This is a genomic window from Ralstonia mannitolilytica (genome assembly GCF_000954135.1).
In the GTDB taxonomy this organism is placed as follows: domain Bacteria; phylum Pseudomonadota; class Gammaproteobacteria; order Burkholderiales; family Burkholderiaceae; genus Ralstonia; species Ralstonia mannitolilytica.
In genome coordinates this window covers 732813-1188582 of record NZ_CP010799.1, presented here as the reverse complement: position 1 = coordinate 1188582, position 455770 = coordinate 732813, and the positions used below count along the sequence as shown (strand labels likewise).

437 protein-coding genes, 1 tRNA gene, 1 other RNA gene and 8 pseudogenes (2 of these 447 only partly in view) are annotated in these 455770 nt (G+C 65.6%); 231 read left to right on the top strand and 216 right to left on the bottom strand.

The features are described from left to right. The 11 genes from TK49_RS24020 to TK49_RS05670 form a co-directional block, all read left to right on the top strand. Window positions 1–1005: the 3' portion of a hypothetical protein gene (locus TK49_RS24020; RefSeq protein WP_240479942.1), read on the top strand. 135 nt of this gene lie to the left of the window's left edge; only the last 1005 of its 1140 coding nucleotides appear in the window; the start codon falls outside the window, past its left edge; it ends in the stop codon at window positions 1003–1005. A gap of 132 nt (window positions 1006–1137) precedes the next feature. Further along, window positions 1138–2031 (top strand): HlyC/CorC family transporter, encoded by an 894-nt coding sequence (locus tag TK49_RS05715; protein ID WP_045785845.1) that lies wholly within the window; start codon window positions 1138–1140, stop codon window positions 2029–2031. A gap of 68 nt (window positions 2032–2099) precedes the next feature. After that, window positions 2100–3620, top strand: coding sequence for an apolipoprotein N-acyltransferase (gene lnt, locus TK49_RS05710; RefSeq protein ID WP_045785844.1), 1521 nt, complete (start codon window positions 2100–2102; stop codon window positions 3618–3620). A 165-nt stretch (window positions 3621–3785) separates the two neighbouring features. Then, window positions 3786–4766: a glycine--tRNA ligase subunit alpha gene (glyQ, locus tag TK49_RS05705; protein WP_045785843.1), complete on the top strand. Its 981-nt coding sequence runs from the start codon at window positions 3786–3788 to the stop codon at window positions 4764–4766. After that, complete coding sequence (locus TK49_RS05700) at window positions 4763–5422, top strand: hypothetical protein (RefSeq protein WP_045785842.1); 660 nt, start codon at window positions 4763–4765, stop codon at window positions 5420–5422. The genes glyQ and TK49_RS05700 overlap by 4 nt, the downstream gene beginning before the upstream one ends. A gap of 72 nt (window positions 5423–5494) precedes the next feature. Beyond that, window positions 5495–7588 (top strand): glycine--tRNA ligase subunit beta, encoded by a 2094-nt coding sequence (glyS, locus tag TK49_RS05695; protein WP_045785841.1) that lies wholly within the window; start codon window positions 5495–5497, stop codon window positions 7586–7588. A 19-nt stretch (window positions 7589–7607) separates the two neighbouring features. Continuing rightward, window positions 7608–8186, top strand: a complete 579-nt coding sequence (gene gmhB / locus TK49_RS05690; RefSeq protein WP_045785840.1) for a D-glycero-beta-D-manno-heptose 1,7-bisphosphate 7-phosphatase — start codon at window positions 7608–7610, stop codon at window positions 8184–8186. Between the two features lie 9 nt (window positions 8187–8195). After that, window positions 8196–8948, top strand: coding sequence for a lysophospholipid acyltransferase family protein (locus TK49_RS05685; protein WP_045785839.1), 753 nt, complete (start codon window positions 8196–8198; stop codon window positions 8946–8948). Continuing rightward, window positions 8945–9826 carry a M48 family metallopeptidase gene (locus tag TK49_RS05680; RefSeq protein WP_045785838.1) on the top strand — a complete coding sequence of 294 codons (882 nt, stop codon included), beginning with the start codon at window positions 8945–8947 and terminating at the stop codon, window positions 9824–9826. The genes TK49_RS05685 and TK49_RS05680 overlap by 4 nt, the downstream gene beginning before the upstream one ends. A gap of 100 nt (window positions 9827–9926) precedes the next feature. Continuing rightward, window positions 9927–10334, top strand: coding sequence for a lactoylglutathione lyase (gene gloA / locus TK49_RS05675; protein ID WP_045785837.1), 408 nt, complete (start codon window positions 9927–9929; stop codon window positions 10332–10334). Next, complete coding sequence (locus TK49_RS05670; RefSeq protein ID WP_045785836.1) at window positions 10318–11223, top strand: DMT family transporter; 906 nt, start codon at window positions 10318–10320, stop codon at window positions 11221–11223. Before gloA ends, TK49_RS05670 begins: the two co-directional genes overlap by 17 nt. Here the strand turns inward: TK49_RS05670 and rsmA are convergent. The 4 genes from rsmA to TK49_RS05650 form a co-directional block, all read right to left on the bottom strand. Further along, a complete protein-coding gene (gene rsmA, locus TK49_RS05665) occupies window positions 11210–12055 on the bottom strand; it encodes a 16S rRNA (adenine(1518)-N(6)/adenine(1519)-N(6))-dimethyltransferase RsmA (RefSeq protein ID WP_045785835.1) in 846 nt (281 codons plus the stop codon). The genes TK49_RS05670 and rsmA overlap by 14 nt on opposite strands. A 28-nt stretch (window positions 12056–12083) precedes the next feature. Beyond that, window positions 12084–13100 carry a 4-hydroxythreonine-4-phosphate dehydrogenase PdxA gene (gene pdxA / locus TK49_RS05660; protein WP_045785834.1) on the bottom strand — a complete coding sequence of 339 codons (1017 nt, stop codon included), beginning with the start codon at window positions 13098–13100 and terminating at the stop codon, window positions 12084–12086. An 84-nt stretch (window positions 13101–13184) separates the two neighbouring features. Continuing rightward, on the bottom strand, window positions 13185–14675 hold the full coding sequence (locus TK49_RS05655; protein ID WP_180964282.1) for a peptidylprolyl isomerase: 1491 nt from the start codon (window positions 14673–14675) through the stop codon (window positions 13185–13187). Window positions 14676–14682: 7 nt separating this feature from the next. After that, window positions 14683–17112 carry an LPS-assembly protein LptD gene (locus TK49_RS05650; protein ID WP_045785832.1) on the bottom strand — a complete coding sequence of 810 codons (2430 nt, stop codon included), beginning with the start codon at window positions 17110–17112 and terminating at the stop codon, window positions 14683–14685. Window positions 17113–17277: 165 nt separating this feature from the next. On the opposite strand from TK49_RS05650, the gene TK49_RS05645 reads away from it, so the two are divergent. The 4 genes from TK49_RS05645 to murU are packed head-to-tail and all read left to right on the top strand — an operon-like array spanning window position 17278 to window position 20109. Then, on the top strand, window positions 17278–18339 hold the full coding sequence (locus TK49_RS05645) for an aminoglycoside phosphotransferase family protein (protein WP_045785831.1): 1062 nt from the start codon (window positions 17278–17280) through the stop codon (window positions 18337–18339). Window positions 18340–18344: 5 nt separating this feature from the next. Next, complete coding sequence (locus TK49_RS05640) at window positions 18345–19070, top strand: AzlC family ABC transporter permease (RefSeq protein WP_045785830.1); 726 nt, start codon at window positions 18345–18347, stop codon at window positions 19068–19070. Then, a complete protein-coding gene (locus tag TK49_RS05635) occupies window positions 19067–19393 on the top strand; it encodes an AzlD domain-containing protein (RefSeq protein ID WP_045785829.1) in 327 nt (108 codons plus the stop codon). The genes TK49_RS05640 and TK49_RS05635 overlap by 4 nt, the downstream gene beginning before the upstream one ends. Before the next feature lie 8 nt (window positions 19394–19401). Then, complete coding sequence (murU, locus tag TK49_RS05630) at window positions 19402–20109, top strand: N-acetylmuramate alpha-1-phosphate uridylyltransferase MurU (protein WP_045787764.1); 708 nt, start codon at window positions 19402–19404, stop codon at window positions 20107–20109. Here the strand turns inward: murU and TK49_RS05625 are convergent. Continuing rightward, window positions 20106–22172: a putative bifunctional diguanylate cyclase/phosphodiesterase gene (locus tag TK49_RS05625; protein WP_045785828.1), complete on the bottom strand. Its 2067-nt coding sequence runs from the start codon at window positions 22170–22172 to the stop codon at window positions 20106–20108. The two genes, murU and TK49_RS05625, sit on opposite strands and share 4 nt — an antisense overlap. Before the next feature lie 182 nt (window positions 22173–22354). Between TK49_RS05625 and TK49_RS05620 the strand changes: the two genes are divergently transcribed. From TK49_RS05620 to TK49_RS05570, 11 genes are all read left to right on the top strand, one after another. Continuing rightward, window positions 22355–23743, top strand: a complete 1389-nt coding sequence (locus tag TK49_RS05620; RefSeq protein WP_045785827.1) for an aminopeptidase P N-terminal domain-containing protein — start codon at window positions 22355–22357, stop codon at window positions 23741–23743. Continuing rightward, entirely contained in the window at window positions 23740–24966 is a 1227-nt protein-coding gene (locus TK49_RS05615; protein WP_045785826.1) for a UbiH/UbiF/VisC/COQ6 family ubiquinone biosynthesis hydroxylase, read from the top strand. Before TK49_RS05620 ends, TK49_RS05615 begins: the two co-directional genes overlap by 4 nt. A gap of 3 nt (window positions 24967–24969) precedes the next feature. Beyond that, a complete protein-coding gene (locus TK49_RS05610; protein ID WP_045785825.1) occupies window positions 24970–26208 on the top strand; it encodes an NAD(P)/FAD-dependent oxidoreductase in 1239 nt (412 codons plus the stop codon). Between the two features lie 193 nt (window positions 26209–26401). Then, window positions 26402–27472 (top strand): tRNA dihydrouridine synthase DusB, encoded by a 1071-nt coding sequence (dusB, locus tag TK49_RS05605; RefSeq protein ID WP_045785824.1) that lies wholly within the window; start codon window positions 26402–26404, stop codon window positions 27470–27472. Further along, window positions 27469–27702, top strand: coding sequence for a Fis family transcriptional regulator (locus tag TK49_RS05600; RefSeq protein ID WP_045785823.1), 234 nt, complete (start codon window positions 27469–27471; stop codon window positions 27700–27702). The genes dusB and TK49_RS05600 overlap by 4 nt, the downstream gene beginning before the upstream one ends. A gap of 78 nt (window positions 27703–27780) precedes the next feature. Continuing rightward, entirely contained in the window at window positions 27781–29355 is a 1575-nt protein-coding gene (gene purH / locus TK49_RS05595) for a bifunctional phosphoribosylaminoimidazolecarboxamide formyltransferase/IMP cyclohydrolase (protein ID WP_045785822.1), read from the top strand. Window positions 29356–29438: 83 nt separating this feature from the next. Continuing rightward, a complete protein-coding gene (ruvC, locus tag TK49_RS05590; RefSeq protein ID WP_045785821.1) occupies window positions 29439–29984 on the top strand; it encodes a crossover junction endodeoxyribonuclease RuvC in 546 nt (181 codons plus the stop codon). Between the two features lie 79 nt (window positions 29985–30063). Further along, on the top strand, window positions 30064–31206 hold the full coding sequence (locus TK49_RS05585; protein WP_045785820.1) for a glycerophosphodiester phosphodiesterase: 1143 nt from the start codon (window positions 30064–30066) through the stop codon (window positions 31204–31206). 146 nt (window positions 31207–31352) lie between these two features. Beyond that, a complete protein-coding gene (ruvA, locus tag TK49_RS05580; RefSeq protein WP_012761185.1) occupies window positions 31353–31934 on the top strand; it encodes a Holliday junction branch migration protein RuvA in 582 nt (193 codons plus the stop codon). Between the two features lie 63 nt (window positions 31935–31997). Beyond that, window positions 31998–33071, top strand: coding sequence for a Holliday junction branch migration DNA helicase RuvB (gene ruvB / locus TK49_RS05575; protein ID WP_045785819.1), 1074 nt, complete (start codon window positions 31998–32000; stop codon window positions 33069–33071). 19 nt (window positions 33072–33090) lie between these two features. After that, entirely contained in the window at window positions 33091–33801 is a 711-nt protein-coding gene (locus tag TK49_RS05570) for a queuosine precursor transporter (protein ID WP_045785818.1), read from the top strand. A 3-nt stretch (window positions 33802–33804) separates the two neighbouring features. Here the strand turns inward: TK49_RS05570 and TK49_RS05565 are convergent, their stop codons facing one another. The 3 genes from TK49_RS05565 to tyrS are packed head-to-tail and all read right to left on the bottom strand — an operon-like array spanning window position 33805 to window position 36281. Next, window positions 33805–34485 (bottom strand): histidine phosphatase family protein, encoded by a 681-nt coding sequence (locus TK49_RS05565; RefSeq protein ID WP_045785817.1) that lies wholly within the window; start codon window positions 34483–34485, stop codon window positions 33805–33807. Window positions 34486–34503: 18 nt separating this feature from the next. Then, window positions 34504–35016, bottom strand: coding sequence for a D-aminoacyl-tRNA deacylase (gene dtd / locus TK49_RS05560; RefSeq protein ID WP_045785816.1), 513 nt, complete (start codon window positions 35014–35016; stop codon window positions 34504–34506). After that, window positions 35013–36281 carry a tyrosine--tRNA ligase gene (tyrS, locus tag TK49_RS05555; RefSeq protein ID WP_045785815.1) on the bottom strand — a complete coding sequence of 423 codons (1269 nt, stop codon included), beginning with the start codon at window positions 36279–36281 and terminating at the stop codon, window positions 35013–35015. Before tyrS ends, dtd begins: the two co-directional genes overlap by 4 nt. Before the next feature lie 175 nt (window positions 36282–36456). Between tyrS and TK49_RS05550 the strand changes: the two genes are divergently transcribed. Then, window positions 36457–37611: an anhydro-N-acetylmuramic acid kinase gene (locus tag TK49_RS05550; protein WP_045785814.1), complete on the top strand. Its 1155-nt coding sequence runs from the start codon at window positions 36457–36459 to the stop codon at window positions 37609–37611. A gap of 66 nt (window positions 37612–37677) precedes the next feature. Here the strand turns inward: TK49_RS05550 and erpA are convergent, their stop codons facing one another. From erpA to rplM, 5 genes are all read right to left on the bottom strand, one after another. Next, window positions 37678–38052 (bottom strand): iron-sulfur cluster insertion protein ErpA, encoded by a 375-nt coding sequence (gene erpA, locus TK49_RS05545; RefSeq protein ID WP_045785813.1) that lies wholly within the window; start codon window positions 38050–38052, stop codon window positions 37678–37680. A gap of 127 nt (window positions 38053–38179) precedes the next feature. Next, on the bottom strand, window positions 38180–38584 hold the full coding sequence (locus TK49_RS05540; protein ID WP_045785812.1) for a bactofilin family protein: 405 nt from the start codon (window positions 38582–38584) through the stop codon (window positions 38180–38182). A 42-nt stretch (window positions 38585–38626) separates the two neighbouring features. Beyond that, a complete protein-coding gene (locus tag TK49_RS05535) occupies window positions 38627–39382 on the bottom strand; it encodes a DUF6776 family protein (protein WP_045785811.1) in 756 nt (251 codons plus the stop codon). 228 nt (window positions 39383–39610) lie between these two features. Beyond that, the gene (rpsI, locus tag TK49_RS05530; RefSeq protein WP_004633190.1) at window positions 39611–40003 is read right to left on the bottom strand and encodes a 30S ribosomal protein S9; all 393 of its coding nucleotides are present in this window, start codon (window positions 40001–40003) and stop codon (window positions 39611–39613) included. Window positions 40004–40015: 12 nt separating this feature from the next. After that, a complete protein-coding gene (gene rplM, locus TK49_RS05525; protein ID WP_009239122.1) occupies window positions 40016–40444 on the bottom strand; it encodes a 50S ribosomal protein L13 in 429 nt (142 codons plus the stop codon). A gap of 699 nt (window positions 40445–41143) precedes the next feature. Here rplM and TK49_RS05520 point away from each other — a divergent pair. Then, window positions 41144–41590 (top strand): OsmC family protein, encoded by a 447-nt coding sequence (locus TK49_RS05520; protein WP_045785810.1) that lies wholly within the window; start codon window positions 41144–41146, stop codon window positions 41588–41590. Window position 41591: 1 nt separating this feature from the next. Here TK49_RS05520 and rnpB read toward each other — a convergent pair. The 5 genes from rnpB to TK49_RS05500 form a co-directional block, all read right to left on the bottom strand. Further along, window positions 41592–41933, bottom strand: an RNA gene (gene rnpB, locus TK49_RS23765) — RNase P RNA component class A. A 13-nt stretch (window positions 41934–41946) separates the two neighbouring features. Further along, complete coding sequence (locus TK49_RS05515; protein ID WP_045787763.1) at window positions 41947–42747, bottom strand: DUF3025 domain-containing protein; 801 nt, start codon at window positions 42745–42747, stop codon at window positions 41947–41949. A 4-nt stretch (window positions 42748–42751) separates the two neighbouring features. Further along, on the bottom strand, window positions 42752–43786 hold the full coding sequence (gene pyrC / locus TK49_RS05510) for a dihydroorotase (protein WP_045785809.1): 1035 nt from the start codon (window positions 43784–43786) through the stop codon (window positions 42752–42754). Between the two features lie 32 nt (window positions 43787–43818). Further along, on the bottom strand, window positions 43819–45117 hold the full coding sequence (locus TK49_RS05505) for a glycerate kinase type-2 family protein (RefSeq protein WP_045785808.1): 1299 nt from the start codon (window positions 45115–45117) through the stop codon (window positions 43819–43821). Beyond that, window positions 45114–46205, bottom strand: coding sequence for a tartrate dehydrogenase (locus tag TK49_RS05500; RefSeq protein WP_045785807.1), 1092 nt, complete (start codon window positions 46203–46205; stop codon window positions 45114–45116). Before TK49_RS05500 ends, TK49_RS05505 begins: the two co-directional genes overlap by 4 nt. Before the next feature lie 172 nt (window positions 46206–46377). Between TK49_RS05500 and TK49_RS05495 the strand changes: the two genes are divergently transcribed. After that, window positions 46378–47208: a class II glutamine amidotransferase gene (locus TK49_RS05495; protein ID WP_045785806.1), complete on the top strand. Its 831-nt coding sequence runs from the start codon at window positions 46378–46380 to the stop codon at window positions 47206–47208. A 77-nt stretch (window positions 47209–47285) separates the two neighbouring features. Here the strand turns inward: TK49_RS05495 and TK49_RS05490 are convergent, their stop codons facing one another. The 7 genes from TK49_RS05490 to TK49_RS05460 all read right to left on the bottom strand — a co-directional run bounded on the left by TK49_RS05490 (window position 47286) and on the right by TK49_RS05460 (window position 55353). Then, window positions 47286–48020 carry an amino acid ABC transporter ATP-binding protein gene (locus TK49_RS05490; RefSeq protein ID WP_045785805.1) on the bottom strand — a complete coding sequence of 245 codons (735 nt, stop codon included), beginning with the start codon at window positions 48018–48020 and terminating at the stop codon, window positions 47286–47288. Then, complete coding sequence (gene gltK, locus TK49_RS05485; RefSeq protein ID WP_045785804.1) at window positions 48017–48700, bottom strand: glutamate/aspartate ABC transporter permease GltK; 684 nt, start codon at window positions 48698–48700, stop codon at window positions 48017–48019. The genes TK49_RS05490 and gltK overlap by 4 nt, the downstream gene beginning before the upstream one ends. Before the next feature lie 17 nt (window positions 48701–48717). After that, window positions 48718–49446, bottom strand: coding sequence for an amino acid ABC transporter permease (locus TK49_RS05480; RefSeq protein WP_045787762.1), 729 nt, complete (start codon window positions 49444–49446; stop codon window positions 48718–48720). Between the two features lie 218 nt (window positions 49447–49664). Beyond that, the gene (locus TK49_RS05475) at window positions 49665–50561 is read right to left on the bottom strand and encodes a glutamate/aspartate ABC transporter substrate-binding protein (RefSeq protein ID WP_045785803.1); all 897 of its coding nucleotides are present in this window, start codon (window positions 50559–50561) and stop codon (window positions 49665–49667) included. A gap of 521 nt (window positions 50562–51082) precedes the next feature. After that, window positions 51083–52384, bottom strand: coding sequence for a Glu/Leu/Phe/Val family dehydrogenase (locus TK49_RS05470; protein ID WP_045785802.1), 1302 nt, complete (start codon window positions 52382–52384; stop codon window positions 51083–51085). A gap of 164 nt (window positions 52385–52548) precedes the next feature. After that, window positions 52549–53493: a LysR substrate-binding domain-containing protein gene (locus tag TK49_RS05465; protein ID WP_045785801.1), complete on the bottom strand. Its 945-nt coding sequence runs from the start codon at window positions 53491–53493 to the stop codon at window positions 52549–52551. Window positions 53494–53514: 21 nt separating this feature from the next. Beyond that, window positions 53515–55353, bottom strand: coding sequence for an ABCB family ABC transporter ATP-binding protein/permease (locus TK49_RS05460; protein WP_045785800.1), 1839 nt, complete (start codon window positions 55351–55353; stop codon window positions 53515–53517). A gap of 84 nt (window positions 55354–55437) precedes the next feature. On the opposite strand from TK49_RS05460, the gene TK49_RS05455 reads away from it, so the two are divergent. Then, on the top strand, window positions 55438–55872 hold the full coding sequence (locus tag TK49_RS05455; protein WP_045785799.1) for an acyl-CoA thioesterase: 435 nt from the start codon (window positions 55438–55440) through the stop codon (window positions 55870–55872). 66 nt (window positions 55873–55938) lie between these two features. Here TK49_RS05455 and TK49_RS05450 read toward each other — a convergent pair whose 3' ends face one another. The 27 genes from TK49_RS05450 to TK49_RS05320 all read right to left on the bottom strand — a co-directional run bounded on the left by TK49_RS05450 (window position 55939) and on the right by TK49_RS05320 (window position 89674). After that, the gene (locus TK49_RS05450; protein ID WP_045785798.1) at window positions 55939–56703 is read right to left on the bottom strand and encodes an enoyl-CoA hydratase; all 765 of its coding nucleotides are present in this window, start codon (window positions 56701–56703) and stop codon (window positions 55939–55941) included. Between the two features lie 26 nt (window positions 56704–56729). After that, window positions 56730–57683, bottom strand: a complete 954-nt coding sequence (locus TK49_RS05445; RefSeq protein ID WP_045785797.1) for a DegV family protein — start codon at window positions 57681–57683, stop codon at window positions 56730–56732. Window positions 57684–57895: 212 nt separating this feature from the next. After that, a complete protein-coding gene (locus tag TK49_RS05440) occupies window positions 57896–59095 on the bottom strand; it encodes an acetyl-CoA C-acyltransferase (protein ID WP_045785796.1) in 1200 nt (399 codons plus the stop codon). A gap of 33 nt (window positions 59096–59128) precedes the next feature. Then, complete coding sequence (locus TK49_RS05435; RefSeq protein ID WP_045785795.1) at window positions 59129–61609, bottom strand: 3-hydroxyacyl-CoA dehydrogenase/enoyl-CoA hydratase family protein; 2481 nt, start codon at window positions 61607–61609, stop codon at window positions 59129–59131. A 75-nt stretch (window positions 61610–61684) separates the two neighbouring features. After that, the gene (locus tag TK49_RS05430; protein WP_045785794.1) at window positions 61685–63472 is read right to left on the bottom strand and encodes an acyl-CoA dehydrogenase C-terminal domain-containing protein; all 1788 of its coding nucleotides are present in this window, start codon (window positions 63470–63472) and stop codon (window positions 61685–61687) included. Window positions 63473–63525: 53 nt separating this feature from the next. After that, complete coding sequence (locus tag TK49_RS05425; protein ID WP_045787761.1) at window positions 63526–64116, bottom strand: TetR/AcrR family transcriptional regulator; 591 nt, start codon at window positions 64114–64116, stop codon at window positions 63526–63528. A 413-nt stretch (window positions 64117–64529) separates the two neighbouring features. Next, on the bottom strand, window positions 64530–66194 hold the full coding sequence (locus TK49_RS05420) for an acyl CoA:acetate/3-ketoacid CoA transferase (RefSeq protein ID WP_045785793.1): 1665 nt from the start codon (window positions 66192–66194) through the stop codon (window positions 64530–64532). A gap of 40 nt (window positions 66195–66234) precedes the next feature. Next, entirely contained in the window at window positions 66235–67503 is a 1269-nt protein-coding gene (clsB, locus tag TK49_RS05415; protein WP_045785792.1) for a cardiolipin synthase ClsB, read from the bottom strand. After that, window positions 67500–68246: an endonuclease/exonuclease/phosphatase family protein gene (locus TK49_RS05410; protein WP_045785791.1), complete on the bottom strand. Its 747-nt coding sequence runs from the start codon at window positions 68244–68246 to the stop codon at window positions 67500–67502. The genes clsB and TK49_RS05410 overlap by 4 nt, the downstream gene beginning before the upstream one ends. 1 nt (window position 68247) lies before the next feature. Then, a complete protein-coding gene (nudB, locus tag TK49_RS05405) occupies window positions 68248–68733 on the bottom strand; it encodes a dihydroneopterin triphosphate diphosphatase (protein ID WP_045787760.1) in 486 nt (161 codons plus the stop codon). A gap of 97 nt (window positions 68734–68830) precedes the next feature. Continuing rightward, a complete protein-coding gene (locus tag TK49_RS05400; protein WP_205624849.1) occupies window positions 68831–69697 on the bottom strand; it encodes a hypothetical protein in 867 nt (288 codons plus the stop codon). 149 nt (window positions 69698–69846) lie between these two features. Then, window positions 69847–71673, bottom strand: coding sequence for an aspartate--tRNA ligase (aspS, locus tag TK49_RS05395; protein WP_045787759.1), 1827 nt, complete (start codon window positions 71671–71673; stop codon window positions 69847–69849). A gap of 98 nt (window positions 71674–71771) precedes the next feature. After that, on the bottom strand, window positions 71772–72509 hold the full coding sequence (locus tag TK49_RS05390) for a DUF502 domain-containing protein (RefSeq protein ID WP_045785789.1): 738 nt from the start codon (window positions 72507–72509) through the stop codon (window positions 71772–71774). Window positions 72510–72540: 31 nt separating this feature from the next. Then, the gene (locus TK49_RS05385; protein ID WP_045787758.1) at window positions 72541–72876 is read right to left on the bottom strand and encodes an FmdB family zinc ribbon protein; all 336 of its coding nucleotides are present in this window, start codon (window positions 72874–72876) and stop codon (window positions 72541–72543) included. Window positions 72877–73122: 246 nt separating this feature from the next. Beyond that, on the bottom strand, window positions 73123–74562 hold the full coding sequence (locus tag TK49_RS05380) for a high affinity choline transporter 1 (RefSeq protein WP_045785788.1): 1440 nt from the start codon (window positions 74560–74562) through the stop codon (window positions 73123–73125). A gap of 222 nt (window positions 74563–74784) precedes the next feature. Next, window positions 74785–75414: a class I SAM-dependent methyltransferase gene (locus tag TK49_RS05375; RefSeq protein WP_045785787.1), complete on the bottom strand. Its 630-nt coding sequence runs from the start codon at window positions 75412–75414 to the stop codon at window positions 74785–74787. Between the two features lie 20 nt (window positions 75415–75434). Beyond that, window positions 75435–77012 (bottom strand): ubiquinone biosynthesis regulatory protein kinase UbiB, encoded by a 1578-nt coding sequence (gene ubiB / locus TK49_RS05370; RefSeq protein WP_045785786.1) that lies wholly within the window; start codon window positions 77010–77012, stop codon window positions 75435–75437. Then, the gene (locus TK49_RS05365; protein ID WP_045785785.1) at window positions 77009–77665 is read right to left on the bottom strand and encodes a ubiquinone biosynthesis accessory factor UbiJ; all 657 of its coding nucleotides are present in this window, start codon (window positions 77663–77665) and stop codon (window positions 77009–77011) included. The genes ubiB and TK49_RS05365 overlap by 4 nt, the downstream gene beginning before the upstream one ends. A 126-nt stretch (window positions 77666–77791) precedes the next feature. Further along, the gene (locus TK49_RS05360; protein ID WP_181817389.1) at window positions 77792–78838 is read right to left on the bottom strand and encodes a TIM44-like domain-containing protein; all 1047 of its coding nucleotides are present in this window, start codon (window positions 78836–78838) and stop codon (window positions 77792–77794) included. Between the two features lie 127 nt (window positions 78839–78965). Further along, window positions 78966–79697: a bifunctional demethylmenaquinone methyltransferase/2-methoxy-6-polyprenyl-1,4-benzoquinol methylase UbiE gene (gene ubiE, locus TK49_RS05355; protein ID WP_045785783.1), complete on the bottom strand. Its 732-nt coding sequence runs from the start codon at window positions 79695–79697 to the stop codon at window positions 78966–78968. A 54-nt stretch (window positions 79698–79751) separates the two neighbouring features. Beyond that, on the bottom strand, window positions 79752–80168 hold the full coding sequence (locus TK49_RS05350) for a gamma-butyrobetaine hydroxylase family protein (RefSeq protein WP_045785782.1): 417 nt from the start codon (window positions 80166–80168) through the stop codon (window positions 79752–79754). Between the two features lie 34 nt (window positions 80169–80202). After that, on the bottom strand, window positions 80203–82047 hold the full coding sequence (locus TK49_RS05345; protein WP_045785781.1) for an ABC transporter ATP-binding protein/permease: 1845 nt from the start codon (window positions 82045–82047) through the stop codon (window positions 80203–80205). 97 nt (window positions 82048–82144) lie between these two features. After that, entirely contained in the window at window positions 82145–82597 is a 453-nt protein-coding gene (locus TK49_RS05340) for an HIT family protein (protein WP_045785780.1), read from the bottom strand. Further along, window positions 82594–86631 carry a DUF3683 domain-containing protein gene (locus TK49_RS05335; protein ID WP_045785779.1) on the bottom strand — a complete coding sequence of 1346 codons (4038 nt, stop codon included), beginning with the start codon at window positions 86629–86631 and terminating at the stop codon, window positions 82594–82596. Before TK49_RS05335 ends, TK49_RS05340 begins: the two co-directional genes overlap by 4 nt. 198 nt (window positions 86632–86829) lie before the next feature. Continuing rightward, window positions 86830–87411: a YqaA family protein gene (locus TK49_RS05330; protein ID WP_045785778.1), complete on the bottom strand. Its 582-nt coding sequence runs from the start codon at window positions 87409–87411 to the stop codon at window positions 86830–86832. 57 nt (window positions 87412–87468) lie between these two features. After that, a complete protein-coding gene (locus TK49_RS05325) occupies window positions 87469–88716 on the bottom strand; it encodes a nucleoside recognition domain-containing protein (RefSeq protein ID WP_045785777.1) in 1248 nt (415 codons plus the stop codon). A gap of 31 nt (window positions 88717–88747) precedes the next feature. After that, complete coding sequence (locus TK49_RS05320) at window positions 88748–89674, bottom strand: ion channel (protein ID WP_045785776.1); 927 nt, start codon at window positions 89672–89674, stop codon at window positions 88748–88750. 133 nt (window positions 89675–89807) lie between these two features. Between TK49_RS05320 and ilvA the strand changes: the two genes are divergently transcribed. The 3 genes from ilvA (at window position 89808) to TK49_RS05305 (ending at window position 93698) form a co-directional block, all read left to right on the top strand. Beyond that, window positions 89808–91328, top strand: coding sequence for a threonine ammonia-lyase, biosynthetic (gene ilvA / locus TK49_RS05315; RefSeq protein WP_045785775.1), 1521 nt, complete (start codon window positions 89808–89810; stop codon window positions 91326–91328). Beyond that, window positions 91328–92164 carry an NADPH-dependent 7-cyano-7-deazaguanine reductase QueF gene (queF, locus tag TK49_RS05310; protein ID WP_045785774.1) on the top strand — a complete coding sequence of 279 codons (837 nt, stop codon included), beginning with the start codon at window positions 91328–91330 and terminating at the stop codon, window positions 92162–92164. Before ilvA ends, queF begins: the two co-directional genes overlap by 1 nt. A gap of 223 nt (window positions 92165–92387) precedes the next feature. After that, window positions 92388–93698 carry an acetate kinase gene (locus TK49_RS05305; protein ID WP_045785773.1) on the top strand — a complete coding sequence of 437 codons (1311 nt, stop codon included), beginning with the start codon at window positions 92388–92390 and terminating at the stop codon, window positions 93696–93698. Between the two features lies 1 nt (window position 93699). On the opposite strand, the gene TK49_RS05300 is transcribed toward TK49_RS05305, so the two are convergent. The 5 genes from TK49_RS05300 to TK49_RS05280 all read right to left on the bottom strand — a co-directional run bounded on the left by TK49_RS05300 (window position 93700) and on the right by TK49_RS05280 (window position 99253). Further along, window positions 93700–94245, bottom strand: coding sequence for a hypothetical protein (locus TK49_RS05300; RefSeq protein WP_045785772.1), 546 nt, complete (start codon window positions 94243–94245; stop codon window positions 93700–93702). A gap of 45 nt (window positions 94246–94290) precedes the next feature. Next, entirely contained in the window at window positions 94291–94974 is a 684-nt protein-coding gene (locus tag TK49_RS05295; protein WP_045785771.1) for a C39 family peptidase, read from the bottom strand. 16 nt (window positions 94975–94990) lie between these two features. After that, the gene (locus tag TK49_RS05290; RefSeq protein ID WP_045785770.1) at window positions 94991–95425 is read right to left on the bottom strand and encodes a hypothetical protein; all 435 of its coding nucleotides are present in this window, start codon (window positions 95423–95425) and stop codon (window positions 94991–94993) included. Between the two features lie 123 nt (window positions 95426–95548). Next, window positions 95549–96838, bottom strand: coding sequence for a hypothetical protein (locus TK49_RS05285; protein WP_045785769.1), 1290 nt, complete (start codon window positions 96836–96838; stop codon window positions 95549–95551). Window positions 96839–97537: 699 nt separating this feature from the next. After that, window positions 97538–99253 carry an AMP-binding protein gene (locus TK49_RS05280; RefSeq protein WP_045785768.1) on the bottom strand — a complete coding sequence of 572 codons (1716 nt, stop codon included), beginning with the start codon at window positions 99251–99253 and terminating at the stop codon, window positions 97538–97540. 235 nt (window positions 99254–99488) lie between these two features. Between TK49_RS05280 and TK49_RS05275 the strand changes: the two genes are divergently transcribed. After that, the gene (locus tag TK49_RS05275) at window positions 99489–99998 is read left to right on the top strand and encodes a gluconokinase (RefSeq protein WP_045787757.1); all 510 of its coding nucleotides are present in this window, start codon (window positions 99489–99491) and stop codon (window positions 99996–99998) included. Between the two features lie 3 nt (window positions 99999–100001). On the opposite strand, the gene TK49_RS05270 is transcribed toward TK49_RS05275, so the two are convergent. Both TK49_RS05270 and TK49_RS05265 read right to left on the bottom strand, forming a co-directional pair. Continuing rightward, window positions 100002–100796, bottom strand: a complete 795-nt coding sequence (locus tag TK49_RS05270; protein ID WP_045785767.1) for a hypothetical protein — start codon at window positions 100794–100796, stop codon at window positions 100002–100004. A 51-nt stretch (window positions 100797–100847) separates the two neighbouring features. Further along, complete coding sequence (locus TK49_RS05265) at window positions 100848–101798, bottom strand: alpha/beta hydrolase (RefSeq protein WP_045785766.1); 951 nt, start codon at window positions 101796–101798, stop codon at window positions 100848–100850. Between the two features lie 147 nt (window positions 101799–101945). On the opposite strand from TK49_RS05265, the gene TK49_RS05260 reads away from it, so the two are divergent. From TK49_RS05260 to TK49_RS05250, 3 genes are read left to right on the top strand one after another with little or no spacing between them, the layout of a single operon-like run. Further along, window positions 101946–102380 (top strand): YeeE/YedE family protein, encoded by a 435-nt coding sequence (locus TK49_RS05260; RefSeq protein WP_045785765.1) that lies wholly within the window; start codon window positions 101946–101948, stop codon window positions 102378–102380. A gap of 1 nt (window position 102381) precedes the next feature. After that, window positions 102382–102795, top strand: a complete 414-nt coding sequence (locus tag TK49_RS05255; RefSeq protein WP_045785764.1) for a DUF6691 family protein — start codon at window positions 102382–102384, stop codon at window positions 102793–102795. A 47-nt stretch (window positions 102796–102842) separates the two neighbouring features. Beyond that, window positions 102843–103649: a c-type cytochrome gene (locus tag TK49_RS05250; protein ID WP_099050654.1), complete on the top strand. Its 807-nt coding sequence runs from the start codon at window positions 102843–102845 to the stop codon at window positions 103647–103649. Between the two features lie 105 nt (window positions 103650–103754). Here TK49_RS05250 and TK49_RS05245 read toward each other — a convergent pair whose 3' ends face one another. Further along, a complete protein-coding gene (locus TK49_RS05245) occupies window positions 103755–104588 on the bottom strand; it encodes a hypothetical protein (protein ID WP_045785763.1) in 834 nt (277 codons plus the stop codon). A 151-nt stretch (window positions 104589–104739) separates the two neighbouring features. Then, on the bottom strand, window positions 104740–105321 hold the full coding sequence (locus TK49_RS05240; RefSeq protein WP_045785762.1) for a tetratricopeptide repeat protein: 582 nt from the start codon (window positions 105319–105321) through the stop codon (window positions 104740–104742). Window positions 105322–105611: 290 nt separating this feature from the next. Between TK49_RS05240 and TK49_RS05235 the strand changes: the two genes are divergently transcribed. Further along, window positions 105612–106187 carry a TetR/AcrR family transcriptional regulator gene (locus TK49_RS05235; RefSeq protein WP_045785761.1) on the top strand — a complete coding sequence of 192 codons (576 nt, stop codon included), beginning with the start codon at window positions 105612–105614 and terminating at the stop codon, window positions 106185–106187. An 11-nt stretch (window positions 106188–106198) separates the two neighbouring features. On the opposite strand, the gene TK49_RS05230 is transcribed toward TK49_RS05235, so the two are convergent. Together TK49_RS05230 and TK49_RS05225 are read right to left on the bottom strand one after the other, a co-directional pair. Next, complete coding sequence (locus tag TK49_RS05230; protein ID WP_045785760.1) at window positions 106199–106969, bottom strand: glycosyltransferase family 2 protein; 771 nt, start codon at window positions 106967–106969, stop codon at window positions 106199–106201. Between the two features lie 33 nt (window positions 106970–107002). Continuing rightward, a complete protein-coding gene (locus TK49_RS05225; RefSeq protein WP_045785759.1) occupies window positions 107003–107263 on the bottom strand; it encodes a phosphopantetheine-binding protein in 261 nt (86 codons plus the stop codon). A 404-nt stretch (window positions 107264–107667) separates the two neighbouring features. Here TK49_RS05225 and TK49_RS05220 point away from each other — a divergent pair, with 404 nt between their 5' ends. The 10 genes from TK49_RS05220 to TK49_RS05175 all read left to right on the top strand — a co-directional run bounded on the left by TK49_RS05220 (window position 107668) and on the right by TK49_RS05175 (window position 117741). Beyond that, window positions 107668–108324 (top strand): COG4648 family protein, encoded by a 657-nt coding sequence (locus tag TK49_RS05220; RefSeq protein ID WP_045785758.1) that lies wholly within the window; start codon window positions 107668–107670, stop codon window positions 108322–108324. Between the two features lie 27 nt (window positions 108325–108351). After that, window positions 108352–110043 carry an AMP-binding protein gene (locus tag TK49_RS05215; RefSeq protein ID WP_045785757.1) on the top strand — a complete coding sequence of 564 codons (1692 nt, stop codon included), beginning with the start codon at window positions 108352–108354 and terminating at the stop codon, window positions 110041–110043. Beyond that, window positions 110040–111002: an LpxL/LpxP family acyltransferase gene (locus TK49_RS05210; protein ID WP_045785756.1), complete on the top strand. Its 963-nt coding sequence runs from the start codon at window positions 110040–110042 to the stop codon at window positions 111000–111002. The genes TK49_RS05215 and TK49_RS05210 overlap by 4 nt, the downstream gene beginning before the upstream one ends. Then, entirely contained in the window at window positions 110999–111610 is a 612-nt protein-coding gene (locus tag TK49_RS05205; RefSeq protein ID WP_045785755.1) for a LolA-related protein, read from the top strand. The genes TK49_RS05210 and TK49_RS05205 overlap by 4 nt, the downstream gene beginning before the upstream one ends. A 10-nt stretch (window positions 111611–111620) precedes the next feature. Then, window positions 111621–114038 (top strand): MMPL family transporter, encoded by a 2418-nt coding sequence (locus TK49_RS05200; RefSeq protein WP_045785754.1) that lies wholly within the window; start codon window positions 111621–111623, stop codon window positions 114036–114038. Next, window positions 114035–114898 (top strand): polysaccharide deacetylase family protein, encoded by an 864-nt coding sequence (locus TK49_RS05195; RefSeq protein WP_045785753.1) that lies wholly within the window; start codon window positions 114035–114037, stop codon window positions 114896–114898. Before TK49_RS05200 ends, TK49_RS05195 begins: the two co-directional genes overlap by 4 nt. A 76-nt stretch (window positions 114899–114974) precedes the next feature. Continuing rightward, a complete protein-coding gene (locus TK49_RS05190) occupies window positions 114975–116177 on the top strand; it encodes a beta-ketoacyl-[acyl-carrier-protein] synthase family protein (RefSeq protein WP_045785752.1) in 1203 nt (400 codons plus the stop codon). Beyond that, on the top strand, window positions 116174–117001 hold the full coding sequence (locus tag TK49_RS05185; RefSeq protein ID WP_045785751.1) for a beta-ketoacyl synthase chain length factor: 828 nt from the start codon (window positions 116174–116176) through the stop codon (window positions 116999–117001). Before TK49_RS05190 ends, TK49_RS05185 begins: the two co-directional genes overlap by 4 nt. Next, window positions 116998–117459: a hotdog family protein gene (locus TK49_RS05180; protein WP_045785750.1), complete on the top strand. Its 462-nt coding sequence runs from the start codon at window positions 116998–117000 to the stop codon at window positions 117457–117459. Before TK49_RS05185 ends, TK49_RS05180 begins: the two co-directional genes overlap by 4 nt. Before the next feature lie 21 nt (window positions 117460–117480). Continuing rightward, window positions 117481–117741: a hypothetical protein gene (locus TK49_RS05175; protein WP_045785749.1), complete on the top strand. Its 261-nt coding sequence runs from the start codon at window positions 117481–117483 to the stop codon at window positions 117739–117741. A 72-nt stretch (window positions 117742–117813) separates the two neighbouring features. On the opposite strand, the gene TK49_RS05170 is transcribed toward TK49_RS05175, so the two are convergent. The 3 genes from TK49_RS05170 to TK49_RS05160 form a co-directional block, all read right to left on the bottom strand. Then, a complete protein-coding gene (locus TK49_RS05170; RefSeq protein ID WP_045785748.1) occupies window positions 117814–118596 on the bottom strand; it encodes a bestrophin-like domain in 783 nt (260 codons plus the stop codon). Between the two features lie 466 nt (window positions 118597–119062). Next, window positions 119063–119602, bottom strand: a complete 540-nt coding sequence (locus TK49_RS05165; RefSeq protein ID WP_045785747.1) for a single-stranded DNA-binding protein — start codon at window positions 119600–119602, stop codon at window positions 119063–119065. A gap of 89 nt (window positions 119603–119691) precedes the next feature. After that, window positions 119692–120855, bottom strand: a complete 1164-nt coding sequence (locus tag TK49_RS05160) for an MFS transporter (protein ID WP_045785746.1) — start codon at window positions 120853–120855, stop codon at window positions 119692–119694. Window positions 120856–121099: 244 nt separating this feature from the next. Between TK49_RS05160 and uvrA the strand changes: the two genes are divergently transcribed. Next, entirely contained in the window at window positions 121100–123964 is a 2865-nt protein-coding gene (uvrA, locus tag TK49_RS05155) for an excinuclease ABC subunit UvrA (protein WP_045785745.1), read from the top strand. Window positions 123965–124013: 49 nt separating this feature from the next. Here uvrA and TK49_RS05150 read toward each other — a convergent pair whose 3' ends face one another. From TK49_RS05150 to TK49_RS05140, 3 genes are all read right to left on the bottom strand, one after another. Beyond that, window positions 124014–125690, bottom strand: coding sequence for a Na/Pi cotransporter family protein (locus TK49_RS05150; RefSeq protein ID WP_045785744.1), 1677 nt, complete (start codon window positions 125688–125690; stop codon window positions 124014–124016). 14 nt (window positions 125691–125704) lie between these two features. Further along, window positions 125705–126325, bottom strand: a complete 621-nt coding sequence (locus TK49_RS05145; RefSeq protein ID WP_045785743.1) for a LysE family translocator — start codon at window positions 126323–126325, stop codon at window positions 125705–125707. 121 nt (window positions 126326–126446) lie between these two features. Continuing rightward, a complete protein-coding gene (locus TK49_RS05140) occupies window positions 126447–127055 on the bottom strand; it encodes an adenine phosphoribosyltransferase (RefSeq protein WP_045785742.1) in 609 nt (202 codons plus the stop codon). Between the two features lie 109 nt (window positions 127056–127164). Between TK49_RS05140 and TK49_RS05135 the strand changes: the two genes are divergently transcribed. After that, window positions 127165–127743 (top strand): DJ-1/PfpI family protein, encoded by a 579-nt coding sequence (locus TK49_RS05135; RefSeq protein WP_045785741.1) that lies wholly within the window; start codon window positions 127165–127167, stop codon window positions 127741–127743. A 51-nt stretch (window positions 127744–127794) separates the two neighbouring features. Further along, complete coding sequence (locus TK49_RS05130; protein ID WP_045785740.1) at window positions 127795–128199, top strand: ribbon-helix-helix domain-containing protein; 405 nt, start codon at window positions 127795–127797, stop codon at window positions 128197–128199. Window positions 128200–128211: 12 nt separating this feature from the next. Here TK49_RS05130 and TK49_RS05125 read toward each other — a convergent pair whose 3' ends face one another. Further along, window positions 128212–130191: a monovalent cation:proton antiporter family protein gene (locus TK49_RS05125; protein ID WP_045787755.1), complete on the bottom strand. Its 1980-nt coding sequence runs from the start codon at window positions 130189–130191 to the stop codon at window positions 128212–128214. 313 nt (window positions 130192–130504) lie between these two features. On the opposite strand from TK49_RS05125, the gene TK49_RS05120 reads away from it, so the two are divergent. The 12 genes from TK49_RS05120 (at window position 130505) to TK49_RS05065 (ending at window position 140264) form a co-directional block, all read left to right on the top strand. Continuing rightward, window positions 130505–131488, top strand: a complete 984-nt coding sequence (locus tag TK49_RS05120; protein ID WP_045785739.1) for a KpsF/GutQ family sugar-phosphate isomerase — start codon at window positions 130505–130507, stop codon at window positions 131486–131488. Window positions 131489–131504: 16 nt separating this feature from the next. Then, window positions 131505–132089 (top strand): KdsC family phosphatase, encoded by a 585-nt coding sequence (locus TK49_RS05115; RefSeq protein WP_045785738.1) that lies wholly within the window; start codon window positions 131505–131507, stop codon window positions 132087–132089. A 4-nt stretch (window positions 132090–132093) separates the two neighbouring features. Beyond that, the gene (gene lptC / locus TK49_RS05110; protein WP_045785737.1) at window positions 132094–132726 is read left to right on the top strand and encodes an LPS export ABC transporter periplasmic protein LptC; all 633 of its coding nucleotides are present in this window, start codon (window positions 132094–132096) and stop codon (window positions 132724–132726) included. A 58-nt stretch (window positions 132727–132784) separates the two neighbouring features. Then, complete coding sequence (gene lptA, locus TK49_RS05105) at window positions 132785–133351, top strand: lipopolysaccharide transport periplasmic protein LptA (protein ID WP_045785736.1); 567 nt, start codon at window positions 132785–132787, stop codon at window positions 133349–133351. 28 nt (window positions 133352–133379) lie between these two features. Next, complete coding sequence (lptB, locus tag TK49_RS05100; RefSeq protein WP_045785735.1) at window positions 133380–134168, top strand: LPS export ABC transporter ATP-binding protein; 789 nt, start codon at window positions 133380–133382, stop codon at window positions 134166–134168. Window positions 134169–134275: 107 nt separating this feature from the next. Next, the gene (locus TK49_RS05095; RefSeq protein WP_045785734.1) at window positions 134276–135775 is read left to right on the top strand and encodes an RNA polymerase factor sigma-54; all 1500 of its coding nucleotides are present in this window, start codon (window positions 134276–134278) and stop codon (window positions 135773–135775) included. 51 nt (window positions 135776–135826) lie between these two features. After that, the gene (gene hpf / locus TK49_RS05090) at window positions 135827–136180 is read left to right on the top strand and encodes a ribosome hibernation-promoting factor, HPF/YfiA family (protein ID WP_045785733.1); all 354 of its coding nucleotides are present in this window, start codon (window positions 135827–135829) and stop codon (window positions 136178–136180) included. 342 nt (window positions 136181–136522) lie between these two features. After that, the gene (gene ptsN / locus TK49_RS05085; RefSeq protein ID WP_004633390.1) at window positions 136523–136978 is read left to right on the top strand and encodes a PTS IIA-like nitrogen regulatory protein PtsN; all 456 of its coding nucleotides are present in this window, start codon (window positions 136523–136525) and stop codon (window positions 136976–136978) included. A gap of 70 nt (window positions 136979–137048) precedes the next feature. Further along, complete coding sequence (gene hprK, locus TK49_RS05080) at window positions 137049–138023, top strand: HPr(Ser) kinase/phosphatase (RefSeq protein ID WP_045785732.1); 975 nt, start codon at window positions 137049–137051, stop codon at window positions 138021–138023. A gap of 186 nt (window positions 138024–138209) precedes the next feature. Then, the gene (locus TK49_RS05075; RefSeq protein WP_045785731.1) at window positions 138210–138533 is read left to right on the top strand and encodes a PsiF family protein; all 324 of its coding nucleotides are present in this window, start codon (window positions 138210–138212) and stop codon (window positions 138531–138533) included. A gap of 94 nt (window positions 138534–138627) precedes the next feature. After that, window positions 138628–139518: an RNase adapter RapZ gene (gene rapZ / locus TK49_RS05070; RefSeq protein ID WP_045785730.1), complete on the top strand. Its 891-nt coding sequence runs from the start codon at window positions 138628–138630 to the stop codon at window positions 139516–139518. A 92-nt stretch (window positions 139519–139610) separates the two neighbouring features. After that, complete coding sequence (locus TK49_RS05065) at window positions 139611–140264, top strand: LON peptidase substrate-binding domain-containing protein (RefSeq protein WP_045785729.1); 654 nt, start codon at window positions 139611–139613, stop codon at window positions 140262–140264. Window positions 140265–140280: 16 nt separating this feature from the next. On the opposite strand, the gene mutY is transcribed toward TK49_RS05065, so the two are convergent. The 3 genes from mutY to mutM form a co-directional block, all read right to left on the bottom strand. After that, entirely contained in the window at window positions 140281–141429 is a 1149-nt protein-coding gene (mutY, locus tag TK49_RS05060) for an A/G-specific adenine glycosylase (protein WP_045785728.1), read from the bottom strand. Window positions 141430–141532: 103 nt separating this feature from the next. Next, complete coding sequence (locus tag TK49_RS05055) at window positions 141533–143476, bottom strand: dynamin-like GTPase family protein (protein WP_045787754.1); 1944 nt, start codon at window positions 143474–143476, stop codon at window positions 141533–141535. Window positions 143477–143764: 288 nt separating this feature from the next. Further along, window positions 143765–144628, bottom strand: coding sequence for a bifunctional DNA-formamidopyrimidine glycosylase/DNA-(apurinic or apyrimidinic site) lyase (mutM, locus tag TK49_RS05050; protein ID WP_045785727.1), 864 nt, complete (start codon window positions 144626–144628; stop codon window positions 143765–143767). Window positions 144629–144729: 101 nt separating this feature from the next. Here mutM and TK49_RS05045 point away from each other — a divergent pair, with 101 nt between their 5' ends. From TK49_RS05045 to TK49_RS05010, 8 genes are all read left to right on the top strand, one after another. Beyond that, window positions 144730–146661, top strand: coding sequence for a tetratricopeptide repeat protein (locus TK49_RS05045; RefSeq protein ID WP_045785726.1), 1932 nt, complete (start codon window positions 144730–144732; stop codon window positions 146659–146661). Then, window positions 146661–147272 (top strand): lipoprotein insertase outer membrane protein LolB, encoded by a 612-nt coding sequence (gene lolB / locus TK49_RS05040; RefSeq protein ID WP_045785725.1) that lies wholly within the window; start codon window positions 146661–146663, stop codon window positions 147270–147272. The genes TK49_RS05045 and lolB overlap by 1 nt, the downstream gene beginning before the upstream one ends. Window positions 147273–147288: 16 nt before the next feature. After that, window positions 147289–148158, top strand: a complete 870-nt coding sequence (gene ispE / locus TK49_RS05035; protein ID WP_045785724.1) for a 4-(cytidine 5'-diphospho)-2-C-methyl-D-erythritol kinase — start codon at window positions 147289–147291, stop codon at window positions 148156–148158. A gap of 50 nt (window positions 148159–148208) precedes the next feature. Then, window positions 148209–148285 (top strand) — tRNA-Gln (locus tag TK49_RS05030). Between the two features lie 80 nt (window positions 148286–148365). Beyond that, a complete protein-coding gene (locus tag TK49_RS05025) occupies window positions 148366–149316 on the top strand; it encodes a ribose-phosphate pyrophosphokinase (RefSeq protein WP_045787753.1) in 951 nt (316 codons plus the stop codon). A gap of 152 nt (window positions 149317–149468) precedes the next feature. Continuing rightward, entirely contained in the window at window positions 149469–150098 is a 630-nt protein-coding gene (locus TK49_RS05020; protein WP_045785723.1) for a 50S ribosomal protein L25/general stress protein Ctc, read from the top strand. Window positions 150099–150272: 174 nt separating this feature from the next. Then, complete coding sequence (gene pth / locus TK49_RS05015) at window positions 150273–150875, top strand: aminoacyl-tRNA hydrolase (RefSeq protein ID WP_045785722.1); 603 nt, start codon at window positions 150273–150275, stop codon at window positions 150873–150875. 23 nt (window positions 150876–150898) lie between these two features. Then, window positions 150899–151546 carry a DUF4124 domain-containing protein gene (locus TK49_RS05010; RefSeq protein ID WP_045785721.1) on the top strand — a complete coding sequence of 216 codons (648 nt, stop codon included), beginning with the start codon at window positions 150899–150901 and terminating at the stop codon, window positions 151544–151546. A 60-nt stretch (window positions 151547–151606) separates the two neighbouring features. On the opposite strand, the gene TK49_RS05005 is transcribed toward TK49_RS05010, so the two are convergent. From TK49_RS05005 to TK49_RS04985, 5 genes are all read right to left on the bottom strand, one after another. Next, window positions 151607–151867, bottom strand: a complete 261-nt coding sequence (locus TK49_RS05005; protein ID WP_045785720.1) for a YfhL family 4Fe-4S dicluster ferredoxin — start codon at window positions 151865–151867, stop codon at window positions 151607–151609. A 50-nt stretch (window positions 151868–151917) separates the two neighbouring features. Beyond that, window positions 151918–152421 carry a pantetheine-phosphate adenylyltransferase gene (gene coaD / locus TK49_RS05000; RefSeq protein WP_045785719.1) on the bottom strand — a complete coding sequence of 168 codons (504 nt, stop codon included), beginning with the start codon at window positions 152419–152421 and terminating at the stop codon, window positions 151918–151920. 194 nt (window positions 152422–152615) lie between these two features. Then, a complete protein-coding gene (gene rsmD / locus TK49_RS04995) occupies window positions 152616–153272 on the bottom strand; it encodes a 16S rRNA (guanine(966)-N(2))-methyltransferase RsmD (RefSeq protein WP_045785718.1) in 657 nt (218 codons plus the stop codon). An 81-nt stretch (window positions 153273–153353) separates the two neighbouring features. Next, entirely contained in the window at window positions 153354–154706 is a 1353-nt protein-coding gene (locus tag TK49_RS04990; protein ID WP_045785717.1) for a M16 family metallopeptidase, read from the bottom strand. Then, the gene (locus tag TK49_RS04985; protein WP_045785716.1) at window positions 154706–156202 is read right to left on the bottom strand and encodes a M16 family metallopeptidase; all 1497 of its coding nucleotides are present in this window, start codon (window positions 156200–156202) and stop codon (window positions 154706–154708) included. The genes TK49_RS04990 and TK49_RS04985 overlap by 1 nt, the downstream gene beginning before the upstream one ends. Window positions 156203–156262: 60 nt before the next feature. Here TK49_RS04985 and ftsY point away from each other — a divergent pair, with 60 nt between their 5' ends. From ftsY to TK49_RS04970, 4 genes are all read left to right on the top strand, one after another. After that, complete coding sequence (ftsY, locus tag TK49_RS04980) at window positions 156263–157594, top strand: signal recognition particle-docking protein FtsY (RefSeq protein WP_082076287.1); 1332 nt, start codon at window positions 156263–156265, stop codon at window positions 157592–157594. A gap of 252 nt (window positions 157595–157846) precedes the next feature. Continuing rightward, window positions 157847–158206: a PAAR domain-containing protein gene (locus tag TK49_RS04975; RefSeq protein ID WP_045785715.1), complete on the top strand. Its 360-nt coding sequence runs from the start codon at window positions 157847–157849 to the stop codon at window positions 158204–158206. A gap of 152 nt (window positions 158207–158358) precedes the next feature. Beyond that, a complete protein-coding gene (locus TK49_RS24925) occupies window positions 158359–158808 on the top strand; it encodes a M35 family metalloendopeptidase (RefSeq protein WP_240479939.1) in 450 nt (149 codons plus the stop codon). Beyond that, a complete protein-coding gene (locus TK49_RS04970) occupies window positions 158751–159209 on the top strand; it encodes a M35 family metalloendopeptidase (RefSeq protein ID WP_240479937.1) in 459 nt (152 codons plus the stop codon). Before TK49_RS24925 ends, TK49_RS04970 begins: the two co-directional genes overlap by 58 nt. Before the next feature lie 424 nt (window positions 159210–159633). Here the strand turns inward: TK49_RS04970 and TK49_RS04965 are convergent, their stop codons facing one another. Further along, entirely contained in the window at window positions 159634–160899 is a 1266-nt protein-coding gene (locus TK49_RS04965) for an IS256 family transposase (RefSeq protein ID WP_045220114.1), read from the bottom strand. A 169-nt stretch (window positions 160900–161068) separates the two neighbouring features. On the opposite strand from TK49_RS04965, the gene TK49_RS04960 reads away from it, so the two are divergent. Both TK49_RS04960 and TK49_RS04955 read left to right on the top strand, forming a co-directional pair. Continuing rightward, window positions 161069–161221: a hypothetical protein gene (locus TK49_RS04960; protein WP_157773986.1), complete on the top strand. Its 153-nt coding sequence runs from the start codon at window positions 161069–161071 to the stop codon at window positions 161219–161221. A gap of 62 nt (window positions 161222–161283) precedes the next feature. After that, window positions 161284–161982 carry a hypothetical protein gene (locus TK49_RS04955; protein WP_045785713.1) on the top strand — a complete coding sequence of 233 codons (699 nt, stop codon included), beginning with the start codon at window positions 161284–161286 and terminating at the stop codon, window positions 161980–161982. Between the two features lie 141 nt (window positions 161983–162123). Here the strand turns inward: TK49_RS04955 and maiA are convergent, their stop codons facing one another. Then, window positions 162124–162768 carry a maleylacetoacetate isomerase gene (gene maiA / locus TK49_RS04950; protein ID WP_045785712.1) on the bottom strand — a complete coding sequence of 215 codons (645 nt, stop codon included), beginning with the start codon at window positions 162766–162768 and terminating at the stop codon, window positions 162124–162126. Window positions 162769–162794: 26 nt separating this feature from the next. Then, window positions 162795–163496: a fumarylacetoacetate hydrolase family protein gene (locus tag TK49_RS04945; protein WP_045785711.1), complete on the bottom strand. Its 702-nt coding sequence runs from the start codon at window positions 163494–163496 to the stop codon at window positions 162795–162797. A gap of 152 nt (window positions 163497–163648) precedes the next feature. Here TK49_RS04945 and TK49_RS04940 point away from each other — a divergent pair, with 152 nt between their 5' ends. From TK49_RS04940 to TK49_RS04925, 4 genes and pseudogenes are all read left to right on the top strand, one after another. Beyond that, window positions 163649–164287: an ANTAR domain-containing response regulator gene (locus tag TK49_RS04940; RefSeq protein WP_045785710.1), complete on the top strand. Its 639-nt coding sequence runs from the start codon at window positions 163649–163651 to the stop codon at window positions 164285–164287. 402 nt (window positions 164288–164689) lie between these two features. Further along, window positions 164690–165970, top strand: coding sequence for a CmpA/NrtA family ABC transporter substrate-binding protein (locus TK49_RS04935; RefSeq protein WP_045785709.1), 1281 nt, complete (start codon window positions 164690–164692; stop codon window positions 165968–165970). A 55-nt stretch (window positions 165971–166025) separates the two neighbouring features. Next, window positions 166026–166877, top strand: a complete 852-nt coding sequence (ntrB, locus tag TK49_RS04930) for a nitrate ABC transporter permease (RefSeq protein WP_045785708.1) — start codon at window positions 166026–166028, stop codon at window positions 166875–166877. A gap of 19 nt (window positions 166878–166896) precedes the next feature. Then, window positions 166897–167691 (top strand): annotated as a pseudogene (locus TK49_RS04925) (ABC transporter ATP-binding protein); the annotation flags it as partial. A 73-nt stretch (window positions 167692–167764) separates the two neighbouring features. Here TK49_RS04925 and TK49_RS04920 read toward each other — a convergent pair. Further along, window positions 167765–169030: an IS256 family transposase gene (locus TK49_RS04920; protein WP_045220114.1), complete on the bottom strand. Its 1266-nt coding sequence runs from the start codon at window positions 169028–169030 to the stop codon at window positions 167765–167767. Window positions 169031–169769: 739 nt separating this feature from the next. On the opposite strand from TK49_RS04920, the gene ybiB reads away from it, so the two are divergent. Beyond that, entirely contained in the window at window positions 169770–170780 is a 1011-nt protein-coding gene (ybiB, locus tag TK49_RS04915; RefSeq protein WP_045785707.1) for a DNA-binding protein YbiB, read from the top strand. Window positions 170781–170801: 21 nt separating this feature from the next. On the opposite strand, the gene TK49_RS04910 is transcribed toward ybiB, so the two are convergent. Continuing rightward, a complete protein-coding gene (locus tag TK49_RS04910) occupies window positions 170802–171671 on the bottom strand; it encodes a pirin family protein (RefSeq protein ID WP_045785706.1) in 870 nt (289 codons plus the stop codon). Between the two features lie 13 nt (window positions 171672–171684). Continuing rightward, window positions 171685–172089: an OsmC family protein gene (locus TK49_RS04905; RefSeq protein ID WP_045785705.1), complete on the bottom strand. Its 405-nt coding sequence runs from the start codon at window positions 172087–172089 to the stop codon at window positions 171685–171687. 231 nt (window positions 172090–172320) lie between these two features. On the opposite strand from TK49_RS04905, the gene TK49_RS04900 reads away from it, so the two are divergent. Together TK49_RS04900 and rpoH are read left to right on the top strand one after the other, a co-directional pair. After that, window positions 172321–175239 (top strand): sensor domain-containing diguanylate cyclase, encoded by a 2919-nt coding sequence (locus TK49_RS04900; protein WP_045785704.1) that lies wholly within the window; start codon window positions 172321–172323, stop codon window positions 175237–175239. Between the two features lie 199 nt (window positions 175240–175438). After that, on the top strand, window positions 175439–176359 hold the full coding sequence (gene rpoH / locus TK49_RS04895; protein WP_045785703.1) for an RNA polymerase sigma factor RpoH: 921 nt from the start codon (window positions 175439–175441) through the stop codon (window positions 176357–176359). 76 nt (window positions 176360–176435) lie between these two features. Here rpoH and TK49_RS04890 read toward each other — a convergent pair whose 3' ends face one another. From TK49_RS04890 to TK49_RS04870, 5 genes are all read right to left on the bottom strand, one after another. Next, on the bottom strand, window positions 176436–177038 hold the full coding sequence (locus TK49_RS04890) for an SCO family protein (RefSeq protein ID WP_045785702.1): 603 nt from the start codon (window positions 177036–177038) through the stop codon (window positions 176436–176438). Window positions 177039–177107: 69 nt separating this feature from the next. Next, window positions 177108–178049 (bottom strand): heme o synthase, encoded by a 942-nt coding sequence (cyoE, locus tag TK49_RS04885; protein WP_045785701.1) that lies wholly within the window; start codon window positions 178047–178049, stop codon window positions 177108–177110. A 9-nt stretch (window positions 178050–178058) separates the two neighbouring features. Beyond that, entirely contained in the window at window positions 178059–179150 is a 1092-nt protein-coding gene (locus TK49_RS04880; protein WP_045785700.1) for a COX15/CtaA family protein, read from the bottom strand. 3 nt (window positions 179151–179153) lie between these two features. Continuing rightward, window positions 179154–179801 carry an SCO family protein gene (locus TK49_RS04875; protein WP_045785699.1) on the bottom strand — a complete coding sequence of 216 codons (648 nt, stop codon included), beginning with the start codon at window positions 179799–179801 and terminating at the stop codon, window positions 179154–179156. A 52-nt stretch (window positions 179802–179853) separates the two neighbouring features. Next, window positions 179854–180624: an SURF1 family protein gene (locus tag TK49_RS04870; protein WP_045785698.1), complete on the bottom strand. Its 771-nt coding sequence runs from the start codon at window positions 180622–180624 to the stop codon at window positions 179854–179856. Between the two features lie 54 nt (window positions 180625–180678). Here TK49_RS04870 and TK49_RS04865 point away from each other — a divergent pair, with 54 nt between their 5' ends. After that, entirely contained in the window at window positions 180679–180888 is a 210-nt protein-coding gene (locus tag TK49_RS04865; protein WP_045785697.1) for a twin transmembrane helix small protein, read from the top strand. A 111-nt stretch (window positions 180889–180999) separates the two neighbouring features. On the opposite strand, the gene TK49_RS04860 is transcribed toward TK49_RS04865, so the two are convergent. The 8 genes from TK49_RS04860 to TK49_RS04830 all read right to left on the bottom strand — a co-directional run bounded on the left by TK49_RS04860 (window position 181000) and on the right by TK49_RS04830 (window position 187610). Then, entirely contained in the window at window positions 181000–181860 is an 861-nt protein-coding gene (locus TK49_RS04860) for a cytochrome c oxidase subunit 3 (RefSeq protein WP_045785696.1), read from the bottom strand. Between the two features lie 99 nt (window positions 181861–181959). After that, complete coding sequence (locus tag TK49_RS04855; RefSeq protein ID WP_045785695.1) at window positions 181960–182172, bottom strand: DUF2970 domain-containing protein; 213 nt, start codon at window positions 182170–182172, stop codon at window positions 181960–181962. Window positions 182173–182176: 4 nt separating this feature from the next. Beyond that, on the bottom strand, window positions 182177–182785 hold the full coding sequence (locus tag TK49_RS04850) for a cytochrome c oxidase assembly protein (RefSeq protein WP_045785694.1): 609 nt from the start codon (window positions 182783–182785) through the stop codon (window positions 182177–182179). A gap of 38 nt (window positions 182786–182823) precedes the next feature. Beyond that, entirely contained in the window at window positions 182824–182955 is a 132-nt protein-coding gene (locus tag TK49_RS24920) for a cytochrome oxidase small assembly protein (protein WP_211888735.1), read from the bottom strand. 52 nt (window positions 182956–183007) lie between these two features. Then, window positions 183008–184612 carry a cytochrome c oxidase subunit I gene (gene ctaD, locus TK49_RS04845; RefSeq protein ID WP_045785693.1) on the bottom strand — a complete coding sequence of 535 codons (1605 nt, stop codon included), beginning with the start codon at window positions 184610–184612 and terminating at the stop codon, window positions 183008–183010. Between the two features lie 41 nt (window positions 184613–184653). Beyond that, a complete protein-coding gene (gene coxB / locus TK49_RS04840) occupies window positions 184654–185910 on the bottom strand; it encodes a cytochrome c oxidase subunit II (protein WP_045785692.1) in 1257 nt (418 codons plus the stop codon). Window positions 185911–185959: 49 nt separating this feature from the next. Continuing rightward, the gene (locus tag TK49_RS04835; protein ID WP_045785691.1) at window positions 185960–186475 is read right to left on the bottom strand and encodes a DUF2244 domain-containing protein; all 516 of its coding nucleotides are present in this window, start codon (window positions 186473–186475) and stop codon (window positions 185960–185962) included. Window positions 186476–186668: 193 nt separating this feature from the next. Further along, entirely contained in the window at window positions 186669–187610 is a 942-nt protein-coding gene (locus TK49_RS04830; RefSeq protein ID WP_045785690.1) for a methyltransferase domain-containing protein, read from the bottom strand. A gap of 105 nt (window positions 187611–187715) precedes the next feature. Here TK49_RS04830 and TK49_RS04825 point away from each other — a divergent pair, with 105 nt between their 5' ends. Both TK49_RS04825 and trmL read left to right on the top strand, forming a co-directional pair. After that, complete coding sequence (locus TK49_RS04825; RefSeq protein WP_045787750.1) at window positions 187716–188438, top strand: ComF family protein; 723 nt, start codon at window positions 187716–187718, stop codon at window positions 188436–188438. 111 nt (window positions 188439–188549) lie between these two features. Beyond that, complete coding sequence (gene trmL, locus TK49_RS04820; RefSeq protein ID WP_045785689.1) at window positions 188550–189020, top strand: tRNA (uridine(34)/cytosine(34)/5-carboxymethylaminomethyluridine(34)-2'-O)-methyltransferase TrmL; 471 nt, start codon at window positions 188550–188552, stop codon at window positions 189018–189020. A 22-nt stretch (window positions 189021–189042) separates the two neighbouring features. Here the strand turns inward: trmL and TK49_RS04815 are convergent, their stop codons facing one another. From TK49_RS04815 to TK49_RS04800, 4 genes are all read right to left on the bottom strand, one after another. Beyond that, complete coding sequence (locus TK49_RS04815; protein ID WP_045785688.1) at window positions 189043–190059, bottom strand: NAD(P)H-dependent glycerol-3-phosphate dehydrogenase; 1017 nt, start codon at window positions 190057–190059, stop codon at window positions 189043–189045. 85 nt (window positions 190060–190144) lie between these two features. Next, window positions 190145–190666, bottom strand: coding sequence for a protein-export chaperone SecB (gene secB / locus TK49_RS04810; protein WP_045785687.1), 522 nt, complete (start codon window positions 190664–190666; stop codon window positions 190145–190147). Window positions 190667–190827: 161 nt separating this feature from the next. Then, window positions 190828–191085, bottom strand: a complete 258-nt coding sequence (grxC, locus tag TK49_RS04805; protein WP_045785686.1) for a glutaredoxin 3 — start codon at window positions 191083–191085, stop codon at window positions 190828–190830. Window positions 191086–191110: 25 nt separating this feature from the next. Continuing rightward, a complete protein-coding gene (locus TK49_RS04800; RefSeq protein ID WP_045785685.1) occupies window positions 191111–191533 on the bottom strand; it encodes a rhodanese-like domain-containing protein in 423 nt (140 codons plus the stop codon). 165 nt (window positions 191534–191698) lie between these two features. Between TK49_RS04800 and gpmA the strand changes: the two genes are divergently transcribed. The 3 genes from gpmA (at window position 191699) to TK49_RS04785 (ending at window position 194999) form a co-directional block, all read left to right on the top strand. After that, window positions 191699–192445: a 2,3-diphosphoglycerate-dependent phosphoglycerate mutase gene (gene gpmA, locus TK49_RS04795; protein ID WP_045787749.1), complete on the top strand. Its 747-nt coding sequence runs from the start codon at window positions 191699–191701 to the stop codon at window positions 192443–192445. 118 nt (window positions 192446–192563) lie between these two features. After that, window positions 192564–194180, top strand: a complete 1617-nt coding sequence (locus TK49_RS04790; RefSeq protein WP_045785684.1) for a S41 family peptidase — start codon at window positions 192564–192566, stop codon at window positions 194178–194180. A gap of 69 nt (window positions 194181–194249) precedes the next feature. Then, on the top strand, window positions 194250–194999 hold the full coding sequence (locus tag TK49_RS04785) for a HesA/MoeB/ThiF family protein (RefSeq protein WP_045785683.1): 750 nt from the start codon (window positions 194250–194252) through the stop codon (window positions 194997–194999). 65 nt (window positions 195000–195064) lie between these two features. Here the strand turns inward: TK49_RS04785 and bfr are convergent, their stop codons facing one another. The 10 genes from bfr to TK49_RS04735 form a co-directional block, all read right to left on the bottom strand. Next, the gene (bfr, locus tag TK49_RS04780) at window positions 195065–195544 is read right to left on the bottom strand and encodes a bacterioferritin (RefSeq protein WP_004637092.1); all 480 of its coding nucleotides are present in this window, start codon (window positions 195542–195544) and stop codon (window positions 195065–195067) included. Between the two features lie 133 nt (window positions 195545–195677). Further along, window positions 195678–195953 (bottom strand): (2Fe-2S)-binding protein, encoded by a 276-nt coding sequence (locus tag TK49_RS04775; protein WP_045785682.1) that lies wholly within the window; start codon window positions 195951–195953, stop codon window positions 195678–195680. Window positions 195954–196173: 220 nt separating this feature from the next. Further along, the gene (gene ptsP / locus TK49_RS04770; protein WP_045785681.1) at window positions 196174–197925 is read right to left on the bottom strand and encodes a phosphoenolpyruvate--protein phosphotransferase; all 1752 of its coding nucleotides are present in this window, start codon (window positions 197923–197925) and stop codon (window positions 196174–196176) included. 41 nt (window positions 197926–197966) lie between these two features. Then, window positions 197967–198236: an HPr family phosphocarrier protein gene (locus tag TK49_RS04765; RefSeq protein WP_045785680.1), complete on the bottom strand. Its 270-nt coding sequence runs from the start codon at window positions 198234–198236 to the stop codon at window positions 197967–197969. Continuing rightward, window positions 198205–198660: a PTS sugar transporter subunit IIA gene (locus TK49_RS04760; RefSeq protein ID WP_045785679.1), complete on the bottom strand. Its 456-nt coding sequence runs from the start codon at window positions 198658–198660 to the stop codon at window positions 198205–198207. The genes TK49_RS04765 and TK49_RS04760 overlap by 32 nt, the downstream gene beginning before the upstream one ends. Before the next feature lie 74 nt (window positions 198661–198734). Next, entirely contained in the window at window positions 198735–199715 is a 981-nt protein-coding gene (gene gshB, locus TK49_RS04755) for a glutathione synthase (protein ID WP_045785678.1), read from the bottom strand. Window positions 199716–199744: 29 nt separating this feature from the next. Next, window positions 199745–201040 (bottom strand): glutamate--cysteine ligase, encoded by a 1296-nt coding sequence (gene gshA / locus TK49_RS04750; protein WP_045785677.1) that lies wholly within the window; start codon window positions 201038–201040, stop codon window positions 199745–199747. Window positions 201041–201440: 400 nt separating this feature from the next. After that, window positions 201441–202982: an ammonium transporter gene (locus tag TK49_RS04745; protein WP_045785676.1), complete on the bottom strand. Its 1542-nt coding sequence runs from the start codon at window positions 202980–202982 to the stop codon at window positions 201441–201443. 30 nt (window positions 202983–203012) lie between these two features. Next, on the bottom strand, window positions 203013–203351 hold the full coding sequence (locus tag TK49_RS04740; RefSeq protein ID WP_045785675.1) for a P-II family nitrogen regulator: 339 nt from the start codon (window positions 203349–203351) through the stop codon (window positions 203013–203015). A gap of 49 nt (window positions 203352–203400) precedes the next feature. After that, window positions 203401–204210: a TorF family putative porin gene (locus TK49_RS04735; protein WP_045785674.1), complete on the bottom strand. Its 810-nt coding sequence runs from the start codon at window positions 204208–204210 to the stop codon at window positions 203401–203403. A gap of 533 nt (window positions 204211–204743) precedes the next feature. Here TK49_RS04735 and TK49_RS04730 point away from each other — a divergent pair. From TK49_RS04730 to TK49_RS04720, 3 genes are all read left to right on the top strand, one after another. Beyond that, window positions 204744–205001, top strand: a complete 258-nt coding sequence (locus TK49_RS04730) for an accessory factor UbiK family protein (RefSeq protein WP_045785673.1) — start codon at window positions 204744–204746, stop codon at window positions 204999–205001. Window positions 205002–205157: 156 nt separating this feature from the next. After that, complete coding sequence (locus TK49_RS04725) at window positions 205158–205670, top strand: hypothetical protein (RefSeq protein WP_045785672.1); 513 nt, start codon at window positions 205158–205160, stop codon at window positions 205668–205670. 201 nt (window positions 205671–205871) lie between these two features. Further along, window positions 205872–207404, top strand: a complete 1533-nt coding sequence (locus TK49_RS04720) for a YifB family Mg chelatase-like AAA ATPase (protein ID WP_045785671.1) — start codon at window positions 205872–205874, stop codon at window positions 207402–207404. Window positions 207405–207429: 25 nt separating this feature from the next. On the opposite strand, the gene TK49_RS04715 is transcribed toward TK49_RS04720, so the two are convergent. Together TK49_RS04715 and TK49_RS04710 are read right to left on the bottom strand one after the other, a co-directional pair. Further along, window positions 207430–208068 (bottom strand): LysE family transporter, encoded by a 639-nt coding sequence (locus TK49_RS04715; RefSeq protein ID WP_045785670.1) that lies wholly within the window; start codon window positions 208066–208068, stop codon window positions 207430–207432. A 74-nt stretch (window positions 208069–208142) separates the two neighbouring features. Beyond that, a complete protein-coding gene (locus tag TK49_RS04710; RefSeq protein ID WP_045785669.1) occupies window positions 208143–208682 on the bottom strand; it encodes a hypothetical protein in 540 nt (179 codons plus the stop codon). A 107-nt stretch (window positions 208683–208789) separates the two neighbouring features. Between TK49_RS04710 and TK49_RS04705 the strand changes: the two genes are divergently transcribed. Beyond that, a complete protein-coding gene (locus TK49_RS04705) occupies window positions 208790–209299 on the top strand; it encodes an O-acetyl-ADP-ribose deacetylase (RefSeq protein WP_394372265.1) in 510 nt (169 codons plus the stop codon). Window positions 209300–209399: 100 nt separating this feature from the next. Continuing rightward, window positions 209400–209954, top strand: coding sequence for a TlpA disulfide reductase family protein (locus TK49_RS04700; protein ID WP_045785667.1), 555 nt, complete (start codon window positions 209400–209402; stop codon window positions 209952–209954). Window positions 209955–210016: 62 nt separating this feature from the next. Here TK49_RS04700 and TK49_RS04695 read toward each other — a convergent pair whose 3' ends face one another. The 3 genes from TK49_RS04695 to TK49_RS04685 all read right to left on the bottom strand — a co-directional run bounded on the left by TK49_RS04695 (window position 210017) and on the right by TK49_RS04685 (window position 214730). After that, window positions 210017–211333, bottom strand: coding sequence for a sigma-54-dependent transcriptional regulator (locus tag TK49_RS04695; RefSeq protein ID WP_045785666.1), 1317 nt, complete (start codon window positions 211331–211333; stop codon window positions 210017–210019). 22 nt (window positions 211334–211355) lie between these two features. Then, on the bottom strand, window positions 211356–213305 hold the full coding sequence (locus tag TK49_RS04690) for a sensor histidine kinase (protein ID WP_045787748.1): 1950 nt from the start codon (window positions 213303–213305) through the stop codon (window positions 211356–211358). A gap of 135 nt (window positions 213306–213440) precedes the next feature. After that, window positions 213441–214730 carry a dicarboxylate/amino acid:cation symporter gene (locus tag TK49_RS04685; RefSeq protein ID WP_045785665.1) on the bottom strand — a complete coding sequence of 430 codons (1290 nt, stop codon included), beginning with the start codon at window positions 214728–214730 and terminating at the stop codon, window positions 213441–213443. A 428-nt stretch (window positions 214731–215158) separates the two neighbouring features. On the opposite strand from TK49_RS04685, the gene TK49_RS04680 reads away from it, so the two are divergent. From TK49_RS04680 to TK49_RS04665, 4 genes are all read left to right on the top strand, one after another. Then, a complete protein-coding gene (locus TK49_RS04680) occupies window positions 215159–215482 on the top strand; it encodes a (2Fe-2S) ferredoxin domain-containing protein (protein WP_045785664.1) in 324 nt (107 codons plus the stop codon). Between the two features lie 22 nt (window positions 215483–215504). Continuing rightward, entirely contained in the window at window positions 215505–216152 is a 648-nt protein-coding gene (locus tag TK49_RS04675; protein ID WP_045785663.1) for an alpha/beta hydrolase, read from the top strand. An 81-nt stretch (window positions 216153–216233) separates the two neighbouring features. After that, the gene (locus TK49_RS04670) at window positions 216234–217427 is read left to right on the top strand and encodes a D-alanyl-D-alanine carboxypeptidase family protein (protein ID WP_045785662.1); all 1194 of its coding nucleotides are present in this window, start codon (window positions 216234–216236) and stop codon (window positions 217425–217427) included. A 20-nt stretch (window positions 217428–217447) separates the two neighbouring features. Further along, window positions 217448–217747, top strand: coding sequence for a YbeD family protein (locus TK49_RS04665; protein ID WP_045785661.1), 300 nt, complete (start codon window positions 217448–217450; stop codon window positions 217745–217747). Between the two features lie 73 nt (window positions 217748–217820). Here the strand turns inward: TK49_RS04665 and TK49_RS04660 are convergent, their stop codons facing one another. After that, on the bottom strand, window positions 217821–218783 hold the full coding sequence (locus TK49_RS04660) for a transcriptional regulator GcvA (RefSeq protein WP_045787747.1): 963 nt from the start codon (window positions 218781–218783) through the stop codon (window positions 217821–217823). Window positions 218784–218924: 141 nt separating this feature from the next. Here TK49_RS04660 and TK49_RS04655 point away from each other — a divergent pair, with 141 nt between their 5' ends. The 3 genes from TK49_RS04655 (at window position 218925) to lipA (ending at window position 221216) form a co-directional block, all read left to right on the top strand. Beyond that, window positions 218925–219284: a DUF2917 domain-containing protein gene (locus TK49_RS04655; RefSeq protein WP_045785660.1), complete on the top strand. Its 360-nt coding sequence runs from the start codon at window positions 218925–218927 to the stop codon at window positions 219282–219284. A gap of 174 nt (window positions 219285–219458) precedes the next feature. Continuing rightward, a complete protein-coding gene (gene lipB / locus TK49_RS04650; RefSeq protein ID WP_045785659.1) occupies window positions 219459–220148 on the top strand; it encodes a lipoyl(octanoyl) transferase LipB in 690 nt (229 codons plus the stop codon). A 54-nt stretch (window positions 220149–220202) separates the two neighbouring features. Next, entirely contained in the window at window positions 220203–221216 is a 1014-nt protein-coding gene (gene lipA, locus TK49_RS04645; protein WP_045785658.1) for a lipoyl synthase, read from the top strand. A 76-nt stretch (window positions 221217–221292) separates the two neighbouring features. Here the strand turns inward: lipA and TK49_RS25265 are convergent, their stop codons facing one another. The 8 genes from TK49_RS25265 to TK49_RS04605 all read right to left on the bottom strand — a co-directional run bounded on the left by TK49_RS25265 (window position 221293) and on the right by TK49_RS04605 (window position 229626). Then, window positions 221293–221577 carry a hypothetical protein gene (locus TK49_RS25265; protein WP_373995177.1) on the bottom strand — a complete coding sequence of 95 codons (285 nt, stop codon included), beginning with the start codon at window positions 221575–221577 and terminating at the stop codon, window positions 221293–221295. 597 nt (window positions 221578–222174) lie between these two features. After that, window positions 222175–224277 (bottom strand): phosphocholine-specific phospholipase C, encoded by a 2103-nt coding sequence (locus tag TK49_RS04635; protein ID WP_045785656.1) that lies wholly within the window; start codon window positions 224275–224277, stop codon window positions 222175–222177. A gap of 76 nt (window positions 224278–224353) precedes the next feature. Next, window positions 224354–224563 carry a hypothetical protein gene (locus TK49_RS04630; RefSeq protein WP_045785655.1) on the bottom strand — a complete coding sequence of 70 codons (210 nt, stop codon included), beginning with the start codon at window positions 224561–224563 and terminating at the stop codon, window positions 224354–224356. Between the two features lie 131 nt (window positions 224564–224694). Further along, window positions 224695–225942, bottom strand: a complete 1248-nt coding sequence (locus TK49_RS04625; protein WP_045785654.1) for a VanZ family protein — start codon at window positions 225940–225942, stop codon at window positions 224695–224697. Window positions 225943–225992: 50 nt separating this feature from the next. Continuing rightward, a complete protein-coding gene (locus TK49_RS04620) occupies window positions 225993–226646 on the bottom strand; it encodes an ABC-type transport auxiliary lipoprotein family protein (RefSeq protein WP_045785653.1) in 654 nt (217 codons plus the stop codon). Between the two features lie 9 nt (window positions 226647–226655). Further along, window positions 226656–227624: an MlaD family protein gene (locus TK49_RS04615; RefSeq protein ID WP_045785652.1), complete on the bottom strand. Its 969-nt coding sequence runs from the start codon at window positions 227622–227624 to the stop codon at window positions 226656–226658. Further along, a complete protein-coding gene (locus TK49_RS04610) occupies window positions 227624–228505 on the bottom strand; it encodes an ABC transporter ATP-binding protein (RefSeq protein ID WP_045785651.1) in 882 nt (293 codons plus the stop codon). Before TK49_RS04610 ends, TK49_RS04615 begins: the two co-directional genes overlap by 1 nt. Further along, window positions 228502–229626 carry an MlaE family ABC transporter permease gene (locus TK49_RS04605; protein WP_045785650.1) on the bottom strand — a complete coding sequence of 375 codons (1125 nt, stop codon included), beginning with the start codon at window positions 229624–229626 and terminating at the stop codon, window positions 228502–228504. The genes TK49_RS04610 and TK49_RS04605 overlap by 4 nt, the downstream gene beginning before the upstream one ends. Before the next feature lie 188 nt (window positions 229627–229814). On the opposite strand from TK49_RS04605, the gene TK49_RS04600 reads away from it, so the two are divergent. From TK49_RS04600 to TK49_RS04590, 3 genes are all read left to right on the top strand, one after another. Then, entirely contained in the window at window positions 229815–230687 is an 873-nt protein-coding gene (locus tag TK49_RS04600; protein ID WP_045785649.1) for a biotin--[acetyl-CoA-carboxylase] ligase, read from the top strand. Then, window positions 230684–231547: a type III pantothenate kinase gene (locus TK49_RS04595; RefSeq protein WP_045785648.1), complete on the top strand. Its 864-nt coding sequence runs from the start codon at window positions 230684–230686 to the stop codon at window positions 231545–231547. Before TK49_RS04600 ends, TK49_RS04595 begins: the two co-directional genes overlap by 4 nt. A 91-nt stretch (window positions 231548–231638) precedes the next feature. Next, complete coding sequence (locus TK49_RS04590) at window positions 231639–232397, top strand: SPOR domain-containing protein (protein WP_045785647.1); 759 nt, start codon at window positions 231639–231641, stop codon at window positions 232395–232397. A 4-nt stretch (window positions 232398–232401) separates the two neighbouring features. Here the strand turns inward: TK49_RS04590 and rfaE2 are convergent, their stop codons facing one another. Together rfaE2 and TK49_RS04580 are read right to left on the bottom strand one after the other, a co-directional pair. After that, window positions 232402–232899, bottom strand: a complete 498-nt coding sequence (gene rfaE2, locus TK49_RS04585; RefSeq protein ID WP_045787746.1) for a D-glycero-beta-D-manno-heptose 1-phosphate adenylyltransferase — start codon at window positions 232897–232899, stop codon at window positions 232402–232404. Window positions 232900–232973: 74 nt separating this feature from the next. Continuing rightward, entirely contained in the window at window positions 232974–233828 is an 855-nt protein-coding gene (locus TK49_RS04580; protein WP_045785646.1) for a ferritin family protein, read from the bottom strand. A gap of 352 nt (window positions 233829–234180) precedes the next feature. Between TK49_RS04580 and TK49_RS04575 the strand changes: the two genes are divergently transcribed. Next, complete coding sequence (locus TK49_RS04575) at window positions 234181–234861, top strand: glutathione peroxidase (protein WP_045785645.1); 681 nt, start codon at window positions 234181–234183, stop codon at window positions 234859–234861. On the opposite strand, the gene TK49_RS04570 is transcribed toward TK49_RS04575, so the two are convergent. The 5 genes from TK49_RS04570 to TK49_RS04550 form a co-directional block, all read right to left on the bottom strand. Beyond that, on the bottom strand, window positions 234862–236046 hold the full coding sequence (locus tag TK49_RS04570) for a patatin-like phospholipase family protein (protein ID WP_045787745.1): 1185 nt from the start codon (window positions 236044–236046) through the stop codon (window positions 234862–234864). A 9-nt stretch (window positions 236047–236055) separates the two neighbouring features. Further along, complete coding sequence (locus TK49_RS04565) at window positions 236056–236937, bottom strand: PhaM family polyhydroxyalkanoate granule multifunctional regulatory protein (RefSeq protein WP_045785644.1); 882 nt, start codon at window positions 236935–236937, stop codon at window positions 236056–236058. Between the two features lie 22 nt (window positions 236938–236959). Beyond that, window positions 236960–237778: an enoyl-CoA hydratase/isomerase family protein gene (locus TK49_RS04560; RefSeq protein WP_045785643.1), complete on the bottom strand. Its 819-nt coding sequence runs from the start codon at window positions 237776–237778 to the stop codon at window positions 236960–236962. A 68-nt stretch (window positions 237779–237846) separates the two neighbouring features. Continuing rightward, window positions 237847–238998, bottom strand: coding sequence for an ABC transporter substrate-binding protein (locus TK49_RS04555; RefSeq protein WP_045785642.1), 1152 nt, complete (start codon window positions 238996–238998; stop codon window positions 237847–237849). Window positions 238999–239078: 80 nt separating this feature from the next. Next, window positions 239079–240083: an LLM class flavin-dependent oxidoreductase gene (locus TK49_RS04550; protein ID WP_045785641.1), complete on the bottom strand. Its 1005-nt coding sequence runs from the start codon at window positions 240081–240083 to the stop codon at window positions 239079–239081. Window positions 240084–240178: 95 nt separating this feature from the next. Here TK49_RS04550 and TK49_RS04545 point away from each other — a divergent pair, with 95 nt between their 5' ends. Then, entirely contained in the window at window positions 240179–241075 is an 897-nt protein-coding gene (locus TK49_RS04545; RefSeq protein ID WP_045785640.1) for an IclR family transcriptional regulator, read from the top strand. Between the two features lie 3 nt (window positions 241076–241078). On the opposite strand, the gene TK49_RS04540 is transcribed toward TK49_RS04545, so the two are convergent. Next, the gene (locus TK49_RS04540; protein WP_045785639.1) at window positions 241079–242071 is read right to left on the bottom strand and encodes a fumarylacetoacetate hydrolase family protein; all 993 of its coding nucleotides are present in this window, start codon (window positions 242069–242071) and stop codon (window positions 241079–241081) included. An 82-nt stretch (window positions 242072–242153) separates the two neighbouring features. On the opposite strand from TK49_RS04540, the gene TK49_RS04535 reads away from it, so the two are divergent. From TK49_RS04535 to TK49_RS04520, 4 genes are all read left to right on the top strand, one after another. Then, window positions 242154–243002, top strand: coding sequence for an IclR family transcriptional regulator (locus TK49_RS04535; protein WP_045785638.1), 849 nt, complete (start codon window positions 242154–242156; stop codon window positions 243000–243002). After that, entirely contained in the window at window positions 242977–244110 is a 1134-nt protein-coding gene (locus tag TK49_RS04530; RefSeq protein WP_045785637.1) for a DUF3108 domain-containing protein, read from the top strand. The genes TK49_RS04535 and TK49_RS04530 overlap by 26 nt, the downstream gene beginning before the upstream one ends. Beyond that, window positions 244107–244952, top strand: coding sequence for a 3-oxoadipate enol-lactonase (gene pcaD / locus TK49_RS04525; protein ID WP_045785636.1), 846 nt, complete (start codon window positions 244107–244109; stop codon window positions 244950–244952). Before TK49_RS04530 ends, pcaD begins: the two co-directional genes overlap by 4 nt. A 317-nt stretch (window positions 244953–245269) precedes the next feature. Further along, window positions 245270–245527 carry a BTH_I0359 family protein gene (locus tag TK49_RS04520; RefSeq protein ID WP_045785635.1) on the top strand — a complete coding sequence of 86 codons (258 nt, stop codon included), beginning with the start codon at window positions 245270–245272 and terminating at the stop codon, window positions 245525–245527. A 113-nt stretch (window positions 245528–245640) separates the two neighbouring features. On the opposite strand, the gene TK49_RS04515 is transcribed toward TK49_RS04520, so the two are convergent. After that, entirely contained in the window at window positions 245641–246033 is a 393-nt protein-coding gene (locus tag TK49_RS04515; protein WP_045785634.1) for a rhodanese-like domain-containing protein, read from the bottom strand. 149 nt (window positions 246034–246182) lie between these two features. Here TK49_RS04515 and TK49_RS04510 point away from each other — a divergent pair, with 149 nt between their 5' ends. The 7 genes from TK49_RS04510 to TK49_RS04480 all read left to right on the top strand — a co-directional run bounded on the left by TK49_RS04510 (window position 246183) and on the right by TK49_RS04480 (window position 252703). After that, on the top strand, window positions 246183–247235 hold the full coding sequence (locus TK49_RS04510; protein WP_045785633.1) for a homocysteine S-methyltransferase family protein: 1053 nt from the start codon (window positions 246183–246185) through the stop codon (window positions 247233–247235). A 7-nt stretch (window positions 247236–247242) separates the two neighbouring features. Next, on the top strand, window positions 247243–247596 hold the full coding sequence (locus tag TK49_RS04505) for a bleomycin resistance protein (RefSeq protein ID WP_045785632.1): 354 nt from the start codon (window positions 247243–247245) through the stop codon (window positions 247594–247596). Then, entirely contained in the window at window positions 247593–250331 is a 2739-nt protein-coding gene (gene metH / locus TK49_RS04500) for a methionine synthase (protein WP_276203704.1), read from the top strand. Before TK49_RS04505 ends, metH begins: the two co-directional genes overlap by 4 nt. A gap of 238 nt (window positions 250332–250569) precedes the next feature. Beyond that, window positions 250570–250983 carry a hypothetical protein gene (locus TK49_RS04495; protein ID WP_045785631.1) on the top strand — a complete coding sequence of 138 codons (414 nt, stop codon included), beginning with the start codon at window positions 250570–250572 and terminating at the stop codon, window positions 250981–250983. Between the two features lie 311 nt (window positions 250984–251294). Continuing rightward, window positions 251295–251927, top strand: coding sequence for a response regulator (locus TK49_RS04490; RefSeq protein ID WP_045785630.1), 633 nt, complete (start codon window positions 251295–251297; stop codon window positions 251925–251927). Between the two features lie 102 nt (window positions 251928–252029). Beyond that, window positions 252030–252473 (top strand): response regulator, encoded by a 444-nt coding sequence (locus TK49_RS04485; protein ID WP_045785629.1) that lies wholly within the window; start codon window positions 252030–252032, stop codon window positions 252471–252473. Between the two features lie 89 nt (window positions 252474–252562). After that, window positions 252563–252703 carry an entericidin A/B family lipoprotein gene (locus tag TK49_RS04480; RefSeq protein WP_045785628.1) on the top strand — a complete coding sequence of 47 codons (141 nt, stop codon included), beginning with the start codon at window positions 252563–252565 and terminating at the stop codon, window positions 252701–252703. A gap of 67 nt (window positions 252704–252770) precedes the next feature. Here the strand turns inward: TK49_RS04480 and TK49_RS04475 are convergent, their stop codons facing one another. Next, window positions 252771–254180, bottom strand: a complete 1410-nt coding sequence (locus TK49_RS04475; RefSeq protein WP_045785627.1) for a sensor histidine kinase — start codon at window positions 254178–254180, stop codon at window positions 252771–252773. A gap of 217 nt (window positions 254181–254397) precedes the next feature. Here TK49_RS04475 and TK49_RS24005 point away from each other — a divergent pair, with 217 nt between their 5' ends. The 3 genes from TK49_RS24005 to TK49_RS04460 all read left to right on the top strand — a co-directional run bounded on the left by TK49_RS24005 (window position 254398) and on the right by TK49_RS04460 (window position 255744). Then, on the top strand, window positions 254398–254571 hold the full coding sequence (locus TK49_RS24005; RefSeq protein WP_045785626.1) for a DUF1328 domain-containing protein: 174 nt from the start codon (window positions 254398–254400) through the stop codon (window positions 254569–254571). A gap of 129 nt (window positions 254572–254700) precedes the next feature. Next, window positions 254701–255126: a DUF883 family protein gene (locus TK49_RS04465; protein WP_045785625.1), complete on the top strand. Its 426-nt coding sequence runs from the start codon at window positions 254701–254703 to the stop codon at window positions 255124–255126. 54 nt (window positions 255127–255180) lie between these two features. After that, complete coding sequence (locus TK49_RS04460; RefSeq protein ID WP_045785624.1) at window positions 255181–255744, top strand: ferritin-like domain-containing protein; 564 nt, start codon at window positions 255181–255183, stop codon at window positions 255742–255744. A gap of 145 nt (window positions 255745–255889) precedes the next feature. Here TK49_RS04460 and TK49_RS04455 read toward each other — a convergent pair whose 3' ends face one another. Then, the gene (locus TK49_RS04455) at window positions 255890–256210 is read right to left on the bottom strand and encodes a DUF1840 domain-containing protein (RefSeq protein WP_045785623.1); all 321 of its coding nucleotides are present in this window, start codon (window positions 256208–256210) and stop codon (window positions 255890–255892) included. Window positions 256211–256399: 189 nt separating this feature from the next. On the opposite strand from TK49_RS04455, the gene argS reads away from it, so the two are divergent. The 5 genes from argS (at window position 256400) to TK49_RS04430 (ending at window position 261513) form a co-directional block, all read left to right on the top strand. Next, entirely contained in the window at window positions 256400–258190 is a 1791-nt protein-coding gene (gene argS / locus TK49_RS04450; protein WP_045785622.1) for an arginine--tRNA ligase, read from the top strand. A gap of 88 nt (window positions 258191–258278) precedes the next feature. Beyond that, on the top strand, window positions 258279–258989 hold the full coding sequence (locus tag TK49_RS04445) for an SPOR domain-containing protein (protein ID WP_045785621.1): 711 nt from the start codon (window positions 258279–258281) through the stop codon (window positions 258987–258989). Between the two features lie 97 nt (window positions 258990–259086). Next, complete coding sequence (locus TK49_RS04440) at window positions 259087–259767, top strand: thiol:disulfide interchange protein DsbA/DsbL (protein WP_045785620.1); 681 nt, start codon at window positions 259087–259089, stop codon at window positions 259765–259767. A gap of 103 nt (window positions 259768–259870) precedes the next feature. After that, window positions 259871–260668, top strand: coding sequence for an SDR family oxidoreductase (locus TK49_RS04435; RefSeq protein WP_045785619.1), 798 nt, complete (start codon window positions 259871–259873; stop codon window positions 260666–260668). Beyond that, window positions 260668–261513 carry a helical backbone metal receptor gene (locus TK49_RS04430; RefSeq protein WP_045785618.1) on the top strand — a complete coding sequence of 282 codons (846 nt, stop codon included), beginning with the start codon at window positions 260668–260670 and terminating at the stop codon, window positions 261511–261513. Before TK49_RS04435 ends, TK49_RS04430 begins: the two co-directional genes overlap by 1 nt. A gap of 46 nt (window positions 261514–261559) precedes the next feature. Here TK49_RS04430 and TK49_RS04425 read toward each other — a convergent pair whose 3' ends face one another. Together TK49_RS04425 and TK49_RS04420 are read right to left on the bottom strand one after the other, a co-directional pair. Next, window positions 261560–261946 (bottom strand): antibiotic biosynthesis monooxygenase family protein, encoded by a 387-nt coding sequence (locus TK49_RS04425; protein ID WP_045785617.1) that lies wholly within the window; start codon window positions 261944–261946, stop codon window positions 261560–261562. A 19-nt stretch (window positions 261947–261965) separates the two neighbouring features. Further along, on the bottom strand, window positions 261966–263045 hold the full coding sequence (locus tag TK49_RS04420; protein ID WP_045785616.1) for an MBL fold metallo-hydrolase: 1080 nt from the start codon (window positions 263043–263045) through the stop codon (window positions 261966–261968). A 164-nt stretch (window positions 263046–263209) separates the two neighbouring features. Here TK49_RS04420 and TK49_RS04415 point away from each other — a divergent pair, with 164 nt between their 5' ends. From TK49_RS04415 to TK49_RS04310, 22 genes are all read left to right on the top strand, one after another. Further along, the gene (locus TK49_RS04415) at window positions 263210–263707 is read left to right on the top strand and encodes a MerR family transcriptional regulator (RefSeq protein WP_045785615.1); all 498 of its coding nucleotides are present in this window, start codon (window positions 263210–263212) and stop codon (window positions 263705–263707) included. A gap of 173 nt (window positions 263708–263880) precedes the next feature. Next, the gene (locus tag TK49_RS04410) at window positions 263881–265062 is read left to right on the top strand and encodes an isovaleryl-CoA dehydrogenase (RefSeq protein WP_045785614.1); all 1182 of its coding nucleotides are present in this window, start codon (window positions 263881–263883) and stop codon (window positions 265060–265062) included. Between the two features lie 151 nt (window positions 265063–265213). Then, entirely contained in the window at window positions 265214–267046 is a 1833-nt protein-coding gene (gene aceK / locus TK49_RS04405; RefSeq protein ID WP_045785613.1) for a bifunctional isocitrate dehydrogenase kinase/phosphatase, read from the top strand. Between the two features lie 23 nt (window positions 267047–267069). Then, window positions 267070–267750 carry a carbonate dehydratase gene (can, locus tag TK49_RS04400; protein ID WP_045785612.1) on the top strand — a complete coding sequence of 227 codons (681 nt, stop codon included), beginning with the start codon at window positions 267070–267072 and terminating at the stop codon, window positions 267748–267750. A gap of 666 nt (window positions 267751–268416) precedes the next feature. After that, complete coding sequence (locus tag TK49_RS04395; RefSeq protein WP_045785611.1) at window positions 268417–269598, top strand: acetyl-CoA C-acetyltransferase; 1182 nt, start codon at window positions 268417–268419, stop codon at window positions 269596–269598. A gap of 9 nt (window positions 269599–269607) precedes the next feature. Then, complete coding sequence (locus tag TK49_RS04390; protein ID WP_045785610.1) at window positions 269608–270321, top strand: SDR family oxidoreductase; 714 nt, start codon at window positions 269608–269610, stop codon at window positions 270319–270321. A 10-nt stretch (window positions 270322–270331) separates the two neighbouring features. Continuing rightward, on the top strand, window positions 270332–271462 hold the full coding sequence (locus tag TK49_RS04385) for an acyl-CoA dehydrogenase family protein (protein ID WP_045785609.1): 1131 nt from the start codon (window positions 270332–270334) through the stop codon (window positions 271460–271462). A gap of 28 nt (window positions 271463–271490) precedes the next feature. After that, window positions 271491–272180: an HAD family hydrolase gene (locus tag TK49_RS04380; RefSeq protein WP_045785608.1), complete on the top strand. Its 690-nt coding sequence runs from the start codon at window positions 271491–271493 to the stop codon at window positions 272178–272180. A 14-nt stretch (window positions 272181–272194) separates the two neighbouring features. After that, complete coding sequence (locus TK49_RS04375) at window positions 272195–272620, top strand: YchJ family protein (protein WP_045787743.1); 426 nt, start codon at window positions 272195–272197, stop codon at window positions 272618–272620. 16 nt (window positions 272621–272636) lie between these two features. Next, on the top strand, window positions 272637–274244 hold the full coding sequence (locus tag TK49_RS04370) for a carboxyl transferase domain-containing protein (protein WP_045785607.1): 1608 nt from the start codon (window positions 272637–272639) through the stop codon (window positions 274242–274244). 29 nt (window positions 274245–274273) lie between these two features. Continuing rightward, complete coding sequence (locus TK49_RS04365) at window positions 274274–275218, top strand: dienelactone hydrolase family protein (RefSeq protein WP_045785606.1); 945 nt, start codon at window positions 274274–274276, stop codon at window positions 275216–275218. Continuing rightward, entirely contained in the window at window positions 275215–276009 is a 795-nt protein-coding gene (locus tag TK49_RS04360; protein ID WP_045785605.1) for an enoyl-CoA hydratase/isomerase family protein, read from the top strand. The genes TK49_RS04365 and TK49_RS04360 overlap by 4 nt, the downstream gene beginning before the upstream one ends. A 43-nt stretch (window positions 276010–276052) precedes the next feature. Beyond that, window positions 276053–277135 carry a biotin synthase BioB gene (gene bioB, locus TK49_RS04355; RefSeq protein ID WP_045785604.1) on the top strand — a complete coding sequence of 361 codons (1083 nt, stop codon included), beginning with the start codon at window positions 276053–276055 and terminating at the stop codon, window positions 277133–277135. A gap of 126 nt (window positions 277136–277261) precedes the next feature. Further along, window positions 277262–279286, top strand: coding sequence for an acetyl/propionyl/methylcrotonyl-CoA carboxylase subunit alpha (locus tag TK49_RS04350; protein ID WP_045785603.1), 2025 nt, complete (start codon window positions 277262–277264; stop codon window positions 279284–279286). A gap of 84 nt (window positions 279287–279370) precedes the next feature. Then, window positions 279371–280312 (top strand): 2-hydroxyacid dehydrogenase, encoded by a 942-nt coding sequence (locus TK49_RS04345; RefSeq protein WP_045785602.1) that lies wholly within the window; start codon window positions 279371–279373, stop codon window positions 280310–280312. Window position 280313: 1 nt separating this feature from the next. Further along, window positions 280314–281243, top strand: a complete 930-nt coding sequence (locus TK49_RS04340) for a hydroxymethylglutaryl-CoA lyase (protein WP_045785601.1) — start codon at window positions 280314–280316, stop codon at window positions 281241–281243. A gap of 22 nt (window positions 281244–281265) precedes the next feature. Then, window positions 281266–281766 (top strand): YbaK/EbsC family protein, encoded by a 501-nt coding sequence (locus tag TK49_RS04335; RefSeq protein WP_045785600.1) that lies wholly within the window; start codon window positions 281266–281268, stop codon window positions 281764–281766. A gap of 8 nt (window positions 281767–281774) precedes the next feature. Continuing rightward, window positions 281775–282041, top strand: coding sequence for a DUF1289 domain-containing protein (locus TK49_RS04330; RefSeq protein ID WP_045785599.1), 267 nt, complete (start codon window positions 281775–281777; stop codon window positions 282039–282041). A 1-nt stretch (window position 282042) separates the two neighbouring features. After that, the gene (locus TK49_RS04325) at window positions 282043–282990 is read left to right on the top strand and encodes an MBL fold metallo-hydrolase (RefSeq protein ID WP_045785598.1); all 948 of its coding nucleotides are present in this window, start codon (window positions 282043–282045) and stop codon (window positions 282988–282990) included. 179 nt (window positions 282991–283169) lie between these two features. Continuing rightward, a complete protein-coding gene (locus TK49_RS04320) occupies window positions 283170–285449 on the top strand; it encodes a TonB-dependent receptor (protein ID WP_045785597.1) in 2280 nt (759 codons plus the stop codon). Next, window positions 285449–286198: a tetratricopeptide repeat protein gene (locus tag TK49_RS04315; protein WP_045785596.1), complete on the top strand. Its 750-nt coding sequence runs from the start codon at window positions 285449–285451 to the stop codon at window positions 286196–286198. Before TK49_RS04320 ends, TK49_RS04315 begins: the two co-directional genes overlap by 1 nt. After that, window positions 286189–286872 (top strand): Fe2+-dependent dioxygenase, encoded by a 684-nt coding sequence (locus tag TK49_RS04310; protein ID WP_045785595.1) that lies wholly within the window; start codon window positions 286189–286191, stop codon window positions 286870–286872. The genes TK49_RS04315 and TK49_RS04310 overlap by 10 nt, the downstream gene beginning before the upstream one ends. Before the next feature lie 15 nt (window positions 286873–286887). Here the strand turns inward: TK49_RS04310 and TK49_RS04305 are convergent, their stop codons facing one another. Next, entirely contained in the window at window positions 286888–287793 is a 906-nt protein-coding gene (locus tag TK49_RS04305) for an alpha/beta fold hydrolase (RefSeq protein ID WP_045785594.1), read from the bottom strand. 127 nt (window positions 287794–287920) lie between these two features. Here TK49_RS04305 and TK49_RS04300 point away from each other — a divergent pair, with 127 nt between their 5' ends. From TK49_RS04300 to TK49_RS04290, 3 genes are all read left to right on the top strand, one after another. Further along, complete coding sequence (locus tag TK49_RS04300; protein ID WP_045785593.1) at window positions 287921–288469, top strand: type 1 glutamine amidotransferase domain-containing protein; 549 nt, start codon at window positions 287921–287923, stop codon at window positions 288467–288469. Window positions 288470–288545: 76 nt separating this feature from the next. Further along, entirely contained in the window at window positions 288546–289529 is a 984-nt protein-coding gene (locus tag TK49_RS04295) for an NAD(P)H-dependent flavin oxidoreductase (protein WP_045785592.1), read from the top strand. A gap of 197 nt (window positions 289530–289726) precedes the next feature. Continuing rightward, a complete protein-coding gene (locus tag TK49_RS04290; protein WP_045785591.1) occupies window positions 289727–291175 on the top strand; it encodes a DUF1254 domain-containing protein in 1449 nt (482 codons plus the stop codon). Between the two features lie 21 nt (window positions 291176–291196). Here the strand turns inward: TK49_RS04290 and TK49_RS04285 are convergent, their stop codons facing one another. Continuing rightward, entirely contained in the window at window positions 291197–292228 is a 1032-nt protein-coding gene (locus tag TK49_RS04285) for an NADP-dependent oxidoreductase (protein WP_045785590.1), read from the bottom strand. Window positions 292229–292408: 180 nt separating this feature from the next. Between TK49_RS04285 and TK49_RS04280 the strand changes: the two genes are divergently transcribed. Both TK49_RS04280 and TK49_RS04275 read left to right on the top strand, forming a co-directional pair. Beyond that, window positions 292409–292993 (top strand): helix-turn-helix domain-containing protein, encoded by a 585-nt coding sequence (locus tag TK49_RS04280; protein ID WP_045785589.1) that lies wholly within the window; start codon window positions 292409–292411, stop codon window positions 292991–292993. Then, entirely contained in the window at window positions 292993–293532 is a 540-nt protein-coding gene (locus tag TK49_RS04275; protein ID WP_045785588.1) for a GNAT family N-acetyltransferase, read from the top strand. The genes TK49_RS04280 and TK49_RS04275 overlap by 1 nt, the downstream gene beginning before the upstream one ends. Here TK49_RS04275 and TK49_RS04270 read toward each other — a convergent pair. The 3 genes from TK49_RS04270 to TK49_RS04260 all read right to left on the bottom strand — a co-directional run bounded on the left by TK49_RS04270 (window position 293529) and on the right by TK49_RS04260 (window position 295833). Further along, on the bottom strand, window positions 293529–294386 hold the full coding sequence (locus tag TK49_RS04270; protein WP_045787742.1) for a PhzF family phenazine biosynthesis protein: 858 nt from the start codon (window positions 294384–294386) through the stop codon (window positions 293529–293531). The genes TK49_RS04275 and TK49_RS04270 overlap by 4 nt on opposite strands. Before the next feature lie 134 nt (window positions 294387–294520). Beyond that, complete coding sequence (locus TK49_RS04265) at window positions 294521–294949, bottom strand: acyl-CoA thioesterase (protein WP_027678466.1); 429 nt, start codon at window positions 294947–294949, stop codon at window positions 294521–294523. A 29-nt stretch (window positions 294950–294978) separates the two neighbouring features. Further along, window positions 294979–295833 carry a 3-hydroxybutyryl-CoA dehydrogenase gene (locus TK49_RS04260; protein ID WP_045785587.1) on the bottom strand — a complete coding sequence of 285 codons (855 nt, stop codon included), beginning with the start codon at window positions 295831–295833 and terminating at the stop codon, window positions 294979–294981. 185 nt (window positions 295834–296018) lie between these two features. On the opposite strand from TK49_RS04260, the gene TK49_RS04255 reads away from it, so the two are divergent. From TK49_RS04255 to TK49_RS04230, 7 genes and pseudogenes are all read left to right on the top strand, one after another. Then, complete coding sequence (locus TK49_RS04255) at window positions 296019–296951, top strand: LysR family transcriptional regulator (RefSeq protein WP_045785586.1); 933 nt, start codon at window positions 296019–296021, stop codon at window positions 296949–296951. A gap of 255 nt (window positions 296952–297206) precedes the next feature. Beyond that, on the top strand, window positions 297207–297890 hold the full coding sequence (locus TK49_RS04250) for a hydrolase (protein WP_027678469.1): 684 nt from the start codon (window positions 297207–297209) through the stop codon (window positions 297888–297890). Between the two features lie 104 nt (window positions 297891–297994). After that, window positions 297995–298135: pseudogene (locus TK49_RS24400) on the top strand (alpha/beta fold hydrolase); the annotation flags it as partial. Window positions 298136–298152: 17 nt separating this feature from the next. Continuing rightward, window positions 298153–298473 carry a XapX domain-containing protein gene (locus tag TK49_RS04245; RefSeq protein WP_045785585.1) on the top strand — a complete coding sequence of 107 codons (321 nt, stop codon included), beginning with the start codon at window positions 298153–298155 and terminating at the stop codon, window positions 298471–298473. Window positions 298474–298477: 4 nt separating this feature from the next. Then, window positions 298478–298909 carry a DoxX family protein gene (locus TK49_RS04240; RefSeq protein ID WP_045785584.1) on the top strand — a complete coding sequence of 144 codons (432 nt, stop codon included), beginning with the start codon at window positions 298478–298480 and terminating at the stop codon, window positions 298907–298909. A 4-nt stretch (window positions 298910–298913) separates the two neighbouring features. Continuing rightward, window positions 298914–300752, top strand: coding sequence for an amidohydrolase (locus tag TK49_RS04235; RefSeq protein ID WP_045785583.1), 1839 nt, complete (start codon window positions 298914–298916; stop codon window positions 300750–300752). Beyond that, window positions 300742–301449, top strand: a complete 708-nt coding sequence (locus TK49_RS04230; RefSeq protein ID WP_045785582.1) for a YoaK family protein — start codon at window positions 300742–300744, stop codon at window positions 301447–301449. Before TK49_RS04235 ends, TK49_RS04230 begins: the two co-directional genes overlap by 11 nt. Window positions 301450–301461: 12 nt before the next feature. Here the strand turns inward: TK49_RS04230 and TK49_RS04225 are convergent, their stop codons facing one another. After that, complete coding sequence (locus TK49_RS04225) at window positions 301462–302184, bottom strand: GntR family transcriptional regulator (RefSeq protein ID WP_045785581.1); 723 nt, start codon at window positions 302182–302184, stop codon at window positions 301462–301464. A gap of 274 nt (window positions 302185–302458) precedes the next feature. On the opposite strand from TK49_RS04225, the gene TK49_RS04220 reads away from it, so the two are divergent. The 6 genes and pseudogenes from TK49_RS04220 to TK49_RS04195 all read left to right on the top strand — a co-directional run bounded on the left by TK49_RS04220 (window position 302459) and on the right by TK49_RS04195 (window position 308662). Then, entirely contained in the window at window positions 302459–303526 is a 1068-nt protein-coding gene (locus tag TK49_RS04220; RefSeq protein WP_045785580.1) for a porin, read from the top strand. Window positions 303527–303673: 147 nt separating this feature from the next. Next, window positions 303674–304732, top strand: a complete 1059-nt coding sequence (locus tag TK49_RS04215; protein ID WP_045785579.1) for an ABC transporter ATP-binding protein — start codon at window positions 303674–303676, stop codon at window positions 304730–304732. A 77-nt stretch (window positions 304733–304809) separates the two neighbouring features. Next, window positions 304810–306075, top strand: a complete 1266-nt coding sequence (locus TK49_RS04210) for an ABC transporter substrate-binding protein (RefSeq protein WP_045785578.1) — start codon at window positions 304810–304812, stop codon at window positions 306073–306075. Window positions 306076–306077: 2 nt separating this feature from the next. Further along, a pseudogene (locus TK49_RS04205) lies at window positions 306078–307031 on the top strand (ABC transporter permease). 1 nt (window position 307032) lies between these two features. After that, complete coding sequence (locus TK49_RS04200) at window positions 307033–307929, top strand: ABC transporter permease (RefSeq protein WP_045785577.1); 897 nt, start codon at window positions 307033–307035, stop codon at window positions 307927–307929. Between the two features lie 10 nt (window positions 307930–307939). After that, on the top strand, window positions 307940–308662 hold the full coding sequence (locus tag TK49_RS04195; RefSeq protein ID WP_045785576.1) for an aspartate/glutamate racemase family protein: 723 nt from the start codon (window positions 307940–307942) through the stop codon (window positions 308660–308662). Between the two features lie 12 nt (window positions 308663–308674). Here TK49_RS04195 and icmF read toward each other — a convergent pair whose 3' ends face one another. After that, window positions 308675–311962 (bottom strand): fused isobutyryl-CoA mutase/GTPase IcmF, encoded by a 3288-nt coding sequence (icmF, locus tag TK49_RS04190; RefSeq protein WP_045785575.1) that lies wholly within the window; start codon window positions 311960–311962, stop codon window positions 308675–308677. A gap of 309 nt (window positions 311963–312271) precedes the next feature. On the opposite strand from icmF, the gene TK49_RS04185 reads away from it, so the two are divergent. The 10 genes from TK49_RS04185 (at window position 312272) to TK49_RS04140 (ending at window position 323232) form a co-directional block, all read left to right on the top strand. Beyond that, a complete protein-coding gene (locus tag TK49_RS04185) occupies window positions 312272–313300 on the top strand; it encodes a hypothetical protein (RefSeq protein ID WP_045785574.1) in 1029 nt (342 codons plus the stop codon). Window positions 313301–313554: 254 nt separating this feature from the next. Continuing rightward, the gene (locus TK49_RS04180; protein ID WP_027678482.1) at window positions 313555–314757 is read left to right on the top strand and encodes an ammonium transporter; all 1203 of its coding nucleotides are present in this window, start codon (window positions 313555–313557) and stop codon (window positions 314755–314757) included. Window positions 314758–314841: 84 nt separating this feature from the next. Beyond that, entirely contained in the window at window positions 314842–315198 is a 357-nt protein-coding gene (locus TK49_RS04175) for a DUF427 domain-containing protein (RefSeq protein ID WP_012760922.1), read from the top strand. A 174-nt stretch (window positions 315199–315372) separates the two neighbouring features. Next, a complete protein-coding gene (locus TK49_RS04170; RefSeq protein ID WP_045785573.1) occupies window positions 315373–316095 on the top strand; it encodes an AraC family transcriptional regulator in 723 nt (240 codons plus the stop codon). Window positions 316096–316201: 106 nt separating this feature from the next. Then, window positions 316202–317182, top strand: coding sequence for a DMT family transporter (locus TK49_RS04165; RefSeq protein ID WP_045785572.1), 981 nt, complete (start codon window positions 316202–316204; stop codon window positions 317180–317182). Between the two features lie 141 nt (window positions 317183–317323). Then, on the top strand, window positions 317324–318619 hold the full coding sequence (locus TK49_RS04160; RefSeq protein WP_045785571.1) for an ISL3 family transposase: 1296 nt from the start codon (window positions 317324–317326) through the stop codon (window positions 318617–318619). Between the two features lie 678 nt (window positions 318620–319297). Then, the gene (locus tag TK49_RS04155) at window positions 319298–319933 is read left to right on the top strand and encodes a LysE family translocator (RefSeq protein WP_027678504.1); all 636 of its coding nucleotides are present in this window, start codon (window positions 319298–319300) and stop codon (window positions 319931–319933) included. 33 nt (window positions 319934–319966) lie between these two features. Next, entirely contained in the window at window positions 319967–321160 is a 1194-nt protein-coding gene (locus TK49_RS04150; protein ID WP_045785570.1) for a low temperature requirement protein A, read from the top strand. 94 nt (window positions 321161–321254) lie between these two features. Then, on the top strand, window positions 321255–321962 hold the full coding sequence (locus TK49_RS04145; protein WP_045787741.1) for a glutathione binding-like protein: 708 nt from the start codon (window positions 321255–321257) through the stop codon (window positions 321960–321962). Window positions 321963–322035: 73 nt separating this feature from the next. Continuing rightward, entirely contained in the window at window positions 322036–323232 is a 1197-nt protein-coding gene (locus TK49_RS04140) for an MFS transporter (RefSeq protein WP_045785569.1), read from the top strand. 348 nt (window positions 323233–323580) lie between these two features. Here the strand turns inward: TK49_RS04140 and TK49_RS04135 are convergent, their stop codons facing one another. The 4 genes from TK49_RS04135 to TK49_RS04120 are packed head-to-tail and all read right to left on the bottom strand — an operon-like array spanning window position 323581 to window position 325983. Further along, window positions 323581–323835: a hypothetical protein gene (locus TK49_RS04135; protein WP_045785568.1), complete on the bottom strand. Its 255-nt coding sequence runs from the start codon at window positions 323833–323835 to the stop codon at window positions 323581–323583. Continuing rightward, on the bottom strand, window positions 323832–324248 hold the full coding sequence (locus TK49_RS04130; protein WP_004633594.1) for a VOC family protein: 417 nt from the start codon (window positions 324246–324248) through the stop codon (window positions 323832–323834). Before TK49_RS04130 ends, TK49_RS04135 begins: the two co-directional genes overlap by 4 nt. Beyond that, complete coding sequence (locus tag TK49_RS04125) at window positions 324248–324754, bottom strand: helix-turn-helix domain-containing protein (protein WP_045785567.1); 507 nt, start codon at window positions 324752–324754, stop codon at window positions 324248–324250. Before TK49_RS04125 ends, TK49_RS04130 begins: the two co-directional genes overlap by 1 nt. A gap of 20 nt (window positions 324755–324774) precedes the next feature. Beyond that, window positions 324775–325983, bottom strand: coding sequence for an aminotransferase-like domain-containing protein (locus TK49_RS04120; RefSeq protein ID WP_045785566.1), 1209 nt, complete (start codon window positions 325981–325983; stop codon window positions 324775–324777). 134 nt (window positions 325984–326117) lie between these two features. Here TK49_RS04120 and TK49_RS04115 point away from each other — a divergent pair, with 134 nt between their 5' ends. Beyond that, window positions 326118–326471: a glyoxalase superfamily protein gene (locus TK49_RS04115; protein ID WP_045785565.1), complete on the top strand. Its 354-nt coding sequence runs from the start codon at window positions 326118–326120 to the stop codon at window positions 326469–326471. A 64-nt stretch (window positions 326472–326535) separates the two neighbouring features. Here TK49_RS04115 and TK49_RS04110 read toward each other — a convergent pair whose 3' ends face one another. Next, complete coding sequence (locus tag TK49_RS04110) at window positions 326536–326736, bottom strand: hypothetical protein (protein WP_045785564.1); 201 nt, start codon at window positions 326734–326736, stop codon at window positions 326536–326538. A 58-nt stretch (window positions 326737–326794) separates the two neighbouring features. Next, window positions 326795–327190, bottom strand: coding sequence for a PRC-barrel domain-containing protein (locus TK49_RS04105; RefSeq protein ID WP_233902665.1), 396 nt, complete (start codon window positions 327188–327190; stop codon window positions 326795–326797). Window positions 327191–327455: 265 nt separating this feature from the next. On the opposite strand from TK49_RS04105, the gene TK49_RS04100 reads away from it, so the two are divergent. Continuing rightward, on the top strand, window positions 327456–327935 hold the full coding sequence (locus TK49_RS04100) for a hemerythrin domain-containing protein (RefSeq protein ID WP_045785562.1): 480 nt from the start codon (window positions 327456–327458) through the stop codon (window positions 327933–327935). Window positions 327936–327947: 12 nt separating this feature from the next. Beyond that, a complete protein-coding gene (locus tag TK49_RS04095; protein WP_045785561.1) occupies window positions 327948–329744 on the top strand; it encodes a thiamine pyrophosphate-requiring protein in 1797 nt (598 codons plus the stop codon). Between the two features lie 6 nt (window positions 329745–329750). Here the strand turns inward: TK49_RS04095 and TK49_RS04090 are convergent, their stop codons facing one another. Then, on the bottom strand, window positions 329751–330023 hold the full coding sequence (locus tag TK49_RS04090; RefSeq protein ID WP_045785560.1) for a hypothetical protein: 273 nt from the start codon (window positions 330021–330023) through the stop codon (window positions 329751–329753). Window positions 330024–330249: 226 nt separating this feature from the next. On the opposite strand from TK49_RS04090, the gene TK49_RS04085 reads away from it, so the two are divergent. From TK49_RS04085 to istB (TK49_RS04065), 5 genes are all read left to right on the top strand, one after another. Next, window positions 330250–330519: a MoaD/ThiS family protein gene (locus TK49_RS04085; protein WP_045785559.1), complete on the top strand. Its 270-nt coding sequence runs from the start codon at window positions 330250–330252 to the stop codon at window positions 330517–330519. Window positions 330520–330567: 48 nt separating this feature from the next. Further along, entirely contained in the window at window positions 330568–331701 is a 1134-nt protein-coding gene (locus TK49_RS04080; RefSeq protein ID WP_045785558.1) for a WD40/YVTN/BNR-like repeat-containing protein, read from the top strand. Window positions 331702–332105: 404 nt separating this feature from the next. Further along, the gene (locus tag TK49_RS25260) at window positions 332106–332423 is read left to right on the top strand and encodes a four-helix bundle copper-binding protein (protein WP_476727114.1); all 318 of its coding nucleotides are present in this window, start codon (window positions 332106–332108) and stop codon (window positions 332421–332423) included. A gap of 177 nt (window positions 332424–332600) precedes the next feature. After that, the gene (istA, locus tag TK49_RS04070; protein ID WP_024542408.1) at window positions 332601–334103 is read left to right on the top strand and encodes an IS21 family transposase; all 1503 of its coding nucleotides are present in this window, start codon (window positions 332601–332603) and stop codon (window positions 334101–334103) included. After that, the gene (istB, locus tag TK49_RS04065; protein ID WP_024542409.1) at window positions 334093–334890 is read left to right on the top strand and encodes an IS21-like element helper ATPase IstB; all 798 of its coding nucleotides are present in this window, start codon (window positions 334093–334095) and stop codon (window positions 334888–334890) included. The genes istA (TK49_RS04070) and istB (TK49_RS04065) overlap by 11 nt, the downstream gene beginning before the upstream one ends. Window positions 334891–335330: 440 nt before the next feature. Here the strand turns inward: istB (TK49_RS04065) and TK49_RS24915 are convergent. The 5 genes and pseudogenes from TK49_RS24915 to TK49_RS04050 all read right to left on the bottom strand — a co-directional run. Beyond that, window positions 335331–335594, bottom strand: a pseudogene (locus TK49_RS24915) (hypothetical protein); the annotation flags it as partial. A 219-nt stretch (window positions 335595–335813) separates the two neighbouring features. Continuing rightward, window positions 335814–336698 (bottom strand): hypothetical protein, encoded by an 885-nt coding sequence (locus TK49_RS04060; protein ID WP_157773985.1) that lies wholly within the window; start codon window positions 336696–336698, stop codon window positions 335814–335816. A gap of 123 nt (window positions 336699–336821) precedes the next feature. Then, window positions 336822–337232, bottom strand: a pseudogene (locus TK49_RS25220) (TniQ family protein); the annotation flags it as partial. 20 nt (window positions 337233–337252) lie between these two features. Continuing rightward, window positions 337253–337909 carry a TnsD family Tn7-like transposition protein gene (locus TK49_RS25215; protein WP_167669779.1) on the bottom strand — a complete coding sequence of 219 codons (657 nt, stop codon included), beginning with the start codon at window positions 337907–337909 and terminating at the stop codon, window positions 337253–337255. 794 nt (window positions 337910–338703) lie between these two features. Then, window positions 338704–339609, bottom strand: a complete 906-nt coding sequence (locus tag TK49_RS04050) for a hypothetical protein (protein WP_045785554.1) — start codon at window positions 339607–339609, stop codon at window positions 338704–338706. A gap of 1502 nt (window positions 339610–341111) precedes the next feature. Between TK49_RS04050 and TK49_RS04045 the strand changes: the two genes are divergently transcribed. The 5 genes and pseudogenes from TK49_RS04045 to TK49_RS04030 all read left to right on the top strand — a co-directional run bounded on the left by TK49_RS04045 (window position 341112) and on the right by TK49_RS04030 (window position 344761). Further along, a complete protein-coding gene (locus TK49_RS04045) occupies window positions 341112–342407 on the top strand; it encodes an ISL3 family transposase (RefSeq protein ID WP_045218767.1) in 1296 nt (431 codons plus the stop codon). 186 nt (window positions 342408–342593) lie between these two features. Beyond that, window positions 342594–342794 (top strand): annotated as a pseudogene (locus TK49_RS25210) (DUF6471 domain-containing protein); the annotation flags it as partial. Window positions 342795–342947: 153 nt separating this feature from the next. After that, window positions 342948–343109: a hypothetical protein gene (locus TK49_RS25155; RefSeq protein WP_157773983.1), complete on the top strand. Its 162-nt coding sequence runs from the start codon at window positions 342948–342950 to the stop codon at window positions 343107–343109. A gap of 537 nt (window positions 343110–343646) precedes the next feature. Further along, window positions 343647–344249, top strand: coding sequence for a Fic family protein (locus tag TK49_RS04035; protein WP_157773982.1), 603 nt, complete (start codon window positions 343647–343649; stop codon window positions 344247–344249). Window positions 344250–344257: 8 nt separating this feature from the next. Further along, the gene (locus tag TK49_RS04030; RefSeq protein ID WP_045785553.1) at window positions 344258–344761 is read left to right on the top strand and encodes a protein-tyrosine phosphatase family protein; all 504 of its coding nucleotides are present in this window, start codon (window positions 344258–344260) and stop codon (window positions 344759–344761) included. A 209-nt stretch (window positions 344762–344970) separates the two neighbouring features. Here TK49_RS04030 and TK49_RS24505 read toward each other — a convergent pair whose 3' ends face one another. From TK49_RS24505 to TK49_RS04010, 3 genes are all read right to left on the bottom strand, one after another. Further along, window positions 344971–345219 carry a hypothetical protein gene (locus TK49_RS24505; protein ID WP_157773981.1) on the bottom strand — a complete coding sequence of 83 codons (249 nt, stop codon included), beginning with the start codon at window positions 345217–345219 and terminating at the stop codon, window positions 344971–344973. A gap of 157 nt (window positions 345220–345376) precedes the next feature. Beyond that, window positions 345377–346303 (bottom strand): hypothetical protein, encoded by a 927-nt coding sequence (locus TK49_RS23720; protein WP_157773980.1) that lies wholly within the window; start codon window positions 346301–346303, stop codon window positions 345377–345379. Window positions 346304–346616: 313 nt separating this feature from the next. Next, complete coding sequence (locus TK49_RS04010) at window positions 346617–348092, bottom strand: DUF6035 family protein (protein WP_045785549.1); 1476 nt, start codon at window positions 348090–348092, stop codon at window positions 346617–346619. Between the two features lie 177 nt (window positions 348093–348269). On the opposite strand from TK49_RS04010, the gene TK49_RS23985 reads away from it, so the two are divergent. The 5 genes from TK49_RS23985 (at window position 348270) to trfA (ending at window position 352522) form a co-directional block, all read left to right on the top strand. Beyond that, entirely contained in the window at window positions 348270–348818 is a 549-nt protein-coding gene (locus TK49_RS23985; RefSeq protein ID WP_276203703.1) for a PAAR domain-containing protein, read from the top strand. Window position 348819: 1 nt separating this feature from the next. Then, window positions 348820–349509, top strand: coding sequence for a thioesterase domain-containing protein (locus TK49_RS04000; protein ID WP_045785547.1), 690 nt, complete (start codon window positions 348820–348822; stop codon window positions 349507–349509). A gap of 53 nt (window positions 349510–349562) precedes the next feature. Beyond that, the gene (locus TK49_RS03995) at window positions 349563–349856 is read left to right on the top strand and encodes a hypothetical protein (protein ID WP_240479930.1); all 294 of its coding nucleotides are present in this window, start codon (window positions 349563–349565) and stop codon (window positions 349854–349856) included. A gap of 126 nt (window positions 349857–349982) precedes the next feature. Next, window positions 349983–350279, top strand: coding sequence for a hypothetical protein (locus tag TK49_RS03990; protein WP_045785545.1), 297 nt, complete (start codon window positions 349983–349985; stop codon window positions 350277–350279). A gap of 1328 nt (window positions 350280–351607) precedes the next feature. Further along, the gene (gene trfA, locus TK49_RS03985) at window positions 351608–352522 is read left to right on the top strand and encodes a plasmid replication initiator TrfA (protein ID WP_052698588.1); all 915 of its coding nucleotides are present in this window, start codon (window positions 351608–351610) and stop codon (window positions 352520–352522) included. A gap of 48 nt (window positions 352523–352570) precedes the next feature. Here trfA and TK49_RS25205 read toward each other — a convergent pair whose 3' ends face one another. The 9 genes and pseudogenes from TK49_RS25205 to TK49_RS03945 form a co-directional block, all read right to left on the bottom strand. Then, window positions 352571–353005 (bottom strand): energy transducer TonB family protein, encoded by a 435-nt coding sequence (locus TK49_RS25205; protein ID WP_082076281.1) that lies wholly within the window; start codon window positions 353003–353005, stop codon window positions 352571–352573. Window positions 353006–353146: 141 nt separating this feature from the next. Beyond that, on the bottom strand, window positions 353147–353947 hold the full coding sequence (locus TK49_RS03980) for a Kelch repeat-containing protein (protein ID WP_045785544.1): 801 nt from the start codon (window positions 353945–353947) through the stop codon (window positions 353147–353149). A gap of 212 nt (window positions 353948–354159) precedes the next feature. Continuing rightward, complete coding sequence (gene istB / locus TK49_RS03975; RefSeq protein ID WP_024542409.1) at window positions 354160–354957, bottom strand: IS21-like element helper ATPase IstB; 798 nt, start codon at window positions 354955–354957, stop codon at window positions 354160–354162. Further along, entirely contained in the window at window positions 354947–356449 is a 1503-nt protein-coding gene (gene istA, locus TK49_RS03970; RefSeq protein WP_024542408.1) for an IS21 family transposase, read from the bottom strand. The genes istB (TK49_RS03975) and istA (TK49_RS03970) overlap by 11 nt, the downstream gene beginning before the upstream one ends. 108 nt (window positions 356450–356557) lie before the next feature. Beyond that, a complete protein-coding gene (locus TK49_RS03965; protein ID WP_082076280.1) occupies window positions 356558–357832 on the bottom strand; it encodes a GGDEF domain-containing protein in 1275 nt (424 codons plus the stop codon). Between the two features lie 100 nt (window positions 357833–357932). Then, on the bottom strand, window positions 357933–358367 hold the full coding sequence (locus tag TK49_RS03960; protein WP_045785543.1) for a VOC family protein: 435 nt from the start codon (window positions 358365–358367) through the stop codon (window positions 357933–357935). 1210 nt (window positions 358368–359577) lie between these two features. Further along, window positions 359578–359700 (bottom strand): annotated as a pseudogene (locus TK49_RS25200) (plasmid fertility inhibition factor family protein); the annotation flags it as partial. 10 nt (window positions 359701–359710) lie between these two features. Next, window positions 359711–360844 (bottom strand): nucleotidyltransferase-like protein, encoded by a 1134-nt coding sequence (locus TK49_RS03950; protein WP_045785541.1) that lies wholly within the window; start codon window positions 360842–360844, stop codon window positions 359711–359713. 2 nt (window positions 360845–360846) lie between these two features. Beyond that, complete coding sequence (locus tag TK49_RS03945; RefSeq protein WP_052698587.1) at window positions 360847–361263, bottom strand: Cap15 family cyclic dinucleotide receptor domain-containing protein; 417 nt, start codon at window positions 361261–361263, stop codon at window positions 360847–360849. 156 nt (window positions 361264–361419) lie between these two features. On the opposite strand from TK49_RS03945, the gene TK49_RS03940 reads away from it, so the two are divergent. Next, window positions 361420–362715 (top strand): ISL3 family transposase, encoded by a 1296-nt coding sequence (locus TK49_RS03940; protein ID WP_045218767.1) that lies wholly within the window; start codon window positions 361420–361422, stop codon window positions 362713–362715. 731 nt (window positions 362716–363446) lie between these two features. Here TK49_RS03940 and TK49_RS03930 read toward each other — a convergent pair. The 4 genes from TK49_RS03930 to ttcA form a co-directional block, all read right to left on the bottom strand. Continuing rightward, window positions 363447–363710 (bottom strand): hypothetical protein, encoded by a 264-nt coding sequence (locus TK49_RS03930; protein WP_045785539.1) that lies wholly within the window; start codon window positions 363708–363710, stop codon window positions 363447–363449. A 1318-nt stretch (window positions 363711–365028) separates the two neighbouring features. Further along, a complete protein-coding gene (gene glmS, locus TK49_RS03920; protein WP_045785537.1) occupies window positions 365029–366867 on the bottom strand; it encodes a glutamine--fructose-6-phosphate transaminase (isomerizing) in 1839 nt (612 codons plus the stop codon). Between the two features lie 131 nt (window positions 366868–366998). After that, window positions 366999–368366 carry a bifunctional UDP-N-acetylglucosamine diphosphorylase/glucosamine-1-phosphate N-acetyltransferase GlmU gene (glmU, locus tag TK49_RS03915; protein WP_045785536.1) on the bottom strand — a complete coding sequence of 456 codons (1368 nt, stop codon included), beginning with the start codon at window positions 368364–368366 and terminating at the stop codon, window positions 366999–367001. A 306-nt stretch (window positions 368367–368672) separates the two neighbouring features. Beyond that, window positions 368673–369608, bottom strand: a complete 936-nt coding sequence (ttcA, locus tag TK49_RS03910; RefSeq protein WP_045785535.1) for a tRNA 2-thiocytidine(32) synthetase TtcA — start codon at window positions 369606–369608, stop codon at window positions 368673–368675. 151 nt (window positions 369609–369759) lie between these two features. Between ttcA and panE the strand changes: the two genes are divergently transcribed. Further along, window positions 369760–370713 carry a 2-dehydropantoate 2-reductase gene (panE, locus tag TK49_RS03905; RefSeq protein WP_045785534.1) on the top strand — a complete coding sequence of 318 codons (954 nt, stop codon included), beginning with the start codon at window positions 369760–369762 and terminating at the stop codon, window positions 370711–370713. Between the two features lie 281 nt (window positions 370714–370994). On the opposite strand, the gene TK49_RS03900 is transcribed toward panE, so the two are convergent. From TK49_RS03900 to TK49_RS03880, 5 genes are read right to left on the bottom strand one after another with little or no spacing between them, the layout of a single operon-like run. Further along, the gene (locus tag TK49_RS03900; protein WP_045785533.1) at window positions 370995–372578 is read right to left on the bottom strand and encodes an efflux transporter outer membrane subunit; all 1584 of its coding nucleotides are present in this window, start codon (window positions 372576–372578) and stop codon (window positions 370995–370997) included. 7 nt (window positions 372579–372585) lie between these two features. Next, a complete protein-coding gene (locus TK49_RS03895) occupies window positions 372586–373761 on the bottom strand; it encodes an ABC transporter permease (protein WP_045785532.1) in 1176 nt (391 codons plus the stop codon). Next, window positions 373758–374720, bottom strand: a complete 963-nt coding sequence (locus TK49_RS03890; protein WP_045785531.1) for an ABC transporter ATP-binding protein — start codon at window positions 374718–374720, stop codon at window positions 373758–373760. Before TK49_RS03890 ends, TK49_RS03895 begins: the two co-directional genes overlap by 4 nt. Continuing rightward, entirely contained in the window at window positions 374717–375682 is a 966-nt protein-coding gene (locus TK49_RS03885; RefSeq protein ID WP_045785530.1) for an HlyD family secretion protein, read from the bottom strand. The genes TK49_RS03890 and TK49_RS03885 overlap by 4 nt, the downstream gene beginning before the upstream one ends. 56 nt (window positions 375683–375738) lie before the next feature. Beyond that, window positions 375739–376464, bottom strand: a complete 726-nt coding sequence (locus tag TK49_RS03880) for a TetR/AcrR family transcriptional regulator (RefSeq protein WP_045785529.1) — start codon at window positions 376462–376464, stop codon at window positions 375739–375741. A gap of 87 nt (window positions 376465–376551) precedes the next feature. On the opposite strand from TK49_RS03880, the gene amaB reads away from it, so the two are divergent. Beyond that, the gene (gene amaB, locus TK49_RS03875; protein ID WP_373994660.1) at window positions 376552–378093 is read left to right on the top strand and encodes an L-piperidine-6-carboxylate dehydrogenase; all 1542 of its coding nucleotides are present in this window, start codon (window positions 376552–376554) and stop codon (window positions 378091–378093) included. Between the two features lie 23 nt (window positions 378094–378116). On the opposite strand, the gene TK49_RS03870 is transcribed toward amaB, so the two are convergent. Further along, on the bottom strand, window positions 378117–379043 hold the full coding sequence (locus TK49_RS03870; protein WP_045785527.1) for a LysR family transcriptional regulator: 927 nt from the start codon (window positions 379041–379043) through the stop codon (window positions 378117–378119). Window positions 379044–379161: 118 nt separating this feature from the next. Here TK49_RS03870 and rocD point away from each other — a divergent pair, with 118 nt between their 5' ends. Together rocD and TK49_RS03860 are read left to right on the top strand one after the other, a co-directional pair. Next, window positions 379162–380388, top strand: coding sequence for an ornithine--oxo-acid transaminase (gene rocD / locus TK49_RS03865; RefSeq protein ID WP_045787735.1), 1227 nt, complete (start codon window positions 379162–379164; stop codon window positions 380386–380388). Window positions 380389–380412: 24 nt separating this feature from the next. Beyond that, the gene (locus tag TK49_RS03860; protein WP_045785526.1) at window positions 380413–381342 is read left to right on the top strand and encodes an arginase; all 930 of its coding nucleotides are present in this window, start codon (window positions 380413–380415) and stop codon (window positions 381340–381342) included. 285 nt (window positions 381343–381627) lie between these two features. Here the strand turns inward: TK49_RS03860 and TK49_RS03855 are convergent, their stop codons facing one another. Further along, window positions 381628–382026, bottom strand: coding sequence for a dihydroneopterin aldolase (locus TK49_RS03855; protein WP_045787734.1), 399 nt, complete (start codon window positions 382024–382026; stop codon window positions 381628–381630). 20 nt (window positions 382027–382046) lie between these two features. Further along, window positions 382047–382862, bottom strand: coding sequence for an SDR family oxidoreductase (locus TK49_RS03850; protein ID WP_045785525.1), 816 nt, complete (start codon window positions 382860–382862; stop codon window positions 382047–382049). A 16-nt stretch (window positions 382863–382878) separates the two neighbouring features. Here TK49_RS03850 and TK49_RS03845 point away from each other — a divergent pair, with 16 nt between their 5' ends. Continuing rightward, a complete protein-coding gene (locus TK49_RS03845; RefSeq protein WP_045785524.1) occupies window positions 382879–384072 on the top strand; it encodes a class I SAM-dependent methyltransferase in 1194 nt (397 codons plus the stop codon). On the opposite strand, the gene TK49_RS03840 is transcribed toward TK49_RS03845, so the two are convergent. Further along, complete coding sequence (locus tag TK49_RS03840) at window positions 384064–385362, bottom strand: muropeptide transporter (RefSeq protein WP_045785523.1); 1299 nt, start codon at window positions 385360–385362, stop codon at window positions 384064–384066. The genes TK49_RS03845 and TK49_RS03840 overlap by 9 nt on opposite strands. 118 nt (window positions 385363–385480) lie before the next feature. Here TK49_RS03840 and TK49_RS03835 point away from each other — a divergent pair, with 118 nt between their 5' ends. Next, entirely contained in the window at window positions 385481–386425 is a 945-nt protein-coding gene (locus tag TK49_RS03835; protein ID WP_045785522.1) for a M48 family metallopeptidase, read from the top strand. Window positions 386426–386675: 250 nt separating this feature from the next. Next, window positions 386676–387659: a hypothetical protein gene (locus TK49_RS03830; protein ID WP_157773977.1), complete on the top strand. Its 984-nt coding sequence runs from the start codon at window positions 386676–386678 to the stop codon at window positions 387657–387659. Between the two features lie 12 nt (window positions 387660–387671). Here TK49_RS03830 and TK49_RS03825 read toward each other — a convergent pair whose 3' ends face one another. Together TK49_RS03825 and TK49_RS03820 are read right to left on the bottom strand one after the other, a co-directional pair. Then, window positions 387672–388565, bottom strand: a complete 894-nt coding sequence (locus tag TK49_RS03825) for an EamA family transporter (RefSeq protein WP_045785521.1) — start codon at window positions 388563–388565, stop codon at window positions 387672–387674. Between the two features lie 77 nt (window positions 388566–388642). Next, window positions 388643–389230 carry a nitroreductase family protein gene (locus tag TK49_RS03820; RefSeq protein ID WP_045785520.1) on the bottom strand — a complete coding sequence of 196 codons (588 nt, stop codon included), beginning with the start codon at window positions 389228–389230 and terminating at the stop codon, window positions 388643–388645. A gap of 117 nt (window positions 389231–389347) precedes the next feature. Here TK49_RS03820 and TK49_RS03815 point away from each other — a divergent pair, with 117 nt between their 5' ends. From TK49_RS03815 to TK49_RS03805, 3 genes are all read left to right on the top strand, one after another. Further along, a complete protein-coding gene (locus TK49_RS03815) occupies window positions 389348–389860 on the top strand; it encodes a MarR family winged helix-turn-helix transcriptional regulator (RefSeq protein ID WP_045785519.1) in 513 nt (170 codons plus the stop codon). Between the two features lie 112 nt (window positions 389861–389972). Next, the gene (locus tag TK49_RS03810; protein ID WP_045787732.1) at window positions 389973–390728 is read left to right on the top strand and encodes a YdcF family protein; all 756 of its coding nucleotides are present in this window, start codon (window positions 389973–389975) and stop codon (window positions 390726–390728) included. Window positions 390729–390804: 76 nt separating this feature from the next. Further along, window positions 390805–391752, top strand: coding sequence for a LysR family transcriptional regulator (locus TK49_RS03805; RefSeq protein ID WP_045785518.1), 948 nt, complete (start codon window positions 390805–390807; stop codon window positions 391750–391752). Window positions 391753–391771: 19 nt separating this feature from the next. Here TK49_RS03805 and TK49_RS03800 read toward each other — a convergent pair whose 3' ends face one another. The 3 genes from TK49_RS03800 to TK49_RS03790 all read right to left on the bottom strand — a co-directional run bounded on the left by TK49_RS03800 (window position 391772) and on the right by TK49_RS03790 (window position 394758). Further along, complete coding sequence (locus TK49_RS03800) at window positions 391772–392635, bottom strand: NAD(P)-dependent oxidoreductase (RefSeq protein WP_045785517.1); 864 nt, start codon at window positions 392633–392635, stop codon at window positions 391772–391774. A 196-nt stretch (window positions 392636–392831) separates the two neighbouring features. Then, entirely contained in the window at window positions 392832–393845 is a 1014-nt protein-coding gene (gene argC / locus TK49_RS03795; RefSeq protein ID WP_045785516.1) for an N-acetyl-gamma-glutamyl-phosphate reductase, read from the bottom strand. Between the two features lie 127 nt (window positions 393846–393972). Then, window positions 393973–394758, bottom strand: a complete 786-nt coding sequence (locus TK49_RS03790) for an exodeoxyribonuclease III (protein ID WP_045785515.1) — start codon at window positions 394756–394758, stop codon at window positions 393973–393975. Window positions 394759–394790: 32 nt separating this feature from the next. Here TK49_RS03790 and pyrE point away from each other — a divergent pair, with 32 nt between their 5' ends. After that, window positions 394791–395468, top strand: a complete 678-nt coding sequence (gene pyrE, locus TK49_RS03785; RefSeq protein ID WP_045785514.1) for an orotate phosphoribosyltransferase — start codon at window positions 394791–394793, stop codon at window positions 395466–395468. Window positions 395469–396115: 647 nt separating this feature from the next. Here pyrE and TK49_RS03780 read toward each other — a convergent pair. The 4 genes from TK49_RS03780 to TK49_RS03765 form a co-directional block, all read right to left on the bottom strand. Next, the gene (locus tag TK49_RS03780; protein WP_045785513.1) at window positions 396116–396943 is read right to left on the bottom strand and encodes a polyphosphate kinase 2 family protein; all 828 of its coding nucleotides are present in this window, start codon (window positions 396941–396943) and stop codon (window positions 396116–396118) included. 49 nt (window positions 396944–396992) lie between these two features. Further along, on the bottom strand, window positions 396993–397877 hold the full coding sequence (dapF, locus tag TK49_RS03775; RefSeq protein WP_045785512.1) for a diaminopimelate epimerase: 885 nt from the start codon (window positions 397875–397877) through the stop codon (window positions 396993–396995). A 90-nt stretch (window positions 397878–397967) separates the two neighbouring features. Further along, on the bottom strand, window positions 397968–398861 hold the full coding sequence (locus TK49_RS03770) for a lipid A biosynthesis lauroyl acyltransferase (RefSeq protein ID WP_045787731.1): 894 nt from the start codon (window positions 398859–398861) through the stop codon (window positions 397968–397970). A 13-nt stretch (window positions 398862–398874) separates the two neighbouring features. Then, on the bottom strand, window positions 398875–399723 hold the full coding sequence (locus TK49_RS03765) for a lysophospholipid acyltransferase family protein (RefSeq protein WP_045785511.1): 849 nt from the start codon (window positions 399721–399723) through the stop codon (window positions 398875–398877). 243 nt (window positions 399724–399966) lie between these two features. Between TK49_RS03765 and metK the strand changes: the two genes are divergently transcribed. Next, window positions 399967–401157, top strand: coding sequence for a methionine adenosyltransferase (gene metK / locus TK49_RS03760; protein ID WP_045785510.1), 1191 nt, complete (start codon window positions 399967–399969; stop codon window positions 401155–401157). Between the two features lie 114 nt (window positions 401158–401271). Here metK and TK49_RS03755 read toward each other — a convergent pair whose 3' ends face one another. Together TK49_RS03755 and TK49_RS03750 are read right to left on the bottom strand one after the other, a co-directional pair. Continuing rightward, a complete protein-coding gene (locus tag TK49_RS03755; RefSeq protein ID WP_045785509.1) occupies window positions 401272–401874 on the bottom strand; it encodes a hypothetical protein in 603 nt (200 codons plus the stop codon). Further along, window positions 401855–402484 (bottom strand): hypothetical protein, encoded by a 630-nt coding sequence (locus tag TK49_RS03750; protein ID WP_045785508.1) that lies wholly within the window; start codon window positions 402482–402484, stop codon window positions 401855–401857. Before TK49_RS03750 ends, TK49_RS03755 begins: the two co-directional genes overlap by 20 nt. 219 nt (window positions 402485–402703) lie before the next feature. Between TK49_RS03750 and TK49_RS03745 the strand changes: the two genes are divergently transcribed. After that, on the top strand, window positions 402704–403588 hold the full coding sequence (locus tag TK49_RS03745) for an AraC family transcriptional regulator (RefSeq protein WP_240479928.1): 885 nt from the start codon (window positions 402704–402706) through the stop codon (window positions 403586–403588). Between the two features lie 4 nt (window positions 403589–403592). Here the strand turns inward: TK49_RS03745 and TK49_RS03740 are convergent, their stop codons facing one another. Then, window positions 403593–405578 (bottom strand): acid phosphatase, encoded by a 1986-nt coding sequence (locus tag TK49_RS03740; RefSeq protein WP_045785507.1) that lies wholly within the window; start codon window positions 405576–405578, stop codon window positions 403593–403595. A 240-nt stretch (window positions 405579–405818) separates the two neighbouring features. On the opposite strand from TK49_RS03740, the gene TK49_RS03735 reads away from it, so the two are divergent. Beyond that, window positions 405819–406985, top strand: coding sequence for an HPP family protein (locus TK49_RS03735; protein WP_045785506.1), 1167 nt, complete (start codon window positions 405819–405821; stop codon window positions 406983–406985). 27 nt (window positions 406986–407012) lie between these two features. On the opposite strand, the gene TK49_RS03730 is transcribed toward TK49_RS03735, so the two are convergent. Continuing rightward, window positions 407013–407627: a glutathione S-transferase gene (locus TK49_RS03730; RefSeq protein ID WP_045785505.1), complete on the bottom strand. Its 615-nt coding sequence runs from the start codon at window positions 407625–407627 to the stop codon at window positions 407013–407015. Between the two features lie 201 nt (window positions 407628–407828). On the opposite strand from TK49_RS03730, the gene TK49_RS03725 reads away from it, so the two are divergent. Further along, entirely contained in the window at window positions 407829–410054 is a 2226-nt protein-coding gene (locus TK49_RS03725; RefSeq protein ID WP_045785504.1) for a response regulator, read from the top strand. A 65-nt stretch (window positions 410055–410119) separates the two neighbouring features. Here TK49_RS03725 and TK49_RS24905 read toward each other — a convergent pair whose 3' ends face one another. Next, entirely contained in the window at window positions 410120–410440 is a 321-nt protein-coding gene (locus tag TK49_RS24905) for a GNAT family N-acetyltransferase (protein ID WP_394372252.1), read from the bottom strand. A gap of 408 nt (window positions 410441–410848) precedes the next feature. Between TK49_RS24905 and TK49_RS03715 the strand changes: the two genes are divergently transcribed. Beyond that, window positions 410849–412417, top strand: a complete 1569-nt coding sequence (locus TK49_RS03715; RefSeq protein ID WP_045785503.1) for a lactonase family protein — start codon at window positions 410849–410851, stop codon at window positions 412415–412417. Between the two features lie 118 nt (window positions 412418–412535). On the opposite strand, the gene TK49_RS03710 is transcribed toward TK49_RS03715, so the two are convergent. The 7 genes from TK49_RS03710 to TK49_RS03680 all read right to left on the bottom strand — a co-directional run bounded on the left by TK49_RS03710 (window position 412536) and on the right by TK49_RS03680 (window position 418515). Then, a complete protein-coding gene (locus TK49_RS03710) occupies window positions 412536–413273 on the bottom strand; it encodes an amino acid ABC transporter ATP-binding protein (protein WP_045785502.1) in 738 nt (245 codons plus the stop codon). Continuing rightward, window positions 413260–413913: an amino acid ABC transporter permease gene (locus TK49_RS03705; RefSeq protein ID WP_045785501.1), complete on the bottom strand. Its 654-nt coding sequence runs from the start codon at window positions 413911–413913 to the stop codon at window positions 413260–413262. Before TK49_RS03705 ends, TK49_RS03710 begins: the two co-directional genes overlap by 14 nt. Continuing rightward, window positions 413910–414635 carry an amino acid ABC transporter permease gene (locus tag TK49_RS03700; protein WP_045785500.1) on the bottom strand — a complete coding sequence of 242 codons (726 nt, stop codon included), beginning with the start codon at window positions 414633–414635 and terminating at the stop codon, window positions 413910–413912. Before TK49_RS03700 ends, TK49_RS03705 begins: the two co-directional genes overlap by 4 nt. 68 nt (window positions 414636–414703) lie before the next feature. Further along, entirely contained in the window at window positions 414704–415531 is an 828-nt protein-coding gene (locus tag TK49_RS03695) for a transporter substrate-binding domain-containing protein (protein WP_045785499.1), read from the bottom strand. Continuing rightward, window positions 415528–416337, bottom strand: coding sequence for a FadR/GntR family transcriptional regulator (locus tag TK49_RS03690; RefSeq protein WP_045785498.1), 810 nt, complete (start codon window positions 416335–416337; stop codon window positions 415528–415530). The genes TK49_RS03695 and TK49_RS03690 overlap by 4 nt, the downstream gene beginning before the upstream one ends. 327 nt (window positions 416338–416664) lie before the next feature. Continuing rightward, entirely contained in the window at window positions 416665–417864 is a 1200-nt protein-coding gene (locus tag TK49_RS03685; protein WP_045785497.1) for a DUF2252 family protein, read from the bottom strand. Window positions 417865–418146: 282 nt separating this feature from the next. After that, window positions 418147–418515, bottom strand: coding sequence for a hypothetical protein (locus TK49_RS03680; protein ID WP_045787729.1), 369 nt, complete (start codon window positions 418513–418515; stop codon window positions 418147–418149). A 406-nt stretch (window positions 418516–418921) separates the two neighbouring features. Here TK49_RS03680 and TK49_RS03675 point away from each other — a divergent pair, with 406 nt between their 5' ends. The 11 genes and pseudogenes from TK49_RS03675 to TK49_RS25195 all read left to right on the top strand — a co-directional run. After that, window positions 418922–419848, top strand: coding sequence for an HNH endonuclease (locus tag TK49_RS03675; RefSeq protein WP_240479914.1), 927 nt, complete (start codon window positions 418922–418924; stop codon window positions 419846–419848). 464 nt (window positions 419849–420312) lie between these two features. Beyond that, window positions 420313–420627: a hypothetical protein gene (locus TK49_RS03670; protein WP_240479912.1), complete on the top strand. Its 315-nt coding sequence runs from the start codon at window positions 420313–420315 to the stop codon at window positions 420625–420627. Window positions 420628–420922: 295 nt separating this feature from the next. Further along, window positions 420923–421735, top strand: coding sequence for a DUF6216 family protein (locus TK49_RS03665; protein ID WP_045785496.1), 813 nt, complete (start codon window positions 420923–420925; stop codon window positions 421733–421735). A gap of 56 nt (window positions 421736–421791) precedes the next feature. Then, entirely contained in the window at window positions 421792–423633 is a 1842-nt protein-coding gene (locus TK49_RS03660; RefSeq protein ID WP_045785495.1) for a type I restriction-modification system subunit M, read from the top strand. Beyond that, on the top strand, window positions 423630–424967 hold the full coding sequence (locus TK49_RS03655; RefSeq protein ID WP_045785494.1) for a restriction endonuclease subunit S: 1338 nt from the start codon (window positions 423630–423632) through the stop codon (window positions 424965–424967). Before TK49_RS03660 ends, TK49_RS03655 begins: the two co-directional genes overlap by 4 nt. After that, a complete protein-coding gene (locus TK49_RS03650) occupies window positions 424964–425899 on the top strand; it encodes a DUF5655 domain-containing protein (RefSeq protein ID WP_045785493.1) in 936 nt (311 codons plus the stop codon). Before TK49_RS03655 ends, TK49_RS03650 begins: the two co-directional genes overlap by 4 nt. Window positions 425900–425949: 50 nt before the next feature. Next, window positions 425950–428871 (top strand): type I restriction endonuclease subunit R, encoded by a 2922-nt coding sequence (locus TK49_RS03645; protein WP_240479910.1) that lies wholly within the window; start codon window positions 425950–425952, stop codon window positions 428869–428871. A gap of 52 nt (window positions 428872–428923) precedes the next feature. Beyond that, entirely contained in the window at window positions 428924–429295 is a 372-nt protein-coding gene (gene tnpA / locus TK49_RS03640) for an IS66-like element accessory protein TnpA (RefSeq protein WP_004633552.1), read from the top strand. Continuing rightward, entirely contained in the window at window positions 429283–429627 is a 345-nt protein-coding gene (gene tnpB, locus TK49_RS03635; protein ID WP_146049720.1) for an IS66 family insertion sequence element accessory protein TnpB, read from the top strand. The genes tnpA and tnpB overlap by 13 nt, the downstream gene beginning before the upstream one ends. Before the next feature lie 62 nt (window positions 429628–429689). Further along, a complete protein-coding gene (gene tnpC, locus TK49_RS03630) occupies window positions 429690–431219 on the top strand; it encodes an IS66 family transposase (protein WP_009238807.1) in 1530 nt (509 codons plus the stop codon). A gap of 30 nt (window positions 431220–431249) precedes the next feature. Then, window positions 431250–431483, top strand: a pseudogene (locus TK49_RS25195) (hypothetical protein); the annotation flags it as partial. A 90-nt stretch (window positions 431484–431573) separates the two neighbouring features. On the opposite strand, the gene hxsC reads toward TK49_RS25195, so the two are convergent. From hxsC to dnaA, 7 genes are all read right to left on the bottom strand, one after another. Continuing rightward, on the bottom strand, window positions 431574–432728 hold the full coding sequence (gene hxsC, locus TK49_RS03620) for a His-Xaa-Ser system radical SAM maturase HxsC (RefSeq protein ID WP_045785491.1): 1155 nt from the start codon (window positions 432726–432728) through the stop codon (window positions 431574–431576). Next, complete coding sequence (hxsB, locus tag TK49_RS03615) at window positions 432722–434182, bottom strand: His-Xaa-Ser system radical SAM maturase HxsB (RefSeq protein WP_045785490.1); 1461 nt, start codon at window positions 434180–434182, stop codon at window positions 432722–432724. The genes hxsC and hxsB overlap by 7 nt, the downstream gene beginning before the upstream one ends. Next, window positions 434179–434469, bottom strand: a complete 291-nt coding sequence (hxsD, locus tag TK49_RS03610) for a His-Xaa-Ser system protein HxsD (protein WP_045785489.1) — start codon at window positions 434467–434469, stop codon at window positions 434179–434181. The genes hxsB and hxsD overlap by 4 nt, the downstream gene beginning before the upstream one ends. A gap of 58 nt (window positions 434470–434527) precedes the next feature. Then, complete coding sequence (gene hxsA2, locus TK49_RS03605; protein ID WP_115077066.1) at window positions 434528–434800, bottom strand: His-Xaa-Ser repeat protein HxsA2; 273 nt, start codon at window positions 434798–434800, stop codon at window positions 434528–434530. A gap of 308 nt (window positions 434801–435108) precedes the next feature. After that, window positions 435109–437637 (bottom strand): DNA topoisomerase (ATP-hydrolyzing) subunit B, encoded by a 2529-nt coding sequence (gyrB, locus tag TK49_RS03600; RefSeq protein ID WP_045785487.1) that lies wholly within the window; start codon window positions 437635–437637, stop codon window positions 435109–435111. Between the two features lie 129 nt (window positions 437638–437766). Beyond that, window positions 437767–438882: a DNA polymerase III subunit beta gene (dnaN, locus tag TK49_RS03595; RefSeq protein ID WP_045785486.1), complete on the bottom strand. Its 1116-nt coding sequence runs from the start codon at window positions 438880–438882 to the stop codon at window positions 437767–437769. Between the two features lie 278 nt (window positions 438883–439160). Beyond that, window positions 439161–440753 (bottom strand): chromosomal replication initiator protein DnaA, encoded by a 1593-nt coding sequence (gene dnaA / locus TK49_RS03590; RefSeq protein WP_045785485.1) that lies wholly within the window; start codon window positions 440751–440753, stop codon window positions 439161–439163. 630 nt (window positions 440754–441383) lie between these two features. Between dnaA and rpmH the strand changes: the two genes are divergently transcribed. From rpmH to yidC, 4 genes are all read left to right on the top strand, one after another. Continuing rightward, complete coding sequence (gene rpmH, locus TK49_RS03585; RefSeq protein WP_003262958.1) at window positions 441384–441518, top strand: 50S ribosomal protein L34; 135 nt, start codon at window positions 441384–441386, stop codon at window positions 441516–441518. A 62-nt stretch (window positions 441519–441580) separates the two neighbouring features. Beyond that, window positions 441581–441988 (top strand): ribonuclease P protein component, encoded by a 408-nt coding sequence (rnpA, locus tag TK49_RS03580; protein WP_045787726.1) that lies wholly within the window; start codon window positions 441581–441583, stop codon window positions 441986–441988. Further along, complete coding sequence (gene yidD / locus TK49_RS23965; RefSeq protein WP_082076276.1) at window positions 441985–442296, top strand: membrane protein insertion efficiency factor YidD; 312 nt, start codon at window positions 441985–441987, stop codon at window positions 442294–442296. The genes rnpA and yidD overlap by 4 nt, the downstream gene beginning before the upstream one ends. 6 nt (window positions 442297–442302) lie before the next feature. Next, complete coding sequence (gene yidC / locus TK49_RS03575) at window positions 442303–443964, top strand: membrane protein insertase YidC (RefSeq protein ID WP_045785484.1); 1662 nt, start codon at window positions 442303–442305, stop codon at window positions 443962–443964. A gap of 63 nt (window positions 443965–444027) precedes the next feature. On the opposite strand, the gene TK49_RS03570 is transcribed toward yidC, so the two are convergent. Next, a complete protein-coding gene (locus TK49_RS03570) occupies window positions 444028–444426 on the bottom strand; it encodes a VOC family protein (RefSeq protein ID WP_045785483.1) in 399 nt (132 codons plus the stop codon). A gap of 59 nt (window positions 444427–444485) precedes the next feature. On the opposite strand from TK49_RS03570, the gene mnmE reads away from it, so the two are divergent. Then, window positions 444486–445931, top strand: coding sequence for a tRNA uridine-5-carboxymethylaminomethyl(34) synthesis GTPase MnmE (mnmE, locus tag TK49_RS03565; protein ID WP_045785482.1), 1446 nt, complete (start codon window positions 444486–444488; stop codon window positions 445929–445931). A 5-nt stretch (window positions 445932–445936) separates the two neighbouring features. Next, window positions 445937–446326, top strand: coding sequence for an NUDIX hydrolase (locus tag TK49_RS03560; RefSeq protein ID WP_045785481.1), 390 nt, complete (start codon window positions 445937–445939; stop codon window positions 446324–446326). 34 nt (window positions 446327–446360) lie between these two features. On the opposite strand, the gene TK49_RS03555 is transcribed toward TK49_RS03560, so the two are convergent. Next, window positions 446361–446612 (bottom strand): hypothetical protein, encoded by a 252-nt coding sequence (locus TK49_RS03555; protein WP_045785480.1) that lies wholly within the window; start codon window positions 446610–446612, stop codon window positions 446361–446363. A 340-nt stretch (window positions 446613–446952) separates the two neighbouring features. Further along, entirely contained in the window at window positions 446953–447165 is a 213-nt protein-coding gene (gene rpsU, locus TK49_RS03550; protein ID WP_003262970.1) for a 30S ribosomal protein S21, read from the bottom strand. A gap of 236 nt (window positions 447166–447401) precedes the next feature. Between rpsU and TK49_RS03545 the strand changes: the two genes are divergently transcribed. Continuing rightward, entirely contained in the window at window positions 447402–448490 is a 1089-nt protein-coding gene (locus TK49_RS03545; RefSeq protein WP_045785479.1) for a DNA topoisomerase IB, read from the top strand. 34 nt (window positions 448491–448524) lie between these two features. Here the strand turns inward: TK49_RS03545 and TK49_RS03540 are convergent, their stop codons facing one another. From TK49_RS03540 to TK49_RS03530, 3 genes are read right to left on the bottom strand one after another with little or no spacing between them, the layout of a single operon-like run. Further along, entirely contained in the window at window positions 448525–450066 is a 1542-nt protein-coding gene (locus tag TK49_RS03540; protein WP_045785478.1) for an efflux transporter outer membrane subunit, read from the bottom strand. A 2-nt stretch (window positions 450067–450068) separates the two neighbouring features. Next, window positions 450069–453221, bottom strand: a complete 3153-nt coding sequence (locus tag TK49_RS03535; RefSeq protein ID WP_045785477.1) for an efflux RND transporter permease subunit — start codon at window positions 453219–453221, stop codon at window positions 450069–450071. 15 nt (window positions 453222–453236) lie between these two features. Further along, on the bottom strand, window positions 453237–454502 hold the full coding sequence (locus tag TK49_RS03530) for an efflux RND transporter periplasmic adaptor subunit (protein ID WP_045785476.1): 1266 nt from the start codon (window positions 454500–454502) through the stop codon (window positions 453237–453239). Window positions 454503–455072: 570 nt separating this feature from the next. On the opposite strand from TK49_RS03530, the gene TK49_RS03525 reads away from it, so the two are divergent. Further along, window positions 455073–455738: a TetR family transcriptional regulator gene (locus TK49_RS03525; protein WP_045785475.1), complete on the top strand. Its 666-nt coding sequence runs from the start codon at window positions 455073–455075 to the stop codon at window positions 455736–455738. Beyond that, a protein-coding gene (locus tag TK49_RS03520) for a patatin-like phospholipase family protein (protein ID WP_045785474.1) crosses the window boundary here: on the top strand, window positions 455735–455770 show its 5' end (the start). 858 nt of this gene lie beyond the right edge of the window; 36 of the gene's 894 nt are visible here — the first part of the coding sequence; it begins with the start codon at window positions 455735–455737; its stop codon lies off the right edge, out of view. Before TK49_RS03525 ends, TK49_RS03520 begins: the two co-directional genes overlap by 4 nt.

Genomic DNA, 455770 nt, shown 5'->3' with positions numbered 1-455770 from the left:
GTATTCGACGGTGCGTGGCATCCGGGCGCCGTGGTGGGCTGCCGCACGGTGAACGTATCGGACAGCAACAATGTGGTCGGTGCGGAAATCAACCTGATGGTTGCGCAAGGGACGATCCGGCCGCGCGTGCAGGCCGTCGTCGGCAGCACGAGCGTGCAGGCACTCATCGGCGGCGGCTATGACTTTGCGAGCAGCAAGGCGCTGATGGGGGTGGGCGTCACGGGCGACCACTGGCTGGCGGGCCTCGACAAGGAGCTCGCCGGACGCTGGACAGCCTACGGCGGCGCGAGCACGCTCGGCCGGTATCACGGCAACTCGCACCCGGTGGCCGCCGCACCGGCTACCGCACCGACAAGCAACAGCACCAGCCCGCCGCCCAACGACAACAACGCACCAGGCAAGCCCAGCCCGACGCCCGCTCCCGCACCCGGCACATCGCCGAGCCCTGGCCCGACGCCAGCACCCGGCCCCGGTGCGACGCCGACGCCGACGCCGACGCCGACGCCGACGCCGACGCCGACGCCGACGCCGACTCCGACTCCGACTCCGACACCAACACCAACACCAACACCGACACCAACACCAACACCAACACCAACACCAACACCGACACCGACACCAACACCAACACCAACACCAACACCGACGCCGACCCCGGCACCGGTTCCATCCCCGTGCGGAAGCTGCCACGGCGGGCATCATCATGGCGGCCATCACCATGGCCACGATCACGATCATGGCCACGACGGCGAGCACGGTGACCATGGCGGCAGCGGCGGCCCACACGGAGGAGACCACGGTGGGGACGGTGACCATGGCCGCCACAGTGGCGACCACGACCATGGCGGCGACGGCGACCACGACGGCCAAGGCCACGACCATGGCGGTCATCATGACCGGGCTGGCGATGGCGACCATGACCGCAGCCGCCATAGTGACGACACCGGACAAGGCGGTCGCAAAGGCGGCGACCACGACGGCGGCCATCATCGGGGCGACGATTAGCACCGCACTCGGGCCGGCCTCCGGAAGTGAAAATCCACGCACTTCCATAGAGCCGGCTGCCACCGGCTGTCATCTGGGCGCGAGGTCTTTTGGTGTATGCTGGCCCGATGTTTAACGACGCGCGACCGCGCCATGAATGATCCGTATCCCAGTCCGAAGCCAGCCGACAAACCTCGCTCGCTGCTGGAACGCCTGACCGACCTCATCTCGCCCGAGCCCGAATCGCGGGCCGAGCTTCTCGAAATCCTCCAAGACGCCCACGCGCGCAATCTCATCGACGCCGACTCCCTGTCGATGATCGAAGGCGTGTTTCAGGTCTCCGACCTGTGTGCGCGAGACATCATGATCCCGCGCGCCCAGATGGACGCGATCAACATCGCCGACGCGCCGTCCGAGTTCATTCCCTTCGTGCAGGAAGCCGCGCATTCGCGCTTTCCGGTGTACGAGGGCAGCCGGGACAACATCATCGGCATCCTGCTGGCCAAGGATCTGCTGCGCTTCTATACGGACGAAGGCTTCGACGTGCGCGACATGCTGCGCCCGGCCGTGTTCATCCCGGAGTCCAAGCGGCTGAACGTCCTGCTGCGTGACTTCCGCGTCAACCGCAACCACATTGCCATCGTCGTCGATGAATACGGCGGCGTGGCCGGCCTCATCACCATCGAAGACGTGCTCGAGCAGATCGTCGGCGATATCGAAGACGAGTACGACTTCGACCAGGAAGAAGACAACATCCTGCCCACCGCCGACGGCCACATGCGCGTGCGCGGCCTGACCGAGATCAGCCAGTTCAACGAGGCGTTCGGCACGCAGTTCTCCGACGAGGACGTCGATACGATCGGCGGGCTGCTGTCCAATCACCTGGGCCGCGTGCCGCACCGCGGCGAGAAGATCGTCATGGGCTCGCTGCAGTTCGACGTGCTGCGCGCCGATGCGCGCCAGGTGCAGGTCCTGCTCGTGCGCCGCGTCGCCTCGCCGGCCGGCGGCAGCGCTGCGGCCGCGTCTTCCGGTTCCAACCCCGCCTGATCCTTTCCGTGCCCGCTCTGTTCTCTTCGCCTGCCGCCGATTCGTCCCGCCGGCAGGACACCCCGGTCGTGCCGCTTGCACGCTTGCGTCTGGCCATGCCGCTGGCGGCGCTGCTCGGCGTCATGCACACGCTGTCGTTCGCGCCGAACCATTGGTGGTGGCTGCAGATCCTGTCGCTCGCGGGGCTGGCGGCGCTGGCCGAGCGCGCACCGCGTCTGCGTGATACCGCGTGGGTCGGCTATGCCTTCGGGCTGGGCTGGTTCCTGTCTGGCATCTGGTGGCTCTACATCAGCATGCACGTCTACGGCGACATGCCGGCGTGGATGGCCGCGCTGGCGGTGCTGCTGTTCTCCGGGTACCTGGCGCTGCATCCCGCCCTGGCGGCGTGGGCCTGGCAATGGCTCACCCGAGGTCGACGCGGCGGCCAGTGGGCGGGTGCCGCATCGGCGCTCACGTTCGGGGCGGCGTGGGCGGTGACGGAATGGCTGCGCGGCACCGTGTGGACGGGCTTTCCGTGGATCAACGGCGGCTACGCGCATACCGATGGCCCGCTGGCCGGCTACGCACCGCTGGTGGGCGTGTACGGCATCGTGCTCATCGCCGCGGCGCTGGCGGGCCTGCTGTGCGTGGCCGCCGAGCGCCGCCTGCCCTGGGTGGCCGGCATCGCGGCCGCGATCGTGCTGGTCGCCGGCTGGCCGCTGCACGGCATTGCGTGGACGCAACCGGTGGGCAGGCCGATCTCCGTGCGCCTCCTGCAGGGCAACGTGCCGCAGGACGTGAAGTTCCAGCAGACCGGCATCGAGCGCTCGCTGGCGCTGTACACCAAGCTCGTCACCGAAAAGCCCGCGCAACTGGTGGTCACGCCCGAGACGGCGTTCCCGATCATGATCCAGGAGATGCCGCAGGAGATTGCGCTGGCCCTGCGCACGTATGCGGACACGACCGGCTCCAGCATCCTGTTCGGGGCCGCCAGCGAGGATTCGCGCGTCGATTACACCAACAGCGTGTTCGGCATCGGCCCCGACTTCCATGGCGTGTACCGCTACAACAAGCACCACCTCGTGCCGTTCGGCGAGTTCATCCCCTTCGGCTTCCACTGGTTCGTCAACATGATGAACATGCCGCTGGGCGACTTCCGCCGCGGCCAGCGCGTGCAGCCGCCCATGACGGTCGCGAGCCAGCGCGTCGCGCCCAACATCTGCTACGAGGATCTGTTTGGCGAAGAGATCGCTGCGTCGCTGCGGCACGCGGACCACCCCGCCACGATGCTCGCCAATGTGACGAACCTGGCATGGTTTGGCGACACGATCGCGCTGGACCAGCACCTGCAGATCTCCCGCATGCGAGCCCTGGAAACCGGCCGCCCGATGCTGCGCGCGACCAACACCGGCGCCACCGCCGTGATCCGTCCGGACGGCACCGTGCAGGCGCGCCTGCCCGCCTTCACGCTCGGTACGCTGCAGGCCGATGTGCAGGGCATGCAAGGCCTGACGCCGTTTGTACGCGCCGGCAACACGCCTGCGCTGGGCGTGAGCCTGCTGGTGCTGCTGGTTGTGCTGGCGCGCCGTCGGCGGGCGGCAGCGCACTGATCGACGACGGCCCGGAGGGCTTTGCAGCCACTTTCCGGGACAGCCGACAAAAAACGCTAAAATTCAACGTTTTACGGCGGGCACCGCAGCAAAACGCGCGGTGCCCGCCGCTGCATTCCACCGCCGCGCAGCACTGTGCTGCCTCGACGGACCTTCGGGACCACCATGCTTACTTTCCAGCAACTCATTCTCAAGCTGCAGTCGTACTGGGACGCCCAGGGCTGCGCCCTGCTGCAACCGATTGACCTCGAAGTCGGCGCCGGCACCTCGCACGTCCACACCTTCCTGCGCGCCATCGGCCCGGAACCCTGGCGTGCGGCCTACGTGCAACCGTCGCGCCGCCCCAAGGACGGTCGCTACGGCGAGAACCCGAACCGCCTGCAGCACTACTACCAGTACCAGGTGGTGCTCAAGCCGGCACCCGAGAACATCCTCGACCTGTACCTGGGCTCGCTGGAAGCGCTGGGCCTGGACCTGAAGCAGAACGACGTCCGCTTCGTCGAAGACGACTGGGAGAACCCGACGCTCGGCGCGTGGGGTCTGGGCTGGGAAGTCTGGCTCAACGGCATGGAGGTCACGCAGTTCACGTACTTCCAGCAGGTGGGCGGCCTCGACTGCAAGCCCGTCACGGGCGAAATCACGTACGGCATCGAGCGCCTGGCGATGTACATCCAGCAGGTCGAGAACGTCTACGACCTTGTCTGGACGGAATGGGAAGAGCCGGGCCCCAACGGCCCCGTCAAGCGCCGCCTGACCTACGGCGACGTCTACCACCAGAACGAAGTCGAGCAATCGACCTACAACTTCGAGCAGGCCGACACCGCCGTGCTGTTCCGCCGCTTTGCCGAGCATGAAGCCGAGGCCAAGCGCCTGATGGGCGTGCGCGAGGAAGGTGCGGCGGACGACGGCGCACCGGTCGTGCAGCTCGCCCTGCCCGCCTACGAGCAGGTGCTCAAGGCCGGCCACACGTTCAACCTGCTGGATGCACGGGGCGCCATCTCGGTGACGGAGCGCGCGGCTTACATCGGCCGCATCCGCAACCTGTCGCGTCTGGTCGCGCAGGCCTATTACGACTCGCGCGAGCGCCTGGGCTTTCCGATGTGCGGCACGGCCGCTGCCGGTGCCAAGACCGCGGAGGCCGCATGACCGCCGTCCGTGCACGGCGTGGATTGGCGCTGCTGACGGCCGCGGCCGTTGCTGCGCTGGCGCTGCCGACAGGCGTGGCACAGGCCGCGCGGCACCGCACTTCCAAGCCAACATCGGCCGAGAAGATCTTTGTCGTGCCCAGCAGCCTCACGCAGCTGTGCGTGGCCGATTCCAAACCGCTGCAACAGGCGCTGAGCACGGCATGGACGCCGCCGCCGCCCTCGCTCGACCAATGGACGAGCCTCGCGCGCACCATGGCGTGCGACCTGTCCGGCGCGCGCGATCTGGGCTGGCACCGCGTGCCGCTGCGCACGTATGCGACGGCCCTGCGCTTCCCGTTCACCTGGGTGGAATGGCAAGGCTCCGGTGCAAAGGCACAGCGCCGCGCGCGCGTCTTCCGCTCGTTGGGACAACTGCCGAGCCGGCTGGAGTTCAACGTATCGGGCACGCTGCAGGAAGTGCGCTACGACGCCCGCCGCGGCACGCTTTCCGCCCGCTTCCTGCGCCGCGACGCCGCCACGCCCGGGACCAACCCCGCGCCGATCGCGCCGCCGCCCCCGCCGGGCCAGTGCGCGGGCACGCAGTTGCAGTTCCAGCAGCAGAACGGCGTGTGGCTGCTTTCCGCCGTGGAACCCGTGCCCGGATCGCCTTGCTGAGCCCCCATTACGTAATTGCCGCCCATGGAACGTGAGCGGCGCAGAACAACGACGTCACCGATTTTCAACGCTATGTCCACCCTCCTGATCGAACTGCTGACCGAAGAACTGCCGCCCAAGGCGCTGGCCCGTCTGGGCGACGCGTTTGCGCGCGGCCTGTTTGATGGTCTGTCGGCGCAAGGCCTGCTTGAAGAAGGCGCTGCCGTGGAAGGCTTTGCCACGCCGCGCCGCCTGGCGGCATCGATCACCGGTGTGCGCCGTGCCGCGCCCGATCGCGAACTGCGCGAGAAGGTGCTGCCCGTGACGATCGCCTTCGACGCCGAGGGCAAACCCGCCGCGCCGCTCATCAAGAAGCTGGCTGCACTGGCCAAGACGGTCGGTGTGGAGACGATCGCTCCCGAGTCGCTCGAGCGCGCGCCGGACGGCAAGGCGGAGTCGCTGTTCTACCGCTACACCGCGCGCGGCGCCGTGCTGGCCGATGGGCTGCAGACCGCGCTGTCTCAGACCATCGCCAGTCTGCCGATCCCGAAGGTGATGACGTACCAGCGCCCGAACGGCGAGAGCGTCCAGTTCGTGCGTCCGGCACACAAGCTCGTCGCCCTGCTTGATAGCGAGATCATTCCCGCGAGCGTGCTCGGCCTGCAATCGGGCAACGTGACGCTGGGCCACCGCTTCCTGTCGGCCGGTGAAATCGTCATCGAGGACGCTGCGTCCTACGCGAGCACGCTCGAAGCACAGGGCAAGGTCATCGCGAGCTACGCCAAGCGCCGCGAAGCCATTCGCGCCGAGCTGCTCAGGACGGCCGGCAACGATACGGTGGTGATGCCCGAAGCGCTGCTGGATGAAGTCAACGCGCTGGTCGAATGGCCCGTGGTCTACCCGTGCCACTTCGAGGAAGCGTTCCTCGCCGTGCCGCAGGAATGCCTGATCCTGACCATGCAGACGAACCAGAAGTACTTCGCGCTGACGGACGCCCAAGGCCACCTGCGCAACCGCTTCCTGATCGTCTCGAACCTGGCCACGAGCACGCCAGAAGCCATCATCGAAGGCAACGAGCGCGTGGTGCGCCCGCGCCTGGCCGACGCCCGCTTCTTCTTCGAGCAGGACAAGAAGAAGCCGCTGGCCGACCGCGTGCCGCTGCTCTCGCGCGTGGTCTATCACAACAAGATCGGCACGCAGCTGGAGCGTGTCTCGCGCCTGCAGGCGATCGCCGGTCAACTCGCAGAAAAGCTGGGCGCCGATGTCGCGCACGCCTCGCGAGCTGCGCTGCTGGCCAAGGCCGACCTGCTGACCGACATGGTCGGCGAGTTCCCCGAGCTGCAGGGCACGATGGGCACCTACTACGCCCGCCACGACGGCGAACCCGACGACGTGGCGCTGGCCTGCTCGGAGCACTACCAGCCGCGCTTTGCTGGCGACGCGCTGCCCAGCTCCGCCACCGGCACCGTGGTCGCGCTGGCCGACAAGCTCGAAACGCTGGTCGGCATCTGGGGCATCGGCCTGCAACCGACGGGCGAGAAAGACCCGTTCGCGCTGCGCCGCCACGCGCTCGGCATCCTGCGCATGCTGATCGAGAAGCCGCTGACGCTGACCATCGACGACGCGTTGCAGACGGCTGCCGCGAGCTTCGACGGCATCGCGGCCGTCAAGCCGGACCTGGCCGCCATCACGGACTTCCTGTACGACCGCCTGCGCGGCTATCTGAAGGACAAGGGGTACAGCACCAACGAGGTGGAAGCCGTGGTCAGCCAGCGCCCGCAACGCCTCGATGACATCGTCGCGCGCCTCGAAGCCGTGCGTGCGTTTGCCGCCCTGCCGCAGGCCGAATCGCTGGCTGCCGCCAACAAGCGGATCACGAACATCCTGAAGAAGACCGACGCGGCCATCGGGGCGGTGCAGCCGCAGCTGCTCAAGGAAGACGCCGAGCGCGCCCTGCACGATGCAGTCGCCTCGTCCGAGCCGCAAGTGGACAATGCCTTTGCGCGCGGCGATTTCACCACCGCCCTGAAGACGTTGGCCGGCCTGCGCGAAGCGGTCGACACCTTCTTCGACGGTGTGATGGTGATGGCCGACGACACCGCGCTGCGCAACAACCGTCTCGCGCTGCTGGGCCAGCTGCACGGCCTGATGAACCGCGTGGCGGACATCTCCAAGCTGGCCGCCTGAGCCTCGTCCGGAGCCTGCCATGCCGCATGTCCCCAAGCTGGTGATCCTCGACCGCGACGGCGTCATCAACCTCGACAGCGATCAGTTCATCAAGTCGCCCGACGAGTGGATCGCCATCGACGGCAGCCTGGAAGCCATTGCCGAACTGAACCAGGCCGGCTACCAGGTCGTGGTGGCGACCAACCAGTCAGGCATCGGGCGCGGGCTGTTCGAGGCCGCCGCACTCAACGCGATGCACGAGAAGATGTACAAGGCGCTCGCCACGTTCGGCGGGCGCGTCGATGCGGTCTTCTTCTGCCCGCACACCGCCGCGGACGCGTGCGAATGCCGCAAGCCCAAGGCCGGCATGCTCCGCGAGATTGCCCGGCGCTTCGACGTGGACCTGTCGGGCGTGCCCGTGGTCGGCGATTCGCTGCGCGACCTGCAGGCCGGCGTGGAGGTTGGCGCCGTGCCGCATCTCGTGCTGACCGGCAAGGGCGCCAAGACGCGCGATGCCGGCAACCTGCCGCCCGGCACCCAGATTCACCAGGACCTGCGCGCGTTCGCGCGCGCGCTGCTTTCGCCCGCACCGCACGGCACGCCGTCACGGGCACCCTGAATCCGCACCATGACCTTCATCCGCTCGCTGCTGTTCCTGGTCTACCTGATCGTCTATACGCCGCTGCATGCGGTGTTCTGCTTCATCACGTTTCCGTTTCTGAATCCGCATCGGCGTTTCTGGGTCGCGGCCGCGTGGACCAAGATCACGCTGTGGGTGGCAAGCTGGCTCGTCGGCATCCGCTGGAAGTACGAAGGCTGGGAACACGTTGAGGCGGCCGTCGCCAGCAACAAGCCCATTGTGCTGCTCTCCAAGCACCAGTCTGCGTGGGAAACGCTGGCGTTTCCGGCCACCATGCCCCGGCCGCTGTGCTATGTCTTCAAGCGCGAACTGCTGTACGTGCCGTTCTTCGGGTGGGCGCTTGGCATGCTGAAGATGGTGCACATCAACCGCAAGGACGGCGCCAACGCGTTCGCCTCGGTGGCGCGCCAGGGCAAGGCGCGCATGGCCGACGGCGCGTGGATGATCATGTTCCCTGAAGGCACGCGTACGCCGGTTGGCGCACCCAATCCGCGCTACAAGAGCGGCGGCGCGCGCTTTGCCGTCGACACCGGCGCATGGGTGCTGCCCATCGCGCTCAATTCCGGGCGGCTGTGGCCGCGCAACGCGTTCCTCAAGCATCCCGGCCTGATCACGGTGTCTGTCGGCCCCGCCATTTCGAGCGCCGGCAAGACAAGCGATGAGCTCAACCGCGAAGTCCAGACATGGATCGAAACCGAAATGCGTAGAATCGACGCCGACAGCTACCGCGAGCCCGCATGAAACTGCTGCGCCCACCGACTTCGCCCACCGCCGCCGACAGCGCTCAGCTCGAGCTGCCGTTGCTCGCGCCCGAGGCGCCGTCGGAGCCTGGTGCGCCGTCGGACGCCAGCCTGCTCGCGCCGCCGGCATTCGACCCTTCCACCGTGCCGTTGGGCCCCAACCAGCGCCGGCTGGCGCTGGGCGAACGCGCGCTCGTCTACAACCTGAAGCGTTCTTCGCGGCGCACCATCGGCTTTGTCATCGATGACCGCGGCTTGTCGATCACGGCGCCGCGCTGGGTCACGCTTGCCGAGATCGAGCACGCCATCGCCGAAAAGCAGAAGTGGATCTTCGCCAAGCTGGCCGAATGGCGCAGCAGTGCCGCACGCCGCGTGCTGCCGCCCATGGCATGGGAAGACGGCGCAACGCTGCCCTTCCTCGGCAAGACGATCACGCTCAAGCTGGAATCGCCCATCGGCGCGCTGATGTTCGATGCCGACACGTGCATGCTGCACCTTGGCCTGCCGCCCTCCGCGACCGAGCAGCAGATCAAGGACCGCGTGCAGGGCTGGCTGCAGACGCAGGCGCGGCGCCTCTTCGGCGAGCGCCTCGACGTGTATGCCGAGCGCCTGGGCGTGCGGCACAGTGCGTATGCGCTGTCTTCGGCTGCCACGCGCTGGGGAAGCTGCACGGCCGACGGCAAGATCCGCCTGAACTGGCGGCTCGTGCACTTTCCGCTGAGCCTGATCGACTACGTAGTCGCGCACGAACTCGCGCATCTGAAGGAGATGAACCACAGCCCGCGCTTCTGGGACACGGTCGAGTCGATCTTCCCCGAGTTCCGCGAAGCGCGCGAGCAGCTGCGCTCGCATCCGCCGGAATACCTGCCAGCGTTTTGATTCGCTGGCGCAGGGGCGGTCGGACCGGGGGGGCTCTGCACGTTGGGCAACACCCTCCTACAATATCGCCTTCCCCCGCAGTCCCCAGGAAGGAAATCCCATGCGAATGCTTCACACCATGCTGCGCGTCGGCGACATGCAGCGCTCGATCGACTTCTACACCAAGGTGCTCGGCATGCAACTGCTGCGCACCAGCGACAACCCCGAATACAAGTACTCGCTCGCCTTCGTCGGCTACGGCCCGGAAGCCAGCAACACCGTCATCGAACTGACCTACAACTACGGTGTGAGCGAGTACGAGCTCGGCACCGCGTTCGGCCATCTCGCCATCGAGGTGGAGAACGCCGCGGAGGCCTGCGAGCAGATCCGCAAGGCCGGCGGCAAGGTCACGCGCGAAGCCGGCCCCGTCAAGGGCGGCAGCACCATCATCGCCTTCGTGGAAGATCCGGACGGCTACAAGATCGAACTGATCCAGGCCCGCTCGATGCCCGATGGCAACCGCCACTAACCTCACGCGCCGGCCCCTGGACGCCACCGCCATCAGCCTGATGGTGGTGCTGTGCATGTGCTGGGGCTTTCAACAGGTTGCCATCAAGGTGGCGGCGCACGACGTCGGGCCCGTCATGCAGGCCGGCGTGCGCTCGGCGATTGCGTCGGTGCTGGTGCTCGCCTTTGCAATGTGGCGCGGCACGGCCCTCTCGGTGCGCGACGGCACGTTGCCCGGCGGGCTCGTGGCGGGCCTGCTGTTCGGCGTCGAGTTCCTGTGCATCTTCATCGGCCTGAGCTACACCACGGCCTCGCGCATGGCGGTGTTTCTCTACACCGCCCCGATCTTCACCGCGCTCGGCCTGCACTTCTTCGTGCCCGGCGAGCACCTGCGCCCGCGTCAGTGGACCGGCATCGGCATCGCCTTTGCAGGGATCGTGCTGGCCTTTGCCGACGGCATCCTGCACCCTGCCGCCGGTCCGTCCACGTCGTTGGGCGATGCGCTCGGCGTGGCGGCAGGCGCGCTGTGGGGCGCGACGACCATCGTCGTGCGGGCGAGCAAGCTCTCGGAAGCGCCGGCCGCCAAGACACTGCTGTACCAACTCGCGGTGTCCGCCGTGATGCTGATGGTGATGGCCGCCGGCACGGGGCAGATCGCCACGGCCAACCTCACGCCGACCGCGCTGGCGAGCCTGGCCTACCAGGCCGTGCTGATTGCGTTCGCGAGCTACCTGACGTGGTTCTGGCTGCTGCGCCGCTACCTGGCGTCGCGCCTGTCGGTGTTCTCGTTCCTGACGCCGCTGTTTGGCGTGGCCTTCGGCGTCTTGCTGCTGCACGAGCCGGTGGGCCTGCGCTTTGCGCTGGCCGCGGTACTGGTGCTCTCCGGCATCCTGCTCGTCAACCTTCGGTGATATCCGGGAAGCTGCCGGCGATGCGCTCGGCCGGCAGCGCGTTGGCCACCGCCACGAAGTCCTCCACCGGCACCTCTTCGGCGCGCCGTCCCAGATCGAAGCCGAGCGCATCGAAATCGACCACGTCGCGCAACGCGCCCAGCGTGTTGCGCAGCACCTTGCGCCGCTGCGAGAACCCCATCGTCACCACCGTGCCGAGGGCGCGCATGTCGACCGGCGCATACGGCGATTTGCCGGCCGGCCACGGGATCATCCGCACCACGGCCGAATCGACCTTCGGTGGCGGATTGAACGAGCCCGGCGGCACATCGAGCACCGGCTCCATGTAGTACCGCACCTGCAGCATCACCGACAGCCGGCTGAACGCCTTGCTGCCCGGCGCGGCCACCATGCGGTCGACCACTTCCTTCTGCAGCATGAAGTGCTGGTCGCGCACGCGGTCGGCAAACGCCGCGAGGTGGAACAGCAGCGGGCTCGAGATGTTGTACGGCAGGTTGCCGACGATGCGCAGCGGCCGCCCCGCCTCATGCAGCGCGCCAAAATCGAACGCCAGCGCATCGCCGGCATGCACGATCAGCCGATCGCCGAAACGCTTCTGCAGGCGCGCGACGAGGTCGCGGTCCAGCTCGACCACCTGCAGCGTGCGCACGCGGTCCATCAACGGTATGGTCAGCGCGCCGAGGCCGGGGCCGATTTCAACGAGCACGTCGTCGGGCTGCGGATCAATGGCGGCAACGATGGCGTGGATCACGCCGTCGTCGACCAGGAAGTTCTGGCCGAAGCGCTTGCGGGCCTGGTGCCCCTGGTGTACGCCGGTCGTGGATCGTGCCATCGCGAAACTCGTGTCGGGAAAGGTGAAATCAGGAACGTAGATCGTGCCGGGCCATGGCAATGGCAGTGTCGATCGCCTCGATCATGCTGCCGAAGTCGGCGCGGCCGGTGCCCGCGAGGTTCAGCGCCGTGCCGTGGTCGACCGACGTGCGCACGAACGGCAGCCCCAGCGTGATGTTCACGCCATGGCCGAACGTGCCGTACTTGAGCGGCGCCAGGCCTTGGTCGTGATACATCGCCAGCACGCAGTCGGCATCGGCCAGCAGGCGCGGCTGGAACAGCGTATCGGCCGGATACGGGCCCCGCGCGTTGATGCCGCGTGCCAGCGCCCGCGCAATGGCCGGCTCGATCACCTCGATCTCTTCGCGGCCCAGATGCCCCGATTCGCCGGCGTGGGGGTTCAGCCCGGTCACGAGGATGCGCGGGGCGTTCAGCCCGAAGCGCGCACGCAAATCACGCGCGACGATATCGAGCGTCTCGTCGAGCACGGCCGGCGTGATCGCGTCCGGCACCTCGCGCAAGGGCAGATGCGTCGTCGCCAGGGCCACGCGCAGCATGGCGTTGCCGTGCGCCGGCTGCGGGCCGGCCAGCATCATCACCACACGCGGCGTGCGGCTGCGCTCGGCGAGATATTCGGTGTGGCCCGTGAAGGGCACCCCGGCATCATTGATCGTGCTCTTCTGCACCGGTGCCGTGACCATTGCGTCATAGCGCACGCCGTCGGGCGCGGCGGCCAGGCAGCCGTCAATGGCGGCATCGAGCAGCTCCAGCACGTAATGCCCGTTGGCGGCATCGAGCACGCCCGCTCGCGCCGGCGCGCCGAGAGGACGTTCCACGATCGTCAACGCCGTCGACGCCACGCGCCAGAAATCGCCCTGCCCGAGCGCGTCTGCACGCGCCTGCAGCAAGGCCGCATCGCCGATCACGTGCCAATGCACGTCGGCATAGCGCGCCGGGCCCTGCCGCGCGATGTGCAGCAAAGCCGCCACGGTGATGTCGGGACCGATGCCGGCGGGCTCTCCGGTGGTGATGGCGATGTTCAGCATGGAACGTTCATTGCAACGTGTTCGGTCGGTAAAAACGCCACGGCCGCCCGCAGGCGGCCGTGAGCGATGCGGACATCCGCCAGCTTACTGCTGACGGTTCACGCGATACTCCACGTGCGCCGTATCGCGCAGCTCGCGGAGCCAGTCTTCGTACGCAGCCTGGATCTTCTGCTCGCGGATCACCGAGCGCGCATAGTCGCGCTGGCGGTCCACCGGCACTTCAGCCTCGCGGCGGCCCTCCACCTGGATCAGGTGCACGCCGAACTGGCTCTGCACCGGCTGCGAGATATCGCCCGGCTTCAGTTCGTTCATCGCGTGTTCGAACTCCGGCACGAGCTGGCCCGGCGACACCCAACCCAGCTCACCGCCCGCGCTGGCCGAGCCATCCTGCGAGTAACGGCGCGCCGCATCGCCAAAGTCGTAGCCGTGGACGATGCGATCACGCAATCCCGCCAGCTGGCGGCGTGCATCGTCTGCCGACATGGTCGGCCCGGTCTTGATCAGGATGTGGCGCACCTGCGTCTGCTGGACCTTGGCGGCGATGGCCGTGCTCGGGGCGCGCTTCTCCAGCAGCTTCAGCACGTGGAAGCCGGCGGGGCTCTCGACGACCTGGCTCGCCACCTGGCCGGCCTTCATGTCGACGACCGCGTTGGCGAACACCGCCGGCAGGCGACCGATCGGGCGCAGCCCCAGCTCACCACCTTGCGCGGCATCCTGGGCCGCGGAATTGTCACGCGCCAGTCTGGCGAAATCTGCGCCGCCCTGGGCTTGCCTGAGCAGGCCTTCTGCCTTGCTGCGAGCCGCCGCCTTCTGCGCATCCGTGGCGTCTTCGGGCACCGGTACGAGAATCTGCGCGACGTTGTATTGCTCTTCGCCGGCGGGTGCCGCGCCACCGCCCTGCTGCGCGAGGTAGTTGTCGATCTCGCCGTCGTAGACCTGCACCTTGGAGTCGACCTCGCGCTCGCGCAGGCGCGCCAGCAGAATCTCCTGGCGCAGGTCGGCGCGGTATTTGTCGTACGGCATGCCTGCCTCCGCCAGCTTGCCCTTGAGCTGCGCCACCGACAGGTTGTTGCGCTGGGCCACGCTTTCCACGGCGCGGTCCACGTCGGCGTCGGACACGCGGATGCCGCTCTCCTTGGCTGTCTGTGCCTGGACGCGCTCCAGGATCAGCTGCTCGAGCACCTCGCCGAGCAGGTCGGCGCGCGGGGGCAGCGGACGGTTCTGCGCGCGGAAGGTCCGCTCGACGAGGTCGGCGCGGTTCAGCAGTTCGCGGCGGGTGATGACGTCGGTATTGACCACGGCCGCCACCTCGTCGACAAGCTGGCTGCGCTGCGTGCCCGCGGCGGTCGGGCCCGGCAGCGTGCCCTGCAGCAGCGGCTGCGTCGGCGACGAGCCCGGGTTCGCAAAGATGCCGCGCACCGCGGGCGCACCCTTCTTTGTCGATTGCGCCTGCTGGGCATGAGCCGCGGGCGACAGCATGGTCCCGGCCATGAGCGCGACCAGCACGCCAGTCGCCACACGCAGGCGGCCCAGTGGTGCCACGCGCGTGGCAAAAGCGGTCGATTGGAAAGCCATGATGTCGTTATTCATATTGATCCAGCACGGACGGCGTAATCGGCTGCGCGGACACCGGCTGGTAGCCGGGCACGTTCAAACGGATCACATCGATCGGATTGTTCCCCACCTTCGACAGGCCCTTGAATTCGATCTGGGCGAAGATGTGTGTCGTGTAGCCCGATACGGCATTGCTGTAGCGCTGCACGGCGAGCCGGCCCACCCAGCAGTCGGCCACGTATTCGAAGCCAAGGAGCATATCCGACGGCTTCTTCGCATCCATGTCGTAGCCGATGCGGCCCAGGCCGTACAGGCGCCGCGTGATCGGCCACTGCGCAGAGATATCGGCCTGCTCCAGCGGCAACTGACCGGTGTTGGCGTCCTGCCGGTAATAGCGGTAGCCGAGGTTGATGACCTTGTTGGCCTCGGGTTTCCAGCTGAACGCCACGGTCGAACGCATGATGCGGTCGATGTCCTGATTGTACTGAAGGTTCGTATCGAAAAAGATGCCGCGGAACATCTGGATCGTGGTCGCGCCCAGAAGGTCCGAGTAGCGGCGCACCGACGTCGGCGCCGCGCCTGCCAGCGTGACGCGCTGCCCCTCGAAGTCGATCCGCTGCGCAATGGTGGCGCGCAGGCGCTCGATGCCGGATTCGGCCTCGATGAAGCGCGTGGTCACACCCGCGGTCAGCTTGTTGTTGTCGGCAATGCGGTCGTAACCGGTGTACGGGTTCTCGGTGAAGATCTGGCCGAGGTTGTAGTCGGACTGGCCGGTATCGAACAGCGGAATCTGCGACTGGTCACGGTACGGCGTGTACACGTAGAACAGGCGCGGCTCCAGCGTCTGGATGTAGCTCACGCCGAAGAGCTTGGACACCATCGGCGCATCGCGCTCGAACGTCATGCCCGAATCGAGCGAGAACGTGGGCAGCGTGCGGTTGATCTGCGTGTCCTGCGTGTCGCCGGCGGGGCGATCGAGGCGGTACGCCGTGGTGTTGAGGATGAACTTCGGCGTGACGTACCAACCGGGGCGGACGATCGGGTAGCTGATCGTCGGCTGCATGAAGAGGCGCTCGCCCTGCACGGTGTTGGCCGTGGGGATCGAGAACCGCGTGTAGTCGGTCTGGAAGTTGATGTCGAACCCGCCGATGTCGTACCGGTTGTACATCAGGTTCAACTGCGGCAGGCGCTCGTACGGCGGGGACAGCGGCGTGGTCTCGGTCGACAGCGTCTGGAACTTCTGCACGCGCGCCGTCGCGAGCCAATCACCGATGGAATACGTGACGCCGCCTTCCTGCGTGTACTGGCGCTGCGTCGCCGTGACGATGCTGCGCCCGAGGTCATCCGGATACGTGTTGTCGGAGACCTTGTTGTAGTTCACGTAGGCGTTCAGTCCCGGCGCCAGGCGCTGCGTGTGCTGCAACGCGATCGACCAGCGGTCGCGGTCGGCCTCGCGATCGTTAGGCAGGAATTCGCCGCGCAGGACGCCGCCGTAGCTCGAGCCGAGATAACGGTATTCCGCGCCGAGCTGCAGGCCGCGCTGCGTGAGCAGGCGCGGATACAGCGTCAGGTCACGGTTCGGCGCGATGTTGAAGTAATACGGCAGCGTGACGTCTGCGCCGCTGCGGCTGTTGTAGCCGAACACCGGCGGCAGGAAGCCGCTGCGCCGGTCGTCGTTGAGCGGAAAGTCCATCACCGGCGCGGCGAACACGGGCACCCCAAAGAAGTGCAGCACGCCGTTGCGGCCTGTGCCGACCTGGCGGTCGCTGTCGATGTCGATGCGGCTTGCGCTGAAGTACCAGTCGACGTTGTCCGGCGAGCACGTCGTGTACGTGCCGCGCGTGATGCGGCTGTTGTCCTTGTCCAGGAAGTCGATGCGCTCGGCCGTGCCGTGGCCGCCCGTGGTGTGAAACTCGTAGGCCGGCGTGCTGATGGTGCCTTCGTTGGCCGTGACCTTCAGCTTGGCATCCGGCCCGGTGACGAGCGTGCCGTCGCGGAAGATGCGCACGTTGCCGGTGGCGGTGGCGACGTCGGTGTCCTGGTTGTAATCGAGGGTGTCACCCTTGATGACGGCACCGTTGCGGCGCAGCTCGCCGTGGCCGCGCAGGTGGATGTCCTCGTTCGTGCGGCCGTCCATCGTGTCGGCCGCCGTGAAGGTGGGGACCGTGTTGTCCGGACGCTTGATGGGCTCGGCCATCTTGGGCACCAGCGGGCTGCCGCCCGGGGTGGTGGGCCCGGACGTGGCCAAGGCCGTGACGGATGAAGCCGGTGTCGCCGCAGACGCGGTCGATTGCGTCGGGTCCGCACTCTGCGCCGCGGACGTCGCCGTCCAGACACCGGCCACGGCGAACACCAGCGGGCGCAATGCCAGCGTGTTGCGCCGGTGGGCGGTTCGCTGGTCGGGCGCGGCAACAGCAGGGCGCTGCCGGTTTTTCCTGGCTCGGTTCGGTTCGGTCATGCAGATCGGGAACAGGGCTGCGCGCGCAGGCGCGCACGGGGGCACATCATCGTCGGTGTCCCGCCGCTGCGCGCGGCCCCGACAGGGCTGGCGCTCGCTCGCGGCGAAACTCGGTCGGGTATTATACGGGGCTTCCTTCCAGCCCCATTCCAGCGTTCTCTCAGCATGGTTTCGACCCCTGGCGCCACCACCGGCGCGACCGACGCACGCCTGACCCAACTTCGCGACTGGCTCGGCACATTGCCCGCTGCGCACGGCCTGCGCATCGACACGCTGCAACCCGCTTCGGCCGATGCCAGTTTCCGCCGCTATTTCCGCCTGGAAGGCGCCGGCGGCACCTTGATCGTCATGGACGCCCCGCCGCCGCAGGAAGACTGCCGACCGTTCGTCCACGTGGCCGGCCTGCTCAACGGGGCAGGCGTGCGCGCGCCGCAGGTGCTAGAACAGGATCTCGCGCAGGGGTTCCTGCTGCTGACCGACCTCGGCCCGCAGACGTATCTGCAATCGCTGCGCGAGCACGATTTCGACCTGGCCTACGCCAACACGCTGTTCCGCCCCGCCATCCACACGCTCGTGCGCTGGCAGCTCGCCTCGCGCGAAGGCGAGCTGCCGCCGTACGACGAGGCCCTGCTGCGCCGCGAGCTGTCGCTGTTTCCCGACTGGTATGTCGAGCGGCACCTGCAGCGCCCGCTGGATGCCGCGCAGCGCGAATCGCTCGACAAGATCTTCAAGCTGCTGGTCGACAGCGCGCTCGCCCAGCCGCGCGTGTACGTGCACCGCGATTACATGCCGCGCAACCTGATGATCAACGCGGCCGACCCGTCGCAGCCGGGCGTGCTGGACTTCCAGGACGCGGTCTACGGCCCGATCACGTACGACGCCGCCTCGCTGCTGCGCGACGCCTTCCTGTCGTGGGATGAAGAACACGAGCTGGACTGGGCGGTGCGCTACTGGGAAGCCGCCCGCGCCGCCAAGCTGCCCGTGGACGCCGATTTCGGCGAGTTCTACCGCGCCCTCGAATGGATGGGCGCGCAGCGTCACCTGAAGGTGGCGGGCATCTTCGCGCGCCTGTGCTACCGCGACGGCAAGGCCGGCTACGTGGAAGACACCCCGCGCTTCATCGCCTACCTGCGCCGCGTATGCAGCCGCTACAACGCGCTGGCGCCACTGGCTCGCCTGCTCGATCAGCTGGAAGATCGCGCCCAGCAGGTCGGCTACACCTTCTGACTCCCATGGCCTCCGCACGGGCTGTCGAGTTCCGCGCCGGCATGCTGGCGCTCGCACCGATGCTGCTCGGTGTGGTGCCGTTCGGCCTCATCTATGGCGTGCTGGCCACGTCGGCCGGCATGCCCGCGTGGCTGGCCGTGGCGATGAGCGCAATCGTTTTTGGCGGCGCGTCGCAGATGATCCTCGTGCAGTTGTGGGCCGGGGGCGCGCCCGCGCTTGTGATTGCGGCGACGGTCTCGATGGTGAACCTGCGGCACGCGCTGTATTCGGCCAGCATCGCGCCGACCCTGGCGCACCTGCCGCGCCGCTGGAAATGGCTGATCGCCTACCTGTTGACCGACGAGGCGTTTGCGGCCATGAACCGGCGCGTCGTCAACTCGCGCCCCGGCACGGAAGAAGCCACGTATCGCCACTGGTACTTCCTGGGCGCCGGTGTGGCGCTGTGGACGAGTTGGCAGGCGTCGACCATCGTCGGCGTGGTGCTCGGAGCACAGGTGCCGAACACGTGGCCGCTCGATTTCTTCCTGCCGCTCACCTTCATCGCGATCGTGGTGCCGGCGCTGCGCACACGCGCGCAACTGACCGCCGCGCTGACCGGCGCCGCGCTGGCCGTCGCATGGACGGGCTGGCCGCACAAGCTGGGGCTGATGAGTGCTGCGTGTGTCGGCATCGCCATCGGCGCGCTGGTCGAGCGGCTGGTGGACCGGCGCAACAAGGAGGCGGCCGCATGAAGGCCCTGATCCTTCTTGGCGTGCTGCTGATCTCGGGCGCAGCCACCTACCTGATCCGCCTGTCGTTCATCGCGCTTGAAGGGCGCATGAACCTGCCGCTGTGGTTTCGCAGCGCCCTGCCCTACGTGCCGGCCGCCATGCTGACCGCGCTGATTGCACCGGACCTGCTGATGCGCGACGGTGCGCTGGCGGTATCGGCAGACAACCCGCGCCTGGTCGCGGGCATCGTCGCCATCGCCATTGCGCGCGTCACCAACAGTGCGATGTGGACCATCGTGGGCGGCATGGCCGTGCTGCTGATTCTCATGAAGGTGATGGCTTGAATTCGACGATCAAGGCGATGATCTTCGCCGCCGGACGCGGCGACCGCATGCGTCCGCTGACCGACCACACGCCCAAACCACTGCTGCCGGTGGGTGGAAAACCGCTGATCGTCTGGCAGATCGAGCGCCTGGCCGCAGCGGGCGTGCGCCACATCGTCATCAACCACGCGTGGCTCGGTGCGCAGATTGAAGCGGCGCTCGGTGACGGCGGTGCCTGGGGCGTGCGGATCGCGTATTCGCCCGAAGGCGAGGCGCTGGAGACGGCCGGCGGCGTGGCCCAGGCCATGCCGCTGCTGCAGGCCGGCGAAGGCAACGGCGTGTTCATCGCCGTCAGCGGCGATGTGTTCTGCGATTACGACTACGCCGCCTTGCGCGACCGCGCCGCCGCGCTCGAAGCGCAGGCGCAACCGGGCATGCATCTGGTGATGGTGCCCAACCCGCCCTATCACCCGAACGGCGATTTCGCCCTCGACGACGCAGGCACGCTGCACGCCGAGGGCACAGGCCGCCTCACGTTCGGCAACATCGGCCTGTACGACACGCGCCTGTTTGCCGGCATCACGCCGGGCACGCGCATGGCCATGACGCCGCTCTTCCACGCGGCCATCGCCGAGGGCCGCGCCACGGGCGAGCGCTTCGACGGCCGCTGGGAAAACGTCGGCACGCCCGCGCAACTTGCGGCGCTGGACGCCGAACTGGCGGCACGACGGGCTTAAAGCCCGGCAGGGGCTTCCGCACTGAGCGATTCGGCGCTCATCGGGCGCCCCAGCAGATAGCCCTGCAGCGAGTCGCAGCCAAGCTGCGTGAGAAACGCCTGCTGCTCGGCCGTCTCGACGCCTTCGGCGACGATGCGCAGGTTCAGCGTCTGCCCAAGCGCCACGATAGCCGAGACGATGGCGGCGTCTTCCGTGTCGCGCTCCAGGTCGCGCACGAAGCCGCGGTCGATCTTCAACTCGCTGGCGGGCAGCCGCTTGAGGTAGAGCAGGCTTGAATAGCCGGTGCCGAAATCGTCAATGGAGATGCGCACGCCCATGGCGTCGAGCTGCTGCAGGATGTGCAGGCTGGCATCGGCGTCGCGCATGGCGGTCGATTCCGTGATCTCCAGCGTCAGGCAATGCGGGTCGAGCGCGTGGCGGGCCAGCGTGTCGCGCACCGTGTCGATCAGCGCGGCATGGCCGAACTGCAGCGCGGACAGGTTCACGGCGACACTCCACCCGGCATGCCCCTCGCGGCGCCACTGCGCCATCTGGCGGCACGCCTCGTCGAGCACCCACGTGCCCAGCGGCACGATGAGCCCGGTGCGCTCTGCCAGCGGAATGAACTCGTTGGCCGACAGCAGCCCGCGCACCGGATGCTGCCAGCGCACGAGCGCCTCCACTCCGGCGATCGGGCCATGCGGCGCATGGAACTTCGGCTGGTAGTACAGCACGAGTTCGTTGCGCTCGATGGCCAGCCGCAAGTCCTGGACGAGCTGCAACTGCTGGTGCACGTTGGCGTTCATCGACGGCTCGAAGAAGCTGTAGGCGTTCCGGCCCAGCCCCTTGGCGTGGTACATCGCCGCGTCTGCATTGGTCAGCAGATCGTGCTGGTTGGCGCCATCGCCGGGGTACATCGCAATGCCGATGCTGGTGGACACGCGCAGCTCATGCCCGCCGGCCAGGAAGGGCTCGCGCACGGCCTCGAGCAACGTGTCGGCCAGCGTGCCGGCGTCTTCAGGGTCGTCCACGTGGGTCAGCACGACGAACTCGTCGCCGCCGACGCGCGCGACGGTGTCCTGCTGGCGCACACGGCCGACGATGCGCTGCGCCACGTCGATCAGCAGCAGATCGCCCACGTGGTGCCCGTAGACGTCGTTGACCGCCTTGAAGCCGTCCAGATCCATGAACATGAGCGCAAAGCGGCGCTTCTCGCGTTCGGCCGTGCGGATCGCCTGGTTCAGGCGGTCTTCCAGCAGCAGGCGGTTGGAGAGCTTGGTCAGGTTGTCGTGCAGGGCGAGGTACGCCAGCTCCTGGTTGGCCTGCGCCAGCGAATGGGCCAGCACCGCCGTGCGCGCCTCCATGCGCAGATCGAGCACCGAGATGATGAGCGCAATGGCAAGCACCGCCAGCGTGATGAGGATGATGACCAACGCCAGCCACGCGGTGCTGGCGCCGGCATGTGCAGCCCCGCACACGCTGCCCAGCGGAAACGCCGCGGCCGCCATGCCCGTGTAGTGCATGCCCACGATGGCCACGCCCATCACCACCGCCGCGCCGGCGCGTAACGCCCGCACGCGCTGCGAGTGGCCCCGCAGGCGGAAGGCGATCCACAGCGCCGCGCCCGAGGCAAACACTGCGATCACCACCGAGAGTCCAAAGATCGCCGGGTCGTAGTCGATGCCCGGCTTCATGCGCAGCGCGGCCATGCCCGTGTAGTGCATGCCGGCCACGCCCACGCCCATCAGCAGTGCGCCGCCCACCAGGCGCCGCCACGGCAGCTCACGCCGGCTCACCAGCCACAACGCGAACGCAGAGGCCGCGATGGCAATGGCCAGCGAGGCGAGCGTGATGGATACGTCATAACCGAGCGGAATCGGCAGGCTGAAGGCCAGCATGCCGACAAAGTGCATCGACCAGATGCCCACGCCCATGGCCGATGCCCCGCCGGTCAGCCACCAGAACGCAGCCCGCCCCTGTGCGGTGACCACCCGCCCCGCCATGTCCAGCGCCGTATACGACGCGAGCACGGCCACAAGAAGGGAAAGCAGGACGAGAAGAGGGTTGTAACTGCCGACAAGCATGGGTTCTCCAGGCAGGCCGATCCTGGACGGCCACGCTCCATCACGGTTCATCGACCGCATCCGCCCCAGACTTTAGAGGAGGGGACTGTACGCCACAATTTTCTTTGCAATTGAGCCCGCCGCGATGCGGCGCGGGGCCGGCGTTACAATTCATTGATCCCTCTGACGTCAGAAATCACGCCATGTCCGCCTCTGAACTCGCCTTTCTCCAGACCTATCGCCAGCGCCGCGAACGTGTTGCGCAATGGCTGCGCGAACAGGGCGGCGGCGTGGCCATCGTGCCGACCGCCCCCGAAGCGATGCGCAACCGCGACAGCGACTACCCCTACCGGCACGACAGCTACTTCTATTACTTGACCGGCTTCACCGAGCCGGAAGCCGTACTCGCCATCGTGGTCCCCGGCGGCCGCGCGGCTGAATCGCAGACGCGCAGCGTCCTGTTCTGCCGCCCCAAGCACGAAGAACGCGAAATCTGGGACGGCTTCCGCTTCGGCCCGGAGGCCGCCAGGGAGGCCTTCGGCCTGGACGAAGCGCATTCGGTGGAAGAGATCGACGCGGCGCTGCCGAGGCTGCTCGCCAACACGGCCGCCGTGGCGTATCCGCTGGCCGAGAGCGGCACGTTCGACCGCCGCATGCGCCGCTGGCTCGATGCCGTGCGCACGCAGGGGCGGGCGGGCGTGTCCTCGCCGCACCGGGCGCTGGACGTGCGCGCCATCCTCGACGAGATGCGCCTGTTCAAGGACCCCGGCGAGCTCGACATCATGCGCCGCGCCGCGCGCATTTCCGCCGGGGCGCACGTGCGCGCCATGCAGGCCTCGCGCGCCGGGCTGCGCGAATACCACCTCGAAGCCGAACTGCTGTACGAATTCCGCCGTCACGGCGCGCAGAGCGTCGCCTACAACTCCATCGTCGCAACAGGCCCGAACGCGTGCGTGCTGCACTACCGCGCGGGCAACGCTGAACTGCGCGACGGCGATCTCTGCCTGATCGACGCCGGCTGCGAACTCGACGGCTACGCCTCGGACATCACGCGCACGTTCCCCGTCAATGGACGCTTCACCGGCCCGCAGCGCGAGCTGTATGAACTCGTGGTCGCCGCGCAGGAAGCCGCCATTGCACAGACGCGCCCCGGTGTGCCGTACAACGTGCCGCACGACGCGGCCACGCGCGTGCTGGCGCAAGGCATGCTCGACACAGGACTGCTCGATGCCAACAAGGTCGGCACGCTCGACGACGTGATCGCCGGCGGCCAGTACCGCCAGTTCTACATGCACCGCACCGGCCACTGGCTCGGCATGGACGTGCACGACGTGGGGGAATACCGCACGCCGGGCACCACCGCCCCGGCTGAAGGCGAACGCCCGTGGCGCCCGCTCGAGGCCGGCATGGTGCTGACCGTCGAGCCCGGCATCTACGTGCGCCCTGCACCCGGCGTGCCCGAGCAGTACTGGCACATCGGCATCCGCATCGAAGACGACGCCATCGTCACGCCCGAGGGCTGCGAGCTGATCACGCGCGACGTGCCTGTCGCCGTGGCCGACATCGAAGCGATCATGCGAGGCGGCCAATGACGGATTCCACCGCCGCGGCACCCGACTTCGACGTCGCCATCGTCGGTGCGGGGCCGGTGGGGCTGGCGCTGGCCAACTGGCTGCTGCGGGACACCGACTGGCGCATTGCCCTGTTCGATGCACGCGACCCTGAGGCCGCGGCGCGCGACCCGCGCGCGCTGGCGCTCTCGCACGGCTCGCGCGTGCTGCTGCAGGAGATTGGCGGTTGGCCCGCGCGCGCCACGCCGATCACGCACATCCATGTCTCGCAGCGCGGCCACTTCGGGCAGGCGCATATCCGCCGCGAAGATTACGACGTGCCGGCGCTCGGCCATGTCGTGCAGTACGGCGACCTGAGCGCCGCGCTCAACGCCGCACTCGCCGCGCAGATGCGGCAACGCCCGGACCGCCTCACGCGCTATGACCACACGCCGGTCGAGCGCGTCGAGCAACTGCCACGCGCGGATGGCACCGTCGCGCCGGCCCGCCTGCGCGCGCTTCGCGAGGGACGGCATCCGCTGGCCATCGAAACCGAGGTCGTCATCCAGGCAGAAGGCGGCCTGTTCGACGACGCGCGCAGGCAGGCCGGCAGCCTCGCCCACGCACGCCGCCGCGACTACGGCCAGACCGCCATCGTCGCGCACGTGCGCTGCAGCGCGCCGCTGGAAGGCTGGGCCTGGGAGCGCTTCACGCCCGAGGGCCCGCTCGCGCTGCTGCCGCAGGACGATGCGCAGGGACCCGGGTATGCGCTGGTCTGGTGCTGCTCGCCCGGAGAGGCACGCCGCCGCGCGGGGTTGCCCGACGACGCCTTCCTCGCCGAACTCGGTACGGCTTTCGGCGACCGCATGGGCCGCTTTACACACGCCAGCGCGCGCCACACCTTTGCGCTCGGGCTGCACGCGCAACGCGTTCCGGTCGATCGGCGCGTGGCGGCCATCGGGAATGCGGCGCAGACGATCCACCCCGTGGCGGGCCAGGGCTTCAACCTGGGCCTGCGCGATGCGTTCGAGATGGCGCGTGCGCTGCGAGACGGCGCAACGCCCGCCGCGCTCGCCCGCTTTGCCCGTGAACGCACGTTCGACCGCGCCGTCACCATCGGCCTGACCGACTTGCTGCCGCGCGCGTTTGCCGTACCGGGCCGCACGTTCGGCCATCTGCGCGGCGCGGCGCTCACGCTGCTCGAATGCCTGCCGCCGCTCAAACACGGGCTTGCGCGCCAGATGATGTTTGGCCAGCGACGCTAGGGCATGCAGATCACCGTCGTGGGTGCCGGCATTGTGGGCACCGCATGTGCACTGCAATTGCAGCGCGAAGGCCACCAGGTCACGCTGCTCGATCAGGCCGGCATCGGCGAAGGCTGCTCGTTCGGCAACGCCGGCTGCCTGAGCGTGGCGTCCGTCGTGCCGATGGCGCTGCCCGGCATGCTCAGGCAGGTGCCGAAATGGCTGGCCGACCCCATGGGTCCGCTCACGGTGCGCTGGTCCTACCTGCCGCGCGCCCTGCCCTGGCTCCTGCAATGGGTGCGCGCCGGCAATGAAGCCCAGGCGCGTGCGACGGCGCCGCCGCTGGCACATCTGTTCAGCGCGACCTTTCCCGGCTATCGCAGCCTGCTCGACCCCGCGCAATACGACAGCCTGATCCGCCAGACCGGGCACCTGTATGTCTGGCGCACGCTGACGCGCTCCTCGGGCGACGCGCTGGCGCAATCGATCCGCGATGCAACCGGCGTGCGCTCCCAAGCCCTGAGCGCCAACGAAGCCCGCGAACTGGAGCCCGCGCTGGCCCCCGATATCCAGTCGGCCCTGCTGCTGCCCGACAACGGCTTCACGGTCAACCCGGAGCGGCTGGTCAAAACGCTGGCGGCCAATTTTGCTGCAGCGGGCGGCACGTTCCTGCGCCGCAAGGTGGTGGATGTCGAATCGGACGACCACGGCCCGACGCGGCTGCAGACCGATTGCGGCACGCTGCCCGTGTCGAAGCTCGTCGTCACGGCCGGCGCGTGGTCGATGCGGCTCGGCGCAAAGCTCAGCGGCACGCGCATCCCGCTCGATACCGAACGCGGCTATCACGCAATGCTGAGCGCCCCGACCGTGCAGCCCTCGCGGCCGATCATGGACTGCGAACGCAAGTTCATCGCCACGCCCATGGAAGGCGGCCTGCGCATTGCCGGCACAGTCGAGATCGGCGGGCTGGATGCCCCGCCCGATTACCGCCGTGCCCGCATCCTGGCGCGACAGGGTCAGCAACTCTTCCCCGGCCTCGCCTTTGCGGACGACAGCCAGTGGATGGGCTTTCGGCCGTCGATTCCGGACAGCCTGCCCGTCATCGACCGCTCCGAGCGCTACCGCAACGTCTTCTTTGCGTTCGGGCACGGCCACCTGGGCATGACGGGCGCGCCCGGCACGGCCAGGCTCATCGCCGATCTGGTCAGCGAACGCGCGCCCTTCATCGACGCCCGCCCGTACGGCCTGCAACGGTTCCGCTGATGCCGCCGCGGCAAGCACGCCTTGCCGCAACCGCACCGCCGCATAGTTTGTGCACAACATTTAGGCAATCGGCCGGTTTGGCGGTAAAATCCCGTCCTCGCATTTTTCACCCCCGTCGTTCCGCCAATGCTGGCGGAAGGGGCTGTTTTTTCGTTTCTTCGTCGCTCAACGCCTCACCAACGCGCCGCGTACCGTGCAGATCGGACCGCATACCCTTCGCAACAACCTGTTCGTCGCCCCGATGGCGGGTGTGACGGACCGCCCGTTCCGCCAGCTTTGCAAGCGGCTGGGCGCGGGCTATGCGGTGTCCGAGATGGTCGCGTCCAACGCGCAGCTCTGGAAGAGCGAGAAGACCATGCGGCGCGCCAATCACGAAGGCGAGGTCGAGCCGATTGCCGTGCAGATCGCCGGCGCCGAACCGATGATGATGGCCGAGGCCGCACGCTACAACGTCGACCGGGGCGCGCAGATCATCGACATCAACATGGGCTGCCCGGCCAAGAAGGTGTGCAACGTGGCCGCCGGTTCGGCGCTGCTGCAGAACGAGCCGCTGGTGGCGCGCATCGTCGAGGCGGTGGTCGGGGCCGTGGGCGACCGGGTGCCTGTCACGCTCAAGATCCGCACCGGCTGGGACCGCGAGCATCGCAACGCGCTCACCGTGGCCCGCATCGCGCAGGACGCGGGCATCAGCATGCTGACCGTGCACGGTCGCACGCGTGCCGACCTGTACCACGGTGAAGCCGAATACGACACCATCGCCGCGGTCAAGGCGTCGGTGCGCATTCCGGTGGTCGCCAACGGCGACATCACCACGCCGGCCAAGGCCAAGCACGTGCTGGCCGTAACGGGCGCCGACGCCATCATGATCGGCCGCGCGGCGCAGGGCCGGCCGTGGCTGTTCCGCGAGATCGAACACTTCCTGCAGACCGGCACGCTGCTGCCGGCGCCCGAGGTGGAAGAGATCCGCGGCATCATGAACACGCACCTCGAAGAGCACTACGCGTTCTACGGCGAATACACCGGCGTGCGCACCGCGCGCAAGCACATCGCCTGGTACACGCGCGGGTTGGCGGGGGCCAACCTGTTCCGCCACCGCATGAACACCATCGAAGACACCGCGGCGCAACTGGCTGCCGTCAACGCGTTCTTCGACGAACAGCGCGCGCTGTCCGATCGCCTCGTCTACGAAGACCAGGCCACCGCCGACAGCGAGCGCCCCACGACGGGCAACAACGACAACAACAAGGAACTGCTTGCCGCATGAGCCGCAACCCGATCGAACGTTGCATCCGCGACAGCCTGGATGCCTACTACCGCGACCTGGATGGCGAAAACCCGTCCAACGTCTACGACATGGTGCTGCAGGCCATCGAACGGCCGCTGCTGGAGACCGTGATGGAATGGGCCTCCAACAACCAGTCGCAGGCGGCCGACTACCTGGGCATCAACCGCAACACGCTGCGCAAGAAGCTGCAGCAGCACGGGTTGCTCTGAGCCCGCCGACCGATTTCCCTTTCTGACGGCGCCAGGGCCACCACCCCAGCGCCACACCTGCCCACCGGCGTTTCCATCATGATCCAGCAAGCCCTGCTTTCCGTTTCCGACAAGACCGGCATCGTCGACTTTGCCCGTGCCCTGCACGAGCGCGGCGTCAAGCTCCTCTCCACCGGCGGCACCGCCAAGCTGCTCGCCGAATCCGGCCTGCCCGTGACGGAAGTGGCGGACTACACCGGCTTTCCGGAAATGCTCGACGGCCGCGTCAAGACGCTGCACCCGAAGGTGCACGGCGGCATCCTGGCCCGCCGCGACCTGCCTGAGCACATGGCGGCGCTCGCTGAGCACAGCATCCCGACCATCGACCTGCTGGTGGTGAACCTGTACCCGTTCCAGCAGACGGTGGCCAAGGACGAATGCACGCTGGCCGACGCCATCGAGAACATCGACATCGGCGGCCCGACCATGCTGCGCTCGGCGGCCAAGAACCATCGCGACGTGACGGTCATCGTCGACCCGGCCGACTACGCCACCGTGCTGGCCGAAATGCAGGCCAACAACAACACGGTCGGCTACGAAACCAACTTCATGCTGGCCAAGAAGGTGTTCGCGCACACCGCGCAGTACGACGGCGCCATCACGAATTACCTGACGAGCCTCGGCGCCGACAAGTCGCACAGCACGCGCAGCGCCTATCCGCAAACGCTGAACCTGGCCTTCGACAAGGTGCAGGAGATGCGTTACGGCGAGAATCCGCACCAATCCGCCGCGTTCTACCGTGACCTGAAAGCCGTCGACGGCGCGCTCGCCAACTACACGCAACTGCAGGGCAAGGAGTTGTCGTACAACAACATCGCCGACGCCGACGCCGCGTGGGAATGCGTGAAGTCGTTCGACCCGGCCAAGGGCGCCGCGTGCGTCATCATCAAGCACGCCAACCCGTGCGGCGTGGCCATTGGCGGCACCGCGCAGGAAGCGTATGAGAAGGCCTTCAAGACCGACTCGACTTCGGCCTTCGGCGGCATCATCGCCTTCAACGTGCCGCTGGATGAAGCAGCCGCACAGGTCGTCGCCAAGCAGTTCGTGGAAGTGCTGATCGCCCCGGGGTTCTCGGAAGGGGCGCGTGCCGTGTTCGCCGGCAAGCAGAACGTGCGTGTGCTCGAAATTCCGCTCGGCAACGGCATCAATGCGTACGACTTCAAGCGCGTGGGCGGCGGCCTGCTGGTGCAGAGCCCGGACGCCAAGAACGTGCAGCCGAGCGAGCTGCGCGTGGTCACCAAGCGCCACCCGACCCCGAAGGAAATGGACGACCTGATGTTCGCCTGGCGCGTCGCCAAGTTCGTCAAGTCGAACGCCATCGTGTTCTGCGGCGGCGGCATGACGCTGGGCGTGGGCGCCGGCCAGATGAGCCGTGTGGACTCGGCCCGCATCGCCAGCATCAAGGCGCAGAACGCCGGTCTGACGCTGGCCGGTTCGGCTGTGGCGTCGGATGCGTTCTTCCCGTTCCGCGATGGCCTGGACGTGGTGGTCGACGCTGGCGCCTCGTGCGTGATCCAGCCAGGCGGCTCGGTGCGCGACGATGAAGTCATCGCCGCCGCCGACGAGCGCAACGTGGCGATGATCTTCACGGGCACCCGCCACTTCCGCCACTGAACGGCACGGTGGTTCGACCGATCAGCGGGGCAAGGCGTAGACTGGCGCCTGCCCCGTTTTTCTTTTCTGCTCCGCTCCATTTCATGCGCATCCTCGGCATCGATCCCGGCCTTCGCACCACGGGTTTCGGCGTGCTCGAACGGCACGGCCACAAGCTCGTGTACGTGGCCTCGGGCACGATCAAGAGCAACGGCAATGCCGACCTGCCCAGCCGCCTGAAGACGCTGTATGACGGCGTCTCCGAACTGGTGAGCACCTACCGGCCGGACTGCGCTTCCATCGAAAAGGTGTTCGTCAACGTCAACCCGCAGTCGACGCTGCTGCTCGGCCAGGCCCGCGGCGCGGTGATCTGCGGCCTGATGAGCGGCAACCTGCCCGTGTTCGAATACACCGCGCTGCAACTGAAGCAGGCCGTCGTCGGCTACGGCCGCGCCAACAAGGATCAGGTGCAGGAAATGGTCGTGCGCCTGCTCAACCTCGAAGGCAGGCCGGGCGCCGATGCGTCCGACGCGCTGGGCGTGGCGATCTGCCATGCGCACGGCGGCGAAACGCTGGCCGCCATGGCCGGGCTGGCGCCGCAGCTTGCGCAAAAGGGGCTGCGCGTGCGGCGCGGGCGCCTCGTCGGTTGACAGGATCTTCAAAGTCGGCGGGTAGCTGCTTCATCGCGCGGCGACTACCATGCGGGGTGTCCGTCTTCAGGAGATCCCGATGCTGCGCCGCCTCATCCTGCTGAGCCCGTTGATCTTGAGTACCTCGATGGCCCTGTCCGCCTGCCGGCTGGAATACAACCATGGCGGCGACAACGGCGGCGGCAACACCACGCCCATCACCACCGTCCAGGTGATCGGACACCGCGGTGCATCGGCGTTGCGGCCCGAGCACACGCTCGCCTCGTACCAGAAGGCCATCGACGACGGCGCCGACATCATCGAGCCCGATCTCGTCTCCACCAAAGATGGCGTGCTCGTTGCGCGCCACGAGAACGAAATCTCCGGCACGACGAACGTGGCCGACGTGGCAGCATTTGCTGGCCGCAAGACCACCAAGACGATCGACGGCCAGAGCGTCACCGGCTGGTTCACCGAAGACTTCACGCTCGGTGAATTGAAAACGCTGCGCGCACGCGAGCGCATCCCCAGCATCCGCCCCGACAACGTCGCCTACAACGACCAGTTCGACATCCCGACGCTCGACGAGATCATCGCGCTCGCGCGGGACCAATCCGCCAGGCTTGGCCGCAACATCGGCATCTATCCCGAGACGAAACATCCGACGTACTTCCAGTCGATCGGTCTGCCGCTCGAAGACAGGCTGATCGATGCGCTGCGCCGTGATGCCTTCACGGCGAGCCGCACCACGGTCTACATCCAGTCGTTCGAAGTGGCCAACCTCAAGGCCATCCGCGACAAGATCGGCAGCAGCCAGCCGAACTGGAAGCTCGTGCAACTGATGGGCAGCGCGGGCCGGCAACCGTACGACTTCTTCGTCGCTCGCGACACCCGCACCTACGGCGACATGATGACCGACCGCGGCATGCGCGACATCGCGAGCTATGCCAACGGCGTCGGCCCCGACAAGAACAGCATCATGAGCCTGGATGCCGACGGCCGGCTCACCGACCCGACCGACCTCATCCGCAACGCGCACAACGCTGGGCTCGTCGTCCACCCGTACACGTTCCGGCCCGAGAACACCTTCCTGCCGCCGTCGCTGCGCAGCGGTGCCGACAGCACGCGGAACGTGAGCGGCTCCATCGAAGAGATCCAGGCCTTCCTGCGCGCAGGCGTCGACGGCTTCTTCACAGACGACCCGGCGGTCGGGCGGCAGGCCGTCTCGACCTTCAAGCGCTAGCGTTCGTGCATCAAACCGGAGTGGGCGGCCCGAGGCGGCCCCGGCAAGCGCAGGCGTACAAGGGGCCGCTGAGCCTCGCAGAGGGGTCGGGCCGGGCGGCAGGTTTGGGCTACACTGCGTCCCGTTTTGGAGGAGGAACCCCACCCATGATCGGACGCATCGCCGGGACGCTGATCGAAAAGAACCCGCCGCACCTGCTGGTCGATTGCCACGGCGTCGGCTACGAGATCGACGTGCCGATGAGCACGTTCTACAACCTGCCCGCCACCGGCGAAAAGGTCGTGCTGCTGACCCAGCAGATCGTGCGTGAGGACGCCCATCTGCTCTACGGTTTCGGCACCGCCGCCGAGCGTGAAACCTTCCGCCAGCTCATCAAGATTTCCGGCATCGGCGCGCGCATTGCGCTGGCGGTGCTGTCGGGTATGTCGGTAGCCGAACTCGCGCAGGCCGTCACGCTGCAGGAAGCCGGGCGGCTGACGCGCATCCCGGGGATCGGCAAGAAGACGGCCGAGCGCCTGCTGCTCGAACTCAAGGGCAAGCTGGGCGCCGACCTCGGCGCCGTGCCCGGCGGCCCGGCCGTCTCGGACGACGCGGTCGACGTGCTCAACGCCTTGCTGGCGCTGGGGTATTCCGACAAGGAAGCAGCGCTCGCCATCAAGCAGGTGCCGGCCGGCACGGGCGTGTCCGAGGGGATCAAGCTGGCGCTCAAGGCGCTGTCCAAGGGCTGACGCCCCGGCGCGGCAAGACGGTAGAATGGCCTGCTCGCGCCTTCCCGGCGCCGTCTGCCCGTCATGATCGAAACCGACAAGCTCGCCGCCAAGGCTGTCTCTGCTGAGCGCATCATCTCAGCCTCCCCCGCCTCCCCCAACGAGGAGGCGTTCGAGCGCGCGCTGCGCCCCAAGCTGCTCGACGAATATGTCGGCCAGGAAAAGGTGCGCGGCCAGCTCGACATCTTCATGACGGCGGCCAAGCAGCGCAGCGAAGCGCTGGACCACGTGCTGCTGTTCGGCCCCCCCGGTCTGGGCAAGACGACGCTGGCGCACATCATCGCGCGCGAGATGGGCGTCAACCTGCGCCAGACTTCGGGCCCCGTGCTGGAGCGGCCCGGCGATCTGGCCGCGCTGCTCACCAACCTCGAAGCCAACGACGTCCTCTTCATCGACGAGATTCATCGGCTCTCGCCCGTGGTGGAGGAAATCCTGTACCCGGCGCTGGAGGACTACCAGATCGACATCATGATTGGCGAGGGCCCGGCGGCGCGCTCGGTCAAGCTCGATCTGCAGCCGTTCACGCTGGTGGGGGCCACCACGCGGGCCGGCATGCTGACCAACCCGCTGCGCGACCGCTTCGGCATCGTCGCGCGGCTGGAGTTCTACACGCCTGCCGAGCTGACGAAGATCGTCACGCGCTCGGCGGGCCTGCTCAACGCCAGGATCGCCGAAGACGGCGCGCTGGAAATCGCCAAGCGCTCGCGCGGCACGCCGCGTATCGCCAACCGTCTGCTGCGCCGCGTACGTGACTACGCCGAGGTCAAGGCCGACGGCGTCATCACGCGCGAAGTCGCCGATGCCGCACTGGCGATGCTCGATGTGGATGCCGTCGGCTTCGACCTGATGGACCGCAAGCTGCTCGAAGCGATCCTGCACAAGTTCAACGGCGGGCCGGTCGGCATCGACAACCTGGCGGCAGCCATCGGCGAAGAGCGCGACACGATCGAAGACGTGCTCGAGCCGTACCTGATCCAGCAGGGCTACCTGCAGCGCACGCCGCGCGGCCGCGTGGCTACGGCATCGGCGTACCAGCACTTCGGGCTGGGCGCGCCAAAGAGCGGCCCGGTGCGCGATCTCTGGGACGACAACAACTAGCCATCAGCGCCGCGATGCCATGACCGCTCCAAGTCCTCAGCGCAACTTCCGCTACTACGACTTCGTCATGGCCGCCTTCGTCACAGTGCTGCTGTGCTCGAACCTGATCGGTGCGGCCAAGGCGGCGCAGGTCACGTTGCCGATCCTTGGGCCGGTCACATTTGGCGCGGGCGTGCTGTTCTTCCCGATCTCGTACATCTTCGGCGACATCCTCACCGAGGTGTACGGCTACGGGCGCGACCGCCGCGTGGTGTGGGCGGGTTTTGCCGCGCTCGTCTTCGCGTCGTTCATGTCGCTGGTGGTGCTGGCGCTGCCCGTGGCGCCGTTCATGGCCGGCTATCAGAAGAGCCTGAACGACGTGTTCGGCAACACGCCGCGCATCGTGGCGGGGTCGCTCATCGCATTCTGGTGCGGCAGCTTTGCCAACAGCTACACGCTGGCGAAGATGAAGATCGCAACGGAAGGGAAATGGCTGTGGACGCGCATCGTCGGGTCCACGGTGGTGGGCGAGGCGGTCGATTCGTCGCTGTTCTACGTGATCGCCTTCTACGGCATCTGGCCGCACGAACAGGTGCTGCGCGTGGCCATCGCGCAATACATCCTCAAGACCGGCTGGGAAATCGTCGCAACCCCACTCACCTACCGCGTCGTCGCCTTCCTCAAGCGCGCCGAGAACGAGGACTACTACGACCGCGATACCGACTTCACGCCGTTCCGGCTGAAGGTGTAGCGTTCAGGGAACGCGGCGGTCCACCTCGTCGAGCACCAGCAAATCGAGGTGCGCGACATCGCCCCACTGCAGCACGGTCAACTGATGACCGTCGGATGAAAGCCGGTTGATGCTCGCGTTGCGCAGCTCATGCCGGCGTGGCTCGGTGAGCGTCATGGCGTTGGCGTGGCGATACAGGCAATCCAGCACGCCGCCGTGGCTGACCAGCGCGATGCGTTCGCCGGGGTGGCGGCGGACGAGGCGCAGGGCTGTCTGCACCGCGCGCTCGTGGAATTCGGTGAGCGTTTCGCCGCCGGGCGGCGCGAACGCCGGCACGCGGTTCTGCCAGGCGTCGAATTCAGCCGGATGCCGCTCGGCGACTTCGGCGTAGGTCAGGCCTTCGAACTCGCCGTAGCAGCGTTCGCGAAGGCCGGCGTCGTCGCGCACCGCTACGCCGAGCTCATCGGCCAGCGCTTGCGCGGTCTGCCGGGCGCGCGACAGGTCGCTTGCGTAGACCGCATCGAAGCGCTCACCCGCGAGCGCCCTGCCGAGCTGCGCGGCTTGCTCAAGCCCCTGCGTGTTCAGCGGCACGTCGAGCTGGCCTTGCAGGCGGCGCTCACGGTTCCAGTCGGTCTCGCCGTGGCGGATGAGCACGATGTGGGTAATTTGCGGCATCGGCATGGGCATGGCAGCGGCGCGTGGCATCACGGGGTCCTGGGCAGGTCAGACGGATTTGACGGCGGATTTGGCCACCTCGGGCGCTGCCGCCCGCACCGCTGGCGGCGCGACCTGCAGCCAGAACGTGACCGGCCCATCGTTGACGAGCGACACCTTCATGTCGGCACCGAACTCCCCGGTGGCGACGATGGGGTGCTGCGCCTGCGCCCGCGTCACGAAATGCTCGTACAGGCGGCGGCCGTCTTGCGGCGCAGCCGCCGGCGTAAAGCTCGGACGCGTACCGGACTTGGTATCGGCCGCCAGCGTGAACTGCGAGACGATCAGCAAGCCGCCTGCCTGCCCGTTGCCGTCGATGTTGCGCACCGGCAGGTTCATCCTGCCCTGCGCATCCGAGAACACGCGGTAGTTCAGCAACTTTTCCAGCAAGCGGTCGGCCTCGGCGGCGGTGTCGCCGCGTTCGGCGCACACGAGGGCGAGCAGGCCCGGTCCGATCTCGCCGACGACGCGGCCATCGACGCGCACGGCCGCTTCCGACACGCGCTGGATCAGGCCGATCACTTCAGCACCACGCGCGCAAATCGGCGCTTGCCGACCTGCATGACGAACGTGCCTGCCTCCACCTTCAGGCCCTTGTCGCTGATGACGGTACCGTCGATCTTTACGCCACCCTGCTCGATGTTGCGGTTGGCTTCCGACGTCGACGGGCAGAGGCCGGCCTGCTTGAGCAGCTGCGCGATGCCCAGCGGCGCGCCCGACAGCTCGATCTGCGGGATGTCGTCCGGCACGCCGCCGCGGGCGCGGTGGTTGAAGTCATCCAGTGCGCGCTCGGCATCGGCCTGGCTGTGGAAGCGCGCAACGATTTCCTGCGCCAGCAGCACCTTGCAATCGCGCGGGTTGCGGCCCAGCGCGACCTCTTCCTTCATCATGTCGATCTCGGCCTGCGGGCGGAAGGACAGCAGCGTGTAGTACGTCCACATCAGGTCGTCGGAGATGCTCATCAGCTTGCCGAACATCTCATTCGGCGCCTCGCTGATGCCGACGTAGTTGCCCTTGGACTTGGACATCTTCTCCACGCCGTCCAGCCCCACCAGCAGCGGCATCGTCAGGATGCACTGCGGCTCCTGGCCGTATTCCTTCTGCAGCTCGCGCCCGACCAGCAGGTTGAATTTCTGGTCGGTGCCACCCAGCTCCAGGTCGGATTTCAGCGCAACGGAGTCGTACCCCTGCATCAGCGGGTAGAGGAATTCGTGCACCGAGATCGGCACGCCGGCCTTGAAGCGCTTGGTGAAGTCATCGCGCTCCATCATGCGGGCGACGGTGTAGCGCGACGCCAGCTGGATCATGCCGCGCGCACCCAGCGGGTCGCACCATTCGCTGTTGTAGCGGATCTCGGTCTTGCTCGGGTCAAGGACCATGCTGGCCTGGCGGTAGTAGGTCTGTGCGTTGGCCTCGATCTGCTCGCGCGTGAGCGGCGGGCGCGTCGAGTTGCGGCCCGACGGATCGCCGATGGTCGAGGTGAAATCGCCGATCAGGAAGATCACCTGATGCCCCAGGTCCTGCAGCTGGCGCATCTTGTTGAGCACCACCGTGTGGCCGATGTGGATGTCGGGCGCAGTCGGGTCCAGGCCCAGCTTGATGCGCAACGGCACGCCGGTCGCGGCGCTGCGCGCGAGCTTCTGTTCCCACTCTGCCGCCACCAGCAATTCGTCGCAGCCGCGCAGCGACACCTCCATCGCGTGCAGCACCTCGGGCGTGACCGGATATTTCGGTTTGCCCGGCGTAGCGTTGTCGGAAGCGGGTACGGAAGCGTCAGGTGCGGTCATGGCAAAAAGAAAGGTCACCGCGCCGCTGAAGCAACGGCGCGAACGGAAACAAGAAACAGGGAGATCGTGCGTGCGCGATGGCCGACATGCGTCCAAGACGTTCCGGCCGCGCAATCCCGGGATTTTACCGTGATGTGCCCAGCCGGCCCGCCATCGCGCTGGTAAGCTGTCGCGCATGAGCCATCCCGACAACATTTCCACCCGCAGCGACCGCTACATCGGCCTGATGTCCGGCACCAGCCTGGACGGCGTCGACGGCGTACTCGCGGATTTCTCCGGCGACCACCCGGCCGTCCTGGCCGACGCCTACGTGCCCTTCCCTGCCGAGCTGCGGCAGCGCTTTCTGGACCTGCAGCACGCCGGTCACGATGAAATCCACCGCGAGGCCTTGGCCGCCAATGCGCTCGCCATCGTCTACGCCGAATGCGTCGGCAGGCTGCTCAATGCCACGGGACTGACCGCACACGACGTGCAGGCCATCGGCGCGCACGGGCAGACGATCCGTCATCAGCCCGGGGCGCACGACGGCATCGGATACACGCGCCAGACACAGCATGCTGCCGTGCTGGCCGAGCGTGTCGGCATCGACGTCATCGCCGACTTTCGCAGCCGCGACATCGCCGCGGGCGGCCAGGGCGCGCCGCTTGTGCCGGCCCTGCATCGCGCGCTGTTTGGCCTGCCGGATGCGTGGCGCGTGGTGTGCAACATCGGCGGCATCGCCAACCTGACCGTGCTGCCCCCGCAGGCGTCCGATGCGCGCGACGCCGTGCTGGGCTTCGACTGCGGCCCCGGCAACGCCCTCATGGACTATTGGGTCTACAGCCACCAAGGCACCCGCTACGACGCCGACGGCGCCTGGGCGCGCACCGGCCGCATCGACGAAGCCCTGCTCGCACAGCTCAAGGCGGCCCCGTTCTTTGCCGCGCCTCCGCCCAAGAGTACCGGTCGCGACCTGTTCAACCCGGCGTGGCTGCAGCAGACGCTCGGCGATGCACTTGCCGCCGCACGCCCCGCAGACGTGCAAGCCACGCTGCTCGCCCTCACCGCCGACACCATCGCCGATGCCGTACGGGCGCATGCGCCGCAAGCGACATCGCTGCTCGTCTGCGGCGGCGGTGCACGCAACGGCGCGCTGATGGCGCGCATCGCGCGGCAGCTGCCGGGCGTGCAAGTCGCCCCGACAGACGACTTTGGCGTGCCAGCGCATCAGGTGGAAGCGCTCGCCTTTGCGTGGCTCGCGCGCCAGTGCGTACACCGCGTACCGGGCAATCTGCACACCGCGACCGGCGCCTCGGGCGGTCGCATTCTGGGCGCGATCTATCCGGCCTGAGCACCCAAACTCAAGGCAACAAAAAAGCGCACCCAGGTGCGCTTTTTCCTTTGGAGCGAGGCCCCGTCAGACCGAGAACGACGAGCCGCAACCGCAGGTGGTCGAGGCATTCGGATTCTTGATGACGAATTGCGCGCCGTTGATGTCTTCCTTGTAGTCGATCTCGGCGCCCACCAGGTACTGGTAGCTCATCGAGTCGATCAGCAGCGTCACGCCATTCTTGGTCATGGTCGTGTCGTCTTCGTTGGTTTCTTCGTCAAAGGTGAAGCCGTACTGGAAGCCCGAGCAACCGCCGCCCTGCACGAACACGCGCAGCTTGAGCTCCGGGTTGCCTTCTTCTTCAATCAGTTGCTTGACCTTGTCCGCAGCGCTGTCGGTAAAGACCAGCGGAGCCGGAACCTCGTTCACATCGGGCGTGGCTGCCTGCGCGACTGCGTTCATGAAAATCTCCTGTGGGATACGTCTCAAACTTGCCTGTATTTTAAGCGCAAGCTTGAAATCGTGCCGAAGCCCCGGGTTTCAAGGGGGCATTGTGCGGTGCCCCAGCAACGGCTGGCACCGCGTGTGATCAGTCCTGGTTCGAAGCCAGCTTGAGATTGGGCAGCAGCTTCACATCGCCAGGCGCCGCGTGCGTCAGCGTGCCCATGACGACCGCGCCCTGGTGCATCTCCAGCGCCGCGTATTGCACGTTGCCCTCGATGCGGGCCTTGGGCTGCAACTCGAGCAGTTCAGCCACATGCACCGGTCCCACCACCGTGCCGTTGAGGATCAGGTGCCCGACGTGCACCTCGCCTTCCACGCGTGCGCTGTCGGTAATGACGAGCATGCTCGGTTTGTCAGGGTCGCCGTAGACGTTGCCCTTGATCTCGCCGTCGATCCGCAGACCGCCCGAGAAGCGAAGGTCGCCTTCCAGCCTGGTGCGGGCGCCGAGCAATGTTTCAATCGCCAAGCCCTTCTTCTTGCCAAACAGCATCGTCGACTCCTCTTTTTGTACTGTTCCGACAGGACGTGCCCGTCAGATGGAAAAACTCTGGCTCGCCTTGATCTTGCCGTTCTGCAGCACCTTCACCATCACCGACTGCACCGTGGTGCCGGGTGGCACATCCACCCAACCTTCCAGGCGCTGATAGTGCGTGAGCTTGACGCGGGTAGTGGCTGCAGCCGACCCGCTCGCCGCCCCACCCGGGAAATCGATCGTAGCAGGTTTGCCCGCCTGTACCACGTTCAACGTCAGCGCCAATTGCCCCTGGAATTCGGAGACCGGGGCAAAGGCCTTGCCGCCGCCCTGCATCAGCAACACGCGAAAGCGCAGGCGCGTAGGCTGGGCTTCATCCGGTGCAATGCGGAAGCTGCGCACGTAGATGCCGGCGGAGTTGGTCGGCGCGGGCAGCAGGCTGTCGAAGAACGCCAGATCTTCTTTCAGTTGCGCGTTCTCGGTCTCGAGCGCCTTGAGTTGCTCGGCCATCTGCGCCTGCGCCCCTTCGGCAATACCCAGACGGGCATCCACGGTGCCCGCCGACGCGGCCAGCTTGTCGCGCTCGGCCTGCACCGCAGCCAACTTCGCGGTCAGTTCGCGGTTCATCGCGCGCAGGTCGCTGTCGTGCGGCCCCGTCAGACGGCGGCCCTCCTCGAACGCCCACAGCGCTGCTGCCGCCGCCAAGCCAAGCACCACCGCAATCAGCAGAACCGTCACCGGCCATGGCAGGCGTGAACGTACGGTCACGTTCGGAGCGAGCACGGAAGCGCGGCGCAACAGGCGGCGCGCCTTCATGCGGCCACTCCCAGGCTCGCACTGCGGATCGAAACCGGCTTAGGCGAAACAGCGGATTGCATCATACGAACCAAACGCTGGCAAAGTGTGAATTGTAGTCCTGCGTGCATGTCGGAGCTGTTGCAAAGCGTAAGTGAGGGGCAGGACGCATCACATCACTTGAGTGAAGCCCACAAAACAAAAAACCACACCCGAGGGTGTGGTTCTTTGCTGAAGCAGGAGCAGCGATTAACGCTTCGAGAACTGCTTGGCGCGGCGGGCCTTGCGCAGACCGACCTTCTTACGCTCGACTTCACGTGCATCACGCGTCACCAGACCGGCCTTCGACAGGGCGGGCTTCAGCGTGGCATCGTAATCGATCAGGGCGCGGGTGATGCCGTGACGCACGGCCCCGGCCTGGCCGGTTTCACCGCCGCCAACCACGTTGACCTTGATGTCAAACGTAGCTGCGTGGTTGGTCAGTTCCAGCGGCTGACGCACGATCATCAGCGAGGTTTCACGAGCGAAGTACTCGTTGATAGCCTTGCCGTTGACGATGATGTCGCCCTTGCCGGACTTGATGAAGACACGTGCCACAGCGCTCTTGCGGCGGCCGGTGCCATAGTTCCAGTTTCCGATCATGGATTAGGCCCCTTAGATTTCCAGCGCTTTCGGCTGCTGAGCTTCGTGCGGATGCGAGCCTTCGGCGTAAACCTTCAGCTTCTTGATCATCGCGTAGCCCAGCGGACCCTTCGGCAGCATGCCCTTCACAGCCTTTTCCAGGGCACGGCCCGGGAAACGCTGCTGCATCTTGCCAAACGTCGTTTCGTAGATACCGCCCGGGTAACCCGAGTGGCGATAGTACTTCTTGTCGGTCGTCTTGGCGCCCGTCACGCGCAGCTTGGCCGCGTTGATGACGATGATGAAATCGCCGGTATCGACGTGCGGAGTGAATTCGGGCTTGTGCTTGCCGCGCAGTCGGTGTGCCACTTCGCTGGCGACACGCCCGAGGACCTTGTCCGTCGCGTCAATCACGTACCAATCGCGCTTCACCTCATGCGGCTTTGCGGAAAAGGTCTTCATGATTTTTCCAAAATAGAGTCAGTGCCCGAGTGGACCCGTATCGCGCCCAGAGCTTGCGCTCAAACTGCTCACGAACGGATCGTCTTGCGGACGCCTGCGCAACCTCATGCAAGGTCGTCGCCGGCCCGCCTTCCCGCTTGTTGGTGCGGGCTCTCTGGATGTCTTCTCCGCGGGCAATCCGGAAAAGATTTCGATTGTACCTCGCGACGAGCCCTTGACACAAGGAAAAGGGCGCGTTCCCCGCACAACGGACAAAAAAAAACCCAAGCTATCGAGCTTGGGTTTGAATCCACCAAAGGAGGAGGGTGGAGGAGACACCTGCTGATCGGTTGACTTGGCGGGTTGCACCGCATCAACTGATCCAATGGTGCAAATTATACCCATTTCTGGGGCACGCGCAAGGAAATTTGCACTACGAAATCGCATCCCGTAATGCGGAAAGCAGATAGGAGCACTCGCTAGCGATAAAACTCCATATATATCAATTACTTACATGTAACGTCGAGCGTCGCGTCCGCGAAACGCTAGAGCGACCCCTCGAAATTCGGGTCGTTTTTGGTGCGGCAGCCGCGGGTTGCACCTTTTCTTGAAGGTGCCACTGTCAAGCCGGCCCGACCCTAATCGGACAGCGCGGGCGTGGGCCGCTGGCTACAATGTGGCACTTCGTCGGCGCAGGCCGACTCCGCACAAGGATTGGACATGGATTGCACAGTGAGCTGGGCCGGCCCGGATGGCATGGCCTTTTTGGCGGAAACCGGCAGCGGCCACCTCGTCACCATGGACGGCGCACCGGACGGCGGTGGCCGCAACCTGGCACCGCGCCCGATGGAAATGGTGCTGCTGGGCACCGGCGGCTGCACGGCCTATGACGTGGTGCTGATCCTCAAGCGCGGCCGGCAAGACGTGCAGGGCTGCAGCGTCAAGCTGCATGCCGATCGCGCCGAAACCGACCCGAAGGTCTTCACGCGGATTCACTTCACCTTTACGGTGACGGGGCGCAATCTCAAGCGGGAAGCCGTTGAACGTGCGATCCAGTTGTCGCACGAGAAGTACTGCTCGGCGTCGATCATGCTGGCCAAGACAGCCGAGATCACGCACTCGCTGGAGCTGGTGGACCTCGCCACGCAGCCGGGCGCATCGGAATAAGAAGCGAAGCGGACCGATAAGCCGGATTCTGTGCGCCGCGTGGCCGAAACCAGCGGCGTGACAACCATTCCTCTAGACCGGCTGTTGCCAGCCGGCTCAAGCTCCCTACCCGCAGACTCGGCGAGCCGCTTCATCGCCTGCTTACTTGGGATTGCTCCGGGTGGAGGTTACCGCGTTTCACCCTTCGCCCTGACCGAAGCCCGGGCGAAGACTCGTCTCTGTGGCCCTATTCCGCACGTCACCGTGGATGGTCGTTAGCCATCACCCTGCTCTATGGAGTCCGGACTTTCCTCCCCTTCCGCTCGCACGAGGCGGCGCAAGCAGCGGTTGTCTGGTCCGCTTCGCGAGGCGCGAGTCTAGCACTGTTCAGGTAAGAATCGCCGCCGGCCCGGGCGAAAGACTGTCGTGTCCAGATAGAAGCCGGCGTCTTCGTTGGCATCGCACCAACCCGGGATCCCCATGACGGGCAACGGGCGGAAATGGCGGGGCGCGAGATCGGCGTGCAGCAGTGTCTCGGCCAGCGCAGCGTCGAGCGAGGGGCGGTCCGCCGGCAACGCGGCCACCTGCACCGGCCACGCGTGGGCCGTGATCGACTTGTAAGGCGCGACCAGCTTTTCCAAGACTGCATGGCCGAACGGCAGAACCGCGCACGTGGCGCCCCACGCTGCCCTGCCCTCGACGAACAAGCCGCGCCAGTCGAACCCGGTCAGACACCGCTCAGGCGCGTCTTCGGCGTGCAGAAAGATCAGGGCATTTTCGTCGAACAGCGTGGCGGCATCGCGAACGGTGCCGCGTGCCGCGCCAATCCCGTCCTGCGTGATCACCCGCGCCTGGCGCGCGTTGAGCGCTGCCTTCGCACGCGGCCAATGCAACCAGATCAGGGCGTTGAAAAAGTCGTGGAGATTGTCCCGGGTCGGCACCTCGCCCGTGGCGGCGATGTGTGCTTCGTAAGCGGTGCCGGCCGGCAGTGCATCTTGCCGGACGAAGCGCAGGGCATGACCGCTGCACGTGCCGATTGCATGTGCCGCCGGCTGCGCGTTCAGTGCGTCTCGAAGATCGGCGCCCCGCGTGATTGCGTCTGCAAGCGGCGCGCCCACTGCAGCGAGCGGTGCGAACGCCGGATGGCCCCAGTCGATCGCACCGAGATCAGCGGCCAGCAACTCAGACAGACTTCCAGCGCAGCATCTCGCCGCCGCGCAACGGCACCAGCGTCTGCTCGCCGAACGGGACTTCGGCGGGAAGCTGCCATTGCGAGCGCGTGAGCGTCAGCGTGCCGGCGTTGCGCGGCAGGCCGTAGAAGTCCGGCCCGTGGAGGCTCGCAAAACCTTCGAGCTTGTCGAGTGCGTTGGCGTCTTCAAAGGCCTCGGCGTACAGCTCCATGGCGTGCAGCGCAGTGTAGCAGCCGGCGCAACCGCAGGCGTGTTCCTTGACGCCCTTGGCGTGCGGCGCGCTGTCGGTACCGAGGAAGAAGCGCGGGTGGCCCGAGGTGGCCGCGGCCACCAGCGCCAGGCGGTGCGTTTCGCGCTTGAGCACCGGCAAGCAGTAGTAATGCGGGCGGATGCCGCCGACAAACAGGGCGTTGCGGTTGTACAGCAGATGATGCGCGGTGATGGTTGCGCCGACCGGGCCTTCCGCATCGCGCACGTATTCGGCTGCGTGCTTGGTGGTGATGTGCTCGAACACGACCTTCAGCGCCGGGAAGTCGCGGCGCAGCGGCAGCATCACCGTGTCGATGAAGACGGCCTCGCGATCGAAGATGTCGACGGTCGGGTCGGTCACCTCGCCGTGCACGAGCAGTGGCATGCTGACTTCCTGCATGGCTTCGAGCGTCTTGGCGCAGCGGCGCAGGTCCGTCACGCCGGCATCGCTGTTGGTGGTGGCACCCGCGGGATACAGCTTCACGCCATGGACAATGCCGCTGGCCTTGGCCTCGCGGATGACCTCGGGGGACGTGTTGTCGGTCAGATACAGCGTCATCAGCGGCTCGAACTGCGTACCGGCGGGCAGCGCCGCGAGGATGCGCTCGCGGTAGGCGCGCGCCTGGGCGGTGGTCGTCACCGGGGGCTTGAGGTTCGGCATGATGATCGCCCGGCCGAACTGGCGCGCGGTGTCGCCCACCACATCGGCGAGCGCGTCGCCGTCGCGCAGGTGCAGGTGCCAGTCATCGGGGCGGACGATTGTGAGGGTGTCGGTCATGGTGATGCAGCCTTCGGATGCGGAATGCAGATTCAGAGAATGAGGATGGCGCGGTAGTCGTTGACGTTGGTACGCGTCGGCCCGGTAACGATGAGGTCATCGGCGGCCGCGAAGAAACCATAGGCGTCGTGTACGTCCAACGCGGCGCGAGCGGCAATGCCCCTGGCGGCAGCACGGGCGATGGATTCGGGATCGAGCAGCGCGCCCGCATTGTCCTCCGATCCGTCGATGCCGTCTGTATCGGCGGCGAGGGCGTAGACGTTGTCCATGCCGTCCAGCGTGACGCCGAGCGAGAGCAGGAACTCCGCGCAGCGCCCACCCCTGCCGCCGGTCAGGCCGGGCGGAATCGTCACCGTGCATTCGCCGCCGGAGATGAGCGCGACCGGCGCGGCGAACGGCGTGCCGTGCTGGCGGATCTGCCGGGCCAGGGCGCCATACACCTGGGCGACCTCGCGCGCCTCGCCGGTTACGGTATCGCCGAGGACGGCCGTGCGGATGCCGCGCGCCGCAAAAACCTGAGCGGCGGCCTGCAGGCTCTGCTGCGCGGTCGCGATGATGTGATTGCTGACGCGACCGAAGCAGGGATCACCGGGCTTGGGCGTTTCCGCGATCTCGCCGCGGGCGCCGCGTTCGAGGTGGGTGCGCACGGTGTCGGGCATCTGCGCGCCCCAGCGCCTGAGGATGGCAAGCGCATCGGCATAGGTGCTCGGGTCGGGCACCGTGGGCCCGCTGGCGATGGCGCTCGGATCATCGCCGGCCACGTCGGAGACGATGAGCGTGGTCACAGGCGCGCGCGACGCGGCCGCCAGCCGCCCGCCCTGGATGCGCGAGACGTGCTTGCGCACGATGTTCATGTCGGTGATGGGTGCGCCGCAGCGCAGCAACTCACGCGTGACGGCCTTCAGATCGGCCATCGGGATGCCGTCGGCCGGCAGCGACAGCAGGCTCGAGCCGCCGCCCGAGACCAGCACGATCAGCCGGTCGTTCCCGGTGAGGGCCGATACGCGCTCGAGAATCTCGAGCGCGGCTTGCTCGCCGGCCTCGTCGGGCACAGGGTGACCGGCTTCGATCACGCGGATGCGCTCGGTCGGCAGGCCGTGGGCGTAGCGCGTGACGACCAGCCCTTCGAGTTGCGCGCGGCCTGCGTAGGCCTGCTCGACAGCCAGCGCCATCGATGCGGCAGCCTTGCCGGCGCCGACCACCAGCGTCTTGCCGGCGGCGTGCGGCGGCGGCAGGAAGCCGGCGACGATCTTCAGCGGATCGGCGGCCCCCACGGCGGCTGCGTAGCTCTCCAGCAAGAGGGCGCGGGCGCCGGGGCGGTCGAGCTTCATGCCAGGGCCTCTGCGATCGCGCGGCCCAGGTCGACCGTGCCAGCCGTGCCGCCAATGTCGCGCGTGAGCGGCGCATGGCCGGGGCCGGCCGCCAGCACCTCCTCAATGGCCGCCAGCACGGCGGCCCCCGCCTCGAGTTCGCCAAGATGCTCCAGCAGCATCGCCGCACACCAGATCTGCCCGATCGGGTTGGCAATGCCTTGGCCCGCGATGTCGGGCGCCGAGCCGTGCACCGGCTCGAACAGGCTCGGATACGTGCGATCCGGGTTGATGTTGCCCGACGGTGCGATGGCAATCGTGCCCGTGCAGGCCGGCCCGAGGTCGGAAAGGATGTCGCCGAACAGATTGCTGGCGACCACCACGTCGAACATCTCGGGCTTCTGCACGAAGTGCGCGGTCAGGATGTCGATGTGGAACTTGTCGACGTTGACGTCCGGGTAGTGCCTGGCCATCGCTTCCACGCGCTCGTCCCAGTACGGCATGGTGATCGAGATGCCGTTCGATTTGGTCGCCGACGTCAGGTGCCTGGCGGGGCGGCGCTGAGCCAGATCGAAGGCGAACTTGAGGATGCGGTCGACGCCGGTGCGGCTCATGACCGTTTCCTGGATCACGATCTCGCGCTCCGTGCCGCCGTACATGCGTCCGCCCACGCTGGAGTATTCACCCTCGGTGTTCTCGCGCACGACGTAGAAATCGATCGCGCCGGGTGCGCGCGGCTGGCCGTTGCGGTCGACAAGCGGGCTGCGGATGCCAGGCATCAGGCGCACCGGGCGCAGGTTCACGTATTGGTCGAAACCGCGCCGGAACTGCAGCAGCGAGCCCCACAGCGAAATGTGATCGGGCACCGTATCGGGCCAGCCCACCGCACCGAAGAAGATGGCGTCGTAGCCGCGCAGCGTCTCGAACCAGTCGTCGGGCAGCATCTTGCCGTGGCGGGCGTAGTAGTCGCAGCTCGCAAAATCGAAATGATCGGTCTGCAGCGCAAAGCCGAACCTGCGCGACGCCGCATCCAGCACGCGCAGACCTTCAGGGACGACTTCCTTGCCGATCCCGTCTCCGGGGATCACGGCAATGCGGTAGGACTTCATGGGGTGTTCCGGTTGAAGGTGGTGAGATGCTGCGTTGGGTGGGGATTCCGACGGCGTGCGGCGTGGGCGCAACGGCCGCCCCCCGGGGCGGGGCCGCGGACGCCAAGCCGCTTGGCACCCCCGTCGGCCGGCAGGATAATGGCTATTTTATTGCATCGACTTTTTCCCCACCATGTGCCAGCTGCTGGGCATGAACTGCGCCGAACCGACCGATGTGACGTTCTCGTTCACCGGGTTCGCCGCGCGCGGTGGCGTGACCGATCACCACGCCGATGGCTTCGGGGTCGCGTTCTTCGAAGACAAGGCGTGCCGCCTGTTCATCGACAATCAGTCGGCCGGCACCTCGCCGGTGGCGGAGCTGGTCAAGCGGTATCCGATCAAGTCGAAGAACGTCATCTCGCACATCCGCAAGGCCACGCAAGGGACGGTGCGGCTGGAAAACTGCCACCCGTTCATGCGCGAGCTCTGGGGCCGGCACTGGATCTTTGCGCATAACGGCGACTTGAAGAACTTCTCGCCGTTTCTGTCGGGCGTCTACCAGCCCGTGGGCGACACCGACAGCGAGCTCGCCTTCTGCTTTATCATGCAGGCGCTGCGCAAACGGTTTCCGGGTTCGCAGCCGCCGCTGAACGAGCTGTTCTACGCGCTGTCCGACGTCACCAAGGAAATCACCCGCTACGGCGTGTTCAACTTCCTGCTGTGCAATGGCCAGGCGCTGTTCGCGCATTGCTCGACGCGGCTGTACTACATCGTGCGGCAATGGCCGTTTTCGACGGCACACCTGATCGACGCCGACATGACGATCGATTTCGCCAAGTACACGACACCAGCCGATCGCGTGGCTGTGATCGCCACCGCGCCGCTCACCGACAACGAAGTCTGGACGCCGTTCGTGCCGGGCGAACTGCTGATGTTCGAATCGGGCCAGGCGACCATGGCGACCAAGGTGCCGATTCCGGAGGCAGTGCAGATCGCCAATGCCGCCAACACGGCCTGCACCTGACGCTGCATCGCCCATCAAAAAAGCCGCTCCGAGGTGGGATACACCCGGAGCGGCATTTTGTTGCCTCGCGCCTGTGCTTAGTGCGAGAGGATTTTCGACAGGAACTGCTTGGCGCGGTCCGAACGGTTCTCGATGTTGCCGAAAAACTCTTCCTTCTCGCAGTCTTCAACGATGCGGCCCTGATCCATGAAGATCACGCGGTTGGCGACCTTGCGGGCGAAACCCATTTCGTGGGTCACGCACATCATGGTCATGCCTTCCTTGGCGAGCTCCACCATCACGTCGAGCACTTCGTTGACCATTTCCGGGTCCAGCGCGGAGGTCGGTTCGTCGAACAGCATGCAGATCGGGTCCATCGAGAGCGCACGGGCAATCGCCACGCGCTGCTGCTGGCCACCCGAGAGCTGACCCGGGTACTTGGCGGCATGCGCCTTCAGGCCCACGCGGTCCAGGTACTTCAGGCCCTTGGCCATCGCTTCTTCCTTCGAGCGGCCCAGCACCTTCTGCTGCGCGATCGTGAGGTTCTCGGTGATCGACAGATGCGGGAACAGCTCGAAGTTCTGAAACACCATGCCCACGCGCGAACGCAGTTTCGGCAGGTTCGTGCCCTTGGCGCCCACGGATGTGCCATCGACGAGGATCTCGCCCTTCTGGAACGGCTCCAGCGCGTTGACGGTCTTGATGAGCGTGGACTTGCCCGAACCCGACGGGCCGCACACCACCACCACCTCGCTCTTCTTCACGCTGGTGGTGCAGTCGGTCAGCACCTGGAAGCTGCCGTACCACTTGGAAACGTTCTTGATCTCGATCATTGGGTCACCTTCTTCTGAAGCCGCTTCACCAGCACGGAGGCGCCGAAGCAGATCATGAAATAGACAAAGCCGGCAAACAGCAGCAGCTCGACGATACGGCCGTCGCGCTCGCCGATGTTGTATGCCTGCGTAAAGAAGTCCGACAGCGCGCTCACATACACCAGCGACGTATCCTGGAACAGGATGATGGCCTGCGTGAGCAGCAGCGGGATCATGTTGCGGAAGGCCTGCGGCAGGATCACCAGGCGCATGGCCTGGCCGTACGTCATGCCCATCGCATAGGCCGCGAACATCTGCCCGCGCGACACGCTCTGGATACCGGCGCGGATGATCTCGGAGTAGTACGCCGCCTCGAACAGCGCGAAGGCAACCAGCGCGGAGGTCATCCGCATGTCGGTGGCCGGCGACAGGTCGAAGATCTTCTGCAGGACCTGCGGCACGATCAGGAAGAACCACAGCAGCACCATCACCAGCGGGATGGAGCGGAAGAGGTTCACGTACGCCTGCCCGAACCACTGCAGCGGCTTGATGCCCGAGAGTCGCATCATGGCGAGCAGCGTGCCCCAGACGATGCCGACCAGGATGGCCGTGCCCGTGATCTCGAGCGAGAGGATCATCCCCTCGCCGAGCACACGCATGTTGTCGGCATTGATGGACGAGAAATCGAATTGATAAGCCATGGAAAGTCCTCGCCCTGTTACTTGCCGCCGATGAAGCCAGGCAGGCGGGTACGTGCTTCCACCCAGCGCATCAGGCCCATCACGGTCAGGTTGATCAGCATGTACATCAGCGTCACGGCGATGAACGATTCATACGGCTGCGCGGTGTAGTCGACCAGCTGGCGACCTTGCGCGGCCAGTTCGAGCAGGCCGATCGTCGATGCCACGGCCGAGTTCTTGAAGATGTTCAGGAACTCCGACGTGAGCGGCGGCACGATGATGCGGAACGACATCGGCAGCAGCACGAAGCGGTACGTCTGCGCCAGCGTGAACCCCATCGCCAGACCGGCGTTGCGCTGACCGCGCGGCAGCGAATTGATACCCGAGCGCACCTGCTCGCACACCCGCGCCGCGGTAAAGGTACCAAGGCACAGCATCGCGCACAGGAACATCGCGGTGGCGGGGTTCATCTGCTTGATGTAGTCGCCGCCCGGCACCAGTTCCGGCACGACGAAGTACCAGATGAACAGCTGCACGATCAGCGGGATGTTGCGGAACAGTTCGACGTAGGCCGTGGCGAAGCCCGACAGCCACTTGTTCGGCACGGTGCGCAGCACGCCCAGCACGGAGCCGAGCACGAGCGCGATGATCCAGGAAGAAAGACCGAGCAGCAGCGTGGTCTTCAACCCCGCGAGCAGCCAGTCGAGATAGGTCTGATTCTGGGCGGCTTCGGTAAAGAAGACGCCCCAGTTCCAGTGGTAATTCATGGTGGTTCCCTCTGCGCCTGCCCCCTCCTGCTGCGCGTCCTGATCTTGGCTCGCGATGCTGCCGTGCGCGTTGCACGGCTGCGCTTCCCAGGCCAACTCCGGGCCAATCGCTGCGGACGGGAACAGACTCCTAAAAAGAAACGGAAGGGAGAAGACCTGTTAACCGGCCTTTGCCTTCCGTTTCGATGACGCTGATTCAGGCCCGTTGAGGGAGCCGATCAGTCAAGAGCCTTGTCGTTCGGGTTCTTGATGAGCGCCTTCATGTCGTCGGACAGCGGGAAGTCCAGGTTCAGGCCCTTGGGCGGAACCGGCTGCTCGAACCACTTCTTGTACAGCGCTGCGATCTCGCCGTCCTTCATCATGCCGGCGATGGTCTTGTCGGCCAGAGTCTTGAACGGCTTGTCGTCCTTGCGGACCATGCAGCCGTAGGCCTCACGCGATTGCGGCTTGCCGACCACCACCCAATCAGACGGGTTCTTGGCCTTGGCGCGCTCGCCGTACAGCAGCGCATCGTCCATCATGAACGCGACGGCGCGGCCCGATTCCAGCGTCAGGAACGACTGGCCGTGGTCCTTCGTGCTGATGATGTTCATGCCCAGCTTCTGGTCATCGTTCATCTTGCGCAGCAGGCGCTCGGACGTCGTGCCGGCGGTCGTCACCACGTTCTTGCCCTTCAGGTCGGCCCAGTCCTTGATGCCCGAATCCTTCTTCACCATGATGCGGGTGCCGATGACGAAGATGGAGTTCGTGAACGAAGCCTGCTTCTGGCGCTCGAGGTTGTTCGTGGTCGAACCGCACTCGATGTCGATCGTGCCGTTCTGCAGCAGCGTGATGCGGTTCTGCGAGGTGATCGGGATTTCCTTGACCTCAAGCTTGGGCAGCTTGAGCTGTTCTTTCACGGCCTCGACGATCTTCTGGTTGATGTCGTACGAATAACCGATCGTGCGAACACCGCCCACGTTGTAGCTGAACGGGATCGACGAATCGCGCACGCCCAGCGTGATGGTGCCGGTGTCTTTGATCTTCTTCAGCGTACCAGTCAGCTCTTCTGCGTGAGCTGCGCTGCTCAACACACCAACGGCTGCAAGCACGGTTGCCAGCTTGGCGAGGTTCATGAAAGTCTCCTTTTGACCATGAAAGAGAAAGACGGGACTGTACCAAAAAACGTTTGGCGACAGTATTGGTGTTGCCACTAAATCGTTGAATCGAACGGATTTTTTCCTCTGATGCAGCGTCTGCCGCAAGCCGCCATTCTGGACAACCGCACACCTTACGTTGTGCTTTTCCAGAAAACCGGAAAACGCGCACGTCGCGATTGACGCCAACCCGCTTTCACCATCGGCGCGCCGGCGCGATAGCTTGAGCGAGATGCTGCGACGAAAAAAACAGGGGAAATAACGCCTGCCCGATGTGCGCTCTCTGTCGCTTACACGAACCCGACTTGAGAATGGAGGGACGACGGTACCGTGGATATGGCCGCCCCTCTCATGGTGCGGTGCCCTGGAACGTTATGGTTCGCTCATGAACACCGGCTTTCTTCAACCGTCGCGCATGGCCGCCTGATCGGCGGCGACGCGAGAGACCGGAGCAGCGCCCTGTTGGAGCACCGCGCCGGAATTGACCGACGCGTCGCCGATCAGGGGTACAGACCGCGCTCTTGGCGGGCCTGCAGAATCCGCGTACAGGCGATGATGAACGCCGCCGTACGCAGGGTTACCTTGTTGTCCTGGGCCACCTGCCAGATGGCGCGGAACGCGTCTTGCATGATCCGTACCAGGCGCTGGTTGATCTCATCTTCGGTCCAGAAGAAGCTCGAGAAATCCTGCACCCACTCGAAATAGCTGACCGTCACGCCGCCCGCGTTGGCAATCACGTCGGGGCAGACCAGGATGTTGCGCTCGCGCAGGATGTCGTCGGCCTCGGGCGTCGTCGGGCCGTTTGCACCTTCAACGACAATCTTTGCCTTGATATGGGGCGCGTTCTTCGCCGTGATCTGGCCTTCCAGCGCTGCCGGGATCAGGAACTCGCAGTCCAGCGCCCAGAAGTCGTCGGCGGAGACCGTCTCTGCGGCAAAGCCGGCAACGCTGCCGTTGTGGTCGACGTGCTTGATCAGCGCGTCGACATCCAGGCCGCTGCCGTTGAACACGATGCCCTTGTGGTCCTGCACGGCGATGACCTTCGCGCCGGCGTCATGGAACAGCTTGGCGGCCACGCTGCCCACGTTGCCGAAGCCCTGCACCACCACGCGCGCACCCTTGACGTCGATGCCCAGGTTACGTGCGGCTTCGCTGCCGACCACGAACACGCCGCGGCCGGTGGCCTCGCGGCGACCGAGGCTGCCGCCCAGTGCGATCGGCTTGCCGGTCACCACGCCCGTGGCGGTCGCGCCTTCGTTCATCGAATACGTGTCCATCATCCACGCCATGATCTGCGCGTTGGTGTTCACGTCCGGAGCCGGAATGTCCTTGTTCGGGCCGATGATGATGCCGATCTCGCTCGTGTAGCGGCGGGTCAGGCGTTCGAGTTCACCGGAAGACAGCTTGCGCGGATCGACACGGATGCCGCCCTTCGCACCGCCATACGGCACGTTCACGGCCGCGTTCTTCACCGACATCCAGGCCGACAGCGCCATCACTTCCGACAGCGTCACGTCCTGGTGGAAACGCACGCCGCCCTTGCCCGGGCCGCGCGACGTGTTGTGCTGCACACGATAGCCCTCGAAGTGGGCGATGCGGCCGTCGTCCATCTGGATGGGCACGTCGACGATCAGCGCGCGCTTGGGGCGCTTGAGCGTTTCAACCCAGCGTGCGAGCGAGCCGAGATAGGGGGTGACCCGATCGACCTGCTGCAGGTAGATGCCCCACGGGCCGAGGTTGTCGGCCGGCAGATAGGACGGAATGGCGTGTTGGAGTGTCGACGGAGATGCGACATTGGACATGGTTGTCTTCCTCTTTTGAACCTCGGTAAGGCCCCTGGTTTGGGAACATGCTGTCCCAGAAAATGCTCGCCAGCTTAGGGATGCCCCACATCGAAATCCAATGCCGTTTTTACATCGGGTTATGCATTTGGCGCATAACCTGCGCTTGTGTTCGATGACCCCGTTCAACCCGCCAGCGCGCCCCACAGCGTGTCGATCAGCTCGCGCTTGCGCTTGGATTGCGGATGCCGGCGGTCGTGCGCACCGTTCTGCGGATGCTCGCGATAGAGCCGGATTTCCATTTCGATCGACAACGTGCCGCCGCCCTTGCCTTCTGCCCGCACCAGGCGGCCCGCAGCCACTTCGTCGCGCACCGCGCTCTCGGGCAGAAAGGCCACACCGTGGCCCGCCAGCGCCATCACCTTCAACGCTTCGGCCATGTCGGTTTCGTAGCACTTGTCGAGCAGCGGCGCGACTGGCGAGTTTTCCAGCAGCACATCGACCATGCGGCCCAGGAAGGCATTGGGCGTATAGCTAAGATAGGCGATCGGCTTGCGCGCGGCGGGCGCCAGTCGATAAATCGGACGACCGTTCGCATCGGGCTTGGAGAACGGCGACAGCCGCTCCGTGCCGAGCACCAGCATGTCATAGCGCGTCGGATCGAGCTGGATCATCTGCCGGGCGTGGTGATAGACCATGACGAGATCGCAGCCGCCTTCCACCAGCGTCATCACCGCATCATGCACGTTCAGCGCGCGCAGCCGGCATTGCAGCTTGCCGACCTTCTCCTCCACCTGCGCGAGCCAGCCCGGAAAGAACGTGAGCGACAGCGTATGCGGCACCGCAAAATCGATCGTCGAGGCGCTGGCCGGACGCTGTCCGCGCATCAGCGCACGCGTTTCGCTGACCTGCGCCAGCATCGCCAGGGCCTGTTCATAGAAGACCTCGCCGGCGGTGGTCAGGCGCGTGGGATAGCTCGACCGGTCGATCAGTTCGTTGCCCAGCCACGCTTCGAGCGATTGAATGCGCCGCGAAAACGCTGGCTGCGTCACGTGCCGCAATTCGGCCGAGCGCGAAAAGCTGCGTGTCTCGGCCAGGCTGACGAAGTCTTCCAGCCATTTGAGTTCCATTGCGTTGCCTCCCCAACCTGCTCAGGCGTTCTCTGCGTCTTCGGTTTCTGCGGCCACGCGCTCGGGCTCGCGTGCCTGCATGCGCCACATCTGCGCATAGCGGCCCTCCGCACGCAGCAACTGCTCGTGCGTGCCGCGCTCGATGATGCGGCCGTGCTCCATCACCAGGATCTGGTGCGCGCTCACGATGGTCGAGAGCCGATGCGCGATCACCAGCGTGGTGTGGTTCTGCGCCAGGCGCATCAACTCATCCTGGATGGCGTGCTCCGTGCGCGAGTCCAGCGCCGAAGTGGCCTCATCAAAGACGAGGATCGGTGGGCGCTTGAGCAGCGTGCGGGCGATGGCCACCCGCTGCTTTTCTCCGCCGGAGAGCTTCAGGCCACGCTCCCCGACCTGCGTGTCATAGCCGTCGGGCAGCGATTCGACGAAGTGGTGGATCTGCGCCGCGCGGGCGGCCTCGATGACCTCTTCGCGCGTGGCGTCGGGCCGGCCATAGGCGATGTTGTAGTAGATGCTGTCATTGAAGAGCACCGTGTCCTGCGGAACGATGCCGATGGCCGCACGCACGCTGGCCTGCGTGACGTCGCGCACGTCCTGCCCGTCGATTTCGATGGCACCGGACTTGACGTCGTAGAAGCGGAACAGCAGGCGCGCGAGCGTCGATTTGCCCGAGCCGCTCTGGCCGACCACCGCAGTGGTCGTGCCGGCAGGGATGGTGAAATCGACGTCGAACAGGATCTGCCGGTTGGCCTCGTAGCCGAAATCGACATGCGCGAACCGCACCTGGCCGGCATGCACGGCCAGCGGCGGCGCATCGGGTTTGTCGGCCACTTCGCGGTTGGTATGCAGCAGGTGGAACATGCGGTCCATGTCGGCCACGGCCTGCTTGAGCTCGCGGTAGATCACGCCCAGGAAGTTGAGCGGAATGTAGATCTGCAGCATCAGCGTGTTGACCAGCACGAGGTCACCCAGCGTCATGTGCCCCGCCGCCACCCCTTGCGTGGCGCGATACAGGATCAGGATGAGCGCCACCGCCACGATGAACTGCTGGCCGAAATTCAGGATCGACAGCGAGTTCTGCGAACGGATGGCCGCGGCGCGGTACTTGAGCAGGTTCTCGTCGTAGCGGCGCGCTTCGTACTCTTCGTTGCCGAAGTACTTGACGGTCTCGAAGTTCAGCAGCGAATCGATCGCCTTCTGGTTGGCGCGCGAATCCAGCTCGTTCATCTTGCGACGGAAGTTCGTACGCCAGTTCGTCACGGTCACGGTAAAGGCGATGTACGCCACCAGCGCACAGAACGTGATGAACGCAAACCACGCGTCGTACTTCACGAAGAAGTACGTGATGACGAGCCCGACCTCCACCAGCGTCGGCAGGATGCTGTACAGCGAATACGAGATGAGCGACTGGATGCCCCGCGTACCGCGTTCGATGTCGCGGCTCATGCCGCCGGTCTGGCGCTCGAGGTGAAAGCGCAGTGACAGCGCATGCAGATGGCGGAACACCTGCAGTGCGAGCGTGCGCACCGAACTCTCCGTCACCTTGGAGAAGAGGATTTCGCGCAGCTCCGAAAACAGCGATGTCGACAGCCGCAGCAGCCCATACGCGACGATGGTGCCCACCGGCACGACCAGCAGCGCGCGCGGGTCCGATGGTGACACGTTCATCGAATCGATCAGCCGCTTCATGACCATCGGCACGCCCAGGTTGGCCACCTTGGCGGCAATCAGGAACGACAGCGCCAGCGCCACGCGCCATTTGTAGGCCCACAGATAGGGCAGGAGGCTCTTGATGGTACGCCAGTCGCCGCGTTGAGCCCCCGGCGGAGGCGGTTCGGAAGAGGCGGGAAAGCGACGCATGTGCGGTGCAATAAAATAGCGGATTGTGTATTCTCCCACCGATCACCCAGGCGTGCCCCGCGCCACCGGTGCCCGCCCGCCTCAATGCTGCCCTGCCTCATCATGTCCGATACCGCCGCCTCCGCTGAAGTCAAATTGCCCGCCGACAAGCAGCCTGCCGTGCGCGTGATGCCGATGCCCTCCGACGCCAACGTCCACGGCGACGTGTTCGGCGGCTGGATCATGTCGCAGGTCGACATTGCCGGGTCGATCCCGGCGGTGGTGCGCGCCAACGGCCGCGTCGCGACGGTGGCGGTCAATTCGTTCGTCTTCAAGCAGCCGGTCTACGTGGGCGACCTGGTGAGCTTCTACGCCAGTGTGGTCAAGACCGGCCGCACGTCGATCACCGTGGACGTGGAGGTCTATGCGCAGCGCATGGGCGCCAACGGCCGCCACGCCACCGTCAAGGTCACCGAAGCCACGCTGACCTACGTCGCCACCGACGAAAGCCGCAAGCCGCGACTGCTGCCGGAGCTTTGAGCCGGCTGCCCGCGGTCAGAAAAAAACCCGGCCTAGGCCGGGTTTTCTCTTGCGCGGGATCACCGCTCAGTTGAACTGTGAGAAGTCGGGCCGGCGCTTCTCGAAGAACGCCGTGAACGCCTCGCGCGCTTCGGGCGCACGCAGCATCTCGCCAAACTGCTTGCCTTCCAGCGACATCCGGGCCGCGATCTGTGGCATCGCGCCATCCTTCATCAGCCGCTTGGTGGCGCGCAGCGAGGCCGGCGGCAGCAGCGTCAGCTTGCGCGCCTGGGCGCGCACGAAGGCATCGAGTTCACCGACCGGCAGCACGCGGTTGACCAGCCCCAGCTCACGCGCCTCGTTTGCGTCGAACGGCTCGCCGAAGAGCAGCTTGTCCGCCGCACGGTGGTAACCGGCCAATTGCGGCAGCAGCAGGCTCGACGCGGCTTCCGGACACAGCCCGAGCTGCGCGAACGGCATCGACAGCTTGGCCGTCTCCGACGCATACACCAGGTCACAATGCAGCAGCATCGTCGTGCCTACACCCACCGCCGCGCCGCTCACCGAAGCGATCAGCGGCTTGGTCGCCGTGCTGATCGCCTTCAGGAACTGGTGCACGGGGGCGCTTTCGTCCTTGGGCGGATTCTTCATGAAGTCTTCGAGATCGTTGCCCGCCGTGAATACGCTCTCGTGGCCGGCCAGCACAATCACGCGGATGGCGGGATCGGTCTCGGCGGCCACCAGGGCATCGGCCAACGTTTGATACATCGCGGCCGTGATGGCGTTCTTGCGGTCCAGGCGGTCAAACGTAAGCGTCAGGACGCCGTCTGCGGTCTCGGTACGAATCGACATGAAAACTCCAGGTGAAGCCTGCGCGGCTAAACCGGCACAGGCGAATCAGATAGATAACCGACGGAGAACGCGTTGGCCCCCACGTTCAACGCCACGGTCAGGCTCATCGGCGCGAGCAGCACTTCCACGCCGTGGTCCTGTGCGGTTCGCATCAACGCCTGCACGGGCTCCATGCGGCGCACGGTGTCGAGCGAACCGGAATACGTGATCGCCACCACGGGCGTGGCCAGACGCTCCTCGGCGATCATGGTTTCGGTATGCGCAAGCAGGCGGCGAATGCCTTCCTCGGAGCCCCGCACCTTGGCGATGGCTTCCGTCTCGCCACGATGCATATGGATGAGCGGACGCACGTTGAACGCCGTGCCCATCATGTAGCGGCTCCAGGTGATGCTCTTCTCGCCCTTCTGCTTGGCGCGCGTGTACATGTACAGCAACTCGTCGGGGACGAGGTAGACGTGCGAGGCATCGCGCAGGCGGTTTTCGATCACGTGCACCACGTCGCGCACCTCCGCGCCTTCGCGCAGCATGCGGGCGGCCTCGTGCACCATCAGCGCCTGGCCGGGGCCAATGGCGCCGGTGTCCACCACCGTCAGCTCGAACAGGCCTGAGCGGCCGGCATCCTTGCGTGGCTTGAAGCTCTTGGCCGTGGTGCCCACCACCGCGCCGGTGGCGTGGCTGTAGAAATGGCTGCGCGAGCTGGCGATCGTCAGCAGCAACGCACGGTCGTGCTGCGTGACCACGTGCTTGAGCAGAAAGTCTTCGATCTCGCGTTCGAGCAGCGGAATCGATTCGGCGTAGTGGTCCTGCTTGTCGACAAGGTATTTGCGATAGAGCTGCGGCAGCGCGGCTTCATCGCGACGGTCTTCCACGAACAGCTCGCCCGCACGAATGCGGAACGGCACCACGCCCAACCCCAGTTGATCGATCATCGAGCGCGGCATGTCGCACGCCGCGTCCGTCAACACGATTGTGTTGCCCATCGCGCCCTCCTCTTGGTGCGCCGCCGCTGACGCGGCAGCGTGTCTCCTCTGTTGCGGAATCGTGGTTCCGCTTCTGTGGCGTGCCCTTGGCCGGGCCGCTCGCTTTGGCTCGCTGTGTGGTGTATTGCTGCGCGAGCCTGCGCAATCATGCGTTGTGAGACGGGCGATTTACAAGCAGGGGGAAGAACTTAATCCTTCCCCCTGACGTGGGGTCACATGCGTTCAAAAATACCGGCAGCGCCCATGCCGGTGCCGACACACATCGTCACCATGCCGTACTTCTGGTTGCGACGGCGCAGGCCGTGCACCACCGTGGCCGCACGAATGGCACCCGTGGCGCCCAGCGGGTGGCCCAGCGCGATCGCGCCGCCCAGCGGGTTGATCTTGCTGGTGTCCAGGCCCAGGTCCTGGATCACGGCCAGGGATTGCGCGGCAAACGCCTCGTTCAGTTCGATCCAGTCGATCTGATCCTGCGTCAGGCCACCGGCCTTCAGCGCGGCAGGAATCGCTTCCTTCGGACCAATCCCCATGATTTCCGGCGGCACACCGCGCACGGCAAACGACACAAAGCGCGCCAGCGGCACCAGGTTGAACTGCTTGAGGATCTTTTCCGACACCAGGATCAACGCGCCCGAACCGTCCGACGTCTGCGAGCTGTTGCCGGCGGTCACGCTACCCTTGTTGGCAAACACGGCGCGCAGCTTGGCCAGCCCTTCAATCGACGTATCGGCACGCGGGCCTTCATCCAGCGACAGCGTGCGCGTCTTGATGTCGACAGCGCCCGTGCCGAGGTCCGGGAACTTCTCAATGATCTCGATCGGGGTGATCTCGTCCTTGAATTCGCCGGCTTGCTGCGCAGCGAGCGCCTTCTGATGCGACGCCAGCGAGAAAGCATCCTGCGCCTCGCGCGAAATCTTCCACTGCTGGGCGACCTTCTCGGCGGTCAGGCCCATGCCGTAGGCGATGCCGACATTCTCGTCGCGCGTGAAGATGTCCGGCGACATCGACGGCGAGTTGCCCATCATCGGCACCATGCTCATCGATTCGACACCGGCGGCGATCATCACATCGGATTCGCCCACGCGGATGCGGTCGGCAGCCATTGCCACGGCGGTCAGGCCCGAGGCGCAGAAGCGGTTGACGGTGACGCCGCCCACGGTGTTGGGCAGGCCGGCCAGCAGCGCACCGATACGCGCCACGTTCAGGCCCTGCTGCGCTTCGGGAATCGCGCAGCCGACGATGGCGTCTTCGATCAGCGCCGGATCCAGGTTCGGCACCTGGGCGACAGCGCTCTTGAGGATGGTCGCCAGCAGGTCGTCCGGACGCAGGTTCTTGAGCGTGCCCTTCGGTGCCTTGCCGATCGGGGAACGCGTCGCGGCGACGATGTAGGCGTCTTGCAGTTGCTTGGTCATGATGAAACTCCTGTCTCTCTGTCGTCGCGGCAATCAGTTGCGCACCGGCTTGCCGGTCTGCAGCATGCCCATGATGCGTTCCTGGGTCTTGGAGCTGCCGAGCAGATCCACGAAGGCCTTGCGCTCCAGCGCCAGCAGCCATTCTTCGTCCACCAGCGCACCGGCTTCGACATCGCCGCCGCACACGGCTTCAGCAATGCGCGAGGCAATCGTGAAGTCGTGCTGCGAGATGAAACCGCCGTCACGCATGTTCACCAGCGACGCCTTGATCGTGGCGATGCCCGAACGGCCCGCCACCGGAATGCCCACCGGGCGCAGCGGTGCGCGGTAGCCCGAATCGGACAGCGCACGCACTTCGTTGCGTGCAACGTGCAGCAGCTCATGCACGTTGAAGACGATGGTGTCGGTGGGTTGCAGGTAGCCGATCTTCTGGGCGTCCAGCGCCGAAGACGACACCTTGGCCATGGCCGCCGCCTGGAAGCGGTTGGTCAGGAACTGCAGGATGTTCGTGCTGCCGGCTGCCTGCGCAGCCTTGGCTGCCGCCAGAGCCGCCTCCTTCAGGCCACCACCTGCCGGCACGAGGCCCACGCCCACCTCCACCAGGCCGATGTACGTTTCCAGCGCAGCCACACGCTTGGCCGAGTGCAGCAGCAGCTCGCATCCGCCGCCGAGCGCAATGCCCGACGCAGCCGAGACAACCGGCACGTTGGCGTACTTCACGCGCATCATGCCGTCCTGGAACTTCTTGACGAAGGGCTCGATGCCCTTGGCGCCGCCCATCATGAAGGCCGGCATGGCTTCTTCCAGGTTTGCACCGGCCGAGAACGGACCACCCGGTGCGCCCAGCTTGAGCGACGTCGGCTGCCACACCACCAGACCCTTGTAGCCAGCTTCCGCCAGATCAACCGCGCGCGTCAGACCGTCGATGACGCTCGGTCCGATCGTGTTCATCTTGCTCTTGAACGAGATGATCAGCACGTCGTCCTGACCGGCCGCGTCGTCCACCCAGATACGCACGGCGTCGTTCTCTTCGATCGTCTTGCCATACGTGAGCGGGTTCACCGCGGTCGCACCCTTGATCGGTGCACGGAACACCTGGCGGCCGTACACCGGCAGCGTGCTGCGTTGCAGGAACGTGCCCTGCTTGGCCGACCACGAACCCTGTGCCGAATGCACACCGCCGTTGTCTGCGACCGGACCGGAGAACACCCATTGCGGCAGCGGCGCATTCGAGAGCGCCTTGCCGGCTTCGATGTCTTCCTTCACCCACTCGGCCACCTGCTTCCAGCCGGCTTCTTGCCAGTCTTCGAACGGGCCGCTGTTCCAGCCGAAGCCCCAGCGGATCGCCAGATCGACTTCCGCTGCGGAATCCGCAATCTGCTCCAGGTACACGGCGATGTAATGGAACACGTCACGGAACACAGCCCACAGGAATTGCGCCTGCGGGTTGGTGGATTCGCGCAGCAGCTTCAGACGCTCGGCCGGCTCCTTCTTCAGGATGCGCACAACGATGTCGTCGGCCTTCTTGCCGCTCGGGCCGTACTGGCCGCTTTGCGGATCCAGCACCTTGATTTCCTTGCCTTCCTTCTTGTAGAAACCGGCGCCGGTCTTCTGGCCCAGGGCGCCCGCCTCCACCAGCTTGGCCAGCACGGGCGGCGTGGCGTAGACCGGTGCGAACGGATCGTCCTTCAGGTTGTCCTGCATCGTCTTGATGACGTGCGCCATCGTGTCGAGGCCCACCACGTCCGCCGTGCGGAACGTCGCCGACTTGGCGCGGCCCAGCTTCGAGCCCGTCAGGTCATCGACCACGTCAAACGGAATACCGTACTTGTCCGACTCGGCAAACACCGCCAGGATCGAGAAGATGCCGACGCGGTTGGCGATGAAGTTGGGGGTGTCCTTCGCGCGCACCACGCCCTTGCCGAGCGCGGAGGTGAGGAACGTTTCCAGCTTGTCGAGAATGTCGCCACGCGTGTGGGCAGTCGGGATCAGCTCGACCAGGTGCATGTAGCGCGGCGGGTTGAAGAAGTGCACGCCGCAGAAGCGCGACTTCAGCTCGGCGTCAAAACCCTCCGACAGTTCGGTGATCGACAGACCCGACGTGTTCGACGCGAAGATTGCGTGCGCAGCAATGTGCGGCGCGACCTTCTTGTACAGGTCGTGCTTCCAGTCCATGCGCTCGGCAATCGCTTCGATGACGAGGTCGCAGTCGCGCAGCTTCTCGATGTCGTCTTCGTAGTTCGCAGCCTGGATGAGGTTCGCGTCATCCTTGATGCCGAGCGGCGCCGGAGACAGCTTCTTCAGGTTTTCGATGGCCTTGAGCGCGATGCCGCTCTTCGGGCCTTCTTTGGCCGGAAGATCGAACAGCGTGACAGGGACCTTGGCATTGACCAGGTGCGCGGCAATCTGCGCACCCATCACGCCGGCGCCCAGCACGGCAACGCGCCGGACGAGGAAGTTGGAACGCTGGCCGGCCTGCGGCTGCGCGCTGGTGGGGAGTTCAGTGCGGGTCATGGTGTCCTCGCGGGAGGTGAGGAAGAGACGAGCGGGGCGACGGTCTTTGTGCGTCGCCCCGGGTGAGTGCGCCTGTTAGAACAGGTCGGCTTCGAGCGCCATCAGCGTCGCGCCGCCGGCGCGCGCCATGCGGATCTGCGAAGCCGTCTCGGGCAGCAGCTTGGCAAAGTAGAAGCGCGCCGTCGCGAGCTTGGCCTTGTAGAACGTGTCGCCGGTGCCTTGCTTCTCCAGCGCGATTTTCGCCATGCGGGCCCAGAAGTACGCAAACACGAGATGGCCAACGACACGCAGGTACGGCACAGCAGCAGCGCCGACTTCGTCCGGGTTCGCCATGGCCTTCATGCCGATTTCCATGGTCAGCTTCTGGACCTTGTCGCCGATGTCGGCCAGCGGGTTGATGAATTCCTGCATGGCTTCGTTGGTGCCTTCGGCTTCGACGAAGTCCTGCACCATCTTGCCGAACTTCTTCATCTTGGCGCCCATGTCGCCGAGGATCTTGCGACCGAGCAGGTCCAGCGACTGCACGGTGTTCGTGCCTTCGTAGATCATGTTGATGCGGGCGTCGCGCACGTACTGCTCCATGCCCCACTCGGAGATGTAGCCGTGTCCACCAAAGACCTGCATGCCTTCGTTGGTGGAGATGAACGCGTTGTCGCTCAGAAACGCCTTGGCGATCGGGGTCAGCAGCGCGACGAGGTCGGCCGCGTCCTTGCGCACGGCTTCGTCCGGATGCGACAGCTCACGGTCGATCTGCAGCGCGATCCAGTAGCTGAACGCACGGCCGCCCTCGGCATAGGCGCGCTGGGTCAGCAGCATGCGGCGCACATCCGGGTGCACGATGATGGGGTCGGCCGGCTTGTCCGGTGCCTTCGGACCCGACAGGCTGCGCATCTGCAGGCGCTCCTTGGCGTACGCCACGGAGTTCTGGTAGGCCACTTCGGTCAGGCCCAGGCTCTGCATGCCGACCCCCAGGCGTGCGGCGTTCATCATCACGAACATGGCGTTCAGGCCCTTGTTCGGCTCGCCGACCATCCAGCCCTTGGCGCCATCGAGGTTGATGACACACGTGGCGTTGCCGTGGATGCCCATCTTGTGTTCGATGGAGCCGCACTTCACGGTGTTGCGCTCGCCCGGGTTGCCGTCGGCATCGGGAATGAACTTCGGCACCACGAACAGCGAGATGCCCTTGGTGCCGCCCGGCGCGTCCGGCAGGCGGGCCAGCACCAGATGGATGATGTTTTCCGACAGGTCATGCTCGCCTGCCGAGATGAAGATCTTCGTGCCGGTGATCGCGTACGAGCCATCGGCCAGCGGTTCGGCCTTGGTGCGCAGGATGCCGAGGTCGGTGCCGCAATGCGGCTCGGTCAGGCACATCGTGCCGGTCCACACACCCGACACCAGCTTGGGCAGGTAACGCTGCTTGAGCTCGTCGGTGCCGTGCGCATGCAGGGCTTCGTACGCGCCGTGCGACAGGCCCGGATACATCGTCCAGGCCTGGTTGGCCGAGTTCAGCATCTCGTACAGCGCATTGTTGATCAGGATCGGCAGGCCCTGGCCACCGTATTCCGGATCGCAGCCCAGCGCGGCCCAGCCGGCCTCCACGTACTGCTGATAGGCCTCCTTGAAGCCCTTTGGTGCGGTCACCACGCCGTCGCCGTGGTACGTGCAGCCTTCGCGGTCGCCGCTCTGGTTGAGCGGGAAGATGACTTCGGAGCAGAACTTGCCGGCTTCTTCGATCACCTGGTTGATGGTGTCGGCATCGATCTCCGCGTGCTGCGGCATCTCCTTCAGGTGGCCCTCGACGTCGAGAAGCTCGTGGAGGACAAACTGCATGTCGCGCAACGGTGCGGTGTATTGACCCATCTCTGGTGCTCCTTGGTGTGTGCCGCGCGACCCGCTAGGTGTGCGATGCCGCGTCAGGTTCGGTAAGACTGAATCAGTTTGTTGAGAGCCACCATGGCCAGTTCGGCGCTGTTGGGCAACCGCAGGAAACGCGCGTCGTGATGCAGGCCCAGTTCCAGGCCGTACATCTCGAAGAGCATCAGCTGCGGGTCCACTTCCGCACGCAGGTGGCCTTCTTCCTTTGCCTGCTCGATCGCGCGGGTCAGTGCCGCCCGCCAGATCGTCACGCTCTTGACGAGTTCGTCGCGTACCGGACTTTCGGCACGATCGTCGTACTCCACCGCGCCGCTGATGTAGATGCAGCCCGTGGTGACTTCCTGAATGCGGCGCTCCATCCAGCGTCGCACCATGCTCCACAGGCGCGGCAGACCGCGCGGTTCTTTCAAGCTGGGGTAGAAGACTTCCTGCTCGAACCGTTTGTGATACTCGCGAACCACTTCCACCTGCAGATCCTCGCGCGAGCCGAAGTGCGCGAACACCCCGCTCTTGCTCATCTGCATGCGCTCCGCGAGCACACCGATCGTCAATCCTTCCAGCCCGTCGCGCGAGGCCAATTCCAGCGCGGCATCGAGAATCGCCGCACGTGTCAGCTCGCCTTTACGCATCGGCGTGGTGACTGCGTGATTGGATTCGAGACGAGCGGTCGGGTGACGCATGATGATTTCTCTCCGTTCTTTTCTGGGGCCTGACACGCCGGAATACGCTGGCAGAGCCAGCGCCCTGCAGGGCGCCCTTCGCGTGCCGGGCAGGACTGTAAACCAGCCTGCGCAAACACTCTAGCCCAAAATCGAACGGTCGTTCAATTATTTACAGGGCCCTGTTGACCGGCAAGTGTTTTATTAGAAAGCGACATCTAAATGAAGATGCCGGCTGCGCGTCTTTCGCAGCGCAGCGTGGAGCTCGTAGACCCTTTGTCTGCAACGCTTTGCAGGATGTGCACCGCACCTGGAATAAACGTGCGGCGCAGCCTCTCCGAGTGATTTTCTAGTGCTACCCGTCAGTACATAAACGGCAGAAATCACGCCGATGCGGAGTTCGCGCACATCGGACCGCGGCGGAAAATACGGGCATCCATTTCACGCAGATCGGCCGCCACGGCAACGTCGGCCGCACATTGAGCAAGCACGTCCCGCTGCAGGTCGATGCCGGGGGCGATCTCGGTGAGGGTCAGCCGCCGGCCGCCGCGGCCGTCGTCGCGCATCTCGAACACCGCCCGCTCGGTGACGTAGCGTACCGGGATGCCCGAGCTGGCCGCGTACTCGCCGTTGAAGGTGAGGTGCGAGACGGCCGGCACAATCTTCTTGAGCCGTCCTTCGCGCACGATGCGCAGCTTGCCGTCTTCCGCCTCGACCTGCAGGCCGCCGGCGGTGAGCGTGCCCATGAATACCACCGAACGTGCGCTCTGCGTGATATTGATGAAGCCGCCGACGCCAGCAACGACGGTATCGCCGCCTTCGCCGAACAGGCTCACGTTGACGTTGCCGGCGCCATCGAGTTCGGCCAATCCGAGGATGGCGAGGTCGATGCCGCCGCCCTCATAGAAATCGAACTGCGCGGGCTGGTCGACCACCGCCTCGGGATACGCGGAGGCGCCGAAGCTCAGGCCATCCGCAGGCGTGCCGCCAATGGGGCCGGCTTCCACGGTGAGCGTGAAACCCCGCGCCCCTTCCTGCTCGGCCAGCGCACTGACGGCTGCCGGCATGCCCACACCCAGGTTCACCACACGCGGCTGCTGCGCCATGAGCTCCAGCACCGCGCGTCGCTGCACCAGCGTGCGGGCGTCGAGCGCGCCGTGCAGATTGGCCTGCAGCGCTTCGCTGGCTTCGAGGGCGTCTTCCTTGAGCTGGAGGGCCTCGCCTTGCCAGGGGCGGATGTACGTTGGGTTGAAGACCTCGCCGAAGGTCATCTGGTGCTCGGCTTCGTCTTCGGCAACCACCACGTAGTCTACGAGGATGCCGGGCACGTGGATCGCTTGCAGGTTGTCATGCCGATCCACCAGCCGGCGCACCTGCGCGATGACCATGCCGCCGGAGTTACGCGCCGCCTGCGCCATCGCCAGCAGCTCGTGGTGGAAGGCTTCTTCATGCGTGCTGATGTTGCCGCGCGGGTCGGCCGAGGTTCCGCGCAGGAAGACGCAGTCCAGGGGGAAGCTGGGGTAGAACAGGTAGTCTTCACCGCGAAAGCGCTCGTACTCGACCCACGAAGCGGTGCCCGCTGCCCGGGCCGCCTTCGCACGTGCATTGATGGCTGCGCCGTGATAGCGCGCGTCGAGCTCCGTGCGTGGGTCCACGAACGTGTGCAGTCCGATCTTGGTGAGGACGCCCGGCTTGCCGCCGGCGATGGCGCGGTACAGATGCGTGAGCACCCCCTGCGGCAGGTTGAACGCATCGCACTGCTCGGCGAGTGCCATGTCGGCCAGCCGCGTGGCGGAGCGCCAATGGCCGCCCACCACGCATCGCGTCATGCCCGGATTGCCGAAGTGGTTGACGCCGCGCGTGGCGCGATCGCCCTGCCCGGCGGAGTAAACCAACGTCAGATCGCGCGGCTCGCCGGTTGCCAGGAAACGACGTTCCAGCGCATGCGTGACGGCCTCGGCGTGGCCGGCGCCGACAAACCCCGCGCACGCGACCGTCCACCCAGGCTGCACCAGCCGGGCGGCTTCGTCGGCTGTGATGACTTGCATGTCTCCTCCGTCCTTGTTTGTTGTGTTGATGTCGGCGGCGCTAATACTGCGCCGCGCGCCCGCTGATGATGACGCCCAGCCGTACCACCTGGTAGGCGAACCAGTCGGCCAGGCGCCACCACCAGCGCCGCGCTGCGTGCGCGTCGGCCAGCACGCAGCGCCCGTGCTGCGCGATGGCCGCTTCGAGCGCGGCGCGCAACTCGTTGGCCACGGCGGCATCCCAGACCACCACGTTGGCCTCGCGCGCGAGCAGCAGGCTGAACGGGTCGATGTTGCTTGAGCCGACGGTCGCCCAGCGCTCGTCCACCACCGCCACCTTGGCGTGCAGGAAGCTGGCGGTGTATTCGTGGATCTCCACGCCGTCACGCAGCAGCATGTGATACAGCGAGCGCGTCGCGTAATGCTGCAGCCGGTATTCGACCTGGCCCTGCAGCAGCAGGCGCACGCGCACGCCCCTGTGCCGGCAGGCAGCCAGCGCGCGCATGAACCGCACGCCCGGCAGGAAATACGCGTTGGCGATGATCACCTCGTGCCGCGCCGTGCCCAGCGCGCGCAGGTATTCGCGCTCGATCGCGCGCCGGTTGCGCACGTTGTCGCGCAGGACCAGCGACGCCAGCACGCTGCCTGGCGCAGGTTCGCTCTCGCGACCGGATGCGCCACGATGACGGGGCCGCGGCGTATCGGTGATCAGCGGAAAATCGGCTGCCACGCCGGTCACGCCCACCTGCCGCATACCGGCGCGCACGCCCATCTGCCACCACAACCGGTCGGCCGTCAGCGCAATCTGCGCCACCAGCGGCCCGCGCACACGGACCGCAAAGTCATACCGCGGCCCCAGCGATGCATCGTCGAACGGCGCATGGTTGAGATCATCGATGATGTTGATCCCGCCGACGAACGCCACGTCGTCATCCACGACGGCGAGCTTGCGATGCAGGCGCCGCAGGTAGCGACGCTGCAGGCGAAAGCCGCGCACCGGCCGATAAACGCGCCACGTCACGCCCGCTGCGTCGAGCATCGCTGCGAGGTCGGGCGGCAGCGTTCCGGTTCCGAACCCGTCGATGGTCAAATGGACTTCGACGCCCCGCCGTGCAGCCCGCGCGAGCGCTTCTGTCACGCTGCGCCCGGCCGCATCGTCGGCGTAGATATACGTTTCGATCGCGACGCGGCGCGTGGCGCGATCGATCGCTTCGATCAGCGCGGGGAAGAATTCGCCGCCGCCGCACAGGAGGTCGACGTTGTTGCCCGGCAGGGGCTTACCCCGCCGCCATTCCGAACGCAGCGGCCCGGCATCATGCTGGCCCTTCATGGACGCGCCAGTTCTGCCAGCAGCGGCACGTGGTCGGAGCGCTGCGCCCATTCACGGCCGGTCAGCGCATGCGCGCGTTCGACCTCGAAGCCGCGCACGTAGATGCGGTCGAGCCGCAGCCAGGGCAGATGGCTGGGAAAGGTGCGCACGGGCCGCGCATCGGCGGCCTTGTCGGCCACTTCAACGGCGCCCAGGGCCTGGCAGATGACACGGTCGAGACGGTTGTTCCAGTCGTTGAAATCGCCTGCCACCACGAGCGGCGCTTCTTTCGGCACCACGGCGCGCACGCGTTCGATCAGCGCCTCGGCCTGGCGCTGGCGGCTGCGTGCAAACAGGCCGAAGTGCGCGCACAGCAGATGCACGTCACCGAAGCCGAGATCGGTGACGGCGTGCAGCAGCCCGCGCTGCTCGAAGCGGTGGTCCGAGATGTCGAGGTTCTCCGACAGCAGGATCGGAAAGCGCGACAGGATGGCATTGCCGTGGTGCCCATACTCATACACGGCATTGCGGCCGTAGACCGTGTGCGGATACACATCGGTCGCGAGGTAGCGCAGCTGCGTGTAATTCGGGTCGAACAGTTCGGCGGCGACGAGGCGGTCGTTGCGGTCCTGCACTTCCTGCAGGAAGACGATGTCGGCGTCCATGGTGTGCAGGCCCTGCCGCACGTCATGCACGCGCACGCGGCGCGCGATGCCTGTCACGCCTTTGTGGATGTTGTAGGTGGCGACGCGCAGACGCAGCATGTCACACCTGATCTTTGACGAGCGCGGCCCGCCGCGCGGTGTAGGCAGCCAGCCGTTCCGGAAGCTGAAGGATGGCCTCGGCGTTGCTGCGCGAGAAGCAGCGCGCGGCGGCGTCTTCGTAGGGCAGCCATTCGGCCTGCAGGTGCTCACGCGGCGAGAGCCGGACCGGCACCTTCCCGCTCACCAGCAGCCCGAACCAATGCTCGGTATTGCGCGTGACGCCCGGCGCGTAGCGGTGCCGCCAGTGCGGGTAGATCTCGTATTCGATGTGGTGGCCCCAGTCGATCAGATGGTGCCCGGCCGCATCGATGCCGGTTTCCTCCAGCACCTCGCGGCGGGCGGTCTCGGCCAGGGGCTCGTCCAGCGCGTCGCAGCTGCCGGTGACCGACTGCCAGAAGCCCGGGTGGTCCGCCCGCTCCATCACCAACACATGCAGGTCGGGCGTGTGGATGACGACGAGGACGGAAACGGGAATCTTGTGCGGCATGTCAGGGGCGTTGCGGTGCACGGCGCGAACGCGCCGCAGGGCCATAGCTTACCGCAGCCAGAAGCGTGCCACCCTGACGGTCAGCGCGCCGTGGCAATCAGGCGGCTGACGAAGGGCCTTGGCCGGCACGTGCCCTGGCCAGCCACAATGCCGTGTCGTCCGCCGCGGTTTCGTGGCCAAGCTCGCGGCGTGCCGCGGCCAGCAGCGGATCGAGGGCCGCCGCGTAGTCTTCCGCGGCCCGCTGCGACTGGGCCCACAGCGCCTGGGCGCGGTCGGCAAGCTGTTGCCGCAGCGCGGCAAGCTGCGCGGTGAGCTCACGCTCGCGATTGCCCAGCACGTTGAACTTCTGGATAAGGAAACGCTGCACGTCGGTCTGTTCCGATTGCGCATTGGCCTGCTCGAAGCGCTCCACGATCACGGATGTTTCACGTTCGATACGATGCAGCTCGCCGGTGCCGTTGCGCTCGGCGGTTTCCAGCGCCTGGACGGCACGGCGCTCGGCGAGCAGGGCGCGCGCATGGTCGGCAAACCGCCGTTCGACGGCGAGGTAGGCCTCGGCCAGCGGCCGCGGCGTGTCGTACACCATCGGATGCACAGGCGAATCGGGTGCGACGGCGGGCAGCGCCGTATCGGGCAGGCGAAGATTGGCGACGGCATGCAGCCACTGCATGCGCTCGGCGGATTGAAGGCTCAAGGCCCGCATCGCCTGTGCCAGCGCCGTGGAAGGGCCGGAGGGCATCGTGCTGGCCGGATGTGCGCCCTGCGCCGCTGCAGCAATGTCGGGGACACATGCGGCGACGGTCGTGGCGACAGCCTCGGTCATCGCCATGGCAGCGCGACGTGTGGCGCGGCGCAGTTCGACCCAGGCCAGCGTCATCATCACGAGTGCGGCTACCAGCCAGGTGAGCAGAAGTTCAGCATGCGCGGCCGCCCATACGCGCACAAAATCGACGAATTCCATCAGAACGGTCTCCTTTCGTTGTCACCCCGCGTGACTGCAACAAAAAGAGTGCGTTCAGCATGCAATGTTCCCGCGTCGGCACCGCACAAAGAACGAACCGCGCCGCCCTTGCGGGCTGGCGCGGTTGCCTTGAGGTGAAAGCCCGCGGGCAGTCAGGCGGTCGTTGCGGCCGTCGGCGCAGCCACCTTGCCCTCGGCGGCACGCAGGCGGATGTGCAGTTCGCGCAGTTGCTTCTCGTCGACCGGGCTCGGGGCCTGCGTGAGCAGATCCTGCGCACGCTGCGTCTTCGGGAAGGCAATGACATCGCGGATCGAATCGGCGCCGGCCATCATCGTGACGATGCGGTCCAGGCCGAACGCGATGCCACCATGCGGAGGCGCGCCATATTGCAGCGCATCCAGCAGGAAGCCAAACTTGGCACGCGCCTCTTCCTCGCCGATCTTCAGGGCACGGAAGACCTTGCTCTGGACTTCCTCCTGGAAGATCCGCACCGAGCCGCCACCGATTTCCCAGCCGTTGAGGACCATGTCGTAGGCCTTGGCCAGGCACTTGCCCGGATCGGTCTCGAGGTATTCGAGATGCTCGTCCTTCGGGCTCGTGAACGGATGGTGCATCGCCACCCAGCGCGCGTCCTCCTCGTCGTACTCGAACATCGGGAAGTCCACCACCCACAGCGGCTTCCAGGCGTCTTCGAACAGGCCGTTGCTCTTGCCGAACTCCGAGTGGCCGATCTTCAGGCGCAGCGCGCCCATGGCGTCGTTGACGACCTTGGCACGATCGGCACCGAAGAACAGGATGTCGCCATCCTGTGCGCCGCTGCGCTTCACGATCTCGGCGATGGCGGCGTCGTGCAGGTTCTTCACGATCGGCGATTGCAGGCCGTCGCGGCCCTTAGCCACTTCGTTGACCTTGATCCAGGCCAAGCCCTTGGCACCGTAGATTTCGACGAACTTGGTGTACGCGTCGATATCGCCGCGCGACAGCGAAGCACCGCCCGGCACGCGCAGTGCGACCACGCGGCCGCCTTCAGCGTTGGCCGGGCCGGAGAACACCTTGAAGTCGACGTCCTTCATGGCGTCGGTCAGCTCGGTGAATTCCAGCTTGACGCGCAGGTCCGGCTTGTCCGAGCCGAAACGGGCCATCGCCTCGCGGAACTCCATCACCGGGAACTTGGCGTCCAGCTCGACCGACATGGTGTTCTTGAACACCGTGCGGATCATCTCCTCGAACAGGTCGCGGATTTCCTGCTCGCCCAGGAACGAGGTCTCGCAGTCGATCTGGGTGAACTCGGGCTGGCGGTCGGCACGCAGGTCTTCGTCGCGGAAGCACTTGGTGATCTGGTAGTAGCGGTCGAAGCCCGACACCATCAGCATCTGCTTGAACAGCTGCGGTGACTGCGGCAGCGCAAAGAACTGACCGGCGTTCACACGCGAGGGCACGAGGTAATCGCGCGCGCCTTCGGGCGTGCTCTTGGTGAGCATCGGCGTTTCGATGTCGATGAAACCCTGCGCATCGAGGTACTTGCGCACTTCCATCGCGACCTTGTAGCGCAGGCGCAGGTTGTACTGCATCTGCGGGCGGCGCAGATCCAGGACGCGGTGCGTCAGGCGCGTGGTTTCCGACAGGTTGTCGTCGTCGAGCTGGAACGGCGGCGTGACGGAGGCATTCAGCACCGTCAGTTCATGGCACAGCACCTCCACCTTGCCGCTGGCCAGGTTGGCGTTCGTGGTGCCTTCCGGGCGGGCGCGCACGACCCCCTTCACCTGCAGGCAGAACTCGTTGCGCACGCCTTCGGCCACCTTGAACATCTCGGGGCGGTCCGGGTCGCAGACGATCTGGACCAGGCCTTCACGGTCGCGCAGGTCGATGAAGATCACCCCGCCGTGGTCGCGGCGGCGGTGCGCCCAGCCCGAGAGCGTGACGCTCTGGCCGAGCAGTTGTTCGGTGACCTGACCGCAGTATTGAGTACGCATTTGCATGTTGTGGTTTTCCGCGAAGCGCGCCGCCAACAGAGCGTCGCGCGTGAAAAGTTGAGGAAGGCTGGCAGGGTGATGCGCGCTGCCGGCCGAATACGTGATCAAGGGGCTGAGACGGCGCCGCCGGCATCGGGCAGCGCGGTCGGATTCGAGGGGTCGCGCGGCGATGCTGCCGGCGACCGGTCCTCCGTCTGTTGAGAGGCATCGGGCGGGTCCATGCGGCGCGGCAACGCTTCAGGCGCCACCACACCCATCGACACGATGTACTTGAGCGCCGCATCCACCGTCATGTCCAGCTCGATGGTATCGGCCTTGGGCATCATCAGGAAGAAGCCCGACGTCGGGTTCGGCGTGGTCGGCACATACACGCTGACGTACTCGCCTTGCAGGTGGTTTTCAACATCCCCGCCAGGGCGGCCGGTCAGAAAGGCGATCGTCCAAGACCCTTCGCGCGGGTACTGCACCAGCAGCGCCTTGCGGAACGCATTGCCGTTGGACGACAGCAGCGTGTCGGACACCTGCTTCACGCTCGAATAGATCGGGCCGACCACCGGAATGCGGCCCACCAGCGCTTCCCACCACGTCACCAGCTTCTGGCCGATGAAATTGTGCGCTGCCACACCGACGATCAGGATGAACGCCAGGGTGAGGATCGCGCCCACACCGGGGATACGCCGGCCGAACAGCTGATCGGGCTGCCAGGCCGACGGCAGCAGCGCCAGGCTCTGGTCCATCGTGCCGATGATGAGTGACAACACCCACAGCGTGATCGCAAGCGGGACGAGCACCAGAAGACCGGTCAGGAACCACGTCTTGAGTGCGCTGGTTTTTTGTTTCATGGAGTGGCGGGCCGAGAGATGAGCGACGCGTTCAGTGGCACGCGCACGACGTGCCGCAACCGCCGGAGGCCGCCGGGGCGGCGCTGGCAGCCGACGACGCACTCTCCGACGAAGCCGCCGGCGCGGCGGCAGACGCTGCGGCGTCCGTCTTGGCGCCCGTGCCGGCGGCCGACGTGCCGCCCGAACCGCCGCGGAAATCAGTTACATACCAGCCCGAACCCTTGAGCTGGAAGCCCGCGGCAGTCAGCTGCTTCTTGAATGCCGGCGCACCGCAGGCGGGGCAATCGGTGAGCGGCGCGTCGCTCATCTTCTGCAGCACATCCTTGGCGTGGCCGCAGGCGTCGCATCGATAAGCATAGATCGGCATGGTGTCCTCACCCTGAAACAAACGAAGTCGAGAAAGCGATTGGAGAATATGCCTGCGCAACGCACGAACACGGCGCGGAACGCGCACAGGCTCGCGGAAGATCAGGGCAGACGCGCCGATTGCAAGTACCGGCGCGCAAAGCCTTGAATTATAAACCCTTTCGAGGAAATTCCCGACCGCCCATGCAGAACCGGCGATGGCCACGCGCCATAAAGTGGCACACCGTACACGCCGCGTGCAACCGCCTCAGCTTTGCGTGGCCGCGTTGGTGGTCGGAGCGCGATTCTCGATCCACTGCGGGCCCAGCGAGCCGAGGATCATGGCGCTCAGGCTGGCCAGCAAGCCGACCAACTGTGGCGGAAGCGCCGCATCCGGATGGAACACCTCGCATCCGATCCAGACCGCCAGACCGACGACGATGGCTAGCAGGCCGCCCTGCTTCGTCGCGCGCTTCCAGAACAGGCCGAAGGCCAGTGGCACGAACGCCGCCACCAGTGTGACCTTGTAGGCGCTCTCGACCATATGGAAGATCGACAGGTGCGAATTCAGCGCAAAGAGCGTCACCAGGACGGTGAACGTGAGGACCACGGCCTGCATCACGCGCAGGAAGCGCTTGTCCTCCATGTTCGGGAGCAGCGGGCGCAGCACGTTTTCGGCGAATGTGACCGACGGTGCAAGCAGCGTCGCGCTCGCGCAGCTCTTGATGGCCGAGAGCAGCGCACCGAAGAACATCACCTGCGCAAATACAGGCGCATGCTGCAGCACCAGGTTGGGCAGGATCAGCTGCGAGTCCTTTTCGATGTACTGCTTGACCATCTCGGGGTCGATCAGCGTGGCCGAGTACGCCAGGAACATCGGCACGAACGCGAACATGAAATACAGCACGCCGCCCAGCACCGAAGCGGCTCCGGCAATGCGCTCCGTGCGCGAGGACGTGACGCGCTGGAACACGTCCTGCTGCGGGATCGAGCCGAGCATCATGGTGATCCACGCCGTTGCAAACCCGATGATCTCGATGGGATTGAGCGATGGCCAGAAGGAGAACTTGCCCGAAGCCGCCGCGTGCGCCACCACGGTGCCGACGCCGCCGGCCTGGCCCGACACTTCCCAGCCGATGTACAGCATGCCGATCACGATGATGATCATCTGGATGAAGTCAGTCACCGCCACCGACCACATGCCGCCGAACAACGTGTACACCAGCACGCTGCCCGCGCCGATCATCATGCCCAGCTCCTGCGAGACCGCGCCGTCCGACACCGTATAGAACACCAGGCCGAGCGCCTTGATCTGCGCCGCCACCCAGCCCAGGTACGACACGACAATGCACAGGGTGGTGAGCGTCTCTGCCAGGCGCCCAAAGCGGTTGCGGTAGAAGTCGCCAATGGTGAGCAGGTTCATCCGGTACAGCGGCTTGGCAAAGAACAAGCCCACCAGCACCAGGCACAGCGATGAACCGAACGGGTCCGCCACCACGCCATGGAGGCCGTCCTTGAGGAACTCTGCGGGGATGCCCAGCACGGCTTCGGAACCGAACCAGGTAGCGAACACCGTGGCGGTCACGACATAGAACGGCAGACTGCGTCCGGCCACGGCAAAGTCGGCGGTATTGCGCACGCGCAGCGCGGCCCATAGGCCGATCCCGACCGAAATCACCCAGTAAATAATGACAAACCAGATCAGCATGGCACGCGCGAAAGAGGCTGGAAATCCCATCGGCGGCCAGGGGCGCCGGGCGAAATGGCGGGATTATAGCGATGGGACTGTGCGCCGGGGCATTGGTGCGACCACGAATGCCGGCGTTTTGCTGTTTTTTTACGCAGGGCCCCGCGACGGGCGGCGGCAGGCTTTTTTCGGACCGGCGCCTATGTTGCTTTGCACCAACAGCCAGGCCCGCCGCGTTGCCGTTCAGTCGGCGCGGCGCCGCCAGACCTGCCAGCGCTCACGGCCCGCAAAGACCGGAATCGACTCGGTTTCGGCGATCGGCGTGTCGCTGATGCGTTCGAAGCTCGGCGAGAGCAGCGCGTCCAGTTCGGGCTGCGTGGTCTCGAACGGCGGCCCCTTGGGCACGGCCTCCCTGCCCTCGACCACGGCAAAAAACCCGGCCAGCAAGCCGCCTGGCGGCAGAAGCGCTGCGACCTGCGCGGCGTAGCCGGGCCAGAGCCGGCGCGGCATGGCGCACAGAAACGCGCGTTCGTAAATCCACTGCACCGGACGGCGCGGCGCAAAGCGGAAGAAATCGCCCAGCTCCACCACATCGGCGTGCGGGCCGAGGATGGCCTGGGCGGACGCCACGGCACTCGGTGCAAAATCAATCGCGGTGACCGGCCAGCCGCGCTCGGCGAGCCACCCGGCCTCGTAGGCATTGCCGCAACCGGGAATCAGCGTAGAAAGCGGCGTGGGCTGCGCCTCGCAAAATTGCCGAAACGCGTTTGGCACGCCGCGGGCGTCCCAGGGCGTGTGCTCGCGGCTGAAGCGCTCGTCCCAGAAGGCCGGGTCGGCGGCGTCGCGGGTTTGGAAGACGGGCGGTTCAGCCATGGCAGCGCGAGGATCAGGGATCAATGCCGGGCCAGCCACGCCAACACGTGCGTGGCGATGATGCCGACGGCAAAACCGCCGACGAACAGCAGCGCCGCCGACAGCAAGCGATTGGTGCGCCGCTGTTCGGCCAGCAGCGCAGTCAGCGCCGCCGTCTGCGCATGGCCGTCGTCGCGCGCGTGGCGATCCAGGATCTGGTGCATCAGGCGCGGGAAGTCGGGCAGCTTGTTGGCCCACTGTGGTGCTTCCACCTTCAGGCGGTCGACAAAGCCGCGCCAGCCGACCTGCTCGTGCATCCAGCGTTCGAGGAAGGGCTTGGCGGTCTTCCACAGGTCGAGATCCGGATCGAGCTGGCGGCCGAGGCCTTCCACGTTGAGCAGCGTCTTCTGCAGCAGGACGAGCTGCGGCTGCACCTCCACGTTGAAGCGGCGCGAGGTCTGGAACAAACGCATCAGCACGAGGCCCAGCGAGATCTCGCCGAGCGGCCGGTCGAAATACGGCTCGCAGCACGCGCGGATGGCGCCTTCCAGTTCCTCGACGCGGGTCTCTTCCGGCGCCCAGCCTGACTCGATGTGCAGCACCGCGACGCGATGGTAGTCGCGCTGGAAGAACGCCAGGAAGTTCTGGGCGAGGTAGTTCTTGTCGAACTCCGACAACGCGCCGACGATGCCGAAATCCAGCGCGATATAGCGACCCAGCGTCTCGGGCGCCACACTCACGAGGATGTTGCCGGGGTGCATGTCGGCGTGGAAGAAACCGTCGCGGAAGACCTGCGTGAAGAAGATCTCCACGCCGTCGCGCGCGAGCTTGTGCATGTCCACGCCGGCCGCGCGCAGCTCTTCGGTGTGCGAAATGCGCACGCCGTGCATGCGCTCCATCACAAAGACTTCCGACGTGCACCAGTCCCAGAACACCTCGGGCACCAGCAGCAGATCCGACTTGGCGAAGTTGCGGCGCAGCTGGCTGGCGTTGGCCGCCTCGCGCATCAGGTCCAGCTCGTCGTGCAGGTACTTGTCGAACTCGGCGACGACCTCGCGTGGCTTGAGGCGCTTGGCGTCGGCCCACAGTTTTTCCATCCACGTGGCCAGGTCCCGCATGAGGGCGAGATCGCTGTCGATGACCGGCAACATGCCCGGGCGCAACACCTTGACGGCGACCTCCCGGCCATCGCACGGGCCACCGCGCAACGTCGCGAAATGCACCTGCGCAATCGATGCGCTTGCCACCGGATGATGGTCAAAGCGATGGAACAGCGCCGACAGCGGTTTGCCCAGCGACTTCTCGACGATGGCCGCCGCCACCTTGGGGTCGAACGGCGGCACGCGGTCCTGCAGCTTGGCCAGTTCGTCGGCCACATCGGGCGGCAGCAAGTCACGCCGCGTCGACAGCACCTGCCCGAACTTCACGAAGATCGGACCGAGCTGCTCGAGCGCCAGCCGCAGACGCTCGCCACGCGGGCGCTTCGGCTTGCGGCCGAGCGTCAGCAGCCAGACCAGCGCGCGGATGCGACGGCTCTTGAAACCCGACAGTGCGAGCTGATCCAGCCCGTAGTACAGGATGACGAAGACGATCTTGCCCAGCCGAAGGAGACGCGTCATGCCAATTCACCCCGACGTCGCATCTCGGCTGCGGGGCGCGAACGTGCCTCGAGCCGTTCCAGGCGCTTGGCGAGCCGCGCCTCGGCATCGCGCAGCGCGGCCACGTCGGCGGCAAACTGCGCCAGGCGCGCGTGTCGGACGAGCGTGGGTCGCTCATCGGTCAGGTACGACGCAACCGATTCCGCCAACGAACGGCCGACGCGGGCGGCCTCGATGCGCGCAGCCTGGGCACCGCTCACCATGCGCTGCGCGATCACGTCGCCGAAGACGCGCGACAGATCTTCCGCCGCATCCCAGCGCAGGTTTCGCAGCAGCGTCGAGAGCGCGTTGGCGAACTCCGCTTCACCGTCGATGCGCACATGCTTGAGCACAGCTGCCTGGCCGCCGGTGGCGTAATCGCTGGCCGCGGCTGCAAGCGGCACCACCACCGTCACGGCGGGTTCGACATCGGCCGCCGGCGCGATCACCAGGCCGGCCGCGTCCACCTGCAGCGTGATCGACAGGGGCGCCAGATCAAACTGGGCCGCGCGGCCCGCAAACGGCCGTAGCATCTCCTGGGCCCAAGGCTCCTGACGCAGCAGGTGATTGAGCGCAAGCAGCAACGGCTGCATCAGCACGGACGGAAACGGAGACGAGGAGGCTGTCGATGACATGCAGTGGTGAAACGCAGGAAGCGGGCTAGCCGACGGGCAGCAAAAAGGGCCCGAACCGGTCGGTCGGGCCCTATTTTACGGGCAATGGTGAAACGGCCGTTCGCGCCGCTTCAAGTCGTCACCGCATCACTGCAACTGCTGGATGCCAGCCAGCACCCAGCCGCCGGCACCTTGCGTGGGCTTGGACAGGTTCCACACCTCGGCGAACGGCTGCGCCGGCGCGTTGGCTTCTTCGCGGATCATGCCCGAGAACCGCACGCTGGCCAGGTACTCGCTCGCCTGCGTCTCGATGCCAAGCAACTCCGCCTCGACCGAAATCACGTCGGTCTTGTTCGGCGCGGCACCACGATCGGCCAGATCCATCTTGATCTCGGCAAACATCTCCGGCGTCGTGAACTCGCGGATGTCGTTCAGGTTGCCGGCATCCCATGCGGCCTGCAGGCGGATGAAGTAGACCTTGGCGTTGCGCAGGAACGCCTGCGTGTCGAAATCAGCGGGCACGCCCCACGGCTGCTGCGGTGCGGCAGCGGCAGCGGCAGGCTGCGCGTTGAGCGCCGGCTCGGCGGGGCCGCCCAGGTTCCAGGATTGGGCAGCCGTCGGTGCGCCTGCACCCAGGCCCGACGTGTTGCCGGTGTTCAGCGACGAAGCCACCGGCGTGGAAGCCTGCGGGGCCGGAGCGGAAGATTGCGGCACGTACGGCTCGCGGTCGCCGCCCAGCGACGGGCCACCCGTGGCGTAGGCCGGACCTTGCGGACGGCTGCCGCGCACCTTGCGGATGATCCACATCACCACGAAGGCGATCAGGGCAATCAGGATCAGGTTCGACAGGAATGAGGCGAGGCCAGCGCCCAGACCGAACTTCGACAGCAGATAACCGAGGCCCAGGCCGGCAGCGAGGCCGCCCAGCATACCGCCCCAGTTACGCCCCGGCTTGGCCGCAGGCGCTGCCGGAGCCGGTGCCGCCGGCGACGGCTGCGCCGCCGGTGCCGCCTGCTGCGTGGGCGACGGCGTGGTAGCCGGCGGTGTCTGCTGGCGCTGTGTCACGGTGGACGACTGCTTGCCGACGCTGCGGCTGCCGCCCATGCGCTTGGCGTTGGCGTCCAGCGCCGTGCCAAATGCGAGCGTCGCAACCAGCGCGCCCGCCATCAATTTTCCACCCCAGTGCAAACTCATCGCTGTCTTCTCTCCAATAGGCAGTGACGCCATTAGATGAAGACGTCCATGCCGAATTCAATGTGAAGGATCGTGGCATATCGCCGCAGCGCGCTGCATCGCCCGTCCGGTGGACAACGAAAGCGGCTTAGAGCCGACGGCCAACGTGCAGTGCCACGACCCCCGCCGTCAGATTGAAGTATTCGACCGAGTCCAATCCGGCCTGTTCCATCATCTGCTTGAGCGTTTCCTGGTCCGGGTGCATGCGGATGGACTCCGCCAGATACCGATAGCTCTCGGCGTCGCCCGCCACCTTGCTGCCCAGCCACGGCAGGACCTTGAACGAATACACGTCGTAGGCCTTTTCCAGCGGCTGCCACACCTTCGAGAACTCGAGCACCATGACCTTGCCACCGGGCTTGACCACGCGGCGCATCTCTGCGAGCGCCCGATCCTTATGCGTCATGTTGCGCAAGCCGAATGCCACTGTCACTACGTCGAAGTAAGCATCTGGAAAGGGAATGTGCTCCGCGTCGCACAGCGCGGTCGGAGTCAGGACGCCGGCATCGAGCAGGCGGTCGCGGCCGACGCGCAGCATGGACTCGTTGATGTCGGTCAGCCACACCTCACCGGTGGGGCCTGCCTGGCGCGCGAACGCCTTGGCCAGGTCGCCCGTGCCGCCGGCGATGTCCAGCACCTTGTAGCCGGGGCGTACCGCTGCCTGGGCGATGGTGAACATCTTCCACACGCGGTGCAGGCCGCCGGACATCAGGTCGTTCATCACGTCGTACTTGCTCGCGACGGAATGGAACACGCCGGCGACCTTGCCGGCCTTCTCGCGCTCGTCGACCTGCTGAAATCCGAAGTGGGTTTGGCTCATGACGGAAAAAGAGATGCAGATGCAGCGCGCAGGCGCTGCGAAGTGAATCGGAAATCAGTGGCTGTGCCCGCAGGCGTGCCCGGCGTTCGGTGCCATCGGCGCGTCACGGTCCAGGCCCGCTGCAGCGAGGCGATCGAGATACGCCTGCCACAGCGCGTCTTGCTCTACGCCCAGGCGATACAGGTACGCCCAGTCGTAGATGCCGGAATCGTGGCCGTCGGAGAACAGCGGCCGTATCGCATAGTTGCCGACCGGCTCCACCCCCACGATGCCGACATCGCGCTTGCCGGTCTGCAGCACTTCCTGGCCGGGCCCGTGCCCCTGCACTTCGGCAGACGGCGACAGCACGCGCAGATACTCGAAGGGCAGCCTGAAGTGCTTGCCGTCGGCAAAGGCGATCTCGAGCACGCGCGATTGCGTATGCACCGTGATGCCGGTCGGGTGCGGGGTGTCGGCGGACAGTCCGGCCATGAAAACGTCTCGTTGATTGCGTAAGAACGATGTACTAGGAAGCCGCGAGCGCCACGTGCGCAGGCTCCTCCACGACCCGATAGCTTACCGCAGTCAACAGGTCGCCCTCGGGGATGTAGCGCAGACGGCGATGGTGGAACCGAGCCACGGTGCTGCGGTGCGCCACGCTGACGATCGTCACATCGGGCATCGATTCGAGGAGGAGGCTGTACATGAACGCCTCGGTGTCTTCGTCGAGTGCGCTGGTGGCCTCGTCCAGGAACAGGTAGTCGGGACGCTGCAGCAGCGCGCGCGCAAAGGCCAGGCGCTGCTGTTCGCCCGGCGACAGGCGCAGGCTCCAGTTGCTGACCTCGTCTAGCAGGCCGACCAGCCCTGGCAGACGGCACGCGGTGAGCACCTGCTCCAGGCGCTCGGCGGTGTACTGCGTGGCGAGATCGGGATACGACAGCGCATCGGCCAGCGTGCCCGAGGGCAGGTAGCTGCGCTGCGGCAAGAACAGCACGCGCGCGCCCTCGGGAACCTCGATGCGACCGGTGCCGTACGGCCAGATGCCGGCCACGGCGCGCACGAGCGTGCTTTTGCCGCAGCCGGAAGGGCCGTTGACGAGCACGCGTTCGCTGCGCCCGATCGTCATGTCAAACGGCTCGACGAGCAGGTCTTCGGGTGCGCGGTTCGGCAGGTTCAGCGCGAGGCCGTGGGCCTCGATGGCGGGCACGGCAGCGGTTTCGACCTCGACATCGCGCACCCCGGCTCGGCGTTCCTCTTCCCGCTCGGCGGCGCGGATGGCGCGCTGGAATTCGATCAGACGGTTCGTGGAGGCTTTCCATGTCACCAGCGTGCGGTAGTTGGTGACGAACCACGACATCGCATCCTGCACCTGCCCGAACGCGGTGGCGACCTGCATCATGCCGCCCAGCGTGAGCGTGCCGCCAAAGTAGCGCGGCGCCGAAACCAGAAACGGAAAGATGATGGCGAACTGCGCATAGCCGGAGCTCGCAAACGTGAGACGCCGCGTGTAGTCCATCAACTGGTTCCAGTTGGTGCGGATGCGCTCGAAGCGGCCGCGCAGGATGGCTTTCTCGGTCGGCTCGCCGCGGTAGAGCGCGATGCTCTCGCTGTTCTCGCGCACGCGCACGAGCAGGAAGCGGAAGTACGCCTCGTAACGCTCCTGCTGGAACGACAGCCCGATCAGTGGCCGCCCCACGAAGTGGATGATGACCGAGCCCACGATCGAGTACAGCAGCGCAAACCAGACCATGTAGCCCGGAATCACGAAATCGTGCCCCCCCAGACTGAACGCCAGCGGCCCCGACACCGCCCACAGGATGCCGAAGAACGACACCAGCGTGACGGCGGAATTCAGGAAGCCGAGCGCCAGCGTGAGCGTCGCATCGGTGAAGGTGCGCAGGTCATCGGCGATCCGCTGGTCGGGGTTGTCCGCGCTGTGCGTTTGCTCCAGGCGGTAGAACGCCTGCTTGCCGAGCCAGTCGTCGAGGAAGCTGCCGGTGATCCACGTCCGCCAGCGCATCTGCAGCATCATCGAGTAGTACAGCCGCATGATGGAGCCGATGATCAGCAACGCGGCGATCCACGAAAAACGCCCCAGCTGTATCCAGAACTCGCCGTAGTTCTTCTGCTCCAGGGCGTTGTAGAAGAGCCGGTTCCAGTCCGTGAACAGGACGTTCATGTAGACGAGGAACAGGTTCAGGCCGATCACCAGCGCAAGCAGCCCCCAGGCCTTGTGGCGGTCTTCCGAAAACCAGTACGGGCGGATGAGCTTCCACGTCTCGGACAGGTTCAGCCGGCCGTGGTGGACATTCAGCTCGGCGATGGAATCCTTGCGGGAATCGGCGGTGGCGGCGGTGCGCGGTGTCGTCATGGCGAGGGCTGTGACACGACAGAAAAGGAATCTGACGATCTGCGCGGCCGGCGGGTTCCGCGCAGGACGATGGCGACGCGTAGCCGACGGCGGACGCTCAAACGTCGGCGAGCGCCGATTGCAGGGCGTACGACAGCGCTGGCAGCCTGGCGGTGATGTCTGCCAGGCGCGCGGCATCCGGCTCGCGCTGCGCCGGCCCCCACACGGCTTCTGGAAAGTGCGTGTCCCACCGGTAGCGTGGGATGACGTGCCAGTGGAGGTGCGGCACGAAGTTGCCGAAGCTGGCAAGGTTGATCTTGTCCGGCACCAGCTCGGCGCGCAGCACGCGCTCCACGCGCGCCACGACTTCCATCAGCCAGTGGCGATCGGCGTCGGGCAGGTCGGTCTGCTCGGCGACGTGGTCGTTCCAGATGACGCGGCAAAAGCCCGGAAAGCGCGCATGCTCGACCAGCACCACGCGCGCCCGGGCATTGCGCCAGACGGGCTCGCCGCCATCGGTCTCGCACAATGCGCAGCCGGGCGCCCGTTCGCCGGTCGTCGCAGCCGTCACACCAGAACCCGCTCGATGCCGCCGGCGTTGGCCTGCGCGACGTAGTCCTGCAGCCAGGTTTCACCGAGCACGTGACGCGCCATCTCGACCACGATGTAGTCGGCCTGCACCGAAACATCTTCGGTGTAGCGCGACAGGCCCTGCAGACATGCCGGGCAGCTCGTGAGGATCTTCACGTCGCCGTTGAACGCCTCGCCGCCCTGGCCTGCGGTCTGGCCGAGACTGCGAAGCTTGTCGGCGCCCTTCTGCATCTCTTCTTCCTTGCGGAAGCGGACCTGCGTGGAAATGTCGGGGCGCGAGATCGCCAGCGTGCCCGACTCGCCGCAGCAGCGGTCGTTCTTCTCGATCGCCCGGGTCTGGCCATCGGCGCCGATGTTGCCGCCCATCAGCTGGTTGACCAGCTTGGTGGGGTCCATCGTCTTGATCGGGGTGTGGCAGGGGTCGTGGTACATGTACCGCGTGCCTTGCACACCGTCGATCTTCACGCCCTTCTCCAGCAGGTATTCGTGAATGTCGATGATCCGGCAGCCCGGGAAGATCTTGTCGAATTCATACCCCGCGAGCTGGTCGTAGCAGGTGCCGCAGCTCACCACCACCGTCTTGATGTCGAGGTAGTTGAGCGTGTTGGCCACGCGGTGGAACAGCACGCGGTTGTCGGTGACGATCTTCTCGGCCTTGTCGAACTGGCCAGTGCCGCGCTGCGGATAACCGCAGCACAGGTAGCCCGGCGGCAGCACGGTCTGCACGCCGGCATGCCACAGCATCGCCTGCGTGGCCAGGCCCACCTGCGAGAACAGGCGCTCCGAGCCGCAACCCGGGAAGTAGAAGACCGCCTCGCTATCCGGCGTGGTGACCTTGGGGTTGCGGATGATCGGGACGATCTCGTTGTCCTCGATGTCCAGCAACGCGCGCGCCGTCTTCTTGGGCAGGTTGCCCGGCATCTTCTTGTTGATGAAGTGGATCACCTGCTCGCGCACCGGCGGCCTGCCCACCGTGGCGGGCGGATGCGCGGTCTGCTTCTTGGCGAACTTCTTCAGGATGTCATTGCCCAGACGCTGCGCCTTGTAGCCCCAGTCGAACATCACCTTGCGGGTGAGGTTGATCGTCTCGGGGTTGGTCGCGTTCAGGTAGAACATCGCCGCTGCGGTGCCGGGGTTGAATTTCTTCTGCCCCATCTTGCGCAGCAGGTTGCGCATGTTCATCGACACATCGCCGAAGTCGATCTTGACTGGGCACGGCGTCACGCACTTGTGGCACACGGTACAGTGGTCGCCCACGTCGGCAAACTCTTCCCAGTGCTTGATCGACACGCCGCGGCGCGTCTGCTCTTCGTACAGGAAGGCCTCGATGAGCAGCGACGTGGCGAGGATCTTGTTGCGCGGGCTGTACAGCAGATTGGCGCGCGGCACATGCGTGGCGCACACCGGCTTGCACTTGCCGCAGCGTAGGCAGTCCTTGATCGATTCCGAGATGGCGCCGATGTCGCTCTGCTGCATGATGATCGACTCGTGCCCCATCAGGCCGAACGACGGCGTATAGGCGTTGCGCAAGTCGGCGGCGATCGCCTGCGGGTCGTTGATGTCGCGCAGCAGCTTGCCCTTGTTGAAGCGGCCGTTCGGATCGACGCGGCGCTTGTAGGCGGCGAAGTCCGCGATCTCGTCGTCGGTCAGGAACTCCAGCTTGGTGATGCCGATGCCGTGCTCGCCCGAAATCACACCGTCCAGCGAACGCGCCAGCGTCATGATGCGGGCCACCGCCTTGTGGGCGTCCTGCAGCATGTCGTAGTCATCCGAGTTGACGGGGATGTTGGTGTGCACGTTGCCGTCGCCGGCGTGCATGTGCAGCGCCACGAACACGCGGCCGCGCAGCACCTGCTTGTGGATCGCCTGCGCCTCGTCGAGGATCGGCTTGAACTCGCCGCCGTTGAAGATCTTGCGCAGCTCGGCGCGGATCTCGGCCTTCCACGACACGCGGATCGTGCGGTCCTGCAGCAGGTGGAACAGGTTCGCGTCGGGCTGCGTCTCGAGGCGCTCGTCGATGGTCTGCGCGAGATAGCCGAGCCCGAGGCCGATCAGGCTGGCGCGCACCGTGTTCACCGGCGTGTCGAGATGGTCGAGCAGGTACTGCCAGCGGGCGCGCGTGGCACGCACCAGTTGCTGGGCCTGCTGGACGCGGTCTTCCAGCAGTTCGGCGCTCGGGATCTCGTTGGCGTCGTCGGTGCGGCCCAGCGGCAGGTCGCCGCGCGCGAAGAAGTCCTGCAGCGCGTCGGCCAGCTTGAGCTTGTTTTTGATCGACAGCTCGATGTTGATGCGCTCGATGCCGTCGGTGTACTCGCCCATGCGGTTGAGCGGAATCACCACGTCTTCGTTGATCTTGAAGGCGTTGGTGTGCTTGGCAATCGCGGCCGTGCGCGAGCGGTCGAGCCAGAACTTCTTGCGCGCCTCGGGGCTCACGGCCACGAAGCCTTCGCCGCTCTTGCCGTTGGCCAGGCGGATCACTTCGGAGGTGGCGCGCGCCACGGCGTCATCGTCGTCGCCGACGATGTCACCGATCAATACCATCTTCGGGAACGCGTTGCGCTTGCTCTTGGTGGCGTAGCCGACCGCGCGCAGGTAGCGCTCGTCCAGGTGTTCCAGGCCCGCGAGGATCGCGCCGCCGGGCTTCTTGGTCTCGGCGTCGAGGTAATCCTTGATTTCGACGATGCTCGGGATCGCGTCACGCGCCTGGCCGAAGAACTCCAGGCACACGGTGCGGATCGACTTCGGCATGCGGTGCAGGATCCAGCGCGCGCTGGTGATGATGCCGTCGCAGCCTTCCTTCTGCACGCCAGGCAGGCCGGCCAGGAACTTGTCGGTGACGTCCTTGCCAAGGCCTTCCTTGCGGAACTTGCGGCCTTCGATGGTGAGCGTCTCGGTGCGCAGCAGCTTGGCGCCGAGGGGCGCATTGCCGTCGAACCACTTCAGCTCGAACGTGACGACCGGCGCATCGTGGATCTTGCCGAGGTTGTGATTGAGGCGCTGGACTTCGAGCCAGTTGCCGTCCGGGTCAACCATGCGCCACCAGGCGAGGTTGTCCAGCGCGGTGCCCCACAGCACGGCCTTCTTGCCGCCCGCGTTCATGGCCACGTTGCCGCCGATGCACGAAGCGTCGATCGAGGTCGGGTCCACGGCGAACACGAGGCCGGCCTTTTCCGCCGCATCGGCCACGCGGCGCGTGACCACGCCGGCGCCCGAATAGATGGTCGGCACGGGGTGGTCGACGCCCGGCAGGTCGGTCATCTCGACTGCGTCCAGACGCTCGAGCTTTTCGGTATTGATGACGGCCGAGAACGGCGTGAGCGGCACGGCGCCGCCCGTGTAGCCGGTGCCGCCTCCGCGCGGAATGATGGTCAGCCCGAGCTCGAAGCAGCCCTTGACGATGCCGGCGATCTCTTCTTCCGTGTCGGGCGTGAGCACCACGAACGGGTATTCCACGCGCCAGTCGGTGGCGTCGGTCACGTGCGACACGCGCGACAGGCCGTCGAACTTGATGTTGTCCTTGGCCGTCACGCGGCCGAGCACTTTCTGCGCGCGGCGGCGCAGGTCGTACACCTGGGCGAATTCTTCCTGGAACGCCTTGACGGCGCGGCGCGCGTGCACGACGAGCTGCTCGACCTTCTTGGCGCGCTCATCGCCTTCGGGGTCGTGATGCGAATCGTGGTCGGCCACGCGGCGCTTCTCGATCTCCGCCAGGCGGTGATTGAGTGCGTCGATCAGCATCTGGCGGCGCTTCGGGTTGTCGAGCAGGTCGTCCTGCAGATACGGGTTGCGACGCACCACCCAGATGTCGCCCAGCACTTCGTACAGCATGCGCGCCGATCGGCCGGTGCGACGCTCGCCGCGCAGCTCGTCGAGGATCTGCCACGCAGACTCGCCCAGCAGACGGATGACGATTTCCCGATCCGAGAACGAGGTGTAGTTGTAGGGAATCTCGCGCAGCCGGGGCGCAGCGTCCTGCGCCGCGAGTTTGGCGTCGATCAGAAGTGGGGCGTTCATGGCGAGCCGCGGGGAGGGAGCGCGGCAAAGCAGGTGTCGGCCGCGCGGTCTTTAAAGCGCGATTGTACTGCAAGGTTCACCGTTGATGCGTTGCAACAACGGTATCCCTGCCGGTCGCATGGGCGCGAAAACCGCCGCGTTTTCAATGGCTTGCGAAAAGTGTGGCCGCAACCGAGTGGAGCCTGCACCACGCAAACGTCACATCAGGAGGGTCTTGATCCAGCCGAGGATGCCGTGCCAGAAGCCGTCCGGCAGGGTCAGCAGCGCCGTCGTCATGACGAGGTAGCGCAGGAATTTGCCGATGGCCATGTACATGACGCTGGGCCAGAAACGCAGCCGCAGCCACCCGGCGAGCGTGCAGAGCGGATCGCCGATGCCCGGCAGCCACGACACCAGCAGCGACACCGGCCCGATGCGGCGCATCCAGCGGAAATACTTCTTGTCGAGCGGGGGCGCGCGGTGGCGCTTGGGGTGCGGCACGCGGTGGGCGTGCTCGGCGTTGTGCTCGCGACGACGGCGCGCCAGATGGATGCGCACCAGCGCGAGCTTGGCCGCATAGCCCATCCACCAATCGACCGCACCGCCCAGCGTATTGCCCAGCGTCGCAACGATGACGGCCGGCCAGAACATCTCGGGATTGAGCTTGATGTAAGCGAAGACGGCCGGTTCAGACCCCAGCGGCAACAGCGTCGCCGAGATGAAGCTGACGACGAAGATGGCGGGCAGCCCGACCTTGGGCAGGGCAAGGGTGGCAAAAAGCGTGTCGATCCACTGTTCCATGCGGTCGATTGTAGTGGGCGTGCAGCGCACACGCCGCCCCGGAGTCGCCCTGACCCGTCAGGCGAAGAACAGATACGCGACCAGAACCGCGCCGACCAGCCCGATCAGGTCGGCCCACAGCCCGCACGCCAGCGCGTAGCGCGTGTCCTTGATGCCGACGCTGCCGAAGTACACGGCCAGCACGTAGAACGTGGTCTCGGTCGAGCCCTGGATGATGGCGGCCAGCCTGCCCTGGAAGGAATCCACGCCGTAGGTCGTCATCACGTCGACCATCAGGCCCCGGGCGCCGGCCCCCGAGAGCGTCTTCATGATGCCGACGGGCAGCGCGGGCACGAAGCGCGTGTCGATACCGAGGTGCGAGAACAGCGCGGAGAGCCCCTGCATCATGAAATCCATGCAGCCCGCCGCGCGGAACACCGCAATGCCGACCAGCACCGCCACGAGGTACGGGACGATGCCGATCGCCACCTGGAAGCCGTCTTTCGCGCCGTCCACGAAGGTCTCGTAGACATTGATGCGGCGAATTGCCCCACACGCCAGGAACGCCACCACGATGGTGAGGATGGCCCCCGCGCCGATCAGGCTGATCCACGCGGCCATCTGCTGCGGCGGAAACTGGCGCAGCCACGCAAACAGCAAGCCCATCACCGCGACAAAGCCGCCAAAGTACGCCAGCAGCGCCGGCTTGAACAGGTTGATGCGCTGATACCACGCCACGGCCGCAATGCCTGCGCAGAAGCCGATGAACGTGGACAACAGCGTCGGCAGGAAAATGTCCGCCGCATTGAAGCCGACCAGGCCCTGCTTGACCGCCATGGCCTGGCGGATGGCGATGACGGAGGTCGGCACCAGCGTCACCCCGGCCGTGTTGAGCACCACGAACATCAGTTGCGCATCGCTGGCGCGCTGCGGCTGCGGATTGATCTGCTGCAGCTCGCGCATCGCGTGCAGGCCGAGGGGCGTGGCGGCGTTGTCCAGCCCCAGCACGTTGGCCGACACGTTCATCATCATCGCGCCGTTGGCCGGGTGGCCGGCGGGCACGGACGGAAACAGGTGCCGCATCAGCGGGTTCACGAGCCGCGCAAACAGATCGACCACGCCGGCGCGCTCGCCCACGCGCATGATGCCGAGCCACAGCGCCATCATGCCGGTCAGGCCGATGGCGATTTCGAAGCCGGTGCGCGCGGCATCGAACATGCCGGTCAGCATGCGGGAGAAGACCTCCATGTCGCCCAGCACGACCTGCACGCACGCGGTGACGAAGGCGATGAGGAAAAAGCCGAGCCAGACGAGGTTGAGAGCCACGGGAGTTGCGCGTTGAAAGCCGACGAGGCGCTCATTGTGCCTGCGGCGGCGCCTCGGCCGGGGTGCCGATCGGCTCGATCTTGTGGAAGTTGTCGTAGTCAACCGTGGTCACGCCGTCTTCTTCGTGAATCAGGTCGAGATAGCGATGATTCCAGCGGATCGCGTCGTGCCGCCACGAATGGCGCGCCTGGACGGTCTGCGCGGCCGTCTCGTCAGCGCCTTCGATCGTGAGCAATAGCAGGGCGTCCACGGCGGCGAGCGATTCCGCCGTGGCGTTGTACAAGGGGCTGGTCTCGTCGATGACGTGCATCATGACCCAGCCGAGCAGGAAGATCGGATGCTCGCTGCGCTCGAGCTTGAGGTCGCGGATCTTGTAGATGGAATAGCCTTCCGGCGAGCGTTCGTCCTGCATCAGCCGCAGCCGTGCCGTGGCCTCCGCAATGACGTTCTGACGCGCATTCGCCGCGCGGAGCATCAGCGTGAGCGTGCCGTTGATGGTGCGCACGACCGGATGGCGGGCAAACAGGATCTTGGCCCGCGGGCGCGAAAACCGCGCAAACACCAGCCCCGTCGCCATGGCGATGCCCGACATGCCAATGAAGATCTCCAGCGTCGCGATGATGTGGGCGTACACCGTCTGCGGGTGCATGTCGCCGTAGCCGACGGTGGCGAGCGTCTCGACGCTGAAGAAGAACGCCCCAAGGAAGCCCGGCGGCGACTGGTTCGCGATGGATGCATCGCCGAGCGAATACAACCCGGCAAACACCGCGTTGAGCGCCAGGAACATCGTGGCCAGCAACGCAAAGAAGGTCGGCCAATTCACTTCCAGCGCGTGGTGGTAGACGTCGCGCCAGCCCAGCGGCGGCATGCCGTACGCAATGACGTGCTGCGTGCCCGACCAGATCTTGCGGCCCCGGCGTGGCCTGGAACGCTTGGAGGAAGACGACGGGGTATGCATGGGGAGCCTCGCGCCGATGGGGAGCCGCACCCCTGTGGCGCGGCCGGGGCAGTGTACCCAGCACCCCGCCCGGCCGGCAAGGCGACGCATGATAGGCTTACGGGCTATCCCCAAGTCCAACCCGGTCCGCACCATGGCCATCGATTACCTCAAGAAAATCCTGACCGCGAAGGTCTATGACGTCGCGCAGGAAACCGAGCTCAAGTTCGCGCCGAACCTGTCGGCGCGCACCGGCAACCGCGTCTACCTCAAGCGCGAGGATGACCAGCCGGTGTTCTCGTTCAAGCTGCGCGGCGCCTACAACAAGATGGCCTCGCTCACGCCGGCCGAGCGCAAGCGCGGGGTGATTACGGCATCGGCGGGCAACCATGCCCAGGGGGTCGCGTTCAGCGCGGCGCGCATGGAATGCAAGGCGATCATCTGCATGCCCGTGACGACGCCGCAGCTCAAGATCGACGGCGTGCGGTCGCGCGGCGGCGATTGGGTCGAGGTCGTGCTGCACGGCGAGAGCTACTCCGACGCCTACAACCACGCCGTCAAGCTGCAGGAAAAGCACGGCTACACCTTCGTGCACCCGTTCGACGACCCGGAAGTCATCGCCGGCCAGGGCACCATCGCCATGGAGATCCTGCGCCAGCATCCGCAGCCGATCCATGCGATCTTCTGCGCGATCGGGGGCGGGGGGCTGATCTCGGGCATCGCGGCGTACGTCAAGGCCGTGCGGCCGGACATCAAGGTGATCGGCGTGCAGAGCGTCGAGTCCGATGCGATGGCGCGCTCGGTGGCCGCCGGCAAGCGCGTCGAACTGAAGGACGTGGGCCTGTTTGCCGATGGCACGGCCGTCAAGCTGGTGGGCAAGGAGACCTTCCGCCTCACGCGCGAACTCGTCGACGAGATCCTCACCGTGGACACCGATGCGATCTGCGCGGCGCTCAAGGATGTGTTCCAGGACACGCGCAGCCTGCTGGAGCCGTCGGGCGCGCTTGCCATCGCGGGCCTGAAGCTGTACGCCGAACAGAGCAAGCTGAAGAACGAATCGCTGGTGGCCGTGGCCAGCGGCGCGAACATGAACTTCGACCGCCTGCGCTTCGTGGCCGAGCGCGCCGAAGTGGGCGAGGCGCGCGAAGCCGTGTTTGCCGTGACGATTCCGGAAGAGCGCGGCAGCTTCAAGCGCTTCTGCGAGCTGGTCGGCTGGTCGCGCAACGTGACGGAGTTCAACTACCGCATTGCCAGCAAGGACGCCGCGCACATCTTCGTGGGCGTGCAAATTGCGTCGCGCGCAGAGGGCGACAAGATCGCCGAGAACTTCCGCAAGCACGGATTCCCGACGCTGGACCTCTCGAACGACGAACTCGCCAAGCAGCACATCCGCTACATGGTGGGAGGGCGCTCGCCGCTCGCCGAGAACGAACTGCTGTATCGCTTTGAATTCCCCGAGCGGCCGGGCGCGCTGATGAAGTTCCTCTCGAGCATGAGCCCGAACTGGAACATCAGCCTGTTCCATTACCGGAACCAGGGGGCGGACTCGAGCAACATCCTCGTCGGCATCCAGGTGCCGAAGAACGAGAAGCGCGAGTTCAAGGCGTTCCTCGCCACGCTCGGCTATACCTATTGGGACGAGAGCGAAAACCCCGTCTACAGCCTGTTTTTGTGATGCACAACCAACCCGAACATTCGCCGCTGGGCAAGACCTCCGCTTACAAGACGGAATACGACCCGAGCCTGCTCTTTCCCATTCCGCGCCAGGGCAAGCGCGACGAGATCGGCCTGCCCGCCGGCACCGCGCTGCCCTTCTTTGGCGTAGACCTGTGGAACCTGTATGAGCTGTCTTGGCTGAACCTCAAGGGCAAGCCGCAGGTGGCGGTGGGCACGGTGATCGTGCCGGCGGATTCGCCCAACATCGTGGAATCGAAGTCGTTCAAGCTCTACCTGAACTCGTTCAACCAGACGAAGGTGGCTTCGCACGAAGCGCTGCAGCAGTTGATCCACCACGATCTGTCGGAGGCGTGCGGCGCGCCGGTGCAGGTGCGCATCGTGCCGCAGGAGGAGTTTGCGCGGCAGAAGATGGGTGAGCTCGACGGCCTGCTGCTTGATCGGCTGGACATCGAAACCGACATCTACCAGCCCGCTCCCGAACTGCTGCAGGCCGACGGGAACGAAAGCCCGGTGGAAGAAACGCTGGTCTCGCACCTGCTCAAGTCGAACTGCCTGGTGACGGGCCAGCCGGATTGGGGCAGCGTGCAGATCCGCTACGTGGGTGCGCCGATCAACCAGGAAGGGCTGCTCAAGTACCTGATCTCGTTCCGCGAGCACAACGAGTTCCACGAGCAATGCGTGGAACGCATCTTTACCGACATCCTGCGCCAGTGCCGGCCGGTCAAGCTGGCCGTGTATGCCCGCTATACGCGGCGCGGCGGGCTCGACATCAACCCGTTCCGCACGAACACCAATACGCCGTGGCCCGATAACCTGCGCAACGCACGTCAGTAAGCGCTGACGCTGCGCAAGACACGCCAGGCGCCTTCGGGCGCCTTTTTGTTGCCCGGGCGATCCGCCGAACGGGCGCGCCGGCCTCGTCCGTTTTGTGGACGCCGGCGCCCTATCGTTTCACGCCCGCTCGCCTATAGTGGTATCCGCATTCCGCCACCCGGGGGAAATCGTGAAGGGCCCATCCGCGTTTCGTGGACAGGGCGCTCTCGACGGGGACATCGCCATGAAGAACGCACCATGGGGGCCGCTTCACGCGGTTGCGTGCGCATGCCTGCTGCTATGCGGCAGGTCGGCACTTGCACAAGCCAACGGGCCGGTGGACGACAAGCCGCCCAGCCTGGAAGCGCTGCAGCGCGAGCTTGCCGATACGCAGGCGCGCCTGCAGGAGCTCAAGCGCTCGATCCAGCAGCAGGAAGCGCATCTGCGACGCATGCGGCGCGCGCTCGGCATGAGCGAAGGCCGGCTCGACACCGTGCGCGGTGCCGGGGCACCGGGCGCGGCGGGCGATGCGTCGGAGATCGCGCAGATCGATCAGCCGGCGGCCACCCCCGTCGGCAAACCGCCGGAGCCTTCCGACCAGCCGCCGCGCATCGCGCAGATCTTCGACGAGCCAAGCGCCCTGACACCACCGGGCAAGGTGGTCGTCGAGCCGTCATTGCAGATGGCCTATTCGTCGTCGGACCGCGTGGCACTGGTGGGCTACACCATCATCCCGGCGCTGCTCATCGGGCTGATCGACGTACGACAAGTCAAGACGACCACGCTCACCGGTACGGTGGCCGTGCGCTATGGGCTCGCGCGACGCTGGGAACTGGAGGCGCGCGTGCCCTATGTCTACAGCACGAGCGACACCGTCAGCCGCGAGCTGTTCACCGGCACGGCGACGGATAATGCGTTCAGCTCGCACGGGCACGGCATCGGCGATGTGGAGCTGACCGCGCGCTACCAGCTCAATGCGGGCGGCGTCGACAAGCCGTTCTACATCGGCTGGCTGCGCTTCAAGACGCGCACCGGCAAGGATCCGTTCGACGTCACCACCGATTGCGTGACGCGCTGCGTGAGCAATACCACCGGCACCGGCCTGCCGCTGCAGCAGCCGACGGGCTCGGGGTTCTTCGCCGTACAGCCGGGGCTGACGTGGCTGTTCCCGACCGACCCCGCCGTGTTCTTCGGCAGCATCAGCTACCTGCACAACTTCGAGCGCAAGGATGTCAGCCTGAACCTCGTGGACGGCTCGAAGCAGTTCCTGGGCAACGTGAAGGCCGGCGACATCATCGGCCTGAACTTCGGCATGGGGCTGGCGCTGAACGAAAAGGCGTCGTTCTCCATCGGCTACGACCAGAGCATCATCGCGCCGACCAAGCAGAACGGCCAACGCGTGCCGGGCTCGGTGCGAACCATTCTCGGCACATTGCTGGTCGGCTATTCGTACCGGCTCTCGCCCAAGATGACGCTGAACCTGTCGGTGGGTGCCGGCCTCACGCGCGACACGCCGGACCTGACCGTCACGCTGCGTCTGCCGATCCAGTTCTAGCTCAGTGCAGCAGGGTGACGACGTTGGCCAGGGCACCCTGCAGTACGTTGGAGAGATTCAGCTGCCGGAACTGCGGCAGGCTGTTGACCGCTGCGTTGATCGTCGTCACGGCTTGCAACGTCTGGTTGTTCAGACTGTTCTGGATGACCGTGGCCGCTGCAGCCGCGCCGGCGCCCACATCGGGCGGCGCGACATTGTTCGGGCCGTTCTGCACGAGGTTGACCGTGTTGACCACCGAGGCCAGTTGCTGCGCCTGCGGGGCCGTCATGCGTGCCACGTCGGGGATGTTCACCGATGCGCTCGCCACCAGCTCGCCGTTGATGTAGACCGCGCGGTCGATGCCGAACGAGATGTGCAGCCCTGCAAGCGCGGGCACATCGAAGCCGCCGCGCATGTCGTCGAGCTTGTCTTCGGACACGGCGTGCCAGGCATGGACCGGGTTGTTGTCCATGCTGTCCATGCCGGCCGCACACGCATGCCCGGCCGCAGCCAGCGCAAGCCATCCTGCACATCCCGCAGCCCGCGCCACCTTGCCAAACCGCTTCATGATGCCCTCCTGCCCGACCAGCGAATGAGCACCCGCAAACGACGCTCAGAAGTCGGACGGACCATGCTTGGGAACGACGATGTTGCCCAGGCCGCTGCGGTCCATGCCTTCCTCCAGCGGCGCACGCGGTGCCACGCGCCAGTCCGATGAAGCGTTGAACGTCGCCCTCGCCTCGCGGTTGTGGACGACGAACAGCAAATGGTTGTCCCACATGCTCTCGAAGCTCGCACGCGGAATCGCACGCGTGCCCATGGCCGGATCGCCCACGAGCACGCGCCCTTCCTGCACGCCCTTGACCACCACGAAGTGGTGATAGCCGTTCTCGGTCAACAGCACGATGGCCGGCAAGTGGGCGTCCTTCAATGCATCCAGCGGCTGCTCGAAACCATCCGCCTCAAAGCCCAGAGAGGCCAGATAGCGTTTGATGTCGAGCAGCGAAAAGCCTTCTCGCCGGATCTTCTCCTGGTTGCCATGCTCGTACATGGCCTGGAACACGGTCTGCTCGCTCACCGGGTAGCCGTACTGATACGTGAGCAGCGTCGCCACCGCGGCCGACCCGCAGCTGAAGTCGAAACGCTGATGCACGGTGCGCAGGTAGCGCGCGGCCTTCATGCTCGTCACCGGCACGGCATAGGTGCCGCCGCCCGTGCCGAGCATGTCGATCGCGCCCGCCCACGCGGGCCCGCACGCCAGCGCCATCAGCACCGCACCCAGCGTCTTGCGCATCATTCCGTCCTTCACAAGCTCAAGGCCGGAACTGCACGTTGACGATGGTGGCGTTCTGGATCAGCACGTTCGCTCCGCTGTTCTGGATGACCGTGGGGATCCCGCTGGCATTGGCAAACGAGCCGTCGCGCACGATGTTCGACCCCGTCGCCACGTTGACGGCGGCGTTGTCGCTCACAGTGCCCGACAGGCGCGCGTCATTGACGGTCTGGTAGAGATCCTGCGTGCCGCCGCGATAGCTGTCGAGCCGATCGGCGCCCACCGCATGACCGAACCCAGGCACCGACACGGCCGCGGCGACCGGGGGACGCGCCGCTTCCGTGTTGGCGACCTGCGCACCGTCTGCGATCGGCACATCGTCCGCTGCCATCGCTGCTGCCGCTGGCCACACTGCCAGGCCGCATGCCAGCCACCATGCCGCCCATCCTGCTGTGGTTCTTCTGTCGGATCGCATCGAGTGTCTCCTCTACGCTCCAACTGCGGGCCGGACCGCCGCTGCAGTCCGGCCCCATCCACCGTCATGCGCGAAGCTTCATCGCTTGCGCCGCGGCACTTCCCCGCTCATGCCCGTACCGGGCTACTTGCCCACATTCAGGTTGGCCTGCACGTTGATGCTTTGCTGGATGAGGGAAGCGAAGCCGCTGTTCTGGTTCGCCACCATCACGCCTGCTGCAGACTGGCCGACGCTGGTCATGGCGTTGGACATGTTGAACGTGCCTGCATCCACCATGACCGCACCGCCTGCGCCGCCCGTGCCACCGACCGCGCCATTGCCGACGCCGCCGTTGCCAACGCCGCCGGCACCGCCGGCCGCGCCGACTGCACCCACGGCGCCGTTGCCTGCCGTTGTCGACGCGGAGCCGTTGGTAGCGCTGCCGTTGGTGGCGCTGCCGCTGGCCCCACCCGTGCCTGCCACGTTGGTGGCTGCACCGCCGGCGGCGCCCGCACCGCCCGTGCTTGTGCCGGTGGCGCTGCTCGTGCCCGTGCCCGCACCCGCGGAGGCCGTGGCCGTGCCGCTGGTGGTGGCCCCGCCAGCCCCGCCCGCTCCGCCGGCCGATGCGCCGCCGCCGCCCGTGGCCGCGCCAGTGCCGCGATGGCGGTTCGCATCCCCACCGCTGGCGCTGGATGTGCCGCCCGCTCCGCCGCCACCGCCACCGGCTGCGCTGGTGCTGCCTGCTGCGCCGCCAAGCCCTGCGCCCAGGCTGGCAGACAGCGTGCCGGAGCTGCCGCCGTTACCGCCGCCACCGGCATCGCCAGCGGCATTGCCGCCATTGCCGCCGTTGCCCGCCACGGCACCGCCGTTGGTCGCGCTGCCGTGCGTGACGCTGCCCGAGCTGCCGCCCGCGCCACCGCTGCCGCCGGCGCCGCCCGCACCGCCGCTGCCGCCGGCGCCCGTGCCGCCGTAGCCATATCCGCCACGCCCGCCGGCGCCGCCATTGGCCGACCCGCCATTGTTGGTAGCGACATTGCCGATGCCCGATACGCTGATGTTGGTCACGGCGCCGTCGAGCTTGGAGACGGCAATCGCCTTGCTGGTGTTGAAGGAGTTGGTGAACGTTGCCGTCGCCGTGCCGCCGTTGTTGGCAGCTGCGGTGCCGTAGCCGTCAGCGTTGGCCCAGCCGCTGTTGTCGCGGTTGCTGCCCTGGCTTTGGTTGTTGTGCTGATTCGAGTTGTCGGTTGCCGTGGTGGTTGTGGTGGTTGCCGTGCTCGTCGTCGTGTCTGTGCTGGTATTGGTTCTGGTGATGGTCGACGTGTTGGTCTGGGTCTTGTCGCCCGCGCCGGACGCCGTATTCCCGATGTCGGCCCATGCAACGCCACAGACCCCCAATCCCATGGCGATCGCGGTGGCCAGTAAGGTCTTCTTCATAACGCACTCCATAAAGGTGAGAGGGACGGCGGGAAGCGCAGCCGCTCAGGCCGGTGCGCCTTGCCTGTGGGAAAAACATGACCCACCCCGGGGCGCCTCGTTTGCATAATCGGTGCCATCCTGGCGGCCGGCTCCACGTGCCGGTCCTAAGCGATTGAAAACGCGAAACATTCACCGGCCGCCCGCCCATGTGCCGGGGGCTTGGGGTGCAATGCTGTTGTGGCGGGTCACTTTTGGAGGTCCGCTTGCACCCGTTCGGTTTCAGCGCCGATACACCGCCGTGGCCCGCGCGCGATCACGGCATCCATGGGTTTGCGCGAAGAGGCAAGCCGCACGCGAGATTGGCGCGGCCACGGTGTCCGGGAGGGGCGATTCGGAAGTTGTTTCAGCGGTGATACATCGGCGCATCGTCGCTCACATTGCGTGAGCGACGGGGCACGGCCGCCCGGCCTCCGGTGGCGCACGTCGCGTGCGGTGGCACGCCGCGATGAGACGCACATCGCCCGCGCACAAGCTTGCGTTTCTGCTCGACTGCGAGCGCTTCCTATCGCGAAGACGCATGCGGCAAACGCGTCTCGGTTTCTACGCCGGGCGCCCAGGCGGGCGGAAAGCAACCGCGCGCGGCCAGCATCGTCATGACAGCGATGCGCCGCCGCGCGCGACCCGTTCGCATTTCAACCGCGAAACCGCAAGCCCGGTTCAGGCCGTGGCCGCCACCGTCAGCTTGAGCTCCTCGATCATGCGATCGCGCATGACGAACTTCTGCACCTTGCCCGTCACCGTCATCGGCATCTCGGTGACGAAGCGGATGTAGCGCGGGATCTTGTAATGCGCGATCTGCCCCTTGCAGAACTCGCGGATCTCGTCTTCCGTGGCCTGCTGGCCAGGCTTGAGCACGATCCACGCGCACACCTCTTCGCCGTACTTCGCATCGGGCACGCCGAATACATTGACGGCCTGCACCTTCGGATGGCGGAAGAGGAATTCCTCGATCTCGCGCGGGTAGACGTTCTCGCCACCGCGGATGAGCATGTCCTTCACGCGGCCGACGATGTTGCAGTAGCCCTCGGCATCGAACGTGGCGAGGTCGCCCGTGTGCATCCAGCCATCCTTGATCGATTCGGCCGTCTTGGCCTCGTCGTCCCAGTAGCCGAGCATGACCGAATAGCCCTTGGTACACAGCTCGCCCTTCTCGCCCACGGGCACCACGTTGCCCGCGCCATCCACCAGCTTGACCTGCAGATGCGGCTGGATGCGGCCGACGGTGGTCACGCGCTTGTCGAGCGGGTCGGTCACCGCGCTCTGGAACGACACGGGGCTCGTCTCCGTCATGCCGTAGGCGATCGTGACTTCGCGCAGGTTCATCTCCGAGACCACGCGCTTCATCACCTCGATCGGGCATGGGGAGCCCGCCATGATGCCGCCGCGCAGGCTCGATACATCGAACGTGCGAAAGTCCGGATGATCGAGCTGCGCGATGAACATGGTCGGCACGCCGTGCAGCTGCGTGCAGCGCTCGTCGGCCACGGTGCGCAGCGTGGCCAGCGGGTCGAACGCCTCTCCGGGGAACACCATGCAGGCGCCGGTGGCCGTGCACGTCAGCACCGACATCACCATGCCAAAGCAGTGATACAGCGGCACGGGAATGCACAGCCGGTCGCCCTCGCGCAGGTTCATCGCCATGGCAACGAAGCGCGCGTTGTTGACGACGTTCACGTGCGTGAGCGTGGCCCCCTTGGGCGCGCCTGTCGTGCCGCTGGTGAACTGGATGTTGATGGCGTCGTCCGGCGACAGCGCATTCGTGATCGCATCCAGCGCATCAACGGATACGTTTTTGCCGCGCGCGATGACGTCGGCAAAGTTGATCATGCCGGGCGTGCTGGCCTCGCCCATCCGGATGACCCAGCGCAGGGCAGGCAGCTTGGCTGATTGCAGTGCACCAGGCTGCGCGGTAGCCAGCTCGGGCGCCAGCGTCTGGAGCATCTCCAGGTAGCGCGACGTCTTGAACGCCTCCGCCGCCACGATCGCCTTGCAGCCGACCTTGTTCAGTGCGTATTCCAGCTCCGACAAGCGATACGCCGGATTGATGTTGACGAGGATGAGGCCCAGGCGCGCCGTCGCAAACTGCGTGAGCACCCACTCGACGCGATTCGGCGACCAGATGCCGATGCGGTCTCCGGGCTGCAAGCCAAGCGCATGCAGGCCCGCGGCCAGCGCATCGACCTGCTCCGCAAACGCGCGCCACGTCCAGCGCACGCCCTGCTCGCGAAACACGACGGCCTCCGCGTCCGGATGGCGCCGCACCGTGTCGGCCAGCAGCGCCGACACCGTCACGTGCGCCAGCGGCACCGACGTATCGCCCACCACGTACGACACACCGCCGCGCGGTCGGGAGTCAAAACCTTCACCTGCCATGAATGTCTCCTGCGATCAATTGGGCCTTGTGGGCCTCGCTCGTTATGAATGGCTGTTCGTGCAGCGTTGCATGGAATTTGACGCAGCTTGACGCATTTGGCAATCCGCCCGCAGGGCGAACAATACGGCGGAACGATTGCTGCACCGCAGCAGCAAAAATCCGTGCCTGTTTGCATCAACGCGCTACCATGCCGGCCTGACTTTTGCGCTTTTTTTTCCGTACGTAGGGTTGACGATGATCGTTGTAGTGATGGGTGTTTCGGGCTGCGGCAAATCCACAGTGGGCCAGAAGATTGCCGAGCGGCTCGGCTGCGCGTTCCGTGACGGCGATGAATTCCACAGCGACGCCAACCGCGCCAAGATGCACGCCGGCATCCCGCTCAACGACGACGATCGCAAGCCCTGGCTCGAAGCCATCCGCGCGTACATGGACGAAACGACCAGCGGCGGCCGGTCGCTCGTGGTGGCATGCTCGGCGCTCAAGCAGCGCTACCGCGATGTGCTGCGCGGCCCCGCGGGCAATGCCGAATTCGTCTATCTGAAGGGGAGCTTCGAGCTGCTGCAAAGCCGGCTCGCCGCCCGCAAGGACCACTTCTTCAACCCGAGCCTGCTGCGCAGCCAGTTCGATGCGCTGGAAGAGCCGACCGACGCCATCGTCGTCGACATCGCGCTGCCGCCGGACGTGATCGTCGAGCAGGCCGTCGTGCAGTTGCAGGCGCGCGCCGCGCACCGGCCCGCGGCCTGACTGTCACCGCGACATTTCGCCCGGCACGTGCTGCAGCACGGCCTGCACCTCGCCGTTGCATACGCTGCTCATGCGTGCCTCTTCGCGCGGCGTGTCGATCTGTTCGTGCGCCTGCAGCCCCAGTTCGATGAGCGATTGCGCGCGCGGCAGCCAATGGCGCGTGAGCGCCGCCTCCAGATCAGCCGCAATGCGATCCGGGTTGCCAAAGTACAGGCGTCCGCCATATTCGCTCTCGATCTCCTGCCGGATCGTCTCGGCCGCGCGCGGCAGCACGGCGCGGTTGACGGCCACGTGGCGCAGTTCATGCGCGCGGACGGCGTCGTGAGCGCAGCTACCCGGTGCGAATTCACGGGCCACCGCCACCCGAAAATCACTGAGGATCAACTCCACATCCACCGACGGGCGCAGGCAGGTGGTGCGCGGCTGCGTGGGAATGTCCATGTAGCGGCTGGTGACTGAAAACCGCGCGGAGAGGGTCGCATACGTCTTGCCGAGCACGCGCGCGGCGCGATCGTACGGCGGTGCCTCGGCGGTGAGCTGATCGACCGAGCGGTCGTTGGAGAACGACAGCGGCGTTTCGCGGGTCCGCACGTTCACGTGCATGGGCCCGAGCGCGCTGTCGCAGGCCTTGAGCCAATGCGCCTTGTTGGCGGCGGGTGCGGGCGCACCGGTCGCGGCGGCCACACTCTCGATCGGGGCGAAGCGCACGTCGGCAAGATGCGTGCGATGCATGCGGCTCCAATGCCACGCGCCTGTCACCGCGGCCAGCACCAAACCCAGGATCACCACCCGACGCATTTCGATTCCCCGTTCGTGTATCCGGGGCGACCGATGCATTGGCGTTCCGGATCATGCCGGCGTCGATCGGGCCCGTTCTGCGCGGGCCCTCACCAGCTGCCGGATCTGCTCGCCCGATTGCCTCAGTGCGATGCGCGCTTCCGGTAAGAAAGGATAGAAGATCGGCCACACGTGCGGAAGCCGGCGCCCCATCTTCACCGAAACGGATACCCCAGCGGCACGCGCGCGCTCGGCCATTCGGAGGGTGTCGTCGCGCAGCACTTCGGTGTCGCTGACATAGCAGTGCAGCGGCGGCAGGCCGGTGAAGTCGGCATACAGCGGCGAGGCCAGCGGATGGTCCGCCGGCGCGCCCGAATCGCCCAGGTACAGCGCAGCGCCGTGGGCCATCCAGGCGCCGCGGAACATCACGTCCGATTCATCGTTGTCGATCAGGCTTTGCCCGGTGGCGGCCAGGTCGGTCCACGGCGAGTAGAGGATCGCTCCGGCGGGCAATGGATCCGCAGCGTCACGCAGCGCCACCAGCAGTGCGAGCGCCAGGCCACCGCCTGCGGAATCCCCGGCGACAACGACGCGGGCCGGTGCCACGCCCTGCGCGAGCAGCGTCCGGTACGCGAGCAGCGCGTCCTCCACCGGCGCGGGAAACGGATGCTCCGGGGCCAGGCGATAGTCGGGCACGCACACGCGCGCCCGCGCATGCGTAGCCAGGCCGATGGTGATGGGCCGATGCGTGCGTGGGCTGCAGAAAAAATAGCCGCCGCCGTGCAGGTACAGCACCACGGGGGCGTCGCCGTGCAGGCTCGCGTCTGCCGGTTCGATCCACTCGCCGGTGAGCCCGCTGTTGGCCGGCACGATGCGCCAGTCCGCCGGCAGCCGTACCGGCCGCGGCATCGTGCGCTTCTCGGCGTTCAGGCGCGTGGCGATCGGGTCGAAGGGCTCCCGCTCGGTCGGCTTCTTGACCTGATTGCGCACCATCCACGAGACGACCCAGTTCTGCCAGCTCATCCGGCGACCCTCCGCTCGAAAGCCCCAGCGTAAGGGCACGGACAGTCTTGGGCAACCTGCCGTTTCCATCCACCGGCCGCTTGGCAAACAATCTACAAATTTATATAGTGTCCGGAATCTCCGCTCATGTCTTCCCTTCTTCTTCTCATGTCGATGGATTTCGCGCATTTCACGCCGGGTACGGCACTGGCGGGCGGTCTGCTCATCGGGCTGGCGGCAGCCGTGCTGGTCCTGTCCATGGGCCGCATCGCCGGCATCAGCGGCATCCTCGGCGGGCTGCTGCAGCGCCCGTGTGGCGACGCTGCATGGCGTGTCGCCTTCCTGGGGGGGCTGGTCGGCGCGCCGGTCCTCGCTGGGGCCCTTGGCCACGCGGTGGTGCCCGACATCACCGCCGGCTGGGGCGAAGTCCTCATCGCGGGGTTCCTGGTGGGCATCGGCACCCGCTATGCGGGCGGCTGCACGAGCGGCCACGGCGTGTGCGGGCTTTCGCGCGGCTCGGTGCGCTCGCTGGTCGCGACGCTCACGTTCATGGCCGCGGGCGTTGTCACGGTGTTCGTGACACGCCACGCGATGGGAGGCTGAAATGGCCGTTCTGATTGCGCTGGTGGCCGGGCTGCTGTTTGGCGCGGGGCTGATTGTCTCGGGCATGGCTAATCCGGCCAAGGTGCTCGGTTTTCTCGATCTGGCGGGCAGCTGGGATCCGTCGCTGGCCTTCGTGATGGCGGGCGCGATTGCGGTGGGCGTGGTCGCCTTCTTCATGGCGCGGCGACGCGCTCGCACGTGGCTCGGCACCGCGATTCAATGGCCGGCTGCGACCGGCGTGTCCGCACGGCTGGTGCTGGGCAGCGCCGTCTTCGGCATCGGATGGGGCCTGGCGGGATTCTGTCCCGGCCCGGCCCTGGTGGCGTTGGGCGCGGGCGTGCCAAAGGCCGGCGGCTTTGTCGCCGCGATGCTGGCAGGCATGGCCGCCTTCAGCTGGCTGGAGCACCGGCGCTGACCGGCCGTTCTTTCTTACAACATCCACATCACCTCACAGGGGGCAGCATGATCTTTCGCACCGTGGGCGCCGCGTTGGCGCTCGCCGTCAGCGCATCGGCCATCGCACAGGGCGCGGCCACACTCGCCGTGCCGGACGAAGCCACCATTCCCGCCGGCCCGATGGGCGACGCCATCAAGCGCGGCAGGCTCATTCTCACCGATACCAAGCGCCAGTTGCCGGGCAACGTGGGCAATGGCCTGAACTGCACGAGCTGCCACTTCAACGGCGGCACGGTGCCGTACGCATCGCCGTGGGTCGGGCTGACCGGCGCGTTTCCGGAATACCGGTCGCGCAGCGGCAAGGTGATCTCGCTGCAGGAGCGCGTCAACGATTGCTTCCAGCGCTCCATGAACGGCAAGGCCCTGGCGTTTGACGGTGAAGAGATGAACGCCATCCTCGCGTACATGAAATGGCTTTCCAGCGGCGTGCCGACCGGCACGAACGTGACCGGGCGCGGCTTCGAGAAGATCGATACCGCGCTCAAGCCCGACCGCGAGCACGGCAAAGCGATCTACGCCCAACGCTGCGCCGCATGCCATGGCGCGGACGGCCAGGGGCTGCCGAACCCGCAGGGCGGATACGCCATGCCGCCACTGTGGGGCAAGGATGCCTTCAACGTGGGCGCAGGCATGGCCCGCACGTATACCGCCGCGGCATTCGTCAAGCACAACATGCCGCTGGGCCAGGGCGGTACGCTGACGGCGCAGGAGGCGGTGGACGTTGCCGCGTTCTTTACGCACCAGCCCCGCCCCGACTTTGCGGCACGCACGAAGGATTGGCCCAAGGGCGATCGGCCCAAGGACGCCCGCTGAGACAACGCGTGCCGAAAAAAAAGCCTGCAGCGGTTGCGCTGCAGGCTTTTTGCTTTGGCACTTCAGGGCGCTGTGCGCCTCTTCTGCGTGAGTCCCCGTTTTGGATCAGTTGACCTTGAGCTGGCCGCCGCGGCCCAGGCCGCCCTTCACGTCTTGCGCCTTGTAGTTGCGCAACGCCACGACCATCTTGTTCCATGCGTCAATGAAGGCGACCACCGTGGCCTTGCCTTCCGGCGTTGAAGAGAAGCCGGCCAGGCCACCGCCCACGCCGCCGCCCAGGCCGGCCAGCACAGCGCCGTAGTTGGTGGCGGTGGAGCTGCCCTCGGCTGCCGCGATCTGCACGGCCGAGCGGACGTCGAACAGCGTCAGCGTCACCACGGACGCCTTGGACTTGACGCTGCCGGCCAGCGCGGCGATGGCGCTGTTGCCCAGCAGCCCGCCCACGGCACCGGCCACGCCGCCGATCGGTGAATCGTTGATGATGATCTGCGGCTCCATGTAGTAGTCGGCCGCCACGCGCTGGCCCTTGTGCTGCTTCGAACCGGCGCGGTACTCGCCGGAGTTGCGCTGCAGATCGGTGATGCGCGACAGGCGTGCGTCGGTCTTCTGGTTGCCGATCGACGTGATCACGAAGCAGTTCGACTGCTGCACGGCCATGCGCAGCAGGGGGTCGATGGTGGTGACCTTGGTGGCGCTGCCGAACTGGCCGTACCAGTCGGCGTTGCGGCCGTCGTCCATGGCAATGGTGCCCAGCGGCGAAGCGCAGCGCTCCAGCGTCGGGTCGGCGCCCACGCTGGAGCCGCCGGCTGCCGCACCGGTCACGCCGGCGTTCTGGCCGCCCGGGCTGACGATGCCGCCGCCCGCGCACGCCGCGAGGGAAGCGCTGAGGAGGGCCGCTCCCGCAAGCTTGGCGGTGCGGCTGAAAAGGTTGGTCTTCATGTTGTTGGATGGCTCAGATTGCGTCGATGTTCGGCTTATGCGTCCTACGACTCAATAAGCCCCCCTTGGTTGGGCGCGCGGTGTGCGGACTGGCTTTCTCCCTTTTCCGCCGTTCGCCCGAAAAACGCTGTGAAGCAAATGGCCTGGTGGGTCAATACCAATACCAGGTGGTCTGGCGCCAGACGCCCAGATACGGATAGCCGGAATACCAATAGCCGTAATACGTATTGCGCCATTGCGAGCGCCATTTGAAATCGTCTTCGTCGGACTTCCTGGCGGCGCGCGCTTCTTCAAGCAGCTTCTTCGACTCCTTGTCGCCGCGGCTGACGGCGATCGACAGCCATTTCTCGGCCTCGCGCGGGTCGGAGCCCATCTCTTCCAGCCCGAACAGGTAGAACGCGCCCAGGGCCTTCTGCGCCTGCAGGTTGCCGCGCTCGGCGGCCTCGCGCATCCAGTTCAGCGCCTGGTAGCTGTCCTGACGCACGCCATCGCCCCGGAAGTAGCGCAGGCCGAGATCGTAGGCAGCCTTGGGCTCGCGCTTGGCGGCGTCCTTCAGGGCTGCGATCCGGGGGTCTTCAGGAACCTCGTCCTTGGCGTCGAACGACACCTGGTCTTTCGGGCGATCGGCGCATCCGCGGCTGTCGCAGACCCGTACGGTCGAGCTGGGCGGCGGAGTTTGGGCACAAGCGGCCAGCGCCAATACAGCGCCAAGTGCAAGCCATTGATAACGCATGCGACAGCCCCTCGGATGTTGTCCAAGCCGTTTCAGAATCGATTGGAAACGGCTGCATTTTTGTTGTGGTCGACCGGGTGAGATGCCATGGCGCACGCTCGTTCCCCGCCCCCGCAGCACACATGGTGTGCAATTGATATAGATCGTTCTACTTTAGCGGGAACGCGTGAGTGGTGTGTTATTAAAGCGTAACGTTTGCGCGAGCAACAACACACTGGGAACCCGTGGCGGGCCAGGTCGGGGCGTGGGGGCGGTGCTAAGATGCCGCCCAGCAATCAGGAGAAGTGGGAATGCGCGCAAGCAAGCGCCAGCAGGTCGTGGACAAGGCCAGTGAGCTTTTTTCCAGGCACGGCTTTCATCCCGTGGGCGTCGACTGGATCATCGACGAGTCCGGCGTTGCCCGCATGACGCTCTACCGGCACTTTGCCGGCAAGGAAGACCTCATCCGCGAAGTCCTGGAGCAGCGCTACACCTTCATCATGCAAAGCATGGCCGACAAGCTCGGCCCCCTGCCCGACGCCACCGCCCGCCTCAAGGGCATCTTCGACTGGTACGAGACGTGGTTCCGCAGCCCCGAATTCGCGGGCTGCCTGTTCGAGCGCGCGCTGGCCGAGTTTGGCGCGACCTGCCCGCGGGTGACCGACGTGGCGGTCCGCTACCGCGACGATCTGCTCGCCATGATCGAGACGCTGCTCAAAGACGTGGTGCCGGCCGCTGCGGCACGCCAGCTTGCCGGGGTGTACGTGATGCTGCTTTCCGGCGCCACGGCCGACGCCCGGGCGATTGGCGATCCATCTGCGGCTTCACGGGCCTGGGAGGCGGCGCGGGCGCTGCTGGAGCAGGCGCGGGCGACCGCGCCTGCGTAGACACGGCGCAGCTACCAGCCGCGCTGCAGCCGGCGCGCGATCATCGACGGCAGCCGCACCAGCCCTTCGGCGAGCAATCGCAGGTGCATCCCCACGAGCAGGACGTTGTCGCGCAGATAGCGGAAATGTGACACCCCGCCCTCGTCCGCCCGGAAGTACCGCACAGGGGCATCGAGCCGGATCGGCCGCACGCCGGCCCAGCACAGGCGCACCGCCGCTTCCGGATCAAAGTCGAAACCGCGCATCGATGCATGCCGGCGCATGATCGCCGCCAGCGGCGCAATGGGGTACACGCGAAAGCCGAAGAGCGTATCGCCAATACCCGCCCACAGCGTTTCGATGTCTGCGCAGCCGTTGGACAGGCGCCGGCCCTGCACGCGAATCTGCGGCGCGCTCGAATCGAACAGCGGCTGCCCCAGCACCATCGCGTCCGGCGCCGCGCATGAAGCCTGCATGAAGGCGGGGATGAGGTCGGTGGGGTGCTGGCCATCGGCGTCCATGGTCAGCACGTGAGTGAAGCCCTGCGCGGCAGCGGCTTCCAGTCCCGCCAGGATCGCCACGCCCTTGCCGCGATTGCGCGGCAGCACGATCACGTGCAGCCCCGGATCGCGCTCAGCCATGGCCCGCAGCCGCTCGGTGCTGCCGTCGGTACTGCCGTCGTCCACCACCCACACGGGGTTCCACTGCGCGCGGGCGGCGCGCACGGCGTCATCGACCTTGCGGCCGGGGTTGTAGCTCGGAATGAGGACGAGATGCGTCGAAGAGGCGCCGGTCATCGGCATGGCGTCGGTCCGGCGGGACGTCCGGTGCTGGGATCAGCGCGTACGGTGCGCGGCAACGTAGGCCGCGAGGGCCCCGAGCGACGCGAAGATCTTCTTGTTCTCCGGATCGCCCGAACGCAGTTCGAAGCCGTACTTCTTGGAGATCAGCAACGCAATTTCGAGGATGTCGATGGAGTCGAGCCCAAACCCTTCGCCATACAGCGGCGTATCGGCCGTGATGGAATCGAGTTGGATGTCTTCGAGGTTCAGTTCGCCGATCATCAGCACGGCGAGCTCTTTTTCCAGATCGTTCATCGGTCTTGCATGCACAGGCAGCCTGCAGCGGGGAATGCGGCCAGAAACAACGTCGTTCTCCTCGCCCGAAGCCCTGTCTTGCCCCGCCTGTGAAAGGGGGTCGTTTAAGCTAGGCGGATTCTAGACGAAGGGTCACACCGCGTATAGCCGCAAACCGTGACAAGACCTCATGCCGGCGCGCCCCCGGGCCATGTGACGCAAACGATTCAGCAGCCGTCGTGGCGCCATCCGACGGGCCCCGCATGCCGTCCCGGGCGGGAAGGCCGCGTACATCCGGTTACAAACACACCGCCGCCGGGCCGGGCAACCCGGCCGCGCGGCCCTAGAATGTGGCCGCCCGACCGTGCCAGCGCGGTGCCTATGATGAACCTGACCCCTTCCACACGACGATGCCCTGTCCTGCCATGAGCCGACTGCTCCGCCTTGCACACGGCACCGCGGGCGTGGCGGCCGTCGTCGCATACCAGGTCGGTGCGCACCATGCGGTCGCGACGCCTGGCGCGCATGGCCTGGGCCTGGCGATGGCGCTGGTGCCGCCGCTGGCCATTGCCCTGCTGGCCGCCGCGCGCTCTGTGCAGCGCGCGTGGCTGGTGCCGCTGTGGCTCGTGCTCTGCGGCGCGCTTTGGACGATGCGCGAGCCGCTGGCACGCCATTTCGACTGGGGCCTGTACCTGGAGCACGCGACCTTCAACCTGATGATGGCCTATCTCTTCGGCCGGACGCTGCAGGCTGGGCGCGAACCGCTGTGCACGCAATTCGCGCGCATCGTGCACGGTACGCTCACGCCACGCATCGCTTGGTATTCGCGGCAGGTCACGTGGGCGTGGACGCTCTTCTTCGGGGCGACGGCCGCCACGTCCACGGCGCTGTTTGCCCTGGCATCCACCGTCACGTGGTCAACGTTCGCGAACTACGTGTCGCTGCCGCTGGTCGGCGCGATGTTCGTGGTGGAATACCTCTGCCGGCGCATCGTGCTGCGCGACGCGCCGCGCTCCAACCTGTTCGACGCCGTGCGCGCCTACCGCCAATCCGCGCACGGTGCCACGGGCCGCCCCCGCTGAGTCGCGAATCGCCCCGGAATGTCCTGCATGCCCACCTACCCGCTCGTCTCGCATCGCTCGCTGGATGACACGATCGCATGGCGCGACGGCACGCCCGTGCCCGTGCGCACATTCGTGGCCGATGTGACCGCGCTGGCGGCAAGACTGCCTGCGGGCGCCCACGTATTCAACGCGTGCACCGACCGCTACCGGTTCGCCGTGGGCGTCTGCGCGACGCTGGTGGCCCGCAAGGTCAGCCTGCTGCCGCCCATGCAGACCGCGCAGATGGTGCGCCAGCTCGCGGCGTTCGCGCCGGATGTCTTCTGCCTGTATGACACCGAGGACTGCCCCGTCGCACTGCCGGGCTTGCGCTATCCCGACGATCTGGCCGCGGATGCGCCGGCCGCTGCCGTGCCGCAGATCGAGGCGTCGCGGCCGGTGGCGGTGCTCTTTACTTCCGGCTCCACCGGCACGCCCGTGCCGCATCGCAAGACCTGGGGCGCCCTCGTGCAATGCATGCACACCGCCGCGGCGCGGCTTGGGCTCGATGACGGACGCCCCGTCACGCTGGTCGGCACAGTGCCGCCGCAGCACATGTACGGGTTCGAGATGACGGTACTGCTGGCGCTGCAGGCCGGCCTCGCATTCAGCAGCCGACAGCCGTTCTATCCGGCGGACATCCGCGAGACGCTCGACGCCGTGCCGCAGCCGCGCGTGCTGGTGACGTCGCCGGTGCACCTGCGTGCGCTGCTGGCATCGGAGCCGACACTGCCTTGCGCATCGCTCGTGCTGTCGGCCACGGCGCCGTTGTCGGAAGCGCTCGCACGGGAGGCAGAGTCGCGCCTCGCGGCACCGCTCATCGAGATTTACGGCAGCACCGAAACCGGCCAGATCGCGAGTCGCCGCAGCGCCAACGAAACCGCATGGCACTTGTATCCGGACGTGCGCATGCAGGCGCGTCCCGACACCGCGGGTGACGAGGGCCCGACCATATGGGTCAGCGGCGGCCACGTGCAGACGCCGGTGCCGATGGGCGACGCCATTGAGCTTCTGGACGACACGCGTTTCCACCTGCACGGACGCAAGGCCGATCTCATCAACATTGCGGGCAAGCGCTCTTCGTTGGCGTATCTGAACCATCAGCTCACGTCGATCCCGGGCGTGGTGGACGGCGTGTTCTTCATGCCCGACGCCGCCCCGGCGGCCCCACACGCGCACGGCGGCACGGCGGTCACGCGTCTGGTGGCGCTGGTGGTCGCGCCAGAGCTGGCGGCGGCGGACGTGCTGCGCGCGCTGCACGAGCGCGTCGATGCCGCGTTCTTGCCGCGCCCCCTGCTGCTGGTCGACGCGCTGCCGCGCAACGAGACCGGCAAACTCCCGCGCGACGTCCTCGCGGCGCTGGTGGCACGGCATGCGTCGCGCCCGCCTCGGCAGACCGTCCTGCGGTTCACGATTCCGGCCGGCCACCCCGCCCTGCCTGGTCATTTTCCCGGGCACCCGATCGTGCCCGGCGTGGTGCTGCTCGATCGCGCCATCGGGCTCATCGGTGCGGCGCTCGGCCGCTCGCTCGATGCCTGCCGCATCCGTTCGGCCAAGTTCCTGAGCCCCGCAGAGCCGGAAGACGCGCTCGACGTGACGTTTGACACCACGGCCGGCGGCGCAATCGTCTTCACGATCCGCACGGGCGAGCGCGACGTCGCCAGCGGTGTGCTGAGCGTGCAGGAGGGCGTGACGGCATGAAGCGCCCCGAATGGGCAGAGCGCCCGGAACGCAGCAACGCGCTGTTGCTGCGCGTGATGACGTGGCTGTCGCTGCGGCTGGGGCGACGGCTGGGGCGCGCCCTGCTGCGCCTGATCGCCGCGTACTTCGTGCTGTGTTCGCCGTCGGCATGCCGGGCTTCGCGCGACTACCTGCGGCGCACGCTCGGCCGGCGTGCCAGGGTGCGCGACGTGTTCCGCCACATGTTCACGTTCGCTACGACGATCCACGACCGCATCTACCTGATCGCGGGGCGCTTCGATCTGTTCGACATCGCGTTGCAGGGGCAAGAGCACGTGCATGCCGTGCTCGGGCAAGGCCGGGGCGCCTTTCTGCTCGGCGCGCACCTCGGCAGCTTCGAGGTCGTGCGCGCGCTGGGCCGCTCAGTACCGGACCTGCGTGTGGCCGTCGCCATGTACGAAGACAACGCGCGCAACATCAACGCCGCCATTGCCGCCATCAACCCCGCGGCGGCGCCCGACGTCATTCCGCTGGGGCGGGTCGACGCCATGCTGCAGGTGCGCGAGGCGCTCGACGACAACCGGCTCGTTGGCATGCTGGCCGACCGCACGCTGCTGCGCGATGCCGGCCCGTCGGTGCGGCGCATGGCGTTTTTGGGCAGCCCGGCGGGGTTTCCGCTGGGGCCGCTGCACATGGCCGCCATGCTGAGGCGGCCGGTGCTGTTCATGACAGGGCTGCACCTGGGCGGCAACCGCTACGCCGTCCACTTTGACCGGCTGGCCGACTTCACCGACATCCGTCGCGAGGAACGCGCCGCCGCCGTCGAGGCAGCGCTGGCGCGCTATGTCGAGCGCGTCGAGCGCTATTGCCGCATCGCGCCGTACAACTGGTTCAATTTCTTCGATTTCTGGCACGATGCCGGCGCCGCCCCCGCACCCGCCGGCACCGCGGCCAAGCGACAGACCACCCAGACACCATGACCGCAACGCGCCCATTTCGTCTCTACCGCGCCGTCCTCACGCTGCTCGCTGCCTGCATGCTGGCCGGCGCCGCGCACGCCGATACCGCATGGACGCTCGACCGCCTGATGTCCACCCTTGCGCGCAACACGTCCGGGCGCGCCAGCTTTATCGAGACCAAGACGCTGTCGATCGCGGCCGAGCCGATCGTGTCGTCGGGCGAGCTGGTGTTCGTCGCGCCGGACCATCTGGAAAAGCACACGCTGCGGCCCAAGCCGGAGCACATGGTCATCGACGGTGACAAGCTGACCGTGGAGCGCAACCAGCGCAGGTTCACCGTGCCGCTTTCGCAGTATCCGGAGCTCAACGCCTTCATCGACAGCATCCGCGCGACGCTGGCCGGCAACCGCTACGCGCTCGAAGCGATCTACCAGGTTGCCATTGCGGGCCGCGGCGACGACTGGACGCTCACCCTCACGCCCATCGACGCGCGCATGCAGAAAGTCGTCAGTTCGATCACGCTCGAGGGCACGGGCGACGCGATGCGCAGCGTCACCCTCCGCCAGGCCGACGGCGACCATTCGGTGATGCGGCTGCAGCGCATCGCCGGTACCGCCCGGCGCCCATAGAGGCAGCCGCATGGAACGCTTGCACGCCCTGCGCCGGCCCGCGGTGCTGCTCTGGCTGACCGGCCTGGCGCTGTGCGCGATCGTGGTGTCGCGCGCGCAGTTCACGGCCGACCTGTCTGCGTTCCTGCCGCGCTCCCCAAGCGCCGAGCAGCGCGTGCTGGTGGACCAGCTGCGCGAGGGGCTGGTGTCACGGCTCATCCTCGTCGGCATTGAAGGCAGCGATGCGGCCACGCGCGCGACGCTCTCACGCAAGCTCGCGGCGACGCTGCGCGCCGACCCGCAGTTCCATGCCGTCAACAACGGCGAGCCCGTGAACGAGGCGCGCGACCGGCAGTTCATCTTCGAGCACCGCTACGTGCTCAGCCCCGCCGTGACGCCGCAGCGCTTCTCTGCCGAGGGCCTGCACGCCGCACTGGCCGAGAGCCTGGACCTGCTGAGTTCGTCTGCCGGGCTCGTCGCCAAGCACCTGCTGCCGCACGACCCGACGGGCGAGGTGGCCGCGCTCGTCAGCCAGCTCAACACCACCGCGCTGCCGTCGTCGATGCACGGCGTGTGGGCGGCGCGCGACGGGCAGCGCGCCGTGCTTGTCGTGCAGACGGCTGCCGCGGGCTCCGACACCGACGCCCAGGCCCGCGCCATGGATGCCGTGCGCCGCGCCTTCGATGCCGCCTCGCACAGCACGCCCAATGCGGCATCGGCCCGGCTGCTGATGACCGGCCCGGGCGTCTTCTCCGTGGAGACACGCAACGCAATCCGGCATGACGTGGAGCGGCTCTCGACGCTGAGCCTGGTGCTGGTCGTGGCGCTGCTGCTGACGGTGTACCGCTCGCCGCGCACGGTAGTGCTGGGGCTGCTGCCGGTGCTCTCGGGCGTGGCCGCAGGGGTGGCGGGGGTCAGCCTGGCATTCGGCGCGGTGCACGGGCTCACGCTCGGCTTTGGCACCACGCTCATCGGCGAGGCGGTGGACTACTCGGTCTATCTGTTCGTGCAGTCCGCCCGCGCGCGCGGCACCAGCCCGCGTGACAGCCTGCGGGCGTGGGTGGCCGCGTACTGGCCGACCATCCGCCTGGGCGTGCTGACCTCGGTGTGCGGCTTTGCGTCGATGCTGTTTTCTGGCTTTCCCGGCTTGGTGCAACTCGGGCTGTATTCGATCGTGGGACTCGTGACGGCGGCGCTCATCACGCGTTTTGTGCTGCCGCATCTGTACAGCGGGCACGTGGAGATCCGCGATGTGTCGCGCCTGGGCGGATGGCTTGCACGCGCGGCCGGTACGGCTTGTCGGCTGCGCTGGCTGCTGGCCTTGGTACTCGCGGGCTCGCTCGCCGTCCTGGCGCTGCATCGCGATGGCCTGTGGAGCCGCGAGCTGGCCGCATTGAGCCCCGTGCCCGCCAGCAGCCAGGCACTCGACGCGAGCCTGCGCGCAGACGTCGGGGCGCCGGACGTGCGCTATCTGGTGGTGATTCCCGGCGCAACGGAGCAGGCCGCGCTGGAAGGCGCCGAGAGGATCGCCGCGCAGCTGCAGCCGCTGGTGGACCGTGGCGTGCTCGCCGGCTTCGAGAACCCCGCGCGCTATCTGCCGAGCGACGCGACGCAGCGTGCGCGCCTGGCCAGCCTGCCGAGCGCCGACGCGCTGACCGCACGCATGCGCGCTGCCGTCGAAGGCCAGGCGATCCGCGTCAAGCCCGAGCGCTTCGCGCCGTTCATCGCCGACGTCACGGCTGCCCGCACCCAGCCGCTGCTGCGGCGTGCCGATCTGAACGGCACATCGATGGCGTTGGCTGTCGATGCGCTGCTGACCGAACGTGCCGGCCAGTGGAGCGCCATGCTGCCGCTGCGTGCACCGGCAGGCGCAAAGGCGGCATCCCACCAGCCGAGCCTGGATGCCGAGCCCGTCCGCGCCGCCGTGGCGCGTGCGGGCGTGTCCGGTGCCCTGTTCGTCGATCTGAAGGCCGAGGCGGACCGCCTCTACGTCGACTACGTGCATGAGGACATCCGCCTGTCGCTCGCCGGTTTTGCGGTGATTGCCGTGCTGCTGCTTGTGGCGCTGCGCTCGGCACGGCGCGCTGTGCATGCACTGGCCCCGCTCGTCGGCTCGGTGCTGGTGGTGGCGGCCGGCTTTGCGCTGGCCGGCGTGCAGCTCACGATCCTGCATCTGGTCGGCATGCTGCTGATCGTAGCGGTCGGATCGAACTATGCGCTGTTCTTCAGCCAGCGTGCGGGCACGGCCGAGCAGCACATCGGCACGCAGACGCTCGTGTCGCTGCTGGTGGCCAATCTCGCAACGGTGGCCGGCTTTGGGCTGCTGGCCTTCTCGCACGTGCCGCTGCTCAGCACATTCGGCCTGACCGTTGGCCCCGGTGCCATGCTCGCGCTGGTGTTTGCTGCCATCCTCGCGCCCCGCCAATGCTCAGACCCCGCCACGCCATGAACGCGTCGTCTGCTTCGATAGCCGTTGCGGCACGCCGCTGGAAGCCGACGCCGCTCATCAGCGGCGCGCTGGCGGTGCATGCCGGCGCCGCGCTCGCTGCGGTGGCCGCGCCCGCTGCATGGCCGTGGGCGGGGGGCAGCGTCATCGCATCGCATCTGGTGCTGATGGCCGCCGGCCTGTGGCCCCGCAGCACGTGGCTCGGCCCGAACTGGACGAGGCTGCCCGAAACGGCCGGCGCGCAGATCGCACTGACCATCGACGACGGCCCCGATCCGGAAGTCACGCCGCGCGTCCTGGACATGCTCGACCGCTACAACGCCAAGGCCACGTTCTTCTGCATCGGCGAGCTGGCATTGCGCCACCCGCGCTGCGTCGAGGCCATCGTCGCGCGCGGGCATGCCGTGGAAAACCACAGCCAGCGGCATCGGCACACGTTCTCGGTGCAAGGCCCTGGGGCACTGCGCAGGGAGATTGGCGCGGCGCAGGACACGCTCACGCAGATCACCGGCACCCGGCCGCTGTTTTTCCGCGCCCCGGCGGGGCTGCGCAATCCGTTTCTTGAGCCGGTGCTGTGCCAGCTTGGCCTGCAGCTGGCCAGTTGGACGCGCCGCGGCTTCGATACGCGCTCCACCAACGCAGACGCCGTCGCGCAGCGTCTGCTGCACCACCTCGCACCGCGCGACATCCTGCTGCTGCACGACGGTCACGCCGCGCGCGACGTACAAGGTGAACCGGTGCTGCTGTCCGTCTTGCCGAAGGTGCTGGAGGCCGCCCGGCAGGCGCGGTTGCGCTGCGCGACGCTGCGCGATTGCCTGGAAGACCACGCCGCACCGGGCGCCGAGCCGCACATGTCCATTTGATAAAATTTGTGACTTGACGCCATGGCCTGCGGCAACGGCCTGCAGCCCATTTCCCACCCCTACCGCGCCCCCCCAAGTGAAGCCCGTACTGGTCACGCATTTCACCGCCACGAGTTGTCTCGGACGTGGCCTTGACGCCACGCTGGCGGCGTTGCGCGGGCAGCGTGGCGGCCTCGCGCCGTGCGACTTTCCGCGGGCGGAACTCGACACCTGGATCGGCGCAGTGGACGGCGTCGACGACGCTCCCGTGCGCTCCGACCTGGCCGAGTTCGATTGCCGCAACAACCGCCTCGCCCAGATCGGTCTCACACAGGACGGCTTTGCCGAGCGCGTGGAAGCGGCCAGGGCCCGCTATGGCGCGCAGCGCATCGGCGTCTTCATCGGCACCAGCACGTCGGGCATCCTCGAAACCGAACACGCCTATCAGCACCGCGATCCGCAGTCCGGCGCGCTGCCCGGCGATTTCCGCTACACGCAGACGCACAACATCTACTCGCCCGCCGCGTTCGTCCGCGCGTATTGCCGCCTCGGCGGCCCGGCCATGGCCATTTCGTCGGCATGCTCGTCGGGCGCCAAGGTGTTTGCCTCGGCGCGGCGCATGCTCGAAGCCGGGCTGATCGACGCGGCGGTGGTGGGCGGTGTCGATTCGCTGTGCCTGACCGCGCTGTACGGGTTCAATTCGCTCGAGCTGCTGTCGCGCCGGCCATGCCGCCCGTACGACGTGGCGCGTGACGGCATCTCGATCGGCGAGGCGGCGGCGTTTGCGTTGCTGGAGCGCATGCCCCCACACGCCGTCGACGACGATGCGATCGCGCTGCTCGGCATCGGCGAATCGAGCGACGCGCATCACATGTCGTCGCCGCATCCTGAGGGCCTCGGGGCACAGGCGGCCATGGCGCAGGCGCTGTCGACCGGCGGCCTGGACGCATCCGACATCGACTACATCAACCTGCACGGCACGGGCACACTCAGCAACGACGCGGCGGAGGCCCATGCCGTCCGGGCGCTGTTCGACGGCACGGCGTGCAGTTCGACCAAGGGGGCGACCGGCCACACGCTCGGCGCGGCAGGCGCGCTGGAGGCCGTCATCACGGCGCTCGCCCTGCGCCACCAGTTCGTTCCCGCCGGCATCAACACCACCGAGCCGGATCCCGCACTCGGCGTGCATTACGTTACCTCCGATCGCAACGCGCGCGTGCAGGCGGCGCTGAGCAACGCCTTCGGTTTTGGCGGCACGAACTGCAGCCTGGTCTTTGGCCGCGCAGGGCTCGCATCATGACCCGACTCAGTGCATTCATCGAAAGCGTCGGCGTGCTGGGCCCGGGGCTGCCGGAGTGGCCGCACACCGCCCAGGTGCTTGCGGGCCGCACGGCCTACACGCACGCGCCAACCGAGCTGCCGCCGCCCGCCGGCCTGCCGGCCATCGAGCGCCGCCGCACGGGGCCGGTCGTCAAGCTTGCACTGGCCGTGGGGCGCGAAGCGGTCGCCGGTAGCGGGCGCGATGCGGCCTCGCTCGCGACGGTGTTCTGTTCGTCTGGCGGCGACGGCCACAACTGCCACGCGATCTGCGAAACCCTGGCCGGCGACGACCGCAAGCTCTCGCCCACGCGCTTCCACAACTCCGTGCACAACGCGCCGGCCGGCTACTGGAGCATCGCCACACAGGCCCGGGCGCCATCCAACGTGCTGTGCGCGCACGACGGCAGCTTTGCGGCTGGCCTGCTCGACAGTGTCTGCCAGGTGGCGGCCGATGGCACGCCGACCCTGCTGGTCGCGTATGACGGCACATATCCGGAGCCGTTGCACGCCGTCCGCCCGGTGCCCGATGCGTTTGCGGTGGCCCTCGTGCTGGCGCGCGAAGCGGGCCCGCGCTCGCTCGCCCGCATCGACGTCGCACTGAGCGAGACACCCCCGACCACGCTCGCGAATGCGGCGCTCGAGACGCTGCGTCAGGGCAACCCCGCCGCGCGCGCATTGCCGCTGCTGCAGGCGCTGGCCACACAGCGCGCCACGAACCTCGTGCTCGATTACCTGCCCGACACGCGTCTGCAGGTCGACCTCACGCCGTTGGGCACGTCCACCATGCAGGCCAGCGCGTCGTGAGCCCAGATTCGCAACGGGTACCGCCGCTGGACCGCGACTGGATCGCGGCGCGCATTCCGCACAGCGGCACCATGTGCCTGCTCGACGCCGTCGTCGGCTGGAGCGATACGCGCGTCCACTGCACGGCCACCAGCCACCGCGACCCGGCCAATCCGCTGCGCGCCCACGGACGGCTGGCGGCCGTCTGCGGCATCGAGTACGCGGCGCAGGCCATGGCGGTGCACGGCGCCCTGTGCGCAGCAGACCAGCGGCGTCCGCGCGCCGGGTTCCTCGCCAGCGTGCGCAGCGTCGAGGCGCACGTCCCGCGGCTCGACACGATCGACGCGCCGCTCGATGTCGAGGCCGAACGCATCGGCGGCGACGGCAACAACGTGCTGTACCGATTCACGGTGCGCGATGGCGAGCGCCTCCTGTTGACCGGGCGCGCCGCCGTGGTGCTCGACGCGTCCGCTGCATGAACCTGTTTGAGAGGATTCCGTATGAAAAGCCGTCTGCTTTTGATCCCCGCGCTGCTGCTCGCGCTGTGGAGTGCGCTCGCCCACGCTGACCTCTCTGAGGCCAAGCAGGACATCAAGCAGGGCACGAAAGAAGCGGCGCGCAAAACGGGGCATGCAGCAAAGGAAGTCGGGCATGCCACGGCCAACGCCGCGCGCGCGGTGGGCCATGGCGTGAAGAACGCGGCGCATGCGACCAAGTGCGGCGTGAAACATGTCTTCAAGAAGCCTTGTGAGAGCGACTAGCGCCCCGGGGCGCATATCGCCCATCGGATCGTGCCCCTGGGTCTGTGTCGCAGCGCCCGCGACAGCCGGGGGTCAGTCGTGGCCCGACGCATCGCCCTCCTGGATCATGGACCGCAGCAGCAGGTCGAATGGGGCGCTGGAGACCTTGAACAGGCCCTGATACGGATGGGTCAGTTCCAGTATCAAGAAATTGGCGCTTGCGATAGCGACGGCGCCCAACAATATAAACAGTATTCCGACGATATTGCCGCCACTGAGGCTTCCATAAAGAAAAAACAGCAGACAGGCCCAGCCAAACACAATGACAAGAAGCAGTGCAGGCACCTGATTTGAAAGACTCCTGACGATATTCGATTGGATGGCAATAAAGTTGCTGGAAAACTGGCGGATAGCGTTAAGGTCGTCGCGGGTGACGGCTTCAAACCCCTCGGAGATCCTGTTGATCTCCAGCATCGTCTCGACGTCCCCGGAAAGGTGCGCGTAGCTTACCTCTGTCGCCTGCTGGCTGCCCTGATCCGACCAATATCGTTGCAGCAGGCGAACGACCATCCGGCGCAGCATTGTCCTTGGCTTATCGGAGACGCCGGGAAATTGCTTGAGCAGAAGATCAATATTCCCCACGGCGTTGATCAAGGAATTGAAATCGGCCTGATGATTGTTGAACGTGGCGTAGGAAGAAGATACGAGAAGGCCTAGAACGATGGCAAACAGCGTGCCGATCAAACCTGAAACAGATTTGATGATATCTTCAGACAGGCTGATATCTGCCGGAAACAGCTTGTGCACATAGACGCCGGCAATTGCACAAGAAAAGGTGGCAATCGAAATCGTAATACAGCGACCAAGTATGCTCATTGCGGATGCCTGCCAAATTCGGGTTCGAGTTCCGGGCTCGCCGCCCGCGGGAGGCGGGGCATGTCTGCTGCCGCGCCAACCATGTGCCCAGCCGCTACGCCGCCGGAGACCCGCTGCTCAAAAAATCGATTCTATCAACCTTGATAAGTATATCAAATATGAGAGATACGGCAGCCTTTTGTCTCAACCAACTGGCGTGCTGGTGGCTGTAGTCCGTTCCCGCACACGCAAGCGCGGTCATCGAACGTGCCGGTGGACGCCGCAACGCGGTCGAGTTGAGCGAGGTAGGCACAAGTTTGCTCATGCCGCGCTTCCCAAGCGCCGACCGTGGGGCTACTGCCACAGACCAATCCGGTGTGGGCGGGCTGCCCAATGAAAAAGGGCGCCCTAGCGGCGCCCTGCATTCAGTTTTTTTTACCCAACAAAGCTCAGGGAGGAATCTTCCTTTGTCTGACGGGTACGTTGGTCAGAACGGGATATCGTCGTCCATGTCCTCGAAGCCATTCGACGGCGCGGGCTGACGGCGTGCGCTGCCGCCCTGGCCGGCACCGGCCTCGCCGCCGCGCGAGTAGCCGCCGCCACCGCCCTGGCCCTGGCTGCGGCCGCCGCCGTAACCCCCACCGCCGCCTTCTCCGCCGCGCGAGTAGCCACCACCGCCCTCACCGCCCATGCCTTGGCGGCCGCCGAGCATCTGCATCTGCTCTGCGACGATTTCGGTGCTGTATTGCTTCTGGCCGTCCTTCTCCCACTGGCGGGTCTTGAGGCGCCCTTCGACGTAGACCTGCGAGCCCTTTTTCAGGTATTCGCCGGCGATTTCCGCCAGGCGGCCGAAGAAGGCGATGCGGTGCCATTCGGTGGCTTCGCGCATTTCGCCGCTGGCCTTGTCCTTGTAGCGGTCCGTGGTGGCCACGCGGATGTTCGTGACGGCGTCGCCGCTGGGCATGTAACGCGTTTCCGGGTCGGCACCGAGATTGCCGACGATGATGACTTTGTTGACGGACGCCATGATGAGTTTCCGAAGGTAATTGAAGGGATGCCGCCGTAAAGGGCTAACGAAAAAAAGGCCGACTGAAAGTGTAGCGCTGAATGCCGACCCTAGTGCCGACGCAACGCCGGCATCTGCATGGGGCTGGCGATTATAAGCCACGCCAAAGCCAGCGCCGCGCAGGTCAAAAATACGGCATGCTGCCCCACGTGCAGCAGAATCCAGCCGCCGCCGGCGCCGCCCGCAAACAGGCCCAGGGCCTGCGTCGTGTTGTATACGCCCATGGCCGCGCCCTTGCGTACGCCCGGCGCGTACTTCGACACCAGCGATGGCTGCGACGCCTCCAGCACGTTGAAGCCGAGGAAGTAGACCAGCAGCGCGATCGACAGGGCCGCCAGCGTCGGATGCACTTCGCCCAGCGCCAGTTGCGCCACCATCACCAGCGCGACGGCGCAGAGCAGCACGGCCTTCATCCTGCCGCGCTTCTCCGCCGCAATGATGGCCGGCACCATCAGCACGAACGACACGCCCATCACCGGCAGGTAAATCTTCCAGTGCGAATCGACGGGCAGGCCGGCGGCTTCCAGCATGTGCGGCAGCACGACGAACAGGGCCGTCTGTGTGGCATGCAGGGCGAACACGCCAAAGTTCAGGCGCAGCAGCTCGGGGTTGTGCAGCACTTCGCGGAACGGCGCCTTCACGTGCGCGGGCGGGCGCGGCGCATTCGGCACCACCCACATCACCACGCCGATGGCGACGATGGCCAGCACGCCAATCGCCAGGAACATCCCCGGCATGCCGACCCAGCGGAAGATGACCGGCGCGCTCACGATGGCCACGGCAAACGACACGCCGATGCTGCCGCCAATCATGGCCATGGCCTTGGTGCGGTGCTCTTCGCGCGTGAGGTCGGCCACGAAGGCGATCACCGCCGATGAGATGGCTCCCGCGCCCTGGATGGCCCGCCCCACGGCGATGCCCGCGACGCTGTGCGAAAACGCCGCCACCAGGCTGCCCACCGCGAAGATCACCAGGCCCGCAACAATGACGGGCTTGCGCCCGAAGCGGTCAGACAGCCAGCCGTACGGGATGTAGAGCACCGCCTGCGTCAGGCCGTACACGCCGATGGCGAAGGCGACGAGCTGCGTGTTGTTGCCGTCGGGCAGCGTTTTCGCGAACACCGCGAAGACCGGCATGATCATGAACAGGCCCAACATGCGCAGCGCGAAGATGCCGGCCAGCGAAGCGGCCGCACGCAGCTCGAGGCCGGTCATGCGGCCGGAAGCGGAAGTCATGGACGGGGAAGCGGAAGACATGGCGCGGAAACCGCCGCAGAACACACGAAAGGAATGCGGCGACAAAGACACTTGAACGGCCTCGCCAATCGCCCCATCTGGGCGCGGACACCGGCAAAACCGAAGTTCGGTATATTAGCAGGCTTACCCTTTTCCACCCCCTCCCGCCGATTGCCGCAGGCGGTCCGCACCCGACGCCGCATTGAGCCGCATTCAGCCACACATGGACGAAATCAAGATTCGTGGGGCCCGTACCCACAACCTGAAGAACATCAACCTGGATCTGCCGCGCAACAAGCTGGTCGTGATCACCGGGCTTTCGGGGTCGGGCAAGTCGTCGCTGGCGTTCGACACGCTGTACGCGGAGGGGCAGCGGCGCTATGTCGAGTCACTTTCTGCCTACGCGCGGCAGTTCCTGCAGCTGATGGAAAAGCCGGATGTGGACCTGATCGAAGGCCTGTCGCCGGCCATCTCCATCGAACAGAAGGCCACCAGCCACAACCCGCGCTCCACCGTCGGCACGGTCACCGAGATCCACGACTACCTGCGTCTGCTGTATGCGCGCGCCGGCACCCCCTACTGCCCCGACCACGGCCAGCCGCTGGAAGCGCAGAGCGTGTCACAAATGGTGGACGCCGTGCTGGCGCTGCCGGCCGACACCAAGCTGATGATCCTGGCGCCCGTGGTGGTCAACCGCAAGGGCGAGCATGTCGACCTGTTCGAGGCGATGCAGGCGCAGGGCTTCGTGCGCTTTCGGGTGCGCTCGGGCGGCGGCACCGCGCATGAGGCCGAGGCCCGGGTCTACGAGGTCGACGACCTGCCCAGGCTGAAGAAGAACGACAAGCACTCGATCGACGTGGTGGTCGACCGCGTGAAGGTCAACCCGGAGCTCAAGCAGCGCCTGGCCGAATCGTTCGAAACCGCGCTGCGCCTGGCCGACGGCCGCGCCGTGGCGCTGGAAATGGATACGGGCCGCGAACACGTCTTCAGCTCCAAGTTTGCGTGCCCGATCTGCTCGTATTCGCTGCAGGAGCTGGAGCCGCGGCTGTTCTCGTTCAACAACCCGATGGGCGCCTGCCCGCACTGCGACGGCCTGGGCCAGATCACGTTCTTCGATCCGAAGCGCGTGGTGGCCTTCCCGAACCTGTCGCTGGCCTCGGGCGCCATCAAGGGGTGGGACCGCCGCAACCAGTTCTACTTCCAGATGCTGCAGAGCCTGGCGGCGTTCTACGACGTCGACATCGACGTGCCGTTCGAAGAGCTGCCGCAGGAAATCCAGCAGATCGTGCTGCACGGCTCGGGCAAGCAGCAGATTCCGTTCACGTACATCAACGAACGCGGCAAGACGACGGTGCGCGAGCACGCGTTCGAGGGCATCATCCCGAACCTCGAGCGGCGCTACAAGGAGACCGACTCCATTGCCGTGCGCGAGGAGCTGGCCAAGTACCAGAACAACCAGGCGTGCCCGGAGTGCCACGGCACCCGCCTGCGCCGCGAGGCCCGCTTCGTCAAGGTGGGCGAAGGCGACCAGGCCCGCGGCATCTACGAGATCAACGGCTGGCCGCTGCGCGACGCGCTCACGTATTTCCTCACGCTGAACCTGCACGGCGCCAAGCGCGAGATTGCCGACAAGATCGTCAAGGAGATCACCGCGCGGCTGAACTTCCTGAACAACGTCGGGCTCGATTACCTATCGCTGGAGCGCAGCGCCGATACGCTCTCGGGCGGCGAGGCGCAGCGCATCCGCCTGGCGTCGCAGATCGGCTCGGGGCTGACCGGCGTGATGTACGTGCTTGATGAGCCGTCCATCGGCCTGCACCAGCGCGACAACGACCGCCTGATCGGCACGCTCAAGCACCTGCGCGATCTCGGCAACTCGGTGCTGGTGGTCGAGCACGACGAGGACATGATCCGCGCGTCGGACTACGTGGTGGACATCGGCCCGGGCGCCGGCGTGCACGGCGGTCAGATCATCGCCGAGGGCACGCCGATGCAGATCGAGCAATCGCCGGCATCGCTCACGGGCGACTACCTGTCGGGCAAGCGCCGCATCGAGGTGCCCAAGCAGCGCACGGCGCCGGACGACGAGCGCTGGCTGCGCATCATCAACGCCACGGGCAACAACCTGAAGAACGTGTCGGCGGACATCCCGATCGGGCTGCTCACGTGCATCACGGGCGTGTCGGGCTCGGGCAAGTCGACGCTGATCAACGACACGCTGTATCACGCGGTGGCGCGCCATCTGTACGGCTCGACGCCGGAGCCGGCACCGCACGACCGCATTGAGGGGCTCGAGCATTTCGACAAGGTCATCAACGTCGACCAGTCGCCGATCGGCCGCACGCCGCGCTCGAACCCGGCCACGTACACGGGCCTGTTCACACCGATCCGCGAATTGTTTGCTGGCGTGCCGGCGGCCAAGGAGCGCGGGTACGACCCGGGCCGCTTCTCGTTCAACGTCAAGGGCGGCCGCTGCGAGGCCTGCCAAGGCGACGGCGTGCTCAAGGTCGAGATGCACTTCCTGCCCGACGTGTACGTGCCGTGCGACGTGTGCCACGGCAAGCGCTACAACCGCGAAACGCTCGAAGTGCTCTACAAGGGCAAGAACATCACCGAAGTGCTGGAGATGACGGTGGAGCAGGCGCACGAGTTCTTCGCGCCGGTGCCAGTCGTGCGCCGCAAGCTGCAGACGCTGCTGGATGTTGGCCTTGGCTACATCCGCCTGGGGCAATCGGCGACCACGCTGTCGGGCGGTGAAGCGCAGCGCGTGAAGCTGTCGCTCGAGCTGTCGAAACGCGACACGGGCCGCACCCTGTACATCCTGGACGAGCCGACCACCGGCCTGCACTTCCACGACATCGAGCTGTTGCTCAAGGTCATCTACAAGCTGCGTGACCATGGCAATACGATCGTCATCATCGAGCACAATCTGGACGTGATCAAAACGGCCGACTGGCTGCTCGACCTTGGGCCGGAAGGCGGTGCGGGCGGCGGGCAGATCATCGCCAAGGGCACGCCCGAAGACGTGGCGCGGAACAAGGCGAGCTTTACCGGCAAGTACCTGGCGCCGCTGCTCAAACGCAAGTAAGCACGGCGATGCGGCAAACAGAAAGCGCAGCTTCGGCTGCGCTTTTGTCTTAGTGGCTGGCCGGCGCGGCTTCCGCGTCGACTTCGTCCGCGTCCTTCATCCGGCTGCGGTTCAGCACCCCGGCCTCATCCAGCACCGGATACGCCGCCGCGCAGAACAGCGAGTTCAGCCGCTTGAAATCGCTGATGATGTCCAGATGCAGCGAACTCGTCTCGATGCTCTCCGCCGTCTGCGCCGACACGCGCGTGAGGTGGCTGCGCGCGTAGCGTTTCTCCAGGTCGCGGAAGTGCGCCTTCTCCAGCATCAGCGTCTGGGCGCTGCGCAGGTCGCCCGTCAGGAACACCGACAGCGCAAGCTTGAGGTTGACGACCAGCCGCCCATGCATGTCCTCCAGCTCGTGCATGCCGGCCTCGGAAAACGCCAGCTTGTGCGCGATCTTCTTCTCGCGCACATCCTGCAGCAGGCGGTCGAGGATGTCGCCGGCGTGCTCAAGGTTGATCGTGAGCGAGATGATGTCAGCCCAGCGCTTGCCCTCGCGCGCATCGAGCGCCTCGTGGCTCAGCTGCGTGAGGTAGAGCTTGATGGCGGTGTACAGCGCGTCGACCTCGTCGTCGATGGCGCGGGTGGTCTGCAGCAGGCGCGCGTCGTTCGTCTTGAGCACGCGCAGGGTGTTGTCGAGCATGTGCTCGACGCGGTCGCCGATGCGCAGCACTTCGCGTGCGGCATTGCCCAGCGCCAACGTTGGCGTGGCCAGCGCCGAAGGATCGAGATAGCGCGGCGCGACGAGGTCGTCGATATGCGCGCCGCCCGGCAGGATGCGCCCGCACAGCCGGGCCATGTGGTCGGTCAGGCCGATCAGCAGCGCCGCCAGGGCCACGTTGAATACCACGTGGAACGCCACCACCATATGCTGCAGCGCCACCCCCGCATGCGGCGCGAGTTCGGCCAGCGTGCCGAGGAACGGCAGCGCCAGCGCCGCACCGAGCAGCCGCGACAGCAGGTTGCCGAGCGTGGCCCGGCGCGCCGCCTGGCTCGATGACGGCGTGGTCGCCAGCGCGGCCACGGCGCTGCCAATGTTGGCCCCCAGCACAATCGCAAACGCCACCTTGACGGACACCGCCGCCGACGTCGCCAGCGTTGCGCAGAACAGCACCACCGCCAGGCTCGAATAGCACAGCAGCGTGAGCACCGCCCCAATCAGCATGTTCAGGCCGGTGTCCGACGAGATGGAGCCAAGCAGCACGCGCAGCGCATTCGCTTCGACCATCGGACTCGAGGCCACGGAAATCAGCTCCAGCGCCATCATGATCAACCCGAGGCCGATCAGCACGCGCCCGAAGTGCCCGACCGGGCTGCCCTTGCGCGAGAGGTGCAGGATCACGCCGAAGAAGATCAGGAGCGGCGACAGCCACGACAGGTCCAGCGCAAACACCTGGGCCATGATGGCCGTGCCCACGTTCGCGCCCAGCAGGATCGCCAGCGCCGCCGACACGCTCATCAGCCCTTGCGCGACAAACGCCCCGACGATGGTGGCCGTGGCATTGCTGCTCTGCACGAGACACGTCACCCCGATGCCCGCGAGCAGCGCCGAGAACCGGTTCGACACGCTTCGCGAGAGCAGGCGGCGCAGGTCGGCGCCGTACAGGCGCAGCATGCCGACCTTGACGGTCTGCGTGCCCCACACCAGCAGGGCCACGCCGGAAAGCAGTTTGAGCAGCGTATACATGGAAGTCCGTTGCGCTACTTGGTCAGCGCCACACGCAGGCCCAGTCCGATGAAGATGCAGCCGCTCACCCGATCGAGCCACAGCGACGCGCGCGGCGTGCGGCGCATCCAGCCGCCCAGCGCTGCCGCACACCAGCCGTACAGACTGAACACGACGACGGTCTGCGCCATGAACACGCCGCCCAGCAACAGCATCTGCAACGCAGCATGGCCGGCCTGCGCGTCAACGAACTGCGGCAGGAACACGACGAAGAAGAGCGTCACCTTCGGGTTGAGCACATTGGCCACCACGCTCTGACGGTACACCTGCCACAGGTCCGGCGCCGCCTGCGGTCCAGCATTCTTCAGGCCGACGCCACCCTTGCTGCGCAGCGCCTGCAGGCCCAGCCAGACCAGGTAAGCCGCGCCCAGCCAGCGGATCGCCTGAAATGCCAGCGGCGACGATTGCAGCACCGCAGCGAGCCCCAGCGCCGCAAGCGTCGTATGGAACAGGCAGCCGGACGCAAAGCCGGCCGCGGCTGCCAGCCCTGCCTTGCGGCCCTGGCTTGCGCCGCGCGCGATGACCTGCAGGTTGTCCGGCCCGGGCATCACGGTGATGGCAATGGAAGTCAGCAGGAACAGCACTACGTGTGGCATCGGCGTCTCTCGGCCAGATCGGAAAGGAAGCGCGGAAAGGGTCCATGCTACTGCGCACGGCGGCAGAGCGTCATATTTTTGTCACATGAGCATACGCGGCGCAGGCATCGCCCGGGCGCGCTCAATGGCCGTCGAAGCGGCACACCGTAAAAAGCGGCAGCCCGCCTTCGATCAGCAGGCGCGACCCGCCCAGCTCTGGCAGGTCGACAATCGCCGCGCCCTCCACCACCGTCGCGCCCAGGCGCTCCAGCAGGCGCTTGCCGGCCATCATGGTGCCGCCCGTGGCGATCAGGTCGTCGATCAGCAGGACGCGGTCGCCGGGCTTGCAGGCATCGGCGTGAATTTCCACCGTGGCGCTGCCGTACTCGAGCATGTATTCCTCGGCCACCGTCGTGAACGGCAGCTTGCCCTTCTTCCGGATCGGCACGAAACCGAGGTTCAGCTCGTACGCGACGATCGAGCCGAGGATGAAGCCGCGCGCGTCGATGCCCGCCACCAGGCTCAGCCCCTGACCCATGTAGCGGTGCACGAACACATCCACCAGCACGCGCAGGCTCTTCGGGTCCTGCAGTAGCGGCGTGATGTCGCGAAACATCACCCCGGCCTGCGGCCAGTCCGGCACTGTGCGGATGCGGTCGCGCAGGTAGCGCGACACGTCGCCCAGCTCGGTAGACGCGGGAACGGACGACGGCGTCAGCAACGCCGCCTGAGGGTGCGGGACTTGGCTCATGGCAGAAGCAAAAAGCGGGGAAAACGTGGTCTGCGGTAATGGGCTACCACCCGGGCCGAATGGCGCCGAACCACAATGGGCAAACCGCAACCATACAGGAGACACGGCAATGGCTAAGAAAATTCTGATGCTGGTGGGCGACTACGTGGAGGACTACGAAGTCATGGTGCCCTTCCAGGCGCTGCAGGTGGTGGGCCACACCGTCCACGCCATCTGCCCCGACAAGAAGGCAGGTGACACCGTGGCCACCGCCGTCCACGACTTCGAAGGCGCGCAGACCTACTCCGAAAAGCCCGGCCACCGTTTCACGCTCAACGCCGGCTTTGCCGACGTCGATCCGGCCACGTACGACGCACTTCTCGTGCCCGGCGGCCGCGCCCCCGAATACCTGCGCCTGAACGCCCGCGTGCTGGAGATCGTCCGGCACTTCGCCCAGGCCGACAAACCCATCGCGGCCATCTGTCACGGCGCGCAGTTGCTGTCGGCGGCGGGCGTGCTGGAGGGCAAGGTGTGCTCGGCGTATCCGGCGTGTGGCCCTGAAGTCACGGCGGCGGGCGGCACCTTCAAGGACATCCCGGTCGACCAGGCCCATACCGACGGCAAGCTCGTCACGGCGCCCGCTTGGCCGGCGCATCCGGCCTGGCTTGCACAGTTTCTTGAAGTCCTGGGCACGCGGGTCCTACACTGATCCGGCTGCCCGCCGGTACCGGATCCGCGGGCGCCTTCAGGAGCCCCGGCCATGTGCGAAATCTTCATCCGCGCCAATCCTCACTCGTACGACAGCCTCGCGCGTTCGCTACGCCTGCATGGCGTGGCAACCAGCGTGCGGCTGGAGTGCCTGTTCTGGGAGGTGCTTGAAGAGATCGGCCAGCGTGACGGCCTGACGGTCAACCAGCTCATCAGCAAGCTCTACGACGAACTGCTGGAGCGGCGCGGCGAAGTGGCGAACTTTGCGTCGTTCCTGCGCGTCTGCTGCCTGCGCTACCTGATGCTGCAGCAGGAGGGCCGTATTCCGGCTGACACACGGGTGTCGATCCGCTCGCTCGATGCCGCGGCAGTGCTCGACGGGCTGCCGCCCAGCATGGCCGATGCGCCACCGCCGCGCCGCTCGCGTGGGCCGCTGCTGGAAGCGCTCACCAAATAGGCGGCCCGGCCTTCAGCGCGGCGAGAGGCGCTCCTCCGCCAGTTGCAGCCCTTCCGGCGTGCCCCGCAGCACGACGATGTCGCCCTGTTCCAGCACGGTATCGGGCTCCGGATCGAGTGCGCGAATCCCCTGCCGCCGGATCGCCGTCACGGAAGTCTTGAACGTCTCCAGCCCCATCGTGCCGAGCTTGCGGCCAATGGCGGGCGAGCCTTCGACCAGCGGCACCGAATGCAGCCGCACGGCCTCGCGCTCGAGCATGTCTTCTTCGTCGTCCTGGCCGTGGAAGTAGCCGCGCAGCAGGCTGTAGCGCGCGTCGCGCATCTCCTGGGCACGCCGCACCACGCGGCGCAGCGGCACGCCGAGCAGCACCAGCGCGTGCGAGGCCAGCATGAGGCTGCCTTCGATGATCTCCGGGACGACCTCAGTGGCGCCGGCCTGCTGCAGGCGGTCCAGGTCGGCATCGTCAATGGTGCGCACGATCACGGGTAGCGTGGGCTCCAACGCCTGCACATGGTGCAGCACTTTCAGCGCCGAGGGCGTATCGGCATACGTGATGGCCACCGCCGCCGCGCGGTGGATACCGGCCGCCACCAGCGATTCGCGGCGCGCCGCATCGCCGTAGACCACGTGTTCGCCGGCCGCCGCGGCGTCGCGGACGCGGTCCGGGTCCAGATCCAGCGCCACGTAACCGATGCCTTCCTGCTCCAGCATGTGCGCCAGGTTCTGGCCGCTGCGCCCATAGCCGCAGATGATGACGTGGCCCTCGGTAGCGATGCTTTGCGCGGCGATCTTCGTCATCGCCAGCGATTGCATCAGCCAGTCCGTGCGCGAGAGCCGCATGGCGATCACGTCGCTGTACTGGATCAGGAACGGCGCCAGCAGCATCGACAGCAGCATCGCCGCCAGAATGGCCTGCCCGAGCAGCGGATCGATCAGCTTCATGCCGTCGATCTGGTTGAGCAGCACGAAGCCGAATTCACCGGCCTGCGCAAGCCCCAGCGCCGTGCGGATCGCCGCGCCGCCCCCGGAGCCGAACGCCCGCGCGAGCAACGCGATCAGCACGAACTTGAACAGCACCGGGCCCAGCACCAGGGCCAGCACGAGCCCCCAATGCTCGAGCACGACACGCGGGTCCAGCAGCATGCCCACTGTCACGAAGAACAGGCCGAGCAGCACGTCGCGGAACGGCTTGATGTCTTCTTCCACCTGCAGCTTGTACGGCGTTTCCGACACCAGCATGCCGGCCAGGAACGCACCCAGCGCCATCGACAGGCCCAGCCGCTCCGTGAGCGCCGCCATACCGAGCGTGACCAGCAGCAGGTTCAGCATGAAAAGCTCCTGCGAGCGGCGCGCCGCCACCAGGTGGAACCAGCGCGAGAGCAGCTTCTGCCCCAGGAACAGGATCAGCACCAGCGCCACGGTGATCTTCAGCGCGGCAATGGAAAGCGCCAGCGCCAGGTCTTTCGGGTTCTTCCCGAGCGACGGAATGACGATCAGCAGCAGCACCACCGCCAGGTCCTGGAACAGCAGCACGCTGATGATGTTGCGGCCGTGCTCGGTCTCCAGCTGCAGGCGCTCGGCCAGCATCTTTGAGACGATGGCCGTCGACGACATCGCCAGCGCGCCGCCCAGCGCCAGCCCTGCCTGCCACGACAGCGGATACCAGTACGACAGCAGCAGCGACACCGGAATCGTCAGCAGCATAGTCAGCACCACCTGCGACGCGCCCAGCCCCAGCACCAGCCGCCGCATCGAGCGCAGCTTGGAGAGGTTGAATTCCAGCCCGATCGAGAACATCAGGAACACCACCCCGAACTCGGCCAGGTAGCGCGTCTGGGCAGAATCGGACTCCAGCCCCGTCGCCTTCGGCCCGATCAGCACGCCCACCACCAGATAGGCCAGCATCGGCGGCAGCTGCAGCATGCGGAACAGCACCACGCCGATCACGGCGGCGGCCAACAAGACAAGAGTGAGCTCCAGCGGCGAATGCATGCGACGCGAAAAAACCAGGCGAAAGAGGTTGGACAGGGCGGCCGGATGCCGCGCATCAGAACGGTGCCGGCGACGCGCATGCCGCCAACAGCACGCGGCGCGCTGCAAGACCGATGCCAGATATAAACGAAGAACGCGATGCGCGGGACGCCGCAGAGCAAAAAATGACGGCGTGGCGACGGGACGGAAACGGGTTGGAAAGCGGATTGCCGCGGCGCAGCAAAACAGGGCGCCCGCACGCCCCGCTGCCCCCCGCAAGACCAGCCACGACGCGCCGGAAGCGGATCGTGGCTTATTGTTATACTTCGCCGCCATGATAGCGAATTTCAATCCCGATCGAGCGCTCGCGCTGGCGCAGCAGACCTTCGACATCGAAGCGCAAGCCGTGCTGGGCCTCAAATCCCAGGTGTCCGCCGACTTCGCGCGCGCGGTCGAGATGGTGCTCGGCTGCACCGGCCGCGTGGTCGTGTCCGGCATGGGCAAATCGGGCCACATCGCGCGCAAGATCGCCGCCACGCTGGCCTCGACCGGCACGCCGGCGTTTTTCGTGCACCCCGCCGAAGCCAGCCATGGCGACCTCGGCATGGTCACGCGTGACGACGTCTTCATCGGCTTCTCCAATTCCGGCGAGGTGTCGGAGCTCAACGCCATCCTGCCGCTCATCAAGCGGCTGGGCGCCAAGCTGATCGCCGTGACGGGCAACCCGCAGTCCTCGCTCGGCAAGCATGCGGATGTCGTGCTCAACTCGCACGTCGACGTCGAAGCCTGCCCGCTGAACCTCGCGCCCACCGCGAGCACCACCGCGCAGATCGCACTCGGTGACGCACTGGCCGTGGCGGTGCTCGACGCGCGCGGCTTCGGCGCAGACGACTTCGCCCGCTCGCACCCGGGCGGCTCGCTCGGCCGCAAGCTGCTCACGCACGTGCGCGACGTCATGCGCTCGGGCGACGCCATCCCGCGCGTGACCGAAGACACGCCGCTGTCGCAGGCGCTGATGGAAATCACCCGCAAGGGCATGGCGATGACCGCCGTGGTGGATGCGCAAGGCCGCGCGGTCGGCGTCTTCACCGACGGCGACCTGCGCCGCCTGCTCGAAACCCCGCGCGACTGGCGCACCGTGCCGATGCACGAAGTCATGCACCGCAATCCGCGCGCGATCGGTCCCGACCAGCTCGCCGTCGAAGCCGTCGAAGTGATGGAAACGCACCGCATCAACCAGCTCCTGGTCGTCGATGCCGCCGGGCTGCTCGTCGGTGCGCTGCACATCCACGACCTGACGCGCGCCAAGGTCATCTGAGGGACACCTTTCGCAGATGACCGCACCGGCCGATCCCGTCCACAGCAATATCGACGCGCGCTTTCCGCAGGCGATGGAACGCGCGGCGCGCGTGCGCCTGATGGTGTTCGACGTGGATGGCGTGCTCACGGATGGCCGCCTGCTGGTGGGCCCCGAGGGCGAAATCAGCAAGGCCTTCGACACGCTCGACGGCCATGGCATCAAGCTGCTGGCGCAGGCCGGCATCACGCCGGCCATCATCACCGGCCGGCAATCCGAGATCGTTGCCTGGCGCGCCGGGGAACTCGGCATCGAGCATCTGTACCAAGGCGTGGCCGACAAGCGCGAGGCGTTTGCCCATCTGCTGGCCGCGACCGAGCTGCAGGCAGCCGACGCCGGCTACATGGGCGACGACTGGCCCGACCTGCCGGTGATGACACTGGTCGGTTTTGCGGTCTGCCCCGCCCAGGCGCACGCCGAACTGCGCAGCCGCGCACACTATGTCGCCCAGGCGACGGGCGGACGCGGCGCGGTGCGCGAAGTGGCCGACCTGATCCTCAAGGCGCAAGGCGCCTACGATGCCCTGCTGGCGCAACTGCTGCAGGCCCCGCAATCTTTCTGAGCCCATGGCCAGCGAACGCTCCCAACGCCTCGTCTCTTCCGTGCTGCAGCTCATGCTGCGCGGGCTGCCGATCCTGCTGATGGGGATCGTGTGCGGCATCACGTTCCTGCTCGTGCAGGTCAACACGCCGCAAACCGATGCCGCCGCCAATCAACCCAAGCGCCACACGCCCGACTACACGATGGACGGCGTCTCGGCCACCGCGCTGGATGAGACCGGCGCCACCAAATACCGCTTCACCGGCGTCCACATGAACCACTACGAGGACGACCTCACCTACGACGTCACGTACCCGGCGCTGCGCGTGTATGCGCCCGACCGCCCGCAGGTCACCGCCCGCGCCGACCTCGGCAAGATGAACGGCGAAGGCACCATCATCGACCTGTACAACAACGCCAAGGTGGTCCGTGCGCAGGGGCCGGACCCGCGCCAGGATCCGCTGATGACGGCCGCTTCAACGTACTTCCAGGTGCTGCTCAACGACGACATCGTGCGCACCGACAAGCCGGTCGAACTGCACCGCGGGCCGTCCGTCATGAACGCCAACGGCCTCGTCTTCAACAACGTGACGCGCCAAGTACAATTGCTGGGCAACGTGCGCGGCCGAATCGAGGGGCTGGGAGCGCCAAAGCAGTAAACTCCACGCCCGCACCAGACCGCGCCCATCGACCGCGCCCTTCTCCGACGTGATCTCCATGACCCACTCCTTCCGTGCCACCGGCCTGGCCATCGTGGCCGCGCTGCTGCTCCCGGCCCTGCCCGCCCACGCCGAGCGCGCCGACCGCGACAAGCCACTGGTGCTCGAAGCCGACAACGCCAGCTATGACGATCTGAAGCAGGTCTACCACCTGACCGGCAATGTCGTGCTGACCAAAGGCACCATGGTGCTGCGCTCCGACGCCGCCGAGCTGCGAACAGACCCCGAGGGCTACAACTACGCCGTGGCTACGTCCAAGCCGGGCAACCTGGCGTTCATCCGCCAGAAGCGCGACAACGTCGACGAATACATCCAGGGATGGGCTGAGCGCATCGAGTACGACGGCAAGCAGGAAATTTCCAAGCTGATCAGCCGCGCGCGCATGGAGCGCCTGCAAGGTGCCACGCAACTCGACGAGATCCGGGGCGCCGTCATCACGTACGACGGGCAGAAGGAGTTCTATACAGCCTCGGGCGGCGCCGAGAACGCCACATCCGCCAACCCGTCGGGTCGCGTGCGGGCCATCATGGCCCCGCGCACGAGCACGCCCGCTGCCAAGCCCTGATCCGTACCGCTGCCTCTCCTGTCTGCCTATGTCCGCCACCGCACTCGCCCCCAAAACCGTCGCGCCGCAGGCCACGACCTCCAGCACACTGGTGGTCCGCCATCTGAAGAAGCGCTACGGCACGCGCACGGTGGTCAAGGACGTATCGCTCGACGTGAAAAGCGGTGAGGTTGTCGGACTGCTCGGCCCGAACGGCGCGGGCAAGACGACCTCGTTCTACATGATCGTCGGGCTGGTGGCGCTGGACGCCGGCGACATCGTGCTCGACGGCCAGCATATCAGCCGCTTGCCGATTCACCAGCGCGCCCGCATGGGGCTGTCATACCTGCCGCAGGAAGCCTCCGTGTTCCGCAAGCTCAACGTGCAGGAGAACATCCGCGCCGTGCTCGAGCTGCAGGAGCAGGACGGCAAGAAGCTGTCGCAGGATGAGGTCAATCGCCGCCTGGACGCGCTGCTCGACGACCTGCAGATCGCGCACCTGCGCGACAACCCCGCGCTGTCGCTGTCGGGTGGCGAGCGACGCCGCGTGGAAATTGCCCGCGCGCTGGCCTCGTCGCCGCGTTTTATCCTTCTCGATGAACCGTTTGCGGGCGTGGATCCGATCGCCGTGGGCGAAATCCAGCGCATCGTGAGCTTCCTGAAGGACCGCAACATCGGCGTGCTGATCACCGATCACAACGTGCGCGAAACGCTCGGCATCTGCGATCACGCCTACATCATCAGCGAAGGTACCGTGCTGGCCGCCGGCCGCCCCGAGCAGATCATCGAAAACGAGGATGTGCGCAAAGTCTATCTGGGCGACAACTTCCGGATGTAAGCCGCGCCGCACGCTTACGTCGTTAGAGCGTACAGGGTGCGTGGTAAGGGCGCACCATAAAGCAAAATCCGTTCCATCGGCCGACTGTTGGGCATAGAATAGCCCGCATGAAACAGTCGCTCCAGCTTCGTCTCTCTCAGCATCTGGCGCTCACGCCGCAGTTGCAGCAGTCGATCCGGCTGCTGCAGTTGTCGACCATCGAACTCCAGCAGGAAGTCGAACAGGCTCTGACCGAAAACCCGCTGCTGGAGCGGGAAAACGAGTGGCTCGACACGTCCGCGCGCATCGGCGCAGATGGCTCCGTCAACGCGCTGCAAAGCAGCAGCGCCACACCGCTGCCCACCGAATCGCCACCGCCCGCGCCCAACGGCACGGACAGCACCGACGCTCCCGAAACCAGCTACGAGAGCAGCGCCGACTTCGACAGCGATTACGGATCCGACCGCTCCGACTGGAGCCTCGACGACTTCGCCCGCAAGCCGCAATCGGACGAAGACGACCGCGCGCCCATGCAGCTGCGTGAAGCCGAGCCGACGCTGCGCGAATTCCTCATGGAGCAGCTCGCGCCGCTCAAGCTGTCGATGCGCGACAAGGGCCTCGTCATCTTCCTGATCGAATCGCTCGATGACGAAGGCTATCTCTCGGGCACACTCGACGAAATCCTCGCCGATCTGCCGTCGGAACTCGAGGTCGAACTCGACGAACTGCAAGCCGCGCTGCGCATGCTGCAGAGCTTCGACCCGCCCGGTATCGGCGCGCGCTCGGCCGCCGAATGCCTGTCGCTGCAGTTGCACCGGCTCGAATCACCGGCGAAGACGCTCGCGCTCACGATCGTCAATCACCATCTCGAACTGCTCGCCGCACGCGATTACACACGGCTGAAGAAGGCACTGTCCGTCGACGAGCCGGCGCTCAAGGCGGCACACGAGCTCATTCGTTCATTGGCGCCGTTTCCAGGGCATGCGTTCGGCCGCGCAGAGGCCGACTTTGTCGTGCCCGACGTCGTCGTGCGCAAGACCAGTGCGGGCTGGATGGCGCAGTTGAATCCCGAAGTGATGCCGCGTCTGCGCATCAACGACATGTACGCGCAGATCCTGCGCAGCAGCCGCGGTGAAGCCGGCGCCGCCAACCTGCAGCAGAAGCTGCAGGAAGCACGTTGGCTGATCAAGAACATCCAGCAGCGTTTCGATACGATCCTGCGTGTCTCGCAAGCCATTGTCGAGCGTCAAAAGAGCTTCTTCACGCACGGTGAAATCGCCATGCGGCCCTTGGTTTTGCGGGAAATAGCCGATACACTGGGTCTACACGAGTCCACGATCTCCCGTGTGACGACCAACAAGTACATGGCGACCCCCATGGGCACCTTCGAGCTGAAGTACTTCTTCGGCAGCCATGTATCGACGGAAACCGGCGGGGCTGCGTCATCCACTGCGATACGCGCGCTCATCAAGCAACTTGTAGGAGCCGAAGACCCGAAGAATCCTCTGTCCGATAGCAGAATTGCCGAGCTGTTAGGCGAACAAGGATTCGTGGTGGCCCGTCGGACGGTGGCCAAGTACCGCGAAGCCCTGAAGATCCCAGCAGTGAATCTGCGCAAGTCCTTATAGCCGCATCGCGGGCAGTTCCGGTGCGGCCCATCCGTGAGAAGGAGAACCGCTATGAACTTCAAACTCAGTGGACACCACCTGGACATCACGCCTGCGCTGCGTGAGTACGTGGAAACGAAACTGGAGCGTGTGATCAGGCACTTCGATCAGGTGATTGGCGTCAGCGTCCTGCTATCGGTCGATAACCACAAGGAGAAGGATCGTCGCCAGTACGCAGAAATCAACCTGCACCTCAAGGGCAAGGACGTCTTCGTCGAATCACACCATGAAGATCTCTATGCGGCCATCGATCTACTCGTCGACAAGCTCGACAGGCAGGTGATCAAGTACAAGGACCGTGTTCAAGGACACGACCGTGACAGCGTGAAGCATCAGGCCTTCCAGGCCGCGCAGATGCAGCAATAGCAAGACGGCATCATGAAGACCGCGCCCTGAGTCGGCGCGGTTTTTTTATGCCATGGTGCACCGCCGACGAATCCGATTGCATGGGAATTAAGTCGGGCTAAAATCTGAACAAAGTTTGAATGCTTGGCGTGGCGCGGTTTTTGGCGCGATGCTGGCAAGAAGAGCGCCGATGCCGGGCAAGCACTGCCGGCTCCGGTCAATTGCAGCCTTGGGGGATCAGCCTCTCTGCCCGGCACACCGCTGGTGCGCCGCACAAAGCCGCGCGACACGTGGTCTATAATGACCCGATTGTCCGCGCGCCAATTTGGTGCAGAGGGACGCCGCTCATTTCACGCATTGCACATGAATCGCTTGGCCAAACTGCTGCCGCCCGGGAACATCGCCCTCGACGTCAGCGTAACCAGCAAAAAGCGGGTATTCGAACAGGCCGGCCTGCTGTTCGAGAACAACCACGGCGTGGCACGCGCCGTCGTCACTGACAACCTGTTTGCGCGCGAGTCGCTGGGCTCCACGGGCCTCGGCGCCGGCGTAGCCATCCCGCACGGCCGAATCAAGGGGCTCAAGCAGCCGTTGGCGGCCTTCATGCGCCTGTCCGAGCCAGTGCCGTTCGAGTCGCCGGACGGCAAACCTGTCTCGCTGCTCATCTTCCTGCTGGTGCCCGAACAGGCCACGCAGCAGCACCTGGAAATCCTCTCCGAAATCGCCCAACTGCTGTCCGATCGCGACATGCGCGAAGGCCTCGCCACCCTGCCGTCGCCCGAGGCGATTCACCAGCTACTGACCGACTGGCGGCCTTGAGCGCGGCGCAATCGGCCTTCGCCTGACCGGGCAACCGATTGCGAACGCACCGTGCCCGCCCTGCCCTGCTATGGAACTGACCGGCGTCACCGCCCAATCGATTTTCGACGACAACGCAGCCGACCTGAAGCTGTCGTGGGTCGCCGGCCTGGAAGGCGCGGACCGCGCATTCGACGTGGATTTCGCCAAGGAGGCCACATCTGCGGCGGACCTGGTGGGGCACCTGAACCTCATCCACCCGAACCGCATCCAGGTACTCGGCAAGCCGGAGATCACGTACTACCAGCGTCTGTCGGAAGAAAACCGCAAGCGCCAGATGGGCGAACTGATCCTGCTGGAGCCGCCCTTCCTCGTCGTGGCAGACGGCGTGAACCCGCCGCCGGACCTCGAACTGCGCTGCACGCGGTCGTCCACACCGCTGTTCACATCGCCGATTTCGTCGGCCGCCGTCATCGACCACCTGCGCCTGTACCTGTCGCGCATCTCCGCACCGCGCGTGACGATGCACGGGGTGTTTCTCGACATCCTCGGCATGGGTGTGCTGATCATGGGCGATTCGGGCCTGGGCAAGAGCGAACTCGGGCTGGAACTGATCTCGCGCGGTCACGGGCTCGTGGCCGACGATGCCGTCGATTTCGTGCGCCTGGGGCCCGACTTCATTGAAGGCCGTTGCCCGCCTCTGCTGCAGAACCTGCTGGAAGTGCGCGGCCTGGGCCTGCTCGACATCAAGACGATCTTTGGCGAGACAGCGGTGCGCCGCAAGATGAAGATCAAGCTGATCGTCCAGCTCGTGCGCCGCAACGATGGCGAGTTCGAGCGCCTGCCGCTCGATTCGCAGTACCTCGACGTCCTCGGCTTGCCGATCCACATGGTGAAGATCCAGGTGGCTGCCGGCCGCAACCTGGCCGTGCTGGTCGAAGCGGCCGTGCGCAACACCATCCTGCGCCTACGGGGCATCGACACGCTGCGCGATTTCATGGACCGCCAGCGCGCGGCCATGCAGGCCGAGGCCGCATCGCACTCGCCGCAGGGTCGGCTGCTTTAACGATGTCGAAACATAGTTTCGCAATAGGGCCGGTTTTACCCTAGTTTTGGTTGCGAAACGTCAACCCGACATGCGCCCTCCCCGTTGTGGGAAGGAATGCGCCGAGCACGCACGCGGCGGCGTTCATCGCGAGCGCGGCGGCCCTCTCCGCTCGCTCTTCTTTAGGCCACCCAAGGAGAATCCACGATGAAACAACTGATTGCCGCTTGCGCCCTGGCGCTCCCGTTCCTGGCCGGCCAGGCTTTCGCTCAGGCCAGCGCACCGGCTGCCGCTCCCGCCGCCAAGACGTCGCAGCAGGAACGCATGGCCGCCTGCTCGAAGGCCAACAAGGGCAAGAAGGGCGCTGAATACAAGAAGGCCCAGAGCGACTGCCTGTCTGGCAAGACGGACGCCCCGGCTGCCGCGCCGATGACCCAGCAGCAAAAGATGGCCGCGTGCGCAAAGGCCAACAAGGGCAAGAAGGGCGACGAGTACAAAAAGGCCCAGAGCGAGTGCCTCTCGAAGGGCTGAGCATCCGCTTAACCGTGCAGCAGAAAGGCGGCCGTGCAGGTCGCCTTTTTTTTCGGATCGCTGCTTTGCAACACAGGAATGCTATCCTCGCGGCATGCGGATCATTCTCATCACCGGTATGTCGGGCTCGGGGAAATCGGTCGCCCTGAACGTGCTCGAAGATGCAGGCTACTACTGCGTCGACAACCTGCCCGCCCAGTTCATTCCCGAGCTCGCGGGCTATCTCGCAGATCAGGGCTACACGCACCTGGGCGTGGCCACTGACATCCGCAGCCGCGAGTCGCTGCGCAAGGTCCCCGAAACGGTCACGCTGCTGCGCAAGGAACACGACGTGCGCATGCTGTTCCTGACGGCAAGCACCAACGCGCTCGTGCAGCGCTACTCCGAAACGCGCCGGCGTCATCCATTGTCGATTCGCAACGGCCGCCCGGACGTCCGGGATGCGCAGACCGCGGCCAAGGGGATTGACACGTCGCTGGTTGAAGCCATCGAGATGGAGCGGGAGCTGCTGAGCCCCTTGGCCGACCCGGCGCACCGCATCGACACCAGCACGCTGCGCACCAACGCCCTGCGCGCGTACATCAAGGAATTCATCAGCGATGAGCCGCACGACATCACGCTGATGTTCGAATCGTTCGGCTTCAAGCATGGCGTGCCGACCGACGCCGACCTCGTCTTCGACGTGCGCTCGCTGCCCAACCCGTATTACGACACGCAGTTGCGCCCGCTCACGGGGCGTGACCAGCCCGTCATCGATTTCCTGCAGAGCCAGCCGATGGTGCTGGCAATGGCCGAAGACATTCGCGCCTACGTTGAAAAGTGGCTGCCGAGTTTCATCGCCGACAACCGCAGCTACCTGACCGTTGCCATCGGCTGCACGGGCGGCCAGCATCGCTCGGTGTACATCGCTGAAAGGCTTGCCACGTACTTCCGGGCGCATGGTAATGTGTTGGTCCGCCACCGCGAATTGGCCGTAGACGGCTGAGCCGCGCGCCACGCGCGCGGGCCGACGTCGCTTGGGTACGGCTCGCGCGGCGCCACGCGAAGATCTTGCCGCCGCCAGCCCAAAGCCAGTCCATGCAAGAAGACATCGCCCTCTCGCCGTTCTCGCCGCTGCCGCCGCTGCCGACCGAGCTGCCGCTGTTCCCGCTGCACACGGTGCTGTTTCCTGGCGGCCTGCTGCCTCTGCGCATCTTTGAAGCACGCTACATCGACATGGTGCGCACCTGCCTGCGCGATCAGACACCGTTTGGCGTATGCCTGATCGAGCACGGTAACGAAGTCGCCACCTCGGATGCGCCAACCATCCCCGTCAACGTCGGCTGCATCGCCCACATCATTGAATGCGACATGGAGCAGCTCGGCCTGCTGATGATCAAGGTGCGGGGCACGCAGCGCTTCAGGGTCCTGTCGTTCGAGACCACGGCCAACGGCCTGATGCGCGGGACCGTGGAGCCCCTGGGCGCTGATGTGGAAGACTGCAAGGGCGAGCTCTTCGACGATTGCGTGGGCGCCCTGCGCCGCATCATCACCACGCTGGGCGCGCGCGAAGATGGCAACCTCCCCATGATGGAACCGTACGACTGGAACAGGCCCAGTTGGGTCGCCAACCGGCTGTGCGAACTGCTGCCGGTGCCGCTCAAGGCCAAGCAGAGGCTGATGGAGCTGATGGACGCCGGCATGCGCATCGAGATCGTCCATCGCTACATGAAGCAGCACCACATCCTGTGATGCCGAACCGGCCGCGCTAGACGAGGCTCGGCTGCACCAACGTCTCGAGCGCCAGCTTGACCGGCGCAGGCAACCCCACCGAATTCAGCCGCGCGAGCGGAACCCAGCGCCAGTTGTCGTCCAGCGCTGCGGGCGTGGTGATCTGGGCGCGCAACAAGTGCATGTGCAGCCGGAAATGCGTGAAAGTGTGCGTAAGCGCGCCCGCACGCTCAACCGACGAGACATCCCCATAGCCCTGCGCCGCCTGGCGCACGGCCGCCACATCAAGCGGATGCGCATCGAGCGCATCGTCCATCTCGCCCACCAGCGGCAGCGACCACAACCCGCCCCAGATACCGCGCTGCGGCCGGCGCTGCAGCAGCACCGCATCGCCGTGGAGCGCAATGACCAGCGTGGCGGCACGCTCCGGTATGGCTTTGCGCGGGCGCGGCACGGGCAGCTCCATCACGCGGTCGGTACGGCGCGCTTCGCACAACGATTCGAGCGGACAGGCGCGCTCGCCGGTCAGGCACGCGGGCTTGCCGCGGGTGCAGACCGTCGCCCCGAGGTCCATCAAGCCCTGCGTATACGGCTCAATGCCTTCTGCCGGCGGCAACACCGACTCAGCAATGCGCCACATCGTGTCTTCGACACGCTTGTCGCCAGGAAACCCGTCGATGCCGAACGCGCGCGCGAACACGCGCTTGACGTTGCCATCCAGGATGGCAGCGCGCACGCCATACGAAAACGCGGCGATGGCCGCAGCGGTCGAGCGGCCGATGCCAGGCAACGTCGCCAGCACCGCTGGATCGCGCGGGAAGACGCCGCCATGCTCGGCAACCACGATCTGCGCGCAGCGATGCAGATTGCGGGCGCGCGTGTAATAGCCGAGGCCCGCCCACGCGGCCATCACGTCGTCGGCGGGCGCGGCGGCGAGGGCCTGCACGGTCGGGAAACGCTCGATGAAACGCGCGTAGTAGCCGAGCACCGCGCTCACCTGCGTCTGCTGCAGCATGATCTCGGACAGCCAGGTGCGATACGCGTCGCCGGTGTTTTGCCACGGCAGGTGGTGACGGCCGTGACGCTGCTGCCAGGCGATCACGCGTACGGCGAAATCATCGGGAAGCGGCGGTAGTGCGGGAGCAACTTGCGCGGTGCGTGGTGCGCGGCGGGCAGCGGTGGTCATGCGTGTGATGTCCAGGCGGCGCGCGGAAGATGCGCGCCGGCGGCGATCCTACCAGAACGAAAAAGGCGCCCGCAGGCGCCCTTCTCACGGTTTCCCCTCCGCATTACGCCGCAACGGATTGGCGCTCCAGCATCGTCCCTGCCGCCAGGATGCGGTCGGAGTACTGCGCAATCGTGCCGCTGCGTTCGTCCAGCGTATTGAGCAGTGCTTCGAGTTCGGCAATGCGCGTCTCGAGCGTGTCCGTCGCTTCATGGATGCGCTCGATCGAATCCACACGCTTGCGCAGCTGCTTCTGGTGATCGCGGACTTGCGCTTCGAGCGGTGTCATGACGGACTTCAGCCAGATCTCGATGTCGCGGTTCATGTCCTGGAAGGTATCCAGCACGCGGCTGGCCACGGTCGAGAACGCGCCATGCACGAGCTGCGGCTTCGGCCGCGTCAGGAAGCTGAACGCGCCGAAATGATTGTGCGCAAGCTGCAGCGTTTCCTTCAGGTCGGCGTCATAGCGGGTGCCCAGGAAGCGCAGCGGCGGCGACAGCGTAAAGCCGTGCTCGGCGTTGAACTTCTTGTACATGCCGTCGACCATCTGATGCAATTGGTCGATGCGAGCTGCCGCGTCGCGCACGAGGTCGGTCAGATGCGCGAAGAGCTTGTCCATATCGTCGCGCAGGCCGCGCGAGAACACGCGCTCCTTCATCTTCTCGCGCGCTTCGCGCATGGTCGAGCGGATCTGCTTGAGCTGCACGCTCTTGATGATCTCGGCGCTGTGGCGGCCGAACACCGTGCGCAGCGCCTGGAACTTGGCGATGCTCTGCTCGAACTCTTCCTTCTCGCCCTGCACGCGCATGAGCATGTGCTTGACCATCGTGTGGTTCTTGCCGCGCAGGCCGCGCAGTTCGAACAGCTGCTCGACGATGTCGCGGCGGCGCATCTGCAGCAGTTGCTGCGCACCGGCGGCCATGTCCTTCACGGCCAGTTGCACCTGCTCGGTAACGATCTCCCGCCGCTGCGGGATCAGCTGATCCGACAGCACCGACTCCAGTTCCAGCAAGCGGCTCTTGGCGAGCAGAGCCGAATCGTGGCTGACCTTGGCCAGCAGCCCTTTCTGCGCCGACACCGGATACACGCGCTCGACATCGATATCGAGCACCTGTGCCGTGGTCATGATCTGGCGGCTGACTTCGCTCTCGACTTCCTCGTCGGTCTTGAGCGGATCCCACAGCCCATCGACCTTGTTCAGCACCGCGATGCAGCCCTTGCGCTGCCCACCGCCCACGTGCGAGCGCCACAGCTCCAGGTCGCTCTTGGTCACGCCGGCGTCCGCTGCCAGCACGAACACGACGACATGCGCATCCGGAATCAGGCGCAGCGTCAGTTCCGGCTCGGTACCGATGGCGTTCAGCCCCGGCGTATCCAGGATCACCAGCCCCTGCTTGAGCATGGGGTGCGGGAAATTGATGATCGCGTGCCGCCACTTCGACACTTCGACCGTGCCGGCGGCATCCACCGAAAACGCGGCGTCAGGATCGGCGTCGTTATAGAGGCCCAGCTGCTCGGCTTCTTCCTTGGGCACGCGCACGGTTTCCACCACATGGCGGAACGCTTCGAGCATGCCCTCGGGCGACGAGGGATCGAGCGGCACCGACAGCCAATGGCTTTCGGCATCGCGAAAGTCAGCGGTCGACGCATCGTGCAGGCGCGTCTCGATCGGCAGCAGACGGATCGACGGCGGATAGCTTTCGTCGTACATCAGCTCGGTCGGACACATCGTGGTCCGGCCCGCCGACGACGGCAGGATGCGGCGGCCAAAGTCCGCAAAGAAGATGGCGTTGATCAGCTCGCTCTTGCCGCGGGAGAACTCGGCAATGAAGGCGACCTTGAGCTTGTCGCTTCGCAGCACGCCCCGGATGCGCTGCGCACGCATGTCTGCCTGCGCGTCGTACAGCTCCTGGGCTTGCAGCCAGTCCTGGAATTCACCCACCGACTGCAGTACCGAAGCGCGCCACGCGCTGTATTGCTCGAACTGTGTGCTCAGCGTGTTGTTCATCGTTTTGTCTTTTTTGTGTGCGCGACCCGACCGCGAAAAACGCGCGCGCCCCTCGGCATCGCAGATACCGCCCATTACGGCACAGAAATGCACAAATTTAGGTGGAACGATACAGGGAACGACCTGCTTTCGGGAGAACTTTCCGCACGCTTCGCCAGCCCGGGCAGCGAAGTGTTGCGGGATGCCATCGGCGGCGGCTCACCCCACTTCGAAAACCTTGCGGAATGGCGCCTGAATCGCTCCAGCACCCTGCTACGAATGGCGCTTTCAGCCGCCGGGGTGAACCGCTCAGCGCTGACAGGCCGGACAGTAGAACGTGGAGCGCTGCCCCTGGACGATCTGGCGGATCGGTGTGCCGCAAACGCGGCATGGCAGGCCGGCGCGGTCGTACACAAATGCGTCGAGCTGGAAGTAGCCGCTCTGTCCATCGGAGCCCACGAAATCGCGCAAGGTGCTGCCGCCGCGCGCGATGGCGTCGGCCAGTGTGGCGCGGATGGCCTCGGCCAGCGCCGCATAGCGCGGACGGCTGATGCGGCCGGCCGCCGTGGTGGGCCGGATGCCGGCACGGAACAGGCTCTCCGAGCAATAGATGTTGCCCACGCCCACCACGATGTCGCCGGCCAGCAGCGCAGACTTGACGGCAACGCGGCGTCCGCGTGTGCGCGTGTACATCCAGTCGCCGTCAAAGCGCGCGTCGAACGGCTCGATGCCGAGATTGCGCAGCAATGGGTGCTCGGCCAGGCCAGCCTCGTCGCCGGGGTGCCACAGCAACGCCCCGAAGCGGCGCGGATCGCGATAGCGCAGTGTGATCGGCACGCCGGTTGCGTCGGCCAGTTCGATATCGACGTGATCGTGGGCGCCGGGCGGGGCCGGCGCCTCAAGGACGCGCAAGGTGCCTGTCATGCCGAGGTGGATCAGCAGCCAGCCGCCCACCACGTCGCCCTGGCCCGCCTGCGGCATGCATTCGATGAGCAGGTACTTGCCGCGACGGAGGACGCGGGTGATGGTCAGCCCGGCGAGCAGCTCGGGAAGCGCCGGGTCGATAGGCCAGCGCAGCCCGTGATGGCGCACGACGGCGCGCACGATACGTCGCCCGGTAATATGCGGTAGCAGACCCAGCCGGGTGACCTCGACCTCCGGCAACTCAGGCATCGAACCTCCGTCCCATGTGCGGCTCCAAGCTTTTTGACGATGCGGGCGATTGTAGCGGTCAGGCTACAATGCCCCGAACCCCCATCCGGAGCTTCGACACCATGCCCCACGCCCTCTCCCGTTCGCCCGCGACGCAACGCCCGCGGCGATTCCCGCGCAGCCGAGCCGCTCTGTTGGCCGCGCTGGTAGCGGGAGGGTTGACGAGCCTGCCCGCATGGGCCTCGCCTCCGGTGTCCGCTCCCACCCCGGTTGCCCAAGGCAGCAAGGAAGGCGATGGCCGCACCGCCATCCAGCTCGAACGTTCGCGCCCGCGTAGCGGCCTTCAAGGCGCCGATCGGGCGGACCTGCCGCGCGTCCCGCTTTCCGCCGACATCATGTACCGCGTGCTCGCGTCAGAGGTGTCGCTGCAGCGCGGATTGGCCGAACCTGCGTACCGCACATATCTGAGCCTCGCGCACGACACGCGCGACCCGCGCTTCGCCCAGCGCGCCACCGAAATTGCGTTCCTGGGCCGCTCGCCCACGCAAGCCCTGACCGCCGCGCGCGTGTGGGTGGAGCTGTCGCCCACGTCCATGCCGGCGCGTCAGGTGCAGCAGCTGCTGCTGGTTGCCACCGGCCAGTGGTCCGAAGTCGAACCGATGCTGCAGGCGCAATTGAACAAGGTGTCGCCGGGCCAGCGCGCGGACGCCCTGCTGCAGCTGCAGCAGCAGATGTCCAAGAGCAGCGATCCGCAAGGCGCCGTGGCGGCGCTGCAGCGCATCGCGGCGCACGACATGCAGCGCCCCGAAACGCATCTGGCCCTGGCACGCGCCAAGGCCGCCGCCAAGGATGTGCCCGGCGCCCTGTCGGAACTCGATACCGCGCTCAAACTGCGGCCCGGCTATGAAGACGCCGCCATCCTCGCAGCGGAACTGCGCGCCGATAGCGACCCCGATGCCGCGATCGCAGGCCTGCGCACGTTCCTGAAGGCCGCGCCGGCCTCGTTGGACGGCCACCTGGCGCTGGCCCGCATGTACCTGATGCGCAATCAGCAGGACCAGGCGCGCGCCGAATTCGAGGCCCTCAAGAAGATCGCGCCAAACGATGCGCGCATCACGCTGGCCCTCGGCCTGCTGAACCTGCAGCAGCGCCAGTACGACGACGCCGAGCGCTACCTGAAAGAGTACATCTCCGCCACCGCCAAGTCGCCCACGCTGAGCCCCGAGCCGGGCTACCAGGGCCTGGCCCAGTTGGCCGAGGAAAAGCGGGACTACGCCGCGGCGCTCGGCTGGGTCGACAAGATCACCGGTTCGGCCAACGGCGACGCCGACGGCCAGACTGCAATGGCGGCCGGCATCAAGCGCGGCCAGCTGCTGGGCAAGCTGCGCCGCATCGACGAAGCGCAGCAGACCTTTGACGAACTCGTCGCCGATGCGGAAGACGTGCCCGACGGCCCACGCCGGCAGGCCCTGATGGACGGCATCCGTCAGGCCGAGATCGGCATGCTGATGGACGCCAAGGCCTACGGCCGTGCGCGGGCACGCGTCAATGAACTGCTGAGCGCCGATCCGGACAACGTCGAATACACGTATCAGCTGGCCATGCTTGAAGAGCACGACGGCCATTACGACAACATGGAAACGCTGCTGCGCAAGGTCATCGACCTGCGCCCGGGGCAGGCCATCGGCTACAACGCGCTCGGCTATTCGCTGGCCGATCGCAACATCCGGCTTCAGGAAGCGCAGGAACTGCTGGAGAAGGCCGTCTCGCTGGCGCCGGATGATCCTTACATTGCCGACAGCCTGGGCTGGGTCAAATACCGCCGCGGCGATCTGCCGGCCGCCACCGACATCCTGCGCAAGGCGTGGAGCGCCGCTCCGCAAGCCGAGATCGGGGCGCACCTCGGCGAGGTGCTGTGGCAATCCGGCAAGCAGGACGACGCGCGCAATGTATGGATGGAAGCCGCCAAGCTCGACATCAACGACAACACGCTGCGCGACACGCTGCGCCGCTTCGGCCAGCCGATCCCCAATCCCCCGGCGAGCACGAACTGATGGCGGCGCGGCTTCCAAGCGCGTTCGGCGCACTGATGCTCGGCGTGAGTTGCCTCCTGTTCACCGGCTGCGCGAGCGTGCGGCCGGCCAATGACCTGTTTGCCGGCACCCAGGACACCGACGCCACCGTCACGCGGTACCAGGGCCGTTTCTCGGCGCGGTACACCCAGGGCAATGCAGAACAGAGCGCCGTCGGCAGCTTCCTGTGGCGCGAGCGCGGCCCCGACGTGCAGCTTGAATTGATGTCGCCGCTGGGCCAGACACTCGCCATCGTCAGCCAGAACAATCAGGGCGCCACGCTCGAACTGCCGAACCAGCCCGCCCGGCGCGCCCCCGAAGTCGACACGCTGATGCAGGATGCGCTGGGCTTTTCGCTGCCGGTGGCGGGCCTGCGCGACTGGCTGCGCGCGCGTCCGGCCCCCGGCGCCCCCGCCCGCGTGGCGCGCGACGCGCAATCACGTCCCGAGACCATCGAGCAGAACGGCTGGACGGTGCGCTACGTCGCCTGGGCGGATGACGCGCCGGGCGACGCCCGTATCCGCCGGCTCGACCTGGAGCGTCCGCAGGGCGCCAACGGCCCACTCACGGTGCGGCTCGTGCTGGACCAATAATCCGCTGCCGTCCGTCATGACTTCTGCGCCCGACGAACTGCGCGACTGCCCCGCGCCCGCCAAGCTCAACCTCTTCCTGCATGTGGTCGGCCGCCGGCCCGACGGCTACCATCTGCTGCAGACCGTCTTCCAGCTGATCGACTGGTCAGACACGCTGCACTTTACGCGGCGTCCGGACGGCCGTCTTCTGCGCACCAACGACATCCCCGGGGTGCCGCCCGAGGACGATCTCGTGATCCGCGCGGCACGCCTGCTCCAAGCCGAAACCGGCTGCACATACGGCGTCGACATCACCGTCGAGAAACGCCTGCCGATGGGCGGCGGCATTGGCGGCGGCTCATCCGACGCGGCGACCACGCTGCTCGCACTCAACCGCCTGTGGGGCCTGGATCTGCCACGCGCGACGCTGATGGCGCTTGGCCTGAAGCTGGGCGCCGACGTGCCCTTCTTCGTGTTCGGCCAGAACGCCTTCGCCGAGGGCATCGGCGAAGAGCTGACCCCTGTCACGTTGCCGCCGGCCGCGTTCGTGGTCATCCACCCGCGCGTGCATGTGCCGACCCCTGCAATTTTTTCTGACGATGGGTTGACACGGGATACGCCCCGCACCATAATTACGGACTTTCCTGACCGACAAATTGTTTTCGCTTACGGTCGCAACGATCTGCAAGCGGTGGCGGAAAGGAAATACGGCGAAATCGCCCGAGCTCTTGCCTGGCTGCGTCAGTTCAGCCCCCTGGCAAGGATGACCGGGTCCGGTGCATGCGTGTTCGCTCCGTTCGACAACGTCGAGCATGCGCAGGCGATAGCGGACCAGGTACCTTCCGCGTGGGAAGGTAGGTGTGCGGCAGGTCTGACGCATCACCCGCTCGCGAGGTTTGCCGTGTAGGGTTTGCAGTTATTGCTTCTGCAATGGAAGCAGTAACCGATCGGTTGTGTAGGGGAGTCGCCAAGTTGGTTAAGGCACCGGATTTTGATTCCGGCATGCGAGGGTTCGAGTCCTTCCTCCCCTGCCATTTTCTTCCTCATGTTCCCAGCAATTGCCCGGTTGGCGCCCAAGCTGACCGGCGCGTCTGAAGTCAAAACAGGTGCCCCGATGAGCAGCGAAGGCTTGATGGTTTTTACCGGCAACGCCAACCCGAAACTCGCAGAAGCTGTCGTCAAGCACCTGGGCATTCCGCTGGGCAAGGCCCTTGTCGGCCGATTCTCTGATGGTGAAGTCCAGGTCGAGATCCAGGAAAACGTGCGCGGCAAGCACGTGATCATCCTGCAGTCCACCTGCGCCCCCACCAACGACAACCTGATGGAACTGATGGTGATGGTCGATGCGCTCAAGCGTGCATCCGCGCGTCGCATCACGGCCGCCATCCCCTACTTCGGCTATGCCCGCCAGGACCGCCGCCCGCGTTCGGCGCGCGTGGCCATCTCGGCCAAGGTCGTGGCCAACATGCTGGAGGTCGCCGGCGTCGAACGCGTGCTGACGATGGATCTCCACGCCGACCAGATTCAAGGCTTCTTCGACATCCCGGTCGACAACATCTACGCATCGCCGATCCTGCTCGAAGACCTGCGCAAGAAGAACTACGACAACCTGCTGGTGGTGTCGCCGGACGTCGGCGGCGTGGTGCGCGCACGTGCGCTGGCCAAGCAGCTCGGCGTCGACCTGGCCATCATCGACAAGCGGCGCCCGAAGGCGAACGTGGCCGAGGTGATGAACATCATCGGTGAAGTCGACGGCCGCAACTGCGTGATCATGGACGACATGATCGACACCGGCGGCACGCTCTGCAAGGCGGCCCAGGTGCTCAAGGAGCGCGGCGCCAAGCAGGTGTTCTCGTACTGCACGCACCCGGTGCTCTCGGGCGGCGCGGCCGCCCGCATTGCAGACTCGGCGCTGGACGAAGTGGTGGTCACGGATACCATCCCGCTGCGCGAAGACGCCATCAAGTGCGGCAAGATCCGCCAGCTCTCGACCGCCCCGCTGCTGGCCGAGACCTTCACCCGCATCGTGCGCGGCGACTCCATCATGTCGCTGTTCGCCGAATAACGCGGCGCCCAGGCAGTTTACTGTTATAATTCAAGGCTTTACCGCAGAAACGTCGGCTTTACGGCACTTCTGCGGCGTTTCCGAGGGCGCAATATGGCGCCCCGTTCACCAGACGGCTTGGTCGCGAGTCGTCTTTTTCGTTTGGAGCAATCATGAAAGTTGTCGCTTTCGAGCGTAGCGTTCAGGGCACTGGTGCGAGCCGCCGCCTGCGCAATGCCGGCAAGACCCCGGGCATCATCTACGGCGGTGCCGCCGAGCCGAAGCTGATCGAACTCGATCACAACGCGCTGTACCACGCGCTGAAGAAGGAAGCCTTCCACTCGTCGATCCTCGACATCGAAGTGGCCGGCAAGGTGGAAAAGGCGCTGCTGCGCGATTTCCAACTGCACCCGTTCAAGCAGCTGGTTCTGCACGTTGACTTCCAACGCGTGTCGGCCAAGGAAAAGATCCACGTCAAGGTGCCGCTACACTTCCTGAACCAGGAAACCGCACCGGGCGTGAAGCTGGGCCACGGTATCGTGAACCACATCGTGAACGAAGTGGAAGTGTCGTGCCTGCCGGCCGACCTGCCGGAGTTCATCGAAGTGGACCTGGGCAACCTGGAAATCGGTCAGACCCTGCACATCTCCGACCTGAAGCTGCCGAAGGGCGTGACCATCCTCACCCACGGTGGCGATGAGAACCCGGCCGTGGCCAACATCAGCGTGCCGGCTGGCGAGAAGTCGGCCGCTGCTGGCGAAGGCGCTGCCGCTGCCGAAGGCGAAGAAAAGCCGGCCGCCTAAGCTGCCGCCGCACCTCGCGTCCCGTCGCGAGTCGAAAAAGCCCGCCGAGCTGGTCTCGCCGGGCTTTTTTTCTGGCCGGTCCCGGGACAAGCCTCCCGGGCTCCAGGCTGCCGAAAGCAGCTATGCTTGTACGATCGAGGGGCGCTTCCTGCACCCTACCCTGACACCAATCGCATGATCAAACTCATCGTCGGGCTCGGCAATCCGGGCGCCGAATATGCAGCGACGCGTCACAACGCGGGCTTCTGGCTCGTCGACCAGCTCGCGCGCATCGGCAACGTGACGCTGCGCAACGAAACACGGTTTCACGGCCATGCCGCGCGCGCCAACCTCTGGGGCCACGAAGTCTGGCTGCTGCAGCCACAAACGTTCATGAACCGCTCCGGGCTGGCCACAGTGGCGCTGGCGCGCTTCTACAAGGTGATGCCGGACGAGATTCTCGTCGTGCACGACGAGCTCGATCTGCCGCCCGGCGTGGTCAAGCTCAAGCTCGGCGGAGGCTCCGGCGGCCACAATGGTCTGAAGGACATCGCCGCACACCTGGCCTCGCAGCAGTTCTGGCGGCTGCGGTTGGGCATCGGGCACCCGCGCAACCTTCTGCCGGCGGGAAGCGCGCCGTCCGGCCAGCACGACGTTGCCAATTTCGTGCTGAAAGCGCCGCGCAAGGAAGAACAGGAACAGATCGACCGCGCCATCGATCAGAGCCTCGACGCGCTGCCCGACCTGATTGCCGGCAACGCAGAAAAGGCCATGATGCGGCTGCATACCGCACGCTGATCCGCCAAATATCAAGGGACACCATGACACCGTTCGCCGCCCTCACCTCACGCGCCGCCGCGCTGGCGGGTCTGGCGCTTGGCCTGTCGATCGCCGTGCCGGCACAGGCGCAGGTCTACCGCTGCACGGAAGGCGGTCGGACGGTGTATTCGGATCACCCGTGCGGGGCGCGCTCCGTGGCGGTGCCGCTCATGGACAACACCCCAACTGCCGCCGACCAGCAGGCCGCCCGGGAACGCGCCAAGGCCGAAGCCGCGCAATTGCAGGAACTGGAGACCGCCCGCCGCAAGGCGCAGGCCGCGGAAGACGCCCGCCAGGCGCAGATCGCCGCACAGGCCGCCGCTGCGGCGGAGCAGGCGCGCCGTGAACAACAGCGGAAAGTCGTGGTCGCGCAGGAAGGCGTGCGCTATTGCCACCGCGTATATGTCGGACCGGTGCCCTACCCGTACCCGATGCCCACGCCCGTGATCGGCCCGCCGGTCGCGCCCACGCCCATGCCGGGCATCATCCGCCAGCAGCAGGGTGGCCCGAAGCCGTTCGTGCAGGCGCCTGCGCCCGCGCCGGCGCCCGTGATCCCGCGCCCGCACAGGCCCCATCCGCCGGCCTATCGCATCGTCTGCGAGCCGGGCTACGTGTATGAAGGCCCGGAAGATCTGCTGCCGATCCAGTAAGCACTGAACACTGCAGCCGCAAATGAAGAGAGACGGCCACGGCCGTCTCTTCTGTTGTGCTCAGGCCGCGCGCGGGGCCGAGGTAAGCTGGATGTACTTCTGCATCAACTGCTCGTGCGTTTCCTCGTGGGCCGGGTCTTTGGGGATGCATTCCACCGGGCAGACCTGCTGGCATTGAGGCTCGTCAAAGTGGCCAACGCATTCGGTGCACTTGCCCGGGTCGATCACATAGATCTCCGGACCCATCGAAATCGCGCCGTTGGGGCACTCGGGCTCGCATACATCGCAATTGATGCACTCATCGGTGATGATGAGCGCCATGATGCCTTCCTTCAGATGAGCGGCGGGCCGGTGCCCGCCAAAGCGTCATTTTATGCCGATTTGCCAGACCCTTCCGTCTTGCCGGTCTTTTCCTTGAGCCACTTCTCGACCGAGGGGAACACGAACTTGCTGACGTCGCCGCCCAGCACGGCGATCTCGCGCACGAACGTGCCCGAGATGAACTGATACTGATCAGACGGCGTGAGGAACATGGTCTCCACGTCCGGCAGGAGGTAGCGGTTCATGCCCGCCATCTGGAACTCGTATTCGAAGTCCGAAACGGCGCGCAGCCCGCGGACGATGACGCGCGCGCCGTTCTTGCGCACGAAATCCTTGAGGAGGCCGGAGAAGCCTTCGACCCGCACGTTCGGGTAATGGCCGAGCACCTCGCGGGCGATCTCGATGCGCTCTTCCAGTGCAAAGAACGGTCGCTTGTTCGGGCTCTGCGCCACCCCGACGATGAGCTCGTCGAAGATGTTGGATGCACGCCGTACGAGATCTTCATGGCCGCGCGTGAACGGATCGAAAGTGCCGGGATAAACCGCGATCACCATGGTTCCTCCACCAAGGGGAAAAAAGCATCCGTCGCGCGGCGTGGGACATGGCCGCGCCTGTGCTGCGTCTGGACACCGTTGCGTTGTGGAACGCGGCAGATCCCGAGCCTGCCGCTGACACGCCACCGGAGCCGGCCGGCTGCACCGCGACGGGTGCCGCCCCATGCCCATGCACCGGTGACGAGCGGCGTAGTTTAACCGTTTTTGCGCAGCAGCAAATGCGCATGCACCGCGCCGGCGCGCAGGTGCCTGTGCAGCGTCAGGCCAGCCAGCAACGGGATCCCCGCCGATGGGCCGCCGGCCTGTGAATCAGCGCTCACATCCACGAGAGGCTGCGCCGCTTCGAGATAGATCACCCCGCCCGGTTTGACCACGCGCGCCGCGGCTTCGAGCGCACGCAGCGTCCAGTCCTGGGCGAACGGCGGATCGATGAACACCGCATCGAGCGCCGCATCCGGCTGACGGGCGAGCCACGCAAAGGCGTCGCCGGAAACAATATCGACCATGCGCGCGCCGAGCTTGTCGCGCACCGCGTGCAAGGCGCGCACCGCCCCAGCGTGGCTTTCGACCAGCGTGACATGCGCGGCGCCGCGTGACGCCGCCTCGAAACCGAGCGCGCCGGTGCCGGCAAAGATGTCGGCGCAGCGCCAGCCGGCGAGGTCCTGGCCGAGCCAGTTGAAGACGGTCTCTCGGACGCGGTCGCTGGTCGGGCGCAGGCCGTCCGCGTCGACCACAGGCAGCGGCGTGCGCTTGTACTGGCCGCCGATGATGCGCACCTGCTGCGGCGCGCGCGCGTGCGACGTGGCGGTCTTGACCTTGGGGGCTTTGGAGCTGGAAGTACGAGGTGCCATGGGCGCGATTGTAGGGCCAGCGCAAAGAAAAACCGGCGGGTAGCCGCCGGTTTTTTTCCTGAGCTCGCGTTGCCGCGTCGGTCAGTTGGAGCCCTTCGCGTCGGGACCGCCCACCACGACGGTCGCCATGGTCTGCGGCTGCAGCACGCGCTGGAACGCCGCGCGCACCTGATCGCGCGTGACAGCCGCAACGCGCTGCGTCCACGTATCGAGGTAATTGAGCGGCAGGTTGTACCAGCCGATGTTGGCGACGTTGTCCAGCAGCTTGCGGTTGCTGTCGAGCCGCAGCGGGAAACCGTTGACGAGGTTGTCCTTGGCCGCCTTCAGTTCCGCGTCCGTGGGGCCGTCGGCGACGAACCTGGCGACGGTGTCGCGCACCACGCTCAGCGCTTGCTCGGTCTGATCCTTGCGGGTCTGCAGGGACAACTCGAACGGCCCGGGCTGCGCAGCGGGCGCAAAGTAGCTGCCGATGCTGTACGTCAGCCCGCGCTTCTCGCGCACCTCGTTGGTCAGGCGCGCGCTGAAGCCGCCGCCGCCGAGCACGTAATTGCCGACCAGCAACGGGAAGTAGTCCTTGTCGGTGCGGGTGATGCCCGGCTGGCCAATGATGATCGTGGCCTGCTGCGCCGGGTGCGGAATGCGGATGGTCTCGGCCTTCGCCAGCGGCATCTTGACGTCCGGCAGCGGCGGAGGCGTCGCGCCATCGGCCGGCAGGCCGCGCGTGATCTGCTCGGCGATGGCCTCGGCCTCCTGGCGGCTGATCGCGCCGATCAGCGTCACCACCGCCCGCTTGGCCGTGTAGTTGGCCTGGTAATAGCGCACGATGTCATCGCGCGTGATGCTCTCCACCGTTTCCGGCGACGCCGTCTGCCCGTACGGATGCGCGCCGTAGATGGCCTTGCCGAATGCGCGCTCGGCCAGCACCCCGGGCTTGGTCAGCGATTCGCGGATGGCCGCCACGAGGCGCTGCTTGTCACGTGCGAGCACGGCGTCGGGGAAGGTCGGCGCCGAGACGATCTGCGTCATCAGCGAGATGGCCGGTCCGCGTTCAACGGGATCGGACAGCGTGCGCAAGCGCAGACTCGTGCGGTCACCGCCCGCGCCACCGGCAAAGCTGGCGCCCACATCGGCAAACGCATCGGCAATTGCTGCTTCATCGCGGGCCGGAGCACTGCCCTGGGCGGCGACGCCCTTGTCGAGCATGCCGGCAGTGAGCGAGGCCAGCCCCACCTTGTTCGCCGGCTCGTAACGGGAGCCGGCATCCACGTCGAGGTTGATGTCGAGCATCGGAATCGACGGGCTCGGCACGAAGAACACGCGCGCGCCGGTCGACGCCGTCCAATGTTCGATCGGCAGCGCGGCCAGCGCGCCTTGGGCGGCCGCCGCCAGGATGGCGACCAGCGCCGTCTTCAGCGTGATAGACATGGCGCGCATCAACGCAGCCCTCCTTCATCGCGCATCCCGGGAACGGGTTTGCGCGCCGGTTTGTTGGGATCGATCGGTTGCGGCAGCAGCGTGGCGACGACGAGGTTGTCTTCGCCGAAGTACGTCTGCGCCACGTGCTGGATCTGCGCCGACGTGACGGCCTTGATCTTCTCGAGCTGGCGGTCGATCGTGCGCCACGACAGCCCGCTCATCTCGTTCATGCCGATCTCCATGCCCTGGCCGAAGACCGAGTCGCGCTTGTAGATCTGCGCGGCCACGACCTGGGCCTTCACGCGCTTCAACTCGGCATCGGTCACGCCTTCGCGGGCGATGCGCTCGATCTGCGCGCGCAGCGCCTGTTCGATCTCGGCGGTGGTATGGCCGTCCGCCGGCGTGCCGTCCATCAGGAAGATCGACGGGCCGCGGTTCAGGCCGTCGTAGCCGGCGTTCACGTCATCGGCGATGCGCTTGTCGCCCTTGACGAGCTGGCTCGACAGGCGCGCGTTGTCGTAACCATCCAGCACGGCGGAGAGCACTTCGAGCGCGTACGGGTCGACGTCCTTTTCGACATCGTTCAGGCGCGGCACCTTGTACGCCAGCACAACGTACGGGTTCTCGGCCGGTGCCTTCACCCAGATGCGTTTCACGCCGATCTGCCTGGGCTCTTCCTGCGCATAGCGGCGCGGCAGGTCGTGCGGCTTGAGCTTGCCGTACGTGCGCTGCGCGAGACGGAAGACCTCATCGGGGTTCACGTCGCCCGCGACGATCACGGTGACGTTGTTCGGCGTGTACCAGGCGTGGTACCAGTTCTGCGCGTCCTGCACCGTCATCGTGTCGAGGTCGCCCGGCCAGCCGATGGTCGGGTTGCGATACGGCGCAGCGTTGAACAGCGTGGCGAGCATCTGCTCGTAGACCGTGGCGCGCGCGGAGTCGTCGATGCGCATGCGGCGCTCTTCCTTGACCACGTTCATCTCCGGCTTGAACTCCTTGTCGGTCAGCTGGAGATTGGCCATCCGGTCGGCTTCGAGCGCCATCACATCGGCCAGGTGGGACTTTTCGATCTGCTGGAAGTACATCGTGAAGTCGCGCGTGGTCATGGCGTTCTCGCGCCCGCCCATGGCCGCCACGCGGCGGGAGAACTCACCAGGGCCGACCGCCTTGGTGCCCTTGAACATCATGTGCTCCAGCATGTGGGCCACGCCCGTGGTGCCGTTGTGCTCGTCGATGCTGCCGGCGCGGTACCAGACCATGTGCGCCACGGTGGGCGCACGATGGTCTTCCTTGACGATCAGGCGCAGGCCGTTGGGCAGCTTGTATTCGTGCGTATCGGCTTGGCTGGCGCCCACTTTGGCCGCGGCAGCGGCGGTTGCCGTACGGGCTGGCGCGGCAGCCAGCGCCTGCGCGCCGGCCTGACCAGCCAGCAGCCCCGCGGCGAGGGCCATCGCAGCCAATTGCGAAGTGCGTAGCCGCGCCCGGTCTGAAACGATTCGCGTGGAAGAGCGCATAAGGGGCCGTCTGATAAAATTCGACGATTGATTCTAACGGCGAATAGACCCGCCCCCGCGATGTTTAGTTTCTGGAAAAAGCGCAAGGCGGAGCCCCAACCGGCCGCCGAATCCGCCCTCGCAGCCGCTCCCGAGCCCGCACAGGCGCCGACGCCCGCTACGGCCGTACCCACCCCTGCGGCAGACACACCGGCCGCGGTTGTCACGCCCGACGCCAGCGCCTCCACGCCAACGCCGCCAGCCACGGAAGACGCCCGCCCGGGCTGGCTCTCGCGCCTGGGCTTTGGCGGCGCTCCGGCACCCGAACCGGCCGCCCCGCAAGCGCCGGCATCCGCGCCCGTCGAAACGCAGGTCCCGACACCCGCCGCCGCACCAACGCCGGCCACGCCAGTCGCACCGGTGGCCGTGCCCGACACGCCAGCCGCGCCGCCCGCGCTCGACATGCAGGCCGGCGATATCGAAACCGTGCCTACGCCGGCCATCATCGAACAGGGACGCAAGGGCTGGATGTCACGCCTGCGCTCAGGCCTGTCGAAGACGAGCAAGAACCTCACGACGCTGTTCGTCGGCGTGAAGGTGGACGAAGCGCTGTTCGAAGAACTCGAGACCGCGCTGCTGATGGCCGACGCCGGCGTCGATGCCACCGAATACCTGCTCGGCGAACTGCGCCGCCGCATCAAGGCCGAGCGCATCGAAACCGCCGAGGGCGTCAAGACCGCCCTGCGCGACCTGCTCGTCGAGCTGCTGCACCCGCTGGAAAAGACCATGGTGCTCGGCCGCGAACAGCCGATGGTCATCATGATTGCGGGCGTCAACGGTGCCGGCAAGACGACCAGCATCGGCAAGCTGTGCAAGCACTTCCAGACCTATGGTCAATCGGTGCTGCTGGCAGCGGGCGACACCTTCCGCGCCGCCGCGCGCGAGCAGCTCGTCATCTGGGGCGAGCGCAACAACGTGACGGTCGTCGCGCAGGAATCCGGCGACCCGGCCGCGGTCATCTACGACGCAGTCAACGCCGCACGTGCACGCGGCATCGACATCGTCATGGCCGACACCGCGGGCCGCCTGCCGACGCAGTTGCACCTGATGGAAGAGCTGAAGAAGGTGCGCCGCGTGATCGGCAAGGCCATGGCGACGGCCCCACACGAAACGCTGCTCGTGATCGACGGCAACACCGGCCAGAACGCGCTGGCGCAGCTGAAGGCGTTCGACGATGCGCTGGGCCTCACGGGGCTCATCGTCACCAAGCTCGATGGCACCGCCAAGGGCGGCATCCTCGCTGCGATCGCAAGGCAGCGGCCGGTGCCGGTGTACTTCATCGGCGTTGGCGAGCAGGTGGAGGATCTACAGCCGTTTTCTGCGCGCGAATTTGCGGATGCGCTGTTGGGATAACGTCCTGCGAAACCTTGTTGCACAGAAACGCCCTGAATTGTTCAGGGCGTTTCTATTTGCGGTCGAACTTATCGCGCTCCGCATTTACCAGCACATCACATGCGTTAAGGCTCAACTAGTCGCCCTCCGATCAGCATGCCCCCTACGCTAATTTCGAGTACCCACCGAATTGGAATTGTCTGATTGAGATTCAGCGCATGGCGCTGCTCCAATGGAGCACTTCAGCGAAGTGCTCTCATGTGGAGATGGCAGATGCAAGACACATCCGGCAAGGTCTACGTTGCGGCGTTCAACGGCGCGAAGACAGCCAACGGCGGCGAGATCATTCAGGGCTCCAGCAGCATCCGAGATAGCGGACACACGCTCCTGCTCGTGGGCGATGAAGCTGTCTACCCAGACGGCAGCGTGGCTGCCATTACCGCGGGCGCGGGCATGGCGATGATGGACGACGATCGTCCCGTTGCAATCATTGGCAGCCCACTGAGCGACGGCGACACCATTGTTTCGTCGCCAGTCACGGCCCTGACTTTCGATGAACCGGCGGACGCGCCCATCATCGGCCTGCTTGACCCGGCGTACCGTCCGGAGCCGGCGACCGACAGCGTGATCTGAGGGGCCCGATCATGGAAGACATGCGCCCCGGCCTTAGGCATGGTGACTTAACTACGACGGGTGGCGTCATAACTGCCACCGGCAGGATGCGGTTCCACGGCAAAGAGGTGGCTGCGGAAGGGGATCTGGCAACTTGCCCAGCCTGCAGAGCCATGGGCTACCTAGTCAATGATGCCTACCCAGCATTCGGGCTTCCGGGCGGAGGCCAGCTCGCCATTCAAGGTGCGTGGATCTTCTGCAAATGCGCCAGTCCCCCTCGCGCCATTGCTTCGACGGATAAGTTTCGGGTTGCGGTGAATCGAGCGGGCAGTGGAATGCCTGTTCCGGTGAGTGCGAAATCAGCCTTCACCGCGCCGCTGGGAGACCATAACCGGGTGCCGTTGCCCTCATCGTCGCTCAAAGAGACAGATCAGAAATCGACGCTTGAAGACGATCCCCAATTGATCTGCCCCAACATGAGCAACGCGGAGTTCGCTCAGATGGTCATGCAACGACGAGACAAAGCTGTGTCGCTTATCGATAAGCGCCTAACCGAATTAGCAGGATGGTCTACCGCCGCGCGGGTTGCGTCGCCCGGTGGTTCGGTAATAGCGACGTTGTAACGCGGGGCTATCTCGCCGGTGGACTTGCCCGCATACGCCATATACTCGCCGGGCTAACTCCAAACAATTTTGTTCGCTATTCTGGGGCGGCCATGGCGCATGTCGGCTGCGTTTCAGACTCAAAGAGAAAACTCGGGGTTGTCGCAGAGGTATGCGCACCCGATACGGCAACGCATACGATCGCCATTCATTTGGATTTCTGCGAGCTACGAGACTTCGCCTACAGCATGGACTCGCAGGTATCTACGCTAATACATGAGGTATCGCACTTCCACGACACCATGAACACCGGAGATGCTGTTTACTTCATGAGGAAGTGCCGAGACCTTGCGAAATCCACCCCGGAGATCACGCTCCAGAACGCCGATAGCATCGCCGGTTATGTCATCTATGAAGATTAGAAATACGCTGGCGGCGTTTCTGCTCTTGAGTGCCGGCGTCACGTATGCCTGCATGCCAGGTCAGAATTTTGATGTGTACTTTTCTTCGGGTTCCGCTGCGGTATCTTCGTCGGAAATACTTCGCTTAGCGAATTGGTTGGTAGATCAGCGCATCAAGTATCCGACGCAAGAGGTGCTTCAGGTCGATGGGCGGGCAGAAGACCATGAGCGTAACGCGCGTGCGCTGGCAAAAGCACGCTTACAAGCCGTCGTGTCCATCCTGAAAACCCAACACTTCAACCAAGTGCCGGTGGATGAACACTACGGCGTCTACCGGTCAGATGATGTAGGAAACGGACGGCGAGTCGAAATTTGGGGCTGTCTGAATTTTTGTGTTCAAGGCTTTTTATTCGGGCTGCCGTTTCAGACGAGCCCGGTGGACATATTACGCGGCCGGTCGTGTAAAGCGCTCCCCATAGGCGATGGCGAACTGGTTCATGGCGTCTTTCCACTGCCTGGCTGCTCGGCCCCAGTCAGCCGTGATGTTGCGCAAGGCCAGCCACAGCAGCTTGGTGGCGGCATCATCGCTGGGAAAGTGCCCCCGCGTCTTGATGATTTTGCGCAGCTGACTGTGCAGGCTCTCGATGGCATTGGTCGTGTAAATCACCTTGCGCACCGCCGGGCTGAACGCAAAAAACGGAATGACGCGCTCCCAGGCCCGGCGCCAGGCCGCCACCACCGTGGGAAACTTCTGCCCCCAGGGACCAGCTTCCAGGGCATCGAGTTGGGCCGCTGCGGCTTCTGCGCTGGGCGCCGTGTAGATGGGCTTGAGCGCCGCTGCCAGCGCCTTGCGGTCCTTCCAGCTGGCATAGTCCAGGCTGTTGCGGATCAAGTGCACGATACAGGTCTGCAGCGTCGTGGTCGGAAACACCGCCCCAAGCGCCTCGGCTATGCCCTTGAGGCCGTCGGTGACGGCAATCAGGATGTCGGCTACACCACGGGTCTTCAGATCGTTGAACACCTTCATCCAGAACTTGGCCCCCTCGGTGTTCTCGATCCACAGGCCCAGGATGTCGCGGGTGCCGTCGGGCAGCACGCCCAGCGCCAGATAGATGGCCTTGTTGCGCACCACGGCATCCTCGCGGATCTTGACCCGCAGACAGTCGAAGAATACGACCGGGTACATCGGCTCCAGCGGGCGTGCCTGCCAGGCGGTGACCTCGGCCATTACCTCATCCGTGACGCAACTGATGAATTCAGGACTGACCTCGGTGCCGTACTGCTCGGCCAGAAAGCCCTGGATCTCACGCACCGTCATGCCCCGCGCGTACATGGCTACGATCTTGTCGTCAAAGCCGGTGAAACGCCGCTCGTGCTTGGGGATCAGGATGGGCTCGAAGGAGCCTGCGCGGTCGCGCGGCACTTCGATGCGCAGCGGCCCGTCCTGAGTCAGCACCGTCTTGGCGGACTTGCCGTTGCGCTGGTTGGCTGCATCCTCGGGGCGGGCGCTGCCGGGCGGGTAGCCCAGGTGGTACGACAGTTCTGCGCCCAGCGCCCGCTCGATCAGCGCTTTCTTCAGCGCCATGGTGGTGGCGTTGATCTGTTCGGCCGTCATCGGCGTGGTGCCGCCGGTCAGTTGTTCAATGAGTTCGTGGGGAATAGACGGCAGCGCCGCCGTGCCGGCTGCCGCCGGTTTCTTCTTGCTTGGCATAGATGCTCCTTTCCAACATGCTATGCCTCAAACACAAAATTCCTGACAGGCTCCGAAATTTCGATCTTGCCTGCGTGCCCCAACCCGTGCTGCTCTGACGGCGACATGCCTACCAAGAGATAAGCGAGCTTGGCTGTCCTCAATGCGGAAGCGGGTCAAGAAAAAACGGTTGAAGGACGCGATCGAAGCACAACGATTTGAGGATGTGTTCGTGAGCTACCGGGGCATCATGATCGGGAACGGCCAGGTTTGGATCAGCGGCATCACGGAACGAGGCCGAAGTAAGCCGACGATCAAAATCATCTCGATCAACACGCAGTGAGTCGTCTGATATTCACCTCACGTTTCAGCGCAGTTCAGCGCCACAGCGGCGAAGGCGTACCGATGAAAGTTTCCGTGATGTTGGCTACAGCAGCGATGGCCCTAATGACGAATGCCAGCGCTGAGATATTCGAAGACTATGACAGCTTCTACGTCTCGCGACTTCACAAACTTTTCGGTGAACCAATCGAGTTCGACCACAGCTCCACCTATGCTGCGCAGGGACGACCCGGTAGCTATGTGAAACTTCGAGCCTCTCTGGAAGGAAAGCCTTTGCGCGTTGAAATTGCGCCAGATCGCATCACAGTCAATGGAGTCATCCGCCGCTTTGACCGAGCGAAGACCTTGCCTGGAGAGCACCCAACAGACATCTACCCCCCAGGCGCAAGCGTATTTCTGGTTCCAAGGACCACTGTCCATCCAGCCGCGCTTTGCGTGGATGGGGCAAGCTCAGGCTCAGGCGAAGCCAACCGACATACACAGATCTATCTGCTGCTCGACCCATTGGCGCTGCGTGGCAAAGCGACGTTCCTGCACCTGCCGAGCTTGCTCTCGTCGTGCAGGGCGGTCACGGTGACCGACCATGGCAAGGTTGCCTTCCCCAAGAACACGTATCTGCTCGACGCACAGCAAGAAAACCGAGCAGGCTTGCTGCTGTCGTATTACACCTTTGAGGGCCAGCGTTTTGTGCCAATCCAGAAAGAGGTTCAGGTCCGATTTGTGCAGCCGGAAATCCCGTTTCAATTCGAGATTCAGGAGTGATCGCTTGCCGAGCTGAAGTCTGGAAGGATGGGTCGAGCAATCCGCAATACGAGTCCAGGCTCACGAGTAAGATCCAACATCAAAGTGCGCTGACTCCTGCGACAAAAAAAAGCGCCGCCACCGCGACGCCTCACATCTCAATCACGCCGCATCCGGCTGCGCCGCAGGCGCAGCCTTTTGAAACGCCTCCTGCGCCATACAGTGCTCAAAAATGCGCGCAAGCGTGGGGTAATCCTCCACCGCCACATCGAACCGCTTGCCGTTGAACACCTGCGGCACGAGGCACAGGTCGGCCAGCGTCGGCGTTTCGCCCACGCAATAGGTGCCCGTCAGCGGAGACTGTGACAGCCGCGTCTCCAGTGCCGCAAACCCCAGCTTCACCCAGTAGCGATACCAGTCGTTGCGAGCCTCTTCTTCCACGTTGAACGTGCTCTTCAGATACTTCAGCACGCGCGGATTGTTCAGCGGATGGATCTCGCAGGCAATCGCCAATGCGATCGCGCGGATGTGCGCACGATTGCTGGGCGAGCCTGGCAGCAGCGTGGGCTCCGGATGCGTCTCTTCCAGGTATTCGACGATCGCCAACGACTGGTTCAGGACGTCGTTGCCGTCGCACAGCACGGGCACCAGCGCATCGGGGTTCAGCTTGACGAACTCGGGCGCCAGTTGCTCGCCCTTGAGCAGGTGCACCGGCGCGTATTCGTACGGCACGCCCTTGATCTCCAGGGCGATACGCACGCGGAACGACGCCGAACTGCGGAAATAGTTGTACAGCTTGATCGACATGGCTTCTGACTCTTCTGTCGCGTCTATCAAATGACCTTGACGTGCAGTTCGCCCACGCCGTCGATCTTGCCGACCATCAGGTCGCCGACGACCACCGGGCCAACGCCTTCGGGCGTGCCGGTGTAGATCAGGTCGCCGGGGCGCAGCTCGAACAGGCGCGACAGGTACGCAATGGTTTCCGGCACCGACCAGATCAGGTCCGACAGGTCACCGCGCTGGTGTTCGCGACCGTTGACCGACAGCGTGATGGCGCCCTTGTCCGGATGCGCCACATCCTTGGCCGGCACGATCGGGCCGATGGGCGCCGAGCCGTCGAACGCCTTGCCGGTCTCCCACGGGCGGCCGCCTTTCTTGGCGGCGTTCTGCAAGTCGCGGCGCGTCATGTCCAGGCCGATGGCGTAACCGTAGATATGGTTGGCTGCGGTTTCCACGGCGATATCGCGGCCGCCCGTGCCGATGGCGACCACGAGCTCGATCTCGTAGTGGCAGTCCTTGGTCTCGGTGGGGTAGACGAACTGGCCCGTCTCGCCGTCGGCGACGTAGCGCACGGCGTCGGCGGGCTTGCAGAAGAAGAACGGCGGCTCGCGGTCGGGGTCGGAGCCCATCTCGCGCGCGTGGGCGGCGTAGTTGCGGCCGACGCAGTACACGCGGCGCACCGGAAACTGGCCTTGCCCGCCACGCACCGGAATACCGTTGACGGCGGGCGGGGTGACAACGAAATCGGTCATGCAGGTCTCCTCGGACTAAGCTGGAATGGAACAGGAACTCACGGGGACACGGCCACCGCACCCCCGGCGACCGACGCGTTTGCGAGGATACACCCGCCCCGGGTCGGCGCGGTTCTTGCATGAGTGGTGTGCAAAACGCACCTTCCTGCACCATGCATGTGAAACCGCCCACCCCGCCCGCCTCGCTCGCCGCATCCCACCCGGCCGCGCCGATGCGCGTGCTGCTGGTGCGGGATCCGCTGGACGCCGAGCAGATCAACCTCGAGCTGATCCGTGCCGGCCTGGCCGAAGCCGGCTTTGTCGACGTGGGTGTCGCCGACGCGGACCTCACCCTGCCCGACCGCATTGCGCAGGCGCAACCGGACATGGTGATCGTCGCCTCCGAATCGGCCGCGCGGGACACCATCGAGCATGTTTGCGTGGCCACGCAGCACGCACCGCGCCCCATCGTACTGTTCACCGACAACGACGACGCCGAGCGCATCAAGGCCGCTTTCGCCGCCGGCATCACCGCCTACATCGTCGACGGCATCAAGCCCACGCGCGTCAAGGCGGTGCTGGACGTGGCCTACGCGCGCTTCGAGCACGAACGCGAACTGCGCGCCGAGCTGGACAACGCCAAGACCCAACTCGCCGAGCGCAAGGTGCTCGAGCGCGCCAAGGGCCTGCTGATGAAGCAGATGAACCTGTCGGAAGACGACGCCTTCAAGCGCCTGCGCAAGATGGCGATGGACCGCAACATCAAGCTCGTCGAAGCCGCCCAACGCGTGATCGACGTGATGGCCGGCTGAGCGGTCTGACCACCGCCCAGTTTTGGTGCGTCGCACAACTCCGGCGCTGGAAACGCACCAGTCGCGCGCGGCGTTCCGCCCCCCCACGTGGCGTTCCGAAGCTCAACCGCGGAGCTAAAAGCCTCGCGCGCCGAGTTCCGAGCCTCAACCGCCGAGCAAAAAGCCTCACGCGCCGAGTTCCGAACCTCAACCGCCGAGCTAAAAGCCTCGCACGCCGAGTTCCGAACTCGGAACGCCAGCATGCATCGGTCAACGTTGGCATACCCCTTGCAAGTGTCGCTGCGAAGCCGGTGCCAACGTGGGTACCGGCACGGGACAACGGCGTCCCGATGCACGGCAGCGCGCCCCTCTTCCGGATGGGCGGCGGTCGCTCATCGGGACGCTTTTTCTTTGGAGCCATGGATGGCCGCGCCAGACAAGACCGACGCTCTCGTCAACCCGATCAACCCGAAGCGCCGCAGCATCATGAAAGCCGCGGCGACGATTGCAGGAGGCAGTGCCGTGGCATTGATCGATCCGCTGGTGCGTGCCGGGGCCTGGGCCGCCGGTTCCGATGCGCCCGAGAAGACGGAGCTGAAGGTGGGCTTCATCCCCCTCACGGACTGCGCCTCGGTGGTCATGGCGTCCACGCTCGGCATCGACAAGAAGTACGGCATCAAGATCACGCCGTCGAAAGAGGCCTCGTGGGCGGGCGTGCGCGACAAGCTGGTATCGGGCGACCTGGATGCGGCGCACGTGCTGTACGGCCTGATCTATGGCGTGCAGCTCGGCATTGGGGGCCCCAAGAAAGACATGGCGGTGCTGATGACGCTCAACAACAACGGCCAGGCGATCACGCTGTCGTCCAAGCTCAAGGACGCGGGCGTCAAGGATGGCGCGTCGTTGAAGGCCGTCATGGCGAAAGACAAGCGCGAATATGTGTTCGCGCAGACCTTCCCGACCGGCACGCATGCGATGTGGCTGTATTACTGGCTGGCCGCGCACGGCATCCACCCGCTGCAGGAAGCGAAGGCGATCACCGTGCCGCCGCCGCAGATGGTCGCGAACATGCGCGTGGGCAACATGGATGGCTACTGCGTGGGCGAGCCGTGGGGTGCCCGCGCGATTGCAGACAACATCGGCTTTACCGCCGAGACAACACAGGCCATCTGGAAAGACCACCCCGAGAAGGTGCTCGGCACCACGGCGGAGTTCGTGCAGAAGTATCCGAACACCGCGCGTGCCCTCACCGCGGCAGTGCTGGAGGCAAGCAAGTTCATCGATGCGTCGGCATCGAACCGCCGCAAGACGGCAGAGACCATCGCCGCCAAGTCCTACGTCAACACCGACATGGACATCATTCTCGACCGCATGCTCGGCCGCTACACCAATGGCCTGGGCAAGACGTGGGACGACCCGGATCCGATGCGCTTCTACCACGACGGCGCAGTCAACTTCCCGTACCTGTCGGACGGCATGTGGTTCCTCACGCAGCACAAGCGCTGGGGGCTGCTGAAGGCGCATCCGGATTACCTGGCCGTCGCCAAGCAGGTCAACCGCATCGACATCTTCAAGCAGGCGGCAACCGCCACCGGCACGCCGCTGCCCAAGAGCGACATGCGCACGGCCAAGTTGATCGACGGCGTGGTGTGGGATGCGAAGAACCCCGCCGCCTATGCGGACGGCTTCAAGCTGAAAGCCTGACGCCTCCGGCCTTCCGAATTTCTGATTGCGGTCCCTCACATCGATGGAGCCCGACATGAACACGCTCGTCAAAACGTTGTCCGGCGTGCAGTCCGACGCCGCCCCTGAACGTCGCCGGTTCGTTGCGCGCGACTGGCTTGTCGCCGCCGTGGTGCGCGGCTTTCCGCCGGTGCTGGGCTTGGTGCTGTTTGTGCTGGCGTGGCAAGGCATTGCCACGGCCATCGCCGCATTGCCGACACCGGCGGTGACGTGGAAAGCGGCCGTTGCGCTGTTTGCCGATCCGTTCTATCGCAATGGCCCGAATGACCAGGGCGTAGGCTGGAACGTGCTGGCCTCGCTGGCGCGCGTGGGTGCGGGCTTCGGCATGGCGGCCCTCATCGGCATTCCGGCGGGCTTCCTGATCGGGCGCTTTGCGTTTCTCAATGCGATGGCCTCGCCCATCATCAGCCTGCTGCGGCCGGTATCGCCGCTGGCGTGGCTGCCGATCGGGCTGCTGCTGTTCAAGTCGGCCAACCCGGCGGCCATCTGGGCGATCTTCATCTGCTCGATCTGGCCGATGGTGATCAACACTGCCGTGGGCGTGACGCGCGTGCCGCAGGACTACCTGAACGTGGCCCGTGTGCTGAACCTGTCCGAATGGAAGGTGTTCACGCGCGTGCTGTTTCCCGCGGTGCTGCCGTACATGCTGACGGGCGTGCGGCTGTCCATCGGCACGGCGTGGCTGGTCATCGTGGCAGCGGAAATGCTCACCGGCGGCGTCGGCATCGGCTTCTGGCTGTGGGACGAGTGGAACAACCTGAAGGTCGAGCACATCGTCATCGCCATCTTCGTGATTGGTGTGGTGGGCTTGCTGCTCGAGCACGCGCTGCTGGCGATTGCGCGGCGCTTCTCGTACGACGCGGTTTGAGGACATTGGGGGGAGCGCCATGACAGACAAATTCCTGCGCATTGAAAACGTCGGGCAGACGTTCAAGACCAAGCGCGGCCCGTTCGTCGCCCTGCGCGACATCGACCTGACGGTGGCGCGCGGTGAGTGCATCGCGCTCATCGGGCACTCGGGGTGCGGTAAGTCGACGTTGCTCAATCTCATTGCCGGCCTCACGCGGCCGACCACGGGTGGATTGATCCTCGCCGAGCGCGAGATTGCCGGGCCGGGACCGGATCGCGCGGTGGTGTTTCAGAACCACTCGCTGTTGCCGTGGCTCACGTGCTTTGACAACGTGTATCTCGCCGTCGAGCGCGTCTTCGGCAAGACCGAGACCAAGGCGCAACTGCGTGAGCGCACGCATGCGGCGCTGGCGCTGGTGGGCTTGTCGCATGCCGAGCAGAAGCATCCGCACGAAATCTCGGGCGGGATGAAGCAGCGCGTGGGCATTGCGCGAGCGTTGTCCATGGAGCCGAAGGTGTTGCTGATGGATGAGCCGTTTGGGGCATTGGACGCGCTCACGCGGGCGCATCTGCAGGATGAGCTGCTGAAGATCGTGGCGGCGACCGGCAGCACGGTGGTGATGGTGACCCACGATGTGGATGAAGCGGTGCTGCTGGCGGATCGCATCGTGATGATGACGAATGGGCCGGCTGCGACGATTGGCGAAGTGTTGACGGTGGATTTGCCGCGGCCGCGGGATCGGATGGCGTTGGCGGAGGATGCGGCTTATCACGCTTGCCGGACGGCGGTGTTGGATTTTCTTTATCGGAAGCAGAGGCATCCGGTGGCGGAGGCGGGGCTGTCTGAATTTTTGTGTTCAAGGCTTTTTATTCGGGCTGCCGTTTCAGACGAGCCCGGTGGACATATTACGCGGCCGGTCGTGTAAAGCGCTCCCCATAGGCGATGGCGAACTGGTTCATGGCGTCTTTCCACTGCCTGGCTGCTCGGCCCCAGTCAGCCGTGATGTTGCGCAAGGCCAGCCACAGCAGCTTGGTGGCGGCATCATCGCTGGGAAAGTGCCCCCGCGTCTTGATGATTTTGCGCAGCTGACTGTGCAGGCTCTCGATGGCATTGGTCGTGTAAATCACCTTGCGCACCGCCGGGCTGAACGCAAAAAACGGAATGACGCGCTCCCAGGCCCGGCGCCAGGCCGCCACCACCGTGGGAAACTTCTGCCCCCAGGGACCAGCTTCCAGGGCATCGAGTTGGGCCGCTGCGGCTTCTGCGCTGGGCGCCGTGTAGATGGGCTTGAGCGCCGCTGCCAGCGCCTTGCGGTCCTTCCAGCTGGCATAGTCCAGGCTGTTGCGGATCAAGTGCACGATACAGGTCTGCAGCGTCGTGGTCGGAAACACCGCCCCAAGCGCCTCGGCTATGCCCTTGAGGCCGTCGGTGACGGCAATCAGGATGTCGGCTACACCACGGGTCTTCAGATCGTTGAACACCTTCATCCAGAACTTGGCCCCCTCGGTGTTCTCGATCCACAGGCCCAGGATGTCGCGGGTGCCGTCGGGCAGCACGCCCAGCGCCAGATAGATGGCCTTGTTGCGCACCACGGCATCCTCGCGGATCTTGACCCGCAGACAGTCGAAGAATACGACCGGGTACATCGGCTCCAGCGGGCGTGCCTGCCAGGCGGTGACCTCGGCCATTACCTCATCCGTGACGCAACTGATGAATTCAGGACTGACCTCGGTGCCGTACTGCTCGGCCAGAAAGCCCTGGATCTCACGCACCGTCATGCCCCGCGCGTACATGGCTACGATCTTGTCGTCAAAGCCGGTGAAACGCCGCTCGTGCTTGGGGATCAGGATGGGCTCGAAGGAGCCTGCGCGGTCGCGCGGCACTTCGATGCGCAGCGGCCCGTCCTGAGTCAGCACCGTCTTGGCGGACTTGCCGTTGCGCTGGTTGGCTGCATCCTCGGGGCGGGCGCTGCCGGGCGGGTAGCCCAGGTGGTACGACAGTTCTGCGCCCAGCGCCCGCTCGATCAGCGCTTTCTTCAGCGCCATGGTGGTGGCGTTGATCTGTTCGGCCGTCATCGGCGTGGTGCCGCCGGTCAGTTGTTCAATGAGTTCGTGGGGAATAGACGGCAGCGCCGCCGTGCCGGCTGCCGCCGGTTTCTTCTTGCTTGGCATAGATGCTCCTTTCCAACATGCTATGCCTCAAACACAAAATTCCTGACAGGCTCGCGGAGGCTGCCTGATTTGCTTGGGGGATGGCTTTGTTGTTTTAACTTGGTGGTCCGTCCCCTGTTTCATCCCCTGCCGGGGCTGACTCACTTTCTTTGTCTTGCCAAAGAAAGTAAGCAAAGAAAGGCGCGCCCGATGCGGCGACCCCTCCTTGAATTTGTGTCGCAAGGAGGGGAAGGGAAAAACTCGCTGCGCTCAGACAGTTTCCCTTCCTTTTTCCTCCTTGCAACACAAATTCAAGGCGCCGCATAGGGCAGGGAACGGCCAAACCATCGATTACCAGTGCCGTAGCAATCCACAGCACAACGCGAAGCAAAGCGAGCAACAACAGCAGCAAACCAGTGCAGCCCAGGCCAGCACACCGACGGTGTGGCCTTTGACGTTCCTGCCCTAGATGGCGCCTTGGATTTTTGTAAGCGGGCGGAAAAAAGACGGGAAACTGTCTGAGCGAAGCGAGTTTTTCCCGTCTCCGCACGGTTACAAAAATCCAAGGAGGGGGTCGCCATCTCGGGCGCGCCTTTCTTTGGTTACTTTCTTTGGCAAGACAAAGAAAGTGACTCAGCCCCGGCAGGGGATGAAACGAGGGATGCCCCACCAACAAAGAACACTCCCCGCCCCACGCTAGCGCCAGCGCAAACCCCAGCGCTATGATCAAACCCACACAAACACCCCGCCCAGCTTCCTGATGCCCGCTCCCCCCATCCTTCCCGACACCGCCACTGAAGACGCCTTCGCCAACGGCCCCTTCCCCGCCGCCCGGTTCATCAAGGAAATCGGCCGCGGCGCAGACGGCGCCCGCGCCCTGGTCAAGCACGACGCCCGTGCGCTCTTCACCGCCATGCTGGAAGGCCGCATCTCCGACGTGCAGCTCGGCGCCATCCTGATGGCCTACCGCATCAAGGGCGAAACCCCGGAAGAACTCGACGGCATGCTGGAGGCCACGCATGCGCATTGCCGGCCGCTGCCGGCACCGCACACGCCGCAGCATGCGTTGCCGGTCATCATCCCCAGCTACAACGGCGCCCGCCGCCAGCCGAACCTTGTGCCGCTGCTGGCCAGGCTGCTGGCGCGCGAAGGTGTGCCGGTGCTGGTGCACGGCATCCGCCGCTTCGACGGCCGCATCACCACGGCCACGTTGTTCGACGCGCTCGGCTGGCCCATCTGCGAACACATGGACGAAGCGCGCGAGCGCCTCGAGAACGATCGCCTCGCGTATGTGCCGATCGACGTGCTCTCGCCCGAGCTGTCGGCGCTACTGGACAAGCGCGAGATCGTCGGCCTGCGCAACTCTGCGCACACGGTGGTGAAGATGCTGCAGCCCATCGGCGGACATGCGCCGCACGAGGCCCTGCGGCTCGTCAGCTACACGCACCCGGAGTACCGCGACACGCTCACCGATTACTTCCTGCGCCATCCGGCCAATGTGCTGCTCGCACGCGGCACCGAAGGCGAAGCCGTGGCCGACGCGCGGCGCGGCAGCGCGGTGGAGTGGCTGCACGACGGCACGCACGAAACGGTCATCGAAGCGGTGGAAGGTTCGAGCGATGCTCCGCCCGCGTTGCCCGCCGGCACCGATGTGGCAGCGACGGCGCAGTGGATTGCAGCCGTGCTCGACGGCAAGGCGCCGGTGCCGGAGCCGATCGCCAAGCAGGTCCGCGCGATCGTACGGTGTGCATGCCCCGCGCCGACTGCCTGATCGATCGCTCTGTCTTGCCGCTTACCTGGACGGCAGCGGGATGCGCTCCGTCTCACCGGGCACGTGGGCGAAGGCGTCGCTCTCCCAGCGCTGCTTGGCGTCTTCGATGTCGGCCTTGTCGCTGGCCACGAAGTTCCAGTAGATGTGGCGGTGGCCGTCGGTCGGGTCGCCGCCCAGCAGCATCACGCGCGATGACACCTGCGCGGTGAGCATCACGTCGCCGCCCGGCTCCAGCACGGCGAGGTGGTGCGGGTCGAGCGCCTCGCCGTCGATCGTGACCGCGCCTTCGACGAGATACAGGCCGCGGTCCGCATGCTCGGGCGGGATCACCAGCGACGCGCCGGCCGCGAGTTCCAGCGCCACGTAGAGCGTGCGCGAATTCACCTTCACCGGCGACGTCAGCCCGAACGCATCGCCGGCAATCACCACGCCCTGCACGCCCGGGCAATCGAGCTTGGGCAACGTGCTGGCGGCGTGGTGTGCAAAGCTTGGCGCGACTTTCTCCTGGTCCTTCGGCAACGCCACCCAGGTCTGGATTCCATGCAGGCGGGCGCCGCGCTGGCGCACCCCGGGCGGGGTGCGTTCGGAATGCGTGATGCCGCTGCCGGCCGTCATCCAGTTCACGTCGCCGGGGACGATGGTCTGCACGCTGCCGAGGCTGTCGCGGTGGACCATGCTGCCGTCAAACAGGTAGGTGACGGTGGCCAGGCCGATGTGCGGATGCGGGCGCACGTCGATGCCCTCGCCGGGGGCGAAGTCCACTGGGCCCATGTGGTCGAAGAAGATGAACGGCCCGACCGTCTGCCTGGCCGCGGAAGGCAGCACGCGCTTGACCGAGAAGCCGCCCAGGTCGCGCACGTGCGGGCCGATGATGTGCTGGATGCTTGTCATGGGAACGCTCTCCTCAGCCGCGTTGGGCGAGTTCGGTGTCGATGCTGATCTCGACTTCCGTCATCAGCTTGTGCACGGGGCATTTGCCGGCCACGCGCAGCAGGTCGGCGCGCTGTTCGTCGGTCAGCTCGCCATGCAGGGTGAGCACGGTGCGCAGCGTGTAGCGGCCCTGGCGCTCCTGGCTGCCGTCATGCTCGACTGCCACGTCGATGGCGTCCAGCGGGTACTTGCGCTGGCGGGCGTAGAGCGTAACGGTCAGCGCCTTGCAGCTGGCCAGCGCAGCGTCGAAGTAGGCATGCGGGTCGGGCGCGCTGCCCTCGCCGGCCGGCCTGGGCACGTCGGTGTAGATCGTGCCTTCAGGGAAGGTGATCTTGTGGCGGAAGAGGCCTTCGGTGTCCTTGCTGACAACGATGGGCATGGCGGCTCCTGTAACGGTTTTTGCGATGTCCGGGCAGTGTAGCCAACTTGTGGAGCGGCGATGGCACGTGCGCTGGGCACCGCATGGCGTTGCTGTCAAAGCACATCCGGAGGCAGGCATGGCCGGGCAGGGGGCTTGATGGGCGCGCCCCCCTCAAGCGGCGCCGTTTTTCGCCGTTCTTCCGGTTAGAAGACATCCGTCCTGCCACAGCTCCGCTCACGCGTCACCTCCATGGTTTCTCGCCGGCCGCTTGTCGCCATTGCCGGCGGCATCGGCGTTCTCCTCGTTCTTGTCGGCCTGACCCTGATGGCGGGCTGGCTGCAGCATTGGCCGTGGGCGGTGAAGCTGGGCACCGACCAACTGCTGATGGTGTTTGCCACGGGACTGTATCTGACGCTGCTCGGTACGGGGCTGGGCGCGCTCGTCGCTGGCACGGTGCAGCCGGGCGCGCGATGGGCAGACCCGGCAGCGCGACTCTTGAGCGGTGCCGTTGTGGTGCTGTGCGGGTTGCGCCTGGCGGAGGTGGTCACGGGCTGGCCCGTCTCGCTCGATTTTCCGGGGCTGCATGCATGGCTCGATCGGCAATGGGTGACTGGCTGGATCGGCGGCATGCATCCGAGCCACGCGCTGGCGCTGGCGGCATCGGCCATGGCACTGAACCTCGTCCCCACACTGCGGCGGGCCCGTCGCACGCGATGGCTGTGGGGCCTCATCGGCGTGGCGATGCTGCTTTGCGCGGTCGACCTGCTGGGCCGTGCGATGGCGCTGGAGTACCTTTACCCCGCATGGCTGCGCTGGCGCGCATCGGACGTGGCCGCGGTCTGTACGCTCGTGGTGGTGACGGGCGTGCTGTGCGTGGCGCTGGCGCGGAATCCGGGGCTGCTGCGCATGCGACTGTCGCCGGAAGACACCATCGTGTGGATCAGCGGCACCTGCGTGATGCTGGCGGGGCTTGGCGCCACGATCACGGCGTTCATCATCCAGGTCGACAGCGCCAGCGTGATGTTTGGCATGACGCGGGCACGGGCGCTCGGCAGCTATGCACAGGAACTGGATCAGGTGCTCACCTTGCGCGCCGAAAGTCCGCGCCTCATCGCGGCGGCGACGCATGTCCAGGAGGCACTGCGCCATCCAGCCGACACCGCGGCGCGCCTGCGCGGCGCCACCGCGTTGCAGGCGTATCGCGACCAAGGCTATTCATACCTCCAGTTGCGCACCCTCGGCGGCGACGGCGTAGTCAGCCTCGGTGCGCCGGTGCGCGGTCCGGAACTGTCGATACCGCTGCACGTGGGGCTGGCCCCGGAGCGCGTTTCGCTGCAATGGGTACACGGTTTTGCGATGCGCACCGAAACGCCCGTCATGGCCGATGGCGCGCACATCGGCTGGCTGGTCGCCGAGCAGCCGCTGGCCAAAATGACGGCCCGCTACGCCGGCGTGCGCGATGCCGGCACGACGGAAACCTTCGCTATGTCAGGGCTGGATGCGCGTGGCCGGGCGATGTCTTTTCCGCAGCGCTTTGATGCGTACGTCTTCGAGCTGCCGGCCCTGACGGTGGACCGTCGGCCGCTGCCGTCGCGCCTGGCACTGGCAGGCCAGGCGGGCTACGGCCAATGGCAGGACATCCACGGCATGCCGACCTCGTTCAGCTATACGCCCATCGGTCATACCGGCCTGGCATTGATCAGCAAGATCGCGAGCGCGGAACTCTACGCACCCATGCGCGCGCAATTCGAGCGGCTGGCAGCGCTCATGGTGTGCGTGATGCTGGGCAGCGTGCTGGTGATCCGTCTGACGGTGCGGCCATTTGCCAACAGGCTCGCCGCTTCGGAGCGCGCGCTGCGCACGGCCAACGAAGACCTCGAGCGCCGCCGCGACGCGCTGCGCGCAAGCCGCGAACAACTGCGCCTGGTGGCCGACAACGTGCCGGCGCAGCTGAGCTACGTCGATCCCGACGGCATCCTGCGCTTTGCCAGCCGTACGATGCTCGAAGCGTTCGACTGCACCGAAGAGGCACTGCTTGAACGCCACGTCAGCGATATCTACACGCCAGAGGACTACCGCGCGCTGCTGCCGTACATGGCCGAGGTGCTGGCCGGTTATCCGGTGCAGTTCGAGATCACGTCCATGCGCACCGGCGTGCCGCGCTACCTGAGCGGCCACTACTCCCCCGATTACGACGACCGCGGCATGCTGCGCGGCTACTTCTCGATCCTGCAGGATCTGACCGCACGCACCACGGCCGAGCAGGCCCTGGCGCGCAGCGAACGCGCGCTCAAGCTGGTGCTCGACAACGCGCCGCTGCTCGTCTCGTACATCGATCCGCATGGAATCTTCACGTTCTGCAACGTCACACACGCGCGCTGGCTGCAGCGCACGCCGGAGGAGGTCTGCGGCCAGCCGGCCGAGCAGGTTTTCACACCGGGCACGTATGCCCTGCTGGCGCCCTATCTGCAGCGCGCGGTGCGCGGCGAGCCGGTCGAGTTCGAGATCACCGCGCCGTGGTACGAAAAGGCGCACGCGAGCGGGACGCGCAGCCCCACGCGACACTTCCGCGGGCAGCTTGTGCCAGACGCGGCCGAGACCGCCGACGGGCGCTACGGCATCTACGCGTTCGTCCAGGACGTGACCGAAGCCAAGCGCAGCGAGATGGAGCTCTCGCGCATGGCGCGCTTCGATGCCCTCACCGGCCTGCCCAACCGCTACGAACTGTACGAACGCCTGCGGGCGGCGCTGAAACGCCGCCACCGCGTGCCCGCATCGCTGGGCGTGCTGTATCTCGACGTCGACCACTTCAAGCGCATCAATGACACCTACGGCCACGCCGCCGGCGATGCGGTCCTCGTGGAGGTCGCCCAGCGGCTGCAGCGTGCCGTGCGCCGCACGGACACGGTGGCCCGACTCGCAGGTGACGAATTCATCATCCTTCTCGACCCCATCGACGCGCCCGAGGATGCGTTGCACACGGCACAGAAGGCCATCAACGCGATCCGCCCCCCGATTCACCTCCCCGGCGACATGGTGGTGCACGTCACCGCGAGCATCGGCGTGGCCTGCCCGGGGCCCGAAATAAGCGACCCGGACGCCGCGTTGCGTGAGGCGGACCAAGGCCTGTACTGGGCCAAGTCACGTGGCCGTGACACGGCAGCCTAGCCGCGAACCGATGGCCCGATTGCCGGTCTATGACAGGGTGCGCCGCCCAATTTGCTGCGGCGCAAACATCACACTATCGGAGCAAATCTTCTAATTTACGGGAACTATCAACCGCTCAAAAAAGTCCTATTAGCACTCATCCGGTTGGAGTGCTAACATGCCTCTCCAAACCTCCACTGGATTTCGACAGGAGTCCTGAGTGAACGCAATCATTCCCGTGAACACCGCTTCCGCCATCGCCACGCAGCCGTCGGCCAACGCGTGGGCGCTGGCGTTCCCCGGCAACCTGGGCAACATCGACGCCTACATCCAGAGCGTCAACCGGGTGCCGATGCTGTCTGCCGAAGAAGAACAACAGCTCGCGCGCGACTATCGCGCCACCGGCAATCTCGATTCCGCCCGCCGCCTGGTGCTCTCGCACCTGCGCCTGGTGGTGTCGATCGCCCGTCAGTACCTGGGCTACGGCCTGCCGCATGCCGACCTGATTCAGGAAGGCAACATCGGCCTGATGAAGGCCGTCAAGCGCTTCGATCCTGACCAGGGCGTGCGTCTCGTTTCGTACGCAATGCACTGGATCAAGGCCGAGATGCACGAGTACATCCTGAAGAACTGGCGCATGGTCAAGGTGGCCACCACCAAAGCGCAGCGCAAGCTGTTCTTCAATCTGCGCAGCCACAAGCAGGACGCGCAGGCGACGTTCACGTCCGACGAGATCGACGCCGTGGCCGCCGAGCTGAACGTCAAGGGCGCCGAGGTACGCGAGATGGAAACGCGCCTCTCGGGCGGCGACATCGCGCTGGAAGGCCAGATGGATGACGGCGAAGAGTCGTTCGCTCCGATCGCCTACCTCGCCGACACGCACAACGAGCCGACCCGCGTGATCGAAGCGCGCAGCCACGACCGCCTGCAAAGCGAAGGCATCGAGACGGCGCTGGCCAAGCTCGACGACCGCAGCCGCCGCATCATCGAAGCGCGCTGGCTGAACGTGAACGACGATGGATCGGGCGGCGCCACGCTGCACGAGTTGGCAGACGAGTTCGGCGTTTCGGCCGAGCGCATCCGCCAGATCGAAGCCGCAGCGATGAAAAAGATGAAGGGCGCCCTGCAGGCCTTTGCGTAATTGCCGCTTCCAGCCATAAGAAAGCCCGCCAGACTTGGCGGGCTTTTTCTTTGGGCACCTGCGGCGGCTGTGCGGATCAGTCGAGCAGCAGCTTGATGTCGTGCGCGATCGGCTCGGGGCCCTGGCCGTGCTTGATGAACAACCGCAGGTTGCCCTTCGGATCGAACATGTAGCTGCCCGCGGTGTGGTCCATCGTGTAGTTGTCCGGCGAGCTGCCGGGCACCTTGCTGTAGTACACCTTGAAGTCTTTCGCGACCTTCTGCAGCTCGGCCTCGTTGGCGGGGCGCAGACCGATGAAACGCGGGTCGAACGCCGGCACGTACTTGGCCAGCAGGTCCTGCGTGTCGCGCTCGGGGTCGACGGTCACGAACAGCACCTGCACGCGGTCGGCCTCCTTGCCGAGGGTATCCATCACGGCGCGCAGTTCGGCCAGCGTGGTCGGGCACACGTCGGGGCAGTGCGTGTAGCCGAAGAACATCACGACGACCTTGCCCCGGAAGTCCTGCAGCGTGCGGCGCTTGCCGGTGTGGTCGGTGAGCGAGAAATCGGTGCCGAAGCTCTTGGAGCCGGTGATGTCCAGATTCTTGAAGGCCGGCTTGTCGGTGCACGCGGCCAGGGCCAGCACGGCCGTTGCAAGCACGGCAAACAGCGTGGCACGGAATGGTCGGAACGAAAGCATGGTCGTCAGGTTGAAAGGAGGCCGCCTAGCGTAACGCCTGCGGCACTCACTTGCCGATGTGGGCATGCGTCACAGCGTCGCGCCCGGCGTCAGGGTGGGGCCGAACTTGAAGTAGTGGTCCACCAGCAGCGCGGCAAACAGGATGGAGAGATACACGATCGAATAGCGGAAGGTCTTCTGCGCCAGCGCATCGGAGTAATTGCGGTACATGCGCCACGCATAGGCGAGAAAGCCGAAGCCGAGCAGCAGCGCCGTCCCGAGGTAGATGTAGCCGCTCATGCCATACACGAACGGGAGGATGGTCGCGGCGATCATGATCAGCGTGTACAGCAGGATGTGCAGCAGCGTGTATTTCTCGCCGTGGGTGATCGGTAGCATCGGCAGGCCGGACTTGGCGTAGTCGGCGCGGCGGTACAACGCCAGCGCCCAGAAGTGCGGCGGCGTCCAGGTGAAGATGATCAGCACCAGGATCCACGCCTCGGCCGGCACGCTGTTGGCGACCGCGGCCCAGCCCAGCGCCGGCGGCATCGCACCGGACAGGCCCCCGATCACGATGTTCTGCGGCGTGGCCGGCTTGAGCAGCAACGTATAGATGATCGCGTAGCCGATGAAGGTGGCGAAGGTCAGCCACATCGTCAGGTCGTTGGCGAACACGTGCAGCGTCCACATACCTGCACCGCCCAGCACCACCGAGAACACCAGGATCTGCCGCGTGCCCAGCTCGCCGCTGGCCGACGGGCGCCAGGCCGTACGGCGCATCATCGCGTCGATCTTGCGCTCGACCAGGCAGTTGATCGCGAAGGCGGCACCGGCAAACAGCCAGATGCCGACCGCGCCGCCAATGAGCACCGGCCACGGCACCATGCCCGGCGTGGCCAGGAACATGCCGATGACGGCGCAGAACACGGCGAGCTGCGTGACGCGCGGCTTGGTCAGGGCTGCGTACTGCGCCGCGGTATGTCGCCAGCCGGGGAGTTGAGTGGAAGTCGAGGGAGAAGCCACGGTATTCATGGGAAACGGTCACACGGCGGCCACTGCCGCAGGCATTGGCACGCGCGCCCGCGCGAGCCCGATCAGGTAATGCAGGCGCACCATCAGCAGCAGCAGCATCGCTGCTCCACCGTTGTGCGCCACGGCAGCCAGCAACGGCCACCCAAGCACGATGTTCGATAGGCCGGTGCCAAGCTGCACCGCCAGTACGATGAGCAGCACGGTCGCCACGCGGCCCATGCCGTCGATACGCCGCGCACGAAGCCCTAACCACACCAGGTAGCTCAGCACGACCACGGCAAACACGCGGTGCGTCCAGTGGATGGCGACAAGCGCATCGTGGGAAATGAACTCACCGCCGGCGGTACGGCCGAGCTGGCGCCAGAATGTGAAGCCGTGCGCAAAATCCATCGGCGGGACCCACTGGCCGTTGCACAGCGGGAAGTCGGTACAGGCGAGCACCGCATAGTTCGTACTGACCCAGCCGCCCAGCGCGATCTGCACGATCAGCAGCACGAGGCCGGCGACGGCCGCCGCGCGCAGTGAAGCGGCACGCTCGTCCACCTGGCGCGGCGCATCGTTCTTGCAGCCGAGCCAGATGAGCAACGCGAGCAGCGACATGCCCAGCAGCAGGTGCGTCACCACAATCGCCGGCTGCAGCTTCAGCGTGACGGTCCACGCGCCGAATGCGCCCTGCACGCACACCAGCGCGAGCACGGCCGTCGCATACCACGGAGATTGCTTCAACTCCCGGCGCTTGACCCATGCCACCACGACCAGCGTGATGATCAGCACGCCCACCGCCATCGCAAAGTAGCGGTGCGTCATCTCGATCCACGCCTTCATCCACGTGACGGGGCCGCTGGGCATCGCAAGCTGCGCAGCATGGATGTCGTCGCGCGCGTGGAACGGGTTGGACGTGCCGTAGCAGCCGGGCCAGTCCGGGCAGCCGAGGCCCGAATCGGTCAGCCGCGTGAAGCTGCCGAACATGATCAGGTCCAGCGTCAGGAACGCCGTGATCCACACCAGCTTGCGATACTTGTTGCGGTCACCCTTGACCAGCACGTAGCACAGCGGGATCAGCGCGATCAGGATGCCGATGGAAGCGAGTTGCAACAGCATGGCTTATCCGATGCGCGAATACTTGAGCAGACGCGTGAGGTCCCCGCGGACCTTTTTCGGGTCGGGATCCTTCGGGAACTGCATCATCAGGTTGCCAAGCGGGTCCACCAAGAAGAGATGATCGGCGGGCAATGTCTTGCCATCGGTCAGCCAGTTCCCGGGCAACTGGGGCGCCCGCAGGAAGCGCACGGCGGCGTAGTCGTCGTTGTAGGCCTGGACGAGGCGCGGGTCGATGTCGCCGCGGTCGGTGACGAGCCAGACGGGAACGATGCGGTCGCGGTCCGGCCCTTGGCCGATGCGCAGCTGGCGCATGGTGAAGAGCTTGCGCGCGCAGTTGTCGTCGCAGGCGCTGCCGTCCACCGACACCATCAGCCACTTGCCCTTGAGGCTCGCGAGCGGCACTTCGGCGCCGTGCTCGTCCTGCACCATGAGGTTGGCCGGGATCGGGCGCTGCGGGTCGACCAGCGTGCCATACGCCGCCTTGCCGCCGGCGGGCGTAAAGACGTAATAGGCGAGGTACGACGCAATCACCGGGGACGCACACACCAGCAGCAGGAACAGCATCATCAAGCGGCCCCGGCGTGTGCGTGCGTCGATGCGCGGGTCGGCGGGGGCTTCGAGCGTGCCCGGCGCGGTTTCCTGATTCACCATGTGATTCCCAATCCATGTGGCTGCGGCACTAAGCCGCAACGCGAGTTCGTATTCACGCGGGCTCTGAAGCGCCCGCCAAGCGACGATAGCGTCGCACGCCGTAGAAGACCATCAGCCCCAGCACCCCAGCGGCCATTGCAAACCACTGGAATGCGTAGCCGTAATTGCGGTCGGCGCCCAGGTCGGCGCGCGGCCAATCGCGCGCCAGGCCGTCCTGCGCGTCGGATTCCTGCTGTACCACGAACGGTTGCAGCGGCATGCCGATTTCGCGCGCGAACGCGTCGAGGTCGATATTCTGCCTAAGTCGCTGGCCGGCTTCATCCGCGGCGTCCTTTCCGCCCAGGCTGAAGACACGGCTGGCATGCGGCACGGCCATCCCTTCGACCTGCACTTCCCCGGCGGGGGTGGTGTATGGCGCAATGCGTGTGCGGTCGACCGGATCGCGCGGCAGCCAGCCGCGATTGACGAGCACGGCGCGCCGGCCGGCGCCCTCCAGCACCAGCGGAATCAGCACCTCGAAGCCCGGGCGCGACACGCCGTTGGTCACATGCGGCCGGTTTTCGAGCAACACCGTGTGCGCCACATCGAACGTGCCGCGCAGCAGCACCGGCCGATACAGCACCGCATCGGCCGCCACCGGCTGCGCAGTAATGCGCTGCGCCGGCGCATTCTGCAAGGCGACGATGCGCGCCTGCCGCTCGATGCGCTCGTGCGCACGCTGCAGCTGCCAGCGGCCGAGCGCGCACGTGAGGGCGATCAGCGCCACACCGGCGATCATCGGCACGGGCGCAAACCAGTCGCGCAGCGGCACGCGCACGGTCATTGCGCGTCCTCGGTGAGATAATCCACCACGCCCGCTTCCAACCTATCCGCCTCCATGCGCATCGTCGTTGCCATCGCGTTCCTGCTGATTCTCAGCAGCCTTGCCTCCGCACTGTTCTTCCTGATGCGCGACAAGGGCCACAGCAGCCGCACCGTCCGCTCGTTGATGTTCCGCGTCGGCTTTTCGATTGCGCTGTTCATCTTCATCCTGGTGGCCAACCGGCTGGGCTGGATCCACAGCACCGGCATTCCCATGGGCCAGTAGCGGCGCAATCGGCCGGTAGAAAAACGAAAACGCCGCAGCGGTGTCCCGTCTGCGGCATTGTCTTGGCAGGATCATCGGGCAGCGCGAGGCCGCCCCAATCCTACGCTCGGTTTATAGCCAGTACACGACCACGTACAGGCCAAGCCACACCACGTCCACAAAGTGCCAGTACCACGCGGCGCCCTCGAACGCGAAGTGGTGCTCCGGCGTGAAATGGCCCTTGATCACGCGGCCCAGCACCACCGCCAGCATGATCGCGCCCATCGTCACGTGGAAACCGTGGAAGCCGGTAAGCAGGAAGAACGTCGAGCCATAGATCCCCGAGGTCAGCTTCAGGTTGAGTTCGTGATAGGCGTGAATGTACTCGTACGCCTGGAAGCCCATGAACGTGAAGCCCAGGATGATCGTCAGCAGCAGACCCTGGATCACCTGCGCGCGCTTGCCTTCACGCAGCGCGTGGTGGGCCCAGGTGAGCGTCACGCCGGAGGTCAGCAGGAGCGCGGTGTTGATCGTCGGGATCGGCCACGGGCCCATCGTCGTGAACGGTGCCACCGTGCCGGCGGGGCCGGCGTTCGGCCAGATCGCGTTGAAGTCGGGCCACAGCAGCTTGTTGTTCAGGTCGCCCAGCCACGGCATGGAGATGGTGCGGGCATAGAACAGCGCACCGAAGAACGCCGCGAAGAACATCACTTCCGAGAAGATGAACCAGCTCATCGACCAGCGGAACGAGGCGTCTACGCGGTCGCCATACCGGCCGCCTTCCGACTCCGAGATGGCGTCGGCAAACCAGGCGCGCAGCACGAACAGGAACCACAGCAGGCCGATCAGGAACGTCCACGGCGCCCACGGCTGGGCGTTCACCCACGCTGCGGAGCTCAGCAGCACGATCAGCAGGCCGACGCTCGCCGAAATCGGATGCCGCGACGGCCCGGGCACGAAGTAGTACGGAGCATTCGCTCGATTCGCACTCATCTCTTTTTCTCCAGCTCTGTTTTTTTAAGAATCCACTCGATGTTGCCCGGCCTCACCGCCTCACCACCGACTGCGCAGGCCGTCTCCTCAACCCACCGCTCAACCGACCACGGCGCGCACGATCATCAACAGCACGACGATGAACAGCACCGCCGCCAGAACGCCCGCGATGATCACGTGCACAGGGTTCAGCTGCGCCATGTCGCGGTCGTGATCCTGGCCTTTGCGCACACCGAAGAAGGACCAGAACACCGCCTTCATCGTCTGCGCGAAGGATGCGCGCCGTCGGGTCGCTTCTTTCAGTTCGTCCATGTCCTCACGTTCCCCTACCGGGCACGGTGGGCGCCTGCGCCACCGGCTTGCCGATTTCAAAGAAAGTGTAGGACAAGGTGATCGTCTTCACGTCCTTCGGAAGATCCGGATCAATGACAAACACCACCGGCATCTCGCGCGATTCGTTGGCGGCCAACGTCTGCTGCTTGAAGCAGAAACACTCGATCTTCTTGAAGAACTCGGTGGCCTGCTTGGGCGCATAGCTCGGGATGGCCTGAGCCTCGACCGTGCGCCCCTCCTTGTTTACTACCTCGTAGACGATCTGGCTGATCTCGCCCGGGTGGACTTCCATGCTGTTCTGGACCGGGCGGAAGCGGAACGGCCCCTGGCTGTTCGAATCGAACTCCACCGTGATCGTGCGCGTCTGGTCGACCTGCGTGTTGCGCAGCGCCCCGCCGTCGTAATCGCGCGTGGTCAGCACGTTGATGTTCGTGACCTCGCAGATCTTCTTGTACAGCGGCACGAGCGCATAGCCGAACCCGAACATCATCACCACCACGACGGCCAGCTTGCCGAGCATGGCCCGGTTCAGGCCGCGGTCAGCAGCGCTGGTGTCTTCGGAGGGCTCCGGCTTGGCCGGCGTTTGGCTCATGTGCGGTCTCGCTCAGCGATCGGTGTTGCCGCGGCCGGCTATGCGCCGAACACGACGCGCTTGAAAATCACACCCAGAAAGAAAACCAACGCAATCGTGGCAAGGATGAACGCGAGACGCCGGTTGCTGGCACGCTGCTCGGGCGTTGGGCTTTTTTCTGGATTCGACATCGTTGTCCGGAGGATCGCGAGGCCGGCACCGGCCAGCCCCGCGACACCTGCATTACTTGACCAGCGGCGGTTCTTCAAAGGTGTGGAACGGCGCCGGCGAAGGCACGGTCCACTCCAGGCCTTCCGCGCCATCCCACGGCTTGTCGGCAGCCTTCTCGCCACCGCGGTACGACGGCAGCACCACGAAGAAGAAGAAATACACCTGCATCAGGCCGAAGCCCAGCGCACCGATCGACGCGATCGCGTTGAAGTCGGCGAACTGCTGCGGGTAATCCGCATAGCGGCGCGGCATGCCGGCCAGGCCCAGGAAGTGCATCGGGAAGAACGTGAGGTTGAAGGTGATCATCGAACCCCAGAAGTGGATCTTGCCGCGCGTCTCGCTGTACATGTAGCCCGACCATTTCGGACCCCAGTAGTAGAAGCCCGCGAACAGCGCGAACAGCGAACCGGCCACCAGCACGTAGTGGAAGTGCGCCACCACGTAGTAGGTGTCCTGCAGCTGGATATCGATCGGGGCCACGGCCAGGATCAGGCCCGTGAAGCCGCCCACGGTGAACACGAAGATGAAACCGATCGCAAACAGCATCGGCGTCTCGAACGTCATCGAGCCGCGCCACATCGTGGCCACCCAGTTGAAGATCTTCACGCCGGTCGGCACCGCGATCAGCATCGTCGCGTACATGAAGAACAGCTGGCCCGTCACAGGCATGCCCGTCGTGAACATGTGGTGCGCCCACACGATGAACGACAGGATGGCGATCGACGCCGTGGCGTACACCATCGAGCTGTAGCCGAACAGCGGCTTGCGCGCGAAGGCCGGCACGATCTGGCTGATGATGCCGAACGCCGGCAAGATCATGATGTACACCTCGGGGTGCCCGAAGAACCAGAAGATGTGCTGGTACATCACCGGGTCGCCGCCGCCGGCTGCCGAGAAGAAGCTCGTGCCGAAGTGGCGATCGGTCAGCACCATGGTGATCGCGCCTGCCAGCACCGGCATCACGGCGATCAGCAGGTACGCCGTGATCAGCCATGTCCAGCAGAACATCGGCATCTTCATCAGCGTCATGCCGGGTGCGCGCATGTTCAGGATGGTCACGATGATGTTGATCGCGCCCATGATCGACGAGGCACCCATGATGTGGACAGCAAAGATGGCCATGTCCATGCCCGGGCCCATCTGCACCGACAGCGGCGCATACAGCGTCCACCCCGCGGCGGTGGCACCGCCCGGCACGAAGAACGAGCCCACCAGCAGGATCGCCGCAGGCGGCAGCAGCCAGAAGCTGAAGTTGTTCATGCGCGCGAAGGCCATGTCGGAGGCCCCGACCTGCAGCGGAATCATCCAGTTCGCAAAGCCCACGAAGGCCGGCATGATCGCGCCGAACACCATGATCAGGCCATGCAGCGTGGTGAACTGGTTGAACAGCTCCGGATGGAAGAACTGCAGGCCCGGCTGGAACAGCTCCAGGCGGATCAGCAGCGCCAGCGTGCCGCCCGAGAGCAGCATCATGAACGAGAACAGCAGGTACAGCGTACCGATGTCCTTGTGGTTGGTCGCAAGCAGCCAGCGGCGCCAGCCGTGCGGATGGTCGTGCGCGTGGTCGTCTCCATGACCGTGCGCGTGATCTTGCGGGTGCGTAACAGCGGTGCTCATCGAAGAACTCCTTGGGTTCGGTTCGTCACGCAGACGATCAATCAGCCGGCGCTGCGGTCTTGCGCCGCAGTCGCCTGTTGGGACGCCACCTTGCCGGCGGATTCTGTTGCAGCGGTCTTGGCGCCGCCGCCTTCCGGCATCTTGCCGCCGCGCGCATCCTTCACCTGCGAAGGCTGCAGCAGATCACCCGTGTGGTTACCCCAGTTGTTGCGCTCGTAGGTGACGACGGCGGCGATCTCCACATCGTTGAGCGCCGACGCCCAGGGCGGCATCGCAGCCTTGCCGTGCAGCACGATGTTCAGGTGCTCAGCCAGCGGGCCGTTCGCAATCTTCGAGCCGTCCAGCGCCGGGAACGGGCCGCCGCCCTTGCCGTTCGGCTGGTGGCACACCGCGCAGTTGGCGGCGTAGACCTTCTCGCCGCGCGACTTCAGCTCGTCCAGCGTGTAGGTCTTGTTCGGGTCATCGGCCTTGGCGGCCATTTCCTTCTTCTTGCCGTCGACCCACTTGGTGTAGTCATCCTGCGAAAGCACACGCACGACGATCGGCATGAAGGCGTGTTCCTTGCCGCACAGCTCCGCGCATTGGCCGCGGTACACGCCGACCTTCTCCGCCCTGAACCACGTGTCGCGCACGAACCCCGGAATCGCATCCTGCTTGACGGCAAATGCCGGCACCATCCACGAGTGGATCACGTCGTTGGCCGTGGTCACGATGCGCACCTTGCGATTGACCGGCACGACGAGTTCGTTGTCGACCTCGACCAGGTACGTGTTGCTCTTGGGCGCCTGGTTGTTGATCTGGTCGCGCGGGGTGGTGAGCGTGGAGAGGAACGAGATGCCCTCGCCTTCGCCCTTCAGGTAGTCGTAACCCCACTTCCACTGGTAGCCGGTGGCCTTGATGGTGAGGTCGGAATTGGTGGTGTCCTTCATGGCGACCACGGCCTTGGTGGCCGGCAGCGCCATCCCGATCACGATCAGGAACGGCACGATGGTCCAGATGATTTCAACCGTGGTGCTTTCGTGGAACGTCGCAGGCTTGTGGCCGACCGACTTACGGTGCTTGAAAATGGAGTAGAACATCACCCCGAACACACCGATGAAGATCACGATACAGATGATCAGCATCATCCAGTGCAGCCAATGGATCTCGGCAGCGATCTTGGTGACCGGGGGCGCGAGATTGAGCTGCCGCACTGCGGGGCCGCCCGGCATGTCTTCCACTGCCAGGGCCGTTTGACTGAGGGCGAGGAGTGAGCCTGCCGCCAGCAAACTTGCCAATGTCTTATTCAACATTTTCATTTTTCGTTGTCCCACAATTTACAGATTCCACTCTGCCCCGGCGCGAGGCTCACGGAACGTGGGGTGGCGGCCCAAGCTCCAAACACCGGGAAAGCTCGTCTGCGAAACGTCGCCGGCCGGCAGGATCAAGAAACCTCCCCACCCGCACGACGCGCCCGCTCGAACACAGCGCGACCTGCTCTCGCAGCGGATCCTCCAGCTCCACCCGCACCCAGCGTGCGTTGAAGACGTGGCGAATCCGTCGGTTCGCAAAAACCTGCTCGATCACCAGCGCATCGTCGTCCAGCCAGACGTGCTCGTAATCGGAGGCGTGGCGGGCATAGTACAGCAATGCCCATCCGAGAATCGCGACCTCCAGTCCCGAGAAAGGCAACACCAACCAGGCGCCTTGCCACGCAAAGAACGAAGCGATCGCGAACGAGAGGATGACAATCGAGAGGTAGAACCAGCCGACCTGGCGAGGTGAAAGCGAGCAGTTTCGCTTCATGAGCCAGTTCTTCCGCGGCGATTCCGGGATGTTGGAGGCGCCGCACGCTGGCTGGAGCGCGATTCCAATGTCGTGCATTGAACCACTCCTGCCTCGGATGCATACCCGTACGGTTCGCCCGTGGCAAAAAACGGGATAGGCCTTTGGGGGACTGCTGCGACAAACTGGCGCATTATATGTTTGCAATTGACCCCAAACAAGGCAAAGCGCCTTTATGCAAGTCCCGGCTTGACAAGACCCCGTCAATACCGTTGTTGGCCGCGGAAGCGTTTCAGGCGCGCGGTTTGCGACCGATCTGGTCGATTGGAATCATGGCCCTGCCTTGCTCGTCCAGCGCCTGCCGGGGGCTCGGCGCGAGCTTCCAGGCGTGGCCGTAAACGACTTCGAAGGTCAGCGGAATGAGCCCGTCCGGATTGCGCTGGGCGTCGAGCGCGTCAAATAGCCGCTGGCGCCACCGCGGCGTATGCAGGCCCGCACCGGCGAGGCTGCGGCCCGCTTCATCGGCCAGCCCCGCCATGCCGCCCAGCAGATGCACATCGGCCAGCAGCGCCTGCGGGGTTTCGTACGTGATGGTGAGCTGCTCCATGTCCATCACGGGCGTGGACCAGCGGCTGTGCACGAGCATGTCGCCAATGTCGTGCATGTCGACAAAGCGCAGCGTGTGGACGCCCGCGTCGATGCCCGCCAGCGCACTGCGCAGCTCGCGCAGCGTATCGGGCCCGAACAGGCTGAACATGAGCAGCCCGCCCTCCGACGTCACGCGGTGCCACTCCGGAAAGATCGCGTGCGGCGCCGGATCCCAGTGCAGCGCCAAGTTCGACCAGAGCAGGTCGAACGACGCAGCGGCAAACGGCAGCGCCCGAAAATCGGCCTGGGCGAAATCGAATACGGGGCGCTTCTTCAGCAGGCGACCGAGCCAGCCGGCATCGGTGCGCTGCGGGTCAAGCGTCTGCGCCCGCGCCAGCATGGCGGCAGACCAGTCCACGCCGCAGATCTGCGCATCCGGATACTGCGCACGCAGCACCGCCAGCCCTTGCCCGAGGCCGCATCCGAGGTCGAGCGCGCGCGACGGCGTGGCCTTGATATAGGACAGCCGATCGTGCATGCGGCTGCCGACCTCGCGCAGCAGGAAATCCACGTCGGCGAAACGCGCGGCGCGGCGGTCGAAGGCGCGCCGCAGGGCGGCAGGACGGGCGAGGATGGGATCGGACATCAAAGAACCAGCGGGAAACTGCGGTTGCCAAGTATACCGGCGCGCAGTTTGAGGCGCCGTCCGATGGCGCCATGGCCGCCAAACGGCTTAGATAGCGGTTTTTTGATGCTCAAACACGCGTTATCTGCATGGTTTCGCGCCGGTTTGCGGGAGTTGCTGCCGTGCGCGTGCGCTGTGTGCGGTGCGGTCCAGCGCGAGCTCGTCTGCGCCGGCTGCATGGACGACCTTGCCCCGCTGCTCGGCAGGCGCCGCTGCATACAGTGCGCCATTGCGCTGGAAACGCGGCATCTTGCCCGCCATTGCCACGCCTGCCTCGCCGGCGCGCCCGACTTTGATGCGACCGTCACCCTTGCGGATTACGGCTGGCCGCTCGACCATCTCGTCACCGGATTGAAGTTCCGCGGCCAGTTGCCGCTCGCCGGCTGGCTGGCAGGTCGGCTCGGGGAGGCGTTGCGCGCCGCGCCGGGTAGGCTGCCGGACGTCCTGGTACCGGTGCCGCTCGCCCCCGCACGCCTGCGCTTGCGCGGCTACAACCAGGCGTGGGAGATCGCGCGGCGGCTGGAGGGGCAGTTGCAGATCGCCGCCCTGCCCACCGCCTTGCAGCGCGTGCGCGACAATCCCGCTCAGGCCACGCTGGACCGCGCCGAGCGGCTCGCCAACCTGCACGGTGCGTTTGTCGTCGCCGAGCCGGCCCGCATCGCCGGGCGCCATGTCGGCGTCGTGGACGATGTGATGACCACCGGCACCACGCTCGGCGAGATCGCCACGCAACTCAAACGCGCGGGCGCGCTGCGCGTCACGAATGTCGTGGCCTTGCGCACGCCGTGACGGCGTGCTTATGCGACATTCTGTCGCGCCCGCCACCGAACGCTGTGGCGGCGTGACAACCCTTCCCAATGTGGATAAGCTCGCCGCCGGAGTTTTCCCGCCACCGCAGCCATGTTCAACGTCGTCCTCGTCGAGCCCGAAATCCCGCCCAACACGGGCAACGTGATCCGCCTGTGCGCCAACACGGGCGCGCAGTTGCACCTGATCGAACCGCTGGGCTTTCCGCTTGAAGACGCGCGCATGCGGCGCGCGGGCCTGGACTACCACGAGTACGCGACGATGCGCGTGCATGCTGATTGGGGCGCCTTCCTGCGCGATGCGCAACCTGACCCCAGCCGCATGTTCGCGCTCACCACGCGCGGCTCGACGCCGTTTGCCAGCATGGCCTTCCAACCCGGAGACTGGTTCGTGTTCGGATCCGAAACGCGCGGATTATCCGAAGAACGACGCGAGTGGTTTCCGGCGTCACAGCGCATCCGCCTGCCGATGCGCCCCAACAACCGCAGCCTGAATCTGTCGAACACCGTGGCGGTGGTCGTCTTCGAGGCGTGGCGGCAGAACGGATTCGCGGGCGGCGCCTGAACACACAGCGCCGCACCCCGTCCTAGCGCGCGGACTCCGACTTGGCGTCGCGTTGCAAGAGGCGCTCCACCGCGCGCGCGGGCGCCAGCCCTTCGAACAGGACTTCGCAGACGGTAAACGTGATCGGCATATCGACGCCCCGGTCACGAGCCAGTGCCGCGACCGCGCGTGCGCAACGCACGCCCTCGGCAACATGACCGAGGCTGTGCAGGATGTCGTCGAGCGTGCGGCCTTGCGCAAGCTGCATCCCGACTGTCCGGTTGCGTGACAGATCACCGGTGGCGGTGAGCAGCAGATCGCCCATGCCGGTGAGTCCCATGAAAGTCTCCGGCCGGCCGCCAAGCGCAAGCCCAAGGCGCGTCATCTCGGCCAGCCCGCGCGTGACCAGCGCGGCGCGCGCGTTCAGGCCCAGGCCGAGGCCGTCCGCGGCACCAGTGGCGATCGCGAGCACGTTCTTGACCGCGCCGCCCACCTCCACGCCGACCAGGTCGTCGCTTGCATACACGCGCATGGCGTGATGGTGAAAGCCGCGCTGCGTGAACCTGCACAGCGTGTCGTTGGTCGATGCGACGGTCATCGCGCACGGCAGGCCCTGTGCGACTTCCTTGGCGAAGCTGGGGCCGGACAGCACACCGGTTGCCAGATCGCTGCGCCCGGTCTGGCGAAGGACCTCTGCAACGATGGCGTGGGGCAATGCTCCCGTCTCGGGGTCGAAGCCCTTGCACAGCCAGATGACGTTGCTCACGCCGCCATGCTCGGCAACGGCACGCGTCAGATCGGCCAAGCCCGCCACGGGCGATGCAATGACGGCGAGTGCGTCATCACCCGCTGCGTGGTCGAGCGCCGCTTGCAGGTCATCGGAAAACCGCAGCATTGCCTGCAGCGCGATGCCCGGCAGATACGTTGCATTGACGTGCGTGGCGGCCATCTGCGCAACGAGGCTGGCATCGCGGCCCCACAGCACGACATCGTGCGATTGCGCGGCATGGCTGGCGAGGGCGGTGCCCCAGGCGCCGGCACCCAGAACGGAAATTCGCATGCGCGTATTCAACATCGGTCAGGCAAAAAAAATACCCGCGCGAGCGTGTGGCCGGCGCGGGCTTCAGGCGCGGTGCGCCCCGTGTTCAGTGGGTGGCCTTCGAGCCGTCCGGCATCACCAGACCGGCGCCGCCGCCCTGGGCTTGCGCCTCTTCCATCGCGGCAGCCAGGCGTTGCTCGTACAGCGCCTGGAAGTTGATCTCGGCCAAGTGGATCGGCTGGAAGCCGGCGCGGCCAATGGTGTCGGCAATGTTCGAGCGCAGGTACGGGTACACGATGGTCGGACAGGCGATGCCCAGCAGCGGGTCCATCTGCTCGGCCGGCACGTTGCGGATGTCGAAGATACCGGCTTGCTTGGCTTCCACCAGGAAGGCGACCTTTTCCTTGACCTTGGTCGTGACCGTGCCGATGACGACCACTTCAAACACGCCCTCGGCCAGTTGCGAAGCGGACACGTCCACCTGCACTTCCACGGTCGGCTGTTCCTGCTCGAGGAAGATGTGCGGCGAGTTGGGCTGCTCCAGCGACAGATCCTTCAGGTAGACGCGCTGAATGTTGAAGAACGGCTGGCCATCCTGGCCCGGTTGCTGTTGTTGCTGGTCGCTCATGACTCGCCTTCAAAATGGATGTGGTCAGTGCTTGGCGGAACGCGTCCGCCGTGCAAGACGCGTATGGTACATGAGGCAATGGTGCAGGCCATTGCGAGGACACCTAAAAATACAACGCCCGGTCAAGGCCGGGCGTTCTGTGTGGCAAGCGCGTCGCCAGGTCAGGCGGCCAGCAGCGGCACCAGGCCGCCTTCGCGGTCCAGCGCGGACAGATCATCAAAGCCGCCGATGTGTCGATCGTCGATGTAGATCTGCGGCACGGTGCGGCGGTTCGTGCGCGCCATCATCTCTTCGCGCTTGCCGGGTTCGCGGTCGATCAGGATCTTTTCGATCTGCTCGACGCCGCGCTGCTTCAGGAGTCGTTCCGCTGCCACGCAATAGGGGCAGACGGTGGTGCTGTACATGACCACGTGCGCCATAACATCAAACCTCGTTGTCTTTTCGTTACTTCACGACCGGAAGGCCTGCCTGCTGCCAGGCGGCCAATCCGCCCTCGAGCGAATAGACCTCACTGTAACCGGCCTGCTTCAACACTGCTTGCGCCCGCCCGGCGCGCTGGCCGGTCTGGCATACGAGGATGATGGGGGTCTCTTTGTTCTTTGCAAGGCCGGCCGCCTTGCCTTCGAGTTCGCCAAGCGGCGCATGCTTGGCTTGCGGGAGATGGCCGGCGGCGTACTCGCTGCTCTCGCGCACGTCCACCACCACGGCGTTGCGGCGGTTGATGAGCTGCGTGGCCGTCGAGGCACTGACCTTGGCGCCGCCCCCGCCGGCAATGCGGCGCTGGACGGACGACCAGACCAGCAGCCCGCCCGAAACGATGGCGATGGCAAGCAGGGCGAGGTTGTTGTAATCGGCGAAAAACTTCACGGTATCGGTTTCCTGGGATGGGTCGGTCGGGCCTCGTCCGAACGGTTCGGAGAGCCAATGCCGGCGGCATTATAAAATAGCCGGTTTCAGCGGTCGCACGTCAAGGCGTCGACAGATCGCCGCAGGCCGCGCGCGCAGGTTTTCTCACTTCTCATCATGGCAGTCATGCACAAGCTCGTCCTCATCCGCCACGGCGAATCGACGTGGAATCTCGAGAACCGCTTCACCGGCTGGGTCGACGTCGACCTCACCGATACGGGCGTCGCCCAGGCCCGCCAAGGCGGCAAACTGCTGCGCGAAGCCGGCTTCACCTTCGACCTCGCCTACACCTCGGTGCTCAAGCGCGCGATACGCACGCTTTGGCATGTGCAGGATGAAATGGACCTGATGTGGATCCCGACCCGCAACGAATGGCGCCTGAACGAACGCCACTACGGCGCGCTGTCGGGCCTGAACAAGGCGGAGACGGCCGCCAAGTTCGGCGACGAGCAGGTATTGATCTGGCGCCGCAGCTACGACACGCCGCCGCCCGCCCTCGAGCCCGGGGCCGAGAACGACGCCTTCGGCAACCCGCGCTATGCCGGCCTCACGCGCGAGCAGGTGCCCCTGACCGAATGCCTGAAAGACACCGTGGCGCGCGTGCTGCCGCTGTGGGAAGAGTCGATTGCGCCGGCCATCCGGAGCGGCAAGCGTGTCGTCATTGCAGCGCATGGCAACAGCATCCGCGCGCTGGTGAAGTACCTCGACGGCATTTCCGACGCCGACATCGTCGGCCTGAACATCCCCAACGGCACGCCGCTAGTGTATGAGCTGGACGCCAACCTCAAGCCGATCCGCCATTACTACCTGGGCGACCAGGAAGCAATTGCCGCGTCGCTCGCGGCGGTGGCCAGCCAGGGCAAGTCCAAATAATCCGTAACGGGCGCTGCGGCACCTCAACGCCTTTATACTGTCAAAGCCTGACACCCGGGATGTGCGCAAGCCGTCCCGGGTCATGTTTATCTACCGTCCCACCGTCCGCTCCCGACACATGCGAACTTCGCTCAAGAACATCAGCTTGATCGCCATCGGCCTCGTTACCGGGGTACTGGCGACGCTTCAGCTCTCCGCCACCGCGCAGAATGCGACGGTCGGGCCGCTTCCGCTGGAGAAGCTCAGGCTCATGGCCGACATCTTTGGCCAGATCAAGCGCGAGTATGTCGAGCCGGTGGACGACGACAAGCTGCTGACCGAAGCCATCAAGGGCATGGTCGCCAGCCTCGACCCCCATTCGGCCTACCTCGACAAGAAGGACTTCCAGGAGCTGCAGGAGGGCACCCAGGGACGCTTTGCCGGCCTGGGCATCGAGATCTCGCAGGAGGAAGGTCTTGTCAAGGTCATCAACCCGATCGAAGACACCCCGGCCTTCCGCGCCGGCGTGCAGCCGGGCGACCTGATCACCCGCATCGACGACAAGCCGGTGCGCGGCATGCCGCTCGAGCAAGCCGTCAAGCGCATGCGCGGCGCGCCGGGCACCAAGGTCACGCTGACCATCTACCGCAAGAAGGAAGAGCGCACGTTCCCGCTCACCATCACCCGCGCTGAAATTCAGGTGCAGTCGGTCAAGGCCAAGCTGCTCGGCGACGGCATTGCCTGGGTGCGCATCACGAGCTTCCAGGAACGCACCGTGCCGGACCTGGCCAAGAAGCTGAACGACCTGGCCAAGCAGGACGGCCACCTCAAGGGCCTGATCCTGGATCTGCGCAACAACGGCGGCGGTGTGCTGCAGGCCGCTGTGGGTGTGTCGGCCGCGTTCCTGCCGCCGGACGTGACGGTGGTCTCGACGAACGGCCAGGTGCCGGACGCGAAGCGCACGTACAAGACGACGTTCGCCAACTACCGCCTGAGCAACTTCGATTCCGATCCGCTCGCCAATCTGGACCCCGAGTTCAAGACCGTGCCGATCATCGTGCTGACCAACGCGTACACGGCCTCCGCTTCGGAAATCGTGGCCGGCGCGCTGCAGGATCACCACCGTGCCAAGACGATGGGCAAGACGACCTTCGGCAAGGGCTCGGTGCAGACGGTGCGCCCGCTGTCGAACGACACCGGCATCAAGCTGACCATCGCGTACTACTACACGCCATCGGGCAAGTCGATCCAGGCAAAGGGCATCCGCCCGGATATCCCGGTCGACCAGAATCCGGAAGGCGATCCGGACGACGCGCTCATCACCCGCGAGATCGATACCGAGCGCCACCTGCACAACAAGCAAGAGTCGGAAGAAGCGGAGATGACGGAGCGCGAAAAGCGCCGCGTCGAAGAGCTGCGCCGCCTAGAAGAAGAAAACGCCAAGAAGACGCCGGAGCAGCGCGAGAAGGAACGCAACAAGAAGCCGATCGAGTTCGGCTCGGCCGACGACTTCATGCTGCAGCAGGCCATTGCCGACCTGAAGGGCCAGCCGGTCAAGCGTTCGAAGTCGGTGCTGGAAAGCGCAGCCGCGACCGTGCCGGACAAGGCCGTGAAATCGCCGGCCGCCAAGGAATCGAGCCAGCCCGCCAAGCTGCCCAAGGGCAAGGCGGCGCCGGCTTCCGAGCCGGCTGCGCCCAAGCCCAGCGGCCCGGCAAGCAGCGTGCAGCCGGCCCCGGAACCCACCGGCGCCCGCTGACACGCAACCCGGCGAACACTGGCAAACTTACGAGGCCGTGCACTGCACGGCCTTTTTCATTGCACCGCCATGAACGACGATCAACTGCTGCGCTATTCGCGCCATATCCTGCTCGACGAAATCGGCATCGAAGGGCAAACGCGCCTGCTGCAGGCGCACGCGCTGGTCATCGGGGCGGGCGGGCTCGGCGCCGCAGCCCTGCCCTACCTGGCGGCGGCCGGGGTTGGAACGCTGACCATCGTCGACGACGACACGGTCGACCTGACCAATCTGCAGCGCCAGATCCTGCACACCACCGAGTCGGTCGGGCAGCCCAAGGTGGCGTCGGCGCAGGCAGCCATCGCGCGGCTGAACCCGGACGTGCGCGTGAATGCCGTGCAGCGCCGGCTCGATGCGGATGCCATCGGCGCGCTTCTCGGCGGCGTCAGCGTGGTGCTGGACTGTTCGGACAACTTTGCCACGCGCCAGGCCGCCAACCTCGCTTGCGTACGGGCAGGCGTGCCGCTTGTGTCGGGAGCCGCCATCCGCTTCGACGGGCAGATCAGCGTCTTCGACAGCCGCGCAGGCGGACCGTGCTACGCCTGCCTGTTCCCGCCCGACGAGCCGGCGCCCGAGGTGGCGTGCGCGACGATGGGCGTGTTCTCGCCGCTGGTCGGGATGGTGGGCACGGTGCAGGCGGCCGAGGCGCTCAAGCTCGTCGCCGGCATCGGCCGTTCGCTTGCTGGCCGTCTGCTGATGCTCGACGGTCTATCGATGGAATGGACGACGATGCGCATCGGGCGGCAGTCGTCGTGTCCGGTCTGCGGCGACGCGCACTGATGCGCCGAGCACGCGCAATAAAAAAAGGAGGCTGAGGCCTCCTTCTTTTTGCCGTCCGTCGAGTCTTACTCGCCCTCGGGCTCCATCTGCGATTGCAGATAGTTCTGAATGCCAACCTTGTCGATCAGCTCCAGCTGCGTTTCGAGCCAGTCGATGTGCTCCTCCGTGTCGTCCAGGATGTCGACCAGGATCTCGCGGCTGACGTAATCCTTGACCGATTCGCAGTAGGCGATGCCTTCGACCACCGTGCCGTGCGCGGCACGCTCGAGCTTCAGGTCGCACTCGATGATTTCCTTCGTGTCCTGGCCGATGAAGATCTTGCCGAGGTCCTGCAGGTTGGGCAGGCCGTCGAGCATCAGGATGCGCTCGATCAGGCGGTCGGCATGCTTCATCTCGCCGATCGATTCCTTGTATTCGTGGTCCCCGATGCGCTTGAGCCCCCAGTGGCCATACATGCGCGCGTGGAGGAAGTACTGGTTGATTGCGGTCAGCTCATTCTTGAGCTGGGCGTTCAGATATTGGATGACCTTCTTATCGCCTTTCATTCTCGGGGCTCCTGCTGGTGAGGGACGCGCGCCGGCGTCCGTTCAAGACGAGCCCGCGTTCTGATCCAGCAAGCAACAAATGCCGCCGAGGCTCAGGCCCGGGCGGCAGTTCGCGGCGGTAAAAAGGCAAGGATCAGGCAGCCAACGCCTTGGCCGCAATGGCCTGGTCATTGGCGACGGGCTCGTCGCGACGCTCGATTATGGCATGCGTGCTGGCACGGCCCAACACCTGATCGACGGGGATGCAGCTCACCGCTTCGGCGAGCACCTGCTTGGCGCAGTCCCGGCATTGTCCGCAGCACGTGCCCACGCCGAGCGTCTCGGCGAGTTCGTCCAGGGTCGATACGCCCAGACGGGCGGCGCCATGGATTTCGCGGTCGGTCACTTGGTTGCAGATGCAGACGTACACGGGGCTCCTCCGCAGCGCTCACAACGCGCTGTCAGGCCAGAATAACAGAGAATGGTAATGAGAACAATTCTTGTTCGACCCCATTCGGCAGGCGGGGTCTTGGGGGTGCGCGCAAGCCGTCTTTTAGATGAAAGACGTGGAATTTCAATCACTTAGGGAACAATGACCGCAGGACAGGCGATGCGGCGGCACAACGGCCGCCGCCGCTGGCCCTGGCCGTTCAGGCCCGCGCCAGGGCGCCCAGCGCGTCTTGGATTTCGGCGGGTTCGCACGTGCACAGCAGGCGGTCGACCTCGCGCATGAGTCGCGGGCGGTCGGCGCGCAGGATCTGCTGCTTGACGCTCAGGAGCTGCGACGGATGCATCGAAAACTCGGTGAGCCCCATGCCGAGCAGCAGGCGCGTCATGGCGGCATCGCCGGCCATCTCGCCGCACACCGATACGGGCTTGCCGGCCTGATGCCCTTCGCGGATCGTGCGCGCGATCAGCTGCAGCACGGCGGGGTGCAGCGGGTCATACAGATGCGCGACCGCGTTGTCGGCGCGATCGATGGCGAGCGTGTACTGGATCAGATCGTTCGTGCCGATCGAGAGGAAATCCATGCGCCGCAGGAACACCGGCAGGATCAGCACCGCCGCCGGAATTTCAATCATGGCGCCAACCTTGACGGTCGGATCGTAGGCGAGGCCCTCGGCGTCGAGCGAGGCCTTCGCGCGCGCCAGGAGCTCCAGCGTCTGGTCGATCTCGCGGGCGTGCGCGAGCATCGGCACGAGAATCTTCACCGGCCCGAACGCCGAGGCCCGCAACAGCGCGCGCAACTGCGTGAGGAACATCGCCGGCTCCGACAGCGACCACCGGATCGCGCGCAAACCCAACGCGGGGTTGGGCGCCGTCTCGAACAGGTCGTCGCGGATGTCCAGCGGCTTGTCGGCGCCAATGTCGATCGTGCGGATCGTGACAGGCAAACCCTTCATCGATTCGACCGCCGTGCGGTACGCGAGGAACTGCTCTTCCTCGTCGGGCAGCGCGCCGCGGCGGTTCATGAAGAGGAATTCGGAGCGGAACAGCCCGACGCCGACGGCACCCGCCTTCACGGCCGCGGCGGCATCTTCGGGCATCTCGATATTGGCCAGCAGGTCGATCTGCGTGCCGTCGAGCGTGACGGTGGGCGTGTGGCGCAGGCGCTCCAGGCGCTTCTTCTGCAGCTCGCCTTCGCTGCGGCGGTGCCGGTACTCCTCGAGGATGGAGGCGTTCGGATCGACGATGACGATGCCGTTGTCGCCGTCGATGACGACGATGTCGTCCTGCCGGATCAGCGTGCTCGCGTTGTGCACGCCGACGGCCGCGGGGATGTCAAGGCTGCGCGCGACGATGGCCGTATGCGACGTGCGCCCGCCGAGATCGGTGACAAAGCCCGCGAAGGTCTGGCCGCGAAACTGCAGCATATCGGCCGGCGCAATGTCATGCGCGACGACGATCATGCCGGCATCCGGATCGCAGCCGGCTGCCACCGGCGCCGGCGCCAGCGCGGGCGCACCGGCCAACACCTTGAGAATCCGCTCGACGACCTGCTCGATGTCGGCCTTGCGCTCGCGCAGGTACTCGTCTTCGATTTCACCAAACTGGCGGATCAACTCTTCGAGCTGTGTGGTGAGCGCCCACTCGGCGTTGTAGCGGCGCTGGCGGATCAGCGTCTCCGGCACCTGGGAGAGCAGCGCGTCATCCAGGATCATCGCGTGCACGTCGAGGAAGGCGCCCATCTCTTCGGGCGCATCGGCGGGCAGGTCGCGCTTGAGCGCGATCAGTTCGGCGCGCACCGTCGCGCGGGCACTGCGCAGGCGCTCGACCTCTGCGTCGAGCTTGTCTTCATCGACAAGGTAGTGCGACACGTCCAGCGCCGCACGCGCCAGCATGTGGGCACGGCCGATGGCGATGCCGCGCGAGACCGGGATGCCGTGCAGGGTAAAGGGCATAGAGCGCTGGCCGGATGGCGGCGTGGAGTTGGACCGGCGGGCTATTCGCCTTCGCCGAAGCGATCGTTGATTAGGGCGACGAGGCCGTCCATGGCGGCTTGCTCGTCGGGGCCCTCGATCTCCAGCGTGACGGTGGAGCCGATGCCTGCGGCCAGCATCATCACGCCCATGATGCTCTTGGCGTCGACCTGGCGGCCGTTGCGCGACATCTTGATCTGACTGTCGAACTTGCTGGCGAGCTGCGTGAGCTTGGCGGAGGCGCGAGCGTGCAGCCCCAGCTTATTGATGATGGTGATATCCCTCTGCAGCATATTTGTCCGGATGGTTGGCAACCTGGTTCTGGACGGCTGTCGAGCCGACCTGCAGTACGCCTTGCGCGCCGCCGGCCAGAGCCTTGGCGGCAAGTTGTTCGAGTTTTTCGGAGCGGTAGCAGATGGCGCGCACGAGCATCGGCAGGTTCACGCCGGCCAGCACGCGGACGCGGCCCGGATCGGCCAGGCGCGAGGCGATGTTGGCGGGCGTCGCCCCGAAGATGTCGGTCAGCACCAGCGCGCCGTTGCCTTCGATGAGCTCGGCGAGCTTTTCGCGCGCCTGCGCCAGCACGGCAGCCGGCTCGGCATCGGGCAGGACGTCGATCGCACCCAGCCGTTCGGGCTGGCCGCAATAGACGTGTGCAGCGCAATCACGCAAGGCGCTAGCCAACGGCGCGTGCGCGATGATCAGAATCCCTGCCATGATGGAAATGCGAATCGGTGTGAATCCGATTGTATCAGGGCACCTCGAGCCGATCGTGCGGCCCGCCAGCGATTTCAGGCCGGCTTGCGCGCTAATCCGCTCGCCTTGCCGACCGCGCGCTCCAGCGCGTCGATGAACATGCCCGCCACGTTGAAGCCCGTCTGCTGCGTAATTTCCTGAAAGCACGTCGGGCTCGTGACGTTCACCTCGGTCAGATAGTCTCCGATGACATCCAGCCCGACGAGCAACAGGCCGCGCTGCCACAGCACCGGCGCAAGCGCATGGGCGATCACTTGGTCGCGCTCGGACAGCGGTTGTGCCTTGCCCGTGCCACCGGCGGCGAGGTTGCCGCGGACTTCGCCCGCCATCGGAATGCGCGCCAGCGAATGCGGCACGGGCGATCCGCCAATCAGCAGGATGCGCTTGTCGCCCTCGCGGATGGCCGGGATGTACTGCTGCGCCATGATCGTGCGGGCGCCGTTGTGGGTGAGCGTCTCGATGACGGCGCCGAGGTTCATGCCGTCCGGCCCCACGCGGAAGATGCCCGTGCCGCCCATCCCGTCCAGCGGCTTGAAGATGACATCGCCCTGCTCGGCGTGGAAGTCGCGCAGCCGCTTTGCGTCGCGGGAGACGATCGTCGGCACGGTGAACTCGCGGAACTGCGCAATCGCGAGCTTTTCGGAATGGTCGCGAATCGCCTGCGGCTTGTTGAAGATGCGCGCGCCTTGCCGCTCGGCAATCTCCAGCAGCCACGTGCTGGTGACATACTCCATGTCGAACGGCGGATCCTTGCGCATCAGCACGGCGTCAAAGCCGGTGAGCGGCAGCAGGCGCGCATCGCCGGCGCGGTACCAGTCGTGCCCGTCGTCTTCATTGCCGGTCAGCGCGATGGGCGTCGCGACGGTTTCCACCACGTTGCCCGACAGCGTGAGCTGCGACTGCAGGCACGTGTATATGGCATAGCCGCGCGCCGCCGCCTCGCGCATCATCGCGAAGGTGGAATCCTTGTAGATCTTGAACGTCGACAGCGGATCGACGATGAACAGGAGGCGCATGGCGGTTCCTTCTACAGCGTGGTCGCTGATCAGATCAGCGGGTTCGGATCGGTTTTCTCGAGCTCGAGCGACGCGGCCAGCAAGGCCAGGCGCGCCACCACGCCGTACATGTAGAAACGGTTCGGCTCACCGGCGCCTGGCTTGGCGTGGCTGTCCGGCAGCGAGGTCGACGCGAACGGCAGCGGCACGAAATGCATGCCCGGCGCGTTCAGATTTTCATCCACGCCGCGGCCCGTGTGTACCCGGTAAAAGCCGCCCACCACATAACGGTCGATCATATAGACGACGGGTTCGGCCACGGCCTCGTTGATCTTCTCGAAGGTGTGCACGCCTTCCTGCACGATCACCTCGGAGACCTCCAGGCCTTCCTTGACCACGCTCATCTTGTTGCGCTCCTTCCGGTTCAGGCCCTTGACCTCGGACGGATCGCGCACGGTCATGACCCCCATGCCATAGGTGCCGGCGTCGGCCTTGACCACCACGTACGGGGTCTCGGTCACGCCGTATTCCTTGTACTTCTTGGCCGTCTTCTTGAGCACCGTCTCGACGGCGTGGGCGAGTTCCTCCTCGCCCGCGCGCTCGTGAAAGTCCAGCCCGCTGCACTTGGTGAAATACGGGTTGACCATCCACGGATCAATGTCGATCAGCTTGGCAAACTTCTTGGCCACCTCGTCGTAGGCGCCGAAGTGGTTCGTCTTGCGGCGCTGCGACCATCCCGCGTGCAGCGGCGGCAGCAGGTATTGCTCGTTGATATTCTCGAGGATGGGCGGCACGCCGGCCGACAGGTCATTGTTCAGCAGGATCGAGCACGGGTCGAAGTCGTCCATGCCCAGGCGGCGGCCCTTGGTCCCGATGCGCTTGAGCGGCTCGACGACGAGGCGCTGGCCATCGGGCAGATCGATCGGCGTGGGCTCGGTGATGTCGTCCGACAGCGAACCGAGGCGCACATTGAGCCCGGCCTGGCGCATGATCTGCGACAGGCGCGCCACGTTCTGCAGGTAGAACATGTTGCGCGTGTGGCGCTCGGGGATCAGCAGGAGGTTCTTGGCGTCGGGGCAGATCTTTTCGATCGCGGCCATGGCGGCCTGTACGGCCAGCGGCAGCATCTCGGGCGCGAGGTTGTTGAACCCGCCCGGGAAGAGATTCGTGTCGACGGGCGCGAGCTTGAAGCCGGCGTTGCGCAAATCGACGGAACAGTAGAACGGCGGCGTGTGTTCCTGCCACTCGAGGCGGAACCAGCGTTCGATGGCGGGCGTGGCGTCAAGAATCTTCTGCTCGAGCTCCAGCAGCGGCCCGTTCAGCGCGGTGATCAAGTGCGGAACCATACCCTTCCTATTGATGTTATTTATCGCCCACTCCGATTGTAGAGGAATAGGCAATAGCTTGCAGACGATAGCGGGCTATCGATATGCGGCCGGGAGGGGGATTCGCAAGAGCCAGTCCGCGGCAGTGCGCAAAGCCACACAAAAACGCGGACAAAAAAAAAGCGCGGGGCTGCCGCGCTTGGGGAATAGCCTGACAGATACGGGGAGCGTTCTGCAGGTGGAGGAAACCACGTCTGCAATGTAAGCGCGCGCATAACGACAGGCAATTGAAGGTTTTTTACATCGGAATTAAGGACGCGCCGGCCCGGGAACGGCTCAAAGCCCCCGTCCAGTGGTGTAGAGCGCGCTGCAATGAGGAAGACCCGGCACATGGCCGGGTCTTCTGGAGATGCGCGGACGGTCAGTCTTCGTAAGCCGTTTCGCCGTGAGACGTGATGTCCAGGCCTTCGCGCTCTTCCTCTTCCGGCACGCGCAGGCCGACGATGACGTCCACGATCTTGTAGGCGATGAAGGCCACCACGCCCGACCAGATGACGGTGGTCAGCACGCCCTGTAGCTGGATCCACAACTGGCCGCCGATCGAGTAATCATCGGCCACCTTGTTGGCAACGTAGTCGTAGATGCCGGTGCCGCCCAGGCTCGGCGCGGCGAACACGCCGGTCAGCAGCGCGCCGAGGATGCCACCCACCCCGTGCACGCCGAAGACGTCGAGCGTGTCATCCATGCCCAGCATGCGCTTGAGGCCATTCACGCCCCACAGGCACAGCAGGCCGGCGATGAGGCCCAGCACGATCGAGCCCATGGGGCCGACAAAGCCAGCGGCCGGAGTGATGGCGACCAGGCCCGCCACGGCGCCCGAAGCAGCACCCAGCATCGACGGCTTGCTCTTGCCGAACCATTCGCCGAAGCTCCACGACAGCACGGCAGCGGCGGTGGCCAGCAGCGTGTTGACGAAAGCCAGGGCGGCGCTGCCGTTGGCTTCCAGGGCCGAACCGGCGTTGAATCCGAACCAGCCGAACCACAGCAGCGAGGCACCCACCATGGTCAGCGTCAGGCTGTGCGGCTTGAGCGCCTCACGGCCGAAGCCGATGCGCTTGCCGAACAGGAAGGCACCCACCAGGCCTGCCACGGCGGCGTTGATATGCACGACGGTACCGCCGGCAAAATCGAGCGCGCCCTTCTGGAACAGCCAGCCCGACTTGGCCGTCATCACCTCAGCCGCCTTGGCATCGGTGAAGCCGTCCGGGCCCGGCCAGAACCACACCATGTGCGCGATCGGCAGGTAGCTGAAGGTGAACCACAGCACCACGAACAGCAGCACGGCCGAGAACTTCGCACGCTCGGCGAAGGCGCCGATGATCAGCGCGCAGGTGATCGCCGCAAAGGCACCCTGGAATGCGAAGTACGCGTACTCCGGCACCACCACGCCCTTGCTGAAGGTAGCGGCCACTGAGTCCGGCGTCAGCCCCTTCAGGAACAGGCGATCGAGCCCGCCGAAGAACGCGTTGCCTTCCGTGAAGGCAAAGCTGTAGCCGTAGAGCGCCCACAGGATGATGACCAGCGAGAAGATGCCCATGCACTGCATCAGCACCGAGAGCATGTTTTTCTTGCGCACTAGGCCGCCGTAGAACAGAGCCAGGCCCGGCAGCGTCATGAGGATGACGAAAGCGGTGGAGACCAGCAGCCACGCGGTATCGCCCTTGTTGGGCACAGGCGCGGCAGCCGCCGGCGCCGAAGCGGCAGCCGGTGCGGCAGCGGCAGAGGGGGCGGCGGGCGCCGGCGCTGCGGCCTGGGATGCTGCAGCGGGGGCGGCAGCCGCGGCCGGTGCCGAGGCTTCTGCGGCAGGCTTGTCCTGCGCAGCGGCCGGTGCCGAGCTCACGGCGCCCGCAAGCACCGCGACAACGGCCCCAGCCGTCAGGAATCGAGTGAACCAGGTTTTCATGTTTTGACCTCTTCCTTGGCAGATGGGGGCTTACAGCGCGTCGCCACCGGTCTCGCCGGTGCGGATGCGGATGACTTGTTCGACGTCGGCCACAAAGATCTTGCCGTCGCCGATCTTGCCGGTGCGGGCCGATTTTTCGATGGCCTCGACGGCGCGCTCCAGCACGTCGTCGGGTACGGCCACTTCGATCTTCACCTTGGGCAGGAAGTCGACGATGTACTCGGCGCCGCGGTAAAGCTCGGTGTGGCCCTTCTGGCGTCCGAAGCCCTTGACCTCCGTCACGGTGATGCCCGAGACCCCTACCTCGGACAGCGCCTCCCGGACCTCGTCGAGCTTGAACGGCTTGATGATGGCCATGATGAGTTTCATGCTGGATTCCTCCTCGGACAGCGGCACCCGGAGGCGCCGCCACGCATCGTTATTGGAAAGTCTTGGTGATCGACAGCAAGGCCGTGGCCTTGCCCATGTAGTTGCCGCGTGTGTTGGTATAGAACGCGCGCGACGCATTCGTGTCGATGTAGGCCAGCGAGGCCGCCCAGCCGCCGCCAAAGTCCTTCGTCACGCCGACCTTCCAGTCGGCGTACGAAGCGCGCACGGTCTGGTGCGGCACCTGCTGGTAGCCGACGTGCAGGTTCAGCGTCAGGCCCCAGAAGCCGGTATCGAAGTTGCCCGACAGATCGAAGTACTGGCTGTGGTGCGAATCGGGCGTACCGAACAGGTTCGAGAACGCATGCGAATACTTGAACGTGACCGGCCCGTAGCCGATCTGCGCGTAGCCTTCGGTGGTGTGCGGGCGGGTGTAGTCGCTCGGGTAGCTGCCCGGGTAGTAGTACTGCAGCACGCCCACATCGATGGGCACGTCCTTGATGATCTCGGTCTTGTAGCCGGCGTAGAAGTCCATCTCGATCGGCGCGGAGACGTTCGAATTCGAATCGCTCAGCCAGCTGATCGACGAGTTCCAGTTGCCGACGTAGAAGCCCTCGGGCAGCACGCCGCCGGGGATCGCGTAGTCGAAGCCGCCCTGGATGGCAGGCTTGTTGTTGGTCTGCATGATGCCGCGGTAGCGGTATTGGCTGGCCAGCGTGACGTTGGCCGTCAGCGCGGCCGGCGCCGGCGCGGCAGCCGGAGCATCGGCCGCCGGAGCGGTCTGGGCCACGGCGGATTGGCACACACCGGCAGCGGCACCGGTCAGCAGCACCAGACTGGCTGCATAAGCAAACGTCTTCATGACGGCTCTCCCCCTTTAGAAAGTCGCAACGGCAATGGAAAAAAAATCGCACCGGTTCTGCAACTGTCATGCCATGTTGAGCAGGGCGGATGGGCCGAGCGGTGGCGCGAAGCGCCACCACGAATGGCGACATGCGGGCGCAGGGAAATCGGGGACGGGTCCGCCGACGGGGGGAGCGCTCCCCGCCGATGCGCCTCCCAGGCGGGTTCAGCCCATCAGGCCGCTTGCGGACATGGCGCGATAAAAGCCATGTGATAGAGTGATTTCAGTCCTGTGCGACGCGCCCGCAAGCGCGGTTCCGGGCGGCAGGGACTGGCTCTGTCCCCGTTTGGCCGGCCACGCCGATGCCGCATCGCAGCGAGATTTGCTGGGCGGTGTGCCGTTCAGGGCGCACACCCGGTACCATCCAGGCCGGCGACCCCAAAACCAGGCGCCAGACCCGGGCTTTCGCACCACGGCACAGCATGTCTTCCGCACAGTCGCGGTGCATGCACCGGCTTGGCGCAGCCAGCACGATCCACGGAGCATCCAACATGAAACCCACCGACCTCTTTACCGACTTTCAGAACCGCGTGAACGAGGCGCTGCGCAATTCGCCGGCCGCCGACATCGAAAAGAACGTGCGCGCGATGATGACGCAGGGCTTTTCCAAGCTCGATCTGGTCACGCGCGAAGAGTTCGACATCCAGTCACAGGTGCTGGCACGCACACGTGCCCGCCTCGAAGAACTGGAAACCCGCGTGGCGGCGCTCGAAGCGCAACTCAAGTCGACCGCGCCTGCCGACCAGTGAACCGCTGGGGCCCGGCCGGTGGTGCGCCAAGCGCGCCTGCGGCGCGCCGCTGTGCCGGCAGGCTCACCCTGCTGCGGCGCACAGCGAAAACCGCCTTGTTGCGGCTGGCGAACTGATCTAGAACTCCTCTAAGGCTGACGCTTGAGGAGAAAGATCATGCAGCATCGCCTTTATTTTCTATTGCCGGACGTGGCCAGCGCCCGGCGCGTGATGAACGACCTGCTGCTGGCGCGCATCACCGAGCGCCACATCCATTTTGTCGCCCGCGAAGGCGCCGACCTCACCGGCCTGCATGAGGCCAACCTGCTTCAGACCTCCGACATTGTCCACGCCACCCAGAATGGGCTGGTGGTGGGCGGTGGTGCGGGCGTGCTGGCGGGCGTGGTGGCCGCGCTCTTCCCGATCATCGGCGAGGGGCCGCAGTGGGGCATGGTGGGCATCACCACGGTGGTTGGCGCGCTGTTCGGCGCTTGGGCTTCCAGCATGATCGGCAGCTCCGTGCCCAACAGCCGGCTCAAGCCGTTCAGGCAAGCGGTGGAGGATGGGCAGATCCTGCTGATGGTTGATGTGCCGCGCTCGCGCGTGCCCGAAGTGCGCGCGCTGCTGCAGAAGACGCATCCCGAGGGCCACTTCAGCGGGGAGGACACGGCTATGCCAGCGTTCCCCTGATTCCGATCTGCCAACAAACCGAACCGGAGCCGAGGCTCCGGTTTTTTTATGCGCCCCGATCGTCAAATTTGGATGCATTGCGATACGGCGGCACGGGCCGGCTGGCACAGTGACGGGCTCGTCTTACGTCGCACACCGTCACGCCATGTTTCGATGTTCTGTCCCGCACCACGCCCGTGATCTCTGCCGGAGGGCGGCGCGATGAGCCTCGCCGTTCTGCGCTCGCGCGCGCTGTCGGGCATTGATGCACCGGCCGTTTCGGTGGAGGTGCACCTGGCCAACGGGTTGCCGTCGTTCACCATCGTCGGCCTGCCCGACACGGAGGTGAAGGAAAGCAAGGATCGGGTGCGCGCAGCCATCCAGAACAGTCGCTTCGAGTTTCCGGCGCGTCGCATCACCGTCAACCTCGCGCCGGCGGACCTCCCCAAGGAATCCGGCCGCTTCGACCTGGCAATCGCGCTGGGCATCCTAGCCGCGAGCCGGCAGATTCCGCACACGCACCTCGATGCGCACGAGTTTGCGGGCGAGCTGTCGCTGTCTGGCGACCTGCGGCCGATCCGAGGCGCCTTGGCGATGGCGTATGCGCTGTCACGCCACCCCGCCGCGGCTGACGGCGAGGCGCCGCTTGCCCGCGCCTTCGTGCTGCCTGCCGAAAACGCTGCTGAAGCCGCACTCGTGCGCGGCACCAAGGTGCTGCCTGCGCGCACGCTCATCGAGGTGTGCGACCACCTGAGCGCGCCGGACCGCAAGCTGGTGCCAGCCGTGCCGGCCGCTGTGGATGTCGATGTGCGCTACCCAGACCTCGCCGACGTACGCGGCCAGCCGCAGGCCCGCCGTGCGCTGGAGGTCGCTGCAGCGGGCGGCCATTCGATGCTGATGATCGGCCCGCCGGGCACGGGCAAGTCGATGCTCGCGCAGCGCTTTCCCGGCCTGCTGCCGGACATGAGCGACGATGAAGCGCTCTCCGCCGCCGCCGTGATGAGCCTGACCACGCGCGGCTTCGACGCCAAACGCTGGAAGGTCCGGCCATTCCGCGCGCCGCATCACACCGCCTCGGCGGTGGCGATGGTCGGCGGCGGCAACACGCCGAGGCCGGGCGAGATCTCGCTGGCCCACCAGGGCGTGTTGTTCCTCGACGAGCTGCCCGAGTTCGAGCGCCGCGTGCTCGAAGTCCTGCGCGAGCCGCTGGAGACCGGCCACATCACGATCTCGCGCGCGGCGCATCAGACCGACTTCCCTGCCAGCTTCCAGCTGATTGCCGCGATGAACCCGTGCCCGTGCGGCTACCGCGGGCATCCGTTGCGCGCGTGCCGCTGCACGCCCGATCAGGTCGAGCGGTACCAGGCACGCATTTCCGGGCCGCTGCTCGATCGCATCGACGTGCAGATCGAGGTGCCGACGCCATCGCAGGAAGAACTGCTCGATGGCCCGCCCGGCGAGCCGACCGCGAGTGTGGCCCAGCGCGTGTCGGCCGCCCATGCCCGGCAGCTTGCGCGGCAGGGCAAACGCAATGCGCTACTGGCCGGCCATGAGATCGACCTCTACTGCGCTCGCACCGATGCAGCAGACGGCCTGCTGCGGCATGCGATGACACGCTTTTCGTGGTCTGCCCGCGCGTACGCCCGGGTGCTGAAGCTCGCCCGCACCATCGCCGATCTCACAGGCGACGAGCAGATCGACGCAGGCCACGTGGGCGAGGCGATCCAGTATCGCCGCGGGGTGAAGGCAGACTAAGGCGATCCGGCTGTCATGGTGCGCGTCAGGCCGTCTGCCGCTTCACGAAGAACAGCGCCGCACCGATGCTCATCAACATGCCGCCAAAGAAGCGGCTCTGCCAACGCAGCGCACGCGGGTTGCGGAACAGGCGCTGCGCACGCGAGGCAAGCAGCGCATAACCGTGCATGACGATCAGGTCGACGAACACCATCGTCACCGCCAGGATGCCGAGCTGCGCCAACAGCGGCCGGGCCGGATCGATGAACTGCGGCAGCACCGCCACCATGAAAAGGATGCCCTTCGGGTTCGTCAGATTGGTCAGCAGCCCCGCCAGGAAGCGCCGCATCCCGCTGCCCGCCCGCCGCACCGCTTCGCCGTCCGCCGGCTTGCCGATCTGGATGGGCGTGCGCCATTGCACGATGCCCAGGTAAATCAGGTACAGCGCGCCGATGATCTTGATGGCCGTAAAGGCATGCTCCGACGCCACCAGCAGCGCGCCGAGCCCGGCTCCGGCAATGAACAGGATCACCACGAGGCCGACCTCGAGCCCGGCAATGGTGACCGACGTCCGGCGCACGCCATGCGTCAAGCCGTGGGTCATGCTCAGGATCGCGCCCGAGCCTGGTGAAATGGCAATCACCCAGGAGGCCAGCAAAAAGGCCAGCCAGACTTGCAACGTCATGGTGGTTCCCCGTGATGTTGGTATGGACGAGAACGACGATTGTGCACCGGCGTGCGGCAGCTCGCTTGGGCCCGCTAATACGGGTGGAAGCTCGCCAGGAACTGGTCGACCTGTTCCTGTTGGCGCGCATCGCGCGCGGCGTCGCCCGATTCGAGCACCACGGCCTGGTACGCGCGCTTGCCGGTGGCGACCACGCGCGCAGTCAGACGGCGCGGGGCGGGGTCATCACCGCCGGCGCCCTGCGCGATCAACTCGACCGCCGGCAATGACAGCGGAGGTTGCGCGGCTGTCTTCACGGCGATGTCGCGCACCTCCACGCGGCCCTTCAGGTTGGCTGCGAGCCCACTGCGCAGCGCCTCCACGGCGTGCTGGCGCCAGACCGGGTCGTCCGCTGGCAATTCGACCACGCCAATGGCGAACAGCGTGCCCTCGATGCTGGCGGCCTGCATCGTCATCGGCAGCCGTTGGCCGTTGACGGCAACGGGGCGGGCGTCGGTCGTGGGCCTGGCGGGGTAGTCCACCGCGTAGGCGCCCTCGCTGGAATGCACGGTGCGCCAGTCGTACTTGGGCGAGCAGGCCATCAGCAGCGCACACAGCGCGGTACCCAAACCCATCCTCACCGCCTTTGCCGTGATGGTCACATCGCCTCCTTCGTCGTTCTGCGTCTCTTGGAGCGGACTATTATCGGACAGAGACGCCCGCCCGCTTCCGGATGCCTGCCATGCCCAGTCCCCGCCTCATTGCCGTCCGCGCCGACATCACGACCCTGGACTGCGATGCCATCGTGAATGCCGCCAACAACACATTGCTGGGCGGCGGTGGTGTCGACGGGGCCATTCATCGCGCAGCCGGGCCCGAACTGCTCGAAGCGTGCCGCGCGCTGCACGGCTGCCGTACCGGTGAAGCCAAGATCACGCCAGGCTTTCGCCTGCCCGCGCGATACGTCATTCATACCGTCGGGCCGGTCTGGCACGGTGGCAGCCGGCAGGAAGCCGAACTGCTGGCGGCGTGCTATCGCAACAGCCTCGAACTCGCCCGCCGTCATGAGGTGCGCACCCTGGCATTTCCGTGCATCAGCACGGGCGTGTACGGATTTCCCCCCGAATTGGCCGCGCCGATTGCCGTGCGCACCGCGCGGGAGCATGGCGCCGGCCTCGATGCGATCACGTTCTGCTGCTTTTCGGCCGCCGACCTCGCCCTGTATGAGGCAGCGCTCGCTGCAGAAAAGTGACGCAGGAACCGCAATGCACGGATTGTCGCAGCCGGCATGCGGCGCACGCGCGCCGGGCCTACAATAGCCGTCTGTGACTGATTCCGGAGCCGTTGCCAACATGGCCTCGCCCCTGACCTCCTCCGCCCATGCCGCGCCCGCCGCTTCCGGTGGCCGTCGCTGGCTGCTGCCCGTTGCCTTGCTCGCGCTGGCCGTCGCCGGCTGGTTCGGCTGGCGTGCATTCTCGCCGTCGCAGCAGGTCCCTGCCGCCACGTTCACGCTGCTCGATGGGCAGAAGCTGTCCACGCAAGACCTCAAGGGCAAGGTCTACCTGGTCAATTTCTGGGCGACCAGCTGCGCCACGTGCGTCAAGGAAATGCCCAACATGGTCCAGGCGTACAACAAGTACAAGGGCGAGGGCCTGGAATACGTGGCCGTCGCAATGAGCTACGACGCGCCGATGTACGTGATGAACTTCAGCCAGACGCGCCAGTTGCCGTTCAAGGTCGCGATGGACGCCGACGGCTCTGCGGCCAAGGCCTTTGGCGACGTGCAGCTCACGCCGACCACCTTCCTCGTCGACCGCGACGGGCGCATCCTCAAGCGCTACGTCGGCGAGCCGGAATGGTCGTCGTTCGATGCGCTGCTCAAGCAGACGCTGGCCAAGCAGGCCTGAGCCGTCAGCGCACAGCAAAAACGCCCGGTGCATGCCGGGCGTTTTCTTTTCTGCGACGCCGTTCAGAGGCCGTAGCGCTTGATCTTGTCGTACAGCGTCGCGCGGCCGACCTGCAGGATATCCGCCGCCTGGTGCACCGACCCGCCGGTGCGCGCCAGCGTCTCGGCAATCACCGTGCGCTCGTAGCGCTCGACGCGCTCCTTGAGCGGCATGCCGTCTTCCGATGCATCGGTCACCACGGGTGTGCGGCCGACGCCGAGCACGAGCCGGTCCGCCGCATTGCGCAGTTCGCGCACGTTGCCGGGCCAGTTCGATTGCATGAGCTCATGGCGCTGGCGTTCGGCCAGCATCGGCAGCGGACGCTGGTAGCGCACCGCGGCTTCGAGAAGGAAGTGCTCGAACAGCGGGATGATGTCTTCGCGGCGCTCGCGCAGCGGCGGCAGGTCGATGGCCACCACGTTCAGGCGGTAGTACAGGTCGCGCCGGAAGCCGCCCGCTTCGATCAGCGCTTCCATGTCGCCCTTGGCGGCTGCCACGATGCGTACGTCGATGCGCACCGACGTGTTCGACCCCAGGCGTTCCAGCGCGCCTTCCTGCAACACCCGCAGCAGCTTGACTTGCAGCGCGATCGGCATGCTCTCGATTTCATCGAGGAACAGCGTGCCGCCCGAGGCGTGCTCGAGCTTGCCGATGCGCCGCTTGCCCGCGCCGGTGAAGGCGCCGGCTTCGTGGCCGAACATCTCGCTTTCGAAAATCTGCTCCGGCACGGCACCGCAGTTCAGCGCGATGAAGGGCTTGTCATGGCGCGGCGACAGCATGTGCAGGCTGCGGGCGACGAGCTCCTTGCCCGTGCCGGTTTCGCCGTTGATGAGCACCGGCGCGTCGGTCGCCGCCACGTTTTCGATCAGCGCGCGCACCGCGCCCATGGCAGGCGAGCGCCCGATGATGCGCGTGCCCGCTGCGGGGCCCGCCAGTTCGCGGCGCAGCGCGCGGTTTTCCAGCTCCAGCGCACGGCGCTCGACGGCGCGGCGCACGGTCTCGGTCAGGCGCTCGGCGGGGAACGGCTTTTCAATGAAGTCGAAGGCGCCGTCTCGCATGGCCTGCACGGCCATGGTGATGTCGCCGTGGCCGGTGACGAGCACCACGGGGATCCCCGTCCCAAACGACTGGCAGTGCGCAAGCACATCGAGGCCGCTGGCGCCCGGCAGGCGCAGGTCGCTCACGACCACGCCGGGGAAGTTCGCGTCGATCTTGCCCACGGCCTCTTCGGCGCTGCCAAACGCCTGCACGTTGAAGCCGGCCAGCTCCAGGCTCTGCGCGGTGGCCTGGCGCACAGGCGGGTCGTCTTCGATGAACAGAACGGTCAAGCCTTCGGACATGGGTCGTGTTCGCAAGAAAAAATCAGGTGGATGCCGCGCAGGCGATCTCGGCGCGTACCAGTGTCAGCGTAAATTGCGCGCCCCCGCCGGGCACATTCGTGGCCGACAACGAACCGCCAAAGTCGCGCGCGATGCTCGTCGAGATGGCCAGGCCCAGGCCCAGCCCCTGGCCGATCTCCTTGGTGGTGAAGAACGGCTCGAACAGGTGCGGCATGGCGTCAGGCGGAATGCCCGGGCCGTTGTCGCGCACCGCAATACTCAGCTGTGACGGCGCGCCCTCGGCAGGCCCGACGTCGATGTCGATGCGGCCCGGGCAGGCCGGTTCGTTGGCGCCGATCGCGTCGAGCGCGTTGCCGACGAGGTTGATGAGCACTTGCTCGAGCTTCAGTTCATCGGCGCGCACCACCGCTTGCGCTTCGGGGATGCGCCAATGCAGCTCCACCGCGACGTCGCTCAGGCGCGGACGCAGCAGCGCCAGGGTGTGATCGAGCGCCACGCGCACCTGCACATCCACCACCTTGCGGCGCGTGCGGCCCGCGAACAGCTTGAGCTGCGCGGTGATCTTGCCCATGCGCTCGGTCAGGTCGGCAATGGCCTGCAGGTTGTCGGTCGCGGCGGCGTGCTGCCCACGCTCGAGCAGGATGCGCGTGTTGTCGGAGAACGTGCGCAGCGCCGCCAGCGGCTGGTTCAGCTCGTGCGTGATGCCGGCGGCCATCTGGCCGAGGGCCGCGAGCTTGCTGGCCTGCACGAGCTCATCCTGCGTGGCGCGCAGTTCGGCCTCGGCGCGCGTGCGGTCCACGATCTCGTGCTGCAGCTGCTCGTTGGTGGCCATCAGATCGGCCGTGCGGTCTTCGACGCGACGCTCGAGCTGGTCGTAGGCGGCTTCCAGCAGGCGGCGGCTGCGCAGCATTTCCATCATGCGCAGGCGGCGCTGGCGCCAGTAGAACAGCAGCAGGCACGCAAACGCGAAGGCGAAGGCGGCGGCCACGGTGGCGCTGCGCGCGGCGCTCATCACCGGGTCCACGGGCGTGAGGTACATCAGCGTCCAGTCGGGCTCGACAAGGTCGCGCGAGACCTGCAGATAGCGCGTCGCATTCGCGCGCTCGCCGATGCGGATGAGCTCGGCACCTTCGGGCAACTGCCCGGTCAGCCTCAGGAAACCCGGCGCCTCGGGTTGCAGCGGCAGTGGCTTGATCTCTTTGCGGAAATACTGGCGCGTGGCCTTCAGCTGCGCCTGCAGCGTGGGCGTGAGCGGCTCGACGGTGTGGTACTGCCACGCCGGCACGGACGACAGGAAGATCACGCCGTTCTCGTCAGCCACCATCACCGGTTCGGAGGCATCGTGGCTCGCGCGCCCGAACCATTCGAGGTTGAGCTTGACCACGGTCACGCCGATCACGCGGCCGTCCTGCATGACCGGCTGCGAGATGTAATACCCCGGCTCCTCGCGGGTGATGCCAATGCCGTAAAACCGGCCGACATGGCCCGCCACCGCCTGCTGGAAATACGGCCGGAACAGATATTCGGCGCCCACGAAGCTGTCGGGCTGGTTGTAGTTCGATGCGGCCAGCGCCTTGCCGCTGGGGTCGATCACGTACGTGGCGGTCGCGTGCGCGCGGTCGTTGACTTCGCGCAGATAGCGGTTCGCGCGGTCGACGTTGGCCGGCGTCGGGTCAGCCAGCAGATCGTGGATGAACGGATGCAGCGCCACCAGCGCCGGCAGGTATTCGTAGCGGTCGAGCGTGCTCTTGAGGTTGGCAGCGTAGCGGTCGACCCGGCCGCCGGCGGCCTGCTGCGCTTGTGCCAGGCCGCGGTTCCACGTCACCACAAAGGTGGTCGCGCACACCAGCGCCATCACCACCACGAGCGCGAGCGCTACCAGCCACCAGAACCCGCGTCGGGAGCCGGGGGCGCTGGTGAACGAGAAATCGGGATCGGACATCGGCGGGAGCTGGGCGGACACTGTCGCCATGTCTTCCGCTGCCGCGCCGGCCGTCGTGCGTGTCACGAGGCGCTCCAAATGGAAGCGGGGCCGTCTGGAAGGACAGGCCCCGCAATCATACGCTTTCAGTCGGGGGCGCCCGCAGGCACTCCCCGTGGCGAGCGATCAGGCCGCCGGCGTGGCCGGCACGCCTTCGTCGCTGCGGTCGCCCGACAGCACACGGGCCAGCTTGGCGCGATCGAGTTCGCGCTCCCAGGCCGAGATCACCACGCAGGCCACACCGTTGCCGGTGATGTTGGTCAGCGCGCGGCACTCGCTCATGAAGCGGTCGATACCGAGGATCAGCACCATGCCCGCCACCGGAATCGTCGGCACCACCGCCAGCGTGGCGGCCAGCGTGATGAAGCCTGCACCGGTGATGCCCGAAGCGCCCTTGGAGGTCAGCATCGCCACCGCCAAGATGGTCAGTTGCTGCGTCCAGGTCAGCTCGATGTTCAGCGCCTGCGAGATGAAGATCACCGCCATCGTCATGTAGATGTTCGTGCCATCCAGGTTGAACGAATAGCCGGTCGGCACCACCAGGCCCACCACCGACTTCGAGCAGCCCAGCTTCTCCATCTTTTCCATCAGGTGCGGCAGCGCGGATTCCGACGAGCTCGTACCCAGCACGATCAGCAGCTCTTCCTTGATGTACGCAACGAAGCGGAAGATGCTGAAACCCGTGAGCCGCGCGATGATGCCCAGCACCACCACCACGAAGATGACGGCCGTCAGGTAGAACGTGCCGATCAGCTTGAGCAGCGGCACCAGCGACACCACGCCGTACTTGCCGATGGTGAACGCCATCGCGCCGAACGCGCCGATCGGGGCCACGCGGGTGATGACGTGCACGATGCGGAAGAACACGTGCGCGATCTGGTCGATGAAGTCGGTCACGATCTGCGCGCGCTCGCCCATGGCGGACAGCGCACCGCCGAACAGCAGCGCGATCAGCAGGATCTGCAGGATGTCGCCCTTGGCAAACGCATCCACTACCGTGCTCGGGATGATGTTGAGCAGGAAGTCCACCGTGCTCGCCGATTGCGCCTTGGCGGCGTACTGCGCCACGGCCTTGGCATCGATGGTGTTGACATCGACGTTGAAGCCCGCGCCCGGGTTGAAGATGTGGCCCGCGGCCAGACCGATCACCAGCGCAAAGGTCGAGACGATCTCAAAGTAGATCAGCGCCTTGCCGCCCACGCGGCCCACCTTCTTCATGTCGCGCATGCCGGCAATGCCGGAGACGACCGTACAGAAGATGATCGGCCCGATCACCATCTTGATGAGCTGGATGAAGCCATCGCCCAGCGGCTTCATCTTCACGGCGAGCGCGGGCGAGTAATGGCCGAGCAGAACGCCGATGACGATGGCCGCCAGCACCTGTACGTACAGGATTTTGTAGAACGGTTTTTTCATGTCTTCCTCGAGTGTCACAGACCGGCCGTGCGCTCGGTTGCTCGCCCGGTCCGACCCGCCCTGATGTGGTCTCTCTCCTGCCTCGCTACGCCGATGTTTCCGGCGGCTCCCGTGGCAGGTCGCTCCTTATTGCAAGGGCTATGCCAATGTGAAATTTCCGTGTCGACGCCGCGCCAACCCTTGTGCCGGCTGGGTGTGACTACGATGGCACCCGGCTCATGCGTCGTCAATCCCGGAATCCGCGCACAGCCCCGTCCAGACATCCGGATAACGTGTTGCGACGCAGCACCGCGCGCTCACATGGCGCTGAGACGCCGGGCCGGGGCCGTATAATGCCGGCTCGTTACGCAAATCCACATGTGTGCGCGGCGCCTGGATCTCTTCCACGCCCTGCCCGCGCGCCATCATCACCGCCCGCGCAGTCGCCCATGAGCAGCCACTACAAGCACCACGTCTTCTTCTGCCTGAACGAACGCGAGGATGGCTCGCGCTGCTGCGCCGACTTCGGCGCCAAGGCCATGCAGGAATACGCCAAGAAGCGCTGCAAGGAGCTTGGCATCAACGGCGAAGGCCGCGTGCGCATCAACAAGGCCGGCTGCCTGGACCGCTGCGAACTCGGTCCGGTCATGGTGGTCTACCCCGAGGCCGTCTGGTACACCTTTGTCGACAAGGAAGACATCGACGAGATCATCCAGAGCCATCTGATCGAAGGCAAACCGGTCGAGCGCCTGATGGTCGATCGCCCCGCCTGAGCCTGACGCGACCCGCATTCCCATGAACGTGCATACCCAAGAACGCCTGATCCCTGGTCCGGTCGGGCAGATCGACCTGTCCATCGACCAACCGGAGGGTGCGCCGCGCGGCCTCGCCCTGGTGGGCCATCCGCATCCGCTGTTTGGCGGCACCAAGGACAACAAGGTCGCGCAGACGCTCGCCCGCACCTTTGTCAGCCTCGGCTACGTGACGGTGCGGCTGAACTTCCGCGGCGTGGGCAAGACCGAGGGCGCGCACGACAACGGCATCGGCGAACAGGACGACATGCTGGCCGTGCTCGACTGGATGCGCACGCAAACGCAATGGTCGGCCGACGTGGCCACGCTGCCGCTCGCGATGGGCGGCTTCTCATTCGGCAGCTTTGTCGTCTCGCAGGTGGCGCGCCGCCTGGCCGAAGCCGGCACGCCCGCCGAGCGCCTGGCGCTGGTGGGCACCGCCACTTCCCGCTGGGATGTCGCGCCGGTGCCGGCCGACACCATCATCATCCACGGCGAACAGGACGACACCGTGCCGCTCATCGACGTGCTGAACTGGGCGCGGCCGCAAGAGCTGCCGGTCATCGTCATCCCGGGCGCCGATCACTTCTTCCACCGCAAGCTGCATCTGATCAAGCAGCTCATTACCGGCGCATGGGCGCCACGGCCGTAACGTTCCCTTTTCGATTTTCCGGATGCCGCGCCTCCCCCGGCGCGTGGCGTCATTGAACCCAAGCAGACCGCAGGACCCGACATGCAGACCCGTTTCACCGCTTCCGCCCCCCACTCCGCCGCTGTCACCGCCGTGGCCGCGGCAGTGCTCGTCACGGCGCTGCCGGCAGCCGCGCAGCCCGTGCCCGCGCCGCAGGTCGCCGCGCGCGCATGGATGCTGACCGACGTGACGAGCGGCCAGGTGCTCGGCGGCGCGAACATGGACGAGCGCATCGAGCCCGCCTCGCTCACCAAGCTGATGACGGCGTATCTCGTGTTCGAGGCCGTGCGCGACGGCAAGCTCAAGTACGACCAGATGATCACGCCCACCGAGACCGTGCGCAGCGTCAAGACCGACGAATCGCGCATGTTCCTGGAGCCAGGCAAGCCCGTGTCGGTGCGCGACCTGACGCAGGGGTTGATCGTGCAGTCGGGCAACGACGCCGCGCTCGTGCTCGCCGAAGCCGTGGGCGGCACCGAGACCAACTTCGTGATGCTGATGAATCGCGAAGCCGAACGCCTGGGCATGAAGAACACGCACTTCATGAATGCCGCGGGCCTGCCCGACCCGAACCACTATTCCACCGCACGCGATCTGTCGATCCTGACCGCGTCGCTGATCAAGAACTTCCCGCAGGACTACAAGTTCTATTCGCAGAAGGATTTCACCTATAACAACATCAAGCAGCCCAACCGCAACCGCCTGCTGTGGCTGGACCCGACCGTCGATGGCGGCAAGACGGGCCACACCAAGTCGGCCGGCTACTGCCTCGTCACATCGGCCAACCGCCCGCTGCCCGATGTGCCGGGCGCGAGCCGCCGCCTGCTGTCGGTCATCATCGGCACCAAGAGCGACGCGGTCCGCACGCAGGAAAGCCTGAAGGTCCTGAACTACGGCTATCAGTTCTTCGACACCGTGCGCCTGTACCCGGCCAAGGAAGCGCTGCAGACGCCCGACGTGTACAAGGGCCAGGCCAAGAGCGTGAAGCTGGGCGTGCTGGAAGACAAGTGGATCACCGTACCCAAGGGCGCCGGCAGCCGCCTCAAGCCGGTGCTCGAGCGTAAGGACCCGCTGGTCGCCCCGATCGCGCAAGGCCAGCAGCTCGGCACGGTCAAGGTGATGGACGGCTCGACCGTGGTGTCGGAATTCCCGGTGGTCGCGCTCGATGGCGTGCCCGAGGCCGGCTTCATCGGCCGTGCCATCGACACGGTCAAGCTGTGGTTTAAAAAGAAGTAATCGACCCCATTTACTTCGACATGACCTCTTCGAACTCCACCCCGCCGGGCCACATCCCGCCCGAACAATCGCTCATCGAATACCCGAGCGACTTCCCCATCAAGGTGATGGGGCCCATGCACGACGACTTTGCCGCGACCATCATCGAGGTGGTCCGCCAGCATGATCCCGAGTTTCACGAGGGGCGCCTGGAAAAGCGGCCGTCCTCGAGCGGCAACTACCTGGGCCTGACCGTCATCGTGCGCGCGACCAGCCGCGAACAGCTCGACGCGCTCTACCAGGCACTGACGAGCCATCCGATGGTCAAGATCGTGCTCTGAAGCGCGCTCGCGCATCGCGAGGAAAACGCCCCGGTCCTGCCGGGGCGTTTTTGCATGGCGCGCCGAGGCGGCATCACCCCTTGGCCACGTGCCCGAGGCAAACGCTGTTGTCGGCCATCAACCGCTCGAGCTTGAGCTTGAACGCCGCGATCTCGGGCAGCAGCCAGGCGCGAAACGCCTGCATCTTCGGTGTCTGCAGCGCGCTGTGCGGACAGACGAAGTAGTAATTCCACGGGCACGGGATCGTCGTCTCGAACAGGCGCACCACGCGGCCGGTCATCAGGTCGTTGAAGGCCAGCGTCGGGCGGATCAGCGCAATGCCCTGGCCGGCAGCCGTCGCCTGCAGCAGCAGCGACGAATCCTGGAACATCAAGCCGCCGCGCGGCTCCACGAAGCCTTCCATGCCGGCCGCGTCGAACCATGGCTTCCACGCCTCGCCCTCGCTGCGCAGCAGCGTCATCCCCGCCATCTCGGCCAACGTGCGCGGCAGGCGCCCGCCGTTGAACGACGGGCTGCAGACCGGAAAGAACACGTCGTCGAGCAGCTTTTCGACATACAGCCCCGGATAGTTGCCCGAGCCCATGCGCAGCGCCACGTCCACCTCTTCGCGGGCAAAGTCGACCAGCGCCGGACTCGAGAACAGCTCCACCTCGAGTTCGGGATGCTTCTCGATGAACGTGCCGATGTGCGGTGTCAGCCACCGCGCGGCGAACGACGGCATGGTGCTGATCGCCAGTCGGTTGTCGCGGTTGCCCGCGCGCAGCTGATGCGTCGCCTGGGCAATCTGGTCCAGAGCCTCGCGCACCCGCTCGGCATAGGCGCGGCCGGCATGTGTGAGCGTGACGCGCTTGCCGCGCCGCTCGAACAGCGGCACCCCCAGTTCTTCCTCCAGCGTGCGCATCTGGTGGCTGACCGCACCGTGCGTGACGAACAGCTCCGTCGCCGCGCGCGAGAAGCTCTCATAGCGGGCCGCCGCCTCGAACACCCTTAACGCCCCGAGTGAAGGCAGGCGCATCGGTTCGCGGGTCTCCGTCATCATTTCCCTCCGGTTTTTCGTGGCGTCTTATGTGAACAGCACTATCAAGAAGCGCAATATATATCGTTTGTTACCAGGCAACCAAGCGCCTAGACTTCCTTTCACGGCAAGGCCCATCCCGATGCCGTGAAGGAGCCGATCATGAAAGCTGTACTAACAAAAATTGTATTCACCCTGCAGCCCGGCGAAGTGGTGGCATTGCGCATGCCTGCCAACCAGAACCTGCGCGTCGAGCAAGCCCACGGACGCGACGTCTGGATCACACACGAGAACAAGGCCGGCGATGAATGGCTGCACGCGGGCGGCAGCGTCGCCGTGAAGCGCGGCGAGGAAATCGTCGTCTCGGTGGACCCGAAGGCCCGCGGCCCCGTGGCGCTGGCCGTGGAAGCCGCCGATGGCCACATGCCGCGCAAACCGTGGCACCTCGCCGACGGCTGGCGCCACACGCTCGCCGCGCTCGGCTGGAACGAGCACGCCGATACCCCCGTCGTGGCGGCCTGACCGGCGCGCAGAAGCGCGAATCTGTTTCAGCCTCCTTTTGCGGCGCGCCGCAAAAGCCCGATGCCGGCGCCGATGCCTCCCATCGCGCCGGCATCGTTTTTTTTGCCAGACCCTGCAAGCGACTGCGGCAAAGGCGCCGGGCGACGTCGGCGGCCCTGCGCTACACTTCGCGACATGATTCCGATTGACATCGTCGAACGCGGTTTGCAGGACTACGCCACCTGCTTCGACGCGATGCAGACGTTCACCGCGCAGCGCGGACCCGACACCCCCGACACCATCTGGCTGGTCGAGCACCCGCCGGTGTTCACGCTCGGGCTGGCCGGCGACCCGGCACATCTGTTGGCCCCGGGCAACATCCCCCTGGTGAAAGTCGACCGTGGCGGCCAGATCACTTATCACGGCCCCGGCCAAGTCGTCGCCTATCTCCTGCTTGATCTGCGCCGCCGCGGGCTCTTCGTGAAGGCGCTCGTCGACGCCATCGAGGCGGCCGTCATCGACACGCTCGCCACGTATAATGTCGCCTCCGAACGCAAGGCTGGCGCCCCCGGCATCTACCTGTCGGACGGGCCGCACCGGGGGGCGAAGATCGCCGCGCTGGGGTTGAAGATCCGCAACGGCTGCAGCTACCACGGCGTGAGCCTGAACCTCGCGATGGACCTCTCGCCCTTCACGCAGATCAATCCGTGTGGCTATGCCGGCCTCGAGACCGTCGACATGGTGACCGCCGGCGCCCGTGACCCATCCGGACGTGCGCTCAGTGCGGACGACTGGCAACCCGTTTCCCGCGAACTGGCCAACGCCCTGGTCGCGCAACTGCAGCAACGCGCGCAAGCGCAATCCGCCGAAGCCGCTATCGCCTAGCAGCCGGCACGCCGTACCGACATGCACGCGCCCCAGGCTCGTGCGGAGAACACGATGACCGATTCCGCCACCGGCGCAGCCGCCGCCCATACCGAGAGCGCTGCCGCTCCCGCCCTGACGAACAAGCCGTACGACGCGACGGCCAAGCAGAAGTCTCTCGACAAGACCGCGCGCATTCCCATCAAGATCGTGCCGGCCGAGAAGCTGAAGAAGCCGGAGTGGATTCGCGTGCGCGCGGCGACGGGCAACTCGCGGTTCTACGAAATCAAGGACATCCTGCGCGCCAACAACCTCGTGACGGTGTGCGAAGAGGCCAGCTGCCCGAACATCGGCGAGTGCTTCGGCAAGGGCACCGCCACGTTCATGATCATGGGCGACAAGTGCACGCGCCGCTGCCCGTTCTGCGATGTGGGCCACGGCCGCCCGGACCCGCTCGATGTGAACGAGCCGGAGAACCTGGCCAGGACCATCGCGCAGCTCAAGCTCAACTACGTCGTCATCACCAGCGTCGACCGCGACGACCTGCGTGACGGCGGTGCGCAGCATTACGTCGACTGCATCTCGCGCACGCGCGAGCTGTCGCCGGGCACGCGCATCGAGGTGCTGGTGCCGGACTTCCGCGGCCGCCTGGAGAAGGCGCTGGACATCCTCCAGACCTGCCCGCCGGACGTGATGAACCACAACCTCGAAACCGTGCCGCGCCTGTACAAGCAGGCCCGCCCGGGCGCCGACTACGCGCACTCGCTCAAGCTGCTGAAGGACTTCAAGGCCCGCAACCCGAATGTGCCGACCAAGTCGGGCCTGATGGTCGGTCTGGGCGAAACCGATGAGGAAATCCTCGAAGTCATGCGCGACATGCGCGAGCACGACATCGACATGCTGACCATCGGCCAGTATCTGGCGCCGTCGGGCCACCATCTGCCCGTGCTGCGCTACGTGCACCCGGACACCTTCAAGATGTTCGAAGAGAAGGCGTACGAAATGGGCTTCACCCACGCCGCAGTCGGTGCAATGGTGCGCAGTTCGTACCACGCCGACCAGCAGGCGCACGAGGCCGGCGTGGTCTGATTACAGCCGGAGCGCCGTGGAAACAAAAAGGGCCTTGGGGTAGAACCCAAGGCCCTTTTGCTTTGGCGCGGCCCGATCAGGCTTGCGAAGCGGCGTCCTTCGGATACGAGGCATCGCCGTTCCACGAGAGGTAGCCGTAGGTGTCGGCCTGGCGGTCGGCACCGTCCGTGTACGGGTTGGCCTTCGCGATGGCGCCGTCGGTGTACGGGTCAGCCTTGCCTGCGGCACCTTGTGTGTAGGGGTCGAAGCGGTCGTTCTTCCACGAGAGGTAGCCGTAGGTGTCAGCCTGGCGGTCGGCGCCTTGCGTGTAGACGTCGAACTTGCCGGCAGCGCCATCGGTGTACGGGTCTGCCTTGGCCAGTGCGCCGTCGGTGTATGCATCGGCCTTACCAGCGGCGCCCTGGGTGTACGGATCGAAGCGGTCGTTCTTCCACGACAGGTAGCCATAGGTGTCGGCCTGCCGGTCAGCGCCCTGCGTGTAGACGTCGTACTTGGCGACGGCGCCTTGCGTGTACGGATCTGCGCTGCCCTGCACGGCGGCAGCTGCCGGGTGAGCCGACAGCAGCGCGGCAGAGGCAGACACCATAGCCACGAGGGCCAGCAGGCTGCGACGGGAGAATGCGGTTGCGAGATTGGCGTTCATGATCGGTTCCTTTGTCTTGATGTTCGGTTGCGCTGGGTTCGTTGCGCTTGAGACCAGAATAGATCGTTGTCTGATACGAATAAATGATCATTCGAAGAAAAGACTGTTCCCCAATAACCAACAATTGATCGCCGCAACGTCAATGTGCCGTCACATGTACACAGACGGTCTGGCGATGCCACACCGAGCCCCCTCGCCTGGGACGTCCTTTGGCGCTCCCCGCTTTCAGGCAAAGAAAAGCCGCGCACGATGGCGCGGCGTCCATTGGGCGGCTTCGATGCCCGGGCCGGTGAACCCGCCGTCTCCTTGCGCGGCTCAGGCGCCCAGTGCCGGGTCGGATGCGCTGGCGCGGCCCGTCTCGACGTGGCCGGCAAGGCGGCGCTCGAAGCCGGCATCGGTGCTGGCCGTGACTGTGACGTCGTACCACGCGTGCTGGCTGCGCAGGTCCAGGTACAGCGACGCATCGTCGCCGCCGCGCACTTCACGTTGCACGGCCTCGCCGGTATAGGCGCTCTTCACCGTGAACACCGTGGACGTGCGGCCGTGGTTGATGAGGCGCAGTTGCAGATTGCCGTTGGCCACGTCGTAGCCCTCCTTGACCTCCAGTGCGCGACCGTGCGGACGCAGCAGGCCTGACAAGGCGAGCCTGCCGACAAAGCGGCGCAGGAAGCCGTTCGGGCCGTGCACCGTGAAGTCATACGCGCCGCCCGCCGCCACGGGCAGCTTGTCCGACAGGCGCTTACCGGCCTCCACTGTGTACGTGCGCGGCGCATCTACGCTGCCCGCGGTGTAGACGAGGAACGCCGCGCCCACGTCGCCGGTGTTGACGAAGTCGAGCTGGAACTTGCCCGCCGCCTCATCCTGGCGGCCGCGCACGAAGAGTTCATACGGCAGGGCGCGCGCCGGGCGCACGCCCCGCTCCTGCTTGGGCACGGCCTGCACCAGCGGCGGCAGCGGGACGTAATCGGGATGACGGTGACGATCCTTGGGGGCGTAGGCAGCGGTGCTCGGCAGCGCGGGAACCACGTCATTGGGCGTGGCGAAGTTGAACGCCGATGTGAGATCGCCGCAGACCGCACGGCGCCACTTCGAGATGTTCGGTGACCTGACACCGTGCGTGCGCGCGAAACGCTGCTCGATGAAGCGGATGATCGACGTATGGTCGAACGTTTCCGAGCAGACGAAGCCGCCCTTGGACCACGGCGACACGACGAGCATCGGCACGCGCTGGCCCAGGCCGTAGCTGCCCGCGCCGTACTTGGCATTACCCGGGAAATACTCGCCCGTGGTGTCGACCGTCGACAGACCGTTGCCGCCCGATGCCGCGAAAGGCGGCACGAGGTGGTCGAAGAAGCCATCGTTCTCGTCGTACGTGATGAACAGCGCCGTCTTGCTCCACACCTCGGGGTTGGACGTCAGGATCTGCAGGACCTGATCGATGTACCACGCGCCGTAGTTGGCCGGCCAGTTCGGGTGCTCGGAGAACGCCTCCGGCGCGGCAATCCACGAGACTTGCGGCAGCGTGCCGTTCTGCACGTCGCGCTTGAGGATGTCGAAGTAGCCGTCGCCGGCCGACACGTTGGTGCCGGTGCGGGCCTTGTCGTACAGCGGGTTGCCGGGCTGCGCGTTCTGGTATTGCTTGAAGTACAGCAGCGAGTTGTCGCCGTAGTTGCCGATGTAGGGGTCGCTCGTCCAGCCCCACGAGCCCGCTGCGTCGAGGCCCGTGCCGATGTCCTGGTAGATCTTCCACGAGATGCCGGCAGCTTCGAGCACCTCCGGATACGTCGACCAGCCGTAGCCGACTTCCGCGTTGTCGATCACGGGGCCGCCGCCCGCGCCGTCGTTGCCGACGTAGCCCGTCCACATGTAGTAGCGGTTCGGGTCGGTCGAGGTGGGCGTGGAGCAGTGGTAGGCGTCGCAGATGGTGAAGGCGTCGGCCAGCGCGTAGTGGAACGGGATGTCCTGGCGCGTGAGATACGCCATCGTCGTCGTGCCCTTGTGCGGCACCCAGCCGTCGTAGCGGCCGCCGTTGACCGCGCCGTGCGTGTCGTTCCAGCCGTGCGGCAGGTCCTGCAGGAACTGCATGCCGAGATCCGGCGCGCCCGGCCGGAACGGCAGGACCTCGCCCGCCCCGCCGGCCAGGGGCTGATGCCATACGCTCTTGCCGCTGGGCAGCGTGATCGTGCGCGTATCGCCGTACCCGCGCACGCCGCGCAGCGTGCCGAAGTAGTGGTCGAACGAGCGATTCTCCTGCATCAGGATCACGATGTGCTGCACGTCCTGGATGCTGCGATGCGCGTTGTGGGCCGGTATCGCCAGCGCCTGGCGGATGCCCTGCGGTACGGCTCCCATCGCAGCGGACGCGGCAGCGAGTTGGGCGGCGGAGCGGAGAAAACCACGGCGGCTCTTGGAGGTCATGTTCTCTACCTGGTGTCTGTGCTGGGGGGTTGGGGGAACAACACGGGGCAGCGGCGGCTGAATGCGCGGACGACGTTCAGTCGACGGTGTGCAGGACGGGCGGTGCCAGGCCATTCGGTGCAACCATGGCCTGCGCCGAAGCGGCAGGCGGTGCCGGCGCTGGGGCCGGTGCGCGCACGATGGCCGGCACGTGCGGATCGGCATCGCAGCCGCTCAGCGCAAGCGCCGCAGCCGTCAGGCATGCGGTGCGGCGCAACGGGCGATCGGCAACGCGGCTGGCAGACACGGATGACCTCCTGATGACACGGGACGGTCTGCGCATGCAGCGCACGCCCGTCGCTCAACAGGCGCTAAGGTAGAAAGGAATCGTGTCGGCTGCATGACGGCGGCCAAGGCGCCGTCCGAACGGGTGAGTGCTCAGTCGGGACGCCGACTGGCACGCCGCTCGATCTGCGCCTGCTCGGCGCGCCACGCAAGATAGCCGAGCCCCAGGAACGGCCACAGCCAGCCGATCCACTGCGACAGGCTGTTGAAATGGACGAAGCGCCCGAGCCGCCACGCCTGCGCGGAGACCCACGAATACGGGCTCGGCGGCAGAACGTTGGACAGGATAATCAGAGCGATCAGCAGCGTCATGGCGAGCGCGCCGCGCAGCCAGCGCGGCAGGCGCACCAGCAGCACCAGCACGAGTGAGCCCACGACCAGCCCGAAGCGCGCGCCGGACGAGAGCCAATCCCAGGCCCCGCCCAGCGGGAACTGGAGCACGGTCGCCCCCGCCTTCACCAGGAGCGCCGCGCCCAGCAGCGCCGCCAGCAGACGGAGCACGGGCGCATCGCGCCGCATGGCCACCGTCGCCAGCAGGCCCGTGCCGATCCAGCTGCACGCCGTGATGAGCGCCTCCAGCAATTCCTGCCGCTGCAGCGCTTCCGGGTGGGCCTGCAGCCTGTCCTGCCAGTCGAAGAGCTCGGGAAACCAGCCGTTGACGAGGCTCACCATGAAGCCATCCGGCGACGGGTCGAGCAGGATGCTGCGGATCACGCCGCCCATGCTGAACAGGAATTCCTGCGGGAAGATCTGCGCGAACGGCCACACGAGCAGCAGCAGGATCGCCAACGTCGCGTGCGGCTCAAACCAGCGCCGGCGCAGGCGCCGCAGCCCGCCCCGGTCGATCAGGCGCGCCGAGAACGGCGCCATGACCATGCCGCCCAGCCATGCGCCGACCGTGTTGGTCGCCAGATCGACGTTCGACGAAATGCGCGTGGGCAGATACGTCTGGATGGCCTCCATCGCGGCCGACAGCAGCAGCCCCGCCAGCAGGGCCAGCAACACCGCCCGCCAGCCGGTGATGCGCGGATGCACCGCCAGCACGGTCAGCATGCCCAGCGGCATGTAGCCCCAGACGTTGGTGAGCAGGTCGAAGCCCGTGTTGTAGCGCGGCAGCGGCGCGCTGAGAAAGGCGAATGGCGACACGCCGGTGTCCGTCCATCCGGCAAACGGATAGAGGCTGGCGTAGACCACCAGCAGCACGAACCATCCCAGCCCCGCCCGCGCGAGCGGCGAATGGCGATGCGGGGCCTGAGGGTTAGGTTGCGCGTGGAGGTCCGTCACCGAAGGAAGCTGCAGTCTGGAGAAGAGAAGCGGACGTGCCCCGGAGAAGCCGCCCATGATAGCGTCCGATACCGCACATCACGGAGGGTTCCCATCCGGCCGATAGCTTAGCGCCGGTGCGTGCCCATGCCGCCCGAAGCGGCCGAAGAACCGGCCGGCAGCGGCAGACCTGCCACCCAGTCGAGCACTTCGCCGATGGCCTTGTCGGACGCCTGCGTGAGCGCCGCCACCCCGCCGGCGGCGTTGGCGCTCGGTGCGGGTGCCTCGGCCTGGACGACGCGCTGGCCGATCACCGTGCGCGCCAGCGACACCGTCGCCCGCAGACGCACCACGCCACGGCTCGCATCGGGTCGATCGAACACCTGCGAAAAATCGACCAGCTCGACACGCAGCGTCGGCACGTCCGGCGTCGGATAGCCGACCACCTGCCCGCGTGCGGCCGCCGCGTTGCGCAAGCGGGCGTCGAAGAGGTTCACGGGCGACTCCAGCCAGCGGCTGTTGGCGTACGCATCGGTGCGCTGGCTTTGGGCATACGCCAGGCGGTAGTAGATGGCGTTGCCGTCCATCCACCCGGGGCCGGCCACCTCGGCCACACGAAGCGCGTTCGGCAGGCGGGCACCGGCCGAGGCGGTGGGGGCGAGCCCGAAGTCGTACAGGGCGGTCGGGCCTGCGGGCGTGCTGGAGCACGCGCCAAGCAGCGACAGCGCCATCAGGGCGGCCGCGGGCATCGCACGGCGCAATACAGCAGGCAACGTCAGCATGAACACTCCTCAGGGCTGGGCCGGAACGCGGGCGGCCGGTGCGGTGAAGCCGGTCTCACCCGGCCCCGGCACGCCGGGCGCAGGGCCGAACAGCACGCTTTGCGGCCGGGCATTGAAATCCGACACGGCATGATCGAAACCGCGCACGGCCTGACGGGCTTCGCGCGCGAAACCATTGAGCTGCGGCAGCGTTTCGTAGGTCAGCACGTTGGCGGCAGACTGCATCGACTGCGTGGCCGCCGACAGATCCGCACCCGCGCCGGCCAGCGTGCCCATCAGCGGCCCCTTCGGATCGGACAGCGATTGGGTCAGCCTGCGCGTTGCCAGCAGCGTGGCATCGAGGTTGTCGGCGATCTTCGGCAGCTTGCGCACCGTCGGCTCGGCCCGCTGGGCCAGTGCCTTGTAGCTGTCCATGGTGGACTGGAACGATTGCAGCGACGCCGTGATCTGCTGCCGATGTTCATCGTCGAACAGGATCGACAGCGAATTCAGCGTCTGATCGAGCTTGGAGAGCATCTGGTCGCCGCGCTTGTCGAGTTCATCGAGGAAGCCCGCTTCCATGCGGATGCGCGCGGGATTCTTGTCAGACGTTGCCAGATGCGTCGGGCTGGGTGCGTGGCCGCTGTTGTCGTAGCCGCGGTCATCGAGCTGCACGTAGGCCAGGCCCGTCACGCCCTGGTAGGCCAGGCGGCCATAGGTGGTGGTCGTGATGGGCGCATCCTTGTCGACCAGCACGCGCACCACGATCTGCCCGGGGACCTTGTCGTCGAACCGGATGGTGTCGACCTTGCCGACGTCCAGGCCGCGATACTTGACCGCGGCCTGCGGGTTCAGCCCGTTGACGGTCGAGCGCGTCACCAGGTCATACGGCACGCGTACGGTCTGGTCGCGGTTGAACCACATCACGGCCAGCGCCACGAAGATCGCCAACCCGATCGTGAACAGCCCGGCCAGAAATGCGTGGGCTTTGTTTTCCATCAATCCTCCTGCACGGCAAGCGTGGCGGCAGCCACCGCTTCGGTCATCTGCGGGCCCAGCGCCATCAGCGCCCGCTTGCCCCGCTCACCCAGGAAGTACTCCTTGATGAACGGATGGTCGATCTGAATGATCTGCTCGATGGGCTGGGCGGCCAGCACCTTGCGGTCGGCCAGCACCGCGATGCGGTCGGACAGCGCCACCAGCGTGTCCAGGTCGTGCGTGACCATCACCACCGTCAGCCCCAGCTCGCGACGCAGCTCACGGATGAGCGCCACGTAATCGTCCGACGCGCGCGGGTCCAGCCCGGCAGTCGGCTCGTCAAGGAACACCAGCTCCGGCTCCAGCGACAGCGCCCGCGCCAGCGCCACGCGCTTGATCATGCCGCCCGACAGGTCCGACGGCATCTTGTCGGCGTCGCTGGCCTTGAGCCCCACCATCTGCAGCTTGAGCATCGCCACGCGCGTGACGAACGCATCGGGCAGCGTACGCAGCTCGCGCATCGGCAGGGCCACGTTGTCGATCACGGAAAGCGCAGAGAACAGCGCGCCGTGCTGGAACTGCATGCCCCAGCGGTTGCGCATCGACTGCAGGTCGTTGCCGACCTGGCACGTCAGCTCCTCGCCAAAGATGTGGATCGTGCCCGAAGTCGGCTTCTCGAGCCCCACGACCTGGCGCAGCAGCGTGGTCTTGCCGCTGCCCGAGCCGCCCACGATCGAGAGCACCTCGCCGCGGAAGACGTCCAGGTCGATGTTGTCGAGCACCGTGACGTTGCCGTATCGCTTGGTGACGTTGCGCACCTCGATCACGCGTTCGCGTGCCGGCGTGATCGGCTGCGATGGCGCCCCGGCATGCTCGCCGTGCGAATGGCGTGGCCGCGTCATAAGCCCACGTCCTTGAAGAGGATGGCGAACACGGCGTCGGCCAGGATCACGATCGTGATCGACACCACCACCGAGGTGGTCGTGCCCTCGCCCAGGCTCTGCGTGTTCGGCTCGATGCGCAGGCCGAAGTGGCACGCCACCAGCGCGATCAGCATGCCGAACACCACGCCCTTGCCGATGCCGAGCCAGAGGTTCGCCACCGGCACCGCGTCGGGCAGCGACGTAATGAAATAGGCGGGGCTGATGTCGAGCTGGAACCTGGCCGCCAGGATGCCGCCACCCAGGGCCAGCAGGTCCGTCCAGGCCACCAGCAGCGGCATGGCGATCGCCAGCGCGATCACCTTGGGCAGGATGAGCCGGAAACCATGCGAGATGCCCATCACGCGCATCGCGTCGAGCTCTTCGGTCACGCGCATCACGCCGATCTGCGCCGTGATGGCCGAGCCCGACCGTCCCGCCACCAGGATGGCCGCCAGCACCGGGCCGAGCTCGCGGATGATCGCCATCCCAAGGATGTTGACGATGAAGATGCTCGCCCCGAACACGCGCAGCTGGTTGGCCGACAGGTAGCTCAGCACGATGCCGATCAGGAAGCCGACCAGCGCGGTGATGCCCAGCGCCTTGTAGCCGGTGCTGTAGATGTTGGCGGAAATCTCCCGCCATGGGCCGCGATGCGGCGCCCGCAGCAAGCGGCCGAAATCGAACACCAGCTGACCGACCATGGCGATGCCGTCGCGCGCGTGGCTGAAGAAGTCGAGCATGCCGGCGCCCAGGATCGCCACCGGGTTGATGCGCGGGGCCAGGCGCTTCTTCCAGCCGCCCGGGTCGAGCTTGGCCACGCGGTCGATCATGCGCCGCTGGTCGGGGCGGGCGTCGAGATGCTCGGGCCAGCGGTTGCCCCAGGCACGCCAGAGCAACTGGGCGCCAAAGTGGTCGATGCGGCCCACCTCGGTCAGGCACCAGGCGTTTGCGTTGTCCAAACCGGCGCGGATCTGCTGGCGCGCACCGCGCACGCCGGCACGCTCGGCCAGGGCAAGCGTGGTCCAGTCGCCGGACAGAAAGGCGACGGACCGGCCATCGACGACACGTACCTCGATCTGAGGTGTACGGCAGGTGATCAAACGGGTCTCCGTAAGCGGTGATGCCGGGTATCGGTCGAATTGTAGCCAACGCGCCGCCCGGCACTGTCACACTCTGGGCCACTGTGCGGCGTGCGCGCCGCCTGTAGCAAGCGCTGGGCCCCGGTTTGGAGACCGCGCTCGTACAATGCCCGCATTCCTGCGCAAAAACCTGATCGCCTGCTCTGTTCATGTCTCTTGCCGAACCTTCTGCGCGCTGGCGCCTGTCACGCGAACACATCCGGCCCACCGGGCCCGCGGCGGCCTGGCCCATCGACGTGGTCGATTCCACCGGTTCGACCAACGCCGACCTGATGGCCGCCGTGCGCGATGCGGCCTGGCCCGGGCATGCGGCGCAGGCCGGGCTCGCGCCGCTCGCAGGCGCGCGCGTGCTGGCAGCCCAGCACCAGACCGCCGGCCGCGGCCGCCAGGGCCGTCCGTGGAGCGGCGACCACGGTCTGACCTTTTCCGTCGCATGCGCCTTTGCCGGCGAGCCGGCGCAGCTCGGCGGTCTGAGCCTGGCCGTGGGCGTGGCCGTTGCCGACGCCGTGGCGGCATATGCCGAAGCCCACGGCGGCAGCGCGCAGGCCCTCGCGCTCAAATGGCCCAACGACGTGCAGATTGCCGGGCGCAAGCTGGCCGGCATCCTCGTCGAGACCGTCCGCTGCGCGCCGGGCCAGACCTGGGCCGTCATCGGCATCGGCCTGAACCTGGAGCGGCCACACGTGCTGGAAACCGAGCTGGGCCGGGGCCTTTCGGGCGTCGAAGAACTGGTGGACGCGCCCGAACCGAACGCGGTGTTCTCGGCGCTGCTCACGTCGCTGGGTGAGCACCTGCAGCGGTTTGGCGCGCTGGGGCTGGCGCCCTTCGTGGCGCCGTTTGCTGCGCGCGACGCCTTTGCCGGCCAGCGCGTGCGTCTGTGGCAGGACGGCGCCGTCGTGCTCGAAGGCGTGGCATATGGGATCGATGCGCATGGGCGGCTCGCCATCGAATCCGGCGGCCGGGTGCAATGGATCCATAGTGGCGAAGTGTCGCTGCGCGCCGCCGAGGACGCGCAGCCATGACGCGCCTGAAGACGCCTCCTGCGGCCGCGCGTCCGTTGCTGCTGATCGACGCGGGCAACACGCGCATCAAGTGGGCGTGGATCGCCAGCGGCGTCGATGCGCTGCCCGAAGAGCCAGGCGGCACGCCATGGCAGCACGCCGGCGCGCGTGCGCACGATCAACTGGCCGAACTGGTGGAGGATTGGCGCGACTGCCACACCCCCGGAGTCGCCCCGCCCGAGGTATGGATCAGCGCCGTGGCCGGCCCGGCGCTGCGTGATGCGCTCACGGCGCGCATCGCCCGCGTCTTCGATGGCGCGCGCGTACGCATTGCCGCATCGGAGGATGCCGCCGCCGGTTTGCGCAACGGCTATCGCGAGCCCACGCAGCTCGGCACCGATCGTTGGGTGGGAGCGGTCGGGGCGCGCCACCTGTGGCCCGACACAGCCTTGCTGCTGGTCACGGCCGGCACCGCCACCACGCTCGACGTCGTCACGCCCGACGGGCTGTTTGCGGGCGGCCTGATCTTGCCCGGCCTCACCCTGATGATGCGCGCGCTCTCGCGCAATACCGCGCAGTTGCCGGAAGTCGATGTCGGCTATCTGAGCGCCAGCGACGTGGTCGCGCCGCCCTGGGCCGACAACACGCAGGACGCCATCGCGCTGGGCTGCGTGACGGCGCAGGCGGGCGCGATCGCGCAGACGTGGCAGGCGCTGCAGGTCCAGTACCCCGGCCCGGCACGCTGCGTGCTGAGCGGCGGCGCCCGTGCCGCACTGGCGCCGCATCTGCGCATGCCGTTTCAGATGCACGATAATCTCGTGCTGCTTGGCCTGCAGGTGCTGGCGCGCGCGAACCGGGAGGGCGCGGCAACGCTGGCATGAACGGCCGCCCTGTCCCCGTTGTCTTGCCGTTGTTGCCGTCGCCGTGTTCCTGCATTCCGAACCACCGCCTGAATCCCCGTCCGTACGCACCATGACGCTTCGCCTCGCCCTGCTGCTCCTGCTGCTCGTCAACGGCGTTCTGCTGGCAGCCAACACCGGCGTGTTCGGGCCGGACGTCTCGCAGGCCTGGTTCGAGAGCGAGCGCGAACCCGAGCGCATGCGCCGCCAGATCCGCACCGAAGACATCCGCATTCTCGAGCCGGCACCGGCATCGTCGTCAGGCGTACCCAAATCGGCGCCCGCGGCATCGGCACCTGCCGCATCGGGTGCACAAGCCAGCATCGAACGTACGGCCGTGGCCGCTGCGGACACCGCCGGCAGTTGCACCGAACTCATCGGCCTGACCGACGCACAGGCCACGCGCGGCCTCGATCAGCTCAGGCCAATGGCGGGCGTGCAGGTGGAGCGCATCACGCGCCAGGAAGACAACCGCTGGTGGGTTCACATGCCGGCGCGCGACACGCGCGAAGACGCCGAGCGCAAGATCGCCGAGCTCAAGCGCCGCAACGTGACGGACTCCGCCATCGTGCAGGAAGGCAATACGTTTGTGGTGTCGCTGGGGCTGTTCCGCGACAGGGAGCGGGCGCAGCAACTGCTGGACGAACTGCGCGCCAAGGACGTGCGCACCGCGGTGGTGACGCAAACCCGGCGGCTTGGCGCAGCGGCCTCGCTGCGCGTGACGGCCACCGCCGATGCCGCATCCAGTGTGGCGGCCGAGCTGGCGAACCTGAAGAAGACGCTGGGCGCCGAAGACCTGCGCGCCTGCGCGTCGGTGACGGCGTCGCGCTGAGGGCTCAGGACGTTGCGCGCACGCGCTTGAGCAGCGCCGTCGTGGAGCGATCATGCTCGAACGGGATCGCCAGCGCCGTCCCGCCCCAGCCGCGTACCACGCGCGTTTCTTCCAGCGCATCGATGTCGTAGTCGCCGCCCTTGACGTAGATGTCCGGGCGTACGCGGCGGATGAGCTCGACCGGCGTGCGCTCGGCAAACAGCACCACCAGGCTCACCGATTCGAGTGCGGCCAGCACGGCCAGGCGGTCGTCCTGCGTGTTGAGCGGGCGGTCGTCGCCCTTGCCGAGCATGCGCACGGACGCATCGGTATTGACGCCTACCACCAGCGACGCTCCCAGGGCGCGCGCCTGCGCCAGATATGTCGCGTGCCCGCGATGCAGGATGTCGAACACGCCATTGGTGAACACGAGCGGGCGCGGCAGCCCCGCCACGCGAGCTTCCACATCGGCGGGGTCGCAGATCTTCTGTTCAAAGGCGGGCGCGGGCTGGCGAGCGGTCATGGCGAGAGCGAAATCGGAGAGGAAAACAAAACGGCCCATCGCATCGATGGGCCGCTGGCTGCCAATGGCAAGGATCAGGCCGCTTGTTCGGTCGAGCCGAGCAGGCGCGCGTTCAGTTCCTTGCGGTAGCGGTTCAGGTCCTGCACGGTCTCGAAGGTGCGCTCGAACAGCAGGCCCATGTTGTGCAGGATGCGCTCGATGACCTTCTTTTCCCAGCCGGCGTCGAACTTGATCTGCTCGTCGAGCCAGTGCTCCAGCCAGTCGGGGTTCGGCAGACGCGACTGCACGGTGTCCTGCGGGAACAGCGCCTTGTTCACGTGCAGGTTGGTCGGGTGCAGCGGCTTTTCCGTGCGGCGGGCCGAGGCCATCAGCACGCCGATCTTGGCGAATGCGCTGCGCGCGTTGTCGCCAAATTGCGTGAGGTACTTCTTCATGTAGCGCAGGTACGCGCCGCCGTGGCGAGCCTCATCCTGCGAGAGCGTCCTGTAGATGGCCTTGATGACCGGCTCGGTGTGCCATTCGGACGCGCGGCGGTACCAGTGGTTCAGGCGGATCTCGCCGCAGAAGTGCAACATCAGCGTTTCCAGCGGCGGGGCCGGGTCGAATTCGAAGCGCACGTTGTGCAGCTCTTCCTCGGTCGGCACGAGTTCGGGGCGGAAGCGGCGCAGGTACTCCATCAGCACCAGCGAGTGCTTCTGCTCCTCAAAGAACCACACGCTCATGAACGCCGAGAAATCGGAGTCGTGGCGGTTGTCGCGCAGGAACATCTCGGTGGCGGGCAGTGCAGACCACTCCGTGATGGCGTTCATCTTGATGGTCTGCGCTTGCGCGTCGGTCAGCAGCGACGCGTCGAACTGGTCCCACGGAATATCCTTTTCCATATTCCAGCGGACCGCTTCCAACGACTTGAACAATTCGGGATAGAGCATGGTAAGCCTTTGAATTTGCAGGCGGATTCTAGCAGACATGCTTGACCTGCCCCGGTTTTTCGTGCTTGCCGGAGCAAAGTTCTGCGTCTGCCCGTTTCCTTGTCACAACAGGCCTGCCCGTCCACGCATGCGGCGTGGCTTGGCGACCCCCTTAGCGCGCCGTGCGCTTCGCGCGACTGTCCCGCGGCGTGCCGCGATGTGATCGACGATGCGCTGCCGTCGTCCTGTGTGGGGCGGGCCGGTCGGTGCCGGCGAGGTCTTCAGTATAGGAAGCCCGGCCGCCGCCGCGGCCCCGGGGCGTTATACCCTAGACTGAAGACAATCGACGCACTGCCGCTTTCGGAGGCCTGAGATGTTGTATTCCGCCATCGTTCCAGCACGCCGACGTCACCTGCAGCGGCATATGGCCGGCGTGCTGAGCCGGCACCAGCTGCTGATGATCGCCATCATCATTGCGATCGGCGTCATTGCGCTGCTGCTGCCGCGCACGGGCCACGCCGCCCCGGCTGCGGCCACGGCGCAAGACCCGGCACCGGCCTGCCCGGCCAGCCTGAACTTTCGCGTCAACCGGCTGCAGGACGACGCCCGCCAAGACCTCTGCCAGTACGCCGGACGCGTGGTGCTGGTCGTCAACACCGCAAGCTACTGCGGCTACACGCACCAGTACGAAGGGCTGGAAGCGCTGTATGCGAGGTACCGCGACAAAGGGCTGACCGTGCTCGGCTTTCCGTCCAACGACTTCCAGCAGGAACCCGGCAACAGCAAGCAGATCGCCGATTTTTGCTACAACACGTACGGCGTGAAATTCCCGATGTTTTCCAAGACCGCCGTCGTGGGCGCAGGGGCGTCGCCGCTATACACATGGCTGGCGGCGCAGACGGGTCAGCCGCCCAAATGGAATTTCCACAAATATCTGCTGGACCGCAACGGCCGCGTGGCCGCCGTGTTCCCGAGCAGCGTTGAGCCGACCGACCCGACCCTCGTCAAACGCATCGAGGCGCTGCTCGCCGAACCGGCACGCGCATCGCGCTGATCACGCCGCTCGCATGGTGTCGGGCATCGCGCCGTAGAGAAACGCGGCAAGCTCGTCGCGGCGCGCCTGCACGTCGCGCTCGCCGAGGGCGATCAGCTCCTGCGTGAACTCGGGCTCGAACAGCAGGTAGCTGGCGAACGCCGCGCCGCGGGCCTCCGTGCCGCCCAGCGGCTTGAGCAGCGCGCGCACCGTGCCCGGCAGGCGCTGCACGTGGCGCAAGGCAATCAACTCGATGCGCTCGGACGGCGCCATCACCAGCACCTCGATCTTGCGCCAGCCGTCGCGCGCGTCGGCAATCTCGGGGTTGCGGCTGACCATCGCGTTGATGTGCTGCAGCCGTTCGATGTCGGCCGACAGTCCATCGAGGAAGATGCTCGCCAGCGCCTGCCCCGCGATCTGCGCAAGCGACGGATAGCCAGACGCCGGGACCGTGTCGTACCACCCCGGCTGCGAACGCGATGCGGCCCCCACTACCAGGATGCGACTCGCCCCAAGATGGATCGCCGGACTCAGCGGCGACATCTGCCGCATCGTGCCGTCACCGAACCATTCATCGTTGCCCTCGATCTGCACCGGCTCGGCCGGAAACACGAACGGGATGCTCGAAGACGCCAGCATGTGTGCCACGCCGATCTGGTCCGCGACCGCAATGCGCTGCGAGCGCCGCCACGGCAATACCACGTGCGGAGACTGATAGAACGTGACGTGGCGCCCCGTCGTGTACGACAGCGCCGTGATGGCCAGCGCCCGCAGCGCTCCGGCCTCGAACGCAGCCTGCACCTGCCGGCCGTCGTGCTGCGCGTCGAGCAGCTCGCGCAGCGGCGTGTTGTCGAACAGCGCGCGCGGCGTGCGGCCCGTCATCCAGCCGAAGGCCAGCGCGGTGAGCCAGCGTGCGCCGCTCGAGCCCACGCGGCCGACGTCGGTGCGATACACGCGGTCGGCATGCAGGTTGCCCCACAGTTGCGTGAGCGCTTCCGCGGCCTGCGTGAAATCCTGCGCGCCACGGGCCAGGCCGAGGCTGTTGATGGCGCCTGCCGAAGTCCCGCAGATGATGTCGAACGGCGTGCGGGCCACGCCGGGCGCGTACTCGCGCGCCAGTGCGGCGATCCCGCGCAGCACGCCCACCTGATAGGCCGCGCGCGCGCCGCCGCCCATCATCAGGAGCGCGGTGCAGTCTTGCGACATCGGCATCGATCAGGAATTGCCGTTGGCCGGCTTGCGCGGTGCGGCCTTCGCCGGAGCCTTCTTGGCGGCGGTTTTGCCAGCCGGCTTTGCCGCCTTGCCCGCGGGCGCCTTGGCCTCCGACCTCGGCGCCGGCTTGCTGCCCGCCTGCTTCGATTTGGCCGGTGCCGACGGCGCTTCGATGTCTTCCGGCGCCGTATCGAGCCCTTCCGCGCCGGGTGCGCCGCCGAACCCCGGGAAGCCGCCCGGGAAGCCCGGCATCAAGTGTTGCGGCATCGGCATGGCCGCAGCTGCGGAGCTGGCGATCTGGTTGAACTGCTGCTGCAGCATGTTCCACCAGGGCGACGGATCCAGAGCCGCGGCGGCGGCACGTGCCGCGGCCTGGGCATGCTCGGCCGAGCGGGCGCTCTGCGCGCGGGCTTCGGCCTGATCGTCGTCGGTGTCTTCGGCTTGGGCTTCCGCCTCGGCTTCGGCCTTGTCTTCAGGCGCGGGGGCCTCAGGCTGCGCGGGCTTGGCGGTGGCGGCGGTGTGCGGCCAGGCCGGCTTGGGCTCGCCGTCCGGCGGCGATGCAGCCGGGGTCAAGCCATCGAACGCGCTCTTCATGGCTTCCGGTGACAGCGCGGCGCCGAAGGTCTGCAGCGCAACCAGCGTGGCCCGCTGCACCTCCAGGCCCTGGATCGCGGTGCGCAGCAGGCTCGCATTCAGCTGCAGCCAGCTTTCCACCGCGCGCAGATCGTGAATGCGCTTGTCGAGCTCCTCCAGATCCATCGGCGGCGCCGCGAAGCTCGCCATGTTGGGCATCCCGGCACCGGGCATGCCGGCAAAGCCGCCCCCCCAGAGCTTGCGCAGGAATTCGAAACCGCCTTCAGCAAAGTTGGGCATCTGGGTGAACATGGTGTCTCCTACGAAATCGGTGTCAGGTCGCATCAAACGTGGGTGGACGCTTCTGGCGCAGGCTCGCAATGCCTTCGCGCACATCGGGGCCTGCAAACCCCATGAATTCCAGCGCCAGCGACGTATCAAAACTCGGGCCGGCCAGGCGCAGCCAGTTGTTCAGCGCGTACTTGGTCCAGCGGATGGCCGTCTGCGAACCGGCGGCCAGGCGCTCCGCGATCTCGAAGGCGCGGTTGACGAGGTCCGCCTGGTCCACCGCCAGCGACACCAGGCCGATGCGCTCGGCCTCCTCCCCACTGAGGGATTCGCACAGCAGCAGGTAGTACTTGGCCTTCGCCATGCCGCACAGCAGCGGCCACACGATCGCCGCATGGTCGCCCGCCGCCACGCCCAGGCGGGTGTGGCCGTCCACGATGCGTGCGTCCCTGGCGGCGACGGAAATATCGGCCAGCAAGCCGGCCACGAGGCCCGCACCCACCGCCGGTCCGTGCATGGCGCTGACAATGGGCTTGTCGCAGTTGATGACGTTGTAGACGAGGTCGCGCGCTTCGTGCCAGACGCGCGTGCGCACGTCGAAGTCTTCGGCCATCTGCTCGACGAGGTGAAGGTCGCCGCCGGCGGAGAAGCCCAGCCCTTCACCGCGGATGAGCGCCACGCGCACGGAGGGCTCGGCCGACACGTCGCGCCAGATCTCGGCCAGTTCACGGTGCAGGCCGGCGTCAGCGGTCGACAGCTTGCGGTTGGCCGACTGTGCCGCGCCCATCACGATCTCGAGGATGGGGCCGTGCTGGACGAGCGTGAGCGCCTGGTAGCGCGCAAAGCGGGGAGCGAGAGAGGTCATGAGATCGGCGTGTGTGGATCAAGCATAGCGGATGCGCTCGCGCGCGCAACGCGGCAAGCGCGGCATCGTCAGTTCGGACGATCGGCCCGGTGCCATTGGCCGCGGCGGATCTGCGCCATCACGCGGGCACGCTGGTCGAGGCCCACGTGGTCTTGCGGGCTCATGTTGACGACGCCGGTGCTGGTCGGCAGGTCGCGCACCTGTTCCAGCGCGTCGCGCAGGGCCTCGCGGAAAGCCGGCGTGCCCGGCTTGGCGCGCTTGAGCGCCACGGGCACGGCGCGCTGCAGCAGCAGGCCGATGTCACCCGTGTACGCGGCAAAGATCGACACGCTGCCCTTGCCGAACGCGGCTTCGTAACGGCGTGCGAAATCCAGCGCCTGCTTCCTGGCCGGGTCGGCATCCGGCAGTTCGGCGGCGACCATCACGGGCCCGGTCGGCACGTACGCGCCTTCGCAGTCCTTGCCGCACAGCTTGACGAAATCGTTGTTCGAGACGCCGTGGTTGAAGTAGATCTTACCGGTGTAGCCGCGCTCGGCCAGCGCGCGGGCCGGCAAAGCGGCGGGTGTGCCGGAAGCGCCGATCACCACCGCATCGGGCTTGCCGGCCAGCAGGTGCAGCACCTGCGCCGTCACGCTGTTGTCGGTGGGCGAGAAGCGCTCGGTATCGGTCACGCGGATGTGCTTGAGGTCGGCAAAGCGCTGCACCTCGGCCAGAAACGCCTCGCCCAGCGCGTTGGCAAAACCGATGTACGCGATGGTCTTCACGCCGTGCGCGGCGGCGTGCTCGGCAATGAGCGACGCCATGTGCGAATCGGAATGCGGCGTCTTGAAGACCCAGCGGCGCCGCGCATCCATCGGCTCGACCAGCCGGGCGGACGAGGCCAACGAGATGACCGGTGTCCTGCCCTCGGCCGCCGCATCGATCATCGCCAGCGTATTGGGCGTGGTGGACGAGCCGACGATCACGTCGACGTTGGATTCGCTCATCAGCTTGCGCGTGTTGGTGACGGCGCGCGTGGTGTCGGACGCGTCATCCAGCACGATCACGTCGACCTTCTCGCCGCCGATCTCGCGTGGCCACAGTGTGGTGGCGTTCTTTTCGGGCTGGCCCAGCGAAGCTTGGGGGCCCGTCGCCGAAACCGTCACGCCGATGCGGATATCCGCCAGCGCGGTGCAAGACAGCAAAGCCAGACCAACCAGTACGCCAACCTGTCGCTGCATGGGTGTCTCCCGTGGTTTGGCGAAGAGCGTAGCGGTTTTGCAGCGGTTTGGCGATGCGGGCCAGCCCGGGCAGCTGGCGTTCAGGCGGCCAGCGCCGCGATGCCGGCGCGCGGCAATGCGTCCTCCATCAACGCGCGCATCGATTCGAGCACGGCTGTCTGCGGCATCAGCCCGAAGTTGTGCAGCGCCATCACGTGATCGACGCCCATGTCGGACAAGCGCGCGAGCTTGTCGGCCACCGCATCGGGCGTGCCGAACAGCGACAGGCCGCTGGCGAGCACGTCGTCATAGGTCTGCCGGCGTGCATAGAGCCGCGTGGCGACGTAGAGGTCGAACGCATCGGCCGCGGTGGCGCGCACGGCAGCTTCCGTAGGCCCGACGTGCGTGTGCAGGGCGACCGCCGCCATGCCGCGCGCATCGGCGATGCCGGCCTCGGCCAGGCCGCGGCGGTAGTCGTCCATCAACGTGCGGATGTCTTCGAAGCGCTCCACCGACGCGTATGGCACGAACAGCATGCGCCGCCCCTGCCGGCCGATGTGATACGCCACCTCGCGCCGCAGGATCGCCACGTGGATCGGCACGCGGGCCTGCACCGGCAGCACATTGAGGCGCACGTCGCGCAGCGTGTGGAACTGGCCTTCGTGATGCACGCGCTCGCCGCAGAGCAGCCGCTCCACCAGCATCAGGGCCTCGTCAAACCGCTCGCGCTTGATGGCGGGGTCGACGTCGTAGCCCTCGAACTCGTGCTTCAGGTATCCCGAGCCCACGCCGAGCGACAGCCGCCCGCCCGACAGCACGTCGACCATCGCATAGTTCTCGGCCACCGTGGCCGGATGATGAAACGTCAGGATCGAAATGGCGGTGCCCAGACGCAGCCGCTGCGTCTGCGCGGCCAGGTGCGAGAGAAAGACCGCCGGGTTCGGTACCGCGCCGTACTCGTGAAAGTGGTGCTCGGCCACCCAGAAGGTGTCGTAGCCGAGCGACTCTGCGTGGCGGGCCTGGCCGATGACGTCTGCGTAGAGTTGCGGCAGACTGCGATGCCGGTCCGGATAGTGGTCCTGCACGGAAAAGATCGACAGCTTCATGGCGTCTCCTGGTCCTTTCAGCGCGCAGGCCGCCGCGCCGATTTGTATCTTTTTGCGTAACGCGTATCTTATAAAGCGACATCCGAGACTTCAAGATGGCCATCGAAGACAGCCTGCCGCCCGACGAACCGCCCGTGGAAGACGCCGCGCCCGAACGCGCCAGCGCCGGCATCCAGTCCGCCGAAATTGCGCTGACGGTGCTCTCGGCGATGGCGCGCACCGGCGGCGCGCATGCCGTATCTGAACTCGGCCGGCAGCTCGGCATGCCGCGCGCGAAGGTGCACCGCTACCTGGTCTCGCTCGAGCGCATGGGTTTCGTGGAGCAGGATTCCGCCTCCGCCCGCTACCGGCTCGGCACGCAGGCGCTGCAGGTGGGGCTGTCGGCGCTGTCCGACGTGGATTTCGTGCGTGAAGGCAGCAACCTGCTGCCCAAGCTGGCCGAGCGGCTGAACGAAAGCGTGTTCCTGTCGGTGTGGACGAACCGCGGCCCCGTGATCGTGCGCTGGGAAGACGGCGGCCGCCCCGTGACCGTGAACGTGCGGGTGGGCTCGGTCATGCCGCTGCTGAATTCCGCCACGGGCCAGGCCTGCGCCGCGTGGGTGCCGGAAATCCAGATCGTCCCGCTCATCGACCGCGAACTGCGCGGCCCGGGCGCCGGCAAGGCGGGGCTGACCGACTGGCTGAACTGCCGCGCACGCTGGCAGACGGTGCGGCACGAGGGCGTGGCGCGGATCGCCGGGACGCTCGTGCACGGCATCGATTCGGTGGCGGTGCCGGTGCTCGATTCACAGGGCAAGCTGGCCGGCGCCATTACGGCGCTGGGGCTGTCCAGCGTGTTCGATTCCAGCCTGGAAGGCGCCCCCTCGCGGCTGCTGCGCGAGGCAGGGCGGGCCTTGTCGTTGCGCCTCGGTTACCACGGCCAGGCCTTGACGACCGGCTCCGCGCCGGCCAAGCGCGGGCGCCGCGCGAAAGCCGCCCCCGAATCGGCTTAAGGCTTACGCCTGCGTGCCTGGCGCGATGACCTCCTGGTCGATCGCCCCGAAGATCGACACGCCGTTCGCGTCGAACATCTCGATCTTGACCGTATCGCCGTAGCGCATGAATTCGGTCGTGGGTGCGCCCGCTTCGATCGTCTCCAGCATGCGCTTCTCGGCGATGCAGCAGTACCCCTTGCTGCGGTCCACGTTCGAGATCGTGCCCGAGCCGACGATGCTGCCCGCGCGCACGTTGCGCGTCTTGCAGATGTGCGCGATCAACTGGCCAAAGTCGAACACCATGTCGGTGCCGCAATCGGGCTGGCCGACCTTCCTGTTGTTCCAGTGCACCGTCATCGGCAGGTGGACCTTGCGCTCGCGCCAGGCGTCGCCGAGTTCGTCGGGCGTCACCGCCACGGGCGAAAACGCCGTCGCGGGCTTGCTCTGGAAGAAGCCGAACCCCTTGGCGAGCTCCGCCGGGATCAGGTTGCGCAGCGACACATCGTTGGCCAGCACGATCAGGCGGATGGCCTCGCCGGCGGCGGCCGGGTCGGCGCCCATCGGCACGTCGCCGGTGATGACGGCCACCTCGGCCTCGAAGTCGATACCGAACGCCTCGCTGCGGCAGACGATGGGGTCGTGCGGGCCGGCCAGGTCATCGGAGCCGCCCTGGTACATCAGCGGGTCGGTCCAGAACTCAGGTGGCATCTCGGCGCCGCGCGCCTTGCGCACGAGTTCGACATGGTTCACGTAGGCCGAGCCGTCAGCCCACTGGTACGCGCGCGGCAGCGGCGCCATGCAGTTGGCGGGGTCGAATGCAAACGGGTGGCGCGCGCGGCCCGCGTTGAGCTGCGCGTAGAGTTCCTGGAGTTGCGGCGCGTAAAAGGCCCAGTCGTCCAGCACGCGCTGCAGCGTGCCGGCGATGTGCGTGGCGAAGTGAGCGGTCTTCAGGTCGCGCGAGACCACGGCGAGCTGGCCGTCGCGCGAGCCATCCTTGAGGGTGGCGAGTTTCATGGGCGTCTGTGCAGAGAAAAGCTGCGCGGATGCTACACCAGCATCGGCTAAACTGGGCTGAACCGACCCATCACGCCCGACCATGCCGACGCTGCCCGCCGACACCGACCTCGACCTGGAGCCTGATGCCGATGGCGAACCGGATGCGCCCGCGCGCTCGGGCATCCAGTCCATCGAAGTCGGCTTCCGGCTGCTGGAGGTGCTCACGCACACCAACGGCCCGATGATGCTGCGCGACCTGGCGCGCGCCGCCCCCATGAACCCCGCCAAGGCGCACCGCTACCTGGTGAGCTTTGCGCGCCTGGGCCTGGTCACGCAAACGCCCGAAGGCCGTTATGACCTCGGCCCCTTCGCGCTCGAAATGGGCCTGGTGAGCCTGAACCGGCAAGACCCGATGCGTCGCGCACGCCCCGCCGCCGCCGCACTGCGCGACGAGATCGACCACACCGTCGGCCTTGCCGTGTGGGGCAACCTGGGGCCGGCCATCGTTCATTGGGAAGAAGCCAGCCACCCGGTCACCGTCAGCCTGCGCCTGGGCGACGTCATGCCGATGCTCAATTCGGCCACCGGCCGCGTGTTCGGCGCTTACCTGCCCCGCGCGCAGACGCTGCCGTTCATCCAGCGCGAGCTGGAACGGGCCGCCGCGCGCGAGGCCGATCCGGAGCTGCCGCGCACGCTCGAGGCGTACGACGCCATCTGCGCAGAAGTGCGCGCACATGGCGCCGCGCGCATTCATGGCGGCGTGCTGCCGGGCATCAACGCGATGTCGCTGCCGGTGTTCGATGCGAATGCCCAGCTGTGCCTCGTCCTGATTGCCCTGGGCGCGCAAAGCACGTTCGACACCAGTTGGAGCGGGCCGCTGGAGCGGCGCTTGCGGCTGGCCGCACAACAGCTTTCCGCCGATCTTGGATACGTTGCCGCCCCCGCCTGAAGCGTTGAATACCGACCGTACGCAGACCCGCCGACGCCGCTCTCGCCGGCTCGCGCTCGTGCTGCTCGCCGTGCTTGTGCTGCACGGCATCGCGGTCCTCTGGATCGCGCGCAGCCATGAGGTGACGTGGCCGCCCGCACAGGAGCAGATCATCCCGGCCCTGTTGCTGCAGCCCGAGCCGGTGAAGCCACCTTCCCCCGCGCCTGCCGCAGCGCAACGGCCCGCACCGCGCCGGCCGCCGCCGGCCGCGACCCCGCCCGCGCGCGAGCCGATAGCCGCGCCCAGGCCCGCCCCGACCGGGTCGGACCTCTCCGACACAGACTCGTCGGACTTCCTCGGGGCCCAGGCCCAGGCGTCGGGCAATACCGGGATGGTGAAGGACCTCGGCGCAGAGGATCCCGGCGCGGGGGCTGCGCCAGGCGGCGCCGGCTTCTCCCTGCCGCCATCGACGACGCTGCGCTACGCCACGTACGTCAACGGCGTACGCAACGAAGACGGGCTGATCCGGTGGACGACCGATGGCAAAACTTACACGCTCTCCGTCGAAATTCCGTTGCCGCTGTTCTTTGGCGCGCTCGCCTTCCGAAGCACCGGCGCAGCCGGCCCGTACGGTCTGGCCCCCATGCGCTATGAAGAGGTGCGCGGCCGCCGACAGCCCGACGTGACAACGTTCCATTACCCCGATCCCAACGCAGCCACCTCGGGCACGCAGAGCGCACCCACCGTCACTTTTACGCGCACGCCGGCCGTGCTGCCCCTCCCGGAGGGCACGCAGGATCGCTTCAGTGTCTTCCTGCAGCTGACAGGCCTGGCGCGCGGCAATCCGGAACGGATGTCGAGCCCCGGGCTCACGCTCGACATCCCCATCGCGGATACAGACAGCGTGGAGTTCGCCCGCGTGCAGCATGTGGGCGAAGACACTGTCGACACGCCAAACGGCACGATTCGTGCACAGCACTTCATACGACTGCCGCGCCGGGCCGACGACAAGCGGCGCGTCGAAATCTGGCTCGCGGCCGAGCGTGGCTGGCTGCCGGTGCGCCTGCGCCAGACCGAGCCCAACGGCATGCAGTTCGACCTGGTCTACCAATCGCAGGAAGGAGGATGACCGTGTCACCAACCGCCCGCTCCGACTGGGGTGCCGTGCGCGCCAACGGCATCGACATCCATTACCGCATCGACGGCACGGACGGCTCCTGGGTCGTGCTGGCGCACGCGCTCGGCGTGGACCACCGATTGTGGGACGACATCGCTGCGCGCCTGTCCGATCGCCATCGGGTGCTGCGCTACGACGCGCGCGGCCACGGCAAGACCAGCGCCCCGCACGGCGCCTACACCCTCTTCCAGATGGCCGACGACGTGGCCGGGCTGCTCGACGCGCTGTCGATTGCGCAGGTGCATTTCGTCGGCCTGTCGATGGGCGGCATGGTCGGCCAGATCCTCGGCGTGCGGCACCCGCAGCGGCTGCTCTCGCTCACGCTGTGCGACACCGTCTGCTACACGCCGGTCTCTGCGCACGCCATGTGGGACGAGCGCATCGGCCAGGTGGAAGCCCATGGCATGAGCGGCATTGTCGAGCCCACCATCCAGCGCTGGCTCACCACACCGTTTCGCGAGGCCCATCCGGACGCGGTCGAACGCATCCGGGCGCTGTTGCGCGCCACACCGCCGCACGGCTACGTGGGCGCCTGCCTGGCCATCAAGGCGCTCGACACGCGCGGCTCGCTAGAGCGCATTGCCTGCCCCACCCTCGTCATGACCGGCGACCAGGACACCGGCGCACCGGTCGAAGTCGCGCGCGAGATCGCCACGCACATCCCGAACGCGCGCTTGAAAGTGATGTCCCACGCGGCCCATCTTGCCCCCGTCGAACAGGAGGAGGCCTTCCTCACCGCTCTGGATGAGTTCCTCGGGCACGCGGGATGCGGGAGTCAATGCGACACGCCGTAAGTCCCGTTTGCCGTGTCGATCACTGCGGGCGCCCCCCACACCGGGCGCCGGCCACCCGCCATATGGACGACGGTGGCCTGCAGCGTTCGATGCAGGCGCGGAAAGATCTGGTTACGCGATCACGACGCACGTCACACATTTCGCCTCGCATTTGCGAACTTTGTGGCCGATCATGAAGCCCAAGGGACAGATGGGCGGCACGATCATGGGTGGGAGTGGATCGGCTCTTGAAGTCATGGCCACGGGCCCCATCTACCCGGTGCAGCAGTAGAGCAGTCCCCACAACAGCAAGACGATTGACGCCTCGGAGGTGCACCATGCAAATGATCTACAACAGTGACAACTACTGTGTTGTCGAATTCGGTGCCGATGGCCAGCACGCCATGCTTTCCGCAGGCGGCTACGAGATCGTGGACAAAAACCTCAAGCGTGAAATCTTCCTCGGCGGCGAGCTGGCCGAGCATTTCCGCGAGGACGTGAAAAAGCTCATCGCGAGCGAGCCGACGGTCGAGGAGGTCGACGACTTCCTGGGCAAGTTCGACACCGTGATGACGCAGCCGGTCACGATGCACTGAACCGCCGGTGCGGGCCGCCCGCCCGCGTGACGCCTTCCAGAAAAACGCCCGGAGCTTGGCGCTGCCGGGCGTTTTTTCATGCGTGCATCGACTATCGCAGCGATAGTTTCTCTCTAGCACTGCTCCCACGGCAGCCCGGCATGGCGCCAGCCATTGAGCGTGTTGCGATGGCGCGTGGCATCGAGGTCGCCTTCAAAGCCGTGGCGCACGACGTAGACGTCGCTGAACCCCGCCTCTTCCAGCGCACGCGCGGCGGCCGCTGAACGGTTGCCGCTGCGGCAGATCAGCACGATCGGCCGGTCAAAGCCGTGGCCGGAAAGCTTGCGCACGGTGGGCACGAACTCGGGGTTCACCTCCCAGTGCGGCCCATCGTTCCACGACACATGGTGCGCGCCGGCCGGATGGCCCACGAACAGGTGCTCCATTTCACTGCGGCAGTCGATGAACAGCGCGGCGGGCGTGCGCTGCAGGAAGGCATGGGCGTCGGTGGGGTCAAGCAGTTGCATGGTGGCGATCAGGACGGGAAGACGGCGTGATGTCGATTATAGGAGCGCGATTGCCCACACCGCCGGCAAGTCATTGATGCGACTGGTAAAATCGGCCTTTGGCCGCAACTTTTCAACCATTGCCGGCCGACGCACCCCGGAGTCCCCCCATGTCCGCGTCCACCATTGCGCCCCTGCCCTATACCCGTGCCGCCACCCTGCCCGCGCTGCTGCGCGAGCGCATCCTGATCCTGGACGGCGCGATGGGGACCATGATCCAGCGCTACAAGCTGACCGAGGCGCAATACCGCGGCGAGCGCTTTGCCGACCACCCCATCGACGTGAAGGGCAACAACGAGCTGCTGCTGCTCACCCGCCCCGAGGTCATCCGCGAGATTCACGAGCAATACCTGGCCGCCGGCGCAGACCTGATCGAGACCAACACCTTCGGCGCCACCAGCATCGCGCAGGAAGACTACAAGATGGCGGATCTGGCCTACGAAATGAACGTCGTGGCCGCCCGCCTGGCGCGCGAGGCCTGCGACAAGTACAGCACGCCCGAGAAGCCGCGCTTTGTGGCCGGCGCGTTCGGCCCGACGCCCAAGACGGCCAGCATCTCGCCCGACGTGAACGACCCCGGCGCGCGCAACGTCAACTTCGACCAGCTGCGCGATGCGTATTACGAACAGGGCAAGGCGCTGCTCGAGGGCGGCGCCGACGTGTTCCTGGTCGAAACGATCTTCGACACGCTCAACGCCAAGGCGGCGCTGTTTGCCATCGATCAGCTGTTCGAGGACACCGGCGAGCGCGTGCCCGTGATGATCTCCGGCACGGTGACCGACGCCTCGGGCCGGATCCTCTCGGGCCAGACGGTGGAAGCGTTCTGGAACAGCCTGCGCCACGCCAAGCCGATCACCTTCGGCCTGAACTGCGCGCTGGGCGCGGCGCTGATGCGCCCGTACATCGCCGAGCTGGCGAAGATCTGCGACACGGCCGTCTCGTGCTACCCCAACGCGGGCCTGCCCAACCCGATGAGCGACACGGGCTTCGATGAAACACCCGACGTCACATCGAGCCTGGTCGACGAGTTTGCCGCGGCCGGCCTGGTGAACCTGGTGGGCGGCTGCTGCGGCACCACGCCCGAACACATCAAGGCGATTGCCGAACGCGTCGCGAGCCGCAAGCCGCGCGCATGGCCGGGCCAGTACAAGGAAGCCGCCTGAGACCGCCATGACCGCGCGCATCGACAGCACCATCCCCGTGCTGGCCTCGCTGGACCTGCAGGAGTCTGCCCGCTTCTACACGGAGCGGCTCGGCTTTGCGCGAAGGCTGCTGGCGCCGGACTACCTGATCGTGCAGCGCGACGGCGCCGAACTCCATTTCTGGCTGTGCGACGACCGCCGCATCGCCGAGAACACCTCCTGCTACCTGCGCGTGCCGAACACGCAGGCGCTGTTTGAAGAATTCACCGCGCGCGGGCTTTCGCTCGCGCCGCCGGCGGTGCGGCCGTGGGGCATGAAAGAGCTCTACGTGATCGACCCGCACGGCAACCTGTTGAAGCTGGGCGAACACGCCCCCGCCTGACCGAACCCCGCACCATCATGACCGACCATCCCATGCGCCTCTCCGGCCTCGAACCGTTCAACATTGGCGAGGGTACGCTGTTCGTCAACGTCGGCGAGCGCACCAACGTCACCGGGTCCAAGGCGTTCGCGCGCATGATCCTCAACAGCCAGTTCGACGAGGCGCTGGCCGTGGCCCGCCAGCAGGTCGAAAACGGCGCACAGATCATCGACGTCAACATGGACGAGGCGATGCTCGACTCCAAGGCGGCGATGGTGCGTTTCCTGAACCTGATCGCCTCGGAGCCCGACATCGCGCGCGTGCCGATCATGATCGACTCGTCCAAGTGGGAGGTGATCGAGGCGGGCCTGAAGTGCGTGCAGGGCAAGGCGATCGTCAACTCGATCTCGCTCAAGGAAGGCGAAGACGCCTTTGCGCACCACGCCAAGCTCATCAAGCGTTACGGCGCCGCCGCGGTCGTCATGGCCTTCGATGAGCAGGGCCAGGCCGACACGTTCCAGCGCAAGACCGAGATCTGCAAGCGCAGCTACGACTTCCTCGTGAACGTGGTCGGCTTCCCGCCGGAAGACATCATCTTCGACCCGAACATCTTTGCGGTCGCCACCGGCATCGAAGAGCACAACAACTACGCGGTGGACTTCATCGAGGCCACACGCTGGATCAAGCAGAACCTGCCGTACGCGAAGGTCAGCGGCGGCGTATCGAACGTGTCGTTCTCATTCCGCGGCAACGACGTGGTGCGCGAGGCCATCCACACCGTGTTCCTGTACCACGCGATTCAGGCGGGCATGGACATGGGCATCGTCAACGCGGGCCAGCTCGGCGTGTACGAGAATCTCGACCCCGAGCTGCGCGAGCGCGTGGAAGACGTGGTGCTCAACTGCCGGCCTGACGCGACCGACCGCCTGCTCGAGATTGCCGACCGCTACAAGGGCGGCGGCACGAAGCGCGAAGAGAACCTCGCATGGCGCCTGGAGCCGGTCGAGAAGCGCCTTGCCCACGCGCTCGTGCACGGCATCACCGACTACGTGGTCGAAGACACCGAGGAAGTGCGCCAGAAGATTGCCGCCGAGGGCGGCCGCCCGATCCAGGTGATCGAGGGCCCGCTGATGGACGGCATGAATATCGTGGGCGACCTCTTCGGCGCCGGCAAGATGTTCCTGCCGCAGGTGGTGAAATCCGCCCGCGTGATGAAGCAGGCCGTGGCCCACCTCATCCCGTTCATCGAGGAAGAGAAGCGCCAGATCGCCGCCGCCGGCGGCGACGTGCGCTCGCGCGGCAAGATCGTCATCGCCACGGTCAAGGGCGACGTGCATGACATCGGCAAGAACATCGTCACCGTCGTGCTCCAGTGCAACAACTTCGAGGTCGTGAACATGGGCGTGATGGTCCCGTGCAATGAGATCCTCGCGAAGGCGAAGGTGGAAGGCGCGGACATCATCGGCCTGTCGGGCCTGATCACGCCGTCGCTGGAAGAGATGGCCTACGTGGCCTCGGAAATGCAGCGCGACGAGTATTTCCGCGTGAGGAAGATTCCGCTGCTGATCGGCGGTGCAACGACGAGCCGCGTGCACACCGCCGTGAAGATCGCTCCGAACTACGAAGGCCCGGTGGTTTATGTGCCGGACGCCTCGCGCTCGGTGAGCGTGGCGTCGAGCCTGTTGTCGGATGACGGCGCCGCGCGCTATCTCGAAGAACTGCGGGCCGATTACGACCGCATCCGCACGCAGCACGCCAACAAGAAGGCCACGCCGATGGTGTCGCTGGCCGCCGCGCGCGCCAACAAGACGAAGATCGACTGGAGCCACTACACGCCGCCCAAGCCCAAGTTCATCGGCCGCCGCGTGTTCCGCAACTACGACCTCAACGAGCTCGCCCAGTACATCGACTGGGGCCCGTTCTTCCAGACGTGGGACCTGGCCGGCAAGTTCCCCGACATCCTCAACGACGAGATCGTCGGCGAATCGGCCCGCAAGGTGTTTTCCGATGGCAAGAGCATGCTCGCGCGCCTGATCGCCGGGCGCTGGCTCACGGCCAACGGCGTGATCGCGCTGCTGCCCGCGAACACCGTCAACGACGACGACATCGAGATCTACACCGACGAATCGCGCTCGGAAGTCGCGCTGACCTGGCGCAACATCCGCCAGCAGAGCGAGCGCCCGATCATCGACGGCGTGATGCGCCCGAACCGCTGCCTGGCCGATTTCATCGCACCCAAGGACACCGGCATCGCCGACTATATCGGCCTGTTTGCCGTCACGGGCGGCATCGGGGTGCAAAAGCGTGAAGCCGCTTTTGAAGCCGACAACGACGACTACAGCGCGATCATGCTCAAGGCCCTGGCCGACCGCTTTGCCGAAGCCTTTGCCGAATGCCTGCACGCGCGCGTGCGCCGCGACCTGTGGGGCTACGCGCCGGACGAAGCGCTCGACAACGACGCGCTCATCCGCGAGGAATACAAGGGCATCCGCCCGGCGCCGGGCTATCCGGCCTGCCCCGAGCACACCGTCAAGCGCGACATGTTCCGTGTGCTCGACGCGCAGGAGATCGGCATGGGCCTGACCGACGCACTGGCCATGACGCCGGCCGCATCGGTGTCGGGCTTCTACCTGTCGCACCCGGAGAGCACGTACTTCACGATCGGGAAGATCGGGCAGGACCAAGTGGACGATATGGCGGCGCGCAGCGGCGAAGACCGCGCCTTTGTCGAACGCGCCCTGGCCCCGAATCTCTGAATCTGTGACAAGACGTTTAAGACATGGTGTGCGCCGCACCGTGTCTTACGCCTGCAAACCCTTGCCGGCGTTGGCGTTGATGGTGCTTCAAGAGGGGTGATGCTTTCATTACAAAGGCTTACACCCCCTAACAGTCGTAACCGGAAGGGCTCCTTACACTGAACCCATTCACTCGACGCACAGAGTGATGCCGCGACGAATCCCTCGCGTGGCCGTTCAGAATCAAAGGAGCCTCTCCATGAACAAGCTGCTGATCTCCCTGTCCGCCATCGCCATCGCTGCTGCCTCCGCTTACGCCAACGCGCAAACCCCGTCGGGGGGCGCAGGTGCGCAAGCCAACGGCACGGCCGCCGTCGCTCCGGCCCAGGCCAACGTCGGCACGGGCCTGAAGGCCGACGCAGGCGCCAAGCTGGACACCGAATCGGCCAAGACCCAGCTGAACAGCAAGGCCGAGCACGGCGCCAAGGCCGCCCACGAACACAAGGCCAAGTCGGAAGCTGCGCTGGACAAGACGACCGACAAGGTCGGCAAGTCGGTGAACAAGACCGAGAAGTCGGCAGCCAAGACGGCCAAGGACGCGAAGGCTGATCTCGCCGGCAACACCAACGTCGACGCCAGCGTGAACGGCGGTGCCGCCGCGCAAACCAAGTAACAGCGGTCGGCGGGGCGTCGGGTGCCCCACGGCGCACCCAGAGCCAAAACGGGGCGGATTTCTCCGCCCCGTTTTCTTTGGCTCTGCGGCCGCGGGCACGTTGATTGCTCCCCTATGGGGCACATCGCATGTTGCGATTCATGCACATCCAGAGGCCTTTTATGGAAACGCAGACCACACCCCTCCAGCCCGTCGGCATGGGGGAGTCCGGTTTCACGCCACAGTCCGATACAATTGCTGTCGTATCGAACCAACAAGTGCGGCGTGAGCACGCGGGCAGTCCGCCGGCCGCGCCGTCCATAAGGAGCAGCATGATTCGCGTCCTGATTGCGGACGATCACGAAATCGTCCGTGCCGGCCTTCGGCAGTTCCTGTCCGAAGAGCGGGACATCGAAGTCGCGGGGGAAGCGGCCAGCGGGGAAGAGGTGATGGAGCAACTCCGCACCGGCGCCTTCGACGTCGTGGTGCTGGATATCTCCATGCCCGACCGCAACGGCATCGATACGCTCAAGCTGGTGCGCCAGCGCCATCCGGATCTTCCGGTGCTGATCCTCTCGACTTTTCCGGAAGATCAGTACGCGATCAACCTGATCCGCGCTGGTGCATCGGGCTACCTGACCAAGGAAAGCGCGCCGGACGAGCTCGTCAAGGCCATCCGCACGGTCTCGCAGGGGCGGCGCTATGTCAGCCCGACGGTGGCCGAACTGCTCATCGGCGGCCTGGAAAAACCGACCGACCAGCCGTTGCACCAGACGCTGTCCAAGCGCGAATTCCAGATCTTCTGCAAGCTCGCGCGCGGGCAGTCGGTGTCCGTCATCGCCGAAGAGCTGTTCCTCAGCGTCAAGACGGTCAGCACCTACCGCACGCGGATTCTCGAAAAGATGGGCATGAAATCAAATGCCGATCTGACCTACTACGCGATCAAGAACGGCCTGGTCGAGTGACACCGGGCGCGGCGTCCGAACCGCCCGCCACCCCGCAAAGCTTGCTGGCATGTAGGACAACGCCTGATACCACCCGGTGCGCCCGCTGGCTACCATCAACGCATGCTGGATCAAGCCGTCACCCTCTCCACCCGTGGCCTGCGCGTCCTTCTGATCGAGGATTCCCCCGTGCTTCGCGGCATGGTGCTCGAATACCTCAAGGCCTCCGCCTTCGTAGCGACGGTCGAGTGGGCAGACACGGAAGATTTGGCGCTGCGCCTGCTCGCGCAGGGTCACTACGATGTCGTCATCGTCGACCTGCAGCTGCGGCAGGGCAACGGATTCAAAGTCCTGCAGACGCTGCGCGACCAGGCCTCGCCGAGCGTGCGCATCGTCTACACCAACCACGCCCAGGTCCCGACCTACCGGCAGCGCTGCCTCGAAGCGGGCGCCAATTACTTCTTCGACAAATCGCTCGAGCTCGACAAGGTGTTCGAGGTCATCGAAGAACGCGCGGGTGTGGCGCGGCCACGCCACCAGCCTGCACAGCACTCCCCTCACGCGTAGGGGGTGCGCCTGCGGACCTGTTGGCGCGCATCGCCCAGTCGCCCAGGCCCATGCCGCTTTCCACGGTTTCTCACCCCAAGGAGCGTTCGATGAAGACCCTGTGTGCCGCACTTGCGCTGACGTGCGTTTTCCTGGCTGGCTGCAACACCATGGCGGGCGCCGGCAAGGACATCCAGACTGGCGGTCAGAAGCTGGAGAATGCCGCCGACAACACCAAGCAGAAGATGTAGCCGCCTGCGCCGCGCAACACGACAAAAGCCCCACGACGGGGCTTTTTCATTCGGCGGCCGGGCCGCATCATGCCGGCGCCGCGCCGCCGGGCAAGGCCTGTAGACCGCTGGCGTCCGGGTGGACAAGAACGGCATCGTTGGAGGGCAGCTCAACGATGATCGTGACGCCGCCACCGGGCATCGAATCGATCGTGAGCGTACCGCCCAGCGCGATGGCGCGCTGCTCCATCCCGAGCAGGCCGTGATGGCCGACCATGCGCCTGCGCTCGATGTCGGCAGGAAAACCGCGGCCGTTGTCGCGCACGCGCAGGCGCACGCCATCCTCGCTGGCATCGAGCGCCACCGACACGGTGGTCGCATGCGCATACTTGGACGCGTTCGTGAGCGATTCCTGCACGATGCGATACAGCGCGATGGCTGCGTCGTCGGTCAGCTGCGGCATCTCGTCGGGGAGGCTAACCTCGGTATGCCAGCCGTTGCGCGTGCCGACGTCCTGGGTGAGCTGGGTCAACGCTTCGGCCAGGCCCAGGTTCAGCAGGATGGTCGGGCGCAGATCTTCGATCAGGCGGCGCTTGATCTGAATGCCCTGATCCACATGCGCCATCACGCGCGTAATTTTTTCGCTCACTGCCGGCTCGCTGGCGTGGATGCGTGAACGCAGCCAGTGGAGGTCCATCTTGGTCGCGGTGAGGATCGCCCCCAGTTCGTCGTGCAGCTCGCGCGCCAGGCGCGTCTTCTCGTCTTCGGTCACGCGCTGCAGGTGAGCGGCCAGATCGGACAACTGGCGCGTGCGCTCGCGCACCATGCGGTCGAGCTTCTGACTTTCTTCCTCGGCCTTGTCGCGCTCCTGCTCGGTGGCGGCGAGGCGCTTGGCGTGCTGCATGCCAAGCACGACCAGCAGGATGATGTTGACCGCGGTGATGAGCGCAATGCCATAGCGCGAAAGCGCCAGGTCGCGCTCGGCATGTTCGAGGCTGCGGGCCACCGTGGCGATCTCGCGCTGGCGCAGGCGGTCCAGCCCCTGGCGCACGGCTTCCATCGACGCCTTGCCGAAGTCGGTGCGCACGAGGTCGAGCGCCACCTCCAGATCGCGCTTGCCGTAGATCAGCGTGAGCTCCATTTCAGTGAGCTTGCGGCTGACCTGCAGCGCCGTCTCTGAAAACAGCTTGAGCGCGTCGGGGTCGTTGGCGTAGTGGTCGCGGATCTCGGCCATCAGCGCATGGATGTGCGGGATGGCCTTGTTGTACGGGTCGAGGTATTCGTCCTTGCCCGTAAGGAGGAAGCCGCGCTGCCCGGCTTCGGCGTTGACCAGCTCGGCCAGCAGTTCGTTGATGGCGGTTTCCGCCTGCTGCGACTGAATCACCTGCCGGTAGCCCTGGCTGAGGCGGACGTTGCCCGTCTCCGAGGCAATGAGCACCCCGAGCGTGAGCAGAATGCCGCCGGCAAGCAGCAGGGTGGAGCGCAAGGATGACCGCATGTCTGCAGACCCGTGTGGAACGCGTCAGGCCGCCCGACGCGGCGCGCGTTGCATATGTGTTTTTGGTAGGGGGCATGATACTCCGTGGGCACCCCGCACGGCACTTGGGGCACACCCGGCCCAGGCACGCGGCGTGCGTGGGACTACACCGCAGCACAGGCTCGCTGCACCACCTCGCGCAGCGGCCTGTATTTCAACCTGATCCGGAGGCAACGACATGCTGAAATGGGCTCTGATCTTCGCCATCATTTCCGTGGTGGCCGGCGTGCTGGGCTTTACCGGCATCGCCGCAGGCGCGGCGAGTATCGCCAAGGTCCTGTTCTTCATTTTCGTGGTGCTGTTCGTGCTGTTCCTCATCCTGGGCCTGACCGTCTTCAAGGCCGTGGATTAGCGTGGCGTCGGGTCCATGTCTTGCTAGCCAGTGTGGCAGACGCCCTGTCTTTCTTCACGAAAGCGAACGCCCATGACCCCCGCGCCGCGGTGCCTGCCTCCCGCGGCGCCATGACCGAGGAATCCCGCCATGTCTCTTTTTGCCAGCCAACGCGTACGCAGCCGAGTCGATGACGTCAACGAACGTGCACACCGGGCCCTGAGCAGCGCCGGCGACGCCATCGACGACGCCCGCCATGCCGCCAACCCCGCCGTGCAGGACGTGCAAAAACTGCTGCGCTCCCTTGAAGACGCCATCCAGACACTGACCGACGAAGGCGGCACGGAGGCCAGGAGGGCGCGCAACGCCATCCAGGCGCGCGCCGAGCAGTTGCGCCGCGCGGCCAACGATCGCGCCCATCAGGCGCGCGAAACCATGGACTGGGCCCTGGACCGCACTGAAGACACCATCGCCTCGGCGCCGTTCCGGTCGGTGGGGGTCGCCGTGGCGGTCGGCGCAGTGATCGGCCTGGCCCTGGCGCTCGCCAGCGGCGGCCGGCGCGGTGCCGACGAATAAGCCGGCAAACCGGACGCAAGACGCCCTTTTTCGAGACCCTGCAGGAGTATCCGCATGACCCAAACCAACGCTGCAGACAGCCCGTTTCTCATCGATATCAAGGCGCTGCGCGAACGTGCCCGCAAGCACATCCAGGACGGCGCCGTGACCGGCGACTACAAGGCCGACCGTGAGACGGTGCTCCGGCTGCTCAATGAAGCGCTGGCGACGGAGCTGATCTGCGTGCTGCGCTACCGGCGCCACCACTTCATGGCCAAGGGCATCAACGCCGAGCCCATCGCCGAAGAATTCATGGTGCACGCCACCGAAGAGCAGCAACACGCCGACAAGATCGCCGCACGCATCGTGCAGCTGGGCGGCGAGCCGAACTTCAACCCGGAAGGCCTGTCCACGCGCAGCCATTCGGAATACGTGGAAGCCGATGGCCTGGTCGACATGATCAAGGAGAATCTGGTGGCCGAGCGGATCGCCATCGACAGCTACCTCGAGATGATCCGCTACATCGGCGACCGCGACCCGACCACGCGGCGCGTGCTGGAAGAGATCCTGGCCGTGGAGGAAGAGCATGCCGACGAACTCGCCGACATGCTGCCCCAGGCCGGCACGCAGACGCAGTAAGACGAGATACCGGCGCAACGCGTCAGCCCCCTCCCCGCTCCCGGCCCGCGTGGCCGGATGCCCGGACCACCTTCGGCGGTGGCCGGGCATTTTTTTGAGCGTCTGACGACCGCTCGCTGCGCAACGTCAGCCGCCCGGTCTGCGCTCAGACGCCCCAGAGCACGTTCGCACCTTCCTTCTGCGATTCCTCCAGCATGTGCAGCAGCGGATAGGCGCGCTGGCCGAGGTGCGGCGGCTCTTCCTCGCCGTCGCCCTCTTCATTGCCGGCCAGCTCGGCCACCTGGATGTGCGCGTGGTGCGTGTCGTCCTTGATGGCGCGCTTGAGGCGTTCGATGGCGTGCGGCATCTCTTCGGGCGTGATGACGCCGCGCTCACCCAGCGTCTTGCCGATGACGCCCAGCAGCACCATGGCGAGATCCTTCTGCATGGAAAACTTTTGCGAAGCGTGCGAGGTAAAGGTGATCATGATTTCGTGGTTCCCTTGGTTGGGTCATGGGTGCCGCAGATTGCCACGGCGGGAGGCAGGTGCCCCTCGGATACCTCTGAGACCGCGGCTCACCTGATAAAATTTCGTACTTTTCCCCGAACAACGCAACTGGCCGCGCCAGAACCGGATTTCAACCCGTTTCAGCACTGCCGGCGTCATGGTTTCTCTATGCTGCCCTCCCATAAACAGACGATCGCCCAACTGCTGTCCGACGCCGTCGGCTCCCTGCTGCCCGAAGGCCAAGCCCGACCGGAGATCGTCCTGGAGCGCCCCAAGCAGGCGGCGCATGGCGACATCGCCTGCAACGTCGCGCTGCAACTGGCCAAGCCGCTGGGCAAGAACCCGCGCGAACTGGCCAGCGGCATTGCCGACGCCATCCGCGCCGATGCGCGCGGCCAGCGTCTCGTTTCGGCCGTGGAAATCGCCGGCCCCGGCTTCATCAACCTGCGCCTGTCACCCGCCGCGCGTGCCGACGTGATTGCCGCCGTCTTTGCCGAAGGCGACCGCTACGGCGCCGCCAACACGCATGACGGCGCGCCGGTGCTGGTGGAGTTCGTCTCTGCCAATCCGACCGGTCCGCTGCACGTGGGCCACGGGCGCCAGGCCGCGCTGGGCGATGCGCTCGCCAGCCTGCTCGACTGGCAGGGCCACAAGGTCCACCGCGAGTTCTACTACAACGACGCGGGCGTGCAGATCCACAACCTGGCCGTCTCGGTGCAGGCCCGCGCGCGCGGCTTCAAGCCGGGCGACGCCAACTGGCCCGAAGCCGCTTACAACGGCGATTACATCGCCGACATCGCCGCCGATTACCTCGCTGGCAAGACCGTGCGCGCCTCCGACGGCGAACCGGTGACCGGCGCCGGCGACGTCGAAGACCTCGAAGCCATCCGCCGCTTTGCCGTCACGTACCTGCGCAACGAGCAGGACATCGACCTGCAGGCCTTCGGCGTGAAGTTCGACCGGTACTACCTGGAGTCGTCGCTCTATACCGAGGGCAAGGTGCAGCAGACCGTCGACGCGCTGATCGCCGCCGGCAAGACGTACGAGCAGGAAGGCGCGCTGTGGCTGCGCACCACCGACGACGGCGACGACAAGGACCGCGTCATGCGCAAGTCCGACGGCGCCTACACCTACTTCGTGCCGGACGTGGCGTACCACACCACCAAGTGGGCGCGCGGCTTCAAGCAGGTCATCAACGTGCAGGGCAGCGACCACCACGGCACCATCGCCCGCGTGCGCGCCGGCCTGCAGGGCCTGAACATCGGCATCCCGAAGGGCTACCCCGACTACGTCCTGCACAAGATGGTCACGGTGATGAAGGACGGCGCCGAGGTGAAGATCTCCAAGCGCGCCGGCTCGTACGTGACCGTGCGCGACCTGATCGAATGGTCCAACGGCGATGCGGAATCCGAAGCCGGCGTGGATACCATCCGCGCCTGCGTGGAAGCCGGCGATCCGAACTGGCCGGCCCGCTTCACGCGCGGGCGCGACGCCGTGCGCTTCTTCCTGCTGTCGCGCAAGGCCGATACCGAATTCGTCTTCGATGTCGACCTCGCGCTCAAGCAGAGCGACGAGAACCCGGTGTACTACGTCCAGTACGCCCACGCGCGCATCTGCTCGGTGTTCGAGCGTGCCGGCATGGACCCCGCTTCGCTCAACGGCGCCGACCTGACCCCGGTGACCGGCCCCGACGCCAGCCCGCAGGCCATCGCCCTGGTGCAGCGCCTGGCAGCCTTCCCCGACATGCTGGCCGACGCCGCCCGCGAACTGGCCCCGCACGCCGTGGCCTTCTACCTGCGGGATCTGGCGGGCGACTTCCACGCGTTCTACAACGCCGACCGCGTGCTGGTGGACGACGAGGCCATCAAGCTCGCCCGCCTGGCGCTGCTCGCCGCCACGCGCCAGGTGCTGCGCAACGGCCTGGCGGTCATCGGCGTCTCGGCTCCACAGAAGATGTAAGCGAACGCATCGCGCCGCGCACTTGTCCAGGCGCACGGCAGCGCGCAACACGGCGCTCTTATAATCGGGTCCATTCAGAAGGATCGACATGGCACGCAATACGCAATCTTCCCGTGGCCGCTCGCAGTGGGGCGGCACGTTTCTGGGTCTGGTGCTGGGACTGATCGTCGGTTTGGCGATCGCCGTGGTGGTGGCGGTCTACATCACCAAGGCGCCGGTCCCGTTCGTGGCGCGCAATGGGGCGCAGCCCAAGCCGAGCGAACCGGGCAATGTGGTGGCCCCGCTGCCGGCGCCGGCCCAAACCGCTCCGCAAGCCAGCGGTACGCAGCCGGCCGATCCGAACGCACCGCTGTGGAGCCGCGTGCCGGCCAAACCTGTCGACCAGGCCCCGGAGGCGAACAACCCGCCGCCGGGCATCACCATCCGCCCGGCCCAGCCACAGCCCGGTACGGCCACGCAACCGGCCAGCACGCCGGCGGCCAAGCCGCCCAAGACGGCCACACCGCCTGAAAAGCCGGTGGCCGACCCGATTGCCGAAATCGCCCGCCAGGATGCCGCCAAGACCGGCTACTTCCTGCAGGTCGGCGCTTACAAGTCGGCCGAGGATGCCGAGCGCCAGAAGGGCAACCTGGCCATGCAGGGCTTTGAAGCCAAGGTGACCCAGCGTGAAGTGAACGGCACCACCATGTATCGCGTGCGCCTGGGCCCGTTCAACTCGCTGGACGAGATGACCGCCGTGCGCGGCCGTCTGCAGTCCTCGGGCGTGGAATCGTCGGTCATCCGCTTCGCCCGCCAGTGACAGGAAATCGCGCAGCCTCCTGAACCCGCAGGGCTGCCGCAAGTCAGAAGCCTGAGGTTCCGGTTTCCGGTCGTCCTACGCTCTACTTCCATCCACCATGAATAAAATCGCTGCTTTCCTGATTGCGCTGGCCACCGGCGCCGGCCTGTTGATGACTGCCCCGGCGCAAGCCGAGCCCGTGGCCGGCAAGGACTATCAAGTGCTCCAGCCTGCACAGCCGGTGCCTGCAGGCAAGATCGAGGTGACCGAGTTCTTTGGCTACTGGTGCCCGCACTGCAACCACTTTGAAAACACGTGGGAAGCCTGGAGCGCCAAGCAAGGCAAGGACGTGGTCATCAAGCACGTACCCGTCGCATTCAACAACGACGCGCGCCTCGTCCCGTACTCGCGCATCTATTACGCGCTCGAGGCGATGGGCAAGCTGCAGGCCAAGAGCAGCAAGGGCATGTCAATGCACGCGCGCGTGTTTGACGCCATCCACGGCGCGGACCGCCTCAACATCCGCGGCACCAAGGACGAGCAGGACAAGACCGTCGGCGACTTTGCGGCCAAGGAAGGCCTCGACCGCAAGGCCTTCATGGATGCCTACAACTCCTTCAGCGTGAGCTCCAATGTGTCGCGCGCCAACCAGCTGACCGAGCAATACCGCATCCAGGGCGTGCCGACCGTCGTGGTGCAGGGCAAGTACGTGGTGTCGCCCGACGAAGCCGGCGGCTACGTGAAGACCGTGCAAACGCTCGACTATCTCGTCCAGCAGATCCGGGCCGGCAAGATGTAATGGCGCACCGCGCCCGGCATGCCGCGGCGCTACCGCTTGGCCGACGCCCGCCGCTGTGCGGGCGTTTTTTGTACGCCAGCCGCTTTTCCACCAGGACATCGACATGAGCCAGACCGTTTTCATCACCGGCGCGTCCAGCGGCATCGGGCAGGCGCTGGCACGCCAGTACGCCGCCCAGGGCGCCACGCTTGGCCTCGTGGCCCGGCGCATCGACGCGCTCCAGGATTTCGTGCACACGCTGCCGGCGAACATTCAAAGCCACTGCCATTGCTATGCCGCCGACGTGCGCAGCGCCGAATCGATGCGTGACGCGGCGCAAGCCTTCATCGCAACGGCCGGCGTGCCTGATGTGGTGATCGCCAACGCCGGCATCTCGGTCGGCACCGACCTGCGCGAGGCCGGCGACCTGAACGCCTTTGCGGCCGTCATGGACACCAACTGGATGGGCGTGCTGAACACGTTCCAGCCATTCGTCCAACCCATGCTTGCGCGCGCAAGGCCCGGGCGGTCCGGTGGCACGCTGGTGGGCGTTGCCAGCGTAGCCGGCGTACGCGGCCTGCCGGGCGCGGCCGCGTACAGCGCTTCCAAGTCGGCCGTCATCAAACTGATGGAGAGCCTGCGCGTGGAGTTCGGCCGGCGCGGCCTCCGGGTCGTGACGATCGCCCCCGGCTACATCCGTACGCCGATGACGGAACACAATCCGTATCCGATGCCCTTCCTGATGCCCGCAGACCGCTTTGCGCAGAAGGCGGTGCATGCGATCCATCGCGGCGTGCGTTTCACCGTGCTGCCATGGCAGATGGGCATCGTCGCCCGGCTGCTGCACGTCCTCCCGAACTGGCTCTACGACGTGGCCTTTGCGCGCGCCCCGCGCAAGCCTCGCAAACCCGAGATTTCCTGATGATGTTTACCGACGCGCTAGGGGTTGCGCATGTACCGGTCGACACCACGCCGCGCATCGCGAGCCTGGTGCCCTCGATCACCGACCTGCTGTTCTCGCTCGGCCTCGGCGACCAACTCGTCGCCCGCACCGGCTTCTGCATCCACCCGCGCGAAGCCGTGCGCAACGTGCCCAAGGTGGGCGGCACCAAGACCGTCAAGCTGGACCGCCTCCGCGAGCTGGCACCCACGCACGTCATCGTCAACATCGACGAAAACACGCGCCCGACCGTCGACAAGCTGCGCGAGTTCATCCCGGACATCATCGTCACGCATCCGTGTGCGCCGGAGGACAACCTCGCGCTGTACCAGCTGCTGGGTGGCATCTTCCACCGCGAGGCGCAGGCGCAGAAGCTCTCCGACGCGCTCGTGCAGGAGCTCGACGCCCTGCGCGGCCGTCATTTCCTGCCGCGCCGCGTGCTGTACGCCATCTGGCAGGACCCATGGATGACGGTGTCGCGCGACACCTACATCTCGCGCATGCTCAAGCTGGTCAATTTCCACACGTGGCCGGAAGATGTCGCGCCCGTGCAATGCGGCATCGAGAAGAGCGGCGATTGCGCCCGCCCGAACCGGCCCGACACGCGCTATCCGACCTTCCGCTGGAGCAGCGACGTCGTGCGCAACATCGACTGCGTGCTGCTCTCCACCGAGCCTTACAGCTTTACCGAAGAGCATGTCGACGCGCTGGAAAAGCAGATCGGCAAGCCGGTCTATCTCGTCGATGGCGAGATGGTGTCGTGGTACGGCAGCAAGGCCATCGAAGGCGCGCGATACCTGGGCGAGTTCGCGAAGGCGCTGCGCTGAAAAAAACCCGCCGGTTGGCGGGTTTCTTGTCGGCCGACGCGACGCCCTATCGCACGAACCCGTAGTCGTACTCCACCTTGGCAATGCGCAGGTGATACGACGCGTACCATTGCTCGCGCCCTAGCTTCTGCGCGGCCAGGTGGTCGCTCTGGTTCTTCCACTCGCGAATCGCCTCGAGCGACGACCAGTACGACACCGTGATGCCGGGCCGCCCCTGCGCGGTCGCCGCTTCGTCGCGTACGGACTCGATGCCGAGGAAGCCGGGCATGTTGCGCGCCAGCTCCACCATGCGGTCGGCCATCGCGCCGTAGCCGTTGTCGCCGTCGGTGCGCGTGGAAGCGAAGATCACCGCGTAGTACGGCGCCGTGGGGGTCTGCGCGGGAAACGGCAATACGACGGCGCTGTCGTCGAGAACGTCGTGCTGCTCAGCCATGGGGGCTCCGGATGTTGGGTCAGCTTGCTGCGTGGAACCGAACGATACCGTCGGCGCCGGTTTCGCGCACCAGTTCGCCTTGATGCCACAGCGCATGCAGGTGGGCAAGCGCCTCGCCCATCGCGAAGGTCATCTGATGCACGTCGAACTGGCGCTTGAAGATGACGTTGACGATGTCGCGCGCGGATTGCGGCGCGCGGCGGCAGGCCGCCAGCGTGTCGGCCAGGCGATCGGCATGGTGATCGCGCAGTTGGCGGATGCGCGTGTGCAGCCCGCGGAACGGCCGCCCGTGCGACGGCAGGATCAGCACATCGGCGGGCAGCGGCTCGTATTTGCCGAGCGAATCGAGATACAGCGTCAGCGGATCGGCCTCGGGCTCGAGGTCGAACACGCTCACGTTGGTGGAGATGCGCGGCAGGACCATGTCGCCGGAGATGAGCACGTTGGCGTCTTGGCTATAGAGCGCGACGTGCTCGGGCGCATGGCCGAAGCCGGTGATGACGCGCCAGCCGTGCGCGCCGATGGTGACGACGTCGCCGTCCATCAGGCGGCGGTACTGGCCTGGCACGCCGGGCACCAGGGTGCTGTAGTAATCCTTGCGATTGCGGATGCGTTCGATCGCGTCGGCGTCGGTCAGGCCGTGGCGCTCGAAGTGGCGCGCGGCAAATTCGCCGCCGGCATTCGACGCGCCGGTGCCGCCGACGAGCATGCGCGCGAAGGCGTAATCGCCCAGGCTCATCCACAGGCGCACGTTCCAGCGTTTGTGGTCGCCGCCCTCGCATAGCCAGGTCGACAGGCCGACGTGATCCGGATGGCAGTGGGTGACCAGCACGCGCAACACCGGCAGGCCATCGAGGTGGTTCGCGAAGATCGTTTCCCAGTACCCGCGAATCGCTTCGTGGTTGATGCCGCAATCGACGATCGTCCAGCCATCCTGCCCGTCCTGCCGATCGCGCAGCAGCCAGAGGTTGATGTGATCGAGCGCGAAGGGCAGCGGCATGCGCAGCCAGTAGATGCCAGGCGCGACCTCAAAGCGCGTGCCGCCTTCGGGCAGCGTGTCGCCAAACGGGTAGTCGAGTTGGTGTTCGAGCGCGTTCATGGGTGGGTGGCCTCGGTCGCCGCCTTGGGTCGGGCGGTCTGTCGTGATTGCGGTTTGGCGCCATTGACGCTAACGTTAACGTCAATTCGCCGTCGGTCCTCCATCTTAAGCGAAAACTTAAGCGGCTTGCCCGGCGCACGCCCCATCACACCGCCCTCTGCTGTATGTCCGCCTCCACTCCGTCTGCCGCCGCCGAGCTTGGCGCCGATCTCGAATCGGTCGATGCCAGCGACGCTGCCGACACCCGCTACACCATCACGGACCTCGCCCGCGAATTCGACATCACGCCACGCGCCATCCGCTTCTACGAGGACCAGGGCCTGCTGGCGCCGGACCGCCAGGGCCCGGGCGGACGCCGCCGGGTGTATTCGGCGCGCGAGCGCACGCGCCTGAAGCTGACCTTGCGCGGCAAGCGGCTCGGCCTGTCGCTGGGCGAGATCAAGGAAATCCTCGACCTGTACGAATCGCCGCGCGATACGGTGCCGCAGCTGGAGCGCTTTCTGGCGTCGCTCGCGCAGCATCGCGCCGTGCTCACGCAGCAGCTGGAAGACCTCAACGCCCAGTTGGCCGAGATCGACCAGCACGAGCGCCAATGCCGCCGCTTGCTGGAGAGCGCCCAGGCCGGCCATGCCAGGCCGCCCAGGCGACGCAAGGCCGCGTGATTCGGCAACCTTACGTAGTTGACGTTTACGTAAACGTCAATACAATACGCAGCATCCTGCAACACCCCCCGGCATGGGTGCGCCCGTCACAAGCGGCGCGGACCTCACAACGCCAGATCACCACCCAGAGACACGCGCGGCCTGATTCCATGCACGCGCCCAAGGAGACGACCATGATTGAACTGCCCGGCCTGAAATTCGACTTGGGCGAAGACATCGAGATGCTGCGTTCGGCCGTGCGCGACTGGGCGCAGGCCGAGCTGGCGCCGCGTGCGGAGGAAATCGACCGCACCGACCAGTTTCCGATGGACGCGTGGCGCAAGATGGGTGAGCTGGGTGTCCTCGGCATCACGGTGGCCGAGGAATACGGCGGCGCGAACATGGGCTATCTCGCGCACATGATCGCCATGGAAGAAATCAGCCGGGCGTCGGCATCGGTGGGCCTGTCGTATGGCGCGCACTCGAACCTGTGCGTGAACCAGATTCACCGCAACGGCACCCCGGCGCAGAAGGCCAGGTACTTGCCCAAGCTGGTTTCAGGCGAGTGGATCGGCGCCCTGGCGATGAGCGAGCCGAATGCCGGCTCCGACGTCGTGAGCATGAAGCTGCGCGCGGAGCGCAAAGGCGACCGCTACGTGCTCAACGGCACCAAGATGTGGATCACCAACGGCCCCGACTGCGACGTGCTCGTCGTCTACGCCAAGACGGAACCCGAACTGGGTGCGCGCGGCATGACGGCGTTCATCGTCGAGAAGGGCATGAAGGGCTTCTCGGTGGCGCAGAAGCTCGACAAGCTCGGCATGCGCGGCTCGCACACGGGCGAACTCGTCTTCGACAACGTCGAAGTGCCGGCCGAAAACATCCTCGGCCAGGAAAACGGCGGCACCAAGGTGCTGATGAGCGGCTTGGATTATGAGCGCGCGGTGCTCTCCGGCGGCCCGATCGGGATCATGCAGGCCTGCATGGACGTGGTCACGCCGTACATCCACGACCGCAAGCAGTTCGGCCAGAGCATCGGCGAATTCCAGCTCATCCAGGGCAAGATGGCCGACATGTACACCACGCTGCAGGCGTGCCGTGCGTACCTGTACACGGTCGGCAAGAACCTCGATTCGCTGGGCCGCGACCACGTGCGACAGGTGCGCAAGGACTGCGCCGGCGTGATCCTCTACACCGCCGAGAAGGCCACCTGGATGGCCGGCGAAGCGATCCAGATCCTGGGCGGCAACGGCTACATCAACGAGTTCCCGACCGGCCGCCTGTGGCGCGACGCGAAACTTTACGAGATCGGCGCCGGCACGTCGGAAATCCGCCGCATGCTGATCGGCCGCGAGCTGTACGCAGAGACGATGTGAGCGGCGAGCCCGAGCTGGGATGACGGGAGGGCACAAGAGGCCCTATGCAAAACGGATAAGGAGCGAATGCAGGACAGCGAAGCCCATACAATCTAGGTTGTTGCAGCTCGCGACACCTTGCTTCGGCTCCCCCCACCCGCTCGCGCACGCCATGTCCCATTTCCCCAAGCTCCTCTCGTCGCAGATCGCCTTTGACGTCGCGCGCACGATGCTCGACGGCTTCGACAAGCACTACCGCTTGTTCCGGGAGGTGTGCGTGCAGGCCAAGGCGGCCTTCGAACGCGGGGACTGGGCACAGATGCAGCAGCTCCAGCGCGACCGCATCGCGTATTACGACGAGCGCGTGCGTGAAGCGTCCGTCATCCTGGAAGACGAATACGACGCCGAGAACATCGACGACGAAATCTGGCGCCAGATCAAGCTGCACTACATCGGCCTGCTGACCAACCATCACCAGCCGGAACTGGCCGAGACCTTCTTCAACTCGGTGTGCACGCGCATCCTGCACCGTTCGTACTTCAACAACGATTTCATCTTCGTGCGGCCGGCCATCTCGACCGAGTACATCGAAAACGAGGAATCGCCCACCAAGCCGACCTATCGCGCCTACTACCCCGGCTCGCGCGAGGGCCTGGGGGACTGCTTCGAGCGCATCGTGCACAACTTCCAGCTCGAGGCGCCTTTCGAAGACCTGCGCCGCGACATCGGCTACCTGATCCGCGCGGTGGAAGAGCATTTCGGCGACTACCGCATCGCGCCGAATTTCCAGATCCATGTGCTGTCGTCGCTGTTCTTCCGCAACACGGCGGCGTACATCATCGGACGCGTGATCAACGGCGACAAGACGTATCCGCTGGCGGTGCCCATCATGCGCAATGCCGACGGCTCGCTGCGCCTGGACACCGTGCTGCTGCGGCCCGAGCAACTGATGATCCTGTTCTCGTTCACGCACTCGTATTTCATGGTGGACATGGAAATCCCGTCCGCCTACGTGACCTTCCTGCGTGACCTGATGCCGCGCAAGCCGCGCGCAGAGATCTATACCTCCCTCGGCCTGCAGAAGCAGGGCAAGAACCTGTTCTATCGCGACTTCCTGCACCACCTGCAGCACTCGTCGGACAAGTTCATCATCGCGCCCGGCATCAAGGGCCTCGTGATGCTGGTGTTCACGCTGCCGTCGTACCCGTACGTCTTCAAGGTCATCAAGGACTACTTCCCGCCGCCCAAGGAGACCACGCGCGAGCTGATCAAGAGCAAGTACCAGCTCGTCAAGCGGCACGACCGCGTGGGGCGCATGGCCGATACGCTGGAGTATTCGGACGTGGCGTTCCCGCTCTCGCGCTTTGACGATGCGCTGATCAGGGAGCTGGAAAAGCACGCGCCGTCGATGGTGGAGTACCAGCGCGCCGCCGATGGCAGCGAAGAGATCGTCATCCGCCACGTCTACATCGAGCGCCGCATGACGCCGCTGAACATCTGGCTGCAGGAAGGCACGGATGCGCAGGTCGAGCACGGCATCATCGAATACGGCAACGCCATCAAGGAGCTGATCGCCGCGAACATCTTCCCCGGCGACATGCTGTACAAGAACTTTGGTGTGACGCGCCACGGCCGCGTGGTCTTCTACGACTACGACGAGATCGAATACCTGACGGACTGCAACATCCGCCGCGTGCCGCAGCCGCGCAACGAAGAGGAAGAGATGTCGGGCGAGGTCTGGTACAGCGTCGGCCCGCACGACATCTTTCCGGAGACGTACCGCACGTTCCTGCTCGGCGACCCGCGCGTGCGCGAGGCGTTCCTCAAGCACCACGCAGATTTCTTCGACCCCGCCATGTGGCAGGCATACAAGGACCGCCTGCTGTCCGGCCAGACACACGACTTCTATGCGTATGACGCGAGCGAACGCTTCGTCAACCGCTACGGCGCCAAGGCACCGGACGGCGACGCGCAGGACAGCAGCACGCTGCAACGCGCCGCCTGACTCTCTCAACAAGACAACAAACCATGCCACATCGCATCAAGGAACTGTTCGAAAACAACCGCAAGTGGGTCGAGCGGGTCAACGCCGAAGACCCGGCGTTCTTCTCCAACCTGGCCAACCAGCAGAACCCCGAATACCTGTGGATCGGCTGCTCGGATTCGCGCGTACCGGCCAACCAGATCATCGGCCTGCCGCCGGGGGAGGTGTTCGTCCACCGCAACATCGCCAACGTGGTGGTGCACTCGGACCTGAACTGCCTGTCGGTGCTGCAGTTTGCGGTGGAGGTGCTGAAGATCCGGCACATCACCGTGGTGGGCCACTACGGGTGCTCGGGCGTGAAGGCAGCGCTGACGAAGCAACGCTTCGGGCTGGCGGACAACTGGATTCGTCACGTGCGGGATGTGGCCGAACAGCATGAAACGTATCTGGGCACGGTGGTCCGCGACCAGGATCAGCACGACCGGCTGTGCGAGCTGAACGTGATCCATCAGGTCAACAACGTGTGCCTCACGACGATCGTGCAGGACGCGTGGGAACGCGGGCAGCCGCTGGCTGTGCATGGGTGGATTTACGGCGTGAAGGATGGGCTGCTGCGCAATCTGGGGATGGCGGCGAGTTCGAATGAGGAACTGCATGCGCAGCTTGCTGATGCTTGGTTGAACTATGGGAAGGAAGGGAGTGTGCCTAGTCCGGTGGGGTTCTGAGTTTTTGTGTGGTTGGGGTGGGTCGTTTTTTGGTGGTGCATCCCTCGTTTCATCCCCTGCCGGGGCCGACTCACTTTCTTTGTCTTGCCAAAGAAAGTAAGCAAAGAAAGGCGCGCCCGAGATGGCGAAAGATTCCTTGAATTTATGTCGCAGGGAGGGGAAGGGAAAAACTCGCTTCGCTCAGACAGTTTCCCTTCCTTTTTCCTCCCTGCAACAGAAATTCAAGGCGCCATCTAGGGCAACAAAGTCAACGGCCAAACCATCGGCCACGACTGCAGCAGGAACCAGCAGCACAACGCGAAGCAAAGCGAGCAACACAGCAACAAACAAGAGCCACCTAGGACAGCACACAGATTGTGTGGCCGTACCCTGCCCTAGATGGCGCCTTGAATTTGTGTAAGCGGGCGGAAAAAAGAACGGGAACTGTCTGAGCGAAGCGAGTTTTCCCGTTCTCCGCCCGGTTACACAAATTCAAGGAGGGTGTCGCCATCTCGGGCGCGCCTTTCTTTGCTTACTTTCTTTGGCAAGACAAAGAAAGTGAGTCGGCCCCGGCAGGGGACGAAACGGAGATGGACCAACAAGGCCCACCCAACACGCAAGAGACACACAACCCCTGCACCAAAAGTGCAGAACATGTCCCAAGCACAGTTCCAGGAGATTGCAGCAATGTCCGACCGCATCGTCATCGCCTCAGCAGCCCGTACCCCCATGGGCGCCTTCCAGGGCGAACTCGCCAGCCTCACTGCCCCGCAACTCGGCGCCGCTGCCATTCGCGCGGCGGTCGAACGTGCGGGCCTGAAACCGGAACAGATCGAAGAAGTCATCATGGGCTGCGTGCTGCCTGCGGGCCAGGGGCAGGCACCGGCACGCCAGGCCGCACTGGGCGCGGGCCTGCCGCTGTCGGTCGGCTGCACCACGGTCAACAAGATGTGCGGGTCGGGCATGCGCGCGGCCATGAACGCGTATGACGCGCTGCTCGCGGGCTCGGTCGATGTGGTGGTCGCGGGCGGCATGGAAAGCATGACGAATGCGCCGTACCTGATCCCGAAAGGCCGTGGCGGTTATCGCATCGGCCACGGCATGATCTACGACCACATGATGCTCGACGGCCTGGAAGACGCCTATGAAAAGGGCCGCGCCATGGGCACCTTCGGTGAGGACTGCGCCGAGAAATACGGCTTCACGCGCGAAGCCCAGGACCACTTCGCGATGACGTCCGTGCGCCGCGCGCAGGAGGCCACCGAATCCGGCGCGTTCCGCTGGGAGATCACGCCCGTCACCGTTTCGGGCAAAGCCGGCGACACCGTCATCGACACCGATGAAGGCCCGCGCCGCATCAAGGTCGACAAGATCCCCTCGCTCAAGCCCGCGTTCAAGAAGGACGGCACGGTGACGGCCGCATCGTCTTCGTCGATCAACGATGGCGCAGCGGCGCTGGTGATGATGCGCGAGTCGACTGCCAAGCAGCTCGGCATCACACCGCTGGCGGTGATGCTCGGCCACACCACGCACGCGCAAGAACCCGGCTGGTTCACCACGGCGCCGGTCACGGCCATCGACAAGCTGTTCAAGAAGCTCGACTGGAACTCGGGCAACGTCGACCTGTTCGAGATCAACGAGGCGTTTGCCGTGGTGCCGATGGCCGCGATGCACGACCTGCGCATCCCGCACGAGAAGGTGAACGTGAACGGCGGCGCGTGCGCGCTGGGCCATCCGATCGGTGCCTCGGGCGCACGTGTGATCGCGACGCTGCTGGGCGCCCTGCGACACCGCGGCGGCAAGCGCGGCGTGGCCAGCCTGTGCATTGGCGGCGGCGAGGCCACGGCTGTCGGCATCGAACTCTACTAAGGCGCGCGCATGACGAACGCAACATCGCGCCGCACGCGCACCGCGCTCATCCTGGGCGCGTCGCGCGGCATCGGCCTGGAAACGGTCAAGCAGTACCGCGCAGACGGCTGGCGCGTGATCGCCACCGTGCGCACGCAGGAAGCCGCGCAGGCGCTGCAGGCATTGGGCGCGGAAACGCACGTGCTCGACCTCACCGACCCCAACGCCGTCGCCGGCCTTGCATGGAAGCTTGACGGCGAAGCGCTGGACGTGGCGATCTACGTGGCGGGCATCTACGGCCCGCGCACGCAGGGCGCCACGCCCGTCAGCCAGGCGGATTTCGATGCCGTGATGCACACCAACGTGTGGGGCCCGATGAGCGTGCTGCCGGCCGTGCTGCCCATGGTCGAAGCCGGACGCAATGGTGCGGATGAGGCCGGCGGCGTGCTTGCCGTCATCTCCAGCCGCATGGGCAGCATCGGCGAGATGGAGAGCAACGGCGGCTGGCTGTATCGCGCGAGCAAGGCCGCGGTGAATGCCGTGCTGCGCGCCGTGTCGCTCGACGCCAGGAACGCCACGTGCCTGACCTTCCACCCGGGCTGGGTGCAGACCGATATGGGCGGTGCAGGCGCGGCCATCACGCCGCAGGAAAGCGTGGCCGGCATCCGCCGCGTGATTGCCGGCGCCACGCGCGCCGACAACGGCGGCTTCCGCAACTACGACGGCAGCGTCATTGCATGGTGAGGCCGAAACAATGCTGCTGACCCAAGAGCAAGAGATGATTCGCGACGCCATGCGCACCTTCGTGCGCGAGGCGATCACCCCGCACGCTGCCGCATGGGACCGCGAAGCGACGTTCCCGAAAGACGTGCACCGCCAGCTCGGCGAGCTGGGCGCCTATGGCGTGGCCGTGCCGGAAGAACTCGGCGGTGCGGGGCTCGACTACCTGTCGCTGGCGCTGATCCTGGAAGAGATTGCCGCGGGCGACGGCGGCACCTCCACCGTCATCAGCGTGAACAACTGCCCCGTGTGCAGCATGCTGATGGCGTTTGCGAACGATGCGCAGAAGCAGCAGTGGCTCGTGCCGCTGGCGCGCGGCGAGATGCTCGGCGCGTTCTGCCTGACCGAGCCGCACGTCGGCTCCGACGCGTCGGCGCTGCGCACCACGGCCGTACGCGATGGCGACCACTGGGTGCTCAACGGCGTGAAGCAGTTCATCACCAGCGGCAAGCATGCCGACGTGGCGATCGTCATGGCCGTGACCGACAAGGCGGCAGGCAAGCGCGGCATCAGCGCGTTCCTGGTGCCGACCAACACGCCGGGCTACATCGTCGCGCGGCTCGAAGACAAGCTCGGCCAGCACTCGTCCGACACGGCGCAGATCGTGTTCGAAGATTGCCGCATCCCCGCCGATTGCCTGCTGGGTGAAGAAGGCGCCGGCTACAAGATGGCGCTGTCCGGGCTGGAAGGCGGGCGCATCGGCATTGCCGCGCAGAGCGTGGGCATGGCGCGTGCGGCCTTTGAAGCCGCGCTGGCGTACGCCAAGGAGCGCGAGAGCTTCGGCCAGCCGCTGTTTGCGCACCAGGCCGTGCAGTTCCGCCTGGCCGAGATGGCCACCCGCATCGACGTGGCACGCCAGATGGTCTGGCACGCCGCCAGCCTGAAAGATGCCGGCCGGCCTTGCCTGAAGGAAGCCGCCATGGCCAAGCTCAACGCCAGCGAGATGGCGGAGCGCGTCTGTTCCGACGCCATCCAGGTCTTCGGCGGTTACGGCTACGTCAGCGACTTTCCGGTGGAGCGCATCTACCGCGACGTGCGCGTGTGCCAGATCTACGAAGGCACAAGCGACATCCAGAAAATCCTGATCGCCCGCGCGCTGGCGTAGGCGGTCTGAACCTCTCAACCCACTCGGCATGACTGCAGTCTCCCAACCCACCTCGGCTCACCCGCGCTTTGACGCGATCCTCTTCGATTGCGACGGCGTGCTGGTCGACAGCGAACCCATCGTCAACCGCCTGATCTGGGAAATGCTGACCGAACTCGGCATCAACATCAGCCTGGAAGATTCCATCAAGCGCTTCCTGGGCAAAGCCATCCGCGAAGAACTCGATGCGATTGCCGAGATGCGCGGCGCGCCGCTGCCGCCGAACTGGCTGTCCACATTCCATGCCCGCCGCAACGCGTTGCTCGAAGCCGAGGTGGAGGCCGTGCCGCACATTGCCGATGCGATCGAGGCGCTGTCCGGTCTTGGCCTGCCGATGGCCGTGGCCTCCGGCGCCGACCGCATGAAGGTTGAACTGCAGCTCAATCGCACGGGCCTGATCCACCGCTTTCAGCCGACGGACGCGCGCATCTTTTCGGCCACCGAAGTCGCACGCAGCAAGCCCGCACCCGACGTGTACCTGCTCGCGGCGAGCAAGCTGGGCGTTGCGCCCGCGCGCTGCGTGGTCATTGAAGACAGCCCGACGGGCGTGACCGCTGGGCACGCTGCGGGCATGACGGTGCTGGCCTACGCCGGCCGCAACGCACCTGGGCCGCTGGTGGCAGCCGGTGCTTCGCGCACGTTCACCGACATGCGCCAACTTCCGGAGCTGCTGGCGTGAGCCCTGCCAAGCCGATCGCCCGCCTCGGCACGAGCGACGCCTGCCCGTGCGGCAACGGTACCTACGCGCGCTGCTGCGGCCCGTTCCACGCGGGCGAAGCGCTGCCGGCCACCGCCGAACAGCTCATGCGCTCGCGCTACAGCGCTTATGTGCTGGGCGATACGGCGTACCTGCGGCGCACGTGGCATCCGTCCACCTGCCCCGCCGATCTCGAGGCGACGGAGGCCGACGCCGCCTCCACGCGCTGGCTGGGCCTGGACGTGAAGCGCCACACGCCGCTGGACGCCACGCACGCGACGGTCGAGTTCGTCGCGCGCTACAAGGTGGGCGGCCGCGCGCATCGCCTGCATGAAACCAGCCGCTTCGTCCGCCTGGACGCCAGCGGCGCCGAATCCACCGAGGGCCGTTGGTTGTACGTCGACGGCACCTTCTCTGACTGAACCTCGCACTTCTGCCATGCCGACGCTCGAAACCAAGCTGAACCCCCGCGCCGAAGACTTCAAGACCAACGCCGATGCCATGCGCGCGCTCGTCGCCGACCTGCGCGACAAGGTGGCCCGCATCGCCCAGGGCGGCGGCGAAGAGGCCCGCGCCAAGCACCTCGCCCGCGGCAAGCTGCTGCCGCGCGACCGCGTGCAGCAACTGCTCGACCCCGGCACGCCGTTCCTGGAGTTGTCGCAACTGGCGGCGTACGGCATGTACGACGATGCGGCACCGGGCGCCGGCATCATCACCGGCATCGGCCGCATCTCGGGGCAGGAATGCGTCATCGTCTGCAACGACGCCACGGTCAAGGGGGGCACGTATTACCCGATGACGGTGAAGAAGCACCTGCGCGCGCAGGAGATCGCCGAGCAGAACCACCTGCCCTGCATCTATCTGGTCGATTCGGGCGGCGCCAACCTGCCGAACCAGGACGACGTGTTTCCCGACCGCGACCACTTCGGCCGCATCTTCTACAACCAGGCCAATCTGTCGGCCAAGGGCATTCCGCAGATCGCGGTGGTGATGGGCTCGTGCACGGCGGGCGGCGCCTATGTGCCGGCCATGAGCGACGAGTCGATCATCGTCAAGGAACAGGGCACGATCTTCCTGGCGGGCCCGCCGCTGGTGAAGGCCGCCACCGGCGAAGTGGTGAGCGCCGAGGACCTGGGCGGCGCTGATGTGCACACGCGCCTGTCCGGCGTGGCGGATTACTTCGCCAACAACGACTCGCACGCGCTGGCGCAGGCCCGCAGCATCGTCGCGCACCTGAACCGCCGCAAGCCCGAGCAGGTGCAGGTGCATACGCCCATCGAGCCGCGCTATCCCGCCGAAGAGCTGTACGGCGTGATCCCGACCGACACGCGCAAGCCGTTCGACGTGCGCGAAGTCATTGCCCGCATCGTCGACGATTCCGCCTTTGACGAATTCAAGGCGCGCTACGGCACGACGCTGGTCTGCGGCTTTGCGCGCATCTGGGGTTACCCGGTGGGCATCATCGCCAACAACGGCATCCTGTTTTCCGAGGCGGCGCTCAAGGGCGCGCACTTCATCGAGCTGTGCTGCCAGCGCAAGATCCCGCTGGTGTTCCTGCAGAACATCACCGGCTTCATGGTCGGCCGCAAGTATGAGAACGAAGGCATCGCCAAGAACGGCGCGAAAATGGTGACGGCGGTGGCGACGGCGCAGGTGCCGAAGTTCACGGTCATCATCGGCGGCTCGTTTGGCGCGGGCAACTACGGCATGTGCGGTCGCGCCTATTCGCCGCGCTTCCTGTGGATGTGGCCGAACGCGCGCATCTCGGTGATGGGCGGGGAGCAGGCGGCCAGCGTGCTCGCCACCGTGCGTCGCGACGGCATCGAGGCCAAGGGCGGCCAGTGGAGCGCCGAGGAAGAAGCCGCCTTCAAGGCGCCGATCCGCGAGCAATACGAGCGCCAGGGCCATCCGTACTACGCCAGCGCGCGCCTGTGGGACGACGGCGTCATCGACCCGGCCGACACGCGCAATGTGCTGGGCCTGGGCCTGTCGGCAAGCCTGAATGCACCGATCGGCGACATGAACTTCGGCGTGTTCCGCATGTAAGCGGACCGCCCATCGAACAGGGATCTGCAGTGAATAGCAACACCGCGCGAACGTGGCGCAGCGCCTGGGCAGCTGTTGGCTGCGCGCTATTGCTCACAGCCGCGCACGCCAGTGAACCCCTCCCGCCCGGCATGACCGAAACGGTGGTGGATGTGCCCAAGTCTGCGGGCATCTTCACCATCAAGCTGGAAACCACGATCTACAAGCCCGCCGGCGACGGGCCCTTCCCGCTCATCGTGCTCAATCACGGCAAGGCGCGCGGCAAGGCGGCATTCCAATCGCGTGCCCGTTACAGCGAGCAGGCGGCGGCGCTGGTCGCGCGCGGCTACGTGGTGGCCATCCCGATGCGGCAAGGGTTTTCCAAATCCGGCGGCGCGTATATCGGCAGCGGCTGCAACGTGGAAGCCAACGGCATCATCCAGGCAGAAGACGTGGTGGCCGCGCTCGACTACATGACCGCGCAGCCGTACGTGGACCGCAACCGCATCGTCGTCATGGGCCAGTCGCACGGCGGTTTGACCACGCTGGCCTTCGGCACCATCGCCTACCCCGGCGTGCGCGGGCTGGTTAACTTTGCCGGTGGCCTGCGCAACGACACCTGCGTCGATTGGGAAAGCAATCTCGTGCGCGCCTTTGAAACGTACGGCCGCCAGTCACGCTACCCGTCGCTCTGGTTCTACGGCGACAACGACAGCTACTGGCCCAAGCCGATGCCCGAGAAGATGTTCGCGGCCTACACGAGTGCGGGCGGCAAAGGCCGGCTGGTGGATTTCGGCACCTTCAGGGGCGACTCGCACGGCATGTTTGCCAGCCACGCGGGGTTGAGCATCTGGCTACCGCAGGTCGACGCCTTCCTGCGCGAACTGGGCTTGCCCGCAGGCCCTGTCGGTCCGGTCGGCCCAGCCAGCCCCACAGCCGCAGAGGCCTCCGGCGCAGACGACCCCAAGTCCGACACCAACAAGGACCCGGAATGAACACTTTCGAGACCCTCGCCTTCGCACAGAACGGCGCCGTCGCCACACTCACGCTGAATCGGCCTGACGTGCGCAACGCCTTCAACGAGACCGTCATCGCCGAGCTGACCGGTGCGTTCCGCGCGCTGGCCGATGAGCCCAGCGTGCGCGCCATCGTCCTGTCCGGCAACGGGCCCGCCTTCTGCGCGGGCGCCGACCTCAACTGGATGAAGAAGATGGCCGGCTACTCCGATGACGAGAACCGCGCCGACGCCCTGCGCCTGGCCGAAATGCTGCGCGCCATCTACACCTGCCCCAAGCCCGTGATCGCGCGCGTGCAGGGCGACACGTATGCCGGCGGCGTCGGCCTGGTCGCCGCGTGCGACATCGTCGTCGCGGTGGATACCGCCAACTTCTGCCTGTCGGAAGCGAAGCTTGGCTTGATCCCGGCCACCATCAGCCCATACGTGATCCGCGCGCTGGGTGAGCAGGCATCGCGCCGCTACTTCATCACCGCCGAGCGTTTCTCCGCCGCGCAGGCGCATCGCCTGGGCCTCGTGCATGAACTCGTGAACGCAGACGCGCTCGACGCCAAGGTGGGCGACATTACAGCCGCGCTCGTCGCCAACAGCCCGAATGCCGTTCGCGAGAGCAAGCGCCTGGTGCGTGAGGTGGCTGGCGCCGCCGTCAACGACGCCTTGCTGGCGGATACCGCCGAGCGCATCGCCGCCATCCGCGCCTCGGAAGAAGGCCGCGAAGGCGTGCAGAGTTTCCTGGGCAAGCGCAAGCCGAACTGGCTGCTGCCGGCCTGACCCGCATAACAACGAAACCACGCATCACTTGAAGGAAGTCCTCATGCAATCCACTCCACTGAACTTCGTGCCGAACGCCGCCAAGGTGCCGCCCACGCCCGGGCAGAATCCCAACGCCCGCTGGAGCCGCGAAGCCATCGAAGCGCTGTTCGCCCTGCCGTTCAACGACCTGCTGTTCCAGGCGCAGCAGGTGCACCGCGCCAACTTTGATGCGAACGCGGTTCAGCTGTCGACGCTGCTGTCCATCAAGACCGGCGGCTGCCCCGAAGACTGTTCGTACTGCCCGCAATCGGCGCGCTACGACACCGGGGTCGAGGCTGAAAAGCTGATGCCGGTCGACGCGGTGCTCGAAGCCGCCGCACGGGCCAAGCAGAACGGCGCCAGCCGCTTCTGCATGGGCGCCGCGTGGCGCAACCCGAAACCGCATCAGCTCGACGCCGTGGCTGAGATGGTGCGCGGCGTGAAGGCGATGGGGTTGGAGACTTGCGTGACGCTCGGCATGCTGAAGCAGGAACAGGCCGTGCAGTTGAAGGAAGCGGGCCTGGACTACTACAACCACAACCTCGATACCGCGCCCGAGTTCTATGGCGAGATCATCACCACGCGCACGTATCAGGATCGGCTCGACACGCTCGAGCACGTTCGTGACGCCGGCATCAACGTGTGCTGCGGCGGCATCGTCGGGCTGGGGGAATCGGTGCACGAGCGCGCGGGCCTGATTGCCGAACTGGCGAACATGGAGCCGTATCCAGACTCGGTGCCCATCAACAACCTGGTGAAGGTGGAAGGCACGCCGCTGGCGGGCAACGAAGAACTGGATCCGTTTGATTTCGTGCGCACGATTGCGGTGGCGCGCATCACGATGCCCAAGGCGATGGTGCGACTCTCCGCTGGCCGCGAGGCGATGGACGATGCGCTGCAGGCGCTGTGCTTCATGGCGGGCGCCAACTCGATCTTCTATGGCGAGAAGCTGCTGACGACGGATAACCCGGAGGCCGATGCGGATCGGAAGCTGTTGGCGCGGCTGGGGATGCGGGTGGAGGTGCAGGATCATCTGCATCAAAGCGCTGATGCTTCGCACTCGCATTCGTCGCATTGCCATATCGACATTACGCCGGCGGACTGACGTTTTGTTGTGGGGGGTGGGTCTTGGTTTTTTGTTGGTGGTCTGCCTCCCTTTCGGCCCCGGCAGGGGATGAAACAAGGAATGCACCACAAGTGCAAAACCAAAACCAGGAGACGTAACAACACCATGATCACCAAGCTCCTCATCGCCAACCGAGGCGAAATCGCCTGCCGGGTCGCCGCCACCTGCCGCAAGCTCGGCATCCGCACGGTCGCGGTCTACTCCGATGCCGACGCCAACGCCCGCCACGTCGCGGCCTGCGACGAAGCCATCCACATCGGTGAGCCCGCCGCCCGCGACAGCTACCTCCGCGCCGACCGCATCCTCGAAGCCGCACGCGCCACGGGCGCGCAAGCCGTCCATCCCGGCTACGGCTTCCTGTCGGAAAACGAAGCCTTCGCCAAAGCCTGCGCAGACGCCGGCATCATCTTCGTCGGCCCGCCGGCCTCGGCCATCGAAGCGATGGGCAGCAAGAGCGCGGCCAAGGCGCTGATGGAAATGGCAGGCGTGCCGCTCGTCCCCGGCTACCACGGTGACAACCAGGACGCCGCGTTCCTGCGCACGCAGGCCGATCGCATCGGCTATCCCGTGCTCATCAAGGCAAGCGCCGGCGGCGGCGGCAAGGGCATGCGCGTGGTGGAATCGGGCGACGCGTTCGAAGCGTCGCTGGCCTCAGTCAAGCGTGAGGCGTCGTCCAGCTTTGGCGATGACCGTGTGCTGATCGAGAAGTACCTCACGCGCCCGCGCCACATCGAAATCCAGGTCTTCGCCGACAGCCTCGGCAATGCCGTCTACCTGTTCGAGCGCGATTGCTCGGTGCAGCGCCGCCACCAGAAGGTGCTGGAAGAAGCCCCGGCCCCGGGCATGACGCTGGAGCGTCGCCGCGCGATGGGCGAAGCCGCCGTGGCCGCCGCGCGCGCCGTGGGCTACGTGGGCGCCGGCACGGTCGAGTTCATCGTCGACGAAGACGGCACGTTCTACTTCATGGAGATGAACACGCGCCTGCAGGTCGAGCACCCGGTCACCGAAATGATCACGGGCGAAGACCTGGTCGAATGGCAATTGCGCGTGGCCTCTGGCGAGCCGCTGCCGCGCACGCAGGACGAACTGCACATTCACGGCCACGCGCTCGAAGCGCGCATCTACGCAGAAAATCCCGACCGGGATTTCCTGCCCTCCATCGGCACGCTGAAGGTGCTGCGCACGCCAGCAGCGGTGGAGTTCACCGTGGGCGCGCAAGCCAACGGCGAACCCGCCGCCGTGCGCATCGACGCTGGCGTGCGCGAAGGCGACGCCATCAGCCCGTACTACGACCCAATGATCGCCAAGCTGATCGTCTGGGGCCGCGACCGTGACGAAGCGCTCGCGCGCATGCTGCAGGCGCTGGGCAGCTTCCACCTGGTGGGGCTGTCGTCCAACGTGGCGTTCCTGCGCCGGCTTGTTGCATCGAAGCCGTTTGCGACCGCCGATCTGGATACCGGCCTGATCGCGCGCAATCACGACACGCTGTTCCCCGCCGCAGCGGACGTGCCGCAAGACGCCATCGCGCTGGCGGTGGCAGCGTTGCTCGCCCGCGAGGCGCGCAGCCTGCGCACCGACACGCGCGACCCGCATTCGCCGTGGGCGCGCGGCAGCGGCTGGCGTCTGAATGGCGAGGCGGAGCGAACGCTGCGTTTCACGCACGGCGATCAGTCCATCGACGCGACCCTCATCTACGGCCGCGACGGCTCGCGCCTGAAAACGAAGGGGCATGAGGCGCCCTTCACCACGCAGCGCCATGCCGAGACCTTCACCGTCACGCTCGGCACGCACAAGGCGACCGGCCAGGTGCACGCCGATGGCGATGCCTTCCACGTCTTCACCGGCGGCACGCACTGGACGCTCGAGCGTCACGACCCGCTCGCCCATGCCGGCGAAGCCGATGACGAAGGCGGCAAGCTCACGGCGCCGATGCCCGGCAAGGTCATCGCCGTGCTGGCCGCGCCCGGGCAGACCGTCACCAAGGGCGCGCCGCTGGTCGTCATGGAAGCCATGAAGATGGAGCACACGCTCACCGCACCCGCCGACGGCGTCGTCGAATCGGTGCTGTATGGCGTGGGCGATCAGGTGACGGAGGGCGTGCAGTTGCTGGCCTTCAAACCCGCCGAGTGACGCCACTGCGGGCCGCCGCGCGGCATGGCGGCCCCTGCTACAGTGCTTGACGTATACGTCAACTCAGACCCGAAGTTGCCTCACATGCACATCCAGATCTACACGCCCGACGGCAAGCCCCAACCCTGGCTCGACGGTTTTGCGCAGGCGCTGCCCGAAGCGCGGCTGTCGGTGTGGGAGCCGGGCGCGACGCCAGACGCCGACTACGCCGTCGTCTGGCAGCCGCCCGCCGAGATGCTGCGCGGGCGCCGGGATCTGCGTGCGGTGTTCAACCTGGGCGCGGGTGTCGATGCCATTCTGGGCTTGCGTGCGCAGTCGCCGGATGCCATTCCCGAGGGGCTGCCGATCGTGCGCCTGGACGACGCCGGCATGGCCGCGCAGATGAGCGAGTACGTCACGCACGCCGTGCTGCGCTTCTTCCGCCGGCTCGACGAATACGAGCGTCAGCAGCAAGCGAAGATGTGGCGATTCCTCAAGCCGTTCAACCGCGACGAATTCGTCGTCGGCGTGCTCGGCCTGGGCGTGCTGGGCACGCACATCGCCAAGACGCTGGCAGGCTTCGGCTTTCCGGTGCGCGGCTGGAGCCGCTCCGCCAAGCACGTCGATGGCGTCGATTGCCGCGCGGGCAGCGATGCACTGCCGGGCTTTCTCGCCGGCACGCGCGTGCTGGTGAACGTGCTGCCGCTGACGGCCGACACCGAAAACGTGATCGACGCGAAGCTGCTGGCTCAACTCACGCCGGGCGCGTTCCTCGTCAACGTGGCGCGCGGCAAGCATGTGGTGGAAGACGACCTGCTGGCCGCCGTGCGCAGCGGCCACATTGCCGGGGCCGCGCTCGACGTGTTCCGCACCGAGCCGCTGCCGGCCGACCACCCGTTCTGGACCGAACCGCGCATCCACATCACGCCGCACATTTCCGCGCTGACGCTGCGCGAGATCAGCATTGCGCAGATCGCGGGCAAGATCCGCGCGCTGGAAGCCGGCGAACCGATTGCCGGCATCGTCGATCTGCAACGAGGTTATTGAGATGACACTCCCGAATTTTGTGAAGGTGGTGGAAGTTGGCCCGCGCGACGGTCTGCAGAACGAGAAGTCGCCGGTCTCGGCCGACACCAAGGTCGAACTGGTGAACCGGCTGTCCGACGCCGGCTTCGTCAACGTGGAAGCGGCGTCGTTCGTGTCGCCCAAGTGGGTGCCGCAGATGGCCGACGGCGCCGATGTGATGGCGCGCATCCAGCGCCGGCCGGGCACGCTGTATTCGGCGCTCACGCCCAACATGAAGGGCTTCGAGGCCGCTGCCGCCGCCGGTGCGGATGAAGTCGTGATCTTCAGCGCGGCCAGCGAGGCCTTCTCGCAGAAGAACATCAACTGCTCGATTGCCGAATCGATCGAGCGTTTCGTGCCGGTGGCCAAGGCCGCGAAGGATGCGGGCATTCGCGTGCGCGGATCGATCTCGTGCTCGCTCGGGTGCCCCTATCAGGGCGAGGTGCCGGTGTCGGCGGTGGTGGATGTGATCCAGCGCATGGCCGACCTCGGCTGCGACGAGATCGACATTGCCGACACCATCGGCGTGGGCACGGCCGGGCAGGTGAAAACCGTGATGGAAGCCGCCGCGGCGACGTTCCCGATCGACCGCCTCTCGGGCCATTTCCACGACACGTACGGCCAGGCGCTGGCCAACATCCTCGCCAGCCTGGAAGTCGGCATCCAGATCTTCCATGCCTCGGTGGCCGGGCTGGGCGGCTGCCCGTACGCCAAGGGCGCGACCGGCAACGTCGCCACCGAAGACGTGCTGTACCTGCTGCACGGCCTGGGCATCCGCACCGGCATCGACCTCGACAAGGTGGTGCTGGCGGGTGACTTCATCTCGCAGGCCATCGGCCGCCCGACGGCTTCACGCGCCGGACGCGCGCTGCTGCTCAAGCTGCAGGACCAGGTCGCGCAGGCCTGCATCTGACGACGGACGAAGAACAACGACGATGACTGCTACCGATACGAACGCCCCCCTGCCCGAATCCGCCCAGCGCGTGGCTGACCACCTGCGTGCGCTCGGCTATGAGAAAGACATCGTGATGCTGCCTGCCACCGGCAAGACGTCTGCCGAAGCCGCGGCCGGCCTCGGCTGCTCGGTGGCGGAGATCGCCAAGTCGATCATCTTCCGCCGCGCCGAAGACGATGCGCCCGTGCTGGTGATCGCCAGCGGCACCAATCGCGTCGACGAAGCCAAGGTTTCGGCGCACGTCGGCGCGCTGGCCAAGGCCGATGCCAAGTTCGTGCGCGAGAAGACCGGCTACGCCATCGGCGGCGTGTGCCCCGTCGGCCATGCGGTCAAGCCCATCATGCTGCTCGATCGCGACCTGTTCCAGTACGACAGCGTGTGGGCCGCCGCCGGCCACCCGCATGCGGTGTTCAACCTCACGCCCGCCGAGCTGCAAGCCATGACCGGCGCGCCCGTCGCCGACATCGCCCTGCGCGATTGACCCACGCCATGGATGCCTGCACGCGCGCGCAACTCAAGCTTGCCCTGGGCAAGCTGCGCAACAGCCGTGTGCAGGCCGAGCGCACGCAGCCGGTGGCGTCGCCGTGCATCAGCGTGTGCAAGATGGACGAAGCACGCGGCCTGTGCGTCGGCTGCATGCGCACCCTCGACGAGATCGCCGCGTGGTCGACCATGACCGACGCGGCACGCCTGGCCGTGTGGCAGACCCTGCCCGAGCGCGCCTGCGCGTGGCTCAACGACACGTCTGGCGGCTGACATGGCCGAGCACGACGTCGTCGCCTTGCCAGCCTCGATGCGCGTGTTCGAGCGCGGCTGGCTGTCGTCCAACAACATTCTCTTTTTCGATGACGATGCACACGGCGGCTGCGCGCTGATCGACTCCGGCTACGTCACCCACGCGCCGCAGACCACCGCGCTGGTCCAGCACGCGCTGCAAGGCAAGCCGCTGCGCCGCCTGCTGAATACGCACCTGCATTCCGACCACTGCGGCGGCAACGCGGCGCTGCAGGCGCTGTACGGCTGCCACACCCGCGTGCCTGCCGCGCAAGTCGACGACGTGCGCCGCTGGGACACCACCGCCCTCAGCTACGCGCCCACCGGCCAGCAGTGCGCGCGCTTTGCGCTGCCCGAAGCGGGGGCCGGCCTCGCAGACGGCATGACGTTGCGCCTCGGGGGCTTCGACTGGCAGGTCATCGGCGCGCCAGGACACGATCCGAATGCCGTCATCGTCTACAGCCCCGAGACGCGCGTGCTCGTCTCCGCCGATGCGCTGTGGGAGCGCGGCTTTGGCGTGATCTTTCCCGAGCTGGAGGGCGAGAGCGGCTTTGCCGAGCAGCAGGCCATTCTGGAGCGCATCGCCCGGCTCGACGCGCGCGTGGTGGTGCCGGGGCACGGTCGCCCGTTCACCGGCGTCAGCGCCGCCATCGATGCTGCGTTCAGCCGGCTCGCGTATCTGCGCGCCGACCCTGAGCGCAACGCCCTGCACGCCATCCGGGTGCTGGTGAAGTTCAAGCTGCTGGAGCAGCAGGCCCTCACGCACGAGGCACTGGCCGCGTGGTTTGCGCAGACCACGCTGATGCCGCGCCTTCAGGCACGCTTCTTTCCCACGACGTCGCTCGCCGAGATGCTCGACGCGGCCGTCGCCGGGCTCGTCAAGGCCGGGGCCGCCACGATCGAATACGGTCGCCTTCACAACCGCGACTGAGACGGCACGTCGCCGCCACGCGGCCGGCCCATGCCGGTAAGCGCCTGACCCCATTCGATATTTTTTGTCAACGTAAGGCAATCGCCAGTTTTTGCGTTGACTCCTTCACATGTAAACAATAACAATTCTCATTTGCATTCATCAGATCATTGGATCTCTCAAGGGAGCGGCATCACGCCATGCAAGCAGCACAGACGGAACGCAAGCGCACCGAACACTCGGTGGTCGGCTACCTCACGGGGGCGATGAGCTTTGCCGTGGCCTCCGCGCCGGCCATGGCGGACACCGACAAGCCTCACGTCACGGCCACGCTGCCCGAGCAGACCGTCACCGGCAGCAGCGGCTTCAAGACCGACGAAGCGTCGACCGGCAAGTTCACCGCTCCGCTGCTCGACACGCCCAAGTCGGTCACCGTCATTCCGGCCGAGGTGCTGCAGGACAGCGGATCCGTCACCCTCACCGAGGCGCTGCGCACGGTGCCGGGCATTGCGTTTGGCGCGGGCGAAGGCGGCAACCCGGTGGGCGACCGCCCGTTCATCCGCGGCTATGACGCCCAGGCGAGCACCTTCCTCGACGGGCTGCGCGACATCGGTGCGCAGTCGCGCGAGCTGTTCAACGTGGAATCGGTGGAAGTCATCAAGGGGCCGTCGGGCGCGTATGAAGGGCGCGGCTCGGCGGGCGGCGCGATCAACATCGTCTCGAAGGCGCCCAAGCTGGAGACGTTCACCGAGGGTACGGTGTCAGTCGGCAACGCGACGTACAAGCGCGCCACGGCGGACGGCAACTACCAGATCGGCGATCACGCCGCCTTGCGCATCAATGGCATGTACCACGATGCCGGCGTGGCCGGCCGCGATGTCACGAGCTTCAGCCGATGGGGCATCGCACCGTCCATCGCCTTCGGGCTGGGCACGCCCACGCGCGCGACGCTGTCGTACTACCACCTGCAGTCGAACGACACGCCCGACACCGGCATCCCCTACAACAACGGCAACTTCTACCGCCGCACCGATGGCCGCCCGCAGCTGTTCGGCCCCGGCGATGGCGCGCCGGTGAACGTCGATCGCAACGTCTACTACGGCCTGGGCCGCGACTTCCGCCGCGACCGCGTCGACATGGGCACCTTCACGCTGGAGCATGATGTGTCCAGCGCGCTGAAGCTGCGCAACACCACGCGCATCGCCCGCACCAGCCAGGACTATATCTGGACGCAGCCCGACGACAGCCAGGGCAACATCTACTACGGCATGGTCTGGCGCCGCACCAACTCGCGCTACGCCGTCGCCAATACCGCCGCCAACCAGACCGAGGCGACGGGCAGGTTCCAGACCGGCAGCCTCAAGCACAGCTATGCGGCCGGCCTGGAGTTCTCGCGCGAGCGCAGCCGCAATGACACCTACACCGTTGCCACCGGCAGCAACCGGTGCCCGAGCGGCACGGGTGCGGCAGGCGGCTACAACTGCACGAGCCTGTTCACCCCCAATCCCAACGACCCGTGGGCGGGCAGCATCACGCTCAGCAACAACCCGGCCGAGACGACCGTGCGCACGCAATCGGCGTACGTGTTCGACACCATCGAGCTGTCGCCGCGCTGGCAGGTCAACGGCGGCGTGCGTTTTGACCGCTATTCGGCATCGGCGACCACGTCGGCCAATGCGCAGGGCGTGCGCTCCAGCTTCTCGCGCGACGACAACCTGCTGAACTATCAGCTCGGCCTCGTCTTCAAGCCGGCGCAGAACGGCAGCATCTATCTCGCATACGGCACGTCTTCCACGCCGTCGGGCTCGGTGGCGGGCCAGGGCGCCGATACCAGCGCACTCACGCCGGACCGCTCGGGCAATCGCGGCGACGTGCTGGCCCCCGAGAAGAATCGCGCCTACGAGCTCGGCACCAAGTGGAACGTGCTCGACAACAAGCTCGCGCTGACGGCCGCGGTGTTCCGGATCGAGACCACCAACGCCCGCATCGTGCAGCAGGACGGCACCGCCGCCATGGCCGGCAACAAGCGCGTCGATGGCTTCGAGCTCGGCTGGTCGGGCGCGCTGACCAGCCAGTGGCAGGTTTTCGGGGGCTACACGTTCCTCAAGAGCGAACTGCGCAACAACGGCGGCGCAGGCGCGGCGTTTGGCGCGACGAACGGCACCGCGTTCCCCAACACGCCAAAGAACAGCTTCAGCCTGTGGACGACGTATCAGCCGATGCCGAAACTCACGCTGGGCGGCGGCGCGTACTACGTCTCGAAGGTATGGGGCAGCGCCAACCCCGCCAGCCCGAAGTGGGTGCCGGCCTACTGGCGCTTTGACGCCATGGCCGCGTACCGCATCGACAAGCACACCACCCTGCAACTGAACGTGCAGAACGTGTTCGACAAGGTGTACTTCAACCAGGCATATGCGTCGCACTATGCATCGCTGGCGCCGGGGCGCACGGCCATCCTGACGCTCGGTATCCGCTACTGATGGCGGTACATGCCGCAAGCACCGCAGCCGATGCGGCGGTCGATGCCATCCACGCGCTGCTGAGCGGCCCCGCCGGCCGCGCCGCGCGCTGGCTTGCCGGTGCCGCACGGCGCGGCCATACGGAGGCGCAGACCCTCTACGGCCAGTGGCTGCTCGATGGGCGCGGCGTCAAGCGCAACGCCACCGAAGCGCTGTACTGGTTCAAGACCGCCGCGCTGGCCGGCCACGCCATGGGGGCCAACATGCTCGGCCGCTGCTACGAGCACGGCTGGGGCACCCCCGCCTGCGACAAGACCGCCACGCATTGGTACGCCCGCGCGGCAGAGGCCGGCCTCGACTGGGGCCAGTACAACTACGCCACGAGCCTGCAGCTTGGACGTGGCGTGCCGGCAGACCGCGCGCACGCATTCGCGCTCTTCCGGGCCGCTGCGGCGCAAGGGCATGCCAAGTCGATCAACGTGCTCGGCGGCTTCTATGAAGACGGCTGGGAAGTCGAGGCGGACCTGGCCATGGCCCTGCGCTGTTACCTGCGCGCGGCCGAAGGCGGCGACTTCCGCGGCCAGTTCAACGCCGCCCGCCTGCTGGCCATGGCCGGCCGCCTCGACGAAGCGCACGACTGGATGCAGGCCGTTCCGCACACCGCCACCCCGGCCTTCCTGGCGAAGGCGCATGACTTTCTTGCCGGCCATCCCGATGCGCGTCTGCGTGCGCTGGCCGGTGCGCTGGAAACCACATCACCATGCTGCTGAAGATTCCGGCCGTCCTCACCAAGCACCAGGTCGCGCAGTGCCGCGCCGTCATCGACGCCGCCCAATGGGTGGACGGCAAGGTCACCGCGGGAGCGCAGTCGGGCCAGGTCAAGCACAACCTACAGTTGCCGGAGGGCTCCCCCGCAGCGCGCGAGGCGGGTACGCTGATCCAGGATGCACTGGCCGCCAACACGCTGTTCTTCTCGGCCGCGCTGCCGCTGAAGGTGTTCCCGCCGCTGTTCAACCGCTACGCGGGCGGCCAGAGGTTCGGCAACCATGTCGACAACGCCCTGCGCCACCTGCGCGGCACCGATTTCCGCGTCCGCAGCGACCTGTCGTGCACGCTGTTCCTGACCGAGCCCGAGGACTACGACGGCGGTGAACTCGTCATCGACGACACCTTCGGCGAACACCGCGTCAAGCTCGCGGCCGGCGACATGGTGCTCTACCCGAGCAGCAGCCTGCACCGCGTGACGCCCGTCACGCGCGGCGCGCGGGTGTGCTCGTTCTTCTGGCTGCAGAGCATGGTGCGCAGCGATGCCCATCGCACGCTGCTGTTCCAGATGGATACGGCGCTGCAACGGCTGATGGCGCTGCTGGGGCAGGAAGAGCCGTCCGTCATTGCGTTGACGGGGACCTATCACAACCTCTTGCGGGAGTGGGCGGAGGCGTAGTCCGTCCCGTCGCGCTCATGCAAAAAATGCCCGCATCTCCTTGAGCAGGGCCTCGGGTGCCTCCTCCGGCACGTAATGCCCGCACGGCACCGTGCCGCCGCTCACGTCGTCCGCCACGGCGCTCCACAGCCCGAGCGGCTGGAAGCACCGCTGGATCACGCCGTGCTCGCCCCACAGCACACGCAGCGGCACACGCACGCGCTTGCCGGCATCGCGGTCGGCGCGATCGTGTTCGAGGTCGATGGTGGCCGCGGCGCGGTAGTCCTCGCACATGGCGTGCACGCAGTCGGGCTCGCGCATGGCGGCGGCGTAGGTGGCCATCGCTTCGGGGGCGAACGGCTGGAGCCCGGCGTGGCGCAGCCCCATCAGTTTGCTGATGTAGAAATCGGGCGTCGCGTTGATGAGGGTCTCGGGAAACGGCGTCGGCTGGATCAGGAAGAACCAGTGCCAGTAGGCGGAGGCAAACGCCATGTCGGTGTTCTCGTACATCGCCAGCGTCGGGGCGATGTCGAGCAGCATGGCGCGCTCGACGTGCGCGGGGTGGTCGACACACAGGCGATGCGCCACGCGCGCACCGCGATCATGCGCGCATAGCCGGAAGCGTCCGAAGCCCAGGGCGCGCATCACCTCGACCTGATCCTGCGCCATGGTGCGCTTGCTGTACTCCACGTGCCGGGCGCTGCCGGCCGGCTTGGACGAGGCGCCGTAGCCGCGCAGGTCGGTGGCGACGACGGTGTAGTCGCGTGCCAGATCCTGCGCGACCTTGTGCCAGATCACATGGCTTTGCGGGTGACCGTGCAGCAACAGCAGGGGCGGACCGCTGCCGCCGATCACCCCCGCGATCTCCACGCCATTGACCGCCTGGCGGAACGGGCGAAAGCCGGGAAACAGCGCGGCGTCGATGGAAAGCGGTGCGGTCATGCGGGTCTCCGGTCAGGTGCGATGCGTGTGCGCTGTTGGAAGTGCGATGTGCGCTCCGCATGCTAGCGCAGACCGGGCACGGCGGTTGCGGCCTCGTCCACTCCGTCTTCCCGACCAGGAGTTCGACATGACCCCGCTACATGACTTGCGCATCGCCATCCTCGTCCATGACCTGTTCGAGCAGGCCGAGCTCGCCAGCCCCAGGCAGGCGCTGGAGGGGGCCGGCGCCATCGTCAGCATCGTCTCGCCCAAGCCGGTCAGCGTGACGGGCCTGCACCATGCGGACAAGGGCGACACCTTCAAGGTGGACATCACGCTCGACGTCGCCAAACCGGAAGATTTCCACGCGCTGGTGCTGCCCGGCGGCGTGGTCAACGCCGATGCGCTGCGCATCGTGCCCGAGGCCCAGGCCTTTGTAAAAGCGTTCGACCGCGAGCAAAAGCCGATCGCCGTGATCTGCCACGGGCCGTGGCTGCTGGTCTCGGCCGGGCTGGTGCGCGGGCGCACGCTGACGAGCTGGCCCACGCTGCAAGACGACATCCGCAACGCCGGCGGCACGTGGGTCGACCAGGAAGTGGTCACCGACCGCAACTGGGTCAGCAGCCGCAAGCCCGACGACCTGCCGGCCTTCAACCGCACCTTCATCGAACTGCTGGCGCAGCAGGTCCACGCTTGAGCGCATGCGGCCTCGCGCAAGGCAGGGTGCGGGATCGTTCCTATAATCGAACGACGTTCCCCCGCCAGGAGGCGCCATGCCCGCCGCCAAGCATCTGCCGCTCGCGCTGCAGCACCTCACGCTGCCGGTGATCGGCTCGCCGATGTTCATCGTCAGCTACCCCGAGCTGGTGCTGGCGCAGTGCAAGGCCGGCATCGTGGGCGCGTTTCCGGCGCTCAACGCGCGGCCGGCCGAGGTGCTCGACGACTGGCTCACGCAGATCAACGAGGCGCTCGCCGCCTATGGCGCCGCGCACCCGGACCGGGTGGTGGGCCCGGTTGCGGTCAATCAGATCGTGCACCACTCGAACGCACGGCTGGAGCAGGACGTGGCCACCTGCGTCAAGCACAAGGTGCCGATCTTCATCACGTCGCTGCGTGCGCCCGTCAAGGAGATCCTCGATGCCGTGCATGGCTACGGCGGCATCGTGCTGCATGACGTGATCAACCTGCGCCACGCCGAAAAGGCGCTCGAAGCCGGCGTGGATGGCCTGATCCTGGTGGCTGCGGGCGCGGGCGGGCATGCCGGCACGCTGTCGCCGTTCGCGCTGGTGGGCGAAGTGCGGCGCATCTTTGACGGGCCGATCGCGCTGTCGGGCGCCATTGCCACCGGCGACGCCATCCTCGCCGCGCAGGCCATGGGCGCCGACCTCGCCTACATCGGCACGCGCTTCATCGCGAGCCAGGAGGCGCATGCGGCCGAAAGCTACAAGAGCGCCATCGTGCGGGCCGCGGCCTCGGACATCATCTACACGAACCTCTTCACCGGCGTGCACGGCAACTACATCCGCGAGAGCATCGAGCTCGCCGGCCTCGACCCCAACGCCCTGCCGCAGGCCGACAAGTCCGCCATGAACTTCGGCGACGGCACCTCGCGGGCGAAGGCATGGAAAGACATCTGGGGAGCGGGCCAGGGCGTCGGCCAGATCGCCGACCTGCCGCCGGCGGCGGAGATCGTCGCCCGCCTGAAAGCCGAGTACGACGCCGCCCGGCTGCGCCTTGCGCTGCACCTGCGCCTCTAGGCTGAGCGACGCATGAATGCCGTGCAGCACTTGAATTGACTTGCGCGGGCAGCGCTCCTACAGTCCGAGGATTCACGGTTTAATATGCGGCGCCGCAAAACCGACGACCGCGCGCTCGTATGCGCAAGCATCCCGGGGGGGATGTCCGACAGGCGTCTGGTTTCCTGTTGCGCGCGCCGACGACAAAGGAGAACACGATGACGCACTGCCCCGCGCGCGAGCGCCGGCTCACCAAGCTGGCGTCCGTGGCGCTGAGCGTGGCCGCCTTTGCCATGGCAGCCTGCTCCACCCAGAACGCGCCCACCACGGCACCGATCGAACAGCGCCTGCCGCAGCCGAACGAAGCGCTCGTGCGCTCCGCCTATGTCTACGCGTTTCCGCTGATGATGACGGATGCGCTGCTGCAGACCACGTCGGCACTCGCCCCCACCGGCACCTTCATGCATCAGCGCACGCTGGAAGACGAAGCGCTGCCCACCGGCGTGCGCCCGCGCGTGGATGTGCTCGCCAGCAGCGCCTTCGTCGACCTGCGCACCGGGCCGGTCATCCTGAGCCTGCCCGACGCGGGCCGCCGCCACCTCTGGGTCTCGCTGCATGACGCGTGGACGGATGTCTTCGAATCGCTGGGCAACCGCACCTCCGGCGCACGCGCCGCGCACTACGCGATCACGCCGCCAGGCTGGGAAGGCACGCTGCCGCCAGGGGTCAAGCAGATTGCCGCGCCGACCAGCCTGGTGTGGATCGTCGCCCGCACGCAGGTGCTTGGCCAGCGCGACATGGCCTCGGCCCGCCGCGTGCAGGACCGCTACCGCGTCATGCCGCTGGAGACGTTTGGCAAGCCGGCGGCCCGCGAGGCGGCCGGCAAGGTCCGTGCGGACAAGGCCACCGACATCGACGCGAGCCTCGATGCCGCCCGCCGCCGCGTGACCGCGCTCGATGCCAACAGCTATTTCACCCGCTTTGCCGAGTTGCTCAGGACGAATCCGCCGCATACAGCCGACTCGACGATGGTGCAGTCGCTGCGCGAACTCGGGATCGTGCCCGGCGCCCCGTTTGACGCCAAGGCCGTGAACACGGCCACCCTGAAGGTCATGGACGCAGGCGTGGCCGCCGCGCGGGACACCCTGGCGCTTGCCGCCAGGCAGCCGCCGGTCACGCAGAACGGCTGGTTCATCCCTCGCATGGTCGGCGCCTACGGGCTGGACTATGCGCAGCGCGCCATCGTCGCCTGGGATGGCGGCGGCACCGACCTGCCCGAAGACATGCTCATCGCCACCGCCAGGACGGATGCGAACGGCATGCCCCTGGACAGCACGCACCGCTACGTCATGCATTTCGACCGGGGCCAGCTGCCGCCCGAAAACGCCGGCTGGGCGCTGGCCGCCGTGCAGCAGCCGCCTCGCACCGCAGACCGCTCGAGCCTGCACAACGTGCTGAGCGAGGCGGACCGCCCGCGGCTGAACCGCGACGGCTCGCTCGACATCCTGATCCAGCGCACCCCGCCCAGCGGCATGCGCAGCAACTGGCTGCCGCCGCCCACCGGGCCGTTCCTGCTGCGCATGCAGCTGACGTGGCCCAAGGAAGAAGCACTCGACGCAACATGGGTGCCGCCGGCCGTCCAGCGGCGCGATCCGGCGCCGCAATAGCGGTACCGCCCCATCGGGCGATCACACCTCGGCCACGCGCACCACAAGCTTGCCGAAGTTGCGCCCTTCGAGCAGGCCGAGGAAGGCGGCCGGGGCGTTCTCCAGGCCCTCGACGCGGTCTTCGCGCACCTTCACCTTGCCGGCCGCCACCCACGCGGCCATGTCGCGCTGGAACGCGTCGTAGCGACTGGCGTAGTGGTCGAGGATGATGAAGCCCTGCATGCGTACGCGCTTCTGCAGCACGGTCGCGGTGACCTTGGGCAGCCGGTCTGGCCCGGCGGCGGCCTCGTCGTTGTAGTGCGCAATGAAACCGCACACCGGCACGCGTGCACCGATGTTCAGCAGCGGCAACACCGCGTCGAACACCTCGCCACCCACGTTTTCGAAGTACACGTCGATGCCGTCTGGGCAGGCCTGGGCCAGGCGCTTCGCGAGGTCGGGTTGCCGGCGGTCCAGGCAAGCGTCAAAGCCGAGCGTGTCGACGGCGTAGCGGCATTTGTCCGCGCCGCCGGCAATGCCGACCACGCGCGCGCCCTTGAGCTTGGCAATCTGTCCCACCACCGCGCCGACCGCGCCCGTGGCCGCGGCCACCACCACGGTTTCGCCGGGCTTGGGCTCGCCAATGTCGAGCAGACCGACGTACGCCGTAAAGGCGGGCATGCCAAGCCCGCCCAGCGCCAGCGATGGCTCCGGCATATCGCCCAGCGCGGTCAACTCGTCGCCGGCGGCAACGGCATAGTCCTGCCAGCCAGCCGCGCCGAGCACCACATCGCCCTCGCGAAATCGCGCGTCCCGCGATGCCACCACGCGGCTGACGGTACCGCCCACCATGGGCGCGCCCACCTCCACCGGCGGCGCGTAGCCGGGGCCGACTTCATCCATCAGATTGCGCATGTAGGGGTCGAGCGACAGGTACAGCGTGCGCAGCAGCACCTGGCCGTCCTGCGGCGTGGGCACGGCAGTCTCTTCGATGCGGAAGTTGTCGAGCGAAGGCGTACCGCTGGGGCGGCTGGCGAGAACGATGCGGCGATTGACGGCTTCACGTTGCGGCATGGCAATCTCCTGTAGACCAATCGTCTAGAAAACGGCGAAAAAATTTGCGTGGCTGGGCAATCTAGCAGCAATCGCAAGATTCAGCCGACGGTTGCGCAAGGCACTACCCTCAGCAAGGCCAATCATTCGTCGCTTCATATTCCAGTTTACTAGATGAAGAATTCCATTAAACTGGAATGCATGGACATCCATCAACGTATCGCCCGGCGCCTGCGCGAATTGCGCGACGCCCAGGGGCTCTCGCTCGACGCGCTGGCCGAACGCAGCCAGGTCAGCCGATCGGCCATTTCCCTGATCGAGCGCGGTCAGAGCAGCCCGACCGCTGCGGTGCTCGATCGGCTCAGCTCCGCGCTGGGCGTGACGCTGGCCTCGCTGTTCGAAGACGGTGCGGCGCCGGCCGCGGAGCCCTCGCCCGTATCGCGCGCGGCGCAGCAGCCGGAGTGGACGGACCCCGCCTCGGGCTACGTGCGCCGCAACCTGTCGCCGGCAGCGCGTTCGCCGCTGCAGCTCGTGGAGGTGCACTTTCCGCCCGGCGAGCGCGTCGCCTATGACACCGGCGCGCGCGATGCGGAAATCCACCAGCAGGTGTGGATCATCGAAGGCACGATGGAAATGACCGTGGGCGACGCGCACTGGCGCCTCAATGCAGGCGATTGCCTGACCATGCGGCTGGACTGTCCGATCGTCTATCACAACCCCACGCGGCGGCCGGCCCGCTACCTCGTCGCACTCACAACCGTATCTGCTGCCCACTGGAGGCCCTGATGACCGACACCCTGACCATCCGCCGCGTGGGCGCCAACGAGGCAAGTGCGTGCGTCGATGCCTTGGCCGATGTGCTCATCGATTGCGTGGAGGGCGGCGCGTCGGTCAGCTTCATGGCGCCGCTGTCGCAAGACAAGGCGCGGGCATTCTGGCGCGGTGTGGCTGACGGCGTGGCCAGGGGCGAGCGCGCCCTGCTGATTGCCGAAGATGCGGCGGGCGCCATCCACGGCACCGTGCAACTGGTGCTCGCGCAGCCCGAAAACCAGCCGCACCGCGCCGACGTCGCCAAGATGCTCGTGCACCGCCGCGCGCGCCGTCAGGGCTTGGCGCAGCGGTTGATGGCGGCCATCGAAGACGAGGCGCGCGCCGAGGGCAAGACGGTGCTCGTGCTCGACACCGTGACGGGCGGCGACGCCGAGCGGCTGTACGCACGCGCCGGCTGGCAGCGCGTGGGCGTGGTGCCCAACTACGCGCTGATGCCCGACGGCGCGTTCTGCGGAACGACGTTCTTCTGCAAGCAGCTGGGCGCCGCCGATTAAATCGTCAACGTGCCGCGGCCGATTTCGATCACGCGGCCACCGACGTGGATCGTGCCGTCGGCATCCACCCGCAGCGTGAGGTGGCAGGGTCGTCCCACCGCAGCGCCCTGCTCGATGCGGTAACTGGCCGGCAACGCATGGCCCGTCGCGCGCAGCCAGCCGCCGAGGTTGGCACACGCCGAGCCGGTGCCCGGATCTTCGAGCATGCCGGTGCCGTATTCGAAGAAGAAGCGCGACACCACCGGATCATTGCTGCCGGGCTTCGGCATGGTGAAGACGTACGCATTGCGCCCGTCGTTGCGGCTGCGCGGCCACGCGTCGAATACCGACAGATCGGGGCGGGCGCGATCGACATCAGCGCGTGTCTTGACGGGCACCATCAACTGTTCGATACCGGCATCCACCCACAGCGGCGGGCCTGCCAGCGCATCGGCATCCAAGCCCAGCATGGCGGCGATGGCCGGGTCCGCCTCGCGCGTGCTCAGGGCCCCGGAGCGCGGCGGCACCAGCGACCACCCGTCGTCCTGCGCCGTCAGCGACACGATGCCCGACTGGCAACGCAACGTCAGCTCATTGCCGGGGCCATACAGTTCGCGCACCACCTGCGCGGTCCCCAGCGACGGGTGGCCCGCAAACGGCATCTCGTAATCGGGCGTGAAGATGCGGAAGCGCGCCGTGGCGCCATCGGCCTCGTCGGGAAAGATGAAGGTGATCTCGGACAGGTTGAACTGGCGTCCGATGGCCTGCATGGTGGCGTCGTCCAGGCCGCGCCCGTCTTCAAACACGGCGAGCTGGTTGCCGCCAAAGGTGGATTCGGCAAAGACGTTGAGCAGGCGGAAGGCGTAGCGCGACATGGTGGCGTCCGAAGTGTTGGGGAAGAAAAAAAAACGGTGTGGCGATGCGTCATCTTCAACGCACCGCCACACCGTCTCCATGCACACTTGCAGACAGTTTGCGCGAATCCGGCCTGACAGTTGGCGGACAGCCGTTACAGCAGCCGGTAGTCGTCCGTACGGGGCGTGCGTTCCATCACGGCGAACAGCGCCGGCGGTGGCGCGGCAACTTTGCGCTCGGCCAGGTCGAACCACGCGCACATGCTGGTGATTTCCGCACACAGGTCGCCCGCTTCATTGCGGATGCGGTTGACCATGATGAAACGCGAACCGCGCTCGTTGCGGCCGGCGGTCTCCACGCTCACGGTAAAGGCATCCATGAGGCGCAGTTCCTTGCGGTAGCTGACACGGTCTTCAAATACCACCGGCCCGAGCTTGTGCTGCGCGAAGGCCTTCGGGCCAAAGCCCTGCTCGGTCAGAAAACGAAACCGGCTGTGCGACGCGTAGTCGATGTAGCGCGTGTTTTTGAGGTGCTGGTTGCCGTCCAGGTCAGCCCACAGCACCTGATACGTATAGATCGACATGGACGGCTCCGATGCGGTGTGGGATTGGCTCACTTGCGATAGTCGTACACGCCGCGGCCGGTCTTGCGGCCCAGGTAGCCGGCGGCCACCATTTCGCGCATCAGCATGGCCGGGCGGTATTTCGGATCACCGAATTCGGTGTACAGCACTTCCATCACGGCCAGCATGGTGTCCAGGCCGATCATGTCGGCCAGCGCCAGCGGCCCGATCGGGTGATTGCAGCCGAGCTTCATGCCTTCGTCGATCTCCTCCGGCGAAGCCAGACCCTCGCCCAGCACGCAGAACGCCTCGTTGATCATCGGACACAGGATCCGGTTGACGACAAAGCCCGGGCTGTTCTTGACCGTGATGGGCGTCTTGCCGAGCTGCTTGGCCAGCGCTTCCACCGCCGCATGCGTGGCATCGCTCGTCTGCAGACCGCGAATGACTTCCACCAGCGCCATCATCGGCACCGGGTTGAAGAAATGCATGCCGATGAAGCGGCTGGCATCCTGCAGCACGGCGGCCAGCTTGGTGATCGAGATGGACGACGTGTTCGACGCCACGATCGCGTGCGGCGCAGCGACCGCCTCGAGCTGCTTGAGGATCTTCACCTTCAGGTCGAAGTTCTCGGTGGCGGCCTCGATGACGAGGTCGGCGCGCTTGAGGTCGTCATAGCTGGTCGAGCCATGGATGCGTGCCAGCGCGGCGGCCTTGTCGGCTTCGGTCAGCTTTTCCTTCTTGATGAGGCGGTCCAGGCTGCCGGCCACGGTGGCAATGCCTTTCTGCACGGCGGCATCGCTGATATCCACCATCACCACATCCAGCCCGACCACGGCGCACGCTTGCGCAATGCCGTTGCCCATTGTTCCGGCACCCACGATGCCGACGACTTGAATTGCCATGAACTGCTCCTCGCTTGGTATTGCTTGGTATTGGAATGGAAGACGGGATGAAACAGATTGCAGAGGATAAACGACGCGACGACGGGCAGAAAAGCCTCGCTGACGCTCCCGTCACATTTCACCGGTTCGCCGTATGATGGCCGGCGTCGCGCCCCCCTTTCACCCCAGGCGCCAGGACGCTGCAAATGGACCGCTTTCTCAGTATCGAAGCCTTCGTGCGCGTGGCAGAAACGCGCAGCTTTGCCGAAGCCGCCCGCCAGTTGGGCGTGACCAACTCGGTGGTCACCAACCGCGTGCAGCAGTTGGAGCGCTTTATCGAAGCGCCGCTGTTTCACCGCAGCACGCGGCACGTGCGCTTGTCCGAAGTGGGCGAGACCTACTACAAGCAATGCGCCGAAGCCGTCTGCATGCTGACGGATCTCACCGACCAGATGCGCGGCCTGCGCGCCACGCCGGCCGGCAAGCTGCGCATCCGCATGCTGCCCGGATACGCGCTCAGCCACTTTGCCGAACCGCTGGCCCGGTTCGGTGCGCAGTACCCCGATATCCAGCTCGACGTGGTGGTGGACGACAGCGTGGTCGACCCCATTGCCGACGGGTTCGACGTGGTGTTCCAGATCTTCCCGCCCATCAACGATTCGCTGATCGAGCGGCGCCTGTTCGCGCTGCGGCGCATGTTCTGCGCCACGCCGGCGTACGTGGAAGAGTACGGCCTGCCGCAGCAGCCGGCCGACCTGCTGCAGCATTCACTGGCGCTGTATTCCGGTTATCCGACACGCAAGCGCTGGGAGTTCTCGCGCAACGGCGAAACGCTCCCCGCGATGGACCTGCCCGAGCGGGTGCGCTCCAACTCCGTGCATCTGCTGCGCGACTACGCCCTGACCAGCGCCGGCATCGCCTGCCTGCCAACGCTCGTCATCAGCGACGACCTGGTCGCCGGCCGCCTCGTGCCCGTGCTGGCCGATTACGACCTGACACCGCTGCATTTCTCGGCCGTGTATCCGGCGACGCAGCGGCAGGCGGTCAAGGTGTGTGCGCTCATCGATTGCCTTGCCAGCCACCATGCCGGCGAGCTGGCTTGGGACAGACCGCTGCTCGAGCGCGGCTGGATCCGCTGACGTTGCTGAGGGCCACGCGGCCCGAATTCCACGACCGGCGCCCTCGGCCCGCGCGCGGATCCAGGGTACCGGCGGAGTGTTTCCGGACGTCGCGACGATTGTTCGGCAATCCCAAAAACTGCACTCGCCAATTCAGCCGTTCCACCCCGAACGCAACTTCCTATCATGGTTGGGCCGTTGATCGCGCCGCGTCGATGCGACGACAGGTCTGCAGCATCCCCTCTCGTAGTTCCCCATCGGAAACTGGATACGGCCATGAATCCCAAGCTGGAAGTCCTTACCCCGCAGAACTGTCAATTGATCTTCATCGACCACCAGCCGCAAATGGCCTTCGGCGTGCAATCGATCGATCGTCAGGTCCTGAAGAACAACACCGTTGGCCTTGCCAAGGCCGCCAAAATCTTCAACATCCCCACCACCATTACGACCGTCGAGTCGCAGAGCTTTTCGGGCTACACCTATCCGGAGCTGCTCGATGTGTTTCCGGATCAGCCACTGCTCGAACGCACCTCGATGAACTCCTGGGACGACCAGAAGGTGCGCGATGCCCTGGCAAAGAACAACCGCAAGAAGGTGGTCGTCTCGGGTCTGTGGACGGAGGTGTGCAACTGCACCTTCGCGCTGTCGGCCATGCACGATGCCGACTACGAGATCTACATGGTCGCCGACGCTTCGGGCGGCACATCGAAAGACGCGCACGACTACGCCATGCAGCGCATGGTCCAGGCCGGCGTGGTGCCCGTGACGTGGCAACAGGTGCTGCTCGAATGGCAGCGTGACTGGGCCCACCGCGACACGTACGACGCCGTCATGAAGCTGGTGAAGGAGCACTCCGGCGCCTACGGCATGGGCGTGGACTACGCCTACACGATGGTGCACAAGGCCCCGCAACGCACCGCGACGCCGCACGAGGCGCTGGCTGCCGTGGCTGCCAACTGACCGCGCCGCCGACCATAAAAGAAGACGCTGTTCCGGCCGGGCGACGCATGTGCAACCGCATGCGTCGCCCAGTCGCCCCTTCAACGCCCCCCTCTCTCATTCCCATGCAAACGATTACCACCCAAGACGGTACGCGCATCTTTTACGAGGACTGGGGCAGCGGCAAGCCCGTCGTCTTCTCGCAGGGCTGGCCGCACAACGCCGACGCGTGGGACGCGCAGATGCTGGTCTTCGTGCAGAAGGGCGTTCTGGAGCCCTCCTCGTGAAGCCCTATCTCATCTCCATTGCCGTCGGCATGCTGGTTGGCGTCATCTATGCACTGCTGCACGTCCGCTCACCGGCGCCACCGGCCATCGCGCTGGTCGGGCTGCTCGGCATGCTGATCGGCGAACAGATCGTGCCGGCCGCGCAGCGCCTGCTGGCCGGCGAGCCGATCACCATGGCGTGGTTCCGGCACGAATGCGTGCCGAAGATCACCGGCGCGCCGCCTCAAGTGCCGAGCCAAGCGCCACCCCAGGCGTCCCCCACGGACCTGGCCGCCACCGGCGAATCCGGCAGCGCCACGCCGCGCAATCCGAGCTGATGCCATGACACGCCTGTCGCTCGAACCCTCGCACGCTGCCGCGCCCGCCGGCACCGCGGCGAATGTTGCCCTGCATGCCGGCCTGCTGTTCCTGCGCGTCACCGGCAGCGCCCTGCTGATCGCCGTGCATGGGCTGCCCAAGGTGCTGCACTACAGCCAGGAACTGACGCGCATTGAAGACCCATTCCACATGGGCGCCGCACCCACGCTGCTGCTCGCCATCCTGTCGGAAACACTGTGTCCGCTGCTGATTGCGCTTGGCGTGCTGACGCGCCTGGCGTGTCTGCCCATCATCGCCACGTTGCTGGTGGCCATGCTGGTGGTGCATCCGGACTGGTCGCTTGCCGATGGACAGTTCGGGTGGATGCTGCTGATCATCTTCACCACCGTCCTGATTGCCGGACCCGGACGCTTTTCGATCTATCCCAAATACTGACGCAATGACCGCCGACCTCATCCTGCACAACGGCCGCATCCACACGGTCGACCGCGAACGCCCCACCGCCAGCGCCGTTGCCGTGCGTGACGGCCGCATCGTTGCCGTGGGCGACGATACCACCGTGATGGCACAGCGTGGTGCCACGACTCAGGTCATCGACCTGCGCGGGCGCACCGTCATTCCCGGCCTGAACGATTCACACCTGCACCTGATCCGGGGCGGGCTGAACTACAACCTCGAGCTGCGCTGGGAAGGCGTGCCCTCCCTGGCCGACGCGATGCGCATGCTCAAGGAGCAGGCCGCGCGCACGCCGTCGCCGCAATGGGTGCGCGTGGTGGGCGGCTGGTCGGAATTCCAGTTTGCCGAGCGGCGCATGCCCACGCTCGAAGAGCTGAACCAGGCCGCGCCCGATACGCCCGTGTTCGTGCTGCACCTGTACGACCGCGCGCTGCTCAACCGCGCGGCGCTGCGCCAGGTCGGCTACACCAAGGACACGCCGAACCCGCCCGGCGGCGAGATCCAGCGGGACGCATCCGGCGAGCCCACCGGCATGCTGATCGCCAGGCCCAACGCGATGATCCTGTACGCGACGCTCGCCAAGGGGCCGAAGCTGCCGCCCGAATACCAGGTCAACTCCACGCGCCAGTTCATGCGCGAGCTGAACCGCCTGGGTGTGACGAGCGCCATCGACGCGGGCGGCGGCTTCCAGAACTACCCGGAAGACTACGAGGTCATCCGCGAGCTGTCGGCGCAGAACCAGCTCACCATCCGCATCGCCTACAACCTCTTCACGCAGAAGCCGAAAGAAGAGCTGGCCGACTTCAAGAACTGGACCGGCAGCCTGCAATACCGCCAGGGCGATGACTTCTTCCGCCACAACGGCGCGGGCGAGATGCTGGTCTTCTCCGCCGCTGATTTCGAAGACTTCCTGCAACCGCGCCCCGACCTGCCCGAGACGATGGAGCAGGAGCTGGAAACCGTGGTGCGCCACCTCGTCGCGCAGCGCTGGCCGTTCCGGCTGCACGCCACTTACGACGAATCGATCTCGCGCATGCTCGATGTGTTCGAGCGCGTGAACCGCGACATTCCCTTCAACGGCCTGCCGTGGTTCTTCGACCATGCCGAGACGATTTCGCCGAAGAACATCGAGCGCGTGCGCGCACTCGGCGGCGGCATCGCCATCCAGGACCGCATGGCCTTCCAGGGCGAATACTTTGTCGACCGCTACGGCGCAGCCGCTGCCGAACAGACGCCGCCCATCAAGCGCATGCTGGCCGAAGGCGTGCCCGTGGGCGCCGGCACCGACGCCACGCGCGTGTCGAGCTACAACCCGTGGACGTCGCTGTACTGGCTGGCGAGCGGGCGCACCGTGGGCGGCATGGCGCTGTATCCGGAAGGGCTGCCGCGCGAAGTGGCGCTCGAGCTGTACACGCACGGCAGCGCGTGGTTCTCCGCAGACCAGGGCAACAAGGGGCAGATCAAGGTGGGGCAACTCGCTGATCTGGCGGCGTTGTCGGCGGATTTCTTCAGCGTGCCCGAGGCCGATATCAAGACCATCGAATCGGTGCTGACGGTGGTGGGCGGCCGCATCGTCTACGGCGCCGCCGAGTTTGCCGAATTCGGCCCGCCGCCGATTCCGGTGCTGCCGGAGTGGTCGCCCGTGGCGCGCGTGCCGGGGCACTGGCGGCCGGCTGCGCCCATGCAGCAGCAGGTGCATCAGTGCGTCGGTTCGTGTTCGGTGCACGGCCACGCCCACCAGAAAGCGCGCACGGCTAATGTGCCGACCACCGACTTCCGCGGCTTCTGGGGCGCCTTCGGGTGTTCGTGCTTTGCCTTCTGAAGCGGCGACGGCGGCAACGGCCACACCAGCGTCAGCGCGTTTCCTGATCGCACAGGGAACGCTGCTGGCGTTCGTCGCGGGTTATGTGGATGTGGTCGGCTTCGCGGCGTTGTTCGGACTGTTCACCGCGCATGTCACCGGCAACTTCGTGATGATCGGCCTGGAACTGGCGGGCTCCGGCCAAGGCGTGCTTGCCAAGCTGCTGGCGCTGCCCATGTTCGTGATGGCCGTGGCGGCGACCAAACTCGCCGTGACGGCGCTCGCGCGGCGCGGTGTGGCGCCGCTGCGGCCGCTGCTGCTTGTGCAGGCTGTTCTGCTGCTGGCCTTCATGGCGGCGGGCCTGCTGGCGCTGCCGATTCAGTCGCCCGATGCACCGGCCACCATCGTTGTCGGGCTGATCGGCGTCGCGGCGATGGGCGTGCAGAACGCCAAGGCGCGCATCGTGCTGTCGGAACACGCCCCCACGACGATCATGACGGGCAACACCACGCAGATCGTGATCGACGTGGTGGAGCTGCTGTCGCCGGGCGCTACGCAGAAGGACGTTGCGCGCACGCGGTTGCGCAAGATGGTGCCGCCGCTTGCCGGCTTTGCCATCGGGGCGGTGCTGGGGGCGCTGGCGTTTGCGACGCTATCGTTCTGGTGCGTGTTGCCGCCCGTGGGGATTCTGGTGGGCCTGGCGATCCTGCAACGCTAGGCCACCGCCCGGTCAGAGCTTGACGCGGCGGAAGAGCGTCGAGAAATCGATCGACTCCACCTGCCGGGGCTCCAGCTCCAGCGCAGCGATGTATTCACCCAGGTGTTCGCCCATCAGCCGCGCGGCACGCTCGCCCTCGCGGCGCTCCACCGCATCGAGAATGGCCAGGTGTTCGTCGTGGCCGCAGCTCGGCCGTGCGGGAGACTCATAAAGCCCGATCAGCAGCGAGGTGCGCGCCACCAGCGTGCGCAGCATCGCCGTGATGATGGGGTTGCCGTTGGCCTCGGCAAGCTGGATGTGGAAATCGCCCGACAGGCGGATCCACTCACGCCAGTTGCCCGATTCCCGGCTGGCATGTTCTGCCGCGGCCAGCGCGCGCAATTCGGCGAGTTGAGCCGCGGTGGCGTGCTGGGCCAGCTCCCGCACCGAGCCGGTTTCCAGAATCAGCCGCGCCCCAAAGACCTGTCGCGCTTCCGCCGCGTCGTGCACGGCGATGATCGCGCCGCGATTGGGCTGCAGCTCCACCACGCCCTCATGCGCCAGCTTCACCAGCACCCGGCGCAATGTCCCCCGCGTAATCCCAAAAGCCTTGCATAGCTGTGCCTCGACCAGGCGCGTGCCCGGCGGCAGCTTCTGCTCAAGGATCGCCTCGTACACCGCATCGGAAATGCGGGCGTCGATTTCGGCGTTGTTGCGGCGGGGCCGGGAGATCGGAGGGGTCGTAGGCGCTGGCATCTCGCCATTCTAATCGAGCAAACCGCGCTTGGATTGTGCACAACCCTGATGCCAATCCGGACGACCTTGGTGCGACATCCTCAAGAAATCTCCCCGCCTCCCACACGGTTTTGCACCAGAAGCAGGCGAAAACCTGGGATTTTGCATGGCACGGTTACTGCATAGAGGACCTCCGTGATTGTGCACAATCCAAACGAAGCTTGTACTCAACATAGAACGCAATGCCGGGGGCGGCCACGCGGTCGCGCCAATTCATTTAGGGGGATCACCTGTCATGAGCACCACCACCAAGCTGGGCGCTGCCGCCCTGGCATTCGGACTGTCTGGCGTCGCTGCGGCGCAGTCGAGCGTGACGCTGTCGGGCGTCATCGATACCGGCGTGAGCTGGACCAACCATGCCGGCAACGGCTCGCAAAGCCTGACCGGCGTGTCGGACAGCATCCTCGGTGTGTCCAACTTCGGCCTGAGCGGCAAGGAAGACCTCGGTGGCGGCCTGAAGGCGCTGTCCAACCTGCAGGCGGGTTTCAACCCGAGCAACGGGCGCATGTCGTCCAACGGGACGCTGTTCTCGCGCAATTCGTATGTCGGGCTGAGTTCGTCGTCGGGCACGCTCACGGCCGGCAAGCAATGGAACTTCAACGACGACTGGCTGGTGGGCAGCGTCTTCAAGGGCGGCTACAACTCGGGCTCGATCTTCAAGTTCAGCGAGTTCGACGCCGTCAGCGAGATCTACAACAACACGGTCAAGTACGTGTCGCCCGACCTGGGCGGGGCGCAGTTCGGCGCGATGTACGGCTTTGGCGAAGCTGCGGGCTCGATCTCGCAGGGTTCGCTGTTCAACCTGGCGGGGCGCTATAGCGCCGGCCCGCTGTACCTGGCCGCCAGCTACGACCAGGAGCGCGATGGCAGCGGCACCGGCTCGCTCTACAAGCTGATCACCGTGGGCGGCAGCTACACAATTGGCGCGACCAAGCTGCGGCTGGGCGCGGCGCGCGCCGATGTGGGCGGCACGGGCGCGTTCCAGTCGATTCCCAGCATGTCGGCGCGCAAGGCCTACGCCGTGGAAGGCGGCGTCGACTACGCCTTCACCACGGCCTTTACCGGCTCGGCCGATGTGCTGTACCGCCGTAACACGACGCTGTCGAACAGCTCGATGGTCTACCGGCTGCTGGGGCTGTACAGCCTGTCGAAGCGCACCACGCTGGTGGCCAACGTGGCGTATCTGAAAAACTCGTCGAGCGCGACGGAAGCGCTGGTCAACACCACGTCGGGCGCCATCGGCGGCGGTGTGCCGGGCACAAGCCAGACCTCGGTGGCGCTGGGCGTGCGTCACACCTTCTGACCCGCGCGAAGCCGGTCGCGCCACCTGCCCCGGTATGTGGCGCGGCTGCCCGCAGATGCGGCCATACGCACCAGAACGACGCATGCCCGGCCCGCGCGCCGTGAAATTGCCGCGCGCAGACAGGCATACCTATTGCACCAACCCGACATGACCCGCGCCCCCACCGCTCCCGCTGCCGTCGCTGCTCCCGCTGCCGACTCCCTCGAACTCGTTGCGCTGACCAAGCGTTACGCGCAAGACGCCGTGGCGGTCGATGCCATCAACCTGCGCGTGCCCGCCGGCAGCTACTGCTGCCTACTGGGCCCGTCGGGCTGCGGCAAATCGTCAACGCTGCGCATGATTGCCGGCCACGAGCATGTGAGTGACGGCGACATCCTGCTGGGCCACCGCAACATCACCAACCTGCCCGCGGCGTCGCGCGGCACGGCCATGATGTTCCAGAGCTACGCGCTGTTTCCGCATTTGAGCGCGCTCGACAACGTGGCCTTCAGCCTGAAGATGCGCGGCATCAACACACGCGAGCGCCGCCAACGCGCGCAGGCGTTGCTCGAGCGCGTGGCGATGGGCCACCTGGCGCAGCGTCGGCCGGGCGAGTTGTCGGGCGGCCAGCAGCAACGCGTGGCGCTGGCACGTGCGCTGATCATGGAGCCGCGCGTGCTGCTGCTGGACGAACCCCTCTCTGCGCTCGACCCGTTCCTGCGCACGCAGATGCGCGCCGAGCTGCGGCGCTGGCAGCAGGAGCTGGGCTTGACCTTCGTGCATGTCACGCACTCGCAGGAAGAAGCGATGGCGCTGGCCGACCAGATGGTGGTGATGAACCACGGCCGCATCGAACAGGCCGGCAGCCCGCGCGAGATCTACAACCAGCCGGCCAGCGCGTTTGTTGCCACCTTCATCGGCGGACACAACCTGCTGGAAGACGCGCATGGGCCCGTGGCGGTGCGCATCGACCGCATGGCCCTGCACGCCGATGAGGCCACCGCCGGCGACCGCCCGCGCGTGCAAGGCCGCATCTGCGACATCGAATACCAGGGCACGCACGTGCTGGTGAGCGTGGAAGGCGTGGCGCTCTCGCCCTCGCAACGCGTAACGGTGAGCCTGCCCGAGACCGACGCCGCCATCCCACGCCTGGCCCTGCATCAACCCATCTGGGCTTCGTGGGATGCCGCGCAGGCGCACCGTCTGCCGGCCGGCTCCGCCGCCTGACACCCGAGACCCGACATTCCAATCCGCAGCCTGACGGCTTCAGGCGCTGCCTTCACCTTCACATCAGGGGTTGCAACATGTCTGACGATTCCAACGACTTCAAGGCCGGCCGCCGCACCGCACTCAAGGGCATGGCCGCCATCCTGGCCACCGGCGTCGTACCCGCGATCCACGCGCAAGAAAAGCTGACGCTGCGCTACCTCGGCACGGCGGTCAACCAGGACAAGCTGATCGCCGAAAAATTCGAAGCCGACACCGGCATCCGCGTGCAGTACGTGGCCGTCACCACCGATGAGATCACCAAGCGCGCCGTGACCGCGCCGAGCAGCTTCGACCTGATCGACACGGAGTACTTCTCGCTCAAGAAGATCGTGCCGACCGGCAACCTGCTGGGCATCGACGCGCGGCGCATCAAGAACGCCGACAAGATCACGTCGCTGTTCACCAAGGGCGAGGTGGCCGGCAAGAAGGTGGGCGACCAGGGCACCGCGCCCAAGAAGGTCATGTACCTGCCGGGCCCCAATGCGACCACGTTCGCGACCTCGCCCACGCAGTTCATGACGCTGATCCCGACCGTGTACAACGCGGACACGCTGGGCATTCGCCCCGATCTCATCAAGCGCCCCATCAACTCGTGGGCCGAGCTGCTGAACCCGGAATTCAAGGGGCGTGCGTCGATCCTGAACATTCCGTCGATCGGCATCATGGACGCGGCGATGGTGGTGGAAGCCAAGGGCCTGCACAAGTACGCCGACAAGGGCAACATGACCCGCGCCGAAATCGACCTGACCATCAAGACGCTGATCGAAGCCAAGAAGGCCGGCCAGTTCCGCGCGCTGTGGAAGGACTTCAACGAAAGCGTGAACCTGATGTCTTCGGGCGAGGTGGTGATCCAGTCGATGTGGAGCCCGGCGGTGACGGCCGTGCGCAGCAAGGGCATCGACTGCACGTTCCAGCCGCTGAAGGAAGGCTATCGCGCGTGGGCTGCCGGCTTTGGCATTCCGAAGACGGTGTCGGGCAAGAAGCTCGACGCGGCGTATGAATTCATCAACTGGTTCCTCGACGGCTGGGCCGGTGCGTACCTGAACCGCCAGGGCTACTACAGCGCCGTGCTCGAAACAGCCAAGGCCAAGATGGAGCCGTACGAGTGGGCCTACTGGATGGAAGGCAAGCCCGCCGCCAAAGACATCAAGAGCCCGCACGGCGATGTGCTCGCCAAGGCCGGCAGCGTGCGCGACGGCGGCAGCTACGAACAGCGCATGGGCGGCATCGCCTGCTGGAACGCGGTCATGGACGAGAACGAGTACATGGTCCGCAAGTGGAACGAGTTCGTCGCCGCCTGATCATGACGACCACAGCACCGTCCACATCGTCCGAACCGTCGGCAGCGTCGGCGCCGGCCAACGACGCACCCGCTGCCGCCCGGCGCCCGGTCGGTCCGGGCTTGCAGGCGCTGCCGTTTGCGGCGGTGTTCGTGGTGTTCTTCCTCATCCCGCTGGGGCTGGTCGCGATGGTCAGCTTCTGGGATTTCAACGAGTACGCGCTGCTGCCGACCTTCACCTTGCGCAACTACGCCAAGCTGTGGGAAGGCTGCGGCCACCTCAATGAATACGGCGATCTGTGCGTGACCGCGTCGACGTATCTGTCGACGCTGCGCTTTGCGCTGGGCACCTGGGTGCTCACGCTGGTGCTGGGTTTTGCGCTGGCGTACTTCCTCGCGTTCCACGTGCGCTCGGCTGCCGTGTAGACGCTGCTGTTCGTGATCTGCACCGTGCCGTTCTGGACGTCCAACGTGATCCGCATGATTTCGTGGATTCCGCTTCTGGGCCGCAACGGCCTCGTCAACCAGACGCTGCAGGCCATGCACCTGATCGATCAGCCGCAGGACTGGCTGCTGTATTCGAACTTCTCGGTGCTGCTCGCGTACGTGCACCTCTACACCATGTTCATGATCGTGCCGATCTTCAATTCGATGATGCGCATCGACCGCGCGTTGCTCGAAGCCGCGCGCGATGCGGGCGCCACCGCGTGGCAGACGCTCTGGCATGTGATCGTGCCGCTGTCGCGCAGCGGCATCCTGATCGGCTCCATCTTCATCCTGACCATCGTGATGGGCGATTTCGTCACCGTGGGTGTGATGGGCGGCCAGCAGATTGCCTCGGTCGGCAAGATGATCCAGGTGCAGACGTCGTACCTGCAATTTCCGCTGGCGGCCGCCAACGCCGTGGTGCTGCTGCTGACGGTGCTGATGATCATCTGGGGTCTGACCCGCGTGGTCGACATCCGCAAGGAGCTTTGACATGCAAGCGCGCTTTCGTGAACCACGCGCCCCCGGCTTCTGGCCGCTGGCATGCCTCTTCGCGCTGTTTGTGCTGTTCCTGTACGGGCCGATGCTGACGATCTTCGCACTCAGCTTCCAGGGCCCGGACGGCGGGCTGACGTTCCCGATGAACGGGCTGTCGCTGCACTGGTATCGCCAGCTGGCCGAGGGGCTGGGCGTGGTGGATATCGGCGCGGCGTTCCGGCGCTCGCTCGCACTCGGCGCGGTGGTGATGGCGCTGACCATGGGGCTCTCGCTGCTGGCCGCGCTGGCGTTTCGCAAGCGGCTGCGCGGCGGCGGTGTGCTGTTCTATGTGACGGTGGCCAGCCTGATCATGCCGTCCATCGTGGTGTCGCTCGGCATCGGCCTGCAGTTCCGGCTGATCGACTCGGGCCTCAAGGCGCTGCTCACCGCGTTGGGCATGAGCGATCAGGCCGACAGCTTTGGATCGTCGCTCGGCCTGTGGACCTCCGCCCTCGGTGCGCACCTCACGTGGACGCTGCCGTTCGGCCTGCTCATCATGTTCGCCGTCTTCAACCGCTTCAACCCGGCCTACGAAGAAGCCGCGCGCGACCTGGGCGCCACGCCGTGGCAGACCTTCCGCCACGTCGTACTGCCGCTGATTGCGCCGTCGCTCATCGGCGTGGGCATGTTCGGTTTCACGCTGAGCTGGGACGAGATCGCGCGCACCTCGCAGGCGATTGGCGATGTCAACACGCTGCCGCTCGAGCTGCAAGGGTTGACCACCACCGTCACGACGCCGTCCATCTACGCGCTGGGCACGCTCACCACCGTGGTGTCGTTCGTGGTGATGGGGCTCACGATGCTGGTCATTGTTCGACTGCGCCGCCGCCAGAGTGCCGGGCGTGTCGACTGAACGCGTGCCAATGACCAACGCTACCGAATCCTCCCGCCCGCGCCGGCTGCTGTTGATCAACCCGAACACCACAAGCGCGCTCACACAGACCATCACACGCTTCGTGCAGGCCGCATTGCCCAGCGATGTTGTTGTGGAATCCGTCACCGCGCGGTTTGGCGCACCGTACATCGCCACCGAAGTCGGCTACGCGGTGGCCGCGCACGCCGCGCTCGACGCATGGACGCGGGCGGAGCAGCCTGCCATCGACGCCGCCATCATCGGCTGCTTTGGCGACCCGGGGCTCTTCGCGCTGCGCGAGGTGGCGCCGTGCCCCGTCACCGGTCTGGCGGAAGCGGCGTTGATGGAAGCGGCAACGTACGGCAGTTGCGCGGTCATCACGGGCGGCCACGCGTGGGGTCCGATCCTGGAGCGCTTGCTGCCCACGCTGGAGGGCGGCCACACCGTGCGCGACATCCATACCGTCGAACTCGACGGGGCCGCGCTATACGCCGCGCCGGATGCGGCAGAACAGATCTTGATCGGCGCCTGCACGACCGTCCTGCGGCGCCAGCCCGTGGACGCGATCGTGCTGGGCGGCGCCGGGCTGGCGGGCCTCGCGCAGAAGCTGCAAGCCCACGTTCCCGTACCGCTGATCGATAGCGTGACAGCAGCCGCGCGCCAGGTATGGCATGCCCAGCGCGGCGGGCATGGCGCGCTGCCGGCGTGGATTGCGCCCGCCACGCACGCTTGAACGGGGTGCGGGCTACATGTTGCGCCGGTACTGCCCGCCCACCTCGAACAGCGCATGCGTGATCTGCCCGAGCGAGCAGACGCGCACCGCATCTATCAGCACGGCAAACACGTTCTGATCGTCAATCACCGCGCGCTGCAGGCGCTGCAGCATGGCGGGCGCTTCCCGGGCATGCCGCGCATGAAACGCTTCCAGGCGCGCGAGTTGACTCTGCTTCTCTTCCTCGCTGGACCGTGCCAGTTCGATGTGCGGCGGCACCACGCTCTCGGCGTCGGGGTTGCGGAACGTATTCACACCGATGATCGGCAGCGAGCCATCGTGCTTGCGCTGCTCATACAGCATCGACTCTTCCTGGATCTTGCCGCGCTGGTAGCCGGTTTCCATCGCCCCCAGCACACCGCCGCGCTCGGCAATGCGTTCGAACTCCTGCAGCACGGCCTCTTCCACGAGGTCCGTCAGCTCGTCGATGATGAAGCTGCCCTGGTTCGGGTTCTCGCACTTGGCCAAGCCCCACTCGCGGTTGATGATGAGCTGGATGGCCAGCGCGCGCCGCACCGATTCGGCCGTCGGCGTGGTGATCGCCTCGTCGTAGGCATTCGTGTGCAGGCTGTTGCAGTTGTCGTAGATGGCGATCAGCGCCTGCAGCGTCGTGCGGATATCGTTGAAGGCAATCTCCTGCGCGTGCAATGACCGGCCCGACGTCTGCACGTGGTACTTCAGCTTCTGGCTGCGCTCGTTCGCGCCGTACTTGTCTCGCAGGGTGACCGCCCAGATGCGGCGCGCGACGCGGCCGAGCACGCTGTATTCCGGGTCCATGCCGTTGGAGAAGAAGAACGACAGGTTCGGCGCAAAGTCATCGATGTGCATGCCGCGCGCGAGGTACGCCTCCACATACGTGAAACCGTTGGCCAGCGTGAAGGCGAGTTGCGAGATCGGGTTCGCGCCCGCCTCGGCAATGTGGTAGCCCGAGATCGACACCGAGTAGAAATTGCGCACCTGGTGGTGCACGAAATATTCCTGGATATCGCCCATCACCTTGAGCGAAAACTCCGTCGAGAAGATGCAGGTGTTCTGCCCTTGGTCTTCCTTCAGGATGTCGGCCTGCACCGTGCCGCGCACGTTCTGCAGCACCCACGCGCGAATCTTTGCCTCTTCGTCCTGCGTCGGCTCTCGCCCATTGTCGGCGCGGAATTTGTCGAGGTTCTGGTCGATGGCGGTATTCATGAACATCGCCAGGATCGTCGGTGCCGGGCCGTTGATCGTCATGGACACCGACGTGTTCGGGCTCGTGAGGTCAAAGCCGTCGTACAGCACCTTCATGTCGTCAAGCGTGGCGATCGACACCCCCGAGTTCCCGATCTTGCCGTAGATGTCCGGGCGCACGGCCGGGTCTTCGCCGTAGAGCGTGACGGAGTCGAACGCGGTGGAGAGCCGCTTGGCCTCCATGCCTTCCGAGACGAGCTTGAAGCGACGGTTGGTGCGGAAGGCATCGCCCTCGCCCGCGAACATGCGCGTCGGGTCTTCGTTTTCGCGCTTGAAGGCGAACACGCCGGCGGTGTACGGAAAGCTGCCCGGCACGTTCTCGCGCATCAGCCAGCGCAGCACTTCGCCGTCATCTTCGTACGGCGGCAGCACGACCTTGCGGATGGTGGTGCCCGAGAGCGTGGTGTGCGTGAGCTGCGTGCGGATTTCCTTGTCGCGAATCTTGACGACGTATTCGTCGCCGGAATACGCGCGGCGCAGGTCGGGCCACATGGCGAGCAGCTTGCGCTCGGCGGCACCGAGCTGCGCGTCGCGCTCGGCCGCCTGCTTGTCGAGCGCCGACAGCGTCTGCACGGTGGCGCCCGCTTGCTCCAGCATGCGATGGCTGGCACGCAACTGCTGGCGCTCGCGCGCGAGGCGGCTTTGCGCGTCGACGCGGCGGTGGTAGCCGCGCACGGTGTCGGCCACTTCGGCCAGGTAGCGGGCGCGCGCTGGCGGCACGATGGCGTCGTGGCTCGTGGAGCATTTGCCGGCTGGGCGCGGAAGCGTGCGGCTCGACAGCGCCATGCCGCGCTCGGCCAGCCGATCGGCCAGCGCGTGGTACAGCGCCGTCACGCCGTCGTCGTTGAAGTGCGAGGCCTGCGTGCCGAACACCGGCATGTCTTCGGGGCGGGCGTGCCATTGCTCACGGTTGCGCTGCACCTGCTTGGCGACGTCGCGCCAGGCGTCCTGCGCGCCCTTTCGGTCGAACTTGTTGATCGCCACCAGATCGGCAAAGTCGAGCATGTCGATCTTCTCCAGCTGGCTGGCGGCGCCAAACTCGGGCGTCATCACATACAGCGACAGATCGACATGCGGCACGATGGCCGCGTCGCCCTGCCCGATGCCGGAGGTCTCGACGATGACGAGATCGAACCCGCCCGCGCGGCAGGCGGCAATCACATCGGGCAGCGCGTCGGAAATCTCGCAACTCGCCTCGCGCGTGGCCAGCGAGCGCACAAAGATGTTCGGATGGTTGATCGCGTTCATGCGAATGCGGTCGCCCAGCAGGGCACCGCCCGACTTGCGCCGCGACGGATCGATCGAGATGACGGCGATGCGCAGCGTGTCCTTCTGGTCGAGCCGGAAGCGGCGGATCAGCTCGTCGGTGAGCGACGACTTCCCTGCGCCGCCCGTGCCCGTGATGCCGACCACCGGCGTCGGCGTGGCTGCTGCAGCCGCGCGTACGGCGTCGCGCAATGCCGGATCGATGCGGCCCGATTCCAGTGCCGTGATCAGCTGCGCGAGGGCGCGGCGGTCGCCGTTGGCGACGGGCTCCAGCGTGGCAGGCGCATAGACGGAAAGATCGATGTCGCAGCGCTGCACCATGTCGGCAATCATGCCGGCCAGGCCCATGCGCTGGCCGTCTTCGGGGCTGTAGATGCGCGCGACGCCGTAGTCCTGCAGTTCTCGGATCTCCGCCGGCACGATCACCCCGCCGCCGCCACCGAACACCTGGATGTGCTCGCCGCCGCGGGCGCGCAGTGCGTCGATCATGTACTTGAAGTATTCGACGTGGCCGCCCTGGTAGCTGGACACCGCAATGCCCTGTACGTCTTCCTGCAGCGCCGCGTTGACCACCTCGTCCACCGAGCGGTTGTGCCCGAGGTGGATGACCTCGCAGCCCATCGACTGCAGGATGCGCCGCATGATGTTGATCGACGCGTCATGCCCGTCGAACAACGATGCGGCCGTCACGAAACGCACCTTGTTGCGCACCGGCGCGGCTGCGCTGGCAGGCGTGGGATCGGCCGCGCGGGCAGCGGAAAGATCGGTCATGTCTCCACCTTCGATAAGTGGGGCGCCGGCGCTGGATGTGTTGTACGGCGCACAAGGCGACGCGTGCCGGTCGGCGGGTCGAACAGACAGTATTTTCGGGGTTGGCGCGGTCGTCAACGGGCCGCACGGGCGATGGCCTGTTGAGCCCTCCGCGCAAATAGGCACGTCGCCACCCGGGCCGGTTTGCGCAAATCGCGGACGACCGGAGCGGTCCGATCTCGGTGCAACACCCAGCTTGCACACAATCGATACAACTCGTTAGAGTCGGCTTTTGGTCGGAAACGGGTCCGGCCACAGGGGGAACGTCCAATGCCAAGCCGCGCAACGACGATGCGCTGGTGTCTGATTGCCTTGCTGGCGTGGTCCGGCCACGCCCTGGCGTGGGACTACACGCCCGGCGCCATCCCGGGGCTGATCAGCGTGCTTGGCTTCCTGACAGTGCAATCGCAGGCGCTCGACCGCGCCATCCAGCGCTTTCCCGGCCAGCGTGAAGAGCTGATCCGCGCCCGTACCCAGTTCGACAACACCTTCCCGCAGGCGCTGGTCCGCACACGCCGCCTGATCGCCGGCATTCCGCTCTCCGACGACGAGCGCCAACTGCTGATCGAGCGTGCACTCGACGTCCACCAGCCGAGCGTGGGCATTTCCACGCAGACGCCGCAGACCGCCCACTCGCTGGCCGAACGCGTGGTGGCGCGCGCGCAAGGCAGCCAGGACCGCGCCACGCTGCAAACGCTGCTGGCGGTGGTCTACGACGACCGGCCCGCCGAAGAGCTGAGCAGCCGCTTTACGCAGGCCGTGACGTTGTCTGACTGGCCGAACGCGCGCGGCGCGAGCGTCAACCTGCGGCTGCCGTTCTCGTGGGAACGCGTGCCGCCCACGCCGCCGCGTAAACCCGACCCGGCGCGCGTGGCGATCGGCGCGTGGGCCAACCAGGGCGGCTCGGGGCTCTCGCGCATGGAACTGATCGTGCGCCCCACCGAAGGCGACCTTGAAGCGGTGCCCGACAACCGCGAACCGCGCTGGATGCGCGATGCCGTCAAGCAAGCAGTGGCGGCGCCCTGCCGGCTGCTGGGCTGGGGCACGCAATCGTTCGGCGGGCGCAGCGGCGTGTGGGCCAGCTACATCGGCGAATCGCCCGGGCCGCATCCCCCGCGCGCGACCGGCAACACGCTGGTCGGCCGCGTCTTCATGGTGCCGACCGACGGCGCGCTGCTGATGCTGCACATGCAGTCTCCCGCCACGTCGCCCGAGCAGGCCAGCGCCGTGCGGCTGCGGTACGAGCCGCTGTGGAACGGCGTGGCGACATCGTTCAGCGTGTCAGGCGCCAAGCCGTAACACCCCCCACGCCGTACGCACCACGACGGCGCATCCCCCCTCCTGCCGCACCAATTCAAAGCAGAGACGCACCGATTTCGAGCCACCTGCAGCGAGCAGTGCGAAGGCGATGTCCTTCGCACGGCCCTGGTGCGCCATGCCACCTTTTTGCACACCGTTGGAACAACTTTTGCATCTGTCGGCGCTTTTTGCGTCATTTATGGGCACACGCTGCACCCGGATGACGCTGACCCTCAACCCGCACGACAACCGCAATGAACTCCATCAAAACCGGGGGCGACGCGCTCTTCATCCTGCTGGGCGCGATCATGGTGCTGGCCATGCATGCCGGCTTCGCGTTCCTTGAGCTGGGCACCGTCCGCAAGAAGAACCAGGTCAATGCACTGGTCAAGATCCTGGTCGACTTTGCCGTGTCGACCATCGCGTACTTCTTCATCGGCTATTCGATCGCGTACGGGGTCAATTTCTTTACCGGCGCCGACGTGCTCGCCCAGCAGAACGGCTACGAGCTGGTGAAGTTCTTCTTCCTGCTGACCTTCGCGGCCGCCATCCCGGCCATCATCTCCGGCGGCATTGCAGAGCGTTCGCGCTTCGAGCCGCAACTGGCGGCGACCTTCGTGCTGGTGGGCTTCGTCTACCCGTTCTTCGAGGGCATCGCCTGGAACCAGCGCTTCGGCATCCAGCACTGGCTGCAGAGCGTGACAGGCGCAGAGTTCCACGACTTTGCCGGCTCGGTGGTCGTGCACGCGGTGGGCGGCTGGATTGCGCTGCCGGCGGTGCTGCTGCTGGGCGCGCGCCACGGCCGCTACAAGGACGACGGCCGCATCGCCGCGCATCCGCCGTCGAACATCCCGTTCCTGGCGGCCGGCGCCTGGGTGCTGGCGGTCGGCTGGTTCGGCTTCAACGTGATGAGCGCGCAGACGCTCGACAAGATGAGCGGCCTGGTCGCCATCAACTCGCTGATGGCGATGGTGGGCGGCACGCTCACCGCGTGGTGGATGGGCAAGAACGACCCGGGCTTTTCGTACAACGGGCCGCTGGCCGGCCTGGTGGCCGTGTGCGCCGGTTCCGACGTGATGCACCCGCTCGGCGCACTGGCCGTCGGCGGCATTGCAGGCGTGCTGTTCGTCTGGATGTTTACGCGCGTGCAGAACGTCTGGCGCATCGACGACGTGCTCGGTGTGTGGCCGCTGCACGGCCTGTGCGGCGCCTGGGGCGGCATCGCGGCCGGCATCTTCGGTTTGAAGGCGCTCGGCGGCCTGGGCGGCGTGTCGTTCTGGGCGCAGGTGGCGGGCACGGCCGGCGGCATCGCCATTGCGCTGATCGGCGGCACGGTGGTGTACGGCACGCTGCGCAAGCTCGTCGGGCTGCGGCTGGACCGCGAGGCCGAATTCATGGGCGCCGACCTGGCCATCCACCGCGTCTCGTCCACGCCGGAATCGGAAACGCACTGGTAAGCAGGCGCCGGCAGTCAGGAGAAGGCGCGCGCGGCGCTTGCTACAGTGAAAGCGTCTTCCCTCGCCCAACTGCAGGAGTGCCGCATGCCCGATATCGATCCGAATCACCCCATCACCGTCGAGTCGAACCCGCGCCGCGTCACGGTGACGCTCAACGGCTTCACCATCGCCAGCACGCACCTGGCGCGCACGCTGCGCGAGGCGTCGTACCCGCCGGTGCAGTACATCCCGCGCGACGATGTGCAGATGAACCTGCTGGAGCGCACGCAGCATCACACCCATTGCCCATACAAGGGCGATGCGTCGTACTACACGATCGTGGCCGGCGATGTGCGCGCCGACAACGCCGTCTGGACGTACGAACAGCCCAAGCCCGTCGCACGAGAAGTGGCGGGCTATCTGGCGTTCTATCCGAACAAGGTGACGATCCAGGAGGAGTGAGGGCGCAGACGCAGCTGACATGCCGCCGTCATGCCGCTGTCATGCAAGCGGTGCACGATGCGCGTGTTCCTCTTCTCACGGAGCCTCTTTCCGTGAAAGTTCCGAGACCCGGCGCAGACGATCTGTGGCCGGGTATTTTTTTGGGCGAGTGCCGGTGCTATTCTCGGCGGCACCATGCTGGACTTCCGCACTTACGGCCTCGCCGCGCCCCCGCACTCGCACGACTTCATGCAGGTCGTGATGCCCGCACGCGGCATCCTCGAGATGGATGTCGACGGCCGCAGCGGCCGTGTCGACATGCACCACGCCGCGCTCATTCCGGCGGGCGCCACGCACGCGTTTGAAGCCACCGGCGCCAACCGCTTCATCGTCTTCGACATCCCCGGGCAAACCGCAGATGCGCCCAGCCTGGGCGGCCTCGCCGACCGCGTGTTCTTTCCGCTCACGCCGGGCCTGCGGGCACTGACGACATGGCTCCAGGACGCGCCCGTCGTCGACGCCGCGCTGGCCACTGCGTGGTCGTCACTCGCGCTGGCAACGCTGGCCGCGCATCCGGCCAATCAATCCACGCAGATCCGCGCACGCCCCGATGCGCGTGCGGAGCGCGCCTGGCACGCCATCGAGCACCGCTACGCGGAGCCGCTTACCGTCGATGCGCTGGCCGCAGAAGCGGGCGTCAGTGCGCGTCGCCTCGCCACGCTGTTCCGTGCCGCCTACGGCACCACGCTGCATGCGCATCTGGCTGCGGTACGGCTGCGGCATGCATTGACGCTGCTGGAAAGCACCGCCCTGCCGATCGCCGAGGTTGCCGCACGCACCGGCTACTACGACCAAAGCGCCCTCACGCGCCACCTCAAGGCCACGCACGGCATCACGCCCGCCGCGGTGCGCCGCTAGCCCGGGCCCTTTCCGTTTTTGCCAAAGCGCAGCCGTCTTCGCCAAGACGTGCGGCACGCGCACGCGCAGAGTGCCGGTTCGATTGATCTTTTCGGACAGGCGCTCCATGGCTGTTGGCGACACCTCCTCTGCAACGCAGCTGCATCACGGTCAGCACGACGCGCGGCGCGACCACCTCACGGGCATCGGCTACGGCGTCGCGGCCGGCGCGCTGTGGGGCGTCATCTTCGTCGCGCCGAAAATGCTGCCGCAGTTTTCACCGCTGGCGCTGTCGGCCGCGCGGTACGTGCTGTACGGCGTGCTCTCGCTCGCGCTGGCGCTGCCGGTGTGGCGCACGCTGTGGCGCAAAACGACCGGGCGCGACTGGGCGGCGCTGCTGCTGTTATCGCTGCCCGGCAACATCCTGTACTACCTGTGCGTGGCGGGCGGCGTGCAGCGCGCGGGCGTGGCGCCGGTCTCGCTCATCGTCGGGCTGTTGCCCGTGACGGTCACACTGGCCGGCGCGGCCGAACGCGGCAGCCTGCCGTTGCGGCAACTTGCCGTGCCGCTGCTGATGGCCGTGGCCGGCGTGGTGTGCATTTACCTCGATGCGCCCGACGTGCATTCGAGTGCCAGCGGCAGAACCTATTTCATCGGGCTGTTGATGGCAGCGGGCGCGCTGGCCTGCTGGACCGTGTATGCGGTGTGCAATGCGCGGTACCTGCGCGCGCGGCCGCAGTTCACGAGCCGCGAATGGTCGCTGTTGACGGGCGTCGCGACCGGGGTGCTGTCACTGGCGCTGGCCGTGCCGGCGTTCTTGCTGCCCGGCATGGCGACGGCGTCTGCGCAGCCCGCATCGGCGTGGGCGATGTTCTGGCTGGTGAATATGGGCGTGGCGCTCGGGGCGTCTGTGCTCGGGAACAGCCTGTGGAATGCAGCCAGCCGCAAGTTGCCGTTAACGCTGTCGGGGCAGTTGATCGTGTTTGAGACGGTGTTTGCGTTGGTGTATGGGTTTGTTTATGAGGGTCGGTTGCCGCATGGGTTGGAGGTGGCGGCGGGGGTTTTGTTGGTGAGTGGGGTGGGGTTGGCGGCGAGGCGACATGGGTAGGTTTTTTGGCTCTTCGTCATTTCGTGTGGAACCCAACAGTCACAATGACTCCTGGTCGTCGAGCCCGGTGGGCATGTGTGCAGGCCGCTGGCCGGCCTGTGCACATGTCCACGAGGCGTGTTTGATCAGGAGGATGAGTCCATGGGCATTGCCGTAGAAGCTCTGTTCACCAGCGCGCTGGGCTTGCAGCCGCCGTGGGTCGTCGATGACGTCAGGCTCGACACGGCCAAGCGGCGTATCGACTTCGAGATCGGCTGCCACACCAGCAGGCTCGCCTGCCCGGCATGCGGTGCGGCCACGCAACCGGTGCACGACCGGCTGCGCCGATCCTGGCGGCACCTGGACTTCTTCCAGTTCGAGGCCTGGCTGCACTGCGACGTGCCGCGCGTGGCCTGCGGTGCCTGCGGCAAGACCACGCAGGTGGCCGTGCCCTGGGCGCGTCCGGGCTCGGGCTTCACCGCGGCGTTCGAAGCGCTGGCGCTGACCTTGTGCCTGGACCTGCCGGTGCGCCAGGCCGCCGAGTTGCTGCGCTGCAAGGACAAGCGGCTGTGGCGGCGCATCGAGTTCTACGTCGCGCAGGCGCGTGCGCTGGAAGACTTCGCCGGCGTGCGCACGGTGGGCATCGACGAGACCAGCCTGCGGCGCGGGCAGCACTACATCACCGTCGTGCACGACCTGGATCGCAAGCGGCTGCTGTTCGCCACCGAGGGGCGCGAGCACCGCACGGTGGTGGAGTTCGCCGAGGATCTGAGGGCCCATGGCGGCGATCCCGCCCAGGTGCGGCACGTGTGCATGGACATGAGCGCGGCCTACGCCAAGGGCGTGGCGCTGGCGTTGCCCGAGGCGCAGATCAGCTACGACCGCTTTCACGTCGTCTCGATGGCCATCGAGGCGATGGACCAGGTGCGCCGCGCGGAGATGGCCACCGACGCGCAGGCGGTGCGAGCCGCGCTGGGCGCTGGCGGCCGCAAGACGCTCAGGCAGCTGCTGTGGGGCATGCGGCGCAACCCCAGCAGCTGGAGCGCCCGCCAGCTCCAGGCGATGCACTGGCTGCAGCGCTCGACGCTCAAGAGCGCGCGGGCGTGGCGGCTGAAGATGGCGCTGCGCGCGGTGTACGCACGGGCCACAGCGCACAACAGCATCGAACAGGCCGCATCCGACCTCAGGGCCTGGCTGAGCTGGGCGCGGCGCTGTCGGCTCGAGCCGTTCAAGAAGCTGGCCGCCACGCTCAAGGAGCGGTTCGACGCGGTGGTGCGCGGCATGGTCGATCACCGCAGCAACGCCTTCGTCGAGGCGATGAACGGACTGCTGCAGCAGGCCAAGCGCGCCGCGCGCGGCTTCAGGACGAGCCAGAACTTCATCGCCATCGCCTACCTGCGCATGTCCAAGCTCAAGCACCTGCCGGCCAGCCCGTTCGCGCCGGCGATGCCCCAGTGACAGTGTTGCTTTCCACACGAAACGACATGGAGCCGGTTTTTTTGGGGTTGTTTTTTGCCTTGGTGGTCCATCCCTTGTTTCATCCCCTGCCGGGGCTGACTCACTTTCTTTGGTCTTGCCCAAAGAAAGTAAGCAAAGAAATGCGCGCCCGAGATGGCGACCCATCCCTTGAATTTGCGTAACCGGGCGGAGGTGGGGAAAACTCGCTTCGCTCAGACAGTTCCCCACCTTTTTTCCGCCCGCTTACGCAAATTCAAGGCGCCATCAAGGGCAGGAAAGTCAAAGGCCAAACCATCTCAACGCAAGCCCAAACGACAAGGCCAACCGCGCGATGGGTTGGCCTTTCTCTTTTGACGTTGAGCCCTTGATGGCGCCTTGGATTTTTGTTGCGGGGAGGAAAAAGAGGGGAGGCTGTCTGAGCGCAGCGAGTTTGCCTCCCCTCCCTCCCCGCGACACAAATCCAAGGGGAAGTCGCCATCTCGGGCGCGCCTTTCTTTTGCTTACTTTTCTTTGGCAAGACAAAGAAAAGTGAGTCGTGCCCGGCAGGGTACGGAAGGAAGGCGGACCACCAACCCAAAAACCAAAAACAAAAAACAAAAAACACCCACCCCATTTGACGCCCCATTTTTTTCATGGATAACTGTCTCCCCTCACCCCAACAACACAGCGAGCCACCCCATGACCCTCCAAACCTGGCTGGCCTTCATCGGCGCCAGCATCATCATCCTGCTCATCCCCGGCCCGACCATCCTTTTGGTGATTGGTGATTCGCTGGCCAACCGTGGCCGCTCGGCGTGGAGCACCGTTGCCGGCGTGGCCGCTGGAGACACCACAGCCATGGCCGTGTCCCTTGCCGGTGCGGGCGCCCTGCTGGCCGCATCGGCAGCGGCCTTCACGGCGCTCAAGCTCATCGGCGGTTCGTACCTCGTCTATCTGGGCATCAAGTCGATCCTCAGCGCCCGCCGCCTGCGCGACGATGCGCCCGAAGCCAGCATCCCGGTGCAGCAGAAGTCCGCCGGCCGCCGCTTCCTGTCCGCCTGGACGGTCACGGCGCTCAACCCCAAGAGCATCGTCTTTTTCGTCGCCTTCGTGCCGCAGTTCATGTCGGCCGAGCAGACCTTCCTGTCGCAGAGCGTGATCCTGCTGCCGACCTTCGTCATCCTGGCCGCCGCCAACGCGTCGATGTACGCGCTGGCCGCCAAGCTGCTCGCCAAGCGTCTGACCAGCGTGGCCGCGCAGCGCCGCTTCGGCTACACGGGCGGTGCGGTGATGGTGGGCGCAGGCACGCTCACGCTCGGCATGCAGTCGGCCTGATCGCCGTTCACAAGGCCGCACCGAGGACACCCGATGCCCCGCAGTTACCTCCGCCCCTCCCCCGAAGGGGCCCACGGCCACCACCGCGTCACCAACATCGAGCTGTTCTTCGATCTGGTGTTCGTGTTTGCGGTGACGCAGCTCTCGCACCTGCTGATCGGCAACTTCACGCTGCAAGGCGGCGCGCAGGCGCTGCTGCTGATGCTGGCGGTGTGGTGGGTGTGGATCTTCACGTCGTGGGTGACGAACTGGCTCGACCCGGACAAGCTCGCCATCCGCATGCTGATGCTCGTGCTGATGACGGGCGGGCTGCTGCTCTCGGCATCGCTGCCGCAGGCCTTCGGCTCGCGCGGGCTGGCGTTTGCGCTCGCCTATGTGTTCATGCAGTTCGGGCGCACGGTGTTCTTCCTGTGGGCCGTGCGCGGCGAGGCGCTGCCCATGCGGCGCAACTTCCAGCGCATCGCCACGTGGCTCGGCATCTCTGCGGTGCTGTGGCTGGCGGGCGGGCTGTCGGACGGTTCCGTGCGCTGGGCCTGCTGGATCGTCGCGCTGGCCATCGAATGGGTCGGGCCGTCGATGGGCTTCTACACGCCGGGCCTGGGCCGCTCCACCACCAATGACTGGAACGTGGAAGGCGGCCACATGGCCGAGCGCTGCTCGCTGTTCATCATCATCGCGCTGGGCGAATCGGTGCTGGTCACGGGCTCCACGTTTGCCGGGCTCGACTGGACCGCAGAAAACATCGCGGCGATGGCGCTGTCGTTCATCGGCAGCCTGGCGATGTGGTGGCTGTACTTCGACACGATTGCCGAGCGCGGCGCGCACACCATGTCGCATTCGGCCGATCCTGGCCGGCTTGCACGATTGGCCTACACCTACATCCACGTGGTGCTGGTGGCCGGCATCATCGTCGGGGCGGTGGCCGATGAGTTCGTGCTGGCGCATCCGGTGGGCCACCCCCATGCGGGGACGGCGCTGGCGGTGCTGGGCAGCGCGGCACTGTATCTGCTGGGCAACCTGCTGTTCAAGTGGGCGATCTTCGGCCGGTTGCGCCCAGCGCATGTGGTTGGTCTGGTGGCGCTGGGCGGCGCCTGGATGGTGGCGGGCGAATGGCCGGCGCTGGCGGTATCTGCGCTGGCGACGGGCGTGCTGTGCGGCACGGCGGCGTGGGAAGGGTACGCCCGCTCCTGCGAGACAGCCGAACCGGCACAGCCGCACGGGCACTGAGTGGTCACCTGAAAATTCCAGTTTTTGGACATTACAAAAGGCCACTCGCGCGCCTACTCTGTCCACCAACATGACAGAACACGAGGGCCCCGCCATGATCGACCTCTACTACTGCGCCACGCCCAACGGCCTGAAGATGGCGCTGTTCTTTGCCGAAACCGGCTTGCCGCACCGCGTCATCCCCGTCGATATCAGCCGGGGTGACCAGTTCAAGCCCGAGTTCCTGGCCATCTCGCCCAACAACAAGATCCCGGCCATGGTCGATCACGACCCGGCCGAGGGGACCGAGCCGGTGGTGCTGTTCGAATCGGGCGCCATGCTGCTTTACCTGGCCGAGAAGACAGGCCATCTGATGCCCACCGACCTGCACGGCCGCATGGAAGTGCTCAAGTGGCTGTTCTGGCAGGTGGGCGGCCTGGGCCCGATGGCCGGGCAGATCGGCCACTTCAACGTGTACGCCCCCGAGCGCGTGCCCTACGCCATCGACCGCTACACCAAAGAGACCAACCGCCTGTACGGCGTGCTCGACCGCCGCCTGGCCGACCGCCCGTACATTGCCGGCAACGACTACACCATCGCCGACATCGCGGCCTATCCGTGGATCGTCCCGCACGCCGGGCATGGTCAGGACCTAAACGACTTCCCGCACCTGCAGCGCTGGTTCGAAGCCGTTGGCGCACGGCCGGCCACGCAGCGCGCTTATGCCGGGGTGGAACGCGCCTACTCGCGCCGCCGCGAAGACATCTCCGACGACGAGCGCAGCGTGCTGTTCGGTCAGACCGCCAGCACCGCCGCGCGCTGATTCCCGCGGAGCCTCCGCGCTCCGCCCTCTCTCCGTTTTCTTCTTCGTTTTCCTCTTCTGACAGGAGCCGACCATGCCGGCATCGCTGTGGTGGTTGTGCCTGGGTGCGTTCGCCATCGGCACTGAAGGTTTCATGATCGCCGGCCTGCTGCCGGTGCTGGCCGCAGACCTGGGTGTGAGCGTGCCGGCGGCGGGGCAGCTCGTTACCGTGTTTGCCGTCACGTATGCCGTGGGCTCGCCGGCGATGGCGACGCTGCTCGGCAATGTCGACCGCCGACGCGTGCTGATCGGCGCGCTGGCCATCTTTGCGGCGGGCAACCTGCTGGCGGCCACCGCGCACGGCTTTGGGCAGTTGATGGCGGCGCGCGTGCTGCTGGCGCTGGCGGCCGGCGTGTTCCTGCCGACGGCCAATGCGGTGGCGACCTCGCTGGTGCCGGCTTCGCGCAGCGGCTCGGCGCTCGCCATCATCACCGGCGGCGGCACGGTGGCAGTGGCGCTCGGCGTGCCGCTGGGCGCGTGGATTGCGGCGCAGGGCGACTGGCGCTCGACGTTCATCGCATGCGGTGTGCTGTCGGCGCTGGCCACGGCGGGCCTGGCCTTCGGCCTGCCGCGTGCGCTGCCGCACAGCTTGACCACGCTGGCGCAGCGCCTCTCCGTGGCGCGCCGGCCCGGCATGCTGGGCGCGCTGGCGGTGTCCACGCTGTGGGCCGCAGGCGGCTTTACGTTCTACACCTACGTTGCGCCCTTCTTTGTTCAGGGGCTGGGTTTCGCGCCGCAGCACGTGGGCATCGTGCTGTTCCTGGTCGGCAGCTTTGCGGCGCTCGGCACGGGCCTGGGCGGCCACATGACCGACCGCGCAGGCGTGGCACGCGTGCTGGCGGTCAGCAGCGCGGGCATCGTGCTGGCGTTCTCGGTGCTGTCGCTGTCAGCGCAGGTGCTGCACGGCACCGTGGCCGGCGCGGTCGCCATCGGCGCGGTCGTGCTGTGGGGCATGGCCGGCTGGGGCTTCGGCCCGGCGCAGGCGGCGCGCTTGATCCGCCTGGCGCCCGATGTGTCACCGATCACGCTGTCGCTGCATGCGTCGGCCGTGTACGTGGGGATCGCGCTGGGGTCGAGCGTTGGCGCCCTGGCCCTGGCGCATGGCGGGCCGGGCATGCTGGGGTGGGCAGCGGCCGCGTGCCACGTGGTGGCGGTGGTGTTGTGGCGCAGGGGCGGCCGACATGAGGCGGCGCTGGCCGATGAACCTGCAGCCACGTCGGTCGCACACTGAACGCCGGAGCGCGGAACGCGACGCGCGGGGTCCGGAGCCCGACGCGCGGACGTCAACCCCCCGCGTTCCGAGCTTCGACTGTGGCGATCGAGCCTCAAACCCTCGCGCTCCGAGCTTGGACCCCGGCGCTCGACCCTCAAACACGCACGCTCCGGGCTTTAAGGTCCACGCTTGGGCCTCAGAGGCTCGGCGTCGGGCCTCCGACCCCTCGCGCTCGGGCCTCTGAGCCCGATTTTTTCGACCTCGAACGGTCATGTTCCGGGTGTTGAGCCTGGTGGACGAGCCTCGGACACTCACGCTCGACTGTCTGAGCCCCGCAATCGGGCCTCAGAGCCTCGCGTGCCGCGCTCAGACTGCCGCGGTGGGCGTGTCCCGCTCGCCGGTCGAGCGCCGCGCGCCACGCCGATCCAGGTACGGCAGCGCGAACATATAGAGCCCCGTGAACAGCAGCAGCGCCAGCGGCAGCAGCGGCGCGTAGGTGATCCACGCCGGCGGCTGCGCACCCTTGCCCAGCCCCAGGGCGACGAAGTTGGCGATGACCGTGAGCGTGAACGCCATCGACACCCAGCGGTGAAACTGGCGGATTGCGTGGCGGGCGCTCACTGGGCACCTCCGGCGGCCTGGATCATCTTCCAGCCGTTGCCGGCCGGGTCACGAAAGCCGGCGTCGACGCTGCCGAAGCGGTCGATCGGCTCCTGCGTGAACTCCACGCCGCGCTCGCGCAGTTGCGCATAGGCGGCGCGGCAATCGGCGACGGTCAGCACCAGCGGCGGCATCGCGCCCTTGGCGACCATGGCGCGCAGCGTCTGCGCCGTGGCTTCGTCGTGAATGGGCGGGCCCGGCTGGAACAGGCCGAGCTGAAACGACGGCTGCTCCGGATGCTGCACCGTCAGCCACCGATACGGGCCGTTGCGCACGTCGGTATGCACGCGAAATCCGAGCTTGTCGACATAGAACGCCAGCGCCGCGTCCTGATCGTCCACATACAGCCCGACGACATTGATCCCTTGGCTCATCACCGCTCCTTGTTGTTGATGGGTGACGGATTTGTACCCTCTGCCAGCTGGCGGCGCTTCTCCGAAACTGCTGTGACGAGGTCGGGCCGCTGCGCCGCCTTCAGCACACAGGCGGGCACGCGGTCGAGTTGCTGCAGCGGTGCGGTGGCCTGTGCGTGACGGCGAAGCGCGCTCGGGCTCAGCCCGGTGATGTCACGGAAGATGCGGCCGAAGGTGCCGAGGCTTTCCCAGCCCGTGGCGTAGGCGATTTCGATGATGGGCAGGTCGGTGTCGCGCAGCAGGGTGGTGGCCTGCTCGATGCGGCGCGTCAGCAGGTAGCGGTGCGGCGGAATGCCGAAGGCCTGCTTGAACGAACGCGCAAAATGCGCCGCCGACACGCCGCTCACCTCGGCCAGCCGCTTGACGGGCCATGCCTCGTGCGAGGCGGCGTCCATGCGGTCTTTGGCGCGCAGCAGGCGGCGCAACAGCGCGGGGTCTTGCTGCGCGTCGGTGTGTGCCTGTGCCACCGCAGCCTGCCCTGGCGAGGTCAGCCCAGCTTGAACTCGCCGATGGCATGCGCGAGCTTGCGCACACCCTCTTCCACCTGCGCCAGCGACGAGGTGGCGTACGACAGACGCAGCGTCGAGCGATCCGGGTCGACCGGGTAGAACGCCGCGCCCGGCACGAACGCCACACCGCGCTCGATGGCCACCTTGGCCACATCGCCGGCATTGCGGCCCGGCAAGGTGCACCACAGGAACATGCCGCCGCGCGGGCGGTTGAAGGTCAGTTCGGTGTCGGGCAACAGCGCACGCAGGCCGTTGGCCATGGCGTGGGCGCGTTCGGCATAGGCGGCACGCGTGCGCGGCAGCACCGTGTCCAGGCGATTGCTGCGCAGGTACGCGGCGGCCGTGGCCTGTGCAAACGTGGAGGTGTGCGCATCGGCAAACTGCTTGACCATCACCGCGTTGCCCAGCACCGGCTGCGAGGCGATCATCCAGCCCACGCGCAGCCCCGGCGCCACTACCTTCGACAGGCTGCCGAGGTAGATCACACGCCCCTGCGCGCCGTCGGTCTGCTGCGACAGCGCGTACAGCGACGGCGGCGGGGGCGCGTCGAAATACAGGTCGCCGTACGGGTCGTCTTCCACGATCAGCAGGTTGTGGCGCACGGCCACGTCCAGCAGGCGCTTGCGACGCTCCAGGCTCATCAGCGCGCCGCTCGGGTTGCCGAAGTTGGGAATCGCGTAGAGGAATTTGGGGCGCGCGGTCGAAAGCACCTTTTCCAGCGCGTCGACATCCAGGCCGTCGCCATCGGTCGGCACGCCGGCCACCTTGGCGCCGTACAGCTTGAATGCCTGAATGGCGGCGAGGAAGGTGGGCGCCTCGGTCAGCACCGTGTCGCCCTCGCCGATCAGCACCTTGCCCAGCAGATCCAGCCCTTGCTGCGAACCGGTGGTGACGAGGATGTCGGTGTTCGCAACGTTGGCGCCCCGCGACTTCATCAGCGTGACGATGGCCTCACGTAGCGGCTCGAAGCCCTCGGTGGCGCCGTATTGCAGCGCGCGGGCGGCGTCGGTGGTGAGTGCGCTGTCGGCGGCGGCCTTCAGGCCTTCCACGTCAAACAAGGCGGCGTCCGGAAAACCGCCGGCAAACGAGATCAGGCCCGGCTTGCCGAGCACCTTGAACAACTCGCGGATGGCGGAGGTTTCAACGTTTTGCAGGCGGGGTGCCAGCGGCGATTGCAGGAATTCCATGGCGTGCGTGTCTCGATCATTTTGTGTGCCCGCCACTTTACGTGATGTGCGTGGCGCCCGCATGCGCCGGCTCCGTCACAGGCCCAGGGCGCTGACTACAATGCGCTCACCCGTTCACTGCACGAGGAGCCCGCATGGCCGTCAAGCGCATCGTCCCCAACCTGCATGCAGCCGACCCGGCACTGGCGCGTGCGTTCTATGCCGAATTCCTGGGGCTCGACCCTGTCATGGATCACGGCTGGATCGTCACCTATGCCCACACCGGTGCGGCCGCGCCGCCGCAGCTCAGCATCGCCACGGAAGGCGGTGGCGGCACGCCCGTGCCGGCGCTGTCGGTGGAAGTGGATGACGTGGATGCCGCCCACGCGCGCGCACAGGCGCTCGGCCTGCAGGTCGTGTATGCGCTCACGGATGAGCCGTGGGGCGTGCGGCGCTTCTTCGTCCGCGATCCGTTCGGCAACGTGATCAACATCCTGGCGCACCGTTGAGGGTGCGCCGCAGCAAAACGCCCGCATGCTTGCGGCGATGCGGGCGGCTGGCCAACAGGGCAGGTCAGCGGTGGCCGCCGTTGTGGCCGCGCTGGTCGTCGCGCGCGGTGCCGTTGCTGTCCTTGCCCTTGTCTTTGTCGACCACGCGCGTGATGCCGCCCGTGGCGGGCGGGTCGCTGGCCGGGAAGGTGTCTTCCACAGCCTTTTCGACGAGGTCCTCGCGCTTGTGTGCAGTCGGGTTCTTTTCCTTCTTACCCTCTTCCATAACGCTCTCCTTTTTCAAGCGGTCCTGACGACACGCACGCGAATCCCGTGCCTGCGCGTCAATATTCCTCCCAGTACGGGCGGGAGCCGTAGTACTCATGCACCGACTGCGCCCATGTCGCGTCGGCCATGGTCGGCCAATGATCCTTGTCGAAGCCGGGCGCCGTGTCGAGGCGGTCCTTGTCGGCATCGAGGACGAAGCACTTGCGGTCCACATCGAGCGACATGGCGCTCCATGGCACGGCGAACAGCTTGTCGCCAATGCCCAGGAAACCGCCCACCGACATCACCGCATACGCAATGCGGCCGCGCTGTACGTCGAGCATGATGTCGGTGATCTTGCCGAGGTCTTCCCCATTCAGGTTGACGACGCGATCGCCTTCCAGCGTCCCGGCGGCCATCAGCTCGGGCCCCGGGCCTGGCGACGTCGGATCGGCGCGCCCGATGATGCGCATGCGCACGCCGGCCGTGGTGCTGGCCCCTGCGCCCAGGCCACCGGCAGTAGTCGTGTAATCCATAGCAAATCCCTCCATCAGTTCGGGTTGAGGTTCAACGGTGCGCGACGGCCGTGCGCCGTGCATGTGCGCGCGACCGCCGTGAGCATCCATTGGCGTCAGCATGAAACCTGCCTGCGCTGCGGGCCCTCCCGCCCCGACCCGCGGCATGGCGCTTGCTCGACGGTACGGCGACCCCACCCCAAGGCAACCAGGAGAGATCCCCATGAACAAATCCGAAATTCCTGTGGCGCAGCGCGCCGTGCTGTCGATGCTGCTGGACGATCACCGCGAGGTGAAGAAACTCTTCAAGACGTTCCAGCAGGAAAAGGACAAGCCCAGCGGTGAGCAGATCGTGCGCGAAGCGTGTGAAAAGTTGACCGTCCACACCAAGCTGGAGGAAGAACTGTTCTACCCGTTCGTGCGCGACAACGGCGGCGAGGCCTTCAAGGACATCCTCGATGAAGCGCTGGTCGAGCACGCAACCGCCAAGGACCTGATCAAGCAGCTCGCGGGCATGCAGGCGGGCGACGACTTGTTCGAGGCGAAGTTCACCGTGCTGGCGGAGTACGTCGCGCACCACGTGGAGGAAGAAGAAACCGAGCTCTTCCCCAAGCTGATCCGCCAGCATGTCGACCTCTCGTCGCTGCAGGAGCCGATGACGGCGCGCAAGGAAGCGCTGCTCTCCGAAGGCGCAACGGCCTGACAAGGACGCACCATGGCACCCACTGTCTGCGATTTCCTTGTCGAACGCCTGTACCAGTGGGGCGTGCGGCGCATCTTCGGCTACCCCGGCGATGGCATCAACGGCATGTTCGGTGCATTGCAGCGTGCCGGCGGCAAGATCGAGTTCGTGCAGGCGCGGCATGAGGAGATGGCCGCCTTCATGGCGTCGGCGCATGCCAAGTTCACCGGGGAGCTTGGCGTCTGCATGGCGACGTCGGGCCCCGGCGCCGCGCACCTGGTCACCGGCCTCTACGATGCGCGGCTCGACCACATGCCGGTGCTGGCGATTGCAGGCCAGCAGGCGCGCACGGCCGTCGGCGGGCATTACCAGCAGGAGGTGGATCTGGTGGCGATGTTCCGCGACGTGGCCGGGGCGTTCGTGCACCAGGCCAGCGTGCCCGCGCAGGTGCGGCACCTGCTCGACCGTGCGGTGCGCATCGCCATTGGCCAGCGCCGTGTGACGGCACTGGTGCTGCCGAACGATCTGCAGGAAATGCCATACAGCTCGCCGCCGCATGCGCACGGCACGCTGCACTCGGGCGTGGGTTACAGCGCGCCCAGCGTGGTGCCGCATGCCGTCGACCTGGAACGCGCGGCGGACGTGCTCAACCGCGGCCGGCGCGTGGCGATGCTGGTGGGCGCAGGTGCACTCGGGGCCAGCGCCGAGGTGGCCGCGGTGGCGCAGACGCTCGGTGCCGGCGTGGCCAAGGCGCTGCTCGGCAAGGCGGTGCTGCCCGACGATCTGCCCTATGTGACGGGCGCCATCGGCCTGCTCGGCACCGAGCCGAGCTGGGAGCTCATGAACCACTGCGACACGCTGCTGATGGTCGGCTCGGGCTTCCCGTACGCCGAGTTCCTGCCCAAGGAGGGCCAGGCGCGCGGCGTGCAGATCGACATCGACCCCGGCATGCTCGGGCTGCGCTACCCGATGGAAGTCAACCTCGTCGGCGATTGCGCGCAGACGCTGCGGGCGTTGTTGCCGCTGCTCCAGCGCAAGACCGACACGTACTGGCCCGAGCGCATCGCGCGCTGGAATGCCGACTGGTGGAAGACGCTGGAAGCACGCGCACTGCAGCCGGCGTTTCCCGTCAATCCGCAGCGCGTGTTCTGGGAACTGTCACCCCGGCTGCCCGACAACGTGATCGTCACCAGCGACTCCGGCACGTGCGCCAACTGGTACGCGCGCGACCTGAAGTTCAAGCCCGGCATGATGGGTTCGCTGTCGGGCGGACTGGCGTCGATGGGCGCGGCGGTGCCGTATGCGATTGCGGCCAAGTTCGCGCATCCCGAGCGGCCCGTCATCGCACTGGTGGGCGACGGCGCCATGCAGATGAACAACATGGCCGAGCTCATCACGGTGGCCAAGTACTGGAAGCAGTGGACATCGCCGAAGTGGATCTGCATGGTCCTCAACAACCAGGACCTGAACGAAGTCACGTGGGAACAGCGCGTGATGGAGGGCAATCCGAAGTTTCCGGCGTCGCAGGACATTCCCGACGTGCCGTACCACCGCTTTGCGGAACTGATCGGCCTGCAGGGGCTTTACGTGGACAACCCCGACCAGCTGGCCGGCGCGTGGGACGAATCCCTCGCCGCAGACCGCCCCGTGGTGCTGGAAGTGAAGACCGACCCCGATGTGCCGCCGCTGCCGCCGCACGTCACCCTGCAACAGGCGCGGAACTTTGCGACCGCGCTGGCCTATGGCGATCCCGATGCCAGTGGCGTGCTGCGCGGGACGGCGCGGCAGGTGCTGTCGGCGCTGTTTCCGGTGCATCGGGATAAGGAGTGAGGCAGATCAGCGGGCGCGCCGCACCGCGTCCGCCATTGGCTTCCAATGCAGGAATCCGAACAGCAGCGTCAGCAGCACGCTGTCGAGCAGCGGGCCCTTGTGCAGCGCAACCTTGCGAAAGCAGAACACCACCTCCAGCAGATGGGCGGCCAGCAGCACGGCCGCCACGATCCGCACCCCATGGATGACGTCGGCCGACAGCGCCAGCGGCGCCGCATAGCTGCCCAGCGCGACGCCGTAGATGGCGAGCAAGAGCACTTTGTTCAGGAAGTAGAACACGCAGGTCTCCGGAAACGTTGGTGAGGCGGCGCACCGCAGCATACAAGCTGGCCGGCCAGCGTGCGCGCTTTAAACGCTCGCCGCCACGGGCACGCAGGGGTGCGACTGATGCATCGCTTCGCGGTGTTGCACCTTCCCGGCCGCCCGCGAATCCGCTCCCGCTGCGCGCTGAGCTGCCTACACTACAGAAACACCCGACACGGCCGCCCCCCGTGCGACGCCCCCCATGGCGTATCTCTTTTTTGCTGCCTCGATCCAGCGGCACATTCCGACGCCCGAGCGCGAGGTCGATGCGCGCACGCTGGGCGAAGCGCTCGACGCGGTGTTTGCCGAGCAACCCCGGCTGCGCGGCTACATCCTCGACGATCAAGGCGCGCTGCGCAAACACCTCGCCGTGTTCATCGATGGACAACCGGTGCGCGATCGGGAGCGTCTGACCGACCCGCTGGGCAAAGCGAGCCGCGTGTACGTCATACAGGCGCTGACCGGCGGTTAGCGCGCCGCGCATCAACGAATCCGCCCGTCCCTCGCCAGGAGAGCCGACATGGACGATCGATTGCTTGTCGCCACCCGCAAGGGGCTGTTCGCGCTGCGCCCCGGGGCCGAGGGCCGATGGACACTCGGCCAGCCCGACTTCATTGGCGAACCGGTAAGCATGGTGCTGCCCGACCCGCGCGACGGATCGGTGTATGCCGCGCTCAATCTCGGACACTTCGGCGTGAAGCTGCACCGGCGGCGCGCGGGCATGGCCGCGTGGGAGGAATGCGGCGTCCCGACCTACCCACAGCAGCCCGCCGACGAAGCAGATTCCGGTGACCGCGCGGATGCGGATGCGGCAACACCCGGCCCGCCCTCGCCCGCATGGACGCTGCAGCAAATCTGGTCGCTCGAGGCAGGCGGCGCCGAGGAGCCCGGCGTGCTGTGGGCCGGCACGATTCCCGGCGGGCTTTTCCGCTCGGTCGATGGCGGCGACTCGTGGGCGCTGAACCGGGCGCTGTGGGACCGCCCCGAGTGCCGCGAATGGTTTGGCGGCGGCTATGACGCGCCGGGCATCCACTCTGTGATGGTCGACCCGCGCGACAGTCGGCACGTCACGATCGGCGTGTCGTGCGGCGGGGTCTGGCAGAGCACCGATGGCGGCGCGAGCTGGCGCGTGACGGCCGAGGGCATGGAAGCCGACTACATGCCGCCGGAGCGGCGCGGCGATGCGAACGTGCAAGACCCGCACCGCGTCGTGCAATGCGCCGCCAACCCCGACGTGCTGTGGGTGCAGCATCACTGCGCGATCTTTCGATCGACCAATGGGGGCATGCACTGGCAGCGCCTGGAAGCGCAGCCATCGAGCTTTGGTTTTGCGGTGGCCGTGCATCCGCACGAGCCCGACACCGCGTGGTTCGTGCCCGCCGTGAAAGACGCATGCCGCCTCCCGGTGGACGGCCGCCTCGTCGTCACCCGCACCCGCGATGGCGGGCGCACGTTCGAAGCCCTGTCCAATGGATTGCCGCCGGCGCCGGCCTCTGACCTCGTGTATCGGCATGGCCTGGCCGTTGACCAGACCGGCACGCGCCTGGCAATGGGGTCGACCACCGGCGCGCTATGGACGTCTGCAGATGGCGGCGATAGCTGGCAGCTGGTCTCTGCGCACCTTCCTCCGATCTATTGCGTCCGGTTTGGATGACCGCGCCGTGGGGCGAGCACAAAAAAAGCCGCTGCAAACGCAGCGGCTTCTTATCGTCCAAGTAGCGGTTTGAAATAATTCGTGCGCCGCGCCCCTTAAGTTGTTGCGCCGCCGACCGCAGACCCAGTCCTGGCGCGCCTTATTTCTCGAGCGCATCTGCAAGAAATGGCTGGTTGGCTCCGGGATTCTGTCGGTGAGGACCCTTGCACGCCGTTTCGCATTAATTGTTGCGACGGCCCAAACCTCCCCCTGCTCTCCGTACAGTCCGGGGCAAAACGCCCACGCCGCAGGTGCATCTGTATCAGGGCCACGCGAGGCGTCTGCTTTCCCCCGAATCCAATTTGAGCGCCAAGCTTAGCGGCACAGAGGATGCTGCTTGAACAGCGTTACAGCGCTGGCGCACTATGGCCCACTCTCCACAGAGGCACCTTCAGGTTGACGTGGTTTCATGCGCTAATGCGTGCATGCGCGTCGCATACGGTCCCTCCACGCCAGTACACATCCGCGAAGCGGTTCTGCAGTGCGTAGACACGTGCATGCTTTTGAGCGTCTTGCTTGGTCGGCAGGAGCACCTCCCAAATGGCTTGATTCGGCAATGCGCAGAGCTGTGTGACAAATGCGTGAGCGTAAGCGAAGGACTGCTGTTCCCGTCCCTGAAAGAATGTGTCGTGCTGTGCCGACATTGCGCACTGAACCTTCGGTTGGCGGCGAGGGGTGTGTGACGCGCCGGTAGAGACAGCGTATTGACGGACACATAGACCGTTGCGGCGCAACGTGTGTATGACTGTTAACGCGCGAGCAGAATTGACCCACCTGGCGGGGTGATTTGCATCGAAATTTGACCCACGTGATTGAATGTTCTGCTCATTTTTTGAGCAGGGGATACGGAGGTGATCACGGTGGGCATGTTGGCCAAGATCAGGCGGATGTATTTCCGCGAGAAGGTGCCGTTGCGGGAAATTGCACGGCGAACGGGGTTGTCCCGGAACACGGTGCGGTCGTGGCTGCGAGAGCCAGAAGCGACGGAGCCGAAGTACCCGAAGCGGGTCAGTCCGAGCGTGGTGGACGAATGGGCGGGGCAGCTTGAGGAATGGCTGCGCACCGACAGCCATCGTCCGAAGCGTGAGCGCCGCACGGCGCGCTTCATGTTTGAAGCGATCCGGGCACAGGGCTACAGCGGAAGCTACACGCGGGTGAGCGAGTTCGCTCGGCGCTGGCGAGAGCAACAAGCCCAGGCTCCCCGACGCAAAGCGTTCGTGCCGCTGGCCTTCGAGCCAGGTGAAGCGTTCCAGTTCGACTGGAGCTGCGAGTATGTCTTCGTCGGCGGGCTGCGCCGACGTCTTGAAGTCGCCCATGTGAAGCTGAACGCCAGCCGCGCGTTCTGGCTGGTCGCCTATCCCACGCAAAGCCACGAGATGTTGTTCGACGCGCACGCCAAGGCGTTTGCCGCGTTTGGCGGTGTGCCACGCCGAGGCATCTACGACAACATGAAGACGGCGGTGGACAAGGTTGGCCGTGGCAAGGAGCGCACGGTCAACGCCCGCTTCGAGGCGATGTGCGGCCACTACCTGTTCGAGCCGGAGTTCTGCAACCGGGCCTCGGGCTGGGAGAAAGGCATCGTCGAGAAGAACGTGCAGGACCGGCGCAGGCAGATCTGGCACGAAGCGGCCCAACGGCGCTGGGCTTCCCTGGCGGCGTTGAACGACTGGGTGGCCGACCAGTGTCGGCAGGCATGGCGGGCACCACATCCGCAGTGGCCCGAGTTGATGGTCGAGGATGTGCTGCAGGACGAACGCCCCCGGCTGATGCCGAACCCGCGCCCGTTCGACGGCTACGTCGAGCAGTTCCTGCGGGTGTCCTCGACGGGACTGATCCACTTCCAGCGCAACCGCTACAGCGTGCCGACCGAGTTCGTGAACCAGCTCGTGAGCGTGCGGTGCTATCCGGCGCTGCTGAGCGTCGTTGCCGACGGTCGCGAGATAGCTCGTCACGAACGCAGCTTCGAGCGGTACCTGACGTTCTACGACTGGCAGCACTACATCACGCTGGTCGAGCGCAAGCCAGGCGCGCTTCGCAACGGTGCGCCGTTTGCCACGATGCCGCAGCCTCTCCAGGAGCTTCAGGGGCATCTACTCAAGCACGCCGGTGGCGACCGTGTGATGACGCAGGTGCTGTCCGCCGTTCGCGAACACGGCCTGGATGCCGTGCTGGTGGCGGTGCAAGCCGCGCTCGACTCAGGGCGGCCCAGCAGTGATCACGTGCTCAACGTGCTGAGCCGGCTGAAAGCGCCGGCGCAGCACCGGATCGTGGCCGCCACCACGCTCAGCCTGACCGAAGAACCTGTCGCGGATGTGAACCGCTATGAACGTCTGCGCGCACCGGAGAACCAGCATGTCCAATGAGATCGTTGCCCGCCTCAAGGCACTCAAGCTGCACGGCATGGCCAGCGGCTGGACTGAACTGTACGCGCAGTCCCGACATACCGAGTTCGATCCCGAGCGCTTCATGGAGCAATTGCTGATGGCCGAAGGTGCTGAACGCGAGGTTCGCTCGATTGCCTACCAGATGGCCGTCGCCCGGTTCCCGGCGCACCGCGACCTGAAGGGCTTCGACTTCGCGCAGGCCCGTGTCGACGAAGGGCTGATCCGGGATCTGTACCAGATGAAGTTCCTCGACAGCGCACACAACGTCGTGCTCATCGGCGGGCCGGGCACCGGCAAGACGCATCTGGCAACCGCCATCGGCATCGAGGCCATCCAGCGTCACGGCAGGCGCGTGCGCTACTTCTCGACGGTCGAACTGGCCAACACACTGGAGTTGGAAAAAGCTGCCGGCAAGCACGGACAGCTCGCGCACCGGCTTATGCATGTCGATCTGGTGATCCTCGACGAACTGGGCTACCTTCCGTTCAGCCAGACCGCCGGCGCGCTACTGTTCCACCTGCTCTCGAAGCTGTACGAACGCACCAGCGTGGTGATCACGACCAACCTGAGCTTCGGGGAGTGGGCCAGCGTGTTCGGCGATGCCAAGATGACCACGGCGCTGCTCGACCGCCTCACGCATCACTGCCACATCGTTGAAACCGGCAACGAGTCGTGGCGCTTCAAGACCAGCTCGGCGAAGGCTAGGCCAGCCCGTCGAAAGGGCTCAAGGGAGGCAGAAAACGAAGAGTTATCCACACCGCAGTAACGCTTTACGCCGTCTCGGGGTGGGTCAAATTTAGATGAAAACCGTGGGTCAAATTTAGCTGCGCGCCAACACCATGCCCAACTCCTCAGCATTTCCGTCGGTGTAGCGGGTGTTCTCTGCCGTGCCTCACGGCGGTCCCCCGCGAAGACGATGGGCCTTTCCGGGTCAAACAGAACATTGCGGTCTAGCCGTAGGAAACCGAAGGCCACTGCGGTTGCAAAGAGATACTCGCCGGCGTCAGGCACTAACCCGAGCGTGCGCGCGGCACGCCGGCGGACTGCGTTTGCTGAGCCTCTTCGGCTGCCTTTCAGAAGCGCATGCGAGAACGTTCCGGCCAGGTCGTAGAGCGACCATATGTCCGTATCACGCACCGTGTGATAAAAAAGTCGGCAGTTGGTGTAGTGCTCGTCGGTGACTTCATCGCCCTTGACGAGTTCCCATGACCAGCCGAGCCGGTCGAGATAGGCGCGCTCCCGTTCCTCGCGTCTCGCGTCTTCGACCGTTGGCACATGGGAAGGACTCTTGACCGAGATAGCGTGATAGCGCGGCACCGAGCAAGTCGGCGTCACGTACGTGACGACCACATCCAGCGTCGTCATCTCAGTACGGCGTACCCGCCGACCCTGTTGTTGTGCCCGCAGAAGCGTTTCGTCATCACAGAATGGGTATTGCTCGCGAATATCGATGACATACGGATGGAACATCAGCGCGTATAGCACGCGTGTCTCATTCGTCGACAGCGCCTCCAGGCGCCGGTCGAACTTGAGGTCGGCGAGCGTCGTACGTGTACTGTTCCTTGGTGGCCGCGCCTTGTGAAACGCAGCGTAGAGCGGCCCCTGGTGCATGCCGTAGGGGTCCAAAGGCGTGAGTGCGATGTCCCTTGGTGTAACGAAGGGAGCATTCAATTCAAAGATTTTCATGACTTAGATGCCGGCAGCAGGTGCCGCTGATTCGGCGAGATATGGCAGCACACGCATGCGTGCCAGATGTTCGGTTTTGGTCTCCGCGCAGCGCTTCAGCGCTTGAGCGGCTTTCGGCAGCAAATGGCGGATGCGGAACCACGCCGGCCCCATCGGATGTCCGTCCAGCAGTTGCTTGGAACTGATTCGCCCAGGGTGGCCGGCGGCTACCAGGGTTTCGGAGCGCGCATAGATGTGCTCCACAATTGAGGAATCGAGCTGGGCAACATCGCCGAGTACCTCCACGTCGGCCGCATCAAGCTCATCCCGGGTGAGCAGCTCGCGGGCGCCTTCAGGCAATTGCAGGAGCAGCGTCGCCCTGTGAGCACCAGGTCGCTCATGGCGAAGCTGCTTATAAGCTGCCAATAGAGCCGGTGCGTCATTCCTCGTTCGCACTTGACGGGACTTCTTGCGACGATGGTCGCCCTGCGGGTCACTTCCCGCCACGAACGCCCCATACCGCCGCATGGCCGGGCTCGCCGGCCAGCGAGCTCCGCGTGCCGCGCGCTCGACAGCGTCCCAGGTTCCCCAGAGGCCGAGCAGCAAAGCGATGGTTCGAAGTGGGTGGCGCAGGACAGCGCGTCCCCTCAGCACATTTCCGACGCGAGCGAACGGAATGGTGTGAAAGCTCATGCGTTCGAACGATTCGCGCAGCCGCGCCTCCTGTATGAAAGCGAGCCAGGCCTTCTGCCGTCCTTCCTCTCGCCGCGGGATTCCGATTCGGGCTGCACCGAGCCGAACCAACGAGCCAATGGAGCGTGCGTCGAGTTGCGGGAGGTAGCTGCAATCAAGCAGCTTGCTTGCCGCGTGAGCCACCTCAATCTCAAAGGCAATTGAACCGAGGCTCAAAGCCCCCTTACCGACCAAAGGAATCAGGGGGCAGTCGCATCGGTGGCCTGGGAGCGGAATGAGGGAGGCCCAATTGTTCGGAGTACACGCCCGACAAGGTGCAAGGAGCGGCTTTGCGTGCTTTGCGCAGAACAGCACTCCAGGGATTTGATGCTCGGTACGCCAAAACGGGACTCCGGTGGGAGCAATGTCATGCCGTACGCAATCATCACAATATGCGGGCTGGAACGTCGCCCACCCGCTGTGCGGTCCGCCGGCGCCAATCATCGCCGGCAAGCCATGCACTGGCTCCCCCAGCAGGTGCGAGCGAACCTTGGCTGCATCCTCCGGAGGCAGCATGCGGCTATACAAGGGGTAGAGCGTATGGCGGTCGACAACATAGTCAGCCGGTCCAATGACGCTCTTGAATGGCAGAGCGCGTTGAGCAATGCGGCTTGGGAAACACCACGATTTGAAGTCCGGGCACGTCGTTGCGGTGACTTCGTGCCGAGCACAGTGTCCCGTCCACCACTCACCGGGCGCCAATCCGCTCATCTGCAAATAGTGCAGGCGTGTCATCGTGCTTGCTCCTCACGGTCGACTGCGTGTAGCGCGCGACAGAGGGTGGACTCGCGGAGACTCACTCGCCGCGCCAGCACGGAAAGGGCTGCGGCATGCGGGTCAAGCTCGAGAGCATCCTGCAGAGACGCAACGCGTGCCTGCACCAACTCCACGCGGGAAATACATTGCTGAGACACGCCAGCGTCAACGGCAGACAGACGGCCATAGGCGTAGTCCGTCACGCCGAGCCGCACCCGAACCTGGTATGCCGTGCCGAGATGGAGCAAGCCGCGGCGGTCCTGCCGTGGGACCGCTGGGACACGGACACACGGCGCGAGCAACGCTTCCAGCTTCGAACTGCGTCTCCCGCCTCGCCTGGTTGCGTTAGACGGTTGATGACAGAGCAACCAAGCGCGGTCATTGCGATAGAGCCATGCCCAAACCGCGTAGAGTCCACCTCTGAGCGCCGTCCTTCCCGCATCGGGATGCGCTGCCTTGTGGGCGAGCCACTGCTGACGATGAATCTTGACGTCGGCGCGTGATGGTCGATATGGCGTACCGGCTTGACGAGACGGTACCGTCCGCACAGCAGGCTTGGCTGGCGCAATACAGCAGGACCCTCCTTGGCGCGCGATGAACCAATTCAACAGCGCCAACCAAGCGGGGTGCATGGGGCGCTCTTTGCGCTCTGCGGCTCGTAGCAACCAAGCAGCGAAACCCTCGAATCTTGTGACCGTAGTGAGCCGACAATCTTCGAATCCCTCTCGGGCAACCAGGGTCCAATCGCTCGTAAGATGCGAGATGTTCCAGCGGCCGCCCACGCGCCGGTAGCCACAAGCGGTCAGCTTCGCCAAGGTGTTGGCCCGGAGGTCCTCAGGATTTCGCACCGACAACAGCGCAGAGGCGCACGCCGCGTACAACGCACTGTTGCGACGAGCCCCTGGCCGGCCAAGCATGAACATCCCGGCTTCATAGGTACTGGACTCATCCTCCAGATGGAGCAGTTCGCCGTGGTCTCCACACCTGGAGATGAAGGGTAGGCAATGGCATACGAAAGAGGGCTGCCTCCCGATGACTGGCATCGCCTCTGCCTTGCAGACTGGGCAACGCAACCCATATCGGTTTCCTGGTTCCAGAAGTACCGGGAGCCGGGGAAACACCGTCCGGCTCCGTGTTCCGAATTGAAGTTGAGCAACACCACGTGCCGCGCACTCTGGTGCCATCCCCGCAGCAAAAGCGGGAAAACATGAGTGCTCCGTCAAGATGTCCCACGGCGACCCGTATAGGTCTCCCAGTACCTGTTGCCATGTCTGAAGCCGGCAAGGCACGCTATAGAGGAACGCACCACCCCGTCGAAAACTGAGATGGGCAAGCCGTTTTGTCGCAGGCTCGACCGATACAGCAGCATCGGATACTAGGATGCTTGTGGCCGACTCCCCGGCCAGTGTGTTCAGAGGAAGATGATTCATTTCGTGTCCTCCTTTTGGAACTGCAGGCCCGCTCGTGACGTCACCAGCATGCGTTCGGGCATGGGAACGAGCAACGGTGCGTGGCCGGTTGGCAACCAGTCACTGAACCGACGCAAGCCATCCACTGTGAAGCCTCGACCGTCACCAAGGGTTGTGAGCGACTGCAACGCAGGCCCTTCGATGTAGAGGGCCTCGTCAATCAGCGTGTCGAGGTTGTGGGGTGCCCTGGACATGTCGGCTTTACCGACAGAGCGCCCCAATTGAAAACAGACCTTCTGGGCCAGTGCGAGTCGGCAATGCGTCTTCTTTGCCAGGGTCTCGACAAGCCAGCTCGGTGCGGGACCCTGGCCCTTCATCGTCTTCTGGAATGCCAAGGTGCAGAGGTCAGCATAAGCCTGCGAGGTCGCCGATGGCGGGTCCATGCATAGCACGCCTCCGGCTGTCAGCTCGCTGGCCGCGCTGGTTTTGCGCATCAGATGCGAAGCGGCAGCAGTGCTTGCCATCATCAGAATGGGAATCCCGGTGGTCCGAGTGAACTGCCCGAGCAGATTCCACAGCGAATTTGCCGCCCTGGCCCCTGCATCGCGACCATTGATGCGCTCAACCACAATGAGGCCAACGTTGGCAGCGATGCTGAAACCGCTGAGGATTGAGAGCGCTTCTTCATGGAGCCGGAAGCGCGACGGTCGAATAGCCGTGGAGTAATGCGAGCCGAGTGCTCTGTCGAACGCGCCTAAGAAGTTCGTCACGAACTGTGCCGGAGCGCCGCCGTCAGGCCACATTACCCGCAACACCGGAATCTGGATGTAGTGCACGCTTCCTGTCGGCGTGGGCACGTGCAGAGGAATAGGTTCTTCGCCGAGGAAGCTCGCGATGCGCTCGGCAATGACGCGACGCCCCATTCGTGCTGGTGTGACAAAGAGGAGGCCGCGCGGTCGGGCGCCCGGGACGTTCAGTTCCGGCCTCAGCCAGAGGTGGCCGTGCCTGTCACTTCCCTGAGCTGCGGAAGACAAGGCCGAATGTGCCGTGGCGTGGAATGCGGGGGACAGGGGATTCCGGTGAGCGTAGCCTCTTCGTACCAAGGCGGTCACCTGCCCAAGCAGGCGGGTGTGCTCGGGAAACGGAATCAACGGTTGCTCCTCGTCTTGCCCAATCCGACTGCGGCGCACAGCTCGATTCGCTGGCACAGGAGCGTCGGGATGCCAGCCGCGGAGAAATATCGTTGCTGCCGCGTTCCCCTTCGGTACCGCCGGGAGGTTGTTGACACAGGGGTTGTCCTCGCCGGCCGGCAGGACGTCGACAACGGTCGTGTTTTCGTTTTTATGGTTCATTGCTGAAAACCGGATGGGTTGCGCCGTTTCCGGGCGAGTTGGGGCCTCGCAAACGGCGCGATACGTTGATGGTTTCCGAGCCTTCTGAAGACGTGCGGGCACAGCGCTGCCAGCGTGCCTGTAAAAGCACGCGCGCAACCAAGCATCCGCCGGGTCAATCGGCGGTGCGGCTAGGTGGCGAAGCTACGCGTTACCGTCTCGGTAGGCTCGGTCCGATGGCGCGGTCAGGAAGCAGAGCTTCCTGGCACAACCGCGCACAGCGGTGGCCGCAAACGAGGACGCGAACAGGCCGGCAATAGGTTGCCTGGCGGTCGGAATGAAGGGAGCAGAGCAATCGCTCTGCGAATAGATGGGGATGTAGGCGTAGCCACAGGTTTCTCCATGTCGGTTAGCCGCCCTTCGTACGGGCGAGCGAAAACACTTGACGGAAACGCCCCCTTGTGGCAGGATACGCGCGAGAGTCCAAGCTCGCGGTTCCTGCCACAGGAGTCGCTCAAAGGCAAGTCCTGGTTCAATCCGGGACTTGCCTTTGTCTTTTGTGGGGTACCGCTCCCAAAACACAAACGCAAATCCCGGACATGTTGTCGACTGCGTGCAATGTGCAGTTACCACACTTTTGCAGCCGGCGAGAATCTTAACTATCTCGGCCATCGAAAACAAGAGGTAAACTCGCACATAAGTCACTGAAGTCAGGATTGACTATTCAAGCTATATTATTTAATTAAGTTCGGCGAGAAAGCAGGCCAATTTCAGCGCTTATCAGTAAATTCGCAATCAGCAAGTCATTAAACGCCAATCGCCCGGAAACCAGCCTGCGGCGCGGCCTCCTAAAGTTAACGTTCCAAGCAAACTGAATTGCGAAATCAGCGATTATCAGATACACGTTTCCCATTAAATTGGTAATCACGCAAACGCCAAAAGAACGTGAGTGCGGACGCCGGTCCTTCGTCATTTCGTGTGGAACACAACACTCACAATGACTCCTGGTCGTCGAGCCCGGTGGGCATGTGTGCAGGCCGCTGGTCGGCCTGTGCACATGTCCACCGGGCGGGTTTGAGCAGGAGGATGAGTCCATGGGCATTGCCGTAGAAGCTCTGTTCACCAGCGCGCTGGGCTTGCAGCCGCCGTGGGTCGTCGATGACGTCAGGCTCGACACCGCCAAGCGGCGTATCGACTTCGAGATCGGCTGCCACACCAGCAGGATCGCCTGCCCGGCATGCGGTGCGGCCACGCAACCGGTGCACGACCGGCTGCGCCGATCCTGGCGGCACCTGGACTTCTTCCAGTTCGAGGCCTGGCTGCACTGCGACGTGCCGCGCGTGGCCTGCGGTGCCTGCGGCAAGACCACGCAGGTGGCCGTGCCCTGGGCGCGTCCGGGCTCGGGCTTCACCGCGGCGTTCGAAGCGCTGGCGCTGACCTTGTGCCTGGACCTGCCGGTGCGCCAGGCCGCCGAGTTGCTGCGCTGCAAGGACAAGCGGCTGTGGCGGCGCATCGAGTTCTACGTCGAGCAGGCGCGTGCGCTGGAAGACTTCTCCGGCGTGCGCACGGTGGGCATCGACGAGACCAGCCTGCGGCGCGGGCAGCACTACATCACCGTCGTGCACGACCTGGATCGCAAGCGGCTGCTGTTCGCCACCGAGGGGCGCGAGCACCGCACGGTGGTGGAGTTCGCCGAGGATCTGAAGGCCCATGGCGGCGATCCCGCCCAGGTGCGGCACGTGTGCATGGACATGAGCGCGGCCTACGCCAAGGGCGTGGCGCTGGCGCTGCCCGAGGCGCAGATCAGCTACGACCGCTTTCACGTCGTCTCGATGGCCATCGAGGCGATGGACCAGGTGCGCCGCGCGGAGATGGCCACCGACGCGCAGGCGGTGCGAGCCGCGCTGGGCACTGGCCAGCGTAAGACGCTCAGGCAGCTGCTGTGGGGCATGCGGCGCAACCCCAGCAGCTGGAGCGCCCGCCAGATCCAGGCGATGCACTGGCTGCAGCGCTCGACGCTCAAAAGCGCGCGGGCGTGGCGGCTGAAGATGGCGCTGCGCGAGGTGTACGCGCGGGCCACAGCGCACAACAGCATCGAACAGGCCGCATCCGACCTCAGGGCCTGGCTGAGCTGGGCGCGGCGCTGTCGGCTCGAGCCGTTCAAGAAGCTGGCCGCCACGCTCAAGGAGCGGTTCGACGCGGTGGTGCGCGGCATGGTCGATCACCGCAGCAACGCCTTCGTCGAGGCGATGAACGGGCTGCTGCAGCAGGCCAAGCGCGCCGCGCGCGGCTTCAGGACGAGCCAGAACTTCATCGCCATCGCCTACCTGCGCATGTCCAAGCTCAAGCACCTGCCGGCCAGCCCGTTCGCGCCGGCGATGCCCCAGTGACAGTGTTGCTTTCCACACGAAACGACATGGAGCCCGGACGCCTCACCCGGTCTTAAGTAGCCAAAATACAAGCCGGAGCGCACAATAATGCTCATTTCAAAGCTATACTGGATAGACCCGTCAGCGTTCGGCTTGCTATAGCGCCAATTTCACGGCGCTGACGCGGCATACTCAGGGAACTGAACAGTGAGCCATGTGGAGACTCCTTGGACGCGCCTTGCGTCGCGCACGCTTCGCGGCCTGCTTATCCGTAAGGGGGCAACGTATTCGAGTGCGGCCGAACGCCTTCGGCGTTGCGGGATAGACGAGACGACTCGAAGCGTTGAAGGCAAAGCCACACGAGGGACCTACTCGCTGGCGTTCTTTTTGCAGGTACTCGCCGCTGTTGACTCGGAAAACCCTTCCCACTGGACGAGAGTCTTGGACCGGTGCAATGACTGGGAAGAATGTGCGACACATATCTTCCTCCTAGAGCTGAAGAGGCAACGCGTAGACCTGACAAGGTTTGCAAAACACCTTGCAAAGGTCAGCGCAGACATCATGCCAGAAGCGCTGATGGCGCTGATTGAAACCGGTAGCTTCCCCTTCACCTTATTGCTGCAACTCTCAAGCCTCTCAAATATCACGGGCTTGGAGCGTTTTGTCGACCACAGCGACATCGCAGCAGCCGCAGCGGAAAGTAAGCAGCACCTCTCCACGTAGCTTTGCGGACCACACCGAGCATGACACCTATATTCTTGGTGTGGAATATTCCACACCAAGAATATAGAGCCATTCGAAAGAAACGCAAGAAAAATATCGGCTGCAGGCTTGCTGCTCGCGAGGTTCACGTCTATTAAATGAGGCGTTGGCAAAAGCATGCTCGTGGTCTAAAACGGAGATGGTCACGCCTCGATAAAGCTCCAGTGAGACGAGCCGCCCTTTTCACAAACCTGGGACGCTTCTTTTGCGAAGACGGCTGTGGGCTCCGAGACTGAAAGCGCAGCGCATCCAATCTGGTCGACATCGGCAGTCGAGCTTATCCATCGGTTCGACGTCCCAATGGCGGCTCGAGGTCCTGCCACATACCAGCGTGATTTCGTCCAACGGTACGCACCGAATCAATCGCAGCTGATGCCGCGCGAAGTGGCGGAAGAACTCTATCGTGCCGGGAGTCGGAGCCAGGCTCGTTCCGCTGGCGACTGGTCAGACCGTACCCTCGTAGAGCCGCTCGTCGACCTGTCTTGGAACTCGTCCCGCTTGGAAGGCAACCGCTACAGCTACCACGCGGCGGCAGAATTGCTCAACGGCGGAGCGCTTCGCTGTGATGTCGACACGGTGATGCTGCTCAATCACAAAGCCGCACTTGAATTCCTTGTTCACGATGTTTCTCAGGAGGGCCTTTCAGCCGTAGTCCTGCGGAACGTGCACGCGATTCTCATGCAGGACCTGGTTGCGGATAGCAGCTCGCTTGGCGCCATTCGTCAGGGCCCGTTAGGCATTGCCGGCACGCTCTACTCACCAACGCAGGAGCCTGATGTCATCGAGGCGATGCTGGAATCCATCGTGGACAAAGCGGACCGCATCGAGAATCCAGTCGAGGCTGCCTTGTTTCTATGGATACAGCTTGCTTACCTGCAACCGTTTGAGCACGGGAACGCGGCGACCAGCCGGCTCGCGGCAAACATCCCGCTGCTGCTTCGCAACTGCGCTCCCCTCACGTTTCAGGATGTCACCAGAGAACACTATGCGCGTGCGATGCTTGCCGTATATGAGCTCCGGGATGCAACGCTTGCGGCCGACCTGCTCTCATGGAGCTATCAGCGTTCCATGGCGAAATGTGCGGCGGCCCGAGATGCTTGAGGCCGAGAATGGCGCAACGCCTGCAAGACATCCTTAGCAAGCTGTACAGGCCTCCGGCCGATGGCAGACGGCAGGTGTTCGCACTATCCCGGGCGGACGCTGAGAGGCTGCCCGAACTCGAATCGATTGCAGTCATCTCCGTCACGGCGCCAGAGCGCCCGCCAGCCAATATCGCTGCCTTTGCTCACGTGCTGCGGCTGAAGTTTGCCGACGTCGACTTCCTTAACCCGGATTTGTCTGCTCGAGCAAAGGAGAAGCTTCCTCACGCGTTCACGGCTGAGCACGGCTCTGCAATTCGCGCTTTTATCGAAGCTCTACCCGCGGAAATCGCTTCGGTTGTCGTGCACTGCGAAGGTGGATACTCGCGCTCATGCGCGATTGCAGTTGCGCTGCATCGACTGTACGGATACCACGCCGAATTGTCCCACCTGTGCCAGGCCAACCCTTCAATCGTTCGCGTAATGACCGGCGATGTTCGTGGGCATGATGAGCGGAAGCGTGCGCGCCGCTGATGCGTATCCAGGCATGCTGTCTCCTCAAAACGGCGTCGACACACGAAGGAGCACGACGATGACTTCCGAGAACCCAATCGACCTAGACGTTGCGTTGCGCAAATTGCATGAACTCGCGTTAGCAGACGGTGACCTCGGTTCCGAATATTGGCACCAGATTGCTCAGTTGCTCAGGCGGGCAGCCAGTATGGAGGCCGAAATTGAGACACTCACGCAAGAGCTCGAAAAGTGCCGTGCGAGGCGGGGCACATAACATCGGCAAAGAGATGGAAAGATTGCGCGGCTGGTTGGGTTTTTGCGCCCCATTTGTAGGGGCATTTGTTGTGCTGAACAGATGCGCTGATGGCGGCGTAGACCGCCACTTTATCCATGATGCTCACCATCAGCGTTGGCGGTTTGGCGCTTGTCCAAACCATGCCGGTGGCAAGACGGTCGAACTGAGCCAGAGTGAGGTCCACCGGAATAGGCCGGTACATCACATGGAAAATGCTATGAACACTGCAAACCAACCTCAATACCCTGCCAACCTGCCGAGCAAAACGGGGAATCCATCTGGCGGCGGTCGCAGCAACAATACCCCGAAGGGCAAGTAGGAACAGCCTGATGCGCCGCGCGCTAACCGGCGCCCTTGTCGAGTGCGAGCGCCCTGACTTGGTCGGCCTGCTTCCGATGATAGGCAAGCCACTTCGGATAGCGGTCGGCCACCCAGCACTGGAAGCTTTCGTGTCCAAAGGGATAGACGTATCGCGCCGCATGACTTCTGGTAAGGGCGGCCCCCAGCGCGGGTTGGCACTGGTCTACGGCGCTCTCGGCATAATGACCCAGCATGTTCAAGTGTTTGGCACACCAGAGCTGTGGATATAGCCGCTCCTCCTCACTATGCATGCCATACGCTTCCAGAAGCGCGCGAAGCTTAGCCACTTCGGGGGAATGTGAACCCGCGCTCCACCGTTCGAGCGTGCGCCTGTCCAACGTCGTCTGGCTGCCCTCTTTACTGGATAGCACCGCCCCCATACTCGCCTTGCCCAAACGGCGCTGCAGTTCATCGTAGAACAGGCTGGTGGGGTTACGGCCAGGGCACACGCTGGATGGCATGAGACAACCGAACAGAGGGCCCGTCTCGTTCCCGCGAGCAACGTCCCATGCCGCGAGGAAGCCGAGATGGACTTCCCCCGCCATGCTGAACCTTAGCTCGGCCATGTTGTTGAGAGAGGAAGCGGTCCGCAATCGCTCGTAGGCAGATGGCCACAGCACTTGCTGCAACAGCGGATGCTGAGCAGCGAAGTCCGCGGCAGAGGGCCAATCGCCTCGCCGACACAGCTCCAGAACCGTATTGCTGGCACGTTCGGCGGCAACCAGGTAGAAGTGATGCCCCTCCCAGGTTTCCGGACCAGCGCCTAGGCCGTGAAAGAGCGCCTCGTACATGCCCAGCCCATCCACCCAGCGCTGAGCCTCCACGTCGCCGGCCAGGGCGCGTTGGAACGGCTCGAATTTGACCGATGCCCCCAACTTCGCGGACATTCCGTCCAGAATTCCCGCCACGGTAGCTCGGTCCGATGGCCGTTCAGGGCCACCCCGACGCAAGAACCGAGTCAGACGCTTGAGCACAGCGGCGAGGCCGAGTGAGGCCACCTCGCGCTGAATACCAATTCCGTGGATTTTGTTGTGCACAGCCGGGGCCAGCAAGCACAAACCAACTATAGGCAGCGGGCTTGGCCGACCGTCAAAGGGCTTGTGGAATGTCACGGATGACTTGTTGTTGCGGGGCATGTGCGAGGAGGCCTAACAGCAGCGCTCTCAGCGTCGGGCTACAGCAGCCACTGCCGGGCGTTTTTTCTATGGAATAGCGCAGAACTCAGGTAGATGCTCCGCCCGTTCGCACGCGTCTTGCTGGGTCCAGTTCTGGGAAGAGAAGCTTGAAGGCTTGGTCGAAATCCCTCTTCACCACCATCGGGGTATTCTCCTTCCGCTCAGAGAACTCGCGAAAATTGGTAGAGGCGATAGATTCCGGCCGGTCGTACCCTATGTCGCTGAACTTGCCATAGATTCTTGCAGCATAGCGAAACACGCCGTAGTATCCGAAGGCCGCACGAAACACCCTGTCTTCCAACTGCTTCCAGTTCAAGCTGGGGACGCCGACAATCCGACCTAGCCGCAACGAGATAAGGCCGCTCAAGATGGTACGAAGGTCATCCCGACCCTCGAGAGACCGGGGGGCTGTTGCGCAGACGGGGTGGAGATACGGCGCCAGCACGCCGTACGTGTAGTTCTGGACCCGAAGCATGCCAAAGTGGTCGGGCTCATTCGATGCTATAAGCCACGCGCGCTCCAGCTCGCTGGGCATGATGTCGTAGCGCGGCTGCAGTGCAACCCGCTCCCCCAGTTCCCTGCCGTCATCTTGCGTGGAGGTTGAACGAGCTGTGTGAAGCTCCTTTTGCCTGAACGGAGGAAGCGCTGCGCGAGCCGCGAGCTCCGCCTTGAGCTTGCCATGTGCCGCATCGAAATCGAAGAAGTAGGCTCGTTGCTTATCGAAGTCGAGCGTCAACTGCGACATGCCTACCAGCTTCTTGTGCCATTTGAACTGAATACTGCTCTGCTGCAGAACAGGTTCCTGCCAACGACACCATAGCTTGAGCTCATTCTCCCGCTTCGATGCAGCGACGCTCTCAGCATCCACGGAAAACAAGTTGCAGTTGTTGTTATAGAAGACGTCTCTCTCGCTGAACCTCAGCACATCCTCCGCAAGCATTACGTCTCGAAATATCCAGAACAGCAACGCTCCTTCCTGAAGGTAGAACTGTCGGCGAGCTGCAATGACGGATATGAACGTCGTGGAAAGTTGGGCCTCGAACACAAGCGTCTTGCCGCGCCAATCTCCACGGACATCCGGCTTGCGCCAGACGGAGCGGTCGAGCCAGCTTTGCATCCGAGCATCTTCGATGATTGTGTTCGGCTCGACATCACGGTCCGCACGCAGACTCTCCACCAGCCAAGCCTTCATCTGCTTGTGAGCCTGTGATTCTTTCGCGCCGTTGTACTTGAGAGCATCCCATTGGTCCTTGGTTAAAACGTATCCGGACCGATAGGGGCATTCCGCCCCGGGGTTCTTGGGATGAGCGAAATGGTAGACCCGCTCAAGCGACCCGCGGATGCTCAGCGATTCCAAGCAATATAGACACGTGTAGCGACGCTGGCCGTTCTCAAGCCGCATGATTTCATCGTCCAGCCGCTGCCGATGCTTGTCAGCTGTCCCGCCCTCAAGGACGGTGTCGGCTGCCACCTGGGCATGCGTCAGGTTGTCGTAGACGATGTCAATTGTTCGAGTTGCCAATCGCAGCCTCTTATCGTTGCCCGCATCTCCCCGGAGTCCCTCAACGTCTCCAAGCCATATGATAGCTACGCCCCCGCCTCCGTGCGGTAAAGGCTGGTCTGAACAACATTCAATTGTCATCCGCTTCGAGCTGCCCCAAAGTGTCGGCCGCCGTTCCGCACGACCGCGACGGTTTTGGTGCTAAGGAGATGGAGGTCGATATTGCATGCTTGCGCAGTTCTGGGCGATAGGACGACGACAGGAGGCACAATAATCACAGCCGGCGCCGGCTCGTTCATGACTATCGATGGCAAGGCCGCCGCGCTCTGGGGCGACATTGCTACGTGCCCTGGATGCAAATCGACCGGGAAAATCACCGGCGAAACCTTCCCCATCCAGACCGTCAACGGTGTTCCGGTAGCCCGGCACAATGACCTGGTGCTGTGTGGCTGCCCAAAGAAGCCGCGCATTGTTGCTACAGCCATTCATCATGGCGTGGCAGACCATGCAAGCGGTACGGGAACGGTAGGCGAGCTGCAGCCACCGCATAATGAGCGGGAAATGTTCGACCGTCATTTCCAGCTGGTCGATGAGGTCAGCCAGCAGCCTCTGGCTGGCCGCCGTTATCGCCTTACCTGGCCAGGCGGCTCGGCGGAAGGGGTTACAAACGCGTCCGGGCATACGCAGCGCGTCCAGGGACTTGACCCCCACACCGTACATCTCGAAGTGTTGCCCGAGGGCGATTGATATGGCCGAGGTCGTATATTCCGGCTCCCACGAGCTGACCCCTGTTACGGACCGTGAGGCAGTTAGGGTTGTGTTGCTGCGCCCCCGTGGAACGCTGTATTGGGGAGGCGCTGGCCTGGATGGGCCGTACCTGCAGCCACAACTGGCAGCGTTCCGCGACGCCGGCCTCAAATACTGCTTTGCTGGCCTGACCAACTCGGCGACACGCGACTATCCAGGCTTCGTGGGAACCGTTCTGGATGCCATGCGGTCCGGCCTTGACGTCCGGTTTCGTGACGATGGCGAATGGACCATATCAAGCGGTATGGCCGCAGACGCCCCGCAATTTAACCTTGTCGGGTACAGCTATGGCTCGCTACTCGCTGCGCAAACAGCGTGGTCTTACGCACGGAATGGCCACCGGGTGGACCATCTTGTCCTGATTGGCTCCCCCATCGATGGCAGCTTTCTGCGTGATTTGAAGGGGCACAGGCTGATTGGCAAGGTGACCGTAATCAACCTGAACCAGCACGGCGACCCAATTTGTGCTGGTATGACGCAGACAGAGCTGATGGAAGCCGCGCCCTTGCTTGGTAAGCAGTTCATGGGCGGCAAGGGCGAGGGGCACTTCTACTATGCCCACGTGGTTAAGGACAGTCCCCAACGTTGGGCCGCGCTCGCCAAGCTGGTGGCGGCGGAAGGACTGCAATGACTAGAACGCGGGTTGTTCGCTGGGTGGAGGCGCTTACAGGCGTCCTGGTGGCCATGAGCGCGGCCTTTGCCGTGTACGTGCTGCTGTTCGCGCACATTGATTTGGCGGCTGTGCGTACCGGACCGCTGGTGGCAATCGGCGGGCTGGTAATGGTTCTGGGCCTACTGATTGCGCTGGCAGAGCTGCCCCTGGTGGTGTTCGTGCTGTTTCGCCGGCCGGGTTACCGCCTGCGGGTGGCTGCGACGATGGCCATTGGCGTGGTGCTCTTCGTGGCCAGCATCGTGGTTACCGAAAAGTACACGGAAAGTAAGCTGCCACCCAGGCAGACGACCGCAGCGCTGCCCTGAACCCCGCGGGAAGGCGTTTTTCCCGCCGCTCTATGCCAAGGCACGCGCAAAGCTAAGCCAAACGGGGCGCGACGGGTACTTCGATGACGGAGAGGCAATGCCAGACCAGACCTTCACACCAGTGAAATGAGAAACAAGCTGTTGGCCCTGATTGCCGCCGCGCCGGCGCTCCCGTCCATCGTGTACGTGCTGTATCGCGCCGCCTTCGTGCGCGTGAACCATATTGGGCTCACATCGCATTTCCTGGACATCTTCTCCGTCGTGTCCGTGCTCTTGGCACTCACATTCAGGCTCGAACGTAGGTGGCTTTGGACAGTCGTCCTAGTGGCTGCGGCAAACGTACTGCTCGTGGTTTGGGCAATCGAAACGAACGTCCTTGTTGAATATGAGGAGTGGATTCGGCGTGGAATGCCAGAACGGTAGGCCCGCGTGGTGTCACTATCATTCGGCGGTCAGGGGCAAGTGTGCCAGCAAATTGGAGGAGTGAATGGCGTCGACTATTACGGATTTCCCGACAACATCAGAAGAGTCGAAGACGGTGGACCTGGGTGAGGGCGTGACCGGTACCCTGACGTTAGCAGGTCATGCTGGAGAAATACCCATCTACAGCTTATCAATCGACGGCGAAGTAGTGTTTTCGGGAACCGAAGAACAGGTGCAATCCCAGGTAGTGCATTACCGGGCCAATAGGACGATTGGACCTGGTCCACGCTACATACAGAAGGAGCGTCGAAGCTCGAAGCCGTCTGGCACCAAGAGGACCTTCGAATGGGTTCTTGTGGACGAGTAGCGCAGCCTTCTCGAGACTGCCCCTATTCCACCAGATGGACTCCCAAAGCGGCAGCCAGTGGCAATGACCTAGCGAGCGTGAAGCTATCCCATCCGCCTCGGCTGGCTCAACCCACGCTCCCGGCACCGTCGCAGGTACTTAAGCGGTTACGGGTGGGATGCATGGACGGCAAAGCTCAGACTGCGAATTAGGCGGGCGGTGAGCGAGTGCGAGCGACGCGAAGCAATCCGCCCGTCCTGGCTGCCCAATCCATTGCTCCATTGAGAGTAGGTCCTGCGCTCGGCGCTCATAGGTGCGGGCCTCAGCGGCCGCGAGCGCAGCGAGCTGCTCCATGCCCGAGAGGCACTATATAAATGAACTAAATATGTATTGCCGCCGGTTTTTTCTCAAAAAGGCGGGTTAATTTAAGGCGGTTCTCCACTCACGCTTAGCCACAAGTCCCCAAAAAATAGCCACAAGTCCCCAGCAACCCGCGAACGCCCCTCCGTTCGCGCGCTGCTATAAGTTCGGAGAACGTCGAGGGCAGCCGCGGCGCTCGATACACAGCTGCGCGGCTCGCGGGCTCTGTGACGTTGGAAAAGGGCCTCGGAAGTCCCGTAGGCGGGGCACTAAGCGAATGCGGGCCGGCGCAGTGCCAGTCCTGGCTGCCCAATCCGTTGCTCCATGGAGAGTAGGTCTTGCGCTCCGCGCTCATAGCGTGGGAGCTTCAACGACGGCGAGCGCAGCGAGCTAATCCACACCCGCGTGGCACTATATAAATGAACTAAATATGTATTGCAGCCGAGCTTTTTGCGAAATGTTCCTTTAGAAGGTGCCTGATTTCCCTTGACGCGTAGCCACAAGTCCCCAAAAAATAGCCACAAGTCCCCAGCGAACACCCTCTCCCGGACCGGAATCCACGTGCCAGCCGTGGGCGCTGACCTTTCGTATGCCTGGCCCCAGTAACCCAACAGCAGCGCAAATGGCTATTGCCAAGGCAGAGAGCGAACCTACGTGGCCTCAGTTGCCACTTCCCTACGGGCCCGGGGACAACCTCATCGTCGCCCACACCTTCGTGCGCAGTGGCATCTTCAGCACCCAGCTCTACCGGCGGCATGCTGAACGCCCGGTCTACCTGCGCAAGACGGCGCTAGCTACAACGGAAACAAGCGACATCCGAGTTTTCCAGACCCGAGGCCCCCGCCTGGACCAAGGAGATGCAGACGTGTTCTACGAGTTGCTCCGGCGAGTATTCGACCGCGGGCGGGAATCCGACCGTGAGGAGTGGATTCGACTGAACCGAAGCGAGCTGCTCGATGCATTGGGTCGTGGTCGCGGCGGGAAGACGCGGAGGCTGCTGGACGAGTCGCTCGACCGCCTGTGCCGCGCCGAATTCGATTTTGTTGTTCCGGGGCTTCTTGCTGGGAGGCTCCGGCTGATTCGAAAAATGCGTCGACCAGACGGCGATGACGCCACGGATTGCGACTACGAAGTGCTGTTGGACAGCGACATTGCGCGGCTTTTCGAATGCGGGCAGTGGACGTTACTCCGGCAGGCCGAGCGCTGCCAGTTGGCTGGCAGCCCATTGGCCAGAGGGCTACACGCATTGTACGCATCGCTCAGCGAGCCCTACCCTATGAAGGCCTCCACATTGAAGAACCTGATGGGTCGGGAGTCGATGCAGGAAAGCAAATGGCGCCTAGCGCTCCAGACCGCACTCGATGCAGTGAAGCGAGCTACAGGGTGGACTACCTGCGAGTTGCAGGCAACCAGCACGGGCGGCTGGAAGGTTGTCGTGGTGAAGGGGACGGCAGCGAGGATGCGAAAGCGAAGTTCCGATGCCAAGCGGACCAAGCCCCATGCGGCCGATAACGACGAGCCCGTCGATGACATCTAACCCCGGTCGATGGACGCGATGGGCTCACAGCGACACACGTGGTGGCCGCTATTGTTGCTGTATCGCAGACGCTCCCGCAGACCCCACGGGGCGCGAAGGTTTCCCCTCGAACCGATAAGGTTTGTTTGCCACAACAGGTACCGCTTTACCGGTTTGAGACGGAATGTAAGGGTCGCATTTGATGCTGGTGGCGGCCTTCAAGGCAGCGGCATCGACTGTGGGGTTTCCTGACGATTGCGATACCTGGGCGTTCTCTACCGTCCCGGAAGTGCCGAACGTGACTCGCACGACGACATATCCGTCGGCGCCCGGATAGTCGACGGGAGGCTCTGTGCACGTGATGGAACCGAAACTGTAGGTCGTCGAGCTTGAGAGCTGTTTCAGCCGCTCCAGATGTTGGATGGCACCGTCAGGAGCTCCGTGCACGGAGCTCGCGAGAACTGTAGCTGCTAGGGCGAGCCCGAAGTTCAATCTGGATTCCATTGTGGGTATCCGCGCCGGTCACTATTCGATTGGTCGGTCTGCAATCGTTGGAGTTCAGAGTGCTAAGTGCGAACTGCGCGACCGTAGCGGGCCACTAATCCATCATGGACTTGATGGCCCGCCATGTCGCCGAGACCCGTATTACGGAGCGGAGGTCACCAACGTTCGCATCGATGTGCCCGTGCCATTTGCAAAATAGAGCGCGCCATTCAGCACGGCCATTCCAGGAACTCGATTTGACGTCATGATGAAGGGCTCGAAGTTCCAGGTTTTCAGGTCTGCAGTGGACACCACACTGAAGTCTTGGGTGGCATAGAGCCGGCCGTTAGCGACTCCGCATTGCGGACCGACGACGCCCGCAAAGAACGGGCTGTTGGCCGGCGCAACCTGCTGGCGCTGCCACGATATGCCGTCGGGAGACGTCCACACGTCAACATACGCGTTATTCGGACCGTAACCGCCCGCCACGACCAGTTTGCCTTGGAACGCAACGGCGCAAACGTCGGCCCGCCCGCTGAAGGGCGTGCCGAGATTCGTCCACGTTGCCCCGTCATCCGTGGATTGCCAGACATCACCCAAATAAGTGCCCGTCGATGAAATGCCGCCGATGGCGTACAGCGCACCGTTGAGCTTGACCAATGCATGGTGCTTACGAGCCGGAAAGCCGCTAGCCGTGCGCTGCGTCCACGTTATCCCGTCAAACTTCCAAACGCCGCCAGGGAATGCTCCCGCAGTGGTCACCCCTGCAGAGTAATAGAGCGCCGACCCATCTGACGTGGTCGAGAAGCCGCGTGTAAATGGCTGTGGTCCGGCGACGCTCTGGATGCCCCAGGTTTTTCCGGCGTCAGCGGAAACATACGTGTCCATCGTGTGCGAATAGAAGCCCGCAGTCAGAGACACAAGCTGGCTTCCGACTGCATCAAGCCGGAAGTCATCTGTCATGGGCAGATTCGAGTTTGCGGTTTTCCATGCGGCAACGGAAAACAGGCTCGGGTCGGCGACATCTACGGCGATGCCGTTCGAAACGGAGCCTGCGAAGCCATCCAGCGTGAGCCTAATCTGATACGAATAAATGCCTGTCTGTGTTGGCGCGCAGCTAAATTTGACCCACGGTTTTCATCTAAATTTGACCCACCCCGAGACGGCGTAAAGCGTTACTGCGGTGTGGATAACTCTTCGTTTTCTGCCTCCCTTGAGCCCTTTCGACGGGCTGGCCTAGCCTTCGCCGAGCTGGTCTTGAAGCGCCACGACTCGTTGCCGGTTTCAACGATGTGGCAGTGATGCGTGAGGCGGTCGAGCAGCGCCGTGGTCATCTTGGCATCGCCGAACACGCTGGCCCACTCCCCGAAGCTCAGGTTGGTCGTGATCACCACGCTGGTGCGTTCGTACAGCTTCGAGAGCAGGTGGAACAGTAGCGCGCCGGCGGTCTGGCTGAACGGAAGGTAGCCCAGTTCGTCGAGGATCACCAGATCGACATGCATAAGCCGGTGCGCGAGCTGTCCGTGCTTGCCGGCAGCTTTTTCCAACTCCAGTGTGTTGGCCAGTTCGACCGTCGAGAAGTAGCGCACGCGCCTGCCGTGACGCTGGATGGCCTCGATGCCGATGGCGGTTGCCAGATGCGTCTTGCCGGTGCCCGGCCCGCCGATGAGCACGACGTTGTGTGCGCTGTCGAGGAACTTCATCTGGTACAGATCCCGGATCAGCCCTTCGTCGACACGGGCCTGCGCGAAGTCGAAGCCCTTCAGGTCGCGGTGCGCCGGGAACCGGGCGACGGCCATCTGGTAGGCAATCGAGCGAACCTCGCGTTCAGCACCTTCGGCCATCAGCAATTGCTCCATGAAGCGCTCGGGATCGAACTCGGTATGTCGGGACTGCGCGTACAGTTCAGTCCAGCCGCTGGCCATGCCGTGCAGCTTGAGTGCCTTGAGGCGGGCAACGATCTCATTGGACATGCTGGTTCTCCGGTGCGCGCAGACGTTCATAGCGGTTCACATCCGCGACAGGTTCTTCGGTCAGGCTGAGCGTGGTGGCGGCCACGATCCGGTGCTGCGCCGGCGCTTTCAGCCGGCTCAGCACGTTGAGCACGTGATCACTGCTGGGCCGCCCTGAGTCGAGCGCGGCTTGCACCGCCACCAGCACGGCATCCAGGCCGTGTTCGCGAACGGCGGACAGCACCTGCGTCATCACACGGTCGCCACCGGCGTGCTTGAGTAGATGCCCCTGAAGCTCCTGGAGAGGCTGCGGCATCGTGGCAAACGGCGCACCGTTGCGAAGCGCGCCTGGCTTGCGCTCGACCAGCGTGATGTAGTGCTGCCAGTCGTAGAACGTCAGGTACCGCTCGAAGCTGCGTTCGTGACGAGCTATCTCGCGACCGTCGGCAACGACGCTCAGCAGCGCCGGATAGCACCGCACGCTCACGAGCTGGTTCACGAACTCGGTCGGCACGCTGTAGCGGTTGCGCTGGAAGTGGATCAGTCCCGTCGAGGACACCCGCAGGAACTGCTCGACGTAGCCGTCGAACGGGCGCGGGTTCGGCATCAGCCGGGGGCGTTCGTCCTGCAGCACATCCTCGACCATCAACTCGGGCCACTGCGGATGTGGTGCCCGCCATGCCTGCCGACACTGGTCGGCCACCCAGTCGTTCAACGCCGCCAGGGAAGCCCAGCGCCGTTGGGCCGCTTCGTGCCAGATCTGCCTGCGCCGGTCCTGCACGTTCTTCTCGACGATGCCTTTCTCCCAGCCCGAGGCCCGGTTGCAGAACTCCGGCTCGAACAGGTAGTGGCCGCACATCGCCTCGAAGCGGGCGTTGACCGTGCGCTCCTTGCCACGGCCAACCTTGTCCACCGCCGTCTTCATGTTGTCGTAGATGCCTCGGCGTGGCACACCGCCAAACGCGGCAAACGCCTTGGCGTGCGCGTCGAACAACATCTCGTGGCTTTGCGTGGGATAGGCGACCAGCCAGAACGCGCGGCTGGCGTTCAGCTTCACATGGGCGACTTCAAGACGTCGGCGCAGCCCGCCGACGAAGACATACTCGCAGCTCCAGTCGAACTGGAACGCTTCACCTGGCTCGAAGGCCAGCGGCACGAACGCTTTGCGTCGGGGAGCCTGGGCTTGTTGCTCTCGCCAGCGCCGAGCGAACTCGCTCACCCGCGTGTAGCTTCCGCTGTAGCCCTGTGCCCGGATCGCTTCAAACATGAAGCGCGCCGTGCGGCGCTCACGCTTCGGACGATGGCTGTCGGTGCGCAGCCATTCCTCAAGCTGCCCCGCCCATTCGTCCACCACGCTCGGACTGACCCGCTTCGGGTACTTCGGCTCCGTCGCTTCTGGCTCTCGCAGCCACGACCGCACCGTGTTCCGGGACAACCCCGTTCGCCGTGCAATTTCCCGCAACGGCACCTTCTCGCGGAAATACATCCGCCTGATCTTGGCCAACATGCCCACCGTGATCACCTCCGTATCCCCTGCTCAAAAAATGAGCAGAACATTCAATCACGTGGGTCAAATTTCGATGCAAATCACCCCGCCAGGTGGGTCAATTCTGCTCGCGCGTTAACAGGCCAGGCCACCCCCGCCATCCAGAGGTGACACTTCGACTGCCTGTCGAATGCGCTCCCCAATGGAGTACGCCAACTGGGCAGGCACGTCAGGTAGGAGCACCATGAACTCTTCGCCCCCGACGCGAGCGATGCCATCGTACGGCCGGATGGCTTCAAGGCATTTGCGGGTGAAATGCTGCAGCACTTTGTCTCCCGCTTGGTGCCCGTGCGTGTCGTTGACGACCTTGAAATGGTCGATGTCCAATGCCAACACCGAGAATGAGACGCCATATCGCTTTGACCGTGCAATCTCGGCTTCAATTCGGTTGAGCAGTTCACGGCGATTGGCGATGCCGGTCAGGGGGTCTGTGGCTGCAAGCTGCTCCAGCTTGGTATGCGCTGCTTGCAACTGGTGTAGCGCTTCCTCTGTGCGCACCTTCGCTTCAGCGAGGCGGGCCATCAATTCTTCCTGGCTATAGATGGTCGAGAAAGAGTGGGTTGTCTGAAAAGCCCGGACGACGCCGTAGCTCAGCAGGAAGAAGCCGGTTGCGAAGATGGCATGGGCCAGCCACCACAAGTGGTTCCATGGCTTCGCAATGAGGAATGCCAGCGAGGACAACGCAAAGGATGTCACCGAGATGCCATAGATGGTCATGAGCGGGGAGCGAATACGGCGCACCACCAGTGCAATGACATTGAGCGTGGAAAAGGCGAGCGCACCACCCTCCATGGACGCACGCAGCCAGACGCTGCTGGCGAATGGTGTGTGGGCTACGATGCCAACGGCCAAATCGACAGCGAGGAACAACGTGACCCACGCGGCCCACATGCGTGCGTTGTTTCGGAAATCAGGAGACTCAGCGCTGCTGTCGTACGACAACTGCGCAATGAACAGGAAGATGGCCATGGCCAGCCGGGAAGCGGGCCCATACAGAAGAAACAACCAAATATTGTGATGCGCCATGCTGGTGAAGGCGCCGTGCCAGGCGTAAATCGCCGAGAAGCCGAGGAAACCCAGCGTCAGCCATCTCAGCAGCGGCTCCCCAGACGCCTTGTAGCAGCGCCAGCACACATAGGTGACGAACCCGCCTTCCAATGTCGCAACGGCGATAGCGACTTCATGGAAGGGGTGGTTTTCGAACAGGAGCTTAGGGTCCTGGAAGTAATAGAGATAGGTGATGAGGACCGCAGGAATCAGAGCGAACCCCGCCAGCAGGCAGCGGGAGTAAAGCGACGTCACTTGCTCAATTCCAAGGACCGGCTGTCGGACAACGGCTTCAGCGCTCATTGTTAACGGCGAACCCGCTGCTCCCACCGTTCAATTGCTCAGCGGATTAAGGCATCGCAGTGCTTAGATGCAACATGGCGCAAGAGAAGAAGATGTCCCTTTAGCCGAGTTGTTCAGCGAGTCCGACGATGATGCCTTCAGGTCCACGAATATAGGCGAGTCGGTAAGATTTCTCATACTCCATCCGGCCAATGAGCTCGGCGCCATGTGCCTGCATTCGCGCAACCACTTCATCGATGTCATCGACGGCGAACATGATGCGACGAAAACCCATGGCGTTCACTGGTGCGTTCACGGGCCCAAATCTGACCGGACTTGGCGTATGAAATTTGTCCAGTTCAATGCCCTGTCCATCTGGAGTCCGCAGCATCGCGAGGGTGGCACGAACGTCCTGAAGCCCTATGAGGCTTCCGATAGAAGGCCCTTCAACAGTGGTCTCGCCCTCAAACTCGAGACCCAACTCGATAAAGAACGCCTTCACCGCTTCCAAGTCATCCACAACTACCAGGACGTTATCCATTCGCTTGACTGCCATATCAGTCGCTCCCTCAACGCTGTCAGGTAAGTGGGCTACGGCACCCGGAATGATTCTACCCAGGCAGCGCGCAAGCCAGATGGAAGCGTTGAAATGGATTCGCAAAAAAATCACCCTGCTAGCTCGACGGACCGGCTAGAGGGTGATGAGTGGTGTTGGGGGACGAGAAAGCCCCCGCGCTCAGTATCAGCCGGGGCGTCCTGTTTATTCCACTAGCCATATGAACGACGGCTTGCGCCTTGACCTTAAAACCTTTGTGCGAGAGCGCCACATCGCTGCCCAACCCAGCCGCCTGCAAATCCATGACCCCCACGCCTGACATGGCAAGCACCGAGCCGGGTGAAAAAATGCGAAAGACATGCGGCATGGGCGTTCAAAACGCCTATCAATTGGAGAGGCACATGCAGGGCGGGTCTTCGGCGGAAGTGCGCGCAACAGCGTCCTAGACATTGTCATGTTGGCCTCCTAGGCTCAGCGGGTGAACCCGGAGCGCACCAGAGCACACGTTCACGACTACCCGTCCTTAGCGCCGATGTCATGAAGAACATGAACTTCACCGTGAAAGTCCGGAGCGGAACCATTGAGGTCCGGATAATGGCTCGCCGAGACAACAGATGGGATGCAGAGTATCGCTTCATTCGCCCTCTCGGCGAACCGACAGACTGGCGTCGCGCGGCACCCCCTGAAGGCTTTGTTGGGCCCGGCATCGCACTAAGCGCCGCCATAATGGCCGGGCGATTATTCGCCGACAAACTTGCCGTGGACGAGAGTCCCACCGTCTAGCCTGGTTAGCAGGGTCGCCGACGGCCACTACGGGAAACCTAAAGATGCTGGGTCAGCATGGGGCTTGGCGCTGGGCCTTTGCATGATGGTCACCGGCGGCGCGCTCTGGTATTGGATGAGCTCCGACCAACTTGATGAACTCCTCGCCGCTGCCACACTGTTACTTGGTGTGGGCCTAGTCATATACGCAAGCCTGGCAATTCATCGCGAGAGACACCGACAAGGATAAAGCGACCACCGGTGTTGGCTCCGGTTCTGGGCACTTGCTATTCCGACGAGTCCTCGCCGGGTGCCAATATCGGCTACGCGCGAGGCGTCAATAGCTGGTCGTCAAGGTATCACGCTGCGACCACGCGATTGCGACTTTCATGCTTCGCCTGATACAGGCGGGCGGAGACAACGGTCGAGACTGCGGTCATCGTCGTGTTCAGGGCCCGCAATACCGTTCAAGAAGGGCCGCCTCAGTCTCGTGTACCTCCACGGGCAGGCTGGTGGCGCCCGCGAACGCAAGGTAGCGAGCACGGTGCTGCCCGTTGCGGAAAGTGACAACATGCCTCACCTCAGCCTGGAATGTATGCCTTACGCAGCGCTTCATTGATTTGCTGTGCCGGGATGACCCCTTGCCCAAGGAGCGACAACTGCTCGCGGGTAACCTTCAAGGAGAGGTCATCCAGTTCGAGCGAAAGCAGAGTGAGGGCTTCCAGCTTTTCCTCTGTGTCAAACACGATTCGCGAACCGTCGGGCACAAACAGCTTCTTGGCTTCAGCATGATTACGGGCCAAGTAGTCCAGGAAGCGCGTCGCCTCAGCCAAAATGGCCAGCTCGTTGGCAACCCCGACAGTCAGCGCGCGCTGGTCGGCATGCCACAGCATCGACGCAATGTCGAAGCTGGACAGACCAATCTTCGTCCCTTCCTCAGCCGCGTCTGCTTTGACGTTCTTGCACAGTCGGATGGCTTTCTTCAAACCGCCAAGACATTCGCGGTCCCGCATGGTGATACGGTGAATATGCCGAAACGGCATGTTGCTCACCCGGACCAAAGAATGCTTATCGAGAATCTGCACCCCACGGTCGACCTCCAATCCAGTCGCCTGGTAGTCTGCCGTATCGAACCAATTCGATGGGACAACGTCCACGTCACGACGCAGAGAGCCGCCCGACAGATTGATTGCCTTCGCGCCCGTGGTGTCAACCGTCGCCGCGTAGTATGCATCGGTCAGAATTTGCTCACAGTGCGTTCGAAGGCCGTGGAGCGCGTCCAAGGTATTGTAGGAAACGGGGTTCCGATACTCACCGCGCTTCGCCTTCGGCCCATCAACTTCGTAGCGAATGTAGCGTCCTTCCAGCACCAGCAGGTCGACATCACTGGCTCCACGAATGTGAATGTCACATGGAACAGAGCCCTGAAGACGGAATTCGACATCGATACCGAGCTTCGCAAGGCCCGACTCAAGCTGCTTCCCGACCCTCGTCGCCTCCTCAATGCCAATTCGCGTGTATTCAGGGTCGACTGCCTGCATTGAGCCAAGGGCGTACTTCGTGAACTCCTTGTTCGCGCCGCGGACCTGATACGACTCCTGGGCCAAGCTCTTGGCCAGAACCTGGTCGGCCGCGTCAAACGTCATCCCACGACGGTCTGTGCCTCGCCGACGAGCTTCAAGGGATTTGAGGCGCTGCTGAATGTCACGTGCCATATTCAGTTCTTCCGTGTTAGCTTCATGTTGCCGAACGTGAATCTGCCATGGCCATTAAAATATTCGCCGTCAGCAGATTGCAAGTCGGGAGCAAATGTAAACTCGGCCGACCCTCGATGGGCCGTCAGTTCCGCTTCGCCGATTTTGGGTTCGTTCTTGTAGTTGTAAAGAAGCCTGAATCCGTCGGCCTGGTCATAAACCAGCGCAGCTGCAATGCTGTTAGAGGCGGATTGCGCTGTTTTGAGCCGCACGCGAAGCTTGTCCCAGCTTTGGACAATCGTAACCTCACCCTCCCACTTGTAGCCCAGAGTCTTGTCGGGGTTGATGGTTTGCCCATCACAGTGCCATTTCCCCGCCAGATTCGGCACTTTCAAGAGGGTGGCGATGACGCCAAGCTTCCAAACGTGCTTGTCGAACAACCAATAGAGCCCGGCATAAATGGGTCCTTCGTCATTTCGTGTGGAACACAACACTCACAATGACTCCTGGTCGTCGAGCCCGGTGGGCATGTGTGCAGGCCGCTGGTCGGCCTGTGCACATGTCCACCGGGCGGGTTTGAGCAGGAGGATGAGTCCATGGGCATTGCCGTAGAAGCTCTGTTCACCAGCGCGCTGGGCTTGCAGCCGCCGTGGGTCGTCGATGACGTCAGGCTCGACACCGCCAAGCGGCGTATCGACTTCGAGATCGGCTGCCACACCAGCAGGATCGCCTGCCCGGCATGCGGTGCGGCCACGCAACCGGTGCACGACCGGCTGCGCCGATCCTGGCGGCACCTGGACTTCTTCCAGTTCGAGGCCTGGCTGCACTGCGACGTGCCGCGCGTGGCCTGCGGTGCCTGCGGCAAGACCACGCAGGTGGCCGTGCCCTGGGCGCGTCCGGGCTCGGGCTTCACCGCGGCGTTCGAAGCGCTGGCGCTGACCTTGTGCCTGGACCTGCCGGTGCGCCAGGCCGCCGAGTTGCTGCGCTGCAAGGACAAGCGGCTGTGGCGGCGCATCGAGTTCTACGTCGAGCAGGCGCGTGCGCTGGAAGACTTCTCCGGCGTGCGCACGGTGGGCATCGACGAGACCAGCCTGCGGCGCGGGCAGCACTACATCACCGTCGTGCACGACCTGGATCGCAAGCGGCTGCTGTTCGCCACCGAGGGGCGCGAGCACCGCACGGTGGTGGAGTTCGCCGAGGATCTGAAGGCCCATGGCGGCGATCCCGCCCAGGTGCGGCACGTGTGCATGGACATGAGCGCGGCCTACGCCAAGGGCGTGGCGCTGGCGCTGCCCGAGGCGCAGATCAGCTACGACCGCTTTCACGTCGTCTCGATGGCCATCGAGGCGATGGACCAGGTGCGCCGCGCGGAGATGGCCACCGACGCGCAGGCGGTGCGAGCCGCGCTGGGCACTGGCCAGCGTAAGACGCTCAGGCAGCTGCTGTGGGGCATGCGGCGCAACCCCAGCAGCTGGAGCGCCCGCCAGATCCAGGCGATGCACTGGCTGCAGCGCTCGACGCTCAAAAGCGCGCGGGCGTGGCGGCTGAAGATGGCGCTGCGCGAGGTGTACGCGCGGGCCACAGCGCACAACAGCATCGAACAGGCCGCATCCGACCTCAGGGCCTGGCTGAGCTGGGCGCGGCGCTGTCGGCTCGAGCCGTTCAAGAAGCTGGCCGCCACGCTCAAGGAGCGGTTCGACGCGGTGGTGCGCGGCATGGTCGATCACCGCAGCAACGCCTTCGTCGAGGCGATGAACGGGCTGCTGCAGCAGGCCAAGCGCGCCGCGCGCGGCTTCAGGACGAGCCAGAACTTCATCGCCATCGCCTACCTGCGCATGTCCAAGCTCAAGCACCTGCCGGCCAGCCCGTTCGCGCCGGCGATGCCCCAGTGACAGTGTTGCTTTCCACACGAAACGACATGGAGCCCATAAATGAGGCTTGCCGTGACAGGCCACAAGACCAGACCAGGTACATGGCCAGCAAAACCAAGACGCTTAGCGACGTCGACCACCCACAGAACGAAGACGCCAATACCCGAAGCTGCCACCGCGGAAACCATACTCAAATAGCGCCCGATGACGGCACGGTTCAGGCCGCCAAGGACGGAATACTCATGTTCCAAAACGAAATGCCCCCCAAGTGATTCTTTTTTTGAGCAGCTATCGCCGGCCAAAACAGTGGCCGCAAATAGCAAAACGATGATGATATAGCGCCTGGATTATGTGGCTCACTATATTTGGCCACCTCCCCACGTTAGGGGTAATCGCGATTAGAAAGGCGAAAATGATTCGAATCTGCCGGCCGAAATCGACATGGAGGATTCGCTTTCCGGTGTTCACAGACACACTGGCCGCCGCTTCCCATGGAGAGGCCATGGCCGGCCTGGCCCAGCGAAGCCAATGGATACACCCCAAGGGTTCTTGCCGAGAATGGGCGCTTCCGGTGCAGAAGGGGCTGCCGTACCCCGCAGGAGGTGCGGGGGCAGTTACGGGGCCAGAAAGACAAAATCCGCCACAAGGGCGGATTCTGCATTGACAAGGTGTTGCATCAGTAGGGCTTGAAACTGCGCCGTCGCGGTGGCCGTTACTGTCCGGGACCCACCACCATCATGTTTCCAGTATAGCTACTTTGAGGGCAATGAGCAACACGGTAGCTCGTCGTTTACGACGAGGATAGAGATTAGGTTGCCAACCAAATCGACCATCACTTCGCTGCCAGCCGGCGCGCCGGAGAGCAGCTTCCAGTCAACGACACTCCAATCGACGCGCACGCTGACGTTTTTCGATATAAAAAGCGTAACCTTGTTGAGATTAAACACTGCGCGCGATTTGGCATCCATCCATAGCCGCGCATTAATATTAAACAGAATTTCCTTATAATTCCTCATGCGCCATTCCTTGCGATAGCGCGAGTAAGTCAACCTGCAGCAATGAATTCGCCGGTTCCCGAACTTCTCGCTTATGAAGCCCGCCCCACCACCTTCACTCGAAGGCAGCCTACTTGTCAGCTTGGTGAGTGGGCAGCCAGATGGGTCGCGCCAGGTTAGCCAAGCATGCGATACATCACTTGCAGGGCCTCTAGTTTGAGTATGTGCGCACAGCCTTCGTGGCAATCGCCATCGGCGCACGGGCTACTGCCGGTCACAGCGCTCCATCGTGAGTCCTTCATGCACGCCCAGGCGGTCCTGGCCGACGACTGTCCGCCCCCACCGCCGAGTGTTGCGGGCGCGTGGAAGGCACGTTGCAGACGTTGTCGGAGCACGTCTTGCAACAAAGTAGCTCCATGGCGGCGCTCCTTGCTCCGTGTTTGACGTGGGTCAGCCTCGTCAGCTCCGGGTCGACGTACCGTCGACCCCATAAAAGACGACCATTCAATTGGAAAAAAGGGGAGCGTCATGCTTGAGCAACAACCCGATGAGGTGATTTTTGCTGCGCTTTGGGAGTTGGAGGCGTCAGTGGCTACGGCTCTCCCGAGAGGCGCGCTAGTCAGCGCGGCCGGTGCCATCTGCGGCGGTTATGACGTAGCTGCAAAGTGGAGCATGTCGACAAAGCGTGGCAATCGACAAGAGTGCACGCTGGCCGTGCATTTCAGTCTGACCGAGACCAAAGCGTATTGCAGATTGCACCATCCCAAGCGGGAAGAGATTTGTAGGCAGGTGAGCGAATGGGTGTGCGCACAGTTGGAATTGCACGCTGGGGAGCTACACGCAGACACAGGCTACGACTTGAGGCTTACGGCGCCGACCCCTATCTTTTTCGATGCGAATGACAGTATCCACGTGAATCGGGACGACCGAGCCCACGATTTTTCGCTCTATCGTGGGGCACCGCGACCACCATTGGTCTAAGCGAAAGTTCGTCCTAACATCGTGCCACTCCAGGCAGTGTGAGACTTCAGGCGTCGACGGAAATCGTATTCGGCGATATATACATCACCATGCGCCAGAGTGAAGTGTGCGGCGGAGGTTGGGAGGCGCGTCGGGATGCGCTGGGAGCGCGCTTGAGCGCCTGAGATGGGTGCTGCAGCGAAGAAGAACAGACGCAAACCCGGACGTGTGCAACGGCAACGCGGCGTTTCAAATAGTTGTTGCGCCGCCCGCAAGCCCAGTCCTCACAGGGGATGCCAGGCAACGGCGCAACAACTTCGGAAATGCGGCGCAGCAACTGTTTCAAATCGCTACAAGACGGCACAGCACGCGATACGGCCTATTCCACCGTAACGGATTTCGCCAGATTGCGCGGCTTGTCCACATCGGTGCCGCGCGCCAGCGCGGTGTGATACGCCAGCAGCTGCAGCGGCACCACGTGCAGGATGGGCGAGAGCTGGCCGTAGTGCTCCGGCATGCGGATCACCTGGATACCGTCGCTCGACTGGATATGCGTATCGGCATCGGCAAACACGTACAGCTTGCCGCCGCGCGCGCGCACTTCCTGGATGTTCGACTTGAGCTTTTCCAGCAGCGCGTCGTTCGGGGCGACGGTCACGACAGGCATCTGCTCGGTCACCAGGGCCAGCGGGCCGTGTTTGAGTTCGCCGGCCGGGTAGGCCTCTGCGTGGATGTACGAAATTTCCTTGAGCTTGAGCGCACCTTCCAGGGCGATCGGGTAATGCAGACCGCGGCCGAGGAACAGTGCGTTTTCGCGGCGGGCAAACTCTTCCGACCAGGCGATGATCTGCGGCTCGAGCGCCAGCACCGCGTTCAGCGCCGACGGCAGGTGGCGCAGGTGGCGCAGCGCATCTTCTTCCTGCTCGGTATTCAGATGACCGCGCAGCTTGGCGAACGTCAGCGCCAGCATGTACAGCGCGGCCAGCTGCGTGGTGAACGCCTTGGTGGACGCCACGCCGATCTCGGTGCCGGCGCGCGTGAGGAACGTGAGCTGCGTCTCTCGCACCATGGCGCTGGTCGCCACGTTGCAGATGGCGAGCGTGTGCATGTGGCCCAGTTCGCGTGCGTGGCGCAGTGCGGCCAGCGTGTCGGCGGTTTCGCCCGATTGCGAGATCACGACGACGAGCGCGTTCGGGTTGGGCACGGTCTCGCGGTAACGGTATTCGCTGGCCACCTCGACCTGTGTCGGGATCTTGGCGATCGATTCGAGCCAGTACTTGGCCGTGCAGCCGGAGTAGTAGCTCGTGCCACAGGCCAGGATCAGCACGCTGTCGACCTTGGGCAGCACCTGGGCCGCCTCGGGGCCGAACAGGTCGGGGCCGAAGCCTTGCACGCCTTCGAGCGTGTCGCCCAGGGCGCGCGGCTGCTCGAAGATTTCCTTCTGCATGAAGTGGCGGAACGGGCCGAGCTCCACGGCGGCGGCGTACGTGCCGACTTCCTTCACTTCGCGCTCGACGATGTTGTCCTGCGCATCGGCCACGGTGAAGCCGTCGCGGGTGATCTCCACCACGTCGCCTTCTTCGAGGTACGCCATGCGGCTGGCGGAGCCGGCCACGGCCAGCGCATCCGAGGCGAGGAACGCTTCGTTCTCGCCGATGGCCACCACCAGCGGCGAGCCGGCGCGCGCGCCCACCACCACGTCGGGGTTGTCGCGCGCGAACACGGCAATCGCATAGGCACCGTGCAGGCGCTTGACCGTGGCGCGCACCGAGGCGAACAGGTCGCCGCGCGTGGCGCTGCTCGGGTACGTGTAGGCCTGGTGGATCAGGTGGGCGACGACCTCGGTATCCGTCTGCGATTCAAACCCGTAGCCGGCGGCCTTGAGCTCGTCGCGCAGCACTTCATAGTTCTCGATGATGCCGTTGTGCACCAGGGCGATGGTGTCGCCCGAGAAGTGCGGGTGCGCGTTGACGGTATCCGGCCGGCCATGCGTGGCCCAGCGCGTGTGCGCAATGCCGATGGTGCCATCGAGGTGGCTCGACTGCGCCTGCGCGTCGAGATCTGCCACGCGCGAGACGGTGCGCGCACGCTCGAGCTGGCCGTCACGCTGCACGGCGACGCCGCAGGAGTCGTAGCCGCGGTATTCCAGGCGGCGCAGGCCTTCGATCAGGACGGGAACGATATTGCGCGTGGAAACCGCGCCAACGATACCGCACATGTTGATTTCTCCGGTTGGGGTGCGGCGCCGCTGTCAATGTGCGCCGCACTCGGTATTTCAGTATCGATGCTCGTGTGCCGCAGCGGCATCCGCTGTTCGGCGCAGGAGAAAACCTGTCAAAGCTTGCCGTGTCAGGCCTGCTTCTTCTGCTTGACGGGGCGCTGCCAGTTCTCGATGGTGGTCTGGCGCGCACGCGAGACCGTCAGCTTGCCCTCAGGCGCGTCCTTGGTCAGTGTGGTGCCGGCGCCCAGGGTGGCGCCCTTGCCAACGCGCACCGGCGCCACGAGCTGCGTGTCGGAACCGATGAAGGCGTCGTCCTCGATGATGGTGCGGAACTTGTTGGCGCCGTCGTAGTTGCAGGTGATGGTGCCGGCGCCGATGTTCACGCGCGAGCCGACCGTCGCATCGCCCACATAGGCGAGGTGGTTGGCCTTGCTGTGCGCCGCCACCTGGCTGTTCTTCACCTCGACGAAGTTGCCGATATGCACGTCTTCGGCCAGCTCGGTGCCGGGGCGCAGGCGCGCGTACGGCCCGATGCGCGAATCGGCACCGACCTTGGCCTGTTCGATATGGCAGAACGGCAGGATCTCTGCGCCGGCCTCGATGACGGCATCGCGGATCACCGCATTGGCGCCGATGTGCACGCCATCGCCCAGCGTGACGTTGCCTTCAAAGATGCAGTTGACGTCGATCACCACGTCGCGGCCGCACGTGAGCTTGCCGCGCACGTCGATGCGCGCCGGGTCGACCAGCGTCACGCCATCTTCGAGCAGCTGCTGCGCGAGGTTGCGCTGGTGAATGCGCTCCAGCTCCGCCAGCTGCACCTTGCTGTTCACGCCGAGCGTTTCCCACTCGGCCAGCGGATGGGCGGACGTGATGGGCACGCCTTCGCTGGCGGCGCGCTCGATCACGTCGGTCAGGTAGTACTCGCCCTGCGCGTTGTCATTGGACAGCGTGGACAGCCACGCCTTCAGCTTGGCCGTCGGGCACACCAGGATGCCGGTGTTGACCTCGTGGATGGCGAGTTGCGTTTCGTTGGCGTCCTTCTGCTCGACGATGCGCGTGATGCGGCCGGCGGCGTCGCGCACGATGCGGCCGTAGCCGGTCGGGTCGTGCAGGTGCACGGTCAGCACGCCCAGGTGGTTGTGACCGGCCGCGTCGACGAGAGCGTGCAGCGTTTCGGCACGGGTCAGCGGCACGTCGCCGTAGAGCACGAGGGTGGGCACGCTTTCGTCAAGCTGGTCCAGCGACTGCATGACGGCGTGGCCGGTGCCCAGTTGCTTGTCTTGCGTGGCGAAGGCGATGTCGGGCGCGCCCACCATCTCGCGCACGCGGTCGCCGCCGTGGCCGACCACCACCACCAGCCGCGTCGGCGACATGGTGCGTGCGGTATCGATGACGTGCGCCAGCAGCGGTTTGCCGGCCAGGGGGTGCAGCACTTTGGGCAGGGCGGAGCGCATGCGCTTGCCCATGCCTGCAGCCAGGATGACGATATTCACAAGGAGATTCCTAGAGTGACTCGAAGCGATAGCCGCGACGGGAATCGGCATGCAACCCAGCACCGGAAACCCATCGCCCGCCACCTCCCCTCACGATGGCCGGGCCGCCTGCAAACCCTTCTGCGGGGCGCTTTTGCGGCGTATAAGACACAGATGGAAAAATTCTAGCATGGGGGCCACCCTCCCCCAGAACCGGTCAAACGGTGGAATTGTTGCAGTTACGCCATTGCCGGGCTGGTTAGCCCGGCGGCTGGTCGTGCGGACGGGCGACACCTTCCGGCGGCACCGGGTGGCGGCTGCGGCCCGTCAGCCGGCGGCGGCTTCGCTCTTGACGGTGGCGTCGCCAGGCTTGCGCTCGAAGCGCACGAACTCGATGCGGTCGTCATGCGAGCCCGCAAACACCAGCGGCGCCTGGTCGTAGGCGGTCTGGCCGAAGAGCGCGTCTTCGCCGATCTTCGCCAGGCCCGTGGTCAGGCCGTTGAAGTCAAACAGTTTGGTATCGGCCAGGTGCGACGGCACCACGTTCTGCAGCGCAGAAAAGATGTTGTCGATGCGGCCCGGCGTCTGACGCTCCCACTCCAGCAGCATTTCCTTGACCTTCTTGCGCTGCAGGTTTTCCTGCGAGCCGCACAGGTTGCACGGGATGATGGGGAATTCCATCGCGCGGGCATAGGAAGCGATGTCCTTTTCCGCGCAATAGGCGAGCGGCCGGATGACGATGTGGTCGCCGTTGTCGGTGGCCAGCTTGGGCGGCATCGACTTCATCTTGCCGCCGAAGAACATGTTCAGGAAGAACGTGTTCACGATGTCGTCGCGGTGATGGCCCAGCGCGATCTTGTTGGCGCCCAGCTCCTTGGCCGTGCGGTAGATCACGCCGCGGCGCAGGCGCGAGCACAGCGAGCACGTGGTCTTGCCCTCGGGAACCTTCTCCTTGACGATCGAATACGTGTCCGCCTCGACGATCACATATTCCACGCCCAGCTTCTTCAGGTACGTGGGCAGCACGTCTTCCGGAAAGCCGGGCTGCTTCTGGTCGAGATTCATGGCGATGAGCTTGAAGTCGATCGGCGCGCGCTTCTGCAACGCCATCAGGATCGACAGCATCGTGTACGAATCCTTGCCGCCGGACAGGCACACGAGGATGGTGTCGCCGTCTTCGATCATCTTGAAGTCGCCGATGGCGCGGCCGACCTGCGACTGCAAGCGGGTTTCGAGGCGGTGGAAATTGTTGGAGAACGTCATGGCATATCGACCCCGCCAGCGCTGAACAATGGCCGGACGGGCGTCAAATCGTGAGGAAAATCAGTATTTTAGCGCGCGCGGAGCGCCCCCTGCAGGGTCGCGTGAACAGGCCTAGAATCGTTTGCCTACCCTTAGCCTGACGGAGACAACGATGCGGATTCTGGTTCTTGGCGCCGGCGGTACCGGCGGCTATTTCGGCGGGCGGCTCGCCCAGGCCGGTGCGGATGTGACGTTTCTCGTGCGCCCCGCGCGCGCGGAGCGGTTGCGCCAGCACGGGCTGGTGATCCGCAGCCCGCAGGGCGACGCGCAGTTGCCCGTGCAGCTCATCACGGCGGACCAGGCGCCCGCCTGGGGCCATGCCGATCTCGTGCTGCTGAGCTGCAAGGCCTATGACCTGGACGACGCCATCACGGCCATTCGCCCGGTGGTGGGCGAGCGCACGGTGGTGCTGCCGGTGCTCAACGGGCTGGCGCATCTGGAACGCCTGGATGCCGCGTTCGGCGAATCGCGCGTGCTGGGCGGGCTGTGCCATATCAGCGCGACGACCGCGCCGGACGGTGCCGTGCTGCATCTGAGCATCGGGCAAGGCCCGGCCGTGCACTCGCTCACCTTTGGCGAGCGCACGCCGCATGCGCCGCGCGAGCGCACCGAGGCCATCCGCGATGTGTTCGCCACGGCCAACTTTGATTCCGTGCTGGCCGAAAACGTCATGCAGGACATGTGGGAGAAGTTTGTCTTCCTCACGTCGCTGGCGTCGATGACGTGCCTGATGCGGGCGACCGTCGGCGAGATCGTCGCGACCGACGAAGGGCGTACGCTGAATGAAGCGATGTTTGCGGCGTGCGAGCAGGTTGCGGCGGCATCGGGTTATCCGATCCGGCAGGCGGCCCGCGAACGTGGGCTGCAGGTGCTGACGCAGGCGGGGTCGCCGTTGACGGCGTCGATGCTGCGCGATCTGGAGAGGGGGACCCGCGTGGAGGCGGATCACATCGTGGGGGATATGTTGCGGCGAGGGCGGACGCTGGGGACGGATGTTTCACTGCTGCGGGTGGCGTTTGCGCATTTGCAGGCTTATCAGCAGCGGGTGTTACGGGCGGCGGGCTGACTGTTTGCTTTTTTTCGCTTTCGGTTCGCCCTTGTTTCACCCCCTTCCGGGGGCGACTCACTTTCTTTGTCTTGCCAAAGAAAGCAAGCAAAGAAAGGCGCGCCAGAGATGGCGACTTCGCCTTGAATTTGTGTCGCGGGGAGGGGAAGGAGCCAAACTCGCTGCGCTCAGACAAGGGCCGTTCCTTTTTCCTCCCCGCAACAGAAATTCAAGGCGCCATCTAGGGCAGGAACATCAACGGCCAAACCGGCAGGGTTCGAGCGTGGGCGCCACGATCTTCTTTACTGCCAGCCGCCGCCGAGGGCTTGCATCAGGGCGGCGGAATCGAGCAGGCGGTCGGCGCGGCTTTGTAGCTGTTGCAGAGCAAGCTGATCGCGCTGACGTTGCGCATCGAGCAGCGCGAGCGTGCTGATGCCGCCCGCGGCATGGCGGGCCTCGGCGGTGCGCAGCGTCTGTTCGGCTTGCTCGGTGGCGGATGCGCGGGCCTGCAAGGTTTGCGCGTCGTTGTGGACGGCGTGCAGCGCGTCGGCGACTTCCTGCAGGCCTTGCAGAACGGTCTGCTTGTAGGCGGCGCCGGCGGCGTCGTAGGCGGCTTCGGCTTCGCGCTGTCTTGCGCGCAGGGTGCCGCCGTGGAAGATCGGCTGGGTCAGCCCCGCGCCGAGATTCCAGATGCTCGATCCGGCGCCGAGCAGGCTGCGAAAGCGCGTGGTTTCCGAGCCAAGACCTGCGGACAGCGTGATGCGCGGGAAGAGATTCGCGGTGGCCACGCCCACGTTGGCGCTGGCTTCGTGCCACATCGCCTCGGCCGCGCGGATGTCGGGGCGGCGCTGGGCGAGCGTGGATGGCAGCGACACCGGCAGCGGGTCAGGCAGATGCAGCGCGTCGAGCGTCGGCAGGTCGGGCAAGCCCGCGCCGGGCTCGCGACCCAGCAGGACCGACAGGCGGTGCCGCTGCTGCGCCGCCTGCTGCATGAGCGGCGGCAGCGTGGCTTCCGTCTGCGCAACCAGCGTGCGCTGCGACAACACATCGACCCGCGCGACACCGCCCAGGCCCAGACGCCGCTCGGTGATGTCGAGCTGCTTGCGCTGCTCGGCGAGCAGTGTCTGCGTGGTGGCGATCTGCGCGTCGAGCGCCGCGATGCGCACCGCCGCCGTCAGGACATTGCCGGCCAGCGACAGGCGCGCCGCTTCCATCTGATAGCGCTGCGTGTCCACCTGCGCGCGCGACGCCTCCAGCGCCCGGCGCACGCCGCCGAACATATCCAGCGCATACGACACCGACAGCGACGCCGAATACAACGTGAACGGCCCCGGCTTGGGCGTGTTGAACCCGAACGCCTCGGGATTCACCTGCTGCCGCATCGCAGACACGGAGCCATCGACCGACGGCCACGCATAACCGAACTGCGCCTGCGCCTCGGCCTGCGCCTGGCGCAAGCGCGCCTCCGCCTGCGCGACGGATGGGCTCGCGCGCAACGCCTCGTCCACCAGCGCATCCAGCGCCGGCGATCGGAACAGGTGCCACCAATCCGCTGGCACATTGGCATCGACCAGATGCTGCGCTTCGCCGCCAACAACGGGCGCGGATGCGGTTTCGCGCGAAACAGGTTGCGCGGAATAGCCGGTAGCCGCAGGCCCAGCGGACGCTTTGAAATCGGGACCGACGGCACAGCCGCTCACAGCCAGCGCGGCAATCAACACCGCCCCAGCCGCCCGCTCGCACCCGTTCAACGCTCGCCGCAACGCCAACAGGTGCCCACCGACGGTTTGGCCGTACCGAGACAAAGAAAGCAAGTCGGCACCGGCTGCGGACGAAACAAGCAATGCACCACCAGCGTCAGCACGTCGAATCCACAGCGTCCACATAGCCACCTCAATCCAACGTCTTCCGATAAAACCGCACCGCCACCCCCAACACCACCACGGTGAAGAGCATCAGCGGCCAGATGCTCGGCCACAACTCCACCCACCCATTCCCCTTGAGCAGGATGCCGCGCGTCAACCGATGGAAATACGTCATCGGCAGCAAGTTCCCGATCACCTGCGCCCATTTCGGCATCCCCACGAACGGAAACATGAACCCCGACAGCAGGATGCTCGGCAGGAAGTAGAAGAACGTGAGCTGCGTCGCCTGCAACTGGTTCTGCGCGAGCGACGACAGCGTGATCCCCACCGTGAGGCTCGCCACGATGAACAGCAGCGCCGCCACATAGACCATCCAAACGCTGCCCACGAACGGCACGTGGAAGATGTAGTACGCGGCCAGCAGGATGATCGTCACCTGCACGAGCCCGATGAAGATGTACGGCACGATCTTGCCGGTCATCACCTCGAGCGGGCGCACTGGCGTGGCCAGCAGGTTTTCCATCGTGCCGCGCTCGCGTTCGCGCGTCATGGCCAGGCCCGTCATCATCACCATCGTCATCGTGAGGATGGTGCCCATCAGGCCGGGGATGATGTTGTACTGCGTGATGCCCTCGGGGTTGTAGAGCCTGTGCAGGCGCACGTCGAACGGCGGCGCGCCGGCACGGGCACTTTCGCCCCCGCCTGCACCGCCTGCCAGCGGCGACAGCGCGCCCTTCATGTCCTTGCTGACCACGCCCTGCACGAGCTGCGGCAGCGAGGCCAGCGCGAGGCCCGTGGCGGCCGGGTCGGTCGCATCGGCCTCGACCAGCAGCGACGGCCGTTCGCCGCGCACCAGCTTGCGCGTGAAGTCCGGCGGGATCGACACCACAAATTGCAGTTGCCCCTTTGCCAGGGCCTCGCGCCCGGCAGTCTCGTCGGGAAGGTTCTGCCGCAGCTCGAAGTAATCGGAGTGCCGCATGCTGGCCAGAAAGCTGCGCGTGAACTCGCTCTGGTCTGCCGCGATCACGCCGGTCAGCAGGTGCTTCGGGTCGGTGTTGATGGCAAAGCCGAACAGGAACAGCTGCATGATCGGGATGCCGATCATCATGGCGAACGTCACGCGGTCACGCCGCAGCTGCAGAAATTCCTTGAGCACCACGCTCCACCAGCGCTGGAACGAGAACCGGTCTGTGCCGAAGCTCATGGCTGCGCTCCGTAGTTGTCGGACGAGCGCTTCATCATGTGGATGAACACGTCTTCGAGCCCCGTGCCGATGGGCTCGGCGCGCACGCCCGATGTCTCGGCGAGACGGCGCAGCGTGGCTTCCAGCGCCTGCGCATCCGCGCCAGTCACGTGCAGCACGGAACCGAACGCGACGGTCTGGTCCACGCCCGGCTGCCCTTCGAGCTTGCGGCCGAGCTCCACCAGATTGCCGCCCGAAACAGACCACGTCGACAGGCGCTGGCTGGCGATCACCTCGTCCGCCGTGCCTTGCGCCAGCAGTTCGCCGTACGCGATGTAGGCGAGCTTGTGGCAGCGTTCGGCTTCGTCCATGTAGTGCGTGCTGACGAGCACCGAGATGCCTTCCGCTGCGAGCCGGTGCAGCTCTTCCCAGAAGTCGCGCCGTGCTTTCGGGTCGACGCCGGCGGTCGGTTCATCGAGCAGCAGCAACTCAGGCTTGTGGAGCATGCACGCGGCCAGCGCCAGGCGTTGCTTCCAGCCGCCCGACAGCGAGCCCGCCAGTTGCCTGGCACGCGAAGCCAGCCCAAGATGCTCCAGGGCGTGGTCCACCACCTCGCGCCGATTGGGCATCTCGTACAGGCGCGCCACGAAATCCAGGTTCTCGCGGATGGAAAGATCATCCCAATACGAGAACCGCTGCGTCATGTAGCCCACGCGGCGCTTGATCTGGGGCGACTCCTTGAGGATGTCGTAACCGAGGCACGTGCCGCTGCCGCTGTCGGGCGTGAGCAGCCCGCACATCATCCGGATCGACGTGGTCTTGCCGCTGCCGTTGGGCCCGAGAAAGCCGAAGATCTCGCCGCGCGCGACCCGCATGGAGAGGTCCTTGACGACGTGCTTGTCGCCAAAGTGCTTGTTCAGGCCGTGCACGTCGATGGCGTAGTCGCCATTGCCGCCGTTGTGCCGATGCGAGGCGTTCATGGCAGCGTCACCTCCACCGGCTGGCCCGGGCGCAGCCTCGGGCCGTCGGCGGCGGCAGGGCGCGCTTCGACCATGAAGACGAGCTTGTCGCGCGTGGTGTTGCTGTAGATGACGGGCGGTGTGTACTCGGCCTCGTTGGCGACGTAGGTGACGGTGGCGTTGATGTCGGCCGCGCAACCGTCGCAGTGGATGCGTGCGGCCTGCCCCGGCTTGAGCGCGCCCATCACGCCTTGTGGCACGAAGAAGCGTACCTTCACGTTGGCCGGCGGCAGCATGCGCACGACCGGGCTGCCCGCGCCGACCCATTCGCCCTCGCGATACAGCGTGTCGAACACCAGGCCGCCCTGCATGGCCTTCTGCGCCTTCTGATCGAGCCGCCATTGCGCTTGCGCCACCGCCGCGCGCGCGGCTTCCACCTGCGCCGACTGCGCGCGGATCTGGTCCTGGCGCGCCGGCAACTGGGCAATGCGCAACTGGTTGGTCAACTCGCGCACACGCTGCGCATTCGCCTGCGCGGTGGATCGGCTGCTGTCGAGCTGCGCCTGCGCGATGCCGCCCGCACGAAACTGCGCCTCATCGCGCGCGAGCTGCGTGGACGAGAGCTTGTCTGCCGCCACGGCCTGCGCCAGCTGCGCGCGCACGGCGTCCACTTCCGGCACGCGCTTGCCGACATTCAGGTCGGCGAGTTGCGCTTGCGCGGCCTGCAGTTGCGCCTGCGCTTGCTGGCGGGCCGCGGCTTCGTCGACGGATTCCAGCACGAAAAGCGGCGCTCCGGCGTTGACGGTCTGCCCACGCTGCACGCCCAGATGCTCGAGTCGGCCGCCCACCGGCGACGCGACGTAGACGAACTCGCCTTCCACGTAGCCCTGATACGTGTGGTCGTCCTGCTTGGCGCAACCGGTCAATGCCACCGCTGCCGCCGCCAACCACCCTGCCCTGCCGATGTACGACCCCTGCCGCATGCCGCCCTCCGCCGGATTCGTTCGATGCGTTTGAACTGCCTGAGCTGCCGTACCGCCTAGCTGCGCGGCCTTGTCTTGCGTTTGGTCCTCTTGCCCACGTCGTCCGGCGCGCCGCCGACCGCCCCGATGCCGTGCAGCAGCAGCGCTGCCACGTGTTGGCCGATGTCCTCGTCGGTCACGCGATCGGCCAGCGGCAGGCGGCTCCACAGCGTGCGCGTCGCGAAGGGCAGCATCGCCAGGCCAATGAGCGACACCATCACCAGCGGCGGCTGCAGCGCCGGGTTCACCGCACCGGCCGCCTGCGCGCGGGCAATGCGATCAACCAGCAAGGTCGCGCGCTCCAGTGCGATGCGTGCGAACACCCGTTCGCGCAGCTGGCCGCCTTCGCTCGCGATCTCGCGGATCCACAGCGTCGGAAACCACGGCGTGGCCGCCGCCACCGCAACCATGCGCCGCGCAACGCCGGCCACGGTCTGCGCGAGATCCGCCTGGCCGGTGTCGCTGGCCAGGATCGCCAAGGCCGGGCCCGTCACCTCGTCGATGAGCGGACGGATGCGGGCCTCGACCACCGCGTCGAGCAACTGGTCGCGCGTCTTGAAGTGGTAATGCACCATGGGCGCCGTCACCCCGGCTTCACGCGCGATTGCGGCAAGCGTGGTGGGGCCCACGCCATCCTGCGCAAACAGCGCGACGGCGATATCGAGCAAGCGGTCACGCAGGTCATCCTGGGACGGCCCCCTGGGCCGGCCTGGGCCGCGCGGAGAAGGTGTGCGCGTCGTCATGGCGTGAATATTAATCCGTCAATTAATTTATGCAAGGCGCGGCAGCGTCGCTTGCGGATCGCCCGGTCGCGGCGCATGCTGAACGGGATGCCGTGCTCGCTCGACTCTCCTGCCCCTGCCATGCCGACCTCCGCCCGCGCCTTGTTGCAACGCCTGCATCTCGATAGCCTCATCGACAGCACCGGGCCGCTGCAGGCGCGTTCGCCCATCGACGGTGCGGTGCTCGCGGGCGTGCCGGCCATGACGGCGGACGACGCCGATCGCATCGTCGCGCAGGCGCACTCCGCATTTCAGGCGTGGCGCACCGTGCCCGCACCGCGCCGCGGCGAACTCGTGCGCCTGCTGGGGGAGGAACTGCGCACGCACAAGGAAGACCTCGGCGCGCTCGTCACGCTGGAGGCCGGCAAGATCACACAGGAAGGCCTGGGTGAGGTGCAGGAGATGATCGACATCTGCGATTTTGCCGTGGGGCTGTCGCGCCAGCTGTACGGGCTCACCATCGCCAGTGAGCGGCCCGCGCATCGCATGATGGAGACGTGGCACCCGCTGGGCCCGTGCCTCGTCATCACGGCATTCAACTTCCCGGTGGCGGTGTGGTCGTGGAATGCGGCGCTGGCCCTGGTGTGCGGCGACCCGGTCATCTGGAAACCATCAGAGAAGACGCCGCTGACGGCGCTGGCCGTTGAGCGCCTGTTCCTGCGCGCCTGCCAGCGCTTTGGCGAAGCGCCGCCGCACCTCGCGCAAGTCGCGATCGGTGAACGCGGCCTGGGCGAAGCGCTCGCGCATCACGCCGGCATTCCGCTCATCTCGGCCACAGGCAGCACGGGGATGGGGCGGGCGGTGGCGCAAGCCGCGGCACCGCGCTTTGCGCGCACGATTCTCGAGCTCGGCGGCAACAACGCGGCCATCGTCTGCGCCAGCGCCGACCTGCCGCTGGCCGAACGCGCCATCGCCTTCGCAGCGATGGGCACGGCGGGGCAGCGTTGTACGTCGCTGCGGCGGCTGTTCGTGCATCGGTCGGTGTACGACACGCTCGTGCCGCGGCTCGTGACGCTGTACGAACGCGTGCGCGTGGGCGATCCGCGCGACGCCGATACGCTGGTCGGCCCGCTCATCGACGCGCAGGCGCATGCGCGCATGCAGGCCGCCTTGGCACGCGCCCGCGCCGAAGGCGGCACCGTGCATGGCGGAGACCGCGTGGATTGTGCGTTCGGCAGCGAGGCGTACTACGTGCGCCCCGCCCTCGTCGAAATGCCGGCGCAGCGTGGCGTGGTGTGCGAGGAGACCTTCGCACCCATCCTCTACGCCATGCCGTTCGACACGCTGGACGAGGCCATCGCACTGAACAACGCCGTGCCGCACGGCCTGTCGTCGAGCATCTTCACGCTCGACATGCGCGAGGCCGAGCGTTTCATCTCGGCCACCGGCAGCGACTGCGGCATCGCCAACGTCAACATCGGCCCGAGCGGCGCGGAAATCGGCGGCGCGTTCGGCGGCGAGAAGGACACCGGCGGCGGCCGCGAAGCCGGATCCGACGCGTGGAAAGCCTACATGCGCCGCGCCACCAACACCGTCAACTACGGCACGGCGCTGCCGCTCGCGCAGGGCATCCGGTTCGACGTCGATTAGGAACAGGCCCCACGCCGCACGCCCTACGCCGGGGTGGCCCCCGCATCCAGCTGCGCCAGCCGCACCAGCAGCCGATCCTGCGCCTCGCTCGGGAAGCTGGACGTCCGGCGCACGGCGAACACAGTGTTGAGGCAGCGCCGCGCGACGATGGGCCGCACCACACGCAAGCGCCCGCGCTCGACCGCATCGCGAATGCCGTGCAGCGGCAGCACCGACCACCCCACGCCGGCCTCCACCAGCGTGCTCACCTCTTCCAGGTCCGACACGTGATGCGCGCTGACGGTGGTCTCGGGCAGGCGCCGGAACAGCGCCTTGAACCACAGGCCGTACACGGCATCGGACTCGTCGTACGTCACGAACGGCAGCGCCGCGCAGTCGGCCAGGGTGCGCGGAGCGCCGTGCTCGCGTAACGCGCGGGCGCTGCACGCGAGCACGAATTCCTCGGTGTACACGGCGTGGTGCTGGAACAGCCGCGAGGTGCGCGGCGTGTAGACGAAGCCGAGATCGGCGCGGCCGGATTCCACGTGAGCGAACACCTCGTCGTCGCTGCCGAAGGTGAGCTCGAGGCGCACGTCGTCGAGCAACGGCGCGTCGGATTCGGGCGACGGCGTGACCAGTGCGGGCATCAGCACGTAGCGGCCGAAGCTGGAGCCGCTCGCCAGCTTGAGCGAAACGCGCTCGACCTCGCCGCTGTGCAACGCAGCGCGCAGCTCGTCCAGGCCCGCAAAGGCATCGCGGCACCAGGCGCGCACCGAGGTGCCCGCACGCGTGAGCACCAGCTTGCGCCCCGAGCGCTCGAACAGCGGCACGCCCAGCCACTGCTCCAACTGCCGCATCTGGTACGACAGCGCAGGCTGCGACACGGCCAGGCGATCGGCTGCGCGCACGAAGCTGCCCTCGTTGGCAACCGTCAGGAAGCTATGCAGATAGCGCAAGGGCGAATGCGACATGAGCGGAGGAATCCTCGTCGATCCATCAAATTTTTGGATCGAAAAACGAAAAACATTCGATTTGATTTCAAGTCTGTCAGATCGCACAATCCGCCGCAACAACGCGATGGAGGCCATCATGACGACCGCAATGCAACATCCGAGCTACGCATTGGAAGACCGTTATGGCGCACGCAACTACGCGCCCTTGCCCGTCATGCTGGAGCGCGGGGAAGGCGTGTGGCTGTTCGACACCGATGGCCGGCGGTACCTGGACATGATGTCGGCGTACTCGGCGGTCAGCTTTGGGCATTCGCACCCCAAGCTCGTGGCCGCGCTGGTGGAGCAGGCCGGCCGCCTGACGCTGACCTCGCGCGCGTTCCACAACACCGAGCTCGGCCCCTTCCTGGCTGACGTCTGCCGCGTCACGCGCATGGACCGCGCGCTGCCGATGAACACGGGCGCCGAGGCCGTCGAAACCGCCATCAAGGCCGCCCGCAAATGGGCGCGCGACGTGAAGGGCCTCGCGCCCGATGCGGCCGAGATCATCGTCTTCGACAACAACTTCCACGGCCGCACCACGACGATCGTCGGGTTCTCCTCGCATGACCAGTACCGCTACGGGTTCGGGCCGTTTGCCGCGGGCTTCCGGCGCATTCCGTTCGGCGATGCCGATGCACTGCGCGCCGCCGTCGGTCCGAACACGGGCGCCATCCTCATTGAACCGGTTCAGGGCGAAGGCGGCATCGTCGTACCGCCGCCGGGCTACCTGAAGCTTGCGCGCGAACTCGCCACGCAACACAACGTGCTGCTCGTCTGCGATGAAGTGCAAACCGGCCTGGGCCGCACCGGCGATGTGCTCGCAAGCTGGCACGAAGGCGTCGAGGCGGACCTGGTGGTGCTTGGCAAGGCACTCGGCGGCGGCATGGTGCCGGTATCGGCCATTGCCGGCCGGGAGGCGGTCATCGGCGTGTTCCAGCCAGGCGACCATGGCTCCACGTTTGGCGGCAACCCGCTGGCGGCGCACATCGGCCGTGCGGCACTCGCTTTGCTGATGGAAGAGCAACTGCCGCAGCGTGCGGCGCGCGTGGGCGACGCGTTCATCCGCGAATTGAAGGCGCTCATCGGCCACGGCGTGCGGCAGGTGCGCGGACGCGGCCTGATGATCGGCCTGCAGCTTGACGCCGACATCGACGCGCACGACTTCGCGTTTGCGCTGGCCGAACGCGGCGTGCTGACCAAGGACACCTACGGCAACGTGGTGCGCCTGACGCCGCCGCTGGTGATCGGCGAGGCGGAACTCGCGCTGGCGCTGGAGGCGATCCGCGCCACGCTGGCCGGCTGGCCGCGACGCAAGGCAGCTTGACCACGAAATACCAAGGGGAGTGACATGACCATCATCGACCTGATCGGCGCGGCCATCGGCTGCGGCGCGCAAGACGACGGCTGCAAGCACGGCCCGCGCGCGCTGATCCATGCGGGCGCCCTGGCGCGGCTGCAGGCGCCTGGCACGCATGCCGACCTGGCCCACGACATCGAGCTGGCCACGTCGGCAGGGCACAACCGTGCAGCGCGGCTCGCGACGCTGCCCGGCGTGGCGGGCTTCTCGCGCGCGCTGGCCGATGCCACCGCGCACAGCGTGCACGCCGGCCATGTGCCCGTCGTCGTCGGGGGAGACCATTCGTGCGCGATCGGCACGTGGTCGGGCGTGGCAAACGCGCTGCGTCCGCAAGGCGCGCTCGGCCTCATCTGGATCGATGCGCACCTCGACAGCCACACGCCGCAGACCAGCGAATCCGGCGCCATCCACGGCATGCCGCTGGCCGCCCTGCTCGGCCACGGCGCACCGGCCCTCACGCAGATCCGCGACGCCGAGCCCAAGCTGCTGCCGCAGCACGTCGTGGTCGTCGGCGCACGCAGCTACGAGCCGGCCGAGCGCGCGCTGCTGGGCCAGCTGGGCGTACGCGTCATCGACGCCGCAGAGGTGGCGCGCACCGGCCTGCGCGCTGTCATGGCCGAAGCGACCCGCGTGGTCACCTCGGGCACCGTCGCCTTCGGCGTCACGCTGGACCTGGACGCCTTCGATCCTGCCGTTGCACCGGGCGTCGGCACCCCCGAAATGGACGGCCTCACCGCGCACGGCATGACCCAGGCGCTAGCCGCCTGCGCCCGCGACCCCCGCTTTGCCGCATTCGAACTCGTGGAGTACAACCCGCGCCACGACAAGGGCGGGATCACCGCGCAGCTTGCGCTGGACCTGCTAGGCAGCGTAGCGGGCGCATTGCACGCCCAGCGCCGCGAATACGCGACGGCGGCTTGAACCGCTATCAAAAAAGCGCACCGCCAACGCGCGCACACAGACGGTGTGGCCGTACCCTGCCCTATGCGGCGCCTTGAATTTCTGTTGCAAGGAGGAAAAAGGAAGGGAAACTGTCTGAGCGCGGCGAGTTTTTCCCTTCCCCTCCTTGCGACATAAATTCAAGGAGTCTTTCGCCGCATCGGGCGCGCCTTTCTTTGGTTACTTTCTCTGGCAAGACAAAGAAAGTGACTCAGCCCCGGCAGGGGATGAAACAGAGAACGCACCAACAACAACAAAAACAGCCGCTCAGGCCTGGTCCTTGATGCGGAACACCTCCACCCCCACCGACTCACAATCCGGATACACATCCGGCTTCTCCGTCGACACCCGCGCCGCGAGCACATGCGGATGCTTCAGCATCGCATCGAGCACGTCATCGCACAGCGTCTCCTGCAAGTGGATATGCCCCTGCGCCATGCGCCGCGCCACCGTCTCGCGCATGAAGTCGTAATCCACCACCTCGTGCAGCTTGTCCTGCGTGGGCGACGAATACTCCAGCGGCACGTACAGCTCGATGTTGATCAGGACGCGCTGCTCGCCCTTCTTCTCGAATTCATGCACGCCGATGTTGATCTGCACTTCGTAGTTGCGCAGAAACATGCGACGGCAATGCGACAGGCGCGGGTGGGATAGCAGGGAAAGCATGGAAGCGTCCGGGGGAAAGATCATTCGGTGAGGAACATCACGTCGCGGGCGAGCGGCATCAGGTGCTGGCCCCCGTCGACGAACAGGGTGGTGCCGGTGACGGCGCGCGCGGTGGCCAGGTAGCAAACCGCCTCGGCGATGTCTTCCGGCGTGGACGACTGCCCCAGCGGCGTCATCTGGTGTGCGCGCGCAAACCCGCCCTGCGACTGATCGCCCGACACCATCGTGATGCCCGGCGCCACGCCCACCACGCGCAGCGTCGGGGCGAGTGCCTGCGCCAGCTGCATCGTGGCCGTGGACAGCGCCGCCTTCGAGAGCGTGTACGAGAGGAAATCGGGGTTCAGGTTGTCGAGCTTCTGATCCAGCAGGTTGATGACCACGCCGCGCAGGGCATGGCTGTCCGGCTGCGCAGCCACCAGCGCTCGATGCAGCTCGCGCGAGAGCAGCAGCGGCGCCGCCACGTTCGTGCGCATGTGGGTGTCGAGCGACGCGTAGCTGAAGCTCGTCGCCACGTCGTACTGGAACAGCGAGGCGTTGTTCACCAGGCACGTGGGCGTACCGAGCGCAGCGATGCAGTCGGTGATGAGGCGGCCGGCGGCGGCTTCGTCCGACAGGTCGGCCTGGAGCACGGCGGCCCGCCGGCCCATGGCGACGATCTCGGCGGCCACGGCGTCGGCCTCGGCGCGCGAGCGGTGGCAGTGCACGGCCACATCCCAGCCGTTGCGGGCCAGGGCCAGGGCGATCACGCGGCCCACGCGGCGCGCAGCGCCCGTGACCAGGGCGATGCGACGCTGTGTGGTGGATTCGGCGTTCGGTTGAGTCGGCGTCTGCGCCATTGTTTACAATCCGGCGATGAGCAAAACCGTGAGTTTACCGCTTCCCAACGAGGCGGCGCAGGCGCAGTCCGCGCGCCTGTTCGCCCGGATCGCCGATGCCATCGCGGCCGCCGGCGGCTGGCTTCCGTTCGACCGCTACATGGAACTGGCGCTCTACGCGCCGGGCCTGGGCTACTACAGCGGCGGAGCCGCCAAGTTCGGGCGGCGCGTGGAAGACGGCGGCGACTTCATCACCGCGCCGGAACTGACGCCATTCTTCGGCCGCACCATGGCGCGCCAGGTCGCGCAGGTGCTGCGCGTGCTGCCGGAGGGCCAGCGCCACGTGCTGGAATTTGGCGCCGGCACCGGCAAGCTGGCCGCCGACATCCTCACCGAACTCGATGCGTTGGGCGTGCGGCCCGACAGTTACGGCATCGTCGAATTGTCCGGCGAACTGCGACAGCGCCAGCAGCAACGCCTGGCCGCGCTGGGCGCGGAATTCAGCGCGCTCGCCCACTGGCATGACACGCTGCCCGCGCCGTTCACCGGCGTGATGGTCGGCAACGAAGTGCTCGACGCGATGCCCGTGTCGCTGTGGGCACGCCGCGGGGGCGTATGGCACCGGCGCGGCGTGGTCCTCGATGCGCAGCATGGCCTGCAGTGGGAAGACCGCCCCGCCGATCCGTCCGAGGTGCCGGCCAAACTCGCTGCGCTGCCCGGCGCGCACGACATCGTCACCGAATCGCACGAAGCCGCCGAGGGCTTCATCCGCAGCACCGGCGCGGCGCTTGCTCGCGGCCTGCTGCTGCTGATCGACTACGGATTCCCCGCTGCCGAGTACTACCACGCGCACCGCGCCGACGGCACGCTGATGTGCCACTACCGCCAGCACGCGCACGATGATCCGTTCTGGCTGCCCGGCCTGCAGGACATCACCGCGCACGTCGATTTTTCGGGGATTGCCCAGGCGGGGCAGGAGGCGGGGCTGGAGCTGCTCGGCTACACGAGCCAGGCGCGCTTCCTGTTGAGCGCGGGCGTCGGCGAGCTGCTGATGACGCTCGACCCGTCCGACCCGATGCAGTTCCTGCCGGCGGCCAACGCGGTGCAGAAGCTGCTCTCAGAGGCCGAGATGGGTGAGCTGTTCAAGGCGATTGCCCTGGGCAAGGGCATCGATGCGGCGCTGCCCCTGGTCGGCTTCGGCAACGCCGACCGCTCTGACCGCCTAGGCTGACGCCGCCTTGCTGGATTGCGACGACTGGGCGGTCATGGCGCGCTCGGTCTGCTCGGCTTCATAGCGGCCGATCGTGCCGCGCATCCACCACAGCAGCGCCAGGCCCGGGAAGGCAAACGCCACCGTCATCAGATAGAACGCGGGCCAGCCGTAGGCCTCCACGAGGTAGCCGGAGGTCGGCCCCACATACACGCGACCGATCGAGGCCAGCGCCGACAGCAGCGCGTACTGCGTCGCCGAGAACGACCGGTTGCATAGCGCCATCAGCAGCGCCACGAAGGCCGCCGTGCCCATGCCGCCGCAGACGTTCTCGACGCCGATGGCCACCGCCATCGTCCAGAGGTGCTGCGGCGTGACGGCCAGCACCCAGTACCCGAGGTTCGACACCGCCTGCAGCACGCCGAAGAGCAGCAGCGCGCGCACCAGCCCCAGCCGGACCATCAGCGTGCCGCCGTACAGCGCACCGACGATGGTCGCCGCCAGCCCCAGCGTCTTGTTGACGATGCCGACCTCGCCGGCGGAAAAGCCGACGCCGCGGATCAGGAACGTGGTCGACAGGCTGCCTGCAAACGCATCGCCGAGCTTGTACAGCACGATCAGCGCGAGCAGCGCCCAGGCCCCGCGGCGCGAGAAGAAATCCTTCAGCGGGCCGACGACCGCTTCCTGCAGGCTGCGCGGCGGCCGCGCCGACACGTCGGGCTCGGGCGACCACAGCGTCGTGACGATGCCCAGCGCCATCAGGCCGGCCATCAGCAGGTACATGTTGCTCCAGCCCATCACGCGATCGGCCAGCCACAGCGCAAGGCCGCCCGACACGAGCATCGCCAGCCGGTAGCCGAGCACCTTCACGGCCGCGCCGACGCCGCGCTCGCTCGTGTGCAGCACATCGGTGCTGTACGCATCGAAGACGATGTCCTGCGACGCCGACAGAAACGCCACCAGCACCGCCAGCCCCGCCAGCGCCCACAGCGCGGCGTGCGGCGGCGTGAACGCCATGGCGGCAATCGATGCCACGAGCCCCGCCTGCGTGAGCACGAGCCAGCCGCGGCGCCGGCCCATGAGCGGCGGCGTGAAGCGGTCCATCAGCGGCGCCCACAGAAACTTGAAGATGTACGCCTGCCCCACGAGCGAGAACAGCCCGATCGTGCGGATATCCAGCCCCTCCACCGTCATCCAGGCCTGCAACGTGCCGGAGGTCAGCGCCAGCGGCAGCCCGGAGGCAAAGCCCAGCAGCAGCATCGCCCCGATGCGGCGGTTGCGGAAAACGTCGAGGTAGTCGTGATAGGTCATGCGGCGGGCTGAATGCGGTCGGCAGTCGGCGGTCTGCGGGCGGGGTGCGGGTTGCCACGTAGCGTGGCGCGGCGCGTTGGCCGATATTATGTCGCAGTCGATTCGGCCTCCTGCCTTTATGTCGCGCTGCCCTCGTTCCGTGTTGCTGCTGGCCGGCCTGGTGCTTGCCACCTGGGCCACCGCCATGGACGGCCCGCTGCCGGTGCCGGCCGACGGCGTGAGGCTCGAAGCGCCGACCACCACCTCGCCCAACATCCGCCTCGTCATCCCGGCCGAAGAAATCGACCGGCGCGCCCAGGCCGAATACAGGCAGATCGTCGAGAACGCCGCGAAGGAAGGCGCGCTCGCGCCAGACACCGTGCCGGACCTCATCCGCATCCGCGCCATCGTCAAGCGGCTGATTCCGCAGGCGCCGCGCTGGAACCCCGACGCCGCGCACTGGCAGTGGCAGATCAACCTGATCGGCGCCAACCAGGTCAACGCGTTCTGCATGCCCGGGGGCAAGATCGCCGTGTTCTCCGGGCTGGTCGAGCAGTTCAGGCTGACGGACGACGAACTCGCCATGGCGCTCGGTCACGAGATCGCCCATGCGCTGCGCGAGCACGCCCGCGCGCGCGCCGGTCAGCGCGAGATCACCAACCTGGGCGCCAACGTCATCTCGCAGCTCTTCGGCTTCGGCAACCGGGGCGATACGGACCTGGGCGAAGGCGCCAGGATGCACCTGCTGGCGTTCTCCCGCGCGGAGGAAACCGAGGCGGATCTCGTCGGCATGGACATCGCCTCGCGCGCCGGCTACGACCCGCGCGCGGCGCTCACGCTGTGGCAGAAGATGGGCTCCATCGGCGGGGCGGAGCAGAAGCAGTTCCTGTCGACGCATCCGTCCGGACGCACGCGCATGGCGGTGCTGTCGCGTCATCTGCCCGAAACGCTGCCGCTGTTTGCCGAGGCCCTGCATATGCCGATGGGGAGGCTGCCGGAATATCGGTCGAATATGCAGTATCTGGGGGCGGCACCTGTTGATAATGGGGATGAGGCGCCGATGCGGCCAATGGTGCGGCGATAGATGACCAAATGATCATAATCAGCCGATGAAAAGACGAATGCCTACGCATTCCGTATTCCGCTGCAAAAGCGGGGGCCCGCGAACGCCCATCCTTTCGAGGGGAAACCGGTTTTCGTAAGGAAATCCTAAGGAGACAATTTGGCCCTGCTTGTACCCTGCGCGCGCAGCATTTCTGCTGCCAATACATCCTCACAAAATCAGGGATACGGAAATAATGAACGCATGGGGCAAGGGGTTTACGAGTATCGCGTTGGCTTGCGTATTGAGCGCCTGCGGCGGCGGAGACGGTGGCAATGGCGGTGTAGCCGATCCGAACAGCTTTACGCTTAGCGCCACGGTTGGCGGCACCAAGGTGCAATCGTTTAACCTCGGCAGCGGCCAGACGACCGAACTGACGGTCAAGTCGGGGCAAGACCTGCGTCTGGACAGCAGCAGCGACGTCAACTGGAAATCCGGCGACGCAACGCCCAATACCGAAGTCGCGGTCAAGGGCGCCAGCACGCAGAGCTGGACGGCCGGCCTGAAGAGCCCGCCGGGCGGCACGTTCACGCTGATCGTGACGTCGGCCAAGGACGCGAGCAAGACGGCCAAGGTGACGGTCACGGTGACGCCGCATGAGTACACGGCAGGCACGGCGCAAGTGGGTCGCGTCATCACGTGGAAGGAAACGAGCAACTACGTGGACGGCTCGACCGCGCAGAAGACGCGCGTGAACACCACGGCAGCCGTCGACGCCAACACGGGCATCACGACCGTGACGTCCACCCTGAACAACGTGACGGATGACACGTTCACGCAGGACGCCGACGGCAACCGCCTCAAGCGCACGTTCCCGAACGGCGCCTCGTGCACGTACAACCCCAAGCGCAATCTGCTGAACTTCCCGTTGTCGGTGGGCAAGACGTGGACGTCGGGTTGGCTGTACACCTGTACGGCCGGCTATACGGAAACGGTCAGCATGACCTCGACCGTGGAAGCGTATGAACCGGTCACCACCGATGCCGGCACGTTCAACACGCTGCGCATTCACCATATCGAGACCATCACGAAATCCAACGACGGTCAGCTTCAGAATGGCCCCGCCGGCAACGCAGCCTACGCCATCGACATGCGCTGCTGGTGGGACGTCGCCGGCCAACGCACCGTGAAGTGCGACAACGCCAACACGTATCAGGGCCCGGCCCCGGCGAATTACGTGAAGACGTTCTCGCAGTCGATGATGTCGGTCCAGTAATACCGCGCAGCTTCACCGCTCAACCAGCCCCGCAGCCTTTGCCGGCCTCGCGGGGCTTGTTGTTTGTACGGCCGCCTTCGTCCGCCGCGACAACGCCATCCCCGCTACCGTCGCGCCCAGGATCAGCACCGCGCCGCCCGTCTGCATCGGGCTGAACCATTCGCCCAGGACGAGCGCGCCGAGCACCGTCGCCGTCAGCGGGCTGAGCAGCGACAGGAACGTCACGTCTGCGCCGAGCACGCCGATACCGCGCACCCACAGCCAGTAGCCCAACGCCGTGCCGATGACGATGAGGTACGCAAAGCCCACCGCGTTACGCGCCGTGAGCGCGGGCGGCAAGCCTTCCACGAACAGCGCCACCGGCAGCAGCACCAGCCCGCCCAATGCGAGCTGCCATGCCGCCACCGCCAGCGGCGTGCCGATGCGGCCCCAGCGCTCGATGAGCACCGTGCCCATCGCCATCGACAGCGCGGCGGCCAACGAAGCCCCTACGCCCACCGCATCCAGCCGTGCCGCAGGCCCGAGAATCAGCAGCCCCACGCCGACTGAGCCAGCCAGCGCCGCAGCCAGTTGCGCCGGGCGCGGCTTGCGTGCGAGCAGCGGCCAGGCCAGCAGCGCCACCACAAGCGGTTGCGCCGACATGATCGTCGCGGCCACGCCGCCCGGCAGACGCTGCGCCGCCACGAACAAGAGCGCAAAGAACAGCCCGATGTTGGCCAGCCCCAGCACCAGCAACCGCAGCAGCTTGTCGCGCGGCGGCAGGCCCGCGCCGAGCAGCATCAGCAGCACGCCAGCGGGCAGCGCACGCAGCGCGCCCACCAGAAGCGGGTGTCCGACCGGGAGCGTCTGGGTGAAGACGAGATACGTCGTTCCCCACAGCACGGGCGCCAGGGCGGTGATGAGCATCACGGTGAGGCGTTTGAATGGCACGATGAAGCTCCACGTAACGTTATTTGATATCGAAATAAAAGGCGCTACAAAATTCAGTCCGGAAACCGTCCGCTGAATGCCAGTTCGCTGAGCGGTCGCCGCGGCGTCGGCCGCTCCTGCGGCTGAAGTGCGGCCGGCAACGACGCGACCTCGCCGCGGCGGCCGATGGCGACGCCGATTTCGATGCGGAAGCGCTCCGGCACGCGCAGCGCGGCACGGGCCCGGTCGAAGTCGACGCCCGCCATGCCGCGCGCGTGATAGCCGAGGCTGGCCGCCTGCAGCGCCAGTTGTGCCCACGCGGCGCCGGCATCGAAGCTGTGGCTGCGCGAGGGCACCGCCTGCGCCGGGTCATCGCGGTGGATGAGCGTGTCGGACAGCACAAAGACCAGCGCCGCCGCATGGCGCGCCCAGTCTTCATTCAACGGCACGAGCAGGCTCAGGAACGTTGCCCAGTCCGGATCGCCGCGCCGCGCGTAGAGAAACCGCCACGGCTGATAGTTGTAGGCCGATGGCGCCCAGCGCGCCGCCTCGAGCATGCGCAGCAGATCGGCCTCCGGCATGGGCTGCGCGTCGTAGGCGCGGGGTGACCAGCGCGCCAGAAACAGCGGATCGATCGGATGATCGGCAAGTCGTTCGGTCATGAGGGTCTCGCAATAGGGGCGGGGGATGACGATTGCATCGCACCGGCAAAGCCGATACGATTTCAAGCATCTCGACGTAAAGTAATTTGATGTCGAAATACTAGGATGAGGTCTTCAATGGGTCAAGGTGATCCCACATCCCCACAAGGGGGACCGATGGAGGGCATCCTCGCGCAATGGCGGCGCGAGCGCCCCGACATCGATGCGAGCCCGATGGCCGTTTGCGGCGAAGTCTGGCGCGCCGGTGAGCGGCTGCGCCAGGGCGTGGTCGCGAACGTGGCCGGCGCCGACCTGGACCTGGCCGGCTTTGACGTGCTGCTCACCCTGCGCCGCAACGGCCGCGACCGGGCGCTGTCGCCCTCGGCGTTGGCCAAGGACATGATGCTGTCCACCTCCGCCATGACGAACCGGCTCGACCGGCTGGAAAAGCGCGGCCTCATTGCCCGCAAGACCGACCCGGAAGATCGGCGCGGGCTGCAGATCGTGCTGACTGACGAGGGCTTCGCGCTCGTCGATGGCCTGGTCGCCTCGCACGTGGCAACGGAAGAGCGGATGCTGGCCGCGCTCACCCCGGCCGAGCGCGCGATGTTGCGCGAGTTGCTGGCCAAGATCGGCGGCCCGGCCGGCTGATCGGCACGGCAAGCGCGCCGCCCCCCCTTAAGAAGACGGGTCGCACGCCCGCCCATTCCTCTTTACGATGACGCTCCATGCACGCGCGTGGCGTGCCGATGCGGAGGAACTTGTGAGCCTGGCTGTCCTGTGTGTGCTGGTGATCGTGGCAGCGGTGTGTGCGGCGCGTGGGCGCCGCCGGGCTGCGCGTGGCTTGGCGGCGGTATCGGCGGTGCTGGTCGTGGCGGTCGGCTGCGGCGCGGTGCCTGCGTGGCTGCTGGACTCGCTCGACAAGCCGTTCGAGAACGAAGCGCGCATTCAATGGGGCGCCCGCAACGCCATCGTGCTGCTCGGCGCGGGCACGTTCCGCGTGGGCGGGCGGGTCGAGCCGAGCCTGTTCTCGTACCCGCGCGTGGTGGAAGCGGCGCAGTTGTACCAGGCCTGCCGCAAGTCAAACGGCGACTGCAAGATCCTCGTCAGCGGCGGAGATGCGCGCCACCACGGCGAACCCGAGGCCACCGTCTACGGCCGGGAGCTGGTCGCGCTCGGCGTTGACCGCGCCGACGTGCTCATGGAGCCGAAGAGCATGAACACGTGGCAGAACGCGCAGTTCTCGCGCGCCGTTCTTGGCGAATACGCGCCGGACCGCACGGTGCTCGTGTCGTCTGCCATCCATCTGCGGCGCAGCCTGCTGTATTTCGCGCACTTCGGCATGACGCCCATCCCGGTGCGCGCCGATGACCTGCAGGCCACCGCGTCGCCCCTGCCGCTCGCGTACAACTTCACGCTGACGGACTACGCGCTGCACGAGTGGATCGGCATTGCGCGGTATCACGTCTACAACGCCCTCGGCTGGAACCCGGCGCGTATCCACCCCGGCGACGCCTGAGCCGCCGATCGCACCTTGCCGCCACGGCGCCCGGCCGCTATAAGAGAAGGCTCGCCGCTCTTCCCCCGACATCAGCATGCGCGATATCAGAACGCTCGACCTGAACCTGCTCAAGGCCCTCGATGCCTTGCTGGATGAGCGAAACGTCACGCGCGCGGCGGCGCGGCTGGCGATCACGCAGCCGGCCATGAGCGGCATGCTGACGCGCCTGCGCGAGAGCTTTGGCGACCCGCTGTTCGTGCGCACGCAGCGCGGCGTCGTCCCCACCCAGCGCGCGCTGGAACTGACCGGGCGCGTCAAGCAAGTCCTCAGCGAAATCGATGCGCTGCTTCAGCCGTCCGCGTTCGATCCGCAGACCGCGGAGCTCACCGTCTCCATCGCCGCCACCGACTACGGGCTGCGCGCGGTGGTCGTCCCCTTCCTGCGCGCGCTCAGCCAGCACGCGCCGCGCATCCGCGTGGCGGCGCGGCCGGCCGAGTACGCACTGACGAAGGCCCAGCTCGAGCGCGGCGAAGTCGACCTCGCCCTGCTCACGCCCGAGCGCACGCCGCCAGACCTGTACGCGCGCCACCTGTTCGATGAGCGCTACGTCTGCGCGCTGCGTCGCGACCATCCCGACGCGCACGGCAGCACGCTGCCTCTCGACCGCTTCTGCGCACTCGACCACGCGCTCGTCTCCTACGCCGGCGGCGATTTCACGGGCGCCACCGACGACGCACTGGCCAGGCTTGGGCGTGCGCGCCGCGTGTCGCTCTCGGTGGCGAGCTTCCTGATCCTGCCCGAAGTCCTGCGCGCGACCGACCTGGTGGCCGTGGTGCCCCGCCGGCTGGTGACGGAGGCAGACGGGCTGGCGCTGCTCGATCCGCCGATCGAGATCCCGGGTTTCACCAAGGTCATCGCCTGGCATGCGCGCACGCACCTGCACCCGGGCCATCGGTGGCTGCGCACGCTGCTGTTCGAGACCTGCGGCACATCCGATGCCGCGCCCTCGCGGCCCGATGTGCGCGTCCGCGAGCGCGCCTGAAGCGCGCACAACACGTCAATTACGCGGTGAACAAGCGCACGACGCTGGTCATGTTGGCCTGGCCCAGCCCGCGCGACATGGCTTCTCGGAAAACGCCCCGCGCGGCTGCCAGCACGGGCGCCGCCTCGGCTGAACCCGCGGCGTCCACGGCATAGCCGAAATCCTTCTCGATCAGCGAGACGGGAAACTGCGGCGCGAAATTGCCCGCCAGCATGGAATCCGTCAGGCGCGTGGCCACGGGGCTCCACACAGGCGTGGCGGCAACGGCCTGCAACGCCTGCGCGGCATCGGCGCCGCAGCGCTTCAGCATCCCGATCAGCTCGGCCAACACGGCCAATTGGGCGCCGAGCAGCGCATTGGTCGAGAGCTTGACCAGCGCGCCGGCCCCGAGCGGGCCGACCCGGTGCACGGCCGCTCCCATCGCCTTCAATACCGGCTCCGCCAGCTCCGCCGTGGCGGGCTCGCCGCCCACGAGGTAGATCAGCTGCGCGGCGTCGGCCTGCGGCAGCGAACCGGCCACGGGCGCTTCGAGCAGCTTGACGCCCTTGTCCATCGCAGCCGCGCCCAGCGCCTTGACCCAATCGGGCGACAACGTGGAGCTTTCAATCGCAACGGTGCCCGCCGCCATGCCGGCCAGCGCGCCGGTTTCGGGCGCCAGCCAGACTTGGCGCGATGCCGCGTCATCACGCAGCATCGTCACCACGAAGGCGGCGCCGGCAGCGGCCTCACGCGGCGTCTGCGCGACCTTGGCGCCGGCGGCGGCCAGCGCGGACGCAGCCTCGGGCGAACGGTTCCACACCGTGAGGTGGTGGCCAGCGCGAACGAGGTTCAGCGCCATGCGGGAGCCCATCGCTCCCAGGCCCAGGAATGCAATCTCTGCCATGGGGTTCTCTCCTGTGTGCAAACGCGTCGGGACCGCGCTGGCCCCGTGTCGCCCGGCATGATGCGCGTGCCGCAATGATTGATCCAATCGTCATTGCAGATGGCAGTCATTGCCTCCTCTGATATCAGCGCGGCAGGCAAGCCCCAAAGAAAAACGCGCCCGAAGGCGCGTTCCTGTTGATTCGGTCGCGTGCCGATCAGCTCGCAAAGCCGGGCGCAGCCTCGCGCACGGCATGGGCGGCGCCTTCCTCGGGAATCGGCGCTTCCACATGCAGGCTCGTCGCCTCGTCCACGCCCAGGTGCACGTTCATGCATTGCACTGCTGCGCCGGCCGCGCCCTTGCCCAGGTTGTCCAGACGCGCGGTGACGACCATGCGCTCGTCCGAACCGAACACGAACAGGTCGGCGCGGTTGGTGTCGTTGGCGCCCTGCACATCGAAGAAGCCGTTGTCGAGCGTCGCAACGTTGTCGGCCGGCGCCACGCGGATGAACTGCTCGCCCTGGTAGTAATCGGCCAGCACACGGGCGATGTCGGTCGGGCTCACCTTGCGCGCCAGGTGCTGCGGGTGCAGGCCGATCGTCACGGCCAGGCCCTTGAAGAAGTTGCCGACGACCGGCGTGAAGATCGGCGCGAGGCTCAGGCGGCTCTGCACGCGCATCTCCGGCAGGTGCTTGTGCGCCAGGGCCAGCGCGTACGGGCGCGGGCTGTCGAGCTTCGGGTTATCGGCGGCGAGGTAGTCGGCGATCATCTTCTTGCCGCCGCCGCTGTAGCCCGTGAGCGAGAACGCCGTGACCGGGTAGTCGGCAGGGACGATGCCCGCATCCACCAGCGGACGCATCAGCAGCACGAACGCGCTGGCGTGGCAGCCCGGCACGGCGATGCGCTTGGTGTTGCGCAGGCGCTCGCGCTGGCCCTGGGCCAGTTCCGGCAGGCCGTAGACCCAGTCGTCCGACGTGCGGAACGCGGTGCTGGCGTCGATGATGCAGGTGTTCGGGTTGTTGACCAGCGAGACGGCCTCGCGCGAGGCGACGTCCGGCAGGCAGAGGAATGCAACATCGGCGGCATTCAGGAATTTGGCGCGCTCGGCTGAATCCTTGCGCTTGTCTTCGGCGATGCGCAGCAGCTCGATATCGTCGCGCTGCGACAGATAGTCGAGCAGGCGAAGGCCGGTGGTGCCTTCCTGACCGTCGACGAAAACCTTGAATGCCATGGTGATCTCGCTAAAAAACTGGGGGCCAAAGACAACGCCGGCAAGCGGTGCCGGCGCGTGAGGTTTGCATTGTAGCGGCTGACGAAGACATTTCCGCGGCAGCGCTATGAAGTGACTTTGATGCCGCTTACCAGTGCGGCTTCGTGTCGTAATCGATCGTCAGCGGCGCGTGGTCGCTGAACTTGATGTCCTTGAAGATCGACGTGCGGCGCGCGGTGGCGGCAATGCCCGGCGTGGCGATCTGGTAATCGATACGCCACCCGACGTTCTTTGCATACGCCTGGCCGCGATTGCTCCACCAGGTGTACTGCTCGGGGCGCTGGTCGAGCGTGCGGAACACATCCACATAGCCGACCTCATCGAAGAGCTTGGTCAGCCACGCACGCTCTTCGGGCAGGCAGCCGGAGTTCTTCTGGTTGCCCTTCCAGTTCTTGATGTCGATTTCCTTGTGGACGATGTTGACGTCGCCGCACAGCACGACCTCGCGGCCCTTTTCGTGGCGCAGGTCCTTGAGGTGCTCCATGAACAGGTCCATGAAGCGGAACTTGGCCTGCTGGCGCTCTTCGCCGCTGGAACCCGACGGCACGTAGACCGAGATGATCGACAGCTTGCCGTAGCGGGCCTCGACGTAGCGGCCTTCCGCATCGAACTCGCCGTTATCGAAGCCGATGATGACCTCGTCGGGCTTGTGGCGCGTGTAGATGCCCGCGCCGCTGTAGCCCTTCTTCACCGCGTGCTGGAACACGCCGTGGTAACCGTGCGGCGCCAGGAATTCAGGCGTCATGTCGTCTTGCGCGCATTTCAGTTCCTGCACGCAGACGAAATCGGCGTCCTGCTTGCCCATCCACTCGAAAAAGCCCTTGCTGGCAGCGGAGCGAACGCCGTTGAGGTTGGCGGAAATGATGCGTAACATGGCGGGACTTTTTTGCGGACCAGAGAAAAAAGATGAGCCAAAACAGCGAGTTGCGCCAATCCTTCATCCGCTTTGCGGTGGAAGCCGGCGTGCTGTCGTTCGGGGAATTCGTGACCAAGGCGGGGCGGACGTCGCCCTATTTCTTCAACGCCGGCAAGTTTGCTGACGGCGCACTGCTGGGCCAGGTCGCGCAATTCTATGCGAAAACCCTGCTCGACTCGGGCGTGGAGTTCGACATGCTGTTCGGGCCGGCATACAAGGGCATCACCCTGGCAAGCGCCACGGCCGTGGCATTGGCCGGGCTCGGACGCAACGTCGGCTTTGCGTACAACCGCAAGGAAGCCAAGGACCACGGCGAGGGCGGCAGCCTCGTCGGCGCCAAGCTGCAAGGGCGCGTGGTGATCGTCGATGACGTGATCTCTGCCGGCACCTCGGTGCGCGAATCGGTCGAGCTGATCCGCGCGGCGGGCGCCACGCCTGCGGCCGTGCTGATCCTCATGGACCGGATGGAGCGCAGCGGCAATGCGCAGGATATCGGCGAGCGCTCTGCTGTGCAGGATGTGCAGGCTCAATACGGTATGCCGGTTGTGTCGATTGCCAATCTGGATGACTTGCTGGGGTATCTGGATAGCGCCGGCGACCCGGCGCTGGCGGGGTATCGGGATAAGGCTGCGGCTTACCGGGACAAATACGGCGTTAGCGCTATCTGATTCTTCTTCGCGTTCGAGAAAACCCCGGTGGTGTTGTTCGCCGGGGTTTTGTTTTTTTTTTGGTACATCCCTTGTTTCACCCCCTGCCGGGGGCGACTCACTTTCTTTGTCTTGCCAAAGAAAGTAAGCAAAGAAAGGCGCGCCCGATGCGGCGACCCCCTCCTTGAATTTCTGTGACCGTGCGGGGAAGGAGGCAAACTCGCTTCGCTCAGACAAGCCTCCTTCCTTTTTCCGCCCGCTCACAGAAATTCAAGGCGCCGCATAGGGCAGGGAAAGGCCAAACCATCGACCACGAGTGCAGCAGGCACCAACAACACAACGCGAAGCAAAGCGAGCAACAACAGCAGCAAACCAGTGCAGCCCAGGCCAGCACACCGTCGGTGTGGCCTTTGACGTTCCTGCCCTAGATGGCGCCTTGGATTTTTGTAAGCGGGCGGAAAAAAGACGGGAAACTGTCTGAGCGAAGCGAGTTTTTCCCGTCTCCGCACGGTTACAAAAATCCAAGGAGGGGGTCGCCATCTCGGGCGCGCCTTTCTTTGGTTACTTTCTTTGGCAAGACAAAGAAAGTGAGTCGCCCCCGGCAGGGGGTGAAACAAGGGATGCACCACCAACAACAAAATCAAACAACAAAACCAACCACCAAACCCCTACTCAATCCTAAGCGCCTCAAACGCCGGATTCCCCTCCGGATACTGAGGCTTCATCCCCTCGAACACCTCCAACAGGATCTCCGCGACCATCAGATTCCGGTGCGTCTTGGAATCCGCGGGGATCACATACCACGGCGCGTGCGGCGTGGCGGTGGCGTTGATCGCCGCCCCGTAGGCCTCCATGTACCCGTCCCACAGCTTGCGCTCTTCCATATCCGCCGGGTCGAACTTCCAGTGCTTGTGCGGATCGTCGATGCGTTCCTGCAGGCGCTTGCGCTGTTCGTCCTTCGAGATGTGCAGGAAGCATTTGACGATGGTCGTGCCGGTATCGACGAGCATCTGTTCAAACGCGTTGATGTGGCCGTAACGGCGCTTGCATTCGGCGGCGTCGATGTCGCCGTGCACCCGCGTGATCAGCACGTCTTCGTAATGGCTGCGGTTGAAGATGACGATCTCGCCGCGGGCGGGCGTCTGGGCGTGCACGCGCCACAGGTAATCGTGCGCGAGCTCTTGCGGCGTCGGCGCCTTGAAGCCGACCACGCGCAGGCCCAGCGGGTCCATGGCGCGGAACACGCCTCGCACGGTGCCATCCTTGCCTGACGTATCCATGCCCTGCAGGATGACAAGCACCTTGCGCCGATGCTCGGCATAGAGAGTGTCCTGCAGCGCATCGAGCCTGGCCGCCACCTCGGCCAGCCGCGCGTTGTCGTCGGACTTGCTGCCAGTGGAGAAAGGCTTGGCGGAGGCATCCAGCTTCGCGATCTTGAACTTGCTGCTGCCGTCGAAGCGATAGTCGTCAAGCCGGTTCGTGCCGTTCGAGCCCACGGTGCCTCCTGTTGTTCTGACGATGCGGCAGCCGGCCGCGCGGTACGGCTTATGCCTGGCGGCCTGCGGGAAGCTTCAGCGCGTCCAGGTCCAGCGTGCCCTCGAACACCGTGGTGGCGGGGCCGGTCATCATCACGGGCTGGCCGACACCGGCCCACGCGATGGTGAGATCGCCGCCGTGCGTAGCCACCTTGACGGGCGAATCGAGCAGCCCGCGCCGGATGCCAGCCACCACGGCCGCACAGGCACCCGTGCCACAAGCAAGCGTCTCGCCTGCGCCGCGCTCGTACACGCGCAGGCGGATGGAATGGCGGTCGACGATCTGCATGAACCCCGCGTTCACGCGACGCGGAAACACCGTGTGCGATTCGATCAGCGGGCCGTCTTCGAGCACGGGAAAGGCCTCGGCGTCGTCGACCACCTGCACGGCGTGCGGGTTGCCCATCGACACGGTGGACAGCCACGCCGTGCGGCCATTGATCTGCAGCGCGTGAAGCGTATCTTCGCCTTCCACGCGCGTGGGCAGGCCGTCCGGCACGAACGGCAAGCGCTCGGCCTCGAACACGGGCGCGCCCATGTCGACGGTCACCTGGCCATCGTCCTGCATCGTGAGCGTGGCGATGCCGTTCATGACTTCCACGCGCACGGTGCGCTTGTCGGTCAGGCCGCGGTCGGTGACGAACTTGACGAAGCAGCGGGCGCCGTTGCCGCAGTGCTCCACCTCGCCGCCGTCGTGGTTGAAGATGCGGTAGCGGAAATCGACGTCGGGCCGTGTCGAGCGCTCGACCAGCAGCAGCTGGTCTGCCCCCACGCCAAAGTGGCGGTCGGCAATGGCGCGCCACTGCTCGGGCGTGAAGTCGATGGGCGTCTGGATGCCGTCGAGCACGACGAAGTCGTTGCCCGCGCCGTGCATCTTGGTGAAGTGCAGTTTCATGGCAGGCCGCGCAGACGCGGCAATGAGCGATCGGAAAGCGCCCATTCTAAAGCGAGCCGGGCGGCCGCGGCCGAAGCCGGGAACCGCGGCTCAGTAGATGCCGGGCATGCCCTCGGGCCGGTGCTTGAAGCGCTTGTGCACCCAGTAGTACTCGCTGATGCGCGGACGGATGGCGTCTTCAAAGAAGGCGTTGATGCGGCGCGTGTCGGCGGTCAGGTCGCCGGTGGGGTAGTTTTCCCACGCGGGCAGGATGCGCAGCGCATAGCCCTGGTAATTCGGCAGGATCTCGGTGTACATCGGCACGACCTTGGCGCCCGTCAGCGCCGCCATGCGCGGGATGGCGTTGAGCGTCAACGCCGGCACGCCGAAGAACGGCACGAACTCGGCGTCGCGCTCGCCGAAATCCATGTCGGAGATGAGCTGCAGCGCCTCGCCGCGCTTGAGGGTGCGCATGATCTGGCGGATGTTCTCGCTGCGCTCGAGCATGGTCGCGCCAAAGCGGCTGCGCAGCGTCTTCACGGCGGCGTCCAGCGCCGGATTGGCCATGTGCGTGTACAGCGAACAGCCCGCGTTGCCGACGTTCTTGCGCAAATAGTCGGTGAGCGCCAGCGCGCCGATCTCCACACCCGACAGGTGCAGCGTCACGAGGATATGCGGCTGGCCGTGCAGCGCCGGCAGGTTGGCCCGGTCGTCGATCCTCACCACGCGGTTCAGGCGCTTCTCCGATGCGTACCAGGCAAACGAGCGCTCCGCAAAGCTGCGGAACACCTTGCGGAAGACCTCGTGCGCCAGCGCCTCGCGCTCGGCATCGGACTTCTCGGGAAAGCACGCCTTCAGGTTGGCCAGCACCACGCGGCGCCGGCTGTTCGGAATGCGGTACAGCAGCCCGCCCAGCCCCTCGCCAAAGCGGGCGACAAACCCGTACGGAAAGAAAGACAGCAGCCACAGGAAACCCAGGCCGAGTTTGGCAAAGAAACGTTCCATAAAGTCAGCAGCGTCAGACAGCGGGCGGGGCGTCCACACCCTTTGGCTGCTTGTAGCGGTTATAGCCCCAGAGATATTGCGTCGGCGCCAGGGCAATCAATTGTTCGATTTCGGCATTGATCCGGCCGGCGGCCTGCGCCACGTCTTCGGGCAGCGTTTCTAGCACGCGCATGTGGGCCCGATAGCCTTTGCCGCGCGGCAGGCGCTCGCCGAACATCAGTACGATCGGCGCGCCGGACAGCCGGTGCAGCCGGTGCACCAGCGTCATCGTATACGCAGGCTTGCCGAAGAACGGCGCCCACACGCCTTCGCCGGCAGTGGGCGTCTGGTCGGGCAGGATGCCGACGGCCTCCCCGCGCTTGAGCGCGCGCACCACCATGCGCACGCCGCGCGGGTCGGCCGGCGCCATGTGCATGTTGGGCCGGGTGCGCATGGTCTCGATCCAGGCGCGCAGGCGCTCCTGGTGCGGCGGCTTGAACATCGCCGTGATCGGGCGGCGCTGCGCATACGCCTGCGGCAGCACTTCGAAGCAGCCAAGGTGCGGGGTCAGGAAGATGATGCCGCGGCCGTCCTCGAGCAGGCGTTCGTAGGTCGGCCAGCAATCGTCGAGCAGGCCGGGCGCGACCTTCAGTGAATCCTTGCGCACCCAGAAGTACGGCATCTCGAACACCATGCGGCCCGCGGACCGGCCGGCCTCCTTCAGCATGGCGGGGGTGACGTCGGGATAGGCGTGGCGGAAGTTGGCGATGAGCCGGTCGTGATAGCGCCCCGGCACCTTCGCGGCCAGGGCCCCCAGCCAGCCGCCCAGCGCCTGCAGCCACGACAGCGGCCAGCGTGAAAACAGCCAGAACAGGAAGGTCATGCGTGCGTGCGCGAAAGCAGTGTTGGTCGCAGTCGACAGGGCAGCAGGGTCTTGACAGGCCGTGCTGCGGCCCCAAAAAGTGCCGCGTATAATAGCGCGATTCGCCGAGTTAACTGACAACTTGCGGGGCGAATCCTCGGGCCGGGCCACAAACCTGGGCGAGGCAGCAAAATACCGCTAAAGCGTCGCCGGCCGTGGCACAAACGGATTGGCAACGTGATAGCCAATCTGGAGCTAACAGCCGTGTCAAACGACTTCCTCTTCACCTCGGAGTCGGTCTCCGAGGGCCATCCCGACAAGGTCGCCGACCAGATTTCCGACGCCATCCTCGATGCCATCCTGGCCGAGGACAAATATGCGCGCGTCGCTGCAGAAACGCTGTGCAACACGGGCCTCGTGGTGCTCGCCGGTGAAATCACCACGTCGGCCAACGTCGATTACATCCAGGTCGCGCGTGAAACCATCAAGCGCATCGGCTACGACAACACCGACTACGGCATCGACTACAAAGGCTGTGCCGTACTCGTCGCTTACGACAAGCAATCGCCCGACATCGCCCAGGGCGTGGACCGCGCCTCGGACGACTATCTGAACCAGGGCGCCGGCGACCAGGGCCTGATGTTCGGCTACGCGTGCGACGAGACGCCCGAGCTGATGCCCTTCCCGATCTATTACGCGCACCGCCTGGTCGAGCGCCAGTCGCAACTGCGCCGCGACGGCCGCCTGCCCTGGCTGCGCCCGGACGCCAAGTCGCAGGTGACGGTGCGTTATGTCGACGGCAAGCCGCACAGCGTGGATACCGTGGTGCTGTCGACCCAGCACGCGCCGGAGATGTCGCAGGAGGCCATCCGCGAAGCCGTGATCGAAGAGATCATCAAGCCGGTGCTGCCGTCGCACATGCTGGCCGACACAAAGTACCTGGTGAACCCGACCGGCCGCTTCGTCATCGGCGGCCCGCAAGGCGACTGCGGCCTGACCGGCCGCAAGATCATCGTCGACACGTACGGCGGTGCGGCACCGCACGGCGGCGGCGCGTTCTCGGGCAAGGATCCGTCGAAGGTCGACCGCTCGGCCGCGTACGCCGCGCGCTATGTCGCCAAGAACGTGGTGGCGGCCGGTCTGGCGCGCCAGTGCCAGGTGCAGGTCAGCTACGCGATCGGCGTGGCCCGCCCGATCAACATCACGGTGTACACCGAAGGCACGGGCGTGATCCCGGACGAGCAGATCGCCAAGCTCGTGCACGAGCACTTCGACCTGCGTCCGAAGGGCATCGTGCAGATGCTCGACCTGCTGCGCCCGATCTACGGCAAGACCGCCGCCTACGGTCACTTCGGCCGCGAAGAACCGGAGTTCAGCTGGGAAGCGACCGACAAGGCGCTGCTGCTGCGTGAAGCGGCCGGGCTGGCCGGCGAGCCGGTGAAGGCGCTGGCCTGAGCCTGCGTTCGCCTCAACAAGAAACCGCCCTTCGGGGCGGTTTTTTGTGTCCTGCCCGTTGTCATGAAAAAGGCCACCCGAAGGTGGCCTCTTCATGGAGTGCCGAACCGCAACCTACTGCTGGGCAACCGCCGCGCGAAACGCCGCATCGTCCAGCAAGGCACCGACCAGCTTCCGGTACAGCGCCTCGTACTGGCCGGCTGCCTGCGGGATCGCAGAGACACCCATGAACGGCGAGTCCCACGACGCCTGCGTACGCAGCGCGCGATCGTAGCGGACGGCGCCCGCCCGCGTGACGACGAACCGCGCGGCCAGCGCCGCCTTGCCGGTGCCGACCGGCGCCTCGACCGTGCTGTCGAGCAGCGTGCCGGTGATCACCGCATCCGACCTGGCATCAAGCAGCCCCGCCGATTGCAGCTCCACGCGCAACGTCTCGCGCAGGTATTGCGCGAAGGAGCCCGCCACCGGCGAGCGCACCATGTTGCTGCGGATGCTGACACCCTTGTCGATGCTCGCCGACTGCGCCGCATCCAGCGTGAACGTGCCTACTTCGACCGGGCCGATGGCGGGGGTGCCGCCGCGCAGCTTCGCCGCATTCTCGATGGTGGGTTTCGGCGGGCTCATCGGCATCTCGGCGCAGCCGGCCAGCAGCGCGGCGGCCAGCAGCCCGAGGCCGAGCGCGCGCACCGCGCCGGCGTCAGTTGAAGGCCGTGTCATAAGACAGGTCCTTCAGCGCGTTGCTCACCACATCGCGCGTCATCTGCTGGACAGCATCGAGCATCGACGCCGATTTCTGCACGCCCGCGGGCGGATTCGCGTTGCCGATCGTGGTGTGGATAGCGTGGCGCGCCGTCTTGACGATCGGCGTGGTCTGCCCTGCCGGCAGGTAGCTGACCGTGCAGATGTAGCCGTCCGTCACCGCGCTGCCCGCCAGACCGAACGTAAGCCCGGTCACGAAGCCCTTGGCGGCCGGGTTGTCGGTCAGCGGCACATTGTTCAGCGTCACATTGAGCATGCCGACGTTCGGAGTCGGCTCAGTCGAGACCTTGGCGAACAAGCCCGTGTCGGTCACTTCCTTGGCGACGGTATCCTTGAGCAGCGTCGTGGCACGCGGGTTCGGTGCGCCCTTCGTCTGGAACTCGAACACCAGCTGGACCGGTTTCGGGTCTGCAACCTTCTTCATCTCGGACGGCGGCACCAGCTTGGTCGCCGTGTCGACGTAAGTACTTGCGCACCCGGTCAGCAACGCCGCGCCAGCCAGCGCCGCAGCCATGATTACGCGGCGCACCAGCGTCCCGCCCCCAAATCTGCTGTTGTTGTTTTGCATACCCTGATTCTTCTGTGTGGTGGTTTGAACGTCAGTACGGGCAGCTGCGCTTCGTCCGCGCCCGCCGGACGGCGCCCCGGAAGGGCTCAGGGATGCTATCAGAGCGATGTGCCCGGCGCGCCCCTTTCGAAGAAGGGTATGCGAGCCAACCGAGCAACTTCGGTCAGGCGCCCCGGGCCCCTTCCGGCTACCGTATCGCCACCCAGGAGCCCCTTCCAATTGACGACCACCGCCACCGACCGCTACCTCGTCCGCATGCGCGCCGTGCTCGCGCACATCGATGCGCACCTCGAAGACGCGCTGAATGTGGAGCAGCTGGCCGGCGTGGCGGCGTTTTCGAAGTACCACTTCCACCGCCAGTTCACGCTGCTGTTCGGCATGAACGTCGGGCGCTACGTACAGTTGCTGCGCCTGAAGCGCGCCGCGCACCAGCTCGCCTATCGGGACGACGCGTGCATTACCGACATCGCGCTGGCGTGCGGGTACGAGGGGACGGAAGCCTTTGCGCGTGCGTTCCGCAGGCAGGCGGGGCAATCGCCGTCGGACTTTCGCGCCGCGCCGGAGTGGGCGCCCTGGGCCGCCGACCTGCACGCGCTGCGTGCGCTCAGGAGCCAACACATGCCCGCACAACTGCAAACCCAGTCCGTGGAGATTGTCGAACGCGACGCCATACCCGTGGCTGCCATCGAGCACCGCGCAGACCCGGCCGGGCTGGGCGACACCCTCCGCGCCTTCATCGCCTGGCGCCGCGAGCACCGGCTGCACCCGAGCATTTCGGCCACGTACAACATCGTCTACAACGACCCCGACGATGTGCCGCCCGAAGACTTCCGTATCGACATCTGCGCGGCAACGCCAGAGCCCATCGCGCCGAATGCGGCGGGCGTCATGGCCAAGACACTGGCCGGCGGCCGCTACGCCGTACTGCGCCATACCGGCTCCGGCGACACGCTCGGCCAGAGCGTCGCCTCTCTGTATGCCGAATGGCTGCCCGCCAGCGGCGAGGAACTGCGCGATGCGCCGCTGCTGTTCCAGCGCGTGCGCTTCTACCCAGATGTGCCCGAGCACGAAGCCGTGACGGACATCCTGCTGCCGCTCAGATAAGCGCTCAGGCGTCGAGCCGGATCTGGATGCCGGTGGCCGTGTAGACGGCCGTGGCCTTGAAGCCGTCCACCACCACGGAAGCGAACTGCCGGTTCGGGCCCGCGCCGTCGATCACCGCAATGGTGTCGCCCACCTTCGGTGTGTAGCCGTTCACGAACTTCACGTGCAGCGTGCCGCCGGCGATCGTGGTGAGCCCGGCCACGCTGAGCCTGCCCTGGCCGTTCGGGCCGATGGCCAGGTCCAGCGTGGTGCCCTGCAACTGCGTGAACTTGCCGGCAATCGCCACGGCCGCCGGCGCGTTGACGGCCAGCGTGCCGGCACCGAGATAGACATCGCCCGTGCCCAGTGCATTGGCCGACTCGGCCTCCAGCACGCCGCCCGCGATCTGCGTGCCGCCGCTGTAGGTATTGGTGCCCGCCAGGCGCAGCGTGCCGGTGCCCTGCAGCGTCAGCTTGCCCGCGCCCGAGATGGCGTTGCGCCACGTGTCGGCCGCGTTGAAACCGCCCAGGGTCGCGTCCATCGACACGACCACGTTGCCGTTGAAGGCGCCGTAGCCATCGGCGGCAGCAAACAGGTTCAGGCGGCCCCAGCCTTCGGCATCATCGAGCACGGGGTAGCCGGAGGGCAGCTCGGTGGTCTTGAGCACCACGCGGCGCTGCTCTGCGCTCAGGTATGGGAAGCGCGTTTCCAGCAGCACCTCGGCGCCCTTGGGCACCACCGGCGCAAGCGCCGTGCTGCCGATCGGCGTGAAGCCGAAGGTCATGCGGCGCGTGAAGTTGGCCTGGTTGGTGGCGTAGTCGGCAAAGCGATCGGTGGCGGGCGTGCCGGACTGCGCAAGCGCCGGGAAGCTCGTGGCGTCGGTGCCCGTCTGCGCCATCAGGCCGGCGTGGGCCTGCCGGAATGCATCTGCCTTCAGCGTGGCGTTGGCCGGGTCCGCCAGGTTGGCCGCCGCCGCCGCAATGCCGAGCATGCGCCCAGACATCACGTCCAGCGGCGAGTGCATGCCGGCCAGGATGCGGTTCTCACCGAGCTCCATGCCGCGCGCGAGCATCTGCTGGAAGCGCTCGGGCACCAGGTAGGCCATCGCCACGGCATCGCGCATGGCTTCCGCCGAATGGCCGCTGATGAAGCCACCATCGGTGGCGGGCGTGGGGCTTTCGGCCGGCACCAGCGTCGGCACGACGACCACGCTGCTGCTCCATCGATACGGCCGCGCATATTTGTAGAAGCGCTTGGCCGGCTCGGTCGAGGCGTTGTTGCCGAGCGTGTTGATCAGGTCGACGACCTTGCCGAACGCCGTGTTGCCGCCCGCGGTGCCCACGCCCGTGTTGTTGCCGCTATCGTTGTAGAGCACGGTGCTCGCGTCCGCCGGGATGGTGGTGATGGACGTGGTCTGCTGCGCCAGCGTGCGCCAGGCCGTTGTGAGCGGCCCCATGCCGTCGGTCACGCTGTAGCCCTTGCCGCGGCGGTCGTCAAAGTAGGCCGCATCGGCCTGGGCCTGCGTGCGGTTGGTCGTCGCGTTCACCACGTATTGCACGTTTGCGTTCAGGACCGGCAGATTGAGCGGTGTGCCGCCCGGCGTGCCGTCGTTGGGCAAGCCCGTCCAGCTGGAGGCCACCACCGCCGGAAACGCCCCGTTGGCCGGCGCGTTCACGCCCGCGTCGACGATCTCCGTGAGCGGCTGCCACAAATCGAGGAACCGCGTGAACAGCCGCACCCCGGCATTGGTGCCGAGCGTGGCGTACCGCGCGTCGCCGCGCTGGTTCGTGGCGATGTTGTCCACAAAGGGCGGCACCCCGCTGGGCGCGGCGGCCGTGTCGACGAAGCCCGGGTCTGCCGGGGGTGCCGGAATGGCCTGTGTGGCTACCGGCGTGCTGGCAGGTGTGTCGTCGCCGCCACCGCAGGCAGCGAGCGCGAGCACCGCGGACAGCGCCACCAGGCTGGCATACACGCGCGGGCGGACAACAACGGAGCGGGCGAGAGAAGACATGGTGCAGGCGGGCCGTCGGCCAAAGAGACGCTGGAAGCCCGGCAGTCTCGGCCCAGCGTGTGAAACGCGCGTGACGGCTGCGTGACAAACGTGCGCGCCGCTGCACCACCTCAAGGCACGGCGCGTAAGGGCAGAGGCAGCGGCCGGTTATGTCACAGCGTGATAGAATCGCCGGCTGCATTTTTGTGACTTCTGGTGAAGCCTCGCGCGTGTTCACGGGCCATCGCCGTCCCGTCGACCATGTCCGCCCCGTTCCTGCCCCCCGCCCTGCGCCGCTGGCTCCATAGCTTTGTCCCCGCCCCCGTCACGGTGCGCTGGAGCGAGCGCGTGCGCTCCGCCGTCGGCGCGCTCGTCGGCATTCTCTTTACGGGCACGATGATGAAGCTGGTGCCGGGCGCACCGACGCTGATCCCGCTGCTGGTGGCACCCATGGGCGCCTCGGCCGTGCTGCTGTTCGCGGTGCCGGCCAGCCCCCTGGCGCAGCCGTGGTCGATCATCGGCGGCAACCTGGTGGCGGCCACCGTGGGCGTGACGTTCGCGCTGCTGGTCGATGATCCTGTGATTGCCTCGGCGCTGGCCATCTCGGCGGCCATTGGCGGCATGTTCGCGCTGCGCTGCGTGCACCCGCCCTCGGGCGCGGTGGCACTCACGGCGGTGATCGGCGGGCCGGCCGTGCATGCGCTGGGCTATCGCTTCGTGGCCGAGCCGATCCTGATCCAGTCGGCGCTGCTGCTGGTGGGCGCGCTGGTGTATCACGCCGCCACGGGCCACCGGTATCCGCACGCGCAGCGCCTGCCCGCCGCAGAGCGCCCGCCCACCGCCGCCGGCTTCACCCGCGCCGACATCGTCGCCGCGCTGCGCCGCCAGAGCGAGCTGCTCGACATCGACCCGGAAGACATCGAAGCCGTGCTGCGTGAGATGCAGCTCCAGGCCTACACGCGCACGTTCCAGGCGCTCACCTGCGCCGACATCATGACCCGCCCGGTGGTGACGGTGACGGCCAACACGTCGATCCCGCGCGCGCTGCAATTGCTGCGCCAGCACGGCTTCAAGGCGTTGCCGGTGGTGGACGACAGGCAGCACGTGGTCGGCATCGTCACCCGCACCGACCTGCTGGGCCTCGCCCCCGCCGACCTGCGCCAGACCCTGCGCCGGTGGTTCAGCATCGGCGCGCTCACCCCGCCGCGCGTGGCCGACCACATGAAGACGCGCGTGCAGACGATCCCGGCCAGCGCGTCGATGTCGGATCTCGTGCCGATGTTTGCCAGCGCCGGCCACCACCACATTCCCGTGCTCGATGCCGACGGGCGGCTGGCCGGCATCGTCACCGAGTCCGATCTCGTGGGCGGGCTGTACCGCCAGGCCAACATCGAGCCGCACCCCACGCAGACGGCGCAGCGCGCCTGAGGCGCCCGGCCGGGCATCGTCAGGTCGTCAGACCGCGTCGATGGGCGTGTCGCGAAACACGCTCAACTGCTCGGCGGCCGCCGAATACGCCACCAGGCGCGGGTAGTCCGCCGCCGGCACGCGGTCGGCCACCATCAGCTGGATGAAGGCCCACGACACGGCCACCGTCACACCGGCCTGCGTGAGTTCGCCGGCCTCCACCGGCAGCGGTACGTCCTTCCACTCGGCCTCCAGCGCATCCACTGCGGCCAGCAACTGGCTGTGCACGCGCTCCACCCACGGCCCGTGCACCTTCTCGGTCGGGCGCAGGTTGTGTTCGTAGACGATCTGCACGGCCTTCTCGCAGGCGGCCAGCGCCAGGCCGACGACCCGCAGCGCGTGCTGGCGCCGGGCAATCTCGGCGGGCATCAGGCTGCGGCCGGCCACACATTCCGCGTAGTCGATGATGAGCGTCGAATCCATCAGCACCGTGCCGTCGTCGCACACGAGCGTGGGCGCCTTCACCACCGGGTTGATCTCGCGAAAGCGGTCGACATGCCGGAAGACCGACACCGACGCATGCTCGAACGGCACGCCGAGCAGCTTGAGCGAAATGGCCGTGCGGCGCACGTAGGGGGAGTCGAGCATGCCGATCAACTTCATGGGTTCTCCTGGTGTGTGTGAAAGGGACGTCCATGATAGTCAGCCATGGCCGAGCGCGCTGGCTGCCTTGGGCACGTTTCCTGCGTCCGCGGCATCCACCGGTGCCGCCCCGTGCACCCTGCGAGCGGTATGCAGCTGGGTGCGTGCGTTTCTAAAATGCCTTCACGTTCATTGCAGTGACTCGGCCACACAGGAGACCCTATGCCGTTTCTCGCGCATCACCATGACTGCCCCGGCTGGAACGGTGAGATGGCGCAACGTGTGCTCGCATTCGATTGGTCGGCGACGGAGCTTGGCCCCATCGACGCCTGGCCGCACAGCCTGCGTGCGGCCGTGCAGATGGTGCTGGCCAGCCCGGTGCCCCTCGTCATGCTCTGGGGCAAGCATGGCTACATGATCTACAACGACGCGTATGCCGGCTTTGCCGGCGGCCGGCACCCGTATCTGCTCGGCTGCCCGGTCGAACTCGGCTGGCCCGAGGTGGCGGATTTCAACCGCCACGTCATGGAGGTCTGCCTGGCCGGCGGCACGCTGTCGTACCGCGACAAGGAACTCGTACTGCTGCGCAACGGCCGGCCCGAAGACGTCTGGATGGACCTCTACTACAGCCCGCTGCCCGATGACGACGGCAATCCGGCGGGCGTGCTCGCCATCGTGGTGGAGACCACCGAGCGCGTGCTGACCGAGCGCGAGCGCCAAGCCGCGGAGCAATCGCTGCGCCAGCTGACGGAAACGCTGGAACAACGCGTGGCCGACGCGCTGGCTGCCCGCGCCGAGGTGGAAGCGCAGTTGCGCCAGGCGCAGAAGATGGAAGCCATCGGCAGCCTGACCGGCGGCGTGGCGCACGACTTCAACAACGTGCTGCAGGTGATTGCCGGCAACCTGCAGATGCTGGCCGTGGAAGCCCCGGAGAGCCCCCGCATCCAGCATCGCATTGCCGCCGCCAACCGTGCCGTGCAGCGCGGGGCGACGCTCGCCGCGCAATTGCTGGCGTTTGCGCGGCGGCAGCCCTTGTCGCCGGCGGTCATCGAGCCTGCACACCTCATCCAGGGCATGAGCGAAATGCTGCACCGTGCGCTGGGCGAAACCGTCAAGGTCGAAACCCGGCTCGCCGACGATCTCTGGAACGTGCTGGCCGACCGCAACCAGCTCGAAAACGCGCTGCTCAACCTGGCGATCAACGCGCGCGATGCCATGCGCGGCGGCGGCGTGCTCACCATTGCGGCCAGCAACGTCACGCTCGACCGTACGCAGGTGCAGAGCCATGAGCTCGATGCGCTGGCGCCGGGCGACTACCTCGTGTTCTCCGTCACCGACACCGGCGTCGGCATGCCGCCAGAAGTGATCGAGCACGTCTTCGAGCCGTTCTTCACGACCAAGCCCGACGGCCACGGCACGGGCCTCGGCTTGAGCATGGTGTTCGGCTTCGTCAAGCAGAGCGGCGGGCATGTCGTCATCCGCAGCCAGGTCGGAAAGGGGACGACGGTGCAGCTGTACTTCCCCCGCTGCACCGAGGCCGCCCCGGCCGACACCCCCGGTGCACACGAAGCCACCGCCGCGCCCGTCCCCCAGGGCGGACGCGAAACCATTCTCGTGGTGGAAGACGACACCGACGTGCGCTGCACGGCCGTCGACATGCTGACCCAGCTCGGCTACCGCGTGCTGACCGCCCCCAACGGCGACGCCGCGCTCGAGCTGATGAACAGCGACACGCACATCGACCTGCTGTTTACCGATGTGATCATGCCGGGCGCCATCAAGGGCGGCGAGCTGTCGATCCGGGCCGCGCAGCGCGTGCCGCCGCTGCCGGTGCTGCTGGCCTCGGGCTACACGCGCGACGAGGTCGTGCGTGACGGCCGGCTGCCCGCCGGCGTCACACTGCTGGGCAAGCCGTACCGCCGCGACGACCTGGCCCGCCTCGTGCGCAGCGTGCTCGACAGCCACCGCGGCGCCCAGAAGACGACACCGGCCCCCGTGCCCGCCGCCCTGGCCGCCGCCAGTACAGCACCGCACGCCGACATCAGCGTCGCACGCCCCGCCGCCAGCCCGACGCTGCTGCTGGTGGAAGACGACGCCGCCTCGCGCGAGGCCATGCACGAATTGCTCACGGGGTTCGGCCTGCACTGCATGGCCGCCGCCAACGCCGAAGACGCCCTGGCCCTGGCCAGCACGCGCCCGTTCCACGTGCTGCTGGCGGACCTGACCCTGCCTGGGCAATCCGGCGCCGACCTTGCCCGCGCTCTGGTGCGCCGTCAGCCGACGATGCAGGTGATCCTGATGTCCGGCTACGGCACGCACGCCGAGATCGGCGAGCCGATTGCGGGGGCCCGGCTGCTGGGCAAACCCGTCGATCTGTCGGCCCTGCAGCAGGCCCTGGCGCCCTGGCTGAGCGCCGGCCCGCCGCGCAGCGCGACGCACGCGGCATAGTCGCCGCGGTGCGCCCCAGCCGATTGCAGTACTGCAGTGCCTGCGTGCCAACGTAGGCGCCGCACCTACACCGGCAGGAAACGCACCATCCGGACTTCGTCGGCATAGCCCTGCGCAGACTTGAGCGCGCGCGGCTGCAGGCCGTACGCAGTGAAGCCGCATTGCGCATACAAGGCCAGCGCCGCCGCGTTGGTGCGCACGACGGACAGGGTGAGCTGTTCCACCCGGCCCGTGGCCGCCGCCACGATGCCGTCCATCAGCGCCCGGCCCACACCGCGGCCCCGCGCCCGTAGCGCCACGTAGCCCCCCCACAAACCCCTTCTGCGCGTGCCTGGCGCCGGTCTGCGCCTTGAAGCCGACCATGCCGGCGATGCCTGCGCCGTCATACGCGCCCAGCACCACCGACGTCGCCAGCCGCTTGGCAAACGCTTGCCAGGCCAGGGGGCCTCAGCGGCGTACGTCGAACCAAAGGCCTCCGGTGCACCCTGCAGCGCTGCAAGGCGGATGGCGCGGCAGTCGGCCACATCGGCGGTGGTGCGAGGACGGATGGCAATGCTGCAGGGCGAGGTGGACATGGCAAGACGTGAACGCGCGCAAACCCTGACGAGTGCCAGTATCGCGCCGAATGCGCCGCTCTACCACGCGCGCTGGCGTGCACCTACAGCCGCGCCTCCGTCCATGAGGCCGAGGACCTTGTCGGCGGATTGGCCTATGTCGGCACCCCATTGCGCGTTTCTATGCTTGCCGTAAGCGCGGGTCTACGCAACACGTGACACCGACAACGAGGGGGAATCATGGCCAAGCTTTTCACAGCCCAAGCGGCACGCATCTGCAGCGCAACCGGGCAGCCCTCGCCGGCCCCGATTCCTCCGGCGCAGCGACGCACACACGGCCTGCAAGGCGCGGCGCTGGTGATGGCCGCAGCGCTGTCGGTCGGGCTCACGGCCTGCGGTGGCGGCGACGACGGCGGTACCACGCCGCCCACCGGCAACAACGCACCGGCGCCAACCCCCACGCCAACGCCAACACCTGCGCCAACACCTGCGCCAACACCTGCGCCTGCACCGAGCCCGGCACCGGCCCCCACGCCCACACCCGTACCTGCCACCTATTCCGTTGGCGGCACGGTCAGCGGCCTGGCCGCCGGCAAGAGCGTCACGCTGCTCAACAACGGCGGCGATGCGGTGACGGTCGGCGCCAACGGCAGCTTCCAGTTTCCGACCAGGCTTGCGCAGGGCAAGCCGTATGCGGCCACGGTCGGCACGCGGCCCTCGGGCGAGAACTGCACCGTCGCCAACGGCACCGGCACGGTCGGCACCGCCAACGTGACCAACATTGCCGTCACATGCACGCTGCGGCCGCTGTTCGGGTATGCGGTGAACTCGCTCGACGGCACCGTCTCGGCCTACACGTTGGACGCCACCACCGGCCTGCCCACGCAGATCGGCTCGACCGCCGTATCCGTGGGGAACGAGCCGCTGTCGCTCACGATCGATCCGGCGGGCAAGTTCGTCTACGTGGCCAACGCCAACGACAACACCGTGACGACGCTGTCCATCAACCAGACCACCGGCGCGCTCACCGTGGTGGGCTCGCCCACGCCCACCGGCAGCCAGCCCTACAGCATTACGCGCACGCCCAGCGGCAAGTTCGTGTACACCGCCAATTTTGGAGACAACACGCTCTCGGCGTTCTCGGTCAACACGACGACGGGCGCGCTCTCATCGCCGGCGACGGTGATCCCGGCCGGGGTCAACCCGTACACCATCGCCACCAACAGCGCTGGCACGTTCGCGTATGTCGTCAATGCCGACACCGCCAACACAACGGGCACGGCCATGGCGTTTGCCATCAACAGCACCACGGGCCTGCTCACGCAGGTGGGAAGCACCGTCACGGCGGGCAGCGTGCCGCAGTACATCACCCTCACGCCCGACGGCAAGTTCGCCTACGTTGCCAACTCCGGAGACAACACGCTCGGCGTGTACAGCATCGATGGCACCGGGGCGCTGACCGCATCGGGCTCGCCCGTGACGGCAGGTACCAACCCCTATACGATGGCCGTGTCGCCGGCGGGCAACTTCCTGTACGTGGTCAACATCCTCAGCAACAACGTGAGCGTGTTCTCCATCAACGCCGCCAACGGGGCGCTCACGCTGGTCGACACCACCGCCACGGGCGCCAACCCCGTCACCATCGTCATCAACCCGGCCGGCACGTTTGCCTACGTGGTGACGGCCAATGACAACACCGTCACCGCATACAGCATCAACGCCACCACCGGCAAACTGACGGCCGTGCCCAGCGGCACCGCGGCCACGGGCCTGCTGCCGCGCGGAATGGCGCTGGTGGCCGTGCCCTGAGCCGCACTTCAGCGGCCTGCAGAAGCGCCAAGCCCCTTGCTCGCACAAGGGGCTTTGTGCGCCGGGCGCGCAGACAGCGCGGCCAGCCATCGCAAGTCACCCGAGGCGCTTTCCGGCGCTACTGCACCGCCCCAATGAACGCCGCCAGCTCCGCCGTCTTCGGGTTGGCGAACACCTCCTTGGCGGGGCCGCTTTCATGGATCAGCCCCTGGTGCATGAACACGAGCTGATCGCCCACATCGCGCGCGAAGCGCATCTCGTGCGTGACCATGATCAGCGTCATGCCTTCGGCGGCCAGTTGCTTCACCACGGCCAGCACCTCGTTGACGAGCTCCGGGTCGAGCGCCGACGTGATCTCGTCGCACAGCAGCACCTTCGGCTGCATGGCCAGCGCGCGCGCAATGGCCACACGCTGCTGCTGGCCGCCGCTGAGCTGGTCGGGGTACGCATCAAACTTATCGGCCAGGCCCACCTTGGTCAGCATCTGGCGCGCGAGGTCATTGGCGTCGGCCTTCCTCATGCCCTTGACCACCACGGGCGACAGCGCCACGTTCTCGCCCGCCGTCAGGTGCGGAAACAGGTTGAACTGCTGGAACACCATGCCCACGTTCAGGCGCAGCGCGCGCAGTTGCGCGGGCGTGGCCTGCGAGCCCTTGAGCACCGCGTTGTCGACCACGATCTGCCCGTCGTCGATTGCCTCCAGCCCGTTGATGGATCGCAGCAGCGTGCTCTTGCCCGAGCCGCTGCGCCCGATGATGGCGACCACCTGGCCGCTTTCCACGCGCAAGTCCACGCCCTTGAGCACATGGTTGTTGCCGTAATGCTTGTGTACGGCGCACAGATCAACGAGCGGCATAGAGCTTCTTTTCCAGATGAGAGGCACAGAGCGACAGCGGCCAGCACAGCGCGAAATACCCCAGCGCCACCAGCCCATAGATGAGGAACGGCTGGAACGTGGCATTGGCCAGCACCGAGCCCAGCTTGGACAGATCTTCAAACCCGATGATGGACGCCACCGCCGTCCCCTTGACGATCTGCACCGAGAACCCGACCGTGGGCGCAATCGACAGGCGCACCGCCTGCGGCAGCACCACGTGCCGCATCTGCTGGAAGTAGCCCATCGCCAGGCTGGAAGACGCTTCCCACTGCCCGCGCGGGATGGCCTCGACGCAGCCGCGCCACACCTCGGCCAGGTAGGCGCTGGTGTACAGCGTCAGGCCGATGGCGGCGGCCGTCCACGGCGACATCTCGAACCCCGCCATGGACGCCCCGAAGAACACCAGGAACATCTGCATGAGCAGCGGCGTGTTCTGGAAGACCTGGATGTACGCCTTGCTCACGCGCTGCAGGCTGGCGTTGCGGCCCACGCGTGCAAACAGCACCACCAGGCCAGCGGTGCCGCCCAGCACAAAGGCCATGAGCGACAGCACCAGCGTGGCAAGCAGGCCCTCGCCAAGCTTGAGCAGGATGGGCAACAGAGGGATATCGGCGATCATGCGGCGGTCTCCGCAGGCGTGGTCGCAACGGTGCGCACGGCAGCGGGTGCCGCGGGCGCCCGGCGCACCACCACAAAGCGCTGCCCCACCCACGCCAGCAGCTGGCGCAGCAGCAAGGCCAGCGCGAAGTACAGCGCGGTGACGATCAGGTACGTCTCAAACGCGCGGAAGTTGCGCGACTGGATGAAGTTGGCGGCAAACGTCAGGTCCTGCGCGGCGATCTGCGAGACGACCGACGTGCCCAGCATCACGATCACAATCTGGCTGCTCAGCGCGGGCCACACCTTCTGCAGCGCGGGCCGCAGCACCACGTGCCGGAAGATCGCCCAGCGGCCCATGGCGAGCGCGCTGGCCGCTTCCAGCTGGCCGCGCGGCGTCTCCTGTATGCCCGCGCGCACGATCTCGGTGATGTACGCGCCGAGGTTGACCACCGTGGTGAGCAATGCGGCCTGCCACTCGTTGATCTGCACGCCGAGCGACGGCAAGCCGAAGAACACGAACATCAACTGCACGAGAAACGGCGTATTGCGGATGGCCTCCACGTACGCCTTGAAGAGTGCGTTGAACGGCCGGAGGCGCCACGCGCGGCACACGCCCCCGGCGATGCCGATGGCGCCGCCCGCCAGCGCGCCCGCCGCCGTGAGCGCGAGCGTAAAGCCCACACCCTGCGCCAGCTGGCCGCTGTAACCGAAGACCGCGCCAAAGTCGAATTGATAAGCCATAGAAAGATCCCGGATGCCGGGCCGCCGCACGTGGCCGCTGGTGTGCGGCCCATGCGGATGCGGCGTGCTTACAGTTGGGTGGGCAGCGGCATCTTGATCCAGCGCTGCGACAGCTCGTTCAGGCGCCCGTCCGTCTTGAACTTGGTGATGGCGGCGTTCACCTTGTCGAGCAGCGCGGTTTCACCTTTGCCAACGCCCACATAGCACGGCGTGTCTTCCACGGGGAACTTCAAGTCGAGCTGGCGCAGGCGCGTGCGCTCGTTGACCGCGTTGGCCACGATGTTGCCCAGCGTGACGAGCTGCACCTGGCCGATCAGGTAGCTCTGCGCAGTGGCGTTGTTGTCTTCATAGCGCTTGATGGTGGCGGAGGCCGGCGCCAGCGCCGTGAGGGCGAGGTCTTCCGTCGAGCCGCGCGTCACGCCGATCGTCTTGCCGGCCAGGTCTGCAGGCTTCTTGATCGACATATCCTTCGGGCCGTACACGCTCTTGGGGAACGGCGCATACGCCTGCGTGAAGTCGATCACCTTCGCGCGCTCGGGGTTCTTGCCGAGGCTCGAGATGACGATGTCCACCTTGCCCGTGGTCAGGAACGGAATGCGGTTGGTGCTCGTCACGGGCACCAGTTCGGCCTTCACGCCGAGCTCTTTGGCGACGAGGTTGGCCATGTCGATGTCATAGCCCTGCAGCTTGAGATCCGGACCGAGCGAGCCGAACGGCGGGAAGTCGTTCGGGATCGCCACGCGGATCACGCCGGCCTTCTGGATGTTGGCGAGCGCATCGGCATGTGCCGGGCGGCCGGGCAGCAGCGCAGCGACCGCGCTGACCGCCATGGCGGCGTAGAGGAACGTGCGGCGCGACGTGGAGCGCAGGGTGTGGCGGACGGCAACGCGAGTCATTCAAATACTCCTTCAGATTCAGAAATGGAGACGAGGCGAAAAGAAATCGGCGCGTAGCGCAAAGGCTCGGGCAAAGGCTCCGGCGCTGGATGCTGCGAAGGCTGCGGCGCGCTCAGGTCGATGCCGCTGCGGCGTGCGGCGGATAGAAGGTGGGCGCGCATGGCCTCTGCGCTGGCGGCGGCATCGCCTGCGGCAATGGCCTGCACGATGGCGTCGTGCTCGTGCGCGGGGTGGTCGTCTGCGCCATTGCGCGCAAACGGCAGGCGCAGGCTGTGGCCGATGGCGTGCTCCAGCTGGCCCGCCATCGCCATCAGCCCCGGGTTGCCCGACAACTGCGCGAGCAGCAGGTGGAAGTGCAAATCCGCCTCGGCCGCGCTCAGCAGGTCATTGCGCGCCAGCGCATGGGCCAACTGCTGTTGCAGCCATTGCAGGTGGCGCAGGCCGGCGGCATGCATGCGGGCGGCGGCCAGCGCTGTCCAGCCGGGCTCGAGCACCAGGCGCAGGTCGATCAACTGACGCGGCGACAGCGTGCCCAGCGCCGGCGTGGCAAACGAGCGGTGCATGCGCTCGGCACTCGCCCCTTCTGCGCCAAACTTCTGGCCGCGCACCACCACGCCGCGGCTGGGCAGGATGTCGACCAGGCCCAGCGTCTCGAGCACCGTCAGCGCCTCGCGCAACGACGCGCGGCTCACGCCCAGGCTTTCTGCCAGCTCCCGCTGCGGCGGCAGGCGGCTGCCGCTCGGGTAATCGCCGCTGAGGATGCGCCGCTGAAGTGCCTGCGCGACGGAGGAGGGAATGCTGTCCATGGGCCGGATTGAAGAAAGACACGGTCGTGGTCTGACCGGTCGCCCACCCCTTATGCGAGTTTTGTGCCATGCAGCAATGTGCGGTGTGCGGGGCCGACGTGCGAGCGGTTGATTGCCTGGGCTGCGCTCTCGAGCGAGGGCTGCGCTGCGGGACGGGGCAGCGAAAGCTTGCAGTTGGTGCGCAATGGCACCGGTTTGGACCGACCGCCGTTTGGGGCAAGCGAAGCCCGGCCACGCATTGCGGAGGCAGCGCAGCCGCGCCGCTATCGTGCCGTCACCAGAAGCGGGACCACAGCGGCCGCGATAGACAAGTTGGGGCCATGCCGCCTACCGCGCCCACGCGCGGCAATGCTCGAGATACTGCCGTTCGTGCAGGCCGATCAGATCGACAATCGACGTCCAGAGCCAGAACGGTGCGTCGATCGATTTGCCATGGCGTGACTTCAGATCGCGGCGCCATGCGAGTGCGACATCGCGCGGCATCTGCTGCCCATGCGCCAGGCCGACCACGTGGCCGAGGTACGTCGCCAGCGATACGGCGTCGCGGCTGCCCAGCGTTTCGACGTCGAGCTTGAGGTCTTGCGGCAGCAGCTCGCGCACGAAGAAGCTTGTGCCAAGCATGCGCACCCACGCCATGCGGTTGCCCAACTCGGGGCAGACGTGGCGCGCCCCGGTAACCACGCGTTCGCCGTTGTGCCGCGGCATGTCTGCACCCGGTGCGCGAGGTGCGGCGGGCGCCACGGCCTCCTTGAAATCGAGCAGGCGATACGGGCGTTCGGCACACCCCTTGGCCGAGACCAGCACCGCATAGCGCCCCTTGCCGAGCGAGCTGCAGCCCTTGACCCAATAAGCCGCGTCGACGATTTCCGCATCGTCCCGATGGCTGCCGTAAAGATGGCCGACCAGCTCCAGCAGCCCGGGCTCATGCGTCAGCCGCTTCAGTTCGCGCTGCTCTTCACGCGCCAGCGGCCAGAAGCGCTTGCCCAGCGGGATCGTGGGCGACGCGTCTTCCAGCCGGTCGCGGGCGAGCTGCTTCCACGTGCGCGCCGTGGCGGCCTTCATGGCGGTATGCACAGCGGCCGGCCGCTCGGGCCGCGACATGCCGCCGTCGGGATCGATGCCGTCCAGATAGCCCGTCATCAGGCCTTCGACCATGCGCGCGGTGACGATGCCGGGCAAGTCTGAACCGCGCGCCGCCGTAGCGAGGGACACGCCCAGCCGGATGAGGTCGTGCGCAGGATTGCCGATGACCGTCTGATCGAGATCCCGAATCTGGATGCTCGTGCTGCCCCGCATGTCGCCAATGGGCCCGAGATTGCCGACATGGCAGTCACCGCAGATCCAGATGCTGGGCCCTTCGGGCAGCAGGTGTGGCTGCACCGTGGCCAGCCATTCGTAGAACTTCTCGGTATTGCCGCGCACGTAGCTGTGCACCGACCTGGCCATCTTTGCCTGCCGCAGACGCATGAGGACCGGGCCACGGTCTTGGGGCTTGACGGCTTTGGTGGGGCGCTTTTGCTCGGGCATGCCTGCCTCCTGTTGTGTCATGGGACATGCAGGTGCATGTTTCTATGCCGTAGCAGTAAAGGGGCCTGCATGGTGTGGGCGGCTCGGCCATGGCGGAGCCGCCTGCGGTGGGCGAGCGGGAATACGTTCAGCGTTACGGAAGCGGCAAGCACAAGGCGTTGATCGAGCCGGAGCCGGTGCGCGCTACGGTGACTTGGTTGCCTGGGTATCGGAGAGAGGGGCGTCACGGGCGTTAATCGGACCTGGCATTCCCGCCCGTCACGGGAATGCGTCAATCTGTTGTTATTGGCTGTAGCCACGCCGCTCTATGGCGGCTAGCACGTCCCACGATTGCGGATCGACATCGCGGCCCCCGAGCGACATCGATACGTACGCATCAATCGCATCCATAAAGCCTTTGATGAAGGCCGGCGGGAACGCGTGTGCGGAGAGGTGTTGAAGCTCCTCACGCAGCATGCCCGGGCGGCATTGGCCGTGGCTGCGCATGGCGGCGCGTGTGCGCCTGAGATACGCCTGCGCTGCGATTGCGCCGTTCAGATAGGTGCGGTTTTTGGTGAGCGTGCCTGCGTCAGACGACGTGGGCGCGTGCGTGGCTGGTTCAGGCGGAGATACATAAGACGCGGGGCGGTGCCCGCTGGGATTTGCAGTCATGACAGCCTCTCTGGGTTGATGGAGGCTCGCCATCTCGTCGCCAGACGGGGGTGGCGGGCCTGACGGCGGGGCTGGCGAACCGACCCCCAGAGAAAGCCGGCAGACCCGAAGGTCTCCCCACCCGGCCCGCCATAAGGGCATGCACGAGTGCATACGGACGAGACCGCTGCGGCGGGTGTCCGTCTTCTCTGGTATTGCCATGTCAGGTCGCCAAACCCGGCTGCCGTTGGTGCGGCAGCGCTGGGGATTATACGAAAGCGAAGCGCAAGAGCAGCCCCTAATTTCCGGCGGGAAATGTGCACACGGATTGAAGACGCAGGGCTTGCGCAACGGAGGGCACCGCTCAGCGCGGACTAGCGTGACATAAAATGGGCACAAAAATTTACAGCCAATCCGGGGGGATTGCATGCTGCCCAGTAACGACCAGGAGACCGTTCAGCCCAAGGCTGCAACGGCGACCGAGATTCCCGAGTTCGTCATCGGGAAGGCCTACAACCGCAAAAAAGAGATCACGGGAAAGTTCGGAGGCAGCGGCCAAAGCGGCATCGCGCCCTCCCGACAATCCCCGGCCATCTTTCTGTTCACGGGGACTGGCGGGCAGCACGGCTACACAGACGAGTTCGACGCATTTGGTTACCTGCACTACGTTGGTGAGGGACAGCTGGGCGATATGAAGATGACGAAGGGCAACCTCGCCATTGCCTCTCACGCGAAGGACGGCCGCGCACTGCATGTCTTTCGGATGACCGGCAAGGGGAAGCCTTGCGTCTACTTGGGCGAGTTCGCTTGTGACTCGCACTTCATCAAACGGGACGTGGACCGCAACGGAACCGAACGAGATGTGATTGTGTTTCGGCTCATGCCGGTATCGAACACGCTGCGTCGCGAACTTGACGATCTGCCCGATCCAGACGACGGCGGCACGACGAAGGCCGAGAGCCCACCAGCGGACCTGTCGGCGTTGAGGCAAGCGGCGATTGCTGCATGTCAGCCCGGTGGCCCCATCGCAGACCCGAAAGAGACTGTGCGGATCGCATACCAGCGCAGTGCCCGCGTTAAGCGATATGTCTTGGCGCGGGCGCAGGGCCACTGCGAACTTTGCGAGGCGCCGGCACCGTTCAATCGCAAAAGCGACGGCACACCGTATCTCGAACCGCACCACATCAACAGGCTTTCCGATGGTGGACTGGACCACCCGAAGTACGTCGGTGCCATCTGCCCTACGTGTCACCGCCTGATTCACTTTGGCGAGAACGGCCAACACCGAAACGACGAGCTACGCGCTCGCATCGCGGCAAAGGAAGCGCCGTTCGGCGGCGGCAACGCTCACTAGCTTTCTGTCAGTCCCGCACCATCGACGGCCTGAGACTAGCGCTCCACCGTCAGACCGTGGAGCGCCACTCTCAAAGAGTCGCGCTTCAGCCTAAAACGGTGAAGCTCGAGCCTCCGACGGTCGCACTTCACCCTCAAACACTGAAGTCTCACTGTCTGAGGGTGGAGGTAGTCACCCTCGAACACTGAAGCGGGAGTGTTTGAGCCTCGCACTCCACCGTTTGGCACTGAAACGTCACGCTTTGAGAGTCAGGCTCGACTCTCAAACACTCGAACTCGACTGTCCATGAGTCGAGCGTCACTCTCCAACACTGAAGCGAAACAGGCGATGACCAAGCGGTTTGCTTCGGAGCACGCCGGTCCAATTGTCAAATGTCGCCGCTTGCATTGCTACCAAGGCCGCGGCACGCCAATCTCGCCCGATTGTGCCAACCGGCATAACGTTGCCAACCAAAAAGGATTGCAATGTCACAAAACCTGATTTCGTTTCAGCCAAGCCCTGCGGACCTGACCGCCGTTGACGCGGCACTGAAGACACTGGAAGAGAAGCTCGCTGGTCTATCGGTCGAGCAACGCAGCACGCTCATGAAGATGGGCGACAAGTCGGAAGCGTTTTGCCGTAAGGCTGTGGAAGTGTTGGGTAACAACCCGGGCGTGTTGCCGGCTAACTTCAGCCTTGCTGAGCTGCGCCGCGACCTTGCTGGCTTTGACACGCTCCGCCTCGCTTGGTCCGCATTGAAAAGCTCTACGAAAAGATGCGCGACTCGCAGCTGGCGCTAGGCAGCGATTTGATGACGGGTTCGCTGGAGGGGTATGCCTTCTTGAAGGTGGCTGGTAAGGGAGAAGGGCTGGATGCGGCTCGACAGGCGTTGTCGGCTCGGTTTAGCCGGGGGCCTAGGAAGAAGGTGGAGGCGCCTGCGGAGTGAGGTGATGGGTTGTTGATGGTTTGAAGCGAGCCGCCCATTGGGCGGCTTCTCATTTTGGTGCCCAGAAACTGCCATACCCTCTTCCAGTTGGGCAGAAAATCCATGAAAAATCTCGGAAAATATGACCCTGTTTCCCCTAGGATAATTCTATGGATTACTTCTCATCAATACTTCCTAGCTCGCTGTCTGCGAAGCTCCTAGGCACGCTTCTATCGCTCGGTTCTCTGTTACTGGGATTGCTCATCTACTGGCGGCGTACCGATTCGCTACACGCAGTGTGGGAGCGAGTGTGGCGCGTCGTGGCAGGGAGCACTGAAGTCCAAGACCCGCGCCTACGCTCGTTCATGCAAGAGATGCGGGATCTCGAGAAATTCAGGCTTATCTATGGCTTGAAAATCACCAATATGGCAGATATGCAGCGACTCATTAGATGGGTTCGCCGCCACAGACTTGATATGTCGGCGCTGCAGAAGGCCAGACGGTGGGTAGACATTGCAAATCCGGACATCATTTCACCGCCGACAAACGGCTATTTTTTTTGGAACGGATTGGGCTATCTTCTCGCAGCCCTATTGACCGGGAGCGCTGCCTTCGTCGCCGCATCCCCAGCGATACTGAAAATGAATCCATCGGGAATATGGTTCAACTCTGACGGAACGACTGTCGGGCATGTCTTCCGAGGAGAGACATTCAAACTTGACCAATGTTCTTCGGTGAGATCGAACATGCAAGAGTCGTTCGGTTTTTCTGAGTCGGAGGTCAAGGCGATTTGTGAGGGGTATGTAAATGGTGCGCTCATGCAGTCAGTGTCTAAGGCGCAAACCACGCAGAAATGGCTTGGCGCGGTGGCAACTAGCTTGGCAGCGATCTGGCTAACGGTTACCGCTCTACACATTCGTAGCGGAAAAGCCGCCCAGCGCATTAAGGACCGTATCTGCCGGGCACCGGCCCAGACGCCTTAGAATTCCGGGCTACCGATGCAGACCCCACCGGCTACGCTCACTCACAGGCAACAACAATGAACCATCAAGCACTTTCCTCGTTCATCTGGTCGGTCGCAGACCTACTTCGCGGGGACTACAAGCAATCCGAATACGGGCGCGTCATTCTTCCGTTCACGGTACTGCGGCGCTTGGACTGTGTGCTGGAATCGACTAAGGCCAAGGTATTGGCTGAGTTTGAAGCTAAGACGAAGGCTGGCGTGAACCCGGAGCCGTTTCTCTTGCGCAAAGCTGGCCAGAGCTTCTACAACACCTCACCGCTAGACTTGGCCAAGCTGCTTGGCGATCAAGATCACATCCGCCAGAACCTCTACGCCTACTTGCAAGCCTTTTCACCGGCGGCGCGCGACATCTTCGAGCGCTTTGACTTCCATACGCACATCGAGCGCCTAGCGAAGGCCAACCTGCTCTACCTCGTAACGGAAAAGTTCGCCAACATCGACCTGCACCCCGAGGAGGTCGACAACGCGAGTATGGGCCTAGTTTTTGAGGAGTTGATTCGCAAGTTCGCGGAAATCTCGAATGAAACCGCAGGGGAGCACTTCACGCCGCGCGAAGTTATTCGACTGATGGTGAATCTGTTGTTTGTCGAAGATAGCGAAGAACTCACCCCCGGCAATGCGGTTGTCCGCACAATCTACGACCCCACAGCAGGCACGGGCGGCATGTTGTCCGTCGCCAGCGAATACTTGCACGAACACAACCCGCAGGCGAGGCTGACGGTGTACGGCCAAGAGCTCAACGATGAGTCCTATGCGATCTGCAAGGCAGACATGCTCATCAAGGGACAAGACGTTGCCAACATCGTTGCTGGTAACACGCTGAGCGACGACGGCCACGCCGGCCGCAAGTTCGACTATATGCTCGCCAACCCGCCGTTTGGCGTGGAATGGAAGAAGGTCGAAAAAGTGGTGCGCGATGAGCATGAGAAGAGAGGCTTTGATGGCCGATTTGGCCCTGGGCTTCCGCGCGTGTCCGATGGATCGATGCTGTTCTTGATGCACCTCCTGTCTAAGATGCGCCCGGCGCAGGAGGGGGGCAGCCGCTTTGGCATCGTCCTCAACGGCTCACCTCTTTTCACTGGCGGCGCGGGTAGCGGGGAGAGTGAAATCCGGCGCTATGTGCTGGAGAACGATTTGGTGGAAGCCATCGTCGGCTTGCCAACCGACATGTTCTACAACACGGGCATTGCCACCTATGTGTGGATCTTGTCGAACCGCAAACCGGATGACCGCAAAGGCTATGTCCAGTTGATTGATGCCAGCAGCTTCTGGCAGAAGATGCGCAAGAGCTTGGGCAGCAAGCGCAAAGAAATGAGCGAGGAACACATCGCCACTGTGACGCGCTTGTTTGGCGATTTCACTGAAGCGGAATTGGTGACCCCCCTAGATGCCGACGGCAAGCCCGTTGGCGAACAGCGGTTGATAACGAATACCGACACGCTGCCCACCGCGCCGAAAGGCGGCAGGCTCAAGCGCGTGCCTATCGCCCGCATCTTCAAGAACGAAGACTTCGGGTACACCTCCATCACAGTCGAGCGACCGCTCCGAGATGAGAGCGGCAAAATCGTCCTTGGCACCAAAGGTAAGCACAAGGGCAAGCCCCAGCCTGATAGCTCGCTACGCGACACGGAGAACGTTCCCCTTGGAGAAGATATCTCGACGTACTTCAAACGCGAGGTGCTACCGCATGCGCCAGATGCGTGGATTGACGAGGAGAAGACCAAAGTCGGCTACGAGATTCCGTTCAATCGGCATTTCTACGTGTTCGAGCCGCCGCGTAGTTTGCACGCGATTGATGAAGACTTGAAAACCGTGTCGGCCAACATCATGAAGATGCTCGAGGAGTTGGCGGAATGAGTTTGCCTAGGTATGCGGCATACAAGGACAGCGGCAGCGAATGGCTCGGGGAAATTCCCGATCATTGGCGTATCGCACCACTGTGGACACTATTTCGCCGTATCAAGCGCAAAGGCCATGAGGATGAACAACTGCTGTCCGTCTACAGGGACTTTGGAGTCATCCCGAAGGCCAGCAGAGATGACAATTACAATAAGCCCTCTGACGATTTATCCGCCTACCAACTCGTCACGCCGGGGGACCTAGCGATCAACAAGATGAAGGCTTGGCAAGGATCTGTGGCCATCTCTGAGCATCGCGGAATCGTTAGTCCGGCCTATTTTGTCTACGCTGCCATACATCAAGAGAGCCCAAGGTATCTCCACTACCTACTTCGCTCACCGCGATATATCGCGGGATACCTTGCCATCTCGAAGGGCATTCGGGTCAACCAGTGGGACCTCGAACCGCAATATCACTCCCGCGTTCCTGTGGCCCTCCCGCCTAAAGGCGAGCAGGCGACCATCGCTGGCTTTCTAGACCGCGAAACCGCCAAGATCGACGCGCTGATCGCCGAACAGGAAAAGCTCATCGCCCTGCTGGCCGAGAAGCGCCAGGCCACCATCTCGCACGCCGTCACGCGCGGGCTCAATCCGGATGTGCCGATGAAGGATTCTGGCGTGGCGTGGTTGGGGATAGTTCCCGCTCACTGGATTATGGGCGGCCTAACGAAATTTATCGGCCCTGTTGTCGACTATCGCGGTCGTACACCAACCAAAGGCGAAGACGGAATGTTCTTGGTGACCGCAAAAAACATCCGCAATGGCGCAATCGACTACGAAGCATCGGAAGAATATGTTGACGCTGAAGAGGCTGCCGCGCTACTCGCACGAGGAGCGCCAGAAAGAGGCGATGTGTTATTCACAACCGAGGCGCCGCTTGGTCAAGTTGCCCAAATTGACCGTACCGACATAGCGCTCGCACAGCGAGTCGTGAAATTTCGCGGCTTGCACGGTGTGCTGGACAACCGCTTCCTGATGTTCTGGCTGATGGGCGCGAGCTGCCAGGCGCGATTAGAAATGCTAGCAACGGGCTCGACAGCGCTTGGCATCAAAGCTAGCAAACTCGGCATGATTGAGTGCCTAGTGCCGCCAATAGAGGAACAGAAGGCGATTACCGCTTATATCGACGTCGAAGTCGTGAAGATCGACCTTCTTGCCGCCGAAGCGCAACGCGGCATCGGGCTTCTGAAGGAGCGCCGCAGCGCTCTCATTACCGCAGCCGTTACCGGCCAAATTGACGTACGCGGCGTGATGAAGCAACAGGCCCACACCGAGGAAGTTGCCACTGCATGACTGACATCCAGCTATTTCGCCTTAGCAACGGGTGCGCCACTGAACTGTCCGGTCATGCCGCACCGTTGGAGAAGACACTGCAAACGCTCTTCGAGCGCCAAATGGAAACGCTGTTGGGCGTGCGCCTCCTCGCGAGCGAATACGCCACCGGCAAAACACATCGGGGCCGCATCGATTCCCTAGGGCTGGATGAAAACGGCTGCCCCGTCATCATCGAGTACAAGCGCCACAGCAACGAGAACGTCATCAACCAAGGGTTGTTCTATCTCGATTGGCTGCTCGACCATCAAGCTGAGTTCCGCTGGCTGGTAATGGAAACGCTCGGCAAGGAGGTGGCCGAACGTATCGAGTGGAGCGGCACACGGCTCCTGTGCATCGCATCGGATTTCACCCGCTACGACCAACATGCGGTACAGCAAATACCGCGCAACATCGAGTTGCTGCGCTACAAGCAGTTTGGCGACGATCTGCTGTTGCTAGAGTTGGTAAATGCGCAAAGCGTGCCGGATGCCGCCGCTGTCAAGCCAGCGAGCGATGCTGATTCATCGGAACTGCCCGCAACTCCGAAGCCTGCTGGCAAGGACAGATCGCTTGCAGAGCAATTAGAGTTGGCAACCCCAGAAATCCGTGTGCTCTACACGCAAACCTCCGACTACCTCATTGCGTTAGGCGAAGACGTGCAGGAGAAAAGGCTCAAACTCTATACCGCGTTCCGACGGCTGAAAAACTTTGCTTGTCTGAAGGCATCGTCCACCCACCTAAAAATCACTCTTAAGCTCGACCCGACCACAGTGCAACTCGAAGAAGACTTCTGTCGCGACGTAAGTCAAATCGGCCATTGGGGCACAGGCGATGTCGAGGTGACATTGCGCGACGCAACAGATCTAGAACGCGCCAAGCCATTGCTTGACCGCAGCTACGCAGAAAACTGAGCGAAACCGAACGCCGGATAGAACAACACAAGGAACACGCCGGAAACGCCATGAGCCAAACCAATCTGCACCAGGAACACCACTTCGAAACGGAAATCTGCGAGCACTTGGCCGCCAATGGGTGGTTGTACTCGGCAGGCGATGCAGGCCTATTTGACCGCACCTCCGGATTGTTTCTGCCGGATTTGCTGGCGTGGATAGAGACGACACAGCCCGACAACTACCAACGCCTCACGAAAACCCACGGCGTGGCATTGCAGCAAGTGTTGGCCGAGCGCGTGCGCAAGAACCTGAACGAGCGCGGCACGCTAGATGTGCTGCGACGTGGTGTGGAAATGCTGGGCTTGAGAGAACCGCTAGAGCTGGCGCAGTTCAAGCCCGCGCTGGCAATCAACCCGGCCATTCAGGCGAAGTACGCTGCAAACCGACTTCGCGTCGTACGACAGGTGTGTCACTCGCCAAACCACCCCAAAGACGAATTGGATTTGGTGTTGTTCCTCAACGGCATTCCGGTCGCAACGGCGGAGTTGAAGTCGGACTTTACGCAAAGCGTGTATGACGCGGTGGATCAATACCGCTTTGACCGGAATCCGCAACCGAAAGGCGGCGTCGCCGAGCCGTTGTTGAGCTTTCCGGGTGGTGCGTTGGTACATTTTGCGGTGAGCCAATCGGAAGTGATGATGACCACGCGATTGGCTGGCCCGGCAACGCACTTCTTGCCGTTCAACCGAGGCAACCATGGCGGTGCGGGCAACGCGGCCAGCCCGAACGGCTTTGCCACTGCATATTTGTGGGAAGAGGTGTGGGCGCGAGAAAGCTGGCTGGACATCCTGCACCGCTATCTGATTGGCAAGCGAGACGACAAGAAACAGCTCAAGAGCGTGATCTTCCCGCGCTATCACCAGCTTGATGCAACCCGCAAGCTGGTGGCGGACGTGCTCGAGCGAGGCGCAGGGCAACGCTACCTCATCCAGCATTCGGCAGGCTCCGGCAAGACGAACTCTATTGCCTGGACAGCACACTTTCTTGCTGACCTGCACGATGCCGAGCACAAGAAGATGTTCGATAGCGTGCTGGTGGTGTCCGATCGCACGGTACTGGACGCGCAGTTGCAAGAGGCCATCTTTGACTTTGAGCGCACAACCGGCGTGGTCGCCTCCATCACGAACGAACACGGCAGCAAGAGCGGACAGTTGGGGCAAGCGCTCAAAGACGGCAAAAAGATCATCGTTTGCACCATTCAGACTTTCCCGCACGCACTGAGCGAGGTGCAGAAACTTGCTGCGACAGAGGGCAAGCGATTTGCCGTTATTGCGGACGAGGCGCATAGCTCGCAAACGGGGGAATCTGCCGCCAAGCTCAAACAGTTGCTCTCAGCAGAGGAATGGGCAGACCTGCAAGACGGCGGTGAAATCGATACGGAAGCACTCCTCGCGGCGCAGATGGATGCGCGCACCGGGGCGAAGGGGCTGACGTATGTAGCCTTTACGGCTACGCCAAAGCAAAAGACGTTGGAATTGTTTGGGCGTCCAGGAGCGGATGGGTTGCCGGAGCCGTTTCATGTGTATTCCATGCGCCAGGCAATCGAAGAAGGTTTCATCCTCGACGTGCTGAAAAACTACACGACCTACAAGCTAGCGTTCAAGCTGGCCCACAACGGGCAAGAGCTGGATGAGAAGCAGGTCGAACGCAGTGCTGCCATGAAAGGCATCATGCAGTGGGTTCGGCTGCACCCCTACAACATTGCGCAGAAGGTACAGGTCGTGGTCGAGCACTATCGCGAGAATGTCCAGCCGCTGCTGAATGGAAAGGCGAAAGCGATGGTGGTGGTGGCCAGCCGCAAAGAGGCTGTGCGGTGGCAGAAGGCGATTCGTGCCTACATCGCAAAACAGAACTATCCGCTGGGGGTGCTGGTGGCGTTCTCTGGTGAAGTGGATGACCCGGAGAGCTTCCCTACCCCAGTAACGGAGACGAACAAGGACTTGAATCCGGGCCTGAAAGGGCGCGATATCCGAGACGCCTTTGCGGAGCCCGAGTATCACCTTCTGCTAGTCGCCAACAAGTTCCAAACGGGCTTTGACCAGCCGTTGTTGTGCGGCATGTACGTCGACAAAATGCTCGGCGGTATTCAGGCGGTGCAAACACTTTCTCGCCTGAACCGCGCCCACCCAGGCAAGGACACGACCTATATCTTGGATTTCGCCAACGATGCCGGCGAAATTCTCAAGGCGTTCAAGACCTACTACGAAACCGCCGCGCTGGAATCCACCACCGACCCGCATCAGGTCTACGACTTGCGCGCGAAGCTTGATGCGGCTGGCTACTACGACGACTTCGAGGTTGAGCGCGTAGCGAAGGTTGATGCCGACCCGAAGTCGACGCAAGCGCAGCTGAGTTCAGCGATTGCCCCTGTAGCGGACCGTTTGCTGCGTCGATACAAGGCTGCACAAGCGGACATGAAGAGCGCAGAGGAAGCGAAAGACGCTGCCGCCTCCCAAACGGCAAAGGATGCACTTGAAGCACTGGTTCTATTCAAGAACGATATGGGCGCCTTTTGCCGGCTCTATGCGTTCTTGTCGCAAATCTTCGACTACGGCAACACGGACATCGAAAAGCGTTTCGTGTTTTACAAGCTGTTGATTCCGCTTCTCGAGTTCGGGCGCGAGCGAGACACGGTTGATCTAACCAAGGTTGTGCTCACGCATCACAACCTGCGGAATCTCGGCCGGCAGCCGCTAGACCTGAAGCATGGAGAGAACCCCAAGCTTCCGCCGATGGACTCGGTGGGTAGTGGCGCTGTTCAAGACAAGCAACGAGCTTTCCTTGACGAGATCATCAGCAAGGTCAACGGCTTGTTCGAAGGTGAGCTGACTGATGACGATCAGCTCGTGTATGTGAACGGTGTGCTCAAGGGCAAGTTGCTGGAGAACGAGACGCTGGTGCAACGTAAGCACCCGGTGAACCCGTCTTGAAGGGGACCCGCGTAGCAAGGAGCATCGTGTCCATCTAGTTCTAGGTGGACACGTGGACACTATCGAAGAGAGCGCGCCAATACGGCGCCGACGTCGGCATAGCGCCGAGTTCAAGGCCAAGGCAGTGCAGGAGTGCATGCAGCCGGGTGTTTCGATCGCGGCGATAGCCCTGCACCATCGCCTCAATGCGAATCTGCTGCGGCGCTGGGTCGCCGAGCAGGAAGCAAAGAATGGCGCGCCTGAGGACCGCGAGTTGATGAGGGTGCCGCAAGGCGAGTTCATCCCGTTGCGGATCGGCGAGCCGACCACTGCCGTGCCGGACATCCAGATCGAAGTCCGCCGTGGCGCGACGACGATCAGTCTTCGCTGGCCGGGATCGGCCGCAGCGCAGTGCGCCCAGTGGCTGCAAGGGTGGTTGCGTTGATTCGGGTGGACGCGATCTGGTTGGCCGTGGAGCCGCTGGACATGCGCGCCGGTACCGAAACGATCCTCGCGCGGGTCGTCAAGGTGTTCGGCGCGGCACGCCCCCACCACGCCTACCTGTTTGCCAATAAGAGTTCGACGCGCATGAAGGTGCTGGTCTACGACGGCTTCGGCATCTGGCTGGCCGCGCGGCGCCTCAACAAGGGGCGCTTCATCTGGACGAACGGCGACCAGGCGATCGCCACGGCGCTCAATCCCGAGCAATTGCGTGCGCTGGTGACGGGGCTGCCTTGGCAGACGCTCACCCACGACCACGCGATCACGGTCGTGTAATACCCCCAAAGCCGTAAACTGGCTTCCTTCCAGAGGACTTGGGGTTCTGGCAGACTCGCCGCATGAACCTACCCACCAACCTCGATGCCCTGAGCCCGGACGAACTGCGCACACTGGCTGCGCAGTTGATGGCCCAGGTCGGCGAGAAGGACCGGGAGTTGCGGTACCGGCAAGCCAAGATCGACCAGCTCACACACGAGCTGGCCATCCACAAGCGCTGGAAGTTCGGCAAGCGCAGCGAGCAACTGACATCTGAACAGGCGAGTCTGCTGGACGAAGCCATTGACGCAGACCTCGAGGCGATTGAGACCGAACTGGAAGCGCTCCTGCCGTCGTCCAAATCTGAAGCCAAGAGCAAGCCCAAGCGCCAGGCATTGCCGCCGCAGTTGCCGCGCACCGACATCCACCACGAGCCGGACGCAGAGACCTGCACCTGTGGGTGTGCGCTCAAGCGCATTGGCGAAGACATCAGCGAGAAGCTGGACTACACGCCGGGCACGTTCACCGTGGAGCGTCACATCCGCGGCAAATGGGTGTGCGATCAGTGTGAGACGCTGGTGCAGACGCCGGTGCCACCCCACGTCATCGACAAAGGCATCCCGACGGCCGGACTGCTGGCACATACGCTGGTGTCCAAGTTCGGCGACCACCTTCCCCTGTATCGGCAGGAGCGCATCTATGCGCGCGCCGGTCTGGCCATCCCGCAATCGACACTGGGCGCGTGGGTGGGCATCTGTGGCGTGCGTCTGCAACCGCTGGTGGACGCCCTGCAAGAAGAGGTTCTGAGCCACGGTGTTCTGCACGCCGACGAAACGCCAGTGCAGATGCTCGCGCCCGGCAATGGCAAGACGCACCGCGCCTACCTGTGGGCCTATGCGCCGAGCGAGTTCGAGAAGATGCGCGCGGTGATTTACCAGTTTGCGCCCAGCCGCAGCGGCGAGCACGCTCGCGCGTTCCTGGGGCAGTGGCAAGGCAAGCTGGTATGTGATGACTTCGCCGGCTACAAGGCCAGCTTCGACGGTGGCGTCACTGAGATCGGTTGCATGGCCCATTCGCGGCGCAAGTTCTTTGAACTGCACGACAAGCACAAGAGCGAATTGGCGGGCCAGGCACTGCGCTACATGGTGAGCTTGTACGAGATCGAGGCGCAAGTGCGGGATGCTGAGCCAGACCAGCGCCTGGCAGCGCGGCAACAAAGGGCTGGCCCGATTCTAGAGCGGCTGCACGCCTGGCTCGAGGAACAGCGACGCCGCGTCCCAGACGGCTCGGCGATCGCGCGGGCCATTGACTACAGCCTCAAGCGGTGGCCGGCTCTCGTGCGTTACCTCGACGACCCGACGGTGCCCATCGACAACAACCACGTCGAGCGACAGATCCGGCCGGTTGCCCTGGGTCGCTCCAATTGGTTGTTTGCAGGCTCACTGCGCGCCGGTCAACGCGCGGCTGCCGTCATGAGCCTGATCCAATCGGCCAAGCTCAACGGGCACGATCCCTACGCCTATCTGAAAGACGTCCTCACGCGACTGCCGACCCACAAGGCGGCCGACATCGCCGAACTGCTCCCGCATCGCTGGACGCCCAGCGCCACCTAGCTGGCAAGACGGGTTCACCGGGTGCTTACGGTGCAACAAGCGATGAGCAACAGTAAGGAGCAGTTTGCTAACTCGCCTGATCTGAAAGATGCACTTATGCACGCAATCATGGATGCGCTGGAGGCGCATACGACTATGAGTACGCAGGCGCTGGGGTCGGAGCGGGTTAGGGAGGGGTTGAAAGATATTCTGCTCGGGCCCGCCCAGTTATATGAATCGCTACGGTCAAAGAGCGCTCCCTCGGTTGACCCCAGGCAAGATTGACCAGCTTCAGCAGCCGATACGCCCGTCAGGAGCTGCGTCTAACGAGGTGGTCGTGTTGTGGCGGGATGCCCCCGGGTCGCAAAAAGGTGTTCAAGGCGTAAAGGGCTTTAGCGAGGTACTGTACTTGTGCGCAATCCCCGAGGAGAAGAAGCCACCGCAATCACTCTTTCGCCCACACGATACGCACTCTTCAGCATATTCGTTCTTCCAGTCCGAGATGGATTTCACGTAATGCGGCTCAACATCCTGATTGACCAAGCATAACGGGTGGTTGTAAACGGAGGTGTTAATGCCGTAAGTCGATAGGATGCGCACGGCGCCGCTTAATTGGTCTTTGTAGTCGATCGGATCAATCCACAGCGCGTCCAAGTTGGCACGTGTAAAGCCCGTGATCTCTAGGCCCATCAGCGCGACATGGTCTACAAAGAGCAAGTTGCGTGCGATGTACTCGGCTAGTAACGGCAGGCCCTCGACAGTCTGCTTGTGTAAGACAACCCGAATTTCTACTTTCTGGTTGAGCCTCTTGAGGTTGAGGATGCCGCGGATCGTCTCGTCAAACGCCCCCTTGGCTTGGACAACGTAGTCATGACGTCCTGGGTCGGCTGAATAGACCGGAATACCGACCATTAGGTCAGGATGCTCGACGGCGGCATAGGAGCGAGCAAAATTGATGTCTGCAAACGTGCGGCCATTGGAGAGAACGTGCACGGCAGTGTGAGGCAGCCAACTCTTCATGTGCCTCAGCAACTTAATGAAGCCATCTCCGAAGAGTGTAGGTTCGCCGCCCGTAATACCTAGGGACTGTGTATCTCTTGGGAGGAGGCGCACAGCTTCCATCGCTTCATGCAACAGCCAGCTATCGTCGACGCGCTTTGGCGGCTGTGAGCACATCAGACAGTAGTTATTGCACTGCTCGGTAAGCAGCAGACTGTTGTGATGGGAGTTAGCGCGAAACAGCACCCGTACGCGGCCGTCGATAGACAGTGCCAGCACATCTCCATTGTCAAGATAGCGGAACGAGTCCTCCAGTAGCGTGCAGGGTGCATCCGCATCTAGTCCCTGGGGGTCCTGCCCGAACACAAGATAGTGTTTAAAGCCTCGAGGCAACGGGCTATCCCCCTTTGCCAGAAAAGCCTTGTTCTTACGCAGGGGACCCGGCAGGTTCGCGTCCGTGCTTAGGCTGAGGAGCTGACGCGTTGTCGGATGCTTTTGAATGTGGATTACGCGGCCACCGAGAGTCAGCATGGATTCACCCAACGCATGAAGATGGCCTTTGCCTGTTCATCGTCTCGCATGAGCTGCAGCAGGTGTTTAACCGCTCCCATGGTGCGGCGGCAAAACTCGGATTCGGGCTTCCTGCCCAGGACGTCACCGTACATGGCGTGATGGAACACCGGGTCGGCACCGCACCATGGCTCGAACGCGCAATCTGAACACATCGGCGCCGTCAGCGTGAAGGAATCTTCCAAAGCGTCGAGCAAAGCGTCAGAAGTAAAAATGTCTTCGTAGGTGTTCTGATGCACGTTACCAAGTCGGAATGAGGTATCCCCCATCTCACGCAGCATCCGTGCTTCATCCGAGGCATAGACGTCCCCGTCGTAGTTGAATACGACCGCCGCTATCCCAATGCCCGCAGGGTTCATCAAATCAACGAACCCAGGGTCGCCAGAGGTCAGCATCTTTGTGAGCAGCAGCGTCGAGTAGTACTCGGGAAAATGCAGGCCGGACTTATTGAGCTCGAGAATGTAGGCCAAACCCTCCTTGTAGAACTGAAGCCAGCGTTCCGAGTTGTATGCCTGATAGCTCTTTGTCTTTAGAGCGAACCCGTATGGCGACAGATGCCGAAGAAAGATCCCAGACAGACCGAGCCGCACATACTCATCAACGATGTCTTTCACGCGCGACAGGCTGGCTGGCGAGGTGGTCATGAGCGCGGAGACTGCGTCGTAGCCGACAATGTCCCGCGCACGTTGCAGACCCTCGACAAAGCGGGCATGGCTGTCACGCCCAGGGCGTGGCCGGTTTTTGTTATGCAGATCTTCGGGGCCATCAAGCGACGAAGACAGGTAAATGCGGTGATCTCTGCAGTACTCCAGAATTTCCTCTGTGGCCAGAGAGAGGGTGGTTGTAATCACGCACTGCAAGTCTCTGCCTTCCGATCTTGCGCGTGTTTCGGCCTTTTCAACGATGTAGCGGACAAGTTCAAAGTTGAGTAAAGGTTCGCCGCCTTGAAACTCAATCTTGATGGCAGGATTCGGCGAGCGGAAGGTCAGTTCTAGCGCACGGTCCGCCGTCTCCTGTGTCATGTCAAACGCAGCTTTATCTTCTGACTGGCGCGAGACCTGGCAATACTGGCAGCTGTGGTCACAACGTAGTGACACTACGAAGATGTGCAGATTCGTGAAGTTCGCCAGACGACTAAGGCGGGTGCGGGTTTTCAAAGCTAGGAGCTCGAGTGCAGCCTCATCCCCCTCTTCCCGAATGAAGTGCTTGGCGCGCAGCACCGCGTAATCTGGGTCCTCCGGCCCTAGGCGGCGGGCCACAAGGTCCTGGAGCTTGCTGCGTGAGAGGAAGGTGAACTCCCCAACCGCATTGGTCAGTACGACCTCATCGTCAGATATCGACTCGAAGCGCAGAGGTAGCAACTTGTACTGCCCCTTGGCGCTGAGGTAGCTCTCCAGTGGTTCGAACTTGCTCATCCCTGCAGACCCGTCCGAGAGAACGCGTAAGCCAAAATGAGGTCGCGCGTTGGTGCCGTCTCCTCCTTGATTTGGAGGCGCAGCTCTTGATCGAGCAGCTCGCGCTTGAAGTCTGCAAGCAGCGCCCCGGAAGGATCTCCGTCACCTTTGACAAGGGTCATTTCACAAACTAGCTTGTCGCCGTCTTGCGAAATAAGGACCGTCATTCTGTCAATGAAGCGATAGGCCGCCTTCTGGACAGCTTCGAGACGATAAACCGTCTTGTCGAGTTCCAAACGAGTCGACATGCAGCACCCAATAGAAACGGCCCCCTCGTGAGGGGGCCTATTTTCGGAACGATCGGAATCAATAACCCGAATAATGAGACCGGTGGGAAGCGTGCGACGCGTGCGAAGCATGGGACGAATGCCACGCCATCAGCTTGTTGTCCTTCGTGGAGCGCCTAAGCACAAACTTGAAGGCATCGCCTTGGCTGGTGTGGACGGCAATCTGTTCTGAAGGCTGCGTCGCCTGCGGCACCGCGGCAGTCGTTGCGGGCTCGACATTCGCTTGTGGCACTTGGGCAGCAGTAGCAGCGTGCGCAGCAAAACCCGATGCCACGGCGGCGAACGATTTCATGAATCGCTTCATTATCCTCTCCCCATGTTTGTTTTCTGCAGGCTACGGCATGCACCAAAACGGGTAAACCCCCCTGAAGGATTAACCTCACCCATTCCCCAAATTATCTAGACACCGGAATCATGGTGGCCAAAGATCCTACGTGGAGAGATTGGCCAGGATGGCACCCACGATTTTCCCGCGAAGGAATGTCTTACGAGGCCGCGGATACAGCGACCCCTAGATAGGGATGTCGAAATAAAAAGGCCCATAAGTCTCACAACTTATGGGCCAGCTCTCTGAGGTGATGAGGCTAATTACAAACCGCTTTAGACGTCAATATTCCGCGCCACCAACGCATTCGTCTCAATGAAGTTCCGGCGCGGCTCCACGTCGTCGCCCATCAGCGTCGTAAAGATCTGGTCCGCCGCAATGGCGTCTTCAATCTGCACGCGCAGCAGGCGGCGCTGGGTGACGTCCATGGTGGTTTCCCACAGCTGCTCGGGGTTCATTTCGCCCAGGCCCTTGTAGCGCTGGCGGCTCACGCCGCGCTCGGCTTCGCTCAGCAGCCACGTCATGGCGGCGTGGAAGTCAGACACGGGCTGCTCGCGCAGCTTGTCGCCGGTGCCGCGGCGTACCTTGGCGCCTTCGCCAATCAGGCCTTGGAAGGTCTGGGCGGTCTGGGCCAGGGCGGCGTAGTCGGCGCCGGCCACGAAGTCGGCGTCGATGTGGCTGAGGCGCTGGTTGCCGTGCTGGCGGCGCACGACCATCACGCGGTACTTCTCCGTCTTCTCGTCGTACTGCATGAAGGCGTCGGCCGTGGCGCCGCCGTTGGCGTTGCTGGCGTTGCCTTGCATTTCCAGCAGGCGGGCCTTGAGCGCGCGGGCGCTGGCCTCGGCTGCGGCTTCGTTGCTGAGGTCCAGGGCCACGCCTTCGGCAATGGCGCGCAGGGCGTCGGCGTCAATCACGCGAGACAGGCGCTCGATCACGCCGCGGCTGAGCTGGTACTGGCGCGCGAGTTCGGCCAGGGCGTCGCCCGAGATCTCGGTGCCATCGGCACGCACGAGGGCGGCGGTGTCCAGCGCCTGGCGCACGAGGTAGGCGGCCATCTCGTTGTCGTCTTTGATGTAGCGCTCTTCCTTGCCGTGCTTGATCTTGTAGAGCGGCGGCTGGGCGATGTACACGTGGCCGCGCTCGATGATCTCGGGCATCTGGCGGTAGAAGAACGTGAGCAGCAGCGTGCGGATGTGCGAGCCGTCCACGTCAGCATCGGTCATGATGATGATGCGGTGGTAGCGCAGCTTGTCGAGGTTGTAGTCGTCCTTGCCGATGCCGGTGCCCATGGCGGTGATGAGCGTGAGCACTTCCTGGCTGGAGAGCATCTTGTCAAAGCGCGCGCGCTCGACGTTCAGGATCTTGCCCTTGAGCGGCAGGATCGCCTGGAACTTGCGGTCGCGGCCCTGCTTGGCCGATCCACCTGCGGAGTCACCCTCGACGATGAAGAGTTCGCTCAACGCGGGGTCTTTCTCCTGGCAGTCGGCCAGCTTGCCGGGCAGGCCCATGCCGTCGAGCACGCCCTTGCGGCGCGTCATCTCGCGGGCCTTGCGGGCGGCTTCACGCGCGCGGGCGGCTTCAACGATCTTGCCGCAGATGATCTTGGCGTCGTTGGGCGTTTCATCCAGGAACTCGGCCAGCGCCTTGCTGACGATGTCTTCCACCGGCAGGCGCACTTCCGACGAGACGAGCTTGTCCTTGGTCTGCGAGCTGAACTTGGGCTCCGGCACCTTGACGGACAGCACGCAGGTCAGGCCTTCGCGCATGTCGTCGCCCGAGGTCTCGACCTTGGCCTTCTTGGCGATCTCGTTGTCGGTGATGTACTTGTTGATGACGCGCGTCATGGCGGCGCGCAGGCCCGTGAGGTGGGTGCCGCCGTCGCGCTGCGGGATGTTGTTGGTGAAGCAGAGCACCTGCTCGTTGAAGCCGTCGTTCCATTGCATCGACACTTCAACGCCCACGCCGTCTTTCTCGCCTTGGGCGTGGAAGATGGTCGGGTGCAGCACGCTCTTGTTCTTGTTGATGTACTCAACAAAGCCCTTCACGCCGCCCGAGAAGGCGAAGTCTTCTTCCTTGCCAGTGCGCTGGTCGGTCAGCTTGATGTGAACGCCGTTGTTCAGGAACGAGAGCTCGCGGATGCGCTTGGAGAGGATCTCGTAGTGGTATTCGACGTTGGTGAAGATCTCTTCGTCGGCCAGGAAGTGGACTTCGGTGCCGCGCTTGTCGGTGGTGCCCGACACACGCAGCGGCGAGACTTCGACCATCTTGCCGTCCGGCGCTTCCATGGTTTCCAGCAGGCGGTTCTGCGGAATGCCGCGCGCGAAGTCCATCTGGTGGACCTTGCCGTCGCGGCGGATCGTCAGCTTGAGCCACTTCGACAGGCCGTTGACGCAAGACACGCCCACGCCGTGCAGGCCGCCCGAGACCTTGTAGCTGTTCTGGTCGAACTTGCCGCCGGCGTGCAGCTCGGTCATGACGATTTCGGCCGCGCTGCGCTTGGGCTCGTGCTTGTCGTCAAACTTGATGCCGGTCGGGATGCCGCGGCCGTTGTCCACCACCGAGATGGAGTTGTCGGTGTGGATGGTGACGTGGATCTCGGTGCAATGGCCGGCCAGCGCTTCGTCGATGGAGTTGTCCAGCACCTCGAAGACGAGGTGGTGCAGGCCAGTGCCGTCGGACGTGTCGCCGATGTACATGCCCGGCCGCTTGCGTACCGCCTCCAGGCCTTCCAGGATCTGGATCGAGGCGGCGCCGTAGCTGCTGCCGTCGGCGGGGGTGGATTGCGGTTTCTGCTCTTCGGTCATGTCGTTCTGCTCGCTGCCATGGGCGCGGAAATGGTTGTCTCAGCGCACACAGCGGGGTTGCTTAAAAACGGCGAAGGGGCGGATCTTTCCGATCCAGCCCCTCGTCTTGCTTTCGATGGTGCGTCTTCGTCAGATGCGCATCGGCATGACGACGTACTTGAAGGTGTCGTCGTCGGGCAGGGTGATGAGCGCGCTCGAATTGGAGTCGCCCAGGCTCACCTGCACCTTTTCGGCCTTGAGGTTGGCCAGTACGTCCAGCAGGTAGGTGACGTTGAAACCGATGTCGAGCGCGTCGCCCTGGTAGTCGATTTCGAGTTCTTCCTGCGCTTCTTCCTGGTCAGCGTTGGTGGAGCTGATCTTGAGGACGTTGGTGTCGAGCATGCAGCGCACGCCCTTGAACTTGTCGGTCGTCAGAATGGCCGTGCGTTGCAGGGCGCTCTGCAGAAACGCGCGGTCGATCGTGAAGCTGTTGCGGTAACCCTTCGGGATCACGCGCTGGAAATCCGGGAACTTGCCTTCGACCAGCTTGGAGATCAGCTCGATGTTGCCGAAGGTGAACTTGACCTGGTTCGACGCCAGTTGCACCGAGACGGGATCGTCCACGTCTTCGAGCAAACGTTGGAGTTCGAGAATCGTCTTGCGCGGGATGATGACTTCGTGCCGGCCGCCGGCGCCTGCCGGTTGCTCGCCGGTCTCGACGCCGCAGTAGGCCAGCCGGTGGCCATCGGTGGCGACGGCCATGACCTGCTTGCCGTCAACCACCAGCAGCATGCCGTTGAGGTAGTAGCGGATGTCCTGCTGGGCCATCGCGAAGTGCACCATCGCCAGCAGGTGCTTGAGCGTCTTCTGCGGCAGCGTGATGCGTGCGCCGAAATCGGTGGCTTCGGCCACGGTCGGGAATTCTTCGGCCGCCAGCGTCTGCAGCGCAAAGCGGCTCTTGCCCGATTGCACCGTCATGCGCTTGTCGTTGAGCGTGAGCGCCACTTCGCCGTCGGGCATTGCACGCAGGATGTCGACGAGCTTGCGGGCGGCCACGGTGGTGGCGATGTCGCCGGCGCCGGCGCCGCAATCGGCGTGCGTGGTGATCTGGATTTCGATGTCGGTGGACAGGAAGGAAACCCGTTCACCCTTCTTGGTGATGAGCAGATTGGCCAGGATGGGCAGCGTGTGACGGCGTTCCACGATGCCGCTCACGATTTGCAGCGGACGCAGCAGGTTGTCTCGCGAGGTTTTGACCAATTGCATGAAGGCGATCCTTGCAGTTTGAGGTGGCACCGCGCGCGCCCCTCATGGCGTGTGCCTGCAGGAGCATTTGCGATTGACCCCCAAAGTCTTTGTAAATCAAGGGGTTAATCACAAATTATACCGCAAAGAAGGGAGCGCTGGATAGCGTCGCGCGCGCGGCAAATACGGCTATTGTGCATGAAAAGACGCCCGCATTCGAGCGGGCGTCTGCATGCGGCCAATTCTGTGCAGATGGCGCTGCCATGCGCTTTGGTGGCATGCGGCAGCGCGATGCGCCGTCAACCCTTGAGCGTTTGCTCCAGCACGTGCAGCTCGTGGTTGAGCTGGGCGTCCTTGGTGCGCTCGTCGGCGATCTTGCGCACGGCGTGCAGCACCGTGGTGTGGTCGCGCCCGCCGAACAGTTCGCCAATCTCGGGCAGGCTCTTCTGCGTGAGCTCCTTGGCCAGATACATGGCGATCTGGCGCGGGCGCGCGATGTTGGCCGGCCGCTTCTTGGAGTACATGTCCGCGACCTTGATGTTGTAGAAATCCGCGCAGGTCTTCTGGATGTTCTCTACCGAAATCTGGCGGTTCTGCACGGTCAGCAGGTCCTTGAGCGCCTCGCGCGTGACCTCGATCGTGATTTCTTTGCCGTGGAAGTTCGAGTACGCCAGGATCTTGCGCAGCGCGCCTTCGAGCTCGCGCACGTTCGAGCGCAGATGCTTGGCGACGAAGAAGGCCACCTCTTCCGGCACGGTCACGTTCTCGGCCTGTGCCTTCTTCATCAGAATCGCCACGCGCATTTCCAGCTCGGGCGGCTCGATGGCGACCGTGAGGCCGGAGTCGAAGCGCGAGATCAGGCGGTCATCGATGCCGGTGATCTCCTTCGGATACGTATCGCTGGTGATGATGACCTGCGCGCGGTTGGCGATCAGCGCCTCGAACGCGTAGAAGAATTCTTCCTGCGTGCGGTTCTTGCCCGAGAAGAACTGGATGTCATCGATCAGCAGCAGGTCCAGCGAGTGGTAGTAGCGCTTGAAATCATCAAACGCCTTGCGCTGGTAAGCCTTCACTACGTCGGAAACGTACTGTTCTGCGTGGATGTAGCGGATGCGCGCACGCGGATTCTCCATCAGCATGAAGTTGCCGATGGCATGGATCAAGTGCGTCTTGCCCAGGCCCACGCCGCCGTACAGGTACAGCGGGTTGTACGACTTGCCGGGGTTGTTGGCGACCTGGATGGCCGCTGCGCGCGCCAGCTGGTTGGCCTTGCCGGTGACGAAGTTGTCGAACGTGAGGATCGGGTTCAGGCGCGAGCGCTCGTGCACGGTGTCGTCCACGGGCGCCTGCGGCGGCGTGGCCAGGCCCAGGTTGGGCGCCACCGCCGGGGCAGCCGGCGGCATGCGGTATGACTGGGCGCTGGCCTCGGCGGCATCCATGACCGGCACGTCGATGTCGGCTACGGCGTGGCTGGCCGTGGCGAGCGCGGTTTCGCGGTACATGGCGGGCGCGGGGCGCATGGCCGCCGCGTCGTGCGTGATGCCGGCGGCAGGCATCGCCTGCGCCGGTTGAATCGATTGCGCCGCCTGCGGCTGCATGGGCACCGGTGCCAGCGCCGGCTGCAGGGCCGCCTGGCGCTGGCCGGCCGTCGGGTCGAGCACGAACTGCACGTCGACGGGCATCTCCCAGTAGTCGCACGCGAGCGACTGGATGCGGCCCGAGAACTGGCTCTTGACCCAGTCGAGCTTGAAACGGTTGGGCGCGGCAATCCGCAGCATGCACGCCTGCTCGTCGAATGACAGCGGCGTCAGCGGCTTGATCCACGTCTTGAATTGTTGCGGCGTCAACTCACTCTCGAGCTGGGCAGACGCCGCGTGCCAGAAATCCTGCATCGTTATCGTTAGGTGTTTGACCGGCGCCACACGCATCGCCCCAGGCGATGCCCCCGTGAGGGCCGACCGCCGGGCCTTGGCGCAGGCCAGAAACCGGGCGGCTTTCGTTATTGGAACGGGATTGTACCCCCGCCCGAAAGTTATCCACAAAGGATAAGTCTGTGGATAACCTGTGGACCCGCTGTGAGTAGCGGTGGACAACCGATTTTGTGCGTTGGCTGCAAACCCAATGCCGGCAAGGCTTTCCGCAAAGCACACCAAGCCGCACAAGGCGCTGGGGACAACTCGCCCCAAGGTGGATTGTTGGCGTTTGCCGCACGTTATCCCCAATCGGCGAGGGTTGACAGGCGCGGTAAATATCGTTTAAATGGCGGGTTCTGCGATGCGCGGCAGGGGAGCGCACGCTTGTTCGCGTCAGACGCGGCGGCGGGGTCCAACCCGTTGCGCATGATCCGGCGGGGCCCGCAGCTTTGGCCCGCCATGCCGGTGACGCCCAGACCTGAACAACACAGCGCACGGCGGTCTGCGTGGGCGATTTCTCCTACTGAATCGACACCAGGCTGGACGGGGCGACCCTAAGCCCGGCGCGTGCGGCAGCGTCCGCACCACCCATTAACAAGAGAGTGCATCATGAAGCGTACCTATCAACCTTCCGTTACCCGTCGCAAGCGCACCCACGGTTTCCGTGTCCGCATGAAGACCCGTGGTGGCCGTGCCGTGCTGAACGCACGCCGCGCCAAGGGTCGCAAGCGCCTGGCCATCTGACAGTGCCGCGCCCGGGCAGCGGCGTCCGGCTGTTTGCCCATGGCTTCTGCGGCACGCCGGCGATGGGCCCGCACGCCTACCCCAAGGCCGCAAGGCTGACGAAAACGGATGAGTTCTCATCCGTTTTTGCTTTGCGGCCGGTCCGGCGTAGTCGTCACTTCGTGCTGTACGTCCGCGCGAACGGACATCCGCAGGCACGCCTCGGCGTGGTGATCGGGAAGAAGTTTGCGCGCCGCGCCGTCGAGCGCAATCTCATCAAGCGCCAGTGCCGCGAACTCTTCCGCCTGCGGCAGCCCTTGCTGGGCGGGCGTGACGTGCTGATCCGCCTGCAGGCCAAATTCCCCCGCGAAGACACGCCCACCGTGGCGGCCTTCAAGCGCATCTGCCGCGAAGAGCTGTCTCACCTGTTCGATGTTGCGGCACGCCCGCTGCCGGCCCCACCCGCGCCCAGGCCCGGGGGCGACGCATGACGCGCGTGCTGCTGTTCCTGTTGCGCGTGTACAAGGTGGCGTTCAGCCCCTTCGTGGGTGCGCAATGCCGTTTCCTGCCGACCTGCTCGGACTATGCACGCGACGCCGTGCTACTTCATGGGCCCGGCTACGGCAGTTATCTTGCGGCAAAACGTCTATGCCGCTGTCATCCGTTCGCTCAAGGCGGGTATGATCCTGTGCCGCCCGCTGCTGGCGACGCTGTGCCCCGCTCCGATTCCGCATCGACCGACGCGACCGCAGCTGACGCTCACGCTGCGCGGCCGTCGATTCACCTTCCCAGACCGTAATCCGACATGGATATCAAACGCACCATTCTCTGGGTGATCTTCTCGCTGGCGGTTGTCCTGCTGTTCGACAACTGGCAACGCGCGAATGGCCACCAGTCGATGTTCTTCCCGACGCCGCAGACGGCCACGGCGCCTGCCGCCGCGCCGGGCGGCACGCCTGCCGGCGACGTGCCGAAGAGCGCCGCCACCGCGGCGGCAGGTACGCAGGCCGCCCCGGCCACGGGCGCGGCCTCGCAGGCACCGGCTTCGGAAAAGATCGTCATCACGACCGACGTGCTGCGCGCCACCATCGACACGGCGGGCGCGATCGTCAGCAAGCTTGAACTGCTCACGCAGAAGGACCACGACGGCAACCCGGTGGTGCTGTTCGACCGCAGCGTCGAGCGCACGTACCTGGCGCGCTCGGGCCTGATCGGCGGGGATTTCCCGAACCATACGACGGTGTTCGCCGCATCGGCCGGCCCGCGTGACCTGGGCACCGGCAACGATATCTCGATCACACTGACGGCCGACAAGGGCGGTGCGAAGCTCGCCAAGACGTACGTCTTCAAGCGCGGCAGCTACGTGATCGACACGCGCTTCGACGTGACGAACGACGGCACGGCGCCGATCAACCCGACGCTGTACATGGAGCTGGCCCGCGACGGCGGCGCCGTGGAGCAATCGCGCTTCTACAGCACGTTCACCGGCCCGGCCGTCTACACCGACGGCGACAAGTACCACAAGATCAACTTCTCCGACATCGACAAGGGCAAGGCGCACGTGCCGGCCCCGACCGACAGCGGCTGGGTCGCGATGGTGCAGCACTACTTTGCCTCGGCGTGGATTCCGGCGGCGAACGCCAAGCGCGAGTTTTACGTCGACCGCATCGACACGAACTTCTACCGCGTCGGCATGCAGGAGCCGCTGGGCACGGTGGCGCCGGGCGCGAGCGTGTCGGCCACGGCACGCCTGTTTGCCGGTCCGCAGGAAGAGCGCATGCTCGAGGGCATCACGCCGGGCCTGGAACTCGTGAAGGACTACGGCTGGCTGACGATCATCGCCAAGCCGCTGTTCTGGCTGCTCGAGAAGATCCACAAGCTGCTCGGCAACTGGGGCTGGTCGATCGTCGCGCTGACGGTGCTGGTCAAGCTGGTGTTCTTCCCGCTGTCGGCGACGAGCTACCGTTCGATGGCCAAGATGAAGGATCTGCAGCCGCGCATGACGGCCATCCGCGAGCGCCACAAGGGCGACCCGCAGAAGATGAACCAGGAGATGATGACGCTGTACCGCACCGAGAAGGTCAATCCGCTCGGCGGCTGTCTGCCGATCGTGATCCAGATCCCGGTGTTCATCGCGCTGTACTGGGTGCTGCTGTCTTCCGTGGAAATGCGCGGCGCGCCGTGGCTGGGCTGGGTGCATGACCTGGCTGCACCGGACCCGTTCTACATCCTGCCGATCCTGATGGCCGTGTCGATGTTCGTGCAGACCAAGCTGAACCCGACGCCGCCGGACCCCGTGCAGGCCAAGGTGATGATGTTCATGCCGATCGCGTTCTCGGTGATGTTCTTCTTCTTCCCGGCCGGCCTGGTGCTGTACTGGGTGGTGAACAACTGCCTGTCGATCGCGCAGCAGTGGTCGATCAACCGCATGCTGGGCACCAACAAGAAGGCCGCAGCTGCCAAGTAAGGCAGACGCACTGGGCAAAAAGGGCACCTTCGGGTGCCCTTTTTCGTGCGGCTCGGATAGGGTCTATGCGGGTGCGTGGCAGACGGCCTCGATGTTGTGGCCGTCGGGGTCGCGCACGAAGGCGCCGTAGTAGTTCGGGTGGTAGTGCGCCCGTATGCCGGGCGCGCGGTTGCCGGTGCCGCCTGCTGCCAGCGGCGCACGGTGGAGCGCCTCGACCTCGGTGCGCGTGTCCACGCGAAACGCCACGTGCAGCGGCGGCCGGTTCGGCGTCTGGCCCGCCATCGCAGCAGAAATCCAGCACTCCGCCTTGCCCGGTGGGCCGAACCCGGCCACGTCGGTGTGGCCCGTCACGGCGGCAGGAAACTCCAGCACCTTGACGAGGCCGATGGCGCCGAGCGCCGGCCCATAGAACCGTTTGCCGGTCTGGAAGTCCCTGAGGACGACGCCGGTGTGATCGATCATCCGAATCCCCCTGGCTGGAAACTGGCGCGCAACTGCGCGGCTGCCGCACAATACCGCCCATGACTGCCGCTGACCACTCCCCGAACTTGCCGAACGCTTCCGAGCCGCCACGCGCCCCCATCCGCACCATCCCGATCGCGGCGATTGCCACGGCGCCGGGGCGTGGCGGCATCGGCGTGGTGCGCGTATCGGGGCCCGATGTACGCGCTGTCATGCAAGCCGTGTGCGGCCGGCTGCTGACGCCGCGCCAGGCGACCTACCTGCCCTTCCTCGATGCGGACGGCAGCGCCATCGATCGCGGCATCGCGCTGTGGTTTCCCGCGCCGCATTCCTACACGGGCGAAGACGTGCTCGAACTGCAGGGCCACGGCGGCCCGGTGGTGATGCAGCTTTTGCTGCAGCGCTGCCTCGCCGCCGGCCGCGAAATCGGCCTGCGCGTGGCCGAACCCGGCGAATTCACCCGCCGCGCGTTTCTCAACGACAAGATGGACCTCGCGCAGGCCGAGGCCGTGGCCGACCTGATCGAAGCCAGCACCGAAGCCGCCGCGCGCTCGGCAGCGCGCTCGCTTGACGGCGCGTTCTCGCAGGCCGTGCATGCGCTGGTGGAGCGCGTCATTCATCTGCGCATGCTGGTGGAGGCGACGCTGGATTTTCCCGAGGAAGAGATCGACTTTCTGGAAGCCGCCGATGCGCGTGGTCAGCTTGCGGGCATCCGTGCCGCGCTGGACGGCGTGCTGGCGCAGGCGCGGCAGGGTGCGCTGCTGCGCGAGGGGCTGCACGTGGTGCTGGCCGGGCAGCCGAACGTGGGGAAATCGTCGCTGCTCAACGCGCTGGCCGGCGCGGAGCTGGCCATCGTGACGCCCATCGCCGGCACCACGCGCGACAAGGTGCAGCAGACGATCCAGATCGAGGGCATCCCGCTGAACATCGTGGACACAGCCGGACTGCGCGACACCGAGGACGAGGTCGAGCGCATCGGCATCGAGCGCACCTGGGCCGCCATCGCCCGCGCGGACGTCGTGCTGCATCTGCTGGACGCGGCGGACTACCGCGCGAACGGCCTCTCTGCGGAAGACGCCGCCATCGACGCGCGTATCGCCGAACACGTGCCGGCCGGTGTGCCGACGCTGCGCGTCATCAACAAGATCGACCTTTCGGGCGTGGCCGTACCCGGTCGCGTGGATGCGCAGCCGCCGGAAGTGTGGCTATCGGCGCGCAACGGTGTCGGCATCGAATTGCTGCGCGCCGCGCTGCTGGAGATTGCCGGCTGGCAGGGCGGCGGCGAGGGCCTGTACCTGGCGCGCGAACGCCATCTGGCGGCGCTGCGTACGGCCAAGGAACATCTGGCCACCGCGGCCGAGCATGCCGATCAGCAGGCGCAATCGCTGGATTTGTTTGCCGAAGAACTGCGCCTGGCGCAGGAGGCGCTGAACAGCATCACGGGGGCGTTCTCCAGTGATGATTTGCTGGGTGTGATCTTTAGCCGGTTCTGCATCGGCAAGTGAGCGCTATGCCTACCTACCCCGTCTCCATCAAGGGCGTCCTGCGCGCGCCAGGCGGTGAGATCGTGCTGCTGCTGAACGAACGCGAAGAGTGGGAGTTGCCGGGTGGCCGCATTGAACACGGCGAATCATCCGCCGAATGCTTGCAACGCGAGATTGCCGAAGAGTTGGGCCTGCGCGTGCAGGTTGGGCCGCTGCTCGACACGTACCTGTTCGAAGTCGTGCCCGGCAAGCATGTGTTCATCGCCACCTACGTGTGCTCGCTGATCGGCGCGTTTGAACCGACGCTCAGCCACGAACACAAACGCCTTGGGCTCTTTGCTGCGGATGCCTTGCCGCGCAATCTGCCCGAGGGATATCGAACGTCGATCGAGACGGCACTCAGGGCATCGGCCTAGTGGGACGTGCATATGCTCGCCGCTGCCGGGCCGTTCAATCGCGCCCCCAGCGCCAGCGCGGCGGCTCGCCCTTCCACCAGCACACCAGCACGAGCAGCGCGCTCACGGCGAACATGTACAGCACAAAGCCCGTCGGCGTACGGTCGGGCGGCAGCCCCACGATGCCCGCAGCGACCAGCCCGGCGTAGACGGCAAACGCGACCCAGCCTTGCCAGCGAGCGGGCCAACCCCATCCCCAGCCATAGCGCTTGGCAGGGAACCAGTAGTCTTCGGATTTCGTAGGCATGCTTGCGCCCCCACGCGTACACAGGATAGGTACGACTGTACACGTGCGCAGGTTCCAGGCAACAAACGCCAACAGCCAGCCGGTCGATCACCGCTGGCAGAGGTCGTTTGCAACAGAGAGAGCACGCCAAGGCGCGCCGAAGCTGCGGAGAACGGCACACAGGCCATCAACCGCGTCTTGCTGGCTGCTGTATCGGGGAGTGGAGCGTTGGCTGGATCCGGAAGGGGCTCCCGGGGCGCACAAGGCGCGACACAGGCCAAGCTCGGCGGACCGGAGGTCGGATGACTTCACGCCGCCAGCGGCAGCACCCGATTGGTGCTACCGAAACAACCGCGCGATCTTAGTAGAGCTTCTTCGGCAGCATTTGCGAGCGCAGGCGCTTACGCGTACGCGACACGGCAGCAGCCTTCTTGCGCTTGCGTTCGGTCGTCGGCTTTTCGTAGGCGGTGCGGGCGCGCAGTTCCTTGATCAGGCCGGTGCGCTCGATTTCACGGCGGAAGCGGCGCAGCGCGACTTCGACCGGCTCGTTTTCTTTCAGGCGGATGGTGGTCATCGGGTCCCTTGCTCAGTATTCGGGTGGACGGCGAAACAGCGGATTATATACCGCCCAGAGGGCGTGCAGTGTAGTTGAATCTGTTTACCGACGCAAGCCACTCCCTGATGTGAAGAGAAGCCCATTTTCTGCTGCATTTTTATGCAGCGGCGTGGTCTGGATACTACGTCAGCGCGCGTCATCTCGCATGGAGGAACGCCGCTTGCTGGGCGCGGGCATACCCCCGGACATCCATCGTGGAACGCGCCCCCGACCTCGCGCCGGCACCTGCCGCCTGCACACCCCTTTTCGCTGAAACGCTGCCGGCGCCCCTGCGCTATGTCGACGACACGCGGCCCGGCTACACGCGGCGGCGCGAGCGCGGCCGCTTCGTCTACTTTGATACGCGCGGCGAGCGCATCCGCGACCCCGCCGTCATCGCGCGCATCAACAAGCTGGCGATCCCGCCGGCCTATACCGACGTGTGGATCTGCCCTCACGCGAACGGCCATCTGCAGGCGACCGGTCGCGACGCCCGGGGCCGCAAGCAGTACCGCTATCACCCCGACTGGCGAGCCTTTCGCGATGCGGACAAGTACGGCCGGCTGCTGGCGTTCGGAGCGGCGTTGCCGCGGGTGCGCCAGGTGGTGACCGCGCAACTGCCGGCACCGGGCCTGTCGCGCGAGAAGATGCTCGCCACCGTGGTCTACCTGCTGGACGTGACGCTGGTGCGCGTGGGCAATGCGGCCTACGCGCGCGAGAACCGGTCGTACGGGCTCACCACGCTGCGCAACCGGCACGTCGAGGTGCGTGGCAACACGGTGCGGTTTCACTTTCGCGGCAAGAGCGGCGTCGAGCACGACGTATCGGTGTCTGACCCCCGCCTGGCGCGCATCATCCGGCGCTGCGTCGATCTGCCGGGCCAGGAACTCTTCCAGTACATCGACGAGGCGGGCGAGCGCCGCGCAGTCGATTCCGCCGATGTGAATACGTACCTGCAAACCCTCACGGGCGCGGATTTCACGGCGAAGGACTACCGCACCTGGGCCGGCAGTGCGCTGGCGCTGGAGCTGCTGCGTGGGCGGGCACCGGCCAGCCCCGCCGATGCGCGACGGCAGGTCGTGGAGGCGATTGCCGCCGTGGCGCAGCGCCTGGGCAACACGCCGGCGGTCTGTCGCAAGTGTTATGTGCATCCCGCCATCGTCGATGCGTTTGCGGCGGGTGAACTCGCCACGCTGGCACCGGCACGCGCGCGCAAGGGCCTGCGCCGCGAGGAAGTCACGCTGATGCGCTTTCTCGAGACTGCCGCCGACCGCGACGCGGCGGACAAGAAAAAGCCCGCCTGAACGGCGGGCTCGGGGGGCCTGGCAGAACGCGCGCTTACTTGCTCTGCGGCGTCATGTCGGGCGTGGCCGGCGACACACCTGGCGCAGCCGTCGGCTGGGCCTGCTGGGCCGCTGTCACCGTGCTGTGCTCCTGCAGGCCGCCGCCCAGCGCCGTGTACAGATCGATGGCGTTGGTCAGGCGAGCCAGGCGCGTCTGCACCAGGGTCTGGTCGGCGCTGAACAGGTCGCGCTGCGCATCAAGCACGTCGAGGAAGCTCGACACGCCGTTGCGGTAGCGCTGGTCCGACAGCGTCAGGCGCTCGGCGGTGGCATCGCGGAAGCGCTTCTGCGCGGCCACCTGCTCTTCAAGCGTGCCGCGCGCCACCAAGGCGTCAGACACTTCACGGAAGGCCGTCTGGATCGTCTTCTCGTAGTTCGCCACCGCAATCTTCTGGTTGGCCTTCGTGAGGTCCAGGTTGAAGACGTTGGTGCCCCAGTTGAAGATCGGCAGCGTCAGGTTCGGGACGAACGACCACAGGCCCGTGCCGCTCTTGAACAGGTCGTGCAGCGCCGTGCTGGCCGTGCCGATGTTCGAGGTCAGCCCGATGCTCGGGAAGAACGCCGCGCGCGCCACGCCGATGTTGGCGTTGGCCGCGATCAGCTGCTGCTCGGCCTGGCGGATGTCGGGGCGCTGCTCGAGCAGCTCCGACGGCAGACCGGGCGGAATATCCGCCACGATCTTCTCCGAGGACACCGTGGTCGGGGCCGGCAGGTCGGCCGGCAGCGGCGCACCGACCAGCAGCACCAGGGCGTTGGTCGCCTGGGCGTACTGGCGCGTGAGTTGCGCCACCGACACGCGGGCCGATTCGACCAGTGTCTCGGTCTGGCGCAGGTCCAGTGCCGACGACGCGCCAACGTCAAAGCGCTGCTTGGCGAGCCTGTAGTAGTCTTCGCGGCCCTTCAGCGTCTGCTGGGCCAGCTCGAGCTGCTCCGCATAGGCGCGCTCGTTCAGGTACGCCTTGGCCACCTGCGAGATCAGGCTGATCTGCGCGGCGCGGCGGCCTTCGTCGGTCGCCAGGTAGCTGGCGCGCGCTGACCGCGTGACGTCGCCCACGCTGAACAGGTTGACCTGGTAGTTGCTGATGCCCACGCCGAGCTGATACTGCTTGGTGTAGACGTCGCCACCGGTTTGCGAGATCGACGGCGGCGTATGGCTGCGCGTGTACACCGCGGACGCATTGACCGGCGGCAGCAGGTCGGCGATCTGCAGGCGGTACTGCGCACGCGCGGCCTCGACGTTGAGCATGGCGACGCGCAGGTCGCGGTTGTTCTCCAGCGCCAGGCCAATCAGCTTCTGCAGCCGTGCGTCGGGGAAGAACTCGCGCCAGCCCAGGTCGACCGCGCGCGGGGCGTTCTCGCCCGGCTTGGCGCTGTCCGCCGGCACGGCGTAGCCGGCCGGCGCCTGCGGGTACGTGCCGGTGACCGGGGCATCCGGGCGCTCGTAAGTCGGCGCCAGCGAGCAGCCGGACAGGATGCCGGCGGCCAGCAGGAGCGCCGGCAGCAGCGCGGGGGTTCGGAAAGTCATGTTGTTCTGCATGTTCAGATTTCCTCGTCCAGCGGACGGTGCGCGGCATCCAGGCGGCGTTGACGCTCGCTGCCCTTGAAGATGCGGCGGACCACCACGAAGAACACAGGCACCAGCACCACGGCCAGCACCGTCGCGGTGATCATCCCGCCCATCACGCCGGTACCGATGGCACGCTGGCTGGCGGAGCTCGCACCCGTGGCAATCGCCAGCGGCAGCACGCCCAGGATGAAGGCGAACGACGTCATGATGATCGGCCGGAACCGCAGGTGCACGGCTTCCAGCGTCGCCTCGATGAGGCCCTTGCCTTGCGCCTGCAGGTCCTTCGCAAACTCGATGATCAGAATCGCGTTCTTGGCGGACAGGCCCACCACCGCAATCAGGCCGACCTTGAAGTACACGTCGTCAGGCATGGCGCGCAGCGTCACGCCCAGCAGTGCACCGAGCACACCCAGCGGCACCACCAGAATCACCGCCGCCGGGATCGACCAGCTCTCGTACAGCGCCGCCAGCACCAGGAACACCGCCAGCAGCGACAGCGCATACAGCGCCGGCGCCTGCGAGCCGGATTCCTTTTCCTGCAGCGACTGCCCCGTCCACTCGTAGCCGATGCCCGCCGGCAGCTTGGCCGCCAGACGTTCCATCTCGGCCATGGCGTCACCCGAGCTGGCACCCGGCGCAGCGGCACCCGAGAGGCGAACCGCCGGATAGCCGTTGTAGCGCACGAGCTGCACTGGGCCGACGATCCAGTGGCCCTTCGCGAACGTCGACATCGGCACCATGTTGCCCTGCGAATTGCGCACGTACAGGTTCATGATGTCTTCGGGCTGCATGCGGTTGATCTTGTCCGCCTGCACGATCACACGCTGCTGACGACCGTAGTTCGGGAAGTCGTTGGCGTATGCCGAACCCAGCGCCGTCGACAGCACGGAGTTGATATCGGTGAACGAGACGCCCAGCGCATTGGCCTTCTCGCGGTCGATATCGACCTGGTACTGCGGCGAATCTTCCAGGCCTTCCGGACGCATGCCGGTGATGATCTTGCTCTGCGCCGCCATCCCCATCAGTTGATTGCGGGCGGCGATCAGCGCGTCGTGGCCCAGGCCCGCGCGGTCCTGCAGACGGAACGTGAAGCCCGTTGCGTTGCCCAGTTCCGGAATCGGCGGCGGGTTCAGCGGGAAGACGATCGCGTCGCGGATGCCGCCGAACAGCGCACCGAAGGCTCGGCCGACTACGGCATCAGCGGTCTGATCCTTGCCCTTGCGCTCGCTCCAGTCCTTGAACGGGGTGAACACGATACCGGCGTTCGGGCCGTTGCCCGAGAAGCTGAAGCCCTGCACGGCCACGATGTTCTCGACCGCCTTTTCCTGCTTGTAGTAGTTCTCGACCTGCTTGATCACCTCCAGCGTGCGGTTGGCCGATGCCCCCGGCGGCAACTGGATGTTGGTCACGATGTAGCCCTGGTCTTCGGTCGGCAGGAACGAAGACGGCAGACGCAGGAACAGGAACACCACCGCAACGATCAGCGCCGCGTAGATGACCATGTAGCGGAAGGTCTTCTTCAGGATGCGTTCCACGAAGCTCTGGTAGCGGCTCGTGGTGGTGCTGAACATGCGGTTGAACCAGCCGAAGAAGCCTTTCTTTTCGTGGTGCGAACCCTTCTCGATCGGCTTGAGCAGCGTCGAGCACAGTGCCGGCGTGAGCGTCAGCGCCATGAGTGCCGAGAAGAAGATCGACGACACCATCGACAGCGAGAACTGTCGATAGATCGCGCCCACCGAGCCCGAGAAGAACGCCATCGGGATGAACACGGCCATCAGCACCAGCGTAATGCCGATGATGGCGCCCGTGATCTGGCCCATGGCCTTGCGGGTCGCTTCGCGGGGGGGCAGGCCTTCTTCGGCCATGATCCGCTCGACGTTTTCCACCACCACGATGGCATCGTCAACGAGAATACCGATCGCCAGCACGAGGCCGAACATCGTCAGCACGTTGATCGAGAAGCCCATCGCGTTCATGACGGCAAACGCGCCGAGCAGCGAGATCGGCACCACGATCGACGGCACCAGCGTGTAGCGGATGTTCTGCAGGAACAGCAGCATCACCAGGAACACCAGCACCATGGCCTCGAACAGCGTCTTGACCACTTCCTCGATCGAGATCTGCACGAACTTCGAAGTGTCGTACGGCACCTTGTACTCCACGCCCGGCGGGAAGTACTTCGACAGCTCTTCGAGCTTGGCCTTCACCGCCTTGGCGGTGCCCAGCGCATTGCCGGTCGGCGAAAGCTGCACGCCAATGGCCGAGATCGGTTGGCCGTTGATCCGCGCAGACGTTGAATAGGTCTGGCCGCCGAGTTCCAGGCGCGCCACGTCCTTCACGCGCACGAGTGAGCCGTCCGGCTTGGCCACCAGCACGATGTTGCCGAACTGCTCGGTGGTCGTGAGCTGGCCTTCCACCACGACCGTCGCCGCGAGCGGCTGGTCGGCCACGGACGGCAGATCGCCGATCGTACCGGCGGAGACCAGCGCGTTCTGCGCACGGATGGCGTTGTAGACGTCCGTCGGGGTCAGCTTGTAGCCGACCAGCTTGGCCGGATCGATCCAGACGCGCATCGCGCGCTCCGTACCGAACAGCACCGCCTGACCCACGCCCGGCACGCGCTTGATTTCGTTCAGCACGTTGCGCGAGATGTAGTCGCCCAGTGCCACCGGATCCATCTTGCCGTCGGTGGATGCCAGCGTGGCGAACAGCAGGAAGTTCGAGCGGGCCTTGTCGACCTGCACACCCTGCTGGGTCACCTGCGAAGGCAGACGCGCTTCCACGCGCTTCAGGCGGTTCTGCACGTCCACCTGCGCCAGTGCCGGATCGGTACCGGCCTTGAACGTCACGGTGATCTGCGCCTGGCCGTTACCGCCCTGGCTGACCGACTCCATATAGAGCAGGCCGTCCGCACCGTTCATTTCCTGCTCGATGATGCTGGTGACGGATTCGTCCAGCGTCTTCGCATTGGCGCCCGGATACGTTGCCGTGATGATGACGGACGGCGGCGCAATGGTCGGGTACTGCGAGATCGGCAGCTGGGTGATCGAAATCGCCCCGGCAAGGATGATGAACAGCGCGAGCACCCAGGCAAAGACCGGGCGATCGATGAAAAACTTTGCCATGCGATGGCTCCTTAGTTACTGCTTGGCTGCCGGTGCGCTGGCAGCGGGTGCGCTGGCTGCGGCGCCGCTGGCCGGAGCCGTGCCGCCGCCCTGGCCTTGCTGAGGCTTGCCCGGGCCCTGTTGGCCCGGTGCTGCGCCCGGCTGCCACGGCACGGCCTTGACCGGTGCGCCGGGACGGACCTTCTGCAGACCGTCGACGATGACCTTGTCGCCGGCCTTCAGACCGCTCGAGACGATCCACTCGGTGCCGATCGAACGGTCCGCCTTGACCTGGCGTACGGCGACCTGCCCCTTCTCATCGACGACCATGACGGAGGCGCCGTCCGGGCTGCGCGTGACAGCCTGCTGTGGCACCGTGATGGCCTGCTCGTCGACGGCCTGCTCGATGCGGGCGCGGACGTACATGCCGGGCAACAGCGTGCGCTCGGGGTTGGGAACGATCGCGCGCAGCGTGATCGTGCCCGTAGCCGGGTCCACCGTGAGGTCGGAGAAGTACAGCTTGCCCGGCTGCGCATAGGCGCGGCCGTCTTCGGTCACGAGGGTGACCTTAGCCGCATCGCCGCCCGCCTTGGCCAGCCTGCCGGCCTTGAGGGCTTCCTGCAGGCGCATCACCTCGGTGCTCGATTGCGTGAAGGTCAGATAGATGGGGTCGATCTGCTGCACGGTCGCCAGCAGCGTGGCCTCGCCCTGGCCGACCAGCGCACCTTCGGTGACCTGCGCCAGGCCGGCGCGCCCGGAGATCGGCGACGTCACGCTGGCATAGCCGAGGTTCAGCTTGGCGGTTTCCACGGCGGCACGCGCGGCCGCCACGTCGGCGGTGGCCTGCTTGGCCGCGGCGACGGCGTCGTCGTAATCCTGCTTGCTGATGGCGTTGGTGGCGACCAGCGGCTTGTAGCGCTCGGCCTTGATCTGCGCCTGCGATTGCGTGGCCTCCGAGCGTGCCAGTTGCGCCTTGGCGCTGTCGAGCGACGCACGGTACGGCGCCGGATCGATCTGGAACAGCTGCTGGCCGGCCTTCACGTCGCTGCCTTCGGCATACATGCGCTTGAGCACGATGCCAGCGACCCGCGCACGCACCTGCGCCACGCGCGTGGCTTCCAGGCGGCCCGGCAATTCGCTGGTCAGGCCAACGGCATGCGGCTGCACGGTCACAACGCCGACTTCGGTCGGAGGCATGCCGGCGCCGCCCGGCCCTTGTGCCTGCTTGTTGCCGCAGGCTGCAAGCGCCACCACCACGAATGCGGCGGCGGCGAGTTGGTGATAACGGCGGGTGTTCGTCATAGATGACCCCATGTGGCGATAAGCGGAATGCCGGCGGATCGCATACCGGACAGCGCGCAAACGAGTGCGACGCCGGCAAACCGTCAGCGAAACAAAAAAACAGAAAACGAAAACGTCCGATGCTAGCCGTATCTGGCTGCATGCGATATGGCCTGTGCGACGAGCTCGCAACAACCGGGGCCAGAATGCGAGAAGCGGGAGCGATCGGCAGTCGGTCTCCGCGCCCGGCGCCGGCGAACAGAGCCAGCGCCGGACCGCGAGCCACACCACGAAGTGGCGCAAACGACCATGGGCAAGCGACGGAGTGCGCGCTATTATAGATACGTTCGCGTATGTATGTAAGTCGGCCTGCGATCAGTACGGACTCCGTTGACACGTTTCCGGAGTGCGTAGCAAGCAGGGCGGCGTGCCGAACGTGCGGCGCATGCCGCGCTGCGACAAGCATTGTCGGCGAGCGGAGCGTCTGCCGCGTTGTGCAAAGCGCAATGCTGCGTTGCCCGGATTTGTGCGACGCACAAAAGCCAATCGAAAGAACGACGGCACGCTGGGCCGGCGTTCCTCTGGAACATCATGGTCAGACGAACCAAGGAAGAAGCCCTGGAAACACGCAACCGCATCCTCGACGCGGCGGAAGACGTGTTCTACGCGCGCGGTGTGGCGCGCACATCGTTATCGGATATCGCGCAGGCGGCGGGGGTGACGCGCGGCGCCATCTATTGGCACTTCCGCAACAAGACCGACGTGTTCTCCGCCATGTGCGAGCGCGTGAAGCTTCCGATGGAAACGATGTGCTCGCCGCCCGGTGTGGAAGCCGACGACCCGCTCGGTGAGTTGCGCAACGTCGGCAATTTCCTGCTGCGCCAACTCGTCGAAGACGCGCATTGGCGCAAGGTGTTCGAGATCATGTTCAACAAGTGCGAGTTCGTCGAAGACACGAGCCCGATCCTCAAGCGTCAGCAGGAATCCTATGAAGAAGGCATGGCGCGCCTGAGCAGCATCATCGAGCAGGCCACGCGGCGCGGCCAGTTGCCGGCCGACCTCGACATCCCGCTGGCCGTCGCGCATTTCCATGCGGCATTCAACGGCATCATGGGCGACTATCTCTTCTATCCCGATGCGTCCAGCCTCGCCAGCAAGCGCGAGCGCCTGCTCGATGCGTGCATCGACACCCTGAAATACTCGCCCGCGCTTCGCCGGTCGCAACCGGCTGCCAGTCGGGCCGAGGCCTCGGCATGAGCGCGCCCGCGTTCGACCAGATGGTGTTTGCC

Coding starts and splice junctions, on each gene's coding strand:
- TK49_RS05715 (WP_045785845.1), top strand. CDS start 1,138: ATGAATGATCCGTATCCCAGTCCGAAGCCAGCCGACAAACCTCGCTCG.
- glyQ (WP_045785843.1), top strand. CDS start 3,786: ATGCTTACTTTCCAGCAACTCATTCTCAAGCTGCAGTCGTACTGGGAC.
- TK49_RS05700 (WP_045785842.1), top strand. CDS start 4,763: ATGACCGCCGTCCGTGCACGGCGTGGATTGGCGCTGCTGACGGCCGCG.
- glyS (WP_045785841.1), top strand. CDS start 5,495: ATGTCCACCCTCCTGATCGAACTGCTGACCGAAGAACTGCCGCCCAAG.
- gmhB (WP_045785840.1), top strand. CDS start 7,608: ATGCCGCATGTCCCCAAGCTGGTGATCCTCGACCGCGACGGCGTCATC.
- TK49_RS05685 (WP_045785839.1), top strand. CDS start 8,196: ATGACCTTCATCCGCTCGCTGCTGTTCCTGGTCTACCTGATCGTCTAT.
- TK49_RS05680 (WP_045785838.1), top strand. CDS start 8,945: ATGAAACTGCTGCGCCCACCGACTTCGCCCACCGCCGCCGACAGCGCT.
- gloA (WP_045785837.1), top strand. CDS start 9,927: ATGCGAATGCTTCACACCATGCTGCGCGTCGGCGACATGCAGCGCTCG.
- TK49_RS05670 (WP_045785836.1), top strand. CDS start 10,318: ATGGCAACCGCCACTAACCTCACGCGCCGGCCCCTGGACGCCACCGCC.
- rsmA (WP_045785835.1), bottom strand. CDS start 12,055: ATGGCACGATCCACGACCGGCGTACACCAGGGGCACCAGGCCCGCAAG.
- pdxA (WP_045785834.1), bottom strand. CDS start 13,100: ATGCTGAACATCGCCATCACCACCGGAGAGCCCGCCGGCATCGGTCCC.
- TK49_RS05655 (WP_180964282.1), bottom strand. CDS start 14,675: ATGGCTTTCCAATCGACCGCTTTTGCCACGCGCGTGGCACCACTGGGC.
- TK49_RS05650 (WP_045785832.1), bottom strand. CDS start 17,112: ATGACCGAACCGAACCGAGCCAGGAAAAACCGGCAGCGCCCTGCTGTT.
- TK49_RS05645 (WP_045785831.1), top strand. CDS start 17,278: ATGGTTTCGACCCCTGGCGCCACCACCGGCGCGACCGACGCACGCCTG.
- TK49_RS05640 (WP_045785830.1), top strand. CDS start 18,345: ATGGCCTCCGCACGGGCTGTCGAGTTCCGCGCCGGCATGCTGGCGCTC.
- TK49_RS05635 (WP_045785829.1), top strand. CDS start 19,067: ATGAAGGCCCTGATCCTTCTTGGCGTGCTGCTGATCTCGGGCGCAGCC.
- TK49_RS05625 (WP_045785828.1), bottom strand. CDS start 22,172: ATGCTTGTCGGCAGTTACAACCCTCTTCTCGTCCTGCTTTCCCTTCTT.
- TK49_RS05620 (WP_045785827.1), top strand. CDS start 22,355: ATGTCCGCCTCTGAACTCGCCTTTCTCCAGACCTATCGCCAGCGCCGC.
- TK49_RS05615 (WP_045785826.1), top strand. CDS start 23,740: ATGACGGATTCCACCGCCGCGGCACCCGACTTCGACGTCGCCATCGTC.
- TK49_RS05610 (WP_045785825.1), top strand. CDS start 24,970: ATGCAGATCACCGTCGTGGGTGCCGGCATTGTGGGCACCGCATGTGCA.
- TK49_RS05600 (WP_045785823.1), top strand. CDS start 27,469: ATGAGCCGCAACCCGATCGAACGTTGCATCCGCGACAGCCTGGATGCC.
- purH (WP_045785822.1), top strand. CDS start 27,781: ATGATCCAGCAAGCCCTGCTTTCCGTTTCCGACAAGACCGGCATCGTC.
- ruvC (WP_045785821.1), top strand. CDS start 29,439: ATGCGCATCCTCGGCATCGATCCCGGCCTTCGCACCACGGGTTTCGGC.
- TK49_RS05585 (WP_045785820.1), top strand. CDS start 30,064: ATGCTGCGCCGCCTCATCCTGCTGAGCCCGTTGATCTTGAGTACCTCG.
- ruvA (WP_012761185.1), top strand. CDS start 31,353: ATGATCGGACGCATCGCCGGGACGCTGATCGAAAAGAACCCGCCGCAC.
- ruvB (WP_045785819.1), top strand. CDS start 31,998: ATGATCGAAACCGACAAGCTCGCCGCCAAGGCTGTCTCTGCTGAGCGC.
- TK49_RS05570 (WP_045785818.1), top strand. CDS start 33,091: ATGACCGCTCCAAGTCCTCAGCGCAACTTCCGCTACTACGACTTCGTC.
- TK49_RS05565 (WP_045785817.1), bottom strand. CDS start 34,485: ATGCCACGCGCCGCTGCCATGCCCATGCCGATGCCGCAAATTACCCAC.
- tyrS (WP_045785815.1), bottom strand. CDS start 36,281: ATGACCGCACCTGACGCTTCCGTACCCGCTTCCGACAACGCTACGCCG.
- TK49_RS05550 (WP_045785814.1), top strand. CDS start 36,457: ATGAGCCATCCCGACAACATTTCCACCCGCAGCGACCGCTACATCGGC.
- erpA (WP_045785813.1), bottom strand. CDS start 38,052: ATGAACGCAGTCGCGCAGGCAGCCACGCCCGATGTGAACGAGGTTCCG.
- TK49_RS05540 (WP_045785812.1), bottom strand. CDS start 38,584: ATGCTGTTTGGCAAGAAGAAGGGCTTGGCGATTGAAACATTGCTCGGC.
- TK49_RS05535 (WP_045785811.1), bottom strand. CDS start 39,382: ATGAAGGCGCGCCGCCTGTTGCGCCGCGCTTCCGTGCTCGCTCCGAAC.
- rpsI (WP_004633190.1), bottom strand. CDS start 40,003: ATGATCGGAAACTGGAACTATGGCACCGGCCGCCGCAAGAGCGCTGTG.
- rplM (WP_009239122.1), bottom strand. CDS start 40,444: ATGAAGACCTTTTCCGCAAAGCCGCATGAGGTGAAGCGCGATTGGTAC.
- TK49_RS05520 (WP_045785810.1), top strand. CDS start 41,144: ATGGATTGCACAGTGAGCTGGGCCGGCCCGGATGGCATGGCCTTTTTG.
- pyrC (WP_045785809.1), bottom strand. CDS start 43,786: ATGACCGACACCCTCACAATCGTCCGCCCCGATGACTGGCACCTGCAC.
- TK49_RS05505 (WP_045785808.1), bottom strand. CDS start 45,117: ATGAAGCTCGACCGCCCCGGCGCCCGCGCCCTCTTGCTGGAGAGCTAC.
- TK49_RS05500 (WP_045785807.1), bottom strand. CDS start 46,205: ATGAAGTCCTACCGCATTGCCGTGATCCCCGGAGACGGGATCGGCAAG.
- TK49_RS05495 (WP_045785806.1), top strand. CDS start 46,378: ATGTGCCAGCTGCTGGGCATGAACTGCGCCGAACCGACCGATGTGACG.
- TK49_RS05490 (WP_045785805.1), bottom strand. CDS start 48,020: ATGATCGAGATCAAGAACGTTTCCAAGTGGTACGGCAGCTTCCAGGTG.
- gltK (WP_045785804.1), bottom strand. CDS start 48,700: ATGGCTTATCAATTCGATTTCTCGTCCATCAATGCCGACAACATGCGT.
- TK49_RS05480 (WP_045787762.1), bottom strand. CDS start 49,446: ATGAATTACCACTGGAACTGGGGCGTCTTCTTTACCGAAGCCGCCCAG.
- TK49_RS05475 (WP_045785803.1), bottom strand. CDS start 50,561: ATGAACCTCGCCAAGCTGGCAACCGTGCTTGCAGCCGTTGGTGTGTTG.
- TK49_RS05470 (WP_045785802.1), bottom strand. CDS start 52,384: ATGTCCAATGTCGCATCTCCGTCGACACTCCAACACGCCATTCCGTCC.
- TK49_RS05465 (WP_045785801.1), bottom strand. CDS start 53,493: ATGGAACTCAAATGGCTGGAAGACTTCGTCAGCCTGGCCGAGACACGC.
- TK49_RS05460 (WP_045785800.1), bottom strand. CDS start 55,353: ATGCGTCGCTTTCCCGCCTCTTCCGAACCGCCTCCGCCGGGGGCTCAA.
- TK49_RS05455 (WP_045785799.1), top strand. CDS start 55,438: ATGCTGCCCTGCCTCATCATGTCCGATACCGCCGCCTCCGCTGAAGTC.
- TK49_RS05450 (WP_045785798.1), bottom strand. CDS start 56,703: ATGTCGATTCGTACCGAGACCGCAGACGGCGTCCTGACGCTTACGTTT.
- TK49_RS05445 (WP_045785797.1), bottom strand. CDS start 57,683: ATGGGCAACACAATCGTGTTGACGGACGCGGCGTGCGACATGCCGCGC.
- TK49_RS05440 (WP_045785796.1), bottom strand. CDS start 59,095: ATGACCAAGCAACTGCAAGACGCCTACATCGTCGCCGCGACGCGTTCC.
- TK49_RS05435 (WP_045785795.1), bottom strand. CDS start 61,609: ATGACCCGCACTGAACTCCCCACCAGCGCGCAGCCGCAGGCCGGCCAG.
- TK49_RS05430 (WP_045785794.1), bottom strand. CDS start 63,472: ATGGGTCAATACACCGCACCGTTGCGCGACATGCAGTTTGTCCTCCAC.
- TK49_RS05425 (WP_045787761.1), bottom strand. CDS start 64,116: ATGCGTAAAGGCGAGCTGACACGTGCGGCGATTCTCGATGCCGCGCTG.
- TK49_RS05420 (WP_045785793.1), bottom strand. CDS start 66,194: ATGCAAGTCATCACAGCCGACGAAGCCGCCCGGCTGGTGCAGCCTGGG.
- clsB (WP_045785792.1), bottom strand. CDS start 67,503: ATGAAGGGCCAGCATGATGCCGGGCCGCTGCGTTCGGAATGGCGGCGG.
- TK49_RS05410 (WP_045785791.1), bottom strand. CDS start 68,246: ATGCTGCGTCTGCGCGTCGCCACCTACAACATCCACAAAGGCGTGACA.
- nudB (WP_045787760.1), bottom strand. CDS start 68,733: ATGCCGCACAAGATTCCCGTTTCCGTCCTCGTCGTCATCCACACGCCC.
- aspS (WP_045787759.1), bottom strand. CDS start 71,673: ATGCAAATGCGTACTCAATACTGCGGTCAGGTCACCGAACAACTGCTC.
- TK49_RS05390 (WP_045785789.1), bottom strand. CDS start 72,509: ATGAAACAAAAAACCAGCGCACTCAAGACGTGGTTCCTGACCGGTCTT.
- TK49_RS05385 (WP_045787758.1), bottom strand. CDS start 72,876: ATGCCGATCTATGCTTATCGATGCGACGCCTGCGGCCACGCCAAGGAT.
- TK49_RS05380 (WP_045785788.1), bottom strand. CDS start 74,562: ATGCTGATCTGGTTTGTCATTATTTACTGGGTGATTTCGGTCGGGATC.
- TK49_RS05375 (WP_045785787.1), bottom strand. CDS start 75,414: ATGGCTGAACCGCCCGTCTTCCAAACCCGCGACGCCGCCGACCCGGCC.
- ubiB (WP_045785786.1), bottom strand. CDS start 77,012: ATGACGCGTCTCCTTCGGCTGGGCAAGATCGTCTTCGTCATCCTGTAC.
- TK49_RS05365 (WP_045785785.1), bottom strand. CDS start 77,665: ATGTCATCGACAGCCTCCTCGTCTCCGTTTCCGTCCGTGCTGATGCAG.
- TK49_RS05360 (WP_181817389.1), bottom strand. CDS start 78,838: ATGAGTTTGCACTGGGGTGGAAAATTGATGGCGGGCGCGCTGGTTGCG.
- ubiE (WP_045785783.1), bottom strand. CDS start 79,697: ATGAGCCAAACCCACTTCGGATTTCAGCAGGTCGACGAGCGCGAGAAG.
- TK49_RS05350 (WP_045785782.1), bottom strand. CDS start 80,168: ATGGCCGGACTGTCCGCCGACACCCCGCACCCGACCGGCATCACGGTG.
- TK49_RS05345 (WP_045785781.1), bottom strand. CDS start 82,047: ATGACGACACCGCGCACCGCCGCCACCGCCGATTCCCGCAAGGATTCC.
- TK49_RS05335 (WP_045785779.1), bottom strand. CDS start 86,631: ATGAACGCCCCACTTCTGATCGACGCCAAACTCGCGGCGCAGGACGCT.
- TK49_RS05330 (WP_045785778.1), bottom strand. CDS start 87,411: ATGGAACAGTGGATCGACACGCTTTTTGCCACCCTTGCCCTGCCCAAG.
- TK49_RS05320 (WP_045785776.1), bottom strand. CDS start 89,674: ATGCATACCCCGTCGTCTTCCTCCAAGCGTTCCAGGCCACGCCGGGGC.
- ilvA (WP_045785775.1), top strand. CDS start 89,808: ATGGCCATCGATTACCTCAAGAAAATCCTGACCGCGAAGGTCTATGAC.
- queF (WP_045785774.1), top strand. CDS start 91,328: ATGCACAACCAACCCGAACATTCGCCGCTGGGCAAGACCTCCGCTTAC.
- TK49_RS05305 (WP_045785773.1), top strand. CDS start 92,388: ATGAAGAACGCACCATGGGGGCCGCTTCACGCGGTTGCGTGCGCATGC.
- TK49_RS05300 (WP_045785772.1), bottom strand. CDS start 94,245: ATGAAGCGGTTTGGCAAGGTGGCGCGGGCTGCGGGATGTGCAGGATGG.
- TK49_RS05295 (WP_045785771.1), bottom strand. CDS start 94,974: ATGATGCGCAAGACGCTGGGTGCGGTGCTGATGGCGCTGGCGTGCGGG.
- TK49_RS05290 (WP_045785770.1), bottom strand. CDS start 95,425: ATGCGATCCGACAGAAGAACCACAGCAGGATGGGCGGCATGGTGGCTG.
- TK49_RS05285 (WP_045785769.1), bottom strand. CDS start 96,838: ATGAAGAAGACCTTACTGGCCACCGCGATCGCCATGGGATTGGGGGTC.
- TK49_RS05280 (WP_045785768.1), bottom strand. CDS start 99,253: ATGGCAGGTGAAGGTTTTGACTCCCGACCGCGCGGCGGTGTGTCGTAC.
- TK49_RS05275 (WP_045787757.1), top strand. CDS start 99,489: ATGATCGTTGTAGTGATGGGTGTTTCGGGCTGCGGCAAATCCACAGTG.
- TK49_RS05270 (WP_045785767.1), bottom strand. CDS start 100,796: ATGCGTCGGGTGGTGATCCTGGGTTTGGTGCTGGCCGCGGTGACAGGC.
- TK49_RS05265 (WP_045785766.1), bottom strand. CDS start 101,798: ATGAGCTGGCAGAACTGGGTCGTCTCGTGGATGGTGCGCAATCAGGTC.
- TK49_RS05260 (WP_045785765.1), top strand. CDS start 101,946: ATGTCGATGGATTTCGCGCATTTCACGCCGGGTACGGCACTGGCGGGC.
- TK49_RS05255 (WP_045785764.1), top strand. CDS start 102,382: ATGGCCGTTCTGATTGCGCTGGTGGCCGGGCTGCTGTTTGGCGCGGGG.
- TK49_RS05250 (WP_099050654.1), top strand. CDS start 102,843: ATGATCTTTCGCACCGTGGGCGCCGCGTTGGCGCTCGCCGTCAGCGCA.
- TK49_RS05245 (WP_045785763.1), bottom strand. CDS start 104,588: ATGAAGACCAACCTTTTCAGCCGCACCGCCAAGCTTGCGGGAGCGGCC.
- TK49_RS05240 (WP_045785762.1), bottom strand. CDS start 105,321: ATGCGTTATCAATGGCTTGCACTTGGCGCTGTATTGGCGCTGGCCGCT.
- TK49_RS05235 (WP_045785761.1), top strand. CDS start 105,612: ATGCGCGCAAGCAAGCGCCAGCAGGTCGTGGACAAGGCCAGTGAGCTT.
- TK49_RS05230 (WP_045785760.1), bottom strand. CDS start 106,969: ATGCCGATGACCGGCGCCTCTTCGACGCATCTCGTCCTCATTCCGAGC.
- TK49_RS05225 (WP_045785759.1), bottom strand. CDS start 107,263: ATGAACGATCTGGAAAAAGAGCTCGCCGTGCTGATGATCGGCGAACTG.
- TK49_RS05220 (WP_045785758.1), top strand. CDS start 107,668: ATGAGCCGACTGCTCCGCCTTGCACACGGCACCGCGGGCGTGGCGGCC.
- TK49_RS05215 (WP_045785757.1), top strand. CDS start 108,352: ATGCCCACCTACCCGCTCGTCTCGCATCGCTCGCTGGATGACACGATC.
- TK49_RS05210 (WP_045785756.1), top strand. CDS start 110,040: ATGAAGCGCCCCGAATGGGCAGAGCGCCCGGAACGCAGCAACGCGCTG.
- TK49_RS05205 (WP_045785755.1), top strand. CDS start 110,999: ATGACCGCAACGCGCCCATTTCGTCTCTACCGCGCCGTCCTCACGCTG.
- TK49_RS05200 (WP_045785754.1), top strand. CDS start 111,621: ATGGAACGCTTGCACGCCCTGCGCCGGCCCGCGGTGCTGCTCTGGCTG.
- TK49_RS05195 (WP_045785753.1), top strand. CDS start 114,035: ATGAACGCGTCGTCTGCTTCGATAGCCGTTGCGGCACGCCGCTGGAAG.
- TK49_RS05185 (WP_045785751.1), top strand. CDS start 116,174: ATGACCCGACTCAGTGCATTCATCGAAAGCGTCGGCGTGCTGGGCCCG.
- TK49_RS05175 (WP_045785749.1), top strand. CDS start 117,481: ATGAAAAGCCGTCTGCTTTTGATCCCCGCGCTGCTGCTCGCGCTGTGG.
- TK49_RS05170 (WP_045785748.1), bottom strand. CDS start 118,596: ATGAGCATACTTGGTCGCTGTATTACGATTTCGATTGCCACCTTTTCT.
- TK49_RS05165 (WP_045785747.1), bottom strand. CDS start 119,602: ATGGCGTCCGTCAACAAAGTCATCATCGTCGGCAATCTCGGTGCCGAC.
- TK49_RS05160 (WP_045785746.1), bottom strand. CDS start 120,855: ATGACCGGCCTCGAGCTGCGTGCGGCCGCTTCGCTGGCCGGCATCTTC.
- uvrA (WP_045785745.1), top strand. CDS start 121,100: ATGGACGAAATCAAGATTCGTGGGGCCCGTACCCACAACCTGAAGAAC.
- TK49_RS05150 (WP_045785744.1), bottom strand. CDS start 125,690: ATGTATACGCTGCTCAAACTGCTTTCCGGCGTGGCCCTGCTGGTGTGG.
- TK49_RS05145 (WP_045785743.1), bottom strand. CDS start 126,325: ATGCCACACGTAGTGCTGTTCCTGCTGACTTCCATTGCCATCACCGTG.
- TK49_RS05140 (WP_045785742.1), bottom strand. CDS start 127,055: ATGAGCCAAGTCCCGCACCCTCAGGCGGCGTTGCTGACGCCGTCGTCC.
- TK49_RS05135 (WP_045785741.1), top strand. CDS start 127,165: ATGGCTAAGAAAATTCTGATGCTGGTGGGCGACTACGTGGAGGACTAC.
- TK49_RS05130 (WP_045785740.1), top strand. CDS start 127,795: ATGTGCGAAATCTTCATCCGCGCCAATCCTCACTCGTACGACAGCCTC.
- TK49_RS05125 (WP_045787755.1), bottom strand. CDS start 130,191: ATGCATTCGCCGCTGGAGCTCACTCTTGTCTTGTTGGCCGCCGCCGTG.
- TK49_RS05120 (WP_045785739.1), top strand. CDS start 130,505: ATGATAGCGAATTTCAATCCCGATCGAGCGCTCGCGCTGGCGCAGCAG.
- TK49_RS05115 (WP_045785738.1), top strand. CDS start 131,505: ATGACCGCACCGGCCGATCCCGTCCACAGCAATATCGACGCGCGCTTT.
- lptC (WP_045785737.1), top strand. CDS start 132,094: ATGGCCAGCGAACGCTCCCAACGCCTCGTCTCTTCCGTGCTGCAGCTC.
- lptA (WP_045785736.1), top strand. CDS start 132,785: ATGACCCACTCCTTCCGTGCCACCGGCCTGGCCATCGTGGCCGCGCTG.
- lptB (WP_045785735.1), top strand. CDS start 133,380: ATGTCCGCCACCGCACTCGCCCCCAAAACCGTCGCGCCGCAGGCCACG.
- TK49_RS05095 (WP_045785734.1), top strand. CDS start 134,276: ATGAAACAGTCGCTCCAGCTTCGTCTCTCTCAGCATCTGGCGCTCACG.
- hpf (WP_045785733.1), top strand. CDS start 135,827: ATGAACTTCAAACTCAGTGGACACCACCTGGACATCACGCCTGCGCTG.
- ptsN (WP_004633390.1), top strand. CDS start 136,523: ATGAATCGCTTGGCCAAACTGCTGCCGCCCGGGAACATCGCCCTCGAC.
- hprK (WP_045785732.1), top strand. CDS start 137,049: ATGGAACTGACCGGCGTCACCGCCCAATCGATTTTCGACGACAACGCA.
- TK49_RS05075 (WP_045785731.1), top strand. CDS start 138,210: ATGAAACAACTGATTGCCGCTTGCGCCCTGGCGCTCCCGTTCCTGGCC.
- rapZ (WP_045785730.1), top strand. CDS start 138,628: ATGCGGATCATTCTCATCACCGGTATGTCGGGCTCGGGGAAATCGGTC.
- TK49_RS05065 (WP_045785729.1), top strand. CDS start 139,611: ATGCAAGAAGACATCGCCCTCTCGCCGTTCTCGCCGCTGCCGCCGCTG.
- mutY (WP_045785728.1), bottom strand. CDS start 141,429: ATGACCACCGCTGCCCGCCGCGCACCACGCACCGCGCAAGTTGCTCCC.
- TK49_RS05055 (WP_045787754.1), bottom strand. CDS start 143,476: ATGAACAACACGCTGAGCACACAGTTCGAGCAATACAGCGCGTGGCGC.
- mutM (WP_045785727.1), bottom strand. CDS start 144,628: ATGCCTGAGTTGCCGGAGGTCGAGGTCACCCGGCTGGGTCTGCTACCG.
- TK49_RS05045 (WP_045785726.1), top strand. CDS start 144,730: ATGCCCCACGCCCTCTCCCGTTCGCCCGCGACGCAACGCCCGCGGCGA.
- lolB (WP_045785725.1), top strand. CDS start 146,661: ATGGCGGCGCGGCTTCCAAGCGCGTTCGGCGCACTGATGCTCGGCGTG.
- ispE (WP_045785724.1), top strand. CDS start 147,289: ATGACTTCTGCGCCCGACGAACTGCGCGACTGCCCCGCGCCCGCCAAG.
- TK49_RS05025 (WP_045787753.1), top strand. CDS start 148,366: ATGAGCAGCGAAGGCTTGATGGTTTTTACCGGCAACGCCAACCCGAAA.
- TK49_RS05020 (WP_045785723.1), top strand. CDS start 149,469: ATGAAAGTTGTCGCTTTCGAGCGTAGCGTTCAGGGCACTGGTGCGAGC.
- pth (WP_045785722.1), top strand. CDS start 150,273: ATGATCAAACTCATCGTCGGGCTCGGCAATCCGGGCGCCGAATATGCA.
- TK49_RS05010 (WP_045785721.1), top strand. CDS start 150,899: ATGACACCGTTCGCCGCCCTCACCTCACGCGCCGCCGCGCTGGCGGGT.
- TK49_RS05005 (WP_045785720.1), bottom strand. CDS start 151,867: ATGGCGCTCATCATCACCGATGAGTGCATCAATTGCGATGTATGCGAG.
- coaD (WP_045785719.1), bottom strand. CDS start 152,421: ATGGTGATCGCGGTTTATCCCGGCACTTTCGATCCGTTCACGCGCGGC.
- rsmD (WP_045785718.1), bottom strand. CDS start 153,272: ATGGCACCTCGTACTTCCAGCTCCAAAGCCCCCAAGGTCAAGACCGCC.
- TK49_RS04990 (WP_045785717.1), bottom strand. CDS start 154,706: ATGCGCGCCATGTCTATCACGCTGAAGACGGCGCTGGTCGCCATCCTG.
- TK49_RS04985 (WP_045785716.1), bottom strand. CDS start 156,202: ATGCGCTCTTCCACGCGAATCGTTTCAGACCGGGCGCGGCTACGCACT.
- ftsY (WP_082076287.1), top strand. CDS start 156,263: ATGTTTAGTTTCTGGAAAAAGCGCAAGGCGGAGCCCCAACCGGCCGCC.
- TK49_RS04975 (WP_045785715.1), top strand. CDS start 157,847: ATGCAAGACACATCCGGCAAGGTCTACGTTGCGGCGTTCAACGGCGCG.
- TK49_RS24925 (WP_240479939.1), top strand. CDS start 158,359: ATGGGCTACCTAGTCAATGATGCCTACCCAGCATTCGGGCTTCCGGGC.
- TK49_RS04970 (WP_240479937.1), top strand. CDS start 158,751: ATGGTCTACCGCCGCGCGGGTTGCGTCGCCCGGTGGTTCGGTAATAGC.
- TK49_RS04965 (WP_045220114.1), bottom strand. CDS start 160,899: ATGCCAAGCAAGAAGAAACCGGCGGCAGCCGGCACGGCGGCGCTGCCG.
- TK49_RS04955 (WP_045785713.1), top strand. CDS start 161,284: ATGAAAGTTTCCGTGATGTTGGCTACAGCAGCGATGGCCCTAATGACG.
- maiA (WP_045785712.1), bottom strand. CDS start 162,768: ATGTCGATCAAGCTGTACAACTATTTCCGCAGTTCGGCGTCGTTCCGC.
- TK49_RS04945 (WP_045785711.1), bottom strand. CDS start 163,496: ATGACCGATTTCGTTGTCACCCCGCCCGCCGTCAACGGTATTCCGGTG.
- TK49_RS04940 (WP_045785710.1), top strand. CDS start 163,649: ATGCATGTGAAACCGCCCACCCCGCCCGCCTCGCTCGCCGCATCCCAC.
- TK49_RS04935 (WP_045785709.1), top strand. CDS start 164,690: ATGGCCGCGCCAGACAAGACCGACGCTCTCGTCAACCCGATCAACCCG.
- ntrB (WP_045785708.1), top strand. CDS start 166,026: ATGAACACGCTCGTCAAAACGTTGTCCGGCGTGCAGTCCGACGCCGCC.
- TK49_RS04920 (WP_045220114.1), bottom strand. CDS start 169,030: ATGCCAAGCAAGAAGAAACCGGCGGCAGCCGGCACGGCGGCGCTGCCG.
- ybiB (WP_045785707.1), top strand. CDS start 169,770: ATGCCCGCTCCCCCCATCCTTCCCGACACCGCCACTGAAGACGCCTTC.
- TK49_RS04910 (WP_045785706.1), bottom strand. CDS start 171,671: ATGACAAGCATCCAGCACATCATCGGCCCGCACGTGCGCGACCTGGGC.
- TK49_RS04905 (WP_045785705.1), bottom strand. CDS start 172,089: ATGCCCATCGTTGTCAGCAAGGACACCGAAGGCCTCTTCCGCCACAAG.
- TK49_RS04900 (WP_045785704.1), top strand. CDS start 172,321: ATGGTTTCTCGCCGGCCGCTTGTCGCCATTGCCGGCGGCATCGGCGTT.
- TK49_RS04890 (WP_045785702.1), bottom strand. CDS start 177,038: ATGCTTTCGTTCCGACCATTCCGTGCCACGCTGTTTGCCGTGCTTGCA.
- cyoE (WP_045785701.1), bottom strand. CDS start 178,049: ATGAATACCGTGGCTTCTCCCTCGACTTCCACTCAACTCCCCGGCTGG.
- TK49_RS04880 (WP_045785700.1), bottom strand. CDS start 179,150: ATGCTGTTGCAACTCGCTTCCATCGGCATCCTGATCGCGCTGATCCCG.
- TK49_RS04875 (WP_045785699.1), bottom strand. CDS start 179,801: ATGGTGAATCAGGAAACCGCGCCGGGCACGCTCGAAGCCCCCGCCGAC.
- TK49_RS04870 (WP_045785698.1), bottom strand. CDS start 180,624: ATGACCGTGCGCGTGCCGCTGCGCGACTGGTTTGCGCCCGTGCCGATG.
- TK49_RS04865 (WP_045785697.1), top strand. CDS start 180,679: ATGCGCATCGTCGTTGCCATCGCGTTCCTGCTGATTCTCAGCAGCCTT.
- TK49_RS04860 (WP_045785696.1), bottom strand. CDS start 181,860: ATGAGTGCGAATCGAGCGAATGCTCCGTACTACTTCGTGCCCGGGCCG.
- TK49_RS04855 (WP_045785695.1), bottom strand. CDS start 182,172: ATGGACGAACTGAAAGAAGCGACCCGACGGCGCGCATCCTTCGCGCAG.
- TK49_RS04850 (WP_045785694.1), bottom strand. CDS start 182,785: ATGAGCCAAACGCCGGCCAAGCCGGAGCCCTCCGAAGACACCAGCGCT.
- TK49_RS24920 (WP_211888735.1), bottom strand. CDS start 182,955: ATGTCGAATCCAGAAAAAAGCCCAACGCCCGAGCAGCGTGCCAGCAAC.
- ctaD (WP_045785693.1), bottom strand. CDS start 184,612: ATGAGCACCGCTGTTACGCACCCGCAAGATCACGCGCACGGTCATGGA.
- coxB (WP_045785692.1), bottom strand. CDS start 185,910: ATGAAAATGTTGAATAAGACATTGGCAAGTTTGCTGGCGGCAGGCTCA.
- TK49_RS04835 (WP_045785691.1), bottom strand. CDS start 186,475: ATGCACGACATTGGAATCGCGCTCCAGCCAGCGTGCGGCGCCTCCAAC.
- TK49_RS04830 (WP_045785690.1), bottom strand. CDS start 187,610: ATGTCCGATCCCATCCTCGCCCGTCCTGCCGCCCTGCGGCGCGCCTTC.
- TK49_RS04825 (WP_045787750.1), top strand. CDS start 187,716: ATGCTCAAACACGCGTTATCTGCATGGTTTCGCGCCGGTTTGCGGGAG.
- trmL (WP_045785689.1), top strand. CDS start 188,550: ATGTTCAACGTCGTCCTCGTCGAGCCCGAAATCCCGCCCAACACGGGC.
- TK49_RS04815 (WP_045785688.1), bottom strand. CDS start 190,059: ATGCGAATTTCCGTTCTGGGTGCCGGCGCCTGGGGCACCGCCCTCGCC.
- secB (WP_045785687.1), bottom strand. CDS start 190,666: ATGAGCGACCAGCAACAACAGCAACCGGGCCAGGATGGCCAGCCGTTC.
- grxC (WP_045785686.1), bottom strand. CDS start 191,085: ATGGCGCACGTGGTCATGTACAGCACCACCGTCTGCCCCTATTGCGTG.
- gpmA (WP_045787749.1), top strand. CDS start 191,699: ATGCACAAGCTCGTCCTCATCCGCCACGGCGAATCGACGTGGAATCTC.
- TK49_RS04790 (WP_045785684.1), top strand. CDS start 192,564: ATGCGAACTTCGCTCAAGAACATCAGCTTGATCGCCATCGGCCTCGTT.
- TK49_RS04785 (WP_045785683.1), top strand. CDS start 194,250: ATGAACGACGATCAACTGCTGCGCTATTCGCGCCATATCCTGCTCGAC.
- bfr (WP_004637092.1), bottom strand. CDS start 195,544: ATGAAAGGCGATAAGAAGGTCATCCAATATCTGAACGCCCAGCTCAAG.
- ptsP (WP_045785681.1), bottom strand. CDS start 197,925: ATGCCCTTTACCCTGCACGGCATCCCGGTCTCGCGCGGCATCGCCATC.
- TK49_RS04765 (WP_045785680.1), bottom strand. CDS start 198,236: ATGCTGCAGAGGGATATCACCATCATCAATAAGCTGGGGCTGCACGCT.
- TK49_RS04760 (WP_045785679.1), bottom strand. CDS start 198,660: ATGGCAGGGATTCTGATCATCGCGCACGCGCCGTTGGCTAGCGCCTTG.
- gshB (WP_045785678.1), bottom strand. CDS start 199,715: ATGCGCCTCCTGTTCATCGTCGATCCGCTGTCGACGTTCAAGATCTAC.
- gshA (WP_045785677.1), bottom strand. CDS start 201,040: ATGGTTCCGCACTTGATCACCGCGCTGAACGGGCCGCTGCTGGAGCTC.
- TK49_RS04745 (WP_045785676.1), bottom strand. CDS start 202,982: ATGAAAACCTGGTTCACTCGATTCCTGACGGCTGGGGCCGTTGTCGCG.
- TK49_RS04740 (WP_045785675.1), bottom strand. CDS start 203,351: ATGAAACTCATCATGGCCATCATCAAGCCGTTCAAGCTCGACGAGGTC.
- TK49_RS04735 (WP_045785674.1), bottom strand. CDS start 204,210: ATGAAGACGTTTGCTTATGCAGCCAGTCTGGTGCTGCTGACCGGTGCC.
- TK49_RS04730 (WP_045785673.1), top strand. CDS start 204,744: ATGAAACCCACCGACCTCTTTACCGACTTTCAGAACCGCGTGAACGAG.
- TK49_RS04725 (WP_045785672.1), top strand. CDS start 205,158: ATGCAGCATCGCCTTTATTTTCTATTGCCGGACGTGGCCAGCGCCCGG.
- TK49_RS04720 (WP_045785671.1), top strand. CDS start 205,872: ATGAGCCTCGCCGTTCTGCGCTCGCGCGCGCTGTCGGGCATTGATGCA.
- TK49_RS04715 (WP_045785670.1), bottom strand. CDS start 208,068: ATGACGTTGCAAGTCTGGCTGGCCTTTTTGCTGGCCTCCTGGGTGATT.
- TK49_RS04710 (WP_045785669.1), bottom strand. CDS start 208,682: ATGGGTTTGGGTACCGCGCTGTGTGCGCTGCTGATGGCCTGCTCGCCC.
- TK49_RS04705 (WP_394372265.1), top strand. CDS start 208,790: ATGCCCAGTCCCCGCCTCATTGCCGTCCGCGCCGACATCACGACCCTG.
- TK49_RS04700 (WP_045785667.1), top strand. CDS start 209,400: ATGGCCTCGCCCCTGACCTCCTCCGCCCATGCCGCGCCCGCCGCTTCC.
- TK49_RS04695 (WP_045785666.1), bottom strand. CDS start 211,333: ATGTCCGAAGGCTTGACCGTTCTGTTCATCGAAGACGACCCGCCTGTG.
- TK49_RS04690 (WP_045787748.1), bottom strand. CDS start 213,305: ATGGCGACAGTGTCCGCCCAGCTCCCGCCGATGTCCGATCCCGATTTC.
- TK49_RS04685 (WP_045785665.1), bottom strand. CDS start 214,730: ATGAAAAAACCGTTCTACAAAATCCTGTACGTACAGGTGCTGGCGGCC.
- TK49_RS04680 (WP_045785664.1), top strand. CDS start 215,159: ATGAGCAGCCACTACAAGCACCACGTCTTCTTCTGCCTGAACGAACGC.
- TK49_RS04675 (WP_045785663.1), top strand. CDS start 215,505: ATGAACGTGCATACCCAAGAACGCCTGATCCCTGGTCCGGTCGGGCAG.
- TK49_RS04670 (WP_045785662.1), top strand. CDS start 216,234: ATGCAGACCCGTTTCACCGCTTCCGCCCCCCACTCCGCCGCTGTCACC.
- TK49_RS04665 (WP_045785661.1), top strand. CDS start 217,448: ATGACCTCTTCGAACTCCACCCCGCCGGGCCACATCCCGCCCGAACAA.
- TK49_RS04660 (WP_045787747.1), bottom strand. CDS start 218,783: ATGACGGAGACCCGCGAACCGATGCGCCTGCCTTCACTCGGGGCGTTA.
- TK49_RS04655 (WP_045785660.1), top strand. CDS start 218,925: ATGAAAGCTGTACTAACAAAAATTGTATTCACCCTGCAGCCCGGCGAA.
- lipB (WP_045785659.1), top strand. CDS start 219,459: ATGATTCCGATTGACATCGTCGAACGCGGTTTGCAGGACTACGCCACC.
- lipA (WP_045785658.1), top strand. CDS start 220,203: ATGACCGATTCCGCCACCGGCGCAGCCGCCGCCCATACCGAGAGCGCT.
- TK49_RS04635 (WP_045785656.1), bottom strand. CDS start 224,277: ATGACCTCCAAGAGCCGCCGTGGTTTTCTCCGCTCCGCCGCCCAACTC.
- TK49_RS04625 (WP_045785654.1), bottom strand. CDS start 225,942: ATGGGCGGCTTCTCCGGGGCACGTCCGCTTCTCTTCTCCAGACTGCAG.
- TK49_RS04620 (WP_045785653.1), bottom strand. CDS start 226,646: ATGCTGACGTTGCCTGCTGTATTGCGCCGTGCGATGCCCGCGGCCGCC.
- TK49_RS04615 (WP_045785652.1), bottom strand. CDS start 227,624: ATGGAAAACAAAGCCCACGCATTTCTGGCCGGGCTGTTCACGATCGGG.
- TK49_RS04610 (WP_045785651.1), bottom strand. CDS start 228,505: ATGACGCGGCCACGCCATTCGCACGGCGAGCATGCCGGGGCGCCATCG.
- TK49_RS04600 (WP_045785649.1), top strand. CDS start 229,815: ATGTCTCTTGCCGAACCTTCTGCGCGCTGGCGCCTGTCACGCGAACAC.
- TK49_RS04595 (WP_045785648.1), top strand. CDS start 230,684: ATGACGCGCCTGAAGACGCCTCCTGCGGCCGCGCGTCCGTTGCTGCTG.
- TK49_RS04590 (WP_045785647.1), top strand. CDS start 231,639: ATGACGCTTCGCCTCGCCCTGCTGCTCCTGCTGCTCGTCAACGGCGTT.
- rfaE2 (WP_045787746.1), bottom strand. CDS start 232,899: ATGACCGCTCGCCAGCCCGCGCCCGCCTTTGAACAGAAGATCTGCGAC.
- TK49_RS04580 (WP_045785646.1), bottom strand. CDS start 233,828: ATGCTCTATCCCGAATTGTTCAAGTCGTTGGAAGCGGTCCGCTGGAAT.
- TK49_RS04575 (WP_045785645.1), top strand. CDS start 234,181: ATGTTGTATTCCGCCATCGTTCCAGCACGCCGACGTCACCTGCAGCGG.
- TK49_RS04570 (WP_045787745.1), bottom strand. CDS start 236,046: ATGTCGCAAGACTGCACCGCGCTCCTGATGATGGGCGGCGGCGCGCGC.
- TK49_RS04565 (WP_045785644.1), bottom strand. CDS start 236,937: ATGTTCACCCAGATGCCCAACTTTGCTGAAGGCGGTTTCGAATTCCTG.
- TK49_RS04560 (WP_045785643.1), bottom strand. CDS start 237,778: ATGACCTCTCTCGCTCCCCGCTTTGCGCGCTACCAGGCGCTCACGCTC.
- TK49_RS04555 (WP_045785642.1), bottom strand. CDS start 238,998: ATGCAGCGACAGGTTGGCGTACTGGTTGGTCTGGCTTTGCTGTCTTGC.
- TK49_RS04550 (WP_045785641.1), bottom strand. CDS start 240,083: ATGAAGCTGTCGATCTTTTCCGTGCAGGACCACTATCCGGACCGGCAT.
- TK49_RS04545 (WP_045785640.1), top strand. CDS start 240,179: ATGGCCATCGAAGACAGCCTGCCGCCCGACGAACCGCCCGTGGAAGAC.
- TK49_RS04540 (WP_045785639.1), bottom strand. CDS start 242,071: ATGAAACTCGCCACCCTCAAGGATGGCTCGCGCGACGGCCAGCTCGCC.
- TK49_RS04535 (WP_045785638.1), top strand. CDS start 242,154: ATGCCGACGCTGCCCGCCGACACCGACCTCGACCTGGAGCCTGATGCC.
- pcaD (WP_045785636.1), top strand. CDS start 244,107: ATGACCGTGTCACCAACCGCCCGCTCCGACTGGGGTGCCGTGCGCGCC.
- TK49_RS04520 (WP_045785635.1), top strand. CDS start 245,270: ATGCAAATGATCTACAACAGTGACAACTACTGTGTTGTCGAATTCGGT.
- TK49_RS04515 (WP_045785634.1), bottom strand. CDS start 246,033: ATGCAACTGCTTGACCCCACCGACGCCCATGCCTTCCTGCAGCGCACG.
- TK49_RS04510 (WP_045785633.1), top strand. CDS start 246,183: ATGTCCGCGTCCACCATTGCGCCCCTGCCCTATACCCGTGCCGCCACC.
- TK49_RS04505 (WP_045785632.1), top strand. CDS start 247,243: ATGACCGCGCGCATCGACAGCACCATCCCCGTGCTGGCCTCGCTGGAC.
- TK49_RS04495 (WP_045785631.1), top strand. CDS start 250,570: ATGAACAAGCTGCTGATCTCCCTGTCCGCCATCGCCATCGCTGCTGCC.
- TK49_RS04490 (WP_045785630.1), top strand. CDS start 251,295: ATGATTCGCGTCCTGATTGCGGACGATCACGAAATCGTCCGTGCCGGC.
- TK49_RS04485 (WP_045785629.1), top strand. CDS start 252,030: ATGCTGGATCAAGCCGTCACCCTCTCCACCCGTGGCCTGCGCGTCCTT.
- TK49_RS04480 (WP_045785628.1), top strand. CDS start 252,563: ATGAAGACCCTGTGTGCCGCACTTGCGCTGACGTGCGTTTTCCTGGCT.
- TK49_RS04475 (WP_045785627.1), bottom strand. CDS start 254,180: ATGCGGTCATCCTTGCGCTCCACCCTGCTGCTTGCCGGCGGCATTCTG.
- TK49_RS24005 (WP_045785626.1), top strand. CDS start 254,398: ATGCTGAAATGGGCTCTGATCTTCGCCATCATTTCCGTGGTGGCCGGC.
- TK49_RS04465 (WP_045785625.1), top strand. CDS start 254,701: ATGTCTCTTTTTGCCAGCCAACGCGTACGCAGCCGAGTCGATGACGTC.
- TK49_RS04460 (WP_045785624.1), top strand. CDS start 255,181: ATGACCCAAACCAACGCTGCAGACAGCCCGTTTCTCATCGATATCAAG.
- TK49_RS04455 (WP_045785623.1), bottom strand. CDS start 256,210: ATGATCACCTTTACCTCGCACGCTTCGCAAAAGTTTTCCATGCAGAAG.
- argS (WP_045785622.1), top strand. CDS start 256,400: ATGCTGCCCTCCCATAAACAGACGATCGCCCAACTGCTGTCCGACGCC.
- TK49_RS04445 (WP_045785621.1), top strand. CDS start 258,279: ATGGCACGCAATACGCAATCTTCCCGTGGCCGCTCGCAGTGGGGCGGC.
- TK49_RS04440 (WP_045785620.1), top strand. CDS start 259,087: ATGAATAAAATCGCTGCTTTCCTGATTGCGCTGGCCACCGGCGCCGGC.
- TK49_RS04435 (WP_045785619.1), top strand. CDS start 259,871: ATGAGCCAGACCGTTTTCATCACCGGCGCGTCCAGCGGCATCGGGCAG.
- TK49_RS04430 (WP_045785618.1), top strand. CDS start 260,668: ATGATGTTTACCGACGCGCTAGGGGTTGCGCATGTACCGGTCGACACC.
- TK49_RS04425 (WP_045785617.1), bottom strand. CDS start 261,946: ATGGCTGAGCAGCACGACGTTCTCGACGACAGCGCCGTCGTATTGCCG.
- TK49_RS04420 (WP_045785616.1), bottom strand. CDS start 263,045: ATGAACGCGCTCGAACACCAACTCGACTACCCGTTTGGCGACACGCTG.
- TK49_RS04415 (WP_045785615.1), top strand. CDS start 263,210: ATGTCCGCCTCCACTCCGTCTGCCGCCGCCGAGCTTGGCGCCGATCTC.
- TK49_RS04410 (WP_045785614.1), top strand. CDS start 263,881: ATGATTGAACTGCCCGGCCTGAAATTCGACTTGGGCGAAGACATCGAG.
- aceK (WP_045785613.1), top strand. CDS start 265,214: ATGTCCCATTTCCCCAAGCTCCTCTCGTCGCAGATCGCCTTTGACGTC.
- can (WP_045785612.1), top strand. CDS start 267,070: ATGCCACATCGCATCAAGGAACTGTTCGAAAACAACCGCAAGTGGGTC.
- TK49_RS04395 (WP_045785611.1), top strand. CDS start 268,417: ATGTCCGACCGCATCGTCATCGCCTCAGCAGCCCGTACCCCCATGGGC.
- TK49_RS04390 (WP_045785610.1), top strand. CDS start 269,608: ATGACGAACGCAACATCGCGCCGCACGCGCACCGCGCTCATCCTGGGC.
- TK49_RS04385 (WP_045785609.1), top strand. CDS start 270,332: ATGCTGCTGACCCAAGAGCAAGAGATGATTCGCGACGCCATGCGCACC.
- TK49_RS04380 (WP_045785608.1), top strand. CDS start 271,491: ATGACTGCAGTCTCCCAACCCACCTCGGCTCACCCGCGCTTTGACGCG.
- TK49_RS04370 (WP_045785607.1), top strand. CDS start 272,637: ATGCCGACGCTCGAAACCAAGCTGAACCCCCGCGCCGAAGACTTCAAG.
- TK49_RS04360 (WP_045785605.1), top strand. CDS start 275,215: ATGAACACTTTCGAGACCCTCGCCTTCGCACAGAACGGCGCCGTCGCC.
- bioB (WP_045785604.1), top strand. CDS start 276,053: ATGCAATCCACTCCACTGAACTTCGTGCCGAACGCCGCCAAGGTGCCG.
- TK49_RS04350 (WP_045785603.1), top strand. CDS start 277,262: ATGATCACCAAGCTCCTCATCGCCAACCGAGGCGAAATCGCCTGCCGG.
- TK49_RS04345 (WP_045785602.1), top strand. CDS start 279,371: ATGCACATCCAGATCTACACGCCCGACGGCAAGCCCCAACCCTGGCTC.
- TK49_RS04340 (WP_045785601.1), top strand. CDS start 280,314: ATGACACTCCCGAATTTTGTGAAGGTGGTGGAAGTTGGCCCGCGCGAC.
- TK49_RS04335 (WP_045785600.1), top strand. CDS start 281,266: ATGACTGCTACCGATACGAACGCCCCCCTGCCCGAATCCGCCCAGCGC.
- TK49_RS04330 (WP_045785599.1), top strand. CDS start 281,775: ATGGATGCCTGCACGCGCGCGCAACTCAAGCTTGCCCTGGGCAAGCTG.
- TK49_RS04325 (WP_045785598.1), top strand. CDS start 282,043: ATGGCCGAGCACGACGTCGTCGCCTTGCCAGCCTCGATGCGCGTGTTC.
- TK49_RS04320 (WP_045785597.1), top strand. CDS start 283,170: ATGCAAGCAGCACAGACGGAACGCAAGCGCACCGAACACTCGGTGGTC.
- TK49_RS04315 (WP_045785596.1), top strand. CDS start 285,449: ATGGCGGTACATGCCGCAAGCACCGCAGCCGATGCGGCGGTCGATGCC.
- TK49_RS04310 (WP_045785595.1), top strand. CDS start 286,189: ATGCTGCTGAAGATTCCGGCCGTCCTCACCAAGCACCAGGTCGCGCAG.
- TK49_RS04305 (WP_045785594.1), bottom strand. CDS start 287,793: ATGACCGCACCGCTTTCCATCGACGCCGCGCTGTTTCCCGGCTTTCGC.
- TK49_RS04300 (WP_045785593.1), top strand. CDS start 287,921: ATGACCCCGCTACATGACTTGCGCATCGCCATCCTCGTCCATGACCTG.
- TK49_RS04295 (WP_045785592.1), top strand. CDS start 288,546: ATGCCCGCCGCCAAGCATCTGCCGCTCGCGCTGCAGCACCTCACGCTG.
- TK49_RS04290 (WP_045785591.1), top strand. CDS start 289,727: ATGACGCACTGCCCCGCGCGCGAGCGCCGGCTCACCAAGCTGGCGTCC.
- TK49_RS04285 (WP_045785590.1), bottom strand. CDS start 292,228: ATGCCGCAACGTGAAGCCGTCAATCGCCGCATCGTTCTCGCCAGCCGC.
- TK49_RS04280 (WP_045785589.1), top strand. CDS start 292,409: ATGGACATCCATCAACGTATCGCCCGGCGCCTGCGCGAATTGCGCGAC.
- TK49_RS04275 (WP_045785588.1), top strand. CDS start 292,993: ATGACCGACACCCTGACCATCCGCCGCGTGGGCGCCAACGAGGCAAGT.
- TK49_RS04270 (WP_045787742.1), bottom strand. CDS start 294,386: ATGTCGCGCTACGCCTTCCGCCTGCTCAACGTCTTTGCCGAATCCACC.
- TK49_RS04265 (WP_027678466.1), bottom strand. CDS start 294,949: ATGTCGATCTATACGTATCAGGTGCTGTGGGCTGACCTGGACGGCAAC.
- TK49_RS04260 (WP_045785587.1), bottom strand. CDS start 295,833: ATGGCAATTCAAGTCGTCGGCATCGTGGGTGCCGGAACAATGGGCAAC.
- TK49_RS04255 (WP_045785586.1), top strand. CDS start 296,019: ATGGACCGCTTTCTCAGTATCGAAGCCTTCGTGCGCGTGGCAGAAACG.
- TK49_RS04250 (WP_027678469.1), top strand. CDS start 297,207: ATGAATCCCAAGCTGGAAGTCCTTACCCCGCAGAACTGTCAATTGATC.
- TK49_RS04240 (WP_045785584.1), top strand. CDS start 298,478: ATGACACGCCTGTCGCTCGAACCCTCGCACGCTGCCGCGCCCGCCGGC.
- TK49_RS04235 (WP_045785583.1), top strand. CDS start 298,914: ATGACCGCCGACCTCATCCTGCACAACGGCCGCATCCACACGGTCGAC.
- TK49_RS04225 (WP_045785581.1), bottom strand. CDS start 302,184: ATGCCAGCGCCTACGACCCCTCCGATCTCCCGGCCCCGCCGCAACAAC.
- TK49_RS04220 (WP_045785580.1), top strand. CDS start 302,459: ATGAGCACCACCACCAAGCTGGGCGCTGCCGCCCTGGCATTCGGACTG.
- TK49_RS04215 (WP_045785579.1), top strand. CDS start 303,674: ATGACCCGCGCCCCCACCGCTCCCGCTGCCGTCGCTGCTCCCGCTGCC.
- TK49_RS04210 (WP_045785578.1), top strand. CDS start 304,810: ATGTCTGACGATTCCAACGACTTCAAGGCCGGCCGCCGCACCGCACTC.
- TK49_RS04200 (WP_045785577.1), top strand. CDS start 307,033: ATGCAAGCGCGCTTTCGTGAACCACGCGCCCCCGGCTTCTGGCCGCTG.
- TK49_RS04195 (WP_045785576.1), top strand. CDS start 307,940: ATGACCAACGCTACCGAATCCTCCCGCCCGCGCCGGCTGCTGTTGATC.
- icmF (WP_045785575.1), bottom strand. CDS start 311,962: ATGACCGATCTTTCCGCTGCCCGCGCGGCCGATCCCACGCCTGCCAGC.
- TK49_RS04185 (WP_045785574.1), top strand. CDS start 312,272: ATGCCAAGCCGCGCAACGACGATGCGCTGGTGTCTGATTGCCTTGCTG.
- TK49_RS04180 (WP_027678482.1), top strand. CDS start 313,555: ATGAACTCCATCAAAACCGGGGGCGACGCGCTCTTCATCCTGCTGGGC.
- TK49_RS04175 (WP_012760922.1), top strand. CDS start 314,842: ATGCCCGATATCGATCCGAATCACCCCATCACCGTCGAGTCGAACCCG.
- TK49_RS04170 (WP_045785573.1), top strand. CDS start 315,373: ATGCTGGACTTCCGCACTTACGGCCTCGCCGCGCCCCCGCACTCGCAC.
- TK49_RS04165 (WP_045785572.1), top strand. CDS start 316,202: ATGGCTGTTGGCGACACCTCCTCTGCAACGCAGCTGCATCACGGTCAG.
- TK49_RS04160 (WP_045785571.1), top strand. CDS start 317,324: ATGGGCATTGCCGTAGAAGCTCTGTTCACCAGCGCGCTGGGCTTGCAG.
- TK49_RS04155 (WP_027678504.1), top strand. CDS start 319,298: ATGACCCTCCAAACCTGGCTGGCCTTCATCGGCGCCAGCATCATCATC.
- TK49_RS04150 (WP_045785570.1), top strand. CDS start 319,967: ATGCCCCGCAGTTACCTCCGCCCCTCCCCCGAAGGGGCCCACGGCCAC.
- TK49_RS04145 (WP_045787741.1), top strand. CDS start 321,255: ATGATCGACCTCTACTACTGCGCCACGCCCAACGGCCTGAAGATGGCG.
- TK49_RS04140 (WP_045785569.1), top strand. CDS start 322,036: ATGCCGGCATCGCTGTGGTGGTTGTGCCTGGGTGCGTTCGCCATCGGC.
- TK49_RS04130 (WP_004633594.1), bottom strand. CDS start 324,248: ATGAGCCAAGGGATCAATGTCGTCGGGCTGTATGTGGACGATCAGGAC.
- TK49_RS04120 (WP_045785566.1), bottom strand. CDS start 325,983: ATGGAATTCCTGCAATCGCCGCTGGCACCCCGCCTGCAAAACGTTGAA.
- TK49_RS04115 (WP_045785565.1), top strand. CDS start 326,118: ATGGCCGTCAAGCGCATCGTCCCCAACCTGCATGCAGCCGACCCGGCA.
- TK49_RS04110 (WP_045785564.1), bottom strand. CDS start 326,736: ATGGAAGAGGGTAAGAAGGAAAAGAACCCGACTGCACACAAGCGCGAG.
- TK49_RS04105 (WP_233902665.1), bottom strand. CDS start 327,190: ATGCGCATCATCGGGCGCGCCGATCCGACGTCGCCAGGCCCGGGGCCC.
- TK49_RS04100 (WP_045785562.1), top strand. CDS start 327,456: ATGAACAAATCCGAAATTCCTGTGGCGCAGCGCGCCGTGCTGTCGATG.
- TK49_RS04095 (WP_045785561.1), top strand. CDS start 327,948: ATGGCACCCACTGTCTGCGATTTCCTTGTCGAACGCCTGTACCAGTGG.
- TK49_RS04085 (WP_045785559.1), top strand. CDS start 330,250: ATGGCGTATCTCTTTTTTGCTGCCTCGATCCAGCGGCACATTCCGACG.
- TK49_RS04080 (WP_045785558.1), top strand. CDS start 330,568: ATGGACGATCGATTGCTTGTCGCCACCCGCAAGGGGCTGTTCGCGCTG.
- TK49_RS25260 (WP_476727114.1), top strand. CDS start 332,106: ATGGCCCACTCTCCACAGAGGCACCTTCAGGTTGACGTGGTTTCATGC.
- istB (WP_024542409.1), top strand. CDS start 334,093: ATGTCCAATGAGATCGTTGCCCGCCTCAAGGCACTCAAGCTGCACGGC.
- TK49_RS25215 (WP_167669779.1), bottom strand. CDS start 337,909: ATGCACCCCGCTTGGTTGGCGCTGTTGAATTGGTTCATCGCGCGCCAA.
- TK49_RS04050 (WP_045785554.1), bottom strand. CDS start 339,609: ATGGGGCGTCGCGTCATTGCCGAGCGCATCGCGAGCTTCCTCGGCGAA.
- TK49_RS04045 (WP_045218767.1), top strand. CDS start 341,112: ATGGGCATTGCCGTAGAAGCTCTGTTCACCAGCGCGCTGGGCTTGCAG.
- TK49_RS25155 (WP_157773983.1), top strand. CDS start 342,948: ATGCCAGAAGCGCTGATGGCGCTGATTGAAACCGGTAGCTTCCCCTTC.
- TK49_RS04030 (WP_045785553.1), top strand. CDS start 344,258: ATGGCGCAACGCCTGCAAGACATCCTTAGCAAGCTGTACAGGCCTCCG.
- TK49_RS04000 (WP_045785547.1), top strand. CDS start 348,820: ATGGCCGAGGTCGTATATTCCGGCTCCCACGAGCTGACCCCTGTTACG.
- TK49_RS03995 (WP_240479930.1), top strand. CDS start 349,563: ATGAGCGCGGCCTTTGCCGTGTACGTGCTGCTGTTCGCGCACATTGAT.
- TK49_RS03990 (WP_045785545.1), top strand. CDS start 349,983: ATGAGAAACAAGCTGTTGGCCCTGATTGCCGCCGCGCCGGCGCTCCCG.
- trfA (WP_052698588.1), top strand. CDS start 351,608: ATGGCTATTGCCAAGGCAGAGAGCGAACCTACGTGGCCTCAGTTGCCA.
- TK49_RS25205 (WP_082076281.1), bottom strand. CDS start 353,005: ATGGAATCCAGATTGAACTTCGGGCTCGCCCTAGCAGCTACAGTTCTC.
- TK49_RS03980 (WP_045785544.1), bottom strand. CDS start 353,947: ATGACAGATGACTTCCGGCTTGATGCAGTCGGAAGCCAGCTTGTGTCT.
- istB (WP_024542409.1), bottom strand. CDS start 354,957: ATGTCCAATGAGATCGTTGCCCGCCTCAAGGCACTCAAGCTGCACGGC.
- TK49_RS03965 (WP_082076280.1), bottom strand. CDS start 357,832: ATGAGCGCTGAAGCCGTTGTCCGACAGCCGGTCCTTGGAATTGAGCAA.
- TK49_RS03960 (WP_045785543.1), bottom strand. CDS start 358,367: ATGGCAGTCAAGCGAATGGATAACGTCCTGGTAGTTGTGGATGACTTG.
- TK49_RS03950 (WP_045785541.1), bottom strand. CDS start 360,844: ATGGCACGTGACATTCAGCAGCGCCTCAAATCCCTTGAAGCTCGTCGG.
- TK49_RS03940 (WP_045218767.1), top strand. CDS start 361,420: ATGGGCATTGCCGTAGAAGCTCTGTTCACCAGCGCGCTGGGCTTGCAG.
- TK49_RS03930 (WP_045785539.1), bottom strand. CDS start 363,710: ATGAGGAATTATAAGGAAATTCTGTTTAATATTAATGCGCGGCTATGG.
- glmS (WP_045785537.1), bottom strand. CDS start 366,867: ATGTGCGGTATCGTTGGCGCGGTTTCCACGCGCAATATCGTTCCCGTC.
- ttcA (WP_045785535.1), bottom strand. CDS start 369,608: ATGACGTTCTCCAACAATTTCCACCGCCTCGAAACCCGCTTGCAGTCG.
- panE (WP_045785534.1), top strand. CDS start 369,760: ATGCGGATTCTGGTTCTTGGCGCCGGCGGTACCGGCGGCTATTTCGGC.
- TK49_RS03900 (WP_045785533.1), bottom strand. CDS start 372,578: ATGTGGACGCTGTGGATTCGACGTGCTGACGCTGGTGGTGCATTGCTT.
- TK49_RS03895 (WP_045785532.1), bottom strand. CDS start 373,761: ATGAGCTTCGGCACAGACCGGTTCTCGTTCCAGCGCTGGTGGAGCGTG.
- TK49_RS03890 (WP_045785531.1), bottom strand. CDS start 374,720: ATGAACGCCTCGCATCGGCACAACGGCGGCAATGGCGACTACGCCATC.
- TK49_RS03885 (WP_045785530.1), bottom strand. CDS start 375,682: ATGCGGCAGGGGTCGTACATCGGCAGGGCAGGGTGGTTGGCGGCGGCA.
- TK49_RS03880 (WP_045785529.1), bottom strand. CDS start 376,464: ATGACGACGCGCACACCTTCTCCGCGCGGCCCAGGCCGGCCCAGGGGG.
- amaB (WP_373994660.1), top strand. CDS start 376,552: ATGCCGTGCTCGCTCGACTCTCCTGCCCCTGCCATGCCGACCTCCGCC.
- TK49_RS03870 (WP_045785527.1), bottom strand. CDS start 379,043: ATGTCGCATTCGCCCTTGCGCTATCTGCATAGCTTCCTGACGGTTGCC.
- rocD (WP_045787735.1), top strand. CDS start 379,162: ATGACGACCGCAATGCAACATCCGAGCTACGCATTGGAAGACCGTTAT.
- TK49_RS03860 (WP_045785526.1), top strand. CDS start 380,413: ATGACCATCATCGACCTGATCGGCGCGGCCATCGGCTGCGGCGCGCAA.
- TK49_RS03855 (WP_045787734.1), bottom strand. CDS start 382,026: ATGCTTTCCCTGCTATCCCACCCGCGCCTGTCGCATTGCCGTCGCATG.
- TK49_RS03850 (WP_045785525.1), bottom strand. CDS start 382,862: ATGGCGCAGACGCCGACTCAACCGAACGCCGAATCCACCACACAGCGT.
- TK49_RS03845 (WP_045785524.1), top strand. CDS start 382,879: ATGAGCAAAACCGTGAGTTTACCGCTTCCCAACGAGGCGGCGCAGGCG.
- TK49_RS03840 (WP_045785523.1), bottom strand. CDS start 385,362: ATGACCTATCACGACTACCTCGACGTTTTCCGCAACCGCCGCATCGGG.
- TK49_RS03835 (WP_045785522.1), top strand. CDS start 385,481: ATGTCGCGCTGCCCTCGTTCCGTGTTGCTGCTGGCCGGCCTGGTGCTT.
- TK49_RS03825 (WP_045785521.1), bottom strand. CDS start 388,565: ATGCTCATCACCGCCCTGGCGCCCGTGCTGTGGGGAACGACGTATCTC.
- TK49_RS03820 (WP_045785520.1), bottom strand. CDS start 389,230: ATGACCGAACGACTTGCCGATCATCCGATCGATCCGCTGTTTCTGGCG.
- TK49_RS03815 (WP_045785519.1), top strand. CDS start 389,348: ATGGGTCAAGGTGATCCCACATCCCCACAAGGGGGACCGATGGAGGGC.
- TK49_RS03805 (WP_045785518.1), top strand. CDS start 390,805: ATGCGCGATATCAGAACGCTCGACCTGAACCTGCTCAAGGCCCTCGAT.
- TK49_RS03800 (WP_045785517.1), bottom strand. CDS start 392,635: ATGGCAGAGATTGCATTCCTGGGCCTGGGAGCGATGGGCTCCCGCATG.
- argC (WP_045785516.1), bottom strand. CDS start 393,845: ATGGCATTCAAGGTTTTCGTCGACGGTCAGGAAGGCACCACCGGCCTT.
- TK49_RS03790 (WP_045785515.1), bottom strand. CDS start 394,758: ATGTTACGCATCATTTCCGCCAACCTCAACGGCGTTCGCTCCGCTGCC.
- pyrE (WP_045785514.1), top strand. CDS start 394,791: ATGAGCCAAAACAGCGAGTTGCGCCAATCCTTCATCCGCTTTGCGGTG.
- dapF (WP_045785512.1), bottom strand. CDS start 397,877: ATGAAACTGCACTTCACCAAGATGCACGGCGCGGGCAACGACTTCGTC.
- TK49_RS03770 (WP_045787731.1), bottom strand. CDS start 398,861: ATGGAACGTTTCTTTGCCAAACTCGGCCTGGGTTTCCTGTGGCTGCTG.
- TK49_RS03765 (WP_045785511.1), bottom strand. CDS start 399,723: ATGACCTTCCTGTTCTGGCTGTTTTCACGCTGGCCGCTGTCGTGGCTG.
- TK49_RS03755 (WP_045785509.1), bottom strand. CDS start 401,874: ATGACACGGCCTTCAACTGACGCCGGCGCGGTGCGCGCGCTCGGCCTC.
- TK49_RS03750 (WP_045785508.1), bottom strand. CDS start 402,484: ATGCAAAACAACAACAGCAGATTTGGGGGCGGGACGCTGGTGCGCCGC.
- TK49_RS03740 (WP_045785507.1), bottom strand. CDS start 405,578: ATGTCTTCTCTCGCCCGCTCCGTTGTTGTCCGCCCGCGCGTGTATGCC.
- TK49_RS03735 (WP_045785506.1), top strand. CDS start 405,819: ATGTCCGCCCCGTTCCTGCCCCCCGCCCTGCGCCGCTGGCTCCATAGC.
- TK49_RS03730 (WP_045785505.1), bottom strand. CDS start 407,627: ATGAAGTTGATCGGCATGCTCGACTCCCCCTACGTGCGCCGCACGGCC.
- TK49_RS03725 (WP_045785504.1), top strand. CDS start 407,829: ATGCCGTTTCTCGCGCATCACCATGACTGCCCCGGCTGGAACGGTGAG.
- TK49_RS24905 (WP_394372252.1), bottom strand. CDS start 410,440: ATGACGGCGCAGGCATCGCCGGCATGGTCGGCTTCAAGGCGCAGACCG.
- TK49_RS03715 (WP_045785503.1), top strand. CDS start 410,849: ATGGCCAAGCTTTTCACAGCCCAAGCGGCACGCATCTGCAGCGCAACC.
- TK49_RS03710 (WP_045785502.1), bottom strand. CDS start 413,273: ATGCCGCTCGTTGATCTGTGCGCCGTACACAAGCATTACGGCAACAAC.
- TK49_RS03705 (WP_045785501.1), bottom strand. CDS start 413,913: ATGATCGCCGATATCCCTCTGTTGCCCATCCTGCTCAAGCTTGGCGAG.
- TK49_RS03700 (WP_045785500.1), bottom strand. CDS start 414,635: ATGGCTTATCAATTCGACTTTGGCGCGGTCTTCGGTTACAGCGGCCAG.
- TK49_RS03695 (WP_045785499.1), bottom strand. CDS start 415,531: ATGACTCGCGTTGCCGTCCGCCACACCCTGCGCTCCACGTCGCGCCGC.
- TK49_RS03690 (WP_045785498.1), bottom strand. CDS start 416,337: ATGGACAGCATTCCCTCCTCCGTCGCGCAGGCACTTCAGCGGCGCATC.
- TK49_RS03685 (WP_045785497.1), bottom strand. CDS start 417,864: ATGCCCGAGCAAAAGCGCCCCACCAAAGCCGTCAAGCCCCAAGACCGT.
- TK49_RS03680 (WP_045787729.1), bottom strand. CDS start 418,515: ATGACTGCAAATCCCAGCGGGCACCGCCCCGCGTCTTATGTATCTCCG.
- TK49_RS03675 (WP_240479914.1), top strand. CDS start 418,922: ATGCTGCCCAGTAACGACCAGGAGACCGTTCAGCCCAAGGCTGCAACG.
- TK49_RS03670 (WP_240479912.1), top strand. CDS start 420,313: ATGTCACAAAACCTGATTTCGTTTCAGCCAAGCCCTGCGGACCTGACC.
- TK49_RS03665 (WP_045785496.1), top strand. CDS start 420,923: ATGGATTACTTCTCATCAATACTTCCTAGCTCGCTGTCTGCGAAGCTC.
- TK49_RS03660 (WP_045785495.1), top strand. CDS start 421,792: ATGAACCATCAAGCACTTTCCTCGTTCATCTGGTCGGTCGCAGACCTA.
- TK49_RS03655 (WP_045785494.1), top strand. CDS start 423,630: ATGAGTTTGCCTAGGTATGCGGCATACAAGGACAGCGGCAGCGAATGG.
- TK49_RS03650 (WP_045785493.1), top strand. CDS start 424,964: ATGACTGACATCCAGCTATTTCGCCTTAGCAACGGGTGCGCCACTGAA.
- TK49_RS03645 (WP_240479910.1), top strand. CDS start 425,950: ATGAGCCAAACCAATCTGCACCAGGAACACCACTTCGAAACGGAAATC.
- tnpC (WP_009238807.1), top strand. CDS start 429,690: ATGAACCTACCCACCAACCTCGATGCCCTGAGCCCGGACGAACTGCGC.
- hxsC (WP_045785491.1), bottom strand. CDS start 432,728: ATGCTGACTCTCGGTGGCCGCGTAATCCACATTCAAAAGCATCCGACA.
- hxsB (WP_045785490.1), bottom strand. CDS start 434,182: ATGAGCAAGTTCGAACCACTGGAGAGCTACCTCAGCGCCAAGGGGCAG.
- hxsD (WP_045785489.1), bottom strand. CDS start 434,469: ATGTCGACTCGTTTGGAACTCGACAAGACGGTTTATCGTCTCGAAGCT.
- hxsA2 (WP_115077066.1), bottom strand. CDS start 434,800: ATGAAATCGTTCGCCGCCGTGGCATCGGGTTTTGCTGCGCACGCTGCT.
- gyrB (WP_045785487.1), bottom strand. CDS start 437,637: ATGACCGAAGAGCAGAAACCGCAATCCACCCCCGCCGACGGCAGCAGC.
- dnaN (WP_045785486.1), bottom strand. CDS start 438,882: ATGCAATTGGTCAAAACCTCGCGAGACAACCTGCTGCGTCCGCTGCAA.
- dnaA (WP_045785485.1), bottom strand. CDS start 440,753: ATGCAGGATTTCTGGCACGCGGCGTCTGCCCAGCTCGAGAGTGAGTTG.
- rpmH (WP_003262958.1), top strand. CDS start 441,384: ATGAAGCGTACCTATCAACCTTCCGTTACCCGTCGCAAGCGCACCCAC.
- rnpA (WP_045787726.1), top strand. CDS start 441,581: ATGGGCCCGCACGCCTACCCCAAGGCCGCAAGGCTGACGAAAACGGAT.
- yidD (WP_082076276.1), top strand. CDS start 441,985: ATGACGCGCGTGCTGCTGTTCCTGTTGCGCGTGTACAAGGTGGCGTTC.
- yidC (WP_045785484.1), top strand. CDS start 442,303: ATGGATATCAAACGCACCATTCTCTGGGTGATCTTCTCGCTGGCGGTT.
- TK49_RS03570 (WP_045785483.1), bottom strand. CDS start 444,426: ATGATCGATCACACCGGCGTCGTCCTCAGGGACTTCCAGACCGGCAAA.
- mnmE (WP_045785482.1), top strand. CDS start 444,486: ATGACTGCCGCTGACCACTCCCCGAACTTGCCGAACGCTTCCGAGCCG.
- TK49_RS03560 (WP_045785481.1), top strand. CDS start 445,937: ATGCCTACCTACCCCGTCTCCATCAAGGGCGTCCTGCGCGCGCCAGGC.
- TK49_RS03555 (WP_045785480.1), bottom strand. CDS start 446,612: ATGCCTACGAAATCCGAAGACTACTGGTTCCCTGCCAAGCGCTATGGC.
- rpsU (WP_003262970.1), bottom strand. CDS start 447,165: ATGACCACCATCCGCCTGAAAGAAAACGAGCCGGTCGAAGTCGCGCTG.
- TK49_RS03540 (WP_045785478.1), bottom strand. CDS start 450,066: ATGCAGAACAACATGACTTTCCGAACCCCCGCGCTGCTGCCGGCGCTC.
- TK49_RS03535 (WP_045785477.1), bottom strand. CDS start 453,221: ATGGCAAAGTTTTTCATCGATCGCCCGGTCTTTGCCTGGGTGCTCGCG.
- TK49_RS03530 (WP_045785476.1), bottom strand. CDS start 454,502: ATGACGAACACCCGCCGTTATCACCAACTCGCCGCCGCCGCATTCGTG.
- TK49_RS03525 (WP_045785475.1), top strand. CDS start 455,073: ATGGTCAGACGAACCAAGGAAGAAGCCCTGGAAACACGCAACCGCATC.